A 461,373-nucleotide genomic window follows, 5' to 3' on the forward strand; every position below is an offset into this window, starting at 1 on the left:
GTCGACACCTGCGCCGCCTGCCAGCTCTGTACCATCGCCTGTCCGGTAGACAACAGCATGGGTCAGCTGGTGCGTAAGCTGAGAACCCCATACATCACCACGACTGAGCAGAAGGTACTGGACTTCCAGGCCAAACACTTCGGCGCCGTCAACCAGGTGATCAGCACAGGCTTCGACGTGCTCAACATCATCCACAAGGTCACAGGCGACAGCGTCACCAACGGCCTGATGAAGGTGGGCCGCATGGTGTCCAAAGAGGTGCCTTACTGGAACCCAGACTTCGCCAAGGGCGGCAAGCTGCCTAAGCCAAGCCCAGCCTCGCCAGACAAGGAGACTGTGATCTACTTCCCGGCCTGTGGTGGTCGCACCTTCGGCCCGACGCCGAAAGATCCCGACAACCGCACCTTGCCAGAAGTAGTGGTCACCCTACTGGAGCGCGCCGGTTACAACGTGGTCACTCCTGACAACACCCGTCACCTGTGCTGCGGCCAGATGTGGGAATCTAAGGGTGACTTCAAGAACGCCGATGCCAAGCGCGACGAGCTGATCGACGCCCTGAGCGCCCTGAGCGCCCTGAGCGATAACGGCAAGGTGCCTGTGGTGGTGGATGCACTCTCCTGTACCTACCGTACACTGACGGGCAACCCTAAGGTGGAAATTACCGATCTGGTCGAGTTCATGCACGACAAGATCTTGCCTAAGCTGACCTTTACCAAGAAGGTCAACGTGGCACTGCACCTTGGCTGTAGCGCCCGCAAGATGAAGCTTGAGCCTAAGATGCAGGCGCTGGCCGATGCCTGTAGTAACGGCGTTAAGCTGCCAGAGGGGATCGAGTGTTGTGGTTACGCCGGCGAGAAGGGCTTGTATAAGCCTGAGATCAACGCCAGCGCCCTGCGCAACATCAAGAAGCTGATCCCGGTCGATATCAAGGAGGGCTACTACGCCAACCGCATGTGTGAAGTGGGTCTGACCCAGCACAGCGGCATCTCCTATCGCCACCTGGCCTATCTGCTGGAAGAATGCAGCCGCTAGGCAACCGATTTAAGGTTTAGATAACCCCACCCAAGCAAACTCCGCGGTGTGACATCAGCTCACATCGCGGTTTTTTATCTCTGCCCTCCCCGCACTCGAGTGCAAATCATCTAAGTCATGCAAGCGTAAGTAATGCAACCTAAGTAATGCAACCTAAGTCATGCAAAATACTGGTGTTATTCCAAGAGTTGCGCCATAGTAATAGCTGACCATACTGAGCTTAATCCCCCAATAAGTTAGCGACCTAAGCTTGCCGGTATGGACGCCAAAATGAAGTAAAACGACATAAAGTTAGCTAAAGATTCGTTACACAAGAGAAAGGGACATGAGTCGTCGCGGCGACCGCTAAGCTTACAATGCCGCCTGGACTCGACGCAGATAGAGGAATTATCGCTCCATGGGAAAACTGCTCTTAGCCATCGCACTCCTGCTGCTTCCAGGCCTTAGCCACGCCAGCAGCATCTACAAGTGCATCAAGGGCGACAAGGTGGTGTTCAGCCAGACCTCATGCCCGAAAGAGTTTAAGCAGCACCATATCCAATACCAACTCGGCATCACCACGGAAACCGACAGCGACAAACCCAAGGAGAAGGTCGACCCTCTGCAGGCGCTGCTCAACAAGCGCACCCTCTCCCAGGAGAAGCTGTTACAGCTGATCGACGCCGAAATCTACCGCCTCAAGCAGGAAAACAGCTATTATGAGATCCTAAGGGCCAGCGAGAAACAGAAGCTGGATCGCAAGCGTTACTGGCAGAAACAGGCCAAGGATGACCCTGAATTTCTCGCTAAGCTCGACGAGATGAACCGCTACTTCGACGGCCTGATTAAGCTCAACGACGACGCCATGCTCATGCTACAGCAGCACAAGCTGCGCATCACGCAGGCGCCTGAGCAGGAAGAACTGGGAGGGCAGGAAGAGCAGCCCGACAAAGGCGCCCCTCAGGTAGTGCAACATTAGCCGTACAACATTAGTAGTGCAAGATTAGCCGTACAATATGAGTTACGCTGCATTAGCCGTACAAGATGAATTATGCAGCACTGGCTGTGACAGATTAACCTTAAAACCTAACACATTCTTCATTTGCGTAAGTCGCGAGGTCGCCATGAACAAGACCCAGTTGAGCCTGCTCGTAATCGGCCTGCTTCTGCTGGGATTTTTTATGCGCCAGAGCCTCTTCTCGCCCGCCGATGACTCCCGCGAACTCAATGTCGACAGCTTCGTCGACCATGCCCAATACCTAACGACCCAGAGCCAGGTGATCGCCCCCCTGCTGTGCGCCAAGCTCGCCATCGACATGGGCTTTTCCGTGGACCAAGAGGAGGTCAACAGCAAGCTGCGACAGACCCTCAAGGCCTATGACGACGACAAAGACGCGGCGCTGTATCTGTTTATCTATGTCAAAGGCTACGCCTTCGGCCTGGCCCATGGCATAGAGGACAAACCCGGCGCCTACTTCCACCTGGGCTGTGACCAAAACCATCCCGAGGTCGAGATGCCACCCGAGCAGACTCAGATATGACAATCCACTGGCCATTACTGCTCAAGGTCGATAGCGACAAGCAGCTGATGCTGTTAGATAGCCAGGAAGAGTGGCTAACTGAGCGCGATCACCTAGCGCCCGAGTCCCTAACCCTTATCGACAGCCAGGGCGTGTGTTACCACTGCCAAGACGGCGCTCTACACCCCTCGGAGGAGCAGATATTACTTCCAGAAATCATTCAATGGGTCAGCGATTATGCCTGCCAGAATGGTCACTTCTGCAGCGCCAAGATAGGCGCCGACAGCCTGGCGCAGCTGTTTGATATGGTGCGCTATTTGGAAGATAGCTAGTCGATGCACGCCATGCATTAAAGAATACTGCAAACAAAAAGCCCCACCAATGTGGGGCTTTTTAGTTGGATTTGTCTGTCATGAACCAACTAGGTTCTCAAGCCTATGCCACGGCTGATCAGGTAATAGGCCACCAGCCAGAGCCCGGCGCAGAAGCCGAGCATGATCGCCACCGACAGGCCGATGCTGATGTCGGCATAACCCAGGAAGCCGTAGCGGAACACGTTGATCATATAGACCACGGGGTTCAGCTGCGACACCCCCTGCCAGAAGCTTGGCAGTAGGGTAAGCGAGTAGAAGACGCCGCCCAGATAGGTCAGCGGCGTCAGTACGAAGGTGGGCACTATGCTGATGTCATCATAGCTCTTGGCGAACACGGCATTGATAAGCCCGCCCAAGGCGAACAGGATAGAGGTCAACAGCACGGTCAGCGCCACAAGCCCGGCGTGATGCAGGCTAATATCCACGAAGAACATGGCCACCAGGGTCACTATGGTACCGACACACAGGCCTCGGGCGACGCCACCGCCCACGTAACCGGCAATCATCACATAGTGAGGCACGGGCGCGACGATCAGCTCTTCCAGATTACGCTGGAACTTGGCGCTGAAGAAGGATGACGCCACGTTGGAGTAGGATGCGGTGATCACCGACATCATGATGAGGCCGGGGGCGATAAACTCCATATAGCTCACGCCGCCCATTTCGCCGATGCGCTTGCCCACCAAGTTACCGAAGATCAGAAAATAGAGGGTCATAGAGATCGCCGGTGGCACCAGGGTCTGCACCCAGATACGGGTGAAGCGGGTCACCTCCTTGATCAATATGCTCTTAAAGGCGGTAAAATAGACGTGCTTCATATTCATGCTCATGCCCGAGTTCATACTTTAGTACCTCCCTTGCCTTGTTCCACCAGCTCCACAAACAGCTCCTCCAATCGGTTAGCCTTGTTACGCATAGACAACACCTCTATCCCCTGCTCGGTGAGCTGGGCGAACACGCTGTTGATGCTATGGGCCTTCTCCACATCCACCTCTAATGTGTGTGGATCGGTCAGGCGGCAGCTAATTCCGTCGAGGGTCGGCGCTTCGTTGATGTCGGCCTTGAGGTCGAACACGAAGGTCTCCATGTTAAGGCGGCTGAGCAGGGATTTCATGCTGGTGCACTCCACCAGCTCGCCCTTGTCGATAATGCCAATGTTGCGGCACAGCATCTCGGCCTCTTCCAGGTAGTGGGTGGTCAGTATGATGGTCACCCCCTGGCGGTTAAGATCCGTCAGGAAGGTCCACATGGAGCGTCTGAGCTCGATATCCACCCCGGCGGTGGGCTCATCCAGAATAAGCAGCTTGGGCTCGTGCATCAGGGCGCGGGCGATCATCAGGCGGCGCTTCATGCCACCCGAAAGCGCGCGTGACGGGCTGTTGCGCTTGTCCCACAGGTCCAGCTGACTCAGGTACTTCTTGGCGCGCTCGAAGGCCACCTCGCGGGAGACGCCGAAATAGCCGGCCTGATTGACCACTATCTGCTGCACTGTCTCAAACTGATTGAAGTTAAACTCCTGGGGCACCAGGCCGATGGACATCTTGGCCAACTCCAGCTGGGTGTCGATATCGTGTTCGAACACCTTCACCTTGCCGGCACTCTTCTGCACCAGGGAGCAGATCACACCTATCGTGGTGGACTTGCCGGCGCCGTTGGGGCCCAGCAGGGCAAAGAAATCCCCCGCCTCGACCTTAAGGCTGATCCCTTTTACCGCTTCGACGCCGCCCTTGTAGGTTTTTCTGAGCGAGTCGATAACTAAAGCATATGGCTCTTTGGTCATGAGTGACTTCCGTTATCCTGATCTTGAAATTGGTATTGTATTGATATGAAAAAACAAAAACTCCCGCACAAAGCAGGAGTTTAAAATCTTAACGACGGCGCGATTAATCTAGGGGTACGACTTTAGCGATGTAAGGCAGGTTGCGATACTGCTCGGCATAGTCGATACCATAGCCGACGATAAACTCATCGGGAATGGTGAAACCGATAAAGTCTACCGGTACATCAACCTCGCGACGCTCTGGCTTGTCCAGCAAGGTACAGAGGGCCAGACTCTTAGGTTCGCGCAGCAGTAGCATCTCGCGCACCTTGTTCAAGGTATTACCCGAATCGATCAGGTCTTCGACGATCAACACGTCACGGCCTTCGATATCCGACTGCACATCCTTTAGGATCTTCACGTCGCGCGAGCTGGTCATGGCGTTGCCGTAGCTGGATACCGACATGAAATCGATCTCAACGTGGCCCTTGATGCGGCGGCAGAGGTCGGCCATAAAGACCACAGACCCCTTCAGCAGGCCAACCATTAGCAGGCGTTCGCTATTGGCGTAATGGGCATTGATCTGCGCTGCCAGGATATCCAGTTGTTGTTCAATCTCATCTGCCGAGATCATCACTTCGGTAGTGTGTTTCATACTCTTCTCAAATTTGTGTTAATTGTCGCGGTTGTCGGCACTGTGCTTATCATAGCCCCAACGCTTGGTTAACCCGTGGTCGACACCCAGATGGTCTAAGATCCGAGCGACCATGAAGTCTACCAGATCTTCAACCGATTTGGGATCATGATAAAAGCCTGGAGCCGCCGGCATTATGGTGGCGCCGAGGCGCGACAGAGACAGCATATGCTCTAAGTGTATGCTGCTAAAGGGGGTTTCTCTGGGCACTAGGATCAGCTGACCCCGCTCTTTTATCACCACATCGGCGGCCCGCTCCAGCAGGCTATTACTCATGCCGGTGGCCACCGCCGCCAGGGTCCCCGTACTGCAGGGGCAGATCACCATCTGCTTAGGCGCCGCCGAGCCTGAGGCCGGTGGCGAGAACCACTCCTCCTTGCCCAGCACATGCAGCTCACCGGCCACCTCATTGCCGCGCTCGGCAAACAGCGCCAGCAACTGGGCCTTGGCCTTGTCACCGTTAGCGCTGAGCTGCAGCCCATGTTCGGTGGCTAGCACCACGCGCGCCGCGCTGGAGATCATCAAAAATACCTGATAATCGGCCATCAAGAGGCATTCCAGCAGCTTGAGTCCGTATGGCGCCCCGCTGGCGCCGGTCCAGGCCAGGCTAATCGCCTTGGCCCGCTTGGGATAATTCATATCACTCTCTATGTTGAAGACCCGAGTCTAACCCTTACGGGCTAGACTCAAGCCTTGGTCTCTTCCAGCTTAGCCAGCAGCTTGCCATGTAGGCCGCCGAATCCGCCGTTGCTCATCACGATAATGGTATCGCCGGGCTGAGCGACCGCTGCAACCCTGTCCACCAGCTCATCTATCTGGTATAGCACAGTCACAGGCAACTCGGCCTTGGCCATCGCCGCTTCCACGTCCCAGTCGATGTTGTCCGCCTGATACAGGTAGGCGGCATCGGCAAGCGCCATGGAGCCCGCCAGGGTATCCTTATGCACGCCTCGCTTCATGGTGTTAGAGCGCGGCTCCAGCACCACTATGATGCGACTTTCACCCACCTTGGCGCGGCAGCCCTGTAGCGTGGTGGCAATCGCCGTCGGGTGGTGGGCAAAGTCGTCATACACGGCAATATCATTGACAGTGCCGATCAGCTCCATGCGACGCTTTGGCGGCGCGAAGCGGGTCAGTGCCTCGATAGCCGCCGCGGGCTTGACGCCCACATGACGGGCCGCGGCGATCGCCATGGTGGCGTTTTCCACGTTGTGCTGACCGATGAGTGACCAGTCGAGCACGCCCTGGGACTCACCATCGAAGAAGACCTCGAAGCTGTGGCCATCCTCGCTCAAAAGCTCGCTGTACCAACCCGGGCTGCCCGCCATCAGGTTATAGGTCTCCTGCTCGCTCCAGCAGCCCATGTCGATCACCTCACGCACCGCGTCGCTGGCGGAGGGCCAGATAACCTTGCCCTGACCCGGTACGGTTCTTATTACGTGATTAAACTGACGCTGGATCGCTTTTAGATCGTCGAAGATATCGGCGTGATCGAACTCCAGGTTATTGATCACCAGGGTGCGCGGCTGATAGTGGACAAACTTGGAGCGCTTATCGAAGAAGGCGCTGTCATACTCGTCCGCCTCCACCACGAAGAAGGGGGAATCCCCCAACCGCGCCGACACGCCGAAGTTTTGCGGCACGCCACCGATCAAGAAGCCCGGCGCATAGCCACAATCTTCTAAGATCCACGCCAACATGCTGGAGGTCGACGTCTTGCCATGGGTGCCCGACACCGCCAGCACCCAGCGATTGGTTAGAATATGTTCGGCGAGAAACTGTGGCCCAGAGGTGTATTTCAGGCCACGATTGAGCACAGCCTCGACACAGGGATTACCGCGACTCATGGCATTACCTATCACCACCAGATCCGGCGCATCATCTTCGTTGTGCCCCAGCTGGCTTGGGTCGAAACCCTGAATCAGTTCAATCCCCTGCTCCTCGAGCTGAGTGCTCATCGGCGGATAGACGTTGGCATCGCTGCCCGTGACCTTGTGACCGTTAGCGCGAGCGAGGAGTGCGAGACCACCCATAAAGGTGCCGCAGATCCCTAAGATATGTACATGCATGGGGTTGGCTCTGGATAGGAATAATCTGGGGGTTATTCTAACGATTCGTGGAACCATTGTCAGTTAACAATGGTTTAAATAACGTTTTGATGACTAACGTCATAAGGAGAGGTTTCAAACTACGTTTGAATGGCTGATGCCGGATTGCGGCCTTAAGGCCGAGGTAAGTCGTGGAACTCCGTTCCACACCAGGGTAGGTGTAGCCTTTCGGCCTGAATTACGTTTTCCAAACTTCGTTTGGATTAACGTCGTGGGATTCCATCCCACAGCTGTAAATGTGCGGCCTTACGGCCGAGGTAAGTCGTGGAACTCCGTTCCACACCAGGGCAAGAGGGGGATCTCCAGCAATCCCCCTCTTGCATCTCCCCGTGCCGCCCCAGACGAAGTTGTGATCCCTACGTGGCTATTTGAAAATGACTGACGCTTCCGATGGGGCATCCAAGCCCCCCGAAAGCTAGCCTCACATCCATGTGAGGCTCACGCCATTTTCTGCAATCCACTCCGGCAACTTCGATGGGGACTAGTTGTAACTTCTACCAGCAACCTCACTAACTAGAACAAACTTAACTCTGACCCAACTTTTCATTTATTAAGTATCATTAGTGATCGGGCGCAACGCCGCCAGCAGAGGCCGAAAAACCAGAGCGAAGCGGCGGTTTTTTGGTCCCTCTGGCTGGCCTTGTTAGGGCATGAATACACTGCCATCTACTTTTACTACCTTCATGATGCTTTCAAAATAGTGGTCTAGCAGCTTTTCAGTAGCCTCATTGTTGGACTTAATCCTCGAAGACCAAATTCTTTGAGCCTTTTTATAGCTGAACTTGTAATGTTGCTCATACTCTGAGTTGTATCTAGAAATAAGTGCCATTTGTGCAACGTTATCCAACTCGTCATCGCTGTAGCGGTTGGAATGAACATGGCTACCCCTAGTGTTCACCAGCCCATCAAGACTGGACTTAACAAATTCAAATACAGGGTCAATGTGCGCTTGTACCAAGCTACCCCTGCCGCACCTTTCATGCATGCGTTTCAACTTTGTTGCGTATGTATTCAGGCGCTCTTTTAAAATATAAACATCCTGTAAATATGTATTTATAAGATATTTTATGTATTCATCATCATTAATGCGGTTACTTCTTGGTGGCGCGACGGATACTAAAACTTCGGACAATTTTAGAGCCTCGAAAGTATTTGATATCTCGGTAAACCCGTAAAATATTGTGTTAAACGGTGTATGCTTCGACGGCTCGGTTAAGGTGCCCTTTTGATGATTTTCTACAATGGGTCTCATGTATTCTGAAGCCCATTCGGCCATTAACTCGCCATAGTCTGAATATCCTGACATTCTTGGTTCCCTAACACCGCATTCAGCGGCTTGTCCGCTGCAATGCTTTGTTAGATTTCAAATTCTCCAAATACTTCTCGAAAATATGGAGCAATCTCTACATTTAAGTGCTTACCTCCGCTCAATAGCGAAGATATGAGGGCAACTCCACCATTGCCTTTAGTATCAGGCTCTCTCTTGAGGATATGAAGCGTTGTTTCATGTAATATTTTGAACATTTCAATATCATATTGGTTAGTGGCCCAATTAATCTGCTGTGAAAGACTCTTATAAAGAGTTTGATAGTGTTTATGAGTATTCTTTCTGTCAGCGAGAGCATCTAAGAAGTTTCCAACAATATGCGTCTCTTCACTAGGCATTTCGTTCGGTTCGTGATCACCTGGCATATGGTAGAACGTATAGCCCATTGATCGGTGATCCAAATTTTCTTGATCTATATTTATCCATTTTTTCAGAATTAATTTAGCATTAGTCAAAAAATTTTCATCAGATAACCGTTCAACATTAAATTCAAGTATCGGCTTACCTAAGTACACTTCAGCCTGAAGATTATTTTTGTGCTCTGCGCATGGTTTTGGGGAGCCTTGAACCACTTCATAATCTTTTGGAAATGGCTCAAAAACAAGTCGAACAAACTCTAAAGAGGTTTTTGCAGACAGCATGCATATACCAAGTGCTGCATATATGCTAACTATACTTTTTTTCTTGTTAACACAACAAAAAAGCAACGGTGAATTTAATGAAGTTAACCATTCTACGGATTTTTTACCATCGTAAATAACGTCATCGGTGCTACTTTTAACTTGTACACTGAAATAATTGTCAATGTGTAGCCTTTGACCGATTCTGCGGCCTAGACTGCAAAAGAAGTCGACTCCATAGTCTTCTGGTCTTGGTACTAATGAAGCGGTGCCGAAAGATGTTAAAACATATTGGGCTAGGTATTCCGATCTTGCCCCTTCATGAAAGTTTGGAGCGATACTTCCTGTCGCCATTGTAGTTTGTTTCCAATTAGTGAGTAAAAATCTAACATTTTATTAGTGCGCATGCGCGTTTACCTCGTTGGACCAGTGAAAGCGCGCACAGTTAACTATCTGTATGTAATGAACTTATCAGCATTTTGCCGCTTTTCATATAAGTAATCCATCTGCAAAAACGCGCATGCGCGTTTTCCAAACCTATTATCTCAAGTAGTCAACACATAACTGATTGATAAAAATGAATTATACGGATTAGTACATGTATAAACGCGCAAAATTATTTCACTATTTTCCTTGATATTCGGAAATACCAAACAACACTGTATAAATAAACAGTGCATTAGGAATGAGGTAATCATGAGTCTAAAAAGCCCATTTCTAATCGGTGTTCAAGAAACAATGCGTATGCATGGTTACAGTATTAGGAATAGTCGGGTCAGAGTAAACTTTTACTTACTTGCTGCAAATGCCGGTTGTGGCTACAACAGATCCCCATCGAAGTTGCCGAAATGCGTAGATGAAAATGCCGTATAGCCATCATGGACGATGGCTAAGACTCGGAGGGACAGGAGTCCCATCCGAGTCGTTAGGCGATTTTTATTGAAGCATGAGGATCAACAACTTCGTCGGGGGCGTCAGGGTGGATGCAAGGAGGGCGAGGACGAGCAGCCCTCCTTGCCCGGGTGTGGGATGGAATCCCACGACTTTCTCGGCCGTAAGGCCGTATCCATCCCGACGAGGGAAACTTCCCACGACTTTCATCTTCAAACGGAGTTTGAAAATCAAGTAAATGCTCATAGGTCCTATCCGTCCCACAACATGGGAAGATTCCAACTACTTACCTCGACCGTCAGGTCGCACACCCCGGGTGTGGGATGGAATCCCACGACTTTCATTCCCAAACAGAGTTTGGAAAACAAGTTAACGTCCGCATTCATAAAAATATCAACCACTTCCCTAAGTGCCTATACTGCAAGTACAATGATAACTCTTAGGAAAAGTTGGCAAGACCAAAGGAAAGGCGATGACACTGAAGGAAGATGTCAACAAGCTCACTCAGGCCCTGGAGGCGATGCAGTCACAACAGGCATCGGACCGCGCGGCGCTCACGAGTCAGTTAGCGGAGTTTAGCCAGCAGCTGGCCGAGCTCAACGCGCGGGTAAATGCCCTTGAGGGCTACGACCAGCCCGAGTATCCACAGCAGACGCAATCGACGACTGCGCATGCAAATTCTGTAGATTCAACCTCGGTATCGGCACCAAGCCTCTCAAGCCAATACTTGCCATGGCAGACCCCGCCAGAGCTGTTAAAACCAGAGCCGCCACAAGCAGCGCAGACGCAGGCAGAGCCGTTACAGTCAGCGCAGCTAGAGTTAGAGCAGACACCATCACCCCAGCAAGGCGAACTCAGCCAGCAGGCCGATACCAGCTATCGCCACGACGCCTGGCAGCGCCAGACGCCTCAACCACAGGAACAGGCTAAAACTCAACCTTCGTCTCGCTCAACGAAAACCACAAAACAGAAGGCCGCCACTCCAGGTATTGGCCAACAGCTGACTAACTCGGTGGGGCAGCTGCAGGGCTCTTTGGGGCAGCTGGTTAATTTGCTACTCGGCCCCTTCGGCGGACTCGGCGAGCAGGCCAAGGCCTTCTATCAACACTATCAGGCCAAGGGACAGGGCGCGGTATTTCTGATGACTCTTGCGGGCATCATCACCCTGACCCTGGGCTTTGGCTATCTGCTGCAATACTCCATCAACCACTGGTTCTCCGAGCTTGGTAAGGCACTGCTCGGCCTGGTAACGGCCAACACAGTCATTGCTGGCGGCCTCTTTATCCGGCGAGCCAGGCCGGGCATGGAGGACTATGCCTCGGGCATAGTGGGCCTTGGGATCATATTAAATTACCTCTGTATCTATTTCCTCGGCCCCTATTTTGAGCTAATCCCTGAGAGCGCCGCCTTCTCGCTGATGCTGGTCAACACCCTCCTGGGTTACGGCCTGGCGATGAAGCTGGAGACCAAAGTGGTGGCCATCATCGCCCTGTGCGGCGGCTCGCTGGCGCCGCTAATGCTGCTCGATGCCAGCCAGGCGCCGCTGCTCTATCTGCCCTACTTGCTGATCATAGGCGCCTGCTCCCTGGTGCAGAGTCACAGGCTGAACTGGCCCGTGCTGATAGAGATCACCGCGCTGCTGCATATCGCTTGTGTGCAGCTACTGAGCTTCTTCCTGTTTCTGCCGCTGGCCCCCATCGACACCATGGCCATGCTGGCACTGGGATGCATCAACGCCCTCTTCTATCTCTATGGCCTGGGTAGCCTCTGGCTCCAGACCAAGCGTGAGCCCAGTGCGCGCCTGCTCATGGTGCCCGTGGCCATGCTCTGTTTCACCCTCTATACCCTGGGGGAGTTTACCTCTTACGCCGGCGAGCTGTTCGCGATCAACGGCGCCATCTGCGCCCTGCTCTATTGGAAGATACGGCGCGATAACCTGATTGCGCCGCTGATGCTGGCCGCGGCCGGGGTGTTCGCCGGGGTGGCGGCGCTCTACCTCATCAGCGCCGACCTCCTTGGCTTAGTGCTGTTGATCGAGGCCCTGCTACTGCTCTGGCTCGGCGCTAAACATGACTTTATCGCGATTCGCACCGAGGCCTATATCCTGCTGGCCATGGGCCTTGGCAGCAACCTGCTGACCCTGTTCGACGGCCTGGCAGTGAGTCATCACCAGCTGGGTGGCGCCGCGGGAATGACCGATAACCTCATCCTCATTCTCACACTTACACTAAGCTGCGCCGCCTGTTATCAGGCGATACGCCTGATTGATGCCCTGGGGGATAGACTTGCCGGGACGGAGCGACTCCTGCGCCGCGCCCTGCAGGGCGTTTTTGGTCAGCTGCTGGCGATCACCGCGCTGTTTATCGGCTACTGCTTGAGCCCAGACTTCTATCTCAACGGCCTGCCACTGATCGCCCTGATGCTGCTCTATCTCGGCAGACGAGACGAGCTGCGCTTTACCGAGATCATGGCCTGGTTCTGGCTACTGCCGCTAGGCGGCCTCATCATGCTGGGCATGCTAGAGGCGGGCAGCGTCAACTTTGCCCAGCAGCCCCTCAACGCCAAGCTGGCGCGTATCGAGCTTTTCAGCAGTCTGCTGCTAGCCTACAACTGGTATAAGCGATACACACCTCAGTCGCCGCTGGTGAGTCTGGCCTATTATGTTCAGCTCATCTGTTACTTGGCGCTGCCGCTCCTGCTGCTACCTAAGGTGCTGCGCAGCTATCTGGAGCTGCTCCCCATCTACCTCTGGCTGGCCAGCGCCATGGCCCTTGGCCTCGCGAGGTTCGTGCGCCACCGGAGCCTGGTGATCGAGACGCAAGTGCTCTGTGCCACGGCCATGCTGTTCACCGCCATTAGCTGTCTGGACAATCAGTGGCAGGGATTAGTCGCCCTCGCCATAGGCGCGCTAGCACTGGGCACAGTGCACGGCCGTTATGAGCAAATGAATCGGCACTGGCGCATATTACTGCGCTTCCCCTGGCAGTTGAGCCCCTTCTATTTTGCCTTGGTCCTGGCCGTTGCCGTACAGACCCTGTCCGGGCTTATCGCCCCGGGTTGGTCCCTGGTATTCCTGGCGTTGACCGGCTACTTTGCCCTGCTGGTCGAGCGCGACAATGCCCTGGGCAGACGTTTCGCCAAAGCGCTGAGACCCGGCTACGATCTCGCCTATGGCCTGCTTCTCCTGCTGCCGCTGGCGCCCATCATATTGCATGGCGATCGCCCCCTGAGGTTGGACATGAGCAGCCTGCTGTTTAGCCTCAGCGAGCTGGGCATATTGGTGGTGCTCGCCTGGTATCTCAGGGGCAAGCGACTCGGCATCGAGTCCCACAAGAAGCTGCTGCCTAAACCTGCCCTGCTGTGGAGCTGGCACAGCCTGCTGGCGGTGAGCTATTTCCTCTGGAGCTATCAGCTGGGGGATCAAATAGCCGCGCCTGTCAGCAGCATCCTGTTGGTGAGCCACGGCAGCGCGCTCATGTTCCTCAGCCTGCGACCGCAACAGACCAGCCTGATACGCATGGCGGGAATCCTCTTCGGCCTCGCCTGTCTCAAGATATTGTTTATCGACATGGCCTCCTTCGTGCTGGTGCAGAAGGTGGTCGCCTTCATCGTCATCGGTATTATCCTGCTGACGGTGGCCTACTTCTATCAGAAGCAGAAGAACCGGCTGCTGGCCCTAGGCTAGAGGTTAAAGGTTAAGGAGTTAGGTCCACGCCAAGATTACTGACATAAAAAAAGAGGAGCCTTGGCTCCTCTTTTTCACTTTAGCTTCAAGCATCTTGGGTCATACCCGAAATGCTTGTTTGGCCATACTTTTGACCTTTTTACTTAGCCATCTTATGCAGCCATATTAGCTCACACGCGCCTTAGCCTTGCGGCGACGCAGCAGTGCCAGCGGCAGCAGGCCAAGCAGACCCAAGCCTAAGGCACCACCCGAGCTCGACTCAGGCTGCACAACTTCAGGCTGAGGCGGCGGTGTCGGCTCGACGCCATCAGATTCCACCGTCAGCATGAAGCTGGTGCTGGCGGCATCGCCACTGTGCTCGTTATCGCGCACGGTCACAGTGACCAGAGTGTCACCGTGGAAGTTGGCCTCTGGGATCAGGGTAAAGCTATTGCCCTGCACCTCGGCCGTGATGTGCTCGCCAGTCACTTCTACCGTGTTCGGCACCTTGTTGGCATCGATATAGCTTACCGTCAGCCCTTCCAGCGGCGTGTTCTCGGCCACAACCTGATCGGCAATCTCGGCGATCTGTATGTTGCCCTGGACGCTGATGGCGTGGATCAGCTGAATCGACGGTGCGCCTTCCAGGTCGTAATCCAGCACTATGTCTTGCACCGTACCGGTCGCTTCAGGCTTGATCACCGCCTTGAAGTTGACCTCCATACGGCTCTGCTCAGGTCCCACATAGTCGAAACAGACCACGAGATCGTCGGCTAGCACCTCATCTAAGTTATCGAAGCCCAGTACCTCATAGAGACCGCCGCCCTTGGCGCCCGCCTTGGTCGACCACTGAGTATCGAAACCTTCGAGGAACACGGCCCCCTTGGCTAGATCGGCACCCAGGTTGTCGTAGGCATAGATGATCTCGAACTGACCCGGACGGTCGTCGATGCCGCTACGCAGAATCGTTTCGAAATCATACTCTTCGCCTGTGTTCTTATCGGTCACGTTATCGAACTCGAGGAAGAGTAGATCCCCAAGGTCTGGACGCTCCTCGGCATACTGAGAGGCAATGGTAAGTCCCCATGGATCTTCCCAGTGACGACGATACTTGCCTTCGAAGCTACCACGCCAGAACGGCGCCAGCGCCTCGACCAGGAAGCCTGGACCACGGTGCAGCATCATGTACCAGTAACCCGTGTTGAGCTGCATGGCACCTACGGTATGCATGCGCAGATAACCGGCGTTCGGCTGGTTGTACAGCTCGAACTTGGCGCCTTCCTTGTAGAACAACCAGTCGATAGGCACGTCGAAGGCGCTGCGATAGTCGCCCACAAACCAGTCGGCCAGCGGCTGCATCTTAAACTCACCGAACAGGTCGATATAGCCACCGGTCGAGTACTCGTCGATCATCGGCGTGCGACACATCTTGTCGGTCAGGTTAGTGGTCATCTTGTACTCGCGCTGTACGTCGCGGGTGGATGGCTGCATGCCCGTCAGGGTAAAGCCGCGCTCATCGGCGGTCACCGCCTGAGTCACCTGATCGTTGTTGGTGGTCAGGGTCGCCGGTGCCAGACGCATTCCCTCGGGCAGTTGCAGCGCAAACTGGTACTGACGGTCCTGAGTCTCCATGTTAGCGGCGATCTTCAGGCTGATATCCACCACATCCATGCTACGTGCCTTGTCCTGGCTCACTTCCCAGGTCACCGCATCGTCGGCGCGGCGAATATCCAGGGCGGTGAAGCCCAGGGTGCCCTCGGCGCCCGGCATGTTGCCGAGGTCGAAACCACCATAGTAGATATCACCGGCCTGGGTCTGTGGCAGGTTCCAGTTGATGCCGATCTCATAGTTACCGTTGCCATCGTGCGAGGCTGGGCCCGTGACGCTCAGGTTACCGCGATCGTCATCTTCCATGATGATGGCGTAGCCTGTATCCACGTCCACTTCACCCTGGCCATAGGCCATGGCGGTAGCAACCCAGTAAGTGCCGGGCGCCGGGTTTTCCAGGCTACAGTAGTTATGCTCCGCCTGACTGGTTGAAAGACAAACGGTTTCCGCCGAGTATTCCGCCTTGATGGCGCTACTGTCGGCTTCGCTGTCTGGCACGAAGGTGCCGTTGTCGTTCTCATCCAGACCCACAATCACAAACGGATGAGGCGTGGTGTAGCGAGGGTTGAGATCCTCGAGCGTGCTCACCACTCCGGCCTTCTGCACCTCGACCACCAGACGCTTGGCGCCCTCGGGTACCGTGATGGTGCGGATATCCCAGCCCTTCTCGATATAGTCCTGACGCAGGAAAGGCCCCACGGCGGTCAGACGATTGCTATACACCTCAGGCTTCACCGGGCCGTAGAAGCGCGGCGTCAGCTGGCTGTAGGCATCGGTATTCACCATCAGGGTTTCTGTGCCCTGATCCCGGGTGATCTCGAAATGATGTGACACGGGCAGCTGCTCGCCACTGGTGGCCACCACCACAGGCATGTGCACCTCTGGGGATCTGTCACCCTGCTCCTTCAACACCACCTGGCCGTTGAAGAAGGTGTCCTTATTGAGCACAGCATCCCACGGGCCATCGGCCTCTTCGGGATCGACCTTGATCTCTATCTTGCTCGGCGGTGTCGCCGTCACGATAATGCTCTGGGTCTCGCCCGCCTTGAGGGAGAACTGCGCCGGCGATACCGTCAGCTCGAAGCCCTCCTCCTTGCCGATCCCCTCTACCGTCCAGGTACCGTCACGGGTCGCCTTGACTGTACGCATCCAGCTGCAGGTGTTGGTGCACTCCATCTCCACCATAGAGGGGATGTTGAGCCAGTTCACCAGGCCGCCGTTGGTCGGGTCGGCATTGCGGTAGTTTTCGACAGTCTCATCCATCAACAGGCCGGTGTCTGCGGCGCGCGCCACGTTGATCGCCCCCGCTCCGGCCATGAAGTTGTAGTAAGGCTCGATCAGCTGATAGCCGGTGTTGAGCATCACTGGGCCCGCCGTTAGCATCAGCGCCGATTGGATCTCGGCCGGTGTCCAGTCTGGATGGATCTGACTCAGCAGCGTCATGGCGCCGGTCACATGAGGCGTCGCCATCGAGGTGCCGCTCATGAAGGTCCAGTCAGAGGCCGTCGGCGAGTAGGTGAAGGGTTGATCGTCGGCGTTGGCCGCATAGATGTCGACACCCGGCGCCGTCAGATCCGGTACCAAGGTGTTGTTGGTGCGGCTTGGCCCCATGGAGCTGAAGGTCGCCAGGTTGTTGCCCAGCTCGGCGTCCAAGTAATAGTCATTGCTATAGTCTGAGATGGTCGCGCGGGCGGCCTCGCCGTTACGGTTGACCCAGTTACGCAGCTTGTAGCGCTCGGCAGCCTTGAGCTGAATGCCGGGCAGCACGAAGTTATCCGCCACCAGGTTGTCCGCCGAGTAGCTGATGTTTTGCAGGATGAAACCACCCGCGCCACCGGCCGCCACGTTCTTGGCCTTGTCGACGCGAGCGATGTCGCCGCGCTCACACACCACGATCTGATCGCTGGTGAAGGTACCGGCAGGGAAAGGCGCATTACAGCTGGCGGCGTTATAGCCATCGTTAAGATCCGGGTCGGCATATTTCTCGGCCATCACCACCTGGCCGGTGATACCACCGGAGAAGCTCTTGCCCTGCATTGGCGCGGTTGGCGCGCTTACCCCTTCGAACTCGCCTAAGGTCTTCACCCCGGCGTCGAGCTGACGATCATGGGTGCTGGCACCTACGGTAGTCACCCAAGGCGAGCTGTGATCCGACGACCAGTAGGCGCCATTGTTACCCGCCGCCACGGCGACAGAGATCCCCGCCTCACGGGCCGCCAGGAAGGCAAGCTCCATGGGATCGGCCCAAGGCAGAGACTCGGCGCCGCCGATAGAGAAGTTGATGGCATCGACACCATCGGCTATCGCATCTTCAAATGCCGACAGGATCGCCGACTCGGGGCAGCCCGCATAGGGGTCGCCGCTGCCACCTGGCCAACAGACCTGATAGGCGATGATATGGGCGCGGGGCGCCACACCACTGGTTTGTGGGAAATTAAAGGGCACATTGATACCGTCGCTGGTCGCCTCGCCGCTGAAGGTTTGCAGCGGGGTGTCGGTCAGTGTGTTACCCGCGACCGTGCTGGCGGTGTGAGAGCCGTGGCCGTTATAGTCTTCGCCATTGGCCGGGCGGATCATCACGGGGCGGCCGGTGGTTTGAAACTCGGGCGCCGCATAGATGTCGGTGATCTCAGGATAAGAGTGCAGACCGATCAGCTTGTTGTTACACAACTCTGGCGAGTCGACACAATCGCCCACGCCGTTGTCGGCGCCGAAGGGGTTGGTCGTGGCGTAGGCCTCATCGTCGGCAAACGCCGGGTGATCTGTGTTGATCCCCGTGTCTATGATCCCCACGACCATGCCTTCACCCTTGGCGGCCAGGCTACCCGAGGTTGCCGTGCCCTGCCACACCTTGTCGGCGCCGATGAACTCTGGGCCACGGTCGGTGCGCAGCTGGAACACGCGGTTAGGTGAGATGCGGGTGACGCCACGCTGATGAGACATCTTGATGGCATCTTCCTGGGTCATCTCCACCACCATGGCATTGCTCGCCAGGGTGAACTGCTTAGTCACCTTCACCGAGGCGCCGGCCTGACGGACGCTGGCGATAAACTTATCCTGCTTGGACACCAGGTATTGCTTGTAGGCCTGAGCCGAAGCGGTATTAACCGCGACTCGGCCCTTGGCGATCACAGAGCGGTTTTTCGGCGCCGTGGTGGCGGCGTAGCCCGGCACGTCACCGGCATAGGTGGCGAGCGGCTCGGCATCGAGCTGAACAATATAGGTCTGCACGCCGCTGGCTTTTTCCGATGGCGTGAAGATCTCCTCAGGCGTGCGCGCCTTCTTGACGCGGTTGATCTGCCCAGGTGTGCCCAGGTAGACCTCGCCACTCAATTCGAGTTGACGTTCCTCGTTGACCCGCTGAATATCTTCGGCGGTGAAGGTCGGGGTGTAGAAGCTGGTGCCAGGCACCTTCTCCATCCCCGGCTGGGCGATGGCAATCGAGCCCGCCCCGGCGAGATAGAGCGCGGTCAGGCTGGCGACGGCGCTTCGCTTAAACATTTGTTGGGTACGCATTGATATTCCTTTGAAATCATAAGCTTATTATTTTTCATGCATTTACATGCGCATTAGGTATATCAAACGACGTCAAAGAAAAACGTACCTTTATGTAACATTTGAGCTACATCTGTGCGGGTATATAGCCTTCAATTTCCCCGCAAAATTTGGCCTTGGAAACCCCTAACCTTCTCCCGGAAATAGTGACTCAAGCTAGGCGAAGCTCACCGCGCAACAGCTCCTACCAACAAGCCTGCTGCCGACTAAACAGATCCTCTAGCCTTAGGGAATTAAGCTCACGGCGATCTGTCCCCTGCGCCCGCGGCCCACAGTCACTCGTCCCCCTAGGTGTATCTTTTTGTTACAGAAACCCTAGCAAGGTGGCTAAAATTCGGTGTTATCAGGCTTAGCTGGCGATTTAGCGAAAGGTTAACCACAAGTTAACTGTGATGTGATCCGCAGAATTTTTAACCAACTTGTGCTACAAGGATCGTTCAGCAAATGGTTAATTTTTAAATATAAGATCTATTACTTTTGCCTGTTAACGCCATCGAAAACTGCCGATAGAGGGATATTGTCATGCTGAAGAAAGTGAGCCGACTCGATTACTATACCCTGCAGGTATTTATCGGACTGGTTGAGCTGAAGAGCGGCAGTGCGGTGGCCGAGCGATTGCGTACCACTCAGTCTAAGGTGAGCCGCAGCCTGACTTGCCTGCGGGAGGTGCTGGAGGACGAGCTCTTTATCCGCCAGCAATATGGCTTCGAGCCCAATCAGGTCGCCCTTACCATCTATCCCATGGTCAAGACCATAGTGGAGCAGTACGACAAGATAGTGGCCGCCACCATAGACAAGGGCGCCGAGCCCTATCAGCTCAGCGTCGCCACCTATGAGCAGTGGTCGCTAATGGCGATGAACTGTGTGCACAACACCTGCCACTGCATCGAGGGCGGCGTCAGCATCAATATTCAGCCCTGGACCGACAAGGTCAATCAGCGTCTGTGTCAGGGCAAGGTCGACTGCAGCATCTCCACCGAGCCGATTAATCACCCCATGGTGAACAACTTTAAGCTGGGGGATATCACCCACTTCTTCATCGTCGCCCGCCGTGGCCACCCTATCTTAACCAGCGACGATCCCTTAGCGCAGATGTTTAACTACCATATCGCCCTGGTGAACACCCACCTGCAGGAGCAGGAGCCTCACCCCATAGAGCTGTATGCCAAGGCCAGGCAGATAGAGATCCGCGTGGCCCTCAAGAGCCCGAGTCTGAGAATGTTGGTGGATCATGTGAGTCACAGCGAGGATATCGCCCTGCTCTCCTCGGCCATGTCGATGAGCTATTTCGAGAATCGCGACGATGTGGACTATCTGGATATCTCCAGGGTCTGGCTGCAGACCCGAGATCTCGAGACCGAGAGCTACTATCTGCATTGCCACAAGGGGATCAAACCGGAGCTGGCCAACTGCCTGCGCCGGGTACTGACGGAGAAGCTGATCGAGATGCAGGCCCACTGCGATCGGGTGGCCCGGGAACGTACGCCCCTCGCCCAGCCGAGCATAGCGCCAGAGCCTTCAGCATAAGCCTTTAGCCAGAGTGCTTAGCATAAGCCCTTAGCCAGAGCCCTTTAGTTAGACCCTTTTGCCTGAGCCTTTAATTAGCGCCACAATAAAGCAGCGGATGAACCAGTAGACTAGTTGCTGCCTGTGCTGGTACTTGTTGTAGTGCCTGTTATTAGTACCTTGTATTAGTACCTTGTATTAGTGCCTGCGCTAGTGCACGTTCTGGCTGATCAGCTGACCTATCTCCTGCTTCAACCAATCGAGATGGGCGGCACTGCGACCGCTACGACTCAGCATATAGAGCCTAGGGTATGACTGATCTTGGTAGAGGCGCGCGGTATCCATGCCAGACAGGCAGCACACATGCAGGCCGGGTAGCAGCTCGCTATGCTCATACACCCTGCTGTAAGGCAGCAGGCTCACCGTCTTGTCGTCGGACAGATAGCGATACAGTTGATTAAACTCCAGCCCCTCACGTCCCAGATCCACAGGGGCCAGATGACAACTAAGGCGCTGCTGAGTGCAGTAACGCTGGAAAGGATCCGGCGCCTGCCTGTCCAGCTGACCAAAGGCGCTCAGATAGGGATAGTTGGCGATATTGGCCAGGCTGATCTCCTGCTGCAACAGGGGATGCTTGAGGGAGCAGAGCAGATACAGGTGGGTCAACTGCTTGAGGGGCGTGATGGTGAGTCTGTCGTCCTGCAGCGCCTTGTCCGAGGATTCGCTGACGATCGCCAAATCGATCAGTCCCTGGGCCAGATCTTCTTGCAGATCCACAGAGCCAGTGCGCAGCTCATAGCTGATAGGCAGCTGCGCCTCGCTGATGGCGCCGCTCAGGCGTTGGGGCAGTTCGGCGATCAAGAGATCGCTCACATAGAGCACCATCATCTGGCTCGCGGCCAGATCGTGGCAGCTCTCCAGCTGATGCAGCTGTTCACCACACTGCACCAGGGCCTTGACCAGGGGATAGAGTTGACGGGTAAATTCGTTGGGTTCTAGGCCATGTTTCTTACGGATGAACAGGGGATCGTTAAAGATCATCCGCGCGTGTTGTAGACAGCGACTCACCTTGGGCGCGGGTATATTCATCTCCATCGCCACCGACGAAGCGGAATGCTTTTCATACAAATTAACTAATATATTGGCGCTCAGCATATCTAAACTATCTAGAGTCATATTTTTCATTTCAAAATACCTCTCCCGACATCGAATATACCCATTCAGAGTATAGTAAATATATTTAAGCTGACAATATCTTTATTCGATATTAATAAAACAAATAAAATAGATCTTGATCATATTTCTAAATTTCAAGCATTTACAAAAACATTGCAATAGCTTAATTTTCATGCAAAATATCTTAAAAACCCCGCCAATTTTCAGATATTCAACAATTAAAAAACACATATCTAATTATTGATTATCTACAAAATGAAATAGCTGAATATAAGTATCTGACCAAGGGCTAAATTTTAATAATCCGATTTCAATAATTATTGTAAATAAATCCCATAGCGTAATAATTAAATCGAGAGTTAAAAATGAAAATAACCTTGGAGGTTTACTATGAACACCACCGCGACCGTTATTTTAAGCTATGCATTTATGTACTTTGTTTTGTTCATCATTTGTCCTCTCGTCATCGTGACCTTCGTCATGACGTGCATCAAGTTCTTTAGATCAAGCGAGAATCAGCTGGTCGATGCCGCCGTAAGCATCAAGCCTCACTTGCTCGACAAAGATTCAATGCACTTTTTGAAAGGCTTAAAGGCCATCGCCGCCAACCGCTACGATGTCCTTTACGGAGCGTCGCTGGTGAATGTAGTCGACTTAGATGACTCCCTCAGGAACCACGAAGAGGTGCAAGACTTCATGGAGCACTGCCACCTGGATTACGTGGTCGTCGATAACGAATCTTCTGCGGTCAAACTCGTGGTGAGCGACCCTGCGGCCAGCTCTCCAGAGCAGATGAAGTTTGTCGAAAAATGTTTGGATTACATAGGGGTGCAGCTGATTAAGCTGGACAAAGACAAGCATTGCGACGAAGCCTTGCTGCGCACCGCACTCGCCGCCTGATGAGTGTCTCTCACCGCAACGCCCAATGAGCGTCAAACCGACCACTTGACGCTCCTCTTCCCCACAACGTCATGCTCACTGAGGTGTAAGGATGCATTATGTGTCAAATTACCCCTTGTACTACTCTGCTGCTGGCCAGCGTCCTAACACTTGGCCTGGTGGGCCTAACGCCCAATGCCTTAGCCGACGAGCAAGCCAGCCGCAGCTGTATCAAGTGTCATAAACGCAATGGCCAACTCGAGGGCATACACGCAAGCCCTGGCCTCGCCATTCTCTGTCAGGACTGTCACGGCCCCAAAGGCAGCCATCCCAAGAAGGGATCGACCATCATGACCTTTGGGCCCGATAGCCCCTTCTCGGCTCAGCAACGCGGCGCCGTCTGCCTGACCTGTCACGACCATCAGGCCCTGGGTGAAGTCGAATGGACCCACAATGTGCACGCCAATCGCCTTGGCTGCGATCAGTGCCATAAGCTTCATCCCGAGACGGACCCTATGTTGTCGCTCGATACGCAGCAGCATAGCCAGCTGTGTGTCGGCTGCCACAAAGTCGAACAATAGGAGGCCTGTGATGCAAGTTTCTAAACGCCAATTTCTCAAGGGGGTTGGGGCCCTACTGGCCGGTGTCTCTGTGTATGGTGCCACCCGCACGCCCCAGGCCGATTCCCTGCTCCAGCCCGAGCAGGAAAGTGAGATCAAATACGCCATGGTGCATGATGAGAATGCCTGTATCGGCTGTAACGCCTGCGTCCAGGCCTGCCGCGAGGTCAATCATATTCCCGAGGGCGTCACCCGGGTGAAGATAGAACGCAAGGGCCCCTTCGGTGAGTACCCCGATCAGAGCTACCGCTTCAGCCGTGTCTCCTGTCAGCACTGCGAAGCCGCGCCCTGTGTAAGGGTCTGCCCCACAGGCGCCGCCTATATCGACAAAGAGACGGGCATAGTCGCGGTCAATAGCGACCGCTGCGTGGGCTGCCAGTATTGCATCGCCGCCTGTCCCTATCAGGTCAGGTATATCCACCCCGAGACCCGCACCGCCGACAAGTGCGATTTCTGTCAGAAGAGTCGCCTGGCCCAGGGGCTTCAACCTGCCTGTGTCGAGGCCTGCCCTACCAAGGCACTGACCTTCGGCAACCTCAAGGATCCCGAGTCGGATCTGGTCAAGCTGCTTAAGCGCAAGCCCAGCTACCGCGCCAAGGTGGACCTGGGCACTCGGCCTAAGCTGTTCCATATTCAAACCATAGATGGGGAGATAATGCTATGAGTGCTTTTCATTTCGAAGGCCTGGTATGGCATTGGCCTATCGCCATATACCTCTTCCTCGCCGGTCTGTCAGCCGGGGCGGTATTTTTCGCCATCATGCTGAAACATTTCAAGCTATCCCATGAGGCCTGGCATTCGCCCTTCGTGCAGGCGGCGGCCATCATAGCGCCGGTCGCGGTGTTTGGTGGCCTGGGGATCCTGGTATTCGACCTCACTAGGCCACTGGATTTCTGGAAGATCCTGGTGTTCTACAACACCAGCTCTGTGATGTCCATGGGGGTACTGGTGCTGATGGCCTATCAGCTGGTGCTGTTTGCCTGGATAGCCTGCGTCTTCCAGCGCCGCATCACTCAGCTGCTGGGCAAGCGTCTGCCTATCGCCAACCGACTGCTGAACTGGCTGGTGAAACAGGAGGCGGCGATCACCGGCGTCTTGGTGATCCTCGCCATCTCACTTGGGGCCTACACCGGCTTCCTGCTGTCGGCGCTGATCGGCTTCCCGCTGCTGAATAACCCGGTATTACCGCTGCTGTTCTTGATCTCCGGGCTCTCCTCCGGCGCCGCCGCGACCCTGCTGGGTGGTGTGCTGCTTAGGGGTAATCCCAATGGCGTCGAGGTGCGTTTCATCCACGGCATAGAGATCCCGTTGATTTTGGTGGAGATTGGCCTGCTGTTTACCTTCTTCGCCGGATTGATCCTCTCTGGCGGTCAGAGCCAGGTCGCGGCACTCAACGCCTTGGGCTTCGGCTTCTGGGGTTGGATCTTCTGGGCCGGCGTGATCGGCATAGGCCTCACCCTGCCACTGGCCTTCAACCTATGGATGAAGGTATCGGCAGATCGTAAGTTCGCCTATGTGGCGGTTACCGCCAGCTTCAGCCTGATAGGGGTGTTCTTGCTGCGCAACTTTATCCTCTATACCGGCCAGATGACGGGGATCTAATCCCCACTGGCCATTCAATCGCGGGCGTCATCTGCGCTGATCAGGTGCAGCGGCGCCCCGTCACTCAGGTAAGCCTCATCCACCTGATCCAGACCATTGTAGCGGATCATATGGCGTATGCCATCGATATAGGCCTGACCTCGCTCGGAATATCGCTCCAGGGTGCCCGCCAGTTCCAGGCCTGTGATAGGTTTGTTCTCTGCCCGCAACTGCGCCCTTAGCTCTCTCAGCGACTGATAGGCGGCGTTGGTATTGAGGTTAAGCAGGTAGCCCTCCACCGAGGCCAGCGGCGTGTCGAACCGCGCCAGCCCATAGTTGCCTAGCTCCTTGCGCTGCGCCTTGGGGGTCATCCCCTTGCCACTAAAATCCCACTGCCCGAAGAAGGCGTTGCCCTCGACGGTAAAGCGAGAGGTGGCCCAGCCACTCTCCTCCGCCGCCTGGGCCAGCACCAGAGAGGGCGGCATGATATCGACCCGCGCCAAAAGCTGCTGGCGCTGCTCCCCGGTCAGGCTGCCGCTCTCATCGGTTAACAGTCGATACTTACGGGCCAGGGCCAGCAGCTCGGGGGCATCCGGCGCTGCCTGGGCGATAGTCTGCCGCTCCAGCAATATCTGCTCATTGGCCACCAGGATCAGCGGCGCCATCAGACGGAAGAACACCATCTTCTTCAGCTGCACCGGGATCTGCGACGAGGTCTTCTGCCAGCGCTCACTCACCGCCTCGAAGGTGAGTCTGGGCACCTCACGATTGCCCGCCTGCCAACCGGCTTGGTTATACCCCAGACTATCGAACAGGGCGATCAGCTCATCGAGGGAGTTAAGCACCACATCCTTGGGCGCCTTGGTCGGCCTCGCCTTGGAGACAGTCTTGAAGCTGGTTTGGGTCTGCTGACTGTCAGCCGGGGTCGCCAGCTCGCCGGCGTTTGCCACCGGCGGCTCCATCCCGGCGGCGGCCAAGGCAGGTGACAGGGCACCCGACTCATCACTGGGGCGATACCAGAGCGCCCACAGCATCAGCAGCGAGGTAAGCAGGAGTAGCAGAGGCAATGCAATCTTGAGACGGCTATCACTGGGCATATAGGCTCCTTTGGCAGATAAGACGAGATAAATTTATCATCAATACTAATGCCTACTCTAATCCATCTTTCGATGCACGTCTTTAGCCAAGCTGTAGAGCAAGGCGCCGATCCTTCACCTACACCCATACTCAAAATTACACTCACACCCACATTCCTAGACCTCAGTATCGACACAAAACTTATTCATACTAATCATTAAAAGATCATCTACTTAATTAAATAAATCTTTTATTAACTAGAACCAGAAAAATTAAATCCTGCACAATTAAGTTCTACCATCAAATATTTAAAGTTCAAAAACCTCAAAACCATATTTTTAGAGCCAGCGACAAAAGATGCACAAACTGATATCACAAATCATTTCTAATTTAGAATAACCAGAAAGCTAACACCTAGCGGTAAACAGCTAGATAATAAAAAGTTAATAAATTTCACATTAAAGACTACAATCAAAAAATGAATGTGACAAAGACCGCAATATTGAGGTTAATGTTATTTTCATATTGAATAAAAATTATCGGTTTCATACATTGAATATTCGTCTCGAATTTAAATGTATCACTTTGTATCAAATTGGTGGTATATCAATTCTCACTTAGCTGGTTATATGTTGAAACAAGGATCTGTCACACTATCGAGCTTAAGCCTGTTACTTGGGCTACTGGTACTCACTCAGCTGAGCGGCGGCCTAATGGCGCAGCAACAAGCCGGCAGCACCAACAAAAACCTTAGCTGCAGCGTCATCCAAGGAGATCGCCTGGCCACCAAAGAGGTCGCCCCCGCCAGGCAAGAGACTGGATTATCCTCCTGCTGGCACCACACATATCAGCAGCTATTTCCCAGCATGCCACCGCTAAGTGGCGAGACCCACGAAAGTCAGGGCAACGGAATGACACTGACTGTTGTGATCTTCTGCCTGTTATTTCTCTCTGCCGGACTGCCTGGTTACGGGCGAACGAAATACCGCACCCCAAAATCTATTATCGAGTGCATCTCTTTATTAATGAGCTGGATTAAACCTATTAAGGGCACTCCTTCTTAGCCAACCAAAATACCATTTTGACACGCGTAGATAGATAGCGCTGAGCCACTATTTATAACGCGATCAATTTTGACGGACATACCTAGCCGCCAACCAAGCTATTTCTTTTAACTTATTTTTAATGAGGTTTATTTCATGCCTTATGCACACTCACGTCTGTCGAGTGCGCCCCCGTGCGCGCCTATTTTCTTGCCCAAACCAACCATAGGGAAAATAGCCATGTGGAAAAAGACAATTTGTAAAAAGGTCATACGAGAAAAAACGGCGCAGCAAATAACAGCATCTCTGTGCTTCATATTGGCTCTGCTGCTTTCGAATCAGACATTGGCCGATAATGAAAACGTCGCCGCCGCCATAGACACCAAGCGCTCCCACTGGTCAGGTTATCTCAGTGCCAGCGCCGCCAGCAACACCTTCGAGCAGTCGGCCCCCAGCTCCTACCAGGCCCTCAGTGCCAGCGGCAGGATCGCCTACCGCGACACCTGGGGCAGCATACGTCTCTCCAGCGGTGGCGAGGTGGAGACGCGGCATAACCAGAGCTATTTCTACGACACCTTCGTAGAGTATCGCACCCCGTACAAGGCTCTGGGCAATGACTGGAGCTATGTGGGCAGTGCCGGGGTCTATCTGCCTACCGGCCATACCAGCAAAGAAAACAAGTTGAGGGCCGCCCCTAGGCTAGCAGGCTATCTCTTCTACCGCCCGAACCAAGACTGGAACTTCTATCTCTCACCCCGGCTTAAATATAACGCCTATGAACATGAGATAGGCCGTCACGGCGAGCACTTCATCGAGCACAGCATCAGCCTGCTGGCCGATGCCACCTGGCAGTTCATCGACAATTGGTATCTGGATGTCAACGCCTCCTACACCATGAACAAGCCCTTTAACACCAGTCGTTACGACAACCGTTTCACCATCAGCGAAGAGATCGGCTGGTCCTTTGCCCCCACTTGGGTGGCGGCCATAGGTCACAACAACAGCGGCTATTTCTTCGACCCGGATCGCGGCCCGTCCCACAGCTTTACGCTCTACGACGAACGCAACTCAGTGTTTTATCTATCGATCACTAAATATTTATAAAAAGCACTTATAAATTAAACAACTAGGAGAGGTTTCAATGTACAAGAGCACTGTCGCCATCGCCATATTGAGCGCGATAGGATTAAGCGCCTGCGGCACCGACGAGCCGTATCAGGAGGTCAAGAAAGATGAGCGGATGATCGCCGTCAAAGACTTCAAAGATGCCACCACCAGCGGCGCCGCGGGGGAGCAACTCACCTCCTCGACCACCACCGGCGAGCTGGCTAGCAAGCAACCCGAGCGACTCTTTCTCTACACCCGCAGCCTGGGTGAGGCACCGCGCTACTCGGCCCCCATCCATGGTTTCTCTCAGGGAAAAGCCAAGCTGGTAACCCTGCGGATGACGGAAAACGGCATCCAGTTGCGTCAGATCGACAGAGACAACATAGGTCTGGACCACGACTCGCGCTTCGATAACGAGTACAACAAGGCCCCAGTGCTGACCATTCCCGGCGACTACATCGACTTCCAATGCCAGGAGGACAACTGGGGCGACTGTACCAACCGCGAAGAGGAAGTCACAGATCGCAACATCACCTGGGATCAGAAGAAGTTCTTCATTCCTAAGTTTGAAGGGGCGCAGATCGCCGAGGAGAACTACACGGATCTGGTCACCTTCAAGCTGTGCACCACAGAGACAGAGTCGGCCCACCTGGTAAAAGATGGCAACTGGGAAGGCTATGAGATGGACTTGGCCAAGGGGGTGATCAACTTCGAGATCGAGCACACCTATCAGGCCAATCCCGCCTGTTTCGGCAAGTTCTTCAAGGGCAGCTTCGACAACCTCTCCTTCACCACCACGGAATATATCTCTGTCGTGGCTCTGGATCAGTTGGCCAGCACGGACTTTGTCACCATCCCTTATAGTGAGGATGAGAATGGCACCTTCGGCTTCTTCCGCACCCAGCATGAATACCGTGACGGCAACAATGCCGATGGTAAGGATGGCTATGTGCGCCAGTACCTCAACCATTTCAACCCCAAGAAGGAGGCAATCACCTACTTCTTGAGTAACAACTTCTTCGAGCCAAAGAATCAGCCCTTCCTGGACGCGGCCAAACAGAGCATTACTGCCATCAACATCCAGAACAAGCTGTTCGAAACCGGCCTGCCGGAGCTCAAGCTGGCCCAGGCCAACGAACGCAGACACGGAGACTTGCGCTACAGCAACATCACCCTGTTCGACGAGCCGTTAGATAACGGCCTTGCCGGTTACGGCCCCTCTGCCGCCAACCCGCTCACCGGCGAGATCGTCAGCGGCCGGGTAGACCAATACAGCGCCAACCTACAACAGGGCTCGACCCGCTACTACCGCAGGGTGCAACTGGACTACAACCGCGGCATGCTAGACCCTAACTCGGTCAAAGATCTCACCGGGGTCGACTACACCCCATCACAAGAGGCGGTGGATCGCGCCAATCAGGTGGCGGCCAACAAGCTCATTGCCGAGCAGAACAGTCAGAGCCAAGATCCTATGGTGCAGCAACCGCGCACCGAGGCCCAGCCTCAGACCATCATCCCGGATCTCTCCACAGATGATGCCAGCAACGCCCCCTTCGAGGAGCTGGTCAATCAGCAGAACAAGACCGAAGCCTTCTGGGCCGAGCATAATCTGATGAGTGTGGATCAGGCCTTCGGCCTCACAGGCGGCGCCCTGCGCGAACTGCCGCGCGGCATTCAGGGCTATGAGATCGACTGGAAAGACACTCAATTCTGGGTCGACGGCATCATAGGCGGCAAGCTGAAGGATATCGAAGCCATGCCCACCAGCTTCCAGGCAGATCTTGTGACTAAGCTGGCGGCTCAGGCCTTTGCCGGTACCCTCACCCATGAGCTGGGCCACACCCTTGGCCTGAGACACAACTTCGCCGGTAGCCGGGATCAAGCCAACTTCTTCAACGAAGAGGAGATCGCCAAGTTCAGCCAGGCCTTCAGCGAGGCGGGTTACCCGCATCTGACGGTCAAGGCCGATTTCTCCAGCCAGATGGACTATAACGCCGACCGTTTCGCCACCACCTTCCAGAAGTACGATCTGGCGGCGCTGCGCTTCGGCTATGGTCGTCAGGTAGAGACCCAAGATGGCAGCCTGGTATCACTCGAGGCGGCCGATGCCAAACGCCGCGAGGAGCTACGCCAGGGCAATATCACGGGCGAGATCCAATATGGCGCCTTGCATCAGATAGACAAAGAGCACGACCTGCGTTACTTCGCCTTCTGTACCGACGGCCATGTGACCCTCAACTCCAACTGTAACCGCTTCGACGCCGGCACCAACAACGACGACATAGTGCAGTACTATATCGACAGCTACCACGACAGCTATGACACCATGAACGTGCGTCATAACCGTCAGACCCTGTTCGAAGATCATATCCTGCCCTATACCATCAACCGTCTGAGAGGCTTCAGCGACATACGCCAGTTCGTCGAAGACACGGCCACGGTTGAGGAGCTATTTGCCTTCGATCAGAACGAGCTGGCCGATTTCTGCCCAGGACATGAGAACTACTGGTTCTGCGCCTCACAAAGGGCGGTGGAAAAGGCGGCCGATACCTTCCTTACCGCGGCCGGTCTGAGCGACATCTATCTGCATGTCACCTATCGCATGAACAGCGATGACAGCCGTGCCCTGACCAAGGTGCACTCGCTGGAAGATATTCTGACTCGCCTCTATCGCCTCAATGCCGGCAAGCTGGATGAAGGCTTCGAGCTGGGTCAGATCATCACCGCCTACGAGCAAGCCCCTGAAAAACTGAAAGAGCTGCTGCTCAAGGCCGATATCGTCGAGGCCTACCAGGACCTGCTCTACGCCGATGTCAGCGCCAACAAGGGACGCCTGCTCAACGGCGTCAAAGCTCCGGCATCGAGCCCGAACCATCCCTATGTCAACGAGCGTGACGTGCTGGGCATGTGGCCCGATAAACTGCTGGCGATGCGTCAGCTGCTGACCCGCAAGTCGCCTCGCAGCACCACGGGCCGCACCTACTACGCCCTGGCTGATTATCCTAAGGTGAAGGATCAGCTCGAAGGCATGCTGTGTCAGATGACGCTGGGCAACACGGTTCAGGAGATCAACCAGTACCTGACCAAGCCTGTGCTGAGCGACAGCTGTAAGGCAGTAGACGCCAAATACTATGTCAACGACGTCGATTATGCAGACCAGCATATCGAGGCACTTCCTAGCTACGCTACCTCTCTGGGACGCTACTTCGGCTTCCCCCAGAGCAGCTATGAGATGAAGGGTAAGAGCAACCTGCTGCAGATGATGCTCAAGCAGGTGGTGCTAGCATCGCGCGACAGCGACTATCGTGGCGAAGAGAAGGCCAGAGTGTGGCGCGAGTATGTGGGCATTCATCTTGCCAGCGACGCCGTTGCCGCCAGCAAGCAGATCAGCCTACAGGGCAAAAACTATGTGGCGACCGAAGAGAACCAGCTGGCTCTCATGCTGATCGACCAGATAGACACGCTCAAGGCACTCATCGCCAGCTCACCCGAGCTGATGAAGCATCAGATGAACAGCAAGGGTGAGACCTTCCAGCAATTGGTGGTTGACCCTATCATCGCCCGCGATGAGCGAGTGATCACTTACCTGCCAGTGCTTTAAGCCAGTAGATATCGTTCAGCAATGGAAAAAGAAGCCGCTCGTCGGCTTCTTTTTTGCTTTAGGGCTAATTAGTTAGCCATGAACCTTAGCAAGTGAATTCTTGTTAAGTTTCGTAGCTCGCCTTCCAAATCTTTACCTAGCGGCCACCACGCCTGGGATGCAACATCTGTAGCAAAATGTATCATCTTGTTTAGACAGTTGTTTCACTACCCAATAATGGTTAACTTATGCCTGACAAACGTAAAGGAGAGCCCCTTCGATGGAGCCGGATGAGCAGCCATCTAATCAGTTAGCCAACACAGAGCCATCGGCAGAGACAAGTGCCAAGCCAACGGCCGATATAAGTGCCGAGCAAACGGCGGACCTGATCGCCGAGCTTAAAGCCGAAAATGCGGCGCTCAAACGCGAGAACGCCAAGTTAACGCTGCTCAACGATCGCGCCGAAGAGAAACTCTTTGCCGCACTCGATGGCAACCGTCTCTGCCTGTGGGAGCAACATCTTCCCAGCGGCAACCTGACCATCTTCAACATGCGATGGGGCGAACTGCTGGGCTTTAGTCGCGAAGAGCTGGCGGCCCATGTGGACAGCTGGAAACAAAATCTGCATCCGGAGGATAAGGAGTGGGTGATCAAAGCCTTCGAAGATCATGTAGAGGGCAAGTCAGATTACTATCAGGCGGTGCACCGGATGATCCACAAGGATGGCTCGGTCACCTGGGTGTCCGATCGCGGCCGTATCGTCGAGCGCAAGCCGGATGGTACGCCGCTACGTATGATGGGCACTCACATGGATATCACCCAGGAGAAGCGCTACGAGCAGGAGCTGTCTGAGCTGGCCCACTGCGACCCCCTCACCAATCTGAGTAATCGTAAGGCGATCACCCTGGCATTTGAGGAGCTGTATCAGCGAGGCACGGGCAGCATCTTCTTTATCGATCTCGATGGCTTTAAGGAACTCAACGACAAGCTGGGCCACAAGTTTGGCGACCACCTCTTGGTCCATGTGGCCCACACACTCAGGGGCGTCATAGGCACTCAGGCCCAGATCGCCCGTCTCGGCGGCGATGAGTTTTTGATTTTGCACCCGAGCCAAGACCAGACTCTGCTGAGTGAGCGGGCCCAGTCGCTGTTGGATGTCTATCGTCAGGCGATCATCTTAGAAGGCACTGAGGTCAAACTCGGCCTGAGTATCGGCATCTACTGCTTTACCCCGAGCGATGACTTTGCCAGCGCCTGCGAGTTTGCCGACGCCGCCATGTACCGAGTCAAGGCCCAGGGCAAACACGACTACCAGTTCTGGCAGGCCGAGCAGGCGGCCGAGGGCTAGCCCCTATACTGACCTGAAGATTTAACTTATCTGAGCACCTTGCTCAAGAACGCCTGGGTGCGCGGTTCCTGTGGCTGACCGAACAGCAGCGAAGGCACATTGCTCTCCACCACATAGCCGCCATCCATGAAGATCACTCGATCGGAAACGTCTTTTGCAAAGCCCATCTCGTGGGTGACGATCACCATGGTCATTCCCGCCTGAGCCAGCTGTTTCATCACATCCAGCACGTCGCCCACCATCTCGGGGTCCAGCGCCGAGGTGGGCTCGTCAAATAGCATAAGCTCAGGCTTCATCGCCAGGGCGCGGGCGATGGCGACCCTCTGCTTCTGACCGCCAGACAGGCTGGCGGGATAGGCGCTCGCCTTGTCACTCAGCCCCACCTGCTCCAGCAGGCGCATCGCCTCGCTATCGGCCTCGGCCTGAGTCATCAAGCCCAGTTTCACCGGTGCTAGGGTGATGTTTTGCTGCACCGTCTTATGGGGAAAGAGGTTAAAGTTTTGGAACACCATACCCACCTTCTGCCGCAGCTTGTCGATGCAGGCATCTGGCGCGGTGATCGACTGACCATCGATCACTATCTCCCCCTGGGTGGGTTGCTCCAGCAGATTGATGCAGCGCAGGAAGGTACTCTTGCCGCTACCGCTGGGGCCGATGACGCTGACCACCTCACCCCGGGCGATCGATTCGTCGATCCCCTTGAGCACCTGGTTGTCGCCGAAATATTTATGCAGATTACTAATCTTAATCACTTTGCTTAAGCCTCTTCTCAAACTTCGACAACATAAAGGTGAAGCTATAGGTCAACGCCAGGTAGATGAGTGCACAGGTAAACAGGGGCACGCTGTCTTCGAAGGTGCGGCTACGGATGATCTCGCCCGAGCGCATCAGATCCACGCCGCCGATGAAACCGATCACCGCGGTCTCTTTTAGCAGCACGATAAACTCGTTACCCAGGGCAGGAAGAATGTTCTTGATCGCCTGGGGCAGGATCACCTCCTTCATGGTCACCGCCTGCGACAGGCCGAGGGAGCGCGCCGCCTCCGTCTGCCCCTTATCCACCGCCTGTATGCCGGCGCGGATGATCTCAGAGATGTAGGCGCCGCTGTTAAGGCCGAAGGCAATGATGGCCGCGCTCACCTTGTCCACATCCCAGGTGGCCAGCACGATAAAGTAGAGGATCACCAACTGCACCACCACTGGGGTGCCGCGTATCACGCCCACATAAAGGTTGGCGGGCCAGCGCAGATACCACCGGCTCGACATCTTCATCAATGTGGTGGCAACGCCCAGTATGGCCCCCAAGATCATGGCGAACAGGGTCACGATCAGCGTCACCTTTAAGCCATTGAGGATCAGGTAGATACCTATGAGCCCATCTTCACCTATGGGCGTAAACAGCGAGGAATTAATTGCATCTAACATGGCGGCCTACTTCATGTGTTTGGCGAGCAGGGCGTCGTATTCACCATTCTGCTTCATGGTCGCCAGCGTCTTGTTGATGCTGGCCAGCAGTTCGGGCTGGCTCTTGGCCACGGCGAAACCATAAAACTCTGGGGGGAAGTCCAGGCTGATAAGCTTAAGCTCAGGGTTCTTGGCCAAATAGTTGGCGGCCGGCTCGCTGTCGAACAGCACGAGATCCACCTTGCCGTTCTTCAGCTCCATGATCGCCTCGAAGCCGGTATTGAAGGCGGTCACCGACTGGGTGTACTTCTTGGCCATCATGTCGGCGGTTGAGCCCAGCTGCACCGCGAAGTGTTTACCGGCGAGATCCGCCAGGCTATGGATGCTGTCATCCTGCTTGTTGACCAAGACTACCTGGGTCGCCTCGTAGTAAGGAGCGGAGAAGTCGACGCTGGCCTGACGCTCTGGAGTGATGGTCATGCCCGAGGCAATCATATCTATCTTGCCGGCGTTGAGGGCCACGATCAGCGAGTCGAACTTCATGTTCTCCACCTTGAGCGTCTTGCCCGCATCCTCAGCCACCTTGCGGGCCAGATCGATATCAAACCCCATTACCTGATCGCCGCTGACACCGCCCACATATTCAAAGGGCGGAAAGGCCGCATTGGTGCCTACCACCAAATAATCTTTCTCTTTGCCACAGCCACTCAGCAGCAACAGGGCCGTAAAGCCGGCTAACAGGATAGATTTGTTCATTATTTACTCTCTTACCAGGAATATTCGCTCAATTGGCCACGACTATAGGCAGCCCGACTCACACAGTCAATACTTATGCGATAAAAATGACTATTTAGTCATTTTGTTTGCTTTTTATTAACATAAACTTGCCTATTTGTCAGTGTAGCTCGGCCAGCCCAAAGCGGCACCAAGCCAAACTTGCAGACTTGCACCAATGCAAGCCATGGCGGCACCAAGTTGGTGAGCCCTGTGCGCGATGTCACACTTGTCAGACGCAATCAAAAATCATTAATAACCATAAAAATCAATTAATTAACAATCTTTGAAAAAGTTGGCACAGAACTTACATATTACTTTGTAGGTAGTCATTGGGGCGGGCAGAATTGCCAAAGGTAAATGAAGCACCATCCCATAAGGAGTTGTAGATGAAACCTTGGTTAATGGCGGTCAGCCGCTTCGAAGATTGGCAGTTTATCTTTCACCTCGGCATCAGCCAGTGGGATGTCGAATAGGCTAACACGCGGATTCATCCATAAGGAGTCACAGATGAGTACAGTATCTAAGAGTATCACGCCTAAGATGGCAGAGCGGATCGTCGCCGAAGTCAAAGGAAACAACTGCCTGTTGTCGGATGTCGCCAAACAGTTTGGCGTCTCCACCAAGACGGTCTACCAACTGGTTCGCCAGAGTGAGCAGCAAGGCGGGCGCGTGGGTGTGCTGCGCGCCGAGATCGACCGGCTCACCATGCAACTCAATCAGCTCATGCGTGAACTCAAGCTTATCCAAGGATAAGCCTCTATTCACCAAGAGCTAAGTCGATTCGCTAAGAGCTAAATAGAATCGCCAAGGACTTAATCGATTCGCCAAGGGCTAGGGAAGGCAAGATAACAAGATGGAAACAGAATAAGTGGTCTGCAGGAAGCATGTGATTTCAGGTTAGAGGGCAGCAAACATAATAGCCTAAGTCGAGGGCCAGAGACCGACGACGGGCCTGAATCGCAAAACCTTTTAAAAAGAGGTGTTTTACAGGTGGCACCTCTAGGGAAGATGCAAACGAGTCCCATGTGTGCTCTGCGTCGGCTTACAGACCTGGATGCAAGGCGTGGTTCGTAGCAAATGGCCTAGTCCTTTGCAAGAAGCACAACACAGCAGACAGGCCTGTAAGGCACGCCTTTCAGGGCTTTCACAGCAACCGGCTCTCTGCGTTATCTGACTTTGACAGGCCCCGACATGCCTTCAGTCAGACGCCTTGATTGCCAATTGCTGTGTAAGCCAGAGTGCCACGAGGACTTATTTGCAACTTCCCAAGCGCTCCCCCAAAGGCGCTTTCGCCTGGTGATAGGCAGGATGCTCTATCACCAGGTTTTTTCTTTTGGGAGAAGCCCCTCTCCGACAGCCCCAAAAAAATTTTCAGTTTATTTAACCCCTTTTCAGAGATCCTGCGTCTATATGCTCAAACAACCGATTCCTATCTACTGATTTGTCACTATTACGTGCGTTTGGAGTATTCGATGAAAAAGACCCTGATTGCCACCCTATTTGGTTCATTGGTTTTCACCGGCAGCCTGCTTGCTTTACCTAACGCGGCCGCCGCAGAGCTAAACTTCCCCCATATCGAAACCGTCGGCACCAGCGAGCTGGTCGTCAAGGCCGACATGGCCGAGCTAACCGTCGAGGTGGTGACTAAGGCCGACAATCCAGCCAAGGCCAAGGCGGGATCAGACAAGGCGGTCAGCGACTTCCTGGCCAGGTTAGCCAAGGCGGGGATCGCACGCGAAGATGTTCAGAGCGCCAACCTGAATCTGCATCCCGACTATCTCTACGACCCTGAGACGCGCACCAACAAGGAGATTGGCTACCTCGCCAGCCGCCAGGTGGTGGTCACCCTAAGGGCACTGGACAAGCTCAACGACCTGCTCGACAGCGCGTTGCAGCAAGGGATCAACCGCATCCACCAGATCAACTTCAAATCCAGCAAGGAGGCCGAGATGATTGAACAGGCCAGGCTGATGGCGATCAAGGACGCCAAGCAGAAGGCCGCCGCCCTGGCCGAAGGCTTCGGTGAGCGTCTGGATGGCGTATGGGAGATCCGCTATCAGGCCCAGGGAGCTGTGCGCCCCATGGTGTATAAGATGAGTGCCGCAGCCCGTGGTGACGTCGCCGAGAGTTATCAGGAGGCCCAGACCAGCATCAGCGATCGCGTCGAGGTGATCTACCGCCTCAAGTAATTGCTCATAGAAGGCTTAGTCGATACAAGACATGGCCCTTCAGGCCCGCTGGCTGACACCGGCGGGCTTTTACATGTGTTATGCTCAGCTAACTCCCAGTAACTGAGCCTTATCCGCTATCCCCATGTCTACACTCAAATACCTGTGGCACCTCGTACGCCTAGCCCTGTTACTCGTCGCCCTCTCCGGTTGCTCAGATAAGCAGACAAGCCAGCCGCCGCTGAGCCTCAAGCGTCTGGTGGAGGACAATCTGGTGGCGGGGCTACTGGCAGAGGATGCCAGCCTGGCCATCACATTGAGTCGAAGTCGGGATCTCAGCGTCTGGAGCCTCCCCGAGGGCAAGCAGCGCTTTCACTGGCCGGCTACCGCCTTCGAGCATCCGGGTTATCAGCTGGCCTTATCGGGCAACAAGCGCTATCTGGCCTATGGCGGCAAACGCCAAATTACTCTGATAGATATCCAGCAGGGCAATATCCAGCTGACTTGGCAGGTCAATGGCTTTGACGACTACGCCAGCATCTCGACCCTGGCGCTCAATCAGTCGGGCAGCCGCATCGCCATCGGTATGAACGAAGGCAGCGTGATCTTGGTGGATTTCACGGCGCAGCAGTTTTCCCTATTTAAACAACACGACGCCGAGGTGGCCTTCCTCGCCTTCGGCAGCTCGGATGAGCGCCTGTTATCGGCCGGCCATGATGGCAAGGTGCTCTGGTGGGTCGGCGGCAGCGGCAAAATAGTCAAGCAGTTCTCCCTGCCCCAGCGCATCACCAGCCTGGCGTTTGACGAGGCCGATAGGCGCCTCTTCTTCGCCGACAACCTGGACAATCATCAACTGCTGGCATTCGACACAGGTGAGGCGCTGAGTGAACTGAGCTACTTCGAGCGCTACCGCTATTTTCGCCGCGCCCGCTTCATTCACAGGGGCGATGAGTTGATCACCGCCACCTCGAAGCAGACTATCTTTCGCTGGCAGGTCGCCACCGGCGAAGAGCTAGAACGCTGGCAGCTCACTCCCTTCTCCATGGGGACAACCGTCATGGATATGGTGAGCCATGGTGGGCAGCTCATCACCCTCAGCTCAGACGGCGCCCTAGAGCAGTGGAAGTTGGGCGCTGGGAATTGAGCACAGGGAATTTAGTTAAGCACTAGCCCTTAGCTGTCGCTATTGAGCCCAAGTCGCTTGGCCAGGGGCTCTATGGCCGCGCCCTGCAGCAGGATGGAGAAGAGCACGATGAAAAACACCAGGTGCACCATCTCAACCGCCCCCTCGACACCGGCCGCCGCCGGGATCAGCGAGAAGACGATAGGGGTCGCCCCCTTGAGACCTATGGAGGAGATAAACAGCCGCTTCTTCCAGCTCGCCTGACGAAACGGCAGGTAACAGATCTGCACCGCCAAGGGCCTGGCCACCAGCATCAGCAGCGCCGCCGGGACCAGTGACAGGAAGAACACACTAAACAGGGTCTGGGGGAAGATCTGCAGCCCGAGTATGATGAACATCAGCGACTGCGCCAGCCAGGAGAGGCTGTTAAAGAAATGCCGCGTCACCTCCACGCCCCGGCGTATGCCGTTGCCCATCACCACGCCGCACACATAAGATGCGATCAAGATATTGCCGCCGGCCAGCTCGCTGCCATAGGCCGCCAGCACGAAACTGGCGAGCACAAACACTGGGATCAGGCCATATTCCTCGAGATGTATGCTGTTCAGTGCCCACACCGCCAACTTGGCCACCACGAAGGCAACGCCTATCCCTAAGGCGATCTGCAAGCCTAGCATCTGGCCTATCGCCCAGGGCGATACCGGCGCATCCGGTGCCAGAGCGATACCTGTAAGTATCATCACCATCACCAAGGCGACCGGGTCGTTGGTGGCCGACTCGAACTCCAACACAGTATCCGTGCGCTCCTTGAGCTTGAGCTTCTTCGACTCCAGAATCGAGAACACGGCCGCGGCATCGGTCGAAGAGACCACGGCGGCAAACAACAGGCAGATCACCAGGCTCCAGTCGGTCAATGGATAGAGGAGCGCCCCCAGAATAAGCGTGGTCAGCAGTACCCCGAAGGTTGCCAGCACCCCGCCCTCCTTGTAGGCCAGCTTGATGCTCTCTGTCTTGGTATTGATGCCGCCGACGAAGACGATCATGTTGAGGGCGACCGCCCCGACCGTAGAGGTCAGGGTGAGGTTATCGTAGACAAAATTAAACTCGCCATTGCCCAGGCTCAGGCCCACGCCCATGAAGATCAACAGACTGGGCAAACCCAGGGTCTTTGAGGGGTGATGCAACAGGATCCCCACGGCGATCAGCGCGGCGATCCCTAACAAGATAACCTGGTAGGACATAGGTCTCCTTCTGGCAGATGAATAGGCTGGGACAATGAATTTTGCCCCCCTATTTTAGCAGAGGATCTATTAATTGGAGATGAGTTAAATGATTGATTAACTGTTTTTAATTGAAAAAAAAGCCCGAGCTGAGTCGGGCTTGCTTATCGCTATTTGGCCTTGGATGCCAGATAGGGCTTCACCAGCAGGAAGACCCCTACCAGCAGGAAAGGAATACTCAGCATCTGACCGGCACTCATGGTCCAGTCTTGGGCATACGCCGCCTGCTTCACCTTGACGAACTCTATGGCAAAACGGGCACTGAACACCCATACCAGGAAGAGGCCGAACAGGGCGCCCTGCTTCCGCTTCATCTCTGTGGTCTTGTAGATTGCCCAAAGGGCGATGAAGATGCTCAGGTAGGCAAGCGCCTCATACAGCTGGGCCGGATGGCGCGGCAACATGTCCACCCGCTCGAAGACGATGGCCCAGGGCTTGTCGCTCGGCACGCCGAGGATCTCAGAGTTAACGAAGTTGGCCATGCGCACGAAGAAGCCGAAGATAGCCGTGGCGATCGCCAGTCGATCCAGCAGGAAGAGGAAAGGTAGCTTCATCTTGCGATGGTAATAGTAGAGCGCCAGGATCGCCCCCAGGCCGCCGCCATGGCTGGCCAGGCCGCCTTCCCAGATCGCCAGAATCTTAGCCGGATGCGCGAAGTAGTAGCTGGGATCGTAAAACAACACATGGGCCAGACGCGCCCCCACCACTATGCCGATAACGCAGTAGATCAAGAGGTTATCCAGCGACTCCACATCCAGGCCTTCGCGCACATAGATGCGTTTCATCACCTGAAAGCCCGCGAAGATCGCGCTAGCAAACAGGACGCCATACCAATGTATCGTCAGCCCCATGAAAGAGACCAACACAGGGTCCATATTCCAAATAAAGTGATCCAAAAACCTAAACTCCCTCGCCTGAGGCCGACTGGCCTGGTGAATAACGCTGCTGACAGGCAGTTTTACGCGCTTCGACTTGGTTATTCAAGGTCTTGTGGCGATTTTCAACATACAGATACAAAAAAGCCCGGAAGAAATCTCCCAGGCTTTTGGTGATGGTTCGCAAACAGGAGCGAATTAGTCCACCAGGCTCTCGAACAGCGTCTTAAACTTGGCCAGCCCCTCGGCCATGATCTCATCGCTGATGGTCAACGCCGGCAGGAAGCGGATCACGTTGCCGTAAAAGCCACAGGCCAGCAGCACCAAGCCATGGGCCGCGGCGTTGGCGATGATCGCCTGGGTCAATGCCGTGTTGGGCTGCTCACTGTCACCGTCGATCACCAGCTCCATGGCGATCATGGCGCCTTGATTGCGCACCTCGCCAATCAGCTGTGGATACTGCTCCTTGAGGGCAGAGAGCGCCTGATTGAAGGTGTCGCCTATCTTAACGGCGCGCTCCACCAGCTGCTCCTCTTGCATCACCTCAAGCACCGCCAGCGCCGCCACGCAGCCCACGGGTGAGCCGCCATAGGTGCCGCCAAGGCCACCCGGCAGAGGCGCGTCCATGATCTCGCTCTTACCCACCACGGCCGCGAGCGGGAAGCCACCGGCGATCCCCTTGGCCATAGTCATCAGATCCGGCTCGACGCCCGCGTGTTCGCAGCTAAACATCTTGCCGGTGCGGCCGAAACCTGTCTGGATCTCATCCATCACCAGCACGATACCATGCTGGTCACACAGCGCCCTGAGCGCCTGTAAGAACTCTGGCGGCGCGGCGTAGAAACCGCCCTCACCCTGCACAGGCTCGACCACGATCGCCGCCACATCACAAGGAGCGATATCCACCTTAAACAGATGCTCGATCGCCTTGAGGGAGTCTTTCACGCTCACGCCATGGAAGGCCACAGGATAGGGAGCATGGAAGATATCCCCGGCGAAGGGGCCAAACTGATGCTTGTAGGGAGTGATCTTACCCGTCAGCGCCATGGTCAAGTTAGTGCGGCCATGGAAGCCACCGTTGAAGGCGATCACGCCGCGACGCCCGGTATGGGCCCTGGCGATCTTGACGCAGTTTTCCACCGCCTCGGCGCCCGTGGTCACGAAGATAGCCTTCTTGTCGCTACCGCCGGGGGCGATGCGATTAAGCTGCTCCGCCAGGGCTACCGCCGACTCATAGGGGTTCACCATCACGCAGGTGTGGCTGAAGTTATCCAGCTGCGCCTTCACCGCCGCCACCACCTTGGGATGGCTATGGCCAGTGTTACACACGGCGATCCCTGTGCCAAAGTCGATGTAGCGCTTGCCTTCGACATCCCACAGCTCAGCGTTTAACGCCCGCTCCACATAGACGGGATAGGCGTTACCCTGTCCCCTGGCGATCGCCTGTACCTTACGTGCCTGTAATTCTGCGTTGCTCATCGTCTCTATCCTTACGTCTATTTATCCAAGCCACTATTTATCCAGGCCACCGAGGCACAGGTATTTAATTTCCAGATAATCGTCCAGGCCATACTTGGAGCCTTCACGGCCGTTGCCCGACTGCTTCACCCCGCCAAAAGGTGCGGCGGCGTTGGAGATGATCCCCTCGTTGACGCCCACCATGCCATACTCCAACCCCTCGGCGACGCGGAAGATGCGGCCAATATCACGGGCGTAGAAGTAGGCGGCCAGGCCATATTCGGTATCGTTGGCCATGGCCAGCGCCTCGGCCTCGCTATCGAAGCTGATGATAGGGGTCACAGGGCCGAAGATCTCGTTGCGAGCCAGTGGCATCTCGTTGGTCACATCGGTGACGATTACGGGCGCCAGGAAGCTCTCGCCCAACTCGCTCGGCTGACCGCCGGTCACCAGCTTGGCGCCGCTTGCCACAGCATCATCCACCAGCTTAAGCACGTTTTGCACTGCATCTTTGGAGATCATAGGGCCGACGGTCACGCCATCGCCCAGGCCATCGCCCAACTTGAGATTGGCCACGGCGGCGGTAAATTTTTCGGTAAAGGCCGCGGCAACTCCCTTCTGCACGAAAATACGGTTGGTGCAGACACAGGTTTGCCCAGCGTTGCGATACTTGGAGATCAGGGCGCCCTGCACAGCGGCATCGATGTCGGCGTCGTCGAACACGATAAAGGGCGCGTTGCCCCCCAGCTCCATCGAAACCTTCTTCACGCTGGTCGCGCACTGAGCCAGCAAAATCTTGCCCACGGCGGTAGAGCCGGTGAAGGTGAACTTGGCCACGTCCGGATGCTGGGTCAGCACCTTGCCCATGCCCACGGCATCTTCGCCCACCACTATGTTGAACACCCCGGCAGGGATACCGGCGCGCTCGGCCAGCTTGGCCATCGCCAAGGCAGACAGCGGCGTCAGCGGTGAAGGGCGCGCCACGAAGGTACAACCGGCCGCCAGCGCAGCCGCTGCCTTACGGGCGATCATGGCGTTGGGGAAGTTCCAAGGGGTGATAGAGGCCACCACACCCACAGGCTGCTTGATCACCAGAATACGCTTGTCGTTAGCGGGCGCTGGAATAGTGTCACCATAGACACGCTTGCCCTCCTCGGCAAACCAGTCGATAAAGGCGGCGCCATAGGCGATCTCCCCCTTGGCCTCGGCCAAGGGCTTACCCTGCTCCAGGGTCAGCAAGCGGCCCAGATCTTCCTGGTGCTCCATCATCAGGTTGAACCATTTACGCATCAGGGCGGCGCGCTCGTTGGCCGATCGCTTAGACCACTCCGGCAGTGCCCGCTTGGCGGCTAATATGGCCTCCTGGGTATCATCGAGACTGGCGTCAACCACCTGGGCGATCACCTCCTGGCTGGCCGGATTCACCACGTCGAAGCGCTGGTTGCCCGCCGTCCATCTGCCGTCGATATAGGAGGAAAGTTTGATTAACTGAGTGTCTTTAATTCCCTGCATAACAGTTCCCTGCATAAATAGTTTGAATCTAAAGGGCTACGCCAGAGCTTGAATCAAGACGGGCGCGCTAATTTCTCTATTGAATAGCAAAACTAACTCGGGTTAAATACCAAATATTCAACACAAAGTTTGAAGATGATAAAACTAATGAGCAAACAGTCCATCATCCCTAAGGCTATCACCGAATACGATCTCAGATTACTGCGCATCTTTCGCACCGTGGTCGAGAATGGTGGCTTCGCCGCCGCAGAGAATGAACTCGGGGTCACCCGCTCCACCATCAGTGTGCATATGTCTAACCTTGAGAGTCGAATGAAGCTCAAGCTGTGTAGCCGGGGACGGGGCGGATTTGCCCTCACGGAGGCGGGCCAGGCCGTGTATCACGCCTGTATCGAACTATTCGATTCCCTCAACGATTTCTCGATGTTTGTTAACAACTTGGGGGAGGAATTGATCGGCGAACTGGTGATCCTCTGCGCCGATCAGCTGGACTACGGCATGCAACAGAAGCTGGCCCAGGTGATCGCCTACATACACCAACGCCAGCCGCAGCTACACCTGATTCTTGATGGCGAGGCGCTGCACCAGATTGAGAAGTCGCTGCTGCAGGACAAGGCCCACGTCGGCCTCTTACCTAGCTATCAACAGATCCAGGGCCTCAACTATCAAACCATCTTTAGCGAGCCCATCTACCTGTGTTGCAGCGCCAAGCATCCCTATTTTCACCTGAGCGACGAAGAGATCAGCGCCGAGATGCTGGCCAAGACCCCCTCTATTCACCCAGGCGTCGATATCGATCCCGAGGGTAGAGAGCAGCTCAAACGCCTCAATCTGTCGGCCAAGGCGTATCAGTTTGATACTCGTAAAACCTTAATTCTATCGGGTTGCTACATAGGTTACCTGCCCCTGAGCTACATTCAGGAGGAGCTGAAACAGCAGGAGATCAAGATCATTCACGGGGATGAGGCCTGTTACCAGTTCAACCTCTCCATGGTGGTCAAGCAGTCGGCGCGAGAGAGCGCCAAGGTAGAGCTGCTTATCCAGGCCTTCAACGAGGTTTTTGGCCTGGATAAGCAACGCGGCGAGCAGAGATAAAGAAGCTAAAACTTCTCCAGCAGCGACTCGTCGAAATCCTCTGGGCCGATATTAAGCCCAAGCTCGGCGATACGCGCCTTAACTGCCTCTAATTCCTTATCGACCTGGCTCAGGGTCAATGTGTTGTCGTCCAGCAGATAAACCAGTTTCTGGCTGCTGAAATAGAACACCTGTATGGTGAGGGCGTCGATGTCGTTGCGCTCGCCAGCCTGCTTAATCTGCTTAAACTTGCGGTAGATGCGGTTCTGCAGCGCCTTGAGCCTAGACACATAATAGATCTCGCGAAAGTACGCTTTGTGGCGCTGTTGGTAGAGCCCCAAGGCGCAGATGCCAAAGCCTATCAACACGCCGAAGAAATTCAGGTGCAGGTTGCCGGTCGACTCGCCGCTGACCACCTCCTGATTGCCAAACAAGGCGATCAATAGCTGCCCAGATACCAGAGACAGCAGGGCTAAACTGGCAATAAACACCGCAATCACCCGATTTAAATGCTGGCGATAACGCGCCTTATCCACCTCGACTAACATCATTTTTTCGATTTCCAATCCGTTTTAGTCTAAGCCACATGAGGCGCAAGCCTAGCATGAGTAATAAGTTAAGTGACAGTTTTAACACGATAAAAAATTTGATCTCTCGGCCTAAGCTAGGCAAGTTAATAACTTGTTACAGCGAGATGTTAACAGACTTGTCAGAGGATTTAACAGCAACCAAACATTTAGCGGTAAAAACATCTAGACGTCTAAATTGACAGACGTCTTTCGATCTCATATCCTCTCACCTATTGAGATGTCCCATTTCGCAAAAAAGCGAGATGTTCCAGCTAGGAGGGCAAGGGAACGAGCATCCAGTTTTAATGACACGTCTCCACGGAGACGTTTAGCGAGAAGAGAGAGCGTTTTGACAACACCAACACAAACCACGGCCCCCAAGGCATCGTTTATCGCCCTGCTGCCACTATTCCTGTTTCTGGCCCTGTTTATCGGTGCCGGCGTCTATTTCCAAAGCCAGGGCGTCGACTTTGCCTTCTATCAACTGCCGAGCGTGGTCGCCATCCTGCCCGCCATCATACTGGCGCTGCTGATCTCGAAAGAGAAGCTGAACCAGAGCATAGAGACCTTCATCGGCGGCATAGGCCACTCCAACATCATCGCCATGTGTCTCATCTACCTATTAGCCGGTGCCTTTGCCTCTGTGGCCAAGGCCACTGGCGGCGTGGATGCTACCGTGGCGCTGGGCCTGTCGCTTGTGCCCTCTAACCTGCTGCTACCCGGTTTCTTCGTGATCGCCGCCTTCATCGCCACCGCCATGGGTACCTCTATGGGCACCATTGCCGCGGTCGCCCCAATCGCACTGGGCGTGGCCGAAGAGGCGCAGATCGATCTGGCGCTGATGGCCGGGGCCGTGATCTCGGGCGCCCTGTTTGGTGACAACCTGTCGATCATCTCTGACACCACCATTGCCGCGACCCGCACCCAGGGCTGTGAGATGAAAGACAAGTTCAGAGAAAACCTGATCTTCGCCATTCCCGCCTCGCTGATCACCCTGGTGGTGTTCACCCTGGCCGGTCAAGGCCAGGCCGATGTGGCGCCGCAGCAGATAGATTTTCTTAAGGTTATCCCCTACCTCACCATCTTGGTACTGGCGGTCGCCGGGCTGAACGTGTTCGTGGTGCTGACCGTGGGCATCTTGCTGGCAGGCATCACCGGCTTTGCCACCCTGGACTACGGCCTGATCCAATTTGGTAAGGATATCTACGCCGGCTTTAGCAACATGCAGGAGATCTTCATCCTCTCAATGCTGGTCGGTGGCCTGGCGGCCCTGATGCAGCAACAGGGTGGCCTGGCATTTGTGAGCAAGCAGATTGAGAAGCTGATCGTTCGCTTCTCCAGCGCCAAGGGCGAGGCCTCGACCCGTGCCTCAGAGCTGGGCATGGCAGGCATAGTCGCTCTGACCAACACCTGTGTGGCCAACAATACCGTGTCTATCGTGGTAACCGGCGATATCGCCAAAGATCTGGCCGAGAAGCATGAGGTTACCCCTAAGCGCGCCGCCAGTATCTTGGATATCTTCTCCTGCATCATTCAGGGGTTGATCCCTTACGGTGCCCAGGCGCTACTGATCGCCTCCACCTTCAGCATCAGCCCGCTACAGGCGGTTACCCACGCCTGGTACTGCATGATCCTCGCCATTGTCGCCATCGCCATAGTGGTACTGCGCAAGCGTCACTAAGCTGGATTTGTGCGCCCTGATCATGGGCGCACGGATCAATTTGTGACAATCCTCACCTTAACAGTTCCACTCTATGGGGGTTTTCACTTAAACTAATGCCATAGGGATATAATTGCGACGCAGTGAATTAGGTTAAGCATTTACTGAAATTTGCCATGCGTCGAAACGAAAGGAGTACCAAAAATGTACTCCTTTTTTATATTCAAAAAATAACAATAAATGGCATCGCTATGGCCCTACACCAACCCATAAACTATGACCTGCAGCGCATGGTGGTCTTCACCATTCTGACCGGTGCGCTCATCTCTGCCCTGGGCATCTCTATCTCCCTGTTCGCCAAATTTCAGGTGATGGGACTGGAGGCCTTTAACCAAAGGCCGGATCTGCTGGGCAACTATGTGGACTCCCCCCTGGCCTATATCTTCAACATGGGACTTATCCTGGCAGGCTCTTGCATACTGCTGGCCATGTACGGCCTGTTGCAGCTCAAGCTGGGACACTTTGGCAACTATATCGCCTTCGCGGGCTTTGTGGTGGGGGTGACCATCATCCTCATCGGCATCTACCCGATCAACTACCTCAAAGAGCACAGGCTGTTTTCCACCATCTTCCTGATCGCCACCATCATCCTCTATTTCCTGACCCTCTCGGCTAGAGTCAACCATAAGGCAATCTGTTCGACGCCGCTGTTTATCGTCAGCGGCCTGGGCCTGACGGCCGCCAGCAGCCTGGCCCTCATGGTAGATTGGGGGACACTCGACTTCGCGCCCTGCAGCCACCACGACGGCTCAATTTGCGGCGTCGCCTTTGCCATGTGGGCCCAGACAAATCTGGTGATGATCTGGTGTGTCACCCTGGCGCTCACCATCAAGAAGCTCGCCAGACATAGCTATCAGGACAACCTGATCAGCCAAGTCTCGGCCCACGGCTAGGCGCGTCGATGCGCCTTGCCCAGTACCTGGCCTTAACCGGACGCTGCTCGCGCCGCGCCGCATCGAGACTGATCCGCGACGGGCGAGTCAGCCTGGGCGATCGGCTCGCCAAACACACTGACAGCATCGAGCTGATAGAGACGCCCGCGAGCACACAGGCATCGCTCAGCGTCTGTGTCGATGGCGAACCTCTCCCCCCCATCGCCGACAAGGCCTACTGGATATTCAACAAGGCGGTGGGGACTGACTGCCGCCTGCTGGTAGAGGATACAACCAGCTTGATCCATCTGCTGCCACAGCAGCCGCGTCTCTACCCCGTGGGACGGCTGGATAAAGACTCCAGGGGGCTGCTGCTACTCACCAACGACGGTGAGCTGACCCAGCGCCTGATGCACCCAAGTTTTGCCCACCACAAGCGCTACCATGTCAGGCTAGACAGGCCCTTCGATGATAATTTTGTGGTTCAGATGGCTGCGGGCGTCAGCTATAAGGATGTCACCACACTGCCCTGTCAGGTGACCCGCCTAGGCCAGGACAGCTTCGAAATCATCCTCACCCAGGGACTCAACCGCCAGATCCGCCGCATGAGTCAGGCACTCGGCTATCACGTGATTGACCTTAAGCGCGTCGCCATCGAGTCCTTAACCCTGGGCGATCTGCCAGAAGGCGAGATGCGACCGCTGACCGCGCAGGAAGTCGCTGCACTCAAGGAGAGTATCACCTAAAGTGGACCGCTACTGTTGGCAGGCTCTTCTTAGCAGCCTGTTAGTCTGTTTATCCCAACGTCCTCTTATCATCGCTTTACTCTTTTTCTCGTATTCCTTCACTCTTGGATCTTGCATCTAGGGCTCGCTCCATTTCCCCATGATTCAAATCTGATTTAATCTCTTGATTAAGGGCGACATCACATTCCCTGTCATAAGCGAGCGCTATAGTGATTATTGCGCGAGAAAACGATATAAAAATAAAACTCACTAGGGGGTTACATGACATCGACAGAAACGAGCGAGCAGATCACAGAGAAGCAGCGCGGATTTTGGCTAAGCGCCTTCTTAGTGCTGATGTTTATCGCCAATCCGCTGACCGCCATCACCTACTTCGCCAACCCACAAGCCATCACAGAGATCTACCCCAGCGCCAGCACCGGCATACTCTATTTTCTCGGGCTAATGAGCCTGGTGAATGTCGTCCTGGCCGTCATGATCTGGCGATGGCAGAAGCTAGGCGTATATGGTTTCTACTGCGTCATTGCCATCGGATTTGTCATCAACCTCTATATCGGCATTGGCGTTATGGGCTCATTAACCGGACTGCTCGGCGGCGTGCTCGTCTTCGTGACCACCAAGAAACGATGGGAACATTTTTCTTAAGCACAAGCCTGCTTAAAGGGGCTTTGTTGGGGGGCTTAGTTGGGTGAATAGTCACTAGAGTAACTTCCGGCTTAATTCGTATTGGGTTGGTGATTGAAGGTCGAACCTTCATGGCTAGCTAACGCCTGCCCGGCGGGTGCAGTACATGAAGGTACCAATGTCGTGATCACATGGTCAGTGATACTCCCTGCATCAGGCCGACATTCTCCATATCCCTATGGGTCAGATATGAAAGAACGACGTATATGCAGATACGCCTGTGACACGCTACGCGCAATCTGACCTGAATGGATGTTGGGGAGGTAAATGAAGGTCGTACCTTCATCGCCATCTAACGCCTGCCCGGCGGGGGTTGTGCAGATACGCCTGTGAGACGCCGTGAATAAGTCCCTTTAGGCTCTGCCGAAACATCCCTGTTTCGGAAGCTCACCGGCGTATCTACACTCGATATCTAACGTCTCTTCGATTTGGCGGTATTGGTATGTTTAAGGCGTGAAAACCAACTGATTTTGCCCCAAAGTGAGTGAACAAGTTGTCGGTGGATCTGTAACGAACCAACTTTCTGGCTTGGAAATTTTTAGTACTACACCCGTGTGATGTAATTCACTTCTCCCCATCAAAAAAGCTGGATAAGAACACAGCCATATTTAAATCATAAGGATTATGAACGATTTTTATCCTGTATTTGTGCGCCCCTCATTCAACCCCAAACAAATAACAATTAAAATCAATTACTTACAACAATCATCGAGTAGTTATTAGGGTTGAAATACGCGCATGCGCATTTTTCTGCATAGTATGTTTGAAGTAAAGGTGATAACTTCTTTGTAATACAATCAGTTAACAATACGCGTTTTCACTGTTCTAACATGATAAACGCGCATGAGCACTAATAAGCTGTTATGCGGTGACAAAGTAATGACCAAGGATGAAGTTATAAATGAATTTGAGAAACGAGAGCGAAAGTTAACTGTAATTTTTGCTGTCTCGTTTGCTATTTTTGGCTTTACGTTTTTATTCAATGCAATCACTGACGCATATATAAACCCAACATTTCCGTTTTTAGCTGGCTTTGCGTTGATGTTTTATGGTCTAAATAAAGTTTATCGTTGCCCTGCATGCAATTCAGCGCCAAGAGCATTAGGAAGGGCTGGCATCCAGATTTCGCCCAAAAATTGTAGCAATTGCGGGGTCAAACTAAGGTGACAGCGCATAACAAACGCCATCAAACACCGCATTGCGCCTCGACTCGCAACACGTTGATCGCATTTGTGGCGGACATTAGATACGCAAGGAGGATAAATGAAAAATATATATTTGTTTGATTGGGGTGATACCTTAATGGTCGACTTTCCTTGCGTACACGGCAAAATGTGTGATTGGGAAACCGTCGAAGCTGTAGAAGGCGCTTTGGAAGCTTTGAGGCATCTATCAAAGTCGGCGTCAATTTACATTGCAACAGGCGCTGCTGAATCCTCCGAATCAGACATTCAATTGGCTTTTGAAAGAGTTGGTTTAGCTCAGTTCATCACAGGTTATTTTTGTAAGGCCAATCTTGGGGTTTCAAAAGGGAACCCAGATTTTCTTCCAAAAATCATAGACCTCCTCGGAGTTGATAAGGCGCTTGTGTTTATGGTTGGCGACAGTTTAGCCAAAGATATTGAGCCAGCTCTAAAATCAGGCATTCAACCGATTTGGTATAACCCTAAACTTGATGATTCGGAACCAAAGGGGGTAAAGGTTATCCAGCACTTAACTGAATTGTGCATATAATAAATGCATCAAGTAGCTCACTTGGCTTACAGTGACATTAAAACGACATGGTGGTTTAGTTTTGGTACTTCGCTAAGATTAAAGCGATCGCCGCTACGATTTACGTCCCCTTGTGTGGGTATTAACAATCAACAAAGGAGTTTAATTTGGTCAAGTTAGTTTTTATTTTATGTTTAACTTTCGCAATTAACGTACATGCAGACAGTTACGATCAGAAAGTTAATGCATCATTGAAAGATATCGGTAAACAAATAACAAATATTGAACTTATTAATACCGAAGGCCAGCCTAAAACATTTATGGATCTCAAAGGTACTACGTACATAGTATATTTTTTTGCATCTTGGTGTTCGCCCTGTTACAAGTCCCTTAAAAACATTGAACAAATTCGTATTACTAATGACCTAAGCATTAATATACTAGGTGTCGCTTTAGATGACGACAGAGATGCTGTAAGTAAAATGCTAAAAGATACAGGTTTCAAAGGCGAGGTCTGGATTTCAAAGGAGGGGCGTGTTCCTCTACTGAATCGTATGTTTGGAAATGCCTACAAGGCGCTCCCTTATGTGATAAAAGTTGACGAAAATATGATAATCAAAGAACACAGCTATGATATCTCATCAAAAGAGCATTGGGAGAAAGTATTAGTAGAAAATATGTCCTTTAAGGACTCAACTGCGTTATAAAAAGCAATCAGACGGGACGAAATCTATTTTCGTCCCTAACATTCAACCCGATACTTTACGGCATTATTTACATCCATGTAGCCAGATGATTATCCATGGATGGACTTGAACAACATCCCTGTATAACGGCCAGTTCGGCATCCATGTCTCTCGTTCATGAGCACGAAGCTTCGCTTCATTCACCGTGCCAAAAGAATGTTTGCACATAAGGCCTGCCGCAGGCAATTGATAACAGTAACGGCTAACGCTAAAACAAGGGTAATGAATTTCAACTAAATACAAAGAGTAAACACCAAAAAAGTTACCCCTTTAACGCAAAAAAGGGCTTAGATTCTCATCTAAGCCCTTTTCATCTTATCGCTGACTAGATACTAAAAGCATCCAACCAGCGCCCCCACTAATCGCTGAAATTAGTGAACAATCTCCATTTCCGCTAGCAGGTTGTCGGCGTTGTCCAGATACTTCATCACCCATAGCATGTAGCGGCTATCTACCTGGATAGAACGGTTGGTGTCGGTATCGTAACCCCAGTCGCCGATGATAGATTCATAGACGCCATCAAACAGCAGACCAACCAGCTCGGCGCGGCCGTTGAGGGTTGGTGAACCTGAGTTACCACCTGTGGTATCCAGAGTCGACAGGAAGTTTACCGGCACAGAGTCGATAGACTTCACATAGTAGTCGCCATATTGCTTCTGCTTGATCAGCTCAAGCTGCTTCTTAGGCGCGTCGAACGGATCTTCACCCGTGTCTTTAGCCACTATGCCTTCCAGGCGAGTGAAAGGTACGGCAACCAGACCATCTTGTGGCGAGTAACCCTTCACATGACCCACGGTCACACGCAGGCTAGAGTTGGCGTCGGCGTACACTGGCTTACCCAGCTCCTTGTTGTAGGCGATGATGGCATCCATATATTGAGGACGCACCTTCATCAACTTGCCATACAGCTCCTTCTCTTTCTTTTCCTGGGCCATATCAGTGTCATACATGGCAACGGCAAATTGAATGAAAGGATCTTTAGAGGCCTTGAAGTCGGCTACCGACTTGTCCATCCAGGCAAGGCGAGTCGCCTTGTCGCCCAGCTCGGTCTTGGCGTACATCTTGTCCAGCACCTTGCTCAGCTTGGCGGCGTCGAACTTCTTGCCGATGCCGAATGCCTTGTCCAGCTCAGGGATACGCTCTTCGCTAGGCAGCTTGGCGTAACGGCTCAGCAGATCCAGTACCACGGCCTTATCCACACTCGGTGCATAACGACGGTCGATACGCTCAAGGCCCGACTTGAAGCGGGTCATGTCGCGATCCTGGTAGCCAGGCTCACGCGCCATGTCGTCCAGCTGCTTCTCGTTAGCCAGACGGTAGAGGCTACGGGCAGTCGGCAGCATGGTGGTGTAACCGATATAACCTAAGATGATGTCGCGGGCCTGATGCTCCTGACTCTCTTTGATCAGCTTGTCCAGCTCCGCCATGGTTTGGCCATACTGGGCCTGACGCTTGCTGTCTTTGTTGATCCAGGCAGTCAGCGCCGCCTCACGCGCCTTGCGATCGTCGAGCATGGTCGACTTGCCATAGAACTCGATCATCGAGGTGAAGTTTTTGGCATAGTTAGCCAGACCGGCGATCAGGCTCTCATACTTGATGCGCTCGTCGCTGCCCTCAGGCGCAGTTTCCTTGATGATCTCGATGAAGCGTTCACGCAGCATCTTGCCTTCTGGATAGGCCCACTCAAACTGGTTTTCCACCTCGTTGGCTGTGCGGTAACGGTTGGTGCGACCCGGGTAGCCGGCAACCATGACGAAGTCGCCATCGCTCACGCCCTTTGCAGACACCTTAAGGAAGCTCTTAGGCTCGTAAGGCACGTTGTCTTTGCTGAAATCAGCAGGCTTGCCATCTTTTGACACATAGCCGCGATAGAAAGAGAAGTCACCGGTATGACGTGGCCACATCCAGTTGTCGATGTCGCCGCCGTATTTACCTACGCTAGCCGCCGGGTTATACACCAGACGCACGTCGCGGATCTCCAGCTGCTTAACCAGATAGTACTCCAGGCCGCCGTGGAAGCTGTAAACCTGACAGCGGTAGCCGTCATCGGCCTCACACTGGGCAACCAGTTGCTTCTCTTTGGCTTCGATGCCCTGATAGAAGTCGTTACCCACCTTGTTTTCCAGGCCGGCTTTCACCTCATCGGTCACATTGGTCACGGCTTCGGTGACATAGATGCGTGAACCTGGGGTGGCGGGTAGCTCTTCGCCGTAGTTCTTCGCCAGGAAGCCATCTTTTAGCAGGTTCTTCTCTGGGGTAGAGTTATATTGAATCGAGCCGTAGGCACAGTGGTGGTTAGTCACTACCAGGCCCTTTGGCGACACGAACGACGCGGTACAGCCACCTAAGCTGATCACGGCGTTCATGGGGAATTCGGTGAGTTTAGAGATAGATTTGGCGTCGATTTCCAGCCCTTTGGCCTTCAGCTCATCTGCCATGGCAGGCAGTTGATAGGGCTGCCACATCCCCTCATCGGCTTGAGCGCCGAAGGCAGCGGCGAGCGCCACTGACACGAGTAACTTTTTCATTTGCTAAGTCCGTTTTATCGTTATAAAAATTTTTATAATACCCAATGGTCTTTTAAGTCCTCAGCGCATGAAGCCTTAAAAGCCCTACAAAAAAGTCGGGCAATTGCCCGACTTTATCATAAATTCTTGAGTAACAAACAGCTTAGCAAATTAGCGAAAAGGTAAGCAGGTATTTCCAGCAATCCCCTGCCCCTTCGCTTAGGCGCAAATTGTCAGTCTCTTTTTACAGTGCAACCCAGAGCTGGGCGGCGATAATCACCAGACCTACCAGCGCCGACGCGGCTAATGCAAACTGACCACCACTCACCTGGTAACCGCCCAGATTTTGCTTACGCTGTCCCAGCGCCATGGCGATAGGCAGGAAGATGATCATCACCACCAGCGGCAGGGCTGCAAAACCTAATACCTTAATGAAACCATCAGGATAGTAGAGGGCGCACAGCAGTGGCGGCACGAAGGTTATCAACCAGGTCTGCAGGCGACCCAGCAGGTTGTCTCTGGCGCGGGTCAGCTCGGCAATATAATCGAACAGGCTCATGGTCACCCCGAGGAAGGAGGTGATCAGCGCCAGGTTTGCAAACAAATCGATACATTGACGTAAAATGTCTGAGTGAGCGATACCCTGCAGCGCCGACACCAGCTTAGGCAGAGAGCCCTCGAAACCGTACACGGTCGCGCCGCCCACAGTGCCCAGGGTCACCATCAACCAGAGGATGTAACACACTAAGGGGATGGTCGAGCCGATCATGAGCACCTTACGCAGCGACATGGCATCGCCATCCAGGTAACGCACAATCGTTGCGATACAGACGTGGAAACCGAAAGAGGTAAACACCACAGGGATGGCCGCCAGCCAGAGGTTACCCAGCTCGCCTTTAGACACCAATTCGGTGGCCGATTCACGCAGGATATAGCTTGGACTTACTTCCGGTAGCAGGAAGAGCACTACGATGACAAACAGGGCTACCATGGCGCTAAAGAGCACACGTGAGACCTTGTCGATCCAGGAGACGCCGATGGCGATGAAGCCACCGAACACCAAGGTAAACAGCAGTACCGCCGCCTCGTGGTTCACCTTGATCCCCAACGGTTCGAAGCGAGACTCCAGCAGGGAGGAACCGCCCATCAGATAGACCATGGTCAGGGCAAACAGCAGGCTCAAGAAGGAGCCGCCCTGGATTAGCTGACCGACCTTGCCTAAGGTCTTGCCCGTGATGGCGTGGACGTTCAGCCCCACACCGGCACGTAAGTTAATCTCTAACATCAACAGAGAGGTATAGATAGATACCCCCCAAATCGCCACTAATAGTAGTAAGGCTGGAATCGTCCCCAATGAAGCAGTTGCCAGAGGCAAGGCCAACATGCCTCCCCCAATTGCGGTCCCCGCAACGATGGCAATAGAGCCAAGCATTTTTAAGTTCACAAAATTGTCCTGTCTTTATTTATTATCTCTTTTTGGAAGGTCAGATTTAGAACGACTGCGAAGGCGGGAATTAGTCATGAAACACACTAAGCGATAGCCTCCTAACCGAACTATGGATCTCTGCCCTAGTACGTGTCGGGTTGGCCTCAACAGCTTAGCTCTTACTATCTTACGATCTAGCTAAGCCCCTGAGGCTGCCTAAATCGGTAACAATATCGATAGGTATGTTTCATCACTACCTTTACTCTATAAATTTGACTGTTTGGCACATTAACAGAGCCACAGGCGGCGCACAAGGTATGCCGCCTGATCGGATGCAAGTTTGTACAAAGGCGTAAAAACCACGAAACAAGCTGTCTACAGAGTGATCACCTCAGGCGAGCAGGCGCCTCCTTGCACCTCAAAAGGATTTGGGTATAATGGCCGCCACTGCTTCAGGGGAGTAGCTAACAAGGCAAAGCCATTTGCCTTGAGTGAGTGTCAACATACTTGGCCACATGCCATGGTACTCACGGTAAGGGGAACACCTCTTACTCAGCAAGACCTGAGCACGGTTACCGTTCATTCATTAGGGGGCGGCGGATCGTGCTTGGAATTTTTGCCCCCTTAGGAACTATGATGGAAGCATTACTCGCCTCAACCTTCACCGTCGCCATTGCCGAGATAGGTGACAAGACCCAGCTGCTGGCACTTATCCTCGCCGCAAGATTCAAGAATAAGACCGCGATTATCCTGGGGATACTGCTATCTACCCTGGCAAACCATTTTGCCGCCGCCTGGGTTGGCCAGTGGGCCATCAACTGGATAAGCCCAGAGATGGCTACCTATATCGTCGCCTTCTCCTTCTTTGCCATCGCCCTCTGGGTACTGGTGCCTGACAAGGTCGACGCCGAAGAAAGCCGCTTCTATCAGATGGGCCCCTTTATCGCCACCTTCATCCTCTTCTTTCTCGCCGAGATGGGCGACAAAACTCAGGTTGCCACAGTCGTGCTGGCCGCCAAGTATGATGCCCTGCCGCTAGTGGTACTGGGCACCACCCTGGGGATGATGATCGCCAACGTGCCTGTGGTGATTGCCGGGCATTTCAGCGCCGAGAAGCTGCCGATGAAGTGGATCCACCGTGGCTGCGCCGCCCTGTTCGCCCTGTTGGGCGTGGCTACCCTACTCTATTAAGTTAAGGCTGCTCGGCGTTTGGCTTAAGCTAAGCGCATAAACAGAGAACGGATAGCAAAAAGCCAGTGATTCAGATCACTGGCTTTCTATTTTCAGGCTGTACACGCCTGGTAATCTTCAAGCCTAACTTACAGACCTATCTTACAAACCTAAGCCCTGCTTGATGCGTTGGCCATAGTCTTCATCAGCTTTGAAGAAGTGGGCCAACATGCGCTCCTGCACATCCATGCTCGCCTGACTCAGAGAGCCTGAGATGGTCGCCGCCAGTCTGGCCTTCTCATCTTCTGAGAAGATGCGATACAGGTTACCCGCCTGGGTGTAGTCATCCTGGTCGTAACGGCTGTAACGGTCGGCTTCACCATCGAGTCTCAGCGCTGGCTCGGCAAACTGTGTCGGCTCCACCAGGGCAGACTGAGTGCTGTTCGGCCCATAGTTAGCGCTGGCATCGCCGCCCGTCTGACTGCCACTGAAGGGGCACTGGGTTCCCGCCATGGCGCCGCCACGCTGATGATGGTTTGCCTGAGTCGCATGAGGGCAGTTTACCGGCAACTGGTTATAGTTGGCGCCGATACGGTAGCGCTGGGCATCGGCATAGGCAAACAGACGCGCCTGCAACATCTTGTCCGGCGAGGCGCCTACGCCTGGCACCAGGTTACTCGGGGCTAAGGCCACCTGCTCAACCTCGGCAAAGTAGTTCTGCGGCAAACGGTTAAGCTCCAGCACACCTATCTCGATTAGCGGGTAGTCGCCATGTGGCCACACCTTGGTCAGATCGAACGGGTTGATGTGATAGGTGTTGGCATCGGCCTCTGGCATGATCTGCACATTCACCGTCCAGCGCGGGAAGTTAGCGTCCTGGATAGCCGCCATCATGTCACGCTGTGACGAGTCGGGATCGATCCCCTTAAGCTTGTCCGCCTGCTCGTTGGTCAGGTTAACCACGCCCTGCTGTGACTTGAAGTGGAACTTGACCCAGAAACGTTCTCCCTTGGCATTCCAGAAGGAGAAGGTGTGCGAGCCGTAGCCGTGCATCTGACGATAGTTAGCCGGAATACCACGGTCTGACATCAAGATGGTGACCTGATGCATCGCCTCAGGGTTAAGCGACCAGAAGTCCCACATCGCCTGTGGATCTTTCAGGTTAGTCATAGGGTTACGCTTCTGGGTGTGGATGAAGTCCGGAAACTTGATGCCATCACGAAGGAAGAAAGTCGGGGTGTTGTTACCGACGATATCGTGGTTACCGCGCTTGGTGTAGAAACGCAGGCCAAAACCACGGGGATCGCGCTCGGCGTCGGCCGACCCCATCTCGCCGCCCACGGTCGAGAAGCGCACGAAAGTCTCAGTCTGCTTGCCTTCGCCGTTGAAGTGGTCGGCGATGGTGTAGTCGCTCAGATCTTTGGTCAGGGTGAAGGTGCCATACACTCCCGTGCCCTTGGCGTGGACGATACGCTCGGGGATACGCTCACGGTTAAAGTGCGCCAGCTTCTCGATAAGGTGCCAGTCTTGTAGCAGTAGCGGGCCGCGCTCGCCGGCAGAGAGAGAGTTTTGATCGTCCGCAATAGGTGCGCCGTTTTGGCTGGTTAAGTAGTTGGTTGTCATAATTCGCTCCATCCTGTTTAGCTTGTTGGGCCCTCGGCTCGGGTCTTAGCCTGGGTAAAAATTTAGGTATTAGTTTAGGTATAAATTTAGCTTTTCGTTACGCGGCCTGGTCAGCTCAACCAGTCTTCGATAACATCAAATATTGTGACCATAGCTCTTCTCCAAATTAGCTCTGTTCCTCTAAACGCTCATTTCAAGCACTCATTTCAAGCACTCATTTCAAGCGCTCAGGTTAAGCGCTATGCATTTGAGTTAAGTGACTCGCTTAGCGATTTAACTTGTCGATGTAGCAAGATTAGTCGAGTCTCAGAGAAATATAAAACGATTAAAACTGATAACTTTAAACTGATTTTCAGATTAAGGTTTGGTTTCTAAATTAGATTCCTAATCAGATGCCTAATCTGTATGCGCTTTACGAGCCGTTCTAACTGACGAGCCAGCCTAAGAGGGATTGGTAGAAACGAGATAGAAACGATGCAGATACCAAGGAAAGGCGAGAGATAAACAGAGACGCAAAGCAGAAAAACAGAGAAGAAGAATGAACGGAGAGCCGACAGCAGAAAGGAGAGAGAGTGGAGAGAGTGGAGAGAGCGGAGAGAGTTAGATAGATAGAAAATCAGATGACAGGGGTTTCGCCGCGATATTAGCCGCGGGGAGCAAGCGTCAACACTCGCGCTTATCGCCCCGCTTAGCCAGATTTGGCTCAGATCAGCTATCTTTGTCCAGCTTGACCTTGGCCACCTGATACAACTTCACCAGATAGAAGGCATCGATCAGCACGATGAAGAAGTTCACCAAGGCCACAGGCAGGGCGCCGATGGCCAGGCCGTAGGCGACAAACAGGGCGGCGCCGATCAGGTTCCACCAACGCAGCTTCTTAATATTTGACATCATGAGGGAGATGGCGACCACCACAGAGGCCAGATAGCCGACCCATTCCCAAATTGTTGCCGTTTCCATAGGCACTCCTTAACCCTTAAGCATATCTTCCCTAATTATGGCACCAGGCTGCACAAGTGGCAGCCAATCTGACTAAATTATCTTACTAATTCAGGTGCATGTCAGATGCATGCGAGCTGTACGCCAGAGCCGTTCTGCTCCTGGCGTACAGCCATCAGACCATCGCCTGACGCTTAACCACTGCCGCCGTCATACGTGAGATACAGCAGAGCTCACCGGCGCTGTTATGGATCAACACCTCCCACACCGAGCTGCGTTTGCCCAGGTGAACCGGCTTGGCGGTCGCCGTCAGAGTTCCGTTGCGCGACGCCTTAAGATGGTTGGCGTTGATCTCCTGACCGACACAATAGTAGTTCTCAAAATCCACCACGAAGTTGGCCGCATAGCTGGCCACAGTCTCGGCCAGAGCCACATTGGCGCCGCCATGAACTATTCCCAAGGGGTTGTGCACCGCTGGCGAGGCCGGCATGGTCGCCTTCATGTAATCCTCGCCAATCTCGCTGATGGTGATCCCCAGGGTCTGCATCAAGGTGCCTTTGCCATGCATACCTGCGTCCATCTTGGCGCAATCTTCCAGGGTAACGGGTCTAAACCAAATGCTCATGTCTCATTCCACAACGATCAAAAGTGATATTTAGTCTACTTCGTCGCTAATCAATAGGAAATAGGGCAATAGGAAATAGGGCATTAGGATATTGAAGCATAAGGAGCTGAAACCGCCTTGCGAGGCATGCAGCGTTGAACAGACGAGGGTATTAAGGGGTCACCAGAAAAACATACTGGGGTTGGCCTTCATCCGCCCTGAATTGTTAGTCTCGTTTGCCGCCAAATTGGCCGCATCAAGTGGTTTTGTGTGACGAATGAAGGCCTAGGGTGACTGGTAACGTTTACGCCGAATCAAAGGCTCTTAATCAAAGGCGCTGTATCACGTTGTCGGCACAGTGCTTGGGCACTTGGGCCTGGCCGATAACGCGCGACAGTTTATCCTGAAAATACAAATTAACAAGCCCGATGAGTGAGGGGAAAAACAGAAAAATATCACAGCGTTATCTGAGCCGCAGAAATGGCGAGGCGGCGCTACACAAAGCAAAACAGCCGCTAACAAGGCGCTAAACTTGCGGCTAAACAGATGAAACAGAACCGAGTGGCATCAGAAATAGGCTAAAAGACTAAATGACACGAAGGCGAAACAGACTAGACGGTAAAATGCAGGCATAAAAAAAGCCAGCTGGGGAGAACAGCTGGCTTGGGAGAGACTTGGCAGACTAGTTGCGGCGACGCAATCCAGCCAGTCCAAGTAACATCAGTCCTAGATAACCTAGTGAACCGCCGTCATCCTTTTCTTCCGGCTCAGGCTTAGGCTCTGGCTTAGGCGCTGGGTAGCTTAGCGCCACGATCACAGGGTCGTGATCCGATGCAGAGAAAGCATTCTCAGACTTGGCAAGCTCACCTGTGTATTTACTGCCGTATTCGAACAGGTTCGATTCGACCGCGTTGATGTGCCAGTCTTGAATATCCAGTACGCGCTCGGCCAGGCTAGTGTTAGCCAATGCGTGGTCCAGGTTACCCAACTCGCCGTTGTAGCTGTATGAGTAAGTATCTGGGCCATGAACCTTGGTATTTAGGTTGATCAGGCCATAGCCCTTCTCAATCTTGCTACCTTCACGCTCATATACCTTGCCATCTAGCGTTGTCCAAGAGGCGGTCATGATGTCACGATCGCTGTTTGCGGCATCGAAGTCGGTCAATACGCGGATAGGATCTTCTTTGCCGTAGGCGTTCATGTCGCCGATCACTAAGAGATCACCCTTCACGTCTTGCAGCGCATCACCAATGACCTTAGCGGCCGATACACGGAACTCGTTACACTTGCCCTGAAGATCCGCTGGATCACTCTTGTCTTCATAGTTAGCCCAATCTTCGACACAACCTGAGCCCTTAGACTTGAGGTGGTTCACCACGACAGTTAACTGCTCGTCATGAATCTTGAAGGTTTGACCTAGGCTGTGACGTTGATATTTATCGAACGCTGGGCTGAGTTCCGCCTTGTCGCCTTCGCCGCGAGTCACTACGCCTGCGGTAGCGTGTTGCTCAGGTGTGGCGATCAGGAAGGCATCACCACTCGGTGTCACCTTAGCGGCGCGGTACAGCATGCCCACAGTGATAGCATCGCTACCGACAAACTTGCCTTGGTATTTATCGGCATCGTTGATCTCGACGAAGCTATAGGCGTCGGCATCGCTGAGTTCGGCATTTAGTGCATCGAGTAGGTTTTGAATCGCACTCTTCTCGCCAAAGCCGTTGTTACCAATCTCCATCAGGCCAACGATGTCGGCGTTCATGGCGGTGATGGCATTCACTATCTTAGTGCGTTGCAGCAGCATCTCTTCTTCGGTGTTAGCACCACGGTTATCGGCAGGCGTATCGTCACCACCAACCGCATTGTTGAAGAAGTTCAGTACGTTGAAGCTAGCTACACGGATATCACCCTTAGTGGCAATGGCTGGTGCATCGCTACGATCATCGCCGCGAATGAAGTCACCCGCCACAATCTCGTTGGTCGCCACCAAGCGGTATTCGTTATAGCTGTAGCTCACCACACCTTGAAGGTTAGTCAGTTGGTCACCGACACGGATATAACCGTTCTCGGCATTGAAGGTTGGGAAGTAAGGGACTTCGCCATCTTTCGCCTTATAGTCTGACTCGATAAATAGCTGATTAGCGCGGTTTTTTGCTTCCAGCGCAATCGCTTCATCGCTCATCGCTGGATAGAGCTGGGTCGCCTTCATCAGCGGCGCCTTGTGAGACAACATCATGTTGTTACGACGGGCGGCATAGTCATAGCTGAAGGTACGGCTGACTTTCATGTCGCTACCGGCATCGAGTACCACATGCATGCCTTCGAAACGCTCTAGCGCATCACCCAGGCTCTCGCCGTCGGCCACATAGAAAGGTTGAGCAGCAGGCGCGCCTACGTTCTCACCCACTTCCATCTTCTTGTCGGCCTTGATATCGACTTGAGTCAGGCCATAGTATTCTTTCACCAGACCTTGAACACAGACTTCAACGCCAGGCTGGATCTCTTCGCCGGCCGCTTCGCCTAAGAAGACAAAGATACCGTCAGAAGTGTAAGGCGAGTTGTCACCCTCAACTTCTTGCAGGTAGAAGCCCTTGAACAGGCTGTCGCCACGAGCGGTTACCACACCGCGAATCGTCACTTCCTCTTTAGAGGCATACTCGCCATCGGCGATCAGTGGGCTAGACTTGCCTGCACCCTGAACGCTGTAAATTGGTGTGATCTTAGCGCCGGTGCAGGTGAAGGCAGGAGCTTCAGGTTCGGTTGGTGCGCTGGCGCCATCTAGGTTACCCAGGCCGGTAAAGGTATCGACAGGCAATACTTTCCACTGGCTCTCGACGAAGACGTTTGATGCAACAAGGGCATCTGTGTTGCGCTGCATGGTGACGTTCATGCCCCAGCCACTAGGCGTAGGCACGGCACCTATGATGTCTACCACGGCACCATCTTTGACCAGTGCTACGGCATCACCGCCGTTGAAATAGAGATTACCCGTGCTGCTGTCGACATCGCTACCTAGGGCGATTTCGGCACTTGGGTGTAAGATCACTTTGAGCTTTTTGGCATCTATGGTGAGACCGTCTAGGGCGACCATATCTAAGGCATTGGTATCGCCATCTTTGTAGCGCACCAGCTTGTAGCCGGTAAGATCTAAGGCGGCGTCGCCTGAGTTATACAGCTCGATCGCCTTATTGTTGCTGTTGCCTTCAACATACTCGCTGATCAGCAGGTCGGCTTTCGCAGAAACGGGCAAAGCCGCGGCTATTGACAGTGCAAGCACTGACAACTTTTTAACATTATCCATTGTTCAACCCCATTTTTATAATAATGCCGCTAATTTTTATTAACGTGCGGCGAGATTGTTACAGAAGTGCCCAAGCCAATTTGTGACGAAGATCACATTCCAAAATAGCGAACATTATGTTTATAAAATACGGTTAATATCTGTACAGCAAATGACATACATATTAGTAAATTGTGATTAAGCGATTGGTTTCGCGGCACAAAACATGAGGCCGTCAGGATTCATTCGTGGTGGGATTAGATAATTTCAAGCAAAACAATAGATAAGTTTGAGCATTCAAACACCCAGCACCAAGCCTGATTAGTGCAAATGCTCAACGATTTTACAAACCGTGGTTTTATTTTAAGGTCAATTTAACCTTTCTACTGATAAGAAGGTGAAATGTCGAAAGTGTGACAAGCCGCAACTTGGACTGGCGGGGAATCCGATGCAATTCAAACCAGATTCAGCCGCCTGACAAAGTTTGTAAGCTAAATCCAGGATTTAAAGCCAAGGCGTCAGGCAAATGCCAGCAGCTAATGCTACTAGCCGGTGCTACTAGTCGGTGCGACGAGCTAATGCCAAAAGCAGATGCCAAAGCGAACCTCAAAGCCCAGCTACAAAGCCCAGCTCAGCAGACACTGAGCTTGCTTAGGTATGAAAGATTATTGGATTAACAAAACTCGAAGTGGCAGGCGTTTGCCTGGGACCAGCGCAGCAGCTCGACCCGATTACGAGACTGAGTCTTGCGGAAGATTGAGGAGATATGGGCCTTGACCGTGTGCTCGCTGATGCAGAGGCGATCGGCGATCTCCTTGTTGCGGGCACCGCTGGAGACCAGCTGTATGATGGTGCGCTCACGAGTGGTGAGCTTTTGCAGCATGGCGACCATATCCTGGGTCAGCTCTACGCCACTGTCCTGGCGACTCACCAGCTGACGAAACACCTTAGAGATCAAAGGTCTGTCATACCACAGCTCGTCGTTGACCATCTTACGCAGGCCGGTAAGTGACAGATCCATACGCTGATCGGAAAACAGCAGACCGCGCACCCCGAGCAGCAGGGCAGATTCCGGCTCCAGGCTGCCGCGTTCGACCTGATAGAGGGCGATGGGCACATGGGGTAATAGACGCGCGACGATCAAAGGCACGCCCTTGCTGTCCAGCGCCGCCCCCTTCTGGGCAATGAGGTAGAAACTGTTGCGATCCCGCTCCGGATCCAGATCGCTGACCTGACGGGCGATACGTGTCTTTAGACCGATCGATTCGGCCAGAACGGCCAGATGGCACGGTGTTGAATCTTGGTGTAGAAAAACCAGTTCATCAATTTTACTCATACGCTTCTCTCCCTGAAAAGCATCTCAATGCAGTTAACCATATGTGAGTAAGCTATCCCTGTTATTGATCTTTATGAACTTCATTCCTCCTAGTCATAGATACCACTTAATTTATCCATTTATGACTAGTAAAAAAGTATGTCAGCTATATTAACTAACTCTAGTGAGAATAGTTATCACTATTAGTTATATAAAGCTAACTCATCACATCATTAGCATATAATAATGCTTCTGATGTGATAGGCAAGCTACAGATTATTATTGCTTTTTCAGTTTAAGCAGCAGACTGTCATGCCAGCGAGAAAGCAGTATCACGCTCGCCAGGGCGCCGATAAGCGCCATCCCCATGTCAGACTGGGTGTCCCATACATAGCCCTGGGTCCCCAGGAATGCCTCGGCATCTTCACCCGTCGCCAACGCGACCCACCACTCGATCAACTCATAAAATGCCGACAGCGCTAAGGCGAAACAGCAGACCAAGAAATTGCACCAGGCCCCCTTCTTCACCACCTCGAGGCGCAGAAACACCTCACGGGCCAACAGCGCGGGAATAAAGCCCTGGGCGAAATGGCCCACCTTGTCATAGTTGTTGCGCTCGCTGCCCATCCAGTCGGCTATGGTGTCGAACAGCGGCACCTCGGCATAGGTGTAGTGCCCACCCACCATGAGAATGATGGCGTGGATCAAGATAAGGCCGTAGGCCAGGGAGGTGAGCGGAAACTTTTTGCGAGTCACAAAGAGAATAGGCAGGGCGATCAGCGCGGGAACAACCTCTAAAAACCAGGTAAAGCTATCTTTTGGTTCTATCCCTGACCAGATCAGCACGGCGAAGAAAATTGTGAGCCACACTGTGCTTTTATTCAAAATAAGAACTCCTTAGATGATATTGTTTTAATATCAGAATAATAACTTTAGCCATCTAGCCCTCCACACTGACCAAAAAAGGTGCTATTTTGTGGAGGCATTGACAGGCAACAGATAAAAATCACCACAAGAACAGGGCTTGTAGACCTTTCTGGGCGCATTTTTACCAAGGTTTAAAGGGCTTTGCGCTAAAACGCTTGCTCTGTGTAGCCATTCTACACAAGTCAGCCGGAAACCGTATAGCTTCCAAATAACCTTGCCCGACTGGGCTCAGCGTCCTGCCATCCGTAGAAGCTCATCGTCTCTGGCCCCAGGCCAATAGCGAGACGACGAAGATTCATTGGTATCAGGCCACAGAGCGAAAGCCGAGTAGAAATTGTCCCCGAGAGCGATACTCACCTAGCAACAATTGAGCAAGAGGGTACCTAAATCATGGCGAAACATTCGCTGGACAAGGATAAGATCAAGATCCTGCTGTTGGAAGGCGTCCACCAATCTGCGGTAGATGTATTCAAGCGTGCAGGTTACAACAACATCGAATATCACAAGGCATCACTGGGGGAAGAGGAGCTGTTAGCCTCGATTAAAGATGCTCACTTCGTTGGCATCCGATCCCGTACCCAACTCACCAAGGCCGTGCTCGACAAGGCTGAAAAGCTGGTCAGCATAGGTTGCTTCTGTATCGGCACCAACCAGGTCGATCTCGCCGCCGCCGAAAAACTGGGTATTCCGGTCTTCAACGCGCCATTTTCCAACACCCGCTCCGTCGCCGAGTTGGTACTGGGTGAGATCATCATGCTGCTGCGTGGTATTCCACAGCGCAACGCCCTGGCCCACCGTGGTGGCTGGCTCAAGAGTGCCAATGGCAGCTTCGAGGCCCGCGGCAAGACCCTTGGGGTGATTGGCTATGGCCACATTGGTACTCAGCTGGGGATCCTGGCCGAGACCCTAGGCATGCGCGTCATCTTCTTCGATATCGAAGATAAGCTACCTCTGGGTAATGCCCAGCAGATCCACTCGTTGGAGCAACTGCTGTCTCTCGCCGACGTGGTGAGTCTGCACGTACCTGAAACGCCGCAGACCAAGAACATGATCGGCAGCAAAGAGCTGGCGGCCATGCGTCAGGGCAGTATTCTGATCAACGCCTCACGCGGCACTGTGGTAGATATTGACGCCCTGGCCGAGGCGATCCGCAGCGATCATATCGTCGGCGCCGCCATCGACGTTTTCCCGGTCGAGCCTAAGTCGAACGACGACGAGTTTGTCAGCCCACTGCGCGGCTTGGATAACGTCCTGCTCACCCCACACGTGGGCGGTAGCACTCAGGAAGCCCAGGAAAATATCGGTATCGAGGTGGCAGGCAAGCTGGCGAAATACTCAGACAACGGCTCGACCATGACGGCCGTCAACTTCCCTGAGGTATCGCTGGCGCAGCATAAAGACACCTCGCGTCTGCTGCATATTCACCACAACCGTCCGGGTATTCTGATCAAGATTAACCAGGCCTTCGCCGAGAAAGGAATCAACATCGCCGCCCAATACCTGCAAACCACCGCAGAGATTGGTTACGTGGTCATGGAGGTCAACTCAGATCAGGCCGATGAGGCGCTGGAAGAGATGAAGGCGATCGACGGCACCATTAGGACCCGCCTGCTGCACTAAGACGGCCCCGTGTTTGCGCTAATAACCATCGCGATCAAAAATAGAAAAGGCATCACTCTGTGATGCCTTTTTGTCTTTCAAAGACCTTATCCCTACTCAACACGATAGGTCACATCGATATATTGAATTCCACCATAGATATCGAAGCTGGTCACCGGATTACCCTGGCTGTAATCAACCTTGTCTATATCCACTTTGTGGAGCACCTGACTATCGACAGTACGATAGTAATAGTCGTTATTCTCCATATCTATGATGGTGATAAAGGAGGTCTCCTGAGCACCGCCAGACAAGCCGCGACTAGGGAACGAGCTGGCACCTTTCACATAATCGGTATTATTGAGCGTATGAATCACCTGATTGATCGCTTCAACCTTGGTCTTTGGCTTAGGTGTCAGATCTTTAAGTACCGCCGTTTTAACGCTCCGCTCCACAGCCGTATACCCACCGGGTAGCCCTGCCAGCATTCCCTTAACGCTTGGTTTAGATACATCCAGATGGGGATTGGCATCCAGTAGCTCGCGGTACGCAACCATATGATCGCCAATTTTTGGAGAATTGGTCATCACGCCAAATTCACTGTTATCCGTTACTGTCATCTCGCCATCGATATACTCGATCACAACCGCCTTACCCTGCTTATCGACCAATTGAAGGTGCATAGGCAGCTCGATACCTAAATGGTTGTCGGCAGATTGATAGACGCTCGTCTCTGATAAGCCTTTCACCGCCTCATCTACACTGGCGTAGTGGCTTAATATCCAATTACCTAAGGAACCCGATGCAATACTCGGCTTGCTCTCGTCACGAGGCGCATATTTTCCATCTGCAAACCAAAGCATTGCGACATACAGCCCCTTCTCGTTGATGCCATCGGATACTAAACCATCATGGGCCATCCCTGAGAAACCATATTTGTTGGTCCAACTTAAGGGCTTGTCTGCACCATAAGTTGTAAAATGACTCTCACGAGGGAAGTTGATGAAGTCGGTAGCAAATGAGGTTTGTGTTTGCTCATCGAAGCCAAACTCTACCGTTCTACCGATAAGAGGATGCTCATTGTTCGATGCCCCAAGGTAGACCAGACACGCCTGAGCGCTTGATATCGCCCCCAGAGAAGCCGAGGCAACCAGACCTAAAGCAAAGGCTGTTTTCTTAAATGACTTTTTCATAATAAATCTCCGTTGAAATGGATTGTTTCGACGGAGCTATTGAACCGCGATTCGAATCGAGCCGCGAATAAGCACACTTAAGTTAAGCTTAACAGTTACAGCACGGAGCGCCCGGCACAGAAGCGTTCGGCCTCGGTCTGCAGGCACTCCACCAGGTAGTCACCCGCCGGACCGATAGAATCAGACCAGGCCAGTTCCATCGGCCAGCCTGACTTGTCGACCGCCACATCAACCTCAAGTGGTACTAACTTACCCTCACTAATCAGAGGTGTCGCCAGCACACCGGGAAAGATACCAAAGCCCAAGCCATCGATAAGGCCTGTGAGGTAATAGAAATGGCGCTCACATTGCATCACCGACCCCGAAAATAACAAAGAATGTAAGAGCTGCTGATCAAACAACTTGCTTGGAAATGGCATCAACTGGGTATAGTTAGCCAGATCGGCCTGGGTCAGCTCCCCCTTGATTCTTGCCAGCGGATGCTGCGGAGAGGCCACCAACTGCCACATAAACGAAAATAGGTTCACAGAGCGCATGTTACGTTGTCGCTCCACAGGTGCCAGAGAGATACGAATATCCGCCTTAAATAGACTATCAGGATTGTCTATATCTAAAAGATTCACGGTAACCGATGGGAAGCTTTGCCTAAATAGCTTGATGGCCTCGCTGATAAACCCAAAGTAACTTAACCCGTGTAAAACGATATTCAGCTCATCCTCTATGCCAGCCTGTAAGGCCTGCGCCTTTTTCTCTAAGGTTTCCAGCTGGGGAATAAGCTCCATCGCCTGCAGATAGAAGCTCTTGCCCGAGCTGGTAAGGCTGACCGGTTTACCCTGATGGCGCTCAAATAGCGTCACCCCAAGATCATCTTCGAAGGCGTCCATCGCCTGAGTCACACCCGAGGTACTCTTACCTAGTTGTCTGGCGGCGGCCGAGAATGAGCCCAGCTCGACGATCATCTTAAGGTATTTCAACCGCTCTACACTCACTAACATGCTGCCTCCCGGGACACTGACGATTTTTTATCCAGCTCATAGAAGCATCATAGAAATCTCAATAAACTTCAAGCAACTAGCACTGACACCCACTAGGAAAATGTCCCTCCTCACCGGCCTTAACGCCAACCCCAGGCAACCTGGGCGGCGCATAAGGTATGATGCCGCGCAGGCAGCGGCTATGCTACTCACGGCGCTGATACCAATGACCAGAGACACTGTGGCGAGTTACTCTACCCGGACTATAGCTAATCACTACTTGCTGTGACGCACCAAGCCAAAAGCGTTTAGGGATCATAATTTTAAATATTGACCTTAATCATTTGAAAGATTCCTCCCCTGGCCCCTTTAAATTTTTCCCCGCGCCCCTATATTGATGATAATGAGCCCTTAACCGGGCACCCCCAAATCTGCCCATTCGCCCAGGAACATGATATGACGCTTACCGTTTCTCAACCTCAGTGGCCCCTCAATGAGGCGCAACCCGCCATCGTTTTCAGCCAACTCTCCCATCTCGGCCTTATCTCTGTAACCGGCGAGCAGGCACGGACTTTCATCCATGGTCAGGTGACCACAGATATCACCTCTCTGGCGGCCGATCAGTGGCGCTGGGGCGCCCACTGCGATCCTAAGGGCAAGATGCTGGCAAGCTTCAGAACCTTTGCCCATCAAGATGCCCTGCTGATGATGATGCCAAGAGAGACCCTGGCGCTCGACCTGCCGCAGCTACAGAAATATGCCGTGTTCAGCAAGGCAGAACTGGTCGATGCCAGCGACGACTGGTGTCTGTTGGGCGTCAGCGGCGAGCAGGCCCCAGCCTGGATAGCCCAGGCCTTCGGTGAAAGCGCAGCCGAGCTCACCGAGATCCCTGGCGGCGTCATCCTAAGAGACGGCGAGCGCTACATCATTGCCGTCAAGCGCGATACGCAGGCCGAGCTGCTAGCCAAGATAGACCAGCCCATCTACGACTTCAGCGCCTGGCAGGCGGTCGAGATCGCCGCCGGTCTGCCTAATATCTATGCCCGTCATCAGAGCCAATTTGTGCCGCAGATGTGCAACGTGCAGGCCGTCGATGGCATCAGCTTCACCAAGGGCTGCTACATGGGTCAGGAAACCGTGGCCCGCATGAAGTATCGCGGCGGCAACAAGCGCGCCCTCTATATCGTCCAGGGCTCGGCCAGTGTGGCGATAGATGACGACAGCCAGCTCGAGATGAAACAGGAAGAGGATGAAGGTTATCGCCGCGCCGGCACCATTGTAGAAGCCGTGCAGCGTGACGGTCAGCTGCTGCTGAGCGCCGTACTGCCCAACGATACGCCGTTAACGGCTCAGCTGAGAGTGGCGGGCGATGAGGCATCAGTTCTCACCCTAGTGCCACTGCCCTACTCTCTTGATGAAGAGTAAGAGCTGACTGAAAGAAGAAAGGCGCCACTGGCGCCTTTTTTAATGTACGGCTCTATCTTCAAAACTCTGTGCCTAATGCTCAAAACCTAGTGCTCAAAGCCTAGTGCTCAGCGTCAACTGATCACTCCTTGTCCTGATGGCTGTCGCGGATCTTCACCGCCTCATCGACGATCGCCTTGAAATGGGTCACCAGCTCGGGGTCGAAATGTTTACCCGCCTCGCGATCGATCAGCGCCAGGGTATCCTCCACACTCCAGGCCTGCTTGTAGGGACGAATAGAGGTCAGGGCATCGAACACATCGGCAATGGCTACTATGCGCCCCTCGATGGGGATCTCCTCGCCACTCAACCCCTTAGGATAGCCCGAGCCATCCCACTTCTCGTGATGGGTCAGGGCGATGCGCCGCGCCATCTCCAGCATGGGATCCGGATGTTCACCTATGATCTCGGCGCCTATCTCGGCGTGACGCTGCATCTCTCGCCACTCCTCATCGTCTAACTTGGCGGGCTTCTTCAAAATAGCGTCGGGCGTGCCTATCTTGCCGATGTCGTGCATGGGCGAGGCGTTATAGATAAGCTCACAGAAATGTTCCGACATCCCGGCCTGGCGGGCCAGCAGACGGGCATAGTGACTCATGCGGATAACATGCATCCCCGTCTCGTTGTCCTTATACTCGGCGGCGCGGCCCAGGCGGCGGATGATCTCAAGCCGGGTCACCTCCAGCTCACGGGTCCTGGCCTTCACCTCCTGTTCCAGCAGGCGTTTCTGATCGTACAGCGACAGATGAGTCTTCACCCTCGCCTTAACCACGGGGGCACTGACCGGTTTGGTGATATAGTCCACCGCCCCCAGCTCGAACCCTTGGGTCTCGTCGGCCACGTCGGTCAGGGCGGTGACGAAGATCACCGGAATGTGCGCCGTCAAAGGCTCTTGCTTGAGCCGCTTACACACCTCATAGCCATTCATGCCCGGCATCATCACGTCGAGCAAGATGATGTCAGGCGCGCTCTTACCTGCGATCGCCAGCGCCTTAGGCCCGTCGATCGCCACCTTCACCTTATACTCATCCCCAAGAATACCCACTAAGATATCGATATTCTCCGGGGTATCGTCCACAACCAATACCGTGGCTTTCTCCATCAATCCCTTCTCCCGTTGCACCCTGTGATACTCAGCTGTTTGAGTATAGTTCCTACACGCCTAAGGCCCCGCAGCCCTTCGAAGCGGCGCGCAGCCTAATCTTGCCATCCCTCTTTGTCATACGCTCCTGGCGACTATCACGATCAGCAAGCTCACTCACACTTAGTCACGGCGTAAAGCCTAGCCATGCGTAAAGCCTAGCTAAAGATCTCCTCCACCAGCTCGATCGCCTCGTCAAACTGATAGGCATTCACCATGTTGAGCACGGGCGCTATCTTGTTGGCCAGCGAGGTTGGCAGAAGATCGCGGATCGCCTGCAGCTTCTCCACCGCCTCGGCGTCCGCCTCCTCCAGCATCTTGAGCAGCTCCTTAATCGCGGCGTCCAGCTCCTGGGCTGACATGGCAGGCGCATCGGCAGTCGCCCCGGGCTCGGCGCCATCTTCTTGCGGCAGCGTCTCGGCCCCGGTCTGACTGAGCCAGTCACCTATGGTGGTGCACAGGCTGTCTAACAGCTCGCCCATCTGAGTCAGCGCCTCAGTCACATCGGCCTGGATCGAATCGCTGAGTGTCTGCTCCACCTGCTTAGCCAGGGTCACCAGCTCAGGGCAGCAGAGGTTACCGGCCACCCCCTTGAGGGTGTGGGCGTAACGCACCGCCTCCTCCTGCTTACCCTCACGCTGGGCAGTGGCGATAAGCTCGGCGCAGCGGGACTGACCCGTATAGAAACGCTCGAATATCCGCCGGTAGAGACGCGCCGAGTTCTGCACCAGCTGCAGCCCCTTGTCGATGTCCAGCGCCGGGTGCTGTGGCCAATAGGCATCCTGACTGTGCTGATGTGTCTGCTCAGTGCTGGTCTCCTCTATGACCTGACTGTCATCCCCCAGGTATTCCAGCAGCGTCTTGTAGAGCAGCGACACCTCAATAGGCTTGGCGATATGGTCATTCATGCCGGCGCGCAGGCACATCTCCTTATCGCCCGCCATGGCGTTGGCCGTCATGGCGATCACCGGCAAATCTGCCAACTCGGGACGCTTACGCAGCTCGGCGGTGGCCTGATAGCCATCCATTACCGGCATCTGACAATCCATCAGCACCAAGTCGAAGCTCTGCATGGCCAGCTTCTCCAGCGCCACCTGACCATTCTCGGCAATCGAAAGGATCACCCCCACCTGCTCGAGGAACTCACTGGCCACTTCCTGGTTCATCTCGTTGTCTTCCACCAGCAGGATGCGCTTGCCCTTAAGCTGCGCCAGCAGGGCGGGGCTTACCTCGCTGCCCTTACGCCGCACCGGCATGGCACCTTGCTTACCCAGGGCCGACATGATGCCGTCCAGCAGGCGTGAGGCGCTGATCGGCTTAGTGATATAGCCCGAGATCCCCGCCTGCTCCGCCTTGTCGATAAAATCACCGTCGGCATGGGCCGAGACGATCAGCGTCTTGGGCGGGTTAGCGCGCTCGCTCAGCAGTCGCCGCGCCGTCTCCAGGCCGTCCATCTCAGGCATGCGCCAATCGATCAGCGCCACCCCATAGTCGGTCTCCTGACAGCGACTCAGCGCCTCGGCGCCGCTGCGCACCGTATCGACGGTAAAGCCCATGCTTTCGAGAGTGCTGCGCAGAATATCCCGGGCGGTGGCGTTGTCGTCGGCGACCAGAATCCGCATCCCTTCCAGCTCGTGGGCCACCTTGATCAACTGATTGTCGGCGACCTTGAAGCGCACGCTGAAGAAGAAGGTGCTGCCGTTGCCGAACTGACTCTCGACGCCGATCTCGCCGCCCATGAGTTCCACCAGCTGCTTGCAGATCGCCAGCCCCAGACCTGTGCCGCCATACTTGCGGGTGGTGGAACTGTCGGCCTGACTGAAAGATTGGAACAGCTTGCCGCGCTGCTCCTCGGTGAGGCCTATGCCGTTATCGCGCACGCTGAACTTGAGTAGTATCTCCTCATCCTCACGCACCAGCTGACTGATCGACAGCATCACCTCGCCCTGCTCGGTAAACTTGATGGCGTTGTTCATCAAATTGATCAACACCTGGCTGAGTCGCAGCGGATCCCCCACCAGATGGCGGGGAATATTGGGCGCCACGGCAAACAGCAACTCGAGCTGCTTGTCGGCGGCCTTGACCGAAAACATGTCGCTGAGATCTTCCAGCATGGTGTCGAGCTGGAAAGGCACAGCCTCGATATCCAGCTTGCCCGCCTCTATCTTGGAGAAGTCCAGGATGTCATTGATGATCCCCAGCAGCGACTTGGAGGCGCGGTCGATCTTCTCCACATAGTTCTGCTGCTTCTTATCCAAACTAGTCTGCAGACACAGCTGCGACATGCCGATAATTGCGTTCATCGGCGTGCGGATCTCGTGGGACATGTTCGCCAAGAAGTCGCTCTTGGCCTTGCTGGCGGCGTCGGCCACATCCTTGGCCTGGGTCAGCTCCTCGGAGAGCAGCTTGAGGGAGCTGATATCCGCCATGGAGAGCACGGCGGAGCGATATTCCCCCTGCTTGTCGGACAGGCCCGTCATGTTGACATCCATCCACCTGGCCTCGCCAGCCTGGTTGAGCAGGCGGATCTCCAACTTGACGCTGTCGGCGCCGTCGCTCATCAGGTGTTTAAAGCTGTTCTTGGCCTCGAGCCCCTGCTCAGGGTCCTGATAATCGAAGAAGATACTGCCCTTGAGACGCTCGATCGGCAGCTGCAGGTATTGGCTGAACTGCTCGTTGCAATCTAAGATAACGCCGCGATCGTCGACATTGACTATGCCGATACCCGCGTTATCGAACAGCGCCCTGAAGTGCGCCTCGCGCTTGGCCAGCTCTCTGTCCATCTGCTTGCGCTCGCTGATATCCATCAGGTAACCGTTCCAGACTATGCTGCCATCTTCCTGACGATCGCCCCTGGCCCCCGCCTGTAGCCAGCGCTGCTCGCCCGTGGGGTGCTGATAGCGAAACTCTTCGATCCACTTGAGCCCAGAGGCGCTCTCGCCGGAGAGGGCGCGAATGATGCGGGCCCGCTCCGACTCTATGATGCAGTCGGCCACCAAGTCGAAGTTCGCCAGCAGCTGATCCCGGTGAAAGCCCAGGGTAGTGATGCAGGCGCGGGAGAGGAAGGTGAAGTAGCGCTGATCGTTGGCTATCCAGCGCAGCTGATAGACGGTGTTGGGGATCGACTCTGTGATCGTCTCCAGCTGCTGTTGGGACTGGGCAATCTTCTCCTGGGCCAGTTTGCTCTGGGTAACATCCTGTATGCTGCCATCGAACCAGAGGGGGTTACCCTCATCGTCATAGCTGGCCTTGCCCTTCTCGTGCACCCAGCGCAGGCTGCCATCCCTGTGCTGAATACGATATTGCACCTCGAAGCTCTGCTGCTCGGCGATCCCCTTGTTGATCGCCGTGTCGGTGGCTTCCCTGTCCGCCTCCAGGATCAGGCTGGCAAAGACCCGCTTCTTGTTCTCGATAAAGTCGGCGGCGGGATAGCCGGTGATCTCGGCGATGTTGTCGCTGACATACTCCATCACCCACTGCTCGCCTAATCGGGTGCGGTAGACGGCGCCGGGAATGTTGCCCACCAGGCCTCGGAAACGACTCTCGCTGTCCTTGATCCGCTTGGCGGTGGCCAACTCTTCTGTCATGTCCCGTATCGAGGCCGCCACCTGGCGCAGACCGTCGCTGTCGGCGGGTAGCAGCCCCAGGCTGATCTCCACCGGAAACAGGCTGCCGTCGGCCTTCTTGGCCTTGAGCGTCTTACCCAGCCCCAGGCCCATGCGACGATCCACCCCTTCGCCGATATACTTGGCTCTTAGGGCCTCATGATGCGTGACGCTATCGGGCACCAGCTGGTCGACATTCAGCGCCAGCATCTGCTTGGCATCATAGCCAAACAGCTGTTGGCAACGACTGTTGCTGAAGACGACTTGGCCCTGCTCGTCGACGATCAACATAGCCTCGGGGGCCGATTCCAGCACGGCGTTAGACCAGGCCGCCGCCGAGAACTGTTCGGTCACATCGTTAAACAGCATCTCGATGGAGAGCAGCTCGCCGTTGTCCGCCAGCAGCGGCTGCATGAAGAGATCCAGGCGGCGCACGCTGCCGTTGGCGGCGATCATTTCCACCTGATGGGGCGGTACACTATTACCCTGCAGGGCACTGTCCATGTACTCCCAGTTCGCCTCGTTGATGGGGTTGTCGGAAAACATCCGCTGATACTTACGCTTGAGCAGATCCGGGCTGACCCCCAGCACCTTCTCGACCCCGGCAGAAACCTGGGCGATCTGACCATCGGGCTCCAGCGAGCAGTAGAAGGACTTGTCACTCATGCCATCGATCAGCTTGGCGAAACGGTTACCGCGTGAATCCAGCAGCGCTTGCTCGCGCTGGGCCAGCACCTCGGCCAGCTCGTTAAACTTGTCCGTTAGGGTCTCCACCTCGGTCACCGCGCCCCGAGTGCCTTCGATATGTTTGGTCTTACCGGCGCCGAAGGCCACTATGCCGGCGGCCAGGCGCTCGATGGGCAGTGACAGGCGTCTGGCGGTGAGATATCCCGTTAGATAGAGCACGGCGGATATTAGCAGCAGAGTCAGCACCAGGGAGGAGAGCCCCATGTAGAGCTGATGGGAGAGCTTGTCCTCCTGGGTCATGATCACCACCCGCCAGTTGAGCTTAGGCACCACGCCTACGCTGGCGAGATAGGCCTGACCATCGGCGGCCAGCATGCGGCTGTTCCCGGATTTGGCCGACTGGAGTAGGGTGATGAAGTCGCCGTTGTCATTTGATGCGGCGAGCCACTTATCCGTGCCCTGAGACATCAGCAGCTGCGCATCCTTGTGGTAGATCAGCCGCCCCTTGTCATCCAATACCAGCATGCGATCGGCATCGATCCCCGCCATAGCTGGCAGGGCGTCCAGGGCCAGATCCACAGTCACCACGCCCCAATAGGGACTCGAGGGGCCGAAGGGCTGGGAGAAGGTGATCATCAAGATGTTACCGGCGCCCTCGTCGAAATAGGGCAGCGACCAGTAGCCCTGGGGCTTGTCTATCGCCTCGCTCCACCAGGCCCATTGGCCGTCGGTGTAGTCATAGCTGTCGGCGCCGATATCCAGGAACTTCACCCCGTCCTGATCCCGGTAGACATAGGGGGCGTAGAGCTGTTGATTAGGTGTCAGGCTGGGGCGAAAAGCGATGGCGCTTGCATAGAAATCGCTCTGGCGCTCCAGGCGCCGGGTCAGCAATGCCTTGAGCTCGCCATCTTGCTGGACCAGCTGATCGCGACTCATCTGGCCTAAGAGATCGGCAAAGGTACGGGTATCCTTCTCGGCGAAGGAGAGAAAATGATGCACCCGGCTGGCCACCATCTCGGCCTGCTTCTCGAGATCGCCATAGAGGTAGCTCTCTTCGGCCCGGTAGTTAAACCAGGCGATCAGACTCAACACCATGGCCATGATGGCGATAAGGGGTAAGGCTATCTGTACGATTATCCGGCTACGAAAGGTACGAAGTCTGCTCATGTCCATATTCCACAGTGCAATCGGCTTAGCGGCGCGCAGGCCTGCCACGGCTCACCCTCTCAGCGCCAGTTTCATGACTTAACTAAGTAACGGGTAAGCTCACCCACTCCCATGTCTGCCTGGGGCCGTTTTCCGACACGAAAGACTCTGCTCTTCAAATAGTGAAAACTTGCTAACTTCATGATGAACCAGAAAAATACTTGCTCATTAAATCACCTTGCCGATAGACAATCAACCAGTTAGCGAGATCTTTACCTTTGGTCGAATACTCGATTAAACAGGTGAAAAAAAAGCCGCTTTTCACCAGCCCCTGAGCCGCCATCTGAAAGTGAAAATCCAACATCAAGTGCATGAGGTTTCACCACCATAGATCCTTTGCTCGAGGCGCTGCGTAAGTAATAAGTATAACCCTGTGTTTAGGGGCTGGTTGGCAGTTGCAATCTGCTATCGATAGGGTTATCAATGGGTTTAATGGGCTATGGCTTCAATGGAAAGCCTGCCGCGAGCCAACTTCAGCGCTTGGGCGATCAAAGGATAAGGACTGGCAATGACGAGTGTCGCGACCCTGAGCGAGATCTCAAAGGGCTTTAACGACGGCGATAAGTATCACCTTGTGCTGGACAGGCTCGACCTAGAGCTCGCCCTCGGCGAGACGGTTGCCCTCACCGGCCCGAGCGGAAGCGGCAAGAGCACGCTACTCAATATCATCGCCGGATTCGAGCGCCCCAGCAGCGGCGCCCTCACCCTATTAACCCAGGATACCCGAACCTGGGACGACAGCCGCTGGAGCCAGTTCAGGCATCATCAGCTGGGCGTCGTCTTCCAGCAATTTAACCTGCTTACCCCGCTCAATGTCGAAGACAACATCGCCTTTCCCCTGCATCTTCAGGGAGACGGTTGGAACGCCTGGTGCGATCATCTGGTCGACGCGCTCGGGCTAAGGCCCCTGCTCAAGCGTCACGTGGAGGCCCTGTCTGGCGGTCAACAGCAAAGGGTGGCCATCGCCCGGGCCCTGGCCCACAAGCCAGCATTATTGCTGGCGGACGAGCCCACGGGCAACCTGGATCAGACCACCAGCCTAGAGGTGATGGCACTTATCTGCGCCCTGGCCGCCGAGCACGACACCAGCATCTTGATGGTGACCCACTCCATGGAGTGCGCCGCCTTCATGCAGCGCCGTTGGCACCTGGATCTTGGTCGGGTGCATGAGTAGCCTAGTTGTTAACAGTCAGGCCAGCGACGGCGCGAAGGCGCTGCTGCGCGCCACCCGCCTCACCCTCAGGGTATTTGTCGCCCACTATAAGAAGGCGCCGCTGCAGGCCGGAGCGATACTGATCGGCATAGTGCTCGCGGTCACCCTGCTGACCGGCGTCAGGGCCACCAACGAGAGCGCCATCGACAGCTATGGCCAGGCCAGCGAGCTGCTGAGCGGCCAGGCCAGCAATCTTGTCACCCCGCTGCCGGGCAAGCAGCTCTCAGACTCCCTCTATTTTGGCTTGAGAACCCAGGGATTCCACCACAGCCTGGCGGTGCTTCAAGGCTCGGCCCTGGATAGCGTCCAGCATCGCTGGCAAGTCACCGGCAGCGATCTTATCGCCGCCCTCTCTGCTATAACGCCAAGTAATAGCGACAGGCCGCAAACAGACGAGCCATCAGATAGCAAGGTGCCCATGAGCGGCCCCCTCCCCCTGGCGGCCATGCTGGCGGGCGAGCCAATTGTGGTGATGAGTGAGGCCAACGCCAAGCGATTGCCAGAGCCCTGGCTTAGCCTCAACGGCATGCATCTCCAGGTGGTGGCGGTCGATGAGAGTTACAAGCTAGGCGATCGCCTGCTGATGGATATCTCCCTGGCCCAGCAGCTACTGGGCAAGCCGGGCGAGCTCAGTTATATCGCCCTGTTTGACCCGCCCGGCGAGCGTCAACAGCAGCGCCTTACATCCTTACTCATCGGCCGGGGCGAGCTGGTAGAGAGCGATAACGGCGAGGCGATGAAGGCCCTCACCAACAGCTTTCATCTCAACCTCACCGCCATGAGCCTGCTGGCCTTTATCGTCGGCCTGTTTATCGCCTATAACGGCGTGCGCTACAGCCTGCTCAAACGTAAACGGCTGATTATCCAGCTGCAGCAACAGGGCGTGCGCCGCGCCGCCATCATGCTCGCGCTGGGGCTGGAGCTCACCCTACTGGTGCTACTGGGCTCACTCATCGGCTTCTTCCTCGGGCTACAGCTGAGCTTTTGGTTGCAGCCTATGGTGTCTGTCACCCTGGAGCAGCTCTATGGCGCCAACATCTTGCCGGGAAGCTGGCGCTGGCAGTGGCTGGCCCAGGCTAGCCTGCTGACCCTGATCGCCGCCCTGCTAGCCTGCGGCTCCCTGTTGAGGGAGCTGCTCAATCAGCCCCTCGCCCAGAGCAGCGGCCAGCTCAGTCAGCAGCGCAGCAGCCAACTGGCGCAAAATCGCCTCATGCTATTGGCCTGCATGCTGAGCATCATGACCCTCATCCTGATGCCGCTCAGTCAGGACTACCGATTTACCATGGCGCTGCTGGGTCTGGTGGTGATCGCCATCCCCCTGGCCCTGCCTTATCTACTCAGACAGCTCATCGGCCTGCTACAGAGAATTAGCCCCAAGGGGCTTATCGGCTATCAGATCAGCGAGACCCGTGAGCTGCTGGCGCCGCTGTCGCTGGCCATGATGGCCATACTGCTGGCGCTCACCGCCAATATCGCCATGAATAGCCTGGTGGGGAGCTTCGAGATCACCCTCAAGCAGTGGCTGGACGCCAGGCTGCATGCACAGCTCTACCTGCGTCCACCTGCCAGCCAGATGGTCGAGGTGGAGAAGATGCTGAGCCAGGCCCCCGAGGTGACCGGCCTCTACAAGCAGTGGCTGCTCAATAGCCACTACCAACAGACCCCCATCTTCCTGCTGACCCGGGATCCCTACTCCATCGAGCACACCACCATCATCAAGCAGGCGAGGCCGGATCTGTGGCGAGATTTTTTCTCGGCGGATCCCGAGCCTAAGCCACTCGCACTGGTCAGCGAGCCCTTCGCCATCAAGCAGGGCAAGCAGCTGGGGGATAAGATACGTATTTCGGCCTTGGGCGAGGCCGAACTCACCATAGGCGCCATCTATTATGATTATGGAAATCCCTACGGCGAGGTGATCATCCCGCCAGCCCTGTGGCGCAGGGCTAACCTTAGTGAGACGCCCTTGAGTCTGGCCCTCACCCTGAGCACTGATGTGACCGGGTTTAGCCAGCAGATCCAGACGCGCTTCCAACTGCCAGACGCGCTGGTCTACAGCCAGGAAAAGATCAAGGCCCAGGCGATCACCATGTTCAAGCGCACCTTCTCCATCACCCAGGTGCTTAACAGCCTGACCCTGATGGTGGCCGCCATCGGCCTGTTCAGCGCCTGCTACATGTTGACCCAGGCGCGCCTGGCACCTATCGCGCGCCTCTACGCCCTGGGGGTCAATCGCCGTCAGCTGGTGTGGCTGGTGGTTGGCCAGATGCTGCTCATGGTACTGCTCACCTGTCTGGTGGCCCTGCCGACGGGCGCCCTGCTGGGCTATCTGCTGATCCATAAGGTGACCCTGCAGGCCTTCGGCTGGACCATCGCCATGGTGTGGGACTGGCTCGCCTACTTCGAACTGGTGGGGCTGGCGCTGCTGGCCAGCACACTGGCAGTGGCCTTTCCCCTCTATCAACAAACCAGACGCCCCCTGGTGTCGAGCCTGCAACGGGAGGTCATATGACGCGCCGGCAACACCTTGGACTCATCGCGCTAATGCTAACGGCCCTCCTACTACCTGGCCTTATGCTACTGGGATGCGACGCGCCCAAACAGGAGTCGAAAGGCATGGGGGATCTCATGGGCTCAGCTTCTGGTTCTGATTCAACGTCTGGCGGCTACGCCAAAGTGCTTCCGGGAAAACCACTTAGCTTTCCTAAAGATCATCTGGCCCACGACGACTTCAGGCAGGAATGGTGGTATCTCACCGCCAACCTCACCACAGATACGGGCGAGCCGCTGGGGCTGCAATGGACCCAGTTTCGCATCGCACTCTCACCTAGTTCACTCGAGTCACCACAGTCGCCTGGCACAAAAGAGTCGCCGACTTCAGAAACGCCAAAACCAGAGAAGCCAGAGAAACCAAAGCCAGAAACATCTTGGGCAACCAAGCAGCTCTACATGGCCCACAGCGCGGTCACCACGAGTAAGATCCATAAGGCAAGCGAGCGCTGGTCTCGGGCGCACCCCAAGCTGGCGGGGACAAAAGCCTCACCGCTCACCATAGCCCTGGATGACTGGCGCTGGCAGAGCGAAGGAGACGATCTGTTTCCGGCAACACTAACGGTTAACAGCGACGACTTTAGCTATCAGTTAATGCTGAGTAGCGGCGCGCCGTTGCAGCGTCAGGGGGATGAGGGCTACAGCATCAAGAGCGCGGATGGCGAGGTGGCCTCCTACTACTACAGCCAGCCCTTCATCGCGATCACCGGCAGTGTCACCCTGGATGGCAAAGTTCGCCGCGTCGGCGGGCAGGGTTGGCTGGACAGGGAGTGGAGCTCGCAGTTTCTCACCCGTCAGCAGCAGGGCTGGGACTGGTTCGCCCTGCGCCTGGACGATGCCTCTACCCTGATGCTGTTTCAACTCAGATCTAAGGGAGATTCCTTTTACAGTGCGCGGCGCATGTTCGCCGACGGCAGCGGCCGCAACATAAAAAGCAGTGGCATCACGATGAAAGCGACTGAGTGGCAGAAGATAGACGGGGCCAACTACCCCATTGCCTGGCAGATAGCCATCCCCAGCGAGCAATTGAACCTCAGTGTCTCGCCCCTCAATCCAGACAGCCTGATGCCGCTCAGCGTGCGCTACTGGGAGGGGCCCATCCAGGTGAGCGGCTCCCATCGAGGCCAAGGCTATATGGAGCTGACCGGCTACTAGCTCTAAGTGTGCCCTAGCGAAAAGGGGAAATTCTGACTAAGGCAGCGGCCTGCGCTTCTTGCCGGTCCACATGGCCCGCACCAGATTCTCCCTATGGGCCAGGCTGCCGACGATCACCCCGGCGATATGCACCACAATCAGCGTCAGGCTAAAGTTGGCGAAGAACTCATGCACCTCCTCCAGCGCCCCATCGGGCCAGGTGGCCACAAAGGTGGCGGCCAACGGGCCATGGCCTGTGGTGGCGTAGAGCGCCATGCCGGTCAGCGCCGTCAGCGAGACGCAGGCGATCAACGCCACTATCATCAGGCCGCCGGCGGGATTGTGGCCAAGATAATCTTTCACCCTGCCGGCAAAGAGCTGCTTGAGGTACTCCATCGCCTGAGCCGGAGGCCTGACAAAACTGCTGAATCTGGCATATCGAGTGCCCACCAGCCCCCAGATAATACGTAGCGCCAATATACCTAAGATGATATAGCCGCCGTAGCTGTGCACCAGCATCCATTCATCCTCACCCTCGGTGAGATAGGTCAGGGTAAACAGCAGCACCAAGAACCAATGAAACAGACGAATAAACAGATCCCATACGGGGATCTCCCGCGTATTTTCCTGTGTCATAGCTAGCTCCCTCCCGGGCAAAACCCAAATCACTAAATTAGCGCCAGCCCAACTAAGCTTGGGCTTTCGCCGCAGGAGCAGATATCACCTTTGCCCCTCTTTTGGTTATACGCCCCGATGCCAAATTGAGCAAATTAACGACTGTTAAGGTGTTTGAAAACTTAAATTGTCCAGCCCTAAAAACTGTTTAAATTTCGAACTGAGAGGCAGGTCACACGAAAAACTTTGATCTCGATCTACAAAAGCTCCAGTTACCTCTCAAGAGGTATACCCCTATCAAAAGCAAGGATTAGACTGAATCCTATCCTAATGCGGCCAAGTCCCTAAATATCGCCAATATCCCGGGAAGCAAGGCCGCCACAGAAGGGTTAACCCATGACACAGGAATATCATGTGACCAGCCTGGTGGTACACGCCGCCCCCGGCCAGGTCGCAACAGTTACAGAGGATATCAACGCCCTTGCGGGTGCGGATATTCACGCCGTCACCGACGAGGGTAAGTTCATCATTACTCTGGAGGGGGCCACCCAAGGTGCGATCCTCGATAACGTCGAAGCCATCAACGCCCTTAGCGGGGTGTTATCAAGCAGTCTTGTCTATCACCAAGTTGAACCAATAGAAGAAAAGAGTGAGGAAACACCATGAGCATTAGCCGTCGCGAGTTTCTAAAAGCCAACGCCGCAGTTGCCGCTGCGACCACGGTTGGCGTCACTCTGCCAGTGAAGATCGTTGAAGCCGCTGAGCAGAATGACAACATCAAGTGGGATAAGGCCCCCTGCCGTTTCTGCGGCGTGGGCTGTAGCGTTTTGGTCGGCACCAATAACGGCAAAGTCGTTGCCACCAAGGGCGATCCAGAAAGTCCGGTCAACAAGGGCCTTAACTGTATTAAGGGCTACTTCCTGTCGAAAATCATGTACGGCAAAGACAGGCTAACCACGCCGCTGCTGCGCATGAAGGACGGCCAGTATGACAAAGAGGGTGAGTTTACCCCGGTCAGCTGGGACAAAGCCTTCGACACCATGGCCGAGAAGTGGAAAAACACCCTCAAGACCAAGGGCCCTACCGCCGTCGGCATGTTCGGCTCTGGCCAGTGGACAGTATGGGAAGGCTATGCCGCCTCTAAGCTGCACAAGGCTGGTTTCCTCACCAACAACATAGATCCAAATGCCCGTCACTGTATGGCCTCTGCCGTGGGTGGCTTCATGCGTACCTTCGGTATCGACGAGCCCATGGGCTGTTACGACGACCTGGAAGCCGCCGATCAGTTTGTGCTCTGGGGCGCCAACATGGCCGAGATGCACCCGATCCTATGGGCACGTCTGTCAGACAGCCGCCTCAGCAAGCCAAACAGCCGCGTGCATGTGCTGTCGACCTTCGAGAACCGCAGCTTCGATCTCGCCGACAATCCTATGGTGTTCCGTCCTCAGTCTGATTTGGTGATCCTCAACTTCATCGCCAACTACATCATTCAGCACGGCGCGGTAAACAAAGAGTTCGTCAGCAAGCACACTAAGTTTGCCCTGGGCACCACAGATATCGGCTATGGTCTGCGTCCAGATCATCCGCTGGAGAAGAAGGCCAAGAACCCAGGTAACGGCAAGTCGACCGCCATCAGCTTCGACGAGTACGCCAAGTTCGTCAGCACCTATACCCTGGAATATGCCGCCAAGATGAGTGGCGTCGAGCCTGAAAAACTCGAGACCCTGGCCAAGGCCTACGCCGATCCAAGCGTGAAGATCATGAGCCTGTGGACCATGGGTATCAACCAGCACGTACGTGGTGTGTGGGCCAACAACATGCTCTACAACATCCACCTGCTGACAGGTAAGATAGCCACCCCAGGTAACAGCCCATTCTCGCTGACGGGTCAACCTTCTGCCTGTGGTACCGCCCGTGAAGTGGGTACCTTCGCCCACCGTCTGCCGGCCGACATGGTTGTGGCCAATCCTAAGCACAGAGCCGTCACCGAGAAGCTGTGGCAGCTGCCGGAGGGCACGATTCCGCCTAAGCCAGGCTTCCACGCCGTGCTGCAGAGCCGCATGCTCAAAGATGGCAAGCTCAACTGTTACTGGACCATGTGTACCAACAACATGCAGGCCGGCCCTAACATCAACGATGAGATCTACCCGGGCTTCCGTAACCCAGACAACTTCATCGTGGTCTCGGATCCTTACCCAACGGTTACCGCCATGGCTGCCGACCTGATCCTGCCGACCGCCATGTGGGTCGAGAAGGAAGGTGCCTATGGTAACGCCGAGCGCCGCACCCATATGTGGCACCAGCAGGTGAAGGCACCCGAAGGCGCCAAGTCAGATCTGTGGCAGCTTGTGGAGTTCTCTAAGCGCTTCAAGGTGTCAGAAGTCTGGCCCGCCGAGCTGGTGGCCAAGAAGCCTGAATACGCCGACAAGACGCTCTACGACGTATTGTTTGCCAACGGGGTGATCAACAAGTTCCCCACCTCTGACTGCAAGGGCGACCTGAACGATGAGTCAGAAGCCTTCGGCTTCTACCTGCAGAAGGGTATCTTCGAGGAGTACGCCCAGTTTGGTCGCGGCCATGCCCACGACCTAGCCGACTTCGACACCTATCACGAGACCCGCGGCCTGCGCTGGCCTGTGGTCGAAGGCAAGGAGACGCTGCGCCGCTTCGTCGAAGGTAGCGACCCCTATGTCAAAGCCGGCGAAGGCTATAATTTCTATGGTAAGCCTGACGGTAAGGCGGTGATCTTCGCCCTGCCTTACGAGCCTGCCGCGGAAGAGCCTAACGCAGAATACGATCTCTGGATGTCGACGGGCCGCGTGCTCGAACATTGGCATACAGGGTCTATGACCGCCCGCGTACCCGAGCTGTACCGCGCCTACCCAGATGCACAGATCTTCATGCATCCGGACGACGCCAAGGCCCGTGGTCTTAAGCGTGGTGATGAAGTGGTCGTGGCCTCGCCTCGCGGTGAAGTCAAGACACGTGTTGAAACCAAAGGCCGGAACAAACCGCCACGAGGCGTGGTATTTATGCCATTCTTCGACGCGCGCCAACTGGTCAACAAGTTGTTACTGGACGCCACGGATCCCCTCTCGAAAGAGACGGATTTCAAGAAGTGTCCGGTAAAAGTGATGAAAGCCTAAAGCGGTTCATCGAACCCTTTAATCGCTTGAGTCAAACATCAGATATGAAGAGCTAGATATGAGCCAGGTCAATCGCAATAGCAAAGCCAAGGGGGTCAACCGCCGCCAGTTCTTAGCCACTACGGCTAAGGCGGGCTGCGCCATGGGCCTCTTGGGATTGGGCGTCAGTGGGGTTGCCAAGCAATCCTCGCACCTTGATCCTATGGCGATTCGACCGCCTGGCGCGTTAGATGAGCAAGATTTCTTGTCGGCCTGTGTACGCTGCGGACTCTGCGTACAGGCCTGCCCCTACGACACCCTGAAACTGGCGCGCTGGTTTGAGGGTGCGCCGACGGGCACGCCCTATTTCACGGCGCGCACTGTGCCCTGTGAAATGTGCGAAGATATCCCCTGTGTGAAAGCCTGCCCCTCTGGGTCGCTGGATCACGCCTTGACCAATATCGACGAGGCCAAGATGGGGATAGCGGTACTGATCGACGAGAAAAACTGCCTCAACTTCAAGGGCCTGCGCTGTGACGTTTGTTACCGCGTCTGCCCCTTGATCGACAACGCCATCACGCTCGAGCGGCAGCACAACCAACGCAGCGACCACCACGCCATGTTCCTGCCCACGGTCAACAGCGACACCTGTACCGGCTGTGGCAAGTGTGAACATGCCTGCGTGTTGGAAGAGGCGGCCATCAAGGTTTTGCCTGCCCATATCGCGCTCGGAAAGACGGCAACCCACGATACCTATATCAACACCGAAGAGACCACGCTTGAGATGTTAAACAAGGGGCTCACACTATGAAAAACGGCATGAGTAATACGAAGATGAAGACGCCAGGTGCGGCTCAGACACGTTTCGCTCAGGCGGCGATAGATGAACTGGGCTGGTGGCGCGCCCACAAGTTCCTGTTCCTGCGCCGTGCCAGTCAGCTGAGTGTGCTGCTCACCTTTGCCATCGGCCCCTGGATGGGGCTCTGGGTACTCAAAGGCAATCTCTCTTCCAGCGAGCTACTGGGCACAGTACCCCTGTCGGATCCCCTTGTGACCCTGCAAGTGCTGATGACGGGACACCTACCCGAGACCGCGCTGCTTGTCGGCGCGCTGCTTATAGCCCTCTTCTACCTGCTTGCGGGTGGACGAGTGTTCTGCAGCTGGGTCTGCCCAGTTAACCTGGTCACCGACTGTGCGAGCTGGCTAAGGCGCAAGCTGCGTCTGCCCCGCGCCGCCGAGATGCCTCGAGGCCTGCGCTACTACCTGCTGACCCTGGTGCTGTTACTGCCCCTGGTCACTGGGATAACAGCGTGGGAGTGGGTCAACCCAGTGCCTATCCTCTATCGCGCCCTGCTGTTTGGCGCCGGTAGCGGCCTGTGGATACTGGCAATGATCTTCTTGCTAGATCTCTTCATCAGTGAACGGGCCTGGTGCGGTCACCTGTGTCCCACAGGCGCCCTGTTTGCCCTGCTGGGCAAGGCGAGCCCGGTTAAGGTATCTGCGGTCAATGCCAGTGCATGCGACAACTGCATGGATTGCTTCGAGGTCTGCCCAGAGCGGCAGGTGTTGAAGCCCGCCCTCAAGGGCGACAACCCCATGATAGTCGACAGCGATTGCACCCAGTGCGGCCGATGTATCGATGTTTGCGCCCAACGCGTTTTCCAGTATCAAAATCGAATTGCCCTAAAGGCGGAGAACAACCAATGAAAAAAGTACTCACTTTAGTCGCGCTGATGGCGCTAGGAGCCTGTTCCGGTCAGCAAAGCAAACCTGCGGCCGAACCCGTGAACATCAGTTCACTCGGAAAAGGCGAGATCACCGCGGTTCGCGCGGCCGACGAGATGCCGACCTATCCTAAGAAAGGTCAGGCCATCGAGCGTGGCTTCGTCCACCAGCCACCGCTGATCCCCCACAAGGCGGACTATCAGATCAGCATCAAGAAGAATGGCTGCATGACCTGTCACAGCCCAGAGAAGGCTAAGCGCATGAAGGCGACCGAGATTCACTCGTCGCACATCCTGGCCGACAACAAGCTCAACTATGAGTATTTCAACTGTACTCAGTGCCACGTGCCACAGGCGGAAAACAAGCAGAAGTTGGTTGAGAATAATTTCTCGAATCAATAGGAGTTGAAGTTCGGATCTTGCATACTTGAACATTTGACGCTGCAAACAAAAAACCACCCGATAATGGGTGGTTTTTTATTGCCTGACGGCAATCTTGGCCTAGATAGTTTTTTGCCATTTTACGGTATTGGCATTTGGCCTCGCGCTGAGAGTCGCTGCTTCATGGCAATCTATCACCTGCGGTGGGCTTATGTGCAGATACATCTGCTACACGCCGTGAATACTTCCTTGTAGGCTCGACGATGGCATCCCTGCCATCGACGTCCGCAGATGCATCTACACCTGTATCTAACGTCTCTTCGATTAAACGGTATTGCGGGCGGCGAGGCATCTACATCCAAATCTAACGTCTCTTCGAATCTGTGTCATATGAAGGCAACTTACTAATCAGAAAGACATAAACTCGACTTTGATTACTCACTCGTTATAGATTGAAGCACCTGACAATCGTTATAACGCCTGATCGTTTTTTCTCCAGCGCTCTGATAGAGTATTTCAACATTAGCGGCTTGGTTATTGAAATTCTAGACTGTCGGTTGACGTATTATTCCACTCACATGTGCGATCTATTTCGCCAAGCAAGACAGCAAACTTGGAGAAGTAGCATGGCTTTAACATCCCCAACTCGAAACCTATTTCTTGCAGCCACTTGGTTTATGCTAGGTCTCATTGTCATAGCGATAGCCATTACAGCTTTGACCAAACAAGGCGCCTTTATTGCCCCAGGCACACTTTTGTTTTCGATATTACTATTCATGCAGAGTGCGCAGCGAACAAAACGCTATTCGGTTGAACCAAGAAAATTCAACAAGCGTCTTCAATGGGTTGGCTTGGTAACAGCAATTGTCAGTGGCGTTTCTCTAGTACTGCATCAGGCCAGCACTCAGGTATGATTTAGCCTTCATTCCAATAAATAATTCTTCAGCGTTTATTGCCACTCATAAATCGGGCGCGCAGGCGCGAACAACATAAGGAGTATGTGTGAAAATCTACGGCGATCTGCAGTCTGGTAACTGCTACAAGGTGAAGTTGTTGTGCGCCCTGCTGGGCATTGAACATGAGTGGATTCATGTGGATATTCTTGCGGGCGATACCGGCAATAGCGAGTTTCTGGCCAAGAATCCCAACGGCAAGATCCCGCTGCTCGAACTGGACGATGGCCGCTGCCTATCCGAATCCAACGCCATCTTGAACTACCTCGCCGCCGGCAGCGAACTCCTTCCCCAAGACAGCTATGCCCTCGCCAAGGTGCAACAGTGGCAGTTCTTCGAGCAATACAGCCATGAACCCTATATCGCCGTGGCACGCTTTATCGCCAAGTATCTCGGCTTGCCGGACAATCGCCGCGCCGACTATGAGTCGAAGCAGCAAGGCGGCCTCAAGGCGCTGGCGGTGATGGAAGGACAGCTGCAAGAGACGCCCTATTTAACCGGCGAGCAACTGACCACGGCCGACGTCGCTCTGTATGGCTACACCCATGTGGCCTACGAAGGCGGATTCGACCTTACCCACTACCCAGCGATTCAAGCCTGGCTTATGCGCATCGCCGCGCATCCCAAATATGTGGCTATGGTTTAATGTGACTGTACCTAGTGTGACTGTGGCCGAAACGGATAAGAGACAATAAAGGGACAATAGATGACACATAAGGGAAAACTCTTCTTTTTCTGCGGCAAGATGGGCGCGGGTAAGTCGACCAAGGCGAGGCTCATCGCCGATGAAAACGGGGCGCTGTTATTGTCGGAAGATGAATGGCTGGCAGCCCACTACCCCAATCAGATTGAGTCGTTTGATGACTATATTCACTTCTCAAGCCTCATCAAGCCCTTCATCAGAAACCATGTGGCCCGGCTGATAAACGTCGGCATTAATGTGGTGATGGATTTTCCCGCTAACACCCGCAAGCAGCGGCAATGGTTTCTCTCGCTCTGCAACGAACTAGCTTGCGAGCATCAGCTCGTCTATCTGGATCTCAGCGATCAGCAGTGCTTGGCTCAAATAGACAAGCGGCGCCAGGAGCAACCCGAGCGTGCCCGCTTCGATAACGAAGCCGTGTTCCGTCAGGTGACGCAATATTTTGAGTCGCCAACTGACGATGAAGGTTTGAACATTTTGCTGGTCGCAAAGGAAGACTAGATTTGAAGTAAAAGGGTGGCACCCTTTAATTGCTTTAATCGAATTTGGCTGCATTTTAATTTATTGAAAGTATTTGAGGGTCGTACCTTCATGGCAATCTATCGCCTGCCCGGCGAGGGACTTTGTTTGCACTTTTGCTGTTGTAGCTTCTGGCGCTGTCGTCATTGGTATATGAGTTGAAGGTCGTACCGTCATGGCAACCTATCACCTGCGGTGAGCTTATGTGCAGATACGCCTGTGACACGCTGTGCGCCATCCCTGGCCGCTCTGCGGTTTCATCCCTGAAACCGAAGGTCACCGGCGTATCTACACCCGATATCCAACGTCTCTTCGATTTGGCTTCATTAGTTATCGATAGAATAAACCAAGCATACTTCTAGCACGGCGGTACTGACCTACATTGATGTAGGGAATGCCAAAAAATGTAGGGAACATTTTTGGCCATGCCGCCGAGAGCCAAAAGTGTGCTTACACTCGGTGTCTAACGTCTCTTCGATTTGGCTTTATTTGATGTGAGTAGGAGGGCTAGATGAGTGTTCGGCAGGTTGCCAAACTCTACTCGCTATACTGCGCATCTATACAGGTATAATGGGATTTTGCAAAAAAGCGCCCCTTTCGCTTCCTACTATGTAATCTTGCAATTCTCGCTTTGTTTTTGAAAATTCGTAAACAATTGATTAAATTTAGTAAAAAACTGAGCTTCAGCCATTTAATAGAGAGTGGTTGAGGTGTCGCCCTTTCCTTTAAATAAGCGGGTCTCGTTTTGTTTTGGGGCTGTTCACTTTCTACTTGTGATGTAATGCCATTATTGATATAAATTTCAGATATTTAAAAAAGTTTGCCGCGATTTATATTAGGTGGTAGTGATTTACATAAGCGGCATTCTCGCTAATAAGCGTTAAGCGTTAAGCGTTAAGCGTTAAGCGTTAAGCGTTAAGCGTCTTTAGGTTGGAAGGTTCTAACCTGAAGCCTAAGAAAAACTGAAGTTCTTAAGTTTTTCTATTCAAAATAGTACGAACCCTAAAGACTTCACTTGACTCATTAAATAAATACATAAAAAACAAGGTTTACTCATGGGGTGGTTAGATAAGGCGAAAAAGGCAGCCGAACAAGCAAAGGATAAGGCTTCAGAGCTGTCTGATAAGTCGATCGAAGTAATGTCGGCAGCTAAGGAAAAGTCAGCTGAGGCTATGATTTCCACAAAAACGAAAATTTCTCAAATTGATACAGAAGAGGTCATTGATGATGCTAGGTCGAAAGCTTCTGATGTCACTGAGAAGTCCAAAGAGGCATATGGCGCAACCAAGGATAAGCTGAGTGAAATTGACACAGTTCAGTTGCTCGATAACACCAAAGCAAATATGCGAGATTTGTCAGATAAAGGTATTGCACTAGCGTCTGAAGGTGTCAAGCGATCAAAAGCAGCGATTGATAATATCGATTGGGAGGAAGTAACAGACCTTGAAGGCCAGAAAGCCAACATGGCTGAATACTGGCGCTCAGGTTCAGATAAGGTCAGTCATTGGGCGCGGTCTACCTTTGAAGTAGATAAAAACACCCTACAAATGGTTACCGATCTGCAATCCACTTTGCCGGTACCTGCTTCAACCGTAGACGATATTTTTAAGCAATGTCGTGAGGTGGCAACGCAGAGAGCACTTTCAGCATTTTTTCTATCGAATGTAACCAACACTATCGATGACTCGTCGGCGGAAAAATACACGAACCTATCGGAAGACTATCAAGAATTTGGTGGCCGGATCGGCGAGCATAATATTCGTAGCCATGAAAATTTCAGCAAAATGCAGGAGCAGCGGGCAGAGGCCCGGAATAGTTTTTCAACATTAGAAGATGGATATAACACTGGCAGGACATTAAATCCCCATGATGCTGACATTGAACATGTAATTGCGGCAAAAGAGATCTTCGACTCAAAGCAATTGCGAGCAGGTACTACAGATGATGGCTTAATTGAAGCCATCAATAGTGAAGACAACCTAATCTTTACAAACAGTTCGGTGAATCGTTCAAAAGGATCAGTATCTTTAGGTGATTTCCTACAAAAGTCTGAGCCACATCCAGACAAGCCTGGCTTTAGAACTGTTGAAATTCACGGCGAGGTCCACGAAATCAGTGAGGAAGACTGTCAGGTAGCGTACGACAAGGCACAGGATGCTCTGAATGCTCATAAGACAAATGCAGCTTTAGAGATTGGTGCTACGGCGCTGAAAACTGGCGCGGCAATGGCGATACAGCAAGTGGTAGGTATGATCGTTGTAGAGACAATCGATATCTTCCTTGATGAGGCAAAGTATTTTAGTAAAGAAGTAAAACTATTTGATGACAAAGGACTTGTAGGTAATGTCCAAGAGATGAACGAGCGTCTGACAAAAAGGTTGAATCAACGGTTTGAGGAAAGAAAAATTTGGGCTAAGGCAAAGAGTCTTGGAATCGAAGCCGGTGTTTCTGGTGCCATTAGCGTCATCCCACAGATCCTTATCTCAACACTGACTAGGCTTCCAGCATTTGCACTTGGGATGATTCGAGAAGGTACATTGAGCTGTGTGCGTAGCGCTCGAGTGTTAGCCAGTGATGACCCCAACAAACTACAGTCCATTAGTATTATTATGGCTAGTACTGCCTCAGCTGTTGTTGGACTTTACGTTAGTCGTGTGATCAGCACAGGTATAGCGAGTATTCCTCTGCTCAATAAGTTTAACAACCAGATTACCTCTGTACTTTCTGGCATGCTGATTACAGCTGTTCCTTTGGTGGCAATTTATCTCTTTGACCAAAACAAGAAACGTTTTGTATTTGGAATGGCTAATCTCACTGAACCGGAGCAACTAGAGGCTTAGTGCCGGTATACCGCTTAACAAGTGACTGTGGTGTTTAGTCAATATATTTATCCGTTTTTTGCGCACCACAGCTCCTCGCTTTTAAGCATGGTATTCAAGATCACGATGAGCTTTCGCATGCAGGCGATCAGTGCTACTTTCGGCATTTTGCCAGCCGCTTTGAGATGCTGGTAATAGCGCTTAAAGACAGGATTACACTGTATGGCTGACATCATCGCCATAAACATGACTGTACGTATCCTGTGGCGACCACCACGGATCCTGCGTTTACCCTTGTAAGAACCACTTTCGCGGTTCATGGGAGCGACACCAACTAGGGCGGCAATTTCTTTTCGGTTTAGTTTTCCTAACTCTGGCATTTCACTAAGCAGAGTGTAGGAAAGCACTTTCCCCACCCCAGGAACACTCGTCAATATTTCCGATTTGACGCGCCATTCTTTGACCTGGGCTACGAGCTTATCGAGTTTTTCCGTAAGTTTATCTATTTGCAGGTTAAGTGATTTAAGCAAAGTATTAATTGATTTATGAAGCTCTTTAGGCATGATTTGGAGACGATTTTTTTCCATCGTTGCCATTTCAAGTAGCTGAGTTCGTCTGATTAGTAAGTCTTTGATTATTTGTGACTGTTCATCCGGAAGCTGCTTTATCTCAGGTTTAATGATTGCCGCAAATTGAGCGATGACTGAAGCATCAATTCTGTCTGTTTTCGCCATAACACCGATAGCTTGGGCAAAGCGACGAACTTTGATTGGATTGACGATAACAACGGGTAAATTAGCTTTATCGCAGGCAAAGACAAAGGCATGCTCATAACGACCTGTCGCCTCAGTGACGATACGTTTTACCGGATGCTTCTTAAGTACCTGAATGACTTTCTGGATATGTTCAGGGTCATTTGGGATAGATAAATGTAGGTCGAGTGGATGTAGAACGATATCGAGCTGTGACTTACCGACATCAACGCCGACATTGATTTCAGTTTGGTTTTTATGGTTGTTCATTATAAGCTTACTCTGCCTTGCTATACGGGCTCGAGGCCCCAATGACTGTTCGAGTTATTGCTAGGAGTTATGCAGCGCTACCCACTTGTTACCGGTCTCTCGTAAGAGGAGCCGCCATTCAATCGAGCTACTGCATAAAGACCCTCAACGGCCATTGAGGGTGGGCCTCCAATTTACCCTAAAATGGAACAGGATTAACCATACAAGCGGTTTAAGAGGGACTGCTAAAGTTTGGTTCGCCTCCGCTTCGCTTCACATTATAGCCAAACATTATCAGCCCCTTAACAGGGCGTTAGTTGCCCTTCGGACTATGGAGAAAATTTGAAATGGGACTTCACGTACACAATCTTGGGAACTTACCAAATACTGTTGATGGTCGTGACTATTTTATTTACGTCCTAGATTATGGTTGGAAGGAACCTTTAACTGATACTTTAATCGCCAACTTTACCAATATGGCTAGAAAAGCTTCAGAGTCTCGATCTATGGTAATAGCCGGAATAGAACCAGTTCATTTTGCAAATGAAGTTTTCTCTTGGCACTCCATAAACGGTGAAGATAGTGAGAAATTGCTTCCGGCTGTAATGATTTCAACTCTTACACCTGCATATTTCCACGAGCATAATCACGAAAGAAGAATGGCTAACGAGATTGACGATAAACTGTTACTTATTCCTTTAAAGTCAGTTTGTGAGTCCACTGATGATGTTATTAAACTTATAAATTCCATCTTCAACGATATTAAAAATAAAAAAGAACTTACGGGCTTTGAAGTGGCTAAAACGTTATCTAAAGGCAAAGGTCGGCGGTTTGCTGATGCCTTAATCCTAGAACCAAATATAAGCGGTGTTGGCATTAGTCTGAAAAAGCTGTTTAACTGGGGCAACTAACAAGGCCATCATGGCAATTGGACGCAAAATGCTTGGCTTGCGCTCCTTCGTCGCTGAGTTTAGCCAAGCATTTGTGCGCCCCATATGGCGGCGTTAACACATAAAACATTAATCTGAAGCTCACATATATAACTCTGTAGTTCTAACTCATTTTTGTCCAAAAAGGACTTAGCTTTTAGAAGATGATGACTGCCAAGTGCGGCTCAATCGAAGAGATGAATAACTAGGTGTAAACATGCTTTTGGCCTTCGAAATCAGGGATGATTTCGCAGAGCATCCATGGATGGACTTGCTGCGTGCCAAAAGAATGTTTGCACATAAGGCCTGCTGCCAAGCAATTGATTAACCATGAAGCTATGGTTTAAAGCTCCCATCCAAGTACCTAAGTCAGGTAGATGCAAAAACATCAAAATGAACCAACACTTCATTCAATCTGTCACAAATGTGTAAGCACATAAGGGTCGCTCTTTTGCGTCCCTGCAATCGCGACATTGGTGCATCCATGCACTGCACCTGCTGCCAAGCAATTCAAAACAACTTAGGTTAACGCTACAGGTTATCCCCAACTTGAGAATGAGGAGTCTCAACTACTCCTTAGCTACCCCTTTCGCCAACTTCAACTCCACCACATTCCCCTCGGGATCATTGATATAGAGGGAGCGCCCAAACCCTTGGGCCCCATATCTTTTGGCAAACCCTTGGGTGGTTATACCCTGCTCACTAAGATAATCCAGTAGTGCCTGCTCCTCCATGGCCTCGATGAGCAGACAGACATGGTCGACGTTGCGGCCATCTTGCTGCGGTGGCCCACCACCGAGTCGCCCCAGAGTGCTTTCGCAGGTGACGATATCGATGAGCGCATTGCCCGCCCGCAGCTGGGTCAGCCCCTCCTCGGGAAGTTCGCGCTCGAGCGTGCAGCCGAGCACGCCCCGATAGAAGGCCAGCATGGCGGGCAGATCTGTGGTACGCAATACCAGATGATCTATCCCCAAGATCGCTAACATAGTCCCTCTCCTCTGCTTATCTCCTGTGTTTATCTCCCCATGAGTATAGCCCGCCGCTAATTGTCACTGACAGTCGTGGCTAGCTTGCCTCGGCTAACAGTTGCAGCCAATAGTTGTAGCTAATATTTTTGGCCAAGCGCCCACTCCGGGTAATTGGCGGTAGGCTTAAGCCCAAAATTGGCGTAGCTTGTGATTATCAGGTTCCATGGAGATAGGTGATGAAACACGGTAAGCACGACGCACAGCTGTTAAAACTGGCCCTGGATATTGGCGTAGGCTACGCCAAGAAACGTGGCTTCGCCGATTTCGATAAGGGGATCTCCCCCAAAGACAAGGTAGAGTGCATCTACCGCCTGCTGGTGCAGGACAAGCTGATCCAGCCCCTGGCGACCGACAAGGAGGATGGCCCCAACATGAAGCACAAGCTGATCCTGTGGATCCATCGCCAGCTACCCGAGGATCACCCCCTCAAAGAATGACCCCAAGCCTGAGCATGGCGGGCCATTCAGACCTTTGCTCGCCCTCAAGCCGTTGATCTCTATCAAACCTTAGGCCGATTCCCGGCAGCGAGGGCCGAGATGAGCTATAGATCTAGCATCACCTCAGCCTAAGTGCACAAGGAGTTTTCGTGGCCGGGCCAGGACTATCGAGTCAAGCGGCGGCCGAGCGGCTGGAACAATATGGGCCCAATTGCCTGCCCAAGCCGGCAAGACTCAGCTTCATCCGCCTGTTTATTTTGCAGTTTAAGAGCGCCTTCATCTATGTGCTGCTCGCAGCCTTCATCGCCTGTCTGCTGCTCGGCCAGATCCTCAACGCCATCTTCATCTTCGCCGTGCTCATGCTCAACGCCATCATAGGCACAGTGCAGGAATACTCGGCCCAGCAGGCCGCCGACGCCCTGAGCAAGATGGTGCCCTCCCAGACCAAGGTGATCCGCGATGGCCACCCCAAGATGGTGGACAGCACGAGCCTGGTACCCGGCGACTATATTCTGCTATCCAACGGCGATCGCATCGGCGCCGATATCAAAATCGAAAAGCATAACCAGTTTAAAGTGGACGAGTCGGCTCTCACCGGCGAGTCTGTGGCGGTCAACAAGACAGATCTCGCTTTCGCCGGCACCCTGGTCACCCATGGACGGGCCGAGGGCGAGGTGATCGCCACCGGCGCCCGCACCCTGATAGGTCAAATCGCCGATCTGGTTCGCCAGGGCGGTAGCGCCAAGCCACCGCTGATGCAGCGTATCGAGCGCTTCACCCTGATCATCGCCATAGCCACCTTAATCATCATCGCCCTCATCTTCGGCCTGACATTGCTGCGAGGCGCCGACCTCTCCCAGGTGTTCCTGCTGGGGGTCGCCCTGGCGGTCTCCGCCATTCCCGAGGGACTGCCCGCGGCCATCACGGTCGCCCTGGCCATAGGCATGAAACGCATGTCCCAGGCCAATGTGATCGTCCGCAAGCTGGTGGCGGTGGAGTCTCTCGGCTCCTGCACTTATATCGCCTCGGATAAGACGGGCACCCTGACGGTCAACGAGATGACCATCAGCCAGATCAGCCTGCTGACGGGCGAGCGCTATCATGTGGCGGGCACAGGGCTGACGCCCACGGGCCTGGTGCACAAGCATGGCCATGGGGTGCCAGTATCGACCGCGCGGGATCCCGAGCTGTACCGTCTTGCCCTCACCGGCGTGCTGGCCAACGAGGCTCACCTCAGCTTCGAGGCCGAACAGAACCATGCGGATCAGATGCATGCCGACGGCGACGGGGTAGATCTCGCCTTCCTGGCCCTCGGCTATAAGCTCAATCTCGAGATGGACAAAGCCAAGCAGCCACCACAGGAGCAGCTATTTGCCTACGAGTCGGAGAACCAGTTCAGCGCCAGCATCAACCTGATAGAGGGGCGCTCCGTCATCTCGGTCAAGGGCGCGGTGGAGAAGCTGCTCACCATGTGCCAGCTGGATGCGCAGCAGACTCAGGCTGTGTTGGATGAGACCCACTGGCTAGCGCGCCACGGCTACCGGGTGTTGGCGCTCGCCAGCGGCGAGGTCAGCGACCCACACCATCCACTGGCAGGTTTGGATTTTCTAGGATTAGTGGCCATGAGCGATCCCCTGCGGGAAGATGCCATCGAGGCGGTTGCCCTGTGTCAGCAGGCACAGATCAAGGTGGCGATGATCACCGGCGACCACCCTGTGACCGCCCTGGCGCTGGCACGCCAGCTCAAGCTGGCCAACGACCAGGATGGGGTGATCACCGGCGAGCAGCTCACCCAGGCCCAACAGCAGAGTCTGGCCGAGTTCGACCATCTCATCGCCAGCCACAGGGTATTTGCCCGGGTACAGCCCAGGCAGAAGATGGAGATCACCGAGTCCTTGATCCGCCAGGGAGAATTTGTCGCCATGACGGGTGACGGGGTCAACGACGCCCCGGCGCTGAAGCATGCCCATGTGGGCATCGCCATGGGCCTCAAGGGCACGGATGTGGCCCGCGAGAGCGCCGATCTTGTGCTGACCGACGACCGCTTTAGCTCCATCGTCAAGGGGATCATCGAGGGGCGCATCGTCTACAACAATATACGTAAGGTGATCTACCTGCTGATCAGTACCGGGGCCGCCGAACTGCTGCTGTTTATCTTAAGCGTGTTATTTGCTCAGCCTATCCCGCTGTTTCCGCTGCAAATCCTCTGGCTTAACCTGGTCACCAACGGCGTGCAGGATGTGGCGCTAGCCTTCGAGCCCGGCGAAGGCCACGAGATAGATCAGCCGCCGCGCCGCCCCAGCGAGCCCATCTTCGATCGCCTCATGCTGGAGCGGCTGATCGTCAGCGCTCTGTGGATGGGCATAGTGGCCTTCGCTCTCTTCTCCCTGGTGCTGGCCATGGGCAGCAGCGAGAACGACGCCCGTAACCTCACCCTGATGTTAATGGTGTTGTTTGAAAACGTGCACGCCCTCAACAGCCGCTCGGAGCGTAACTCGCTGCTGCGCATGCCCATGCTGAGCAATCCACTGCTGCTATTTGGCATCATACTGGCTCAGGGCATACACATAGGCGCCAGCTATACCCCTGGATTGAGTCAGGCGCTAGGCATTAGCCCCATAGGGCTGGGACAGTGGTTGATGCTGCTGAGCGCCGCCTCGACGCAGTTATTCATCGATGAATACCATAAGCGTCTCTGGCGTCAGCAGCACAAACCTAAGGTTAGGCAGGCAACAGCTGATCGTCAGCTGGAATGATCAACACATTACTGCGGATGCGGGTCAACATGGCCTCGGCCGTATTGCCTATGACCATGCCCATCAGCCCCTTGCGCTGGCGAGCGCCCATCACCAGATAGGCGGCCTTGAGGCGACAGGAGAGCTCGTAGAGGCAGAGATCGGGATCGCCCGCCAGAAAATGTACATGCTCCTGATGCAGGCCAATCTCGTCCAGCTGAGGCTGATACCTGTGATAGGCGTCCTTCACCAGGGTGCGGGTGTCGATAAGGTCCATGTCTCTTAAGATCTTAGGCACACGAATGATGTAGGCCAGATGCAGCTGGCAATCGAGGGCCTCGGCCAGCTGGCGACCATGCTGAATGACGCACTGGTTGAGTTTCTGCTTGATGGGGTTGTCGCTGCCCAGATCCACCGCCATCAACACGCTGCGGGCACGCTGCAAGGGGTTGTCGCACAGCATCATCAGCGGGATGCGCACATGGCGGATCAGCTGCCAGTCCATCGGCAGATAGTGGGTCTTGTGATGCACCGCCTTAACCATGAGGTCGAACCCATGACGAATGGAGTGATGACAGGCATGTTCGAACAGATCTTTGGTCCACACGCTATGCACGGCCACATCTTCCGCCTTGAGCGCCTTAAGCTTAGCGGCGATCTCCTCGCTGCGCTGATTCATCAGGGCTACCTTGGCCGCCGCACCCAGCCTGGGGTTGTAGTACTCCTTACCCGCAAAGGATTCGTAGCTGTAGGCAAACACCTCAGCCTCCTTCTCCAGTACCCTGGCCAAGGCGATCCCCGTCTCTATGGCATCGGCCTGCTGCTCGGCTTTCTGGGAAATAATAAACACCTTGTCCATGGTTACCTCCTGTCGGCAAGTTTCCATTTGAGCTTAGTCACACTCCATGGGTTACGCCTTGATCTCGGTCATCAAAATGATCAAGATCACATTATCACCACTCTCGGGGAGTCGCGCCTGTTATGGCCATAGATAACTTCGTCTTGTCCCTGTGTTTGATCCTGCTGTTCGGCCGGGTGCTGGGCGAGGTCTTTAAGTGGCTGCAGCTCCCGGCCGTGGTCGGCGAGATCCTGGCGGGGATCCTTATCGGCCCAAGCCTGCTGGGCTGGATAGCCCCCCATGAAACCCTGGCGGTGATGGCCGAGCTGGGGGTGATCCTGCTGCTCTTCTCCATTGGCTGCGAAACCTCCATCAAGCACCTGTTTCAGGCGGGCAACAGCGCCGCCGGGGTGGCTCTGCTGGGTATCGCCCTACCCGCCGTGGTTATCGGCCTAGTGTGCCTGCTCTACCTGGATCTGCCCGGCTTTACCGCCCTCTACCTGGGCTGCGCCCTGACCGCCACCAGCATAGGCATATCGGTGCGGGTGATGGCCCAGGCCAAACAGTCCCAGAGCCAGGAGGGCCACATCATCCTAGGCGCGGCGGTGATCGACGATATCGCCGGGGTGATCCTGCTGAGCCTGTTGTTTAACTTTGCCAGCTCAGGCGAGGTGGGGCTTATCCCCAGCGGCCTGTTGATCCTCAAGATAGTCGGCTTCCTGCTGCTGGCACCGCCCCTGGCGCGCCTGCTGCTGTACCTGTTTCGCGCCGTCAAACCCAAAGAGGAGGAGACAGGATACGAGGCGATAGTCACCATGATCCTCATCTGCCTGTTTGCCTGGCTGGCCCACGCCCTGCACGCCCCCGCCCTGCTCGGCGGCTTCGCCGTCGGCCTGGCGCTCAGTCGCCAGTTTATCTCGCCCCTTAATCGCTATCTGCAAAACCCCTTCGCCTTCACCCACGAAATGGAGGTGGAATCTAAGCCTCTGGTGGATATCTTCGCCCCCATCTTCTTCGTCTATGTGGGAATAAGCCTAGATCTGAGCCAGATAGATCTCGGCTGGAGCGGCCTGTTCACCCTGCTGATGTTATCCTTGCTGGCGATAGTCACTAAGATGATGGCAGGCCTCAGGGTGCCAGGTCACCTGCGCACCAAGGCGATTGTCGGCAGCGCCATGGTGCCAAGGGGCGAGGTGGGACTGGTGTTTGCCGAGATGGGGCTGCAGATGGAGATCATCTCGCCAAAGCTGTTTACCGAGCTGGTGCTGATCATCGCCATCACCACAATTGCCGGCCCCCTGCTACTCAAGTGGGCGCTGGCGAAAGACGATAAATAGCCAGTAAGTAGCGACTAAGCAGAAGCTAAACCTTAGGCAAAAAAATACCCGCCATCAGGCGGGTATTTAGCAGCTAGCATCTTAGATTAGACTGGAGAGACCACGAAGAGTAGCTCGCCCTGTGAAACCTGCTGACCATTGCTGTTCAGGATACGCTCGATGCGGTACTGCTTATCCTCTGGATAGAGCACGGCACCCTGACGGTTGAAGCCAGCCAGTGTCACCTGAGAGAACATCTTCATCGCTTCGGTCAACGCCAGTGTCTGATCCACAGTCACTATGTCGCCTTCCTTAACGAAGTCGGCTTCACCCGGCGCTGGAGAGGTATAGAAGATACCTGCACCCTGAGCCAGAACCTTAAGCTCGTTACTCTCACCCACACGCAGCGACTCGGTATCCACACCTACAGTCTCTGCGGCGGCTTCCATCTCGGCGATCAGCGCTGGAATATCCAGCTCGGCCATGAAGCGTGGCAGGTAGTTAGTGTCGTATACGCCTTCGTTGAAGGTGCCATCTTTCAGGATGCGCGTTAACAATGGGATGTTAGTCGCGATGCCCTTGATCACTACTTGGTTCGCCAGGTAGTCATGCAGCTTGTTGATCACATCTTCACGGCTCTCACCACGGCAGATGATCTGAGCGATCAGGCTGTCGTAGTATGGTGAAACCTCTTTGCCTTCACCGGCGATAGAGATTATCTCGATATCGTCACGCTCTGGGATCACACACTCGGTGATCATGCCAGGATGTGGCAGCAGCTGTAGCACACCGTTGCTGTCCAGTGCGGCCTTCTCGGCAGTCACACGAACCTCGATGGCGTAGCCGATCTCTTGTGGCTCAAGATCTTCGATTGAACGACCGGCGGCGATGTCGAAGCCTGCGCTCACGATATCGATACCTGAGGTCGCCTCGGTCACAGGGTGTTCAACCTGCAGACGGGTGTTCATCTCCATGAAGTAAACTTCGTTGGCATCCAGGTTGTAGATGAACTCTACGGTACCTGCGCCCATGTAGTCTGTAGCATCGCCGAGGGCGCGGGTATATTCCATCACCTTCTGCTTCAGCTCTTCTGGCAGCATGGTAGAACCAGACTCTTCGATCACCTTCTGGTTGTTACGCTGTACCGAACAGTCACGTAGACCCAGTACCTTGGTATTACCAAACATGTCACGCAGCAACTGCACTTCGATGTGACGCAGTGAGGTCACATACTTCTCTAGGTAGAGGTCGCCGTTACCGAAGGCCGCAGCCGCTTCGGTAGAGGTCTTCTGGAACAGAGAGATCATATCTTCTGGACGTTGAACGACCTGGATACCCTTACCGCCACCGCCTTGTACCGCCTTAAGCAGCACTGGGTAGCCGATTTCGTTGGCCACGTTCACCGCCTGCTCGGCATTGGTCAGAATACCGTGGCTGCCAGGTACTACAGGTACATTTTGCGACTGCGAGGTCTTAATCGCGTTCGACTTGTTACCCATAGTCGTCATTGAGTGCACACTTGGACCGACGAAGTTAACGCCGTTGTTCACACACAGGGCCGCAAACTGAGGGCTTTCCGATAGGAAGCCGATACCAGGGTGCAGCGCGTCGACTTGCTCATACTCGGCAACCTTCAATACCGAGTAGGCGTTGAGGTAACTCTCGTCTGAGGTGTTACCGCCGATACAGACCAGCTTGTCGTTTTCGTTCAGCATGTCGGCCGGTACTGAGGTCATGTCAGGATCTGACGCCACCAGTACCACCTTTATGTTGTTGTCGTGTGCCTTGCGGATCAGTTTCACCGCAGTACAGCCACGGGCGTGTACCAGCACCTTGTCGATCGGCTTCATCAGCTGACGCGGATCATCCTGTACCAACTCTTCCTCGGTGATCAACATCTCAGGCACCAGGGTCGAAATGGCGTTACCAATCACATCCACTACCTTAGCCGTTGGCTTAGGCATAAGCGGATCGATGCTGCTTAGCTGATCGTCGATAGTGTCGCTAAATGGGTTGGTGACCAGGGCGTTCATGGCGCCAGGTACCTTAGAAAGATAGTTCGACAGGGTCGAGGTAGAAGGCAGATACGCAGGGACAACCATCTGACCGGCGAACGGCATGTTGGTGCCCGAGAAGTAGTAAGTCTGTACTAACGGGTGAGTCACGAAGCTCGCCTGTGCACCACCGGTACAGTCACCAAAACCAAACATCAATACCGGCAATTCGTTATCACGAACGAAACGGGTAATACGGTCGTTCACTACCGCCATAGAGAAGAGCGCCGCAGCACCTTCTTTGGTCTGCATACCACCAGAGCTGATAAAGCAGATCACCGGCAGCTTACGCTTAGCACATTCGATCAAGAGCGCTGAGAACTTCTCGGCAGAAGCCATATCGAAGGCACCGGCCTGGAAGGCTGTGTTAGACACGGCCACACCGACGCGCATGGTTTGTCCATGGTGCTCGAAGTCCGCGGTACCTGTGATCAGGCCACAAGGACGGATACCCTTGTCTAGCGCGTCTTCGATAGAGAGACGGAAGCCTGGGAAGTTCAGCAGGTTAGCCGACATCTTGTCGCCGTTTAGCTCTTCAAACTCGGTAAAGAACTTGGCAATCACATTTTCCCAGCTCATCTTACCGGCGCGCTTCTCGTCACGCAGTACCTTCTGGATCAGCAGATCCTGATAACCCATGGTCAGACGGTTCCAGAAGTCTTTACGACGACCGATACGCACTGGGTTAATGGCACCCGTGTACTCGCTGCTCTCCTCTTCGCTGGCGAAGTATTCAGGCAGCAGACGCTCGAAGAAGTAGGTCAGGATAACGAACAGAGAGTCGTTAAGCTGAGGGAAACCAACACTCTTCCACTGCTCAGTCTTGGTCAGCAGATCGGCGCGGTTAGACTGAGACATGAAGTACTTCAGCCACTTGTAGAACTTGTTCTTATCGTTAGCGGTATCTTGCTTAGAGATAGCGCGGTCAATAGAGTCATGTAGCAGGCCATCAACCGAGGCGCGCGACAGGCTCTTAGACATCATGGCTTCTTTCGCGATAGAGGCCAGGTTGCCCACGACGTTGTCGTACAGCGCGTTGAAGATCAGGATGTTATAACATTGCCAGATGAAGTCTTCGCGCAGCTCTTCGTGCACGATCACATCCAGAACCGTCAGCTGGTTCAGCTCAGGCCAATCTGCCTGAGTCACCTCGTCTGGAAGGCTCTCTAGATAATGGATCAGCCCTTTGAAGTTATTCTCGGCGTTGCTCTTCCATCTGTGGTACAGCGACCAACCGATGTTGAACAACAGCGCCTTACGGGCCTTCTTATAGTTTTGCTTCGGCTCACCCAGGATGAGACGAGTTAGCATGTTACGCTCGGTAGAGACTTCGTCACGCTTGGCGGTGAAGTTGCTCCACAGCTTGTTCAGCTCTTCGTCGTATACCAGCTTATCTGGGCTCGACAGCCAAGACTGGAACACCTTGTCCTGCTCCTGCTGAATACGCGCCAGCAGATCACCCTCAGGCACACTCACCTTAGACAGGCGACCATATTGCTCCTGTGAGATCGAATGGATACGGCTACGCAGCGTCAGGTAACGCAGGTAACGGTATGAGCTACCAAACAGGTTGAGGTGCATGGTGGGGTTGTTAGCCACCGACAGTTCGGCGTGGTGCTCTAGCGCTTCCAGGTTCTTTGAAGGCTCGAGGAAACGGTGTAGGCTGCGGTCGTAGTGCTCACGCAGATCCTTAGATTCGCGAACAAATTGTACCGCCGCATGCTCAACGGCCTCGATGCTGCTGATGATGGCGCGGCGTAGGTTGTGCTGACGCTCATCCTTGTCAGATGGCGAGAAGTCGATGATGCCATCGATACAACCTGAGGTGTACAGCTCTTCTGGTGACACACCTACCGACTTAGCACACTCCTGCCAAGAGAGGTTGTACTTACGCGCAATGCTCTGTAGACCCTGTGGCTGGATGGTGTTGAAGATACCGTCACGTAGCGACAATAGAATGTTAGCCGCAGCCAGTGGAATAGCACCACCAGAGTAACCGGCACCGATAACGATACCTACGGTAGGTACGTCGACGTTAGCACTCTCGGCAATCGCCTTAGAGATGGTGTGCGCCTGGTTTTGGCTGTTGGCTATCTCACCCGCATCGGCACCCGGAGTGTCGATGAGGTAAACGATAGGCATTGAAAGCTCGGCAAAATGACGAATGGCCGTGCAGGCCGCCAGGTGATGCTCTGGCATCCAGGCACCATTGCTCGTGGTACGTTCCTGGGCGATAAAACCTATGCGGCGAGTGCGAGATCCAAAATTCAGTTCGATCTCGGCACTATAAAAAGGCCCCATATGTTTTTCGACAATTAACTTGCCTTTCAGATCCGCAATCACGCGCTTGGCGCCTGGGCGGCTCTTGTCTAAGGTAGGTTGAATGACTTTGGCCACGTAGCCGTCAACATCCAACTGCTCTAACTCTTTTAAGTTAGCTTGAATTTCATCGTCGCTGAGCAGACCCTTGATCTGCTGTGAAAGGCTCTGCTTACTATGCTTAGGAAACAGAGAAAAATCCTGTGCCAAATGTTCAGCTTGAAGAAAAAGCGGATCGGCTGTTTGAACCTGAGTCGTGTTTGTGGGCTGATTGTTGCTGGTCATCAATAGATCCTCTGCTTTAGCCTCTAAAATTTTTAGCCCATAAATATAGCTTTGTTATAGGGTCAAATGCTATTAAACTGGCTTAGACGCTTTGTTCCATATTTGAGACAGTGATAAATAATGCCAGATTTAAACGGTATGATGCTCTTTGCGGCCGTCGTTCGCGCCAAGGGTTTCTCCCAGGCTGCTCGTAATACGGGCATGCCAAAATCAACCATTAGTCGTAAGGTGGCTCAGCTCGAAGAGCAGCTAGGCGTGCGCCTGTTGCAACGCGATACCCGCAATCTCAGCCTGACTCAGGTTGGAGCGCTTTTTTACCAGCATTGCAGTAGTATTAGCGATGAAATCGAGGCTGCCAAGGCAACCATAGAAAATACACATAATGATGTATTTGGCTCACTGCGCATCGCCATTCCGGTTTCCTTCAGTCAGGAGCTTATCGCCAGCCTCTGTAGCAGCTTCATGCGGCTCTACCCCAACGTGGATCTCGACGTCCAATTTACCGACAGTGATGTGGGCCTAGTGGGCGAAGGCTATGATATCGCCATCAAGTATGGGCCGCTGCAATCCTCAGACTTAGTCGCCCGCCTGCTGTTTGAACGCCAACCCATATTGGTGGCCAGCCCTGGCTATCTCAAGGCCAACGGTACCCCGGCGACGCCCCAGGATCTCAAAGAGCACAGCGGCATACTGCTGGGGACCTCACGTTCGGCCCCCATCTGGCCCCTGGGTAAGGGCGAACGCAAGACCATGGTCAACTTCAAGCGTAAGGTGAGAGTGAACAGCGCCATCATGGTTAAGCAGCTGGTGCTGGACGATTTCGGCATCGCCATGCTCTCTAATTCAGTATGTAAGAACGAGCTGGCCGGTGGCAGCCTAGTGCCGCTACTGCAGGAGTGGCCGATGGAGCCTTTCAAGGTCTATGGCGTCTATTCCAGTCGCCGACAGCTGGCCACCAACATCAGCGTGTTCCTGGATTTCTTCACCAAGCGCTTCAACAGCCACGAGTCGCTACAATCTCTACTCATGTAGCTAACCTCGGCTGATATGAGCCATCTCTGTTGTATGTAGACCATCTCTACTGATATAGGTTCTTACATCCAGCCCTTTGTCTTAAGAAGGTGCTTCACCACCCGCTTACGCAGCGCCAGGTCGCTATCTGAGGTGATATCCATATTCATAGCGAAGAAATAGGTGTTCTCCTCGCGCTCGAGCCAGCCGACCCACCAACCCAGTTTCTGTCCATTACGCACTCCATAGCCCGTCTTGGCCCTTAGCAGCCAATCGCCGTTGGCATCGTTGAGCATCATGGTCTTGACGATGCGCTGGCTGCGCTCGGACACACGCAATTGATTGTGATAAAGACGCCTTAAGAAGTTCACCTGTTCCAGGGTCGAAATAGCTAAGTCACCATCGAGCCAGAAGCGGTCCAGCCCGCCGCCGATATCGGCGTTGCCATAATCGAGATTTTCCAGCCCACTAGCCATACGCTCGGCTCCCAGTTGCAACGCCAGCTTCTGATAGATGGGCACCACGGAATACTTCATTGCACCGATAAAGTTGTGGTCGCGATTCCAGCTGCTGTAGGCGCGCTCAACCCCGTCCCAGGCAAACCGGCTATGCTCATCTTCTACTATCCCTGCCTCGAGCAGCAAAAGGCTGTGAGGGATCTTAAAGGTAGAGGCGGGAATATAAGGATGCCGGCTGCGGGCGGCGTCGTTAGTCAGCAGCTTCCCCTCTTTATCATCTAATAGCACCAGGACGCCTTTCGCCCCCATGGCATCGAATGCCGCCTGTATCTCGCCATCCAGCCTGAGCGGCCCGACCGAAACTTGCTCTGCCACCGGTTTATCAGGCCCAGTTTGAGGTGCTGCCGCCGCGCCGCCAGCCCAACTTAACAGGGCCAGGCAGAGCAGCCCCAGATACCCCAGCGAACAGAGCAGCCGGTAACCTAAGCCAGCACTAAAACCAGAACCTAGACTAGAGCCTAGACCAGAACTAAAACCGGAACGAAAGCCACAACTAAGACCAGACTCCGAGCTAACCCGCATTTTCATCTTCACACCCCATTAAGCCGTATAAAACCCCTGCTTCGAGTCTAGCAACTTGCCCCTGCGCCGTGGGGGCAAACTCATGATGATTTGTGTCAAGAATCTGGCATTTTATCAAGCCATCTCAAGTCTTTATTTGCAGGCAGATGTCGTGCATACTCAGTTGTTGACTATAATAAATTCAAATTGATAACCGCCCTGAGCCATCATTGCCCAACATGCTCCACTGCGAGTGTTGAGGGTGAGAGGTTTTTGCAAAGGAACCATGTCATGCGTAAAACAGCCATAGCCCTGGCGATGACCAGCTTGCTGAGTAGCAGCGCCTTCGCCGCTCTGGATCTCGAAGAACTGCGCCTCCCTAAGGCAACCCAGGCCATGCCCGACGTCGTCAACCGCTATCAAGCCCTGGTCGAGAGCCTGGACGACAAGTATCGCCAGCAGAAAGATGAACTCATCATGACACAGATGGTGGCCCACCAAGGCGAGCGCCTCTGGCAACAGGCCGTGAGAGACGTACAATCCGGTGGTCAGGACGACAGACCCCTCTACTGGAGTCGCCTGGCGATGAAGAAGACCCTTAAAGAGTCTAAGCCCGCCTTTAACATGGCCGACTGGCAGCGCAGCATATTACTCAAGGCGGTAGAGAAATCTTCCCGCGGCTTCAGCGACATCCACTTCGATGACGACAGCCAGATCCGTATTCTGCTCACCGGCTTCGATCCCTTCTTTCTGGATCGCAACATAGATCAGAGCAACCCATCTGGCTTAACCGCGCTGGCCCTGGACGGCTACAAGTTTAGTGTCGACGGCAAGAAGGCCCAGATAGAGACGGTAATGATCCCGGTGCGCTTTGCCGACTTCGATCAGGGAATCATCGAGTCCCTGCTCACCCCTGTCTATCGTGAAAACAGCGTCAACGCCATCTTCACCGTCAGCATGGGCCGTGACGACTTCGATCTGGAGCGCTTCCCCGGCCGTAACCGCAGCGCGGCAGCGCCCGATAACCTCAACGTGCTGACCGGCGCCACGGCCCAGTCACCACAGGCGCCTATGTTCGATGGCAAACCACTCTATGGCCCAGAATTCGTCGAGTTCTCGCTACCTGTCGGCGCCATGCAGTCGGTCAAGGGTAAGTGGAAGATCAATGACAACCACACAGTGACCACGCTATCGAGAGGCGAGTTCGACGCCAGCTCCCTGAGCGAGCTGCAAAACACGACTCAGGTCAATGGCTCAGTCAACGGCTCGGGCGGCGGTTACCTGTCCAACGAGATCTCCTACCGCGCGGTGCTCCTGGGACAGCGTTTCAACAGCGGCATCAAGGTCGGCCATATCCATACCCCAAGGGTGAAGGCCTATGAGGCGGAGACGGAGATGGCGATCGTGGATCAGGTCAAGGAGATGGTCAAAGCCGCGGCAACCCGGCTATAATCACTCCTCCTGAAAACGCCCGCTCTCTTGGCGGGCGTCTATCACCTAACGCCTAGGGCCTGTTGACCTTTCATGTTTCGACGATTGCAATCCCTATTTCACACGCCTACGCCAGAATCATCTAGGCTTAGCTCCAAAGCGTCTAAATCAAGAACGTCTAAATCAAGAACTTCTAGCTCTCCAGCAAATAATGCCGAGCTTAACGAACACCAGCTGCTTATTCTCGAGGCCGTTGAATCTTGCTATCAAACGGCAGAGGGGCAACTTAAGCGCGGCTTTCCCCGCCCCGAGGTGAACTTTAAACTCAGGGGTAAGAGTGCCGGCACCGCCCATCTTCAGCTCAACAAGCTGAAATTCAACCCTGTGTTGCTGGAGGAAAATCTGGATGAGTTTGTCCAGCAGGTGGTGCCCCACGAGATCTGCCACCTGCTCGCCTATCAGCTCTATGGCCGGGTCAAGCCCCACGGCAAGGAGTGGCAGGTCTTGATGGTGAAACTCTATGGCCTCACGCCGAGCACCACCCACAGCCTGAATACCGACTCGGTCGCCGGCCGAACCTTCGACTATCGCTGCCGCTGCGGCGTCGTGCCACTGAGCATTCGCAGACACAACAAGGTGCAGCGCCAAGAGACCCAGTATCGCTGCCGCCGCTGCCAGGAGACGCTAAGCCTCCTGGATGGCATGGGCGGCGAGGTATGATGAATCCGGCTTAACTTGCCTGATCTGAGTCGATTCCCGTAGAATCGGCTTGAATTATGGCGCCATATTCAGCGATACAAGATGAGTGGGCGCCAACACACTAGTCACCACCAAGCCGGCCAAATAGAGAGCGCGGCAGAGATAGGCGACGAATTTTTGTTTTTAGGGAATAGATGTGCTAACTACCTCATTGAGTTTGAGGCCGCTGCTGCGCGGCGCCTTGGCGTTGCTGGCGCTCGGCTTTACCACGGGCGCCCTCGCCTCCCATCCCACCAGTTTTAATCAGGCCAAACAGGTCGCACGCAGCATCTACAGCGAGGCGCTACCGGCCAAGAGCTTCTACTGTGGCTGCGACATCAGCATCTCGGGTAAGCTGTGGCAACCCGATTTCGAGCGCTGCGGCTATCAGGTACGTAAACAGGAGAAGCGCGCCAAGCGCATCGAGTGGGAACACATAGTTCCCGCCTGGGAATTTGGTCATCAGCGTCAATGCTGGCAAGAGGGCGGCCGCAAAAACTGCGGCAAGACAGACAAACAGTTTAAGAAGATGGAGAGCGACCTGCATAACCTGGTACCCGCTATCGGTGAGGTCAATGGCGATCGCAGCAACTTCCGATTCAGCCAGTGGAACGCCAAGGCTGAGCAATATGGCCAGTGTGCCATGGTGGTCGACTTCAAGGGCAGAAAGGTGGAGCCCCCCAGCCAGACCCGCGGTCAGATAGCCCGCACCTATCTCTATATGCAGCAGGCCTATGGCCTTAAGATCGCCAAAAGTCAGCTAAAACTGTTTCAGGCATGGGATAAAAGCTATCCAGTTGATACTATTGAGTGTCAGAGAGACGCCGCCATCGCGGCCAAACAGGGCAACCACAACCCCTTTGTCCAGGCCCAGTGCCAAAAGCGGACAGATACCCAGCGTATCGCGGAGTAATGCATGAGAATTCCAAGGATCTATCAGCCCGGCAACTATGACCTTAACCAGCAGTTGATGCTGGACGAGGAAGCCGCCGGCCACGTCGGGCGCGTATTGCGCATGGGCGCCGGCGAACAGCTCGAGCTGTTCAACGGCGATGGCCACAACTACTTGACAGAGATCGTCGCCGCCAGCAAGAAAAATGTCGAAGTGCGGGTCCTATCCAAGGAGGCGAACGACAACGAGTCGCCCCTCAACCTGCATCTGGGTCAGGTGATCTCCCGCGGCGATCGCATGGACTTCACCCTGCAAAAATCGGTCGAGCTGGGGGTCAATACTATTACCCCGCTGTTTTCCGAGCGCTGCGGCGTCAAGCTGACCGGCGAGCGTCTGGAGAAGAAGATCCAGCAGTGGCAGAAGATAGTGATCAGCGCCTGTGAACAGTCTGGCCGCAGCACGGTACCAGAGGTGAGACCGGCGATGCAGCTCGACGACTGGTGCGGCGAAGCCACCCAGGCGCTTAAACTCAACCTGCACCCCAGGGCCGAATATGGCATCAATGGCCTGGTGATGGAGACCCCAAGGGTGCGTCTGCTGATCGGCCCCGAAGGCGGCCTGTCGCCCCAGGAGATCGCCATGACAGAAACCCATGCCTTCACCGACGTGCTGCTCGGCCCCCGCGTACTGCGCACCGAGACCGCTGCCCTGACGGCCATCAGCGCACTGCAACTTAAGTTTGGCGACCTGAGCTAAAAGGCTCGGCCCTTAGCATTAACAAAAGGAAAGATGAGATGATAAAGCTTGGCATAGTGATGGATCCCATCAGCGACATTAACATCAAGAAAGACTCCAGCTTCGCCATGTTGATGGCGGCGCAGTCGCGCGGCTATCAGCTCTATTATATGGAGATGCAAGATCTGGCCATGGTGAACGGCGTGGCCATGGGTAACATGCGTCGCCTCACGGTGAAACAAGATCCTCAATCCTGGTACCAACTGGAAGAGGCCGTCGATACGCCGCTGGCGGATCTCGACGTGATCCTGATGCGAAAGGACCCGCCATTCGATACCGAGTTCGTCTACGCCACCTATATGCTGGAGCGCGCCGAGGAACAAGGCACGCTTATAGTCAACAAGCCCCAGAGCCTGCGCGACGCCAACGAGAAGCTGTTTACCGCCTGGTTCAGCGAATTTACCCCAGACACATTAGTGACCCGCGATGCCCAGCGCATCCGCGCCTTCTATCAGGAGAAGGGCGATATCATCCTCAAGCCGCTGGATGGCATGGGCGGCAGCTCTATCTTCCGCGTTAAGGCGCAGGATCCTAACCTAGGGGTGATCATCGAGACCCTCACCAACCATGGCCAGCAATATGCTATGGCCCAGGCCTTCATTCCGGATATCACCGCCGGTGATAAGCGCATCCTGGTGGTAGATGGCGTACCTGTGCCATACAGCCTGGCGCGCATTCCCCAGAAGGGCGAAACCCGGGGTAACCTGGCCGCCGGTGGTCGCGGCGTCGCTCAGCCCCTGTCTGAGAGCGATTGGGCCATCGCCAACGCCATCGGCCCAGAGCTGAAGAAGCGTGGCCTGATCTTCGTCGGCCTGGATGTGATCGGCGACAAGCTCACCGAGATCAACGTCACCAGCCCGACCTGTATCAGAGAGATCGAGGCCGCCTTCGACGTGGATATCACAGGCATGCTGATGGACGCCATCGAAGCGCGTATTGCCCGTTAATCTGGAGCCAAGATGAAACTAACCCGCTTATGTTCCCTCCTCTGCCTGGGTGCCGCGCTGGTATCGGGCAACCTCTGGGCCGACAACCTGCTCGGCCCGCAGACAGCGCCTAGCCGTCCCAAGAATATCGTCATCATGGTGGGCGATGGCATGGGCCCGGCCTACACCAGCGCCTATCGCTACTATCAGGACAATCCCAACACCCAGGAGATAGAGCAGACGGTATTTGACCGCCTCTTGGTGGGTAACGCCAGCACCTATCCGGCGCCCGTCAGCGGCTATGTCACCGACTCGGCCGCGGCCGCCACCGCCCTGGCCACAGGGGTGAAGACCTATAACGGCGCCGTGTCGGTAGATGTCGATAAGCGTCCCATCCCCACCCTGCTGGAGCAGGCCAAGAAGCGCGGCATGAGCACAGGCGTGACAGTGACCAGCCAGATCAACCACGCCACCCCTGCCGCCTTCTTAAGCCACAACGAGAGCCGCCGTAACTATGAGGCTCTGGCCCAGAGCTACCTGACCACAGATGCAGACGTCATGCTCGGCGGCGGTCAGAAATATTTTTCTGACAAGCTGATCAAGCAGTTCGAGACCAAGGGGTATCGGGTACTCAAGGATGCAGCCCTGCTGGAGGGTGTAACCCAACCTAAGGTGATGGGTCTGTTCGCCGAGGTACAGCTTCCCTGGGCGATCGATGAGCCGGAGGCCAGACGCCTGAGCACCATGACCGCCAAGGCGCTGGAACTACTCTCCCAGAACGACCAAGGCTTCGTGTTATTGGTGGAAGGCAGCCTGATAGACTGGGCCGGCCACAACAATGATATCGCCACCGCCATGGCCGAGATGCATGAATTTGCCAGCGCCATCGAGGTGGTCGAGCAATATGTGCGTCAACATCAAGACACTCTCTTAGTCGTCACCGCAGACCATAACACCGGCGGCCTCTCTATCGGCAAACAAGGCGAGTACCGCTGGGACAGCCAGATGCTGCGCCAGATAAGTGCCAGCCCGACACAAATCGCTAAGCAGGCATTGGCTCAGGATGAGTGGCAGGGCGGCGTGAGCGGCGCCCTAGGTTTTACCCCGAGCGATGACGAGTTTAGCGCACTGGATAACGCCAGAATGCAGGGCGAGCAGGTGCTTACCACCCAGCTTAAGAAGCTAATTGACCAGCGCTCCAACACAGGCTGGACCACGGGCGGTCATACGGGTGTGGACGTACAGGTGTTTGCCGCCGGCCCGGCCTCATCCCTGTTTGCCGGCCATCAGGACAACACGGATATCGCCCAGAAGCTGATCAGCCTGCTGCCTAAAGCGGCTAAGACTAAGCCAGAAGCTAAACAGACTCCAGCCAAGCCACTAGAACCTAAGGCTGCCAAGCCTGTAGACGTTCTGCCACTAGATGCCGAGCCAGAAGCGGCGCAGCAGAAAACAGAGGTGAAGGTTGAAGCAGAGGTTAAGGTTGGGAGTAAGGCCAAGGATCTCATCGACTCACAGGTATTGCCGAAAGAAGATGTAAATCCGGCTACGGACGTGAAACCGGCCACCGAGGGTCAGTCTGCCGCCAGCGACTCTAACGCTAAGAAGATGGAGGCTAAGGAGATGGACGCCAAGCAGGCTTTGCAGCAAGCAGAAGATCTGCTTAGCGAGGGCGCCGAGAGTCAGTCTGCCGCCCCCGTGTCTCAGGTAGACAATCAAGACTAAGTGCTACTTTTGACTAGCTTCTCTCGTTAGCTCCCCTGCCTCGCCAACTTAGGCTGGGGAGCCTGGCTGATGGGCCACAGGCGAGTCTCCTCTATCTCCTGCAACACCTTAAATACCGACGCCACATCCAGTGGCCGCGAGAAGTAATAGCCCTGACCTAGCTCGCAGCGTTGACAGCTGAGGCACTCCGCCTGCTGCTGAGTCTCAATCCCCTCTGCCACCACCTGACGCCCCAGATTATGAGCCAGCTCGATCACTGTGGTGATGATATGGGCATCGGCCTCACCATCGAGCACATTGGCGGTGAAACAGCGATCTATCTTCAAGAGATCGAAGGGCAGCTGCTTGAGATAACTCAGCGAAGAGTAACCGGTGCCGAAGTCATCGATGGCAATCCTCACCCCCAGCGCCTTGAGCGCCGCCATGGCCGCCATGGCCTGCTCTACCTGCTCGATCACGCTCTCCTCGGTCACCTCAAGCAGCAGAGATTGGGCCGAGATCTGCTGTGCCTCCACCTCTTGGCGCACCACGTTCAGGAGGTCAGGGGCCAGGAAGTGTTTGGCCGACAGGTTGACCGCGATATAGAGCTCGGGCCAGCCCGCCGACTTTAGCTGGGCGACTAACTCCGAGGCCTTACGGATCACATAGTTACCCACCTCGATGATCGCCTCGCTATGCTCGATATCGGGAATGAAATCCCCCGGCATGATGAGGCCACGCTCGGGGTGGAACCAGCGGATCAGCGCCTCGAAGCCGCGCAGCCTACCCGAGGGCAGCTCGACTATAGGCTGTAGGAAGAGCACCAGTTGCTCCTCGTTGATGGCCGCGCCTATGCTCTGCTCTATCATGAGGCGGTTATTGGCCTGATGCAGCATCTCCTCGCTGAACACCCGATAGTTGCTGCGACCGGCACTCTTGGCCTGATACATGGCCAGATCCGCATGCTGAATAAGCTCCTCCGCCCTGAGCTGTGAACTGTTGCAGTAAGCCAGGCCAATACTGGTGGTGACGATCAGCTTGTGACTGCCCAGCACCACGGGATGTTGCAGGGCCGAGAAGATCCTGTGGATCACATTGCTCACCTCCTGCTCGTCACGCACCTGCCTGAGCAAGATAAGAAACTCATCGCCCCCCTGACGAAATACGGTATCCATCTCGCGCACGCTGTTGGTCAGCCTGGCGGCCACTATCTTGAGCAGCTCATCCCCCTGAATGTGCCCCAGGGTGTCGTTGATCCGCTTAAACTCGTCGAGATCCAGGAACATGAGCACCACACAATCTTCCTCGCTGGCGATACAGGCGATGGCGGTCTGCAGCTCATGGTGCAACATGGCCTTGTTGGGCAGACCCGTCAGGGTATCCAGCATGGCGAGCCGCTCCAGCTCGTGGGTGTACTCGTCCACCTCATTTTCCATCCCCTGCATGTTGTCGGCCAGCTGACGGGTCGCCAGATGGATCAGGTCCACCTCGTCGGGAAACCAGGATGGCTTTCTCGGCAGGCTGGTGCGCACGCTGCCAAAGTCGTGGTCCGCCAACAGGGGCAAGAGGCTGGCATGGCGCGCCAGGCTGACGACTGGCGACCAGGCCACCAACAGCACCAGACCGGCGGCCAAGATCAGCCCTACCAAGAGGGTGCCCACCATCCCCAGCTGAAAGGTAGAGAGCATCTGCTGCCATTGTTCCAGACTCATCAACACCACGATCGCCGGGGCGTTTTCCACCTTATCCAGGGGGAAGGACCAAACCGCCCAGTGGCTGCCCTGATAGCTGTAGATGCCTTCTCCGAGGGAGATCTGCTGCCAGGAGTAGCTACCGGCCATGTGACTCAGCAGGGCGAAGCTGCTGGGGCGGTTGCTGATACTATAGAGGTGACGCCCCCACAGGGGCCCTGGCTCGGCGCCGCGAGACTGGGCTCCTAACACCGCCAGCTCGATCGACTTGTCGGTACGAAAGTGGCTGATCACCTCCGTGAGTGCCGACTCGAAGAAGAACAGATGAGGCTTGCTGTTCACCAAGGTCGGTACCAGCACCTGGATCACGCAGTCCTCGACACACACCACCCTGGAGGTGAGTTCATAGGAGGCCTCGCTCTGCATCAGCCACTGGAGATCGTCCTGAGAGTGTGGCTCGCCCGCGTGGGCCAGTCGTTCACCGTTTAGCTGATACAGGCCGAAGCCCTTGAGATCCCAATAGAGCTGTACGTCGGGCCAGTCCTCGCTCAGCAGTAGCTGATAACCCTCGGCGCCATCATCGCCCTTGGCATTGGCCACAAACCCAAGCTGCATCGCCGCCTGCAGTGAATGTTCCACCGCCGTACTCATGGAGAAGGAGAGACTCTGGGCCAGCTTGTCCCGCTGGGCCTCCAGTAACATCTTCTGCTGGTTCAGTAGCTGCTGGTAGGCCAAGGTACAGATCACCCCACCCACCAGGGTCAAGATCAGAATCACCGCGATAAGGAGTTTCCATTTGATACTCAAGAAGCGATTGGGGTGATTCACTATCATGGGATCACCACTGGAACTTGTAGGATATTTCGATGGCAAACAGCGACCAGTCCTTGTCCTGCACCGCCGGATTCGGCAGCAGGATAGGGGTCACCCAAGCGGCACCGCGTACCTTGTGGTATTCCGCCGCCACCATCCAATCTTTCGCCGGCAGCCAGCGGCTCCCAATGGTCCAGTCGTGGGCGTAGCCAAAGTAGCCGGGCAGCCCTCGTCCGGCCAGCTTGTCGCCATCTGCATCCTTCTCATCCTGTACCTGATGATCGTAACGCACGAACACCTCGACATCCCCCGGCAGATAGCCGCGCACATCCAGATAGTAGCCGTAGCCCCTCACCTCATAGATGCCCAGCTCTGGCGGCACAAACACCCCGCCCACATAGCGATCCCAATGCAGGTATTCGCCGGTAAATTCGAGGAAGTTAATCCGGTACTGGGCCGACACTATCCAGTGTTTGGATCGCAGGCTGCCATCGGCAAAAGGCCCCCCCAGATGGGACTGATAACGACTCTTGGCGTCGAAATAGGTGAGCCCTAGCCTCAGGCTGTCGTCCTGATACTCGAGATCCGCCCCCCAATAGCCATCGGCATCGAAGCGGCCGAACTCCTTTGAGCCCACCACGTTACGGGTCAAGTCGTCAGAGGTTTGTGCATCCCCCAGGGTGAGGTGCCATTCCAGTGAGCCGTCCAGCACTGGGTGGCCACCAAACAGCTCGCCGCCTGTGATATGCAGCAGGGCATCGCGAAGATAGTCGCTATAGACAGACTGGGGCAGCAAGATCCCCGGACGAGTAAAGGAGACATCCCGGGTACTGGTGTAGAAGCCGGCCTCACTCTTAAACAGCCCCCCCCTGGCCCCCACATAACCCTGATCTAAGATGAATTTATACTCGGCAAACAGATAGTCGGCGGAGAGCCCTGACTCATCCAAGTTCCCCCACTGGCGATAACGGGCGGCGCCCGCAACACGGAAGTGCTCATCCGGCATCCAGGAGAGGTGCAGCGCCGCCTCGGTGACATCGAAAGTATCTCCCGACTCGCCGACGATAAATTCGCTGCCATCGGCTGAAATATAGCCCTGACCGATAAAGCCATTGACCTGCCATTGGTTGCTCTGAGCCTGTGCGGTAAGCGGTAGGCAGAGGGCCAGTGGCAAACCTAAGATGCCTGCCAATAGGATTAAGCGACTAGTGCTCGGCTTCATCTTGTCCTCCTTGACGCTCGATACCTGCCTCGACGGCGAGCTCGCCGCCACCGCCAGACACATAGCCTATCGCCCCGGGCGTGCTGGCCACCTTCTCGCGCATCTGCGCCTCGGAGTCTAGGGTGACCGGCCGCTCGCCGACGCCGGAAAACACCAGGCGGTCCCAGCGATGACGCAGCACGTAGGGCATCATTTCCAGCTGCTGATAGCAAAATTCTTCATGTATGGGGGAGTTGCTGGGGAGGACGAAGACCTGGATCTTCTGACCGTCGGACCAATAGAGCTTCTGCATGGCGAAGATCAGCTTGAGATCTTTCGGGGTGATGTCGGCGATCTCCACAGAGGAGTTGACGATCACCTGAGCGGCGAAAACGTTAGCGCAACAAAGGCCCAGTAGGCACATCCATGTCGACAATCGCCGCATCCTCGCTCCTCTATCTCCTATAGACCTCAGTTATGCGCCAAATCTCACATAACAAAGGATATTTATCCTCTAATGAGATATAGCTTAGGCAAGAATCGGCAAACTGGCATAATAAATGTTACTGATAATATAGTGGCTTGGGCTATAATTGCCGCAAATTCCCCTTTGGCCTGTGGTTGCGCGTGTTATCTAATCCTTCTCAAGTCGTCCTAAGAAATATCGAACTGTTTGAATCAAAGAATGTTTTACTCATCAATCATGAGTGCGATCTTCTGGCGACGGCCCTGTTGGAAGATGCCGCAAAAGTCACGACTCTGGCCCTAGATTTCAACCATTTTCAACGCATCAAAAGCCATGAAAATGCCCGTCTGCAGTGCCATTTCGGCCATCAGCTGCCATCGAGGCAAACATTCGATGCCGTAGTGCTCTTCTACCCCAAATCTAAGAGCCTGGCACCCTACCTGATCAACCTGGCCGGACGCCATCTGATCCCGGGTGGAGAGCTGGTGATCGTCGGTGAGAAGAAGGGCGGCATCCGCTCTATCACCAAACAGCTGCCTGACTACTTCGATGGCGGCATCAAACTAGACAACGCCCGTCACTGCATGCTCTACAGCAGCAGTCTGCAGAGCGAGGCGCCAGAGATCAAACTCAGCGACTGGGTCAAAGACTATGTGCTGAGCACGCCGCAGGGCGAGCTGACCATCTGCAACCTGGTGGGCGTCTTTAGCGAGAAGCGACTCGACGAGGGCACAGAGCTGCTGCTTGAGCACCTGCCCACACTTAAGGGGCGCGTGCTCGACTTTGGCTGCGGCGCCGGGGTGATCACCGCCGCCCTGCTCAAGGCCAACCCAGATCTCGACCTCGAGTGCGTCGACATCAACGCCATGGCGCTGGCCTCCTGCGAGCTGACCCTTGCGGCTAACGGCATGCAGGCCAAGGTCTATGCCTCGGACGGCCTGACACAGACCCAGGGCATGTTCGACGCCATCATCTCCAACCCACCGTTTCACGATGGCCTGGATAGCACCACAGAGATAGCGACCCGCTTCGTGCAGGAGAGCGAGGCCCAGCTTAAGTCTGGCGGGATTTTTCAGATCGTGGCCAACCGCCACCTGCCCTACAGTGACACCATAGCCAAATTCTTCAAAACCGTGAATGTGGCTGCCGAGAACAACAAATACAAGATCTACGCCAACCGCCAGGCGTAACTCGCTAAAAAAACACTGTTTAATCTGTTGTTTAACGCCGGGTTCACCCGGCTTTTTTCGCACGAGATCTCATTTCAATCATGCGCTTCATCTGCATCATAAAATAGGGCTTCATAGGTCAAACTTTATGCTGTTATACTCGGGAGAATACTAACTAAAATAATAATTAACCTGCGGAAATCTCTATGCTGGATCCTGGACTGATAGAACTGAGTAGTGACGGAAACTTAGCCGAATTAAAAGTCATTCCCAATACCCATGGCCCACTGACGGTGGATGCCATTCTCGAACTGCTCACCCTCCCCGAATTTTGCCAGCTTTTCCCCCGTAAGAATGTTATCGAAAAGGCCGTCGCCCAGGTCAACAAGGTCATAGGTCAGGACGATGGTCAGTATGAGCTGTTCTTCGAGATCGCCGAGCGCCGCGACGCCGAAATAGCCATCACCCTCAGCGACGACAAGATGAGCGCCGAGATGACGCTCACCGCCCCATGGGGTGGTAAATCATTGACGTTGCAAGATATATTAAGGGCCCTCAAGGCAGAGCAGATCAGCATGGGGCTGAGCAAGGTCAAAATAGAGGCTCTGCTGGCCAAGCTGCCGACCCTGGCCCCAGGCGAGAGTTGCAGCGAGGTGTTCGCCCACGGCAAGCCCGCCATCAATGGCACCAACGCCATCGTCGAGCGTAAAGTGCCGCTGGCGAGGGAGCGTCTGCTGCAACCCCAAGAGCGCGCCGACGGCACGGTGGACATGCGCAACCTGGGCGAGATCATCATGGTCAAACCCAACGACAAGTTGATGGTTAAGATCCCCGCCACCGAAGGCACTAAGGGCTACAACGTTCAGGGTGAGCCGCTACTGCCGATCGCCGGCAAAGATCTTAAACTCACCGCGGGCACGGGCGCCGAGCTGCTAGAGTCCGACCCTAATGTGCTGGTCGCCACGGTTGCCGGCCAGCCGGTAGAGACTAAGACAGGCATGCAGGTCGATGACGTGCTGCAGATTAAGGATGTGGATATCGGCTACGGCAACGTCGACTTCAAGGGCAGTGTATTGGTTACGGGCGACGTGCATGAAGGTATGGTGGTCAAGTCCACCGGCGATATAACCGTGATGGGCTTCGTCGACTCGGCCCAGCTGATCGCCGATGGTGATATCACAGTCAGCAAGGGAGTGATCGGCCGCCAGCTCAAGGAAGATCAACTCTCCACCAAGCTGTCTGCCAAGGGGCAGATCTCCGCCCAGTTCGTACAATACTCTGAGCTGCAGGCCGAGGGCGACATCCTGGTCACCAAGCAGCTGCTACACAGCCACACCCAGACGGCGGGAAAACTGATCGTCAGCGACGCCAATGGCCGCCGCGGCGACCTGGTGGGCGGCGTGGCCCAGGCCGATAAGGGGGTTAAGGCGGTGATCATAGGCGCCACGGCCGGTACCCGCACCGAGGTGTTCTGCGCCATGAAGTGCGGCGAGCTGAAAGAGGAGCTCAAGCAGCTGGATCATGGGATCAAACACATGGTGGTGGCCAAGCTCAATATCGAGGCCAGCCTCAACAAGCTGCCCCCCAAGGCCGAATGGCAGGACGACGCCCTGATGGTGGAGCAGGTCAAGGGGATGCTGGAAGAGAAGCGCCGCATCACCGAGGAGTGGTCCCGGGAGGAGCAGGAGTTCAACGCCATCAAGCAGGAAGTGGAAAACTATTATCAGGAGTACCGCATCGAGGCCTGCAAGCATATCTTCGCCAACGTCGAGCTGCATATCGGCCCGGCCTTCAACCGCACCCAGCGCGAACACGGCCCCTGCATAGTGGTCAACGAAGGCCAAGAGATCAGCTTCGACTACAGCAATCGTAAGTGATCTCAATTGATTAGACGACTAACGAGGCCCGGCAAAATTGTCGGGCCTCTTTTCTTTGCCATGGCTTTACAGGCATAATCCCCGCCAGATAGCGGTAACGGATAACGGAAAACACGTGGAACTACTGAGAATAGACTGTTTAGGCAAAGAGTTGCGCCTCGAAGGCTCGCTGGCCGGCTGGCAACAACTCTTCTGGGACAATCAGCTGGTGTCGGTCAAGGAGGCCAGTGCCGAGAACCAAGGGCTGAGAAACCACGAGTTTGAGTTAAGCCGCCACGACCCGCAGCAAGAGACGGTGCAGAAGATCCCCCTCACTCTGGAGGTAGATCTCATCTGGCAACCCTTCACGCTCAACTATCGCCTGCTGAGCGAAGACGCCGTGCTAAGCGAAGGCAGCCGCAACGCCAAGGATATCGAGCGTCAGACACCGGTCACCCAGGTAAAGGCACCACAGAAGCTGAGCCTGGTGGGCCTGGCCTCATTAGGCTTTAAGCTGCTCAAGAGCGCCAAGGTGATCAAGGTGGTGCTGGCCGGTGCCAGCGTGGCCGCCTACTCCTGGCTCTTCTCCTTCCAATTTGCCCTGGCGCTGATCGCTTGTCTCATGTTCCACGAGTATGGCCATATTCGCGCCATGAAATATTTCGGCATGAAGACCAAGGGGATCTACCTTATCCCCTTCATGGGAGGTCTTGCGCTCAGCGATGAGAAGATCAACACCCGCTGGCAGGATGTGGTGATCTCCATCATGGGGCCCACCTTCGGCCTCTTGATGTCGATAGCGGCCCTGGTCGCCTACTGGATCACAGACAACCCGCTGTTTGCCGGGCTTGCCGCCTTCAACGCCCTGCTAAACTTGTTCAACCTGCTGCCCATATTGCCGCTGGATGGCGGTCATATTCTCAAGAGCATCAGCTTCTCCATGAACAGCCTGATGGGGCTGGTCGCCTGTGTGGCCGGCGCCGCCATCGGCGTCTTCATCAGCTATAGCCTGGGGCTGGCGTTGCTGGGCTTCCTGCTGCTGATCGGCAGCCTGGAAATCGTCTTCGAGTGGAAGAGCCGTCACCAGAGCCATCTGCTCCCGCTGGACAGATACGGACAGATCTTCTCTACCATCTGGTATCTGCTGACCGTCGGCGCCCTGGTCGCCATCATCTGGTACTTGGCCGGTAGCGGCGATGACATGCTTGGGCTGCCGCTCAAGATACTGCAGAGCTAAGTCATCTAAGAAACTCCCCCTCTATCGCCTCGCCCTCTCTGAGGGCGGGGCTCCTCGAAGCAGCCCTCCTAAAAAAGCAGCCTTCCTAAAAACAGTCTTCCTCAAAAGGCCGGCCCTTCTCTCTCTACAGCCCTATCCAGACAAGGTGAACAAAAGGTAAATTTTTTCACATTTTTTCGCCAACTCATCGCCAAGCCAACTGTAAAAAATATTTATTCAAATAAAACAGATAAATAAACAAACAAAAACTAGCCGTTATTTGGCCGTTTTTAGTCAAAAAAACAGCAAATATAGGTATTTCCCGATCCCCATCTAGGGACATTTGCGGATATTTTTAAAAGTTACAATAACGTTACAATCGATACATCATCAGAGGATGACCAAGAGCAAATAGATAAAATTTTATTTAAAAACAGATAGTTTTTTGAGGTACAACATGATTAAGTCCATATCGACAGGTAGAACACAGCAGGGTAATTTCAGCCCGGTTGAAAAACAGATGTTCGGCGCTGCGTTACTGGCCGAACCCGACACCTCAAGCCCATTCTCCGATACACTCTCCATTGCCGAAAGTGGATGTTCAAGCAGTTTGCTGCAGCAACTCACCAGCGTCACTAAGCGTTTTCGCCACCTCAAGGCGGAGCAATATCTGCTGCGCCAACAGGACCAGTTTGACTCGCTGTTTGTGGTCAAGAAGGGCGCCCTCAAGAGCTATCGCCTGACCCCGGAAGGCGAGGAGATAGTGACTGGCTTCTATATGGAGGGCGACGTCATAGGCGCCGGCGGCCTGGGTAACCACAAACACTTCTACTCTGTGGTGGCGCTGGAACCTTCGAGCCTGTATGAGATCCCCTTCGCCAAGTTGCTGCAACAATCCGCCATGGAGCCGATAGTGCAGCAGCTGATGCTCAAGTTACTCAGCCAGGAGATGCAGGCGGATCAGAGCCTGAGACTGATCCAGCTCAAGCAGGTCAAGGCGGCGATCGCCTCGCTGATCCTCAACATCGCCAACCGCCTAACGGCGACCCAGATCACCCTGCCCATGAGCCGGGTGGATATCGCCAACCTGTTGGGGGTTGCCTCGGAGACCGTCTGCCGCGAGTTTACCCGCCTGCAGAAGCAGGGGCTGCTGTCGGTCAACCGTAAGCATATCGTGATCAACGATCTTCCCCAGCTGCAGCTGGCGGCGGGCGGAGATTGCTACTAGCAATCATTCATCAAAAACGAAGGCACCCATCTGGGTGCCATTTGGTGCTTCATTTAAGTTAATTTAAATTACCTTTCGGGGCTAATTTCGGCACTAATCTAAAGTGCCTTTCGCGGCTAATTTAAAACGCCTTTAGGCACTAGGCCATAGATAGCTCTAACATCCTTGGCGGAGAAGATCCGCTCAGACATCACAAACTCATCGATGATCCCCGGGAAACGCGCCTGACCAAAGTTGGGATAGCCGCTGGGGATCCCGCCGATAAAGAAGTCATTCATGATAGAGCCTACCTTGCGATCCAAGGTATCGCTGGCATCCAGCTCACCGTCGATATAGAGGTTGGCCTGATGACCGTCGTGCACCAGGGCGATGTGATACCAGCGATCGTTGCTGAGCACAGTGCGGGAGCGCACCGCCACCTCGGGGGAGAAGCCGGAGGCGTCATAGATCAGCAGCTCAAGATGCCCCTGATTGATCCTTAACTTGTTGCTCTGCACATCGCCATACCAGCCACCGAGCAGAGGGTAGATATCCTGCTCGTTGATCGCTAAAGGTTTAATCCACATCCCCATGCTGATGCCGCCAAAATCAAAGGTGATCTCCCGCCCCCTGGCCCGTTTCATCTCATCGCTCTTGCAACAGATGTCGAACGCCACATAGGCCTGCTCATTGGCAGAGAAGTCTATCCCCTGCCCCTTGATGCCAGGTACCCGCTTGCCACCCACCAGAGTGCCTGTCCACACGGATCTGAAGGTATCGATAACTTCTTGATTCTGCTCTTCGAAAGACATCAAGGAAGAGTGGCCATAGATGTTGACCTCCACCACCTTGAGCAAAGGATCCCCCTTACCGGCCCCGGAATCCAGCGGCTCATGCTGCCACAGGGTGATGCCGATGAAGCCGATAAGGATCAGAGACAGGGCGCCGGCGAGTTTGATCAGAGGCGCATGCTTCATGATACCGGCCCCTGTTCGCTCTGCGGCTTGTTTTCCGATTGTGATTCAGACTCAGCGACCAACTTCTCCCCCTGGGGCAGCAGCATGGTGAAGTCGCAGCCGCCAAACTCGTTGATACTAAAGAGCAGTTCGCCGTTGTGGGCATCGATGATGGTCTTACAGATGGCCAGGCCCATGCCCATCCCCTCCTGCTTAGTGGTAAAGAAGGGGGTAAAGATCTCCTTGGCCGCCTCGGCGTCTATGCCGCAGCCTCTATCGCGAATGCGTATGCTTACCTTATCGCCGCACACCTCGACCCAGATCTCGATAATGCTCTCGGGCGGGCTGGCCTCCATGGCGTTGCGCAGCAGATTAAACAGCACCTGCTGTAGCTGCACCAGATCGCCGATAACCGTGAGCCGCTCGTCGGCAAGCCCTTGCACTAGGCTGACTTTATATTGCGACTCAAGTGTCTCCAGCAGATGGCTGGTGCTGGTCAGCAGCGCCTTGACCCCAATCTCGCTGTGGCTGCTGGCCTGCTTGCTGATGAACTGACGTATGGTGCGGATCACCTCGCCGGCCCGCAGCGCCTGTTCGGTGATCTTCTCCAGCGCCTTAATCAGCGCCTCAGGCACACGCTCATCGCCCTTGTTACTGCGCAGCGCGGCCTGGGCATAGGTGGCGATAGCTGTCAGCGGCTGGTTGATCTCGTGGGCGATGCTGCTGGCGATCTCCTCCATGCTGGTGACCCTATCCATATGGGCCAGCTGCTCACGGCTGCTGCGGCTGTCAAATTCCGCCTCTTCCCTAAGCCTTAGCTCCTGCGCCAGCCTGGTCTGCATCTCGTTGAGCGCCGTCACCACAGTATCTAACTCATCCACCTCGCCTAGGCGCGCGGGCATTCTGTCCAGGGTCAGGGCCGGCGCATGGCCATTAAGGGTTAAGGTATGGGCGTACTGGCTGATCTTATTCAGATGGCGGGTCACCAGGTACTGGAACAGCAGCAAAATAAAGGCGGCGATCAGAAAGGTCTTCACCGCGGTGGCGATCAGAATAAACCAGATCTTCTGTTTGAGTCGCTCATAGAGAGGATCTAACCCTGCCACCAGATGCAGTGTGCCCAGCGGCTCCTTGGCGTTCGCACTTTTCGTGGGATAGAGCAGGAACTTGGTATCTATCACCCTATCGGACATCACCTCACCGGTGCGCTGTAACACGCGATCCCGCGCTATGATGCTGATGCGCTCGATGTCCGGCAACTTGACCAAGCCGTCGATCAACAGCTGTAGCTGAGCGGGATTATTCTGCTCCAGGTAGTGGGCGATACCGTCGAGGTGGGAATTTTGCACCTGCTCGATCTGCTGCTCAATCTGGACCACCTCGTCTTGGTATTCCACATAGAGCTGCAGCGCCGACGACAGGATAGTGATCAGCACACTGAATAAAATAATGTATAAGATTAACCGCTTAGCGGTTCTACCGGTAAATGCGCCCAAATTGAATTTGCTTATCATAATCTGTGATCACTTCCCATAGTGTCATATTGGGGCACACTTCTCCAGCATCGCCGCCAGCGCCCATTGGCCATAGGCACAGGGCCTCGCTCTTGCCACAAGGCGTAATCAAACTGCCCTAACTATCTCTTATCAGGCATCCTCTTTTTTCATGAGCTTATTCTTGTCGCGGTTTATCGCACTCGGGCGTAGATTCACCCGGTTTTAGCTTTTCACTCTTTGCCTGGGATCTACTCTGGTTTGTCTGCTCAGTGGGTTCCGCCTGACAGGGAACGCTTTCTTGTCCTGGCTGGGCTTGTGCTTCTTTTCCGCTCTTGCTCTTATCGGCCTGCTCGTCAAGCTGCTGCTCGAACGGCAGCCTGTGGTTAGGCACGGTGCGATCCCCTTTTGGCTTGTCGGCGGGCTTGTTGTCATTACTAGCGGGCACCATGTCACTGACCGCTTGCGAGCTGCTCTGGGCCGCACTCTGCTGCACCTTAGGCTTGTTCTTGGCCTTCTCGGCATCACTGTTGGGTTCGCAGGCCATCGCGCCTCCTAGCAGGGGGAGTGTCAGTAAGATGATTGCCAGATTGTGATTACTCATTGTCTGTTACCTCTCTACAGGTAAAAAAGGTGCCCGAAGGCACCTTTTATCGTTTAACGATTCACTCTTCTGCGCCATCCGAAGGCAAGCAAGGCACCCAGCAGTAGCTGTAGACCCGCGCCCCCTTTCGACGAGCTGGTGTTATCGACAATGTTGACGTTGGCAATGCTGTTGTCAGAGACGGCAACTTGCTCATCATCGCTCGACAGGAGCAGGCTGAAGGACTCGGTCGCCTCCTCCTTGTCATCCGCGCTGATGGCAACCACTATCTCTTTCGCCGCAGCGTCTTGGTCAGCCCAGGTCAGCGTGCCTTCTGCCAGGGTGAAGTCTTCACCGGCAGTGGCTGTACCATCGACGGCGCGGTAGTTAACGCTCACCTCACCATCGACACCACCGATACGCTCAACCATCAGGGTCACGCTGCCATCGGCCTCGTTCACCTCATAGCTTGTGGCCTTAAAGCCCACGGCACCCGGCACCTTGGCTTCTACCGTCAGTGACAGCGGAATCGCCTGAGTACCATATGGAGTATCGCTTTGCAGCAGCAGCTGTACCTGATGCACACCAGGCTGCAGGTCGCTGGTATCGACATCGAAGGTCACCTCTTGCTCTCCGTCTACACTCAGCTGACCGCTGGTGTGAGACACGTCAAGCCAGGTCACATCCTTATGGTCACACACGCCGGTCTCGCCAGAGGAGACGGTGAACATCTTGCTGCCTTCAATATCGACCAGACGCAGGTTGCCGTCACAGTCGATATCCAGACCCGTCTGACCATAGTTGCTCATACCAGGGACATCGAGCGCGCCGATCATGCGGAAGTCGTCATGGCTATCCACAGTGTAGATATCCAGCGCCTGATCCACCTTCTCAGAACCGGGATCTGCAGGACCATTGGTACTGATAAACAGGTGACCCGTAGCCGAGTTGTAGGCCAGACCCGCAGGTGCAATGCCGACGTCCTTGGTCAGATGCACTTCGCCATCTTCGTTGAAGTAACTAATGCTCATCTTGTTAGAGACACCAGCGATGAAGTCACCCGACACAGGATCATAGGCCAGACCCGAGATGCCACCCACGCCAGGACAGATTCGCTTACCTGTCACCATCAGCTTATTAGGATCGATCTCATGGATACAGTTGTCGGCAAACAGCGCCGCCTGCCACAACATGCCGGTGCGGCTGTTGAAGGCCAGATCGGTCACCAGAGCGTTTTCTGGTAGCATGGTGCTGAAGTCGATCACTTCACCTATTAGCTTACCCTCGGCGCTGTAGCGATACAGCTTGTTGTCGCCACCAAACAACTTAACGTTGTTCACCCAGAGGTCACCGGTGTTACGGTCGATAGTCGCGCTGTAAGGTACCGCCAGTCCAAGGCTGGACTTCTCGATAGACTCGCCAAAGCCAAGCTCTGCTTCCAGCACAGGGTTCTCCAGCTCGCCCTCGACGGTCGCGGCCAGTTCACCCAGTCGGTAGTTCACTCCTCGGCTACCCACGTTCTTCACCGTCAGGCTCAGCTCGCTCTGCTTACCGCTACGCACGGTTGCCGCAAGCTCTGGCTTGTCCACTTCCAACATACCCGCCTTGAGGCTCAGGTGCTGTACGGCAATCTTGTTGTCGGTAACGGTCAGCTGGCTGTTGCTCACGCCATAGCCACTCTGGGTTGCCGAGATCACCTGATTACCAGCGCTTTCAAACAGGCGATATTGCCCTTCGGTGTTGGTCGCTACCTGAGTATCGCCTAGCCATACCTTGGCCTGTGCGATCGCCTCTTGGGTGTTGGCATCTGTGATGTTACCCACAGCCAGACCACCCTGCTCCATGGAGCAGCCCAGACCAAACTCGACGTCGTCGATCTGCGCCCACCAATCCCAGGCGAATTCGTTGGCATTATGGTAGCGCCAACGCAGACGGAAGTTGCTACCGCCCACCAAGGCTTCGCCGATATCGACGTTAACCACAGTGCCTTGTTCGCTGGCATTGGCCGAGTGCAGGGTCTGCCACTCGCCGCCATCGACGCTGATGTCCATGTCCAGGGCCGAGTCGCCGGATGGGCGGAAGCCCTCCTTGAAACGCACTGTGGTAAAGCCGCCCAGCTCGGCGACCGACATGATAGGCGTTAACAGTGAAGAGTCATATGCCTTACGGCCGCCCTTATCACTGTCGATCGAGGCCGCAAGCCCCTGACCCGTAGTGTTGTTAGGACGTTCCCACTGCTCGTTGGTCTTCCAGACAATGCCTGTACCCGCGGCATCGACCACTGTCCAGCCCTGAGGCGGGAAGTCTGGCGATTCGAAGTTCACCAGCGATGCGGTATTGGTATCTATCTTACGATAACCCAGGGCACTACAGACCTGCTTGTCTACCGCCAGGTTAAAGGCGAGACCACTCACGCCATCGCTGCCTGGCACCAAATCCATGGTCTCTGGCTGATAGCCAGGTGCACGGGCGGTGATCGCCACTGGCCAGCCTTCATAACCCACGACGCTGAAGCTGCCATCGATCGCATCGGTAGCAATAGGCGTAGTCGGGATCAGCTCACCGTTTTGGCTGATCGCACCGGGTACGCCCCAGCCGTGGCCAGAACCATCGCTGATCTTGCCCGAAATCGTCACCTGAGGCATCTCGGTCAGGACCACGTTGCGCTCAAGATCGGCATCCTTGGCCACAGAGACACTGCCTTGACTCGCCTTGGTATGACCGTAGGCACGGGCCGACACCTGATAATCGCCCACAGGCAGTTGCAGCTGATACTTACCTTCCTCATCGGCCACAGTGCTGTAAGGGCCGGCAACCACTTCGGCGTTCGCCAGTGGCAGGCCGGTGACGCTGTCGGTCACCACACCGTGAAGCATACCGGTAGGATCGGCCACACAGTTAGGGAAGCTGAACTTACCGATACGGGTAGCCCACATAGACTCGAAGTCATGGTCGGCGCCATATTCCTGGGTATACCAGAAGCTACAATCGTCCGTCGGATCGATTGTCATCATGCTGCGCTTACCATAGTGACCATCGAAGGAGTTCACCTGGGCCGCCTCGGCGTCCACCAGCACCTGCTCAGCCAATGAGATCTGACCCAGTGGATCGCCATTCAGGCGACCGGTATAGCGTACAGAAGGCAGCATCTCTTCACCCGAGATGGCAAAACCCATGCCTATGTTGCCCGAGGCATCCATCGCCATACTCGCCAGCCAGCGGTGGTTAACATCAGGGGCATAGCTGCCCTGCTGGAAGATCTCGGCACCTGCACCCAAGTTGCGGATCTCATACCAACGTACGCCGAAGTGTTGCTCGCCCACGTCAACCGTATGGTTAACCACCAGGCTCTGGTGATCGCCAAACTGTCTGAAGGCGGCGCGGTACATCAGCTTATCCTGGTAGGCTTTCAGGGCGTTGTAAGAATCGCCGCCCCAGGAATCCTGCTCGATACAGGTATTGCCACAGGCCTCATTGATATCAAATGGCTCGGTCGCCAGCGCGGCAACCTGGCTGAACTGACTGTTCTGCGGGTTGTTCCAGTCGGCCTTGAAGGCCCATACCTGGATCTCATCCTGGGCGCTGCCATGGACCTTGTCGTCCTGCAGCCTGAGGAAGTAGTTAGGGGTACCGGCGGCAGGGGCGCGCTTACCGTCGAGATCCACCGGCAGCAGGTTAGCTGTCAGCGGCGCATCGAAATAGATAGAACGTGCTGGTACGCCGTAGAGCATCTTGTCACGCTCAAACACCACGGCGGCGGTGCCGGCTTTGCTATTGTCGCTCTTGTTGTGTTGATTGGCCGACAGATAGTAACCGTCGCTCCATACGCCGAGCTGGGCACCGTTGTGCCACTTGTCGCCGTTTAATTCAAATTCATACAGATGCCAGTCGCCGGTAGGATCGCTGGTCTTAGAGACGGCGAAACACTGACGACTCTCTTTACCCGAGACATAGGCGTTTTGGGTCACGACCCAGCGGTCGGCAAGCTGATCGTAAAGCACGATAGGCTCACGCTCAGTGGTCGGGCTCTCCCAAGGTTTAGCGGGAGCCGGGTTGGCATTAGGGTCGCCACAGACACCGCCCAGACGCTTCCAAAACTCTGTCATCGGAGTGCGGTCAACCAGCAGGTTACCCTCTTTGTCCCACACGGCAAACGCCATGTTAACCACCTGAACATAGTGGTCGCGGCCGACATCGCCCGCCGCATCAGGCATTGGTGCCTCATCGAAACCGCTACGGGTCAGGCCATCGAAGTTCAGCTCTGGGGCCGGCATGGCACCCGTGCCTGGCTCGGCTTGCACTGCGGTGTCGCTGTACTGTTCCAGTGCCACGGCCGAAGCCATCTGCTCCTGGTATTGGGCTTCCATCAGCGCCTGGTTCGACGCCGAGATGCTAGGTTTGGCCAGCTTGGTCTGAGCTGTCGGTTGGAATTTTAGTTTATTACTCACCAGCATCTTGTTGGCGAGTTTCACCAAAGGTGTCGACGACGCTTGGTTCAATGACTCCCCGACGACCGGAGAGCTGGCTGCACAAGAAAAGGCGCTGACCGTCGCCAATAATCCCGCTAGCCCCACAGAGCTGCAGCCTTGCCATGTTGACTTTTTGATACCCATCAAAAGTCTCCTTATTATAGGTTTACCTTGGCTCACGTCGTCATTGGGCGCCCTAAGACACACTCTTATCTAAAGTCGCCGCTAAAGTTGACGTGATTTGCCGTTATTCGATGCTTGTGTGTATACCAGTGATACAAACTACCCGTTATTGCGCGCGGCCAACTGACAAAGATCAGTTGGGCTCAAAGATTGTGCGCTAACTGCGCCTTAAGCTGCTTGGCCTTGGCCAGTAACGCCTGCTGCTGAGCCTGATAGGCAGGCACGGCATCAACCAGCGTGCGGCCCACGGTGAAGGCGGCGGCATACTTGGGCTGCTTGATACGCTCTTTCTTGTCCAGATACTTGTCGCTGCCATGCTTGAACTGCTCGAGACGCGGTGACAGCGCAGCCATGGCGTCCAGAGACTTATTGGTCGCCTGAATCACCTGGGCCAGCTTGGCCGGGTCTTGCTCGACTTCGATGGCCACGTCCAGCTTGGCGTTGACCTCGCTCGCCTGCGCCAGATAGGCGTTTAGTTGCTCGGCGTAGGGATAGCTGCCCTGACTGAAATCCACCTCATTTAGCGGCGATAGGGTGTTAAGCGCCGGCAGGTAGTTGTCGCGCTGATCCTTGGCGAAATGGGCCGAGATGGCCATGAAATCCAGCATCAGCTGTGATTGATCTTGATTGAGTTGATGATAGGGATCATTCGCCACCTCGCGGGCATGGGCCAGATCGCGCCAGCCTACCGTTTGGGTTTCGGCTTGGGCTTGGGCTTGGACTTGAGATTTAGTTTCGGCCTGGGCGCCGCTCGCCAGCAGGGCGACAGAGATGGTAAAAACAGAGAGGAAACGTGACATATCGAATTCTCCAATGTGGATGCTAAAGGTAAAAAGCCAGCGCGAGGCTTCGCGCTGGCTCAATCACACTTATGAACGATGCGCTTGGCGACGGCTAAACAGTGAACCGACACCCAGTAGCAGAAGCAGGACTGGGCCTAAGCTACCGCCGCTGGACTTCTTGTCTTCCAGCTCAACCGTGGCAATAGTTGCCGAGTTCAGGGTCGCACCACCCGTAGGCTGTGACAGGGCGACACTGAAGGACTCCATAGACTCCTCGACATCATCGCTTAGCAGCTTGATGCTGATGGTCTTGTCGGCCATATCCATGTCGTCCCACTTGATGACGCCCCAGGCGGCTTCGAAATCTTCACCCGCCTTGGCCGTTGCATCCAGAGTGCGGTACTCCAGGGTCAGGGCGTTGTCGCTGCCACCTTGACGTGAAACCGTCAGGGTCACGGTGCCATCGGCCTCGTTAGCCTCATAGTGAGTCACGGCAAAGCCAAGTACACCAGGGACACGTTCATTCACGGTCAGTTTCACCGGAATAGACTGCATCTTGTATGGGCTGTTGCTGTTGAGCAGCACCTGAACCTCATACTCGCCCGGCGCCATGTTGGCGGCGTCCACATCCAGGGTCACCTGCTGGTTACCCGCGACGCTCAGGTCACCGACGTTAGGCTGTAGCGACAACCAGTTCACATCCTGGAAGTCACACACGCCAGTCTCGCCAGAGTCAACCTCGAACAGCTGCTGCGCTTCGATATCCAGTGCCCACAGGTGGCCCTGACAGTCAATCGTCAGACCCGAGCCACCACCGTCGGCACGGCCGTCGATAGCGTAACCGCCGATCACCTGGTAATCGTTAGCCACATCCAGGATGTAGATATCGATATCCATAGGCTTGAAGCTGTTGGTTGCCACAAACAGGTGCTGTGATGTTGGATTGAAGGCTAAGCCTGCGATAGGCAGACCCACATCGGTCGACTCAAGCAGAGTGCCGTCGCTGCTAAAGCGATGGATCAGGCCGTCGATGAATGAACCCGAGAAGAACTGGTCGTTCACAGCGTCATAGGCCAGGCCGCGCTGCGAGGTAGTCACATCAGGACAGAGACGCTTGCCAGTGGCCTGCTTCTCAACCGGATCCAGCTCGTAGATACAACGCTCACCGCCCACCATGATCTGCCACAACTTGCCGGTGCGGCTGTTGTAGGTCATACCGGCGTGGGCACCACGGGTAGTCATCAGCGGATGCAGATCGATCTTGTCTTCTGTCTTGGTACCATCTTGCTTGAAGCGATAGACCTTATCGTCACCACCAAACACACCCAGGTTGTTGATCCAGAGATCGCCCGTCGACTGGTCGAAGACCACGCCGTTCGAGGCTACCAGATCTACTGCCCAGCTCTGTACCACCTGGCTCTCTTCGAGATCCGCTTGTGGCAGAATGTAAGGCACGCGGATCTTACGTGTCGTCAGATCCCACAGGTTCTTAGGTCCAAACTTACGACCACCGATAGCCAGCTTAGGCCCTTCGACAGGCGCGGCCAGCGGCGCGTTGATCTCGCCTAGCTTGAAGGTCAGATCGTTGCTGCCCGAGTTTTGGATCTCAAAGGTTTCGCTCAGGTTGCGACCACTGGTCACCGCCAGCTCGATGGTTTCAGTTTCAGAGCTGAGACGACCCGCCTTGACGCTGAAGTCCTTGGCAGTCACGTCATCGGCGGTCACGCTGACATTTTCATTGACGTCGGCGTAGCCTGCCTGATGCAGGTTAATCTGCTGCTCACCCTCGGCCGAGAAGATCACATACTGACCCTGATGATCGCTCACCGCCTTGTTACCCAGACCGTCGACGATCTCGACGTTAGCCACAGGCAGCTGAGTGTTGAAGTCGGTAATGGTACCGGCCACCAGGCCACCCTCTACCGAGCTACAACCGCGGGCGATAGAGATATCGTCCACCTGAGCCCAGTTATCCCACTGCTTGGTATCGCCATAGATGTGGTGATAGTGCCAACGCAGACGGAACTCGGTCGCACCGGCCACTTCAGCGGCCAGGTCGTAGTCCACCAGACGCTCACGAGTCGTATCTGGGTAGCTCAGTAGCGTCTTCCAAGCGCCACCGTCGACACTGATGTCGAGATCAACCATAGAGCCGCCGAAGATGCCGCCGACGAAGTCCAGCTTGAACTGCAACGCGGTGCTATCTTCCAGGGCACTGACCTGAATGCTTGGCGAGACAAGGCTGGTGTCATACTTACCCCAGCCGTAACGGTCGTTATCTACTGCCGCCGACTTGCCGCTACCACCGGTAAAGTTAGGGCGATCCCAAGCGGTATTAGTACGCCACTCGATATCATCACCAGTTGCATCATTAACCACTGTCCAGCCCGCAGGTGGAAAGGTTTCGCCGTCGAAGTCTTCGACAATACCGTAGGCCTTGTAACCCGGGGCGCTACAGACGCTGTTATTTACATCCAGCGCTAAGGTGACGCCGTTGGCGATCTGAGTATCGCTCGCCACGAAGTCCAGCGACTTCTCGTTGTAGCCGTTCAGAGCCGTAGATGCGGTGATCTTATAACCCCAGCCCTGATACACCTCGACGCTGAACTCGCCGGTTGCCGGGTCGTTCATCAGCTCAAGGTTTGGTGCCAATTCGCCAGCAAGGGCCAACTTGGCCGCCAATGGCCAGCCGTGACCACTGTTATCCACTACCTTACCGGTTAGGGTAACCAGAGGTAGCGGCGACAGTGAATCGCTCAGCGTCTGCTCGCTATCTTCGGCGATCGCGAGATCCGCGTGCTTGGCTTCTTGGTAGCCGTAGGCGCGAACGCTCACGTCATAGCTGCCCACAGGCATGGTCACTTCATAGTGGCCGTTCTCATCGGTAAAGGCGGTTACTGCGCCGGCTTTCACCATGGCGTTGGCCAGTGGCTTGCCTTCGACGCCGGTCACTGTGCCGACCAGGGTACCCTGAGGACCCGTAGTACAGTTAGGGAACTTGAAGGAGCCGATGCGAGTCATCCAGTCGATGTCGCCGGCGTTCAAGTCGCCATAGTATTCCTGGGTATACCAGAAGGTACAATCGTCCACAGGATCCACGCTCATGGTGCTGTAGTCACCCCAGCGACCGTTGGCGCCGCGCTGTGAACTACCACCGGCTACCAGCTCGTTTTCACCTTGTGGCATGGTATTTAGGGGATCCGATGCCAGACGGCCGGTATAACGTACCGACGGATAGGTGTTAGGGCCAGAGACTGTGTAACCCAGGGCGATGTTGCCCACGGCGTCCATGGCGACACTGCCCATCCAGCGGGTATCGCCATCAGGCGCGTAGCTGCTCTGCTGGTGAACCGTCGGCGTGGTGCTTGGGTTGCGGATCTCGTACCAACGTGGGCTCCAGCGATTGGTATCGGCGTCGCCGGTAAACACTGTGTGGTTGAGCACCATGGCCTCGTGATCGCCAAAGTTACGATAGGCGAGACGGAACATGAGACGATAAGGAATACGGTCCAGATAGTCTTCGCTGCTCACGTCAGGCTGAGGAATACAGCCGCCCTTACAGCCGCTGAACTCCATGCCGGTCACCGGCAACATGGCGATCTGCTCGAAGGTAGATTGCTCAGGATTTTGCCAATCTGTCTTGAAGGCCCAGATATGCAGCTCATCGGTGGCAGGCCCCTGGCTGTCATCGATAGGTTGCACGAAGTAGTTTGGTGCGCCTTCCGGTGGCGGCGTCAGACCGTCGAGGTCGGCCGGTAGCATACCGCCCAGCTCTGGTGCAGGATCGTCGAAGTAGACCATGCGGGCTGGTTCGCCGCGCAGCATCTTCTCACGCTCGAACACCACGGCGCCGGCGCCGCCCCACTGATCTTCACGACCATCGAGGTAGAATTGGTTCACCGACATATAGTAACCGTCTGGCCACACACCGAAGTGCGGGTAGTCGTTCATCTTGATGTCGCTGATCTTAAAGTCATACAGGTGCCATTCACCGGTAGGATCCGGCGTCTTAGACACGGCGACACACTCGTGGTAGTCCGACTGGTTGATGGCGAACTGGCTCATCATCCAGCGATCCGCCAGGGGATCGTAGAGCACGATAGGGTCACCGTCGTTGTTCTGGGCACAGATACCCCCCAGGCTCTTCCAAATCGCATTGGTCGGCGTTGGTGGGATCAGCTGATTGCCCTGCTTGTCCCAGATGGCGAAAGAGACGTTAACCATCTGCACATAGTGATTCGGGCCGACATCGCCTGTGGTATCGGGCGGGGCAACACGGTTGATATTGTCGATACCGTCGAAGCTCATCAGCGGCGATGGCATGTTGTCGCCGAGGAAGTCACGCTGCACGGGATCGGCTGCGTCCAGGGCCAAGACGCCCATCGTCTTATTGGATTTGCTCAGGCCAGAGGCGCTCTTACCCATGCCACCAACGAAGGGAAGTTCGAAGTTTTGGATGATTTCGCTGGTCTTACGGGTGGTTTCACCGGACGCCGAATCCATCTTACCGCGCACAAGACGTGCCTTGGTATCTTTGCTCAAGTTGAGCGCAATATCGCGCAGCGCAGGGATAGTGACGTTATTAACAGACTTACTAACCACAGGTGCTGACGCAGCAGCCTGGGCGTGATTCACCGCCATCAGGCTGACAAAGCCGAGACACAGGCTGTTGTATAATGTTGACTTTTTGAACATAGTCAAAAGCCTCCTAGTTATTTTATTACTACCAAAATTGCACCTTAAGTCCGTGTTACCCACTTAGCATCGATGCGAATTTTTGTCGTTTGAGTGTGGTTGGTTCGTATACACAAGCTGTTTCACACTACAGGCAGAAATAAATAACCAACTGACAAAGATCAGTTTGGCGAAAAAAAGCGCCGGCTCACTCTGCTTCGCACGCAGGAACAGCGCCGCCAGAGCCGATTGGCTCGAACTAGCGGCTGACCGAGCAGGCAAAAAAATTGAGCTAGAAGATCGAGATAGAAGATTGAGATAGAAGACTGAAATGGAGAATTCGATGTAACGAAAACTGTCTTAGCTTAAAAGCCAAGACAGTATGCGAATGAACGGGTGGTGAAGCGGACGCCCTAGGGTCAGGCGTCTGCAGACTTGATCAACGTGATGTCATGTACCAGTTCGGCCAGGGAGTCGCAGGCCATCTTCTCCATCACCCGGGCGCGGTGGATCTCCACCGTGCGCTGACTCAGCTCCAGCTCAATGGCGATAAGCTTATTGGATTTACCCATGACGATATTGTCGAGGATCTCCCGCTCACGCCCGGTGAGGGTGGCAAGGCGCTCTTTGATCTGACTCAGCTGCTGATGCACCAGACGCAGCTGCGCCTCCTGCTCCAGCGCCAGATTGATGCGATCCAGCAGCTCCTGGTCGCGAAACGGCTTGGGGATGAAGTCGAAGGCGCCTTGGCGCATCGCCTTGACCGCCATGGGCACGTCGCCGTGGCCGCTGATGAAGATGATAGGTAGTGCGACCTGACGCTCGTTTAACTTCTGCTGCAGCTCCATGCCACTCATCTTGGGCATGCGCACATCCAGCACCAGACAGCCGCTCATCTGCGGCGAATAGTCATCGAGAAACTCCTGCGCCGAGCAGTACAGCTTGCAGGGCAGGCCGACGGACTCCATCAGGAAGGCCATCGCCTCGCGGATCGCCTCGTCGTTATCGACAATGTATACGGTTTGCTCTATTTGTTGCGCCATCGGCTCATAGGGTCTCGTTTTGTTATCTATCTAGGGTATTGCATCGAACTGGGTGAATTCAATCTAATTTTCCCGCTCATCCGTCGCCCCTCTCCTCAGGCTCTTTTACTTGCCTAGGAAAAATAGTTTTGGCCAACTGATCTTTGTCAGTTTGCCGGGCCAGCGCCTTGCTAAGGTATGCCCCTAAGCACACTGGAGTAAGCCGCATGTCTTTATCTTTGAACAGAATCACTTCATCGATACTCACATCGCTCCTCGTGTTGACCTCTTCATCGGGGTTGGCCGCGCAGTCGATTGAACGTATCACCATCAATGGCAACAGGAATGCCACTCAGAGTCCTGTTGCCACGACGGCGAACGTCAATACCCTTAATCCGGACGACAGCGATTCGACCCCGACTAACCTAGCACGTTTGTTGCATTCCGTTCCCGGAATTAGTTTTGTCGGCCAGGGAGGGCTTTTTCAAACCGTCGGACTCAGGGGCATGTCCCGTTGGCGAGTGCCAACCTTTATCGGTGACATTCCGCTCTACACAGAACGCCGGGCCGGAACGACAGCTTCATTTATACCGCCGCAACTTCTCGAGTCGGTCAATGTGATCAAGGGGCCCTCCTCCACCTACTATGGCTCTGGCGCCCTGGGTGGTCTGGTGCAGCTCAACCCCAAGCACGCCCACAATGTGGCGGCCAGCCTGACCCTGACCGATGCCAAGTATGATCAGCAGACCCTGGAAGCCGGTAACGAGCAGTGGTCGGTGGCGTTGTCGAGACAACACGCCGGCAACAGCGAAGATGTGCAGGGCAACACCCTTTATGATCATTTCGATCAGCAATCTGCGCTGATCGATCACCACTGGGCATTCGACAATGGCCTGGAGAGCGACACCTTCTACCTCTACAGCAATGGCGACGACATAGGTAAGTCCAGCAAGGACTATCCCAACAAGAAGATCGTCTCCTACCCAGAAGAGCAGCACCACCTGCTGCAATGGCGCCTAACGCGGCCTCACGACTGGAGCCTGAGCCTGTTCGCCCACGACCAGAGCCTGGAGACTGAGACCATACGCCCGGCAAAACGGGTCAACACCGTCAGTAACGAGTCGCTGGATCTTGGTGGTCACTGGGTCAAGGAGTGGCAAGGCGGCGACTTCAATGGCCGCTGGGGCGCCGACTATATCGCCCGTCGTGGCGTCAAGGCTTCGGAGTTCGAGCGCTCGCTGAAAAATGACAGCACCAGCCTGCAGCAGAATATCGATGCCAGCCAGGATGAATACGCCCTGTTTGCCGACGCCAGCACTCAGCTGGATAGCTGGCAACTGGTGGCGGGCATTCGCGCCGCGCGTTACCAACAGTCCGGCGAGGGGGCAGAGGATCACTCAGATACCGCCGTCACCGGATTTATCGGCGCCGTCTATACCCGCGGCGAGCAGCAGGAGTGGAAGATTAACCTGGGCAACGCCTATCGCTTCCCTTCGCTGACCGAACACTACTACAGCGGCAGCACGGGGCGCGGCACCATAGTGGCCAACAGCGACCTGGTGCCAGAAAAATCCACCACGGCCGAGCTGACCCTGACCGATGTCTATGGCGACTTCGCCTGGCAGCTGGCGGCCTACTACTCCCGCGTCAGCGACTATATCGAGCGCGTCAGCATCGCCGAGGAGACGCTGAGCTATCGCAACGTCGACAGCGGCAGCATCAAGGGGCTGGAATATCGCATCGACTGGCGCCCTAGCGAGCAGTTTACCCTGGGCAGTACGGGCCAGTGGATAGACGCCGTCAGCGACGAGGGCGATCGCCTGGCCGATGCCGGTCGCAACGAGCTTGGCGTCAACATGGAATACAGATGGTCTGACTTTAGTTTCAGCACAGGCTATCGCTACCTGGCGCCGGTGAAAGAGCCCGCCTCGGGCGAGCTGACCCGCGATGCCGCCAACCTGGTCGAGGCCGCTATGCGCTATCAGATCACCCCGAACCTGTCGGCCAAGGTGTGGAGCGAAAACCTCACCAACGAGAGCTACTTCTATAGCAGCGACGAGTTGGCCACCCTGGCTCGGGGCAGGCAGTTTGGCATTACCCTGAGCTATCAATTTCAGTAAGCAGAGTTAACCCCTGAGGTCGGCGTCAAGAGACGGGCACCCACCTCTTTTAACCTTAGCTATACTCCCAAAGCATGGATGCTTCTTTTTTTAGTCCTGGTTACTTCCTCCTCAGGACCCATCAGTTCCCCTAAGTACTAGAACATTGTCTAACCAGACAAGCGCTCCCCTATTCCTTACGGTAAAGGCTGATTCACGCAAGGCGCAAAATAGTAAGATGGAGTGCCTAGGGTGCGAGCATAGATTGTGGCGAGTGCAGAGGCTACAAGCGGGGTAAAAAAAAACTACAGAGAAATGGCGGCTGCCGAGATTTCAAACAGACACAAATTTCAGGCATAAAAAAACCTGCTATTAAGCAGGTTATTATCTCTTCTAGAGAGGAGTGCATCAACAAGTTGGTACAGATGGCGAGACTTGAACTCGCACGGCCGTTAAGCCACTAGCACCTGAAGCTAGCGTGTCTACCAATTCCACCACATCTGCATCTTGTCTGTCTGATCTTACCGCTATTCTCTCGAGGAGAGCAACTGATAATGGTACCGAAGGACGGACTTGAACCGTCACTCCCGAAGGAAACGGATTTTGAATCCGTCGTGTCTACCAATTCCACCACTCCGGCTCATCAATCAGACCTTACTCTCTGTCTCGAGTAAGTGAACGGAATTATACCTTTGCTTTTACTAATGGCAAGCCTTTTGCGACACCTTTATTACCGACTGCCGATTTTTCATCCTAAGCGGTTAAAACTCGTCACAATCGCCCTGTTCGCAGGGGATAAATTTGCCACCAGGCTCACAAAATTCAGCAAAACGATGATAGGGCGCTATCAAATTGACAGCATTCATTGATCGAGATCAGCATTTCTCATATCCATTCGCGCTAATTTAGCTTCAGACAACGATATAAACAGCTGCGAAAGAGGATTTCTCACATGGCATTTTGGTTAGATTTAATGTTCGGTAACCCCATTGGCCTGCTATCTATGATAGTGATCTTCACCACCATTGGCATAATGTCATACATCATGTGGTTGTTTATCTCGAAGTCGAAACCAGAATAGATAGGACTTAGAAGTCCAGAAAATCATATTTCTAATGCAAATGGGGGCTGATGCCCCCACTTTTTTATCTAGCGCTCAGTGTTTTCACACCCGACTTCCTACACAGTTCCTACCAAATCCCCAAAATGAGATTAGGCGGCGTGCTTGCGGCTCGGCACCACACTGTGAATAAAGTGGGGTCTGGCCTTGATCAGCAGCTGTAACTGCTCTTGATTAGGCTCGCCCTGTGGCAGCCGCAACACCTGGCGATTGAGATGGGATCTCGCTTCCATGGCGATCTTAAAGTCTGCCGTCGGCCCGTGGATGGCGTACTGTTGCTTGTTGCCCAGATACTGCAAGATGTTGGCTTGCAGCAGGCTCTGCACCGCGGCCTCATTTTCTGGCAGTGTCAGTACCGTCTCCCCTTGCAGGAAGAACTCTCTCAGCAGGGCGCGCTCAGTGGGATCCAGCAGCCTCACCTTCTTCTCGATTGTCTCCTTGGTGCGCTTGCCCTTGAGGTGCTTGATCGCCTCGTCGAGAAAATAGTTGGTCACCTGGGTCAGCAGATAGGCGGCGCCGACAATCAGCCCTAGGCCGATGAAGTGGGCATACTGGTTGACTAGCAGCTCTAACCTCAGGGTCTGCATCAAGGAGGTGGGCGCAAAGAGTAAGGCGGCGCTGATCAAGGTCAGCCACAACATCAAATTAAAGATCACTTGCTTGGGACTCGTCTGTTTAAACAGCATCAGATTTACTTTTTCCATCTTGATACCTAGTGTCAAAAAACCTGCAGTAAGTGGAATAACTGCAAGTAAAATGCCAACACGCAGCGCCACATAAAGACTTTACAAACATCATCTTGGCGACATTTTTATCCCTTTGCCCGAGCAGAAGATAATAATCAGGCTATGCTTAAAGCTATGTGATCTGGACACTGCACCTAGCGTCAATTGTCGGCCGTTCTTATGGTGCTTAGGATAAGCGAACCCATAAATGGCAAACCACACAGCGCAGCTACTCAAGAGTCCCATCGGCAGAAAGCTCACCCTGTCGATCATCCTCTTTAGTTCCTTGATCACCCTGCTCACCACAGGCTTTCAGCTGATCAACGACTATCGTAGCGACGTCAACCGCATCACCCGCCAATTCGACAGCATAGAGAAGGTCAATCTTGATGTGCTGGCGGCCAGCATCTGGGTGATCGACGAGCGACTGATCAACACCCAGATCGACGGCCTGATCCAGCTGCCGGACATCACCTATATAGAGATAGACGACGACAGCGGCCAACACTGGCAGGCGGGCACGGCCACGCCGGAGAACACCATAGAGCGCAGCTTTAAGCTGGTCTACAGCTCGGGCAACGAGAATATCGACGTGGGTACCCTGCTGGTGCAGGCAGACCTTAGGGTGGTGTATGAGAAACTGCTGGATCGCGCCATCGTCATACTGCTCTCCAACGCCATCAAGACCTTTATCGTCGCCGGCTTCATCCTCTTCCTGGTCTGGTATCTGGTGACTCGCCACCTGCATAAGCTCAGCGACTATAGCCAAAACATCAACTTGGAAGGCGAATTCGAGCCCCTGGTGTTCGTCAAGGACAGCCATAAGAATGACGAGTTTTGGCTGGTTGCCGAGGCGATAAACAAGATGCAGCAACAACTCAGGCGCTCCTTCGACGACATCAAGGCCTCCAAGCTGGAGCTACAGGAAGCCCTGGCGGATCGCGAGCGCCTGCTGGAACTGGAACGTAGCTACAAGGATGAGCTGGCCCGCCAGGTGAAGGAACGCACCCAGGAGCTGGAACAGTCCCTCTTGGTGCTCAAGCGAGCCCAGCAGGTGCTGGTCGAACAGGAGAAGATGGCGGCCCTCGGCGGCCTGGTCTCTGGCGTGGCCCACGAGATCAACACCCCCATAGGCATCTGTCTCACCGCCGCCAGCACCCAGCTGATCCATATCGAGGAGCTGATCAAGCTGATCCACAGCGAGAACGCGACCCTGGAGGAGATCAACGCCATCCTGGAAGAGTACCAGCAGAGCTGTGAGCTGATCATCAGCAACATCACCCGTGCCAGCAGCCTGATCCAGAAGTTCAAGACCATAGCGGCCGAGCAGAGCCTGGAGGATAAGCGCAGCATCAATCTCAAACAGGGACTCGAAGAGCACCACGAGTCGATGCGCTTCATCTACGGCGACAAGCTGGCCGAGGTGGAATATAGGGTCGATCCCGACCTCAACATACTCACCAACCTGAGCCTGTTTAAGCAGATAGTCACTAACCTCTTCTCCAACGCCTATGCCCACGGCTTCAAGGGCCGCAGCCAAGGAAAGATCAGGATAGATGCCGAGGTGGATGCGGGAATGCTCAAGATCTGTATTCAGGACGATGGACCGGGGATCGACAGCGAGGCCACCGGCCATATTTTCGAGCCCTTCTATACCACCACGCGCTCAGAGGGCGGCACCGGCCTAGGCCTGTCCGCCGCGTTCAACGCCGTCACCCTGCTCCAGGGCAATATTCGCTATCGCGACGACGGCGAGCTGGGCGGGGCCTGTTTCGAGGTGAGCTTCCCGGTGGAGGTACTGGACAATCAGGCCGTCGAGCTCAACCTCTCCAACCCATCAGGCTTTTAAGCACTCATCAGGCTTTCAGCTGCTTGGCCGTCAGATGGCAGATCGCCATGATCACCTCGGTCGCCTTCACCATAGCTTCCAGGCAGATAAATTCATGCTTGCCATGGAAGTTATGGCCACCGGTAAACAGGTTAGGGCAAGGCAGCCCCATATAGGAGAGACGACTGCCATCGGTGCCGCCGCGGATAGGTTTGATCTTGGGAGTGATGCCAAGGTCAGTCATCGCCTGCTTGGCGATCTCGACGATATGGGGATGGGGGATCAGCTGATCGCGCATGTTGTAGTAGCTGTCAGTGATGCTGACGCTTAATGAGCCCTGCTGCAGCTGGGCGTCGCAGGCCTCGACCCGTTCGGTGAGCCAACGCTTGCGCTGCTCAAACTGATCCAGGTCGAAGTCGCGGATCAGATAGGTGAGCTGCGCCTCTTCGGTCACCCCCTTCATCTCAATCAGATGGAAGAAGCCGGCGTAGTCCAGGCTGTTCTCCGGGGTATCGCCCAGCGGCATCTTGGCATGAAAACGCGCCGCCATGGTCTGGGCGTTGACCATGACGCCATAGGCAGAACCCGGATGGCAGTTGTTGCCCTTGGCGGTTACCACGGCCGTGGCGCCGTTGAAGTTTTCGAACTCCAGCCCACCTAGCTCGCCGCCATCTACCGTGTAGGCCCACTCAGCCTTGAAGGCGTCGAAATCAAACTTATCGGCGCCGCGCCCTATCTCCTCATCCGGCGTGAAACAGAGATAGATATCGCCATGGCGACTGTCGGGATCTTGCAGAAGGCTCGATAGCGCTGTGATGATCTCGGCGATCCCCGCCTTGTCGTCGGCGCCCAGCAGGCTGCTGCCATCTGTGGTGATCAGCGTCTGCCCCAGGTAGTGATCTAACTCGGGAAACTCCTCGGGAGAGAGTCTATGCTGCGCGCCGAGAGGGATATCGCCGCCATCATAGTTCTCGATCAGTTGAGGACGAACATTGGCGCCGCTAAAGTCGGGCGCCGTGTCCAGATGGGCGATAAAGCCGATGGGCGGAACCCCTTCAACTGTCGCGGGCACCAGAGCCGTCAGATAGCCAGTCGCGGAAAGCGCCACCTGACTGAAGCCTAACTTGATCAGCTCCTCTCTGAGTTGATCCGCCAGCGCCATCTGTCCCTGGGTACTGGGACAGCAGCTTTGACGCCCGTCAGACTGAGTATCAAATTGCACATAGCGTAAGAATCGATTTAACAGGGCCTGTTTCATAATCAATCACCAGCAAAAAATGTCGACTGAGTCTAACAAGTGACCAAAGGGTGACTTTAGACTTAAATCAAGTTTTTGGTGATTTACGCCTCAGGCCAGCAGGCGATATCGGCTATGCCTTGGTGGCAAGCTTGGTCAGCACCCGGCTCACGGCAGTAAAGCCGAAGCTGCCTGTCACCACTGTGACGGCGCCAAAGCCAGAGGCACAGTCCATGCGCATGCTGCCTTCGGCCGTCGCCTTGACGTTGCAGACGCTGCCATCGGCCTGGGGATAGACCAGCTGCTCGGTGGAGAACACCGCCTCGATACTGAAACGGCGCTGCACATTCTTAGAGAAGTTGTATTCGCGGCGCAGCAGGTTACGCACCTTGGCCAGCAGAGGATCCTGATAGGTCTTGGCCAGATCCGCCACCTGGATTTGGGTAGGATCTGTCTGACCGCCGGCGCCGCCTACCGTCACTATCGGCAGCTTCTGGCGCTTACAGTGGGCGATCAGCGCCGCCTTAGGTTTGACCGCATCGATACAGTCGACCACATAGTCCAGGCTACCGCCCTGCTTGCGACCGGTAAAATAGTCATTCAGGTTATCTGTGGTGATGAAATCTTCCACCTGATTGACCCGGCACTCTGGGTTGATCTGCATGATACGCTCGGCCATCACGGCCACCTTAGACTCGCCTATCGTCTCCTTGAGGGCGTGCAGCTGGCGGTTGGTGTTGGTGACACAGATATCGTCGAGATCGATCAGGGTGATCTCGCCTATGCCACTACGGGCCAACGCCTCGGCTACCCAGGTACCTACTCCGCCAATGCCGACCACAGCCACATGGGACTGTGCAAATCGGGTCAGTGCCTTAGCGCCATATAGGCGGCCAATGCCGGCAAAGCGATTGAGATAGGCGTCAGAGAGTTCAGGTTGGCTCAAGGTGGGCTCCGGTAAGATAACTAAAAACCCGCCGATTTTACCGCAATCCCAGGCAAAATCCCAAAAAGAAAAACGGTGACAAGTGTTAAGCCTATGGGGCGATTGCAGCAGCCTGGCAAGCAGAGGGTGACACAGGGTAAATAGCAATTTAACCCACTGTTTTTAAATGTAAAATAACATGATAAAACTCACGCAAAACCAATGATTTGCGACACGGATCACATCTCAACATTGCACTTCTGGGCACACTGACGCCGCGACACAGCATAAGCGGCCAAGAAAGCTCCCTCTGGGCCCATGACTCTCGTTAGCTAAAAAAATCAAAGGCCCTCTTTGAGATGGCCATAATCGCTACAGGAAGATGACAATGAAAAAATCTGTTCTATCGGCAAGCATTTTCGCCACCCTCGCAGCCACCTCATTCACCGCGCTCGCCGACGGTCCTCAGTTCTATGGCCGTGCCGATCTTGCCTTCACTCACTCGGATAATGGCATCGCCACTCAAAACCAGAAAGATGGCACCATCATAGAGAACAACTTCTCTTGGTTAGGGGTGAAGGGCAGCGAAAAAGTCGCCGACGGCCTGGAAGTGATCTATCAGATGGAGTTTGGTGTCAGCAACTATGACAACTCAGGCAACACCTTTGCCGCACGTAACACCTACCTGGGGCTTAGAAGCGTCATTGGTACCGCCCTTGTGGGTCGTAACGACACCGTATTTAAGGCATCCGAAGGCGGCTTCGACCTCTTCGGTAATACCAACTCAGATATCGATCTGCTGGCCGCCGGTCAATCGCGTACCGCAGACGGTATCACCTACTACTCGCCTAAGATCGCCGATCTCATCACATTTAATGCCACCTACCTGATGGAAGACAACTATGTGACCTATGACGGCAACGAGCGCGTGGCGCCAGATAACATGTATGCCCTCAGCGCTACCTTAGGTGATAAGGCGCTCAAGGCCCAAAACTACTATGTTGCCGCGGCCTACAACGACAACATCGACGACGTGAAAGCCTACCGCGGCGTGGCACAGGTTAAGCTGGGTCAGGTGATTCTGGGCGCCCTGTATCAGAACAGTGATCACGTGGACAGCAAGTACGCCAACCTAGAAGGCGATACCTACTTTATCAATGCCGCCTATGTGATGGGTAACCTGAAGCTTAAGGCGATGTACGGTAAGGACGATTCGGGTCTGGGCAAGTATGTGAAGCGTTATGTGGGTGGTAGCGGCGCGGGCATGGAAACCGTGTCAGACGTAGATCTACAACAGTTCAGCATAGGTGCCGACTACCGTATCAGTAAGAGCACACTGTTTTATGGTCACTACACTAAATATGATGGCGACCTGAAACTGGCTGGCATGAAGCAAGATCTGGGTGATGACATAGTCACAATAGGTATGCGCTTCGACTTCTAAGTCTATCAGCATAAGAAAAGGCGGCCCCAAGGCCGCCTTTTACGTTACATGACATTAGCTCTGTGTAAGAACTGCTTACTGTCGAATCAGCTATCGAATCAGCTGCCCACTCGTCAGTCACTGGTGGAAAATCGATTGTAAAAGATCGCGATTAACCATCCGACTAGACCGGCAACCAGTGCCCAGACTATGCCCCCAAGCACAAATCCACTGAAGTTCATCTGCCACCCCATGGTTTGCCAGTTGGTATGTAGCATGTGCCCCGTCATGTCAGACATCATCATGGGCATAGCCACCACCAAGAGGGAACAGACTATCCAGATTAAGGCGAAGGCAAGTGCACAGGCAAAGGCAAATGCCGTTTCATTTAATTTCATTTTACCCTCCTATTTCCTCTTCAGTGGTCGAGGCTTAGATGGCGCTCGGCCTCTCCCTAACTGATGCTGGCTTAAGCCTGCTTATGACGACGTCGTGAGGTAAAAACAACGTCCTTGCGCCATACAACATCGGCGTTAAAACTTAACCTTGTTTAGGCACTGTCAGTGATGACCGCCGCTGTCTTGCTCCCCTCTTGCCGTCAGGATCTGATATTGCTCCGAAGACAGCTCGGGCAATCGCTCCAGGAAGGCCACCATGTTCCAGATCCGCTCATCATCATGGGTCGGCCCCCAGGCAGGCATTCCAGAGGCCTTGATGCCATGTTTGATGATCCAAAAGTGCTCTTTACGTCTTTGGGCAATATCCTCTTCACCCGCCTTTAGGCGACTCAGGTTGGGCGGCGAGGGATAAAGCCCCTGAGTGAAATCACTCTGAGTCCGCCCCGGCCTGAGATGACACCCAGAACACATCTCATTGTAATCGGGACCACCCGCTAACAGTCGTGAAGGTGTTCCTAAGTCGGCAGGGACTTGGATCGCTTTCGCCGCGCGCGCCACCGAGTTTTCTCTCAGGGTCTCCAATGCCCAAAAGGTTAACTTGTTGTGCGGCGTATCTGCACCAATGGGATAGAGCCCCGAGTACAGGTACCCTGCCAACACCACCACGCCCAACAGCCCGACTATCAACAGACTCTTGGCAGAAATCATTACTCTCGATGCCATTATTACTCCTCTATAAATTCGGCTCGCCTCAACGGCAAACCTGATAGCCAATTATCCCTGTGAATGGCCATTACCATGCTGGTCCATCATGTGGTGTTCATCTTTATCTTGAGGCTGCTCCTTCATGCACTTTTCTCTCAACGCCTGCATCACAGGATCATTCATATCCATCTGGCCTTGGTTCATATGCATCTGACTCTGATTCTTATGCATCTGATCTTGATTCATGTGCATCTGGCTCTGGTCCTTATGCATCTGATCTTGATTCATCTGCATCTGGCTCTGGCCCTTATGCATCTGTTCTTGGTTCATCTGCATCTGACTCTGGCTCTTATGCATCTGATCTTGATTCATATGCATCTGACTCTGGTCCATTTGCATTATGGCCGCACAGTCAGGTTGCTCGCCGTTTGTCATATGCTCCTTGGGATCATGGGCCTGAGCCGACAATGACAATAAGAGCGCCGATACGGCGACTAAGGAAGTGTGTATGTTAGTTTTCATGGGTGACTCCTTCTGTCGTTTGACGAATAGGGTTAAAACCAAAATCGAATACCCGCCAGTACACGGGTGTCTCCAGCAGATTCTCCGGCCGCTTCAAGATAATCGGCGGTTGCGCCGAATGTTTCTCTGCGCTCGATACCCACATAAGGTGCGAATTGACGAGAAAACTCATAACGTAATCTGAGGCCAAGACTGGCATCGGATAGACCACTGCCTAAGCTGTTTTGCGGATCATCCTTGCCATATAGGGTCAGCTCGACGCGGGGTTGTAAAATCAGCCGCTGAGTCAGCAGCCACTCATACTCGGCCTGCAGACTCAAGGCACTGCGCCCCTGCTCTCCCAGATAAGCGGTCAGATCCAAGTCGAACCAGTAGGGAGCGAGCCCCTGCACGCCAACGGCCAGCCATTGACGGTTCTGACCTTCTGCGTAGTAGTCAAAGCGTGTCCCCAGCTGAAAGTCGAAGTAGCTGCTGATGGCATGTCCCCAGAGCAACTCTGCTTGAGTTTCCTCGAGTCCATCTTGGCTATAATCTCCCTCTAGCTTCAGCCATAAACGGTCGTAGGTTCCGCCGTACCAAGCCGATAGATCGAAGGCGATATTGTCATCGTTATCGTATTCAAGACGTTCGCCCATGACCGCCCAAAAGGCAGCTTCGTCCGCCATCCGAATCCGTTGTGATTCGGGCAGGGCATAGGGACCATTACTCAGGCTGTATCCCCCTGAATAGGCATGGGGATCGCGGCTATCAGCTGGTGCATCGCCACCCTGCATCTCTGCCATGGCAGGCATTGAAGCGGTTTTCATCCTTGCTGACATCTTATCGCCATCCATGTTGGACATAGCACCGTTTGACACAGCTCTGTTAGGCACAGCTTCGTTCGATATAGCAGCACCCGCCGCTACCGCCTGAGTTGAAAGCGAGATCAGGGATGCGGCAATTACATTCACTAAGTAGGCATTTTTCATGATACAAGCACCTCCCTGAACATACCGGCATCCATGTGGAACAGCAGGTGACAATGCCAAGCCCAGCGCCCGACCTCCTGTGGCGTGGCTAAGAAACTAATACGTTGGGCGGGTTGTACGGGAATGGTGTGACGCCTGACCCTTAATTGTCCTTGAGCATCTTCAAGATCGCTCCACATCCCGTGCAAGTGCATGGGGTGAGTCATCATAGTATCGTTCTGTAAAATGATACGAACCCGCTCATTGTGCTTGAGGGCGACCGGCGTACTCTTGCCAAATTCCAGTCCGTCAAAAGACCAAGTGTAACGCTCCATGTTGCCGGTAAGGTGAAGCTCCAACTCCCGAACAGGCATGTTTGTGTCAGTCAGTACGCCATCGACAGAGCAAAGATCGTCTAGGGTCAACACCCGGCGACCATTGTCTCTCAGCCCAACGCCTGGGTCTTCCAGGCTGGTTCTCGGCATATCGACGCGCATATCAACCGAAGGACCATATTCGCTAGCGGCATGACGCACCTTCTGAGATGGGGTCGCAAGCGAATGCATGCCTTGATGCTGACTATGATCCATCGACATACTTTGATTCATCGACATGCCATGCTCCATAGCCATGCTTTGGTTCATCGACTGCTCATGCCCTTGGTGTTGCATGCCGCCATGCTGCATAGAGGAGTGGTCCATGCCGCCCATAGCCCCCATCATATCGGCCATGGTCAGCCATTGGATCTTATCGAGTGTAGGAACGGGAGCCGATAAACCATCGCGCACCGCAAGCATTCCCTTGGCATAGCCGCTTCGATCCATCGACTGGGCAAAAATGGTATAGGCATCATCCTTAGGAGTAACCAACACGTCGTAGGTTTCGCCAGGGCCAAAGCGGAATTCATCCACCGACACAGGCTCGATATTTTGCCCATCGGCCTGAATAACCGTCATGGTAAGGCTGGGAATACGAACGTCGAAAAACGTGTTACTCGCCCCATTCACAAATCGCAGACGTACGGTTTCACCTGGCTTAAAAATGCCCGTCCAATTGCCATTAGGCGGCTGTCCGTTACATAGGTAAGTGAGCGTGGACGCCGACAGGTCGGCAAGATCGGTGGGATTCATCCGCATCTCATTCCACATCTCACGTTTCGCCAACGCGGTACGAAGATCGTAACGGGATAGATCCTCGAAGAAGTCGCCCATAGTTGGCTGGGCATAGTTGTAGTAATCGCTCTGCTGCTTGAGCTTAGCGAACACTTGCATCGGATTTTCGTCAGTCCAGTCAGATAGCTGCACCACAAAATCCCTATCAACCTTCACCCCGTCGCCTTCTCTAGGCAGGATAATGAGGCTTCCGTACATACCTGACATCTCCTGGAAGCCAGTATGGGAGTGATACCAGTAGGTGCCCGATTGCTGTACCCGAAATCTATAGGTAAAGGTCTTTCCCGGTGCGATCCCCGAATAACTCAACCCGGGAACCCCATCCATCTGATAGGGCAGGATAATGCCGTGCCAATGCACGGATGTGGGCACAGACAATCGGTTGGTCACCCGCAACGTAATGAGGTCACCCTCTCGCCAGATCAGGGTCGGCGCGGGAATAGAACCATTTATCATGATCCCAGTGTTGGCTTGATCGGTAAAATTAACCGGCCCTTGGTCGATCACTAAATCGAACTCGGTCCCTGTCAACACATCGGGGCTTCTTGTGCCATAGGCGGTAGGTTTTCCCATGGCAAAGCTGGGCATACTGGTGCCCAAAACACTTGTTCCAGCGATCAACCCTTGCACAAAACGGCGGCGGCTGAGACTAAACGTCGCACTATTTTTCATGTCCATACTCATTTCGCATTTTAGGTATTTTATTTGGATGCCTAATATCTAGGTGTCTAAATTAAAGATAGTGGCCGGTACCTGACCGAGAAATGACGTAATGATTACAAAGTTGTAATCTTGATCTTATGTGAGCAATTGCATGGTTAAATATGCAAATCGGCTTAAACAAGTTAAAGGCTTGCGGGCAAATGCGAATATTAGTGATCGAAGACGAGATCAAGATAGGCGACTATCTCAAGAAGGGATTGGAAGAAGCCGGGTATACCATCAGCCTGTATCGAAATGGCTTAGATGGCTATCACTACGCCATCTCTGAGCATTTTGATCTCATTATTCTCGATGTGATGCTACCCGACTTGAACGGGTGGCAAATCCTCGAAAAAATCCGCCTCAACAATTCAGATATCCCGGTCATGTTCCTGACCGCGAAGGACAGCCTGGAAGACAAGATCAACGGGCTCGAATCCGGCGCCGATGACTACCTGGTAAAGCCCTTTGCCTTTGCCGAACTGCTGGCACGTGTAAAAACCCTATTACGCAGAGGCACGAAACAGCTTCAGTCTGACACCCTAACCCTTCATGGGTTAAAACTGGATATAACAAAACGCCGGGCCAGCCGGGAACAAACGAAACTGCATCTCACCAATAAGGAGTTTTCCCTACTCGAGTTATTGGTACGCCATCAGGGTGAAGTGCTCACCCGCTCTTTCATCGCATCTCAGGTATGGGACATGAATTTCGATAGCGACACCAATGTGATCGATGTCGCCATCAGGCGCCTAAGGGCCAAGGTTGACGATCCCTTCTCGGTAAAGCTTATCCATACCGTACGCGGCATGGGATATAAACTGGACACGGAAGCCTGACATGTTTACCCGTCATCCTCAGATCTCACTCAAAACCCGTACTCTCTATTTAGTGGGCGGCACACTGCTCGCCTGCTTTTTACTGCTTGGGGTCATGATCGACTCTCAGGTCAAAGGGCATTTCCTACATCAGGATGAGGATGAACTGAACGTAGTAGCAGACTCGGTGAAGGGAATGCTGAGCTCACTGTCGAAATCTCAAGATCGCCATCAGATTGATACCGCCCTCTCCCAGGCGGTTGTCGGCCATCACGGCATCTTTTATGCGCTTTACAATAGTGACAATCAGTTGATTTATAGCAATAAAGAGTCTGATCTTTCCCATTTTCTCCTGCTAGATGCCAAAGAACGCGTCAAAGCCTCAGCCTTAGTTGTCGTTGAAGTACAAGAGCAACACTTACGAGGCGCCCTGCTCGGGGTGACGCTTCCCGATGGGCGGAGCGGCAAGTTAGTCGTTGCCAACGACATCGATTTTCACCTGGCATTTCTAAGCGAATTTCACCGGACACTCTGGTCGACACTGTTTCTGGTTTGGCTGCTAACCATATTGGCAGCCTGGCTGGCCATAAGGTTCGGACTGCGGCCACTGCAACGATTGAGTAAAGAGATCAGTGGCATAACTACCGAACGCCTAGATCTGCGATTGAAACCCGAATTAGCCCCCATTGAATTGTCGGAATTGATCGCCGCCTTCAATCACATGATTGGTGAAGTTGAACTCGGTTTCAAACGCCTTAGCCACTTCTCGGCGGATATCGCCCATGAGCTTAGGACACCACTCACGGCATTGGCGATGCAGAATGAAGTCCTATTGAGTCAGTCTCGCAGCACTGAGGAATATCAAGAATTAATTTATTCCAACCTGGAAGAATTGGAGCGCCTCACCGTCATGGTCAATGATATGTTGTGGCTGGCCAAATCGGACAATGGATTAATTGCGCCCAAGAAACAAAAAATTGCACTGGATAAAGAGGCCGACAAGGTAATCGACTATCTAAGTGTACTCGCCGATGAAAAGAATGTATCCATCGTCAGAGATGGCAGTGTCGAGATCGATGCCGACAGCGGAATGATGCAGCGGGCGCTGAGTAACCTCATAGGTAACGCCGTGCGCCATGCCGAGCCCGGATCTGAAATAACCGTCGGCATAGCACAAACCCCTGAGGCGACATACGTGAAGGTCAATAATCTGGGAACGCCCATCCCTGAGCAGCATGTCAACCACCTATTTGACCGCTTCTATAAAGTCGAGGCGGCCAGACAAAGAGAAGGTAGCAGCACAGGCCTGGGCCTGGCTATCGTCAAGTCTATTGCGGATATACACGGCGGAAAGGTTAGCGCTAAGAGTCGCAACGGCAACACCAGTTTCACTCTGACGCTGCCAAAATAATTGGATTCGGCCTAAAGAGATTAACGGGCTTTAAGATGTTTGGGTTTCAGCCTATCAGCAGCTGTCCCGACAAAAATTGAGTCCAATCAGCTTATGACTTGAAGCTCCTAGCAGCTAACCCCGCATTAAAACCATCCCTAAGGACTATTCAGCGCGCCAATATTTGTGCGTAAGCGCACACTTTTTAAACATATTTATGCTTTCTCAAGTAGAACGCCTACAATTTTAGCAACTTCTTAATAAGTTACAGTTTGTTTACATCAACAGCAGAGTGCATACCCCTTTGGGAGTAGGCGTAATACGTTAAATTTACAAGGATTGGCTGTTTTTTAAACGGATGAGACAGATCTGTCACAAATTCCTCGTAAAGCTAACCTTGATAAGCAGAAATTTGATCTGCGCCACACTCTTGCTGCCATAAAACTGTAAACTTCTGGCCAACTTTGTTACGAGAACGGACCCTCGGAGCAAATTATGGAAACTATGTTAATAACCATTAAAAAATGGAAAAGAACTCAGTTCTTGGGAGCACAATACATGAAAAAATCTCTAATCTCTGCATCAGTAGCATCTGTTATTGCACTGACCTCATTCGGCGCGCTAGCCGATGGCCCTAACTTCTACGGTCGTTTAGACCTAACCCTAACTAACTCTGACAAGGGTTCAACTACTCAAGAAGGTAAAGATGGTACTATTCTTGAGAACAACTTCTCACACCTAGGTGTGAAAGGTTCTGAAAAGATTTCTGACGGTATCGATGTTATCTACCAAATGGAATTCCAAGTTGAGAATACTTCTTCTAAAGGTGACGTATTCAAGGCTCGTAACACATTCCTAGGTCTTAAGAGCGCAGCCGGTACCCTGCTTGTTGGTCGTAACGACACAGTATTCAAGCAATCTGAAGGTGGCATCGACCTATTCGGTAACTCAAACGCCGATATCGACCGTCTGGTAGGCGCGCAAACTCGTAGCGCTGACGGTATCTGGTACTACTCTCCAAAGATCGCTGACCTGATCACTCTGAACGCGACTTACCTGATGACTGACAACAACCAGGCTGGCGTTGAAAATGCTGATGACCAGTACGCTCTAAGCGCGACTCTGGGTGACAAGAAGTTCAAGGCACAAAACTACTATGTTGCAGTAGCTTACAACAAAGGCATCTCTGGTATCGACGCATACCGTGGTGTTGCTCAAGTTAAGCTAGGCGACTTCAAAGTTGGCGGTCTATTCCAAAACTCTGAAAGCGTTAAAGACGGTTCTACAGACAACAACACTTACTTCGTAAACGTTGCCTACAACCTGAACGGCGTTAACCTGAAAGCTGAGTACGGTAAAGACGAAGCTGGTTTCGGTAAGTACTACAAAAACATCTCTGGTGTAGCTGGTACTGACATCAACGTGACTAACATCACTGTGGGTGCTGACTACCGCGTAGCTAAATCAACTCTGATCTACGGTCACTATGCAATGTACGAAGGCGATCACAAAGTTGGTGGCGTTAAAGTTGACCTAGAAGACGACAACATCTTCACCGTAGGTGTTCGTTACGACTTCTAATTCGATGAGCCTCAGGCTCTGATGAAAAAGGCGACCCTAGGTCGCCTTTTTACTTTCTAACGCTTAATTTTTTATAGCTTAAGTTTCTTTAGCTTAAGTTTCTGTAGCTTAACGCCTCACCAGACGATAGACAGACTCGGTCAGCCAGGGCACCTGCTTCTTCACGAACCTTGGGTTCTCGGCCAGCACATCCTGGGTGCTAAGGCACTCGATCTCGAAATAGGGGCTCATGTGCGCCTGGATCCAGGCATTGGATACCGCAAATGGCGGGCCGTTTAACGCTTCCTGGGGATAGTCTAAGGTGATCAGCAAGCCTATGCTCTTAGGCGGCAATAATCCGGCCAGACACTCCACATACTGCAGGCGCATCTCAGGCGGCCAGGCGATCAGCGCCGCCCTGTCATAGAAGCCACTCACCGCCTCCAGGGGTTCCTTTGGCAGACGGAACAGATCCCCCTGGTAAATGCTCACCTGCTCGGTGCGGTAACACTCATGCTCGCCGCTCGATTGTCGCTCGACCGGCAGGTCATTGTCGCTGAAGAACTGCTCCACCGCGCTCTGATTCAGTTCACAGCCGATCACCTCTAGCCCCTGCTCGGCCAGATAACAGAGATCTAAGGTTTTACCACACAGGGGAACGAAGACCTGGCTGCCGGCAGCTAACTTGAGCTGCGGCCAATAGTCGATAAGAAGGGCGTTGACCTCGTCCAGATGAAAACCTATCTGCTGTGAGGCCCATTTGTCGTGCCAAAAACTGGGTTGCATCGTTAGCTCCGCATAAGCAAGTGTCTCATTATGCAGGCTACTCTAATCTCTCGTCGGCCAAGATGCCAGCTTACCGATTATTTCGGCAAGCTTTTCTCTTGGTCGTTATTGAATATCCAAGACTTTCTGTACCCGTCTGAGCCAGACACAGTTTTCACATTCGCAGTTACGGCGCGACAGGTGATGGGGAGTAAGGCTGGAGTCGATAAAATCGACCGCGATCAGCAGCTGTTGCTTCAGCTCGGCAACCGACTTGCGTTCGACGGCCACCAGCTCGTCGTTATGGTTCATCCAGACGCACTCCATCCCTTGGTAGCAATGGATGCACTGGGGGTCTGTGCTATTGAAAAAACCCGCGTGAGGACAAAACTTTAGCTCCATCGACTGCACGATGCGCTTCCTCGGATATTCTAATAATTCAATCAATAGGGCTTTGTTTAGTTCCGTCATTTCGCCCTCCTCACTCATCAAAGTCGCTCAAAAATGAAGCTTAGTTTTATATTAGCTTCAGGTTACCTGTATGTGTATGTAACAGAATTGATATAGGTCAACATCTCATACGAAAATATCGGTTAGGCATCGCACTGCTGAAAAATCTAGCTATTGTGCCTGGCCGCCGCTTCTTGCTATAAAAACATATCGATATTCAGTGAAATGACCCATGCCCAACAGCCAAGCCCCCAGCCCTGAGCTACAACACTTCTATATCTCCGAAGAGCAGTCTATCTACCTGCTCAAGGCCGATGACGCCCGCAAACACAGGGCGTGGATAAGACTCTGTAAACAGCAACTGAGCAAGCTGGGCTACTCAGATATCGAACTGGTGGGCAAGGGCGCCTATGGCTTCGTGTTCGCCGGCATCAATGGCCACGGCCAGGCGCACGTGTTCAAGTTCTCCCGAATCACCCTGCCCCAACAGATCCAGGACAGACTGGAGGAGGAGGCTTACATGCTCTCCCAGGTGATCCACCCCAATGTGCCGCCGGTGATCAAGTTTGAACATGTGGGCAAGCAGGGGATCCTGGTGATGGCCAGGGCGCCGGGGGAAGATCTCGACAAGCTCTGCCTCAGGCATGGCGCCCTACCGGCGCGCATCATAGTCAGTATCGCCCGCCAGCTGGCGCAGATCCTCAACTATCTGCACAACGGCCGCCCCCTAGTACACGGCGACATCAAGCCCTCTAACCTGGTGTACGACATGGAGCGGGATCATCTCTCGCTGATCGACTGGGGCTCGGCGGTATTTGCCCAGCGTGACGGCGAGGGCAATCCGGTCAACGGCAACGTGATGGATCTGCTCTCCAGTGACCAGCAACACACCAACGCCCGCATGGGGGATGTCTATTTCATCGGTGAGGAGCAGCTTAGCGGCGCCCTCTCCAGCCCCAGGTTCGACGAGCAAGGGGTGGCTGCGACTCTCTATGCCCTGGCCTCGGGTCAGGCCAGCCGATTCGGCAGCAAGGTGATCCCCGCCAGCAGCATAGGCCTGCCCATAGAACTGGCCCGTACATTAGACGGCATGCTCAGCGAGGATCCCGCCACCCGTAACCGGGCCGGGGATTACTTTCTCAAGAGCATGGCCCATAGCCATCGTCTGCATCTGCCGGATCTGCCCATGGCGCCGCTGCAGCCTGAGATCCCGGTATGGACCCTCAAGCAGGCCAAAGATGTGGAGACGGTCACCTACAGTTCGCGCAAATCCTTCCTGCGGGAGCACAACGAGGATGAGCCGATAGAGAAGATGGACGATCTCCAGCTGGAGAAGTACTACCGCAACTTCATGGCGGGCATGGGAGATACCGAGAAAGGCTTTATCGCCGCGGTCAGCCGGGTGGGCCAATATTCGCTGGTAGGCGGATTGGCGATCCACTGGCAGGAGTCCGGGGTCTTTATCGACTCTAACCTGGCCACTTATAACGCCGAGGAGAAGGCGGCGCTCATCCTGGCGGTGAACAACATGGTAACCCTGGCGCGGGGCATCCGCCGTATCGGGGTGTTTAAGGCCTGCTTCTTCAACGCCCGCGACACCCTGCATCTAGAGCGTGACGACACCAGCCAACCCTTCAGGCCAAGCCCTGATCAGCAGCTGCCCTTTGAGGTGGGCGATGTGCCTTCGCTGGAGGATAAATCCCGGCTGCACTCCTACTTCGAGGATGGTCGCGACCCGGATGAAAATCTGGAGCTGCCCAAGGAGATCATGACAGAGCTGGGCTGGATCAACCAGATCCACCACACCGGCTGCATCATCTTCGAGGTGTTACCTAACCATATGAAGATACACAGTTATCTGCGTCTGTTGAATCCCCGTAAACAGGCGGCCTTCAGGGCGAGCCTAGACAGGATCCTCAGCCATGTGGATAAGATTCAGGGGAAAGGGGTGTCGGGCTTCATGAAACTGCCCTACAAGAACACCCGCCGTTTTCAACATGTCGACAGGAAGGCGGACCACTTCTACCCCAGAAATCCCAAGAAAGTGATCGCCCAGCTGGATGAGTGATGGCTCAACTGTAAGCCTAATGGCTAAGCCGATTTACTTCGGCTCGCGCTTGTCCTCATCGCTCGCCTTATCGCCATCAGGCTTGTCGCCTAACTGACGCTCTTCATCGAGTTTATCGGAAGGATCTGGCTTGCGCTCATAGTCGCCGTCGAAGGTGTTGCCCTGCTCATCGAAGGGAGAGCGGTCGAAGGGCGAGCGGCCACCGGCCGAACCATTTGACCCAAATGGCCCCTGCCCAAACTGGCCGTGAAAGCCTCCCTGTTGACTCACCTTGACCTGCATCCGCTTATAGAGGAAGGCGGCGATGGGCGCACGGGTAAGTGGGGTTAACAGCAGGAGGCCGATAAAGTCGGTCACAAAACCTGGGATCAGCAGCAATAGACCGGCCATGGCCAGCATCATTCCCTCGACGATCTCCTGACCCGGCGCCTCGCCGCGTGCCAGCTTCTGCTGCACCTGCATCAGGGTATGTATCCCCTGGCTGCGCACCAGAGAGACCCCCACCACGGCGGTGAAGATAACCAGGCCCACAGTTGTCCAGCTGCCTAAGGTTTCGCCAACGCGGATCAGCACATTGAGCTCAATAACGGGAATGAGAACAAAGATAATCAATAGGATGAAAAACACGCTGACCTCACAAACTGACGAAATTTCTAATTGATTGAAAACTAAATGGGGGCGAACGGGTCTACTTTCAAGTCGGACGGCTTTTTTAGCGAATTTATCCCAGTGACAAACTTGGGATAAGCTCACTATTTTAGCAATAGCTTAATGCAAGTCGCCGACAAAACACGTAAAGTAGCTAACGCTCACGATACCCTCGTGAGCCAGTATAACCCGGTTACCTTAACACCCAATTAATGACCATACAGGGTAATAGCAACAGATGCAGGAAAAATGTCTACTCGTCACCACCAGCTGCCCGGACAATGAAACGGCCAGCACCCTGGCCCGCGCACTAGTGGAAGCCAAGCTGGCGGCCTGTATTCAGATCTCCGCCCCCGTCACCTCACTCTACACCTGGGAGGGTGAAGTGTGCCAGGAGACAGAGGTGTGCCTGCAAATAAAATGCCTCGCCCGTCATTACGACAAGTTGGAGCAACGCCTCTTGTCGCTGCACCCCTACCAAGTTCCCGAGCTGATCGCCACAGAGATCCACACAGGTTCGGCGGCTTACTTAGCATGGATAAAAGAAACCTCACTATCATGAAGAAAATACTGTTCCTCTTCCTCTCGACCCTGCTGTTGATCGCCCCCGGGGCGCAAAGTGAAAGCCTGTTCAGCAACAGTAAGTTTGATTTTCTTAAAGATGAACCTCAGCTGATGCCTGTGGATCAGGCCTTCGTCTTCGATGCCCAGCAAGAGGGCAACCTGGTCAAGATCAGCTGGGTGATCGCCGACGGTTACTATCTGTATCGCGACAAGCTCAAATTCGCCGCCGACGGCGCGACCCTGGGTGAGATCCAGCTGCCTAAGGGCAAGGCTCACAGCGATGAGTATTTCGGCGAGCAGGAGGTCTACTACTCTTACGTCGAGGTGCCTGTGGCTCTCAAGGAAGCCAGTGCCGAGGCCAACATCAGCGTGACCTTCATGGGCTGCGCCGAGGGTAAGCTCTGCTTCCCGCCCACGACGCGTAGCGCGCCCCTTACTCAGGTTGCCGCCAACGCGGGCCTGCTACCCGAGGCGATGAAGGCGACACCAGTTGCGAGTGAAACCGCTAGCAATCAGGCACCTATCACCCAACAGGATTCTCTCAGCCAGATGCTTTCTGGCGACAACCTGCTGTGGACCCTGGTGATCTTCTTCGGCCTGGGTATAGGCCTGGCGCTGACCCCCTGCGTCTTCCCCATGTACCCGATCCTGTCTGGCATCATCGTCGGCCAAGGCGAGAAGCTCTCTACCGGCAAGGCCTTCAGCCTCTCCATGGTCTATGTGCAGGGGATGGCGATCACCTATTCGCTGCTGGGGCTTATCGTCGCCTCGGCGGGCATGAAATATCAGGCCGCATTGCAACACCCTGCCGTGTTGGTGGGGCTGGCGATCCTCTTCTTACTGCTCAGCCTCTCCATGTTCGGCCTGTACGAGCTACGCCTGCCGTCTAGCTGGCAGGAGAAGATGAACCGCTTCTCTAACAACCAGAAGGGCGGCAACGTCCTGGGTGTGTTTGTCATGGGGATCATCTCTGGTCTGGTAGCGTCACCTTGCACCACGGCGCCACTATCGGGCGCCCTGGTCTATGTGGCGCAAACCGGCGACCTGATGCAAGGCTTCCTGGCCCTCTATGTGCTCAGCATGGGCATGGGTCTGCCGCTGCTGATCATCGGTTCATCGGGCGGTAAGCTGCTGCCACGTGCCGGCGCCTGGATGGATGTGATCAAGACGGTGTTCGGCTTCCTGCTGATCGCAGTCTCTATCCTGATGATAGGCCGTATTTGGACCGGACTGGTGTCAGATCTGCTCTGGGCCCTGTGGGGCGTCAGTCTGACCGCCTATCTGATGCATCAGAACAAACTCACCGAGTTTAACTGGAAACAGACGGTACGCTCCGTACTGCTGTTGATGACCCTGCTGGGCAGCTTCTCCTATGGCTTCCAAGCCGTCATGGCCAGCCTGGGCTACCAGGCCCATACGGGTGCGGTTAGCCATAAGGTGAGCCACAAGACCATCAAGAGCCTTGAAGATCTGCAGGCCGAGGTGGCCGCCGCCAGCGCCCAGGGTAAGCCCGTGATGCTGGATCTCTACGCCGACTGGTGTGTCGCCTGTAAGGAGTTTGAGAAGATCACCTTCGTCGACCCTGAGGTGCAGGCCCGTCTGTCGCAGATGGTGTTCCTCCAGGCCGACGTGACCAAAAACGACGCCATCGATATCGAGCTGCTGGAGCACTACGAGGTGTTGGGCCTACCTACCCTCTTGATGTTCGACGCCAAGGGCGAGATCCGCGACGAGCTGCGCGTCACCGGCTTCATGAAGCCTGCGGAGTTTGCCGCCCATCTGGATCACCTGCTAGCCAAGTAAGCTCAGGCAGTCTCGTATAAACTACCTAAAAACCTCCTGCGGGAGGTTTTTTATTAAGGGCTAAAAGATAGCTCGCTAATCAAAGTTTTCATTTATAGTTAACCCAATTCCTATACAATCAGGGGTATACCTCACGGATCTCTAGGAGCAACATGGAACCCGCCATCCTCATCATCACCTTAGCCTGTGGCATGCTTGTCAGTCGTATCGGTTTACCGCCACTCATAGGTTATCTGGTCGCGGGCTTCGTGTTATTCCTCTTCGGCATCGACGAGAGCAGCCTGCCCCTGCTGGAACAGCTGGCGGAGCTGGGTGTCACCCTGCTGCTGTTTGCCATCGGCCTCAAGCTGGATATTCGTAGCCTGTTTAAGGCCGAGGTGTGGGCGGGATCCAGCCTGCATCTGATGGGATCCATCATCTTCCTGGTACCCCTGCTTAAGCTGCTCGGCCTGCTGGGGCTGGAACAATTGAGTGGATTGGCGTTCAATCAGCTGACTCTGCTGGCCTTCGCGCTAAGCTTCTCCAGCACCATCTTCGCCGTCAAGGTGCTCGAAGATAAAGGCGATATGCAGTCACTCTATGGCCGTGTCGCCATCGGTATTCTGATCATGCAGGATATCTTCGCCGTCGCCTTCCTCACCATCTCCAAGGGGGATATCCCTTCAGTCTGGGCCCTGGGATTACTACTGCTTCCTTTTGCCAAGCCACTCATCTACAAGGCGTTCGATAAGGTCGGTCACGGCGAACTATTGGTGCTCTTCGGCCTGGTGATGGCCCTGGTGGTGGGTGCGGGTCTGTTCGAACTGGTCGGTCTCAAGCCGGACCTGGGTGCGCTTATCATAGGCATACTGCTGGCGGGTCACGCCAAGTCGTCTGAGCTGGCCAAGTCGCTCTTCTACTTCAAAGAGCTGTTTCTGGTGGCCTTCTTCCTCACGGTCGGCCTCAACGGCCTGCCGAGCTTCGCCGACATAGGCCTGGCGGCGCTCTTGGTGCTTATCGTGCCGGTGAAAATAGTGCTCTTCCTCTACCTGCTGACCCACTTCAGGCTGCGTTCGCGCACCTCCTTGATGACCTCGTTCAACCTGGGCAACTACAGCGAGTTCGGCCTGATCGTCGCCGCCGTGGCCACCAGCAAGGGCTGGTTACCCGGGCAATGGTTGGTGATCCTGGCCGTGGCCCTCAGCCTCAGCTTTTTGTTTGCCGCGCCGCTTAACGCCGCCTCGGCCCGCCTGTATCAGAAGTTTCAGAGTCGCTTGCAGAAGCTGGAAAGACACCCGCTACACCCCGAAGACAGACAGATCCCCGTGGGCAACCCCCGCTTCCTCATCCTGGGGATGGGACGTATCGGTAGCGGTGCCTACGACGAGCTGGCCAACCAGTTTGACGGTGAGATCCTGGGGATAGAACACAAGCAAGATCTGGTGGACTTCCATCGCCAACAGGGACGCAACGTAGTACAGGGCGACGCCTCAGATACCGACTTCTGGGAGAAGCTGGACAGGGCGCCGAATCTCGAACTGGTGCTGCTGGCCATGCCCCATCATGCGGGTAACCAGTTTGCGGTGGAGCAACTAAAACGCCTGGATTATCAGGGCAAGCTGAGCGCGATCGTGCAATACAGCGAGGATGCCCAATCCCTCAAGGCCGCCGGGGTGCACAGCGTGTTCAACCTCTACGAGGCCGCCGGCGCCGGTTTTGTCGAGCATGTGGTTTGCGAGCTCAAGTCCGGCAAGCAGCACGAGGCCGATATTGCCGTCGAGCCTCAGGAGACCACAGGCTAACCCTAACTGCGCTCAAACCATAGATTGTATACATTATTCTAAATATCTTGTATTGTACTTGCCATCCTGCGATAAGATGGGAAGTACAATACTGTGCCGACAAAAAAACAAAAAACTAATCAATACAATACTTTCGGAAACATACTCAAGACCAGTCTCTGCCTATTGGCTGGCGTGACCTCTCAGGTCAGCGCCGCGGGCTATGACATCTGGCTCTATCCCTTAGCCAAACAGGCCGAGGCCCCCCACTGGCGACTCGGCGAGCCTATCAGTGTCAGCGACCGCCCGAGTTACGACAACCAGGCGGCATTTGACCCCAAGGGCAAGCAGCTGGTGTTCGCCTCCGATCGCGCCGGTGATCATAACGACATCTATCGATTCGACATCGAGACGGGCGAAATAACCGCCCTGACCCACACGCCTGAGATCAGCGAATACTCGCCTCGGCTAACATCACAGGGCCTTACCTCTCAGATCCTCACCTATGTGGCCGAGCAGGGTGTGCCCCACCAGAGCATATGGCGGCAGTCACTGCATGATGAAACCGCTCCCGAGCGCGCGGTAAACAGCCTGATCCCAGCAGGTTACTATGCCAGGCTAGAGGGTATCGGCACCCTGATCTGGGCCAGATATGGCTATAACCTCTACTATGAGCCGGTTGGCGAAAGCGCCGACGAGCGCCACTTCGTGGTGAGCGATGTGGGGCGCAGCCTGCATGCCCTGCCGAGTATCAAGCAGTTCAGCTACCTTAAGAAACGTATGGACGGTGAGCGAGTCGTCACCCTGTTCGACCCAGAATCTCGCAGCCACACGCCGCTTATCGACCTGGGCCAGGGCAGTGAAGACTATGCCTGGAGCAGCGATGGCTGGCTGTTTAACCTTGAGGGCACTGTGCTTCGCAGCTGGCCCTACCCGCCGTTGGCAGGCACTCATGAAAGAATTCTCAGGACGCCACAGCAAGAGCTGCCCGGTTGGCAGGCGGTAACCCAGCTTACCCCGCCGACGCCGCACCATCACAGCCCTTCTCGGATCGCCATCAGCCCCACTTTGGATTTTATTGCCATCACCTGGCAACGTAAGGACACGCCACAATGATCAACCGCTTCTCTCTTCTACAGAGACTCTCGTATGCACTTACTCTCTCCCTAGTCTTTGGGCTAGTAATCTCCAACCCGGCGCTGGCAAGGGATCGCTGGCAGGATCACACCCTATTTGAGATCAACAAGCTGGCGCCCCATGCCAGCTTCTTCGGCTATGAGTCCGAGCCCTTGGCGCTGTTAGATGAGATGGAACGCAGCCAGCATTATCTGGATCTCAACGGCCGCTGGCACTTTCATCTGGCCAAGAATCCCGCCGCCACACCCAAAGAGTTCGCCGCTCCCGAGTTTGATGCCAGCCACTGGGGTAGCATACAGGTGCCGGGCAATTTCGAGACCCAGGGCTATGGCCACGCCATCTACCTCGACGAGCGCTATCCCTTCGACACTAAATGGCCCGATGCACCAAATGATCACAACCCCACAGGCCTCTACCGCAAGACCTTCACCCTGCCCGCCCATTGGCAACAGAAACAGGTATTCATCCACATAGGTGCGGCGCGCTCGGCCCTCACCCTGTTCGTCAATGGCCGTGAGGTCGGCTACAGCCAGGGCGCCAAGACCCCGGCTGAGTTCGATATCACCCCCTACCTGCAAGTAGGCGAGAACCTGCTCGCCATGCAGCTGATCCGCTGGAGTGACGCCAGTTACCTAGAAAGCCAGGATATGCTGCGCATGACGGGCATAGAGCGCGAGGTCTACCTCTATGCCACCCCCAAGCAGCGCATAGAAGATATTCAGGTTGTCACTCATTTAAACCAGGATCTCACCCGCGCCAAGCTCGCCATCAGGGTAAATCTCACCAGCCACCAGTCAGAGGTAAGAGCCCTTGAATTAGAGGCGCGCCTGTTGGATCCCCAGGGCAAGCAGGTCGCGAAAGCTAACCAGCGCCTGAGCCTGAAAGGCGATACCAAGCTCGACTTTAGCCAGACCCTAAAGCATCCCAAGCTGTGGAACGCCGAGACCCCAAATCTGTACCGGCTCATCCTGACCCTCAAGACAGAGGCAGGAGAGACACTTCAGGTCGCCAGTCAGCAGATAGGCGTGCGTAAGATCGCCATCGAGAAGGGTCAACTTAAGGTCAACAACAAGGCGATCACCATACGCGGCGTGGATCGTCACGAGACAGATCCCCAAACCGGCCATGTGGTCAGCCGTGAGACCATGGAGCTGGATATCCGCCTGATGAAGCAGAACAACATCAATGCGGTACGCTCCAGCCACTACCCCAATCATCCCTACTGGCTCAGCCTCGCCGACCGCTACGGCCTGTATGTGATCGATGAGGCCAACATAGAGTCCCACCCGCTGGCGATAGACGACAAGACCCAGCTGGGCAACGAGATGAGCTGGCTGCCCGCCCATCAGGCGCGTATCGAGCGTATGGTCGAGCGCGACAAGAACCACCCCTCGGTGATCATCTGGTCTCTGGGTAATGAGGCCGGTGAAGGCAAGCTGTTCGAGCGCCTCTACCAGTGGATAAAGCAGCGGGATCCCAGCCGCCCGGTGCAGTATGAACCGGCGGGCAAGGCGCCATACACGGATATCGTCGCTCCCATGTATCCCTCCATCGAGCGGATACGCGAATACGCCGAGCGCGCCAGCGACCGACCGCTGATCATGATCGAGTACGCCCACGCCATGGGCAACTCGGTGGGCAACCTGCAAGACTACTGGGATGTGATAGAGGCCTATCCCCAACTACAGGGCGGTTTCATCTGGGACTGGGTGGATCAGGCGCTGGCCTTCAGCAACGATTTAGGTCAGAGGTACTGGGCCTACGGCAAGGACTATCACCCCGATATGCCCACCGACGGCAACTTCCTCAACAACGGCCTGGTGGATCCCGACCGTAATCCCCATCCCCACCTGAGCGAGGTGAAGAAGGTCTATCAACCCATCAAGTTGAGAGACTTTAAGATTGAGGGTGATAAGGCCTGGGTGAATCTCATCAACGGCTACGACTTCGCCTCCACCTCAGGCCTGAGCCTGAACTGGACGCTGCAGCGAGATGGCAAGATCATCGCCAATAAGCGCCAGACCATGCCGACACTCTCCCCTGGCGAGCAGGCCCGGGTGAGCTTCAAGCTGCCTAGCAAACAAATCTTAAGCGCCCCCTTCGAGTATCACCTGCTACTCGAGGTGCTGGTCGATACGCCGAGGCCGCTGCTACCGAGCGATCACCGTATCGCCTTCGAGCAGTTCGCCTTGCCTCGCTCCGGGGCTAAAGCCGCTTATCAAGTAAAGAAAAACCAGGCCAAGATAAGCGAAGATAGCGGCAGCTATCGCCTCACCTCGGGTGATCTGAGTTATGAGTTCGATAAGCGCAGCGGCTGGCTAACCCAGATCTACCAAGAGGGGGAGCCCCAACTTAAGGGGCCACTGATGGCCAACTTCTGGCGAGCACCTACCGATAACGATCTGGGGAACCAGATGCCCGAGTGGGCCGGGGCCTGGCAAGACGCGGCGACTGAGCTAGAAGTCACGGCGATCGACGTCGACCCCGCCCTTGGCCTGACCATCAGCCAGAGCCATGCCGAAATGGGCTTTAGCCTGCGCACCCGCTACAGCCTGGATAATGCAGGGCGCCTGGCTATCGACAGCCAATTTATCCCTGGGAATAAGCCGCTCGCCGATCTGCCCCGCTTCGGCTTCAGCACCCGGCTAGGCTTTCAGCACAGATACCTGAGTTACTTTGGCCGCGGCCCAGAGGAGACCTACACCGATCGCCAGTCGGGCAATCCCCTGGGCTGGTATGCCCTGCCGATAGAGCAAACCTATCACAGATATCCAAGACCCCAGGAGACGGGCCAGCGCACCCAGGTGCGCTACGCCGCGGTGACAGATCAAAGGGGTCAGGGATGGCTAGCGATCGCTAACCTGGCCCAACGCGGAAATAAGGCCGGAGAGTTGTCCGGAGATCAGGGCAGCAAGGAGGCAGATGAGGTCGCCACCCTACAGACCAGCCTTTGGCCATTCGCCCAGGCAGACATAGATTTTCGCCGCGGCGATGCCCAGGACTCGGCCTCGGGACTGGTGGCCGTCACCCGCAATCATGGCGCCGAGATCCCGCTTAGGAAGTTCGTCACCTGGAATATCGATTACCGCCAGATGGGCGTCGGCGGTGATACCTCCTGGGGCCGTCCTGTACATGCGCCCTACCGCATCAAGGCCGAGCCGATCCGCTTCGGCTTTACCCTGATGCCAGTGGCTGCAAAGGACGATATCCCCACCCTGGCAAGACAATAACAATAAGGAAGCAAGCAGATGGAACAGACAATACAGGTGGCGATCTTCGTCGCCCTCACAGCGCTGGTCGCCCTGATCACCTATATTAAGTGTCGCAAGGTGACCCGCGACGCCAACGACAGCCGCGACTACTTTCTCGCCGGCGGTGGCCTGAGCTGGATAGTGGTGGCCGGCTCCTTGATGATGACCAACATCAGCGCCGAGCAGATCGTCGGCATGAATGGCGCCCAGACCCTACTGGTCGCCTGGTGGGAGATCGCCGCCGCAATCGGTCTTATCATCCTGGCCAAGTGGCTGATCCCCATCTATTACCGCTACAACTGTACGACTACCACAGAGCTGCTGGAGCGTAAGTATCAGGACAAGGGGATCCGCGCCATGGTCTCGGTGCTCTTCATGCTGGGCTACGCCTTCATCCTGCTACCCGTGGTGCTCTACACGGGGTCGCTGTTCATGAAGTCCATGTTCGGCCTCGCCATCTCTGTCACCGTACTGGCGATCATCTTCGCCGTGGTGGGCGCCATCTATGCCATCTTCGGCGGCCTGAGAGCCATCGCCATCTCAGATACGCTCAACGGCCTGGGGCTGATCCTGATGGGGCTGGCGGTCTCCTACCTGGCAATGCACGCCATAGACTGGGATCTCTCCGGCGTCCCGTTGGAACGCCTGACCCTGATCGGCGATAGCCAGTCGGATATTCCCTGGTCGACCCTGCTCACCGGGATGATCTTCATTCAGATCTTCTACTGGGGCACCAACATGGTGATCACTCAGCGCGCCCTGGCCGCCAAGTCGGTGAAGGAGGCGCAGAAGGGCCTGTACGCCGCCGTGGTGATGAAGCTGATCATCCCGGTGATCGTGGTGCTGCCGGGCATAGTCGCCTTTAAGCTCTATGGCGATGTGGGCGACGTGGCCTACGGCAAACTAGTGGGCGACCTGCTGCCTAGCTGGCTCTCTGGCGCCTTCGCCGCCGTGATCGCCGGCGCCGTGCTCAGCTCGTTCAACTCCTGCCTCAACTCGGCCGCTGCCCTCTACACCTGCGACATCCACCAAAACTACATCAACGCCGATGCCGACGTGCGCAAGATAGGCACCCGGGTCGCTCTGGTGTTCACCCTGATCTCGGTCGCCCTAGTGCCCCTGTTCGCCCGCTCGGAGAGCATAATCGCCCTGCTGCAACAGCTCAACGGCCTCTACTCGATGCCGGTACTGGCGGCCTTTATCTGTGCGCTAGTCTTCAAAAATGTCAGCGCCAAGGCGATAAAATGGGGCCTGGTCTTCGGGGTCATGCTTTATGCCCTGTTCACCTTTGTCTGGAGCCCGCTGCACTTCATTCACCTGATGGCGATCACCCTGCTGGCGACCATACTGGTTACCCTGGTCTTGAGTCGCCTGTTTGCCCAGTCTGTCGTCGCCCCCGTCGCCGAGCCAACCCTGGACTAAGCCATTTGGCTAGCGCAAACAGACCCGTTCCAGGTTTTCCCTGCCGAGCCCATGATGGCTCGGCAAGTGGCCAAGATAAAACATCTGGTTAACACTAGAGCCAGTGGGCGATATTTTCCCGATCCCAGCTGACAAATCTCAGTTACATCAATGACTGAGACGTGATATAAAAATGACAAGGATGACTCATGGTTGTTACCACCATGAACAAGACTGCCCACAGGGGCAGAGAACGCTAACTTTTTCTGAGAAGTTCAACACCAATGTCGAATACCGCACAGCGCGCCAATAAACTTTTTGTGCAGACCTTTGGTACCACGGCCGATGACCTGTATCAGGCGCCGGGCCGGGTTAACCTGATCGGCGAACATACAGATTACAACGATGGGTTCGTCCTCCCCGCCGCCATCAACTTTAGAACCGTTATCGCAGTGAAACAACGCGACGACGACAAATTCCGCGCCGTATCCGACGCCTTTCCCGGCAAGATCTACACCTGGCACTTCGGCCAGGAGAGTGAGATGGACCCCAACGACAGTTGGATCAATTACCTCAAGGGCTTTACTGCGGCGGTATCGGCCAGCGGCTTGCCTGCCAAGGGGATGGATCTGGCGGTCGTGGGTAGCGTCCCCCTAGGGGCTGGGCTTTCCTCGTCTGCGGCCCTGGAGATCGCCTTCGGCACCGCGCTTAACGATTGCAGCCAGCTCAGACTATCGCCGCTGGCGGTGGCCCAGATGGCCCAGCGCGGCGAAAATCAATATGTCGGCTGCGCCTGCGGCATCATGGATCAGATGATCAGCGCCATGGCTCAAGAGGAACATGCCCTGCTGATCGACTGTGAAGATCTCGACTGTGAACCTGTGCCCATCCCGGAAAGCCTGAGCCTGATCATAGTCAACTCCAATGTCCCCCGCGGACTAGTGGACAGCGAATATAATCTGCGCCGTGAACAATGCGAACAAGTCGCCGAGCATTTCGGCATCGAGAGCCTGCGTCATCTTGAGCTGCGTACCCTGGAAGGTGCCAAGGATGAGCTGCCGGAGGTCTGTTACCGCCGGGCGCGCCATGTGCTGAGCGAAAACCGCCGCACCCAGAACGCCGCCCACGCACTGGAGGCGGGTAACATCGCCAAGCTGAGCGAGCTCATGGCCCAGTCGCACCAATCGATGCGTGACGACTTTGAGATCACCGTGCCCGAGATAGACAAGCTGGTCGAGATCATCGACGCCGTGGTCGGCGATCGCGGCGGCGTGCGCATGACAGGTGGCGGCTTCGGCGGCTGCGTCGTTGCTCTGGTGGATCACGACCTTACCGACGCCGTAGTCGAGGCGGTCGAGCGTCAATATCAGGCGGCGACAGGCCTGGAAGCCAGCGTCTACCTCTGCTCGGCGAGCCAGGGCGCCTCAAGGTTGGACGAGGAGCTCTATTAATCGCTGAGCCTTAGGTGTAAATCGCTGTTTAGAATACGTATTCATACCCTCGTCCAAGGGCGAGATAATACAATAGGATCCCAACTTTAATCGCTTAAGGAAAAGATTATCATGGTACGTTTTCGCCCGCTCGATGCCTGGAACGATCCCCGTGGTGGCCAGATTGAACGCATCATCATAGACAACGGCACCCTGGCCATCGAGGTGCTCAGCCTCGGCGGCATTATCCGCTCCCTCTGGGCGCCGGATAACCAGGGCGAGCGTGGCAATATCGTGCTGGGCTGCGACAGCGCCCAGGATTATCTGACCCAAGACGCCCACCTGGGCGCCATCGCCGGACGCTACGCCAACCGCATCGCCGGTGCCCGCCTGAGCCGGGACGGTCAAGAATTCAGTCTGGATAACAACCATCAGGACAACTGCCTGCACGGTGGCCGCGAGGGCTTCAATCGTAAGCAGTGGCATATCGGCCAACTCAGCGATGGCGTGCGCCTCAGCCTGTTCAGCCCGGATGGCGACATGGGCTTTCCCGGTAACGCCAATATCCAGCTCGACTACCGCCTGGTGGGCAATAACCTCTATGTGGAGATCCTCGCCAGCACAGACAAACCCTGCCCCATCAGCCTGACCCAGCACAGCTACTTCAACCTGGAAGGTGCGAGCGAGCGCAGCAGCCTGGGACATATTATCCAGAGCGACAGCCAGCATTACCTCACCACAGATGAACAGGGGATCCCAACCGATGTGACTCGGGTAGCCGGTACGCCGCTGGATCTCAGCCAGGGTCAGTCCCTCGCGAGCCTCAAGACGGCGCTGGAAACCGAGCCGACAAGGGGCATAGATCACTGCTACCTGACGCCAAATCATGACGGTAAGGCCCTGAGCCGCTTCGGTACTATCAGCGCCCCAGCCTCAGGCAGACGCATGACCCTCTACACCAACCAGCCAGGTGTGCAGATCTACGGCAGTAACTTCCTCGAGGGCACCCTTGGCAAACAAGGGCAGAAACTGGCCTCATATCAGGCGGTATGTATCGAGCCACAGCAACTGCCCGATGCGCCCAATCAGGCACACTTACCGGGCACGCCTTGGCTGATGCCGGGCGAGGTGTATCACCACATGAGTCGCTATCAGTTCGATCTCATCAAATGAGATGCTAACGGGAAAAGAGATAAGAGAAGTAAAAAAGATTTAGGTAGGGGTTCCAGAGGGACCGGAACCTCTTACCTAAGGATGGCGGCGAACTAAGCAGGAGTCCTGGCAGGTTGCCTAGTTGCGGTCGTCATCGTCAGACCAATCATCATAGCCGTCGTCCAGGCTATCGACTTCGAGTTCGACATCATCATCGTCGTCATCGCTGGCGCCTTCTTCGGCGTCCACCTTCACCTTCTTAGGCGCTGGTGCAGGTTTAGCATGAATCGCCTCAACCCAACCGGCATGCTGCTGCATGAAGGCGGCTCGGGTCGCTAACCAGTTCGCGTCATATTCAGCTTTAGCGGCCTTAAGTTCCTCTTCCGTAAGGTCATGCAGGTTCACCTTAACGATGTCCTCGGCATATTCAATCACGGCATCTCTTACCGTGTTATAGAGATAAACTCGTCCCGCCGTGGCTTCGGGAAACTCTTTGTCGTGAATGAGGATAGTATTACCTCGAGCCGTACGAAGTTCACCATACCAAACAGGTTCTTTAGACGTGTCATACATATATGCTAATACCCTTAAATCAACACATACCAATATAAAATTATAAAGCTGACAACAGTTAGCTTAGTCACTGCCATCGCCACAAACGCCTCTGGACAATAGCCCACACATTTTTAATAAATACCGCCAGAAATCAATAGCCAAATGGATCTATTTTATTTAATTGCTATCAAAATGTTCACTCGGTAGATACTAGTAACGAATTTAGCCGATCAAATCAGTTATTCAAGTTTTTTCTAACCTACTTTATACCAAAGTTAACAGACCGCTCAGCCCCCATGAGCGCGCGACTTGTCACACCCGTTGACGGCTAGTCATTCGCCACCTTGAGCACCAGCTTTCCTCTGTGTTGCCCCGACTCCATCAGAGCATGGGCCTTGGCCGCATCACCCAGCGCAAACTCGGCAAACAGGTGAGGCACCAGGCTGCTGCCCTCCTGGGTGTCGAACTTAGGCCACACCAGCTCACGCAGGCCATCGGCGATCGCCTGCTTGGCCGCGACCGATTGTGGCCTCAGGGTCGCCCCCGTCCAGCAGATACGCTTAGCCATCAAGAGCGCCACATCCACCTCGGCGCGCCTACCCCGCTGCAGGGCTATGGTGACCAGGCGGCCCTCGATCGCCAGCGCCTTGAGGTTGAGGTCGATAAGGTCACCCGAGGCCATATCCAGCACCAAGTCCACCCCTTGAGGCGCCACCGCCTTTATCTGAGCCAGCAGATCCTCGTCGTGGTAGTTAAAGCCGTGGTCGGCCCCTAGGGCGAGGCAGTAGTCAATCTTCTCCTGACTGCCGCAGGTGACCAGCACCTTAACAGCGAATTGTTTCGCTAAGGTGACCGCCGCCGAGCCGATACCGCCCGAGCCACCATGAATAAGCACAGTCTCACCCGCCTTAAGGCCGCCGCGCATGAACATGTGTCCCCACACGGTGAAGAAGGTCTCGGGCAGGGCCGCCGCCTGAGCCATGGTCACTCCTGTGGGTATAGGCAGGCAGTGTACCGCCCAGGTCGCCACATACTCGCCATAGCCACCGCCGGGTACCAGGGCGCACACCCTGTCCCCCAACTGCCAGCCGGTCACCTGCTCGCCCTTGACCACTACTGTGCCTGACACCTCCAGGCCCAAGATCTCGCTGGCACCGGGCGGCGGTGGATAGAGGCCGCGGCGCTGGGCAACATCCGGACCATTCACCCCGGCATATTCCACCTTGATCAGCAGCTGATCCGGCGCTATGGCAGGCAAGGGGCACTGCGTCAGCTCCAGCACCTCGGGCCCACCTGGGGCGTTAAATTGCACATGGGTATAGTGTGTGGGAAGCATTGACATGGGGCTCCTAACATTAGCGGGCGTTAATGCTGTCGAGGCTAGCGCGAAATGGGGGAATTGGGCAAGCCTTAGCCGTCATCCTTATACGCCTTGGGCGACAAAAACAAACAGCAGCTCACAAATATCTTTACCATTAGTAAGTTAGATATAAAAGATTTGTCGCCCCGCCAGAGCTTTATGTTATGGTGATAAAGTGCCAGCAGGCTTTAAGTCCATTTATCACCTAAGCTTAAAGTCCGATATGCTGCGATCTGTTATCACCAGAAGGGGCTGCACCTGCGATGAATGTAGACTTTATCAATCCTTTTCTCGATTCCCTGCTCAATGTGCTGAAAACCATGGCCAACATGGAGCTCAAACCCGGCAAACCTAACCTGAAAAAAGATAACCTGGCCAAGGGCGATGTATCTGGCCTGATCGGCATGGTCGGCCCTCAGACCAAGGGCTCGCTGTCGATCACCTTCGAAGAAACCTTGATCTTAGAGATCATGAACAAGATGCTGGGGGAGAAGCCGGAGAGCATAGACGAAGAGGTGACGGATCTGGTGGGCGAGCTGACCAACATGGTGACCGGCGGCGCCAAGAATCTGCTAAGCGATAAAGGCTACGAGTTCGATATGGCGACCCCAATAGTGGTGTCGGGTAAGAATCACACCATAGCCCACAAGTCGGACGGGCAGAAGATCATCATGCCCTTTAGCAGCATCTACGGCACCGCCTACATAGAGATCTGCTTCGAAGGCTAACCAGCGCGGCAATACTCAAGTAATGACTAGAAAGGCTGGTTCACCATGACCCAGAACTGGCTTTCCTCCTCGCCGATGGCGAGATCCGTACGCACCACCACACCTTCCACCTCGAAGCGGATACCGGCGCCGAAGCTGGTTTTCATCTGGCTGTGCAGGCTATCTAAGGCAAACTCATCGCTCACCTTACCCGCCTCGACAAACGCCGTCCACTGCCACCAGGGAATATCGAACCAGCGAAACACCGGCAGGCTCTGCAATGGCTGCCACTTGGGCTCTAGCCGATATTCGGCCGCATAGAGCAAGGCACTGCGGCCGGTGAACCGATCGCCGCTGTAACCACGCAGGCGCTTAAAGCCCCCCAGGCCCACCCCGGCAAATCCAGGCGGACGCCCGTTGGTGTGACTGTTCGGGTCATAGTCGTTCCAGGTAGGGGTGTCGGCGAGATAAAAGTTAAACGCCAATACCCGGCTGTCGAACCAGCCAGATTGCCCAAGGGACAGATAGAGGCTCTGCTCAAACTCCCAGGTGGTCCAGCTCTGACGCTGGCTGCTGCCCCAGTCGCGGGTCAGGGTCAGGCTGGTGCGCCCGCCCTGCTTGCTGTTCTCGCGATCGTCGCGGTTATCCCAGGCAAGCTCAAGCTCCAAGCCGCGGGCCGATTGAGGCAGCGACTCATATCCCTCCAGGCGTTGCTCGGTATAGAAGGGAGTCAGCTCTATGCTACTCACCCCAGAGGTGAGCGGGTTCCATTCATGGCTACCTAAAGGTGCGCTACGCAGACTGGCAGCTGCGCCCTTGGCGCCTCGCCCCCAGGGCAGCACATATTTAAGGTGCAGCCTGGCAAAGGATTCATCCCCCTGTGTCACCACCCGCTCGGGGGCATCGGCGGCGCGTCCCACCTCTTGCCCGGGGATGTAGAAGATCCCTTCTGTGTAGCGGGCGCGGTAATACTCACCGGAAAACAACCAGCTATCCACACCCGGCAGCTGATAGTCATTGGCGCCAAGATAGGTGACCCAGGAGTCGTTGGCCGTGCCCAGCCCCAGGGCAAACAGAGAAGCCTGACGCTGCCCCGCATGCTTGACCACAGCGGCGGCGCCCACTGAGGTACTCAGGCTCTCGGTGGCGAAGATGAAGGGCACGGCCACATACTCGGCCTCGGTGCCATCATCGCTGCTTACCTGAACCTGAGGCGCCAGGTCATCGCTGGCCAATGCCTGCTGGGTGGCTAAGGCGAGCAAACCTGTAAAAAACAGACGGCTAGCCCGAGAAGCTAGCCGCGTGAGAGATATTTTCGCCATCAACAACTTAGTCATCTGATCATTCGAGGCAGACGGCGACGCGGGGAGTCAGCTTGGTCACCAGCTCGTAGGCGATAGTGCCGATATGCTCGGCCACCTCTTCGACCGGCAGCGCCTTGCCCCAGAGCACGGCGGTATCACCCACCTTGTCTGTGGCGTCCAGGCCGAGATCCACCGTCAGCATATCCATGGAGACACGTCCCACCACGGGCACCAGGCGGCCATTGACCCAGACAGGGGTGCCTTCTGGGGCGTTGCGGGGATAACCGTCGCCATAACCTATGGCCACCACACCTAGCTTGGTATCTTGCTTGGCACGCCAGTAGCTGCCATAGCCGACGGGATCGCCGGCCTTATGATCCCGCACGGCAATCAGCTGAGACACCAGCTCCATGGCGGGCTCCAGGCCATGATTGCGACCGAGATCGCCAACCACAGGCGAAACGCCATAAAGCGCGATCCCCGGACGGATCCAGTCCGCCTGGGTCGCCTGCCAGTAGAGGGTCGCGGCCGAGTTGGCCAGGGTGCGATCGCCAGGAAGGTCTGCCGTCATCTGCTCGAAGCGGCGTGCCTGTTCGGCGGTCGCGGGATTATCCGGCTCATCGGCGCAGGCAAAATGTGTCATCAGATTGATGGGCTTGGCCACGTTGGCACAGGCCTGCAGGCGCTGGTAGATAGCTTCAAACTGATCCAGGTTAAAGCCTAAGCGATGCATGCCAGTATCTATCTTCATCCACACTGTCACCGGCTTGGCCAGACTGACGGCCTCCAGCATCTCGAGCTGCGACTCGTGGTGCACCACGGTATCGATATCATGCTCGACCAGGGTCGCCACGTCGCTTGGGCGAAAGAAGCCTTCCAGCAGAAGCAGCTTGGCACTCACGCCACCGGCTCTAAGCTCCAGAGCCTCTTCGAGGCGCGCCAGGCCAAAGCCGTCGGCGCTGGCCAGGCAGTGGGCCACATTCAACAGGCCGTGACCATAGCCGTTGGCCTTCACCACTGCCATCACCTTACTCTGGGGGGCCAGCTGGCGTAATCGCTTTAGGTTAGCTTTCAGCGCATCGCCGCTGATCTCTGCTCGGGGAAAGGGTTTCAAACAATAACCTTAATGTTAATGGCGTCGAGACTCGATGAGGGTAACGCAAAATAGCGACCGATAGGGCTAATTAAACCAAGTTTAATCTCACCCTATGAGCTTAGTCGGATTAATCTTCTTCGAACTGCGGACCGGCGTAGTTATCGAAACGGGAGAACTGGCCCTGGAAGGTCAAACGCACCCGGCCGATGGGGCCGTTACGCTGCTTACCTATGATGATCTCCGCGGTGCCCTTATCTTCGGAGTCGTCGTTATACACCTCATCACGATAAATAAACATGATCAAATCCGCATCCTGCTCAATAGAGCCAGATTCACGCAAATCGGAGTTTACCGGGCGCTTGTCGGCGCGTTGCTCCAGAGAGCGGTTGAGCTGCGACAGAGCGATCACAGGGATCTCGAGTTCTTTAGCCAGCGCCTTAAGCGAGCGGGAGATCTCGGCGATCTCCAGCGTACGGTTATCGGACAGAGCCGGCACTTGCATCAACTGAAGGTAATCGATCATGATCATCGACAGGCCGCCATATTCGCGGGCGATACGTCTGGCGCGGCTGCGCACCTCGGTCGGCGTCAGGCCAGAGCCATCGTCGATATACATCTTGCCCTGCTCCAGCATGATCCCCATGGTGGAGGAGACGCGCGCCCAATCGTCATCATCGAGCTGACCCGTACGTATCTTGGTCTGATCCACCCGGCCCAGAGAGGCCAGCATACGCATCATGATCTGCTCCGAGGGCATCTCCAAGCTGAAGATGAGCACTGGCTTGTCTTCGTGCAGCGCCGCCTGTTCACACAGGTTCATGGCGAAGGTGGTCTTACCCATAGAGGGACGCGCCGCGACGATGATCAAATCGCCCGACTGGAAACCCGCGGTCATGCGGTCGAGATCGTTGAAGCCGCTAGACACCCCGGTCACACCGTTGTGAGGGTTGTTGTACAGCTCCTCGATCTTATCTACCGTCTTCTCGAGGATGGTCTTGATCCCCTCGGGGCCCTCGTTGGCGTTGGCGCGCTGCTCGGCGATCTTAAATACCTTGCTCTCGGCCAGATCCAGAAGCTCGCTGGAGTTACGCCCCTCGGGGTTAAAGCCGGCATCGGCGATCTCGTTGGCGACTTTGATCATCTCGCGCACCACGGCGCGTTCACGCACGATGGCGGCGTAGGAGAGAATGTTACCCGCGCTCGGGGTGTTCTTGGCGATCTCGCCCAAATAGGCGAAACCACCGGCATCTTCTAAGTTATCTTCCAGCTCCAGCTGTTCGGAGACGGTGATCAGATCTATGGGTTGACCCGCGGCCACCAGGGCCTCCATGGCGGTAAAGATCATCTTGTGGGAGCGGGAGTAGAAGTCATCCTTCACCACGGCCTCGGCCACCTTATCCCAGGCATCTGAATCCAACATCAAGCCACCGAGCACAGACTGCTCGGCCTCAATCGAATGGGGCGGCATCTTCAATGCATCGATCTGTATATCTCTAGGCTTTTTCTTAGCCTGAAATCCACCTTGCTGTGACATTAACTCTCCAAATTTCCAACGATTAGGCAAAATATGATATAAAACCCGGGTCAAGCAGAAACAGGCCTCTTACCTGTTCGTCCTACAAACTTACACATAATAATTAAGGAATAAACATGCGCAAAGCATTGGTTGCAGCCTTAATGCTGTCATCTGGCGTAGTGATTGCCGATGAAGGGCAATGGCAACCGTATCAAATGCCTTCGATCGCCGACAAGCTGAGCGAACGCGGTATCCAAATTCCAGCAAAACAACTCGCCGATCTGACCCAATATCCGATGAATGCGGTTGTCGGACTGGGGTATTGTACCGCCAGTTTCGTGTCCCCCCAAGGGTTAGTTGTAACGAATCACCACTGCGCCTACCGCGCGATTCAATACAACAGCAAGAAAGAGCACAACTACATCGCCGATGGCTTCCTGGCGCGCAAACAAGCGGACGAACCATCTGCCGGCCCTAACGAACGTCTCTACATCACAGAAGCGGTCACCAACGTGAGTGAGCAGGTCACCAAAGAGCTCAGCGACGACCCGTTGAAACGCTACGAAGAGATCCAGGCCAACCGTAAGGCACTGATCAAAGAGTGTGAGAGCGACGACAACTATCGCTGCTCAGTGCGCAGCTTCCATAACGGTCTGGAATACTACCTGATCAAGCAGCTGATAATTCGCGACGTGCGTCTGGTTTACGCGCCACCAAAAAGCGTCGGCTCCTTCGGCGGCGATATCGACAACTACGAATACCCACGCCACTCGGGCGACTTCACCTTCCTGCGCGCCTATGTGGGCAAGGATGGCAAGCCGGCGGCCTACTCGCCTGACAACGTGCCCTTCAAGCCTAAGAGCTACCTGAAAATCAACGCCGATGGCGTCAAGGCTGGCGACGGTGTGTTCGTGGCCGGTTACCCGGGCTCGACCAGCCGCTACCGCCTCACCAGCGAGCTGAAGTTTGCCAGCGACTGGCTCTACCCTACCCTGGCCAAGCGTTATCAGCAGCGCATCGACACCTTAGAAGTCATGGGCGCTCAGGACGCAGGCGTTAAGATCAAGTACGCGGGTACACTGGCCTCTATGGCCAACCGCATGAAGAAATATAACGGTCTGCTCGACGGCTTCAAGGCCACCGACATCGCCGGTATCAAGCAGGGTCGTGAAGACGACTTCCGCAAGTGGCTAAGCACTGACATTCAGTACCAGAGCTATCAGGCCAAGTTCGACCAGCTAGAGACACTGTTAGTTGAGCAGCGCCAGGCGCAGCAGACTCACTACTTCTTCGAGAACGCCCAATCGAGCGACCTGCTCTCTGCGGCCAACCGCCTCTATCGTCTGGCCAAGGAGAAGACCAAGCCAGATGCCGAGCGTGAAGAGGGCTACCAAGAGCGCGACATGAAGATGTTCAAGGCGCGCCTCAAGCGTATCGACTCAAGCTTCGCCATCAGCGTCGACAAGACCTTGTGGATGCAAGATCTTAATGCCTATCTGGCCCAGGACAACCGTGTGCCTGAGCTAGATGCCATGCTGAAATCGGACGATGCTGAGGTAAGCCTGAGTGACAAGCTGGATGGCCTCTACTCGCTGACCGGCCTCACCAATCAGGATGAGCGTCTGGCCTGGATGGACGCCGATGTGAAGGCGTTTGAAACTAGCGCCGATCCTTTCATCCGCATCGCCGTGGCCCTGTACGACACCAACCTGGCCCAAGAAAAATCCAAGAAGACCCTGGCCGGTAAGCTATCTAAGGCCCGCCCTGGCTACATGGAAGCGGTTATCGCCTACTACAAGGCCAACAACTGGCCGGTATACCCGGATGCCAACGGCACCCTGCGTATCACCTACGGCATGGTAGATGGTTACCAGTCGAAAGACGCCCTCTACAAGCAGCCCTTCACCCGTCTGGAAGGCATAGTCGCCAAGCACACGGGCGTCGAGCCGTTCGATGCACCTCAAAAGGTGTTGGATGCCATCAAGGCCAAGCGTTACGGCAGCCACAAGGTCGAGTCTGTCTATCAAGACCCAGCCTCTTGGCTGTGCCGCCTCTTCTCTTGCCTGGATAAGCCGGAAAGCTTCGGCTCTGTGCCGGTAAATTTCCTCTCAAGTGTCGACACTACCGGTGGTAACTCGGGCTCTCCTGTGTTTAACGGCAAGGGCGAACTGGTGGGGCTAAACTTCGACTCTACCTATGAAGCCATCACCAAGGACTGGTTCTTCAACCCGACCATCACCCGCGCGGTGCATGTGGATTTCCGCTACATTCTGTGGATGATGGATGAGGTGGATCACGCCGACAACCTGATGGGCGAACTGGACTTAGTCAGAAACTAGTCAGAAACTAGTCCTACGTCAGAGCGTTTACCCAATCGACAATACCCGGCCTCGCCGGGTATTTTTTTACTTGTCGCTAACTCGGCAGTGGCTTAGCTTAGTAAGATGCTAACTCGTTAGAGACATAGCTTAGTAAGATGCTAACCTAGTGAGACACAAGATGAGCAGCCCATTAGGCGGATTTTATCTCGCGGCCCAACAACGAAGAATCCGGTCCCTGCAGCACCGGCGCAGTACGCCCAAGTGCCGCCTCAACTTCACCCTCACAGGCGACGACCGACCGCTTATCGCCCAGAGCCTCACCCTTGAGCCAGGCGTGAGTAAACTCAGCAATCAAGCAGTGACTATCCGGCTTTGCGCAAGCTTCACCCCGACGGGCCTGCTAAAAGTAGTGAGTGACATCTATCTATGCGCTGCGGATGAACCTCGCCATGTAGGCACGCAAGAACTCTATCTAAGCCCAAATGACCCCGTGACCAGCCTGGTAGCAGGCAACCCTCACTATCGACTAACTCTGATGGCCTCGCAGATAGCACAGGACAAATCAAACCAAGCCGAATAGACTTGAGAGCAGCTAGCGGTTATTTCAGGCATAAAAAAACACCGCACTAATCAGATTAGCGCGGTGTTTTTTTTTAATCGTTTAAAACTGTGTATTAGTCTTCTGCAACAACAGAAAGCTTAACAACAGCCTTAACTTCAGCGTGAAGCTGAACGTCGATTTCGAATTCACCAGTAGCGCGGATAGCACCTAGTGGAAGACGAACTTCGCTCTTAGCCAGTTCAACGCCAGCAGCAGTTACTGCATCAGCGATGTCACGGTTACCGATTGAACCGAACAGCTTGCCTTCGTCGCCCGCTTTAGAAGCGATAACAACAGCTTCAAGAGCAGCCAGCTTCTCAGCGCGCTCAGTAGCAGTTGCTAGTTCAGCAGCTAGCTTAGCTTCTAGTTCAGCACGACGTGCTTCGAATACTTCAGTGTTAGCAGCGTTAGCAACTACCGCTTTACCTTGAGGTAAAAGGAAGTTACGAGCATAACCAGCTTTAACTGACACTTGGTCACCCAGGTTGCCTAGGTTAGCGATTTTATCAAGTAGAATAACGTTCATTATTAATTCCTCTAAATTGATGCGCTATTACTGATGTAGATCAGTGTAAGGCAGTAGAGAAAGATAACGAGCACGCTTGATAGCGCGAGCCAGTTGACGTTGGTATTTAGCGTTTGTACCAGTGATACGGCTAGGAACAATTTTACCACTTTCAGTGATGTAGTTCTTTAGAGTAGCGATATCTTTGTAATCGATCTCAGTAACGCCTTCTGCAGTGAAACGGCAGAACTTGCGACGACGGAAATAACGTGCCATTTTGACAGTCTCCTAAGTTTTCAATTCGACATTTTCAGCGTGTAATACCAGGCGGTTTTGACCATTGCGTCCTCTCTGGAGGGCGATGAAACCTTTGACCTCAATATCCACACCGGTTTTCAGTTTGTCTGTGATGCTGTTAAAGCGTTCGCCACTTAATATCACTTGCATCTGGCAGTATACGTTTCTCAGCATCTCTGCTTCATAAACCTGCGATTTGTGTTCCAGCATGATCACACAATGTGGGATGCCTGCCGGGCTACTAAAGCTTCTGGACCGGGTTATGGTTCCAGATAACACCAAGTGATTGGTGGCCACAAATAAACTTACTCTGCTGCGTTTTCAGCGGCTTCTTCAGATACTTCAGCTTCTACAGCTGAACGCTCTTCGCTAGAACGACGTGCTTCACGCTCGTCTTTCGCTTTAGCCATTGGAGAAGCTTCGGTGATGGCACCCTTGGTACGCATAACCATGCTACGAAGAACAGCGTCGTTGAAACGGAAAGCTGTTTCTAGCTCTTCAACCGATTCTGCAGTCGCTTCTACGTTCATCAGAACATAGTGAGCTTTATGCAGCTCGATGATTGGGTAAGCCAGTTGACGACGGCCCCAGTCTTCTAAACGGTGGATTTGACCGCCAGCTTGGGTAAGGATACCCGTGTAACGTTCGATCATACCTGGCACTTGTTCACTCTGATCAGGGTGAACTAAAAATACGATTTCATAATGACGCATTTTTTGCTCCTTACGGTTATCTAGCCTCGTTGTTGGCTCAGTCAGACCAAATGGAGGCAAGGAACTAAATAAAGTGACTGAATTAAGCCGCGGAATAGTACATGGTCACACCTCAAAACTCAAGCAATATCTTTCGTTATTCACTTTGCCCATCGCCCGGTGAAACGGTATGATAGTCCGCTGTCATTTTTGTGTTCTAGACGCGTGCAAAAAATAAAAATAATGTTAAGAGCAACAAGTTTATTTATCACACTCGGCCTCAGCCACAGCGCCTGGGCATTGGTGCCCCCGGACTATCAGGAACCCCCCAGCGACTTCTCTGCCGAGATAGAGGCCGGACTCCAGATCAACACGGGTAACACAGAGTCCAGCAGCTTCAACGGCCGCACCAAACTCGTCTACGACACAGACAAGTTTCGTCAGGAAGGGGTCTTCAAGGCCTACTTCGCCTCCGACTCGGAAAAGACCACCTCGGAGAAATACGATGTCCAGCTCCAGTCGAGCTACAAGATCTACTCAGGCTATATCTTCGCCCGCGGTGACTTCACCGAAGACAGATTTGGTAGTTATACCCGCATCTCCACAGTGTCGACCGGTTATGGTTTCGACGCCATCAGCGACGACAGCACTAAGCTGAGTCTCGAAGTCGGCCCAGGTTATCGATACAACCTGCCCCAGGTGAGTGAGTCGGTGCCCGATCCCGAGGCCGACCGCGAGATCATTCTGCGTACCGCCGCCAAGTTCGAACAGAAGATCCACGAATACACCAGCTTCAACGCCGACCTCACCGCCGAGACCGGCGAGGCCAACAACACAGTCACCCTGGACATGAGTTACAAGAACACCCTGTTCCAGGACTGGGCGTTTAAAATAGGCATGAACATCAAGTACACGGAAGTGGTACCTGAAGGGTCGAAGCAGACAGATACCGTCACCACCTTTAATCTGCTGTACACCTTTAAGTAAGGTTAGCGAACCTTAATGGGCACAAGGATTCAATGCTGCTCTGGTAGATGAAGCGCTGTTTCAATTGTTTTGGCTTTAAGCCGGATTGAAATTTGAAAGGGTGCTTTGAACCATGCCTTCATGGTGTATCAATTGCCTGCCGCAGGCTTTATGTGCAAACACGTTTTTGGCACGGTGAATGAAGCAAAGCTTTGCGTTTATGAACGAGAGGCATGGATGCCGAACTGGCCGTTAAACAGGATGTTGTTTGAGCACTTCCCTGTGGGCTCTACGAAATAATCTGACCTACATGGATGTAGGGAATGCCGAAAATGTCGGGAACATTTTCGGCCCTGAAGTCGAAGGCCTCAGCAACACCTACACCCGGTTATTAATCTCTTCGATTTAACGTTACTGATGCCTGTTGTTTTCAGCTACTTTTCAGATAGTAGTAGCTTCTACCCGACTTTGATATTTGAAAGGTTTAAGCCAACCTTGGCCTTATGTTGTATCAATTGCCTGCCGCAGGCCTTATGTGCAAACACGTTTTTGGCACGCCACAAGCACATCCCTGTGGGCTCTACGAAATCATCCCTGATTTCGAAGGCCAAAAACGTGTTTACACCGTTATCTATCGTCTCTTCGATTTGACGTTACTCGTATCATTTGAAATTCGATTGGTTGAAACTAGCAAGCTTTGCTTACAACTCAATTTGAAATAACTTTATATAAAGCTATTCGAATCAAGTTTTTATCTCCACATCCTTATTCAGTCTTACTAGGTGATATACATTGACTAACGCACCAAAGCCATTCATCCAGACAACAGGCCAAGCAGCGATAGAAAAGCCATAGACGACGAAACCGACACAACCAACAAAATTAATATATCTAAGCTTTTTAATATCACTCATTAAGAGAGATATTCCGACGAAGAATGAAGCTAAATAACCAAGCATTTCTGGAGATAACATGATTAACCCTTTAGAACTGTTTCTAAAGCCAGTTCCATCATTTGATTGAATGTCGTTTCTCTTTCTTGTGCACTTGTTTCATCACCAGTAACAACATGATCTGATACGGTCAAAATGCTTAGCGCCTGCACTCGATGTTCTGCAGCAATAGCGAACAGCGCTGCAGTTTCCATTTCGACACAGAGAATGTTCATTCTCTTAAGTGCTGGTAGTAAACAAGGATCGCTACCGTAAAAAAGATCGTTGGTAAAAATGTTGCCGAATCGAACCTCTATGTTATTGCTCTCAGCCGTTTCCCAACATGCTTTTAGCAAATTAAAATCCGGCACCGCCGCATAGTCATATCCGGCAAAGCGCGAACGATTGGTTGATGAAGCGGTACCAGCCCCAGTTGCAACCACAATATCACGGACATGAACATCGTCTGCAACACCACCGCAACTGCCAATACGGATTAATTTTTTCACGTTGTAATCATTGATTAATTCATGCGCATAAATAGAGACAGATGGAATCCCCATCCCATGTCCCATTACAGAGATCTTCTTACCTTTATACGTCCCTGTATAACCAAACATGTTTCTTACATCACAAACCAACTCAGCATTCTCCAAGTAATTTTCCGCGATATATTTAGCTCGTAATGGGTCTCCAGGAAACAATACAGTGTCAGCAAATGAGTCTTGAGCAGCATTAATATGTGGAGTCATATAGGTATCCTTAACAGTTATTAATATTGCTGCTATGTTATTCACGCAGGACGAGAAACATCAGGACACTTGTCTGGATCCAGCTGATAATGATCACAAAAAAGAGGCACATAAATTAAAAATGACAACAATCAGTGATTTAGCTAGTCAAGGATATGAGTTATTTTGCCAACTTCTGAAGAAACGAGAGCTCAAAACTAAACGATTTCAGCCCGGTGACTACCTATTAAAGCAGGGACAAGAGATAACAGAACTGTACTGGGTTAGCTTAGGTCAATACAGTATTAAACATACTGTTAAAAATGGCCGAACCCTAAGTTTGGGCCTCTTTTTTGCCGATAATCGCTTATTCGGAGAAGTTGAGTTACTCACTGCAACTAAGTGCCAATTTGATGTATGTGCCAGCGAGATGATCGAAGCCAAAGTCATACCCACTAGCCTAATACTTGAACTTATACAGAAAGAGCCTAAGTTGGCAATCTGGCTCAGTCAGTCACTATCGGAAAAATACCAAGATACAATGGCTGTTGTGCTGAACAGGATTTTATATCCTTTAGGCTACAACATCGCCTTGGACATCGAGCAGCGATACTTAGATGCCAAACCTAAGGTCAATTTTGCCCAGGTATATAAAGAAGCTGAGCGTTTTGGCTGCTCAGAAAGAACATACAGCCGCGTAGTTCTCCAGTTAGTGGAGCTAGGACTAGTTGAGAAGGTAAATAACCAAATAAAGGTAAAGAATATCGAAAAGCTATCGGCTTTCATTAAGACACTAAACGAGTAATTTCAACGTATTAAAGACATATGTACTCATCAAAATCATTGGGGAAAAGAGGTTAATTCTACGCGCCCCAGCCAAGAACAAATCGACGTTAACCAAATTCACCAGTCAAACCCGATACCGATAAATCGAAGAGACGTTCAGATACGGGGGTAAGCACGCCAGCGGCATGGCCAAAAATGTTCCCTACATTTTTTGGCATTCCCTACATCCATGTAGGTCAGTACCGCCGTGAAGCGTATAGAGACATATTCAAATAACCCCCCTGTTTAACAGCCAGTTCGGCATCCATGCCTCTCGCTAGTTAGCGCAAAACTCACCGTACCAAAAGAGTGCTTGCACATCTCCCGCCAGACAGACAATAGACAACGGTGATGGTTAACGCTGCACGATCCAAGCAAGAACAAATGCGCTTTATCCAAGCACATAGAAAATTCCGATACCGTTCAATCGAAGAGATAAAAATACCGGGTGTAGATGCATCTGCGGACGTCGATGGCAGGGATGCCATCGTCGAGCCTCCAGGGAGGGATTCACGGCGTATAGCAGATGTATCTGCACATAAGCGAGCCGCAGGCTATTAACAACAGCAACGGTTAACGCTACAAAACCCAACCCAAGTACATATCCCCCGCCGGGCAGGCGATAGGTAAAATCGACGGTTAACGCTAAACAACAGGTTATAAACCTAAATGACGGTACGCATTACACCTAGAGATTGGCTAACTGGTTAGCTGACCCCCGATGTAAAGCAGATACAAAAATGCCGATGAAGCATAAACCTCATCGGCATTCATCAACCTTGAGTCAGCGACTCAAAATTCAAAGATCGAATTTCCGATCACCCCAACCTTTGGCGAACCGCCTCGAACAAACAGATCCCTGTGGCCACAGAGACGTTGAGGCTAGAGACGCTACCCGCCATAGGGATAGAGGCCAACGAATCGCAACTCTCGCGAGTCAGGCGACGTAGGCCCTTGTCTTCGGCGCCCATGGCGATGGCGATAGGGCCCTTAAGGTCGGCCTTGTAGAGATCGTGTTCGGCTTCGCCGGCGGCGCCGACGATCCACACGCCCTTCTCTTGCAGGGCCTTCATGGTACGCGCCAGGTTAGTCACCTGAAACAGGGGCACCACTTCGGCGGCGCCACAGGCAACCTTGCTAACGGTTGGCGTGAGGCCAACCGAATTGTCGCGCGGCACGATAACCCCATGTACCCCGGCGGCGTCGGCGTTACGCAGACAGGCGCCCAGATTGTGAGGGTCTGTCACGCCATCGAGGATCAACAGAAACGGCGTCTCTGTCTTATCCAGCAGCGCCTGCAGATCGTTGTCATTGAGCTGCTTGGCAGGCTTGGCGCGTACCAGCACGCCTTGGTGCTGACTGCTACCGGCCTTGTCGTCCAGCGCCTTGCGTGAGGCCTGCTGCACTGACACACCATATTCGGCGGCCATGGCAATCAGCGGCATCAGACGTTGATCGTCGCGTCCCTGCAACACCCACATCTCGATCACCCGCTCAGGGCTGTTTTTTAGCAAGGCCTCGACGGCGTGGATGCCGAAGGTGAAATCTTGTTTCTTCATCTAATTTGAGTCTCTTATTTCTTACTGCTGCGCTTCTTCACGCTCTTACGTTTCTTGGCGCCCGGCTTGGCCGATGACTTCTTCGCCCCGGCCTTCGACTTGCTCGCGCCCGCCTTACCGGCTCCCGACTTACCTGCTCCGGGCTTACTTGTCCCAGGTTTAGCGTCGCTGCGTCTGGCGGAGCGGCGCTTGCCACTCGGCTTGTCATCTTCTTTACCCTTGCGCGCCATCTTGGCACCCTCGAGGTTGACCCGCTCGCGGGCAGTCAGTGGCTTCTTGGCGCGGCGAGGACGCGATATCTTACCATCGTCGCCCACCATCATGAGATCGATCTGACGATCGTCCAGGTTGACCGCGGCCACCTTGACGGTAACTTGGTCGCCTATCTGATACACCTGGCCAGAGGCCTCGCCCACCAGGCGCTGACGCATATTATCATAGTGATAATAGTCGCCACCCAGGGTGGAGATATGCACCAGGCCGTCGATGAAGAGGTCGCTCAGGCGGACAAACATGCCAAAGTGAGTCACAGAGGCGATCACCGCCTCGAAGGTGTCGCCCACATGGTCACGCATAAACTCACACTTGAGCCAGTCGCTGACGTCGCGGGTCGCCTCGTCGGCGCGCCGCTCAGTGTTAGAACACTCCTCGCCCAGCAGATCCAGCTCTTCGATCTGGTAGTGATAACCGCCATCTGGCGTCCACTTGTCGCTTGCTTCGCCGCGCTCTTTCGCCAGCAGGTAACGGATCACCCTGTGGAGGATGAGATCCGGGTAGCGGCGAATCGGCGAGGTAAAGTGAGAGTACTCCTCCAGCGCCAAACCGAAGTGGCCCTCGTTATCCGGGGTGTAGGTGGCCTGGCGCATGGAGCGCAGCAACATCACCTGGATCAGCTCGGCATCGGGTCGGTCGACCACCTGTTCCATCAAGGCCTGATAGTCGGCCGGCTCTGGCTCTAGGCCACCGCCCATGGACAGGCCGCGCTCCTTGAGGAAGTCCTTGAAGTTAGTCAGCTTCTGCTCCGACGGCGCCTCATGCACCCGGTAGAGCACCTCGCCCTTATGCTTCTTCACAAACTTGGCCGCCGCCACGTTAGCCAGGATCATACACTCTTCGATGATCTTGTGGGCCTGGTTGCGGGTGCGGGGCTCGATGCGCTCGATCTTGCGATCGGCGTTGAAGATAAACTGGGTTTCCGTAGTCTCAAAGGCGATAGCGCCGCGCTGGGCACGGGTATCATCCAGCGTCAGGTAAAGCGACTGCAATGTCTCTAGATGCGGGAAGATTGGCTTAAGCTCATCGCTCACCTCGCCGCCCTCGAGCATCTCCGCCACCTGGGTATAGGTGAGGCGCGCGTGGGAGTGCATCACCGCCGGGTAGAACTTGTAACCCGACAGCTTGCCCGCCGCCGAGATGGTCATCTCGGCCACCATACAGAGGCGATCGACCCCAGGGTTGAGGGAGCAGAGGCCGTTAGACAGCTTCTCCGGCAACATGGGGATCACCTGAGACGGGAAGTAGACGGAGTTACCGCGGGCGCGGGCCTCTTTGTCCAGCGCCGACTCGGTGCGCACATAATGGCTCACGTCGGCGATGGCAACCCACAGGCGCCAGCCGCCGCTCTTCTTGGTCTCGGCGTACACGGCATCGTCGAAGTCGCGCGCATCTTCACCGTCTATGGTAACCAGGGGCAGCTTGCGCAGATCGACTCTGCCTTGCTTATCCTCTTCGGTCACCTCATCGGGGATCTTACGCAGTTTCTTCTCGATCAGACTCGACCAGGTATGGGGCAGGTCATAGTTGCGCAGGGCAATCTCTATCTCCATGCCCGGCGCCATCTCTTTGCCCAGTACCTCGGTGACCTTGCCCGCCGCCTTCATGTAGCGGCCTGGGCGGCGTGTCAGCTCGACCACCACCACATCGCCCTGGCGGGCGCCGTTGCGATCGTCGTCGGGGATCAGGATCTCCTGGGTGATGCGCTTGTCGTCGGCGATGACGAAGGCCATACCGGAATCCAGATGGAAACGCCCCACCAGAGGCGCGGTGCGCTCATGGGTTAAACGGACGATGCGGGCCTCGCGGCGTCCCTTACGGTCGACACCAGCCTTCTGGGCCAATACCTTGTCACCGTGAAAATACATCAGCATGTCACGGTTGTTGATGAAGAGGTCGTCGCCGCCCTCATCGAGTTTGAGGAAGCCGAAGCCATCCTTGTGCCCCAGAACGGTGCCGCTGAGCAGATCCATACGCTCGGGCAGACCATAGGCCTGGCCACGGGTAAAGACCAGCTCGCCGTCTCGCTCCATGGCTCTGAGGCGACGGCGCAAGGCTTCGAGCTGCTCTTCGTCGCTGATGTTCAGCGCCTGGGCGATTTTCTCACGATTGAGGGGTGATTGCTGTGAGCGTAAGTAATCTAAAATATACTCACGACTAGGAATGGGGTTGTCGTACTTCTCTTGTTCACGCTTTAAATGCGGATCTTTGATCATTCATTATCCATAAATTTTGCCCAGGCTCTCCTGCTGTTGCTAAGGGGCTTAGGGCGTTTACCGGGATCTCAGGTGCGCCTGCTTAGCCCTCTCAACTGCACTTGCGGGCATCTTTGCTTCCAGCACCATCAATAATTTCAGGGCTTCCTGTTTGGTCGCCTCATCACTAAATACATCGTTATATAGCCAGTGGTAACCCATCTCATAGTCTCTGGGGCTACCATAGCCTTCGCCAAACAATCTGACCAGCATCATGCGCGCAGGCAGATCGCCACTGGCGGCAGCGGGCAGTGTGTATTGCACCGCACGCTCCTTATCTTGGATCACGAACTTACCGTCATGGTAATACTCGGCGATCCTGACCATGGCCTCGGCGCTCCCCTGCTCTGCGGCGTTGCGTAGCATGGAGATCCCCCGTGGCGGATTGGCCTTGACACAGATGCCATAGTTCAGCATCTCCGCCCATAAATATTGGTACAGCGGCTGCTTCAATACCTCGGCGCGGGCCTCGATATCTTGCACCAGCTGACAATCGTCTCCCTTGACGCGGGTCAGGTAAGACTTGTCGCGGATCATCTCGACAAGCTGCTCTTGGCTGTAGATGTTGACCGCCTTGAGCTCCGCCTGCTTATCGGCAGACTTGTTATCGCTAGCCTTAACGGCTTGTGCCTCGGCTTGTACTTGGGTTTGGGCCTGGGCCAGCGTCGATAGACAGGCCAGCAAAATAACGCATACTAATCTCGTCATCATTCTTGCCTTAACTCCTACCTTAACTCCTACCTTAACTCTTGCATTAACTATTACGTTAGTTAAGGTCTCTAGATTGATCTCGCGCCTTATCTCTATGACAGACTTAGGCAGTATACCTTATCTTATCGGCCGCTGCGGCGTTAGCTTAAAAAGTGATTACGCGCTTATCGCTAATCTAGCCTATTTGGCTAAATTTATTTTAACCAGGCTTATTTTAACCAGGCTCGCTTTCTCTACTCTACTTAGGCTAGACCCTAAAAATAAAAAGGCCGCTTAACGCGGCCCTTATGATTAACTGAACGGATTCACTAGAATCATGGTCTCGTTTCTGTCGGGACCCGTTGAGATAATGTCGACTGGCGTTTCCAGTAGCTCTTCGATTCGCTTGATATAGTCGAGCGCTGCCTGTGGCAGTTGATCGATAGAGGTCGCACCGAAGGTGCTTTCGCTCCAACCAGGCATAGTCTCGAGCACAGGTGTTACCTGCTCGTAGCCTTCGGCTGCCAGCGGAGTTACGGTAGAGATGCTGCCATCTGGGTACTGATAACCCACACATAGCTTCACTTCTTTCAAGCCGTCGAGTACGTCAAGCTTAGTCAGGCAGAAACCGCTGATGCTGTTAATCTGAACCGCGCGCTTCATGGCAACGATATCTAACCAACCTGGACGACGCTTACGACCTGTGGTCGCACCGAACTCTTGACCCTTAGTACCTAAGTGATCGCCGATCTCGTCGCGCAGTTCAGTTGGGAAAGGACCCGCACCCACACGTGTGGTGTATGCCTTGATGATACCGCAGACATAGTCCAGATGACGTGGACCGAAACCTGAACCTGTTGCTACACCACCGGCAGTCGTGTTTGAAGAGGTTACGAATGGATAAGTACCGTGGTCGATATCCAGTAGCGTGCCCTGAGCGCCTTCGAACAAAATGTTGTCGCCATTCTTACGAGCCTGATCCAGCAGCTCAGTAACATCGGTACACATGCTCTTCAGATAGTCGGCGATAGCCAACGCATCTTTTAGCGTGGTCTCGTAATCAACCGCTTCGCAACCATAGTATTCAGTCAACATGAAGTTGTGATAAGCCATCACTTCCTTCAGTTTCTCGGCGAACAGTTCTGCATTAAACAGATCGCCAACACGAAGACCGCGACGAGAGATCTTATCTTCATAAGCAGGACCGATACCACGACCCGTTGTACCAATAGCTTTGTTACCGCGTGCTTTTTCACGTGCGATATCTAAGGCACAATGGAAAGGAAGGATTAACGGACACGCTTCGGAGATAAGCAGACGCTCCTCTACAGGGACGCCACGCTCTTTAAGCATGTTGATCTCTTTCATCAGTGCGTCGGGCGCAAGCACAACACCATTACCGATAATGCATTTTACATTATCGCGTAAGATCCCTGATGGAATAAGATGAAGAACGGTTTTGTCACCATCGATAACAAGTGTATGACCAGCATTGTGGCCACCTTGATAACGAACGACATATTTGGCCTGTTCGGTAAGTAGATCGACTATCTTACCCTTTCCTTCGTCACCCCATTGGGTGCCGAGAACTACAACGTTTTTGCCCATTATTTGCTGCAAGGTAGTGGTTAAAACGGGATTTTAGCAGATCTTGGGGGGGAAGTGGCAAGTAATTTATGAAAAAATAATCAATATGACCACGCCCGCGGTCACTAAAGCACCACCCAACCTTTGTAAAACCCGTTGATTTTGGCTGGAAATTTCTTGCAAATATGCCCGCCAACGATTCGGAAATAAAAGCGGACCTATCCCTTCGATAATCAGCACTATGGCCAAAACCAGCATCAGGAGTTGGAATGTCATCTAGGTGTGTTTCCTGTAGCGAACAATTAGGGTTTAAAAATAGCAGAAAACAGCCATAAAAAAACCCAGCACAAGGCTGGGTTTTTCCAATCTTCGCAGCGTAATATTAACGCTTTGAGAATTGTGGCTTACGACGTGCTTTACGTAGACCGACTTTCTTACGCTCAACTTTACGAGCATCACGGGTAACGAAACCAGCGGCACGTAGAGATGGACGTAGAGCTTCATCAAGCTCCATCAGGGCACGAGTGATACCGTGACGGATTGCACCTGCTTGGCCAGTGATACCACCGCCCTTAACAGTTACATAGATGTCTAGCTTTTCAGTCATTTCAACTAGCTCTAGAGGTTGACGAACAACCATACGAGCAGTCTCACGACCAAAATATTCGTCAAGTGGACGTTGGTTCACGACGATGTTACCACTACCTACTTTAGCGAATACGCGAGCAGTAGATGTTTTGCGACGGCCAGTGCCGTAGTACTGAGTTGCAGACATTAGCTTACTCCCGGATTAGATATCAAGAACTTGTGGTTGTTGTGCAGCGTGGTTGTGCTCTGCGCCAGCGTAAACTTTCAGTTTACGGTACATGGCACGTCCTAGAGGACCTTTTGGCAACATACCTTTTACTGCTTTCTCGATAATCATTTCTGGCTTATGATCTTGCAGCTTATCGAAAGTAATCTGCTTGATACCACCTGGGAAACCAGAATGAGAGTAGTAAGTCTTAGCTGCTGCTTTGTTACCAGTTACAGTTACTTTCTCAGCATTGATAACGATGATGTAATCGCCAGTATCAACGTGAGGAGTGTATTCTGCCTTATGCTTGCCACGTAGACGACGAGCGATTTCAGTCGCGATACGACCTAAAGTTTTACCTTCAGCGTCAACAACGAACCATTCGCGCGTCACTGTTTCTGGTGTAGCAGTATATGTAGTCTTCATTTACAAAAACCCAATGTTTAAATTCTGTCTCAAATGCCATTATTTTTTAATAAATAACAACACAAAAAATGCCATTCTCCGCCCCTTCGAGCAAAGAATAAGGCTTTACAACTTCCGCCGTTTTGGCGGAGTAACGAGGGCAGGTCGCGAATTATAGACAAAGCTGAGTTAAAAATCACCTAATTTTTTCAGCTAATTTAAATGATTTACTCAGCTTAGGATCGATTTGGCACCGAAACGGTAAAAAGCGCCCTTTATCGGTTGAATCTCGCCCTATGGCAGGTGTTCCAGCGCAAGATAATCGTGAGATTGCATCTCGGTCAGGCGCGAGCGACAGCGTCTGAATTCAAAACTCAGCAGCCCCTGGGTGTAGATCTCCTCCAGTGCCACCTCGGCCGAGATGATCAGCTTCACATGGCGCTCATAGAACTCATCCACCATAGCCAGGAAACGGCGGGCGATATCATCTCCCGTGCTCTGGCTACCCATCTGCTCGACGCCGCTGAGCAGCACAGTGTGATAGAGACAGGCCAGCTCCATATAGTCACGCTGACTACGGGGGCCATCGCACAGGTCGCGAAAATCGATCAGCAACACGCCCTGCGCCTGCTGACGTATGCCTATCTCGCGGCCTTCGATATCTATCGCCTCGCGGGAAACTTCCGACTCAGGCGCCAGCTGCTGGAAGTAACTCAGCAGGTTCTTGTCGGCCTGAGGATCCAGCGGATAATGATAGATCTCCGCCTGCTCCAGAGTGCGCAGACGATAATCTATGCCGCTGTCGACATTCAGCACCTGACAGTGCTTGTTGATCAGCGCAATCGCCGGCAGGAAGCGCGCCCGCTGCAGGCCGTTACGATAGAGCTCATCGGGAATGATGTTTGAGGTGGCGACCAGGGCCACCCCTTCGGCAAATAGCGCCTGAAACAGGGTGCCCAGCAACATGGCGTCTGTGATGTCGGAGACGAAGAACTCGTCGAAACAGATCACCTGATAACGCTCGGCCATGCGCTTGGCGATCACCAGCAGGGGATCACGTTGCCCCTTGAGGCCGTCGAGATCCAGATGGATCTGATGCATGAAGCGATGAAAGTGCGCCCTGAGCTTACGCTCGCCCGGCAGGGCATCATAGAAGGTGTCCATCAGATAGGTCTTGCCGCGCCCTACCCCGCCCCAGAGGTACAGGCCCTGCACCTGAGGCGCTGGCTTAGCCAGGAAACCCAGTAGTTTCGCCATCCCCGAGGGCTTTTGCTGCGCCGCCAGCAACTCATCATAGACACGTTGCAGGGCCTTGACCGCCTGCTCCTGAGCTGGGTCATAGGAAAAGTCATCACGTTGTAGATCGGCTTGATAATGCTGCCAGGGGGTGAGATGCGACACTGAAATTATTCTCTTCTATCCTTAATTCAACCGCCAGATGGTATCACGACAATCGATCTCAGGGTATATGTGGGCCAAGCTAAAACCTTGGCAGGTACAGACAAGCCTTAATGGGACGACCAGGGCTTTATCGCTCGCTAGTCGATGAAGACTAACGAAAAATTAACCTTTGTTAATCACCTGAACTTTATCGAGAAGGCGATAGTCGGATTGAGTAACACAGCATTATTTAATCACTTGATTTACGTCCGAGTAGCCTTATATCTACAGAGTCATAAGTTCATAATTGCAACATTGGAGTCATGAATAGATGAAAACGAAATTATCACTACTTTCCGCCGCACTGCTCGGCGCGAGCCTGATGGTTATGCCTGCCGTTTCTCAAGCCGCCATTCCACTGGCCGTCGACGGACAAGCGCTGCCCAGCCTGGCCCCCATGCTGGAGAAAACCACCCCAGCCGTGGTTGCCGTCGCCGTCTCTGGCACCCATGTCTCTAAGCAGCGCCTGCCCGACGCCTTCCGCTACTTCTTCGGCCCTAATGCCCCGAGAGAGCAGGTGCAGGAGCGCCCCTTCAAGGGGCTGGGTTCTGGCGTCATCATAGATGCTAAGAAAGGCTATATCGTCACCAACAACCATGTGATTGAAGGCGCCGACGAAATTTTAATTGGCCTGCATGACGGCCGTGAGATCGAGGCCAAGCTTATCGGTACCGATGCCGAGTCAGACGTTGCCCTGCTACAGATAGAAGCCAAGAACCTGGTGGCCCTCAAGCGCGCCGACTCCGATGAACTCAAGGTCGGCGACTTTGCCGTGGCTATCGGTAACCCCTTCGGTCTTGGCCAGACGGTTACCTCGGGTATCGTCAGCGCCATGGGCCGCAGCGGCTTAGGTATCGAGATGCTGGAGAACTTCATTCAGACAGACGCCGCCATCAACAGCGGTAACTCGGGCGGCGCCCTGGTAAATCTCAACGGTGAACTGATCGGCATAAACACCGCCATCGTCGCCCCGGGCGGCGGGAACGTGGGTATTGGCTTCGCTATCCCCGCCAATATGGTCAATAACCTGGTGGATCAGCTGATCGAACACGGTGAGGTGCGCCGCGGCGTACTGGGGGTCAGTGGTCGTGACTTAGATAGCGAACTGGCTCAGGGCTTCGGCTTGGATTCGCAGCACGGCGGCTTCGTCAACGAGGTGATGCCTGACAGCGCCGCCGACAAGGCGGGCATCAAGGCCGGCGACATCATAGTCAGCGTCAACGATAAGCCGATCAAGTCCTTCCAGGAGCTGAGAGCCAAGATAGGTACCATGGGCGCCGGCGCTAAGGTGAAACTGGGTCTGATCCGCGACGGCGATGAGAAGACGGTCACCGCAGTATTAGGCGAGGCGAGCCAGCAGACAGAAACCGCGGCGGGCGCCGTACATCCTATGCTGGCGGGGGCCACACTGGAGAACAATAAGAAGGGGGTCGAGATCACCGAGATCGCCCAAGGTTCTCCGGCGGCGGCCAGTGGCCTGCTTAAGGGCGATATCATAGTCGGGGTCAACCGTACCCGTATTGAAGATCTTAAGGAGCTCAAGGCAGAACTTAAGGAGCAACACGGCGCCGTGGCCCTGAAACTGCTGCGCGGTGACAACAGCCTCTATCTGGTTCTGAGATAAGGCGCACTAGAGGCCATGACAGGGTTTACACACCCGCATCATGGCCTCTTTTATTTCCAGCTTATGCACTTAGGCCAATAGTGCCCTATAAATAAACATGTTAATCTAACGCTACTTTTCCCACAGCACCTTAAATCATGACGCTTAAAGACACGGTAATTTACATCGCGAAAGCAGTTTTTTTCGGCCTTATCATGGCCGCCGTCTTTCTGGTCATCACCCCATGGATAACAGGCACAGCCAATCACGGCAACTTCTTCCAGAGCAGGGGACAAAACGGGATAGAACTCTCCTTCTCTCAGGCAGTACGTCGCGCCGCACCCGCCGTGGTCAACATCTATAGCCTGAGCATAGATCAGAGCCGCCCGCTCAACTCGGGCTCCCTGCAAGGCCTGGGTTCAGGCGTGATCATGAGCAAAGAGGGCTACATACTCACCAACTATCACGTGGTCAAGAAGGCGGACGAGATAGTGGTCGCCCTGCAAGATGGCCGCAAGTTTACCTCAGAGGTGGTGGGGTCAGACTCTGTCACCGATCTGGCGGTGCTTAAGATAGAGGGCGATACCCTCCCCGTGGTGCCTATCAACTTAGACGTACCGGCACAGGTGGGCGACGTGGTACTCGCCATCGGCAACCCCTATAACCTGGGGCAAACCATCACCCAAGGGATCATCAGCGCCACCGGCCGTAACGGCCTGAGCTCGGGTTATCTGGACTTCCTGCAGACAGATGCCGCCATCAACGCGGGTAACTCGGGCGGCGCGCTTATCGACACCAGCGGCCGCCTGATCGGCATCAACACAGCAGCCTTCCAGATTGGTGGCGAGGGTGGTGGCCATGGGATTAACTTCGCCATCCCCATCAAGCTGGCCCACAGCATCATGGGTAAGCTGATCAAAGATGGCCGGGTGATCCGTGGTGCTCTGGGGATCACAGGCGAGGCGATCAATCCTGTGATGGCGCAGATCCTTAACCTGCCGGATCTGACCGGCGTCATGGTCACAGGTGTGGATCATCAGGGACCGGCCGCTCAGGCTAAGCTGAGACCCAGAGACGTTATCACTAAGTTTAACGACGAGACCGTTCCCGGCGTCGAGATGCTGATGGATAGGATTGCCGAGACGCCACCTGGCACTCAGGTGACCATGACCATTATCCGCAGCGGCAAGTACTATGAGGTACCTGTCACCATAGGGGAAAACCTGGGCTCTGAATAATAGCGACCAAAGTCCGCAGACAAAAAAGCCAGCAATCGCTGGCTTTTCTTTTATCTATTCTCTCTTGATCTCTAGGTACTTGCTTAAGCCCTGAACTTAAGCCCTTAGCTTGGGCTCTTAAATAGCCGCAACCAGAAACCACACTCCAGCAATGCGCCGACGACCAGCAGGCTCAAGGCCCCAAGGTGCATGCCCACGCCGTAACAGATCAGGGCGCCGATCAGCAGCCCCACTAATAACGCCATCCTTTTGCCATGTGTCATATACTCTCCTTAGCATATTCAAATTGGCCTACCCACCAATCATAAGCTTAGCCTATGTAAATTACCTGCATTATTTTGTGAGCAGTTGCGTCATCCATGCATCAGGCACAAAAAAGCCACCCTAAGGTGGCTTTGTAAGATGAAGCTAGGCTTAGCTGACCCGTACGACTTCGCCGCCCAGGCCCTTAAACTTCTCTTCGATATGCTCGTAGCCTCTATCGAGGTGATAGATACGATCTACCGTTGTTACGCCGTCGGCCACCAGGCCGGCGATCACCAGGCTCGCCGAGGCGCGTAGATCCGTTGCCATCACCTGAGCGCCGTTGAGCAGCTCACAACCCTTGATGATACAGGTATTGCCTTCCAACTCCATGTTGGCGCCCATGCGGATAAGCTCGGGCACATGCATGAAACGGTTCTCGAAGATGGTCTCGGTAATGGTCGCCGTACCTTCCGCCAGGGCGTTGAGTACACAGAACTGCGCCTGCATATCCGTCGGGAAACCTGGGTAAGGCATGGTCTTGATGTTGACCGCCTTGGGGCGTTGCCCCTGCATGTCCAGCTCAATCCAATCTTCGCCCGTGGTGATGCTGGCGCCAGCATCTTCCAGCTTGGCGAGCACGGCCTCTAGGGTCTTAGGATCGGCATCGACACAACGTATCTTGCCCTTGGTTACCGCCGCGGCCACCAGGAAGCTGCCGGTCTCGATACGGTCTGGCATCACACGATACTCACAGCCACTGAGAGACTCGACACCTTGGATGCGAATGGTATCGCTACCGGCGCCGCTGATCTTAGCGCCCATGGCGTTAAGGCAGTTGGCCAGATCGATAACCTCTGGCTCACGGGCCGCGTTCTCGATCACCGTCTCGCCGTCGGCCAAGGCCGCCGCCATCAGTAGGTTCTCTGTGGCGCCGACGCTGATCATGTCCATGAAGATATGGGCGCCCTTGAGACGACCATCGACGCGGGCCTTGATATAGCCCTCTTTCACTTCGATCTTCGCGCCCATCTGCTCCAAGCCATGCAGGTGCAGGTTTACCGGGCGGGCACCGATGGCGCAGCCACCAGGCAGAGAGACGTCGGCGGTGCCATAGCGAGCCAGCAAGGGCCCCAAGATCAAGATAGAGGCGCGCATGGTCTTCACCAGCTCATAGGGCGCGCAGAACTCGTTGAGATGGGTGGTAGAGATGGTGATCTTACCCTCGTCGCTACGGCTCACCTCGGCACCGAGACAGCGCAGCAGCTCACAGCTGGTGTTGACATCTCTAAGGTTAGGCACATTGCTGACCACGAAGTCTGTCTCGGCCAGCACGCCGGCCATCAGGATCGGCAGGGCGGCGTTCTTGGCGCCTGAAATCACCACGTCACCGGCCAGTGCACCACTGGCCTGAATTGTTAATTTATCCACTATGAGTCTCTAGCCTTACATGTTGAAGATTTTTTCACGCTTCCACTGCGTAGGGGTAAAGGCGTTGATAGTGATGGCATGCAGCGCCCCACTGGTCACATGTTCCATCAAAGGGCCGTAGATCATCTGCTGTTGCTTCACGCGGCTCACACCGTCGAAACACTCACCGACGGCAACAATCTTATAGTGTGTCCCATCCTGGCTCACGTGTACTTCATCCAGTGTCAGCGCTTGGGTAAGCAGCTGTTCAATCTCATTACATTCCATAAACGGATAACCCTTTTATTTGGCTTCTTCGGTGAAGAAGTCTTGTAAATCATATAAATCTATTAACTTTTGCAGTTGCGCCGGCGGATTGCAGAGCACCAGCGACTGACCCTTTTTCTGCTGCTCTGCCACCAGATGCAACAGCAGGGCGACACCGGCGCTGTCGCTATAGGAGACACCGGCAAGATCCAGTCGGTCACAGGCACCATTGAGTAGTGTCTCCAGCTTAGGCCAGAGCTCCACCACCGCCGCCTGAGACAGCTCACCGCTGACCTGGCAATGACCCGCCGCCTGGTTAAAGGCCAGCATTATAGCTTAGTCCCCTTGTTAACCAAGCTGATATGGTTATCTGTGTGGGTCTCCAGCTCTTTTATTACCGCATCTATGCCGTTTTGGCGGATCAGGTTAGTGATCTCCGCGCTCTTAGAGGAAAGCAGACTCACCCCTTCGGCTACTAGATCGAACGCCTTCCAGGTATCGTCCTTCAAGCGACGCACCCTGAAGATCAGCTTGATAGGCGGACGTCCCTGCTCGATGATCTGCACGTTGACATCCACCATCTTCTCACCATCGAACCCCTTAGCCGGGGCAAACTCCACCTGCTGGTCGGTATACTCGGTGAAGGCCTGGGCATAAGTCGCGATAAGATAAGTCTTGAAGGCCTCGGCGAAACGCTCACGCTGATCCGGCGTACTCTGACGCAGGTAGGGCCCCATCACCTTATAAGAGGCATACTTATAATCGATATAAGGCATCAACTCGTCAGAGACTATCACCTTAAGATGGTCGGGATTGGCCTGAATTGTGGCAATATCCTGATGAAAACGGGCAAAAGTCTTGTTAGCCACAGATTCCACCATGGCATAGGGGTCCTTGGTATTGACCGAGATCTCCTCGGCGCTAACCGCACCGCCGATCAGCAATAACATGGAGGAGAAGAGTACTTGCAACAACTGTTTCATATTCGTCCCTATTAATTTTCTTTAGACTTCATACTGTATAAGAACTGGCCGATGAGATCTTCGAGCACTAAGGCCGAGTGAGTATCGTCGATACGATCGCCATCTTTGAGCATGCCGATATCGTCCATCACAAATCCTGGCGTCAGCCCCAAGAACTGCTCACCCAGCAGACCCGAGGTGAGGATCGACAGGCTACTGGTCTCGGGAAACTGATCATATTGATTGTCCATGGCCAGCTCGACCACGGCCACCAGTTCATCAGGATCCAGGCTGATGTTCGTCACCCTGCCAACCACCACGCCACCCACCTTGACCGGTGAGCGCACCTTGAGGCCGCCTATGTTGGTGAACTTGGCATACAGGGTGTAGTGGCTCTGGCCAGGCTTCACCTCGACATTGGCCACGTTGAACACCAACACCAGAAAGGCCATCAGGCCCGACAGAATAAACAAGCCAACTAATAGTTCAATTTTTCGAGTCAACATACTCAATTACCACTCAGTTCTATACATACCACGACGGCAAATATATAGGTTTATCCATAAACAAAATTTAATCAGCGGCCAAACATCATGGCCGTCAACAGGAAGTCCAGCGCCAACACCGCCAAGCTGGACTGCACCACGGTTTGGGTGGTCGCCCGGCTGATCCCCTCGGGATTGGGGATCACATGATAGCCGCGATACAGGGCTATCCAGGTCACCACTACGGCAAATACCAGGCTCTTGATCAGACAATTCACTATGTCCTGACGCCACTCCACCGAGGCCTGCAGGATAGACCAGAAGCTACCGCTGTCGATTCCCTTCCATTCCACCCCGACCAAATGGCCGCCATAGATGCCCACGGCGGTAAACATCAGCGCCAGTAGTGGCAGGCTGATCACCCCGGCCCAGAAGCGCGGCGCGATTACCTGACGCAGGGGATCGATAGCCATCATCTCCAGGCTAGAGAGCTGCTCAGTGCTCTTCATCAAACCTATCTCGGCGGTAAGCGCCGAGCCGGCGCGTCCAGCAAACAGCAGCGCGGTCACCACTGGCCCCAGTTCACGCAGCAGACTGAGCGCCACCATGGGCCCCAGGCTGTCTTCTGTGCCGAAACCCACCAAAATATTATAGCCCTGCAACGCCAGCACCATGCCGATGAAAAGGCCTGAGACCAGGATGATCACCATGGACTGCACGCCAATCACGTACAGCTGCTTGATCAGTAGCGGCGTGCCCTTGCGCACCCTGGGCATCTTGGCGATGGCGCCCCACAACATGAGTCCGGCGCGTCCCAGGCCGGTGACGCTATCGATCGCACCACGACCTAAGCGGGCGATTTGATCAATCACGCTCACCTAACATCTCCTTCTGGTAATCCTGGGCGGGAAAATGAAACGGCACGGGCCCGTCGGGCTCGCCGCCGATAAACTGTTTCAACTTAGGATTGTCGGCCGCCTTCAGCTCGGCCGGCGTGCCGTGGGCGATCACCTTCTTGTCGGCGAGCACATAGACATAGTCGGCGATCCCCAGTACCTCTTGCACGTCGTGGGAGACCACCACAGAGGTGAGGCTCAGCGCATCGCTCAGCTCGCGGATCAGCTTCACCAGCACCCCCATGGAGATGGGGTCCTGTCCGGCGAAGGGCTCATCATAGAGAACCAGTTCCGGCTCCAGGGCGATGGCGCGGGCCAGGGCTGCACGTCTCTGCATGCCGCCGGAGAGCTCGCTCGGCATCATCTGCGCCGCGCCTCTGAGCCCCACGGCTTCGAGCTTCATCAGCACGATACGGCGAATAATCGCCTCGGGCAGATCCGAGTGTTCCCGCAGGGCAAAAGCCACGTTGTCGAACACATTCATGTCGGTAAACAGGGCGCCGCTCTGAAACAGCATGCTCATGCGTTTGCGCAGGGCAAACAGCTCGCTGCGATTGCATTTATGCACGTCAACGCCATCGACCTTGATGACGCCAGAGTCCGGCCGCAGCTGACCACCGATCAACTTGAGTAGGGTAGTCTTGCCTATGCCGCTGGGTCCCATGATGGCGGTCACCTTCCCTCTGGGGATGGTGAGGCTGACGTCGTCATAGATAACATGGGTGCCACGGCTGAAGCCCAGATGGCTGATCTCCACCAATGGCTGCACGTGTTCCATCGGCGCTTGTTCCATCGGCTTAGTCTCACCCTTGGCTTGGCTGTCATGACTTAACGATTGATGACTCATAACGGGACCTAATGCGTTCCATGGTTAGGCGGCAGGAAAAGAGACAAATTGTACGAAATTGACGGATTGTGCACAACTGAATCGACACTATCTTTGCGCAATACTTTCAATTTTGTTCAAATCCAGCGAAAATGCGCGGCAGACTCTTAAACAAAAAGATTTTCAATGCTATTTAATATTTTCTTACTGATTGCTGGTTTGGGTGCCCTTGTCTGGAGTGCCGACAAATTTGTCTTCGGCGCCGCGGCATTCGCCCGTAATCTCGGCCTGCCGCCCATGTTAATTGGCCTCACCATAGTCGCCATGGGCAGCTCGGCCCCGGAAATGTTTGTGGCAGCCACCGCCTCCCTCGAAGGCATGACAGACACGGCCATAGGGAATGTGCTTGGCTCCAACGTCGCCAACATCACGCTGATCCTGGGAATCACCGCCCTGTTAGGCGCAATCTCGGTAAGCTCACAGACACTCAAGCGGGAAATCCCTATGATGCTAGGCGCTACGGCGCTGGCGGGCTATTTCCTTCACGATGGTCAGCTGACCCGCGTCGAGGGCTTGGTGCTGATGGCACTCTTCTTCGCCCTCATGGGGTATCTGATCTGGCATGCGATCGTCAACAAGGAGAAAGATCCCCTGATCGACGAGGCCGAGAGCGAGGTGCCTAAAGATGTGCCTACGCCTAAGGCGATCCTCTGGCTGGTGATAGGCCTAGTGCTGCTGCCCCTGTCTGCCGACTGGATGGTGCAGGGCGCCGTGGGTATCGCCAAGGCCTTCCATATGTCAGACTTAGTCATAGGCCTGACCATTATCGCCGTCGGAACCAGCCTGCCTGAACTGGCGGCCTGTGTGGCCGGCGTGCTGAAGAAAGAGGACGACCTTGCCATAGGTAACGTGGTCGGCTCGAACCTGTTTAACATTCTTGCGGTATTGGCGCTGCCCGCCCTTATCGCCCCAGGCGCGGTAGATGCCGCCGCCAGCAGTCGCGACTTTTACATGGTGATGGCAACCAGCGTTGCCCTGGCCATACTGATTTTATTAACCGGCAAGGCCCGCCAACTACGCCCCTGGCATGGCGGTGTGTTATTAGCGACTTTTATCGCGTACCAAGTCACGCTTTTCCTATCCTAATAACGTTTAGGCCGACAAAATAGAGAGAACAAGATGGTAGATGCAGATCAATTACGTCAATGGGGACGCAAGGTTATCGATACCGAGCGCAACGCGCTGGACAACCTGTATCAATATGTCGACTCGAGTGAATTTGCCAAGGCCTGCCAATTGATCCTCGCCTGCACCGGCAAGGTGATCGTGATGGGCATGGGCAAATCCGGCCACATAGGTAACAAGATCTCGGCCACCCTGGCCAGCACAGGCACCCCAGCCTTCTTCGTCCACCCCGGCGAGGCCAGCCATGGCGACCTGGGCGTGCTGAGCGAGAACGATATCGTACTCGCCATCTCCAACTCGGGCGAGGCCAGCGAAATTTTAACCCTGATGCCAGTGATCAAGCGTATGGGGCTGCCTGTCATCGCGGTGACGGGCAAGCCTGAGTCCAACATGGCCAAGCATTCGGTCGTTCATCTGTGTATCGAGGTACCGGAAGAGGCCTGCCCGCTCGGACTGGCGCCGACCTCGAGCACCACGGCGACGCTCGTCATGGGCGACGCCCTGGCGGTAGCCCTGCTGCAAGCCAGAGGCTTCACTAAAGATGATTTTGCCCTCTCCCACCCCGGCGGTAGCCTGGGACGCAAGCTGCTGCTCAAGGTGAGCGACGTGATGCACAAAGGTGATGACTTGCCTCTGGTGGCCGAAGATATCTGTATCACAGAGGCCCTGTATGAGATCTCCAAGAAGGGGCTGGGCATGACAGGCGTAGTCAACAGCCAGGGCCTGCTGGTCGGCATCTTCACCGACGGCGACCTGCGCCGGGTGATAGACGCCGAGATCAACCTGCGCAAGACCTCCATCTCAGAGGTGATGACCCATGGCTGCGTCACCGTCAGCGAAGGCATCTTAGCCGCTCAGGCCCTCAAGGTGATGGACGAGAAAGAGATCAACGGCCTGATCGTCACCGACGAGCAGCAGAAGCCAATTGGCGCACTCAACATGCTGGACATGGTCAAGGCGGGGGTGATCTAACATGGCACATCAAGGTTTCTACGGCCCGATAACCGACGCGGTCTGGCAAAAAGCCAAACAGATCAAACTCTTGATCTGCGACGTCGACGGTGTATTCTCCGACGGTCTGGTCTATATGAGCAACTCGGGCGACGAACTCAAGACTTTTCATACCCGCGACGGCTACGGCGTACGCTCGCTTCTGACCAGCGATATTCCGGTGGCCATCATCACCGGGCGTAAGTCGCAGATAGTGGAAGATCGCATGACGGCCCTGGGTATCACCCACATCTACCAGGGGGTCGACAACAAACTCGAGCCTTATCAGGAGCTGCTTAACCTCTATAAGGTGACGCCTGAGGAAGTTGCCTATATCGGCGATGACATGGTGGATCTGCCCGTGATGGAGAAGGTAGGCCTGTCTGTCTGCGTGGCCGACGGTCATCCCTATGTGCGCCAACACGCCGACATGGTTACCCATATCAAGGGCGGCCACGGCGCGCTGCGTGAACTGACGGATCTCATCCTGCTCAGCCAGGATAAGTTTGCCTCGGCCCACGGAATGAGCATATGAACAGAGTCACGCTGGCGATCATCGCCTTCTTCGGCACAGCACTGATCCTCTATTGGCAGGTTCAGTCGAAAAAGGGCAGCGAAGAGTTGGCCCTGGATAATGTCGATCGTCCCGACTACATAGTTCGGGATCTCAAGAGCGTGCAATACAATGATGAGGGTGGCATCAACAGCCGGGTATCGGCCAGTCACATGGAGCACTACGCCGAGCGCAACCAGACCTACTTTACCCAGCCCATCTATCTGGTCTATCCCGACAACGGCGATGCCCAGTGGCGCCTGAGATCCACCAAGGGCACATTGGACAAAAATAGCGGACGGGTCACCCTGGAAAATAATGTTATCATTGATGCCATTAGCCCAGAGGAACCGATTCAGACCATAGAGACCACCTATCTGGAGCTGGATCTCAATACTATGATTATGACATCCGACAGAAGCATTCGGATCACAGGGCGTGATTTCCTCATCACGGGGGAAGGCCTATATGCCGATCTCAACGCCCAAAATATAAAACTGACGAGTCAGGTAGAAGGAACATATGAAACTAAATAGCCTTATTCTTGCAGGCCTGCTGCCCCTGGTCAGTATTGGCGCCCATGCCAAGGTAAACGACCTGCTGCAAGAGGTTAAGATCTCTGCCGCCAGCCAGGAAGCCGACATTAAGAACAACCAGATCATCTTCCACGGTCCGGTCGAGGTCACCCAAGGCTCAATCAAGATATTGGCCAGTGAACTACGCGCCTTCAGCAAAGAGAAGAACAGCGGCAAGATACTGATCGCCACCGGCAACCCGGCCACTTACTCTCAGGTGATGGAAGATGGCCGTCCCGCCTCGGCCAGCGCCAAGGAGATACGTTACGAGCTTTCCAGCCGCACCCTGACACTGATCGGCGACGCCACCCTGGAACAGGAAGGCAGCCAGGTCACGGGTTCGCAGATCCGCTACAACATAGAGCAGCAACAGCTGATCGCCGAGAGCACAGGCAAAGACAGAGTGATCACCATCATTCAGCCTGAAAACTATCAGGAACAGATCCAGCCAGAGCAGAAGCCCGAGAAGAAACCAGAACAGGAAAAACAATGACAGACCTGATCTTGAAGGCGGAGAACCTCGCCAAGAGCTATAAGAGTCGTGCCGTTGTCCAAGACGTGAGCCTCACGGTCAAGACCGGGCAGATCGTCGGCCTGCTGGGGCCAAACGGCGCCGGCAAGACCACCACCTTTTACATGGTCGTCGGCCTGGTACAGAGCGACAAGGGCCGCATCTTTATCGACGATGACGACCTGACGCTAGACCCCATGCACCTGCGCGCCCGCAAAGGCATAGGCTACCTGCCCCAGGAAGCCAGCATCTTCCGTAAGCTCTCGGTGCGAGACAACATCATGGCCGTGCTCCAGACCCGCAGCGATCTTAATAACGATGGCCGCGAAGAGGAGCTGGAACACCTGCTGGAAGAGTTTCACATCACCCATATCCGTGACAGCCACGGCATGGCGCTCTCGGGCGGTGAACGTCGCCGGGTGGAGATCGCCAGGGCGCTTGCTGCCAACCCTAAGTTTATACTTCTCGACGAGCCGTTCGCCGGGGTCGATCCCATCTCGGTTATCGACATCAAGAAGATCATCGAACAGCTCAAGAATCGCGGCCTGGGGGTGTTGATCACCGACCACAACGTGCGCGAAACATTAGACGTCTGCGAGAAAGCCTATATCGTCAGCCATGGTAATCTGATCGCCGAGGGCACACCCGCCGAAATCTTAGACAACCAGCAAGTACGAGCAGTGTACTTAGGTGAACAATTCAAGCTATAGTTAATCTTATAATGGGGCCACAGAGGAAAAACCACGCGTTAATTGTGGCCTTAGGCACTATCCGATATATTTGTCCGGCACATATAGCCAGAGCTTTCTCATTTTATAATTAGAAACAAGGGAATAGCAGTACGATGAAAGCGTCACTTCAGCTCAAAATGGGTCAGCATCTCACCATGACGCCCCAGCTACAACAGGCCATACGTCTGTTGCAGTTGTCGTCATTAGAGTTGCAGCAGGAGATCCAGCAGGCATTAGAATCCAACCCGCTACTGGAGTTGGATGAAGAGCAGGAGAGCGCCAGCATCGAGCTGCAAGACGATAGCGTCGGCGACAGCTTCGACAACAAGTACGACGACAAGATAGAGCTGGATTCGAGCCAGGATAACTCAGGGGTCGAGACCTCTGATGCCCTGACTCAAGACTCTATGCCAGACGAGCTGCCGGTGGATACCACCTGGGATGAGGTCTACACCGCCTCGCCAAACTCAAGCTCGGGCGCCATGCGCGACGACGACATGCCTTTTCAGGGCGAGACCAGCGAAGGTCTTTACGAACACCTGGAATGGCAGAAGAACCTGACCCCTTTTTCCGATAACGATCTGGCCATCGCCACCGCCATCATCGATGCCATCGACGAGCGCGGTTACCTGACCCAGACCTGTGAAGATATTCTCGAGGCCATGGGCGACCCTGAGATCGAACTCGACGAGGTCGAGGCGGTACTCAAGCGAGTACAACACTTCGACCCTATTGGCGTGGCGGCCCGTGATCTCAGCGAATGTCTGACCATTCAGCTAGCCCAATACAGCGACGATACCCCGCACATCGCCAACGCCCGCATGCTGATCAAGGAGCACCTGGATCTCATCGCCGGACGCGACTTCCGTCTGCTGATGCGCAAAACCAAGCTCAAGGAAAATGAGCTGAGGGATGCCATCGCCCTTATTCAGACCCTGAATCCCCGTCCCGGTCTCGCCATCACCGCCAGCCGCGATGAATACGTGATCCCGGATGTGACCGTCACCAAGAAGAAGGGACGCTGGGTAGTCGAGCTCAACCCTGACAGCATGCCCAAGATCAACGTCAACCAGCAGTATGCCGCCATGGCCCGCAGCACTAAGAGTCAGGCGGATGGCCAGTTTATTCGCGGCCACCTGCAGGAAGCTAAATGGTTCCTCAAGAGCCTTGAGAGTCGCAACGAGACCCTGCTCAAGGTGACCAACTGTATCGTCGACTTCCAGCAAGGTTTCTTCGAATTTGGCGAAGAGGCGATGAAGCCCATGGTACTGAACGACATCGCCGAGGCGGTGGAGATGCATGAATCCACCATCTCACGTGTGACCACGCAAAAATATATGCATACCCCGAGAGGGATCTTCGAGCTTAAATACTTCTTCTCCAGTCACGTCGGTACCGACGATGGCGGAGAGTGCTCTTCAACAGCAATACGTGCCTTCATTAAGAAGCTGGTTGCTGCGGAAAACCAGAAAAAGCCATTGAGCGACAGCAAGATGGCTCAACTCTTGGCCGAACAGGGGATTAAGGTGGCTAGACGCACCATTGCCAAGTATCGCGAGGCAATGCTTATACCTCCCTCAAATCAGCGCAAGAGCTTATAAAACAAACCTGGAAACTGGAGGACTATCTTTATGCAAATAAACCTGACTGGGCACCATATCGAGATCACCCAATCTCTACGAAGCTACATCGAAGAGAAATTCACAAAGCTTGAACGTCATTTCGATCAGATCAATAATGTGCACGTTGTATTAAATGTCGAAAAGTTGCAACAGAAGGTTGAGGCAAAGTTACATCTCCGTGGCGGAGAAGTGTTCGCAACATCCGAACATGCGGACATGTATGCCGCGATAGACTCCCTGATTGACAAACTCGATCGTCAGGTCATTAAACACAAAGAGAAGCTTACTAAACATTAACGATGGAACTGAGTACCATCCTGCGGCCGGAGTGCACCACCTGCGCCACTCCGGGCAGTAAGAAAAAGGTACTGGAGCTTATCAGCGACTTAGCCGCTGTCCAGTACCCCACCCTCTCCTCTCAAGAAATATTTGAAAGCCTTCTGGCTCGAGAGAAAATGGGCAGCACAGGTATAGGCAATGGTATCGCGATTCCTCACGGACGGCTGACTAACATAGATCAACCCGTGGCCGTACTGGTGAAATGTGCTGAACCAATCGCATTCGATGCCATTGACAATCAGCCCGTCGATATCCTTTTTGCGTTATTGGTGCCCGCAGATCAATGCGAGCAACATCTTAGCACCCTGGCCGCTATGGCCGAGAAGCTCAATGATAAGGCGATCATGAAGCAGCTAAGAAAGACCCAAGATGAATCCGAACTCTATCAGGTGATCACCCAATGAAATTGGTTTTGGTATCCGGACGCTCAGGATCGGGAAAATCCGTCGCACTCAGGGTCCTAGAAGATCTAGGCTACTACTGTGTCGACAATCTGCCCTTGCAGATGATGGAGTCCCTGCTTGAGCAGCTCAAGGGACGCAGCGATCTCGTGGCCATCAGCGTCGATGTGCGCAACATGCCCAGCGAAGAGATCCAGCTGGAAAAGCAGCTGGCCAAGCTCCCCAAAGATACCGAAATCTTAAGCTTCTTCCTGAACTCCAGCGACAATGTGCTGCTCAAGCGCTATAGCGAGACCCGCAGACTACATCCGCTGTCACGCTCTAAGGTCTCCCTCAAGGAGGCTATTCAGCTCGAGGGCAAGCTGCTCGACCCCATAGCCAAACTCGTGGATCACTATATCGACACCTCTAACCTCAACATCTATGAGTTGAGCGACAAGGTGCGCGAGATCCTGCTGGGCACGGTCGACAAGGAGCTAGTGATCAACTTCGAGTCCTTCGGCTTTAAATATGGCATGCCGACCGAAGCCGACTTCATGTTCGACGTGCGCTTCCTGCCCAATCCCCACTGGGAACCTGAGCTAAGGCCTCTGACCGGCCTGGATGAGCCAGTACAGCAGTTTCTGAGCCAGCAACCCCTGGTCAACAAGTTCATCTGGCAGATCGAAAACCTGCTGGAAACCTGGTTGCCTCATCTGGAGCGCAACAACCGCAGCTACCTCACCATAGCCATCGGCTGCACCGGCGGCCAGCACAGATCTGTCTATGTGACCGACCAGCTCGCCAAGCTGTTCAACAAGGGCAAGCATAAGGTTCAGGCGCGCCACAGAGAGCTAAAGCATGACTAAGTTGGCTCGCGAGCTGACCATCTGCAACAAGTTGGGCCTGCACGCCAGAGCGGCGACCAAGCTGGCGGTGCTCGCTGCCAAGTTCGATGCCGAGGTCACTCTGATCCAGGGCGATAAACAGGCCTCCGCCGCCAGCGTACTCGGCCTCCTGATGCTCGAAACCGGCATGGGTAAAACCATCACCATCACCAGCGAAGGCAAAGATGCCCAGGCGGCCCTGGATGCCATCAGCGCCCTTATTGACGCCAAATTCGATGAGGCCGTATAATCGGCTCGCTTTGCGGTGCCCGCTTAATTTCGTCCTATACTTATCATAGACTTACAAGCCTACCACCCAAGCCGTTCAATCAACTGCCAAAGGAGGAGCTATGCCGATCGAAGTGTTAGATAGTGAAACCACAGATCAACGCCTTAATCAGCTCACTCAAGCCTTAGGCAGCGGCATGTTTGTCCATGTGCGCAGCATGCTGCACGACATGGCCGCCTCAGATATCGCCTTCATCCTGGAATCTTCGCCGCCGCGCACCCGTCAGGTGCTCTGGCAGCTGATCGATCAGCAGCACACGGGGGAGATCCTCGACGAGCTGGGCGAAGAGCTCAAAGATACTCTGATCACCCAGATGAGCCCAGAGCGCGTCGCCAAGGCGGCCGAAGGCATGGACACTGACGATCTGGCCTACATACTGCGTAGCCTGCCCGACAGCGTCTTCAATCAGGTGTTGCAGTCGATGACGGCGCAAGACAGGGCCAGGGTAGAGCAAGCCCTCTCCTACCCGGAAGACACCGCCGGCAGTATCATGAACACGGACACGGTAACCGTACGCCCCGATGTCACCATAGATGTGATCTTGCGTTACCTGAGGATCCGCGGCGAGCTACCCGACGCCACAGATACCCTCTATGTGGTGGATAAACGCGACAGCTTGCTAGGCGGCGTGCGCATTACCGATCTGCTGACCTGCGACCCCAACGCCTCGGTGCGGGAGATCATGAACGACGATCTCGAAGGGATCCCCGTGGGCATGGATGACGGCGAAGTCGCCCAACTGTTCGAGCGTCACGACTGGGTCTCGGCCCCCGTGGTCGAAGAGGAGACCAACCGTCTGCTGGGGCGTATCACCATCGACGATATTGTCGACGTGATCCGTGAAGACGCCGAACACTCCATGATGGGGATGGCGGGGATGGACGACGACACAGATACCTTCGGCCCTGTGGTCAAGAGTACCCTGAGGCGCTCCCTCTGGCTGACCATCAACCTGTTTGCCGCCCTGCTGGCCGCCTCGGTCAGCAACATGTTCGAGAACACCCTGGAGCAGTTTGCTACCATCGCCATCTTGATGACCATAGTGCCCAGTATGGGTGGCGTCGCCGGCAACCAGACCCTGGCGCTGGTGATCCGCGGTATCGCCCTGGGGCAGATAGGCCAGAGTAACTCCCGCTGGCTGATCGGCAAGGAGCTGGCCATCGGCTTTCTCAACGGCCTGCTCTGGTCCATGCTGGTGTTTGCCGCCGTCTGGCTGTGGAAGGGCGACATCGCTCTGGGCGGACTGATCGGCGGCGCCATGCTGATCAACATGACGGTGGCCGGTCTGGCCGGCGCCTGTATCCCATTGCTGCTGAAGAAGTTTAACGTCGATCCCGCACTGGCCGGTGGCATGGTGCTGACCACAGTTACTGATGTGATCGGCCTGTTCGCCTTCCTCGGCCTGGCGACCCTGTTCCTGCTAAATTGATCAGTAAGCGCATCCCAAAGCCCAATCGGATGCGCTTGAATTTCAATGTTATCGACATCTTTTTCACGCTAGGATAGGTAGAGTCATCCGGCCAGAGAACTGTCATGCAAAATACTCAAATACTCATCATAGAAGATAATGCCGATGTCGCCGGTGTCCTGGGGGACTATCTCGAATCCCAAGGAGCTCAGGTAGATTATGCCAGCAATGGCGAGCTCGGCCTGCGCCTCGCCACCGAAGGACACTTCGACGCCATAGTACTGGATCTCATGCTGCCCAAGATGGACGGCTACGCCGTGGCCAAGGCCCTACGTCAGCAAGGCTCCAGCGTACCAATCTTGATGCTGACGGCGCTGGACGACAAACAGGATCTGCTGCAAGGCTTTCATAGTGGCGCCGACGACTATCTGACTAAGCCCTTCGATCTCGATGAGCTGCACGTGCGACTGCTGGCGCTGATCAAGCGTCAGCTCGGGCGCGTCGCCCAGGGTTGCCAGCAGTGCGGGCCGCTCACCCTCAACATCGCCGAGCATACCGCCTATCGCGATGGCAAGAAGCTACAGCTGACGCCAAGCTGCTATCAGATCCTCCACCTGCTGATCTCCCGTGCCCCTAACGTGGTGAAGCGAGAGGAGATAGTGCAGCACCTGTGGGGGGAAGAACCGCCCAACAGCGACATCTTGCGCAGTCACATGTACCAGTTGAGAAATCAGGTGGATAAACCCTTCGACACCCCCATCATACTCACCGTGCCTAAGATAGGCTTCCGGTTAGACGTGAATCAATAGAGGCCCTACTGGTGCAAAAAACCGCCAAGAGTCTGACTCGCAAGCTAAGTTTCTACTTCGGGGGGATCGCCCTCTTGGTGGCCGCCATCCTCTATCTGCTGAGTATCGTTATCCTCTACTGGGTCGAAGATGAGCTCAACCGTCGCAGTCTGGAACAGATAGCGCCAAGCGCCCAAACGGCATTCGAACAGGGCGCCGAATCACCGCTGGTGTTGAGCACTACTATCGTCGCCTATAACGATGCCGCCAGCTTACCCGATGAATATCAGGGCATTATCGATCTGCCCGTCGGTTTTCTCGATGAGCTGCACGACACCTTCAAGGAGGATATCTTCATCTTTCGCGGCCAATATGGCGAAGACGAGGCGACACACCCCCTGATTCTGGTGATGAATGCCGAGCAGGTGGAACTGAGCCGCAACGAGTGGAACAATATCAGCCTGGTGATCCTGGCCGTCACCCTGATGCTGTTTGCCCTGTTCGGCTTTGCCATCACATTGCTCACCCGCAGGCTAATCGCGCCCATTCGCGCCATCAGCGAGCAGCTCGAGGATTCGGAGGCCGACCAGAGTTTTCGCGTCTCCAAGGATGCCACCCAGGAATTTCATGCCCTCACCGCTAGCCTCAACCATTATCAGCAGCAGATCGCCCAGCTGATCCGCCGGGAACAAGCCTTCTCCCGCTACGCCAGCCATGAGCTGAGAACTCCATTGACCATTATTCAAGGCGCCAGCCGTCTGCTAGAGCAGGAAGGCAAACCCGAGTTTATGCAGCGACAACGAGGCCGTATCGCCAAAGCCGCCAGCAATATGCAGCACATCATAGACGCGCTGCTGAGCCTGGTGAAACAGGAGAAGGGGCTGAGTTCACCCGACCTCAGGCCGCTACAGGAGAAAGAGCTGAAACAGATCCTTGCCGAGGTCGAACCGCTCGCGAGCCAGAAACAGATCCAATTGAGCCTCACCCTAGATGCCACGCCGCAGATAGCCCCCAGCGAGGCGGTACTGCGCATGTTACTGATCAACTTGCTCAATAACGCCATCAACGCCAGCGACAGCGGCCGCATCGACATCAGCGTCGATGACGAGGGGATCTCGGTGAAAGATCAGGGCCGCGGTATGAGCAGCAGCGACACTCGCCCCCAGGGCCATGGCTTAGGGCTGGAGATAGTCGAGGCCCTGTGTCAGCGTTATCAGTGGCGTTTTAGCCTCAGCAATTGCGACAAGGGGTGTATCGCCAGGTTGCACTTTCCTGCATCAACCCATGCCTCCTGATGGTGCAAGATAGGCGCTGAGCCGAGTAATCGCTCACTCAAGACCCAGTTTTTCGCCTGTCATCTAATTGGCATAAGTTTCGCTTATCCTAGCGCGGTCACGCACTAGGAGGCTTTCCCTTGTTTTCACTCAAGACACAATGGCACACCAATGACACTGACGCCTTTTGGCAACCTCAATTCGACGGGGAACCAAGCCATGAAGAAGCGCCTTACCCGCACCCTCTAGGCGGTCATCCACAGCGGGGCGCGATAGATGCGCGGCTAAATGCGCTAGGTCGGGAAGAGATAGGCCAGAGCCAGCAGCTCAGCCTGAATCGGGAAATCATGACACTGGTCGCCGAACAGGCCAGGTTATCGCTTAACTAGGCTTTCAAGCTCAACAAAATTGTTAAGCTCGGCCACCGGCGAATCAATAGCGCGGCGAAAAGGCGCTAGGAAAGTATGCCGCTAACGGGAACGCGGGGTAATATTGGAGAGGCTATCGAAGAATCTCTGCCTCTGCTTCTCGGCATCGAAGCGGCGCACCATCTGCCACTCCTGATACAGGGCAATTGCAAACCCTATGACCACCACCAACAAGCATCCGGCTCCCAGGTAGGTGATGATATTTACTGCGACATCTGCTCCTGCAGAACTGCTGGCGCTGCCAAAACCTATCATACACAACCCTTACACTTAGTCTCTGGGTGACCAGGAGTCACCTTCGACCTCAGAGTAGCGATGAAAAATTAAACAAAACTTAAGCCAGTCAGCCCCCTCGAGAGGGGGTTACGTTAGTGAGAGCTAACTCACTGAAGCAGAGCGGGTTATTACCAACCAATCGAGCCCAGCTTAATTGCGACAAAGTGTATCACCAGGTCCTAGCCACCTTGCCGTCACCGACACAACTGGCAAAACAGCCAAGGGCTATTGGGTCATGATCACCAAAAACTGGCTCTGCAGCTCGGCCTTATCCTGCCTGCCATACTTGATAAGCAGATCCGCCTTACCGTCTAGATTAAGATCTTCGCTGCTGAGCATGTCGCCATCGATAGGCAGGGTGAGCTTGAGGCTTTCCTTACGATCGAAGGGCTTGCCCTTGGCACTCCCCAGAAACAGATCAAGCTCTGTATCCCCGTCGGAGAGCAGCAGATCCTGACGCTTGTCGCCATCGATATCCGCCAGCTTTACCACGGGGGCACCGCTCTGGCCCGAAGTCAGGCTGAAACTCAGCTCCACCGACTTGCTCATGTTTGGCTTGGCGGCGAAACGCCGCTTATCATCCATGGTAAACAGGTGCACGTCCTGATCGATACTGCCCGACACCAGGGCGCCGATGATCTGCGACAGGCCGATATCGAACCCGGACACCAGCACCTCGCTGCGACCATCTAGGTCGATATCCACCAGCTCGAAGCCCGTCAGCGTGCCATCGCCGCGGATCACGCTCTGGGGCTGCTTGCCAAAACTCACTCCCTTATCGCCCTTCACCCCCAGATAGATCTCATAGTCGTTGACCCTATCCAGCACACCAGAGCTCTTGGTGTAGCGCACCACCATGTCCACAAGGCCATCGCCATCGATATCCTGCAGCGCCTCGACCTTACGATAAACGAGATCGCTCTGATCCAGCGCCTCGCCATAGGCATCGCGCCTGTCCCACCAGTCCAGGCCGCTGATCGCCTGACTCACGGGCTGAAATCTGGGGTAGCTCTCGAACTTGCCATCCTGATGCTGGGCATAGATCTCCAGCTCCCCCTCGCCCACCTTGATGATGTCGTCGCGACCATCGAAATCCATGTCAGCAAAATAGAGCTTGGTCTCGCTGTAGCGGGCGCCATCGCGATAAAGCAGCACCTTGGGCTGAATCGCCAGGGTCTGGGGCTGCCAGCCATCCTCCTGACTGAGGAAGAGCTGTGTCTGCTCAAACTGGCCCACGATAAAGTCGTCACGGCCATCGCCGTTGAGATCCCGCACAAACTCGCCGCGGGCAATAAACTCGATACGCGGCTTCACCACCAGCGGCGCTACATCGAGCAGATCTCGAAGCGCCAGCCCCTGGTCGCTAACCGTTAACACTGAAAGGTGAGCGCGCGACATGAAGTAGACAGACTGCAGGGCATCTGCCTGCTGTGGCTTGCCCTGATCTGAATTGGCCTGCTTTGGCTTAGCACTCACATCGTATCGATATAGATCGCTAGGCAGAGGCATCTTATGCAGCAGCCTATACTGGCTGCTTTCGCCATCTAAGCCATAGATGGCGAGCCATTTGGTCTGACGGTCATCGACGCCGATTGCCAGCAGCTCCTTGTCGGCATCGCCGACCAGGTTGAGGCTCTCCAGCGGATGGGTGAGTTTAAAACCGGTATCTATGGTTTGAGAGACGAAGGCCAGTGGCGCCTTATCGGCCAAGACCTGCATGGAGCAGAGCAGAGCCAGGCTGGCGGTGAGCCAAGGCGTGAGGGCTCGAATTGCCGGTATTTTCACAGATCATTTCCCTATGTGAAGCGAGTTGGGTTCTAATCTATCGATTCCCGGCGAAAAAGAAAGTTCAGTTAATGACTTGTTACAAACAAAAAAGTGCTAGAGGTAGCCGGCAAGTTTAATCGGATCTCACCTGACTATTCTGGCTTACTCTTCCTGTTCCGGCTTACTCTTCATTTCCCGGCTTACTCTTCATTTCCCGGCTTAGTCTTCCAGGCGCGGGTCATCTCCCGACGTCCAAGGGCCCCCGGATGAGGCTTCACCATAAAACCTGCGGCCTTCAGATTACGCTTGAACTGGCCATTGGCACAGTAGCTTACCAGCATGCCGCCCGGCATCATCATAGGAAAGAGACGATCGAAGTTATCCTGGGTCCAGAGCTCGGGCTGCTTGCTGGGCGCAAAGCCGTCGTAGAACACTAGGTTGATGGAATTATCCGGCAAAGCCAGACTGTCCCAAGTGGCGTGGATCTTATGCAGCACGAAGCCGGGAAACAGGGTGACATCTTCGCCCCAGGGCGCGCTATGCAGGCGATCGAACAGCTCCTGCAGCGCAGGCGGCAGATGCTCCTTGTAGTTCAGCTGAGCGATCACATCGCTAGGCACTGGATAGGCCTCTACCGTCACGAAACGTATCGGCCTCTTGAGCCTCCCCGGCTTACCATCGCTGCCCAGCATCTGCTTTAGTGTCAGCATGGCGTTCATGCCCGAGCCAAACCCCAACTCGAGAATATTCACCTGCTCGAAGCTGGGGTCCAGATCGGCAAGGCCCGACTGGATGTAGACATGTTCAGACTCACTGATGGCGCCGTTATGGGCATGATAACTGTCGTCAAACAGGCTACTCATCAGGGTATGGGAACCATCCTTGGTCATCTGTACATGGATCTTGTTCATTCTCGGCTCATCAACGATATTTGCTGGGGCCAGATTGTACCTTAGACCGAGCCCCGACATGCAAGTCTTTCCCATACCGCCTGACCAGGCTCCCGCTAAAAACAAAAAGCATCGCGAGTGATCAAGCTCACAGCCAAGAAGCCATAGGAATGGGAAAATCCGCCACACTTTCAGTCATCTAGATGAAGCCGGGTATTTTACCCACGTGACTCAGCATCTCACTTACTAATTCGTCGACAGCTAGTGCCTCACCAGCTAGCACTTTTCGAGAGCAGGCCAAGGGCTAAATTCGGCAATCTGAGTGTTAGTCGAGTGAGCGATGACAAGGCAGTGCCCAGCACACAACCCAATACAAACATAAGCAAATAATACTTACGAGCCCCTATGCCCAGCCACACCCAAGTTAGCGCCAAAGGCAATGCCCTGGCGATCGTCTCCTTTCTACTTTGGGGGCTCCTACCCCTCTACTATCAGTTTCTGCCGGGTGCGGATATCACTGAGATGCTGGCGATTCGCCTGCTCTGCTCTGTGCCCTTCATGCTGCTGGTCTTTCTGCTGCTTGGCAAACCTCTGCCCAGCCTGGCACAGCTTAAGGCCAATCTTCCCTCGGTCGCCCTGTGCGCGCTGGCCTCACTCATCATGTGCGTCTCCTGGTACAGCTTCACCTGGGCACTGACCCACGGCCAGGTGTTGGCGGCGAGCCTGGGCTTCTTCATCAACCCGCTGTTTGCTATCGGGTTGGGGGTGCTGTTTTTAAAAGACAGGCTGACTGTCGCCCAGAAATGGGCTGTACTGCTCGGCACTCTGGGCATAGGCTACATGGTGATGGCCTATGGTCAGCTCCCCTGGCTGGCACTGCTCATGGGCAGTTTCTTCGCCCTCTATGGTCTGTGTAAGAAGTTTATCCGCTTCGACTCGCTCACCTCTGTCACCATAGAGGCGGCGCTGCTCACCCCGATCGCCGCCGGCTATCTGCTCTGGCTAAGTGCCACGGGCCAGAGCGAGGCACTTTCGAGCGGCACGGGCACACTACTGCTTTACATGGGCTCGGCGCCCGTGACCCTCTTGCCACTTATCTTCTTCGCCCTGGCGATTCGTCACACCAGCCTCTCCATGGTCGGCCTGCTGCAGTACATAGAACCCACCATGCACTTCTTGCTGGCGATCTTCCTGTTTAATGAGACGTTCGATAGCGTCAAGGCGGTGAGCTTCGCCCTCATCTGGGTGGGGCTACTCCTCTGCTCACTGGAAGCCCTGCCCGGTCTGTGGCGCAGTCTCGCCACCCGGCGACAGCTGCACCACCCCAGCTAGGATCTCTGCCACCACCCGGCGACTGAAGATCATCGACAGATGTAGCGGTCGCCAGATCACCTTATTCTCGGCTCCCGGCCAATGGGAGCTGCGACTCGGCACTATGGTGAAATCGATAGGCGTGCGAAACGAGTAGAGGGCGATCCCCTCCAGGCACTCCTGGCTATCAGCGAGCTGAGACAACAACTGACTCTTTGGCCTCAGCTCACGCATCGCCCGCGACGGATAGGGCAGCCAGGCGAGATAGCTGCCATGATGGGGAGAGGAAATAGAAAACAGCGCCTTGGTGCGTTTCTCGCCCCCCAGATGCTGTAGGTAGTAACGGGCAACTATGCCGCCCATGCTAAAACCGATGAGGCAGATGGTCTCATCCTCGGCCAAGGCTGCCTCGATATGGCTTTGCAGTTGTTTTGCCGCAAAGGCTATTCCACGGCGACCATCGAAGGGGGCCAGGGTCGGCGTCAGGCACTCATAGCCCTGACGCTCAAACTGACGCCGCATCCACCCCATCACCTGTCCGGTGTTAAAGATCCCATGGACTAACACGAGTTTCATCCCTTCGCCCTCTTGCTAACGTCTGAGTTAATCGCCCCTAAGGGGCAAATTTTTGCTATGATCCGCGCTCACCTCAGCATACCACCGATTAGGGATCATAAGATCATGTCGAACGCCGACCTGCTGCGCCAGGCGATCAGCCAAAGAACCGAGCTACTCGCCGCGGCACAAGCCGCCAACACCAACTGTTTTCGCGTGTTTCACGGCACGGTCGAGGGGATAGACGGACTCACCATAGATCGCTATGGCGACGCCTGGCTGATCCAATCGTTTCACCAGAGCCTGACCCAAGAGGAGCTTGAAAGCCTCGGCCAAGAGCTCAAGCAGACTCAAGATCTTCCCGTCATCTACAATGATAGATCCAATAAAAACTCGCGTATTCTCAACCCGCTGACGCCTGAACTCGACGCCTTCGCCAGCGCCGAGCAGGAGATGACGGAAAATGGCATCCGCTTCATCAGCAAGTTACGCCACGAAGGGCAAGATCCCCTGCTGTTTCTCGACATGCGGGTCGGCCGGGAATATGTGAAGGCCAACAGCCAAGACAAGTCTGTGCTGAACCTGTTTTCCTACACCTGCGGCATAGGCACGGCAGCCGCCGTCGGCGGTGCAGAATCGGTCACCAACGTCGACTTCTCCTCCTTTGCCCTGGCCGCTGGCCGCCGCAACGCCGAACTCAATGGGGTGAGCGACAGGTGCGAGTTTATTCAGAGCGATGCCTTTCCCGCCATGCGCCAACTGGCGGGCATGAAGGTGGGTGGACGCCGCAACCAGAAACTCCCCAGCTACCCTAAACTGGCGCCGCGTCAGTTCGATCTAGTGTTTCTAGACCCGCCGCGTTTCGCCAAGAGCCCCTTCGGCACTGTGGATCTGATCAACGACTACCAGAGCCTGTTCAAACCCGCCATGCTAGCCACCAAGGCGGGCGGCACCATAGTCTGCTGCAACAACGTCGCCAAGGTAGAGCGTCAGGCATGGCTCGACGCCTTGATTCGCTGCGTCGAGAAGCAGGGACGGCAGGTCGCCAGCTTCGTGTGGATCCATTGCCACCAGGACTTCCCTTCCTTCGACGGCAATCATCCGCTTAAGATAGTGGCGCTCACCTTGGCAGATCAGTAACTGAATCGCTGCAAACTGGTCATGGTTAGCCTAGCCAGTTTAGAAAAGACAGGATAAAAGTGGTAAAAATTTGGCCGTTAACTTAAAAATTTACGGCCTTTAGCTACATAACGGCAACAAACAACAATCTGGCAACATAAAAACTATCAATTAACGCCGGATATCAGCCAGCAAAAGTTTAAAAAAAGCCTCACACCAGGCTTAACCGCTAGAGTCACTCAACAAGAACAGCTGTGTATTAATCATTCACAGAATGACTTTATAGGGCAAAATTAGCGCTATTACTGCGACTTTTATATCAAAAAATCATCAGTCATCAAAATTCACTTTACTTAACGCCTCGCTGGCACTACATTTCGCTTCCCGCTAAACAGTGAATAAATGGCAGTCCAGCAAACACTCCCTTCCAAGGCGCCATTTACCCGACTTAATTTGGAGATTATTGGTGTTAGACGTCGCCGATAACTGTAAATCGAACAATCCTACGGCACCCGTAATAGGTCTCTCTTTCTTTGCCGTCGCCTCTGGTTTTCTGATGAGCCTGATCCCCCTTTCATTGGGCAACTTCGGCCTGTCGCCGGATCTCGCCCCTTGGCTCGCCAGCATCTTCTATCTGGGGTTGCTCCTCGGCGCATTGAGGGTCGAGCGCTTGATCGCCAAAATGGGCCACAGACGCGGCTTAGTGCTGTTTCTCTCCCTGCTGATCGCCAGCATAGTGGCCATGTTGCTCTTGCCTGGTGCCGGCATCTGGCTCACGGCACGCCTGCTCGCGGGTTTCGCCGTCGCGGGCGTCTTCGTGGTGGTCGAATCCTGGTTACTGATGGCCGATAGCGTCAAGGCGCGCGCCAGACGACTGGGGATCTACATGGCCGCGCTTTATGGCGGCAGCGCTCTCGGTCAGCTGGCCATAGGTGAACTGGGCACTCAGGGCGTCTTACCCTATCTGTTTGTCATCGTCCTGCTCCTGCTGGCAATAATGGCCCCAGTGCTGATCCGTTCTGGAGAGCCGGCCCATCAGGCTCAGCAGAGACTCTCACTCAAGGAGAGCGCCAACCTGAGTCGCCCGGCAATCATAGGCTGCCTGGTCTCGGGCCTGCTGCTCGGCCCCATCTATGGGCTGATGCCCGTCTATATCGATAATCAGGTAGACGAGCCGACCCAGACGGGACTCTTGATGGCGGCGATTATCTTAGGTGGCATGGCGGTGCAGCCGCTGATCAGCTATCTCTCGCCGCGGATGGACAAGCGTCTGCTGATGGCCATGTGTACTCTGGTGGGCTTGGTCGGTGTGGTCGGCGCCATAGAATGCAGCGCCTTGGCGTTTAAGGGATTGAGCTACTTCATCCTGGGGGCGGCCAGTTTCGCCCTCTACCCTATCGCCATCTCACTGGCCTGCGACAAGCTGCCGAGCACCAAGATAGTGTCGGCGACCGAGGTGATGTTGCTCTGCTATAGCCTGGGCTCTGTGGCTGGCCCCCTGCTGGCCTTGAGCCTGAGCGACAAAGGCCACGGCATGATGATCTACCTGGCCATCTGTCTGCTGAGCACCTGCCTCTACATGCTCCTCAAGAGCCTGCAGAAACTCGACGGTCAGACAGATCGCCTGCAGAGCTAGACAATACTGTCCTCGCCATCGGTATCAGGCTCAGCAGGCCGGTGGCGTTTGGCATACCAGTTGGCCAGCGGCTGAGCCGATAGCCCATGGGCCAATATGCTCATCAAGACGGTCACAGTAACCACGGCATAGAGGGTCTCGAACCCCTTGATGCTGCCCATTTCGTGGGCGACGATCAGCACATAGAGGATAGAAGCGATCCCCCTGGGGCCGAACCAGGCGATAAAGGCACGGGTCGCCAGATCTAACTTAGTCCCTATCAGGGAGATCATCACGGGCAACATACGCAGCAAGGTCAGACTAAGCAGGGCGTAGATAATCACTTCCATGGTGACATAGGGCAGCGTGGTTGGCACAAACGCCAGACCGAAGATGAAGAAGCTTATCAACACCAAGAGCTCCCCCTCGCTCTCGGCAAAGTCTTCGATATGCCCCCTGGCCATCTCGCTGGTGTTACCGGCATAGAGACCGGCGAAGAAGGCGGCGATAAACCCATTACCCGAAAACTCCTCCGCCAGATAGAAGGCCAATATCGCCAAGGCGATGGGGATCAGGTTGAGGTAGGTCTCTACCATGCCATCACGCTTGAAACAGAAGATCTGCAACTTGGTACCCAGATAGCCGACGGCGCCGCCCACCAGGGCGCCGAACAGGATCTGCTGCATCACGTAGACCAGCCAATGTTGATCCTGGGCGTGCTCCAGACCGCTCATGATTAAGGCCACCACAGTAATTAACACGGGGAAGATAATGCCGTCGTTCAGTCCACTCTCCACATTGATGGTGGATCGTATCGTCTTGGGCACCTTAGGGTCCGAGACCACCGCCTTACCCAGGGCTGCATCCGTGGGGGTCAGCAGCAGGGCTAACATCAGCAGATAGAGAAAGGGTTGGTCGGGAAATATGAGCCCCGCCACCAGGGTGCCAACCGCGACCGTGATCGGCAGGCCAATAAACAGCAGACGCGCCGGTAGCTGCCATGACTGCTTAAGCAGCCTGAGATCCAGCAGGGCGGCGTCGCTAAACAACACCAACACCAAGGCGATTTCCACCATGATAGTGACAAATTCGGCATCCACCTTCACCTGAGTCACATCCAGGCCGAAGGGGGACAACAGCAGGCCGAAGGCGGTAAACACCATGGGACCCGAGATATCGAAACGCGCCAACCACTTAGAGATATAGCCGTAGAGCAACACGACTAAGGCAATGATAAGTATGACGATATGTTCATCCATTGGGGCTTTCCTTGGCTAGCTGATGGCTTGTAGCTTAAGCTAGCAGAAATTATTCCCCATGGCTCTAGCTGAAACGGACTAATCTCGGTCTAGCAGCCAGACCAGCTCCGGCAAGGCGGTAAGGTCTAAGGTATCACCACGCTCGGCGATCACCACATGGGGCAACTGGCTTCCCGCAGGCACCAACTCGGCCTTGAGCCGCTCCTGCGCCTCGCGCTCACCATGGATCAGAATCAGCGGCGGCGTGTGTTTAAAGTGTCGATACCAATGGATAAGCTCGGCCTGATCTGCGTGAGCCGACAACCCGCCGACCGTATGTATCTTGGCCTTCACCGGAATATCGCGACCATGTATGGTGAGCGACTCGGCGCCATCCACCAGCAGGCGCCCCGGCGTACCCAGGGCCTGGAAACCACAGATGATCACATCCGACTGAGGATTGGCCAGGTTATGCTCCAGATGGCTGCGGATCCGGCCGCCGTTGCACATGCCGCTACCGGCGATGATGATCAAGCCCTGATGGATCTCGTTAAGCTCCATCGACTCCTGGGTGCTGTCGATAAAGTCCACATTCGAGAGCAGCGGATGTTTGCCCGGTGACAGACGGGTGAAGCGCTTAAAGTCCTCATCCATCAGCTGATAGTTGGCCACATAGATCTGGGTCGCCTTGATCGCCATGGGGCTGTCGAGACAGATACGCCAGTTGGACAGCGCCCACTCCTTGGCATAGAGATGAAACAGATAGAGCAGCTCCTGGGCCCGCCCGACGGAGAATGCGGGTAGCAGAATATTGCCGCGGCTCTCCTTGATCGTCTTGGCGAAGATCGCCTTAAGCTCCTCCAGGGTATCGTCCCAGCTGCGGTGCAACCTGTCGCCATAGGTGCTCTCCATCAACACCAGATCGGCGTCGTCGATCAGCGTAGGATCATCCAGAATCGGCATGCCCGCCCGCCCAAGGTCGCCGCTAAACACCAGCTTCTTGCGCTCACTTCCCTCCCCCAGCCACAACTCGACCACGGCCGAGCCTAGAATATGCCCGGCATCGCTTAGACAAGCCGTCAACTGAGGCACCACCTGTACCGACTGACCATAATCCAGGGCGACAAACTGCTTGATCACCAGCGCCACATCTTCTTCGTCGAACAGGGGCTCAAGCGGCGGTAGATCCATCTTCACCCTCTTCTTGTTGAGGCGATCCACATCGCGTACCTGCAGCATGGCGGCATCCCTGAGCATCACCTCACACAGCTCAACCGTCGCCTTATGGGTATATATAGGGCCGGTAAAGCCAGACTTAACCAACAGAGGGAGACGCCCCGAATGATCGATATGGGCATGGCTGAGCACCACGGCATGAATCTCTGTAGGTTCGAAGAGGAAGGGCTCGTGATTGCGCAGTGCATCGAGCTTCCCGCCCTGGATAAGGCCGCAGTCGAGCAGCACCTGACGACCCGAGATATCGAGAAGATGACAGGAGCCCGTCACCTCCTGGGCCGCACCGAGAAAAGAGATCGTCATCTGCATAACAATGTCCTTTGAATAACAAGGTCCTTTGCATAACAAGGTCCTTTGAGTAACAATGCCTTAGAGTGCCCGTAAGCGGCAAAGCAGAGAGAATACCTGGCCCAAACGAGCCTGAAAGAAATGATTCGGCTTATGGTTAAAAGATAGTCTTTTTAATAGCTTCCAACCAGTTGTCCCAAAGAGAATCACAAACCCAGAAGCGATAAATCTGGTACTGCCCACACCAAGAAGGCTAATGAGCCTGACTACGAGTAGACGCGAATATTCTCATTCCTTAGTCTTATTTTCTTGTGTCTTTATCATTGACCAATACACAACAAGCAAATAACATATCAGCAACAAATCTTATTGATGTACAAAGACTTAATTAAGTAAAAACGAATCTAATACGAGATAAGATAGGAGATGCACTCAGGCATTTCCCAAAATAACAATAAACAGAAAGATAGGGACATTCGCTATGCTTAAGGGATTAATGCGTATAGGCTGCTTGCTTATACTCGCCTCGCAACTCAGCGCCTGTGGCGGTGGAAGCGGCTCATCAGAAACAGATAAAACCGCGGTCAAACTCAACCAAACACTCAGCTTTAGTCAAAGTGGCACCATAGAGAAAACCTTCGGTGATGAGGCCTTTAGCAACTCGCTTCAAGGTTTTTTAGGAACTGGAGCCATAAGTTATACCAGCTCTAACCCAGAAGTTGTCACCGTCTCCAATGATGGTTTGGTCGCGATATTAACCGCGGGTTCCAGCACTATTACCGCTCATATCGCCGAAGATGCCAAGTACCTGGCAGCCTCCGCCGCCTATCAAGTCAATGTCGCCAAGGCGGAGAGAGCTATCGCCTTTGACAACACAGGCACAATGGCGCTCTTTATCGATCAAACTTATCTGAATCCCGTCAATGTCGATGTTGTTAACGTCACCTTTAGCAGCCAAGATCCTGCCGTGGCCTCGGTGGATACCAGTGGACAGGTGACGGCGCATACGCCAGGCGAGGCGCAGATCTTTGCCGAGATCGCCGAAACCGCTAACTACCTAAAAGCCAGCAGCAGCTTCTTTGCTTCTGTCGCGCCAAAGTCGCTAACACTCAAGTTGCTGATAGGAACCGATGACACAAAAGTATTTACTGATGTAGATACTCCTCTGCAACTAGCCAGAACCACTCAGGCCGACTGTGATTTTAACAATCTCAGCAACTGCGATAACGGGCTGGTCGACAAGCTATCCACACAGCCGCTAATAGACAGCAGCTTAACAACGACGAGTGATGCCTACTATAACCTCTTCCACGGCCAACATACTGGTCAGGCAACCTATGTCGCCAACAATACCCCTTCTGGCCGCTCTTCAGGCAAGGTCGTTTCTTTCGATGGCTATCTCTGGCTCATCGGTGGCAATGACTATACCGGCAATGATGCCAGTATCTGGCGATCGAGCGATGGCAACATCTGGCAAAAAGTGGTTGATGAGGCTCCTTTTGGCGTGCGTCCTCCTGTGGCTGTCATTACATTTGCAGACCATATCTGGCTCATAGGAAACCGACGTGACACTACGCTTAACGACGTATGGCGCTCAGCAGATGGCATCAATTGGACACAGGTAAATGCCGATATTGGCTTTGGCGAACGCAACAACTATTCGGTGACGACTTTCAAAAACAAGATGTGGATATATGGCGGCTTTGATTTGCAGACTCGCGAGCATGTCAAAGAGATCTACTCCTCTACCGATGGCATCACCTGGAACCTGGAATCGTCAGACTCGTCAGCAACCCAGAGAGTAAGCACCGCCTTTGCTGAATTTAATGGCAAGCTGTGGCAATTTAGCGGCAGAAACGATACCGGGAGAGTCGCCGACATATGGAACTCAGATGACGGCATTCATTGGACATTAGTGACAGGCACACCAGAATTCTCGGCTAGAGAAAAGCATGAAGTTAGGCAAGTCGGTAATCAACTAATTTTGCTGGGCGGTTATATTGATCAGCTCGATCCGAATCGCTCTCAGAATCCAAACGATGTATGGACCTCCACCGACGGCGCCTCTTGGACGTTAGCAACAGATGACGCTAACTTCGGTGTACAGTCGCCATACATGGTCGATAGGATACGCTTGTACTTCACCACCGCGGTACATAATGATGCCTTGGTCGTTATCGGCGGCAAAAGTGATAATGGCGTCTTACTCAACGACAACTGGCAAACGACAGACGGCAAGCATTGGCTACCGCTCAACAATCAGTTGCCATCCATGAAGGATATTCAGGCGGTCAGTCACCAGGGAGAGATACAACTGCTTTCTGGCACCAACGAAGATTTCGAGAAAGTAAATACTCGTTGGCACTCTGCTGACGGTTTCAGCTGGACATTAGATGATTCCACTACGCTTCCCTTTCCGACGGACAGCAAACTACTTACTTTTTCCGGTAAAATTTGGGCCTTGCACGCAAGTGGTAGCTACTCATCACTCGATGGTAAATCCTGGACTCAAGAGGCGCTCACCGGGCCAAATGTTGGCACGCAAAACGGTCAATACTCAGTCTATCCATTCGACAATAAATTATGGGCTATCGACACACAAAACAGCGTCGTATATCGCTCAGAAGATGGCATCAACTGGACAGATGTAGGCAACAATAATTTCCCCGCACGCGCCGTAACCCAAATCAGCAGCTTTGGCGGAAAACTATGGGTGGTAGCGGGCCACGAAACCCTATCTCGAACGACTCAACTCAGTGATATCTGGTCAACCACAGATGGTATCACCTGGACAAAACAGGTAGATACCACTGGATTAGGCGCGAGACATATACACCAGCTCGTCGAGTTTGACGGTAAATTATGGGCCTTTGGCGGATATGACGCTAACCAAACCTTAACCGATCTCTGGTATTCCCAAGATGGCACCAACTGGACCAAGGCCATGGATAATTTATCCTTCGAGGCTAAGCGTGGTTATCGCGCCACGGTTCACGGCGGTCAACTCTTCGTTTTGGGAGGGATAATGCCCTATCCCTTAGATGCCACCAATCAAACCACCGCCAACCAAGTCTGGATGACGACTAACGGCACCGAGTGGCGCCGAGCGCTACAGCAAACGCTAAATTTCTAAGCCCAAGCGGCTAACGGCAAGAACGAAAAGGCTCAATGAGATAACCACTCATCGGGTCTTTTTTGTTTTCAGCCTATGCCATCGCGCCAATCAAGTGAGCTTTTGCGTTAAAGCAAACCGAAAAGAAAAGCAAAAAATAGCCCTAAACCTGCCGCTGATTAAAAAAACAACAAACCAGCGAAAGACAGGGATGAAATCTTTAGGTTATAGTTAGTTAAACGGATGGCACACGCGCTTTTCAGGATCCCCTATGAAGCCCTATCAAGACGCTCTCTCATTGCTGGAGCAAGACCCACTCTTCAGCCAGACTCAGGTCAACACGGCCCAGCTTGCGGTGCCGGATGAGATGTTTAACGGCTGGCAGCAAACCTTAGATCTGCTGTCGGAAATCGTCGACACCCCAGCCATCCTGATCATGCGGGTGACGGAAAGAGATATCTCTGTCTTCACCACCAGCCATCATCCAGAGAATCCCTATAAACGCCATGACACCGAGAGCCTGGGCCATGGTCTCTACTGCGAGACGGTGATCAAGCGCCAGGCTGAGCTGGTCGTGCCCAACGCCTTAAAAGATAAGGAGTGGGATCGCAATCCCGATATCAAGCTGGGGATGATCGCCTACTGCGGCCTGCCGCTCACCTGGCCCAACGGCCAACCCTTCGGCACCCTGTGTATGCTGGATAACAAGGAGAGGGACTACGGCCGCACCTTTCGCCATCTACTGGCGCGGTTTCAAAACGCCATCAATGCCAATCTCGCCAGCCTGTATCAGAGCGCCAAACTGTTCCATCTCAACCAAGTCTTAGAGACCAAGGTGCAGCAACGTACCCAGGAACTCACCAGGCTCAACAAGAAACTATTGAGCGAGATAGAACAACGTACCGTTATAGAGAATTCGCTTCAATTTCATAAGGATCACGACCCATTGACCGGCCTTGCTAATCGGCTGGGTTTCGTGAATCAGCTCTCCCAGCAACTCAGCCAACCCGATGAGCTGTCTACCTATGTGATCTACTTTGGCCTGCGTAACTTCAAGTCGATCAACGAGAGCTATGGTTACGTGGTCGGCGACAAGGTGTTGCAACTCTTTAGCCAGCGCATCAAGCGCATCCTGGATAAGGATACCCTGTTTGCCCGCATCGCCGGTGCCGAGTTCGTCATTGCCCACAGGGGCAAGAATCCCCTGGAGCTTCCCCTGATCGACAGCATAATACAAACTGCCAATATTCCCTTCGCCCTGGCAGAGTTCAGCATCAATATTCCCTGCTGCATCGGGGTCGCGGTCGCACCGACGGACGCCCAGGAGGCCTCTGAGCTGATGCAGAAAGCCGGCGCCGCCATGAGCATCAGCAAGGCCGAGGCCACGCCCTACAGCTTCTTCAACAAGCACACTCAGACCAATATTGAGCGCCGCTGCCTGCTGGAGTCACACCTGGTGGATGCCCTCAAACATCAGGAGCTGAGCCTGCATTACCAGCCGCTGTTTAGCCTGCAACACAAGCGAGTTATCGGTGCCGAGGCCCTGCTCCGCTGGCACAGCCCACAGCTGGGCGATGTACCGCCGGATCAATTTATCAGCCTGGCTGAGCACAATGGCCAGATCATCGCCATCGGTAACTTCGTGCTGCATACCGCCATCGAACAGGCCGCCAAGTGGCGCAGCCAAGATCCCAGCAGGCCGTTTAGGGTGGCGATCAACATCTCGCCGCTGCAGTTTCGCGATACCGATTTTGCCGACTATATTGCCAACCTCTTGAGTCTCTACCGCCTGCCGGCCTCCGCCTTGGAAATGGAGATCACCGAAGGCGTGCTGCTGCAAGATGAACAGCTGGCGCAGCATATCATAGGCCAGCTACAAGACTTGGGGGTGAGGATCTCCCTCGACGATTTCGGCACCGGCTACTCCTCCCTGAGCTACCTGCAAAAATACTCCTTCGACACCCTGAAGATAGATCGCTGCTTCATCACTAATCTGGAGAAGAACGAGCAGGACAGAGAGCTAACCCGTGCGATCATCGCTATGGGCAAGAAGCTGACACTCAACGTGATCGCCGAAGGGGTAGAGACCCAGGCACAGGATACCTTTATCCGCCAGGAGGAGTGCGACTTCGGCCAGGGTTATCTGTATGGCAGGCCTGTGGATGCGCAGACCTTCGAACGCGACTATCTGAGCGCTGACTAAACTCAAGTTAAGCCACGGCTGAGACCCAACAGTTAAGGCCAGACCGAATCACCCAGCGTCGCGACGCCTGATAAGCGCGAGCTCGCTGACAGACAAGATGAAGATAACAATTTAGTAACAAACAGTTTCACTCGACGCCACGGCTGCTTTATAGTGTAAAAAAATAAAAAGATCGCTTATGAATATTGACCCCATTGCCGAGCTCTTGGTGCTATTTATCTGCCTGCTCGCCAGTACCTCTACCCTTGCCTGGGGCCTGATGGCCTACCCGCTGCGCATCGCTCCCCGCGCCAGCACCTATTTCTCCCTTGCCAACCTGTTGATCTTAATGGGAGTGCTCCTCACCACGCTCAGAGATCAAACGCCGAGCTATCTCTACTGGTTGGGGGCAGACATGCTGCTGTTACTCGGTTTCGTGCTGCTTCGTAGCGGCACCCAACGCCTGTTTCGCCTGCCAAGCAGCATCAAAATAGATCTCGCCTTACTGCTCCTGACGGGGCTCTTGATGCTAACTCAGCCGCCTAGCATAGCAGCCAGCGATACCCTGGGCATCTTCTTCTCCTTCATGGCCGCCAGCACCTTCTTGCTGATGGCCAAAGACAATCTGGTCGCCCTGGAACACACGGTCAAACGCCCTATCGCCGTGATCCTCTTGAGCCCCATCGCCCTGATGGGCGTCATTTTTGGCCTCAGGGCGCTATTGCTGCTCATCGAGCCAGCACTAAAATCCCATCTGGCCAGCATTCAGAGCGCCGACGCCATCCCCATGTTATGGCTGTATGTGGTCATGACCCTATGGATCAACGTGATCATGATGGGCAACGCCCTCACCCGTCTGGTGCAGAAGATGCGCCAACAGGCAGACAGAGACTATCTCACAGGGCTATGGAACCGGCGCGCCATGCAGCAGCAACTGGAGCAGCTGCATCAGCGTTGGCTTAGGGATGGACAGGCCTATAGCCTGATCCTGTTCGATCTGGATTTCTTCAAACAGATCAATGACAAGTTTGGTCATTCTGCCGGGGACGCCGTGCTTGTTAAGACGGCGCAGCAGATAGGTAAGGTCACCCGTGCCATGGACATCTTCTGCCGACTCGGCGGCGAGGAGTTTCTGCTGGTGTTACCCGGCACAGATGGCGAGGTGGCGAAGATCATCGCCCAGAAATTGCAGCAGGCCCTGAGACAATCCAGCCTCAACTGGCAGGGCAGCCTGATCCCCATCAGCGCCAGCTTCGGCATAGTCACTACGGCAACAGGCGATACACCGGACAGCCTATTGGCGCTTGCCGACAAGGCGATGTACCGCGCCAAGGAGACCGGCAGAGATCGCTGCTGCACGGCAGAGCGACGGCTAGAGCAGGTTCAGGCTACACCATCTCAATAGCGATCTGCTGACAGGGCGCCTTACCCGAGCGAGTTAGCGGCTCGCTGGTCTGCATTGCCTGATTGGCAAGGGGCATGTTGGCGCTGGTATAGAGCTTAGCGAGATCTTTGATATCTATGGCGCCACGAGACTCGCCGATGATCCCTTCGGTCACCATCTTCTTCATCAGGCGGGAAAAAGTTTCTGGCTGAATCGACAGGCGCGATGCCAACACACGTTTAGGAATATCCAACTCGACCCGTCCCTGGTTGTCGCCGATCTTCTGCATGTTGCGCAGCAGAAAAAGCAGCAGGCGCGACTGGGCATTCTGCACAGATAGCAGCTCTACCTCATTGATATCCTTGCGTAACCTGACACTCATCTCCGCCATGATGGCGATACAGGCATCGGGATTGCCCCTGAGCATGGCGAGGTACCCTTCGCTGTCGAAGCTGACCAGAGTGCAGTGGGACACGGCCTGGGCCGACACAGGATAGGAGGCCTGGCGACTAAACATCAGCGCCTCGGCGAAGGTGCGCCCCTCGCGCACCACCTCTATCACCTTGTCCTGACCCTGCAGGCTGGTGCGATAGAGTTGCAGATGCCCCTGAATTACCAGGTAGAAACGTTTGGCCAGATCGCCCTGATAGAACAAATTTTCGTGGGCGGCCAGGGTGATCTTGGCGGCTTGCCCCAACAGGCGACACAGCTCCTCTTCGCCCAGTGCCGAAAACAGGTGGTGTTGGTGAATGCAGGCCTTAATCTGTGGATCTGTTATCATCGCGCCTTCCTTAGTCCTGTCGCTCCGTTAATCTAAATCACAACCTGATAACAAGTCGTGATCTAGATCATAATGAACAGGTATTAAAGATGAATCAAATTCAAAAAGCGCGTGAAGCTAAATTAGTGATGCATGCTGTGGTCGTGAGCCTCTCCCTGGGCCGTAACTTTGGCCGTCACCGACAGTGTCTCGCCATCCGCCAGAGTTAGGGTCAGCGCCACCTCTTCACCCAAAGCCGGCACGCCGGTCTTAAAGTCCGACATCATGCCGTGATAACCACCGGGCGCCAATTTCACCATGCCATGGGGCGGGATCTGTATCGCCTCCACTCCCTGCATCCGCATCACCTCGTTTTCCATCAGCGTCTGATGCAGCTCCACCACACCGCGTGGGCTAGTGATCCTCTTGAGTACCAAAGGCTTATCACTCGGGTTATGTAGGGAGAGGTAGACGGGCACCACTCTCGAGGTGGGCGGCATGCCGCGGATCCAGGCGTCGTGTACCATCAGCTCGCTGGCCTGGGCGGCACCGAAACAGCTACAAAACAACACAAATAAGCAGAAACGACCTTTCATATGATTTCCTTTTTTCATGATTAGAGCAGACTCTCGATCTGTTGACGCATCTCGTCTATGGGGGTGCCTGTGTAGAAGAAACCGCGCACCCGCTGTTTGCCATCGAGCACGAAGATCTTGGCGGTGTGGGAATAGAGATACCCCTGACGCTTAGGCGCCTTGCTATCTTCCAGGCTCAGCTTCTTATACTCGGTGGTCACCTTCTCTTCGGCCAGCTTGGTGTAATCGGCCTTAAATAGCGCGGCGACCTCATCTATCTTCTCCCGCTCATCCACCAAGCCGATAAAGCTGGGGTCGAAATAGCTGAGGTATTTGTTCAGATGCTTGGGCGTGTCGTAGTCGCTGTCGATGCTGATAAAGAGCACCTGAATGCGATCTCGGGTCTCACTCGGCAACTGATGCATCAGCTGGCTGATGTGGGCCATGGTGGTTGGGCAGATGTCGGCGCAGTTGGTGTAACCGAAAAACATCATCACCACCTTGTCGTTAAAGTCCGATAGACGAACCTCGCCCCCCTTGCTGCTGCGCAGGCTAAAATCGCCACCAATCCCCTTGAGGATCGGCATGCTCGCCATGCTAGCAGCGCTCATCAGGCTGCCGATAAGCAGCACACAGAGGCTCAGGGCCAGATGAAACTTACCTTGGTTAACTCGTGTCATAGTCAATTCCTTCTCCTAACAACGCACCTCGGCGCCGAGATCTGTCACCGGCGGCAGGTACTCGGCACGGTACAGCACTACCTTGGCCCCCTCTGGGGTTACTGCGAGCAGCATAGTCACGCCGACTCGCGCCAACTCGACCTCGCCCTCGCTGTTGGTGGCCGTCCACTGATACTCGAAACTCAAACGGTATTGCTCTGCCTCGGGCGTCAGGCTGTAGTTCTTGATCACCCGCCGGCTGTCGCTGTGATTCAGGCTGTGCAAGTAGGCGAGATACTGGCTCGGGGTCTGGCCAGCATCTTCGGGGCCGGTAAAGCTTGCATTCTTAGCTAACAGACCGAGCAGAGTCACGTCATCCAGCCTGTCTAGCGACTCGGTCCAGCGATAGAGCGCCACGCGAACCAGATTGATCTCAGCGGCGGGGCGATAACGGGAAGTAAAGTCATCATACTCGTTGACCAGAGTGACGCTGCTGCGCACTAGTCCCAAATTATCTAGGCTCAGGCGCTGCACCACATATTGCCCCTTCACCTCGCTCTCACCTTCGGTTGGCGAGGCCAGCTGAAACTCTGTCTCCACCTCTACCTCGACACCTTCCTGACTGCGAGCGATAGGGGTGATAGACATGAGGTGATGAGCTCCTTGGCTTGGTAGGCTACCGGCATACTCGGCGTAGTCCACTAGATCGCTTTCTGGCGCCAAGCGCTTGTCGGTCTGGCCCATATCCAGGTTGGCGTACCAGAGATAGACATTTGCCTCCAGGCCATAGTCTACCTCGGCAGCCGCTGCGCTGGAGGTTATAACAAACCCGCCCAGCATCATCAGCAATCCCATCAGGAGTAACCTTTGCATCCGCATCTCCCATCGTTGCGACGATTATTGGCTCGAGCCTCACCTAGACCCGAGCCCTTTTTGCCTAAGCCCTTAGCGCTTAGCCCTTAGGCCGTGGCTATGCTAGATGGCTTCTTGAGCTGCACCATCAGATTGTCATCCCACTCGCCGTCGACCTTCACGTGAGCTGCGGCGCCCTTGATGATCGCCTCGATCAGGTTGTGGTTCACATAGGCATAGAGACCTGGCTGGCGGAAGGTGTATAGGGCGGCGCAGGCACTGCCCCCGGCGACCATCCAGGTTTCCAGGTTGGTCTGCGGCGCATCGGTAAATGAACCCGCTGGCCAGACATAGTCACCGTGTCCGCCGATGATGTGAGGACGGGTGTCGCGGTTCGCCTGAGAGTGTACGAAGAGCACAGACTCACCCACCTTGGCGGTCATGGCGTTCTTGCCTGTCAGGGCACCCACTGCGCCGTTGAACACCACGTGAGATGGGGTAAGTGTCTTCATCACCTCCAGCACCTCACTCATGCTGCCCATCACAGTGTCATAGGCCTTGTATTTGCCGTTGGCATCCTTTGGCACATAGAAGTCGGCTTCGCCTATGTAGTAGGCCTTGTCATATTTAACTGGCTTGCCTTCGGCATCTTTCAAGCCGTCACGAGGCAATACCATGATGGCGCCGTGCATGCCCATGGCCACGTGCCAAGGGATCATCACCCCGCCCGGCGCACAGTGATACACGAAGGTGCCGGCCTTGGTCGCCTTGAAGCGGAAGGTCACCTCCTGGCCGGGCGAAACCAGGGTCAGCTCGCCGCCGCCCAGGGCACCGGTGGCCGCATGCAGGTCGATGTTGTGGGCCAGGGCATTGGTCGCAGGGTTCACCAGGGTCAACTCGACGAAGTCATGTTGATGACAGACGATGAGCGGGCCAGGCACGCTGCCGTTGAAGGCGCAGACCCAGGCCTTGGTGCCGTTTTCCAGTTCCACCTGCTTCTCTTCTACCACCAGCTTCACCTGCACCACCTTAGGCTTACCCTTGGCGACCTGATCATGCTTAGGCACCATAGGTGGTGGCACCAGGTCTAAGGTGACGCGCTCAAGCTGCTCCGCCTTATAGTTGGCCATACGGTCTGACTTGGTCTGCGTGGTGGCCGAGGCACTGCTTGATACCAAGCCGGCCGCCATACCCGCGCCCACCAGGCCCAAACCGACTGAACCACTCAAGAAGCTACGACGTTGCTGATCGACATTCACTGCAGGGGTAGAAGATTGCTTTTCCATAAAATACTCCGTTGTTAGCGCATTTCACCAAAGGGGTTCAAACTGCCAGAGCCACTGTGATGAAGGTGTTATTACCTTGTTGCAGTTAAGACTATGCCTTTGACACAGATTGAAATTGACTTTGGTCAAGTCGCTCAAGAAATTTCAAATTGGCTAAATTAGCCGAGAAAAGCGGGGGATTTCAGGCGAGAAATGAGGCGAAAAAACAGGCAAAAAATCCCTGCTATCCCAGACGGGACGGCGGGGTTAAAAGGACAATAGGGCGTGATATTCAGGCTGTCAAAGTGACCGGGAAAGCCCCAGCAATCCTTGCCGCTTGTAATGATAAGTTTACAGAAATGAGAAAACCAGACGGTGAAAAAGTCGGCAGATTCAGGTTGCTCTCCACCGACACAAGAAGATGAAGTTTAAGACTCGAATGCCTGCAGCCAATGTTTAAACAGGGCATCCAGCTGCTGTTTTTCACCTAACGACAATTGACTGGTCAAAGCCTGCTGGGCCGCCACGTGGGCCTCTATCGCCTCATCGATCAACGCAAGTCCCGCGTCGGTCAGGCCGACACTGACGCTACGCCTGTCTTCCTGACAATGGCTGCGGGAGACCAGCCCCTTCTTCTCCAGGCCATCGACGCGGTTGGTCATGGCACCCGAGGTGAGCATCATGGCCGCCAGCAGATCCGAGGGCGTGAGGCGATAGGGCTCTCCCGAGCGGCGCAGGGTCGCCAGCACATCGAACTCCCCCATGCTGATGCCAAACTGCTTATGACAGGCACTGACCTCTGTCTCCAGATGTTTATAGATACGCATCATGCGGCCGAGGATCGCCATCGGTAGGGTATCCAGTTGCGGCTTCTCCTTTACCCATTGGGCCCTTAGGCGATCGACGCCATCGAGGTGATTTGAGTTCATCTGCTCTCCGAGAACACATAAAGTGGTGTCAGGCTCAATGGTCACGACCATAGAGGAAACGGCAACCACAGGCATTTATCTTCAGGCAAAGATAATTAATCCTTAGATACTTTACAAGCAGAATCAAAAGGTGCAGACTTATATCTTCACGTGAAGATACTTTTTATTGAGATAAATATGAATGTACTGCTAGCCATGATCCCCGCCTTCTTCTGGGGCACCACCTACGCGGTGACCCAATATACGCTGCCGGACTGGCCTCCTCTGTTGCTTGGTGCCTTGCGAGCGCTGCCGGCCGGCCTTATCCTGCTGGCGATCAGGCCCAGCCTGCCAAAGCGTCAGGAGTGGAGCCTGCTGATTCGCTTAGGCTTTATCAATATCGCCGCCTTCTTCAGCCTGATCTTCGTCATGGCCCTCACCCTGCCCTCGGCCATCTCGGGCGTCGGTATGATCTCTGTGCCTGTATTTGCCATGCTCTACCAGTGGCTGTTTCATGGGCGGCGCCCCGGCCTGACCCAGGGTTTCTTCGGCCTGGTGCTGATCGGCCTGGCCTGGCTACTGTTTAACCCCAACTCCATCAGCCTCAACCCCATAGGTCTGCTCGCCATGCTGGCGGCCATCAGCTGCATCATAGTCGGTAGCGGCATCACTAAGGCCCTTGGGGATCGCATGCATTGGTGGACGGTATTGACCTGGCAGCTGATCATCGGCGGCGTGCTGCTGAGCCTGGCGGCAAGCGTGCATGCCTGGCTGGCGCCCCAAGGCTATGGCAATGCGCTTAGCCAACTCAGTCCTAACAACTTTGTCGGCATCGGCTGGATCATCCTACTCAATACCGTACTGGGCTATATCATGTATGTCTGGCTGTTGCAGCGCATGAGCGTGGTGGACTTTACCTTTGGCGGCATCGCAAACCCAGTGGCGGGTATCGTCTCTGGCATGGTACTACTGGGCGAATCTTTCACGCCACATCAGTACCTGCTGATGTTAGCCATGATCGCCGCCTCATTGATGCCACAGATCATCGGCTTGATCGGTGAGCGCAGGCGTGTCGCTCAGGCTAAACTCCAATAGGCTTCACAAATATCTATGTTTGAGTATCCCCACTTTACACTAAGGGTTACCATGGCTTTTTCATTAATTAACAGGAAGATAAATTAGTATGAAAATTAGCGCACGCAACAACCTCACAGGTAAGATCAAGGCAATCGAAGAAGGTTCGGTAAACAACGAAGTGGTGATCGAGCTAGCCCCAGGCGTCGAAATCACCTCTGTGGTCACCAAGAAATCATGTGAACAGTTGGGTCTGGTGGTGGGCGGCGAAGCCTATGCCATCATCAAGGCAAGCAATGTGATGATCGCCGTCGACTAATCACTCTTTCGAGATGGATTTAGGCATAGGGCAGGAATGTTAAAACAGATGCCCTATGCCGACACCACTTAGTTTAACCAATAAAATCATACGCTTTAATCTAAGCGCTTTTAATCCCGGCGATTTTAATCTAGGCGCCTCTAATCCAAATACTGCCAGGTGTCAGCACCATCGAAGTGGCGGATCTGAATCTTCTCGCGCAGCGCCTCTGGCGCCATCCTGAAGTTCAGCGCTATCCTGGGCTCGCTCACCTTGTCCGTCGTCAGGGTATGGGTCACGCAGCCACAGTGCTTGCAGTGGTAAAAGACCAGATACTTATCCCCATGGCTATACCCCACAGACGCACTCTCCTCCTGGCCGGACGTAGCCTGCTCGTTAAGGCTGACCTCCTTGGGATCAAAATAGCCCCACAGGGCAGCATAGCGGCTGCAGATGGAGCAGTTGCAAGAGGTAAGCGTTTCTGGAGGCGTCGCCAGGGTCAGTTGTACCAGCCCACAATGACAAGAAAGTTGCATGTCAAAATATCCTTATTTTTTGAGTCATGCCTAACCTAAAGGGTTAACTTTCTTATATCAAGACAAGGCCGATTTGGCCGCGGTTACCGCTGGCGATAATGGCGATCAGTTATACCCCAGGATATAGCAATCTGGCTCTTCATCTTTAAGATCTGTCTCGTTGCCCGCCAACATCTCCTGTAGCCATTGACGACGTGTCATGGCGCCATGATCAGATTCAGTCTCAGTAACCCTGTGTGCTGTGTTTGTTTCGTGTTCCATAATCAATACCCAATTCATCTTCACCCGTCGGTAATTCATCCGACCCTAATTAAGTATTTGAGAGCACAACAAAACGCCCACTGCGTTTAATTTATCAAACACTTAAATTTGATTAAATGACTGAAAACTATTGATGTCAATGAATTTTATTGGTCATACAAATAAACCAACAAAAGCTACGCGCAGAAACTAGCAAATCGCAAATCATTAATTATAAAGAATTTTACAAACTGAATTCTGTATTCAATCTTTTAAAAACCATAAACCAAGCGACTCGTATCCTTAAAAAAATTAATCTTCTGACCATCAAAATTAACGCCACTCGCCCGATTGATAAAGCAAACACTTGTTTGAATATCGCCCACTGACGAGCCTAAAAGCCAAGAATTAGATGCCAAACCACTCGGGCGCGCACCGGGTGCGACACCTTGTCGCACTATCTGAGTTTGCCTTTGTCAGGCCTAAATAGGGCTGCCACAATGCCGCCACCTAAATTCCTAAGAACTACAAGATTATGGCGCTGCGTCTCTCTTTCCTTACGCTCTCAATCGGCACAGCCTTGCTGACCCTTCCCTTTGCCCAGGCTCAAGAAGCCGCTTTCGAAATCATCGAAGTCCATGGTGCCCATCAGGGTAGCTATACCTCTGTGACGCCAGAAGCTCAGGCGCCCGTCAGTGACATCAGCGGCCTGCTCACCCAGCTCCCAGGCACGGCCGTCAATGGTAATGGGCCGCTGACCGGCATCGCCCAGTATCGCGGCCTGTTCGGCGACAGAGTCAACACTCAGGTCAATGGCGTCTCCCTCGCCGGCGCCGGCCCCAACGCCATGGACACTCCGCTGAGCTATGCCAGCCTGATCAACAGCGAGCGCATCGAGATGCACCGCGGAATAGCCCCTGTCTCGGCCGGCACTAACACAGTGGGCGGCAGCATCAAGGTGATCGAGTCCCAGGCCAGCTTTAACGATACTCAGGGTCGCATCGCCGCCCAGTATCAAGGCAATGGCGACCAAAGCCATCTGGGAGCCAAGGTCAATGTGGGCGGCAAGAACCACGCCCTGCTGGTCTATGGTGACCTCATGCATGGAGATGAGGATATGAAATCCGGCGGCGATCTTCGCCTCTCTCCCACCGGCTACGACAAGCAGATCATCGGCGGCCAATACCGCTTCAACCTCAGCGACAAGGGGCTGGACGATGAGTCCATCGCCATCGGCTACCAACACCTGGAAACCACTGAGGCGGGCACTCCGGCGTTGCCTATGGATATCGACTTCATCCGTACCGACAGGGTAAAAGTGGAAGGTGAACACAGGCTCGACACCTGGGAGCTCAACTGGCATCTGGCCTATAGCGATGCCAGACACGGCATGGACAACTTCAGCGAACGTCAGAAGCCCGAGAGTGCCAACGCCCGTTACAACAACGCCGAGAGCCAGAGTTATGATATGGCGCTGACACTGGGCAGAGATGCCTGGCTGTTTGGCCTCGACAGTCAGCTGAGTGAGCACAACTCACTGATCACAGATCCCACCAAGCCCATGTTCAGGGTCGACAACTTTAACAAGGTGCAGGACGATACCTATAGCGCCTTCGCCCAATGGCAACAGGATATCGACCAGTGGCATTGGCAGCTCGGTGCCAGGGTGAAACACTACCGCACCGATGCCGATGAGGTCAGCCACTCAATGGCTGGCGCCATGCCTGCCATCAAGGTGTTGATGGACAGATATAACCAGGCGGATCGCACCCAGGCTCAAACGGGGCTGGATCTGGTGATCAACGGCCGTTATCGCGTCAATGAGGAGTTAACCTGGATACTCGGGCTGGCCCGAAAACAGGACAGCGCCAGCTATCAGCAGAGATACCTATGGATCCCGATGCAATCGACCGGTGGACTCGCCGACGGTCGCACCTATGTGGGCAAGATGGATCTCGATCTGGAAACCGCCTATCAGCTAGAGCTGGGCGCCGACTTCAACCGCCAGGGACTAAGCATCAGCCCACGAGTCTTCCTGCATCGCATCGACGACTATATTCAGGGGGTGAAGTCGACCGATCCCGCGGTGATCATGGCTGCCAACATGATGGGCAGCCAAGATCCGATGGAATTTGCCAATGTCGATGCCCAGCTACTAGGGATGGATATTAACGCCAGCTATGAGATCACAGACCAGTGGCAGCTGGATCTCCTGGCCAGCTATGTCAGCGGCGAGCGCCGCGACATCGACGACAACCTCTACCGTATAGCGCCACCTAAGGTGAATCTGGGGCTCAACTTCAGAGAAGGCAACTGGTCTGCCCGCATCGAAGGGGTGATGGTGGCGGCTCAGGACAAGGTATCAGAGAGTCAATCCGAGCAGGCAAGCGCCGGCTACGGCCTGGTCAACCTGGTACTGGCCTACGACAGACAAAACTGGCTGGTTAAGGCTGGGGTCAACAACCTGTTCGATATCGACTATGAAGATCATCTCGGCGGCTACAACCGGGTATTCAATGCCGACCTGGCACCGGGTCAACGCATGCCGGGCACTGGCATGAATGCCTGGCTCACCGGGGAGTATCGCTTCTAAAAGTTAACTCGTTTTTGGGAACCCTCCACTGCGCTCCCGGCCCCGAGCACCCTGCACGCTCGGGGCTTTTTTTATCTACAACGCCTGTTTGTCACGTTTACGGCGCAGCATATCCTCGTCGGCCTGCGCCAGCAGAGTATCCAGACGCACATCCTGATCCACTATCTTATGGCCTATGGTCACAGTCACCTCGGGCAGATGGCTGTCGAGCATGGCATTATCCAGCCCCTGCATGATGCGCGTCTCGGTGGCAATCACATCCTCATCGCTCTGACACATGAGCAGCACCACAAACTCGTCGCCGCCTATGCGCCCAACCACATCTGAGCCCCGTACGCTCTGCTTGATGATCCCCGCCAACAACTTGAGTACCTCGTCGCCCACCGAATGGCCGTGGCCGTCATTGATCCCCTTAAAGTTATCGACATCGATATAGAGCATCGCCAGACGGCTGTCGTTGCGCTGAGCCAGCTTCATTCGCTGCCTGGCTAACCCATTAAATCCACGACGATTATTGATATGACACAGGTCATCCAGATGCGCCAGCTGCTTGAGCTCACCGTAGATATCCAGCAGGGCGAGATCCGCCTCAAGGATCTCCTTGAGTTCGTGGATCAGCTCGATATAGCTGTCTTGATACTCAGTCTTGGCATAATCCATCACACAGAAGGTGCCGAAACAGCGGCCATCGGGCCAAAACACCGGTACCCCGAGATAGGAGGAGAAGCCATCGTTTTGTACCTCGGGATTGGTGTCCCAGCAGGGATCTATCTTGGCGTCGGGCACATAGAGCGCCGCCTGGGTCTCGACGATACGCCGGCAAAAAATATTGGTATCGGGCGGGATCACCACCCCGGATGGATAGGGATTGCTGACCTGCTTGCTGGCGATGGTCACCTGAAATCCCTTTGGGGTGTATTGCACCAAGAAGCTGGCCGGCGCGTTAAACACATGGGCCAGCAGGTTAACGGTTTTCTGCCATTTATCGAGCGAGATGAGATCGATAGGATTATCGAGAAGAAAGCGTTCACTGCTGTACAAAGATTCTGTCGACATCGCCTTTCCTTTCTTGAGGATAACGAAATCGCCTTCCTAGCGTCTTGACCTCAGGTCAAACACACCTGCCTGTGAACTAGCCATGCCTTAGAGCATAGAGGTCAACGGAGAGCAATTCAAACCCAAATAATAAACATTATAAATACATCTTTTATTAAATTATGGGATGAATTACTCACTAGAGCAATGCTCTAACAAGCTTATTGACTGATATCTTGAGGCTTCTTAAGCAGCTTGCGCTGCAGGGTTCGCCTGTGCATTCCCAGTTGCCGCGCCGTCGCCGACACATTGCCCTTGTTGGCGGTCAGCACCTGCTGTAGATGTTCCCACTCCACCCGCTTGGGGCTCAGGGGCGCCTCATCCACCTCGGGAGCGATCGCCTTGGGCGCCTTATCGTCCAACACCCTCAGCAGAGTCGCGGTATCCGCCGGCTTGGTCAGATAGTTATCGGCCCCCAGACGCATCGCCTCGACGGCGGTGGCTATGCTGGCATAGCCGGTCAGCAGCACCAGCACGGCCTGGGGTACGGCCCCCTTGAGCGGCGCGATCAGTGCCAGGCCATTGTCCTCGGCCAGCTTCATGTCCAGCAGAATATGGCTGGGTTTAAACTGACGCGCCTTAAGTAGCGCCTGGGTGGCATCGTGGGCCAATTCACACTCAAAACCGTGCTTGCCCATGCGCCGTGCCAGGATCCCGGCGAAACTCTGCTCATCTTCGATGATCAATAAGCGCTTCATGCGGCCCCCTGTATCGGCAGGTAGACCTGGGCCACGGCGCCACCATCCACATGACTGCCGAGGATCAAGCGCCCGCCCAGACGCTCCAGGCTCGCATGGCTGAGCAAGAGGGCAACCCCCATCCCCTTGGGCTGCTCGATTATCTGATGCCCGAGCTGCTGCACCAAGGATGTAGGAATACCCGGGCCAAAGTCGCGCACCCCAAGCACCAGCTCATCCCCCTGACGCTGGGCGGAGAAGCTCACCTTCTGCTCGCCCGTCGCCTCCTGGCTGGCCCTGGCACCATTCTCGATAAGCGCCAGTAAGGCGGGCTGCAGGCTGGCATCGACCCGCAGCTGCAGCCTGTCGAGGCCATCATCTGGCTCCAACGACAATTTCACCGCCGGCATCAGCAGATTGACCTGCTCACTCAAACCGCTCAGCAGTTGCTCGGCGGATTCCAGCCTCTGCGCCCCCTCGCGGATCGATTCGGTGGCGCTGCGCAGCGCCGTCAGGGTGGACTCGCAAACCGTCAGTGCCGATTGCATCTCCTGCAGCGCAGGCCCATTACCATCAGCCTCCTCCTTCAACTCATCCACCAGCAACCTCATACTAGCCAGTGGGGTCGCCAGCCGGTGAGCCATCTGCGCCGAGGCGGTGCCCAGGGCGATCAACTTCTCCTGACGCAACTGCGCCTCACGCATGAAGGCGAGCTGAGCATCCTGACGCCGCATGCGTTTGGCCAGCAGGGCCACACTCGTGGTCAACACCAGGGATGAGATGATGAAGTTGACCCACATCCCCAGATAGTGGGACTGCATATCCATGCCGTGATGACTCATGGCGCTCTCCGGCATGGTAAACAGCATCAGGCTGTAGGCCAGGTTCGACAGCAGGGCCAATGACCAGGGCGCCCAGAAGGGCAGCAGCACGGCGGCGATGGCTATCGGCAGCAATAGCAGGGAGATGAAGGCGTTGGTAGCGCCACCGGAGAAATAGAGCCAGGAGATCCACAGCAGGGTGTCGAGCACTAGGGCGATAAACAGCCCAGACTCGCTACTGAGCAGGGGCTTTCTCAGCCAGAAGGTGAAGCTTAAATAGAAGGCCTCGAGGATCAGGGTGAGGTTCAGCGCCGGGCTGTGAAGCGACAGGCCGAAGGTGTCGGCAAACAGGAAGGTGAGACAGAGTTTGAGCATCAAGGCCATGATGCGCAGCAAGGCCAGTTGGTCGGCGGCCCGGTAGCGGCCATAACTCAGAGTCGTCACATTGCTTTCCTATTTGCGATCAAAGACTAATCCTAACTTCGCCAGGGCATCGCCCGAGCGGAACAGGCTGTATTTTACGCCCTGTTCGAAGTCGATTTCACTCTTTATTGCCAAAGATTTGAGGCGCGCCATACTCAGGCTGCAATCCTTGGGTCGCTTGGCCAGGTCGCTCGGGCTCGACTGAGGCGAGACGTGCTGGCTGCTCAGCCCCATTATCTCGGCCATCTTAAGCAGCATCTGGTGCTTGGTCATGCGCTCTTCGCCGGTGAAATGATAGATACCCGCCACATCGCCCGCCTCTTGTTGACGCGCCACCAGCTTAACCAAGGCGTTGGCGATATCCAGTGTCGAGGTGGGGCTGCGCACCGCCCAATCATCCTGCTGGGTAGGCGCCTGATTGACTAATTGTTTTAACATCACCAACACCGCCGACTCATCCAGCGACTCGACCCGACCATAGAGGATGGGCAGGCGCAGCACGGCAAACTCTCTGGACACCTCAAGCAAGGCTAGCTCCCCCTCACGCTTGGTCTCACCATAGAAATTGAGCGGATGCGTCTGATCCTCTTCGCCATAATCGGGCGAGGTCCCATCGAACACATAATCTGTGGAGATGTAACAGAGCCAGGCACCATTAGCCTTAGCCGCCTGGGCGAGCTGGCGAGTCGCGGCCAGGTTGAGGGCCTTTGCCGCCTCAGGGTCACGCTCAGACACATCCGGTCGCCGCTCGGCCGCGCAGTGTAGAATCACCTCGGGTTTGTGGGTCTCGATAAATCGGTTCACCGCCTCCTCGTCAGTCAGATCCAGCCTATGGGTATCGGCTCCCGCGCGCGAATAACCGCAGGCCAGTATAGTCACAGGCTCCTTTGCAAATCGCTCTACTAAAGCGCGCCCCAGCAGGCCGGTGGCGCCGGTTATCATTATCTTCAACATTAATGGAATTCTCTGTTAATCGGCTCGCTGCTCGGCTGCAGCAAGGGGCAATTTTCGGGTAATACCATGGCGATCGCGCTGGCCTTAAGCTCGAACTCCACATGAGACTCGGCGATAGGCTCGCCGTCTAGATTGATGGGCATAGGCGGATTGGAGCGCCAGCTGGCCTGGGTATCGCGGTGATATTTCACATACTCATTGTCGGCCTTAGGCGACTGCAACTCGGCAATCACCTGGGCCAGGGCCTCGATGGGAAACTGATGCAGGGCAACTAAGTCCATCAGGCCGTCGTTGATATAGGCGTCCGGCGCCAGCACCTGGCCGCCACCTGCCTGGCGGCCATTACACACGGCGCCCACCAACAACTGCTGCTGGCTGGCCTCGCCATGTATGGTAAATTCGCCGTCATAGGGTTTGAAATTGAGCGCCTGCACCAGCCCGGACAGGGTATAGGCGCCGCCACCGAGAAAGTGTTTCAGCGCCAGCGGCGTGTTGGCGGTAACCTGGGCGCCGAAACCGCCACTGGCAATATTCACCACATACCTGTCGTTGGCGCGGATCACATCCACATCATAGGCAGAAGCTTCCGCCGCCAGCCTCAGCGCCGCCTCCAGATCAGCTGGCACCCGGGCCGCTGTGGCAAAGTCATTGGCGGTACCCAGCGGCAAGATTGCCAGCTCGCAGCGCTTATCCTTATCATGATCCATCAGGGCGCTAACCAGCTCGTTGAGCGTGCCATCACCGCCCGCCGCCACTAAGCGGTGACAGCCCTCGGCGATGGCCTCATCCACCAACCGGGCCACATCCCCGGCCTCGAAGGTGACTCGCACCTGAATCTCATGATCGGCGCGCACGCTGGCGATCGCCTGACGCAGCAGCTCGTCACCGGCCTTCTTACCATTCAGTATGATGCGAAGCTTCATGTTTACTCTCCAACTGAATTGCCTTTGACAAGGCGCCAAGCACTCGACCCATGATAGCAGCAAGCCGCGACGGGCTAAACCTGACTGGCAGCCGAACCACACCATTAAACGAGTTTAATCCAAGGGAATTTGCCGCGCTCGGCGCAACAGGATATCCTCTTAAATTATCAAGGATATCAGGCCCTAGCTCGGAGCTTAACCATGAACAGATTAGCCATACTCGCCATTGCCGGCATACTGCTGCCAGCCTGCAGCCAACAGGCCACACAAGCCAATAGTGAGCCCTCTTCACAAGCGTCCTCTGCAGCGCAAAGCGCGCCGCAAACCGAGAATCAGGCGCCTAACAAGCCAGAGAATCAGACGGCCAACCAGCCCAGCTTCGACTGTAACGGCGACAGACTCTCCAGCATAGAGGTCCTGGTCTGCCAGGACAGCGAACTTGCCGCGCTGGACCGCCAGTTGGCCGAGGTCTACCAGGCCGCCAGCGCCAAGGCCATCAACGAGCAGCCGCCACTCTTGAAAGCCGAACAGAGAGGCTGGATAAAGGGGCGCGACGAGTGTTGGAAGAGTGACGACAAACATAGCTGCGCGTTTGACAACTACCGGATGCGTATCGCCGAGCTACAGGCCAGGTATCGCCTCATCGCCCCCAGCGCCGAGGTCAGCTACCAGTGCGACGGCATAGCCGCCAAAGAGGTGGTGGTGAGCTATTTTGCCACCGAGCCTGCAACCCTGATCGCCGAGTTCGGTGACAGCGTCTCGCTCATGTACAGCCAGCCCAGTGGCAGCGGTAGCCGCTATCAGGGGCGCAACGAGTCGCTATGGGAGCACCAAGGTGAGGCGCGCATCACCTGGGGCTATGGCGCCGAGCCGATGATCTGTAAGCTCGCCGACTGATCATGACCCTGCCTCTGCTGCTGACAGGCCCCATGCTGCGTCACTGCGACGCAGACCATTTCACCCTGACCTTGGTGACCAGTGAGCCGCTGTCGCAATTAACCCTCACCCTGGGTGAGACTCAACACCTGCTTGCTGATGACGCCATCGAGTGCCTGGAGCTAGGCACTCACGCCTTCTTCTATCTCATCTACCTGAGCAAGCCCGGGCTCAACCCTGCCGGCATCAGCACTCCCTATGGCCTTAGCGACAGCCATCACGGTGACCTGCTCACGCCGCTGGCGCAGCTGACCTATGGCGACAATCACGCGCCGAATCTGGTGATCAAGCCAGAGATCGATACCCTGCTGCACGGCTCCTGCCGCAACGCCCATCATCACAGCAGCGATGCCATGGTGGCCGCCGATACCCGGCTCGAGAATGGCCCGGATGCGGCCGAGCGTCCGTCGCTGATGATGCTGAGCGGCGATCAGATTTATGTCGATGATGTTGCCGGCCCCATGCTCTACGCCATCGGCAGAGTCATAGAGATGTTGGGCCTGTATGAGGAGGAATTTCAACAGGCGCCGCTCACCCATAGCAAGCAGATAAGCTACCACCCGGCGGCCATGTACCAGAGGCACAAGAAGCTGTTGCCGCGCACCGAATACCCGGCCGGCAGCGCCCTGGTGCGTTGGTATATCAACCACCCCATCTTCACCTCCTCCATCGCCGAGAATCACCTGGTGAGTCTGGCCGAAATCGTCGCCCTCTATCTGCTCTCCTGGTCGCCGGAGCTGTGGCAGCTCATCGATATTCCCAAGGAGGTAACAGGCCTGTCGCCCGCCAATCAGCAGAGATGGCAGAGGGAGTGGGTTCACTTACTCGAGTTTAAGGCGGGGCTGACCAAGGTGAGACGCCTGCTGGCGCATCTGCCGACCTATATGATCTTCGACGATCACGACATCACAGACGACTGGAACCTCACGGCGAAATGGGAACAGGCGGCCTATGGCCACCCCTTCTCCAAACGCATCATAGGTAATGCGCTGATCGGCTATCTGGTGTTTCAGGGGCTGGGCAATCAGAAGGACAAGTTTAGCGCCGCGATTCTGCCTAAGCTTAAGCAGTTTCTCGCCGGTCGTGAGGAGGCGCAGCACGATGAGCTGATCGACGCCCTGCTCGGCTTCGACCAGTGGCACTACAGCCTCAATACCTCGCCCAAGTTGGTGGTGCTCGACACCCGCACCCAGAGATGGCGCAGCGAATCCAACCTGGCCAAGCCCTCCGGTCTGATGGACTGGGAGGCCCTGATGGAATTTCAGCAGCAGTTGGTGGGACAGGAGAAGGTGATTATCGTCTCGGCGGCGCCCATGTTCGGTGTCAAGCTTATCGAGGCGGTGCAGCGAGCGGCCACCTTTATCGGCGCCTCCCTTCTGGTGGACGCCGAAAACTGGATGGCCCATCCAGGCACAGCCAACACCCTACTGAGCATCTTTCTGCACCGCAAGACGCCGCAGCAGTTCGTGATCCTCTCCGGCGATGTGCACTACTCCTTCGCCTACGACATAGGCATTCGCTTTCGCACTCAGGGGCCGCAGATCTATCAAATCACCTCGAGCGGCATCAAGAATCAGTTTCCCGAGAAGCTGTTACCCGTGTTCGACAAGTTTAACGGCTGGCTCTATGGCCATTTCTCGCCGCTCAACTGGTTCACCAAACGCAAACGCATGTCGATTCGCGGCCGCCGCCCCAACGGCATGCGCAGTCAGCGGCTGATCAACGCCAGCGGCATAGGCCTGGTCAGCTTCGCCAAAGATGGTGCGCCGTCCAAGATAGCCGTACTCCATGGCGACATGAGCACCACAGAGTTTCTGCCGCCGCGCCAGTCCCGCAAGGGCTAAGTCCCGCAAGGGCTAAGTCCCGCAAGGGCTAGGCCCGGTCAGCAACAGAGCTAAACAGACAGTTCGGGCAGGCAGATATCCAGCTTTCGACCGGTGACTGGATCAGTGAAGGCGAGACGACGCGCCAGCAGCTTCATCGGCTGGGCAACATCCTCGGCGCTCCTGGGCAATAGAATCGGATAAAAATTATCGTTAAGGATCGGCATTCCCAGGCTGTTCATGTGCAGGCGCAGCTGATGTGTCTTGCCGGTGATCGGCATCAGCTCGAAACGACCAATCTCTCCCTCGACGCTCACCAGGGCGATCTCCGAGTGGCTGTTGGCCTCGCCGTCGACGATGCGCATGGTGAAGCTGGGGCTTCCTTTATCGATACGATTCTTCACCGTCCAGCGTCTGGGCAGGCTAAGCTGACCGGCGCCATGCTCAGCCAGCAGCTCTGGGGTAAGGCGCGCCAAGGCCTGATATTCCTTGGTGATCTGTCCATGGCGAAACAGGCCATGGTAAGCGTCGCGGCGATCACTCTGCTTGACCAGCAGGACTATGCCCGCGGTGGCGCGATCCAGACGATGGGCGGCGATCAGCGTCTCACAGCCCGTGCGCTCCCTTAGCCGGTTGATTAAACACTGATTGATCACCTCACCACCCGGATGCAACGCCATAAAATGGGGCTTGTTGGCCAGTACTATCTGCTCATCTTGATACAGAATCGACTCGCTAAAGGGAGGCGGCGCCTCATGGGCGACCTCGCGGTAATAGTACACCTTCTGCTGAGGTCGGTAGGCGGTGCTGAGTTCCAGCGGCTGACCATCTTGCCAATGCACCTTGCCCTGGATGAAGCGCTCGCGCCAAATATCTGCGGAAATATTATCGAACCGCTGACAGAAATAGTCGTAAACACTCGCCGGAGGATTTTGGGTTTGAGGTAAGACGATGAAGGAGGCTTGAGCCGCGCGAACCATGACAGAAAGGCCTAAAGATGAAGGAGCGGCCATGGTATCAAAATTTGCGGCCCGGATGAGAGCAAATTATTGCCCGGCGTGGGACTTGATCAGTTCGAGTACAAAATCCATCGTCTTGTGACAATCGGGCTGGTTGACCAACACCTGCTTGTCACGATTATATAGGGGCAGCACCTCTAGCCAACGCTGGCTGACCCAGGTGGCATCTTCCAAGTGCAGATCCGCATATAGCTCCTGCAAGGCTGGATTGACTAGATAGAACTGCTCCAATGCCGCGCTGATCAGCTCAAACTCGCCCTTGATAGGCTCTTCACGCCAATTGTTACAGCTCAGCGTCCTGGCGATCCAGTTACCATCGCGCCGCTTGGCCGCCGAGAAGATCTTCACCCTCTGCTTGCCTTCCAGTACCAGGCCTAAACAATCGTCTTCGAGCTGATTAAAGTCTATGATCTCGCACTGAGTCGCCAGCGGATAACAGGGGGGATTGGCCTGAGGCCGTGACATGGCAAAGGCCAGGGGGAAGTGCCCCTTGAGCACCTCGGCAATCAGTTTCAAGCTGCTAGGCCCCGCCACTCGTATCTCTATTCTGCCGTCGGGCAAAAGTAGTTCGTCGCGGGTGATCAACGCCATCTCTTGAGTCAACATAGCAACCTCCTCCCCCTTGGTCGGTGATCGCCGTGAGTGTCGACTCAGTGCGACTAAAAATTAACCAAGGAGCAATAATGATAAAGTGTAGCAGTTGTCAAAATTACTGCTCGAAACGCCATTATTGGATCGACGATGCCATGCCAATCAAAATACCCGGTCCTTCGCTTATTAGACCCAGAAAGATTCCCTTTTGTTGCAGCCACTTCATTAGAAAGTGTTAATGTGACGCATAATATCGCCACTTTTTAATACCTTATCTAGGTCTTCTGCCAGCACCTCACTCATCTGCGCCGCCTGTCGCCAATAGCGTATCCGCTCCTCGGTATTGAGGCGACTGAAGTCATTTCGGTCCGGCAGTTTGCCATAGGGGAGTTGGCTCAAATACTCCTGGCTGGGGGCCAAGATCAGGGCATTGTCATAGTTATGTTTGGCCCGTCGCCAGGGCAAGGATTTGTCGAACCAGCCGGGCAGGATCTTGCTGTAGAAGTGGGGATACAGGGTCAATCCAGGCGCATGCGCTAGAGGCAGATCGAAGTGATAGTCTGTGATGCCACCGTCGTAATAGTGGCCGGCGGGGGCGCCTTCGATGCGCTCAACAGGCGCCAGCACCCAGGGAATAGAGCCGGTCGCCAGCAGAACCTGGGCAATATTTTCCCCGGTCAGGGCCAGGTGACGACCCGGCAGATCCCTTAACTCATTAAAGGGCGAGGCGACGCCGCCGCTGCCAAACAGGTAACGCTCGAAGTGCCATCCCAGGGTGCGGCGACTCAGCAGATTAGTGACCGCCGTGGTGGCAAGGCCGGCGCCAAGTGCGGCTCTATGGGACAAACGGTTGAGATGACGGCCACGACAGGCGATGAAATGGCTCTTGATCACAGGATTACTGACGATATCCGCCCCCTGCTGCGCCCCCAATATGCCAGAGACGATACCGGCGACCTTACGCGACACCTCGCTCGCCGTGGGCTTGGTCTCGTAACGCTGGCCAATATATTCCCGCTCCAACCGCTCGTAGGCCGCCAGGGGATCCTGCTGTGCCAAACAGGCCAAGCGCCAGGCGCCGGATGAGGCCCCCAGGGTATAGAGCGGCGTCTGTCTCGCCTTGAAGAAGGTGCCAAACAGATACTTATCCAGCGCGGCTATGCCAAGCCATTTTGGCCCACCCGACGCCGCCAACACCTGGGTGAAAATCTCGGGTTTCAGCCCCTGCTCGGCGATCTGTTTGTAGGCGGTCGGCCCGGCAAGAAAACGTAACTTAAGCACCTAACTCGGCTCCCTGAATTTATCTGTGTGCGTGGCTTAGGTCATTCTATAAGAATTGCACTAAACTTGTCAGCGCGATTAAAATAGGCCGGTGGCAGGAGGTCACTGAGGATCAAAATGGACGACACGCTAACAATTAAGCCCTATCAAACGCTCGCCTACGTCATCATCACGTTGACGGCCAGCCTGTTTATCATAAAGCAGCTTTTCCTGAGCGCCTTCGATGACCAATGGTGCCTCTTCATAGGCTACTGCCTGGCCATGCTCATCTGGGCAGGCGCATTACTGAAACAAGAGATCGTTTTTACACAACGGGCGATCGCCTTTATCAATATCCCCCTCACAGGCAGGGCTAGCCTTGGCAAGGAAACCCAGATCGCCTATAGAGATATTACTGGCTGCCACCTAATGCTCGCCGGATTGGAGATAGCCACAAACACAGAGGCAATCAGGGTTAGCCTCAGGCTCAACGACAGGCTCATCTCCTGCCTCAGCGACGGTTTCGAGCGACACGGCCTGCAAGCGACCCGAGAGGCTGTGCAGAAAAACCTAGCCTAAATTCACCCATACTCGGAAGGAGTCAACTTGCCACAGACTCACGTAAGACTAACGACCAAGGGCCTGCTGATGCTCTGTCTCTTGCTCTGTCTCTTGCTCTGTCTCTTGCTCTGGCTGCCTGGCTGTCAGCGCGCCAAGGATGTGGATTATCTCTGGCAGGACTACAGTCAGCGACTGGCCCATGTGATCGACCAGCCCTACTCGCCCCCAGAATTTAAGCCCATGCAGCTTGGCAAGGCCGACAGACAGGAACAGGCCTCACTCACCATCTCGATTCTCGACACCCTGTCTCTGGGCCATTGCCCCCTGGGCCGCCTCATCGCCGACCACAACAGCACCCTGGGCAAGGTGGCACCGCCCAGCCAACAACTCATCTACCAGATTAGGTTTATTCAGCTGGCGCCCGCCTGTATCGACACCTTGGATGAGGGGGAGCTCAAGACCAAGCTGACACACGCACTCGAGCAGAAACAAGCCGATGCGATGGCCTACTTTAATCGGGTGCTCACCAGAGACAAGAGCATCACCAAGAGCCTGTTTATCGGCTACGACTCCCTGGTACTCGATGAGATGCGCGCCAGTCGCTTCGAGCTGGAATCGGCAATCGGCCAACTGCTGAGCATCAAAGGTCACATCAAGCAGCGCCAGTGGCAGCAGATAGACACGGCCCAGATAGAGCCCGCCCTTGCCCTCATGGCCCACCAAACCTTACTGCATAGATACCTGAGATCACTCGCCTACAGTCAGGCGCAGCTCATTGCCCTCAACGACTATCTGCAACTACACAGCGCATCGGTCGCCTGTCGCCCCAATCATGCCAGCCGCAAACAGGAGATACTGCAAAATGTGTTTCAAAAATACTATCTGGCCCAGACTCAGGCCTATCTGTCACAGCTCAATCAACTGCATTATCGCCTGAGCGAGCCGATAATCGCCCTCTTTGCCGGCAGCAGCCATCAAGCCTTCATCGAGCACTATTTCGGCGAGCAACCAGGCGCCCTGCCGGAGCAGCTAAAATCCCAGATGCGCAGACACGTCAAGTGGTGGCAGGCCTTCAGGGAGAGCTGCAATATTGCCCCGCCTAGCTCCTCCACCTAACCGCTAGATAAGCTCCTACACCTGAGGCTATCTTGCCGGCCAAAAAGCCTGCTACACTATCGGCTCTTTACAAGCCTGAGCCTCCAATCATGATCTTAGACACCTTAGATAACCTGGCACACTACACCCACCTGGGACCGCGCATTGCCAAGGCACTGCAACACCTCAAAGAGACAGATTTCACCCAGCTGCCGGTGGGCAACTACGAGCTGGAGGGCAAAGATATCTTTGTCATCGTCAACGACTATGAGACCAAGCCCAGAGAGGTCGAGCCCTTCGAGGTGCATCGCAAATATATCGACGTTCAGTATGTGGTGAGCGGCGAAGAGGAGTTTGGCTATCTGCCCTTGGCGGATCAGACTCCGTCCAAGCCCTACTACGACAAACACGATTACGCCGAATTTGACTATGAGTCGAACAAGGCGCGCGCCGCCTTTATTCCCTTCAAGGCCGGGATGTTTGCCCTCTTCTTCCCCCAGGACATGCATATGCCGGGCGTCTCGGCGACACCGCAGAAGGTGCGCAAGGTCGTCATCAAGGTGAAAATTTAGAGTCTGTTGGCGCTTGCTGTTTGTTAACGCCCGCGCCTGTCGCGGGCGTTTTGCATTCTCGCACTCACACCTCATATCCTTCTGATACAAAATGTTACCCTGGCGAATCCTCGCCCGCCATGCCGGACACCAACGCCCTACCCCACCCACATAGCTCTGGCGCCGCTTCTCTTATGCGGCTCTCTCCGAATTCTCAGACTTAGCCACCCGCTCAAACCCCACTTAAAAATGCCTGTTTGGCGCCAAAAACATGATCTTGATCAATACTCATAAGCTGCTAATATAGCCACATCGAATTACATATACCATTTTGTTATATGGGAATTTTTTCTAATAATAAAAACAGCAAGAAGCGAGTATCCCATGCATCACACATCCCCGCTTAGCCAGATCTACCTAGACGCCAACGCAACCACCCCGGTACTGCCTCAGGCCGCCAAGGCAGCCCTAGGCGCCATGGAAGACCTTTTCGGTAACCCCTCGAGCAGCCATATCACGGGCCTGAAAGCCAAGAGCCTGATGGAGCAGACCCGCCTGCGCGCCAAGCAGATCCTGGGAAGCGGCCAAGGCAATATCATCTTTACCAGCGGCGCCACCGAAGGCATACAGACCGCCATTCTCTCCGTCCTCATCAAGGCCAAGGCCAGCCTGGATCCCAACAAGCAATACAGCCTGCTCTATGGCGCGACCGAACATAAGGCGGTGCCCAACTCACTGGCCCACTGGAACCAACTGTTAGAGATAGGCGCCGAGCTAAAGGCGATTCCCGTCGACGCCAAGGGCGCACTGGATCTCGACTTCATCGCCGCAGAGGCGCCCAACGCCCTGATGATCTGCACCATGGCGGTCAACAACGAAACCGGCGTCTATCAAGATCTTAAGGCACTTGATACCTGCATTCGTAAGCACAATCCTGAGGTGTTCTGGATGGTGGATTGCGTCCAGGCCCTGGGTAAACGCCCATTAGCGCTGGCGCAGACCAGCATAGACTATGCACCATTCAGCGGTCATAAGCTGTATGCCCCCAAGGGGATCGGCTTCGTCTATATCCGTGATGGTGCCCCCTTCACCCCCTTTATCGCAGGCGGTGGCCAGGAGGGCGGATTGCGCTCGGGCACAGAGAACCTGCCGGGCATGGCCGCGCTGAATCAGGTGTTCGCCATGCTGCTGGCCGAGCAAGACAGCGCCTTCTACGGCCTGTCGACCCTTGTCGATTACCGCGAGCAACTGGCCCAGGCATTGAAGCGCGCCTTCCCGACGCTGGTGTTTAACCACAGCTTCGACAATAGCGTGCCCACCACCCTAAACTTTGCCGTGCCTGGCTTTAGCAGCAAGGAGATCATGGATCTCTTCGATGCCGCCAATATCCGCGTCAGCTCAGGCTCGGCCTGTAGCTCTAAGGTCACCCGCAGCTTCGTGCTCGATGCCATGGGCCTCCCCGCCTGGCAGAGCGAGTCGGCCATTCGGCTCTCCTTCGGTCCGGCCATGACCCAGTCTGAGGTGGATCTAGCCTGCGAGCGCATTCAGTCTGCTGCCAACGCCCTAGGCAACAGCTGTCTCACCCTGAGCAGTGGTGATACCGCAACTGGTAAGCAGCCGCTGAACGGCCTGGTACAGCTCAAGTCTGGCTCCAGCTGCAGCTGGATCTATGCCGACCAGCAGAGTAAACAGGCGGTGGTTATCGATCCCCTGCCGGAACTCGATCAGCGTATCGACACCCTGCTGCAGTGCCAGCAGCTCGAGCCTATCGCCTTTATCGACACCCATGGTCACGCCGATCATATCTCGGGCCGCGTGGCATTAGCCGCCCGTTATCTGCCACAGCAGGCAAGCGATCATCTGGGCTGGCCGGTGGATCACCAGATCACCGAGATAGGTGCCAGACCGGCACAGTCACTGTCACTTGGCGAATTGTCTCTGGTGAAGCTCGCCACCCCGGGCCACACCAATGACAGCATCAGCCTGCTGCTATGCTCGCCCCAAGGCGAAGTGATCTACGGCTTCTGTGGCGATCTCGTCCTGATGGGCAGTCTGGGCCGCACCAACTTCGACAGCAGCTGCGCCAAACAGATGTACAACAGCCTCAAGCTGCTACACAGCCTGATTGGTGACGATACCCTGCTCTGCCCGAGCCATGACTACAACAACGAGTTCACCACCAGCTTCGCCGCCGAGTTCAGGGGCAATCCGCTGCTGAACGAGGTGATCAACGGCACCATCTCTATGGCGCAGTTCGAGCAGCAAAAAGCGAGACTGGATACCCATCTCAAAGATGAAGCCGGCAGCGAGATCATCTGCGGCGCCTACACCGGCGGTTGCAGCAAGGCCAAGGTGAAAGAGTATGACAGCCAGTCGCTCCAGCTACAGCTGGGTCAGTCGCCGCAGCTTAAGTTACTGGATATTCGCGAGCCCCACGAATACGCTCTGCAACACGAGCTGGGCACCCTTGGAGAGCAGACGCTCAACGTGCCTATGACCAGGCTGGTGCAGTTCGTGCAGGAACATAAGCAGGAGAGTGATGCCGAATGGGTGCTGGTCTGCCGCAGCGGCAGCCGTTCTCTGGTGGCGGCCCAGGCACTGCATAGACTCGGCTTTAACAAGATAGCCCACCTCAAAGGCGGCTACGCGCTGAGCGACAGTTAAGGTTTTCTATTACCCATCACCTGACCGACACAAAAAACCGCATCAAGTGATGCGGTTTTTTATTGGCTCACACACTAGATCACTAGAAGTAGTAGCCGAAGTTGATGTTAAAGCGCTTATTAGTACCGCCATCACCCACCATAGAGCCGCCGATGAAGGGCTGGTTCTCGGCCACCACGAAATCGAAGTAGGTATAGAGGCCACCGGCGGTGACCGCCACCCCAGTCACGTTCATGAAGGTATCTTTCTGCCCGCTGGGCTTGTCGGTAACAAGCGAGTAGTCGTTATAGAAGGTCAGGTTTGACACCGGCCCCCAGGCCACCGGCAGGCTATAGGCTAAATCCGCCACATAGCTGGTCGCCTCGGCTGGGATCGAGTCATAAAAGGCATAGGCGGCTACCACCATGCGCTCCACATCCATGCCATCGACATCATACTTGTAATCGGTGAGCTGCAACTTGAGGTTCCAGCGATCGTAGTTGACCACGCCGTGCAGCGCCGCCGCGACCTGATCGCCATCTGTGCCGTTCTCGATCTCAAGCTGACCCAGCTGGCCCGATACCCCCAGCTCCAGACTCACCTCATCAAACACGAAGTTATGGCTGTAGCGGGCGTTGAAGGTGTTCTTCTCACCGGCGGTATAGCCAGCCGTAGGCGCATCGTAGATCCCCTCGCCCGGCAGACGAACGCCGACCACGTCATAGGCGTATCTGTGGGTGCGATCCGACACATAACCGTCAAGGCCACCCTGCTCGTCATTCTTGTAGAAGGCCAGATCCAGTCGGTTGCTGTCGCTCTTATAGGTGTAGTTCAGGCCCAGGTCATAATCGTCTTCCAGGCCGAGATAGAAGTTTGAGCTGAAGAAGTAGTTGTTCGAGGCGTAGGTCAGGATACCGAAAGGCACCTGAGTCACCCCTATCTTACCCTGCTGCTCATCGTCGAAGTTGTAACCCACCCAGGCGTGATGGATCACATTCATATACTCGAACCAACGGTACTGGGCGGAGAAGATAACATCATCCAGATTACCGTTCACATCGATACGGAAGAGATCGAAGTCGAAATCGCCACCGCGATCGGCGTTGACATCGGAATACTCCTCATAGGAATACTGGAAACGGGCCGCGCCGCCAAACTTAATCGACTTGTCCATCTCCTTTGCTTCGGGTGCCTGCTCCTTTTCGGCCTCCAGCTGCTCGATGCGTGCCTTGAGCGCCTTAAGCTCTTCATCTACCGTGGTGGCACCTGCGTTAGCGCTCAGCGCCAGCGCAATACAACTGGCCGCAAGGGTATAGCGAATCATCATTCATCCTCTTCGATTGACTTAGGATTCTGCTTTCACACTGCCATCTGTCACATGAATACCGAGGGACATGGCCGTCAATGTGCCTTAGCCCAATCAAGACTCAACACTCCATTAAAGAATGAACCAAAATCATCAAAGCTCAAACAATAATAATGACTATCGGCGCCATCAGAACCAACATATTGATCAGACAAAATCCGATAACACAGGGCATAAGTGAAAGTTTATCTGCAAAAATGTAACATAAATCGCCAATAAATTACATATAAACCAAAATAGAGACACTCTTAATCATCGAGATGGAAGCTAGATAACTAATAACAACTCAAACAAAAATTGGTATAACAACGCAAAATAATGACTCACTTAAAAGTTACTTTGAACGACAGTAAGGAAGCAGAGAGGACTGAGGATAAGAAAGAGTTAAATTGAAGATGTGTAAAAAAATAATAAGACAATGTCCGAGCGAAAAAGCGCGGCGTCCTGCCGCGCGTGCTCACTAAAGGGCACTCCCCTTTGTAGCCTCTCCCCACAGGTTAGGAATAGGGAGAAACAGAAAAGGAGACCTTTTGTGCCCTAGAGCGTCACCAAGGAGGCGCAACTGCGATGGCAAACTGAAAGCACCGCTGCCTCCGGCCGTCCCTGGCCCCATCGAACCACTTGGTCTTGGTGCAACAAACTAATCTAAGGCTTCCAACTCCTTGTCCCCCTTAAGCACTTTGGTCTCATAGAGCCAGCGATACAGGGTCGGCAACACCAGCAGCGTCAGCGCGGTAGAGCTAAACAGGCCGCCTATGATCACCACCGCCAGCGGCTTTTGGATTTCGCTGCCCACACCGCTAGACAGGAGTATTGGGATCAGCCCCAGCGCCGAGGTCAACGCCGTCATCAGCACGGGGCGCAGGCGTCCGACAGTGCCTTCATACACGCTGGTGTAGAGGGCTTCTCCCGAGGCGCGGCGCTGATTGATGGAGTCCACCAGCACCACGCCGTTAAGCACCGCCACGCCAAACAGGGTGATAAAGCCTATGGAGCTAGGCACAGACAGATAGGTGCCGCTGACATAGAGGGCCACCACGCCGCCAATCAGCGCCAGCGGCACGTTGGCCATGATCAGCCCCACCTGCTTGATAGAGCCGAAGGAGAAGTAAAGCAGCAGGGCGATCAGCGCGATCGAGATAGGCACCACCAACATCAGCTTCTGCTGAGCCCGCTGCTGGTTCTCATACTGACCGCCGACCACGACCGTATAGCCCGGCGGCAGGTCGGCCTGGGGCACTATGGCGTAGATATCCTTGACCACAGAGCCCATGTCGCGTCCCGACACGTTGGCCTGCACCACCACCCGTCGCTGCACGTCGTCGCGGCGGATATTGGGCGGCGCCATCTCGACCACCACATCGGCCACCTCGCCTAGGCGTACGGTCGCACCATTTACGCCGCTGAGCAGGAGATCTTCCAGCGCATCGGGCGCGCTGCGATATTGGCTGGCCAGACGCACATTGATGTCGTATCTGGCGTTGCCGTCGATCACCTGCCCGGCGCTGACACCGCCTATGCCCTGACTCACCAGGCTCATCACCTCATCGACGCTGATGCCATAGCGGGCCAGCAGATCGCGCTTGGGACGCACCACCAGCTGGGCCTCGCCAGACACCTGCTCCAGGGAGACGTCCACCGCCCCCTCGATACTCGACACCAGCTCACTAAGTTCCTGCCCCTTGCTGGAGAGCACCTCGAGATCCGGGCCAAACAGCTTGATCGCCAGCTGGGCTTTCACCCCTGAAAGCAACTCATCGACACGGGTGGCGATGGGCTGGGAGAAGGTAAACAGCAGGCCGGGGAAGACGCTCAGCTTCTCTTCCATCTTGCGCTGCAGCTCAAGACGAGTCTCGGCGTGTTCCCACTCCTCGATCGGCTTGAGGCCGATATAGATCTCTATGTTGCTCACAGGCTCAGGGTCGCCCCCCAGTTCCGGGGCGCCGATACGGCTCAGGGCATAGTCGACCTCGGGGAAGGTCATCAACATAGCCTCGAGCTTGGGCGCCACATCCAATGAGGTGCTCAGGCTGGCGGTTGGCGCCAGGGTCACCCTCAGGTTGATGGTGCCCTCCTCGAGCTCGGGCACAAATTCGGTACCTAGCCTTGGCAGTAGCGCCATGCTGATGCCGAACAGGGCCACAGCCGTCACTAGCACTAACTTGGGCCTACCCATGGTGGCACTAAGCAGGTGACGATACAGGGCCTCAACCGGCTTGAGAACCGGGCTCTCCCTCAGGGTCACACCACGCTTAAACAGATAGACAGCTAAAGCTGGCACGCCGATCAGGGCAACAAACAGCGCCGCCACCATGGCCAGGATGATGCTCACCGCCATGGGCTGGAACAGCTTGCCCTCTACCCCTTCCAGGGCAAACAGCGGCGCAAACACCACTATGATGATGGCGGTGGCGAAGAAGATCGGGCTGCACACCTCCTTGGCCGCCAGCATCACCCTCAGGGCGATGCCGCTGCGCTCTCCTTCTCCCAGGCCATCTTCCTCGCCGTGGTAGGGGTCACACTCGCCCGAGGCTCGCGCCTTGGCTTGATCGAAATGGCGCCTGTCTGGCTGGGTCAGGTGCTTGAAGATGTTCTCCACCATCACCACTGAGCCATCCACCAGCATGCCGATAGCCACCGCCAGCCCACCCAGGGACATCAGGTTAGCCGACATGCCAAAATAGGCCATCACCATCAAGGCCAGGCCGATGGAGACTGGGATAGAGAGCAGCACCAACAAAGTCGCGCGCAGGTTCACCAGGAAGAGCGCCAGGATAACCACGATAAACAGGAAGGCCATCAAGAGGGCATCGCGCACCGTCTCTACCGCCTTGTTCACCAGATCCGCCTGATCGTAGAACACCTCGAAGGAGACGCCCTTAGGCAGGGCCTGCTCTATCATGGCGGTGCGGGCCGAGATATCGTCGATGGTCGCCTTGGTGTTGGCCCCCATACGCTTGAGCACCACGCCGGCGACCACTTCGCCTAGCGCCTTTGGCATTCCGGCATCGTCGCGGCGGGTCATGGTGACCGCGCCCACACGGATCTCGGCGCCAAAGTCTACCTTGGCGATGTCGGCCACCCGCACCGGCGTGCCGCTCACCTCTGTGAGTGGGATCTGGGCGATCGCCGCCAGGCCCGCCTCACCCGCAGGCAGCAAGCCGTAGCCGCGCACCACCAGCTGCTCCTGTCCCTGGTCCATAAACCAGCCACCGGCGTTGCGGTTGTTACTCTCCAGCGCCTGAGTCACCTGGGCCATGGAGAGGCCATAGCTGCGCAGCTTGTTAGGCTCAATCTGCACCTGATATTGACGCACCTCGCCGCCAAAGGAGAGCACGTCGGTCACACCCCCCACCGGCATCATGATGAGCTTCACCAGATAGTCGTTGAGGCTCCTTAGCTCGGCGGCATCTATGCCAGACTCAGGCGTGGCCCGCAAAATGTACTGATAGATCTGTCCCAAGCCTGAGGTGTTGGGGCCTATCTCGGGCACCCCCACCCCGTCAGGGATCATCTCCCTGGCGGCCTGCAGCTGCTCGAATACCTGCTGGCGGGCAAAGTAGATATCTGTGCCCTCGGCAAACACCACAGTCACAATAGAGAGGCCGGTGCGCGACAAGGAGCGCACCTCGGTTACCGATGGCAGGGCGTACATGGCCGACTCCACCGGGTAGCTGATCAGCTTTTCCACCTCCTCGGCCGCCAGCCCCTCGGCGGCGGTGTTGACCGTCACCTGCACATTGGTGACATCGGGAAAGGCATCGAGATTGAGCTTAGGTAACATGGCGACACTGGCTATCACACCACACAGCAGCGCCAGGGCCACCAGAAGCCGATTGCGTATCGCGCTATCGATAAGTTTCTGAAGCATAAGGGCTACCTCTTAGTGATTGTGAATGTCGAAGCCTGACTTGGCCTGCTCTGACGCCAGGAAGAAGGCGCCCGAGACCACCACCCGCATCTTGGGGCTCAGTCCCTGCACCAGGTTCATGCCGCGTTGGCGCTCACTCACCTCGACCTCGACGGCCTCGAAGCCATCCCCCTCTTCGACAAACACCTGCCAGTCGCCGTCACCGCCGCGGGTCAGCGCCGCATCGGGCAAGATCACCCCATCCTGGCTGTTGTCGGCCAGATAGATCTCGGCAAACTGACCGGCGTGCAGCACGTGGCCCGGATTGGCGAAGGCCACCAGGATCTGCTCGGTACGAGTAACGCTGTCGATCTCATGGGAGCGGCCGATCACCTCGGCCTCCAGGCTAAAGTCGCCCACCTTCACCAGTGCCTTACTGCCTACCTTGATCTGTTGAGACTGGGTCGGCGTCACCTGCGCCTCGACCCAGAGGTGAGACTCATCGGTGAGCTGCATCAGGGCGGTGCCACCGCTGAACACCTGACCTTTCATAGCCACATCCTGCTGCACCCGGCCATCAAGCGGCGCCAGCAGCTGATAACTGCCTATGGTCTCGGGATCAGACTCCAGCGCCTTGATCTGCGCCGGCGTCATCTTGAGGGCGCCGAGTATGGCGCGCTTGAGCTCGGCATCCACCTGCGCCTGCAGACGACGGCTGGCACTCACCGCGCTCTGACTCATGCGCTTCACCCGGCTCCACTCGGCCGCGGCATTGATGTAATCCGCCTGGGCCTGAGCCACGGCTGCCCCCCCCAGAGTCAGCAGAGGCTGGCCCTTGGTGACCTCCTGTCCCGGTACCACATGACGCGCCAACACCCGCACATCCAGCTGCGGTGCCAGGGTCACGGTGCGCTCCCTGTCCACCACTAGTGTGGCTGTCGCGACAGCGGCCAGACTGAAGCCCTGACTACTGATCTGCTCCACACGGATCCCCGCCAGCTGACGCTGCTCCTCGCTGAGCACCAGCTCACCGCCATGGGCTTCTTCGCCACCCGACTCTCTTTCCTTGTCATAAGCCTGCTCTTGAGACACTTGCCCCTTGGCTGACTCTGCTTTGTGATCATGCCCCTCGGCGCCGAGGGCGATGCCGCCCACGGCCGTCATACTCATCAAGACGCCGAAGCCCATGGCCCGCATCAATGGGCTTAGCTGTAGAAAATGTGTTTTATTTGATTGATTCTTCATACTGTTCACCTAAATTCTTTATCCGTTTTGCTAAAATCCGCTCGCTAAAGCGTGCTCGCTAGCCTTAAGGCGACTAAACGCCTTCGCGGCCGAGCTGACGCTGCAGATAGTTCTCGAGCTGACCGCTCTGCCCCATCCATTCGAGCCAGCTGCGGTAGAGGGCGCTCTCGAGGGAGAGGCCAGCCAGATAACTGTTAGCCAGCTGCCTCTGTCCCTGCAGGTAGTCGCTGGTGCTGATGTCGCCCGCACGCCATTGCTGTGACAGGGCATCCTGCACACCGGCGCCAGAGGTGAGCACCAACTCACGCCACTCGCGGTAACGCTGCTGCAGCCTGGGCAGGCTTAGGTGAAAAAGTTTGGCGGCCTGGGTGAGGCTACGCTCACGGGCCAGATAGTCTTGCTCGGCGATGGCAACCTGGGTTCCGGCCGCTGCCTTGGCCTCGCGATAATCGTTGCGGATCTGAATCGGGATCGACAGCCCCAGCCCCAGCTTGTTCTCCTCGCCTTCACGCTCGGCGCTCAGGCTGATACTGGGATCGGCGCTGGTGTCTGCCGCCACCTGCTGGCTGGCCAACTTGGCCATCATCACCTGCTGGTAGGCCCCGGCCAGCGCGGGCAGATCCGGGCCGACCTCCTGACTGGTGTCGACGCTGAGGGCGCCGATAAACTCGGCGAAGGGCAACTCCAACTCGCCAAAGCGACTGAGCACGCTGGCATCGGCGGCCAGCGAGGCCTGCTCGGCGTTGGCGTGATCTGCGGACTTACTGGCCAGATCCAGCTGCATCAGCTGTAGTTCGGCTTGTGACAGGGCCCCCGCCTCCAGCTGTTGCTTGGCGATGGCGACCTGCTGTTTAGCGCTCTCTAGCAAACGTCCCTGAAAGGCGAGTAATTTAGCCTGCTGCGCCTGCTCGACCAGCGCCATAAGGAGTTCGCCATAGAGCTGGCTGCGGGCCAGACGATTATCGGCCAGCAGGATCTCGGCCTCGAGCTGGGCCACACGTGTCGCCATCCCGCGCTTGTCACCCCAGTCCAGGGTCTGACTCACCTCCAGGGTATAGGTATCTTCGCTGGCATTTTGGTAGCTCACCCCCAGCTCAGGGTTATAAACGGGCCTATCGGCGGCCTCCACCAACAACTGGGCCTGACGCACCTTGGCTTGCTGCGCCTGGATCTCAGGTAGTTGATTCACTTTGCTCATCAAGGGAGCGAGCCAGCCCTGAAACCCTGTCTGGTCTATCTGTGCCAGTAAGGGGGCTGGCGCAATTTCTCCCGCTTCTGAGTAAAGGGTTTCGGCGAACAGTGGCGCGCCCCATATCGCGCCCAATAATACGGTGGCGATTAAGCTCTTTCTCATCGCAATTCCTAATCTTAAGGATCTGGTGTCTCTGCTGCCCGCCAAGGCATGGTTAACCTTAGCCAGGCATGCCATGCACAATGTCGACCCGCGGCAAGATAATTCACCACGGCCCAGGGCTGGCAGTTAACAGAAAACGCCCGATAAAAAACGGTAACCCTACAGCGCCCGCGCCATGCGCAGGGCCTGAAAAGGCATTATTTTCAGAAGATTAAGAAAGTAAGATAGGTGGGCGATAAGCCGCTTGTTGCTCTGGTGGCAGGTAGTGCAATCTGGCGCTCGCGGGTTCATCGCTCACGGGCACAGAAGGGGTCAGGGCCAGCTGAGACACTAAGGTCACGTGACCGCCATGACACTGGCAGTCGAGGCAGAGATCGAAGGTCTGAGTCTCTGTCTTGCTGATCTGGTGTTGATGTGGCGTCTCTAGCTCGGGCTCATCGAAGGCGCATTGGCAATCGACACACTGAGCCAGGCTCACCACTTCGGCAGTAAACTGCAGATGGGGATGGGTTTCGCTCTCCTCTTCATGGCTGCCAAGATGCAACTGATGCGCGCCAAGATTCGCCCCTGCAAACTGCAGCGCGACCACGGCGATCATCATCAAGGCAATCTTGTGAACCAGTTGTCGAAAGAAGCGACTCAAGCAAACTCCAAAGGAGAAAAAGCGTAAAAAGGTCGAGTAATCAGACTCTAGGGGTGGCAAATAGTTCCACGGCTATCGCTAAATTAACAGGAGATTCGTCCCGTCATGCCAGCCAGATCACACTTGCCACCCGCAACGCCATTACTTGAATACGCAGTGCTTGGTGTAGTCGGCGGCTTCATTGGCCGTCCAGTCACCCTTAGGCTTATCTTCCATCTGCTTACACCACTTTTCGCTACCTACCTCGGGAGCACAGCCAGAAAGTGACGCCATCAGAGCCAGGGCCAGTGCAGCAGACGTCAGAGAGAGTGAAGATTTTAACATGAAGATATTCCTTTAAGAGGTCAGATAATGTTGTTCCCAGTCACCGAGCCTTAGACTCGCGCACCAGCGGACAACTCAACTTAGCGGTGATCCACTCGATAGCCTGGGGCTTATCCTCGAGAGCATACCACGCCACCTCCCCCTGCATAAAGGGGCCCATAAGACGCACGGCGTTACCAAACCAATCGGGCCCGCCCACCAGCACCAAGGCATCGAACCTGGGCAGCTGCAGCTCACCCACGCCCGAGAGTGACTGGCTCTCCCAGCCTTCCAGCAGCACGTCGGCCTCGATATAGAGGCACACCTTGCCCGAGGCCTGCTGATATTCCTCAATGATGGGGACTATCTTGTTGCAATAGTCCTGGGTCGACAATCGCCCGCTGGCAAATAAACTGATCACCCCATTGGTGATATCGGCGATTTGACATAACATACTCACACTCCGAGAAGGCGCCTAATTTGGCGACCATTTTGCATCATTTTGACTAGCCAATGATACAGGTCTAGATCAAATAAGCCGAACATGCCGACAAGCGAGCCCTCAGTTGATAAAGATCTCTCAGCGCGTCCAAATAGCCGATAACGAACTGGAATGGCAATTCATCCGCTCCAGCGGCGCCGGTGGCCAGCACCTCAACAAGGTCTCCACCGCGGCTCAGCTGATCTTCGACATTCGCCAATCCTCGCTGCCGGAGTTTTACCAGCAACGCCTGCTCGCCAAGGCCGACCACCGCATCACCAAGAGCGGCAAGATCATAATCAAGTGTCAGGCTAGCCGCAGCCAGGATGCCAACCGTCAGACGGCGCTGGAACAGTTTATCGCCCTGGTGGCCAGCGTCGGCCACACCGCCAAGAAACGTGTCGCCACCAAGCCTACCAAGGCCAGCCAGCGCAGGCGGGTCGATACCAAGAAACAGCGCGGCGCCACCAAGGCCCTGAGGCAGAAGCAGTTCTAATCCGTCCTCACTCTTTGCCTCATCTTGATTTTTGTTAACGAGACGCCAAAATCGCCGATAAGTGTGCTAAGTTGCAGGTATCTGACTTAAAAGACTGAATCCATAAGGTGTTGTGCATGAGTAAAGCGGTGAAAATTCTCCTGGTAAACGGCCCCAACCTCAACCTGCTGGGTCGACGCGAGCCCGGCCACTATGGTCATCACACCCTGGCGCAGATCGTCGAGCAGCTTAAGCTGCTGGCTGGTGAGCAAGGCGCCAGCCTGGAACATATTCAGTCCAACGCCGAACATGAGCTGATCGACGCCATCCATCAGAGCGACGCCGACTTCATCATCATTAATCCGGCGGCCTTCACCCACACTAGCGTGGCCCTGAGAGACGCTCTGCTCGGCGTCGCCATCCCCTTCATCGAGGTGCACCTCTCCAACGTGCACGCCAGAGAGGCCTTCAGGCATCACTCCTACTTCTCCGACAAGGCGGTCGGCGTCATCTGCGGCCTGGGAGAACAAGGCTATCGCTACGCCCTGGACTCGGCCATCGCCCGCGTCAGAGCCGCTCAGGAGAAGTAGCCAGCCATGGATATTCGCAAGATAAAGAAACTGATCGAGCTGGTGCAGGCATCGGACATCACAGAGCTGGAGATCAAAGAGGGCGAGGAGTCGATTCGCCTCTGCCGCCAGCCAGCCGCCTCGGCCAGCGGGCAAAAGGCTGGCGTCACTCTCGTGAGTTCCCCCGATGCAGTAGAACCGTCCGAGCAGGAAGATTATGATGAGGAGATCCTGCTACGCTCCCCCATGGTGGGCACCTTCTATCTCGCCCCCGCAGTCGATGCCGCGCCGCTGGTCAAGTTGGGTCAGCGGGTCGAACAAGGCGAACCCGTCTGCATCATAGAGGCGATGAAGATGATGAACCAAATTCAGGCGCCTCACGCTGGAGTGGTGACTGCGATACTCTGCCAGAGCGGCGATGGCGTCGAGTTCGACCAACCTCTAATGGTGATCGAATAGAGGCAAAATCAAGTTCCAGGAGGCTAAGGTGACAGCTTTGATGCGTCGATTCGACAAGGTCCTGGTCGCCAATCGCGGCGAAATTGCCCTGCGCATCATACGCGCCTGTCGCCAACTGGGCATCAAGACGGTCGCCGTCTACTCCAGCGCCGACAAGAATAGCGGCCACCTCAGGCTCGCCGATCAGCAGATCTGCATCGGTCCCGCCCCCGCCAAAGAAAGCTACCTCAACATCGCCGCCATACTCGGCGCCGCCGATCTCGCCAGGGTCGATGCTATCCATCCGGGTTACGGCTTCCTGGCCGAGAACGCCGACTTCGCCCAGCAAGTCACCGACAGCGGCTTTCACTTCATCGGCCCTAAGGCCGACACCATACGCCTGATGGGCGACAAGGTGAGCGCTATAACCGCCATGAAGGACGCAGGCGTGCCGACCGTGCCAGGCTCAAACGGCCTGCTGGACGATGATGAGACATCCAGCCTAGAGGTCGCGGCCCAAATCGGTTACCCGCTGATCATCAAGGCTACAGCCGGGGGCGGCGGCAAGGGAATGCGGGTCGTCGAGGATGAGGCTCAGCTGCTTGGTGCCATCGCACTCACCCGCCAGGAGGCCGAAGCCGCCTTCGGCAACGGTGGCGTCTATCTGGAGAAATACCTCACCCGGCCGCGTCATATCGAGGTGCAGGTGTTTTGCGACCATCAGGGCCATTGCATCTCACTCGGGGAGCGAGACTGCTCGCTGCAAAGAGCCCAGCAGAAGGTGATCGAATCCGCTCCGGCGCCAGGGTTAACGCCCGAGCAGCGCCAGCAGATAAGTGAGAGCTGCATAAAGGCCTGTCAGGCCATCGGCTACCGCGGCGCCGGTACCCTGGAGTTTCTCTATCAGGATGGTGAGTTCTGCTTCATGGAGATGAATACCCGCATTCAAGTGGAGCACACCATCACAGAGATGGTCACCGGGGTGGACCTGTTAGTGCAGCAGCTGCGAGTTGCCCAGGGCGAGCCCCTCGCCTTGAAAGAGTCGTTAATCCAGCCTCAGGGCCACGCCATCGAGTGCCGCATCAACGCCGAAGACCCCGCCAGCTTCGCCCCCTCGCCAGGGCGAATAGACAGGCTCGTGGTGCCCGGCGGCCTGGGGGTGCGCTGGGAATCCCACCTGTCCCCCGGCGCCAGTGTGCCGCCCCAATATGACGCCATGATCGCCAAGCTGATCGCCTGGGGCGACGACAGAGCCCAGGCGATTGCCCGCATGCGCACCGCGCTGGATGAGCTGGAGATCACCGGCGTTAAGACCAATGTGCCTCTACTCAGGGCGCTGCTGGCCGATCCTAAGGTGCAGCAGGGAGAGACCTCGATTCATTATCTGGAAGAGACCTTCTTGCCTAGACGATAAATGCCTGGAAGATAAGTGCCTGGAAGATGAGTGCCTAGGCTTCAATGCCGACGCTAATGCCAACAACCGCTAACGCCAACAACCTAAGCCGCCAGATACTTGTCGATATCCACCTCGTCTATCTGCTCCGGCGCCAGGTAACGCTCGGCGTACGCCAGATAGATGCCGCTAGAGAGAAACAGCTTAAACACCTCACCATCCACGTGGCTGTCCAGCACCATCTTATGCAGGATATCGATGGCGACACTCAGGGCCTTGGCCTTCTTGTAGGGTCTGTCAGCGGCGGTGAGCGCCTCGAAGATATCCGCCAGCACTAGGATGCGCTCGGGGATCGACAGATCCTCGCCGGTAAGCTTTCTGGGGTAGCCGGTCCCCTTCAGCGTCTCGTGATGGGTGGAGGCATATCTGGGCACGCGGGCCAGCTCTGGCGGGAAGGGCAGGTTCTCCAGCATCTTGATGGTGCTGGTAATGTGCTGATTGATCTTGAACCGGTCCTCGTCGGTCAGGGTGCCGCGAGAGATGCTGAGGTTATAGATCTCGCCCTGATTGTAGAGCGCCTCGGGTACCGTCATCTTGATGCCAAACTTAGGATCGAACAGTTCGGGGCGGTGACGGGCAATCACATGCTGGGACTTATCGGCCAACAGCTGCTCTGTCACCGGCAGGCTGATCTCGGCGGAAAATTCAGGATGATTGAGCTCCTCCACCGGCGACAGCCCGAGGCGATCATCGAAGTGGCGCTGCCAAGTGATTTGCGACAGCGCCTTTAACCTGTCGATATCGGCCTGCTCCATAAACTCGCCGCCCACGTTGGCCCCGGCAACAAAGGCAAAATCCTCCATTAGCTGCTCGCGGCGCCGCTCAAGCTCTGCTCTATGCTCTGACTCATGTTCTGGATCTGCCTGGCACTGCTCGAGACAGTGGATCTCGGCGTCGCGCCACAGCACCTCGAAGCGCATGCGCACCTCATGGATGCGGTTGTAGATCAGCTCCAGCTTGCTGCCCTTATCCACGATATGTTCAGGCGTGGTGATCTTGCCGCAGTCATGGAGCCAGGCGGCGATGCGAAACTCCCTGTGTTCGTCGGCGTTCTTGAATCGAAATTCCTTGAAGGCGGGCAGATCCGACTTGGCCGCATACTCGGCCAACATGAGTCCCAGCTCGGGCACCCGGTTACAGTGACCTGCGGTGTAGGGCGATTTGTCATCGATCGCCTGAGCGATCAACTTGATGAAGGCGTCCATCAGCGCCTTGTGGTCCTGCTCGTGCTGACGAATCGACTCAGACATATCCACCAGGGAGATCGCCAGCTCATCTATCTCCTTGATGTAGGAATCCACCTTGGCCACCTCGTCATAGCGGCGAAACTTCACCTTGAGGTTCTCCAGCGCCAGCAGTTTTATCGGCGAGATGATGGGGGAGGCAAACACCCAGGAGAACGGCAGCGCCAACAGCAGGCAGAGGCCCGTGATGGCAATCGACTTCTTCACCTTATCCAGGCTGGAAGCCAGCAGCATCTCCTGGGGCACCAGAATCGCAAAAAACTCCTGCTCGGCGGCGTGACTGCCGAGCGGCGAAACATAGACAAAACTGGGCTCGCCATCGAGCGAGATGGCGATAAGCTTCTTCTGCCGCCCGGAGTCTGCAGCGATATCGATCAGCGCCTTGTAGGGCACAGTGCCCTGCACATTAGCCGGGGCCACCTGCTGCCCCTCGGCAAACCATTTGTTACGTAGCGCCCGCACCTGCTCTGGGCTGATCTCGGCGATAGCCCTGTCTATCAGCGCAATGACGTCGGCGTTCTCTGGATGCATCACTATGCTCAGCCCGGCGTGAATGTCGATGGGGGCGTAATCCAGATCCTCGTGAAACTGCAGGTCGTCGATGAAGTACTGCAGCGCCGTGTAGTGCAGCACTATGCTGTTATCGATGGCCGCAAACACCCGCCCCTCTTTCACCGCCTGCAGTATGCCCCGGGTCGATGACACCTCGACCACCTCGATCTCGGGGAAATATTGCCTGATGATGGGGATGATCGACCAGCCCTTGGGGATGGCCACCCGCCTACCCGCCAGCTCGGCCACATGCTTTATCGGCGCCTGACCCGGCCCTGTCACGGCGGCAAAGGGCATGCTCAGAAAGGGCTGACTAAAGACCCCAAGCGATTGATTGGCCTCGCTATTGAGCACTGAGTGCAGCAGGTTGATCTCCCGCCCCTTGAACTTGTCGACAAATTCCGGCCAGGTGAAGCCATTGTTATAGTTGATGGTCAGCCCCGTCATCTCGGCCACCAGATTCAGCACGTCTATGCTGTAGCCCATGGGGCGGCCGGCCACGGCAAAATCGATCGGCGGCCAATCGGTCTCGTTGGAAGCGATAAGCGCCGGGGTATTGGCCACCAGCGCCTGCTCCTCTGGGGTCAGGGCCAGCGGCTTAGCCATGGGAATCTCCCCTTGAGTCGCCTGCTGACGATTGGAGGCTACCAGGGCGCCACTGGCGCGGTAGACATAGACCTCGCGCCCATCTTGAGTATCTCCCCTTCCCAGCTGCGCCAGATAGTCATCCAGGCTCGACAGGGCCACATCCACCGCCAGCACGGCGTCGCTACCCGGCAGGCGGATCGAATAGGTGATCCCCGGCGCCTGCAGGTTCTGAAACAGGTAGGGCTCTGTCTTAAACACCTTGTCCGGGCGGGCGTCGATAAACCAGGGCCGGATGCTGGCATCGTAATCCGTGGGCTCCATTCGGCTGGCGCGCTGATTAAAGTCGGCATCTAAGTAATGAAAGGCGCGGATACGCCCCTGCCCCTTGCCCTGAATGCTGATGATCACCCAGCGATCTTCCAGGGAGGCCTTGAGCTGCCGTCGTACTATGGGGTGAGCATCGAGATTCACCAACTCGAACAGGTCTCCGTCTGGGCTGCCGAGATAGATGGCATAGATAAACCTGGCCGAGCGCATCGCCTGGCTAAACACCTGCTTGGCCTCTTGGCTCAGCCCCATGGGGGTGTACAGGCCCTCGAAGTTAGCCACCAGCTTAGTGGTGTTGATCGCCTGGCTGTCGAGCTGATTCAGGTAACTGCCTGTGCTGTCGGCGCTCTGATTGTAGAGCTTGAGGCTGGCCTCGGTGGCCAGACGCTGGCTGAAATAATACTGCAGGCCGATGGCCACCGCAGCGGTGAACAGGGTGGCGATGATAAAGGTGCCCACCACGGTAACGCGTATGGTAAGCCGCTTGGGTTTGGCTAAGGTGAGGCCCAGCATGCGGTGTCCTTTTCCCATGAGTATCCGACCCAATGAGTATAGTCAGAGATCCGCATGCCCCACGCTTAAAGTGAATTAACTCCCTAAAAAATCACACATTAGGGGCTTTTCTTGCGCCAGGACTCGGGCAATTCCACCTGCTGCCACAGCTCCTGACACAGTTGTTCCCCCTGATGCCAGTTGCCCTGCTTGATCCAGGTCACTAGGGCGTCGCCCACCTGAGGATAGTCGATAGGCTCGGGCTTGGAGGCCCGCAGCCAACGCTTAACCGCCGCAGGGTCGAGCCATTTCATGCTCTCGGCGGCCCCCAGCAGCTCCAGCGCCGCCACATTTGACAGCTGCTCGAACTGGCCGTGCAGCGGCTTCACCAGCAGCTTCTTGCCCAGGGTCAGCGCCTCACTCGCCAGCTCGAAACCGGCACTGGCGATCACCCCGCCGCACTGGGCCAACCTGGCCTTGAAGCCCTCACGGTTAAAGCCGGACCAGATCACATTGTCGGCGCACGCCGCAGGCGCGCCGGAGCCGTGAAAGACATAGAAGCGATACTCGCTAAAGTCCTTAAGCAGCTGATGGATATCCTCGGGCGACTCGAACGGCAGATAGACCAGAATATCGTGGGAGTTATAGGCCACCGCCTCGCTCACCTCCACGAAGGGTGGCAACAGGGGGAAGCCGAAGTGGTGCCAGTGGCAGCCCAGCGCCCTATCGACCGGGGCAAAGTAGTTAAGCAGCATCTGATTAAACCAACCGTTGCCCACCTTAGGCACATCATATTGCAGCGCCGCCTGATGGCTCACGCCGATAGAGGGCACCCCCTGAATGCGCGCCGCCCAGGCAGAGACGGGCTCGAAGTCGTTAAGCACCAGATCGTAACCGCTGAGATCCAGGCCGCGCACGTCCTTCACCAGAGCACTCACCGAGTTCTGCAGCGCCGTCTTGGCGATGCTGACGCAGCCATTTTGGGTCGAGAAGGTTAATCCGGCCTGGGTGCGGTACTCGCCGAAACACTGCATGTCGAAGTAACGCTGACTGTCACGTCCCGAGAAGAAGAAATCGACATCGACCTGCTGATTTTTAAAGGCTTTTGCCATGACTCTGGCACGACTGAGATGGCCATTCCCTGTGCCTTGCACGCCGTAAAGAATACGCATGTTTGTGCTGACTCCTGCTAGTGATTTATTGACCGACGAGAGGTAATGCCAGGTAGCAACTCGTCACGCCCAGAAGGGCACCAGCCAGAATATCCAGCGGGTAATGCACGCCCAAGATGATACGCGAAACACCGATAGCCGTGGCCCAAGCGAAGGCGAGCCAGGCGAAAGTGGGATAACACCAGGCGATGGCACTGGCCATCACGAATGCCGCAGCCGTGTGGCCCGATGGCAGGCTGAACTTGTCTGACGGCTCGAAGGTCAGCATCAGACCGTTGCCGCGGGGCAGAGACTGATGGCAGGGGCGCGTGCGCCGAATGCTGTTCTTCAGCACCAGATAGAGGGGCAACTCTATGATGAAGGCGGTAAGCGCCGCGTTGAACAGTGTCTCGCCGCGCTCATCGAGCAGCAGTAGGAGTACACACAGATAAAGGTAATATGGCCCGTCGCCCGTGGCAGAGATGACTCTGGCCTTAGGGTTTAGACGGTAAGCCACGCCATAGGCGTTGATCGCGGCAAAAGCCTGACGATCGAACTTAGCTAAGGTCTGAAACATAAAAGGCTCCGGATCATGATGATATGATCAGGAGCCTAAAAACTCGCTATGACGCCTAGGTGACATCTAGCCTAAATATTTATGACAGCAAAGCTCGGCAGACACTAGGCCTCGGCGGTTTTACCCACCTGAGTCTTGGCACGGAACAGCTTCACTAGGTGATAGACGTTGATACAGGCAACAAAGGCATTCATGCCGGCAACCGGCCAGGCCGAGATGTAGATCCCGTAGATCACAAACAGTGCACAACCGGTAAAGTTAAGACATCTCAGCCAAACTATATCTTTCATCATCAAAGAGATAGCCACCATTACTGAGGCGGAATAGCCAATTAGTTCAATTGTGTTTGAAGCTTCCATAAGGCACCTTCTTAAGGCCCTCTGCCATCCATAAGCTAACTGGGGGATCCGTGCCCCTAAAGCAAGTTAAAGTTAAGTTAATCGTTACTGCCTACATGCTAACAAATTTAGCCCCAGCTTGTAATTAAAATACGTTATTTAATGACCTCGGTCATGTTTTTTGCACAATAAGAAAGCAATGTAAGAAAGATTACAACAAGTTAGCCAAACGCCGCTATTATCGCCAATAGCGTGAGTTATAACGCTTTTCTTTTTAAGAATCCCTTATATACTGGCTGGTAACAATATATTGCTGATTTATCCCAGTAAAATGCCTCTCTACAGGAGTATGACTTATGGAATACAACACCTCAGAACTTTGTGACACTTACATTGATGTGGTCGATGTTGTTGAACCCATGTTCAGTAATTACGGTGGTTGTAGCTCTTTCGGCGGTTCAATTAGCACCATTAAATGCTTCGAAGACAATGGATTAATCGCTGAAGTGCTGCAACAGGATGGTGAAGGCAAAGTACTGCTGGTTGACGGTGGCGGCTCTCTGCGCCGCGCTCTGGTCGACGCCAACATCGCCGAGATCGCCGTGGCAAATAACTGGGAAGGCATTATCGTTTATGGTTCGGTGCGCGATGTCGACGCACTGGAAGATCTGGACATAGGTATCCAGGCCCTGGCCTCTATCCCTGTGGGCGCTGACGGCCATGGCGTGGGCGAACTGGAGATCCCGGTTAACTTCGGCGGCGTCACCTTCCTGCCCGCCGACCATATCTACGCCGACAACACAGGCATTATCCTGTCACCCGAGCCTCTAGATATCGATTAAGCTGATGCCCGAAATGGCATGATGATTTTGGCTAAGCTGTTTGGGCTAGATAAGTTAGCCCTAGCCTGAAAGCAAAAAGGACGACCATGAGTCGTCCTTTTTTGTGGCCTAACGATGGCCACCCTTCTCTACACTGTAATCAATAGTTATATCGAAATACCTTCGGCCAGTAAAGAACAGCGTTATCTTTTTTGCCTCAAACTAGCTTGATGTTTAAGTGAGAGTTTTAAACCATAGCTTTATGGTGTATCAATTGCCTGCGGCAGGCTTATGTGCAGGTACTGCTGAGGCACGCTGTAGATCCTTCCCTGGGCGCTCTACGATTTCATCCCTGAAATCGAAGGCCTCAGCCGCACCTGCACCCGAGTTATCCGTCTCTTCGATTTGACCTTAATGGATATCCAAAACCCTTAAAAACTATTTTGTTTTTGGACATTTCCGAGTTAAGGCCTTAATGCTAACTTGTCAGTTTCGGATAAAAATTTCTATGGGCTAACTTTCCGATAACGGGCGCAGGCACGAGGGGCATAATGGCGAAGCCGCCCCGCGTGTATGCGTCCCAGCGAACGAAGTGAGCGAGTTTATTGACTTGTTAGCAGTCATGCCGATTTAAACCTCCATTTTTCAATTTTTGGAGGTATGAAAGCAACTAAAAAAAATAAAAGGGCAGAAACGTACTCGAGTGAACTATCTTCGGATACGCCAAATCCTAGTTCAGGTAATATAACTTGTGTAAACAAGCCAATAACAACACCTAGGAAAAGCAAAGTTTCCCAATGAATTTTCGTAGTTTTAGATAAACGCCGTCCAAGTAAATAGCCCAAGGTTGGTAGAAGGTCCATGAAGATAGAAAAGGCGATGAGAAATATGTATTGGCCACTAGAAAGCTTATCTTCCATTGGTATGCCAAGAAGAATAAACAAACCAACAATTGCATTTCCTAAAAATAAATAAAGCATAAAATTCCTTTTGACTGCTAACGCTTTGCTAAGGGGCTGGCGCCACATGCCAGTCCCACGGAGCCAGCCGAAGCTGGCGTAGTAAAATTGAGCAACTGGTTATGAAGCCAACCTCGGAACCCAGTACATTACTTTGGTTACACCATCATTTTCAATTACTTGAGGATGTGCCGAAAAAGTCATTATTCTCGATTTAACTGCATCGACCCCAAACGTTCTTACGCATGGTGCGATAAACCATTTATTAAAACTCGGATCATTCTCAATTAGTGATGCAAAAACCAAATCATCAAACAGTGCTTTAGGTACGGGATTTACCTTTTCAAGTAGCTTTGCGACAAACCATTTTTTACTGTCATGAGTTAAAGCCATTGTAAACCACGCTAAAGCCTCAGGATTATCCTTCGGAAAATTACAAGCAACCTTACCTATCACTTTTTGAATTGCCTGATGACCGGCACTTTTTTCTTTCACCGATTTTGCTTGGACATATTCTTCGTAAAGAGACTCTAGGTTCATCAGATACCTTTGGCTTCATAACGCCGCGTTAAGGTGTGAGTAACGCAATGCCAAAGCCACTGCATTGCGCTTTAAACACAGAATACGACGCATAATGAAAATGCCCTGCGTTACGAATCACTCTTAAACGCTTTGTTATATTTTTTTGCACTAACACCAAGTTGCTTAGCGTAACGGTTAGGGCTGATTTTCCTCAAATTTTTATAGAAATTTACGAGATCAAACTGACCTCGACTTTCCAAATTTTCAATTGCATCTTTAGATGTCACTATATCGATCATATCGTTATACCTTTCCCGCATCCAAAGGTACTTAACCCTTATATCGGCTTTACTGTGATGAGATGCACTCATTAAGCCCTTACGAATTATTTGACCTAAATTAGAAATATAATTAGGAAAATCATACTCTGGATCATTCAATTCTGAATGTGCACCATAGAAATAATCGATGTAGTACATACCATCGGAATCTTGCTTTAACAATGAGTTAATCAAATCAGTATCAAAACTGGAGTTATTACTCATAGAGCTATGCTCAATGCCAGCCTCGATAACAGCTCTATCCAAAATCACCCTTGGATACAAAGCCGCTTTAGACTCCAATGTATAAGCCTCAACCAAAGCGGGACCAAAAAGGTATTTACTAGTGTGAATAAACTTGCCAATAGAAATAGCTCCGCGACAGAGTATATTTCTTGATAACAGGTTCATTATTAGCAGTTGAATATCGATAAGAGTGAAGAAAACCTCTTTGGGCTGATCAACTAAGAAAGAAACTACTAAACAATCAGAAAAGATAGAAACCTCTCGAGAATCGGATGCATGAGATACGCCAAAATCTTCGAGTTTTGATTGAGGATCTAGATCCCAGATATCACGAATGGCTTCATATGCAGATACAACTGCTTCTATAGCAACTTCATCATCGTTACCTTTGTTGTCCACCGTATCATTTAGCAGAGCTTTGAAACCCAAAATATCAATAAAAGCTACTACTCTATGTTCATATTTCAACTGTACTTCCTCTTAAAAATATAACAACTTATTAGTGAGACCTTGCAAGGTACGCTACCTTGTAAGGTAGGAGACCAAGCACGTAAATAAATGGGGTCAGTGTATACTTTTGAGGACGTTGGTTGGCGCATGCTGGTTGGCTTTTCCTTCCCTGAATGACGTAGTCGATGTTTGATTCGAGTTCGCCTAGCTCTGTCCTTAATTGGTTACACATTAAGCTATTGTTCAGGCAGCAATCAACATTTTCAGTCACATTTTCGCGCGTTTTTTATTAAAAAGAATAGTTTGTCTCAATATCATCTAAGTAAGGCGAAATCGAAGAGACGTTAGATACCCAGTGTAAACACGATTTTGGCCCTCGGCGGCAGGGAAGCCGCCGTGGAGCGTATAGGGACATATTCACAGCGTGCCAAAATAGTGTTTGCACATAAGCCCACCGCAGGTGATAGGTTGCCATGAAGGTACGACCTTCAAATTGACTCAACAAATGAAAACATCACCAAACACGACTAATCCAAAAAACTGAAATTTGTGCAGCCCACAAAAAAATCAGACTTTTCTAAATTTTATCCATTAAAATTACCCCACCTTTGCATCAACAACAAAAAACAGAACCCCTAATGCAAACCCTAATTCCATTTACAGCCGAGCGTTGCCAGGGCTTTGTCGCCAAGCGCGAGGGCGAAACCAAGATAGGCCAGACAATTCATTGTTATGAAGGCAAGACGCCGCTCGGCGAGCAGCTGGCAAGTGCCAAGGCCGATGGCGTGCGCTTTGTCATCCTCGGGATAGGCGAAGATATCGGTCCCAGGGCCAACCTGGGGCGCGGCGGCGCCGTCGATGGTTTCGAGGCCGCCATGGCGCAGTTCTGCAACTTCCAATCGAACCAGTTTCTCGACGGCGGCCACTGTATGGTGCTGGGGCAGATCGCCACAGACGATCTACAACTGCCGGAGGGCAGCAGCGCGCAGGCCCTGAGAGATAATGTCGACAAGCTAGATGAGCGGGTGATCGAGATAGTCGGCGAGATAATGGCGGCCGGAATGGAGCCAATAGTGATCGGCGGCGGACATAACAACGCCTATGGCCTCTTGATGGCCACCAAGCAGGCGACAGGAAAAATGGTAGCGGCGGTCAACCTAGACCCCCACTCAGACTTTCGCCCGCGAGAGGGTCGCCACAGCGGCAATGGTTTTAGCTATGCCGCCGCCAGCGGTGCCCTGGGCCACTATCATGTGCTGGGGCTACATGAGCTAAAAAACAGTCAGCAGACCCTGGAGCAGCTAACGGCCTTCGGCGGCAAGTGGCACACGCTACAGGCTATCTGGGTCAGACGCGAGACAAGCCTGGAGCAGGCGCTCAAGACGATAGTCGAGGACCTCAACGCCAGCGATCTGCCGGTGGCGCTGGAGCTAGATCTCGACGCCATCACTAATATGCCCAGCAGCGCTTCGACGGCGGCGGGGATCCCCCTGCTCGACGCCCTCTATTACGTGAATCAGGTGGCCAGCAAGACGCCGGCCGCTTACCTGCATCTGGCCGAGGCGGCGCCAAGCTGTCACGTGGCGGGTGTCGAGGCCGGTCGCCGGGAGACGGGCCAGAGCATCGGCGAGCTGATCTACGCCTATATCCAGGGACGACTGGCACAGCATCCCCTAGGGTAAGTCACTCTGCGCATTTGGCATATTGCTAATATTGTGCTGTAATGCGCTCCTCGTTTTTGAAACTCTGGTTGAAACTCTGCGCTATCACGCATTTTTCAATTAATTGTGCACGGATTATTTACATCGATCACAGAGTGATAGACCAATGATTCAGCAAACTGAGTCAATCACTTACACTCGCGGTTAACAGCAGCAATAAACAGGAAGCCAGTAATGTCAGAGGGCAGCTCAAACAGTACCCACTTTGGATATAAGACGGTCGATGCTGAGAAGAAAGCAGACCTAGTGGCCGACGTCTTTCACTCGGTCGCCGCCAAATACGACATCATGAACGATGTCATGTCCTTTGGTATTCACCGTCTGTGGAAGCGTTTTACCATAGAGAGTGCGGGTGCGCGTCCGGGCATGAAGGTACTGGATCTCGCCGGTGGCACAGGCGACCTAACCGCCAAGTTTTCCCATATCGTGGGTAACACAGGTCAGGTGACCCTGGCCGACATCAACGATTCCATGCTGAAAGTGGGCCGCGAGAAGCTGCGTAACCGTGGCGTTGTGGGTAACGTCAACTATGTGCAGGCAAACGCCGAGGCGCTGCCTTTCCCTGACAACCACTTCGATATCATCACCATCGCCTTCGGTCTGCGTAACGTGACCGACAAGGATGCGGCGATCCGCTCTATGCTGCGCGTGCTTAAGCCAGGCGGCAAACTGCTGATCCTCGAGTTCTCTAAGCCACAGCACGACCTGATGCGTAAGGTCTACGATCTTTACAGCTTCAAGGTACTGCCTAAGATGGGCGATATCATCACTCAGGATGCCGGCAGCTATGAGTATCTGGCCGAGTCTATCCGTATGCATCCGGATCAGGAAACCCTTAAAGGAATGATGATAGATGCCGGATTCGAGCAGGTGGAATACACCAATATGACAGACGGTATCGTCGCCCTGCACAAGGGTTACAAGTTCTAATATTGGTTCCAATACCAATTCTTATATCGAAAAAGGCCCCGCACAATCGGGGCCTTTTTGTTGTCGCCTTTTTGCTGTCGCCTACTTTGGCCGCCTCGCCGCAATCTCACTGAATAAATGACATTTTTACCTAGCCCTTTTGTCGCCAGTTTAGTGTAGAATAGCGTCACCTTTGCGCCGTCATCAGTTGATGATGAGCCCAGCAGCCAACGATTCTCAGGTCTTAGGTAACGCATGAAACGTGAAATTGCATTGCTGATCTGTGCGGCCCTCGAAACCGCACTCAAAAAAGTGACTCAGCAGTCTCCCGGCGCCTACGCCAAACTCCACAACCTGCAGGGGCGAGTACTCTGCCTCGAACTCAGCCAACTGGGCTGGCCCATCTACCTGTTGTTTGCCAAAGAGATTCAGGTCTTTAGCCAGTATGATGGCGAGGTGACCACCAAGGTGTATGCCGATCTGACCACCCTCTATAAGCTCACCGAGGGCGCCAACCTTACCGAGCTGATCAAGCAAGACAAGCTGACCCTGGAAGGGGATCTCAACCTGCTACAGAGCTTTAGCCACTTCATGCAGCAGGTGGAGTTCGACTTTGCCGAGCCCCTGTCACGCTACATAGGCGATGCGCCGACTCATCTGCTCACCGAGGGTGCCAAGCAGCTGAAGCAACAGCTGGGGCAGGTGCTGAGCAAGAGCTGGGATCATATGGGCCAGCTGGCCACAGAGGAATATCGCCTGAGCCCACACAAGATAGAACTTGTGCATTTTAGTGATAGAATCGAGCAACTTGAGGCCGATACCAAGGCCTTAAGCCAACGGATTGAGCGACTCATAAACAAGGCAAACAGCAACAGATGACAATCAAAAGCATGCGGCGCGCATACCAAGTCGTAAAGACGGTGCTTCAATATGGTCTGGATGATCTTATCCCCGCTAAGCTCAAACCCTGGTATTTCAGGCTGCTACGCTGGAGCTTCTTCTGGTTAACCAACCAACATAAAGACAAGGTGGGCGGCGAGCGTCTCAAGCTGGCGATGCAGGAGCTGGGCCCCGTATACATCAAGTTTGGTCAGATGCTATCGACCCGTCGGGATCTGCTCAGCGACGAGTGGGCCGAAGAGCTGGCCATGCTACAGGACAGGGTGCCCCCCTTCGATTCCTCCATCGCCCGCGCCCAGATAGAGGCCGAACTCGGCGCCCCCATAGAGACCTATTTCGACAATTTCGACGACACACCACTGGCTTCTGCGTCCATCTCCCAGGTGCATACCGCCACCCTCAAGTCTAACGGCGAAGAGGTGGTGCTCAAGGTGCTCAGACCTAATGTGGAAGAGAAGGTCCACGCCGACCTGCTGCTGATGACTCAGAGCGCCCAGGTGTTAGAGACCCTGCTTGGCCACGGCAACCGCCTGCGCCCCGCCGAGGTGGTAGAAGATTATCGCACCACAATCGAAGGCGAACTGAACCTCAAGCTCGAGGCCCTCAACGCCATCAAGCTCAGAAACAACTTCATCGACTCGGGCGCCCTCTACATCCCTAAGATGTATGAAGAATTTTGCTTTACCCGCCTGATCGTCATGGAGCGCATCTATGGCGTGCCCGTATCCGACAGGGCGGCACTGGAAGCCCAGGGCACTAACCTTAAGCTGCTGGCAGAGCGCGGCGTCGAGCTCTTCTTTACCCAGGTGTTTCGCGACAACTTCTTCCATGCCGACATGCATCCCGGCAACATCTTTGTCAGTACCGAGCATCCGGAGGATCCCTTCTACATAGGGCTGGACTGCGGCATCATGGGCACCCTCACGGAGCAGGATAAGCGCTATCTGGCGGAGAACTTCCTCGCCTTCTTCAACCGCGACTATACCCGCATAGCCCAGCTCTATATCGAGTCGGGCTGGGTGGCGGCCGACACAGATCTAGTCGCCTTCGAGCAGGCGATCAAGGTGGTGTGCGAGCCCATGTTTAACAAGCCGCTGGATGAGATCTCTTTCGGCCATGTGCTGCTGGAACTGTTTCGCACCGCGCGCCGTTTCGACATGGTGGTGCAGCCGCAATTGGTGCTGCTGGAGAAGACCCTGCTCTATATCGAAGGCCTGGGTCGTCAGCTCTATCCTCAGCTGGATCTCTGGCAGACGGCCAAGCCTTTCCTGGAAAGCTGGATGGCGGAGCAGATGGGCCCATTGGGCATGGCGAAGAAGATCAAGAAGCAGTTCCCCTACTGGACAGATAAGCTGCCTGAACTGCCTGAACTTGTCTATGACAACCTGAAAATGGGTAAAAACTTCGTCAACAGTCAGAATCAGCTGCTGGATCGCTACCTGAAGCAGCAACAAAAAGCCCATAAAAGCAACTACCTTTTAATCACATCAGCAGTTTTAGTGATCTGTGGCAGTATTTTGTTTTCCCAAAACGCTACACTATGGGCCTCTTATGCTTGTATCGGCATCGGCGCAACCTTGTGGTTACTCGGATGGCGATCTAGACCAAAGAATCGCAAATTTTAGCTAGCACTAAATAACCAAAGGGTCATAATAGGACCAGTATTACATCAAGAGGAAAGTTACATGGGTGGCATCAGTATTTGGCAACTTCTTATCATTGCTTTAATCGTTGTTTTGCTTTTCGGAACTAAGAAATTGCGCTCTCTAGGTGGTGACCTCGGCGGTGCTGTTAAAGGCTTCAAGAATGCTATGTCTTCTGAAGATGAGAAGAAGGCTATCGAAGACACCAGCGCAGAAAAAACAGCTCAGACTGAAGAGAAAAAGACTGGGTCCAAGGATAAAGAACAGGCGTAATTCCTTATGTTCGACGGTATCGGCTTTATGGAGCTGCTGTTGATTGGTGTTTTGGGGCTGGTCGTACTCGGCCCCGAAAGACTACCGGTCGCAGTGCGCTCAATTACAGGCTGGATTCGTGCCATGAAGCGCATGGCTAACTCGGTAAAAGACGAGCTGGAGCAAGAGCTTAAAATTGAGCAACTGCACGCAGATCTCAAGAAGGCGGAAAGCCAGGGGCTAAAGAACCTCTCCCCCGAGTTACAGGATTCAATCGATCAATTAAAAGAAGCAGCCCAATCTGTTAATCGTCCCTATAAGGTAGAAGATATTGCCACTGGCAGCGAACCCGCCAGCAGCGAGGCGAAACCTGCAGAGACCACGACAGCCAAGGCCAGCAATTCAACCGAAAAATCTGACGGGTAGTTCATGTCGCAACAGCAGCCGTTAATCAGCCACTTGCTTGAGTTACGCAACAAGTTGCTCAAAGCCATTGGCAGTGTCCTCCTGGTCTTTATCTGCTTAGTCTACTGGGCAAATGATATCTATCACTACATGGCCACGCCGCTTATGCAGGCGCTACCCGAGTCCAGTAGTATGATTGCAACCGATGTGGCCGCGCCCTTCTTTGCTCCCTTTAAACTAACGCTGATCCTGGCGTTTTTTATCGCCATTCCCTATGTCTTGTACCAGATCTGGTCCTTTATCGCGCCAGGCCTCTACAAGCATGAGAAGCGCTTGATGGTGCCGCTGCTGGCCAGTAGCACCATACTCTTCTACCTGGGTATCGCCTTCACCTACTACATAGTATTTCCCGTGGTGTTTGGCTTCTTCACCAGCGTGGCCCCCGAAGGGGTGCAGGTGGCGACCGATATCAGCAGCTACCTGAGCTTCGTGCTTAAGCTGTTCTTCGCCTTCGGTCTGGCGTTCGAGATCCCGATCGCGGTGATCTTGCTCTGTTGGGCGGGGGTTACTACGGTTGAAGATCTCAGGGCGAAACGTCCCTATATTATTGTCGGCGCCTTCGTGGTCGGCATGCTGTTAACGCCGCCAGATATCATCTCGCAAACCATGTTGGCCGTGCCTATGCTGATATTGTTTGAGGGGGGATTGATTGCCGCGCGTTTCTACAGTAAAAAGGACTCTGACGAAGACGAGCTCTCCGAGCAAGACAACGCTGAGTAATAAAACTGAATCTTGCTGCAAGCTATCCGGCAACGGATAGCTTGTTGTTATTTATTACCCCATCATCAGCCTGTCTCGCCGCGAGCCCTCCATAATAAAAAGGAACTCTATATGCGCTTAAGTTTTGCGGCACCGACCAGCTGGATTGCACTCTCCACTCTTCTCTTCTCACTCAACGCCTCTGCCGGTATCGAGCAGCAACTCAGCCAATGTGCGGCAAAACAGGACAAGCTAGACAGACTGATCTGCTACGACAACCTGGCTGCCAAGGTCGGTAACCAGTCTCAGGCCAGCAGCCATGTGGCACCTGTCTCTAAACCCGCACCGACGCCTCAGCCTAAGCCTGCACCACAGGCAGCAGCCGTAGTAGCCAGCACGCCGGCCGCACCGGAAGCCAGTTTCGGTAAGGTCTATAAGGAAGAGAAAGCCGAAGTCGATAAGATTGTCATGACAGTCAAAACGGTGAAGAAGAACCAACACGGCGTCTTGACCATCAGCTTCGACAATGGTCAGGTGTGGAAACAGAATGACACCAACCGCTTCAAGCTCAAGGCGGGTGAAACCGTATTTATCGAGAAGGGCGCCCTAGGCTCTTTCCTACTGGGTAAAGATGACACTAACGCCACCATCAGGGTCAAACGCATCGACTAATGCCCAGCTACATAGACATAGCTGTCAACCTGGTTGGCAGCCCGTTAGAACAAGAATGTGACACGCTAATCAGTGATGCGGCGGCCCAGGGGGTTTCGCCGCTCATTGTTATTGGCTCCAGCCTAGATGAGAGTCAGCAGGCGATCGACTGCGCCGCCCGTTACCCAAACGCCCTCTACACCACGGCTGGGGTACACCCGCACCATGCCAGCGAGTGGGATGCCGCTAGCCGTGAACGACTCATACAGCTGGCAAGGCAGTCAGGCGTTGTGGCCATCGGCGAGTGTGGCCTGGACTATAACCGCGACTTCTCGCCCCGGCCGAAACAGCGCGAGGCCTTCGAGGCACAGCTGGCCCTGGCCGTAGAGCTGGAGATGCCTGTGCTGATGCATGAGCGCGATGCCCATGAAGACTTTGCTGCCATACTGCAGAACTATCGCCCGCAGCTTAAGGGCGCCCTACTGCACTGCTTTACTGGCAATCGCGCCAGCCTGGAACGCTATATCGAGCTGGATCTTCACCTTGGGATCACTGGCTGGGTGTGCGACGAGCGCCGCGGTCAGGAATTGGCCGAGTTGGTGGTCGACATTCCCGCCGAGCGCATAATGATAGAGACCGACAGTCCCTATCTGCTGCCCCGCAGCATGCGACCCAAGCCGAAATCGAGCAAGAACAGACCCCAATACCTGCCCTACATCAGCCGGGTCATCGCCCAGCTCAGGGGCGAAACTGAGGAGGCCTTTGCCCGTCAGGCCTATCACAACAGCTGCGCCTTCTTCGGCCTAGAAGCGGACTATGAGCCCCTTTAAGCTGTTGTTACTGCTGATCACCCTGAGCTTCCCCGGCTTTAGCCAGGGGGAGTCGCTGCTGGCGGTCAATAAAAACCAATCTATGGAGCTCTCCTCCTGGCTCTATTATGTGCAGGACGATTCACTGACCAGCCTGGAGCAGGTCAGCAAGTTAAGCTCCAGCCACTGGCAGCGACTGACCCCGGAATTTAACCAGCACCTGGGGGTTGAGCCTTTCTGGGTCAAGATAAGCCTCTACAACGCCACAGATACCCAGATACGGCGCTATCTCAAGCTAGGCAACCCGCACCTGAATAGGGTCAGCCTGTACCACCTACAGACAGGTAAACCGACAGTTCACCTGGAGATGGGCGACAGCTATCCGTTCAGCCAACGCCCCATCATCAACAACGATTTCCTCTATCGTTTCGAACTGGCGCCCGAGGTGGTACACACCTTCTATATTCGAGTCGATACCGAGGGCAGTGCCAACCTGCCCATCTCTCTGCTGTCGCCGGACCATATCGTCAAGGCCACAGAGACACAGTCCCTCTATCAGGGATTCCAGCTGGGCGCCCTGATGGCGATAGGCCTGTTTAGCCTGTTTATCGCACTCACCTCACGCTCCTACAGCTACAGCTATTACTCTGGCTATGTCTTGTCGGTGACCCTCTTGGTGGCCAGCCTGCATGGCCTGTCGTTTCGTTATCTCTGGCCCAACTGGCCCGTGCTGCAGGCGGTGATGATCCCCATACTGATCCCGATTGCCCTCACCTTCGTGCTGATGTTTTCCGAGAAGGTGCTGCAGCTCAAGTATCACAACCTCAAGATGTTGAGGCTCTGTCGCTACAGCGCAGCTACCGGGCTGTTTCTCACCTTGGTCACGCCGTTTTTAAGCTACTCTGTGGCCCTCAAGGTCAACATAGTCGCCGTGCTGATCACCACCAGCATGCTGATGCTGATCGCCCTGCTGCTGAGCCTGCGAGGCCACAAGCTTGCCAGACTCTACACCCTGGCTTGGTCGGGGATGCTGATAGGCTCCTTCGTTACCGCCATGATGTATCTGGGTGTCATCTACCTGCCCATCATGCACCAGACCCCTATCATGGTCGGCCTGAGCTTCGAAATCGTCTTCATGGCGGCGGTATTGGCGATCCGCTACAACGACGAGCGTAAGGCTAAGCTCAAGATCCAGCAGGAAGCCTTGCTGCAGGCCCAGCGGATCCGTCAGGCCCGGGAAGAGGCGCTGCAGGTCGAGGCCGACAGCAACGAGCGTCTGGAGCAGATGGTGCAGGAGCGCACGTTAGAGCTCGAGATCGCACTTCGAGAATTAAATGAAGCCAACCAGAAACTTACCGAACAAAACACGGTCGATAGTCTGACAGGCGTGAAAAACCGCGCCGCCTTCGAGAAACGCCTGCAGGCCGAAGGCCGCCTGAGTCGTCGTCAACAGACGCCGCTGGCGATCCTCATGATAGATATCGACCGCTTCAAGGCGATCAATGACACCTATGGCCACCTGGCCGGGGATCAGGCACTGAAGACCATAGCCCAGGCGCTAAAGGAAAAATTAAGACGCCCAAGTGATCTGGTATCACGTTTCGGTGGTGAAGAGTTTGCTATGATACTGCCTAATACCTCCTGTGACGGGGCGCTACAGGTGGCGGAGCTGATGCGCAGCACCGTCTGTGAGTTGCCACTGGCATGGGGAGAGCAGGCTATTCCGCTCACCATCAGTATCGGGATCTGCGCCGAAGTGATCGTCGATGATCAGCACACTCAGCTGCTGGTCGACCAGGCAGACAAGGCACTCTATCGTGCCAAGCATGAGGGCCGAAATCGCGTATGCGTCTATTCGCCCGAACTCGAAGAATAAAGTAACCGACTTAGTGGCTATGCCCCATCCACGGATGAGCTGTGAAGTGTGTAGCCCAATAAAGCAAACAACCCTAAATTAGGAGTCGAATGTGAACATCATTACCAGTGCTTTCCCTCAGCGCAGAATGCGCCGCATGCGTAAACACGATTTTAGTCGCCGTCTGATGGCCGAAAACCAGCTGTCGGTGAACGACTTGATCTACCCTATGTTCGTGCTCGAAGGTAATAACCGTACTGAGCAGGTCGCTTCAATGCCTGGCATCGAGCGCTACTCAATCGATCTATTGCTCAAGGAAGCGGAAGAACTCGTTAAGCTGGGGATCCCTCTGGTGGCCCTGTTCCCTGTGACCCCAGCCGAGAAGAAGACCCTGATGGCCGAAGAGGCCTACAACGCCGACGCACTGGCGCAGCGCGCGGTTCGCGCCCTGAAAGAAGCCTTCCCACAACTTGGGGTGATGACAGACGTGGCGCTGGATCCCTTCACCACCCATGGTCAAGACGGCATCATCGATGAAGACGGCTATATCCTGAACGACATCACCACAGAGATCTTGGTGAAGCAGGCCCTGTCTCACGCCGAGGCCGGTGCCGATATCGTGGCGCCATCGGACATGATGGACGGCCGTATCGGCGCCATCCGTCAGGCGCTGGAAGCAGCGGGTCACGTAAACACCCAGATCATGGCGTATTCGGCCAAGTACTCCTCTAACTACTATGGTCCCTTCCGTGATGCGGTCGGCTCTGCCGGCAACCTAAAGGGCGGCAACAAGCACAGCTACCAGATGGATCCGGCCAACAGCGACGAAGCGCTGCACGAGGTCGCGCTGGACATTCAGGAAGGCGCCGACATGGTGATGGTTAAGCCAGGCATGCCATACCTGGATATCGTTAACCGCGTCAAGACAGAGCTGGCCGTGCCTACCTTTGCCTATCAGGTGAGCGGTGAGTATGCCATGCACATGGCGGCCATCGAGAATGGCTGGCTGGCAGAGAAGGCGATCGTAATGGAATCACTGCTGTGCTTCAAGCGCGCCGGTGCCGATGGCATCCTTACCTATTTCGCCAAGCGCGCCGCCCAGTGGCTGAAAGAAGCCGATAACAAGTAAGGCTACCTATTTAAACAAAAAGCCAGTGATGCGAGTCGCTGGCTTTTTTGTTTCTGCGCGCAAGTTGAATAATGACAGTTAACGGCTGGCGGCCAGCGCTAAGCCTTCATGGTCGAACAGCTGCTCCACCTTGACGATACAGGGCGCCTTGAGGGTATAGCGATTGCTGCGATAGGTATAGTGATACTCGCTCCAGTAGATGGAGAGCCGCAGGTGGGCGTCGGGATGAAACTGGTTATGGGTATAGAGGGCGCGGTAGCAGCGGGCGCTGGGAAGATAACCTGAGTGATACAGCTTGATGGCACGCTCATCCAGGCTGATCTCGCGGTAATCTATGCCATGCTTGGCCACGTTAGAAAACTGATAGTCGCCGTAGTGAAAGTTGCCCTCGACCACCTCTAGCTTGCCGCCTCTTACCAGCAGGTCGCTAAGCTGACTCACCTGATAACGGCTCTGCACGCAAAGGGTTACTAGGCTGCCACTGACGATCAACACCAAGGTCCAGCGCCAGAGCCCCAGTGGCCACCAGTGCCCAATCAGCAGACTCAGCAGCAAGATCCCCAGGCCAACACACAGCAAGACCAGCTCATAGAGCTGCCACTCACCCACCTCAAACACCAGACTCGAATATGACATCATCCCTTGCCTCACCTCAACGCTGCGCCCATTGAGCTTTCCTGTAGCCTGAGCTATTGCGTTAAGTAAGTGTAGAAGGCGATAGCCTTCTTGGCTCGTCAGACAAGATGCTATAGGGAGATGATGTCAGTTTGGTGAACAGGCGAACTCGACCGAGACAGGCATTAAAAAAGCCATGACGCCGCGCCTATAAGCAGTGCCATGGCTTTGTTTTTCTTCCTAAAGACGTTAGATGAGGTAATCGGCGCCCAGAGCCACAAAGAGCACCATACCGGCCCAGTTATTATTTAAGAAGGCTTGCAGGCAGGGGGCGCGCTCGCGGTCGAAGATCAACTTCTGCTGGTAGAGGCCGAAGCCGATGAAGGTGAGGATCCCTAGGGCGAAGACCAGGCCGCGATCGGCGCTGAGCCCAGCCATGATGAAGCAGCCGAGGGCGGCCAGCTGAAACAGGCCGATGATCTGCCGATCGAAGCGGCCAAAGAGGATCGCCGTCGACTTGATGCCCACCTTGAGGTCATCGTCTCTGTCCACCATGGCATACATGGTATCGTAGGCCACTGTCCAGCACCAGTTGGCGGCAAACAGCCACCAGGCTTCTACCGGCACTGTGCCTAGCTGTGCCGCATAGGCCATAGGGATCGACCAGCTCCACACCACGCCGAGGAACATCTGCGGCATGTTGGTGAAACGTTTGGTAAAGGGGTAGATGATGGTCAATATGATGCCGACGAAGGAGAGCTGCACCACCAGCGGGTTGAGCATCAGCACTAAGGCAAAGGCCAGCAGGCCCATCACCACGAACAGGATAAGCGCCTCTTTGACCGTCACCTCACCACTGGCCAGGGGGCGGCTCTTGGTGCGCTCCACATGGGAGTCTAACTTACGATCGGCATAGTCGTTGATGATGCAGCCGCAGGCGCGCATCACCACCACACCGATAACGAAGATGATCAACACCTTAAGATCTGGCATACCACCGGCCGCCAGCACCAGCGCCATCAAACATGGCCATAGCAGCAGGAAGGTACCTATGGGTCTATCCATCCGCGCCAGACGCAAATAGGCGTCCAATTTATCCCTTAAGCTCATTTTCTAGGCTCTCCTAACGACTGCTTTGGCCTTTCGATTTATGTGGGCAAGCTCATCAAAATACTCTGGCATTATGACTGACACCCTAAGAGTTTCAAGCGCTTTATCAACCCGGCTTTACAGTGTCTCGAGACGGGCATAGGCCACCACCAGCCACTTGCTGCCTACATCGAGGAAATCCACCTGGACTCTGGCCTGGGCGCCGCTGCCCTCGAAGTTGGTCACCTTGCCTTCGCCAAACTTGGGATGATTCACCCGCTGACCGATATTGAAACCTGAATCGTTAAAGGCTGAACCGTTAAAGGCGGACTGGGCCTGACTGAATCTGTTGCTACTCGCCGGCGCCGACACGCTGGTGCGCATGCGGATCTCCTGCACATAGTCGCCAGGGATCTCCTTGATGAAACGTGAAGGACGGGCATAGTTTTCCCGGCCATAGATGCGGCGCGACTCGGCGTAGGTGATATAAAGCTGCTTCATGGCGCGGGTCATGCCCACGTAACAGAGACGGCGCTCCTCATCCAGCCTATCGCCCTCATCCATCGCCATCTGGCTGGGGAAAATTCCCTCCTCGACGCCTGCCATGAACACCATGGGGAACTCCAGGCCCTTGGCCGAGTGCAGGGTCATCAGCTGCACCGCATCGGTGAAGGCATCGGCCTGGCCCTCGCCCGCCTCGAGTGCGGCATGGGAGAGGAAGGCGTTCAGCTCGCCCATGTCTTCGAGATCTTCCGGCATCACGAAGGTGCGCGCCGCAGTGACCAGCTCCTCTAAGTTTTCTACCCTGGCGCGGGCCTTCTCGCCCTTCTCCGCCTCATACATGGCCTTGAGGCCGGAAGCCTGGATAACATGGTCCGTCATGCGATGCAGCGACTGCTCCGCCGTCTCCTGCTGCAGAGTAACGATAAGATCCATGAAGCCACGTACCGCGTTGGCGGCGCGGCCGGAGAGCACCTTCTCATCGATCAGACGCAGACAGGTCTGCCACAGGGTCAGCTCCTGCTGGCGCGCCGTGCTGCGCAGGATCTCCAGGGTACGGTCGCCTATGCCACGGGTCGGCGTGTTGATAATACGCTCGAAGGCGGCGTCGTCGTTCTTGTTGCTGATCAGCCGCAGATACCCCATGGCATCCTTGATCTCCTGACGCTCGAAGAAGCGCAGGCCACCATAGATACGATAGGCCATCCCCTTGTGCAGCAGGGCCTCTTCCAACACCCGCGACTGGGCGTTGGAGCGATAGAGGATGGCGCAGTCGCTGAGGTTGCCGCCCATATCCTGCCAGTCCGTGATGCGCCCCACGATGAAGCGGGCCTCGTCCATCTCATTGAAGGCGCAATAGAGGCCAATCTTCTCGCCATCCTTGTCCTCGGTCCACAGCTTCTTGCCTAGCCGGTCCGGGTTGTTGGCGATCAGCTCGTTGGAGGCGTTAAGTATGTTGCCGCTGGAGCGATAGTTCTGCTCCAGACGTATGGTCTGGGCCGCTGGGAAATCTTGCAGGAAGCGATGTAGGTTCTCCACCTGGGCGCCGCGCCAACCATAGATAGACTGGTCGTCGTCGCCGACTATCATCACGTTGGCCGTGCTGCCGGCCAACACGCGGATCCAGGCATACTGGATGGCGTTGGTATCCTGAAACTCGTCCACCAGGATGTTCTTAAAGCGCTCCTGATAGTGCTCCAGAATATGGGGCTTGTTGAGCCACAGCTCATGGGCCCTTAGCAAGATCTCGGCAAAGTCCACCAGGCCGGCGCGATCGCATGACTCCTGATACACCTGATAGATCTTCAGCAGATTCTGCTCAATGGGGAAGCCACCGGCATCGATATGCTTGGGTCTCAGCCCCTGATCTTTCTTGCCGTTAATGTAGCCCTGAGCCTGACGGGGCGGATACTGCTTCTCATCCAGGTTGAGGCTCTTAAGGATCCGCTTGATCAGCCTGAGCTGGTCGTCCGAGTCGAGGATCTGGAAACTCTGGGGCAAGTTGGCGTCTTGATAATGGGTGCGCAGCAGGCGATGGGCCAGGCCATGGAAGGTACCGATCCACATGCGGCCCATGTTGCTGCCGCTCACCTTCTCCACACGCTCGCGCATCTCGGCCGCGGCCTTGTTGGTAAAGGTCACCGCCAGAATAGAATAGGGACTCTGCTGCTCTACCTGCATCAGCCAGGCGATGCGGTGGGTCAGTACCCGGGTCTTACCACTGCCCGCGCCCGCCAACACCAGCATGCTAGATTGTGGTGCGCCGACGGCCTCGCGCTGTTTGTCGTTTAAGCCGTCGAGTAAAGAAGATACGTCCATTCTTGCCTCCAAAAAATCAGGCGGCAAGTATAACAGGAGGCGTTGCGCGATCCTACCGTCGACCACATCGCGATAGGTCATCCACACCTAGCCCAAGGCAATAAAAAGCCCAGGCAAGGGACTGGGCTTTTAGGACGTGATAAGGGGTTAGGCGAGCTTAGCTCTTGCTCTCTTCCAGCCCTATGCTGTCCATCCAGTGATCGAAGTCCATCATGTTGCCCGGCAGCACTATCTTATTGGCGCTGTTGGTCAAGCCGTCGAACTGCTTGAGGTACTGGGCACCTAGCTGCATGCGCACCACGTTCTTTCCGCCTGGCGCCGACACCACCTGAGCCATGCGCTCGATAGACTCGGCTGTCGCCTTGGCGATGGTAAGGATCTCCTCGGCCTTACCCTCGGCCTCGTTGATGCGCTTCTGCATCTCACCCTCGGAGCGGTTGATCATCTCCGCCTTGACCCCTTCGGAGCGATTGATCTTGCTCTGCTTGTCACCCTCACTCTTGGCCAGCAGGGCGCGGCGTTCACGCTCGGCGTTCACCTGCATCTCCATGGCGTTCTTCACCGTCTCGGGTGGCGCGATGTTCTTGATCTCATATCTGTGTACCCGGATCCCCCAGGTAGCGCCGGCCTGATCCAGCACTTCGACTACCTTGGCGCTGATCACGTCACGCTCCTCGAAGGTGCGGTCGAGATCCAGGGTGCCAATCACAGAACGGGTCGTGGTCTGCGCCAGTTGAATGGCCGCGTAACGATAGTCGGTCACCCCATAGCTGGCCTTCACGGGATCCACCACGGAGATATAGATAACCCCATCCACCTCGACGTTCACCTCGTCGCTGGAGAAACACTCCTGAGGCGGTACATCGATAGTTTCCTCTTTCAGGTCATGCACATAGGCCACCTTGTCGATGAAAGGCACTAGGGCATGGAAACCGGCATCTAAGGTGGTGTGATACTTACCCAGACGCTCGACGATATAGGCCGACTTGGTAGGCACCAGGCGGATCGACTGAAACAGCTTGATGATGAAGATGGCGAAGATCAGTCCCCAAATGCCCAGTACGATTAAATCTGTGTTGATATCTGCAATCATGCGCGAACTCCTTTTACCTGACCCACACTCTGAGTCACCTGCTCCATGCCCTCAAAGAAGCCTTCCAGCTTGGCCATCTCGGCCGGTACCACTGAAATATCCGCTTCGTTGAGTATCTTACCCAGCTGGGTGATGAACTGCTCCTTGAGCTGCATGTTCATCGCCTCGTTACCGCCCTCCAGTGCCAAGGCCTCTGAGACCATGGTCATGGCTTCCGCCTTGGCGCGGGCGACGATGGCGATCTCCTGGGCCGTACCCTTGGCCTCGTTGATCCGTTTCTGCTTCTCACCTTCCGACAGGTTAATAGCCTCCTGGCGCTCCCCCTCGGAGAGATTGATCATCGCCGCCTTCTCGGCGTTGGCCAGAGTGATCTCGGCGCGCTTGCTACGCTCGGCCTCCATCTGCTTCTCCAGGGTGTGGATCACCTTGTGAGACGGGGTAATGTTCTTGATCTCGTACCTGAGCACCTTGATCCCCCAAGGGTCAGACGCCTTATCGATCTCACGCACGATAGACTCGTTGAGGCTGTCACGCTCGGAGAAGGTCTCACTCAGGCTCAGCTTACCTATCTCGGAGCGCATGGTGGTCTGCGCCAGGTTCACCGCCGCGCGACGATAATCTTCGATACCATAGCTGGCCAGCTTGCCGTCCATCACCTTGAGATAGACCAGGCCGTCGACCTCCAGCTGAGTGTTATCCTTCGAGATACAGCTCTGTGGCGGCACATCCAGCACCTGCTCACGGGTGTCGTGGCGATAGGCTACGCGGTCGAAGAAGGGAATTAAAAAGTGAAAACCTGGCTGTAACACCACCCTAAACTTACCCAGACGCTCGATAACGTGTACCTCGCGCATGGGAACGATCAACAATAGGTTATAAAGAATAAAGAAAACGAAGAGTATAAAAATGGTAAATTCAAACATAGATTCCATCCTGTAAAGTAGCAGCCAGGCTATGCCTGCTCTGTCAAAGGTTCAACGACCAGGGCAATATTCTCGCGGCAGATCACTCTGACGCGCGCGCCAATAGGGATCTCGCTGCCATCACCCAGTGCTGGCCATTCGCTTCCCTGAAATTCGACGCGTCCCTGCTGCTGTGCCGGGCCGATCACCGCCTTGACGACGGCAACTTGGTTATAAAGGTCAAACTCCTCATCGGTATTATCCACATGGGAATCACCACCCACCAAGCGCTGTGTCAGCTGACGAAAAGCCAGTAACAAGACGATAGCGGCGATGAACCAGAGCGTCAGGGCCTGCACAAAGCCTTCGACCCAACCTAGGGTCAATGCGCCCGCCACCACCAAACAGGCGGCGCCCAGGAAAATAACGATACCGCCAGGCAGAATGATCTCGGCTAACATCAAGACTAAACCGACGGCAATCCAGATAAAGATAGGATTAGAAAACTCCATATTTCCCCCCTGAAATGAGAGTATCCCTGCCAAGACTATATCAGCTCTTTTCTCGCAATGCGACATATTATGTCATAATACAAATGTGACACAGGCAACAAACATTTAATTTACCTAGGTAAAAGACATTGTTTTGGAATTGGGCACAATGGCGAAATCCCGTATACTTGCGGCGCATAAATAATAGGGCGTGAAAATAAGCCGAAAAGGCACCTTGAGAGTGCGCGATTGTTTTCAAATTAGCCCCAAACAGCGGCGTCAAAGGCTGCCCCAAAAATAACGATAAAGGTAAAAAGATGATGAACAGGAAATGGCTTCTCCTCGCGCTAGTCGCCGCCCAGCCCGCGCTGGCCGATGATATGATCCAATGGTGGGACTTCAGTGCTACCGCCCTCTACGGCGACAAGTATGATCTGGCGCCCTCGGAGCGACAAACCACTATTACCCTAGAAACCGCCGGCGGCTGGAAGTATGGCGACTGGTTCGCCTTTCAGGACTTCATCTACTTCAATGGCAATAACGGCGGCAAAGACAGTACCACCTATGGTGAGATCTCGCCCCGCTTCAGCGCCAGCAAGATCTTAGGCAAGCCTGTGGGCGTAGGCGCCATCACAGACGTGTCACTGGCACTCACCTACGAAGAGGGCGAAGGCCCGGTGAAGAGCTTCCTCTATGGTGTCGGTCTCGACTTTAAGATCCCTTATTTCAGCTACTTCCAGCTAAACACCTATCGTCGCGACGCTATCAGCACCGGCAACCTGAGCGATGGCTGGCAGTTGACCCCAGTCTTTCGTATGGACTTCCCGGTAGGCCACTCGAACATCGTCTTCGACGGCTTTATCGACTGGGTATTCTCGGCCGACAACACTGGCTATGAAGAGAACTTCCACTTCAACCCTCAGGTTAAGTACGACCTGGGCGCAGCCATCTTCGGCGCCCACAAGAAAGATAAGCTATTCGTCGGTATCGAATACGATTACTGGAAGAACAAGTATGGTGTTAAGGGCATAGATCAGAACACCTACTCGGTGATCGCCAAGTATCACTTCTAAGTGTTATGAACAAAGCGTGCTTCTATGCATGCCCACAAAAAAGGCGCCATCAGGCGCCTTTTTTAATCCAGCGAGCTAAGCCGCTAGGCTTAAGCCAACAGCTTCTTCGCCGCCGCTACCACGATAGACACGGCACTGGTCTCGGTCTGCTTCATGGTCGCCTCATCAGGGATCTCCTGCTGAGTACGGTTAACGATCACACCGGCCACACACGCCGCGCGCCAACCTTGAGTCGCACACATGGTGAACAGAGTCGATGACTCCATCTCATAGTTGAGTACGCCCATGTCCTGCCACTCTTTCATCGAACCGGCAAAACGACGAGTCACACGACCCGTCACGGTATCGTAACGCTCTTGACCTGGGTAGAAGGTGTCTGACGAAGCTGTGATACCGATATGAGGCTCAAGACCCGCTTCACGGCTCGCCGCCACCATGGCGGTAGTACATTCGAAGTTCGCCACGGCTGGGAACTCCATAGGAGCAAAGTGCAGACTCGCACCGTCTAGACGCACCGACGCCTGAGTCACGATCACATCACCCACGTTAACCTGTGGCTGAATGGCGCCTGTGGTGCCGACGCGCAGGAAGGTGTCGATACCCAGCTGTGCCAGCTCTTCCACGGCGATAGAGGTCGATGGACCACCGATACCGGTAGAGCAGACCACCAGCGGCTTACCGTCGATATAGGCAAGGTAACTGGTGTATTCGCGGTGACTGGCCAGGAATGTTGGATTGTCCATCAACTCGGCAATACGTTTCACACGCTCTGGGTCGCCCGGAACGATAGCAAGTGTTGCACCATCTAACATCTCTTTCGTCAGGCCTAAATGAAATACATCTGACATTGTGAAAACCCCTTTCAATTTTGATTATAAAATTCTTATAAAATGGACTTTAACCTAGTATGAAAGCCATTAAGGTTAACCTGATCACACTTTCCCCGCCAGTAGTTAGATAATTTGTTGTAATGAATTTACCAAAGCAATTCCGCTAGCAGCACTGAAAATATAGCAACTCCCACCTAGGCTGCCAGCCTGCCGGCAAAATTTATTACTTGCCCTGAGACATCGCCGAAAACCTGGTTTCACACCCAAATAAAAATCACAAAATAAGCTTGTATTACAACAGGTTAAACCAGCTGTAGTAAAGCGACGAAAACGAAATCCCAGGCGGTGAAGTCGATCACAAAACCAGCAAACAGATCGCGCTAGGCTGAAACCATAGCAAAGGAAAATTAACTACTTTTGCTATGACCTCTCACCCATTTTGACCAAGAAGGACGGCCAATATGTTTCCAGAATACAGAGACCTGATCAGCGAACTAAAATCAAAAGACGCGCATTTTCTTAAGATGTTTAACAAACACAACGAACTCGACGACGAGATTAAAGAGCTAGAGCAACATGCGGCCAGCGATTTCACCCCAGAGGTCAAGGTACTCAAACAGCAGAAGCTGCATATCAAAGAGGAGTTGCATCAGATCCTCAAGTCCCACGACAAATAATGCGGACATCGGACATTAAAAAGGGCGCCTAGGCGCCCTTTTCTTATCTCTTAGAAATTCTATCTACTACAGATAGTAATCCTTCAGCGGCGGGAAGCCATTGAAGCAGACCGCCGAATAAGTGGTGGTATAGGCGCCGGCCGTCAGCCAGTACATGCGATCGCCTATTGCCAGATCCAGCGGTAGGCCGTAGCTGTAATGCTCATACATGATGTCGGCACTGTCACAGGTCGGGCCGGCGATCACGCAGCGATCCAACTCACCCTGACGCTCGGTATAGATGGGGAATTTGATCGCTTCATCCATGGTCTCAATCAGGCCGGAGAACTTACCCACGTCGGTAAATACCCAGCGCTCCAACGCCGTCTGAGACTTCTTGCTGATCAGCACTACCTCAGACACCAGCACGCCGGCGTTAGAGAGCAGCGAACGGCCAGGTTCCAGGATGATCTGCGGCAGCTGATCGCCAAAGTCCTCTTTTAGGAAGTGGGTGATCTGCTCGGCGTAGGTGCCCAGCTCATTCGTCTTGTCCAGATAATTCGCCGGGAAACCGCCGCCTAGGTTGATCATCTTCAGCTCGATGCCATGCTCTTCACGCAGACGCTCGAAGATACTCTTCACCTTGGCGATAGCCGAATCCCAGGCTCCTATGTCGCGCTGCTGTGAGCCCACATGAAACGAGATGCCATAGGGTTCCAGCCCCAGCGTCTTGGCGAGCACCAGCAGCTCGAAGGCCATCTCATTCTGGCAGCCGAACTTACGCGACAGGGGCCAGTCAGCCGTGTGGGTGCCTTCGGTCAGGATGCGTACATAGACGCGAGAACCGGGGGCTTCCTCGGCGATCATACGCAGATCGGCTTCGGAATCAGAGGCGTACATGCGCACGCCACGCTCATAGAAGGCACGCACATCTTTACGCTTCTTGATGGTATTGCCATAGCTGACTCTGTCAGGCGTCACGCCGATGTCGCTCACCATATCCAGCTCGTAGATAGAGGCGATATCGAAATTGGCGCCGCGGTCACGCAGCAGGGTCAATACCTCCTTGGCCGGGTTAGCCTTGACGGCATAGTAGATACTGGCATAAGGGAAGTTATGCACCATGTCATCATATTGTTTTGCAATGATTTTAGTGTCAATCACCACGAAAGGTGTCGGTTTATCCTGAGCAAACGCCTTGATACGCTCAAAGGTAGCTTGGTCATAATACTCATTAACATCAATCGCTTGAAATTGGCTCATCTCGCCAGTATCTCCGTAGCAGAATAAAAATAATTTAGCGTGATTCGGTTAAAAATCGCTGCGAAGTAAACGCTATTTTTTCGTCGAGATCAACGAATTTTTATGCTTAATAAATAAATTTTTATTCCAAAACGGATAACCTGATTTTCATCGGAGCAAAAGCGAACATAAGTCATTAATTAGTAAATTGAATTCTGATAACCTTTGGCTCACACTTTTCGCGCTATTTCACCGCCTCGAGCAGGGCCTTGGCGGAATCGACGCTCACCACCTTGACGACCTTGAGCCCCTCCAGGGTGATCACTGTCGCCGTCTCCTTGTCACCGGGCAGCAAATGGGTCGCCTCACCCTCCTGATCCAGGCCGATGGCGAAGTTGAGATCTTGCATCTTGGGGATGGCCACGAACTTGGCGATAAGTGATGGCATACCACTGATGTCGGCAACATAACGCCAGTTACCCGGCATGGGGCCCTCTAGGGACTCAAGTGCCTCCTGAATGATCTCGCCCCCCTTCATGCCGCGGCTAAAGAGTAAAATCTGGGTATTGCTATTGAGCTCCCACACGGCTTGATGTTGATCCGCCAGGGTGATTGCCTCGATACGATCGCCTGTGGTCAGGCTGCTGGCCAGGCTGGCGGCCGAAAACAGCACGCCCACAGCCAAGATTAGCGCTTTCATAATGCCTCTTTCACTAAGGATTAGGTTACTTAGGGGTGAACTAGACTATATCTTATACTGGCCGCCATGCCCTCGGATGCGTGCCAATTGCTTGATATGCTTCACGCTAATGAGTGTCATGGGACATGAATGAGATATTGGTTATCAAGCCATTGAATATTAAGTAACATACCCAGGTTGGATTCTATGCCCGCGCGATAGTGGTTCGCGGCAAATTTTAGGACGAATGTTATGAATGAAAATGGTCTGGAGCAGGAGCTGGCGCAACTGCAAAATGTCTACAACCTGTTGACCGAATTTCTGGTGAAGTACAGCTTCCAGCTGGTCGGCGCGCTGCTTATCTTCCTCTTGGGGCTCTGGGTCGCCAACAAGATCTCCAACCTAGTGGCCAAGCAGTTTGAGAAGCACGAGATAGACATCACCCTGAGCAACTTCGTCTCCAATCTGGTGCGCATTCTCATCATAGTCATGGTGGGGGTTATCGCCCTGGGCAAGCTGGGGATCAGCATCACGCCCATGGTGGCGGCTATCGGTGCGGCCTCTCTGGGTGCCGGCCTGGCGCTACAGGGAATGCTCTCTAACTACGCGGCGGGCGTTACCATAATCGTTACCCGCCCCTTCGTGGTGGGCAACACCATAGAGATCCAGGGGGTCAGCGGCGTGGTCAAGAGCATCCACCTGGGACTGACCCTGCTCACCAATGAGGAAGGCGAGGTGATCAGCATCCCCAACAAACATATCGTCGGCGAGATCCTGCACAACTCCTTCAGCGACAAGCTGGTCGAGATACGTTTCAACATCAGCTACGCCAGCGATGCCAACCAGGTGCTGGCCATCGCCCAACAGGTGCTGGATGCCAACGAAGAGGTGAATCAGGAGCGTGCCCCTCAGATAGGGATCAACGGCTTCAACAGTATTGGCTTAGAGGTAGGCCTACGTTACTGGGTGCCCACCAATCGCTACTACCAGAACAAGTATCAGGTCAACCTGGAGCTGATCAACGCGCTGCGCCAGGCCGGCATAGAGATCCCCTGCCCGGTACGTGAGATCCACATCGAGCGATAAAGTCATATCGAGCGCTAGCGCCGAAAACACCAAGCGGCGCCGGCCTAGAGGCCGCGCTGCCACTCCTGGCGCAGGGGCACCAGTCCCTGAATCGCCTGCTCGACCTGGGTCAACAGGCTCTGCTTGTCACGGCCCAGTATCCCCTTGAGCACCAGATAGTTAGAGGCGTGATCTGACCTGAATATGGTCTTCTCCAGCTCGAGTTCACTGAGCAGCAACTGCATCTCGCTCAGCAGGCCATGCTGGTCCGGCAGTTTGAAATCACCATCGAATCCGGCGTCCATACGCGCCTTGCCAAGGGGCAGAGTCACCACTAGGGTCGACAGATAGTCCGGCTGCGCCTCATTCATCAGGCGCGCCGAGTTGAGCGCGTGTTGCCTGGACAGCTCCACGCCCCCCAAGCCATTGAGTATCATCACGGAAGACTTGATGCCGGCCGCGCGTATGCGCTGCAAGGCCAGCAAGGAGGAGTCGAAGCTCTCGCCCTTCTCGATACGGGCCAGCACCTCATCGTCCCCGCTCTCGCAGCCCACATACAGCAGGCTAAGCCCCAGCTCTCTGAGCCGGGCGAGCTGCGCATCCGTCTTATTGTTGAGATTGCGCGGCAGGCAGTAGCTGCTGATGCGGGTCACCTGGGGCAGATGCTCACGGATCAACAGACAGATAGCCTCCAGACGATTAAAGGGCAGGCTCATGGCATCGCCATCGGCGAGGAATACCCGTGAGATCGGCAGGTTTCGCTGGGCGACCCGTTGAATATCCTCTGCAATTTTATCTATTTTTTGTGCACGAAATTGCTTCTGCGGCGCGGTATACATGTCGCAAAAATGGCAGCGATTCCAGCTACAACCATTGGTTACCTGGAGTATGAGGGACTTCCACTCGGAAGGCGGCCGAAATAACGGCTCGATATAATTAATCATTTTATGCCTGTCTCAAAATGTGACCAAGATGTGAGCATTTTCATAATTTTTCGCTTTCGGGCCCACTTCTCGCCCCATAAATTGATCTCGTTCAATTAATGTTCAATTAAAGTCAGTAAAATGACTGACGTTAATCTAATTAAGATTAATCTTTTAAAACTGGCTGGCGGTGCCAGCACAGAAAGAAATATTGGCTACATCGGCCGACAAACGTGTAGATAATAACATGCAAATAGCACAGCAACTGCAAGACAGGCGAGGGAACGTCCTGCATCATGATGAGCATTGGAGCTCGATGAGTGCGGAACAAAAGATGGCCCTCTATAGCCTGCATCGATACGGGTATCGGCTGTTGTTTGTTCGCCATTTGCCTTCGGGTCCACTGGCGATCATCGCCCAACAGAGCCAGCTGTCGACCATAGACAGATATGGCGAAGTTGAACATGATCCTAAGATCCAACTCAGGGATTAGTCACCGACTCGGTGACTGACGAGCCTAACGGCTTAATTACCCGAACATAGAGGAGCACGCCCTGTGCTCCTCTATTTGCACGTCTCTCTAACCCATTCGTTAGTCCCATTCGTTAGGCCCTTTCTTTAGGCCCTTTCTTTAGGCCCTTAGTGTGCCCACAGAGCTGCATCAGGCATCCAGCAACATGTCGAGATGGGGAATACCATCCTCCAGATAGACCTCAGACACGGCTCGAAAACCCACCCCTTGATAGAAACCCTTAAGGTATTCCTGGGCGCCGATCTGAACCCCCTGGGCTGGCCAGGTTTGTCTGGCGATGGCGATCGCCTCAAGCATCAAGGGCTTGGCGACGCCCGCACCGCGAGCCGATGGCGCGACGATGACCCGGCCGATACTGGCCTGAGGGTAACTCACCCCGGGGGCTAAGATCCTCGCATAGGCGGCAATCCGCCCCTGCTCATCCAGACCCAACAGATGACGGGTCTCGGCCAGGGTGTCTTTGCCATCCAGCTCGGGATAGGCACAGGCCTGCTCCACCACAAACACATCGACCCTTAACTTCAACAGCTCGTAGAGCCGCTCAAGGCTCAGCTCGGTAAATGCCACACTCTCCCAACGCACTGCTATCCCCTCATTCGTTAATTCCGGCGCCTATCGCCTTTTCTTCAATTACTTCTGCCTAGCCGTTTTAGATTAACCGCTTCGGCAGCCTTCGACTCCCAAGTAAGCGTCTGGTCGGTATGCGCCTGCTCTGTAAGTACCTTACCATTCCCTCTAAAGAGGCAGCAGGCTGTGACGCTCACCGCAAATTTCGGCGAGACTTGACCTTGGTCAAATACATGCATTATAAATACACCTAAGATTCACATGCCCAATTTAACCCATTCTAAACTAGGAAGCATTCGATTGACGCCGCCTACATTTAGATGACCTAAGTCGTCTGTCATCAGATATTGCGACAACAATTGTTCTTAAAAATAAAGAACTTATTCTAATGGAGTTCATATGAAAAAGATTGCCCTCATCGCTTTTGCAAGCCTAATGTCTCTGACGGCCCACGCCGGTGATATCGAAGCCGGTAAAGCCAAATCTATGCTTTGTGCCGCCTGCCACGGTGCCGACGGTATCTCTCTGGCGCCCATCTACCCTAACCTCAAAGGCCAGAAGGCTCAATACATTGAGAAACAACTAAAGGCCTTCAAGGAAGGTACGCGTCAAGACCCAGTGATGGCACCTATGGCCATGCCGCTGACCGACGAGGATATTGCCAACCTGGCCGCCTACTTCGAGAGCCTCAAGTAAGCCTTCTCGTCCTTGTAAGAGATTCCTCTCCCAACAGGTCGCGCCCCGTCGCTCAGGTGACGCGGCCTGTCTTTTCCCTGTCTTTTCCCTGTCTTTTCCCTGTCTTTTCCCTGTCTTTTCCCTGGTTCCCCCCCCCCTTCTAAAGCCAGTCGCCGGTGCCCAATTTTTGGGTGATCGCCACCCCAAGTCGCCTTGTTTCAATGTGTGTCAAATTAACAAAATCGCGATTTATTTGATCTCAATCACGTCACAACCATAAAGATGCATTTAGGATGCACTATAAATAACACTAGGTTGACACACCCTGGGACTGACTGTAGGAGCGTTCGAGTGGCAAGATTGATGCACCATGCGAGGCAAGCAAAATGGATTTTATTGACCCTGTTGGCACTTATGCTAGCCACACCCAGCTATGCCCTGTTTGTCAGCCCGCCCAAAGATCCCCTGCCCATTCTGCATGAGCTGTTCCCGGAGGCGACACGCATCTCAGACAAGCAGGGCGAGCCCGCCCTGTGGACCATCTACAAAGATCAGCAGATCCTGGGCTATGGCTTCGAGACCAATGACATCGCCCGCATCCCTGCCTACTCGGGCGAGCCGGTCAACATCCTGGTAGCCATCGACCCAGAAGGTAAATACCTGGGCGCCAAGGTGCTCGAGCACCACGAACCCATCATCCTGGCGGGGATCCCAGAGAGCAAGCTGTGGAAATTTGCCGAGCAATATACCGGGCTGTCGGTCAAAGACAGGCTCAAGGTGGGCGGCAACGAGAAGGAGGGTATAGTCGCCATCGACGGCCTCTCCGGCGCGACCGTGACCGTCATGGTGATGAACGTCGCCATCACCAAGGCCGCTACCCAGGCTGCCATCGCGCTCGGGATCATCGAGCAGCAGGCCGGCCAGATCCAGCCTCTCTCCACCATCAAGCAGGAACTCTTCACCCCGGCCAACTGGACCGAGTTAACCGGCGATGGCTCGATTCGCAAACTCTACCTGACCCGCGGCGCCGTTGACGACGCCTTCGAAGGCACTGCCGCCGAGGAGGTCGACAAGGCCAGCGAAGATGAGAAGCAGGAAATGTTTGCCGAGATCTACTACACCCTGGCGGACATTCCCACCATAGGCAAAAACCTCTTCGGCGAGGCCGACTATCAGTGGCTGATGCAGACGCTGCAACCCGGCGAGCACCTGGTGGCCGTGATGGGCAATGGCTACTCCTTCAAGGGCTCTGGCTATGTGCGTGGCGGCATCTTCGATCGCATCCAGGTGCACCAGAAGGATAACGCCATCTCCTTCAGGGATCTGGACCACAACCGCATCAGCGATCTCTACATTCAGGGTGCCCCCAAGTTCAACGAGATGTCAGTGTTTCGCATCGCCCAGCACCACGAGTTCGACCCAGGTAGCAGCTGGCAATTCGAGCTACTGGTGCGCCGCCAGACCGGCCCTATCGACAGCATCTTCACCAGCTTCAAGGGGCAGTACGACCCGCTGGGCAAGTATGTCGACACTCCGGCGGCCATAGTGCCCGAGCCGGAGCTCACCATGGTGCAGCAGATCTGGCACGACAGACAGCTGGAGGTGGTGCTACTGCTGATCCTCATGGGTGTCTTGCTGCTGATCCTCTTCTTCCAGGACATACTGGTTCGCCACCCCACCTTTATGCATCGCCTGCGTCACGGCTTCCTGGTGGTTACCGTGGTGGTGATCGGCTGGAGCTGGGGCGGACAGCTCTCTGTGGTCAACGTGTTTACCTTCTTGCACGCCCTGATGAAAGATTTCTCCTGGGATCTCTTCCTGCTCGATCCCATCATCTTCATCCTCTGGTGCGCCGCCGCGGTGACCATGCTGCTGTGGGGGCGCGCCGTCTACTGCGGCTGGCTCTGCCCCTTCGGCGCCCTGCAGGAGTTGGTCAATGTGATGGGCCGCTACTTCAAGCTGCCGCAGGTCGAGCTGCCCTTCGCCGTACATGAGCGCCTGTGGGCCATCAAGTACCTCATCCTGCTGGCACTCTTTGGCCTGTCGCTGGACTCGCTGGCCATGGCGGAGCAGTTTGCCGAGATTGAGCCCTTCAAGACCACCTTCTTGCTCAAGTTCGATCGCGAGTGGCCCTTCATCCTCTGGGCGCTGCTGATGATCTTCTCCAGCCTGTTTAATCGCAAGACCTTCTGCCGCTATCTCTGCCCGCTGGGCGCGGCCTTATCGGTGAGCAACAGCGTGCGTCTATTCGACTGGCTCAAGCGCCGCCCCGAGTGTGGCACGCCCTGTAAGACCTGTGCCAAGGAGTGCGAGATCCAGGCGATTCATCCCAACGGGGTGATCAACATGCGCGAGTGCCACTACTGCCTCGACTGCCAGGTGACCTATTTCAACGAAGAGAAGTGCCCACCGCTGAAAAAACTGGCGCGCAAACGCCAGCAATACAAAGACCAAGAGATCCCAACGGTCACCGCCGTATAGGACGAATCAACACATATAAGTGCAGGTAACATAACTAAGATGGAGATGGACTATGCAAGATAAGAATAACAAACCAGCCAACCAGTTGGAGAACGCTGGTCGACGCGAGTTTATGGGCAAGACGGCCCTGCTAGGGGCGGGTGCAGTGGCCGCCCCCATGAGCGCCGCCATGTTCGCCTCGATGGCCAAGGCCCAGGCGGCCGAGGCCAGCAACAGCCCTGTGGTTCATCCGGGCGAGCTGGACGAATACTATGGTTTCTGGAGCGGTGGACACTCTGGCGAAGTCCGTATCATGGGCCTGCCCTCGATGCGCGAGCTGATGCGTATCCCGGTATTCAACATCGACAGCGCCACCGGCTGGGGCATCACCAACGAGAGTAAGGCGGTCAAGGGCGAAAGCGCCCACCTGATGGCTGGCGACGCCCACCACCCGCACATGAGCATGCAGGACGGCCGCTACGACGGTAAATATCTCTTCATCAACGACAAGGCCAACACCCGCGTGGCCCGTATCCGTTGTGACGTGATGAAGACAGATAAGATGATCACCATCCCCAACGCCCAGGCCATCCACGGTCTGCGGGTACAGAAGGTGCCTTACACTAAATATGTCATCTGTAACGGCGAATTCGAGGTCCCGCTGAACAACAATGGTAAGGAGACGCTGGAAGATGTCAGCACCTACCGCTCCCTGTTCAACGTGATCGATGCCGAGAAGATGGAGGTCGCCTTCCAGGTGATGGTAGACGGTAACCTGGATAACACAGATGCCGACTACGACGGCAAATACTTCGCCTCAACCTGCTACAACTCAGAGATGGGGATGAACCTCAGCGAGATGATCACCGCCGAGCGCGACCATGTGGTGATCTTCAACTTGGCCCGTTGTGAAGCTGCGGTCAAGGCCGGTAAGTTCAAGACCTACAATGGCAACAAGATCCCCGTACTGGATGGTCGCAAGGGCTCAGATCTCACCCGTTATATTCCCGTGCCTAAGTCGCCACACGGCCTGAATACCTCGCCAAGCGGCAAGTACTTCGTCGCCAACGGCAAGCTGTCGCCAACCGTCTCTATCATCTCTATCGAAAAACTGGACGACCTGTTCGACGACAAGATCAAGCCAAGAGACGCCATCGTCGGTGAGCCAGAGCTGGGCCTAGGCCCGCTACACACGGCGTTCGACAACAAGGGTTACGCCTACACCACCCTCTTCCTCGACAGCCAGATCGCCAAGTGGAACGTAGAAGAGGCGATTCAGGCCTACCAAGGCAAGAAGGTCAACTACCTGCGCCAGAAGCTGGACGTACACTATCAGCCAGGCCACAACCACACCTCTCAGGGTGAAACCCGCGACGCCGATGGCAAGTGGCTGGTGTCTCTGTGTAAGTTCTCCAAGGACAGATTCCTGCCCGTTGGCCCGCTGCGCCCAGAGAACGATCAGTTGATCGACATCTCAGGCGATGAGATGAAGCTGGTGCACGACGGTCCAACCTTCGCCGAGCCTCACGACTGCATCATAGTGCACCGCAGCAAGCTCAAGCCGAAGAAGCTATGGACCCGTGACGATCCGCTGTTTGCCGATACCGTGGCCATGGCCGAGAAAGATGGCGTGCGCCTGATGATGGACAACAAGGTGATCCGCGACGGCAACAAGGTTCGCGTCTACATGACCTCGGTCGCGCCCAACTACGGCATGAGCGAGTTTAAGGTCAAGCTGGGCGACGAAGTCACGGTAGTGGTCACCAACCTGGATCAGGTGGAAGACGTGACCCACGGCTTCTGTATGACCAACCATGGCGTACAGATGGAAATTGGCCCACAGGCCACGGCATCTGTCACCTTCATCGCCGACAAGCCAGGGGTACAGTGGTACTACTGCAACTGGTTCTGTCACGCCCTGCACATGGAGATGCGTGGCCGCATGTTGGTAGAAGCCTAAGTGAAATGCAGGCGTCTGATGCCCCCGCGTCAGGCGCCTGCCTTAACCAAGGGCTAGCGTGAACAAAAGCCATAAGCACGAAAACGATAGCAACCAAAACGACAGACACCAGAGGTGTAACTGACCTTGAACCACAAGCCAAACAGATCCACCACCAACCCCGGTCTCACCTCCATGGCATTGAGGCTTAGGCTAGCTCATGGCCTGGTGCGCTGCGGCCTACAGATTGTGCAGTTCTGTGGCTTGATTGCACCAAGCCTACTCTCTTTCAGCCTGCTCTCTTTCAGCCTGCTCTTTTTCAGTCAGCCTGGCCAGGCCGCCTATATCGAGGTGAGTCCAGAGCAAGACCTGCAGCAGGTGCTGGATAGCGCCCAGGCGGGAGACGATATTCAGCTGCAGCCGGGTCGCTACCTTGGCAACTTCGTCATCAAACAGGAGATACGCCTCACTGGCGCCGATGACTATACCAGCATCATAGACGCCCAAGGCAAGGGCAATGCCCTGCTGCTGCAAAGCTCCAAGGTCACCATAGAGAGACTCAAGATAGTCAACTGGGGCGACGATCTCACCGCCCAGGATGCCGGTATCTATTCGGATCAGAGCGCCAGCGAACTCGTCATCAGAGAGAACCGCCTACAGGGCGACGGCTTCGGTATCTGGCTGCAAAAAGGCAAGGAGATCAAGGTTCACCATAACCGCATTCAGGGCAATCCGGCGCTGCGCTCCGCCGACAGAGGCAACGGCATTCAGCTCTCCATAGTGCAGAACGTCGAAGTCAGCGACAACGAGGTCAGCCAGACCCGCGACGGCATCTACATCATCTCCAGCCAACACAACACGATTAAAAACAATACCATGCATAACCTGCGCTACGGGATCCACTACATGTATTCCCACAGTAATCGCGTGCAGGACAACCTAGCCTACGACACCCGCGCCGGTTATGCCCTGATGAGTTCACGCCAGCTCACCGTGAGCGGCAACGAGAGCCGCGACAGCCAGGACTACGGCTTCCTGATGAACTTCATCACCTACTCGGAGATCAGCCATAACCGCATCTACCGGGTCTGGACCAAGCCGGAAAACAAGGTGCTGGGCCGTGAGGGCAAAGGGCTGTTTGTCTATAACTCGGCCTACAACAGCATCAATAACAACCTGATCGACACCGCCGAGATCGGCATCCACCTCACCGCAGGCTCGGAGCACACCAAGGTATTTGGCAACAGCTTCATCAACAATCCGGTGCAGGTCAAATATGTGGCCAACCGTCAGGCCGAATGGAGCCTGGACGGCAGAGGCAACTTCTGGAGCAACTACCTGGGCTGGGATCTCGACAACGACGGCTTCGGCGATCGCCCCTTCGAACCCAACGACGGCATCGACAAGCTGATCTGGCAATACCCTGAGGCCAAGATGCTGCTGGACAGTCCGGCGGTGCTAATCCTGCGCTGGATTCAGACCCAGTTTCCAGTGCTCAAACCCGTGGGCGTCAAAGACAGTTTTCCACTCATGCAGGCGCCACCTCTGGCTGGCCAGCAGGCAGTAATCAATGAGGCAGAGTGACACAATGCAAGCATCTTCCCCTTCAAGGCCCATCGTCTCCCTGAGCGGCGTCGCCAAGCGCTATGCCAAGGTAACGGCCCTCGAACGTATCGACTTCGAACTCTTTCCCGGCGAAGTCATGGGGCTGTTCGGCCACAACGGCGCGGGCAAGACCACCATAATGAAACTGATCCTGGGGATCATCCCGGCCTCGGACGGTCAGGTAAAGGTATTCGGCCAGGACCCCCTCTCCAAGCAGGCCTTCGAGGCGCGCAAGCAGGTCGGCTACCTGCCGGAAAATGTCAGCTTCTACGATCAGCTCACCGGCCGCGAGGTACTGCGCTACTTCGCCCGGCTCAAGTCTGTGCCTAAACAGGCGATCGAACAGCTGCTGGAGCAGGTAGGCCTCACCCACGCCATGGATCGTCAGGTAAAGACCTACTCTAAGGGGATGCGTCAGCGCCTAGGACTGGCTCAGGCCTTCCTCGGCAGCCCCAAGTTGCTGCTGCTGGATGAACCGACCGTGGGGCTGGATCCCATCGCCACCCAGGAGTTTTACGCCAGCGTCGATAAGCTCAAGAGCGAGGGGGCCAGCATCATACTCTGCTCCCATGTGCTGCCGGGCGTCGAGCAGCATATCGACCGCGCGCTGATCATCTCAGGCGGTCGCCTGCTGGCCAAGGGCAGCCTGAGCGAGCTCAGACAGCAGGCCCAGCTACCCGTCGCCATCAAGACTCAGGGTCTCAACGGCGCCCTGAAACAGGATGCCCGCTTCACTCCCTATCTCATCGCCCCAGATCAGCTGCTGGTGCCCGAACAGGAGAAGCTCGCCATCATACGTCAGCTGGTAAAACTGGATCAGCTGGGGGATATTCGTGTCGAACCGGCGGATCTGGAACGTGTCTATCAGCACTATCTGGGCCAGCGCCCAGGTACGGCGCATAAAGGGGACAACGAAATAGAGATTAGCCATCAAGGAGGGCAGATACAATGAATGCCATTCTCGCCGTCGCCATCAAGGAGTTTCAGGACGGGCTACGTAATCGCTGGCTGATCTCCATCACCCTCATCTTCGCCGTGCTCTCCCTGGGACTAAGCTACTATGGCTCGGTCGCCTCGGGGCAGCTGGGCACGGCATCGCTGTCATCCACCATCGCCAGCCTGTCGAGCCTGGCGGTGTTTCTGATCCCGCTGATCGCCCTGCTGCTGGCCTACGACAGCTTCGTCGGCGAGCAAGAGGCCGGCACCCTGCTCTTGCTGCTCACCTACCCCATCAGCCACACCCAGCTCTTGCTGGGCAAGTTTGTCGGCCAGGGTGCCATCATGGCACTGGCCACCAGCCTGGGCTTCGGTAGCGCCGCTGTGCTACTGGCCAGCCAGTCTGACGCCAGCGCCGTGCTGCAGAGCTTCGGCCTCTTCATCGCCACGGCCATCTTGCTCGGCCTCTGTTTTATCAGCATCGCCTATGTGATCAGCCTGTCGGTGAGTGAAAAGTCAAAGGCCGCTGGGCTGGCGCTGATGCTCTGGTTCTTCTTCGTATTGGTGTTCGACCTCGCCCTGCTGGCGGTATTGGTGGGCATAGAGGAGGGGCTGAGTCAGCAACAGCTGGTGCAGCTGATGATGCTCAATCCGGCGGATCTCTTCCGCCTGGTGAATCTGGCCAGCCTGGATACCAAGGATGTCAACGGTGTGCTGGCGGTGGCCATCAACAGCAGCATGTCGGTCGACGGCCTATTCTCGCTGCTACTGGCCTGGGTATTCGCCCCGCTCTCTTTAGCCGCCCTCATCTTTAACAGGAAGACACTCTAATGCGCCAAACCCAAATACGCCAAACCCAAATGCACCAAACCAGAATGCGCCAAACCAAGCTTACCAATTCGCCACTTTTCATGGGTCTCGTCAGCCTCCTCCTGCTGGGGCTGAGCGCCTGCGGGCAAGAGAGTGAGCATAACGCTATTCGTGAGGCGGTGACCTTGGAGCACGGCGACGAGTGTCACCTGTGCGGCATGTTGATCGGTAACTTCCCCGGCCCCAAGGGGGAGCTCTATCTCAAGACAGAAGAGACGGTGAAGAAGTTCTGCTCCACCCGGGATCTGTTTAGCTTCCTGCTGGACCCCGAGTACCGCAAGCAAGTCAAAGAGATCTATGTGCACGACATGGCTAAAAGCCCCTGGCAAGCGCCGCAGGACAGCCACTTCATCGACGCCAGACAGGCCTGGTATGTGGTGGGTTCGAGCCAGCCAGGCGCCATGGGCAAGACCCTAGCCAGCTTTGGTGATCGGGAGGATGCCGAGGCCTTTGCCGCCGAGTTTGGCGGCCAGGTTTACCCCTTCGGGCAGATCAGTCTCGCCATGCTCTAGCCTCTCTATGCTCTAGCTCTAGCTCTAGCAGGCAAAGTGCTAACCACTAGGCGGCGTCGGGCTTAGGCTTACGGATCATCAGCACGGCCACCACGGCCAGCATCAGCAGCACTGAGATGATCAGAAACACATCGTTGTAGGCCTGAATGTAGGCCTGCTGGGTCATGGTCTTGGCCAACATGGCCTTGGCCTGCGCCTGGGCGGTTACGGGATCCGAGCCTGCCTGCACAAACAGCTGACTGGTCTGCTGCAGATATTGATAGGCCTGGCCACTCACCGCCGCCACCGTCTGTTTCATGTCCGCCAGATGGGTGCGCGACTGATTGTCGATCAGGGTAGCCACCAGGGCGATACCGAAGGCGCCGCCGAGATTACGGATCACATTGAGTACGGTCGAGGCCGAGGGTGTCTGCTGCGCGCTGATATGCATGGTCGCAATGATGCCGATGGGCACCAAGATGAAGGGCTGACCAAGGGCCCTGACCACCTGCGCCGCGATCATCTGCTCGCCGGCAAAATCCAGCGTCATGTGGCTGTTCATGTAGTAGCTCAGGGCAAACATGCTAAAGCCGAAGGCGGCCAGGTATCGCCCGTCAAATCTTTGCAGCAATCTCGGCACCAGCGGCAGCACCAGCAGCTGAGGAAAGCCCATCCACATGATCACCTCGCCGATCTCCAGCGGACTATAGTTATGGATCTGCGACAGATAGAGGGGGATCATATAGATGGCCGAGAACAGCGCCATCCCCAGCAGAAAATAGGCCAGGGTCGACAGGGCGAAATCACGTTGCCCCAGCAACCTGAGGTTCACCAGCGGCGACGACTTTCGCAGCTGAATAAAGACAAACAGGGCTATGTTGATGGCGGCGACGATCGCCAGGTTCTGGATCAGCTCTGAGCCAAACCAATCCTTACGATTGCCCTCCTCCAGCACCACCTCGAGGCAACCCATGCCCAGCGCCATGGTGACTATGCCGGAATAATCGGCATTCTTCAGCTTGTCCCAGTCGATAGCCTGTGGCCTCAAACCATAGGCCAACATGGCCATCACCAGCAGCCCGGGGGGAATATTGATATAGAAGAGATAGTGCCAGCTAAACTGCTCGGTGAGCCAGCCGCCCAGGGTGGGGCCGATAGATGGCGCGAAGGTGGCGGTGACGCCAAACAGCGCCATGCCCGTGGCGCGTTTCTCCTCGGGTAGCAGCTCCAGGATGAGTCGAAAGGCCAGCGGGATCAGTGCGCCACCGAAGAAGCCCTGCAGGGCGCGAAAGGCGATCATCGCCTCCAGGTTCCAGGCCAGCGAACAGAGAAACGAAGCCAAGATGAAGGCCGCCGTGGTCCACAGCAGATAACGTCTCACCGACAACCCCTGACTCAGCCAGCCCGATAGCGGGATGGCAATCATCTCGGCCACCAGGTAGGCGGTGGCTATCCAGGACCCCTCCTCCAACGTCGCGCCCAGGCTGCCCTGGATCTCCTTCATCGAGGCGTTGGTGATCTGAATATCCAGGATCGCCATGAAGGCGCCCAGCAGGCCGGCAAACACGGCGACCCAGGAGCGAAAGCTGCCGCGCTCATAGCCCTGGGGCTTAGTCGCCTGGGGAGGAACGACTTGCTCTGCTATCTCGGCAGGACTCTCTTGGGCGACACTCACGCTGCTCATTGGGTGGCCTTAACCGAAACCTGCTTACGATTGCTGGCGATCACTGTGTCTTTCGGCGCGCCTCGGGTATCCACCTTCACCACGGCGCTGAGGCCGGGAACTATGTTGGTCTGATCATCCAGATCCAAACGGATCCGCACCGGAATACGCTGCACTATCTTGGTGAAGTTACCGGTGGCGTTTTCCGCCGGCAACAGGCTGAATTTGGCGCCAGAGGCGGGTGCCAGGCTATCGATCACACCAGTAAAGCTCTGGTCGGGAAACGCGTCGAGATGAACCTGAACCAACTGCCCAGGCTGCATATGCTGAATCTGGGTCTCCTTGAAGTTGGCGGTGATCCACACCGCACCATCCGGCACCAAACTGTAGAGCGACTGCCCCGGCTGCACATACTGACCAGTCAGGGCGCCGCGCTTGCCAATCACCCCGGAGAAGGGGGCTCTAATCTGGGTATCGGCCAGCTGGATCTCTGCCAGCTCAAGGCCGGCCTTGGCCTGTGCCACCTGGGACTGACTCTGATTCAGCTGGGCATTCAGCACAGCCAGCTCAGCCTGCTTGGCCACCAGGGCCGCCTTGGCCTCATCCAGATGGCCCACGGCCGAATCGAAGGCGGCAGTCGCCTGATCCACCTCATCTTGTGAGCTGTAATCTCTGTGCTTTAGCTTGGTGGTGCGTTTGAGCTGCTGCTCGGCGCGGATCTTCTCCGCCTCGGCGCTAGCCACACCGGCGGCCGCCTGACGTATGATGGCCTGTTGCAGCGTCACCTTGGCCGACAGGGTCTGCAGCTCTGCCTGACTGCTCTCCAGGCTCGCCTGACTCTGGCTCACCTTGGCGCGGTACTGGTTCGACTCCAGCTCGGCCAACAGCTGCCCCTGCTCCACATGCTGGTTATCTGTCACCTTAGCGGTCACCACATAACCCGGCACCTTGACACTGATATTAGAGATATCGGCCTCTACATAGGCGTTGTCAGTCGATTCGATAAATCGAACCTGACTCCACCAGTAGTAGCCTCCAACTACCACAGCCAACAACAGCAGCGGTAGCACGATAAATATGCGACGTTTTGACATCCAATCCCCACGGATAAACACCTTGATTAGTATTTGATAGTTTACTACTGTCTTATAATGTTTATTAGTCAGTTAAAAAATTACCAACTGTTTCACAGGTGTAACAATAGATGGATTTGAATCGTATTCAGATGTTTGCCCAAGTGGTGGACAAAGGCAGCTTCACTTCGGCCGCCAAGGCGATGGGACTCACCAAGGCGACGGTGAGCCGTAAGATTGCCGAGCTGGAGACTGATACCGGGGTGCAGCTCTTGTACCGCACCACCCGCGCCCTCAAGCTTACCGAGGCGGGGAGCATCTATTACAACAAGATCCAGCGGATTTTGATGGATCTGCAGAGCGCCGAAGACCAGCTCAGCGCCAGCCAGGAGACCATCAAGGGCAACCTTAAGATCGTCTGCCCGATAGAGCTGGGGCAGCTGTTCTTCGGCCGCATCTTCGCCCGCTTTCTCGAGGCGCATCCCGAGATGACCCTGGACGCCGAGCTGACCAACCGTAAGGTCGACATGATAGAGGAAGGAATAGATATTCTGTTTCAGGTCTCAGATGTGCGCGACTCGCGGCTGCAATCTTACCGTGTGCTCAACACAGACAAATCCTTGGTGGCCAGCCCAGACTATCTGGCCCGCCACGGCACACCGGCCACGCCGCAGGATCTGATCGACCACAAGGCAATTCGCCTCAAATCGACCCACATCGACGGTGGCTGGACATTGTTCGATGGTCAGCAGTGGATCACCATAGAGCCCGAGGCCCAGCTGACGGTCAACAATGTCACCCTGGCTCGTGAGGCCGCCATCGAAGGATTGGGGATCGCCACGGCGCCGACCCTGGTGGCCCAGGCCGCCATCGAAGAGGGGCATCTTATCCCCCTGTTGACCGACTTCCCCATGGCGCAGACCGCCATCACCCTGAGCTTTCCCCGCCGCGCCTACCTGCCGCGCAAGTATCGCGCCTTCATCGAGTATATCTATCTGTCGCTGTTCGACCGCAGGCCCGGCGAGATACTGGAGATCCCAGATTTCATCACCCCGCCCCAGCGTTAGGGAGTTGCCGCGCCACAGTTTTGACAAAATAAGCAGCGGAGTCTGCAAAATCGTCGACAAAGCTGCTAACATTGGGCCAATTTTTTTCGCTTAAAGAGATATCGCAAGATGGGAAGAGCATACCAGAACCGCAAAGAATCTATGGCCAAAACGGCTGGGCAAAAGACGAGACTCTACTCTCGCTACGGCAAAGAACTCTATGTTTGCGCAAAGAACGGTGGCTTCGATCCTGACGGCAACCTGGCACTGCGCCACATGATCACCAAGGCTAAGAAAGATCAGGTTCCTGCTCATGTCATCGAACGCGCCCTAGAGAAAGCCAGAGGCGGCGGCGGTGAAGACTATGAAACGGCGCGTTACGAAGGCTTTGGTCCAGGCGGCACCATGGTGATCGTCGACTGTCTGACCGACAACGGCAAGCGTACCTTTACCGAGGTACGTCAGGCCTTCGTGAAGAACGACGCCAAGCTGGGTAGCCCAGGCACAGTTGGCCACATGTTCGATCATCAAGCGGTATTTGCCTTCAAGGGCGAAGATGAAGAAGCCGTACTGGAAGCCCTGATGATGGCCGACGTCGATGTGGCCGACATCGAGGTAGAAGATGGCATCATCAGCGTGTTCGCGCCAAACACTGAGTTCTACAAGGCCAAGACAGCCCTGAACGAAGCCTTCCCTGAGACAGAACTGGAAGTGGAAGAGATCGCCTTCGTACCACAGACCATGACAGAACTCACCGACCCGGAAGTGATCGCTCAGTTCGAAAAATTCCAGGCCGCACTGGAAGATTGTGACGACGTACAAAACGTCTACCACAACGCCGACATCAAGGCCTAATTTAACGCACTCGTTTTTCGCATACGCAGAAACCGAATTAATGCCTCTTCGACCAGCCAATCTGGTCGAAAAAACACCTAGAGCGATTCGTCGAACCTATTGATGAATCGCTCTTTTTTTAGCCAACCCTACCGTGATTTTCCCGTAAGTTTTTTGACTCTCGCCAAGGCCTTGGCGTTTAGAGTAAGTGCTCACCACCCTGGCAATTAAACTTTATTCATAGTGCACCTTTTAGCCCTGTTTTCGGTGGACTTGGGCGTCTGTTCGCCTATCCTTATAGCTCCACTTATAAAAGCAAAAGCAAGAATCAACCGCGCCGAGACTCGCTGCCTCCCCTTAGGGCATCGCGACCTTGGCCACCTTGATTAACCAAGATGATAAACAGGTAACCTATGAAGTATTCAAAATCGATTATCGCCATAGCACTCACCAGTGTGCTCGCCGCCTGTGGTGGCAGCGATGACACACCTGAAACCCCTAAGACGGGTGTCTTCAGCCTGGGAGTATCGGACAACCCTGCCGACGCTAAAGTCGTGAATATCGCCTTCAAACAGGTCGTACTCAAAGGTAGCGATGGCTCCCTGTCATTCGACGTCTCAGAAAACGGCGAGCTGAAACACGTTGACCTGCTGACGGTACAAGGCCAGGAGGTCGAGACGCTGGTGAGCGGCCAGTCTATTCCGGTCGGCGAATACCAGATGTGTATCTATATGCAAAACAGCGAAGTGGCCGACACCAACAGCTCTTACGTGAAAACCATGGATGACATGGACGCGGGTCTGGTCACCAACAGCAACGGTAGCTGTGGCGGCGTAGGCGCCGAAGAGGAAGGCACGGGTCGTCTCTTCTTCAACAAGGCCTTCACCATTGCGGCCGGCGTAAACAACTTCGTCGCCGAGTTTAACCTCTCTCAAGGCCTGCAGGGCCCCCACGGCAACAAGGACTACTGGACCCTTAAGCCAACGTCGGTACAGCTGGTTAACAACGCCGAAGTCGGCGCCATTCACGGCATGGTCGACGCCAGCGTGATGGCAGACTGTGAAGCCGCCGCCGGTGGTTCAGAGTTCAGCCCGGCCGTCTACCTCTACCCAACGGCGACCGCGCTGGAGAACATGCTGGACTTCCGCCTAGAGGCCGACATCACCGAGCCGCAAGTGGCACCTATCGCCTCTGCCCGCGTCAACCCTGTCACCGACGAGACAGAAGCCGTGGTGGGTTACGAGTATGAGTTTGGCTTCGTCGCCGCCGCTAACTACAGCCTGGGCTACACCTGTCTGGCACAAAATGACGATCCAGATGTGGCCAATAGCCCACAGGATGTCGAAATGCCTTTCTTCATCCACGTGGATGAGCAGGACGTGACCGTTACCCAAGGCACTACCACAGAGCGTGACTTCAATGCTGCCGAAGTACCTGCGCCATAAGCCCTTGGACTAAGCATTTGTTTGTGAGTAATTAATTTACAGACAGCAAAAAGGCACTCTCATGAGTGCCTTTTTTATTGGCTAAATGCGCTATCTCAATATTAAGAGCAGCAATCCCGGCGCCACCAGTTCTTCGGCAGCTTGGCCAACAAAACTTTGAACATCAAAATCGCCAGTATGATCCCCGAGGCATTTACTACCAGGGAAGGCAACAGGTTATGCTGCTCACCCACCTGAGGCATCACCTCAAAACCAAAGGTCGCCACCAGATAGTTCACCAGGACGCCCGCTACCAAGGCCACACCCAAGACGCCACCCAGGTAGCCATAGAGGGCACGTTTCCCCAGCTCCTTGGTTACCACACCCAGGGTTGCGATATTAGTTGCCGGACCCGCCAGCATGAAGACCAGCACGGCACCTGGCGATACCCCTGCCAGCAACAGACCCGCGGCAATCGGCGTCGATGCCGTAGCGCAGATATACATGGGCACAGAGATCAGCACCATCACCAGCATAGCCAAGATGCCATCACCCCACTTGGCCATGAAATCTCCCGGCACATAGGTCTGCACCAGGGCCGCGAAGAAGAGACCAATCAGCAGCCAGACTGTGGTGTCACGCACCAGATCAGTCGCCGCATAGTGCAGGCCCTTACCCATGCGCGCCAGCACCGAAGTGCCCTTGAGCTCACTGGCGACATCTTTGGTCGATTCACAGCAACTCTCGCCCTGGGCAGCACTCTGATTATCGGCCTTAGCGCTCGAACAGCATGAGCTCGCCGCCTTCACCTCTTGCTTACTGCTACAACATGAGCTGACCGGCTCCGGCGCCGCCTTGCTGGCACAGCATGCACCGCTCGCGGACTTAACCGCCTCAGGTTTAACCAAAGCCACTGGCTTAACCAAGGCTTCTTGCTTGAGAATGGCATCTGAGCTCACGGGGCGCATCATCATGGGCGAGACATCCGCCGTCATACGCACAGGTGCACTCGGCTTGTCACCACAGCAGCTCGATGACTCAGCCTTTTCGAGCGACTTTTGAGCAGGTTTACTGCTACAGCAGCTGCTCGCCTCAGCCTTGTCTGCCTCATCTCGTTTAGAACCGGCCGAATGAGCCACTTCCTCCGCCTTGGCTTCATCATCGTCACGTCCCACCAGCAGCCCGGCAACAATGGCGCTGGTGACCGCGGCTATGGGTCTGACAACCGCCATGAAGGGGCCGAGCAGCACATAGGAGACACTCACAGAATCGATGCCCGTCTCAGGGGTCGACACCAAAAATGAGGTTGTGGCAGCCTTAGAGGCGCCCGAGCGGCGCAGGCCGACGGCGGCAGGGATCACCCCGCAGGAACAAAGCGGCAGGGGCGCGCCTAACACGGCGGCCTTGATAGTGGTCTTCACCCCGTGACCGCCCAGCTGTTTCTGCATCCAGGTCATGGGCACAAACATCTTCAACATACCGGCAAGCACCAGGCCCAGCAGCAGCCAGGGCGCGGAATCGAGAAAAAGATCGATAAAATTAGATAACAACATAGGTTAACCCTTTAGCTTACAACTGGTTTTATATTCGGTTTCGCCGTGATCATGGCTGTGATTCTCACACTTCACCTCGACGTTAGACTCAAGCGCCTCCAGGATAGAGCAGTGTTCGGCGCTCTCCGGCCCGCCACAACAGGCATCGGATAACCGCTGCAGAGAGACGCGAAAATGGTTCAGCTCGGCGATCTTCTCTTCCACATTGGCCAGCTTGATATCCACCATCCCCTTCACGTCGGCGCAGGCCCAGTTGGACTTGTCCAGATCGATAGATAACAGCTCGGTGATCTCCGACAGGGTGAAGCCCACCGCCTTGGCCCGCAGAATGAAGCGCAGACGCTCGGCGTCCTGTTCTGTGTAGAGGCGATAACCCGAGTCGCTGCGCGTCGACGGCGACAACAGGCCATGTTTCTCATAGAAACGCAGGGTATCGGCCTTGACCTCACACTGTTTGGCTAACTCTCCAATACGAAACATCTTGCCTCCAGGGCGCCTTTTTCATTGCGATAGTGCCAGTATAAACCTTAGAGTTAAATCTAAGGTCAAGGGTTATTCTGCCGTAAATTACAATCTGTTGCTTGTTCGCCATGGCGTATTGTGAAATCGCACAGAAAAAAACAGCATGGCACACAGTTTTACGGTAAAATACGCGCGCCGCGATGGGGAGTCGACTATTTGAGGGGCTTTTGGAAAGCAATACGCTTATGGTTAGCAAGCACTAACTGTTCTGTTTTCCGAAAGATCCTTAAAATAACCACTGGACCCTGTACCTAAAATGAAGAATGCCAGACCTATTCGTCGCGCGCTGTTAAGCGTTTCTGATAAAACCGGAATCCTGGAGTTTGCACAAGCCCTGCACGCTCAAGGTGTTGAACTGCTATCTACCGGCGGCACCGCCCGTCTGCTAGCAGACAACGGTGTGCCTGTCATTGAAGTCTCTGACTACACGGGCCATCCTGAGATCATGGACGGCCGCGTAAAGACCCTGCACCCTAAAGTGCACGGCGGCATCCTCGGCCGTCGCGGTATCGATGAGATAGTGATGGAACAGAACGCCATTAAGCCTATCGATCTGGTTGCCGTTAACCTCTACCCCTTTGCCGAGACTGTGGCCAAAGAAGGCTGCACCCTGGCCGACGCCGTGGAAAACATCGACATCGGCGGCCCAACCATGGTGCGCTCTACCGCGAAGAACCACAAAGACACCACCATTGTCGTTAACGCCAAAGACTATGATCGCGTGATCCAAGAGATGCAGGCCAACCAGGGCAGCACCACGCTGGAGACACGTTTCGATCTGGCTATCGCCGCCTTCGAACACACGGCCGCCTACGATGGCATGATCGCCAACTACTTCGGCACCATGGTACCGGCTCACAGCCAAGACGAATGCCACCAGGATTCTAAGTTCCCACGCACTTACAACACTCAGTTGGTGAAGAAGCAAGATCTGCGTTACGGCGAAAACAGCCACCAGAGCGCCGCCTTCTATGTAGACCTCAACATAGACGAAGCCTCGGTTGCCAGCGCGACTCAGCTACAGGGTAAGGCACTGTCTTACAACAACATCGCCGATACCGATGCGGCGCTGGAATGCGTCAAAGAGTTCAGCGAGCCGGCCTGTGTTATCGTCAAGCACGCCAACCCTTGTGGCGTAGCCATCGGCAAGGATCTGCTAGAGGCCTACAACCGCGCCTACCAGACCGACCCAACCTCAGCCTTCGGCGGTATCATCGCCTTCAACGGTGAGTTAGATGCAGAGACTGCCAGTGCCATCGTCGAGCGTCAGTTTGTCGAGGTGATCATCGCACCAGTCGTTAGCCAGGCGGCACGCGACGTGGTAGCGGCCAAGGCCAACGTTCGTCTGCTGGAGTGTGGTCAATGGGCTAGCAAGACCCGTAGCCTGGACTACAAGCGCGTCAACGGCGGCCTGCTGATCCAAGACAGAGACCAAGGCATGGTCGAGATGAGCGACATCAAGGTAGTGACCAAGCGTCAGCCTACCGAAGCCGAGATGAAAGATCTTATGTTCTGCTGGAAGGTGGCCAAGTTCGTTAAGTCTAACGCCATCGTCTACGCCAAAGACAGCATGACAATCGGCGTGGGCGCCGGCCAGATGAGTCGCGTCTACAGCGCCAAGGTGGCCGGTATCAAGGCTGCCGATGAGAATCTGGAAGTCGTAGGTTCTGTCATGGCATCCGATGCCTTCTTCCCGTTCCGCGATGGCATCGACGCCGCGGCGGCCGCCGGTATCAGCTGCATCATCCAGCCGGGCGGTTCGATTCGCGATGAAGAGATCATCGCAGCCGCCGACGAGCATGGCATGGCCATGGTCTTCACCGGCATGCGTCACTTCCGTCATTAATTTGCTTTCGCGCCTGGGTCACAAGCCCGGGCGCCGTTTTAAGGATATAGCATGAACGTATTAGTAATAGGTAGCGGCGGACGCGAACACGCCCTGGCCTGGAAGGCCGCCAAGTCACCTCTGGTCGAGAAAGTCTTCGTGGCGCCAGGCAACGCCGGCACAGCGCTGGAGCCTAAGCTTGAGAACGTTTCGATTGCCGTCGAAGCCATCTCTGAGCTGGTGAGCTTTGCCAAGGAGCAGGCGATCGAACTGACTATCGTCGGCCCGGAAGTGCCGCTGTCATTGGGCGTGGTCGATGCCTTCAACGAAGCTAAGCTACCTATCTTCGGTCCAACCCAAGGTGCGGCGCAGTTAGAGTCTTCTAAGGCGTTCACCAAGGACTTCCTGGCCCGTCACAACATTCCGACGGCGGCCTACTCGAACTTCACCGAGATCGAGCCTGCCAAGGCTTACGTTACCGAAGTCACCGCCAACACTGGCTTCCCTATCGTCATCAAGGCCGACGGCCTGGCGGCGGGTAAAGGGGTGATCATCGCTCAGGATCAGGGCGAGGCCGATGCGGCTATCGAAGATATGCTGGCCGGTAACAAGTTTGGCGAGGCGGGTTCTCGCGTGGTGATCGAGGAGTTCCTCAAGGGCGAAGAAGCCAGCTTCATCGTCATGGTCGATGGCAAGAATATTCTGGCCATGGCCAGCAGTCAGGACCATAAGGCCAGAGACAATGGCGACAACGGCCCAAACACGGGCGGCATGGGCGCCTACTCTCCTGCTCCAGTGGTCACTCAGGCGGTTCACGACTGGACCGTTGAAAACGTCATTCGTCCAACCGTAGATGGCATGGCTGCTGAAGGTAATGTCTACACAGGTTTCCTCTACGCCGGTCTGATGATTGCGCCAGATGGCAGCGCCAAGGTACTGGAATACAACTGCCGCTTCGGCGACCCTGAGACTCAGCCTATCATGATGCGCCTTCAGTCAGATCTGGTCGAGCTCTGCCTGGCCGCCACCCGTGGCGAGCTGGACAAGGTGACCGCCGAGTTCGACAGCCGCGCCGCCGTAGGCGTGGTGATGGCTGCCGGTGGCTACCCAGATGCCTATCGCAAACACGATGTGATTGAGGGACTCAGCCTGGGCGGCGATGATGCCAAGGTATTCCATGCAGGCACCAGCATGAAGGATGGCCATGTGGTTACCAACGGCGGCCGCGTCTTGTGTGCCACCGCCCTGGGCCAAGATGTGACTCAGGCGCAGCAGCGTGCCTATCAACTGGTCAACGAGATCCACTGGGATGACGTCTATTTCCGTACCGATATCGCCTATCGCGCCATCGCCCGGGAAAACGAGCAAGCCTAATACCCATAAAGGGATATTCATGGAAAGTTGAGATCTAAGTCACGCTCAGTTTTCATGCAATAAAATCGCATAAAAGCACCTATACTCCATAAGGGTATTAGGTGCTTTTTTATACGACTCAATAAGTTAACTGCGAATCCCGAATCATGTATTAAAAATAGCCTGAATACATTATTTCCATACAATAAAAACCACAATATTAGCATAATTCAATATTTTACCCTCATATTGCAGCAGAATATTCACATCTGTATACTCGCCGCCTCTGTTTTTTAAGCTGGAGGCTTAATGAGATACTTCATCCTGTTGTTCACCCTTTTACTCACCGCTTGTGGCGGAGGCGACTCGGACAGTCCTGCACCGCAAGCCGAAAAACTAGCGCACCCTGGCATTCAAATTCAGGAACTGGTGCAAACCTATGCGCCAGATCAGCGCCTCACCCCGGCCATCACGGGCAAGTTAGGCAGCATCAGCTACCAATTGGTTAACGGCGCCCCAGCCGATGTAGTCAAGATCTCTGCCGACAAGCAGTATCTCGCTATCCTCAATGCCGGCACCACAGAACTGATCGCCACAGATAGCGGCAACAGCCAGACCAAGCCGGTCAGCCAACGTTTTAGTATCAGCATCAATAAGGCACCGCGCACGCCGCTACTGACTAACGATATCAGCCAGGACTATGTCTCCGGTGCCCAGCTCACTCCTAGCATCAGTGGTGTCAAAGGCAGCCTCAGCCTGATGCTGGCCGAGGGTCAGCCTGCAAACGTGGTGACAGTCGACGCCCAGGGTAAGATCACTGTGCAAGGCAGCGGCAGCGTCAAACTGCTGGCCAAAGACGATGGCGGCCGTAACTTCCAGGCCGACTCGCGTGAGTTTCAGATCAACATCTCGCCTGCCGAGACCGCCTTTGCTACTTATCAGAATATCACAGGCAAGCCACTGATCTTTGGCGGTAAGCTACTGCCCGTCTACAGCGGCACGCCCACCACAGAGGCCCACTACCAACTGGTCGCAGGCGCCGATACTCAGGTCGTTCAGGTACACCCCACCACAGGGGCGATGAACATACTTGGCGCCGGTGAGACCCAGGTTGAGGTGCAGCAAGTCGCGCCGGCCAACCATACTCAGGTGCCAGTTCAACGCTTTAGCGTTCAGATCGACAAGGCGCAGAACCTGGCCTTCAAGGTAAGCGATGTCACCACACGTTTCGACGCCGATAAGACGGCGAGCTTCAATGTCACCGGCGTCCAGGGTAATCTACATTACGCCATCAAGGCGGGCGCGGCCGAGGATGTCATCAGCATCACAGATGCCGAGCAGGGTGAGTTTAGCTTCCAGGGTGTCGGCGAGACAGAGGTCGAGGTAACCGACGCCGGTAACCACAACTACCTGAGCGCGACTCGCACCTTCAAGGTCAAGGTCGAGGCCATGATCGCCGGCTCACTGCAGGCAATCGATATCGATACCCAATATCAGGCCAATCAAACCCTGACGCCGCAAGTTGTCGGTGCCAAGGGCAAGCTGAGCTACAGCCTGACCGCTAGCAGCGCCACCGATGTGGTCACACTGGACACCACAACCGGCCAGATGCAGGTGTTGAAGCCAGGCACTGTAGCGGTGCTAGTTAAGGATGATGGCGGCGAGCTGTGGACGGCGCAAGCGCAGCAGTTCACTGTTACCATCGCCAAGCAGGATAACAGCCTGTTCGTCGTGGAAAATAGCCGTGTGGACTTTGCCGCTAACGCGCCCTTCGTCCCTCAACCTAGCCATAATCAGGGCCAGGTCAACTACCAGGTAGACAATGGCGGCGACGGCGTCTTCAGCCAGGATGCCGATACCAAGGCGATCACTATCGTCGGCGCAGGCCGAGGCTGGATCACAGCAACCGATGCAGGCAATGACTTTTATAATCCCGCCAGCAGCCGTTTCTTCGTCGATGTGGCGCCGCTATACGGTAGCCTGCAAATATCGTCCGTGCGCAGTCAGTATGCGCCGGGCAAGACGATCGCTATCCCCATGTCGGGCGTCGTCGGCAGCCTGAGTCTGAAGCTACATAGCGGTCAGAGTGATGTGGTCAGCGTCGACCTAGCCAACAAGACCCTGACGGTTAAGAACGCCGGCAGCGTCACCTACATAGTGACAGACAGCGGCGATGCCGGTCATCTATCGCAGAAGGCCGAGCTAAATGTGGTGATCGACAAGGGCAGCGAAAACCCTGAACTGGCACTCTCAAGCGAGTTGATCAGCGCGGTATACAGTGCTGGCACCAAGCTCAAGGCACCTGGCGTCAGCGGTCGCGGCATCGACAGCGAGATCAGCTACTATGCAGATCTTTCGTCCAGCAAGGTAGTTAGCCTGAACGAGACGACAGGTGAGATGACGGTGCTGGCGGCCGGCACGGCTAAGGTGACTGTGATCGAGCAGAGCCGTAACTACGAGCGCACCCTGCGCGACTTCAACGTCAGCGTGGCCAAGGCGGCTCACCCCGGCCTCAGCCTGGATGAGATCACTCAATCAGTGGTCTACTACCCGGACCGCAAGGTGTTACCGCCAGAGTTTACCAACGCCTTTGGTAACCTCACCTATGCCTTCGGTCTGCAGGTATCTCCCGAGTATGCCGAGCTCACCTCGACGGGCGAACTCACCCTGCATGCCTATCCGCGTTCTGGCGATAACGACTACTTCGACATCATAGTCACCGACGATGGCGGCAACAATTATCAGAGCACCAGCCTGAACTACAAGCTATTCCTCAAGGATATCGAGCCAGGCCTTGGCGAAGAAGCCAGCCTGACCTTCGATGGCAGCGAACTGCAGCTCGTCTCACCGGCAGAGGTTGCCGCGGGCGATGTCTCCTACTTCACCGCCATAGGTGGACGTGGCGATGCCATCAGCAAGGATGGCGACGATGAACTGAGTGGTGGCTATACCACTATGCTGACACAGGTGTGTACCGACCCGGACAATTACAAGGGCTGTACCTTTATCACCCTGAGGCTGCAAAACACCAGCCTGTGTAGTGATGGCAGCCGAGTCGCCTATCCAATCGCATCTGACAGCCGTTACACCTGCCCAGGCCTGAGCCAGCCGGTCAGCTCCGAGGTTAGCGTCAGCATGCATGACGAGGATCCTTACAACGCCTGGTTCGTTAATCCAGGACGTTTTAAGACCCTCAAGCCTATCGTGGTGACTCATTTTGCCAAGCCATATCGCAGCGGCGACATGGTCGAGGCGGGTGACATTCAGGCCAGAGCCTGGTGGCTGATCAACCTGGATATCACCAAGAAGTAAGCTCGACTTTACTCCTTACACAAAAAAAGCCCAGTTTAGACTGGGCTTTTTTATTCCTCTTCTGCTTTTACCTGAGACATTAGGAGCTAGGACAGTCCTTAGCGAATCTAATCAATGCCCCGAGGCGATCGCCTTGCGGGCGATCTTGTCGATAAGGCCTGGGGCGATGATCTTAAACCAGCGACCCAAACGGCCCCGCGTCGAGGTGATTAGCAGCCGCTTGCGCCCGGCAATGGCCGGCAGCATCATCTGGGCGCACTGCTCGGCGGTGATGATCTTAGCCTCTTGCATAGGGCTCTTGCCCAACGGCTTCCCCTTACCGTCCAGCGCCCGTTTATGGATCTCAGACACCACGAAATCGGGACAGATATGGGTGACGGCCACATCATGTTCCACCAGCTCGATACGCAGCGAGTCGAAGAAACCCATCACCGCATGCTTAGAGGCGCTGTAACCGCTGCGGGTAGGCACACCGGTGAGTCCTGCCACCGAGGCCACCACCACTATCTGACCACGACTGGCCTTGAGGTGCGGCAGAGCAAAATGGGTCAGCATGGCCGGGGCCAGGTAGTTAACCTGCATCACACGCTCGAGAATAGAGAGGTCTTCGAGTTCATCGAAGCGCGACCACATGGTCATGCCGGCATTGTTGACCAGAATATCCAGGCGACCGAAATGGGCCACACAGGCATCGATGAGGCCTTGGCAGGCGTTGGCGTCAGTGACATCGGCAGGGATCACTAAGGGCGGCACGCTGGCGATGGACGAGAGCTCCTCCTGCAGGGAGTGCAGTCGCCCCTGACTGCGGGCGGTGAGCACCAGGCGACAACCCAGGGGCGCCATTGCCTTGGCCAAGGCTCGGCCAATTCCCTCGGAGGCACCCGTGATGATAACGACCTTGTCGGCTAAAGTTTGCATCGAAAACCTAAGGTGTGAATGGATGGATAAGCCACAAATTCACACACTTAAGCCCAAAGTACAAGCCTTAAAACGGGTCGATTATGGGGTTAGGCCATCAGGCGATGCACATTGTCGGTCGGTGTTGTGAGGTATTGATCCAAGCTCTTGGGGCGGCCGATGGCATAGCCCTGGGCATAGTTGATGCCGATCGACTCTAGCCTGTCGATGATCTCCTGATTCTCCACAAACTCGGCCACCGTCTCTATGCCCATCACGCGGCAGACATCGTGTATCGATTTGACGATGGCGTAGTCCTTGGCATTGCTGGCAAGCGACTTGATGAAGCAGCCGTCGATCTTCACATAGTTCACCGGCAGCTCCCGCAGGTAGCCGTATGACGCAAAGCCGGTACCGAAATCGTCCAGGGCGAAGGAGAAGCCCTGTTTCTTCAGCTGATTGAGCATCTCCATCGCCCGGTTACGATTCTGAATCGCGCTGGTCTCGGTGATCTCAAAACAGATGCACTGACTTGGGATGGCGAATCGTTTTAGCTGGGCGATGATATAGTCCACCATGCCCTCGGCCCCTAGGCTGTTGGCCGAGAGGTTGATAGACAGGCAATGATCCGCCCACAGCTCCTCGTGCAGGGAAAGCCAGAGGAAGGTCTTACGTATCACCTCTTTATCCACATCTGTCATCAGCTTAAAGCGTTCCGCCGCAGCGATAAACTGCGCCGGTGCCAGGATACGCCCACAGGGTTCCTGGATCCTCAGCAGCACTTCCATCCGCTGCTTGCCCTGTAGCCCCAGCGCCTTGATTGGCTGATAGTAGAGCAGCAGCTCGTTGTGTTCTATCGCCTGGGCGATACGCACCGCCCACTTTGGAGCATTACGCTGATAGGTGAGTTCCTTGTCCTTATCATCATAAAAATGCACCTGATTGCTGCCCTTGCGCTTGGCGGCGATACAGGCGATATCGGCATCTTTGAGCAGCTCCAGCGCATTAATGTAGGGCGCTCTGGCCAGTGCCACCCCGGCGCTGATCCCCACATGATAATGACAGCCGTGATGCTCCATCACCTGTTTACCGACGGCATTGATGATCTGTTTCACCTGCTGAGCCAGCGCCACCACCTCTAAGTCTTTCAGCGCTAGGCCAAACTCATCACCACCCAGGCGAGCAAGCAAGCCCTGCCCCTCCAGGCTGGCCTGAATCGCCTTGGCCACCATCTTCAACATGGCATCGCCGGCGTTGTGACCGCAGGAGTCGTTGATCAGCTTAAACTGCTCCAAGTCGAAATAGCAGATCGCCAGGGTCTGGGCATCTTCGGCAAAGGCTTGTAATCGCTCCTCGAAGGCGCAGCGGTTGAGTAGGCCGGTGACATTATCGAAGTTTGCCCTACGTCTGAGCTGATGCTTGAGCAGCTCCTCCTGGGTGATGTCCCGCAGCACGATCACGGTGCCGATTATCTTGTTGTTCGGCCCCTTGAGGTTGCTGATGCTGCGCTCCATCAGCCTGGGCGTATGGCTGGTAAACTTGACCTTGCTCAGCATGGGCGTCGGCGTGCCGCTCGCCATGAAGGCAAACAGCGACTGATTCAGCTCGGGCTCGCTGCGAAACACCTTGTCCAGATTCATCCCCACCGCAGATTCGGCCTTCACCTTGAGCAGCCGCTCCGCCTGGGGATTAAGATAAATCACCTTGGCCCAGCTATCGGTAAGGATCACTGCCTCGGCAATCGCCTCGAGGGTGATCTTGGAGCGCTCCTTCTGCTGGAAGATACGCGCCAGCAAGCTGTTGACCTGCTCGGAGATCACCATAAATTCTGAGGTGCCCTTGGCTCGGATCGGTTGATAGGTCTTCGCCGTCGGATCTACCCGCGAGAGCTGACGCAATAGCTGCTTGAGGGGATCGACCACCCCATGGCGCAGCCAGAGGTAGCCCAGCAACAACAGCAACAGGCTGATGCCACCTATGAGATAGACCAGGGTCGCCGGGCCGCTCTGCACCAGGCTGTCTCTCTGTGTCAGCTCGATATCCAAGAGCAGCGAATGGTCGCCGAGCAGGCTGGGGACCTCCAGGGTCACCCGCTGTGGCGATGTCTGCGCCAGCAGGCTAGGCGTGGTGGTCGCGAGCCTCAGTCCTGCCAGCGACGAATAAGCTTGATAGTGTTCGAATAATTGATTGTCGACCCGGCGCACCATCAGCAGGCGCCTGTTATCAGACAGAGGGATCACGCAGGCCAGAAAACCCTGCTTTCCCTGGAGCAGAAAACCGGTGCGAACGCCATCCAGAGTCAGGAGTTTGGGCCAGAGCGCATCGAGATCCAAAGCCAGGGTTTCCGGGCTGGGCTCTGCAAAAGCGCGAATGCCATCTTCCTCAACGCCGAAGAGGCTGACATGGGCAGACAGGGCCATGGCATGCCAGGTCGCCGACAGGGTCTGACGCTGCTCTACAGGCAAGAGCGCCATGGGCACGCCGTAGAGCTGGGCCAGCATCTCAAACTGCCCCAGATCTTCCTCGAGATGGTGGGCGATATTCTGCTGCGCACGCTGACTCATCTCCTGGCGAAGATCGCTCAGGCGCAGTTCATACCAGGCATTTAACCCATAGGAGATGGCCATGATGGCGGGCAGGCAGAAGCCGGCCACAAAAACCACAATTTTCTTGCTAATGCGCATCTTGTCTCTGAGCCATCCTATCGGTGTCGCGTTTTGGGGCTAAGTTCGAATCGGCGAGGAAAATACCCTATTTGCCCTAGGGTTTAAACCGCCGGGCGACTGCCCGTTGCAAAACTAGCCAATAGCCTGCCTTCGGCGAATGGCCGCTGCATTGACTTAGCGCAGGAATTGACGATTGAACGGTAATTCTAAGGACAAATTGGGAGCCAGTTCACCGCCAAACGTGAGTTGTGAAGCTTTTGTGATAATTTGGCGATACTTAAGTGAACTCCGAACGCCATGCTTGAAGCTAGGAATCGATCATGTCAATCAGGAGAACACCCATGACCCTACGCAAAATCAGCGCCGGCCTATTGTTAGCCGGTTTAGTCGCCACCCCAATCAGCGCTGCCGAACTCACCATCAGCATCAGCAACCTCACCCATGGCAATCATTTCACCCCAGTCCTCATCGCCGCCCATGATGCTCAGATGCATCTGTTCCAGGCAGGCGAACCTGCCACCAGCGCACTGCAGAAGATGGCCGAAGGAGGTGATATCGCCGACCTCGCGGCCATGGTAGACGGCGCCAGTGGCGTCACCCTGTCTAACCCGGCCGCCGGCCTGATGGCACCGGGGCAGAATGTCACCAGCATTAGCTTTGACTCCCAGGCGATGACTCATCTGTCCTTGGTCGCCATGATACTGCCTACCAACGACGCCTTCGTCGGCCTGGACGGCTGGGAGATCCCAACCACGCCCGGCACCTATACCCTGAACCTCAACGCCTATGATGCCGGCACCGAGGCTAACGATGAGATCATTAATGGCGGCGGCATGCCAGGTGTGCCGGGGATCCCTGCGGCGCCGGGCGGTGATGGCGGCAGCAATGCTAGCGGCGTGGCCGACACCAGCCCCAACGACAAGGTGCATATCCACCCCGGCATTCTGGGTGACACAGATCCTGCTGGCGGCATGAGCGATCTCGACAGTCGGGTCCACCGCTGGCTCAATCCGGTCGCCCGCGTCACCATCACAGTTAAGTAGGAGGCCATGATGAAACTGCAACAGCTCAAGAATGGCCTCCCCTTAACGGCGGCGGCACTCACTGTAGGGTTGATGCTCAGCGCCTGCTCAGACAACGACCATGATACGAATATGCCAGAGCCGCCGGCACCACCCGTGGAGCGTAGCTTTACCCTGACGGTGACCAACCTGACGGCGAATCAACCTATGTCGCCCCTGGCGCTGTTGGCAACCTCCAACGGCTATCATGCCTGGAATAATGGCGAGCCTGCCAGCCTGGCGCTGGAGCAACTGGCCGAGGGCGGCGATCAGTCGGGCTATAGCGCCGAGATGGACGGCATCAATATGGTCGTTAGCGGCGCAGGCATACTCCCTCCCGGGGCGAGTGAAAGCCTGACCCTGACCCTGACCCAAACTGAGGCGGCAACTGCCTCCCTGTCGCTGCTGACCATGCTGGTCAACACCAACGACGCCTTCAGCGGGCTTGACGCCATTGATGTCAGCCAGATGGCAATGGATGAAACCCAGAGCTTCTACACCCCCGCCTATGACGCTGGCACAGAGGCCAACAGCGAGCTCAAGGGGAGCATCCCAGGGCCGGCGGATGGCGGTGAAGGCTTTAATGCGGCCCGCGATGATGTGGATCGTGTGCACCTGCACCCAGGGGTGATCAGCCAGGACGATGGCCTGAGCGACTCTGTGCTCAAAGCCAGTCACAGGTTCGACAACCCTGTGCTCAAGGTAACCATTCAGCGCACCCGCTAGTCAGCCAGGTTACCTGACCAGCTTAATTTAGCATCGACGAAATAAATTCCCTCTGGGCTGGGTCTACTGGATGTAGGCCAACTAGAGGGAGTTTGTTATGTCTGTGATAAACGGTGACAGGACGCTAGGTGAAGGGCGCCGAATCTTGCTGGTCGAGGATGAGCCAGACCTCGCCCGCCTGATCCGTCTCAACCTGGAATCTCTGCAACATGAGGTGACCCAGGTCAGCACTCTGAACCAAGCCAGGCAACAGCTGCGCAGCAAGTGTTTCGATCTCCTGCTGCTGGATCGCATGCTGAGCGACGGCGATGGCCTGACCCTGTGCCAGCAGCTGCGTCAGGAGGGAAAGAGCCTGCCCTGCATGATGATCACCGCCAGAGACAGCGAGGCGGATATCGTCCTCGGGCTGGAGTCCGGCGCCGACGACTATCTGGTCAAACCCTTCAGCGTGTTGGAGCTCAGGGCCAGGGTCAAGGCGCTGCTCAGACGCTCCGCTCAGCAGGCCGCCGACCAGTATGCCCTCACCTTTGACGAACTGGTGATCGACAGCAAGACGCGTGAGGTCACCGCCGCCAACCAGCCCCTGGCTCTCACAGCCAGGGAGTTCGATCTCCTCTACTACCTGGCCCAACATCCACGTCAGGTATTCAGCCGCATGCAGCTGCTGGAAGCCGTGTGGGGATACTCCTATGCGGGTTATGAGCACACGGTCAACAGCCACATCAATCGTCTCAGGGCCAAGCTGGCCTGCTGCCCCAGCAGCAACGAACTGGTGCAGACGGTATGGGGCGTGGGCTATAAGTTCGCCCCACCGGCGGCGCACTAGCCATGGTCAACAGCCTGTTCGGCCGCATCCTGCTGCTTGCCAGCGCCTGTGTCTTGCTGCTGTTTCTCGGCTTCTGGCAGTGGTCTAGCCTGAGTCAGCATCACAGCCAGCGGCTGGTACAGCAGTCCCTGCACAGAGAGCTGGCGACCCACATGGCCGAGATAAACCCGCTTCTATCCCAAGGGATCACCTCGGACGCCGCCCTTAAAGAGGCCTTTCACGACCTCATGTTGCTGGGGCCCAGCTTCGAGATCTACACCTTAGACACTCAAGGCAAGGTGATCGCCTTCGATGCCAAACAGGAGCAGATCAAGACCTACAGGGTGGACATCACCAAGATTCGTTCCTTCCTCAAGGGTGATACCCTGCCAATCCTGGGCACAGATCCCAGGAGTGATGGCCAGCAGAAGATCTTCTCCGCCAGCCCACTCATTGGCCCAAACGGCAGCCTCAGCGGCTACCTCTATGTGATCATCGGCGGCGAAGCCTTCGATAATTGGCAGTCACTCATCCAGGCCAAAGACCTGCCCGAGCGCTGGGGCGTCGCCCTGGGCGGCTGGGCACTATTTACCCTGATCTTGTTTGCCCTGCTGCTGCGTTACCTGACCCGGCCCCTCAATCGCCTCACCCAGGCCCTGGGCGAGCTGGAACACAAACACATAGACCAGCCCCTCGCCCTTCCCCTGGCGCCGAGCCGCAGCCAGGAGATGGCCCAGCTGAATGGGCAGATCAATCGTCTGTTAGAAGAGGTGGCCCAGAAGCAGCGACAGGTCACGGCGCAGCAGGCGGCCAAACAGGAGTTCCTGCTGCATCTGTCACACGATCTCAAGACGCCGCTCACCACCTTGCTGGGATACTTAGATACCTGGCTGCTGAGCCCGGCCGATGCACGCGACGATAGCCTGCTGCAGTACGCGGCCGCCTCGGGGCAGAGGCTACAGCAGCTGCTGGCACAGATGCTCGAGTTGGCGGCGCTGGAGAACGGTCAGATCAAGGCGAACATGCGCCGCGTCTCGCTGCAGTCGATTCTCGATGAGCTCAACCAAACCTTCGCCCCAAAGGCCAGACGGGCCGAGGTCAGCCTCCGCCTAGGGCAATGTGAAAATGAGGGTGAGAGTGAGGGCGAGTGTGAGTTCCTCTATACGGATCCTCAGCTCATGAGCCGGGTGCTCAACAACCTGCTGGACAACGCCCTACGCCACACACCGCCAGGCGGTGAGATAGCCGTCTATCCCCAGACGCTGGCCTCGGGATCTTATCTGGTGATCCAAGACTCGGGCAGCGGCATGCAACCCGAAGCCATTGCCGCCCTGCAACATACTCCTAGCCCAAGCCAACCCGAGCTCTACTATTGCCGGGGCGAAACGCTGCCGCAACTAGGCGTCGGCCTGGCGATCGTCAGGCAGCTATTGGCCAGACTCGGCTGTCGTATCGAGGTGCAGAGTGCAACCGACCGGGGCAGCCGATTCATGATCGCACTGCCCCGATATCGATGAGGTGGGGTTTATTGCGGGGAGATCACCAGGTGGCGGCGGAGGAAAGGGTACGCCAAGCTAGCCAGCGAGGCGAAGAGGCAGGCCCACATGACCACCACCAATGCGGCAACCATATATTGGCCCAGAATAGTGTCTGCGTTAGCAACATAGATATGGTGAATACCATTAAGCAGACCGAAGAAAACTGCGAAACATATCACGCTGATTGCTATAAACTTTTTCATATCGAAATCCTTGTTTTTCCCTGACTGAATTCAGGTTAGCAGATGCTCTCTGATAATACACATTAGTTACTATTCGAATTTATAATAGGTCGAAAAGGTAGGATTAACAGGGAATCGCGGACAAAAAAATAGCCAGTCGAGTTGCCCCGACTGGCTAGCTTTCAAGCTTAATGCCGCTTATTTGTGGTATTGCGCCGACAGTTCGTGAACTGACTTGATGAAGGCGCCGGCATGCTCTGGATCCACATGTTGGTGAATACCATGGCCCAGGTTGAATACATGGCCAGAACCTTCACCGTAACCGGCCAGGATCTGGCGCACTTCTTCGTGGATGCGCTCTGGAGAGGCATAAAGCATAGAAGGATCCATGTTACCCTGCAGGGCAACCTTGTGACCCACGCGGCGACGAGCGTCGGCAATGTCCACTGTCCAGTCAAGACCCAGTGCATCACAGCCAGTCTCGGCCATCGCCTCTAGCCATAGTCCACCACCCTTAGTGAACAGCGTCACAGGCACCTGACGACCATCGGCATGACGGGTCAGACCGTCGACGATCTTCTGCATGTAGCGCAGCGAGAACTCGCGGTAAGCGGTATGAGACAGGGCGCCGCCCCATGAGTCGAAAATCATCAGCGACTGAGCACCGTTCGCTACCTGAGCGTTCAGGTACAGAGTCACAGAATCGGCCAGCTTGTCTAACAGCATGTGCAGCGCCGCTGGCTCGGCATAGGCCATCTTCTTGATCTTCTCGAAGGTCTTGCTCGAACCGCCCTCGACCATGTAGGTCGCCAGTGTCCAAGGTGAACCAGAAAAACCGATCAGCGGCACTTCGCCTTTCAGCTCACGGCGAATGGTGCTCACCGCATTCATTACATAGCCAAGCTCATCTTCTGGATCCGGTACGGCCAGCTTCTTGATGGCATCAAGCGTATCGGTTGGACGCTCGAAACGAGGACCCTCACCGGTTTCGAAATAGAGACCCAGGCCCATGGCATCTGGCACGGTCAAAATATCAGAGAATAAGATCGCAGCATCGAGATCGTAACGACGAAGTGGTTGCAACGTCACCTCACAGGCCAACTCGGCATTGCGGCACAGTGACATGAAGTCGCCGGCTTGTGCGCGGGTTGCTTTGTATTCAGGAAGGTAACGACCCGCCTGACGCATCATCCACACAGGAGTCACATCAACAGGCTGTTTTAGTAAGGCACGTAAATAACGATCATTTTTTAGTTCTGCCATAAGGCTCTATTCCTACGCTTATTGATTTTCGCTGGGACAGTAGTTTAGCATTTACGCGAGTAAAGTAACCTCCATCGGCGCATTTATGTGACAAACGCCGCTTGATTATTTTTTTACCCCCTCACGCTTTCACTCAAGGTTTGGCCTAGAGCGCAAATTGCTCGCCTCAGCCCTCAATTCGTTAGAAAAAAGTTGCACCCCCTCTTTGCCTTTGGTATAAAAAGTCTGCGCTAGCAAGAACAATCAAGAAGCTCGTCGCATCGAGCCCGCAAAAACTTTACTCGCCCAGCGATAGATTTCTATCGCTGGGCATTTTATTTCTGCCCTTCTCACCAACAACGCCTCCGTCATTTTGTATACAAAACAAGCAGATTCGACCAGCTGAAAGATCGCCCGGATCGACTAAAAAATGGTTGATCAAAGCGGTATTTCTCACCTACATTAGAAGTCATAGAATAACTTGCGATGGGGACCATCATGCTAAAGCAATTGGAACGGGCCGAACAGAAATGGGGTGGCGCCAATACACTGATTGATCAATGGCTAAACCACCGTCGTAGGCTGCTGATTAACTACTGCCAAATCGCCGGGCTGCCGCCCTACGAGGCGATAGACAAGTCGCTTCCCGCCTTCAAGTCGGTGAAAGAGTTCTGCGATCTTCTGGTGGATTATGTGTCCGAAGGACACTTCGAGGTCTATGACCGCGTGGTTACCGCCTGCGAGAAAAACGGCGAATCCAGCCAGGCCTTGGCGCAGACCATAGTGCCTAAGATCAGCGAAACCACAGATATGGCCCTGGACTTCAACGACAAGTACACCAGTGCCAGCGACGACAAGATCCTCTATCAGCTGGACAAAGATCTCTCCTCACTCGGCGATGCCATGGAGACACGTTTCCAACTGGAAGATCAGCTACTGGAAGTGCTGCACAGCAAATACTCGGCATAAACGACAAAGAGCAAGCGACTAAGCGCACTTTCCCTATCACTGACATACAATAGCGCAGACATAAAAAAGGCCAGCTAATCAGCTGGCCTTTTCGCGTTATCAATTCCGATTACACGGCAGACTGGAAGATCACTTCGCCCGCTTTTTGTGTGTATGAATCGATCTGGTCGAAGTTCAGGTAACGGTAAGTATCGGCTGCAGTCGCATCGATCTCTTTGGCGTACTCTTGATACTCTTCAACGCTTGGCAGACGACCCAGCAGTGCGGCAACAGCGGCCAGCTCGGCTGACGCCAGGTAGACGTTTGCGCCAGTACCCAGACGGTTCGGGAAGTTACGGGTAGAGGTAGAAACTACCGTCGCGCCCTCGGCAACACGTGCCTGGTTACCCATACACAGAGAACAACCTGGGATCTCGATGCGCGCACCGACACGACCGAAGATGGCGTAGTAACCCTCTTCTGTCAGTTGATCGCGGTCCATCTTAGTTGGTGGTGCGATCCACAGACGGGTTGGTAGCGTCTTGGCGAACTTGTCTAGCATCTTACCGGTTGCACGGAAGTGGCCGATGTTAGTCATACAAGAACCAACGAACACCTCGTCGATCTGGGTGTCTTTCACCTGAGACAGGAGCACGGCATCATCTGGATCGTTTGGTGCACACAGGATAGGCTCTTTGATCTCGTTCAGATCGATCTCGATCACTTCGGCGTATTCTGCATCAGCATCGGCAGCCATCAATTCTGGGTTAGCCAACCACTCTTCCATCGCGGCGATACGACGCTCTATGGTGCGACGGTCGCCGTAACCTTCGGCGATCATCCACTTCAACATCACGATATTAGAGTTGAGGTATTCGATGATAGGCTCTTTGTCCAGCTTGATGGTACAACCGGCAGCACTACGCTCGGCAGAGGCATCAGACAGTTCGAATGCCTGCTCAACCTTCAGCTTCTCAAGGCCTTCAATCTCTAGGATGCGACCAGAGAAGGCATTGATCTTGCCTTTCTTCTCAACGGTCAGCAGACCCATTTCGATCGCCTTGTGCGGAATCGCATGTACCAGGTCACGTAATGTGATACCAGGCTGCATCTCGCCCTTGAAGCGAACCAAGATAGACTCAGGCATGTCCAGTGGCATCACACCAGTAGCAGCGGCGAAAGCCACCAGACCAGAACCCGCTGGGAAAGAGATACCGATTGGGAAACGAGTATGCGAGTCACCACCTGTACCTACGGTATCAGGCAGCAGCATGCGGTTTAGCCAAGAGTGGATCACACCGTCACCTGGACGCAGCGACACACCGCCACGGTTCATGATGAAGTCAGGTAGCGTGTGGTGAGTGTTCACGTCAACTGGCTTAGGATAAGCGGCAGTGTGACAGAATGACTGCATGGTCAGGTCGGCGCTGAAGCCAAGACATGCCAAGTCTTTCAACTCGTCACGCGTCATAGGACCTGTGGTGTCCTGTGAACCCACAGAAGTCATCTTAGGCTCACAGTATTGGCCAGGACGCACACCGGCTACGCCGCATGCCTTACCCACCATCTTCTGCGCCAGGGTGTAACCCTTGCCTGAATCGGCCACATCTTGTGGACGTACGAATACGTCTGAGGCTGGCAGACCTAACGTTTCACGAGCGCGATCCGTCAGACCACGACCGATGATAAGCGGAATACGGCCACCGGCACGTACTTCGTCAAGCAGCACGTCAGTCTTAAGCTTGAACTCAGAGATCACTTCGTCGCTGCCGTGTAGCTTAACCACGCCTTCGTATGGGTAGATGTCGATCACATCGCCCATGTTCATCTTGCTTACGTCTAGCTCGATTGGCAGTGCACCGGCATCTTCCATGGTGTTGAAGAAGATAGGGGCGATCTTGCCACCTAGACAGAAACCACCGGCACGCTTGTTAGGTACGAATGGGATATCGTCGCCCATGAACCAAAGTACAGAGTTAGTCGCAGACTTACGTGAAGAACCTGTACCCACAACGTCGCCCACATAAACCAGTGGATGACCCTTCTGTTTCAGGGCTTCGATCTCATTGATTGGGCCTTTCACGCCCGCTTCGTCTGGCACTATGCCGTCGCGCGCGTTTTTCAGCATCGCCAGGGCGTGCAGTGGGATATCTGGACGAGACCAGGCATCGGGTGCTGGTGACAGATCGTCTGTGTTGGTTTCACCTGTCACCTTGAATACGGTCAGGGTAACCTTGTCGGCCAGCTTAGGACGGCTGAGGAACCACTCGGCGTTCGCCCAAGACTCAACCACTTGCTTAGCGTGAGCGTTGCCCGCTTGCATCTTCTCAACCACATCGTGGTAGGCATCGAACATCAACAGGGTGTTTGACAGAGCCTTAACCGCCAATGGTGCCTGAGCGTCATTGTCGAGCTGCGCAATCAGCGGCTCGATGTTGTAACCGCCCTGCATGGTACCCAGTAGCTCAACGGCGCGCGCCGCAGACAGGATAGGAGATGTTGCCTCACCTTTGGCAACCGCATCGAGGAAACCGGCTTTCACATAGGCCGCTTCGTCAACACCTGGTGGAATTCTGTTTTCCAGCAGGTCGAGGATGAACTCCTCTTCACCCGCAGGTGGATTCTTAACTAATTCGATTAATTCGGCCACTTGATGGGCATCTAGTGGCTTAGGGACTACGCCCTCTGCAGCACGTTCTGCGACGTGTTTACGATATGCTTCTAGCACGGCAACATTCCTCTTTGTTTGGCGTTCTAACAGCGAAACTGCACGTCTTCAATTCTGAAGCTCACAGTCAAGCAGGCTCAACCCGTATTTCCGGCCGCATTATACTACAGCTTTGCAAAAGTATGAATCAGATCACACTCTTAGAAGTGAGAAATTACCGGGATTTCCTAGGGTGCCCAGCAAATTAGCGCAGCCCTGAAACAAATGAAATTAGACAATAGTTTGAATAACATGTTAAGCATTTGAAATACAATAAATTTCAAAGGCAACACAAATTCATTCCAAACGCATAAACCCGGCTCTCTCCTGAGAAAAAATCCCACAAAAAAATTGCCTGGAGGCTCGTAAATACCCGAAGAATCCGCATAATATTCCACTTTCTCAATCAATATGAAGCAGCAAGAGCCATAACCATGAGCCAAATAAATTTAGCGGCAGTCATCTTCGATATGGATGGCGTGCTTATCGATTCCGAGCCGAGTTGGCAGGCCGCCGAATACAAGGTGCTGAGCCAGCTGGGGCTACCCATCAGCCTCAGCGATACCGAGCAGACCACAGGGCTGCGCATCGACCAAGTAGTCGAATACTGGTATCGACGCCACCCTTGGGAAGGCTATGACAATGCGGCGACCGCCGAGGCGATAGTCACGCAAGTGGCCGGAGAGATCCTGAGTCACGGCGAGGCGATCTCCGGCGTCAAGGAGGCGCTCGAGGCCTGCAAACAAAGGGGACTCAAGCTTGGCCTGGCCACCTCATCGCCGACGCTTTTGATCGATGCCGTGATGCAGAAGCTGACCATCAGAGAGCTGTTCGATTCCATCGAGAGCGCCGAGGCGCTGGCCCTGGGCAAACCCCACCCAGAGGTGTACCTCAACTGCGCCAAGGCCCTAGGCGTGGCGCCTTCGCAATGCCTGGCGATAGAAGATTCCTTCAACGGCCTGATCGCCGCCAGGGCCGCCAACATGCACACTGTGGTGATCCCGGCGCCCCATGAGGCGAGCCAGGCCAGATGGGCCGCCGCCCACCAGCAGCTCGCCAGTCTCGATGAGTTCGCCGACTACCTGGCACAATGCACCGCTAAATAGCAGTAAGCCACTCGATTCTGACAACAAAAAGCCCATCCTAGGATGGGCTTTCGTTTGTTTAGATTGTACTTTTGTTAAAGTCTGGGATTACCAGATCTTCACGCGATCTTCTTCGCTCAGGTACATCTTGTCGCCGGCCTTAACATCGAACGCCTCGTAGAAGGCTGGGATGTTACGCGGCGTACCCATGGCGCGGAAATGGCTTGGTGAGTGCGGGTCGGTCAACAGACGACGTCCCAGCTCTTCGTCGCGATAGTTACGACGCCATACCTGTGACCAGCCGATGAACAGACGCTGCTCGCCGGTCAGGCCATCGATCACTGGTGCCTCTTTACCGTTTAGGCTCAGCTGATATGAGCGCGCCGCCACCGTCAGACCGCCCAGGTCACCGATGTTCTCACCCAGTGTGAGGTCGCCATTAACAAACTTACCTGGCAGGGCTTCATAGCCAGAGTATTGAGCGCTGAGCTGAGCACCGCGCTTCTTGAACTCTTCTCTGTCTTTATCAGACCACCAGTCTCTCAGGTTGCCGTCACCGTCATACTTGGCGCCTTGGTCATCGAAACCATGGCTGATCTCGTGGCCAATCACAGCGCCGATGCCACCATAGTTGATCGCATCATCGGCATCCATGTTGAAGAACGGCGGCTGCAGGATAGCGGCCGGGAAGACGATCTCGTTCATCACAGGGCTGTAGTAAGCGTTAACCGTCTGCGGCGTCATGTGCCACTCGGTGCGATCGATTGGCTTACCTAGCTTGTCCAGCATGGTCTTGTATTCGAAGTGAGCGTAACGCAGATAGTTACCCACGAGATCATCGGCCTTGATGCTCAGATCTGTGTAATCTTTCCACTTGTCTGGGTAGCCGATCTTGTAGTTGAACTTAGACAGCTTCTCTTGCGCCGCCACCTTAGTCTCAGGCGTCATCCACTCGAGTTCGTTGATGCTGACTTCGAAGCCCTTGATCAGGTTATGGATCATCTTCTCCATGCGGGCCTTGGCTTCTGGCTTAAAGTGACGCTTAACGTACTCTTGACCTACCAGCTCACCGATCACCTGATCCGCTGCATCTACCGCTTTTTTCCAGCGCGGCTTCTGCTCTTCGATGCCCATCAGCGTCTTGCTGTGGAAGGCAAAGTGCAGGTCGACCATCTCTTTGTTCAGCAGCTCGGCGGAGCTGTCCACCAGGTGGAACATCAGGTAGTCCTGCCACTCCTCGACGCTGAACTGGTTAAATTGCTTGCCAAACTTCTCGAAGAAAGAGGGCTGACGCACGATCACCTCGGTGACCTTGTTCATGTCGGCGCCGTTAGCAAACTGTGAATAATCGAAGTTGCTGACTGTCTTCTGCAGGCCAGCGATATCCATCTTGTTGTAGCTCTTGTTGGCGTCACGTGACTCGGTGCGCGTCCACTGGCTCTCGGCCAGGAAGCGCTCGATCTCGGCAACGTTGTTCGCGGCGCGCTTGGCATTCGCGTAACCGGCAGCAGCCAGCAGATCCGTCACATAACTCTGCAGCGCGGCGCGGTTGGCCACGAACTTAGCATCGTCTTTCAGGTAGTAGTCGCGATCCGGCAGGGTCAGGCCAGACTGGTAGAAGTAGACGCCATACTGGGTCGACTTCTTGGCATCGTTGTTCACATAGAAGCCCAGTGGCATCTGCACGCCAGAGACCAACAGCTTACCCATCTGGTTGGCAACGTCTTGATGGCTCTTGAGGCCGGCGATCTCCGCCATAGGTGCCTTAATCGGCGTCACACCCAGCTGCTCGACCAGGTCGGTATTCATGTAACTGGCGTAGAAATCACCCACCTTCTGCTCGTTAGAGCCTTCGGCCTTGTTTGGCATGGCAGCCACTTCGTCGATGATCTCTTTCAGGGCATTCTGGCTCTGCTCATACAGCACAGAGAAGGCGCCGTAGTTAGACTTGTCGGCAGGGATCGGCGTGTTCGCCAACCAGTGACCGTTAACGCTGTAATAGAAATCGTCCTGATGACGCACCTGAGTGTCGAAGTTTTCCTTCTCAACGCCCGACACCTTTGTCGCTTGTACACTCTCGACCTGAGTGGTGTCATGGCTACCACAGGCGCCTAGGCCCAAGCCCAACGCCACGGCTAATGCCAAATGACTGACTTTTTTCATCTCGAATTCCCCGGTTTTTACGCTTTAATTGTTTATCTTCAGGTTGGTTAAACCATTGCGAATGACACACTAACACCCCAGCCTGCTCGACTGTAGGGCGATTTTGTAACTTTGTATGACGCTTTAACCTGCCTACCAGTTCTTACCCAGGAAGAGGAAGACGGTATTTTCGCCATCATCTGTCCAGCCATAACCGATAGCCGCCGGCCCTATGGCGGTATCTGTCCCCAGATAGAGGCTGCCGCCATAGATGAGATCATTCAGGCTGACGCTGTCGCGGATCGACCAGACGTTACCCGCCTCAAGACTGGCCCCCAGATAGAGGGGATAGTCAGTCATACCCAGCACATCCCGGCCCAGATCGTATTGATAGACGAAGGCGCCGAACACCTTATGGGGTCCGACCAAAGCATTCTTGTGATAGCCCGACAGGTTGAGGAAGCCGCCCAATTCGGAGACGTTGACACTGAAGCCGCGCTCCTTATCAACTGTCGCCAGCGAAGCCTTACCCACGAAGGCATGATTGCCGACACTCAGGGCGCCGCGCCAATCGGCCGTGATCTGGAAGGAGGTCTCGGACGGATCTTCTCCCAGGATGTCGGGCGAGTGTTCACGGCGATAGTACATGTTGACCGTGACGCGATTACCCGAAGTCGGAAAGCTGATGCTGTCCAGGTCATCGAAACCAAATTTAAGATAGGCGCCGTAGGAGCTAAAATCTGCCCGGCCATCGAGGGCCGCATTTTCGAGATAGCCGGTGTCGCCCATCACGCCCAGCTCAATCAGGCCTTCCTTGATGTAGTTGAAGCCAATGCCCATCTCGGCGCGATACTTGACCTGATTTAGCTCCAGGAAACGATTGTTTTCCTCATACAGGGTCCAGTCTTTCTTCTCATAGCCCACCTCGGCACGGGTGAAATAGTTCTGGTCGGAGTCCAGCGGCACATACAACTCTGATGAAAGCAGCTTTTCAAAACCCAGACGCAGCTCGTTACGCCACTCGCCGCCATAGGCGGTGAGATCTGTCATGGTATAGGCCAGATCCAGTGCCACGACGGAGTCTAAGGTGAAGTCATCTTCCCAACTAAAGCCGAGCTGAAAATAGTTAGGTCCCCAGGATTTGGCCCGAGTCTGCAGGATCAGAATCCGCCCCTCTTCGGTATCGACAAACTCGGCGTTAACCCGCTCGAACTTATCCAAGGCATAGACATTGTTGATCCCCTTCTCCAGCTTCGCCTTATCGACCACCTCACCCGGCTCTATGCCCAGGGTCTCTGCCAGCAGCTTCTCGCTCACCTTAGAGTTGTTGTCGAAACGTATGGCAACCACGGGGCGCGACAGGTTGTAGAGCCAGCCGACGCTGGCGGCATCCTTGTGGGCCTGGTAGGCCGTGTATTGCTCAGGAGTCACGGCCAGTTGCTTGAGTCTGCCCAGCTGCTCCTTCACCGCCACCTCGCCCAGACGATAGGCCTCGGGCATAATGGCAAAATCTGTGGTGCTGAGCTCGCCCACCTCGGGGCGGATCAAAATATCTTGCTCCGTCAGCAGCTGTTTCTGCCGCTCAGTGCTGGCATTGGTCAGCATGGTCGACAGCTGATTGAGTACCGCCACCGTGCTCTCCAGCTGATCCCGCTTCACCAATGAGGAACCGATATCTACGGCGATGACGATGTCGGCGCCCATGGCCTTGACCACATCCACCGGCATGTTGTTGGCGATACCGCCATCGACGATAATGCGTCCCTTATACTGGGCCGCCTGCAGCGCGCCAGGAACCGTGGCCGAGGCCTGCATGGCATCCACCAGGCTGCCGCTGTCGATCACCACGGCGCCGCTGGTCTCGAGATCGGTCGCCACGGCGCGATAGGGAATCGGCAGTTCATCGAAGTGCTCAAACTTGTGTACCAGATCCGTCGAGTGTTGCAGCAAGATAGACATAGACTGGCCGCGCAGCAGACCGTTAGGCACCTTCACCTCTTTGTCGCTGTAGCCAATATTGATAGGAATATTGAATCTGTCCCGCTGCTGCTTGCCGCGATAGCTGAGGGCGGCGCGGGGAATGGTATCCGAATAGCCGGCGTTCCAGTTGGACCCCATCATGATCTCTTCGATCTCTTCCGCGCTATAGCCCAGAGCATACATGCCGCCCACATAGGCGCCTATACTGGTACCGGCAATGTAGTCGACGGGAATATGCTCCGCCTCCAGCGCCTTAAGCACGGCGATATGGGCCGCCCCCTTGGCACCGCCACCGCTGAGCGCCAGACCTATCTTGGGGCGTTCTTCGCTCAGGGCTGGGGCTGAGAGGCTTACCAGCAGCAAAGAGAATAGAAAAGGTTTCATCATCGGCGGTGCTTCTTCCTTTGAAAAGAGGGACAAGATATTCTAGCAAACCTTTTAAAAAACAAGAAAGTTTGCACTATCACCCGATGAAAATGCCGCTACTGAGACTTGATGTAGAGGTATTTCTCAAACTCATCTATGGTCATCGGCTTGGCAAAATAGTAGCCCTGAATGATGTAACAGCCACGACTAAAGACCTGCTCTAGCTGCTCCTGGGTCTCCACCCCTTCGGCCACCACTTTCAGCTTAAGGTTTCGGGCCAGCTCTATGATACTGCTGGCGATCGCCTGATCTGCCTCGTTAGTAGCGATATCGATCAGGAAGGAGCGATCGATCTTGAGCGTGCTGACATCGAAGCTACGCAGATAGGCAAGCGACGAGTAGCCGGTACCGAAATCGTCGATCGCTACCTCTATGCCGATCTCCCGTAGCGCCTTTAGGTGATCTTTGGCCACATGCAGCTCTTTCATCAAGACGCCCTCGGTGATCTCCAGCCCCAGCATCTTAGCCGGCATGCCAGACTCCTTGAGCGCCTGCTGCACATCTTGAATAAAGTCGGGTTGCCTGAAGTGCACCGCAGAGACGTTGACCGACAGTTTCAACTCGTCGCCGAAATGTTCAGCCCACTTGGCGCCCTGCAGACAGGCCTGCTTGATCACCCAACGGTCGATTTCGATGATCAGGCCGCATGACTCCGCCACCCGGATAAAGATATCGGGACGAATATAACCTTCCTTGGGGTGGTGCCAGCGCAGCAGCGCCTCCATGCCCACCACCTTGTCGTCCTTGAGGATATCGATCTGCGGCTGGAAGTAGAGCTCAAACTCCTGCCTGTCCATCGCCTTACGTAGCTCTGCCTCCAACTTGAGGTGATACAGGGCCTCGGCGTTACGCTCGGCCGAGAAGTATTGGAAGTTACCCCGCCCCTCTTCCTTGGCGTGGTACATGGCCTGATCGGCGTTCTTGATCAACACCTCGGGCTGCTTGGCATCATCCGGCCACAGGCTGACCCCGATACTGGTGGAGATGAAAAACTCACGACCATAGAGCTCGAACGGCTTCTCTATCTGGCGGATCAGCGCCTCACACAAATGGTTGACCTCGTCGATATCCACCATGTCGCGCATCAAAATCACAAACTCATCGCCCCCGAAGCGGCAGAGGGTGTGGTTTTCACTCACGCAGGATTGCAAACGGCTGGCGGCCTCCACCAGCAGGGCGTCGCCCATGCTGTGACCATAGGAGTCGTTGACGTTCTTGAAGCGATCCAGATCGAGGAAGATCAGCGCCAGCTTATCTTCGGTCTGCTCGGCGCGGTGGATACACTTAGCCAGTCGCGCGGCGAACAGGGAACGATTGGGCAAACCGGTCAGCACGTCATAGTTGGCCAGACGGCGCAGGTCCGCCTCGGTCTGCTTACGCTCTGTGATATCTGAGAACACCGCCACATAATGGCTGATGTTGCCGCGGTCATCTTTCATGGTGGACAGGTTCAGCCACACGGGGCAGATCAGCCCCTCGGCGCACTGAAACTCGTGCTCGCCGGTCCAGGTGATGCCCTGCTCCAACAGGATGTTGATCTCATCACTCCTGTCTTCGCTGCTGTGAACCAGCTGAGCAAAGTATCTGTCGATAAGATCATCGGCGCTCATCCCCAGAATAGACTGGGCCGCCTTGTTCGAGACCCTCACCCGCTCATCGGCGTCTAAGATAAGCACCCCTTCCGAGGTGTTGGCAAACGCCTGAGCCAGCAGCTTAACGTCATCTTCCAGCATTCGCTGCGTAGTAATGTCGGTGTAGATACCGGCGACTTTCTTCACCCGGCCGCTAACGGGATCGAACTCCAATGCACGGCCGCGTACCCGGGTCCAGCCCCAAGACTCGTCGGGGCGGCGGTAACGATAATCCACATCCAACCTGTCATCCTGCTTGGAGAGCAGGCGTTTCCAGGCGGTAAATACCTTTTCCTGGTCATCGGCATAGATGGGGAACTCATCCATCTTAAGCTCGAAGGCATCTCCTCTGTCGGGGAAATAGCCCCCACGGTTTTCCAGCAGGAAGGTTTCGCTCTCGCTGTGCCACTCCCACAGCTCTGAGTCACTGCCCCGCAGCGATTGACGCAGCCTGTCCTCGCTCTCCTTGAGCTTCTTGTTGACCCGTCTGAAGGCACCTATCTGCTTCTGACGCAGCAGCAGGAAGTAGAGCCCCACCAGCAGAAGCGAAAGCAGCAGCAAGCCTCTGAACCAGTCGTAGTTCCACCAGTAATCTTCTACCACGAAGCTGAACGAATAGGGGGTCTGCGACCAGACGCCGTTTTGCTCGCTGAGAATGTCTAAGGTGTAGTGGCCATCCTTGAGGCCCGAGACGTTGACCTGGGACTGGCCCATTAGCTGCAAGTACTTGCTCTCCTCGGACGCCTTGCCGCGGCGAAGACGATACTGCAGCTGAAACGGAATATCGGTCAGATAGTCGAGACTGGTCAGCTGGAAACTGATCAGGCGCGCACCGGGTTTTATCAGCATACCCGCCTCGGGCACCAGCTTGGTCTCCGTGTTGTCCTCGTAGAATACGGAGACAGATTCCATCATGATGCCATCTTCCGCCAAACGATTACGCATCTGGGGCACATCCACTAAAGCCACCCCATCTGGACTACCGACATAGAGACCGGCCCCTGGCTCATAGAAGGCGGCGCCATCGTTGAGCTCGTGACTGATCAGTCCGTCCTGCTTCTCGATAACCGTGATCCCGCCGGTGGTGAGATCTTGTCTCACCAGGGAGTTGGCACAGCCAAGTACCCGATAGCCCGGCAACTGCTCGATGAAATAGACGGAGCTACACTCCACCTGCCAGTTGTCGGTGAGAAAATAGGTCAGGCCCGTCTTGGGGTGGTACTCCACCAGCCCCTTGGGCGAGGTACCGAGCCAGAGCACGCCTGAATCCACCTCTTTGATATAGCTGACATCGACTGAGATGTTGTCGTCGGCGAATAGATCGATGCGCGAATAGAAGAGCCCCTTGCTATCGATATAGCCGAACAGGTTCTCACCGCCGATCCACAGCTTGCCGTCGGCCGCCCGGTAGATGGAGCGCAGCGGGATCTGATGCAGGGTACCGTCGACGCCTTTGACCTGCATTCGAGTCGGCTCCAGGCACCCCTTGTCCCAGTAGAACAGGCCCGTGGCGGTGACGAACCACCAGCGCGAGCTGATCAGAGGGTCCTTGTAGCTGAAGTAGATCATCTTATTTTCGAGCGAGGTGCGCCCGCCGCTGATCTCGGCGAAACGCATGGTCTTGCGCGCCTGCTTGTCGTAGATGAACAGGCCATTGGTAGTGCCCAGCAGCAGACGCTGCTTGTCGAACGCGCTCACCGTATAGACGCTGTCGTTGACCTCCATCTCATCTGGCAGATAGGTCTCACTCTTCTTGGCGTCGCGATCGACCTCGATAAGCCCCTTGTCTGTGCCCAACCACAGCTTATTTTTCTCGGCAAAGATACCCCAAATCATCTCGTTGCTAATCTGATAAGGGGCGTTGCGGCTAAAGTTGTCCAGCACGAAATCGGGATCGTCGGCGATGATCGCCAGGCCATCACCCGAGCCGCCGACCCAGACCAGGTCGTTATCGTCCACCGCCAGGTCATAGATGTAATCGAGATCCGCCGCCAGTTTCAACTCATTGCTAAAATGCTTTATCTCAAGGGTATCCGGGTGCCACTTGATCAGCCCCTCACGCCCAGACAGCCAGAGAAAGCCGAGCTTATCCTGAGCCATCTGGGTCACGTAGAAGGGGATCTGCTCTACCTTCTCCAGGGTTAACGAATCCGGGTAGACTCGATACAGACCATTGCTCGAACCCAGCCACAAACGCCCCGCCCTGTCTTCGAACAGGTTCTTTATCTGGCCCTGCTCTTCGGTCCAGGGGAAGATGCCTCTGAGCATCCCCAGGCTGTCTCTAAGCTGCAACTCATAGCTCTTACCAACGATCAGCTGGGCATCGCCAAATTGCGACAGCACGAACCAGGGCATATCCGGGTCGCTCGGCAAGGCGCTGATGAAGGTGAGCGTCATCGCCTTGTAGTCGAGTCGGTACAACTCGCCGACATAACTGAGCAGCACATAGCTACCATCTTTCTGGCGGGTGACCGCCTGCAGCCCGCTGGGATGAAACTCGGGAAACAGCTTGTCGCTGCCCAGCTGGACAAACTCATCTTTGACTATGTCGTACAGATAGGTGTTGGCATAGCTGCTGACCAGCAGATGTTGCTTACTCAGAGATTCGGTGAGATAGATATATTCGTCGGAGAGGCGGATATGGTTGGCGTCCTTGTCGATACGCCGCGCCTTGGTATCGCTGATACGGTACAGCCCCTGCTCAGTGGAGAGCCAGGTATAGCCATACTCATCGAAGCTGATGTCGTTTACCGTGGCATTGTTGAGGCCGTCCCGCGCGCTAAAGACCCTCTGCACCAGATCGCCCGCCATACTTGGCGCGGTAAAGCCAATCATGAAAAGCAAACAGCCTAATAAGCGTAACGCCTGGGTAAAACTCATAGAGGATCCCATCTCAGACAGACAGCACAACGGGGTTGGTGCATAGCGCGATAAACTTATAATTGTTACAAAAATATAATATATAAGTTAGCCAGCCAAAAAAAAAGCGCTCAGTGAGCGCTTTTTCCGATTTCAGAAGCAATTACTTTTTCTTCTTAGCCTTAGGGTTAGGCAAATCGGTAATTGAACCTTCGTAGATCTCGGCCGCTAGACCGACAGACTCATGCAGTGTTGGGTGAGCGTGGATGGTCAGTGCCAGATCTTCGGCATCACAACCCATCTCGATAGCCAGACCGATCTCGCCCAGCAGTTCGCCACCGTTAACACCCACGATAGCACCACCGATCACGCGATGAGTTTCCTTATCGAAGATCAGCTTAGTCATACCGTCTGAGCAATCAGAGGCGATTGCACGACCACTTGCCGCCCATGGGAAGCTTGCTGTTTCGTAGGCGATGCCTTGCTCTTTGGCTTCTTTCTCGGTCAGACCAACCCAAGCCACTTCAGGATCTGTGTAGGCGATTGATGGGATCACCTTAGGATCGAAGTAGTGCTTCATGCCAGCAATCACCTCGGCAGCGACGTGGCCTTCATGCACACCTTTGTGTGCCAGCATAGGCTGACCCACGATGTCACCGATAGCATAGATGTGTGGCACGTTGGTACGCATCTGCTTGTCGACATTGATGAAACCGCGCTCATCGATGTTTACGCCAGCCTTGTCGGCGTCGATCAGCTTGCCATTAGGTGTACGGCCGATAGCAACCAATACTGCGTCGTAGCGTACTGGCTCGGTCGGTGCCTTCTTGCCTTCCATAGAGACATAAATACCGTCTTCTTTCGCTTCAACGGCAGTCACCTTAGTCTCGAGGATCAGGTTGAACTTGTTCTTGATCTTCTTGGTGTAGACGCGAACGATATCTTTATCGGCAGCAGGGATCACCTGGTCGAACATCTCAACCACGTCGATTTCACTACCCAGTGATGAGTAAACAGTACCCATCTCAAGACCGATAATACCGCCGCCCATGACCAGCAGCTTGCCAGGCACTTCTTTCAGCTCAAGCGCATCGGTCGAATCCCAGATGCGTGGATCTTCATGAGGAATGAAAGGCAGTTGAATTGGACGAGAACCCGCAGCGATGATCGCTTGCTCGAAGTGAACCACTTTCACGCCGTCTTCGCCGGCAACTTCGATGGTGTTAGGACCGGTGAATTTACCCAGGCCGTTAACCACGTTCACTTTACGCATCTTAGACATGCCGCCAAGACCGCCGGTCAGCTGGCTGATAACACTCTGCTTAAACTCACGTAGCTTATCGAGATCGATCTGTGGCTCGCCAAACACCACACCGTGGTTTGAGATGGCCTTAGCTTCTTCGATCACCTTTGAAACGTGCAGCAGTGCCTTAGATGGGATACAACCCACGTTCAGACACACACCACCTAGGGTGCTGAAACGTTCTACGATAACAGTCTCTAGACCTAAGTCGGCAGCACGGAATGCTGCTGAATAACCTGCAGGGCCTGCACCTAAAACCACTACCTGAGTTTTGATTTCGTTACTCATGTTTTCCTCTATTCTTTCTCATTGTGTTGGGAGGAATTCCGGCCCAACCCATTATGACGCCAGCTTTTTGAACGTTAGTTCTTGTAAGGTGGCCGCATTTTAACCTTTCAAGGAGTTAAACAAAAGGCTACTCATGGTGAGTAGCCTTCATCATTACAAAATAAGTGTGCGTATGTCGGACAGCATACTTGACAGGGTCACGCTGAAGCGTGCCGCCATGGCGCCGTCGATCACACGGTGATCGTAAGATAAAGAGAGCGGCAACATTAACTTAGGCTCGAACTCTTTACCATTCCACTTAGGTTTAATTTCAGACTTAGAAACCCCTAAGATCGCCACGTCAGGATAGTTAACGATAGGCGTAAATGCCGTACCGCCGATGCCACCCAGGCTAGAGATGGTGAAACAGCTACCCTGCATGTCGGCCGCCTTAAGCTTGCCGTCACGAGCCTTAACCGAGATCTCCATCAGTTCGGCCGACAGCTCAATGATGCCTTTCTTGTCGACATCGCGAACCACAGGCACAACCAGACCGTTTGGCGTATCGACCGCCACACCTATGTGGTAGTACTTTTTCTTGATCAGCGACTCACCATCGGCGCTCAGGCTGGCGTTAAACACTGGGAACTGCTGCAGTGTCTTGGCCACCGCCTTCATCATGAAGACCAGCGGCGTGATCTTAACACCAGTCTTCTGCTTGGCAGCGATCTCGTTTTGCTGCTTACGGAAGGCTTCCATCTCTGTGATGTCGGCTTCGTCGAACTGAGTCACGTGTGGAATAGTGACCCAGTTACGGTGCAGGTTAGGTCCAGAGATCTTCTGGATACGGCTCAGCGGCACTTCTTCCACTTCACCAAACTTAGCGAAATCAACCTTAGGCGCTGCAATCACCTGCAGACCACCCTCACCGGCGCCCACGCTAGTGGCCGCAGAGGCTTTAGGACGAGACAGCTCATACTTGATAAAGGCCTGAACGTCTTCCTTCAGAATACGTCCCTTAGGACCAGTACCAGTTACCTGAGTCAGGTCTGCACCAAACTCGCGAGCCAGACGGCGAACCGCTGGCGAGGCGTGCACGGCACCTGTTACCGGCTTGCTACCGGCACTTGGGTGATGCGGCACAGGCGGCTTACTCGCCGCTGGCGCTGGTGCACTGGCTTGCGCAACTGGCGCAGGTGCAGCAGCTGCCGGAGTAGGAGCGGCAACGGGCGCACTCGATTGAGTCTCTATGGTCGCGATGACGCTACCCTGAGAAACCTTGTCACCCACCTTAACGGTCACAGAAACCAGCTTACCGGCGAACGGTGCAGGTACTTCCATGGTGGCCTTGTCGGTTTCCAGAGTGATCAGGCCTTGGTCGGCCTCGATCACATCACCAGCAGCCACCAATACCTCGATAACATCGACGTCAGACGCGTCGCCGATATCGGGCACACTAATCTCTTTCACTTCGATGCTGGCAGCGGCCGCTGGCGCAGCCTCTGCGCTTGGTGCTGGAGCCGCGCTTGCCGCAGGAGTCGCAGTTTCACCGCCGCTCACCTCAAGCATCAGAACCAGAGAGCCTTGAGAGACCTTGTCACCAACGGCCACTTTCATCTCTTTCACCACACCGGCTGCAGGCGCTGGTACTTCCATGGTCGCCTTGTCGGTTTCCAGCGTGATAAGCCCAGTGTCGACATCTATGCTGTCGCCCACGGCCACCAGCACTTCAATCACGTCGACATCTGAAGCATCGCCGATATCCGGCACTGTCACTTCAATCACTTGTGCAGAGGCTGGCGCCGCAGCAACAGGCGCTGCCGGAGCAGGCGTAGCCGGTGCTGCTGCAGGAGCCACTTCTGCTGCCGCTGGTGCAGGCTCGGCGGCCTGCGCCTCACCCGCTTCCATCATAGCGATAAGTGTACCTTCAGAGACGGTATCGCCCACGGCGACCTTTATCTCGGCAAGTTTACCGGCGAAAGGCGCAGGAATATCCATGGTCGCCTTGTCGCTTTCAACGGTAATGATCGATTCTTCGGCGGCGAGGGTATCGCCCACCGCAGCACAGATCTCGATAACCTGTACTTCATCCCCACCGATATCGGGGACTAAAACTTCTTTTAATTCAGCCATTCTCTATCCCCTTACGCGAACTGTGGGTTGATCTTGTCAACATCGATGCCGTACTCGGCAATTGCTTGCGAGAGTACTTCAACTGGCAACTCGTTGCGGTCAACCAGCGACTTCAGTGCGGCGATCACGATGAACTTGGCGTCCACTTCGAAGTGGTGACGCAGATTCTCGCGGCTGTCACTGCGGCCGAAACCGTCGGTACCCAGCACCTTGTAGTCGGTAGGAACATAGGCGCGTAGCTGCTCGCCATATATCTTCATATAGTCGGTGGCAACAACGGCTGGTGAATCGCTAGACAGCACCTGGCTGATATAAGCCTGCTTAGGCGTCTCGGTTGGGTGCAGCATGTTGTAACGCTCTGCCGCCTGACCGTCGCGAGTCAGCTCGTTGAAGCTGGTCACGCTGAATACGTCTGACGAGATACCGAAGTCTTTCGCCAGCGCCTGCGCCGCCTTACGAACTTGTTCAAGGATGGTGCCACAGCCCATTAGCTGTACCTTACCCTTGCCGCTACCAGACACTGATTCCAGCTTGTAGATACCCTTGACGATACCTTCCTCGGCACCCTCTGGCATCTCAGGCTGAACATAGTTTTCGTTCATCGTGGTCAGGTAGTAGAAGATATCTTCCTGGTTTTCGCCGTACATACGACGGATACCGTCTTGAACGATAACTGCAATCTCATAACCATAGGTCGGGTCGTAAGAGATACAGTTAGGGATAGTGTTAGCCAATACGTGGCTGTGACCGTCCTGATGCTGCAGACCTTCACCGTTCAGGGTAGTACGACCTGACGTACCACCAACCATGAAGCCGCGAGCACGCATATCACCTGCCGCCCATGCCATGTCGCCAATACGTTGGAAACCAAACATAGAGTAGTAGATGTAGAATGGGATCATTGGCGTATCGTTAACCGAGTAGCTGGTCGCCGCAGACACCCAAGAAGACATGGCGCCTAGCTCGTTGATACCCTCTTGCAGTACCTGGCCTGACTTATCTTCGCGGTAGTAAGCCACCTGATCCGAGTCTTGTGGTACGTACTTTTGTCCTTCGTGAGCATAGATACCCACCTGACGGAACAGACCTTCCATACCGAAGGTACGCGCCTCATCCGGGATGATAGGGACAATGTTCTTACCTATCTTCTTATCTTTCAGCAGCGCAGTCAGTATACGGACGAACGCCATGGTGCTTGAGATCTCACGACCGTTAGAGCCCTTGAGGATAGAGTCGAAGATCTTCAGTGAAGGCACTTCGAGGTCTTCAGAGAACTTCTGACGACGAGCCGGCATAGAACCGTGCAGCGCGGCGCGGCGTTCTTGAAGGTACTTCACCTCTTCCGAATCTGGACCTGGGTGATAGAAAGGGATTTCTTCTAGCTTGTCGTCAGGGATCGGGATATTGAAGCGGTCACGGAAGTAACGTACGGCGCTGATGTCCATCTTCTTAACGTTGTGCGCGATGTTCTTACCTTCACCGGCATCACCAAGACCATAACCTTTAACAGTCTTAGCCAGGATAACGGTTGGACGACCCTTAGTGTTCTTAGCGTGTTGCAGCGCGGCATAGATCTTCACTGGATCGTGACCACCACGGTTGAGGCGCCAGATGTCATCATCTGACATGTTAGCGACCATCTCGGCGGTTTCAGGGTACTTACCGAAGAAGTGCTCACGGGTGTAAGCGCCACCTTTGGCCTTACAGTTTTGGTATTCGCCGTCGACGGTTTCTTCCATCAGCTGCAGCAGCTTACCGCTGGTGTCGCGCGCCAATAGCGGATCCCAGTAGCGACCCCAGATAACCTTAGCCACCTCCCAGCCAGCGCCGCGGAATTCGCCTTCAAGCTCTTGAATGATCTTGCCGTTACCACGTACAGGACCATCTAGACGCTGCAGGTTACAGTTAACGATGAAGACCAGGTTGTCCAGCTCTTCACGAGCGGCCAGACCGATAGCACCTAGCGTTTCTGGCTCGTCACACTCACCATCACCCAGGAAGCAGTATACGGTTTGCTCAGAGCAATCTTTCAGACCACGGTCGGTCAGGTATTTCAGGAAACGTGCCTGATAGATAGCCTGGATAGGACCCAGACCCATAGAAACTGTTGGGAACTGCCAGTAGTCAGGCATCAACTTAGGGTGTGGGTAAGATGATAGACCCTTGCCGTCGACTTCCTGACGGAAGTTAGCCAGCTGATCTTCGGTCAGGCGACCTTCTAGGAAAGAGCGCGCATAGATACCAGGAGCGATGTGACCCTGGAAGTAAACCAGGTCACCGCCATCCTTCTCGTTTGGTGCACGGAAGAAGTGATTGAAGCAAACATCGTAAATGGTTGCACTAGAGGCGAAACTGGAAATGTGGCCACCCAACTCAAGATCTTTCTTCGAACCACGCAGTACCATGGCCAAGGCATTCCAACGAATGATGGCGCGAATGCGACGCTCCATCTCTTGGTTACCTGGCATATGAGGTTCCTGACCGGCAGGAATCGTGTTGAGGTAGGCGGTGGTCGCCTTATAAGGCAGATGTGTACCGTTACGACGAGCCTTGTCGATTAGCTTCTCAAGAAGAAAATGAGCACGTTCCGGACCTTCTTGCTCTAATACGGCTTGTAATGAATCGACCCACTCTTGAGTCTCTAACGGATCTAAATCTTGCAGCATATGTTCAGACATTTCGCAGTCCTTCCCTATATACATTAATTGTATGAATTGAATAATAAAAAGTGGCAGCTAGACCTAAGCCTACGCGCCACTCTTCAAACGGCGCAGACTACGCTGCAACCGGCTATCTTCTTCCCTCACAGACAACATCACTTCCTCAATGTAGCTTAGATGCTCGTTTGAGGCTTCTCTTGCGGCTTCGGGATCACGACGCACGATGGCGGCAAGAAGATCTTGCCTATGCTCGTTCGCCATTTTAGAGGCATCAGCTCTTCGCTTAAGCAACTCTAGGTTTTGCGCCACATTCTTATGCAGCACGGGGGATAAACTCAGTACCAAATGCAGCATAGCCACGTTGTGAGAGGCCTCGGCAATGGCGCGATAAAAACACACGATCGCCTCTGCCTTCGCCTCGATGTCAGACGCAGCTTCTACCGCTTGGATTTTTTCTTTGATGTTTTGCATGTCCGCATCGGTACCCCGAAGCGCCGCAAAGTAAGCCATCATGCCTTCAGTGGCGTGACGAAACTCGAGGAGGTCATACTGACTCTCGGAATCGCTGTGCATCAGTTCCACAATAGGATCGGCAAGACTCTGCCAAAGTTGCTCTTTGACATAGGTTCCACCGCCTTGACGACGCAGCAGCAGGCCTTTTGCTTCTAACTTTTGAATTGCTTCACGAAGAGATGGTCGAGAGACTTCGAATTGCAGTGCCAATTCACGCTCTGGTGGTAACTTCTGACCCGGTTGCAGACTCCCCTCTAGGATCATCTGCTCCAGCTGATTCATGATCACGTCAGAAATTTTTGGCTGGTTGATTTTGCTATAAGCCATATGGCCCTCAGCTCCTATTGTAAATTGGTCTTACCAATTTAATTGACTGAGCGCACTTTATCAAATCACATTTCAGATGTCCAGTTCGTGATCTGCTTCATGTAAACTCACGATTTGTGAGAATAGCTTATATTTATGATTAAGGGGTCTGACCATTGCTCCAAGCACCTAAGGTTGGCATTAAGTAGAAGCAACGAAGCGAGTCAGGCGCTAAATAGCCGCCGGTCTCGCCCAGTCCCTACACTACCACCCCGAAGATCGTCAGCAAAGAGAGACCGATCACGAGTAAGATAAAGTTTCGCTTACTCAACTGTAGCAAAGAGATGGTCGATTGGACGCAAATTGGTGTAGGTGAATTAAATTCAACTGTCTCTGCCGCCAAGGCAACCTCTGAGATCACATCTCGCGCAGGGCAGCGCCAGCACAATGCCTGCTCGCGCCAACGACTAAATGCCAGCGAAAAGTGGCCGCTGAGTACGTAACCCAGGGCGATCAGGCGGCTCGGCAGCCAGTCCAACAGCATCAAGGCGGCATCCACTATGGGAAGCTCCGCGCCTCGGCTCTTGGCATCGTCTGAGAAATAACGCACGGTACAGTAGAGCACGGCACCGGCCGGTCCGAAGAAGATAAGGTATAAGGCCACGGCACCATAGAAGCGATAGTTAAGCCAGGCAACCGTTTGCCCGACCTTCTCGCCTAGGTCTTGCTCGGAAACGGCATTGAGTGACACATAGGGGTCGAGCTCATCGGCAAAATGATAACAAGCCTGGGCATCGCCGCGACAGGCTGCCTGTATATACTGTTTGAAGACCTGACGCTGTTTGAGATGACTGAAACAGAGAATCGACACCCCGACCCATAGCCCGAGGCTCAACAGCCCCCAAAACATGCCGGCCACGAACCAGGCCAGCACCTGCACAGCTATTGCTGGCAGAATCAGCGCAATCGCCATCATAAGATCATTGGTTAGCTGCTTGCGGCCAAAGAAACTCTTGGCATACAAGGCTAATAGGGTTTCTAGCTGCCATGCCTGGGGTAATAGCTTGAGGCGCTCTATCATGATCGCCAACAATAAGGAAAACAGTGCCATCTTACTCCCCTCTCCCTTCCATCTGATTATTGTGTTTGTCGGTCAACTAAACGGTTTTATTCAGTCACTAGGCTAGCGCGATATCTGTGCCAGTCGAAACTCTCGCCCGGATCTGTCTTACGCCCTGGGGCTATGTCACTGTGCCCGACGATAAGATTTCTATTGAGCATAGGATATGCGTCAAACAAGACCAAGGTTAATTGCGTGAGCCGCTCATACTGCTCGTCGGTATAGGCAAGGCTATCGGTACCTTCAAGCTCTATACCTATAGCAAAGTCGTTACAACCCGCTCGCCCTGCAAACGAGGAGACGCCGGCATGCCAGGCGCGAGCATCACAGCTGACATACTGCACCAACTCGCCGTCTCGCCGGATCAGAAAATGCGCCGACACTTCTAATCCTTGTAGGTCGCAAAAACTCTCATCGGCCTGAATATCCAAACAGCCTTGGAAAAGCTGATCGATATAGGGCAAGCCAAACTGCCCGGCAGGCAGGCTAATGTTGTGGATCACCAGCAGGCTCACCTCATCATCTGGACGGGCATTAAAATGTGGCGAGACACACTGTCGACACTCTCGAATCCAACCTTTATGCAATGTCATGTTAGCCACAGACCAATCTACCTCCAAACAATATCAAGCCGTTAGCACTTTACCCCAATTCGGATGATAGCCGCCAGTCACACGAGAGCAATGATTACAAATCGGCACAAATTGCGTCTATCTTCACCGCGTAGCGCTAAATATCCCTGCTTTTTCAATCAGGGATTTGTTACTATTAACGGCATATAGCTAAGTGCTCGCAGCCTTTGAATCAAGAGAGATAACCCATTCGAGCTTAAGTGTAATACCAATCACAGTAAGTATGTGATCAGAAATAGCGCAGAAAAAACGCTTGAGAACAAAGCAAGATTTTTAGATAAGTAGTTATTCTACAATTAAAAATATTAATGTAGTTATCGAGCGTTTTAACAAGCTAGAATGATCAATTATTTATTACGATTGGTATAAGCTCAGGGAGTGCGGCGAGCCGCCATGAGGAAAGAAAGATGCTGGAAAATGACATTAGATTAGCCGTCAAAGTCGCACTCGAAGAAGATTTAGGTTTTCAGGCCGATTCAAATCTTACTGCCGAAGAAAAGTTAAGTCTGGATATCACGGCTCAGCTTATTCCTAGTGATAAGTATGCGCAGGCTAGCTTGATCACCCGCGAAGAAGGGGTCTTTTGTGGTAAAGCATGGGCAGAACAAGTCTTTAACCAGCTAGGTGGTGAAGTTGCCTTACATTGGCATGTGGACGATGGCGATCTCGTCTTACCGAACCAAGTGCTTTGTGAAATGTCAGGTTCGGCCCGTGCCATTCTGACCGGTGAGCGCACCGCGATGAACTTCATCCAGACACTATCAGGCGTTGCCACCCTAACCAAACTCTATGTCGACAGACTGGCGGGCACCCACTGCAAGCTATTAGATACCCGCAAGACGATTCCAGGTCTGCGCACAGCGCAAAAATATGCCGTCACCTGCGGTGGTGGCAAGAACCATCGTATCGGCTTGTTCGATGCCTTCCTGATCAAGGAAAATCACATCATGGCCAGTGGCTCAATTGCCTCTGCCATTAATGCCGCCCGCCAGCTTGCCAGCGACAAGCTAGTGGAGGTCGAAGTCGAAAGCATAGATGAACTCAAGCAGGCGCTCGACGCAGGCGCCGATATCGTTATGCTCGACAATTTTGACGTCACCATGATGATAGAGGCGGTAGAGCTAAATAATAGCTATAACGAAAACCAGCGGGTAAAACTCGAGGTATCGGGCAACGTGACCCTAGACACAATCTCAGACTACGCCAAGACAGGCATAGACTACATTTCAGTCGGAGCCCTCACTAAACACGTCAAGGCACTGGATCTGTCGCTACGCCTCAAAGACTAATTTTTCGTAATAAGAATTGAATGATCAGCTTGGTATTATCCCCAACCAAGCTGAGCAACATTTGTGCAACAAACCCTGTTTCACCAAATCTTGTAGGTAAAATGAGCGGGTCAAATGCGGTGTTTTAACCGCTATAAAATTGACACTATTATCTCGATCGCCAATTTTTCAGCCAAAGTCATAATTACGCTATAACTTTTTTTACAAAAAAAAACTTTATTAGACAAATTCACCATTAAATTAGTACTTTGATGCGATTTACGGTTCCCTTTTTATTAACTTTGTACTAACTTTGGCTTTAGGCGAGATGGCCCTTTCGGCCAGCTTACCATGAAGGTAAACCGACTTAGTAAGTCGAAAGCATTAATTATCGTTAATTGAGGATTTTCTAGGCTAGCGACACGTTCAATGAAACATCCCCTTAACATTTACATGTTAACTGGAAGCTTTATGCGAGAGTGCCACTGAATGAGTAGCAGCAAATTAGCTGTACTGGGTTAGAAGAGAAAAATTAATTGTAACATGATGATTTTGATAAACTAAATTGCCAAATGGTGCAGTTTGCCGATTGAAGATAAATCAAACTTAGAGTGAAAGCCGAAAATGAAAAGTAAGCCATGGTAAAACTACCTAAGCGCTTAATTCATTCAGGAATTCATAAAATACTAGTTGATAGCAATAACGATTTGACCAAGGACGATGTCTTAAGCTAGGCAGGAGCAAGTTGAACCAATAGGTTTCAGCCACTAATTCGAGAGTAAGGGCCTTAGCCATAGAGCAGATAAGTTGCGGTAATTGAGTAGTGTTTCGCAACAAGTTTGGCTATAACTAAAGGGCTAACTACTAGAATAGAAGTGCTGTTATCCTAAAAATCAGCATTGAGACAAGTCGAGTCAGAGTTCTGTCAAATGGAGAGAGTAAAAATGAAAGGTTTCAAAAAGACTAACGCTAAGGGTTTCACCCTGATTGAATTAATGATCGTTGTTGCAATCATCGGTATTCTCGCCGCAATTGCACTTCCTGCTTATCAAGATTACACAATTAAATCTCAAGTCGGTGGTGGCCTGTCAGAAGTTTCTGGGCTCAAAAATGCTTTTGAAGTTGCCGTCTTGGACGATATCGACCCTTCTCTAGTGACAACAAACGCTGGTTATGTTGGTCAACAAGCTACAACCGGTACTTATTGCGATCTAGCCTTAACAGCTAGAACTGCCATGGAATGTACATTAAAAGGTGGTAACGCCACTTATGTCAATGGTAAAAAGCTTACCTTAAATAGAAGTGCAGATGGTGTGTGGACATGTAATACAGATGTTGATGCTAAATATCGTCCTAAAGGCTGTACTGCTGCGGCTGCTCCAGCTCCATAATCTAACTTAGCTAAATTAATCGAGGGACAAGCCTATTGGCTTGTCCCTATTATCTTTATCATAACGCGGACGTTAGTTTGATTTAATATGCCTACAACTGGACTTCATCTAGGGTTATCCACGCTATTTATTCGCAAACAAATGTTAAGCGAAGAAGAAGTTGCAACGGCAATAACGAAATCTCGCCAATCAAAATTATCTTTAGTATCAACGATAGTATCGGAAAAACTACTATCAGCCAGAGAAATAGCAGAACTCTGCTACGAAGAATATGGCACGCCGCTGTTAGACCTAAATGAATTCGACATAAGCAGCATTCCAGAAGATTTTCTCAACAAGAAACTGATAGAAAAACATAAATGTTTACCCTTATTTAAACGTGGTAATCGCCTTTATATCGGCACCTCAGATCCGACCAATATTGCCGCCTTAGAAGATTTTCAATTTAGTGCAGGGCTCCATGCCGAAGCCATTCTGGTCGAAGATGACAAGTTAACCTTAGCGTTAGAAAAGGTTCTCGAAGAAGATATATCAGCGCTCGATCTAGATGGTATAGATGAAGACTCTTTATCCGGCATTGAGATTACCGATACAGACAAGCGCCAGGAAGAACAGCAGGGTGATGCCAGTGATGACGCCCCTATCGTCATCTATATCAATAAAATATTAACAGATGCCATACGTAAAGGCGCATCAGATCTGCACTTTGAGCCTTACGAGAAGCGTTACCGCATTCGCTTTCGTATCGATGGCATATTACACGAAGTCTCTGAGCCACCGGTTAACTTGGCTGGTCGTATCTCAGCTCGTTTAAAAGTAATGTCTAAGCTCGATATCGCCGAACGCCGCGTGCCCCAGGATGGCCGTATCAAGATGAAGCTATCTCGCACTAAGTCAATCGACTTTCGAGTCAGCACCTTGCCCACCATCTGGGGCGAAAAAATCGTGATGCGTATCTTGGACTCTTCTTCGGCGCAGCTCGGCATCGAAAAGCTAGGTTATGAAGACGATCAAAGGGCACTATACGAGGAGATGCTTGCCAAACCTCAAGGCATGATCTTGGTAACCGGCCCTACAGGCTCAGGTAAAACTGTATCTCTCTACACAGGCCTTAATATTCTCAACACCGAAGAGCGCAATATTTCAACCGCAGAAGACCCAGTTGAAATTAACTTAGAAGGCGTCAATCAGGTTCATATTAACCTAAAAGCGGGCCTTACCTTCGCTTCTGCTCTGCGCTCATTTCTGCGTCAAGATCCAGATGTAGTCATGGTTGGTGAGATCCGTGACCTGGAAACCGCTGAAATCGCCATTAAGGCTGCGCAAACCGGCCACTTGGTGCTATCAACCCTACATACCAACTCGGCTGCGGAAACACTCACTCGTCTCATCAATATGGGCGTCCCCGGATACAACATCGCCAGCTCAGTTAATCTAATTATTGCACAGCGTCTGGCGAGAAGGCTCTGCACCGAATGCCGTCAACCAGAAGACGTGCCAGAGCACGAACTACTCAATTTAGGCTTTACCCAAGCACAAATAGATCAAGGATTTACTGTCTACAAGCCCGTTGGCTGCGATCTCTGTTCAGGCGGCTATAAAGGTCGCGTAGGTATTTATGAGGTAATGAAAATGTCAGATGAGATTGCTCGTACTATCATGGAAGGAGGCAACTCGTTACAAATAGCAAACCAGGCCAAAGAGCAAGGCATGCGAGATCTACGGGAATCTGGACTACGCAAGGTCATTGCCGGTGTGACGAGCATTACCGAAATAAACCGCGTCACCAGTTTTTAGAGATCGTAAGCGTAAATTGCAGGCAAAAGCTTGCACCCTTTTAACTTACAGCTGATGACTTAATACTTTTCCAAGAAAGGATTTTCCATGGCAACCGCATCTCTAGCAAAGACGGCAAACAAAAAACAAAAAGCAGCCAAGGCACAACCCAAAGTGGTCACCTTCGAGTGGAAAGGCATCAACCGCGATGGCAAGAAAACTTCAGGCGAATTAAGAGGTACTTCTTCTGCGGAGATTAAGGCGCAACTAAAATCCCAAGGAGTAAACCCTAAGGTCGTCAAGAAAAAAGCAGATCCACTTTTTAAAAGCGACCCTAAGATCAAGGCGATGGATATCGCCATGATCACCCGTCAGATAGCGACCATGCTGGCAGCAGGTGTGCCTATTGTTACTACGCTAGAAATTTTAGGTCGGGGCCACGAAAAACCTAAAATGAGAGAGCTATTAAGTACAATTGTTAGTGATGTACAGGCAGGCATTCCCTTATCTGACTCACTAAAACCCCACAGACAGCATTTCGATGATCTCTATGTCGATTTAGTTGCCGCTGGCGAGCACTCAGGTTCGCTGGATGCTGTTTTCGACAGAATTGCGACCTATAGAGAAAAGGCTGAAGCTTTAAAATCAAAAATCAAGAAAGCTATGTTCTATCCCGCTGCTGTAATAGTCGTCGCCATAGCCGTTACAACTTTATTACTTCTTTTTGTAGTTCCTCAGTTCGAAGAAATATTCGCAGGCTTTGGTGCAGAGTTACCGGGCTTTACGCAATTCATTATTGGTATCTCACGCTGGCTTCAATCCTCTTGGTATTTTTTTATAATAGGGTTGATCTTTTTCGTTTGGGGATTTAAAAGAGCCCATTTAAAATCAGAGAATTTTCGAAACAGAGTTGACGAGCTAATCTTAAAAGTACCAGTCATTGGTGACATTCTTCACAAAGCAGCAATGGCACGCTTCGCTAGAACGTTAGCAACAACTTTTGCTGCCGGGGTGCCACTAATTGACGGACTAGAGTCTGCAGCAGGAGCCTCAGGTAACTATGTCTATCGGACAGCACTAACTAAAGTGAGAAGCGAGGTCATGTCAGGCATGCAGATGAATGTTGCTATGCGCACCACAGGGTTATTCCCCGATATGCTGATTCAGATGGTAATGATAGGCGAAGAATCAGGTGGTTTAGATGAGATGCTTAATAAAGTTGCCAACATCTATGAGATGCAGGTCGATGATGCCGTCGATGGGCTCTCTAGTCTTATCGAACCTATCATGATGGTGGTGATTGGTACACTCGTCGGTGGTCTCATCGTTGGTATGTATCTACCAATCTTCCAAATGGGTAACGTGGTCGGCTAACCCTAAGATTTTTTTAAATTATAAGAATAAGCTTTTTCAATGACTGAATTTATCCAATTAATGGCTCAGTACCCTTTGCTGTTTGCCGCAATTTCCTTTGTCTTCGCATCTACAATTGGCAGTTTTTTAAACGTAGTGATTCATCGCCTTCCAGTGATGATGAAAAGAGAGTGGCAGCTAGAATGTAACCAATATCTCGATGAATACCACAACGAAACCGTTGCGGAGATTAAAGATAAATTAGCTCAGCCGATCGATGACTATCCAGAAAAATACAATCTTGTGGTACCTGGCTCTGCCTGCCCAAAATGTAAAACAAGCATAAAGCCTTGGCACAACTTGCCCATTTTTGGTTGGTTAATGCTCGGTGGTAAATGCGCTAACTGCAAAACTAACATATCTGCCAGATACCCTATTATTGAGATTATTACAGGGCTGGCGGTTGCCTATCTGGCCTACCATTTTGGCCCAACGTGGCAATTTGTCTTTGCCACCATTCTGACCTTTGGCCTGGTAGCCTTAACAGGGATAGATCTCGATGAAATGCTGCTGCCGGATCAGATCACTTTGCCACTCTTATGGATTGGCCTACTTATAAGTCTAAATGGCACCTTTGTCTCGATTACAGATGCGGTCATTGGTGCTTCTGCGGGTTATATGAGCCTTTGGAGCGTGTTCTGGGGATTCAAAATACTAACCGGCAAGGAAGGTATGGGTTATGGCGACTTTAAGCTATTAGCCGTATTCGGCGCCTGGTTTGGCTGGCAATTATTGCCACTCATCATCCTGTTATCCTCCATTGTTGGCGCACTAGTTGGCTTGCTACTCATCGTCAATAAGAAGATCAATTCTGGCAATCCCATACCATTTGGCCCTTATATCGCCTTAGCAGGCTGGATTGCCATGATTTGGGGTGAGAAGATAGTAAATTGGTACCTATCTACCTTATAGCCTTTAGCTAAGAAAACATCATGTCGAAATTTGTTGTAGGCCTCACCGGCGGTATAGGAAGCGGCAAGACAACTGTCGCCAACTTGTTTGGCGAATTGGGTATTGATCTTGTTGACGCAGATATTGTCAGTAGAGAGGTTGTCGCCAAGGGGACGAAAGGGCTAACCGAAATTGCTCACCATTTTGGTCCAAGCGTCCTACTTGAAAGTGGTGAGCTCAATCGCGCTGCTTTAAGAGAGAAAATCTTTAACGACCCATCAGCAAGAGAGTGGTTGAATAACCTCCTGCACCCGTTAATTCGGACGGAAATGTTAACACAATTGCAAAATGCGACCTCGGCCTACGCAATTTTAGTTGTCCCCTTGCTATTTGAGAACGGTTTAGATAGGTTAGTCAATTGCACTTTAGTGGTTGATATTTCGCCAGAGTTACAAATAAAGCGAACCACTGAAAGGGATGCTGTCGATGAGCAGCAAGTAAAAAATATAATAGCTAGCCAGGCAAGCAGAGACGAAAAACTATCTAAAGCCGATGATGTTATCGATAATCAAGGTGATATCTCGGCATTAAAAGAAAAAGTCACTGCATTACATAATAAATACATAAAATTAGCCGCTCAGACTTAATAATTGTCATGAATGAATTGATCTATGAACAACCATTGAACGAGAAGACTCGAAGCTATCTTAGGCTAGAGTACCTCGCTAATCAGGTGCAAAGTAATTTAGATCAAGACCATCAACACCGCTGTTTTTACCCGTTATTTTCTCTTTGTGAACTCACCGAACGTTGTGACTATCGCAGTGAAATTATAAAAGACATCGACAAGCAGCTAATAAACCTCAAAAAATGGCAGCACCTCCCCCACATCGATGATCAGCAGGTAGAAGGCTATATCGATCAGATGCAAGAGGCGAGAATTAAGCTCATCCGCTGCGAACGACCCGGTCAAAAGCTAAAGCAAGACAGATTTCTCTCAGCCTTACGCCAGCGATTTGGCATGCCAGGAGCCTGCTGTAACTTCGATCTCCCCCAGCTACATTACTGGTTAGCCAAACCCTGGGAAGTACGCCAGCAAGAGTACAAGAACTGGACTGAACATTTCGAATGCCTGCTCACTCCAATCAAATTACTGCTTGAGCTCACCCGTAAAACAACCGTTTATAACCCTGCAACGGCCACCGCTGGCTTTTATCAAGGGTCGAGCACTCAAGCCCTCTCACTTATCCGGGTGAAGATAGATCCCGCTCAGGGATGCTATCCCACCATCAGTGGCAACCGTAACCGCTACGCCATACATTTCGTCTTATTTGACCAACAAAAACACTCAGACAGATCGATAGACTTTATGTTGGCAACCTGCACCTAAAGTGGTTTACCATAGCCGACTGTTACAAACCGGCCAATGGGAATGATTATGCCAACCACAGTTAAGTGCCCTACTTGCCAGAAAGAGGTGCTTTGGTCAAAAGAATCTCAATTTAAACCCTTCTGCAGTGAAAGATGTAAGCTGATCGACCTTGGCGACTGGGCATCAGAAAAGCACGCCATCCCAGTAAAGCCCGAGTTTGATCCCGAAGCCCTAGATTCACTAGGCTATGAAGAAGCAGACTTTTTTAAGGATCACTAAATGAAACGTGTGCATGTCGCGGTAGGTATAGTATTCGATGAACAAGAGCAGATCTTACTTGCCAAACGTCCAGCTCATCTACACCAAGGTGGAAAGTGGGAATTTCCTGGTGGCAAGGTCGAATCTGGTGAGACAACCTCCGAAGCGCTGATGAGAGAGTTAAGGGAGGAAGTTGCAATAAAAGTTACCTCCACAAGCCCCTTAATGGCAATTTCCCACGATTATCCGGATAAACAGGTATATCTTGATATCCATACAGTAAAATCCTTTTCTGGTGAAGCTCAGGGACTTGAAGGCCAAGAAGTTAAATGGGCTAGACTCGACGAGCTCAAAGACTTTGACTTTCCAGAAGCCAATACGCCCATCATAGAAAAACTCCTCTCTTTATAGCAACGAATCCGAAAGCCCGAAAATCAGCTCGGGCTTTTACCCTCTCTTCCTAACAAATCACAATCGCTATCAACACATCACTCCCCGAAGAAGGAGCTTCTCGAATAATTACGATCGATATGAGATAAACGACTTGTACACCTATTTTTGATTAAACCAGTTCACCGCTCACCCAAAAAGTAAAAGCCCCCTAAGTACTCAGGCTTGATAATAATGGGTTAAACGTAAGGCTGACATTTTAAAGTCCCACATAGCCTCTAATACCTATACTGCTATGCTTTCACTAAGAGCTTGGAGCCTTTTTTCGCGTGAGTAATTCTCACGAATGCAAAATACTATCGACTTCATCAAGTTAATCATTCTGTCATCTCTTACTTGTGAACAACAGCAGCCACGTATCAAGCAATAGCTATAGGCTTCACGCTAGAAGCCCAACCGCATTGAATTAAGAGTAAATAAATAAAATTAAGGTCACTCACATGCGGGCGTAAGACATCCGCTTATCAAGCAAAACTTGATGGATGACTGGAGCGCGAAGCAGCTAGGCTGCGAGCCGGGGACAAGGCACATCGATGTGCCGAATGCCATAAATGCAGGATGCAGTTTATGGCCATGCTCAGCGATGGGCGACCGTCATGGATGGCGGAAGTGTCGATATAGAAGGAGCATTTATCGACCGACATCGAGAATTGGCGCCTGTCATGGCCAGCTTCTAGCCAGACATCAGATACTAACTCCGTCAATCTCACATGGGGTGTAAGGCATCCGTTTATCAAGCGCAGCTTGTGGCACGAAGCAGCTAGGCTGCAAGCTGGGGGGCTAATGAATACAGAGAAAAGGCGCCTGTCATGGCCAGCTTCGAGCAGAGCTCTCCGCGTTCAGCCCTTGCATCAAACTTTGTTTGATAAACGCAAGAGCTTCACCCTACTTCACATGGAAATGCACCTCACTACGTTCGGGCTCTTTATATTCCCCATGTTCGAGTAGATATTTCAAAAGCTGTTAAACGAAAAAATCCCCAGCACAGTGTGCTGGGGATTTCTCGTTTATTAGGCGCCTGGAAATGACCTACTCTCACATGGGGAGACCCCACACTACCATCGGCGCGATTGCGTTTCACTTCTGAGTTCGGGATGGGATCAGGTGGGACCACAATGCTATGGTTTCCAGACAAAATTGGAAATTCGGAAAGCTGCACTCTTATCTAAGAGTCAATCTGAGTTCGCACTTCAATCAAGTACTTAGTATTCTTTTGATTACGTAAAACCATCGTACGAAACCCTTTTGGGTTGTATGGTTAAGCCTCACGAGTCATTAGTACAGGTTAGCTCAACGCCTCACAACGCTTACACACCCTGCCTATCAACGTCCTAGTCTCGGACGGCTCTTTAGAGACCTTAAAGGTCTAGGGATGACTCATCTTAGGGCTCGCTTCCCGCTTAGATGCTTTCAGCGGTTATCGATTCCGAACGTAGCTACCGGGCAATGCCATTGGCATGACAACCCGAACACCAGCGGTTCGTCCACTCCGGTCCTCTCGTACTAGGAGCAGCTCCCTTCAATCATCCAACGCCCACGGCAGATAGGGACCGAACTGTCTCACGACGTTCTGAACCCAGCTCGCGTACCACTTTAAATGGCGAACAGCCATACCCTTGGGACCGACTTCAGCCCCAGGATGTGATGAGCCGACATCGAGGTGCCAAACACCGCCGTCGATATGAACTCTTGGGCGGTATCAGCCTGTTATCCCCGGAGTACCTTTTATCCGTTGAGCGATGGCCCTTCCATTCAGAACCACCGGATCACTATGACCTGCTTTCGCACCTGCTCGACGTGTATGTCTCGCAGTTAAGCTGGCTTATGCCATTGCACTAACCGTACGATGTCCGACCGTACTTAGCCAACCTTCGTGCTCCTCCGTTACTCTTTGGGAGGAGACCGCCCCAGTCAAACTACCCACCAGGCACTGTCCTCAACCCCGATTCAGGGGCCAGAGTTAGAACATCAACACTACAAGGGTGGTATTTCAAGGATGACTCCACGAGAACTGGCGTTCCCGCTTCAAAGTCTCCCACCTATCCTACACATGTAGGGTCAATGTTCAGTGCCAAGCTATAGTAAAGGTTCACGGGGTCTTTCCGTCTAGCCGCGGGTATACGGCATCTTCACCGCAATTTCAACTTCACTGAGTCTCGGCTGGAGACAGCGTGGCCATCATTACGCCATTCGTGCAGGTCGGAACTTACCCGACAAGGAATTTCGCTACCTTAGGACCGTTATAGTTACGGCCGCCGTTTACCGGGGCTTCGATCATGAGCTTCTCCGAAGATAACCCAATCAATTAACCTTCCGGCACCGGGCAGGCGTCACACCGTATACGTCATCTTGCGATTTTGCACAGTGCTGTGTTTTTGATAAACAGTTGCAGCCACCTGGTATCTGCGACTCCCGTCAGCTTAGAGAGCAAGTCTCATCACCAACAGGAGCGTACCTTCTCCCGAAGTTACGGTACCATTTTGCCTAGTTCCTTCAGCCGAGTTCTCTCAAGCGCCTTGGTATTCTCTACCCGACCACCTGTGTCGGTTTGGGGTACGATTCCTACTAACCTGAAGCTTAGAAGATTTTCCTGGAAGCATGGCATCAACTACTTCATCACCGTAGTGACTCGTCATCAACTCTCAGTATTAGGTACCCGGATTTGCCTAAGTACCCTACCTACAGCCTTAAACGCGGACAACCAACGCCGCGCTAGCCTAGCCTTCTCCGTCTCTCCATCGCAGTTAGCAGAAGTACGGGAATATTAACCCGTTTCCCATCGACTACGCCTTTCGGCCTCGCCTTAGGGGTCGACTCACCCTGCCCCGATTAACGTTGGACAGGAACCCTTGGTCTTTCGGCGAGGAGGTTTTTCACCCCCTTTATCGTTACTCATGTCAGCATTCGCACTTCTGATACCTCCAGCGTGGGTTACCCCTTCACCTTCAACGGCTTACAGAACGCTCCTCTACCGCACCAGCGCAAGCGCTAGTACCCATAGCTTCGGTGTATTGCTTAGCCCCGTTATATCTTCCGCGCAGGCCGACTCGACTAGTGAGCTATTACGCTTTCTTTAAATGATGGCTGCTTCTAAGCCAACATCCTAGCTGTCTAAGCCTTCCCACATCGTTTCCCACTTAGCAATAACTTTGGGACCTTAGCTGATGGTCTGGGTTGTTTCCCTTTTCACGACGGACGTTAGCACCCGCCGTGTGTCTCCCGAGTAGTACTCATTGGTATTCGGAGTTTGCAAAGGGTTGGTAAGTCGGGATGACCCCCTAGCCTTAACAGTGCTCTACCCCCAATGGTATTCGCTCGAGGCGCTACCTAAATAGCTTTCGAGGAGAACCAGATATCTCCCGGTTTGATTGGCCTTTCACCCCCAGCCACAAGTCATCACCGCATTTTTCAACATACGTGTGTTCGGTCCTCCAGTTGATGTTACTCAACCTTCAACCTGCCCATGGCTAGATCACCGGGTTTCGGGTCTACACCTTGCAACTAAACGCGCAGTTAACACTCGGTTTCCCTACGGCTCCGCTATTCGCTTAACCTCGCTACAAAATGTAAGTCGCTGACCCATTATACAAAAGGTACGCAGTCACGGTCTCAAGAACCGCTCCCACTGCTTGTACGTATACGGTTTCAGGTTCTATTTCACTCCCCTCACAGGGGTTCTTTTCGCCTTTCCCTCACGGTACTGGTTCACTATCGGTCAGTCAGGAGTATTTAGCCTTGGAGGATGGTCCCCCCATATTCGAACAAGATATCACGTGTCCCGTCCTACTCGTTTTCACCTAAAGTTAGTTTTCATGTACGGGGCTATCACCCTGTATCGCTGTGCTTTCCAACACATTCCACTAACACCCTCTAGGCTTAAGGGCTAATCCCCGTTCGCTCGCCGCTACTAGGGGAATCTCGGTTGATTTCTTTTCCTAAGGGTACTTAGATGTTTCAGTTCCCCTCGTTCGCCTCACTAAGCTATGTATTCACTTAGTGATGACACCTTATGGTGCCGGGTTTCCCCATTCGGACATCGTTAGCTCAAATGCTTGTTACTAGCTCGCCAACGCTTTTCGCAAGTTACTACGTCCTTCATCGCCTCTGACTGCCAAGGCATCCACCGTATACGCTTAGTCACTTAACCATACAACCCAAATGAGTTTCATCTGAGCTGCATCGCAACTAACGGTTTCTACTTTCGCCAAAAGAATACTCAAGTCACTTGATTAAAGTGTGTTTTGAGAACTCAATTATTTTTCGCAATAACCTTTCGGTTATTACTATCAGCTTTCCAAATTTTTAAAGAACAAGCATCGCCGCTCGGACGTGCCACTCGCTCTAACAAGAACAAGTTATCTGTGTGAACACTCAACAAATATCAGTCAATCGTATAGGTAAGGAGGTGATCCAGCCCCAGGTTCCCCTAGGGCTACCTTGTTACGACTTCACCCCAGTCATGAACCACACCGTGGTAAACGCCCTCCCGAAGGTTAAGCTATCTACTTCTGGTGCAGCCCACTCCCATGGTGTGACGGGCGGTGTGTACAAGGCCCGGGAACGTATTCACCGTGGCATTCTGATCCACGATTACTAGCGATTCCGACTTCATGGAGTCGAGTTGCAGACTCCAATCCGGACTACGACCGGCTTTGTGAGATTAGCTCCACCTCGCGGCTTCGCAACCCTCTGTACCGACCATTGTAGCACGTGTGTAGCCCTACTCGTAAGGGCCATGATGACTTGACGTCGTCCCCACCTTCCTCCGGTTTATCACCGGCAGTCTCCCTAAAGTTCCCGGCATTACCCGCTGGCAAGTAAGGATAAGGGTTGCGCTCGTTGCGGGACTTAACCCAACATTTCACAACACGAGCTGACGACAGCCATGCAGCACCTGTCTCAGAGTTCCCGAAGGCACCAATTCATCTCTGAAAAGTTCTCTGGATGTCAAGAGTAGGTAAGGTTCTTCGCGTTGCATCGAATTAAACCACATGCTCCACCGCTTGTGCGGGCCCCCGTCAATTCATTTGAGTTTTAACCTTGCGGCCGTACTCCCCAGGCGGTCTACTTAATGCGTTAGCTTGAGAACCCAGTGTTCAAGACACCAAATTCCGAGTAGACATCGTTTACGGCGTGGACTACCAGGGTATCTAATCCTGTTTGCTCCCCACGCTTTCGTACCTGAGCGTCAGTCTTTGTCCAGGGGGCCGCCTTCGCCACCGGTATTCCTTCAGATCTCTACGCATTTCACCGCTACACCTGAAATTCTACCCCCCTCTACAAGACTCTAGTTGACCAGTTCGAAATGCAGTTCCCAGGTTAAGCCCGGGGCTTTCACATCTCGCTTAATCAACCGCCTGCGTACGCTTTACGCCCAGTAATTCCGATTAACGCTTGCACCCCTCGTATTACCGCGGCTGCTGGCACGAAGTTAGCCGGTGCTTCTTCTGCGAGTAACGTCACAGCTAACGGGTATTAACCGTTAACCTTTCCTCCTCGCTGAAAGTGCTTTACAACCCGAAGGCCTTCTTCACACACGCGGCATGGCTGCATCAGGCTTGCGCCCATTGTGCAATATTCCCCACTGCTGCCTCCCGTAGGAGTCTGGGCCGTGTCTCAGTCCCAGTGTGGCTGATCATCCTCTCAGAACAGCTAGGGATCGTCGCCTAGGTGAGCCATTACCTCACCTACTAGCTAATCCCACCTAGGTACATCCAATCGCAGAAGGTCCGAAGATCCCCTCTTTTCCCCCGTAGGGCGTATGCGGTATTAGCAGTCGTTTCCAACTGTTATCCCCCTCGACTGGGCAGTTCCCTAGGCATTACTCACCCGTCCGCCGCTCGTCAGCAAAGAAAGCAAGCTTTCTTCCTGTTACCGCTCGACTTGCATGTGTTAGGCCTGCCGCCAGCGTTCAATCTGAGCCATGATCAAACTCTTCAATTAAAAGTTTTGTGTTTGGCTTGCGCCAAACGACTCAATGAATTCTGATTCATCACTTAGACTCGGAAGAATCTAAGGATGTTTGTACATATTGCTATGAACACTCATCGTTGCATTGAGATTTAAATCGTTTTCGATTAACTCAATACCTGTGAGTGCCCACACAGATTTCTTGTTTTATCTTGTTAAAGAACGTTTGCCTCATACTGGACTCCAGCGGGCTAGGGCTGCGTATTCTACGCTTCTCCCTGTCGGCGTCAAGCGCTTTTTTCAAAAGATTATTAAGTGGTTAATTACTGTGCTTTCGCGTTGTAACTACCGGCTTAAAAACTCGAACCGCTTATCGCCTTGACTCGACATTCGTTACCTACTCACTTGGTAAGTAGCGCCGTTTGCCGTGTCAGTGGGAGCGCATTATAGGGAGCCAAATCTTTTGCGCAAGGGCTTTTTTCAATAAAAATGAACTTATTTTTTATACCTGATATAAGCACACCCTTTACACCAATTACGCACAAAGTTATCCACAAAAGCGACAATTGAAGCACTGGCACAGGCTGGTCACCGCTTACCTTCAAACACAGCAAACTGGCTAACGAAAGAGAGTTGAGCGCTGACACCCCCATGCGCTTTATCTAAAAACAAGGAAGTAGCGATTGCCTTTACGGCCAGAATAAACACCTACCCATCACTTCTCTTGTAAAAAATAAGGCAACTAAGAGATAGAGATAGGCAATCTCCACACTGTCTTAGAGGAAGTTCTGATACCAGGCATGCTATTGAATGAAGAATGAGGTATCCACTAAGCGATTGACCTACTACTTACAATGAACGCCCAAAAGTAGTAAGGAATGTAAATTAACTCTAGAACAGTAGGAACAACTTAGCTCAATGAAACATTACGTTATTACGGTCAACTTAACTAAGGAGATGAAGAACTTTTTGGATCTTTAGCGCCTATAATGGACAGCTTCGAGCTAAGCTGTCCAAATCCTCCATCGTCTGCACTAAATTGCATTTGATTGACTCTAGTACTCCTCTCCTATGCCCCTGCCCTTATAAATTCTAGGCATGTCGATTTAGTAGTATCCATTTACCGAACTATCGCATGAGGCGTAAGAGATCCGGTTATCTAGCACATATTGATGGTTCACTAGATCATGAAGGCACCTGAAGGCTAGGCTGCAAGCTGAGAAGCAAGAGAGCCCTGAATGACTGAAGTGTCGAATTTGCAGAATGCATTATCAACCTTTGCAAGGAATTGTTCTCACTGCTTAAAGACACTTTACCTTCCCCATGATCGAGTGAAGATGCCTAGTTATTAGGCGCCTGAAAATAACCTGCTCGGTTCGTGAAGCGAATACATGGGTGTGAAAGTAAGACTCTTTGAATAAGCAGTACTTAGCCTGACTTGAACGCGGATAAACTATGCTTCGCGGCCGATGACAAGGCACATGGATGTAGCGAATGTCATAAGCTCAGGATACGGTTTATCACCACGCCCTGCGGCGGGGCGACATCGGGGTAAGTTTTTTCTCAGAGTGTAGAAAACAAAAAGCCCTAGCGTTTTAGACTAGGGCTTTTTGCTATATTAGGCGTCTGGAAATGACCTACTCTCACATGGGGAGACCCCACACTACCATCGGCGCGATTGCGTTTCACTTCTGAGTTCGGGATGGGATCAGGTGGGACCACAATGCTATGGTTTCCAGACAAATTTAGTGGTGCTGATACCCAGAATCGAACTGGGGACCTCATCCTTACCAAGGATGCGCTCTACCGACTGAGCCATATCAGCACAAAACTGTTAAATAACTATGCGTCTTACTCTAAATGCGCTTGGTTATTTTGCTTATACCTTAAAGGTTAAGCGAAATTAGTGTCTGGAAATGACCTACTCTCACATGGGGAGACCCCACACTACCATCGGCGCGATTGCGTTTCACTTCTGAGTTCGGGATGGGATCAGGTGGGACCACAATGCTATGGTTTCCAGACAAATTTGGAAATTCGGAAAGCTGTACTCTTATCTAAGAGTCAATTTGAGTTCGCACTTCAATCAAGTACTTTGTATTCTTTTGATTACGTAAAACCATTACTTACTTTGCAGTAAAAACCCTTTTGGGTTGTATGGTTAAGCCTCACGAGTCATTAGTACAGGTTAGCTCAACGCCTCACAACGCTTACACACCCTGCCTATCAACGTCCTAGTCTCGGACGGCTCTTTAGAGACCTTAAAGGTCTAGGGATGACTCATCTTAGGGCTCGCTTCCCGCTTAGATGCTTTCAGCGGTTATCGATTCCGAACGTAGCTACCGGGCAATGCCATTGGCATGACAACCCGAACACCAGCGGTTCGTCCACTCCGGTCCTCTCGTACTAGGAGCAGCTCCCTTCAATCATCCAACGCCCACGGCAGATAGGGACCGAACTGTCTCACGACGTTCTGAACCCAGCTCGCGTACCACTTTAAATGGCGAACAGCCATACCCTTGGGACCGACTTCAGCCCCAGGATGTGATGAGCCGACATCGAGGTGCCAAACACCGCCGTCGATATGAACTCTTGGGCGGTATCAGCCTGTTATCCCCGGAGTACCTTTTATCCGTTGAGCGATGGCCCTTCCATTCAGAACCACCGGATCACTATGACCTGCTTTCGCACCTGCTCGACGTGTATGTCTCGCAGTTAAGCTGGCTTATGCCATTGCACTAACCGTACGATGTCCGACCGTACTTAGCCAACCTTCGTGCTCCTCCGTTACTCTTTGGGAGGAGACCGCCCCAGTCAAACTACCCACCAGGCACTGTCCTCAACCCCGATTCAGGGGCCAGAGTTAGAACATCAACACTACAAGGGTGGTATTTCAAGGATGACTCCACGAGAACTGGCGTTCCCGCTTCAAAGTCTCCCACCTATCCTACACATGTAGGGTCAATGTTCAGTGCCAAGCTATAGTAAAGGTTCACGGGGTCTTTCCGTCTAGCCGCGGGTATACGGCATCTTCACCGCAATTTCAACTTCACTGAGTCTCGGCTGGAGACAGCGTGGCCATCATTACGCCATTCGTGCAGGTCGGAACTTACCCGACAAGGAATTTCGCTACCTTAGGACCGTTATAGTTACGGCCGCCGTTTACCGGGGCTTCGATCATGAGCTTCTCCGAAGATAACCCAATCAATTAACCTTCCGGCACCGGGCAGGCGTCACACCGTATACGTCATCTTGCGATTTTGCACAGTGCTGTGTTTTTGATAAACAGTTGCAGCCACCTGGTATCTGCGACTCCCGTCAGCTTAGAGAGCAAGTCTCATCACCAACAGGAGCGTACCTTCTCCCGAAGTTACGGTACCATTTTGCCTAGTTCCTTCAGCCGAGTTCTCTCAAGCGCCTTGGTATTCTCTACCCGACCACCTGTGTCGGTTTGGGGTACGATTCCTACTAACCTGAAGCTTAGAAGATTTTCCTGGAAGCATGGCATCAACTACTTCATCACCGTAGTGACTCGTCATCAACTCTCAGTATTAGGTACCCGGATTTGCCTAAGTACCCTACCTACAGCCTTAAACGCGGACAACCAACGCCGCGCTAGCCTAGCCTTCTCCGTCTCTCCATCGCAGTTAGCAGAAGTACGGGAATATTAACCCGTTTCCCATCGACTACGCCTTTCGGCCTCGCCTTAGGGGTCGACTCACCCTGCCCCGATTAACGTTGGACAGGAACCCTTGGTCTTTCGGCGAGGAGGTTTTTCACCCCCTTTATCGTTACTCATGTCAGCATTCGCACTTCTGATACCTCCAGCGTGGGTTACCCCTTCACCTTCAACGGCTTACAGAACGCTCCTCTACCGCACCAGCGCAAGCGCTAGTACCCATAGCTTCGGTGTATTGCTTAGCCCCGTTATATCTTCCGCGCAGGCCGACTCGACTAGTGAGCTATTACGCTTTCTTTAAATGATGGCTGCTTCTAAGCCAACATCCTAGCTGTCTAAGCCTTCCCACATCGTTTCCCACTTAGCAATAACTTTGGGACCTTAGCTGATGGTCTGGGTTGTTTCCCTTTTCACGACGGACGTTAGCACCCGCCGTGTGTCTCCCGAGTAGTACTCATTGGTATTCGGAGTTTGCAAAGGGTTGGTAAGTCGGGATGACCCCCTAGCCTTAACAGTGCTCTACCCCCAATGGTATTCGCTCGAGGCGCTACCTAAATAGCTTTCGAGGAGAACCAGATATCTCCCGGTTTGATTGGCCTTTCACCCCCAGCCACAAGTCATCACCGCATTTTTCAACATACGTGTGTTCGGTCCTCCAGTTGATGTTACTCAACCTTCAACCTGCCCATGGCTAGATCACCGGGTTTCGGGTCTACACCTTGCAACTAAACGCGCAGTTAACACTCGGTTTCCCTACGGCTCCGCTATTCGCTTAACCTCGCTACAAAATGTAAGTCGCTGACCCATTATACAAAAGGTACGCAGTCACGGTCTCAAGAACCGCTCCCACTGCTTGTACGTATACGGTTTCAGGTTCTATTTCACTCCCCTCACAGGGGTTCTTTTCGCCTTTCCCTCACGGTACTGGTTCACTATCGGTCAGTCAGGAGTATTTAGCCTTGGAGGATGGTCCCCCCATATTCGAACAAGATATCACGTGTCCCGTCCTACTCGTTTTCACCTAAAGTTAGTTTTCATGTACGGGGCTATCACCCTGTATCGCTGTGCTTTCCAACACATTCCACTAACACCCTCTAGGCTTAAGGGCTAATCCCCGTTCGCTCGCCGCTACTAGGGGAATCTCGGTTGATTTCTTTTCCTAAGGGTACTTAGATGTTTCAGTTCCCCTCGTTCGCCTCACTAAGCTATGTATTCACTTAGTGATGACACCTTATGGTGCCGGGTTTCCCCATTCGGACATCGTTAGCTCAAATGCTTGTTACTAGCTCGCCAACGCTTTTCGCAAGTTACTACGTCCTTCATCGCCTCTGACTGCCAAGGCATCCACCGTATACGCTTAGTCACTTAACCATACAACCCAAATGAGTTTCATCTGAGCTGCATCGCAACTAACGGTTTCTACTTTCGCCAAAAGAATACTCAAGTCACTTGATTAAAGTGTGTTTTGAGAACTCAATTATTTTTCGCAATAACCTTTCGGTTATTACTATCAGCTTTCCAAATTTTTAAAGAGCGGGCTTAAAAAAGCCAAAGATAAATTCTGCATTTATCTTTGGCATCTCTAACCATAACTGCATGCTCTCTTTAAGAGCAAATGGTGGAGCTATGCGGGATCGAACCGCAGACCTCCTGCGTGCAAGGCAGGCGCTCTCCCAGCTGAGCTATAGCCCCATTACATGCAGCGAGAATAATACGTTTACCGAATCTTTCCAGTTGAAAAGATTGGTGGGTCAGAGTGGACTTGAACCACCGACCTCACCCTTATCAGGGGTGCGCTCTAACCAGCTGAGCTACAGACCCAACGTCATTCTCTATCTTCTATCAAGTAATCTGTGTGAACACTCAACAAATATCAGTCAATCGTATAGGTAAGGAGGTGATCCAGCCCCAGGTTCCCCTAGGGCTACCTTGTTACGACTTCACCCCAGTCATGAACCACACCGTGGTAAACGCCCTCCCGAAGGTTAAGCTATCTACTTCTGGTGCAGCCCACTCCCATGGTGTGACGGGCGGTGTGTACAAGGCCCGGGAACGTATTCACCGTGGCATTCTGATCCACGATTACTAGCGATTCCGACTTCATGGAGTCGAGTTGCAGACTCCAATCCGGACTACGACCGGCTTTGTGAGATTAGCTCCACCTCGCGGCTTCGCAACCCTCTGTACCGACCATTGTAGCACGTGTGTAGCCCTACTCGTAAGGGCCATGATGACTTGACGTCGTCCCCACCTTCCTCCGGTTTATCACCGGCAGTCTCCCTAAAGTTCCCGGCATTACCCGCTGGCAAGTAAGGATAAGGGTTGCGCTCGTTGCGGGACTTAACCCAACATTTCACAACACGAGCTGACGACAGCCATGCAGCACCTGTCTCAGAGTTCCCGAAGGCACCAATTCATCTCTGAAAAGTTCTCTGGATGTCAAGAGTAGGTAAGGTTCTTCGCGTTGCATCGAATTAAACCACATGCTCCACCGCTTGTGCGGGCCCCCGTCAATTCATTTGAGTTTTAACCTTGCGGCCGTACTCCCCAGGCGGTCTACTTAATGCGTTAGCTTGAGAACCCAGTGTTCAAGACACCAAATTCCGAGTAGACATCGTTTACGGCGTGGACTACCAGGGTATCTAATCCTGTTTGCTCCCCACGCTTTCGTACCTGAGCGTCAGTCTTTGTCCAGGGGGCCGCCTTCGCCACCGGTATTCCTTCAGATCTCTACGCATTTCACCGCTACACCTGAAATTCTACCCCCCTCTACAAGACTCTAGTTGACCAGTTCGAAATGCAGTTCCCAGGTTAAGCCCGGGGCTTTCACATCTCGCTTAATCAACCGCCTGCGTACGCTTTACGCCCAGTAATTCCGATTAACGCTTGCACCCCTCGTATTACCGCGGCTGCTGGCACGAAGTTAGCCGGTGCTTCTTCTGCGAGTAACGTCACAGCTAACGGGTATTAACCGTTAACCTTTCCTCCTCGCTGAAAGTGCTTTACAACCCGAAGGCCTTCTTCACACACGCGGCATGGCTGCATCAGGCTTGCGCCCATTGTGCAATATTCCCCACTGCTGCCTCCCGTAGGAGTCTGGGCCGTGTCTCAGTCCCAGTGTGGCTGATCATCCTCTCAGAACAGCTAGGGATCGTCGCCTAGGTGAGCCATTACCTCACCTACTAGCTAATCCCACCTAGGTACATCCAATCGCAGAAGGTCCGAAGATCCCCTCTTTTCCCCCGTAGGGCGTATGCGGTATTAGCAGTCGTTTCCAACTGTTATCCCCCTCGACTGGGCAGTTCCCTAGGCATTACTCACCCGTCCGCCGCTCGTCATCTTCAAAAGCAAGCTTTTGAAATGTTACCGCTCGACTTGCATGTGTTAGGCCTGCCGCCAGCGTTCAATCTGAGCCATGATCAAACTCTTCAATTAAAAGTTTTGTGTTTGGCTTGCGCCAAACGACTCAATGAATTCTGATTCATCACTTAGACTCGGAAGAATCTAAGGATGTTTGTACATATTGCTATGAACACTCATCGTTGCATTGAGATTTAAATCGTTTTCGATTAACTCAATACCTGTGAGTGTCCACACAGATTACTTGATAAATTGTTAAAGAGCGTTAGCACATCCCGGTGATTCCCGAGTGGCTAGGGCTGCGTATTCTACGCAATCCCTTGTTCGCGTCAAGCAGTTTTTGCAAACTTTTTGAGGCTTCACTTTTCAGTGACTGACCACCTTATCGCCTTAGCTACCAAGTGTTTCGACGCTGCGTTGTCTGCTTTGCCGTGTCAGTGGATGCGCATTATAGGCAGTTCTGATTTGGGCGCAAGTGGTTTTTTAAGAAAAATCAGACTTTTTTCGATCTTTTTAGATAGTCACATCATACGCACTATTTACCCCCAAAGTTATCCACAAATATCGGCATTTAGGCCAATTCTATACCTGCTGGTCATGGAAACTCGGGGATCAAAAAAGCCATCCTAAGGATGGCTTTTTATTATGTTTGGCTAAATCAGCCCACTTACTAAGTTATGGCTTAGCTAATGCTTTTGCTTAACTAAGCCTTAGCTCAACTTGGTCTTAACTCAACTTGCCGTGGCACTGCTTATACTTACGTCCCGAACCACAAGGGCAAGGATCGTTACGGCCAACCTTCTCACCTTCACGCACCACAGGCTGAGTCGCGGCCAAGGCTTGTGCTTCTTCTGCACCGACGAGTGCTTCGGCTTCGGCGTGCTGATAATCGCGGCGCACCTTAGCTTCTTCTTGGCGACGACGCTCTTCCATCTCTTCGACGTCAGACTGCGCCTGAACCTGTACCTTAGAGAGAATACTGATCACGTCATGTTTTAAAGATTCCAACATCTGCTGGAATAGCTCAAAAGACTCACGCTTATACTCTTGCTTAGGATTCTTCTGCGCATAGCCACGAAGGTGGATACCTTGACGCAGATGATCCATCGCCGCCAGATGCTCCTTCCACAGGCCATCCAGGGTCTGCAGCATCACGGCTTTCTCGAACTGACGTAGTACCTGGGCACCGACCATCTCTTCTTTAGCCTTATAAGCCTTCACCCAGATCTCGACGATACGCTCACGCAGCGTCTCTTCGTGCAGGTCATCTTCCTTATCCAACCACTCCTGAACAGGCATTCTTAACGCGTACTCTTGCTCGAGACGCGTCTCCAGGCCGGCAATGTCCCACAACTCTTCAACCGATTGTGGTGGAATGTACTGATCGATGAGCCCATTAACCACATCGGCCTGGATGTTCACGATAGTGTCTTGAATGCTCTCGGCATCCATCAACTCGTTACGCTGAGCATAGACTACCTGACGTTGGTCGTTGGCCACGTCATCGAATTCCAGCAGTTGCTTACGGATATCGAAGTTACGTGCCTCAACCTTACGCTGGGCGTTTTCAATCGCGCGGGATACCCATGGATGCTCGATCGCTTCACCTTTCTCCATGCCAAGCTTCTTCATCATAGATGAGACACGCTCAGAGGCGAAGATACGCATCAGGCTATCTTCCATCGACAGATAGAAGCGTGATGAACCTGCATCCCCTTGACGACCAGAGCGGCCACGTAGCTGGTTATCGATTCGACGTGACTCATGACGCTCGGTACCGAGAATGTGCAGACCACCTGCGGCAACCACTTCGTCGTGGCGCACCTGCCAATCTGCCTTGATCTTGGCTTTCTGCTCGGCAGTTGGGTTCTCGAGGGCATCGATCTCCATGTTCCAGTTACCGCCTAACACGATATCGGTACCACGACCGGCCATGTTGGTTGCGATGGTCACCGCACCACTACGACCCGCCTGGGCAACGATCTCGGCTTCACGCTCGTGGAACTTCGCGTTAAGTACCTCGTGAGGGATCTTAGCCTTCTTGAGCATGCTATGGAGCAGCTCAGATTGTTCGATAGAGACAGTACCTACCAGTACTGGCTGGCCACGGTCACGACAATCTATGATGTCTTTGATGATAGCATCGTACTTCTCTTCCGCCGTCAGGTAGACCAGATCCGCGTGGTCCTTACGCACCATAGGGCGGTTGGTCGGGATAACTACGGTATCCAGGCCATAGATGTGTTGGAATTCGAACGCTTCGGTATCGGCAGTACCTGTCATACCGGCCAGTTTTTCATACTGACGGAAGAAGTTCTGGAAGGTGATAGACGCCAGCGTCTGGTTTTCATTTTGAATATGAACCCCTTCCTTGGCTTCTACTGCCTGGTGCAGGCCTTCCGACCAGCGACGACCCGGCATGGTACGACCCGTGTGCTCATCGACGATGATCACTTCGTTGTCTTGTACTATGTAGTCGACATCTTTTTCAAACAGGGTATGGGCACGTAGCGCCGCGTTGACATGGTGCAGCAGCGAGATGTTGGCCGCAGAGTAAAGCGAATCGCCTTCGGCCAGCATACCACGTTCGGTCAGCAGGACTTCTACCTTCTCCTGACCACGCTCCGTCATGTGAACCTGCTTGGCCTTCTCATCAATAGAGTAATCGCCATCGCCGATCTCTTCCTCGGTATCTTCCTTGTCCTGACGGATAAGGTGAGGTATCAGGGTGTTGATCTTGATATAAAGCTCAGAGCTGTCTTCTGCGGCGCCCGAAATGATCAGTGGCGTACGTGCCTCATCGATCAGAATCGAGTCGACCTCATCGATCAGTGCATAATGCAGTGGACGCTGCACGCGCTCGTTAGGCGAGAATGCCATGTTGTCGCGCAGGTAATCGAAGCCAAATTCGTTGTTGGTACCATAGGTAATGTCAGACGCATAGGCCATCTTCTTCTCGGCCTGACCCATACCGGCGATGTTTACGCCGACTGTCATACCCAGGAACTCAAATAGAGGGCGGTTGTTTTCCGCGTCGCGACGGGCAAGGTAGTCGTTCACTGTGATCACGTGAACCCCTTTGCCGGTCAGGGCATTTAGATAGGCGGGGAGTGTTGCGGTCAGCGTCTTACCTTCACCGGTACGCATCTCTGCGATGCGGTTACTGTCCAGTACCATACCACCCAGTAGCTGCACGTCGAAGTGACGCATCTCAAACACACGCTTAGAGGCTTCGCGCACTACGGCAAAGGCTTCCGGCATGACGTCGTCCAGCGTCTGGCCCGATTCCAATCGCTGCTTAAACTCGGCCGTCTTGGCCTTGAGTTCCTCGTCGGAAAACTTCTCAAAATCCGCTTCGAGGGCATTAATCTTTGTGACAATCTTACCGAGAGTTTTAAGGGTGCGATCGTTACGACTACCAAATATTTTTGTCAGTAATTTACCAAACATCTGAACCACTTTTATGTTGTTGGCTAAGTCCCTGTCGAGTCTAAAAGCCTATTTTAGTTTAACCTGCCTTGCGGTAGACATACTTCTTAGGATCTATCTGCTGTCCACCACGCAACACTTCATAATGCACATGGGGACCGGTCGAACGACCCGTACTCCCCATTTTGGCAATACTTTCGCCTTTTGCGACCACATCACCTACAGCTACTGACAAAGACTTATTGTGTCCATAGCGAGTTCTCAGACCATTTCCATGATCTATCTCGACCAACTCACCATAACCAAACATATTGCCTGCCCATGTTACGACGCCACCCGCGGTGGCGACAACATCGGCTCCCTCTTTACCGGCAAAGTCTATGCCTTTATGCATGGTTCTGCGGCCGTTAAAGGGATCATTGCGTAAACCGTAGGGCGAAGACAACCAACCTTTCTGGATGGGACGCCCTGAGATATAACGTTCTTCATCTATATGGAGATTAGATGTCACCGTTTCAAGTAGTGATAATTGAACATTATTGTTATCTATTCGTGACACTAGCCTATCCATGTCCTGGATAAGCTGATCGAGTTCGATGTTGCTGCCCAGTTCGCTCAGGCCGCCAACACCGACTTCAGAAGAGAAATCGAATTGATCTTCGAGTTTGTAATCTTTAGCAACTTGCTGGCCCAGCGCCTCGAGGCGTGCAAGCTTAGCCTGCATCTTAGCCACATGGGTAACCAAGATCGCCAATTGCGATTCGGTCGCGCCTTTAAGTTCGATAAGCTCGTTTTTCTGCTCTTCGCGAGCGACACGTTCGTTATCGACGCTGGCCTGCTGTTGCTGAATTTGTTTGGCGTTATGCTGATATAAGCCAGTGCCTGCGGCAATAAGCAAAACCGGTAATAATAGCCAACGCTTACCCGGCTGCCAGCGCGTCGCACCATTCCGACCTTGAATAAAAACTGTTACACTCATAGCCTCATTAAGCCATTTTATTATGTTATGAAAAAGCCCCCGCAGGACCTCAGTCAATTACTGCTTCAGCAGGGTCAATTACCCTCTATCGCCGAAAAAGCAGAACTACTGCTTCACCTGGATCACTATGTTAAACAGGTGATCACCGGTCCTGTCTCGGAACAACTAAAAGTCGCCAACTTCCGTCAAGGTGTGCTCGTTATCGAAACCAGTACCGCTGCATGGGCCGCAAGAATAAACTTCCAAAAACCCAAACTTTTACAGCAGTTACAAGCCGAAACGCTCCCCATGCTGTCCGCTATCGAGGTTAAAGTCAACCCAAGCCTGAAAATGTATGAGACAAAATCAAAGCAGGCTCACAACCAGATAAGCGAAACCGCTGCGGCGCATATCGACGCCTTGGCCGAGCATATAGAAGGTTCCCTAGGCCAAAAACTAAAACGGCTGGCTGCTTTAGCCAGCCGTTCAAGGCAATCCAAATAGGCTTTACGCCAATACCGCACCCGCAGGCACGGCGAAACTGACTGGTACCTCTTCTTCTTTCTCGAAGCTTACCAATTCCCAAGCATCTTGCTCGGCTAACAGGGCACGAACCAGCTGATTGTTCAGCGCGTGGCCTGTCTTGAACGCACGGAATTCACCGACGATAGCGTGACCGGCGACATAGAGATCACCGAACGCATCGAGAATTTTGTGCTTAACAAACTCGTCCTCATAACGCAGACCATCGGGGTTGAGGACGCGGTATTCATCAAGCACAACGGCATTTTCCATGCTGCCACCTAATGCCAGGTTATTGGCACGCAGATATTCGATGTCGCGCATAAACCCAAAGGTTCTGGCGCGGCTGATATCGCGAACGAAGGCAGAAGAGGAAAAATCCATCACCATATGCTGCTGACTTCTGGCGATCTCAGGGTGATTGAAATCGATCGCGAAATCGACTCTGAAACCCTTGAATGGACGCAGTTCGGCCCACTTATCACCATCTTCAACACGCACCGGGCGCTTGATTCTTAGATATTTCTTTGCTGCGATTTGCTCCTGAATGCCGACAGATTGCAGCAGGAAGACCCATGGGCTGGCGCTGCCATCCATAATGGGGATCTCTGGGGCATCGACTTCGATTGTCGCGTTGTCTATGCCTAAACCTGCCAGAGCGGCAAACAGATGCTCAATCGTTGAGATACGAACACCTTCGTCATTCACAAGCGCCGTACACATGGTCGTCTCACGCACTTGATCCGCCTTGGCGGCAATAGCCACGCTTGGCGTCAAGTCGGTACGAACCAACACGATCCCTGTATTAACTGGCGCGGGTTTGATCGTCAAAGTCACCTTGTTACCGGAATGCAATCCGACACCGGTGGTCTTAACCATTTCTTTAACAGTTCTTTGAAAAATCATTTAGTTACCCGTTATATCACAACCAAAAAGCGTTTATTTCCGCACAGCAAAGCGGCGCACAAAGGCGCAGCAGGTCGGACATGCTAGCATATCTTTGCCAATTCACCAAAATTTACCGACGAAAATCGTCGTACCACATTCAGGTCTATGGCGCCGACTAGCACGCTCCGTCCTGAAACTAGTCAGCTTGCTTACGCAAAAATGCCGGTATATCTAAGTAATCAAGGTCACTCTTAGGCGCGGCGGCCGCGGCTGGTTGTGCTACCTGCACAACATTACCCGCCCCCATTGCCTGTGGGACAGCTTCTTCCACTGGAAGTTCAATTTTGACCTCAGGTGCTGGCATTGGCTCTGGACGCGGCGCAGGCTTAGAAACCAGTTGAATATCAGGCTTCTTCTCGGCGCCGATACCGGTTGCCACTACGGTTACACGCAGCTCGTCGCTCATCTCTGGATCGATAACCGCACCCACAACTACAGTAGCGTTATCTGATGCATAAGCCTTAACATGGTTACCCACTGTCTCGAACTCTTCGATGCTCATGTCCATACCGGCGGTGATGTTCACCAATACGCCACGGGCACCAGCCAGATCGATATCTTCCAGCAGCGGACTGGCCACGGCAGCTTCGGCCGCTTCTTCGGCGCGATCTTCACCGCTGGCGACGCCTGTACCCATCATGGCATTACCCATCTCAGACATCACAGTCTTAACGTCGGCGAAGTCGACGTTAATCAGACCCGGACGGGTGATCAGCTCGGCAATACCTTGTACTGCGCCGAGTAGCACGTTGTTAGCCGCCGCAAACGCATCTAACAGTGAAGTGCCACGGCCCAGGACCTTGAGCAGCTTCTCGTTAGGAATAGTGATCAGCGAGTCAACATGCTTGGCCAGCATCTCGATACCCTGGTCGGCATAAGCCATACGCTTCTTGCCTTCGAATGGGAACGGCTTGGTCACCACAGCAACGGTCAGGATCCCCTCTTCACGGGCGATCTCGGCCACGACAGGGGCTGCACCTGTACCCGTACCACCACCCATACCGGCGGCGATAAAGATCATGTCCGAGCCCTTGATCGCGCTGCGGATATTCTCTCTGTCTTCTTCGGCCGCCAGACGACCGATCTCTGGGTTGGCGCCCGCGCCAAGCCCCTTGGTGACATCGCGACCCAACTGAATGGTCGTGCCCGCCGCCGACTTACGTAGCGCTTGGGCATCGGTATTGGTTGCAACGAACTCAACACCCTCGATATTGTGTTTCACCATATGCTCGACGGCGTTACCACCACCGCCACCGACGCCGATGACCTTGATCACCGCCTCATCGGAATGACTATCCATGATCTCAAACATGGTCTTTTCTCCGTTTTAGTCTGCGTTATTAACCTTAAAACTCACCCTTAAACCAGCTCTGGACCCGATTCCAAAGACTGGTCACCCCTTGGCGCTCGGGGCGCTCGAACTGTCGCTCGAGCACACGTCTTGCACCATAATGTAACAACCCAACACCCGTGGAGTAGATGGGCTGGTTCACATATTCAAATAATCCTTTCACCGGCAACGGCTCGGCCACCCTAACCGGCATACCGAAAGTCGCCTCGGCGACATCTACCGCACCTTCAATCGATGCGGTACCGCCCGTGAGTACGATACCGGCGGCAACCTGATCTTCCAGGCCGCAGTCGCGCAACTCTTTACGCACCAGCTCGAACAGCTCCTGGTACCTAGGCTCAACCACCTCTGCCAAGGTATGGCGCGACATGGTGCGCGATGGGCGTCCGCCCACAGATGGCACCTCTATGCTGTCTTCGCGGCTCACCATGGCGCTTCTGGCGCTGGCGTACTGCACCTTAATCTGCTCTGCATGTGACAGCGGCGTACGGAAGATCTTGGCGATATCGCTGGTCACCTGGTTGCCAGCCACTGGCACCACGGCGCAGTGACGCAGGGCGCCGTTGGTGTAGATGGTGATATCTGTGGTGCCACCGCCCATATCCACCAGGCAGACGCCTAGGTCTTTCTCATCGTCGGTGAGCACGGCATCAGCCGAGGCGATGGCCGAGAACACCAGGTCATCCACCTTAAGGCCGCAACGCTCTACGCTCTTGGTAATATTCTTGGCCATGTCGTTGGCGCAGGTGACGATATGCACCTTGGCCTCCATACGCATACCCGACATGCCGATTGGGCTGCGGATACCATCTTGTACGTCGATGGCATACTCTTGCGGCAAGACGTGCAGAATACGACGCTCGGTCGGGATCTTCACCGAACGCGCGGTGTGGATGACGTTGTCTACGTCTTCCTGGGTCACCTCTTCGTCGTTAATCGACACCATGCCATTTTCGTTCTGACACTGGATATGCTTACCCGAGATGCCTAGGTATACCGAGGCTACCTGACAATCGGCCATCAACTCGGCCTGATCCAGCGCGCGTTGCACACTACGCACGATAGAGTCGAGATCGTTTACCCCGCCCTTATCCATGCCGCGGGAGGGGTGACTGCCGAGACCGACCACACTGATCTCACCATCGGGCAGTACCTCACCGATGATCACAGCAACTTTGGACGTTCCTATGTCTAATCCAACGATCAGATTTCTATCTTGATTCTTGGTCATTAATTAACGGCTCTCATCTTGTGCTTCATCCCAACCTACGGCCAATCCGGTATCGTAGCGCAAATCGACTCGGGCAACGGGCTTATCCTGTTTCACCAATGTGGGATACACATGGATAAAGCGCTGCACCCTTGCCATCTTATCTTCCCTTCCCAGCTTCAACTCTATGCCGTTGGCCAGCACGGCTAACCAGGCATGTCTGGGGCTTAACTCTAAACGGGCCAAATCGAACCCGTTGATCTTCAATAATTCACTGACCTGGCGATAGTTAGTCAACACAGACTTCGCCTGATCTTCCGGGCCGACCAGATTAGGCAGCGGGCCTATCCCCTCACGATGGGGCGCCTTAAACACCTGCCCCTGCTCGTTGAGCCAATCTGTCTCGTTCCAGTGGGCGACCGGCGTCTGCTCCACCAGATATACCTTTAACTTTGCCGGCCACTCGCGCCTTACCGAGGCGTGGTAGACCCAAGGCAGATTTTCCAGTGCCTGCTGTACCTGATTCACATCCGCCGAGAAGAAGCTTCTCTGCATCAGATCCTGCAGCGCACTGCGTATCTCGGCGTCACTGGTAAACTGCCTGTCCCCCTTGATCGCCACCGCCTCAATCGGCAGGGCATCCGCGTCGTTCAGTACCAGGTGAAGCTTCCAGCCTCCCATGGATAGGCCACAGATCACCAAGAACAGAAAAATCAAGCCGAAACACAGGTACCAATCGACCTGTCCCAACCTGCTTTTCCAACCGCTACCTAGCTCTCTTAAGGACACTGCTTATCGCCCTAACGCATCATTAAATGTATAAAAATCAATCAACTTATTACCAGAGGGCAGCCCTAAGGAACCGGCCATTATAACTACCTCACCTCTAGCGTCAAAAGCTTCATCGAGGTCAGGGCAAGATGCCCTCAACCTCATTGGTTTTCCGACTCAAACTGCAGACCGGCATCGGCCAGCTGACGACTCAGGGCGCCGATATTGCCGGCCCCTTGGGTCAACAGCAGATCGCCCCCCTGCAACACCCCAGGCAGTATCGTCTGTAGCTGCTCGGGCTCGGCCACGAAGATAGGATCTATCTGGCCACGCTGACGAATCGAGCGGCACAGGGCGCGGCTGTCTGCACCAGGTACCGGCGCCTCGCCGGCGCTATACACATCGAGCAGTAACAGGCAGTCCACCTGGGCCAGCACCTCGACGAAATCGTCATAGAGATCCCGGGTGCGGCTGTATCTGTGTGGCTGATAGATCATCACCAGACGCTTATCCGGCCAGCCGGAACGCGCCGCCTTGATGGTTGCCGCCACCTCGCTGGGGTGATGACCATAGTCATCGACCAGCATCACATCGCCCGCTGTGGTGGTGAACTCACCCAGCTGCTGGAAGCGACGACCTATGCCCTGGAACTCATCCAGGGCGCGGATGATCGCCTCATCTTCAATCTCATCTTCCGTGGCCACAGCTATGGCCGCCAGGGCATTGAGCACATTGTGACGACCGGGCAGATTAACCCTCAGGTCCAGATCTGCCATCCCTTCACGGCGCACCGTAAAGCGTGAGCTATACCCCTGCTGCTCGAAGTTAAGCGCCTGCACGTCAGCATCGTCGCTGAAACCATAGGTCACTACCTTGCGGCCAATGCGCGGTAAAATCTCTCTCACCACAGGGTCGTCGATACAGGCCACCGCCACGCCGTAGAACGGCAGGTTATGCAAAAAGTCGACGAAGGTAGATTTCAGCTTCTCGAAATCCCCCTCATAGGTATCCATGTGGTCGGCTTCGATGTTGGTAACCACACTCACCATGGGCTGCAGATGCAGGAAGCTGGCATCGCTCTCGTCGGCCTCGGCGATCAGGTAACGGCTCTTACCCAAACGGGCATTGGTGCCGGCACTGTTCAGCAGACCGCCGATCACGAAGGTTGGATCCCGCTCGGCCTGACCATAGACGCTGGCGATCAGACTCGTAGTGGTCGTCTTGCCATGGGTACCGGCCACCGCCACACCGTGGCGATAACGCATCAGCTCGGCCAACATCTCTGCCCGGCGAACGATAGGAATGCGTCGCTCCTGGGCCGCTAAAATCTCTGGGTTACTGGCATCGATGGCCGTCGAGACCACCACCACATCGGCGCCCTCGACCTGATCGGCACTGTGACCGATGAAGATCGCCGCGCCGAGGCGCTTCAGGCGAGCCGTCACGGCATTCTCGGCGATGTCGGAACCGCTAAGACGATAACCTTCGTTTACCAAGACCTCGGCAATACCGCCCATACCCGCGCCGCCGATCCCCACAAAGTGGATCCGCTTGACGCGACGCATCTCTGGAATGATGGTTCTTAATTGGGCGTACTTCTCTTCGGTTTTAATCATCTTTTTCCTTACTTGTCAGCGCGATACACACGGCGGCGACCCGCTCTGTGGCATCTAATACGGCAACACTCTTGGCCAGCTGCCCCATCTCGATGAGGGCCTTACGGTCTGACGCCAAGATCTGCAGCTTGCTGATCAACTTCTCACTATCTAATACTGTCTGCGGCAGCAAAAATGCGCCGCCCGCTTCCACCAAGACCTGGGCATTCTTGGTCTGGTGATCGTCTACCGCATGGGGGTAAGGCACCAAGAGACTCGGTAGCCCCACCGCCGCTACCTCCGACACAGTCAGGGCGCCCGCACGGCACAGAATCACATCGGCCCAGCGATAGGCCGCTTCCATATCATCGATAAACTCGGCCACCTTAACGCTGCCGGATTGCCCCAGTTGCAGGTATTCCGCCTCCACCTGTGCCTGATTACCCTTACCCACCTGATGCCATACCGTCATCGAATGGTGCTGAGCCACCGCAGCCGTCACGCTCGGCATCAGGTCGTTAAATATCTTGGCACCCAAGCTGCCGCCGACCACCAACACCCTAAGAGCATCGTCCGGAACGATAGGCTGCTCGCTACGTCCCAGGGCGATAAGCTCGCTGCGGATCGGGTTGCCCACCACCTCGGCATTGCCCTCGAAGGTGTTTTCGAAGGCGCACAGCACACGGGTAGCGATGCGTGACAACAACTTGTTAGTCATGCCTGGAAAGGCATTTTGCTCGTGCAGCACCAGAGGGATGCCGCTCAGCTTGGCGGCAACCCCACCCGGACCACTGGCGAAACCGCCCATGCCGAGCACCACATGGGGTTTAAACTCTTTGATCACCTCACGCGCCTGCATGATGGAGCGTAAGATCTTAAAGGGCGCCGCGAGCTTACGGATCAAGCCATTACCACGTACCCCCTTGATATCGATAAAATCGATATCGAAACCATGCTGAGGCACCAGACGTGCCTCCATACGATCGGCGGTGCCAAGCCAGCGCACCTGCCAGCCCTGTTTGGCTAACGCTTTGGCCACGGCAAGCGCCGGGAACACGTGTCCGCCCGTGCCGCCCGCCATGATCAAAATACGTTTATCTGACGCCATCTATTTCACCTTGCCTTGTACTGCCTGGATCAGGCTTAATCTTCTCTCATGATCGATACGGATCAATATCATTGCCGCTGCCGTCATCACCCACAGGCTACTGCCGCCATAACTGATAAAGGGCAGTGTCAGCCCCTTGGTGGGTAGCATGCCTATGCTGGCGCCCACGTTGACCACAGTCTGGAAACAGATCCAGATGCCGATGCCATAGGCCAGATAGCCCTCGAATGCCCGATCGCCAAGCAGACACAGGTTACCCAGCTTTATCGCTCTCAGGGCGACAAACAGCAGTACCGACAACACGGCGATGATGCCGAGAAACCCTAACTCTTCGCCGATCACGGCAAAGATAAAATCTGTGTGGGCCTCGGGCAGGTATTCCAGCTTCTGAATGCTGTTCCCCAGGCCCTGTCCCAGCCAATCGCCGCGGCCATAGGCCATCAAGGATTGGGTCAGCTGATAACCGCTACCGAAGGGATCCTGCCAAGGATCCAGAAACGAGGTCACCCGTCGCATACGATAAGGTTCCAGCAATACCAGGCCAACGAAGGCCATGGCCCCGGTCAAGATCAGCGCGAAGAAATCGAGCAATCTTGCACCGGCTAAAAACAACAAACCGACGGTGCCAACAAACAGCACCACCACGGTACCGAGATCCGGCTGTAGCAAGATCAGAAAGGCATACACGGCAAACACGGCAATTGGCTTATAGAAGCCCTTGGCATTTTCCCGCACCTCCTGATGACGCCGCACCAGATAACCCGCCATATAGATGGCAAAGGCAAACTTGGCGATCTCGGCCACCTGAATACGAATAGGCCCCACCGATAACCAACGGGTCGCCCCGTTTACCGTGGTGCCCACGATCGGCACAGCCACCAACATGATGCCGACGACCAGCAGCAAGATAGGACTCAGCTGCTGCCAGCTATGCATCTCTATCTGCAACACCACCGCGGCGATCAGGGCGCACCCCATCAGGTAGGCCACATGGCGCCACACGAAGTGGTAGGGGTTGCCCGTCAAACTCGTGGCCTCCGGCATAGAGGCCGACATCACCATGATGAAGCCGAAACTTATCAGGGAGATGATCGCAAACAGCAAAGCTCTGTCATAGAGCTGCATGCCCGGCGCTTCGCGTTGACTAAACAGGTTCGGCAGCGACCAGCTAAGGGAGCTGCCAAACAGGCTTAGTTGACGCTCGTCGCTACGCATGCATCACCTCTTGGGCCAAGGCATTCACCTGGGCACGAAAATCATCGCCCCTGGCCATGAAGTTGGCGTACATATCCAGGCTGGCACAGGCAGGCGACAGCAGGACCAGATCGCCCGGCTTAGCCAGCTGAGCCGCCTGAGCGACTGCCTCTTGCATCGACTCGACGCGAATGGCACCCTCGAACTGCTCGGCAATTTTGTCGCCATCCTGCCCCAGGGTGATCACCTGAGCAACGCCCAGCAGTGAGCCGCGTAGCGCCGAAAAATCGGCGCCCTTGCCGTCACCACCGGCGATTAAAATAATCTGCCCCTCATGGTCGCTCAGCCCCTGCAGGGCCGCTATGGTGGCGCCCACATTGGTCGCCTTGGAATCGTTCACATAGCTCACGCCCTGATGCTTACCCACGAGTTCGCATCTATGGGCCAGCCCCTTGAACTGTTTCGCCACCTCGACCATGGCCGCCTTATCGACACCGGCGCTATCGGCCAGCGCCATGGCAACCAGCAAGTTGGCCTGGTTGTGACTACCCACCAGTGAAACCTGATCGCCGGCAACATATTCGGTCGTGCCATGCACCAGGACGCCATGGTTTACGCCCCACTCATCTCCCTCGGGCAGAGAGAGGCCAAAGCTGTTCTGGTTCATAGGCTCGTTCGGGCGAGTCAGCAGATCGTCGCGGTTGAAGATTGCCAGCTTGGTCTGATCATACAGACGCAGCTTGGCCTGACGATAACTCTCGAGATCCGAATACCTGTCCATGTGATCTTCGCTGATGTTCAGGCAGGTGGCGCTGATGCAGTTGAGGCTAGCCGTCGTCTCCAGCTGGAAGCTAGATAACTCGAGCACAAACAACTCATGATCACCATCGAGCAGGTCCAGCACGGGCACGCCGATATTGCCGCCCACGGCCACCTTGAGGCCCGCCTTGGCTGCCATCTCACCCACAAGGGTAGTCACGGTCGACTTACCGTTAGAACCCGTGATGCCGATAACGCAGGCGGGGCGATCTGCCAGCGCTCTGGCGAACAGCTCGACATCGCCGACGATATCTATGCCCATATCCACCGCGGCGCGCACCTCGGCGGTATCCAGCGGGATCCCGGGGCTGACGACGATCTGGCTAGCCTGTACCAGGTAGCGACAATCGAAACCGCCGGTGAGCAATAGCACCTCGGGAAACTCCTGACTCAGGGTCTCGCGACCCGGTGGATTCTCGCGGCTGTCCATCACCAGTGGCGTGATGCCCTGCTTAATGAGATAACGCACCACAGAGAGCCCTGTGGCCCCCAATCCTAAAACTATGTGCGTGTACTGACTCGCCATGGCGTCTTACCTTAACTTTAAGGTTGCTAAGCCTAGCAACACCAGGAAGAGGGAGATGATCCAGAAACGCACAATCACCCTGGGCTCGGGCCAACCTTTGAGCTCGTAGTGGTGATGAATAGGCGCCATCCTAAAGATACGTTGACCGCGCAGCTTATAGGAGCCGACCTGCAGGATCACAGAAACTGTCTCCATCACGAATACGCCACCCATGATCACCAATAGGATCTCCTGACGCACCAACACGGCGATGGTGCCCAGTGCCGCGCCCAGAGAAAGCGAGCCCACGTCACCCATGAAGACCTGGGCCGGATAGGTGTTGAACCACAAAAAGCCCAAGCCCGCACCGACGATGGCGGTGCAGACGATCACCAGCTCGCCCGAGCCAGGCAGATAGGGAATATGCAGGTAGTTGGCGAACTGCACGTGGCCAGACAGATAGGCGATCAGCGCAAAAGCAGCCGCCACCATCACGGTCGGCATAATCGCCAGACCATCCAGACCATCGGTCAGGTTCACCGCGTTGCTCGAGCCCACTATAGTGAAGTAAGCCAGCAGGATGAAGAAGGCGCCCAGCTGTGGCATCACATCCTTAAAGAAAGGCAAGACCAATTGGGTTTCACCTTCACTGCCCGCCGAGGCGTACAGATAGAAGGCGATGGCTAAGGCTGCCAGGGACTGCAAGATATACTTCCAGCGGGCGATAAGCCCCTTGGTGTCCTTGCGCACCACCTTGCGATAATCGTCGATGAAGCCGATAAGGCCAAAGGCGCCCAGCACGAAAAGCATGACCCACACGTAGCGGCTACCCAGATCGCCCCACAGCAACACGCTGATGAAGACGCCGGCCAAGATCAACAGGCCACCCATGGTCGGTGTGCCGCGCTTGGCAAAATGCGACTCGGGTCCTTCGTTACGAACCACCTGACCTATCTGCAGCAGTTGCAGACGCTCGATCATCTTAGGTCCCCACCACAGGCTAAACACCATGGCGGTCAAGAGCCCCAGGATCGCCCTGAAGGTCACATATGAGAAAACGTTAAACCCGGTATAAAACTGGGTTAGGTACTCAGCCAGATAAACCAGCATTAAAACAACTCCTTGCGCTCAAAGGCGGCAATGAGGGCCTCGACAACCCGCTCCATTCTGGCGCTTCGAGACCCCTTAACTAACACAGTCACCTTGCCGGTTAACTGGTTAAAATAACTAACTAAATCAACAACCAATGCATCTAAGTCGGTGAAATGCTTGCCGGCGAAAGCCTCGCTACTCGCCCGACTCAACTCTCCCAGTGAATACAAGGCATCGATCCCCTGCTGCTTGGCCTTCTCGCCCAGCTGCCGATGTAAAAGGGACGCATTGTCACCTAATTCGCCTAAATCGCCCAGCACTAAACAGCGATTTCCTTCAATTTCTTGAAGCCAGTCGATTGCCGCCCCCACCGAGGCCGGATTGGCGTTATAGGTGTCGTCTATCAGCAAGAAACGTCCCAGACGCGTCGGCTGCATACGCCCCTTCACGGGTTGTAACCGCATAAGCCCTTGAACTATCTCATCCAGCGACAATCCCAGCGCCAGACAGATGCTGGTCGCCGCCAGGGCGTTACTCACCTGATGACGGCCCGACAGCGGCAGGCTGACGGTACGTTGCTCATCCCGATACGCGATTCGAAAGCGATAACAGCCCAAGGCGTCGGCGCTGAGCTCATCGGCGCTGACATCTGCAGGATTCCCCTGGGATGAAAAACTCAACTGGGTATGGCTAGCGGCCGCGCGTCGCATCACATCGGCAAATGCGTCGTCGGCATTGATCACGGCGACGCCATCCTTAGCCAGGTGGAGGAAGATCTCAGACTTGGCCTTAGCCACGCCTTCGAGCGAGCCAAAACCCTCTAAATGCGCCGAGGCGACATTATTAACCATCGCCACATCGGGTTGCACTAAAGATGAAGTGTAATTAATCTCGCCGAGATGATTGGCACCCAGTTCGAACACGCCATATTCGTGGTGCGGCTCGAGGCGCAGCAGGGTCAGCGGCACGCCGACTTCGTTGTTGAAGTTGCCCGCGGTATAGAGCACCTGATGCTGGGTCGACAATATGGTCGCCACCATCTCCTTGACGCTGGTCTTGCCGTTCGAGCCGGTCAGGGCCACGCTCTTGGGCGCGACACACCGCTTCACATGGGCACCAATCTGGCCCATGGCTTTCTGGCTGTTAGCCACTATGAGTTGCGGCGCGGCAATCGGTAGTTCACGCTCTACTAACAGGGCGCTGGCGCCGTCAGCTACCGCCTTGGCGGCAAAATCGTGGGCATCGAAACGTTCACCTTTTAAGGCGACAAACAGGGTCTGTGCATCCACCACCCGGCTATCGCTCGATACCTTGCTGACGCTTAAATCGTCGCCGATATGCTTGGCACTCAGTACCTTGGCGAGCTCTGACAGTTTAAGTGGGATCATTTGCCGCCCCTCGCAATTGCCGCCGCCAGGGCGCGTTCATCATAATCCAGGCGCTTGCCGGCGATCTCCTGATAGGTCTCATGGCCCTTACCGGCCAGCAAAATGAGGTCGCCGCTGGAAGCCAGGGTCACCACCTCGCGGATCGCCTGTTGTCTATCGACCTGAGTCAGGGCGATCTGCGGCTTGTTGAGCCCGGCCAATACATCTTGAATGATCGCCATGGGATCTTCGCTGCGAGCATTGTCGCTGGTCACCATGACGCAATCGGCATTCTCCTCGGCGGCGCGGGCCATCAGGGGGCGTTTGCCCTTGTCACGATCGCCACCACAACCAAAGACGCACCATAGCTTGCCGCGGCAATGACCACGCAGAGCTCGTAGCGCCTGCTCTATGGCGTCCGGCGTATGGGCGTAATCCACCACCAGGGTAACCCCTTCAGGTGTAGTGAAACGCTCCATGCGTCCCGCCACAGGCTGGAGGCTGGACACCTGAGCCAACAGCTGCGTCATGGCGTAGCCGCTCAGGTAAAGAGCCCCCAAGGCCGCGACTAAGTTAGACAGGTTGAAGATGCCCAGCAGGGGCGAGTCGATCTTCGCTTCGCCTTCGGGCCAGACTAGGGTCGCGCTAACGCCCTGGCTATGCTGCTTCACCTCTTTGGTATAGATAGCAGCGCCTTCCTGGCCTTGAATGCTAAAGCCCACCAAGCCCTTGCAGCGTTTATCCTGGATCCACTGACGCCCAACAGGATCGTCGAGGTTGATCAAGCCGTGGCTCAGTGAACTGAATCTAAACAGACGCTGCTTGGCCGCACCATAGGCATCCATAGAGCCATGATAATCCAGATGATCCCGGCTCAGGTTGGTAAACACGGCCACATCGAAAGGCACTGCGTCTACGCGTCCCTGCACCAAGCCATGGCTGGACACCTCCATCGCGCACACATTCGTGCCCTGGCGGTCAAAATCTTCTAGCTGGCGCATCACGGTAATGGGATCCGCCGTGGTGTTACCGCTGTCGACCAACTGGCCCCACAGGCCATTACCTAGGGTACCCATGACGGCGGCCGGCTTGCCCAGACCGTCGCTTAGCTGAGCGATAAGTTGGGTTACGGATGTCTTACCATTGGTGCCGGTTACGCCGATCAGCTTGATCCTATCCCGTCCCAGCACATAGAGCTGAGAGGCGAGCGCCGACAGCTGACGCTGCAGCTGAAAGAAATAAATACGCAGGCCATTGTCCTGGCTCACCTTGCCATGCTCTGCCGGATCGTCGGTATGGATAAGCGCCGCCACGGCCCCTTGCGACAGGGCGGTATCGACATAGTCTCTGCCATCGACCCTGTGACCGGGCACGGCAACAAACACGCTGCCCTGGCCTATCTCGCGACTATCCAGCGTAAGATGGCTGAGGGACTCGCCACCGGCATAATGAAACCAGGGGGCTAGGAGATCGCATAGCTGCATTATTCGCCCCTCCTGACATTACCGGCCAATTGAACTTTTTCTCGAGCGCTGATCGGCTCAACATTTAACATCTGTAGTGCCCCTGACATCACTTTGGCAAACACGGGAGCGGCCACATCGCCGCCATAATAACGATCGCCCTTGGGCTCATTGACTACCACCACCATGGCGAGTCTCGGATTGTGTACGGGTGCGACCCCGGCAAACAGGGCGACATAATCCTCACCATAGCCACCGGCCACGGCCTTACGAGCGGTGCCCGTCTTACCCGCAACCGGGTAACCATCGATATGGGCCTTCTTGGCGGTGCCGCCAGGCTCTGTCACCCCGATCAGCATCTGCATCACGCTGCGGGCCACCTCGGGTGAGATCACTTGCTCGCCCTCGGGCTCCTTCTTCAGCTTGAGGATCGACGAGGGATAGAGCACGCCGCCGCTACCCAACATGGCGTACATGCGGGCGATCTGCAGTGGTGTGACGGTCAGGGCATAACCGAAGGAGAGAGTTGCCCGCTCAAAATCGGACCAGCGGCGACGGTCATGGATAAGACCGGCGCTCTCGCCCGGCAGGTTGATGCCAGAATAGTTACCCAGCCCCATGGCCTGGTAGTAACCCAGCAGCTCCTGTACTGGCATAGACAAGGCGATCTGTGTCATCCCCACGTTACTGGAATGCACCAAGACATCGGCCAGTGACATGTCGCCATAGTTGCGACCGTCACGCACTATCTTGCCGCCGATACGCACGCGGCCCGGATGTGTCTTGAAGATCTGATCTTCCTTGATGGTGCCGGCCTCGAGCGCCGCGGCGACCACGAAGGGCTTGATGGTGGAACCCGGCTCATAGGCGTCGGTCAAGGCACGGTTACGCATGCGATAGCTTTGCAGGTTATCGCGGGAGTTAGGGTTGTAGCTGGGGGTGTTCGCCATGGCCAACACCTCGCCGGTGTGCACGTCGAGCACCACGATAGAGGCCGAGGTAGCCTGGTTGATCTCGGTGGCGCGCTTGATCTCGCGGTAGGCCAGCTGCTGAATGCGCTGATCGATACTCAGCACTAGATCGTTAGAGCTCTCGCCGGTCTGTACCGTATCCAGACGCTCGACCACGTGACCGTCGCGGGACTTACGTACCTTATGTTTGGTGGGCGTACCTGTGAGCCAGTCGTTGTAGGTGCTCTCGATCCCTTCGATGCCCTTATCGTCGATATTGGTCAGGCCCACCAGCTGCGCGCTGATCTCACTGGTAGGATAGTAGCGGCGCGATTCGGCCTTGAGGTAGACGCCGGGCAGCTTAAGCTGCTTAATATACTCGGCCACCGCAGGTGTAACCTGACGCTTGAGGTAGGTAAAACGTTTCTTGGGGTTAGTCTGCACTCGCGCCAGGATCTCCTCCTTGGGCTCGTGCAGCACGTCGGCCAGCGCCTGCCAGCGGCGCATATCGGCGAAGCCGTTACGATCGTGCACCACCTTAGGATCGGCGTAGACCGCCTTGACGGGTACGCTCACTGCTAGCATCTCGCCGTTGCGGTCGGTGATCATGCCGCGGTGCACCTCGTTACTCGTGGTACGCAAGGTGCGCATGTCACTCTCGTGACGCAGTTTTTCCGGCTCGATGATCTGAATATAGGCGGCCCTGCCCACCAGGCTGGTAAACAGCAGACACACGAAACCGACCACGACGTAGAGACGCCAGTGGATCAGCTGTGGTTTCTGTTTACGTTTCGCCTGCTTGCTCATGGTACTCTCACCACCACTTCTTCGTTGGGTAACGGCCGCTTCATCTCCAGCTCTTTCGTGGCAATCCGTGTCACCCTGCTATGTTCCGACTGCGACTGCTCTTCCAGCAACAGGTTGCGCCATTCGATATCCAAGCGGTCGCGTTCCTGCAGCAACTGATCCCACTGGCTGGTGTACTTGCGACTGGAATGGCTGGTGTAAACCACCAAAATGGCATTCGCAATCACAATAAAAGCCATCAAAAGCACCCACTTGTGGTGCCAAAGATCGAGTAATACGATACGAGTCAGGTTAAGTTGTGACTTACTCACTAGCGTTCCCCTAGTCTCTTACGTCTGCTCGACAGGATTAGTAGTCTAATCGCTCGGCAACCCGCAACACTGAGCTACGCGCCCTGGCATTGCGGTCAATTTCCTCGGCCGACGGCTTAATCGCCTTACCCACGGCCTTGAGTAATCGTGTCTTATTTATTTCGGCCTCGGTCAGCGGTAACCCGTGGGGCACAGACTCACCTTGGCTATGGCGGCGAATAAAACGCTTCACCATACGGTCTTCCAGCGAATGGAAGCTGATCACCGACAGACGTCCCTGGGGCGCCAAAACGGTAACCGCTCCTTCCAGCGCCTGATCGATCTGCTCCAGCTCGCTGTTGATATAGATACGGATCGCTTGGAATACGCGGGTCGCAGGATGCTTGTTACGCTCCTTGCTTTTACTCACACGGGCGATCAGATCCGCCAGCTCCTTGGTACGCAAGAAAGGCGTCTTGTCTCGGTCGGCGGCGATACAACGGGCGATATGGCGGGCGTTCTTCTCCTCGCCATAGGTCTTAAATACCCAGGCCATATCTTCTATCTCGGCGCGGGCCAGCCACTCGGCGGCGGTCTCCCCCTGGGAGTTGTCCATGCGCATGTCCAGCGGACCGTCACGCAGGAAACTAAAGCCGCGCTCGGCATCGTCTAGCTGAGGGGAAGAGACGCCAAAATCGAACAGTATGCCGTCGATCTTGCCTCTGAGGCCGAGATCGTCGACATATTGGGCCAGCTGGCCAAAACCACCGTGAACGATAGAGAAACGCGCATCATCGGCAAATTGCTCTGCGGCGGCGATCGCCTGAGGATCGCGGTCGATGGCGATCAGGCGACCATTAGGGCCCAATTGCTTGAGCACTTCACGAGAGTGTCCGCCGCGGCCGAAGGTGCCATCGATATAGATGCCCTCTGGCTTGATGTTGAGTCCGGCTACCGTTTCCGTCAGCAGCACGGATAAATGCGCAAATTCTTGAGTCATCGCTCTCTTCTTTAACTTATGGTTATTCTCTTATCACAAAGAGAAGTCCGCCAAACGCTCACTATTGGCAAAGGCATCGCTTTGAATCGTTTCACGGCTAAGTTCAATCTGTTGCTGCCAGGCCGCCTCATCCCACAGCTCAAACTTGTTCAATTGCCCCACCAGCATGGCGTGCTTATCCAGATTGGCATATTGGCGTAGCGGTGGGGGCAGTAGCAGGCGACCATTGCTGTCTAACTCGCACTCATGGGCATAACCGAGTAACAAACGCTTCATGGCGCGTTCCGGGCCCTGGGTATCTGACAGCAGTAACAGCTTGGCTTCTATTGCTTTCCAAGCCTCGAGTGGATAGATGAGCAAACAGGCGGCATCGAAATCGACCGTGATCACCAGCTGGCTGTTAAAATCGACGTGCAGGCGCTCGCGGTATCGCTTTGGGATCGCGATCCGGCCTTTGGCGTCAAGATTAATAGCACTCGCTCCACGAAACACGTTAGCTCGTCCTTGTTTTTCTGGTTAATAGATCCACAAATATCCACAATTTCCCACAAATGCTAAGTTTAGAGATAGTGTGCAAGCATTGTCAAGGGATGCCACCATTTATAAAGCCAGTATTCAAGCGGGTTCGCAGCCTGTTTGTAAATTTGTAACTACAGCCAAACCAGGGACAATTTGTGGGGATTTCAGGGTCAAATATGTTGAAAAAACAAACAGAAGTGGAGGGCCTACAGGCTTTGGTGGATCGATAAGTGGATCGCCGTCCCAAATTGAGGCCATGATCTGTGGGATCGACGCGAGCAGATGGAACTGCTGCGTCTGTTCGGCCCTAAGCAGTTGGAGTCACGCCCATTATGCCTTGCTCAAAGGCAGCTTGATCCCTATGATGGCCAATAAAAACACAAAATCATGCTGACACCCAAACAGAGCCGCTGGCTTCGAAAATCACACAAATGGTTGACCCTGTTCCTGGGGGCACAACTCCTCATCTGGTTAATTTCCGGCCTCTATATGGTGATCATGGATATCGACTATATCCATGGCGATCATCTCGTTGACGAGTCCAGGCTCACGCTGGACGCTAGTCAGCTAACCATTTCGCCCGAGACGATCCTCTCACGTTATCCCGAGGCCACCAGACTAGAGTTGCTCCCGACGGCACTTGGCCCCATCTATAAACTCAGGCTCGACGGCAAACCTCTCTATCTCTCTGGCCAAGATGGCGAGCCGCTCGAGCCGCTAAGCCAGCAGGATGCGATGCAGCTTGCTGCCTTACTTCATCCTGGCGACCTATCAAACGCCAGCAGCGAGCTATTAACCGAGTCGGCACCGGCCGAGATCGGTGGGCGTCGCCTGCCCCTGTGGCAGATAAACCTTAACGATGCCTTCGACTCACGCCTCTACATCTCGGTCAGCAGCGGCGAGTTAGTGGCCAAACGTCACGACTTCTGGCGCCTGTTCGACCTCATGTGGATGCTGCACATCATGGACTATGACACTAGGGAAGATGTGCACAATCCACTACTAACCGGCTTTAGTCTGCTAGCGCTACTGACGGCGCTTTCCGGCGCCCTGCTACTGCTCATCGCCTTTAAACGGGGCGAGGAGGAGCCAGCATGAGACTTAGTATGATTAGCGCAAGAAGTTTACATCGCATCCTGGGACTCATAGTCGGCATACAGCTGATCATCTGGACCCTAACCGGCCTGGCATTTAACCTGATCGATGACCAGCTGTTAGATGCCAATACCATGCGCGCCAAGCCTGGCAAAGAACAGCAAAACAGCGTCAGATTACTTCAACCGACGGTGACGCTAGCAGAAATTACAAACCAACTGACAAATAAGAACGCTGAGCGATTAAGCCTGAAACGTGTCGAGCTCGACGTGCTGCTGGAGCGCCCGATCTATCGCCTGAGGACGAGCGCCGGCACCCTCGCCTTTTGGGGCGATACCGGCGAGGCGGTGAATTTGAATAACGAGCAGCTGATACGGCTCGCCCGGCAGAGTTATTTAGGGGAGGTCAGGCTCTCCTCGCCCATTGTCGATAAAGAAGCGGCGCAGCGCTATGGCGGCAACCCGGCCTTCTACCGCTTCGATACCCAGGATGAGCATGGCACGCAGATCTTCATCGATGGCCAGAGCGGTCAGGTCAAGGCCCACGAAAACCAGGGCTCGCGATTCAAGCAGCTACTCTTCATGCTGCACTTTATCGACTATTTCCCGAATAATGACGTGACCTTCAATCACCTGGTGACCCAGCTGATTGCCTTTGCCGCCCTACTACTCGGCCTCAGCGGCACCTGGGTGCTGGTGCGCAAATTGACCGCCGGTGACTATTTCAACTGGCAGCGAAACAGGAACAACAAGGGTGAGCGGCAGCTAACCATACTCTCCCCAGACGGTGAGCCGCTTGAAAGCCTCACTCTGGCGCCTGGAAATCTGCTTGATAATCTTAACCACGACAGAATTCGCATCCCCAGCCAGTGTGGCGGTGGCGGTCAGTGCGGCATGTGCCGCGTCCGCTTCTTGGAGCAGGCGCCGCAGGCAACCGTCGAAGAGCAAGCCCGTCTCAAGCAGGAACATTTAGCCCAGGGCATTCGCCTCAGCTGTCAGCATAATTGCCACCAAGGCAAGATAGCGCTCACCAGCCGCGCGCAGCTCAGGTTTTGGCAGAAGGCACAGAGTGATGCCGAGCAGGCCGTGAGTCCGGCTCAGGCCTCCTCGTAAACGAAAGCGACCCTCTTGAGCGAAAGCCGCCCTCCTGAACGAAATGGCCACTTTGAACGAATATAGCGAACAAGGTGTCTAAATTTTAGGCAGAAGCGGCCGATAAATAGGTTAGAGGAGTTACACCTAACCTAAAGAGGAGGAGAGATGGTTGCCCTAGATAGCCTGTACGCCATGTTAGCCAGACCGGTACAACGTGTGGTAACACGTAAACGCGTGGTGGATCAGACTGAGCACATAGATGCCATCCATGCCGACAGTCATGAGGCGCCCCAGTCGCAGCTGCCGCCCCATCTGGAGCGTCGTCGCCAGACTGACAGGCGCATCAATCCCAGACCCGGACGCGACGATCGCCGCGGCCAGGCGAGACGCCTACAGGCGCAGAAACAGGCCGAAGAAGAGGCCGAAAAGGAAGCGCTGGATTCACCACTGCCCCGCATCGATATCGACGTCTAGTATCGACTGCTAATATCAACACCTAATATCAGCGTCTGGCAATTAGCCCACTGATTCGCTGGTCACCTGAGCGACCGCGCGTTTCCATCCAAGATACAAGGCTTCACGTTCATCGTCGGCGATGGCTGGCTTAAAGCAGCGCTCCACACCCGCCTTGTGTTTCAATTCGGCCGTCGATTGCCAGAAGCCTACCGCGAGTCCCGCCAGGAAGGCCGCGCCCATGGCGGTGGTTTCCGTCACCTTAGGTCGCTGCACCTCGACATCGGTAATATCCGCCTGGAACTGCATCAGAAAATCGTTGGCGACCGCGCCACCATCCACCTTGAGCTGTTTCAGCTGCACGCCACTGTCTTTGGTCATGGCATCGAGCAGATCCCGGCTTTGATAGGCGATCGCCTCGAGGGCTGCACGGATGATATGGTTGCGATTCGCGCCCCTGGAGAGGCCGACCAAGGCACCGCGGGCACTGGCATCCCAGTAAGGCGCCCCCAGTCCCACGAACGCCGGCACCAGATACACGCCGTTGTTGTCATTGACCTTGAGGGCAAAATATTCCGTGTCCTGGGCGTCGCGGATCAGCCCCAGCTCATCGCGCAGCCACTGAATGGTAGCACCGCCCATGAATACCGAGCCCTCTAGGGCATAGTTAACCTCGCCCTTTGGCCCCACGGCTATGGTGGTCAACAGGCCATGGTTAGATTGCACCGCCTGCAGACCTGTGTTCATCAACAGGAAACAGCCTGTGCCATAGGTGTTCTTGGCCATCCCCTCGTCGATACATAGCTGACCGAACAGAGCCGATTGCTGATCCCCCGCCATGCCGGCCACGGGGATTTCGCCCCCCTCCCCGGCGATACGGGTCTTGCCATACACGGCGCAGGAGGGCTTCACCTCGGGCAGGATACTCGCAGGAATTTCCAGCGCCTCGAGCAGCACAGGATCCCAGGCCTGCTGGTGAATGTTGTACAGCATGGTGCGTGAGGCATTGGTAGGGTCGGTCACATGCACCTTACCCTCGGTAAGTTTCCACACCAGCCAGGTATCTATGGTGCCAAACAGCAGGTCACCCGCCTCAGCCTTCTCTCTGGCGCCCTCGACATTGTCGAGGATCCAACGGATCTTGGTGGCCGAGAAATAGGGGTCTAACACCAAGCCTGTATTCTGCCTGATGTAATCCTCATAGTCCGCCTCCCTCAGGGATTCACACAGGGGTTGGCTGCGGCGACACTGCCAGACGATTGCGTTATAGATGGGTTTACCCGTGACCTTGTCCCACAGGACGGTGGTTTCACGCTGATTGGTAATACCGATGCTGGCAACCTCGTCGCTATGGATCCCCGCTCTGGCGAGAGCCTCGATCAGGGTCGAGCTTTGGGATGCCCAGATCTCCATGGGATCGTGTTCCACCCAACCCGCCTTAGGGTAGATCTGAGAAAATTCTCGCTGGGAGATGGCGACGACATTGGCGTCGTGATCGAAGATGATGGTACGTGAACTGGTCGTGCCCTGATCGAGCGCGATGACATACTTCTGTTGCACGAACGCCTCCGCTACTGCTGGCTAGGCTGGTTCGGATCGAGCTCCGGCTCCGGCTCCGGCTCTGGCTCGACTTGCTCGGCGGCCTCTAACTGCTCGTCACAGGCGTGGGCGGGCAGATACCAAAACTCGGCTATCTTACCGTCCTGCACGCGGAAATTCCCTATGCTGCACTGGCTGAGTTGCTCACCATCGTTCTCCCAGGTCACACGCTCTACCGTGCTGACATAGTGAGAGGAGTCGATCAGCTCGAGTATGGTGGCCTGGGCGCCGGTGAGGGTCTCGAAATAGTCTGTCATGGCGGCGCCAAATTGCGCCTTATCCGAAGTTTCCACCTCTATCTTGCTGCCCGAGATATGCATCCAGCGTACATCGTCCGACACATGGGTCAGCATCTTCTCGACACTGTGCTGGTTATAGGCGTCGATAAACCCTTTCACCACTTGCGTCGCACTCGGGTCGGCGAAGGCCGGTATCGGCAGTAATGCTATGCTTGCAGCCAGAAGATAGGGTTTCATGGGACACCTCTTATTGTTGGTTCATCGCGCCTATCGCCCCGCTCTGTTGGCTGTGGGGCAATAGTGGATCGATTAGCGCTAAAAATATGTTGATAATTAGACGAATATAATCCGATGAAGCTCAGATAGCCAACAAATATTCAGATAAAAAAATGCCCCACATAGGTGAGGCATTTTCGTTTAACTTAACTAGCCCTTGGGCTTTAAGTTGCACTAGGGCATTAAGTTACATCTTGTAGCTTAACTGAGCGCCTAGCAACCAGACATCGCCGCCCGCTTCACCGTTAAAGCTCACCTGAGCCAGGTTCATCAGGTTCATGGTCTCGTTGATCGGTGCATCACCATGAGCCTTAATGTAAGTCACGGCAAAGTCCAGGGTCAGGTTCTTAGAGGCTTGATAGCCAGCGCCCGCGCTGAACCACAGACGGTCTGAATCAGGGATAGTGATGGTGCGATACTCATCTTCTACCGCCGTCTTATCCAGCGCCACACCACCACGTACCAACCACTTATCGCTTAGCTGATAGCTGGTGCCCAGGGCGAAACGCCAGTTGTCTTTAAAGTTCTCAACCTTCACCAGGTCTGACTCCAGGCCGCCAACAGGCTTCTGCTCACCAGGGAAGTATGCCACCAGTTGATCGAACACGCTCCACTGGGTCCAGTTGACGCTGGCATGCATCGCCCAGTTGTCGGTGAGCTGATGGTAAGAGGCCAACTCGGCAAAGGCTGGTAGCTCGAGTGGCATATAACCCTCGATCTCCACATCCTGACCACCGTTGTAGATCAGGCCAGAGGCATGACCGTCGAGTTCAAGCTCGACGCCACTGTGATAGGCCAGACCGATTCGGTGCGCCGGGTTGATCTGCCAGCTGGCCCCCAACTGCCAACCATAGCCAATATCATCGCCTTCCATCGATTTCAGGCTGGTGCCACCCGGTGGTAGCGCGCCTGCGATCTCGGCAGGCAGAGTAGGGATCGCCTTGATGCCGTCGACCCAAGCCGGCGTAGAGGCGCCAATCTTACCTTCGCCATAGACGATACGCAGACCCGCACCGACAGAAACGGCTTCAGACACCTTGTACGCCAGGTTTGGATTGAACTCCACTGTGGTCACTGAGGTTTCTTTACCAAAGATAGCGGTAGGATGGGTGCTCGGCACCTCGGTCGCCAGACCATAGTTAGAGTTAACCGCTAAACCCCAGGTCCACTGGTCGTTAAGCTGGTTAGAATAGTAGAAGTTAGGCACCAGGGCGTCGTCAGCCACATCCAGGGCATCGGCGTTCATGGTCACACCCTGAGGCCCTAACACAGGTGAAGCCAGCGTCACGTCGCCCTCAACGTCGACGTTTGGCATTACATAGATACCACCAAGCGACAGCTGACGTCCCTCAAGGTAGGTCAACATAGCAGGGTTGCGCGCCTGAGCTGCGGCGTTGTCGGCCATGGCCGCCTCACCCGCAAAGGCACGGCCTAGACCCGTGGCAGAATATTCGGCAAGTTGAAATCCAGCGGCTTGAACTTGAGATAGCGGCGTGGCGATGGCAGCAACTACAGCTAAAGATAAAATATGCTTCTTCATCATGGCTCTCTTGTTATTATTACAACCTAGAGCAAAGGCTCCAGATATTAAGTGAGCCGCAGTCTACTGATGCAGAATATCTTTACAAGCAAATAATGAATTTAAGCGAATAATGCTGGCTAAAACGCCTAAATAGCATACAAAAACCAGCTAAAACCGACTTTTAAACGCCAATCAAAGTACAAAAATGTGATCCGCGTTCACTTAATGGAGTTTGCAAAAATCAGCAGTAACAAACAAAAATCAACAATATCAACAAATTAAAATAAAACCATTTGATTAACACCTGTACGCCTGAAAACCCGAAAATCACCAGCATAAATCACTAGCTCGTTGCTCATCTGGCTAGCCAACGGCTAGAAACCACAATAAACAACTGAAAAATATAGACTTAACAAGATTCAGCGCCGCTAATGTAAACAAAAAGCCGACCACAGCAAACTGCGATCGGCTCTATTCGATAACCCTAAGGTACAGATGTACGCCTAATTTCTATTACGTCAAATACCTAATGCGTCTAATCCCTAAAACATGTATCGGGCGCAATGAGTTAGGCATTCTTAGCATTAGGTGCGCCAGCTGGGGATTTCGGTTTCATAAGCCGCTATCGCCTCGCCGTAACCCAGGCTGATGCCTATGGCATCCAGGCCGTTTAGCAGGTTATGGCGTGCCGACGGGGCAATATCGAAGCTAAAGCTTGCTCCAGAAGGTGAGGTCACCGTCTGTGCCTGCAGATCCACGCTCACCTGAGCACCCTCTTCGGCTTCAACCTCCTGCATCAATTGCACCACCTCCGCCTCGGTGAGGCGAACCGGCAAAAGGCCGTTGTTGATGGCGTTGCCATAGAAGATATCGGCAAAACTTGGCGCTATGATCACCTTAAGGCCAAAATCGGCCAGGGCCCAGGGCGCATGTTCACGACTCGAGCCACAACCAAAGTTCTCCTTAGCCAGCAAGATAGAGGCTCCTTGGTAACGGGGCCGATTCAGGCTGAACTCCGGATTAGGCTGATCGCCGGCATCGTCCAGATAACGCCAGTCGTGAAACAGGTGAACCCCGAAACCGTCACGGGTGACCTTAGAGAGAAACTGCTTAGGGATGATCTGATCCGTATCGATATTGGCACTGTCGATGATCACCGCAAGCCCTGTATGTGTGGTAAATGGTTGCATCTCTCCCTCCTAGTATGGCTTGCGAATATCGACGAAATGACCGGCAATCGCCGCGGCGGCGGCCATGGCAGGGCTCACCAGGTGAGTGCGGCTACCGCGTCCCTGACGACCCTCGAAGTTACGGTTACTGGTCGAGGCGCAGCGATCCCCGGCCTCCAGCCTGTCATCGTTCATCGCCAAACACATGGAACAGCCCGGCAGACGCCATTCAAACCCGGCGTCGATGAAGATCTTATCCAGGCCTTCCGCCTCCGCCTGCTCCTTCACCAAGCCTGAGCCCGGCACCACAATAGCCGTGACACCGGCGGCCACCTTACGCCCCTTGGCCTGCTGAGCCGCCGAGCGCAGATCTTCGATGCGCGAGTTGGTACAGGAGCCGATAAACACCTTGTTGATGCTCACATCTGTCATCTGAGTGCCAGGGGTGAGCGCCACATAGTCCAGCGCCTTCTCGATACTTGCCTTCACCGTCGGGTTTGTCTCATCCTCAGGATTAGGCACACACTGATCGATCGCCACCACCTGACCTGGGTTAGTGCCCCAGGTCAGCTGAGGCGCGATATCGCTCGCCTCCAACACAACATGGGCATCGAACACGGCATCCTCGTCCGACTTCAGCGCCTTCCAGGCGGCGACCGCCTGCTGCCAAGCTTCGCCCTTAGGCGCAAACTCACGGCCCTCAAGATAATCGATGGTGGTCTGATCCGGCGCTATCATGCCCGCCTTGGCGCCCATCTCGATCGCCATGTTACAGACTGTCATGCGGCCCTCCATCGACAGGGCGGCAATCGCCTCACCGCAGAACTCCACCACATACCCAGTGCCGCCATCCATGCCGATCTTGCCTATGATGGCCAGCACGATATCTTTGGCGGTGATCCCATCGGCCACCTGGCCGCGCACCTCGATCTTCATGGTCTTGGCTTTCAGCTGGCGCAAGGTTTGGGTGGCCATCACATGCTCCACCTCTGAGGTGCCGATGCCGAAGGCCAAGGCGCCGAAGGCGCCATGGGTCGCCGTGTGCGAGTCGCCGCAGACAATCACAGTGCCCGGCAGAGTGATGCCAAGCTCGGGGCCCATCACGTGAACGATCCCCTGATTCTTATGATGAATATCGTATAGACGAACACCAAACTCTTTACAGTTTTGTGCCAGCGTCTCCACCTGAGTGCGCGCCATGGGGCTGAGCGCATCCAGGCTGGCGCTCTTGGTCGAGGTGTTGTGGTCCATAGTGGCGAAGGTCTTCTCTGGCGCCCTTAATTTACGACCGGCGACTTTCAAGCCGCTGAAGGCCTGAGGTGAGGTCACCTCATGCACCAGATGGCGATCCACATAGATAAGCGGCGCCTCTCCTTCGGGGGCAGCTACGATATGGCTATCCCATACCTTTTCATACAGTGTCTTCGCCATTAGTTTGCCTCTCTGACTGCTTGGGCAATATAGTCGCCCATCTCACGGGTTGATTTTGCCTTGTCACGATGATCCGCGGGCAAGAGTTCTCCAGTTAAATAGCCATCGCTCAATGCGTTGGCGACCGCATCTTCAATCGCCTTGGCCGCCGCTTCTTCCTTGAGGCTATGACGCAGCAGCAGCGCCGCAGACAGGATCTGTGCGATCGGGTTGGCGATGCCCTGACCGGCGATATCCGGCGCGCTGCCACCGGCAGGTTCATACAGACCGAAGCCATCGCTGTTGAGACTCACCGATGAAAGCAAGCCCATGGAGCCGGTCAGCATGGCGATCTCATCTGAGATGATGTCGCCAAACAGGTTTGAGCAGAGCATCACATCGAAATCGAAGGGGCGACGCAGCAGCTGCATGGTGGCGTTGTCGATATAGATATGCTCGAGCTCCACATCCGGGAACTCCTTGGCCACCTCTTCGACCACTTCGCGCCACAACACAGAGCAGGCCAGTACGTTGGCCTTATCCACAGAGGTCACCTTCTTGCGACGACCCCGAGCAGCCTCGAAGGCGATCTTGGCAATGCGGCGCACCTCGCGGCGACTATAACGCATGGTGTCGAAGGCCTCTTCCTGCTCGCCCTCACCTTGACGCCCTTTGGGCTTACCGAAGTAGATGCCACCGGTCAACTCGCGCACGCAAAGCACGTCGAAGCCCTGGGCCGAGATGTCGCTGCGCAGCGGCGACATATGCTCCAGGCCGACGTGTAGCTTGGCCGGACGCATGTTACAAAACAGCTCGAAGTGTCCCCGTAGCGGCAGTAGGGCGCCACGCTCTGGCTGATCGTTGGGGGGTAGATGCTCCCACTTAGGGCCACCTACCGAGCCGAACAGGATAGCGTCGGCCGCCTCGCAGCCCTTCAGGGTCGACTCGGGTAGCGGACAACCATGATTGTCGATGGCCGCGCCGCCCACATCATATTCGCTATACTCGATATCCAACGAGAAACGCTCTTCCACCGCCTTTAGCACCTTGCGTGCCTCGACCATAACCTCGGGGCCGATCCCATCACCGGCCAATACCGCGACTTGATAACTCATACCTCAAGTGACTCCCTGCAATTAATTGTCTTTATGCTGTTTAATTAAAAATTGGTTATACGCCGCCTAACTCGGTACGCGCCTGTTTTAACTTATTCTTGTTCTCGGCCACCTTGTCCGCGCGCCAGGTCAGATTCATCACGTGGATCAGCGCCGCTGCCGAGGCCTCGACCACATCGGTCGCCAGGCCCACACCATGGAAGCTCTGATCATGATACTTGGCGGTGATATCCACCTGTCCCAGGGCATCTTGCCCTTGGCCCTTGGCGCTAAGCTGATAGCTGCTGATGTTGATCTCACAGCCGCTGGCGCGGGCAATCGCCTTGTAGGCCGCATCGACCGGGCCGTTACCCGTTGCCGCCTCTGTTACCGCCTTGCCGTCTATGCTTAGGGTCACTGTGGCGGTGGCCTGTCCCTGAGTCGAATCTGAGTGCACCACCAGCTGCTGCAAGCCATAGTGGTTTTCATCTTCTGCCTGAGCCTCTACATATACCAAGGCCTCCAGGTCATAGTCGAACACCTGCCCCTTCTTGTCAGCCAGCTTCAGGAAGGCCTCGTACAGGGTGTCCATATCATAGTCTTGCTCGCCATAGCCCATCTCTTCCATGCGATGCTTGATCACGTGGCGGCCGGAGCGGGAGGTCATGTTCAGGTTGTTGCGGTTCAGGCCGATACTCTCTGGCGTCATAATCTCGTAGGTGTTTTGTGACTTCAGCACGCCGTCCTGATGGATACCCGAGGAGTGGGTGAAGGCGTTGGCGCCGACGATCGCCTTGTTGGCCTGTACCGGCATGTTACACAGCTGACTCACCAGATTAGAGGTGCGGTGGATCTCTTTGGCGTTGATCCCCGTCTCCAGCCCCAGGCTGGCCTTGCGAGTGGCGATGATCATGGCGATCTCTTCCAGAGAGCAGTTACCGGCGCGCTCGCCGATGCCATTGACGGTACACTCGATCTGACGCGCCCCATGCTGCACCGCAGTGATAGAATTTGCCACCGACAAGCCCAAGTCGTCGTGACAGTGCACTGAGATCACCGCCTGATCGATATTCGGTACCCTGTCGAACAGGTTTTGAATGATGCCGCCAAATTCGCTCGGCACCGTATAACCCACGGTGTCGGGAATGTTGATAGTCTTGGCGCCCGCCTTGATGGCCGCCTCGACCATGCGGCACAGGTTATCTATTGGGGTACGACCGGCGTCTTCACAGGAGAACTCCACATCGTCGGTGAAGCGGCGGGCATATTTCACCGCGCCGACTGCCATGTCCAGCACCTGATCGAAGGAGCGCTTAAGCTTGCTCTCCACGTGTATGGTCGAGGTCGAGATAAAGGTGTGGATACGGAACTGCTCCGCCACCGACAAGGACTGGGCCGCGGCGTCGATATCTTTCTCAAGCGCCCTGGCAAGCGCACAGACCCGGCTATTCTTGATGGTGCGGGCAATGGTCTGCACCGATTCGAAGTCCCCCGGTGACGAGACGGGAAACCCCACCTCCATGACGTCCACTCCCAGACGCTCGAGTGACAGTGCTATCTGTAGCTTTTCCTTAACCGTTAAACTCGCCGCTAATGCTTGCTCACCATCTCGTAAGGTCGTATCAAATATTATCACTCGGTTAGACATCTGGTTTCTCCATGGTACGTCTAGGCTCTAATTTTGGGTGTTCGTCGAATCCATAAACAAAAAAACCCCGCGTTGTTGGGCGCGGGGTTTATGAATGCTGAATGTGTTATTAAGCGTGCAACACTACATTCTCCGCGCAGGACCTGCGAGAATGAGAATAAGGAGGCTGAGGAGTGCACGGTTAATAGTCGTCATTGTATTCAGTAAAAGTAATTAATTATTCGTTTCGATTCGAAAGATTGATTAATATTTAACGTGTGTCTGTGCAATAGTCAACCCCATATTTTTCATGTTTGCCACATTAGACCAGATAAAAATCTTGATTAACTGCGCAAATCTAACCATTTATTTGCTCACAAGAGTGACTAAGTGATTAAATTCAGCATACTAGGTCATTTGCCGAGCAATCCCTCTGATTCCAATCGCGGGCGCTATTTTTTATGCAATTGCTGATGAAAAATCAGTATAATGCCGCCAAAGGAAACAGAAACAGCACACTCGTTCCGGAGCTTTTAAAAATGGATTTTCGTCTCATAGTGTTAAGTCTCAGCCTCTGGCTGATCCCAGCTTATGGGGACACTATGACAGAGTTAGATGAGTTGGCCCAAACCGTCTACCAATATCCCAACAAGACACTGACACAGATCTCGGCGCTGGAACAACGCCTGGATCAGGAAGCCACGTCTGAAGAAAATCGTCTGCGCCTCTCGCTGCTCAAGTGCGAGGCCTTCGTGCAGCTGGGCGAAAACGAGGCCGCCATCAATCTGGGCCGCATGAGTGAGGCCAAGGCCAAGTCGCTCAAGCTCAATCAGCTCAGCCCCTACTTTCTCAACTGTATGGCCGCGGCCTATATCGATTATGGCGACCTCAGACAGGCGCTGACCCTGCTGGACTCCGCCATCTACCTCTCTCGCGAGCAACAGCAGCCCCAGTCCTTAGTCAACGGTCTGATGCTGCGCGGCAAGATAGATACCCATATCGAAAGCCAGAGCAGCGCGCTAGAAGATCTGCGCCTGGCCCAAGATATCTACCCGGATACCGAAAAACAGAGACCTCAATGGCTTACCCCGCCAAGGCCCTATGTGCAACTGGCCATGGCCGAGCTGCTGCGAACCAAGGGCCTCTACAACCAGGCGTTCAACAATGCCAAGGGCGCGCTGGATAGCGAGCAGACCACGGGAAAGGTGAGGCTGACTGTGCTACTTACCCTGGCCAAGATTGCCCACTACAACCAAGAGGTGAAGTTCAGGGACGACATGGTGCTCGAGGCCAAGATACTGCTACCCGAACTCGCCACGGCGACCGAGCTGGCCGAGAGTTATACCCAGCTGGCGGAAATTGAATTTTTGCGGGGAAATGATAAGAGCGCCATCCAGCTGCTCAATATCGCCCTCAACACCTTCGACAAGCAGAAGAAGATCAACGACAGCCTGAGGGCCAATCGTCTACTGGCCAATATTCAATTGGCGAACGGCGAGCAGGCCCTGGGGACAGAGCTGATGCAGAAGGCGATCGCCATCGGCGAGCGCACCAATCAGTTTGACGAGCTCGTCTATTGCTACGGCATCCTGAGCCGCTACTTTGCCGACATAGGCCAATACAAGGACGCCTATCAGTATCAGCTGAAGCGCTTCGAGATGGCCCAGCGCAGCTATGAGTTTCTTAAAGACACTCGACTGCTGCAAATCAAGGCGCAGCTGGGACGTTACCAGCAGCTGGCACAGGACAATCAGCCTAAGCCCATCAAGCTCGATGCCCACATCAGCGACAGCTATGGTCTTATCGGCATCCTGGTGCTCTTCCTGCTGCTGACGCTGTTTATTCTGCTCAACCGTATCAGAATGCCTAAGGCGCCGCTATCGGTGAGCCAGAGAGATGAGCCGATGAGCACCCAGGAGAAGATGGAGGCCCTGCTAACCAGCGCCAAGCAGATAGGTTTTCCTATCACCATCTTGCTGATCAATCCCAGCCATCTGGCCAAGGCCGATGTCGACAGGCTACTGACCCGTTTGTCACAGAAGATCCGCCAGCAGGATATCTTGCTGAGCACCAGCGCCGATCAGATATTGATCATGCTGCCCTTCACCTCGTTGGCAGGAGCGCAGCTTATCGCCCGCCAGCTGAGCGCCATCATAGAGCCGCTACAAAATGGCGCCCGGGTCAACATGGGGATGGCGGTGATGCAGCATCACGACACCCTCTCCTCCCTGGTTAAAAGGGCCAGTGTCGATCAGCTAAGTAAATACAGCGGTCAGCAGGCACACTAAGTCTGGTAGCAAGTACAATAAGCCTGATAGCAAGCTGCGCCTGAATTTACAGAATCTTGGTAAGCAGAGCCTTAGTTAGCGAAATATTGGCTAGCTACGGGTGAGGTAGTCGTTGATCTCGTCGAGAAACTCGCCGCCGAAACGATTCAGCTTAGTCTCGCCCACGCCGTTCACCGCCAGCATCTCGCCTGGGCTGGTCGGCAGCATGGCCGCCATCTCCGCCAGCGTGGCGTCGTTAAACACCAGATAGGGCGGCACATCCAACTCTTCTGCCAGGCTGCGACGTAGCTGCTTCAGGCGGGCAAACAACTTCCTGTCGTAGTTAATCGGTGCCCGGCTACTGCTGCGACGCTTCACATGTGTGGTGATGCTGATACGCGGCTCGGCGAGCTGCAACGGCACCTCCCCCTTGAGCACGGCCCGCGCCTGAGGATTGAGCTTAATGGCCGAGCCTCTGGTGATATCCTGACTGGCGAAACCCAGGTGAATGATCTGACGTATGATACTGAGCCAGAACTCATGGCTCTTCTCCTTGCCTATGCCCCAGGTCGACAACTTGTCGTGGCCACGGTCGACCACAGAGGCCGCTTTGGAGCCACGCAGCACCTCGATAAGATGATTTACACCAAACTTTTGCTGCAAGCGGAAGATGCAGGAGAGCACCTTCTGGGCATCCTCGACGCCGTCGTACCGCTTGGGTGGGTCTAAGCAGATATCACAGTTTCCGCAGGGCTCGGACGCACTCTCGTCGAAGTAGTGCAGCAGCACCTGACGGCGACAGGTTTGCGCCTCGGCAAAGGCCGCCATGGTATTGAGCTTGTGGTACTCCACCTGCTGCTGCGGGCCTGGCTCCTGCTGCTCGATGAGATGGCGCACCCGGCCGATATCGGCCGGGTCGAACAACATGAAAGCCTCGGCATCCAGGCCATCACGGCCGGCACGGCCTGTCTCCTGGTAATAGGCTTCAACGCTCTTGGGAATATCGTAATGCACCACGAAGCGCACGTTGGATTTGTTGATCCCCATGCCAAAGGCCACGGTGGCCACCACGATATCTAATTGATCTTTTAGGAAACGCTCCTGAATATCGGCGCGCTCCTCCTGGGTCTTGCCGGCGTGATAGGCGTCGGCATGATAGCCCTGCATACGCAGACGCTCGGCCACCTCATCCACCCGACGACGACTGCTACAGTAGATGATGCCACTGTTGCCATTCTGCGCCTGGATAAACTGCCTGAGCTGATTGGCGGCGTTGAGCTTCTCCGCCACGGTATAACGAATGTTGGGGCGATCGAAGCTGGTGAGCAGCTCAAAGGGCGCTATGCCCAGTCGCTGACAGATATCCTCCCGCGTCGCCTTGTCGGCGGTAGCCGTCAGCGCCATCATGGGCACCCGAGGAAACAGCTGCTTTAGCTGGCCCAGGGCCGCATATTCGGGGCGGAAGTCGTGCCCCCACTGGGAGATACAGTGGGCCTCGTCGATGGCAAACAGGGAGAGCGGCAGGTTATGCAGACGCTCGATGAAGCTGTCGGTCAGCAGGCGCTCGGGTGACACATACAAGAGCTTGAGTTCGCCGTTATGTAGCTGGCGATAGATGGTCATGGCCTCTTCCCGCGACTGTGACGAGTTGAGGTAAGCCGCGGCCACGCCCATCTGTTTCAGGCTATCGACCTGATCTTTCATCAGGGAGATCAGCGGCGACACCACCAGGGTCAGCCCGGGTAAGACGAGTGCCGGCAGCTGATAACACAGGCTCTTACCGCCGCCGGTAGGCATGATCACCAAGGCATCCTGGCCGCCGCAGACCTGCTCTATCACCTCACGCTGACCCGTCCTGAAGGTGCGATAGCCAAACACCGTCTGCAGGCAGGCGGCGAGCGGATCGCTATCGGTCACGTCGGCAGAAGTTAAGGCTAAGTCCATGGCGCTCGGTAATCATTAATTTGGCCGCTTATTCTAATCAAGCCGGCTCGGCTTGTCTCATCTATCCGGGTATTAATTACCCCTCGCCCCCCATCGACTGATGAAATTTTATCCGCAGGCTTGCCTCGCCCCGTGCATTAGCGATAGATTAAATGCTCTAACCATTAGGCTAACGAATGCCCAAACTTTACCCGCTTGTCCCCAGCAAGCAGCGTAGGACAAAACAAGGAGTGCCCCTATGACGACGCCCATACAAGCGCAGACCCTGGCCAGTGTAGCCGATATCTTCGATACCAAGGTGCCCTTTCATAACCTCTTAGGGATGGATATCAAGCGTTACGACCTGCAGGGCGTCGAGGTCGAGGTGAAGATGAAAAAGGACCTCATCGGCAACATTCATCAGCAGATCCTCCACGGCGGCGTGACCGCTACCGTGCTGGATGTGGTGGGCGGCCTGACGGCCTTCTCTGGCCTGGTAGCCAGCCGGGACGACTGGTGTTTAGAAGATCTGCAGGAGCGCCTAAAAACCTTAGGCACTATAGATCTGCGTATCGATTATCTCAGGCCAGGACGCGGCGAGATCTTTACCGGCACAGGCACAGTGATCAGGGCCGGGAACCGGGTCTCAGTCTGCCGCATGGAGCTGCACAACGAGAAGGGCTCGCATATCGCCTTCGGCACTGGCACCTACATGGTGGGCTAGCCAGCTAATCCCCCTGTAAATTACCGTCAATTTAGTGAGACGCGCTGGCAAGAGACTGCTCCAGCGCGAGGCGCAAAAAGAATGCTTATGGCCGCTTGAGTCACGCGGCTTAGGCGCCTACAATGCCACTCCCGCACTTTTTCTAAATCCTAAGCTATGGCCGATATTGAGTATCGTAAAGGGGTAGCGCTCGCCATCTGCGCCTACTGCCTCTGGGGCTTTGCTCCCCTCTATTTTAAGCTGCTAAACCATGTGTCGGCGACCGAGATCCTGCTGCATCGCGTGATCTGGTCCTTCGTCTTCATGTTGATCTTGATGCAATTTATCGGTGGTTTCGCCAAGCTGCGCGCCCTTTTCCGGCAGCCCAAACAGCTTGGCGTGTTAGCGCTCACCTCGGTTCTGATCGCCGGCAACTGGTTGCTGTTCATCTGGGCGATCAACAATGACCATATGCTCGACGCCAGCCTGGGCTACTTCATCAACCCCCTCATCAACGTATTGCTGGGCATGGTGTTCCTGCAGGAACGTCTACGTAAGCTACAGTGGGCAGCCGTCTCCTTGGCCTGCGCCGGCGTGTTGATCCAGTTGATCTCTTTTGGCTCGATTCCTGTGGTATCTCTGGGGCTTGCTGCCTCATTCGGCGTTTACGGCTTGCTGCGCAAGAAGGTCAATGTCGACGCCAAGACGGGACTGCTGGTAGAGACGGCCATCTTAGTGCCTGTGGCCCTGCTCTATCTGGCGATGAATCTCGATAGCACCAGCATCCTGGAAAACAGCTGGCAGATGAACCTGCTGCTGATGGCGGCCGGAATAGTCACCTCGATCCCCCTGCTCTGCTTTGCCGGCGCCGCTACGCGTATTCCGCTGTCTATGCTGGGCTTCTTCCAATATATTGGCCCCAGCATCATGTTTATCATGGCCGTCAGCCTGTTTAACGAACCCTTCGATCTCGAAAAGGGGATCACCTTCGCCTTTATCTGGAGCGCCCTGGTGATCTTTACCCTGGACCTGGCGTTAAAGAGTCGGCGCAAGCAGGCTGGATAACAAGGCCTCCGGCTGCTCCAGACTCAAGATCAACAGATAGCCCTCGGTCGTCGGCAAAACCAATACCTGGCCGTCGCCGGTGACCGACAGTAGGGCCTTATCTGTCCTGTCGCTGGCATCTGCCAGCTTAAACCACCCCAGCGAATAACCCGGCATGCCCACACCGTTGCTGCGATAGCTCAGCTTAGGCGCATCATCTCCTCCCAAGCTGACGATTTTAGCCTCAGCCGGCACAAGGCTTTGAAGCGGTAACTCGACCCGGTAGAGGGGAATATCCACCAGCATAGTGCTTGGTGTAAGGCGCACGCTGGTATCATGGGCCTTGTAGAACACCCAGGAGAGCAGGCCCAATACGGCGATCACCATTCCCGCAGAGGCATATTTCGCCTTCTTAGGTAGGGGCTTCACCATCAGCAGCACTAGCACCAAGGCGACACCCAGCAGCATAGACAGGAAGATCCCGCTGGTTGCCGAATCTAAGGTCGTGAGTTGAAAGACTTGAGTATCCATCTCTAAATATCCTCTTGAAACATATGGGCATACAAGCAGGTCACCCCTGAGCCCAACCCTAACATGAACCGATAACTTGAGTGTGGCCTTGCCGACATATTATGTCAAGAGTCGTTACTGTGAGTTAACGTGGACACACAAAAAGACCACCCCAAGGGTGGCCTCTTTCATCGGACGCGTTTAGCGTTATTGAAGATCTAAGGCGAGAATCTTCGACTTGCGCTGATAGTTATACAGCTGCTTCTTCTTGTTTGGCAAGGCATCGACCTCGACGATCTGGAAGCCATGCTCGAGGAACCAGTGAATGCTGCGGGTCGTCAGCGCAAACAGGCGAGCATAACCACGCACCTTGGCCTGACCTATGATGTTCTTCAGCAAGATGCTGCCGCGGTCGGCATCGCGATAATCGGGATGCACCACCAGGCAGGCAAACTCTCCGGCGTTGTCCTCCTCGAAGGGATATAGGGCCGCACAGCCGATCACCAAGCCATCACGCTCGATCAGCATAAACTGCTCTATCTCCATCTCCAGCTGCTCACGTGAGCGGCGCACCAAGACCCCTGCTTGTTCCAGCGGACGGATGAGATCCAAGACACCACCGATATCGGCAATGGTAGCTCTGCGCAGGCGCTCGGCACTCTCGGTCACTATCTGGGTACCGATACCGTCACGGGAGAACAGCTCCTGCAGCAGGGCGCCATCATCGAGATAGCTGACGAAGTGACAGCGAGCCACACCGTTACGACAGGCGTCTATGCTGGCCTGTAAGAAGGCCCGCGTGCCCACACACCAGTTGTCTTCATCGGTCAGCTCGGACAAGATTCGCTGAGCATCGGTCGGCATCAGCTCGGCGATCACCTCGCCGTTACTGTCGAGTATCCCCTCCTTAGCGCTGAAGCCTATCATCTTGTCGGCCTTGAGCTTCACCGCGATCTGGGTCGCGACCTCTTCGGCGGTCAGGTTAAAACACTCGCCGGTCACAGAGGCCGCCACAGGTCCCAGGAGCACTATGCCGTGATTGTCCAGCTGACGCCTGAGGCCCGCCACATCTATGCGTCTCACCTTGCCACTCAGGCAGTAGTCGACGCCGTTGTCGACCCCTAAGGGCTGGGCTATCACGAAGTTACCGCTGACTACGTTGATCTGCGCCCCTTGCATTGGAGTATTGCTCAAGCTCATCGACAGACGGGCGGTGATGTCCAGCTGCAGACCGCCCACCACCTGCTTGATCACCCTAAAGGACTCTTCATCGCTGATGCGCACCCCGTTGTAATACTCAGGGGAGAGATTATGCGCGGCCAAGGCCTCATCGATTTGCGGCCTAGCGCCATGCACCAGCACTATCTTGATCCCCAGGCTGTGAAGCAGGGCAATATCGTTGATGATGGAGCGAAACTGACTCTGCGCCAGCGCCTCACCACCCAACATGACCACAAATGTCTTGCCCCTGTGTGCATTCACATAGGAAGCAGAATGACGAAAACCCTCGACTAACTCAGTAGTGCGCACCCGCGTAACCTCAACAATAAATATGTGACAATATCGCCACCTGACGAATAACAAGCCGATTTTATTGCATTTAAATTCACATTAAAAGCATTTGTTGTCATCGAAAGCGATATTTTTTCATCACAAAGAGACAATCTGATTAAGCATAGCAGAACAGATTAAGATCAGAGGCTTAGGTAAAGGCCGGAATCCGTCGGCGCGCAGGGTTATCACCTGGGAACTTATCTAAAAAATAGAAATGAGCTGGCCAACGCCATGGGGAAATTTAGGGCAAAAAAAAGCCCCTGCAATGAGGGGCTTTTTCCAAAAAACGTGAATCAAGAATTACTTGATTTTCGCTTCTTTGTAGATAACGTGCTGACGGATAACGGGATCAAATTTCTTGATCTCCATTTTTTCAGGCATGTTACGCTTGTTTTTCTCAGTCGTGTAGAAGTGACCTGTTTTAGCGCTAGAAACTAGCTTGATCTTCTCACGGTTACCTTTAGCTTTAGCCATGGCTTATTACACCTTCTCGCCGCGGGCACGAAGTTCAGCAACAACAACTTCGATACCTTTCTTATCGATAATACGCATACCTTTAGTAGATACACGTAGCTGTACGAAACGCTTTTCGTCTTCTAACCAGAAACGGTGGTTCTGTAGGTTAGGTAAAAAACGACGACGAGTCGCGTTCTTAGCGTGCGAACGGTTGTTACCAACCATCGGCTTCTTGCCAGTAACTTGGCATACTCTTGACATGTCAATCTTCTCCAAAAACAATTTAACGCTCGAGCATTAATGTACCTCGAATATGGCCGTCGCCCGAGGCACACAAAGAGGGCGCATTTTATACAGGATCTAAAATCAAAGATCAAGGGATATTCAATCTATCCATCCCCTCTCTGCAAACGAAACTATCTCACGATCGCCCACAACCATATGGTCTAGCAGCGAAACATCTATAGTCGCCAACGCGTATTTCAATCGCTCAGTAATTCGCCGATCAGCATGACTGGGCTCAGCCACCCCGGAAGGATGGTTGTGGCACACAATTACCGCTGCGGCTTTTTTCTCAAGCACTAGGCTTACCACTTCTCGCGGATAAACCGAGGCTGAATCTATGGTGCCACGGAACAATTCGACGAACTGAATCACCCTATGCTGACTATCGAGCAATAAGATGGCAAACACTTCGTAGGCACGATCCGCCAATTGTCTCATTAAATAGTCCCGAGTTAAATCAGGATCTGACAAAATCTTTCCTCTTCGTAGATTTTCTTGCGCGATCCGCTTGCTTAACTCGATGGCAGCCTGCAATTGAGCATACTTTACCGGGCCGATTCCCTGAATATCACACAGCTCACTCAAGGAGGCGTTAAAGAGCGCCCTGAGGCCACCGAAGTGGGTTAACATGACTCTGGCCAGGGACACGGCGCTTTGTCCCTTGAGGCCATTTCTGAGCAGCACCGCCAGCAACTCGGCATCGGAGAGCTGAGCGACACCGCTACGCAGCAGTTTTTCTCTGGGCCCCTCTCCCTGAGGCCAATCTTTGATTGCCATAAACACTCCTTGTCTCGGCGCCATCTGCACACCTAGGCTTTAGAGTATGGTCTAGTTTTTAAAAACTTGTATCCTCAACCTCGGCAGGATTGTGGTATGGTTAGCGGGCAAAATTAAACGCGATTAGTGATCAACATGAGTCTAACCAATAAAAAGATATTGCTGGGAATTGGCGGCGGCATTGCAGCCTATAAGTCTGCCGATCTGGTCCGCCGCCTGAAAGAACGCGGCGCCGATGTGCGTGTCGTCATGAGCCAAAGCGCGCAGGAATTTATCACGCCGCTGACCCTGCAGGCACTTTCGGGCCATCCCATTGCCACCGACCTGTTAGACCCGGCGGCCGAAGCCGCCATGGGGCATATCGAACTCGCCCGCTGGGCCGACTTAGTGTTGATCGCCCCGGCAACCGCCAACCTAATCGCCCGCATCAATGCCGGCATGGCCGATGAGTTGATCACCACCACTTGCCTGGCCACAGAAGCGCCAGTGGTGCTCTGCCCGGCGATGAATCAGCAGATGTATCGCAACGTCGCCACCCAGGACAATCTGGATAACCTGAGAAAACGCGGCCTCACCATCTGGGGACCGGCTTCGGGTAGTCAGGCCTGTGGCGAAGTCGGCCCAGGCCGCATGGAGGAGCCCCTGGTGATCGCCGAGCGCGTCGAACACTTCTTTGCACCGAAGCTGCTTCAGGGAATATCGATACTGCTGACGGCGGGCCCGACCCGCGAGGCGATCGATCCCGTGCGTTACATCTCTAACCACAGCTCGGGCAAGATGGGCTTTGCCCTGGCACGCGCGGCGGCCGAGATGGGCGCCAAGGTGACCCTGGTCTCCGGCCCGGTTAATCTTGAGACGCCGATGAATGTCAATCGCCTCAACGTCGCCTCGACCCAGGAGATGCTCGACGCCGTGATGCAGCAGGTACACCACAGCGATATCTTCATCGGCTGCGCCGCGGTCTGCGACTATCGCACCGCGGATATTGCCGACGAGAAAATTAAGAAATCTGCCACAGAGATGTCACTTGCGCTTGTACGCAATCCTGATATCTTAGCCACGGTCGCGGCCCAGGAGGTACGTCCATTCACGGTAGGATTTGCCGCCGAAACGCAGGATGTAGACCATTACGCCAAAGACAAGTTGACCCGCAAGAAACTGGATATGATCGCCGCCAATGACGTATCCGACCCGGCCATCGGCTTTAACAGCGATAGCAATGCCTTAAAGGTCTTCTGGCAAGGAGGCGAGCACGCCCTCCCCGCCACAGATAAATACACCCTGGCGAAGCAACTACTCACCCTAATCGCACAGCAGATGAAGACAGCATGAAGACAGCATGAAGACGCCCATAGAACTCAAGATCCTCGATTCTCGTATCGGCTCACAGTTTCCGCTTCCCGCCTACGAGACACCGGGCAGTGCCGGCATGGATCTGCGTGCCATGATAGAAACCACCATGGTGATTCAGCCGGGGGAAACCCAACTGATCCCAACCGGGATCGCCGTGCATGTTGCCGATCCCAGCCTGGCGGCCGTCATCCTGCCGCGCTCCGGCATGGGCCACAAACATGGCATAGTGCTGGGCAACCTAGTCGGTCTTATCGACTCTGACTATCAGGGTCCCCTGATGGTCTCTTGCTGGAACCGCAGCAGCGAGCCTTTCACCTTGGAGATTGGCGATCGCCTGGCGCAACTCGTGTTTGTGCCTGTGGTACAAGCCGAATTTAAATTGGTCGACGAATTCGACACCTCAGATCGAGGCGAAGGCGGTTTCGGCCACTCGGGTACTCGATAGTTAGGTACCTATTAGCCAAATTCTCGATAACTCGGCACTCAATCCTCGACACGCCGCATAGAATAATTAGAGAGTCATGGGCAGCGCCTGCCCATCGGCTCCTGTAGTAATTAAGTAAAGGATACTTAGATGGCTGCAAGCCCTAAAATCAACCGACGCGAACATATTCTTCAATGTCTGGCTACCATGCTAGAAACCAGTCCCGGTCAACGAATCACCACGGCAAAACTTGCCGCCGAGGTGGGTGTGTCTGAGGCGGCGCTCTATCGCCACTTTCCCAGCAAGGCGAGAATGTTCGAGGGGCTAATCGACTTTATCGAAGAGTCACTGCTATCGCGCATCAATCTCATCATGGATGAAGAGAAAGACACCATGAGACGCTGTCAGTTGCTGCTGCAACTCTTGCTGGTATTTGCCGAGCGCAACCCAGGGATCTCCCGCGTACTCAACGGCGACGCCCTATTGGGAGAGAATGAGCGACTGCGTAACCGTACCGGCCAGATCTTCTCCAAGGTTGAGACTCACCTGAAACAGATCCTCAGAGAGAAGACCCTGAGAGAAGGCAAAGGCTTTAACCTGGACGAGGCAATCTTGGCTAACCTGCTGCTGGCCGTGGCCGAAGGCCGCATCGCCCAATTCGTTCGCAGCGACTTCAAAAACAAGCCCACAGAACACTTCGCCGAACAGTGGCAGTTTATTCAGCAGCAGCTACTTCAGAGTTAACTAATATCAATGAAAACAGCGACCTGTAATACACGGGTCGCCGTGTTTTTCTAGACAAAAGTATTGCACTAGTAAATCCATTGTTTTACCCTCCTTGGCGCAACAAACCCACAAAAACTCTATAACAATTGCGCGTACAAGGATGTTATATGAAACTAATTCAGTCGTTTAGTTTAGCCTGCCTCTGCCTCATCAGTAGCCAAGTCACGGCTTCAAACAAAGATATTACCGAGCTTTTTAGCCGCTCAGCCGAATTTTCTAACGTGCAGATCTCCCCCGACGGAGACTACCTCAGCGCCATCACCTCCCACGAAGGTAAGCATATGCTGATGATTCTGGACGCCAAAACCAAGAAACCGACCAATGTGGTTCGCTTTCCGGACAACGCCCAGGTAGGGCAATACGTTTGGGTTAACAATGAGCGTGTCGTGCTGGCTAAGGAATACCTAAAAGGCTGGAGCGACCATCCCATCTATTATGGTGAGCTGATGGCTGTCAATGCCGATGGTTCTAAGCCAACCTATCTGTTCGGTTATAAAGGCGGTGAGCAACAAACGGGTTCTCGCATCAAGAAAAATACAGCGATACAAGCCACAGCCTATATTCTCGATCCTATGCCTGAAGATGATCGCTACATGCTCATCCAAGCGCTCCCTTGGGGCTCCGGCAGCGCAAACACAGTGGAGAATCTTCAGCAAGTTTATAGAGTCGATGTCTACAAGGGAACACGTAGAAAAATTGCGACCTCACCTATCTCCTACGCTCGATTTCTACCGGATCATGATGGCGAAGTTCGCTTTGTCAGTGGTACCCGCGATTACGTTAGTTCCCAGCTCTATTACCGCAAAGATGATGAATGGGTCGACACAGATAAGCTGAATTTAAATCTCGATGATATTACTCCTATCGCCTTCGGTGATGATGAGAACAGTGTCTATGTACTCGGCAGCGAAAACGGCCAGCCTAAAGGGGTCTATTTAGTCGACATCAAGAGTGGTACTAAGCAGCTTATCAGCCAAGACAAGGTTGTCGATCCCAGCAATGTGTGGATCAATCGCATCAATAAGCAACTCTACGCGGTCGAATATGAAAACGGCTATCCTACCTATGAGTTTGTCGATAATGATGAAAAACTGGCCACCACACTGAAACAGCTGCTCACCGCACTGCCTGGCCATCAGGTTCATCTCGTCAGCCAGACCAACGACATGAGCAAACTGATCATCAAGGCTTTCAACGATAGAAATCCTGGCGACTACTACATATTCGATGCCACCAGCAAGAAGCTTGAATATCTAGTCTCACAAAAGAAATGGTTAGATCCCGATAAGATGGCCGAGATGAAGCCAATCAGCTTTACCGCCAGAGACGGTAGAGTGATCAGTGGATATCTCACATTGCCCTATGGCAAAGAGGCTAAGAATCTGCCGCTCGTGGTCAATCCTCACGGCGGTCCACATGGTCCAAGAGACTGGTGGGGCTTTGACGACCAGAACCAGTTGATCGCTAGTCAAGGCGCCGCTGTGCTGCAAGTAAACTTCCGCGGCTCGGGAGGCTATGGTAAAGAATTTGAGCATGCTGGCCACCAGAAATGGGGCACAGAGATCCAGTACGATATTATCGATGCCACCAAACACGTCATCGAACAAGGCTTTGTGGACAAAGAGCGAATCTGTATTGTCGGCGGCAGCTTTGGTGGATACTCGGCGCTACAAAGCCCAATCCTGGCACCGGATCTATTCAAGTGTGCCATAGGCTTCGCCGGTGTCTATGATCTCGAGCTGATGTTCAACGAAGGGGATGTACAAGGGCGCCGCGCGGGTGAACGTTACCTGAAGCAGGTACTAGGCGAGAACGAAGCCATGCTTGAGCAGATGTCACCTAGCAAGAACGTCGACAAACTCAAAGTAAACTTGCTACTGGTGCATGGCGGTGAAGATGAGCGAGCGCCAATCGAACAGCTCGAAGCGCTGGAAGAAGGGCTCAAGAAACACAACTACCCTTATGAGAAACTGGTCATGGACGATGAGGGCCACGGCTTCTATAACGACGAACATAGGGCGAAATACTACCGCCAGATGATGAGCTTCCTCAAAGACAACCTTAAGCTCTAAACCCCTTAAAAACCCCAAAAGCCGATTGCCACAATCGGCTTTTTTGTTAATCCCCTAGTATTTCTGGGTATAAATTACCCGCAAATCAGGGTATCCTCCCTGACCCGCCGCCCTATGTTTACTGGCGCCGGACAGGCTATAATGAATATCTTAAAGGTTAATTTGTTAAAAACATTAGTAAATTAACCTTACTGAATAGACCACTATCTGATGGTGGAGGACACGATGGCACTAAGTGAAGCAGCACAGCAGGTGCAAACTGCATTATTAGAGCGTGGTCTCGAGACGCCCATGGTCCCCTGCGGACTGAGCAGCGAGGCGCGCAAAGAGAAGATTGAGCACCATATGCGCGAGATCTTAACCTTAATGTCACTGGATCTGCGCGACGACAGCCTGGTCGAGACCCCTAAGCGTATCGCCAAGATGTATGTGGATGAGATCTTCTCGGGCCTGGACTACGAGAACTTCCCCAAGATCACGGTTATCGAAAACAAGATGGGCTTCGATGAGATGGTCAAGGTCAACGACATCAGCCTCACCAGCACCTGTGAGCACCACTTGGTGACCATAGACGGCGTCGCTACTGTGGCCTACCTGCCGCGCAAAAACATCATAGGCCTGTCTAAGATCAACCGTATCGTGCGCTTCTTTGCCCAGCGCCCTCAGGTGCAAGAGCGCCTAACACAACAGGTATTGGTGGCGCTACAGACACTGCTTGAGACCAAAGATGTAGCGGTCAAGATGGATGCGGTGCATTACTGCGTCAAATCACGCGGCGTGATGGACTCTACCAGCACCACGACCACCACGGCCCTGGGCGGCATCTTCAAGTCAAACCCAGCCACCCGCGCCGAGTTCCTAAGCAATTAAGCCAATGACTTTAAGCGAACTCCACTCAATAAAAAACGCTGCCTAGGCAGCGTTTTTTGGTTTCACGACAATTGATATCAATTAGATACCGTATTGGTCGCGATAAGCGCTTACCGACGCCAACTGGGCTTCCATGCCAGGTTTTTCCGACAGGTAGTTGATCAGATCTTCCAGCTTGATGATAGAGACAATATTGCAGCCAAAGTCACGCTCGACTTCCTGAATAGCCGACAGTTCGCCCTTGCCTTTCTCCTGACGATCCAGCGCTATCAACACGCCCGCCAGCTCGGCATTGTGGGCCTCGATGATCTCCATAGATTCGCGAATCGCGGTGCCTGCGGTGATCACATCGTCCACCAGCATCACGCGGCCCTTAAGCTCGCTGCCCACCAGGCTGCCACCCTCGCCGTGATCTTTCTTCTCCTTACGGTTAAAGCAGTAAGGCATGTCGATATCATGGTGATCGCATAGAGCTACCGCAGTGGTGGTCGCGATAGGAATCCCTTTGTAGGCTGGGCCAAACAGCAGATCATACTCGATACCCGAATCCACCAGCGCCGCCGCGTAGAAGCGACCCAGACGCGCGAGATCACGCCCAGTGTTAAACAGGCCGGCATTAAAGAAGTAAGGGCTAGTGCGGCCTGACTTTAACGTAAATTCGCCAAAACGTAATACCTGACGCTCAAGGGCAAACTCAATAAACTCACGTTGATAGGCTTTCACAATCTCTCCTTTTTAAAATGTAGGGGTACTCTCAATTCGATTTAAAAAAAGGACCCCGTAGGGTCCTGATTAACAAAATAATAATTAACTCAATGCCGCCTTCTGCACATCGACGATCTCACGAATGCCATGCTTGGCCAGATCCAGCAGACTCAGCAGCTCTTCATGGCTGAAGGGTTCGCCCTCGGCGGTGCCCTGGATCTCGATGATCTTACCTGTCTCTGTCATCACCACGTTCATGTCGGTCTCTGCGGCGCTGTCTTCGATATACTCGAGATCGCAGATAGGCTCGCCCTTGTAGATGCCCACGCTAACGGCGGCAATCAAAAACTTAAGTGGGTTGGTCTTAATCAGTCCCTTACCACGGGCCCAGTTGAGCGCATCAACTAGGGCTACACAGGCACCGGTAATCGCCGCGGTGCGGGTACCACCATCGGCCTGGATCACGTCACAGTCGATCACGATAGTGTTCTCACCCAGCGCTTTCATGTCTACCGCAGCTCGCAGAGCTCGGCCGATAAGACGCTGGATCTCCTGGGTACGGCCAGACTGCTTACCACGGGCAGCCTCGCGATCCATACGGCTGTGGGTCGAGCGCGGCAACATGCCATATTCGGCGGTTACCCAACCTTGGCCCTGACCTTTCAGGAAACGTGGCACCCCTTCGGTGAAGCTGGCGGTACACAATACCTTGGTCTCGCCAAATTCGATTAATACAGAACCTTCGGCATGGGCTGTGAACTGTCGCGTAATGGTTACCGGACGAGATTGAGCTGGGGTTCTGTCACTTGGGCGCATTGGCATTTCCTGTTTGAAATAGAGATAAGCAGATTTGGCTGCATATTATAGGGGCTTGCGCGCTTCGATGCCATGTTAATCATGACCCAAAGCGTAAAGGGAGGAGAGTTTGCTTTAACCCTGCACCTCATCGGACTATAATCCAAGGTCACCAAATCGATTTAAACTATTGGAATTACCCATGATCCAAAGCATGACAGCCTATGCTCGCATCGAGCACAAAGCACAATGGGGCACCGCCTCCTGGGAGATCCGCTCGGTCAATCAACGTTACCTGGAAACTTACCTGCGACTGCCAGAACAGCTGCGCTGCCTGGAGCCTGTCCTCAGAGACCGTCTGCGCAAACGTTTAAATCGCGGCAAGATCGAGGTCAACCTGCGCTACGATCTTGGCGAAGAAAAGAATAACGACCTGCAACTCAACCAGGCGCTGGCCAGCCAGATCATTCAGGCAGCCAACTGGGTCAAGCAGGAAGCCGGTCAAGGCGAGATCAACATTGTCGACGTGCTGCGCTGGCCAGGTGTGATGTCAGGTAGCGAGCAGGACATGGATGCCATCGGCAAAGAGCTACTGTCCGCCTTCGACAGCGCGGTCGATCAGTTTATCGAGGCCCGTGGCCGCGAAGGCGACGCCATCAAGACCATGCTGGAGACGCGTCTCGAGGCCATCGAGGAACAAGTAGCCATCGTCCGCCAGCACATGCCGACCGTGATGCAGTGGCAGCGCGACAAGCTCACCAACCGTTTAGCCGAGATTCAGGGCGAACTGGATCCCGCCCGTCTGGAGCAGGAGATGGTACTACTGGCGCAGAAGATGGACGTCGCCGAAGAGATGGACAGACTCGACGCCCACGTCGCCGAGACCCGCCGCATCCTCAAGAAAGGCGGCGCCCAGGGCCGACGCCTCGACTTCATGATGCAGGAGTTTAACCGCGAATCCAACACCCTGGCCTCCAAGTCCATCAGCTCAGAGGTCACCGCCGCCGCGGTAGAACTCAAAGTGCTTATCGAGCAGATGCGCGAACAGATCCAGAACGTAGAATAAGCGCTTCAGTCTTACCAAAAGCCTCATTATTGAGGCTTTTTTCATTTCGAAATCAGTCCAGTTAACAGCTCACACCCGAAATTTCGAGCCAAGCAACTCACTGAAATCAGAATGTAAGACACGACAGGGCATGCCGCTATGCTTATGCAAGAGTATTGCTCACGCTTAGTGCCCGGACTTCAAAGCCAAGGCTAGGCATGATAAAAGGTGTCTCTCGGGTGAGAGGCGATATTCAGCCTGTGTTCACTTCAATCAATGTATAACCAAGTCCCAACGCCGAAACCTAGGCGACACAGGAAAGATGGAGACCCCATGTCACAACGGAGTAAATGGCCACAACTACTAGTGATTATTATCGCCCTGGCCCTGCTTATCCCCGGACTCAGCCTGCCCATGCTGAGCCTTGATGGCCAGGCGGACAAATCCAAATTTGCCCAGACCAGCATAGAGCTGATGACGGAAGACAGCGAAGTGCGCGGCCTGCTGGGGTCGGTATCCGCCTTCCTCGGCTTTAACGAGCTTGAGGGTCAGGTGGAAATTTATCGTAAGCACCGCAGCATACTAGGGACGGTTCAAGATCTGATGCAGAGCGGTAACCTGCTGGTTGGCATCATGATTGCCACCTTCTCGGTGATCATTCCCACCCTTAAGCTACTGGCGCAAGCGGTACTGGTTTTCGCACAGGGCAGCACGGCTAACCTGCTCACACGCCTTATCGATGCCATAGGTAAATGGAGCATGGCCGATGTATTTGTGGTCGCCATCATAGTCAGCTACCTCGCAGGTAACGCCGAGGATCAGATGGGCGAGCTGATCATAATGCACGCCCAGCTCGAAATCGGCTTCTGGTTTTTCACCGGTTACTGCCTGTTTGCCATCGCTTCCAACATCATGATGGGCAAACCTAAAACCACCTCTGCCTAACCCGGCATCTAGCGTACTCTATTGAGAAAAATGAAGTCTGAGACGAGTGATACTCAAGAGACCTAACACTATAAAAAAGCCCCCTTCTTGTGCATCACAAAAAAGAGGGCTTTGTTCGATATAGGCAGGCTAAACCCTTAACCCCCACATATCGAAGGTCTCCTTACAGAGCTGCTCCCTGAAATCGGGGTGGGCGATATCGATCAGCGCCCTGGCGCGCTCGCGTAGCGACTTGCCGCGCAGATTAGCCGCGCCATATTCTGTGACTATGTAGTGCACATGGGCACGGGTGGTCACCACGCCTGCACCGGGTGATAACACGCTGGCGATGCGCGACACCTTACCGCCCGCCGCCGTGCTCGGCAGGGCAATCACCGAGCGGCCACCTTCGGAGAGCCCGGCGCCGCGGATAAAGTCCATCTGGCCACCAACACCTGAATAGATGCGGGTACCGAGGGAGTCGGCGCAGATCTGCCCCGAGATATCCACCTGCAGCGCCGAGTTAATCGCCATCACATTGGGGTTCTTCCGAATGATCGAGGTGTCGTTGACCTGTTCGATATCCATGAAGATCACAGAGGGGTTATCGTCCACATAATCATACAGTCGCTGACTGCCCAGGGCGAAACCTGTGACCAGCTTGCCTGGATGCACCTTCTTGCGACTGTTGTTGATCACCCCCTGCTCGACCAGATTCAACACCCCATCGGAAAACAGCTCTGTATGTACCCCAAGGTCTTTATGCTCAGTGAGGCAGGAGAGTACGGCATCTGGGATGGCGCCTATGCCCATCTGCAGGCAGTCGCCGTCGCGCACCAACTTGGCGACGTGCCGGCCGATTGCCAAACTGGTCTCGTCGCTGGCCGCCAGCGGATGTTGCGGCAGCGGCATGCTCTGCTCGAACACGGCGGCAAACTTGTCGTAATGGATGAAGCCATCGCCGTGGGTACGTGGCATGCAGGGGTTGATATGGGCGATGATCTTGCCCGCCACCTGACAAGCCGCCAGCGTTGCCTCCACCGAGATCCCCAGCGAGCAGATACCATGCTTATCCGGCGGCGATACCTGAACGATCGCCGTGTCTATGGGCTGCTCGCCGGAGCGGAACAGCTTAGGCACCTCGGAGAGAAAGATGGGCACATAATCGGCGTCCCCCTGCTGCAGTAGCAGCCGAGTCGGCAGGCCACCGAAGAAACAGCGATGACGCAGATGTCCTTTTAGCCTAGGGTCGCTGAGGGACTCGGCACACTCGGTATGCAGTTGCAATAGAGTCAAGTCTTGCCGGGTCAGGGCATGCTCGGCCAAGGCATCGAGTAAAAGCTTAGGGGTGGCGCCCATGGAGTGGGTCCAAAGGGTCTCGCCGCTCTGGATCAGGGCAACGGCTTCTCGCGCAGTATTACAGATAATGGGTGGCATCTATCTCACCTATAGTCGGAAAACTGAGTGCAGTGTACGAACTAACTTAACGCTTTGATAGTAAACTTATCAATGAGTTCACCTTAAGTTGATCTTGAGCAAGAGAGCATCGACTCGGCGCGAAATAAATGCATCGGCGGCACAAAAAAGGGGCCCATGGCCCCTTCTCTTGAGTTATTTCAGGTAAGCCTTGAGGCTATCGCTCTGACTCAACAGACTCTTATAGAGGGTAAACTGGTTGGCCGCACGCTCGAGATTATGATTCTCATGATGAATATGAAAATAGACATCGCCGTTAAGGTGATCCGTTAAGAAACGTACCCCTATCATCAGGCTGATCACCCTGGCGCCCAGCCAGAGGCTTTGACGCTCGACATCGCTCAGCACCTCGCCAAGCTCGCCCAGGTAACCGCGGCAGATGGCGGCGAAGATAGGCTCGCGCACCTCGACCCTGGCGAGATTGGTGGAGTCCTCGGCCTCTGGCGAGGTAAAGGTACGCACCATGTCGCCAAAGTCATACATCAGGTGTCCCTGCATGCAGGTATCGAGATCGATGATCGCCATGCTGCTCATGTCGCGCTTATCAAACAGCATGTTATTGATCTTAGTGTCGTTGTGGCAGACTCGTGGCGGCAGCTTGGCCTCGACTTCGCTAAGCTCACTGAGCAGCTCATCTTGTGACAGGGCAAAGTCTACCCAGGCCTGACAGTCTTTGAGACGCCCCAGGCTGTCTTTAGCCACCGCCGCTTGCAGCTGGGCGATACGCCCAGGCAGGTGATGAAACTTGGCAATCACATCCTCAAGCTGACTGGCGTCGAGATCGCTCAGGGCGCGGGAGAAGTGACCGAAGGCCTTGGCCGCAGATTCTGCCTGCGCGGCATCGGCGACCACCTCTATGCTATGGCTGAAGGGCAGATAGGTGATGGCGCGCCAAAAACCTTGATCGCCTAAGTCCAGCGCCAGCTCGCCCTGTGAATCTGTCACCGGTTGCACCACACTCAGGCGATACTCACCGGCCTCATGTTTCGCAAGCAGATGCTCTGCCACCTTCTGGGCGTTGCTTACCAGAGCGTGGGGTTGAGTAAAGACTTCCGTGTTGAGACGCTGCAGCACAAACTCGCCCTCTGGCCAGCGCACGAGAAAAGTATCATTGATATGACCATTCCCAAGGGGACTCACTTTGGCCGAAGCGGTTACGCCAAAGTGCGGCAGCACCTGCTGCCTTATAAAATCAATCACCCAGTAACTCCATTAATTTTTGTTTTACCCAATCAATATCTTGCGGATAGGTTACCCCTAACCAGGTATCCGGGGTTTGGCTCACAAATACCTGTTTAACCTTCGCCTCATCGGTTAAGGCGGCTTGCACCACGGCGGGAAGATAACATTCGCTGTCAGCCTTATGCCCTTTCTGGGTCACAAATTCTGCCAATGCCTCGCCCAGAAGATCGAAGATATCCGGGGTAAAGCCCCAACAGGTCATAGAGGCCATCGCCTCGGGCGCCAGATTGCCCCGTCCTCCCTGATGCGAGCCCACCAGATTATCACCTTGCCAGGCAATATTCAGCCACTCTTCGACAGAAATCAGCAGATTATCCTGGGTAACACAGATGCCGCGATTGACGCCGCCATGATCCGACAACGTCTCCTTGAGGGGATAGGCGACCATCTGCCACCGATTCGGCCGCAGCTTAAAGCCCTGAGCCAGCAGGGCGAAGGCCTGATCGCCATAGTAATCGTCGGCATTGATCACCGCCATGGAACCGGATACAAATTTACGAGCACTCCAGAGCGCATGGGCCGTGCCCCAGGGCTTAGTTCTATTGCTTGTCAGTGCTTGGAGATTAGCACCGTTCGCAGACGCGCCACTTGGTACAGGTAGATCTGTCAGCTGCTGCACACAGAAATGCAGCGCAAATTGAGGCGGCAAGCCTGCCAGGCGCGCCTGAATACTCGGGATAAGCTCGGCGCGGGTCACTATCACGGCCGCCGAAAAGCCTGCCTCGATGGCGCTGGCGATCGACAGCTGCAACATGGTCTCGCCCCTGGGCCCTAGCTCGGCGAGCTGCTTGTCGCCGCCGAAACGACTCCCCAGGCCGGCCGCCATGATCACTAAGGTCAGGGATGGATTATCATCATCCCCACAGGACACTGCATCAGTTAACTTCATCGACATCAAACCACACGAGACCTATGCTCGTCTTAAAAATGGAGATAAGGGCGGCTGTGTCACCGCCCATGTCATAACTCATAGATTAAGGGAATTAGAGATAAGGCCTGAAGGCCGGCTCCTTGGCCAGCGCCGCCTGACTGCCCTTGAGGCTAAATTCGTAGCCGCACAGGGTCAGGCTGCCGCGCATAGCAATATCATTGATGATGGCGGGCGTATCCAGCGGCGAGAAGCGCGCCTGGGTCGAGGTGTCTGCCAGCAGACTTACCGTCATCGGCCGATAGCTCACGCCATTATTGAAGGTCAGGTTCTTACAACTGCTGTCACCCTCGGCGCTGGCGAGAGACCAGATGGTGCCGGGCTCGCCCCGCTCACCCAGCCAGCTAAGCATCAATACCTTGCCCTCCAGCTGCACCTTAAAGCCATCTGGCATCGCCACCTGCTTGATGTTTGTCGCAGGCCCCTGGGCTATCTGCGTCTCGGGCTCTGACTCTGTTGCCACTTGTTCGGTAGCATCATCGCCCCCAAGCCAGAACAGACTGCCAAGCAACAGCGACAGGCAACCGAAGCCTAACAGGGCGCCGCGAGGATGGCTCTTGATGGCGGTTAAGGTTATACCAAACAGCTTAGCCAGCTGCTCCCCGAGCGTATTAACTCCTTGCGCCAACCTATCCTGGGGTTGGCTAGCTTGGGACTGGCTAGCTTGGGAATATTTGTCATTTGGAGCGTCACTTCGATAGACCTGCTGCGCATCGAGATCAGACGCCATGGCAGATGCCGGCTCAAACTCTGGCTCATTGTCCTGCGCCAATTCTTGCCCTAATGCGTGTTCTGGAGCATGAGCAAATGCAGGCGAGTCACCCGCCAGGGTGGGCTCAACCCGGGTGCGGCGCTCGATACTCGCCATCAAGGGGCCACTGTAGCCCAGGCTATCGAAGGGGGCAGATGTCTTTGGCTGAGGACGAGAGACGATGAAGCCCACCGCTAAAACACTCAAGATGAGGGCGACCCAGTTCGGCCAGGCCTGCTCGGAAAATACTAGGCTCATGGCCAGCAACAATGGCCCGGGGACAGCCATCAATGCCAGTAGACGCTGGGGGGCTATCAGGCGACGGCTAGCGCTAAGTAGCGAGACGGCAATTAATGGCAGGGCCAACAGCAACAAGATGCCATGACCGGCAAACAGCAGGGAGAAGAGATAGATGAGGCAGAGTGAGACACCACTAATGACAAGAAAACGCAGGCTGGTATCCACGCCCTGGCGACAGAAAAAGGTGTTTAACGACATAAAAAATTCCACTTCACGGCTATCTCAGCAGAGAGTCTACTGGATCTCGCCCCGGATGACGCTTAATTTTGGTTAATTTTCCCGGCCAGCCCAATGCCTACAAAACAATTACCCGTCCAAAGCAATCTCCATCCAGCCAGAAATCAGTAGGAAAGCTCAACAGACCCTAGCCTAAATTTACTACTAGGCTGTATAATGTCTGGCTACCTAAAACGATACAGCCTTTGGATAGCAATTACATGACCGCTCGCGGAAACCTCTTTATCATTTCAGCGCCCAGTGGCGCCGGCAAGTCTTCACTTCTTAGCGCTATTTTGCAGGATAAACCCGCCGATATGAAGGTCTCTGTGTCACACACGACACGCCAACCCAGAGTCGGCGAAGTCGACGGCGAGCACTATCATTTCGTCAACGTCGACGAATTCAAGGCGCTGATCGACAAGCAGGCCTTCTTCGAATGGGCCGAGGTGTTCGGTAACTATTATGGCACCTCGAGAGAGGCGATCGAGGTCATGCTGAATAAAGGCATAGACGTGTTTCTCGACATCGACTGGCAGGGCGCCCAGCAGGTCAAACAGATGATGCCAGAGGCGATTGGCGTCTTCATCCTGCCCCCCTCTAAGGCTGAGCTTGAGCGTCGCCTCACCGGCCGAGGTCAAGACAGCGCCGAGGTCATTGCCGGGCGTATGGCCCAGGCAACCTCGGAGATCTCCCACTATGGCGAATATGACTTCATCATAGTGAACGATGACTTCGAGCAGGCACAGGTGGATTTAAAGGCAATTATTCGCAGCCAACGCCTCACTCGTGCTAGTCAAATTCATGCTCAAAATGATATGCTTAATGATCTGTTGGCAGACTAACTGTCATCGTGTACAATTTTGCGTCATTTTTTCACCCATAAACACTGGAGTTTCAATACATGGCTCGCGTAACTGTAGAAGACGCCGTAAACCAAATCGGCAACCGTTTTGATATGATCCTGGTTGCAGCGCGTCGTGCTCGCCAAATCGCTGTGCAGGGCAAAGACCCTATGGTTGAAGAAGAGAACGACAAGCCAACGGTTATCGCCCTACGCGAAATCGAACTTGGCCTGGTTACCGCCGACACACTAGACGCCGATGAGCGTCAGACCGTCCGCGAACGTGAAGCAGCCGAAATCGCTGCCGTTGCCGCCATCGCCGAAGGCCGCAACACTATCTAAGGAGTGAAGCCACTTGTATCTGTTTGAAGGTCTCAAGGAGTCTGCGTCAAGTTACTTAGAAGCGACGCAGGTAGAATTACTCAAGCAGGCCTATCAGGTAGCGCGCGATGCTCATGAAGGGCAGATGCGCACGAGTGGCGAACCCTACATTACCCATCCGGTTGCGGTTGCCCGCATCCTGGCCGATATGCGTCTCGATCATGAGACGCTCATGGCCGCCCTGCTGCACGACACCATCGAAGATACCCCTGTCACCAAAGAAGAGCTCTCGGAGCTGTTTGGTGAGTCTGTGGGCGAGCTGGTCGAAGGCGTCTCTAAGCTGGACAAGCTTAAATTCAGAGACAAGAAAGAAGCCCAGGCGGAAAACTTCCGCAAGATGATGATGGCCATGACCCAGGATATCCGGGTGATCCTCATCAAGCTGGCCGACCGCACCCACAACATGCGCACCCTAGGAGCCCTGCGTCCCGACAAGCGTCGCCGCATCGCCCGGGAAACCCTTGAAATTTACGCCCCCATCGCCAACCGTCTGGGTATTCACAATATCAAGACTGAGCTGGAAGACCTGGGCTTTCAGGCATACTACCCCATGCGCTACCGGGTACTCAAAGAGGTGGTTAAGTCTGCCCGTGGCAACCGGAAAGAGCTTATTCAGAATATCGAAGGCGCCATCAAGACACGCCTCGAAGACACAGGCCTCAAGGGCACGGTCAAGGGCCGCGAGAAGAACCTCTATTCCATTTACAACAAGATGTGCAACAAGGAACTTCAGTTCCAAGAGGTGATGGATATCTATGCGTTTCGAGTGATCGTCGACTCCATCGACACCTGTTATCGCGTCATGGGTGCCATGCACGGCCTGTATAAGCCGCGTCCCGGTCGCTTCAAAGATTATATTGCCATCCCCAAGGCCAACGGCTATCAGTCGCTGCATACCTCGCTATTTGGTCCACACGGCGTGCCGGTGGAGATCCAGATTCGTACCGAGGATATGGATCAGATGGCCGACAAGGGGGTTGCCGCCCACTGGCTCTACAAGGGCGCCGGTTCGGCCCAACAAGGCACCACCACTCAGGTGCGTGCCCGCAAGTGGATGCAGAGCCTGCTGGAACTTCAGCAGAGCGCCAGCACCTCCTTCGAATTCGTCGAGAACTTTAAGACAGAGCTGTTCCCGGAAGAGATCTATGTCTTCACCCCAGAGGGACGCATTCTCGAACTGCCTGTAGGCGCCACTGCGGTGGACTTCGCCTACGAGGTCCATACCGACGTGGGCAACACCTGTGTCGGCGCGCGGGTTAACCGCCAGGCCTATCCGCTGAGTCAGCCGCTGATTTCCGGCCAGACTATCGAGATCATCACCGCCAAGGGCGCGCGGCCCAATGCCGCCTGGCTCAACTTCGTGGTGACGGGTAAGGCGCGCTCTAAGATCAGACAACTGCTCAAGAGCCTCAAAGAAGACGATGCCGTACTGCTCGGCAAGCGTCTGCTCAACCATGCCCTGGGCGACATCAAGCTCAAGGATATTCCTCAGGAGCAGATCGATAAGGTGGTAAGCGAGACCAAACACGCCACCCTAGATTCCCTGCTGGCCGACATCGGCCTGGGCAACGCCATGAGCATAGTGATTGCCCAGCGTCTCAAGGGCGATCGCGTCGAGCAGCACGAACATAAAGAATCCAACATGATGCCGATCCGTGGCGCCGAAGGCATGCTGGTCTCCTTCGCCAACTGCTGTCGCCCTATCCCGGGTGATGCGGTGATCGCCCACGTGAGTCCGGGGAAGGGGCTGGTGGTGCATATGGAAAGCTGCGCCAACATCCGCGGCTATCAGGGCGAGCCCGACAAGTATATTCCCGTGCACTGGGATAACGCCGAGGGCGTCGAGTTCCAGGCCAACCTGCGTATCGAGATCGTCAATCACCAGGGCGCGCTGGCCAAGATCACCTCTATCGTGGCCGCCGAGGGCTCGAATATTCATAACCTGAGCACCGAAGAGCGTGACGGCCGGGTATTCTTGATTAACTTACGGATCTCGGTCACCGACCGGGTCCACTTAGCCAACGTGATGCGCCGTATCAGGGTACTGCCGGAAGTGCTGCGCACATCGCGTAATCGTTAGTTCCACCACTATTAACCTAAGTAGAGAGAGCGTTATGGCAGAGAAGATCATCATTGCAACCGACAAGGCCCCACAGGCGATCGGCACCTATTCTCAAGCTGTTAAAGTTGGCAGCACAGTCTATCTGTCTGGCCAGATCCCGCTGAACCCAGAAACCATGCAGATGGTCAGCGACGAGTTTGAAGCCCAGGTCGTACAGGTGTTCGACAACCTGACCGCAGTGTGTGAAGCCGCCGGTGGCAGCCTGAAGGATATCGTTAAGCTGAACATCTTCATGACAGATCTGGCCAACTTCGCCACGGTAAACGAGATCATGGGTCGCTACTTCGAACAGCCATATCCTGCCCGCGCCGCCATAGGTGTTAAGCAGCTGCCAAAAGACTCGCTGGTCGAGATGGATGGCGTGATAGAGCTGTAAGCTCTAAGTTGACACCAAAGGGCGCTGCGGCGCCCTTTGTTCTTGATAAACATTACAAACGAAACATCATGAGCCCAGAACGCTTCAAACGCATCAACCAGATGCTGGACAACCGCCAGACCGACCTCACTGTCTGCCTGGACAAGGTGCATAAGACCAACAATATCGCCGCGGTGATCCGCACCGCAGATGCCGTGGGCATACATCAAATCCATGCCGTCTGGCCCGATATCGAGATGCGTGTCTCGGGCAATACCGCCTCGGGTAGCCAGCAGTGGGTCAAAACCATCAAGCACTACCACATGGATGAGGCTGCGGCCCAGTTCAAGGCGGCGGGCATGCAGATTTTGGCCACCAACTTCTCAGAAACCGCCGTGGATTTTCGCGATATCGACTACACCAAGCCGACTGTGGTGATCATGGGTAACGAACGCGACGGCGTCAGCGAGGAAGGCCTGGCCATCGCCGATCAGCAGATCATCATCCCCATGATCGGCATGGTGCAGTCCCTCAATGTGTCTGTGGCCTCCGCCCTGGTGATGTATGAAGCACAGCGTCAGCGCGCCCAGGCCGGCATGTATGGCCAGCGCACCTTAGACGACGCCTACTGCCAAACCATGCTGTTCGAGCAGGGCCACCCTGTGTACGCCAAGGCCTGTCGGCGCAAGAAGATCCCCTATCCCGCCATCGACGACCAGGGGCAAATTGTCGCCGACGAGACCTGGTGGCAACGGATGCGCGCGCCGGACCCGGACGCCGAGCCAGAAGCCTAAGTTCGTTTTGCGGGAAAGCGAAACATCTCGCTTTCCCCACACGCCCGATGCTCACCTAGCAAAGGATTCCTTCCAAGGCATTCTTGCTAGGGCGTTCTTACCAGAGTATGCCTACCAGAGCCTTCGAGCTAAGACTATGACAATTAGCCTTTTATTCCGGCAAAACAATTGTCATAGATCACATTCTTCGCCATACTCAAAGACGCGCATAAAAAGTGGCCAGGCGCTCTCATCGCAGAGAAGGGCCCACTCAATAATGGGGGTTGTTGAGTCTCGCTCCGGCATTGGCCAAGCGAACCTAGTTGCGTCTCCTTTAACAAGAATAACGATGGAATGGCAAGATGGACTCACTATTCAAATCACCGGTCGACATGTTGCACCACTGGGTCGAGCAATATGGCGATAGCACCTACCTGAAACAACCCATAAACGGTCAATACGTTAACTACAGCTGGCGCGAAGTGCAGCAGAAGATGCAGCAGATCGCCGGCGCCCTGCGTCACCTCGGCCTGGAGCCGGGCGACAAGGTGGCTGTGTTATCGAAAAACTGCGCCGAGTGGTTCATTACCGATCTGGCGCTGATGAATGGCGGCTATATCAGCGTGCCCATCTACCCTACCGCCAACGCCGACACCATTCGCTACGTGCTGGAGCACAGCGAGTCCAAGGCTATCTTTATCGGTAAGCTGGACTACTGGGCCGATCAGGAGGCCGGGGTCGGCGGCGACATACTGCGCCTCGCCATGCCTTACGACACCATGCCGGCACAATACCAGTGGGACACACTGCTCAAGCTGGGCCACCCCTTGGTCGAAGCGGAATCTCCGACACCCGAGCAGATCATGACCATCATCTACACCTCGGGCTCGACCGGTAAACCTAAGGGAGCGATTCAGACCTTCGCCAGTTACGAGTGGACCTGCCGCGCCGTGGTGCGTGACCTAAAGACAGATGTGGAAGACAGGCTGCTCTCCTACCTGCCGCTGGCCCATATTACCGAGCGTGTCGCCATCGAGGGCTCCTCCTTCTATTCCGGCAGCAGTGTCGCCTTCGTCGAGAGTCTCGACAGCTTCGTCGCAGACGTGCAGCGGGCAAGACCGACCGTCTTCTTCTCTGTGCCCCGCCTATGGAGCCTGTTCCAGAAGAATATCATCGACAAGATTGGCTATACCAAGCTCAACATACTGCTGAAGATCCCCTTCGTCAACTCGCTGGTGAAGAAGAAGATCCATCAGGGACTAGGCCTCGAACATTGTCACCTGCTCGGTTCCGGCTCTGCGCCCATCCCACCTTCATTGATCGCCTGGTATCACAAGATTGGCCTGAACATCTGTGAAGCCTGGGGTATGACGGAAAACAGCGCCTACTCCATCATCAACCACCCCTTCGATGCCAGCAAGATAGGCACGGTCGGGCGAGCGGTAGAAGGCTGTAGCGTCAAGCAGGGCGACAACGGCGAGCTGCTGGTCAAGAGCCCGGGCCTGATGAGCGGTTACTACAAGCAGCCAGAAGTCACCCAGGCCAGCTTCGACGAGGAAGGTTATTTCCGCACCGGCGATCTCTGCTCGATCGACGCCGATGGCTGCGTCACCATCACGGGCCGGGTCAAGGACAACTTCAAGACCGCCAAGGGCAAGTATGTCGCCCCTGTGCCTATCGAGCGTAAGCTGGCCCAGGATCCCCATGTGGAGCTGATCTGCATCATAGGCTCTGGCCTGCCTCACCCTGTTGCCCTGGTACAGCTCTCCGAGGGCGCGGCCTTGCAACCCAAGGAAGAGGTGCGCGCCTCACTCAAGGCGACCTTGGACAGCATTAACCCTAACCTGGAATCGCACGAAACCGTCGATGCCATCATAGTGGTGAGCGAGCCCTGGGATGTGGATAACGACGTGCTAACGCCGACCCTGAAGATTAAGCGTCATGTGCTGGAGCAGAGATTCAGTTCCAAGGTCGAAGGACAACGCGGCGGCGTGGTGCGCTGGGAAGATGAGCTCTAAGCTAGCTTGTAAACCCAGTCGCTAAGACAATGACCTAAAAACACGCCATCTGGCGTGTTTTTTATGGGGCAATCTGTGACGAGATAAACAAAGTTTAATAGCTCCCCCCTAAATTTTTGTTGCCTAAAATTGTGCAACCTCTATGCTTGGCGCCCCGCTACTGTAGAGAGTCAATCATGTTCACCCCGCTAGCCCTTATCGCTGGTCTGCTCATCCTTATTCTTGGCGCCGAATCCCTGGTGCGTGGCGCCAGCGCGCTGGCCCTAAAACTCGGCGTCACCCCGCTGATCATAGGCCTCACCATAGTCGCCTTCGGCACCAGTGCCCCCGAGCTGGCGGTGAGCCTCAAGTCGGCCCTGGCCGGCAACTCAGGCATCGCCCTGGGCAATGTCGTCGGCTCCAACATCGCCAACATAGGCCTGATCCTCGGCCTGACGGCCCTGGTGCGCCCCATAGGCGTGCAATCTATGATGGTTAAGCGCGACATTCCGCTGATGTTGTTCGCCAGCCTGCTCTTCTGGGGGCTGATCAGCGACGGCAGCCTCAGCCAACTGGACGGTGCCCTGCTCTGCTCTATGCTGATCGCCTACCTGGGAATGAACTACCTGTTCGATAAGCAGCAGGCCGATATCGAGTCGATGGAGCTCAAGCCGCTCGCGCCTCTGCTGGCCGTGGTGCTACTCCTCATAGGCATCGCCATGTTGGTCGGCGGCGGCATACTCTTTGTCGACGGCGCCGTGGCCCTCGCCAGACAGCTGGGAATGAGCGAGCTGCTCATCGGCCTGACCATCATCGCCATAGGTACCAGCATGCCAGAGCTTATCACCTCACTGGTGGCTGCCAGACGCGGCGAGAGCGATATCGCCATCGGCAACTTGGTGGGCTCTAACCTGTTTAATATCCTGGGGATCTTGGGGATCACCGCCTTGATTCACCCCATCACGGCCAGTGTACCCAAGCTGGACATGTTGGTGATGGTTTCGCTGGCACTGCTGCTTCTGCCTCTGGCCTGGAGCGGCCTGCGCGTGGGACGGCGTGAAGGCGCCTTACTGCTGCTCTGTTACCTCGTCTACCTGGGCTATTTGATCCTCTCCGCCCAATCCCTATGAGTTAGCGCCGCCTTTTTAGCGCTACCAATTTAACGCTACTGCCGATAAGGAATGACAAATGTCATCCCTTATCGGTGACATCTGTGCCTGCACAAAAATTGCCATCAGGCAGATACTCTCCTTAACCCAGCTACTGGGCATTACGCAACACAGGTTCTTAAGGAGAAGCCAATGAAAACACTTATCATCGCCACCAGCCTGGCCCTACTCAGCCCGCAGAGCCAGGCCAATGACATTACCGAGATAGACAGCGCCGCCAATCGGATGGATATCGATCGCCTGAGCCAATTGAGCGAACAAGGCCAAGGCTACGAGCAGGCCTACGCCCTCTATCGCATGGCCATCAGTGCCAACATTCTCAGCCAGAAGGGTCAGGCCCAGGCGGCATTGACCCGCGCCGAGAAGGCGCTGTCGCCCATTGCCGACCAAGGTGAAGCCGCCACCCTACTGGCCTCAGTCTACGGCATGCAGATAGGCTTAGACATGAGTCAGGCCGCCAAGTACAGCACTAAGATGGCCGGTGCCCTCAATGACGCCGAAACCTTGGTCCCCCAGAGCCCTCGACTGGCGCTGGTCAAGGCGATCGCCGCCTATTCCAGCCCTAAAGACCATGGCGGCAGCATGAAAGATGCCATCGCTTTTAGCTCAAAAGCCATTGATCTGTATCGAGAACCTTGCGATAACATCTGTTGGGGAGAGGCAGAGGCCTACACCTGGCGCGGCTTAGCCAAGCAGAATCTCGGAGACAAGGCGGGAGCCATTGCCGATTGGCAGGCAGCCCTGCAGGTACAGGCCGATTACGCCTGGGCAAGTTTCCTGCTAAAACAGAACCACTAAGGTAATCGGCTCAATATCGGTTGCCACTAAGCCAGATGGCTAAGCGTTAGAGCACTCATAGCGCAACATCATGGACTTAGTGGCACCTAGGATAAAGATGATGGACAAATACCCTATGCCACACACCCTAGATATCGAGCGGGCGACCGAAGATAAGCTCGCCTGGGTCTATCTGATCAACCTGGGCTTCTATTTCATCCCGCTGTTCTTGCAGACTATGCCCACCTGGCACATAGTTCTGAGTCTGGTCGTGCTGGTGCCCTTTATCTACTGCTATTTTTGGGCCCACCGCAGCCCGAGTAAAACCGCCTACCAGCCTATCTTGCTGATCATCGCCCTGGCGTGTCTGATCACGCCGGTTAATATCGGCTCGCTGTCCCTGTTTACCTTTGCGGGTTTCTTTATCGGCTTTAACTACTCCCTTCCCAAGGCCTTCGCCAGCCTTATCGGCTTAGCCGTCATCCTGACGCTGCTCAGTCTAACCCTAGGTATTCACTACTACTTTGCGGTTTATGGCGTCGCCCTGATCACCGGCGTGGGTTTCTTTGGCGTGGCCGAGCGTAAGCGGGTCGAAGCCAAACGCGCCCAGCGGCAGAGTCAGCAGGAGATACGCCAGCTCGCCACCATGTTAGAGCGCGAACGTATCGCCCGGGATCTGCACGACATCATGGGGCACTCGCTCTCTTCTATCTCACTCAAGGCAGAGCTGGCGCGCAAGCTACTGGCCAAGGGGCAAGCCGACCAGGCCAGCGCCGAGCTGGCAGAACTGGAAACCATCGCCCGCGACAGCCTCAGCCAGATCCGCCAAACGGTCTCAGGCTACAAACACAAAGGGTTAGACGCCGCCCTGACGCACCTGTGCCAGATGCTGAGAGACAAGGGCATGGCCGTCACCCTCTCTGGTGAGCTGCCATCACAGCCACAGGAAGTTGAGACTCAGTTGATCCTCAGCCTGACGGAGCTGTGCAACAATGTTGTGCGCCATAGCCAAGGCGATAGCTGTAATATCGACTTGTCGGCAACACCTCAGGGGCTGCGGATCTCGGTCACCGACAATGGTAAGCTGAGGCAGCTCAGCGAAGGCAATGGCCTCACCGGCATACGCGAGCGACTGCGGCCCTTAGGTGGTACACTCAGTATTGAGCTCGAGCCAAACCCGCAATTTATCATCGAGTTACCAAATCAGGGATAGAGACAGGATGAAGATATTACTCGCCGAAGATCAAGCCATGGTCAGGGGGGCACTGGCTGCGCTGCTCACCCTCGAAGGCGACTTTGAGGTGATACAGGCCTGTGACGGCGACCAGGCCCTGAGCCTGCTCAAACAGCAGGAGTTCGACCTGCTACTAACTGACATAGAGATGCCAGGCCTCAGTGGCCTAGAATTGGCTCAATGGTGTCAACATCAAGTGGCGCCGACTAAGGTCATTATCCTGACCACCTTCGGCCGTGCAGGCTATATTAAGCGTGCCATCGAGGCGGGTGTGGGCGGTTTCTTACTTAAGGACGCGCCCTCCGAGACACTAATCCAGGCAATTAACGCCGTCAGCCGTGGCAAGCGCATCATAGATCCCGAACTGGCCATCATGGCCGTCGGCGAACAAGACCCCCTCAACGATAAGGAACGCCGGGCGCTCAGGCTCGCCAGCGAGGGACGCTCCAGCGCGGAGATCGCCGCCACGCTGTTCATCGCCGAAGGCACTGTGCGTAACTATCTCTCCGAGGCCATCGCCAAACTCAATGCCAGCAATCGCATCGACGCCGCTCGCATCGCCAAGCAAAAGGGCTGGCTGTAACCTCAGACTATGACCTCAGACTATGACCTCAGGCTTTAACCCCAGGCTTTAACCTGTCATGGCTAACACGAGATTGCGTTCATGCCGAACTCTGATAGTATATGTATATATTTACAGTAATAGACTCAGGTTCTGGTTAAATAGAACGCTAAATCAAATGGGTACAAAGCGTGGATAGACTCGATCTCATGGCTGTGACAGAGTTAAAGGGCGTTGCCGCCAAGATGGCGCAGCGGCTGGAGAAACTCGGCATCAATACAGTTCAGGATCTGCTGTTTCACCTGCCGCTACGCTACGAAGACCGCACCCAAATCTATCCCATCGCCGCCCTCTATCCCGGTAGCTACGGCACCATAGAGGGGATCATACAATCGACCCAGATCGTCCAGGGCCGCAAGCGTATGCTCACCTGCACGGTGCGTGACGACTCGGGCACCATAACCCTGCGCTTCTTCAACTTCTCCGCCGCCATGCGTAACGGCCTCGAAGAGGGCGAGCGCATTCGCGCCTATGGCGAGGTGCGTCGGGGCAAGCTTCACCGGGAGATCATCCACCCGGAATACAAGATGCTCCACGGTGAGAGCGACTTTAGCCTCAGCGATACCCTGACCCCCATCTACCCGACCACAGAGGGACTCAAGCAGGCCAGCTGGATCCGTTTGACGGATCAGGCCCTGGCCCTGCTGGCCCATGGCGCCCTGACCGAATTATTGCCGCCTCAACTGAGGCCCAATCAGCTCTCATTGGTTGACGCGCTGCAGCTGCTGCACAGACCCCCAAGTGAGGTCAGCCCCTTTGCCCTGGAGCAGGGCACGCATCCGGCGCAGCAGAGGCTGATCCAGGAGGAGCTGCTGGCCCACAACCTGAGCATGTTACAGCTCAGGGCACGCAGCAATCATGATAAGGCCATCGCGATGCAGCCTACGGGGCAGCTACTCAACCCCTTCCTGGCCTCTTTACCCTTCAAGCCCACCGGCGCCCAGCAGCGGGTGGTTGCCGATATCACCCAAGATCTCGACAAGGCGCATCCCATGATGCGTCTGGTGCAGGGCGATGTGGGCTCGGGCAAGACCCTAGTGGCGGCGCTGGCCGCGCTACAGGCAATCGAGAGCGGCTATCAGGTCGCCATGATGGCACCGACGGAACTGCTCGCCGAGCAACACGCCAACAACTTCGCCGCCTGGTTTGAGCCCCTCGGACTAACGGTTGGCTGGCTGGCGGGTAAGCTCAAGGGCAAGGCGCGGGCGCAGTCGCTGCAGCAGATTAAGAGCGGCGAGGCCCATATCGTCATCGGCACCCACGCCATCTTTCAGGAGCAGGTCGAGTTCAACCGTCTGGCGCTGATCATCATAGATGAGCAGCACAGGTTCGGGGTGCATCAACGCTTGGGGCTGAGAGAGAAAGGAATTAGCCAGGGCTTTCACCCACATCAGCTGATCATGACGGCAACCCCTATCCCCCGCACTCTGGCGATGACCGCCTATGCGGATCTCGATACCTCCATCATCGACGAGCTGCCGCCGGGGCGCACGCCGGTGACCACGGTCGCCATCTCAGACAATCGCCGCGGTGAGGTGATCGATCGCGTACGCCGGGCCGCGCTGCAAGATGGGCGTCAGGCCTACTGGGTCTGTACCCTGATCGAAGAATCCGAGGTGCTGGAATGTCAAGCCGCCGAAGACACGGCCGAAGAGCTTAAGCAGCTGCTGCCCGAGCTGTCCATCGGCCTGGTACATGGCCGCATGAAACCCGCCGAGAAACAGGCGATCATGGACGCCTTCAAGGCCGGCAGCATACAGCTACTGGTGGCTACCACAGTGATCGAGGTAGGGGTCGATGTGCCCAACGCCAGCCTGATGATCATCGAAAACCCCGAGCGCCTGGGTCTGGCCCAACTACATCAATTGCGGGGCCGTGTCGGCCGTGGCGCCGTGGCCAGCCACTGTGTGCTTCTCTACAAGGCACCACTTTCCCACACCGCCACCCAGCGCCTAGGAGTGCTCAGGGACAGCAATGACGGCTTCGTGATCGCCCAGAAAGATCTGGAGATCCGCGGGCCTGGCGAGGTCTTAGGCACCAAGCAGACAGGTATCGCCGACATGAAGATAGCGGACTTAGTGCGGGATCAGGCCCTCATCCCCCACATACAGAAACTGGCCCAACATGTGATGCAAGAGGTGCCGGAAAATGTTGACGCCATAGTGCTGCGTTGGTTAGGCGAGCGCCAGCAATACGTCCAGGCCTAACTCAGCTAACAATTAAATATTTTTTATTTCACTGGCCGCCCCTAGACAAGCCCGGTGAATTTTGCAGAATGGAAAGAGGCCTCTGTGGTCACAGGGCTTATTCCAGCCACAATTCAAGGAAATCTCATGCAAGTCAGTCAAGAAGATAGAATTGCCCCACAGACAGCGCGCAGCGGGATCAATGCGCTCAGCATTGCCGTGGTGATCATACTAGTGTTGCTCGCCGCCGGCGCCTACTATTTCCTGGGCAGTGACGAACCCGCGCCCGAGCCTGAATTGCCAGCCCCTATCACCCTGCCTGAGCCAGAGCCGGAGCAGCCCCTGCCAACCGATGCGGCCCTGCCTGAACCAGAAAACCTGGCGCCCGAGCCTGAAGCCCAGGTAGAAGAAGCGCCTGCCGAGGCCGTCGAGACCCTGCCGACACTGGCCGCAAGCGATCAATATGTTCATGACAAGACGGTCGAAGTGGCCAATGGCATGAAGATTGACCCGCTACTGGTCGAAAAAGATATCGTCAGACACTTCGTGGTGTTCGTCGACAACCTGGCCCAGGGCGAGCTGGCCCGCAAGGTGAGCCCACTCAAGGCGCCCAACAGCAAGTTTACCGTCTCCGAGGTGACCAACAAAACCTACCTCAATCCCGACAGCTACCATAGGTATGATCTCTATGCGAACTTCGTCGATAACCTGGACGAGAAGCAGCTGCTTAGCACCTATAACAAGGTGAAGCCTCTGCTGGGTGAGGCCTTTGCCGAGCTGGGTTATCCCGACATGAATTTCGATGACCGTATGGTAGAGGCGATCGACGTCATGCTATCCGCTCCCGTCATCGACGCGCCGATTGAGCTGGACAGCGTCAGCGTGAACTATAAGTTTGTCGACCCTCAGCTCGAGAGCCTGCCCAACGCCCAGAAGCTGATGATCCGCATGGGGCCGGAAAACAGCAAGAAGGTCAAGGCCGCCCTGCGTAAGCTCAAGAAGCAGCTCAAACAGTCATAACCCCCAGCTCGCCCATCTCCCCGTGGGCGAGCTCCCTCCTACCTCCTCAGTTCACACTATCTAGCAACAGATCAATCACATATTTATGTCACCCGTCAAAGGGTGTACAATAGCCGCCCCACAAATACACCTTGTGGCTCAGTTTCTGGTTATGGAAAACATCAGCAAGACGCTGTATTTAGAGGCAAAGTAGTGCGGTTACACTTTCACATTCATTCTGCGGGCGCCTGGTCTCCCCTATACCAGTGCTTAAGCGATTGGCAAACATGGCCAACGCCGCCGGCAGATGCCGAGCAGCTCGCTCAGGCCGCCCCGGCGCTGAAGCAAGTGCCCGCCATGCAAAGGCGACGCTTTAGCAAGCTCACCAAGATGTTGTTGGATGTCGCCTTTCAGTGCGACGCGCCCGCCCAATGCCGTACCATCTTCGCCTCTCGCCACGGCGAGCTTAATCGCACAGTGGATCTGCTGCAGGACATAGTGCGCCAGCAGCCCATTTCGCCCATAGGCTTCAGCCAGTCGGTGCATAACACCGCCAGCGGCATCTTCAGCATATTGACGGACAACCGCGCGCCTTCGACCTCGATTGCCGCCGGCGAGGCCACCCTTACCCAGGCCCTTGTCGAGGCCTATGGACAACTGGCGGAGGACAACGCGCCGCTGCTGCTGGTGTTTGGCGACGAGCCCGTGTCGGATATCTACAAAGAATTTACCCAGGAACCCGAGCTGCCGCTGGCCATCGCACTGCAGTTGTCGCTATGCCAAGATCAGGTTTCAGGCACTCAGCTGGTCATTGAGACCAAGCCAGATGCCGCCGAATTAGCGGCGGCGCAGCCGCTGAGCTTTGGCCAAGTGATCCACGCCATCGCCGCCCAGCAACCGCTCGAGGGGCGTCTGAATCAATACCTGGTGCGGATCTGCCATGACTAGTCAGGTCGTCGCCAAACGCCTGACCGGCATCGCCTATATTCCTCGCTGGCTGGGCGGGGTGAGCTGCTATATCGCCTTCGGTTTGGGAGGCCTGCTCAGCTCACTCACCATATTGCCCGTGCTAAGGTTCTGGCCCGGCAGCCAGCAGGTGCGCATCGCCCGGGTGCAGCGCGCTGTGCACCTGATGTTTCGCGGCTTCGTGCGTATGCTCACCTGGGCCGGGGTGATTCGGGTGACCACCCAAGATCTCCACCGGCTGGAAAGTGCCAAGGGCAAGGTGATCATCGCCAACCATCCGACCCTGGTCGACGTGGTGGTGCTGATCAGCCTGATGCCCAATGTCGGCTGTATCGTCAAGCAAGGGCTATGGCGCAACCCCTTCCTGCGGGGCGTAGTCTCCTGCGCCGGTTATATTCCCAACCGCGGCGCCGATCTCCTGCTCAAGGATTGCAGCGAGGTACTGGCCCAAGGCACTAACATGATCATCTTTCCCGAGGGCACACGTACCGTTAAGGGCGAGATAGTTAACGAATTTGCCCGGGGCGCAGCTAATATCGCCCTGCGCACAAACACAGACCTGATCCCCGTGGTATTAAGAACCAATGCCGTCGGCCTGACCAAGCAGGAACCCTGGTATGAGATACCTCGCCAAACCATAGGCATGAATGTCGAAGTAGGCGAAACTATCGAGCATATCAGGTATCATGCTCAAACGGGTGGAGACGCCAAGATGGCCCGTCAGTTGACGCGGGATCTCGAAGAATACTATAAACAACAACTTGATAAAAATTATGAGCTTACAAAACGAAATTAAACAACTCATCATAGATTGCCTGGATCTCGAAGATGTCAGCATCGACGACATCGACACAGATGCGCCGCTCTTTGGCGACGGTCTGGGACTGGACTCTATCGATGCACTTGAGCTGGGACTGGCCATCAAGAAGCAGTTCGATGTCAAAATCGAAGCCAACTCGGAAGCCACCAAGGCCCATTTCTACAGTGTTGCCAGCCTGGCAAGCTTTATCGAATCTCAACGCGGTTAGGAGGCAGCATGCAAAATCGTGAGCAAATTCTACAGATGCTGACTCAGATCCTGGTGGATGAGTTTGAAATCGATGCCGACGACATCACCCCAGAGGCGTCTCTGTATCAAGAGCTGGATCTCGACAGCATAGACGCTGTGGATCTAGTGATTAAGCTACAACAACTTACGGGCAAGAAGATCCAGCCCGACGAGTTTAAAGCCGTGCGTACCGTCGACGACGTGGTAACGGCTATCGAAGGACTAGTGAAGCAGTAATGCGCCTGTTCCTGCAACTAGTCACCGGCCTGGTCGTGCTGGGGTATCCCCTGGCCGTCTACTTCGGCCTGAACTATTTGCCGCCGGGCGTGATCGCCCTCCTGCTCTGCTCTCTGCTGCTGCTCAGGCTCGCCCTGCAGAGGCAACAGGTCAGGGCAATGATGCTGCCAATCGTCGTGGGTATATTCCTGACCGCGGGCAGCTACCTGGCGAAGCAGACTGCCTGGCTGCTCTACTATCCCGTGGTGATCAACCTGAGCATGTTGGCGCTGTTTGCCTACTCCCTCAAACATGGCCCCACCATGATAGAGCGTCTCGCCAGGCTGAAGGAGCCGGATCTTCCCGACGAGGCGATCCCCTACCTGCGCAAGGTCACCCAGATCTGGTGTGGTCTGTTTGTCTTCAACGGCGCCATGGCCCTCTACACCGCCAGCGCCACTAGCCTGGCGACCTGGACCCTCTATAATGGATTTATCGCCTATCTGCTGATCGGTACGCTACTCGGCGGAGAATGGTTATATCGCACCTTCTGGTTGAAAAAGTCATGACAGCCCTACTCAAACATTGGCTCAGGCATGGGCCGGCGAGCCAGCAGCTTATCAGCTTCAATCACCACGATATTCTGACGGGTGAGGCCTTTACCGCCCAGGTAGCCGCCATCTTCGAGGCACTGAGCCAACACAAGGCGAAGCGCTGGCTGTTGGCCTGCGACAGCAGCGACCTGTTCGCGGTCGGCCTGTGCGCCGGTCTGCTGGCCGGAAAACAGCTTATTCTGCCCGCTAACACCCAGGGCGGTACCCTGAATGAACTCACCCATGAGTTCGACGCCGTGCTTGCAGACAGCCCACTATGCGAGGCCAAAGACTTTGTCGCCCTGCATAAGGATCTCAAACATCCTGGCTCCTGGCCGACCAGCGAAACCTTCGGAGAGCTGATCCTCTACACCTCAGGCTCAAGTGGACAGCCCAAGGCGATCACTAAAACGCTGGATCAACTCGATGCCGAGGTGACGGTACTGGAACAGACCTTTGCCAATCACCTGCCCCAATGCAGCGTGATCGCCACCGTCTCCCATCAGCATATCTATGGTCTGTTGTTTAAGGTGCTCTGGCCCCTGGCCGCCAGCCGCCCCTTCTTGAGCGATCTGGTGGAATACCCAGAGACCCTGACCTATTACGCCAACCTGTTTCCCAACCTTTGCCTAATCAGCAGCCCGGCGCAGCTTTCTCGCCTGCCCGATGCCCTGGAGCATCAGCCGCAGCTGCGCGCGCCCAGCCTGATCTTCAGTTCGGGCGGCCCGCTAAGCTTGGAGGCCGCCAATGCAATCGCCCACTGCTATGGCAAGCCACCTATCGAGGTCTTCGGCAGCACGGAAACCGGCGGCATCGCCTATCGTCGTCAGCAGGACAACCAGCAGAGCTGGCGCGCCTTTGCCACCCACGAGATCAAGCAAGATCCAGACGACGGTGCCCTCTGGCTCAAGTCCCCTTATCTGGAAAGTAGCGACTGGCTCAGGTGTGACGACAAGATACAGCTTATCGCTCCCGGCGAGTTCGTATTGCAGGGACGACTGGATCGCATCGTCAAGATAGAGGAGAAGCGCCTGTCACTGGTGCAGATGGAAGCCCTGCTGGAGAGCCACCCCTTGGTGGATCAGGCCGCGCTCGTGGTGCTGGAGCAACCCAGGGTACAGCTGGGCGCCGCCATCAGGCTGTCTACCGAGGGCAACGCCTTGCTGGAGCAGGAAGGTAAACTGGCGGTCAACAACGCCCTCAAGCAGCATCTGCTGAGTCAGTTTGAGCGCGTCACCCTGCCCAGACGCTGGCGTTATCCTGCCGAGCTGCCACTCAACACCCAGGGCAAGCGTATCCACAAGGATCTGTTGGAGTTGTTTCTTCATGATTAAGTCAAACCTGCCACCCATCATGGCCAAACGTTGCCTGGAAGATGGCGTCGAATGGCAGCTGCGAATCGATGCCGACCTGCCCTATTTCGAGGGGCACTTTCCCGAGCAGGCGGTGCTCCCCGGCGTGACCCAACTGGATTGGGCGGTGCAGCTGGGCGCCAGCGAATTTGGCTATGCGCCTCAGGTGCAGAGCCTAGAGGTACTCAAGTTTCAACAACTTATCCTGCCCGGCAGCGAGGTGCAACTGAAGATCAGCCTCAATCGCGCCAAACATAAGCTCACCTTCGCCTACTATCAGGGCGAGCAGCGCTTCGGCTCGGGCCGCATCTGCCTGACGCCAAACGACAACGAGGAGAGAGGCTGATGCAGCTGGCATTAGTCATCCCCAACTACAACCATCGCCAGGCGATCAAGGCTACCCTTGCACGCCTGGAGCCCTTGGGACTCACCTGTTATCTGGTTAACGACGGCAGCGACGATGAGACCCGCCACCTGCTCTGCCAGCTGGCGGCGCAGCACGACTGGGTGCGCCTGCTGCATCATCCCTTCAACCGGGGTAAGGGCGCGGCGGTGATGACAGGCCTCAGGGCCGCCTATGCCGATGGTTTTAGCCATGCACTGCAGGTAGACGCCGACGGCCAGCACGACCTCGACGATATCCCAAGGATGATAGAGACGGCTAAGGCTCAGCCCCAGGCGCTGATCTCAGGCCTGCCGCAATACGACGAGTCAGTACCCAAGGGGCGCCTCTATGGCCGCTACCTCACTCACTTCTGGGTCTGGGTCGAGACCCTGAGCCTGGATATTCGAGACTCCATGTGCGGTTTTCGCGTCTATCCTCTGGCCGCCACCGAGCAGCTGTTTCTCAACGAGGCACTGGGCGAGCGCATGGACTTCGATATCGAGGTGTTGGTCAAGCTCTACTGGCAGGGCGTCGAGGTAAAACACCTGCCGACCAGGGTGATCTACCCAGAAGATGGCACCAGCCACTTCCAGGGCTTCAAAGACAATGTGCGCATCTCCGCCATGCACAGCAAGCTATTCTTCGGCATGTTAAGACGCATGCCACAGCTGCTGCGCCACAAACGTAGTCGCCCCAAGGCGGTGAAACACTGGTCTCGCATGGGCGAGCGCGGCAGCTACTGGGGCATCAAGCTATTGGCCACCAGTTATAAGCTGGGCGGCCACTGGCTATGCCGCGCCATCATGTATCCGGTGATCTGCTACTTCTTCGCCACGGGCCTCACGGCGCGGCGCGCCAGCCAGACTTTCCTGCGTCAGGTGCAGCAACTCGAACCCAAACATCCGGATCTCCAGGGCGAGATAAACTGGCGCCACAGCCTCAAGCACTTCATCGCCTTCGGTAATGCGGCACTGGATCGCATCGACGCCTGGTGCGATCGCATCAAACTCAGCCAGGTCGACTTTCCCGACCGCGAGGTGCTCGCCAAGCCGCTGGCACAGGGACAAGGTGCCGTGCTGCTGGTCTCCCACCTGGGTAACCTGGAGCTTTGCCGCGCCATCTCGATTCACCAGCGCAAGGTGAAGGTCAACGTCATGGTGCTGACCCAGAACGCGGAGAACTTCAATCGGGTACTCAAACAGCTAAACCCTGACAGTGCCCTGAACCTGATCCAGGTGACCGAACTGGGCCCCAGCACCTCGATGCTGTTGCAGCAGAAGATAGAGCAGGGAGAACTCGTGGTGATCGCCGGCGATCGCACCTCCACCAGCAGTGAAGGCCGGGTACTTTACGCCCCCTTCATGGGTAAGGCGGCGCCTTTCCCACAAGGTCCGTTTATTCTGGCCAGCCTGCTGGACTGCCCCGTGTACCTGATGTTCTGCCTCAGGGAAAACGGTCGCTACCGAGTGCACGTTGAGCATTTTGCCGACACCCTCAAAGGGCCGCGTGCCGGCCGCATGGAACGACTACAAGCAGCGGTGAATCGTTACGCGGAGCGTCTGGAACACTACGCCCGCCGTGCACCGCTGCAATGGTTTAACTTTTTCGATTTTTGGCGCAAGGACGATGAACTCCTGCGCGAGGCCAAGCCTCAAACGCCTAACAGGACAGAGAAATAGATGACACAAACGACTCAATCCCCCGCCTCCGCCATCCTGGTCGAATTTGGCCAGCGTAATCTCAATCTCGAGGAGGTCGTTGCCATCGCCAAGGGCGCCAAGGCCCAGCTCAAGGAGAGCGCCGACTATCAGGAATATATCCAGAAAGGCGCCCGCTTTATTGACAGCCTGTTAGCCGAAGAGGGCGTGGTCTATGGCGTCACCACAGGCTACGGCGACTCCTGCACAGTCACGGTCGGCCTGGATCTGGTGCACGAACTGCCGCTGCATCTGTCGCGCTTCCACGGCTGTGGCATGGGTAACATTCTCTCCGTCATGCAGGCCAGGGCCGTGATGGCGTGCCGCCTAAACTCGCTGGCCGTGGGTAAATCTGGCGTCAGCTATGAACTGCTGAAACGCATCGAGACTCTGCTGAATCTGGGTATCACCCCCGTTATCCCCGAAGAGGGCTCTGTGGGCGCCAGCGGCGATCTCACCCCCCTCTCCTATCTGGCCGCCGTGCTAGTGGGCGAGCGCGAGGTGATCTACCAAGGCGAACGCCGCGATACCGCCGATGTGTACCGTGAACTGGACATTACGCCATTGACTCTGCGTCCCAAGGAGGGCCTGGCCCTGATGAACGGCACCGCCGTCATGACGGCGCTGGCATGTCTGGCCTACGACAGGGCTCAATACCTGAACCGTCTGGCCAGCCGTATCACCGCCATGGCCTCGCTGACCCTCAAGGGTAACTCCAACCACTTCGACGACATTCTGTTTGCGGCCAAGCCACATCCGGGCCAAAACCAGATCGCCGCCTGGATTCGCGAAGACCTCAACCACCACGAACATCCACGCAACTCGGATCGCCTGCAGGACAGATACTCGATCCGCTGCGCGCCGCACATCATAGGCGTGCTGCAAGATGCACTGCCCTTCATGCGTCAGTTTATCGAGACCGAACTCAATAGCGCCAACGACAACCCTATCGTCGACGGCGAGGGCGAGCACGTGCTCCATGGTGGCCACTTCTACGGCGGCCATATCGGTTTCGTGATGGACTCGATGAAGAATGCCATCGCCAATATCGCCGATCTGATTGACCGCCAGATGGCCCTGGTGATGGACCCTAAATTTAACAATGGCCTGCCCGCCAACCTCTCTGGCGCCCAAGGCAGCCGCAAGGCGATCAACCACGGCTTCAAGGCGGTACAGATAGGCGTATCGGCCTGGACCGCCGAGGCACTGAAGAACACCATGCCTGCCAGTGTGTTCTCGCGCTCCACCGAGTGTCACAACCAAGACAAGGTGAGCATGGGCACTATCGCCGCCCGCGACTGTATGCGCGTGTTGCAACTCACCGAACAGGTGGCCGCGGCTGCGCTGCTAGCCATGACCCAGGGCATTCACCTGCGTATCGCCCAGGGCGAGCTGTGTCATGCCTCGCTCACAACCTCTGTGGCCAAGACACTCGATCAAGTCAGCGCCGACTTTGAACTGCTTACCGAAGACAGACCCCTGGAGACCGTGCTTAGGCAGACGGTAGACAAGATCCAGCAGGGACTGTGGGAAGTGTGTCACTAGGAGGCGCGAGATGAAGGCACTGCTCACCACAGAGATGGAGATGGTCATCCCCTTCCACGACGTCGACTCCATGGGGATCACCTGGCACGGTAACTATCTTAGATATTTCGAGATCGCCCGTTGTCAGCTGCTGGACGAGATCGACTACGGCTACCGCAAAATGCAAGCCTCGGGCTACGCCTGGCCCATTATCGATCTGCAGATCAAGTATGTGCAGGCCAGCACCTTCGAGCAGAGGGTCAAAGTAATCGCCAGCCTAGTGGAGTGGGAGAACCGTCTCAAGATCACCTATCAGGTGCGTGACGCCGAGACCAACCAGCGCCTGACCAAGGGTTATACCGTGCAGGCGGCGGTCGATATGGAGAGCAAGGAGCTCTGCCTGGTCACCCCGGACTGTTTCAGAGACAAGATAGCCCACCTGCTGCCCAGCGAGGCGCAGGCATGATGACCTCTTTGCTTCACCGCATCACTAGCCTTCACCGCATCGCCAGCCTTTACCGCATCGCTAAGCCCGGCCTGTTTTGCCTGCTGTTTTGTCCTGTGTTCTGCCTGAGTCTCGTTAGTTTCGTAACCCATGCAGAACAATCAACCGACTATGAGGCACTTTTTAAAGCGAGCGCGGACAATGCAGCCCTATCCAAGCTGGTGACCCGCCTGGGCGGCGGTGAGTCGGCAAGGGGCGAGTTTACCCAGTCCCGCTACCTCAAGGTGCTTAAGAAGCCGCTGGTGAGCCGCGGCGAGTTCCTGTTTCAGGACAAACTAGGGATCGCCTGGCTACAGACAGCGCCCTTTCCCTCTGGCCTGGTGCTGACGCAAAACACCCTGGTGCAGATAGATGCCGACGGCAACCGTCAGGTGAGCCACGCCGATGACAATCCACAGGCGGGCGCCATGGCGCAGATGATGCCCAAGCTGATGAGCGCCCTGCTAAGTGGCGACATCGCCCCCCTGGAGGCGCAGTTTACCCTGCATCTACAACAGCAAGCAGAGTGCTGGCAGCTGGGCCTGGAGCCGATAGATCCCCTCATCAAGCAGGCGATGCCACGCATAGTGCTACAGGGAAACGAACAACTTGAATCTCTCAGCCTGTTAGATAACCGCGGCGATCTCAGCGTGATCGAATTTAACGCCCTGGCGCAGCGTCCGTTGACGGCGGATGAGCAGGCCTATTTTAAACTCGACGCCGACCCTCGCCCCGCGACAGAGGCGAGATGATCCTTAACCTCAGCGACCGCCTGAGTCGCCTCTCTGCCAATACCCGCCTGATTATCTGGCTGGTGCTGCTGGCGGCCATGGCGCTGCTGGCCGCCCAGGCGCTGAGCCGCGGCGCCGGGGTGCAGAGTGACATTCTGGCCATGCTCCCCAAGATCCAGGAAGATCCCCTCACCCAGAGGGCGATAGACAGGGTCGAGCAGCAGCTGGCCAATCGCATCTATCTAGGGGTCGTCAGCCCGGACCAAGCCACCGCCGTCAAAGGCGCCAAGCAGCTGCTGAGTGCACTTCAGGGGGCGCCTGAGGCCTTTACCCAGGTGCAGAGCGCCGATATGCAGGGCGCCCAGGCCCTCAATCGCTTCTATTTTCCCTATCGCTTTCACCTGCTCACCGCGCAGCAGAAAGATCTGCTCGCAACTGGACAATTAGCCAAGTTAGAGGCTAATACGCTCGCCCAGCTCTACAATGCCTTCGGCTATGCCAATAGCCAACTATTGAGCCAAGACCCGCTACTGCTCTACCCCGAGCTACTGAAACAGCTCTCGCCCCAGCGCCGCCTCAAGGTAGTCGACGGCATTCTGGTAGGCCAAGAGTTAGCTCAGGACGCTAGCGCTCCAACCTCATTAAACAAAGACACTCAAGGAAGCAGCGTCGCCATCGTCATGGCGCAGGGAGTCGGTAGCGCCTTCAACCCTAAGGCGCAGGAGCTGCAGTTAGCCAGGCTAGAAGAGGCGATAAGCCAGATGCAGCAAAGCCTTGAGCCTGAGCAAGAAGTGACAGTAATAAAAGGTGGCGCCCTGTTTCATGCCGCGGCGGCAACAACACAGGCAAAGAGAGAAGTCTCCAGCCTGGGACTCGCCTCGCTGATCGGCGTGATCCTGCTGGTATGGCTGGCGTTTCGCTCTATCATGCCGCTCACCATAGCCGCGTTGACCATAGCCACCAGCCTGCTGTTCGCCCTGAGCGCGACCCTATGGATCTTCACCCAGGTTCACCTGCTCACCCTGGTATTCGGTACCAGCCTGATCGGGATCGCCATCGACTACAGCTTCCACTTCTACTGCGAACGCTTGCAAAGCCAGAAAGCCGTTTCAGGGACAGCCACTCAAACCACAGGAATAACCGCGACTGACGCCGTCGCCCGCGTGTTTCCCGCCGCCA

The 461,373-nt window shown here is 54.7% G+C and carries 376 protein-coding genes, 5 tRNA genes, 7 rRNA genes and 2 pseudogenes (2 of these 390 only partly in view); 193 read left to right on the forward strand and 197 right to left on the reverse strand.

Annotation, left to right across the window (positions count from 1 at the left end; all coding sequences use genetic code 11):
• The 4 genes from K0I63_RS16250 to K0I63_RS16265 form a co-directional block, all read left to right on the forward strand.
• A protein-coding gene (locus K0I63_RS16250) for an FAD-binding and (Fe-S)-binding domain-containing protein (protein ID WP_220081706.1) crosses the window boundary here: on the forward strand, positions 1-1,032 show its final stretch. The gene continues 1,782 nt to the left of window position 1, outside the view; 1,032 of the gene's 2,814 nt are visible here — the last part of the coding sequence; its start codon lies off the left edge, out of view; the stop codon is at positions 1,030-1,032.
• Between the two features lie 397 nt (positions 1,033-1,429).
• The gene (locus K0I63_RS16255) at positions 1,430-1,990 is read left to right on the forward strand and encodes a DUF4124 domain-containing protein (protein WP_220043293.1); all 561 of its coding nucleotides are present in this window, start codon (positions 1,430-1,432) and stop codon (positions 1,988-1,990) included.
• A gap of 145 nt (positions 1,991-2,135) precedes the next feature.
• Positions 2,136-2,552 carry a hypothetical protein gene (locus tag K0I63_RS16260; RefSeq protein WP_220081707.1) on the forward strand — a complete coding sequence of 139 codons (417 nt, stop codon included), beginning with the start codon at positions 2,136-2,138 and terminating at the stop codon, positions 2,550-2,552.
• Complete coding sequence (locus tag K0I63_RS16265; RefSeq protein ID WP_220081708.1) at positions 2,549-2,863, forward strand: DUF4144 domain-containing protein; 315 nt, start codon at positions 2,549-2,551, stop codon at positions 2,861-2,863. Before K0I63_RS16260 ends, K0I63_RS16265 begins: the two co-directional genes overlap by 4 nt.
• A gap of 89 nt (positions 2,864-2,952) precedes the next feature.
• Here K0I63_RS16265 and K0I63_RS16270 read toward each other — a convergent pair whose 3' ends face one another.
• The 7 genes from K0I63_RS16270 to K0I63_RS16300 form a co-directional block, all read right to left on the reverse strand.
• Positions 2,953-3,723 carry an ABC transporter permease gene (locus K0I63_RS16270; RefSeq protein WP_220074012.1) on the reverse strand — a complete coding sequence of 257 codons (771 nt, stop codon included), beginning with the start codon at positions 3,721-3,723 and terminating at the stop codon, positions 2,953-2,955.
• Between the two features lie 20 nt (positions 3,724-3,743).
• Entirely contained in the window at positions 3,744-4,685 is a 942-nt protein-coding gene (locus tag K0I63_RS16275) for an ABC transporter ATP-binding protein (RefSeq protein WP_220081709.1), read from the reverse strand.
• Between the two features lie 103 nt (positions 4,686-4,788).
• Positions 4,789-5,319, reverse strand: a complete 531-nt coding sequence (hpt, locus tag K0I63_RS16280; RefSeq protein WP_011866938.1) for a hypoxanthine phosphoribosyltransferase — start codon at positions 5,317-5,319, stop codon at positions 4,789-4,791.
• Positions 5,320-5,337: 18 nt separating this feature from the next.
• On the reverse strand, positions 5,338-5,997 hold the full coding sequence (locus tag K0I63_RS16285) for a flavin prenyltransferase UbiX (RefSeq protein WP_220043297.1): 660 nt from the start codon (positions 5,995-5,997) through the stop codon (positions 5,338-5,340).
• 47 nt (positions 5,998-6,044) lie between these two features.
• Positions 6,045-7,427, reverse strand: a complete 1,383-nt coding sequence (gene mpl / locus K0I63_RS16290) for a UDP-N-acetylmuramate:L-alanyl-gamma-D-glutamyl-meso-diaminopimelate ligase (protein WP_220081710.1) — start codon at positions 7,425-7,427, stop codon at positions 6,045-6,047.
• A gap of 682 nt (positions 7,428-8,109) precedes the next feature.
• The gene (locus tag K0I63_RS16295) at positions 8,110-8,772 is read right to left on the reverse strand and encodes a hypothetical protein (protein ID WP_220081711.1); all 663 of its coding nucleotides are present in this window, start codon (positions 8,770-8,772) and stop codon (positions 8,110-8,112) included.
• Between the two features lie 50 nt (positions 8,773-8,822).
• Positions 8,823-9,767 (reverse strand): DUF4365 domain-containing protein, encoded by a 945-nt coding sequence (locus K0I63_RS16300; RefSeq protein ID WP_220081712.1) that lies wholly within the window; start codon positions 9,765-9,767, stop codon positions 8,823-8,825.
• 1,009 nt (positions 9,768-10,776) lie between these two features.
• On the opposite strand from K0I63_RS16300, the gene K0I63_RS16305 reads away from it, so the two are divergent.
• Positions 10,777-13,989, forward strand: coding sequence for a DUF2339 domain-containing protein (locus tag K0I63_RS16305; RefSeq protein WP_220081713.1), 3,213 nt, complete (start codon positions 10,777-10,779; stop codon positions 13,987-13,989).
• A gap of 165 nt (positions 13,990-14,154) precedes the next feature.
• On the opposite strand, the gene K0I63_RS16310 is transcribed toward K0I63_RS16305, so the two are convergent.
• Positions 14,155-19,092: a S8 family serine peptidase gene (locus tag K0I63_RS16310; protein ID WP_220081714.1), complete on the reverse strand. Its 4,938-nt coding sequence runs from the start codon at positions 19,090-19,092 to the stop codon at positions 14,155-14,157.
• Between the two features lie 561 nt (positions 19,093-19,653).
• On the opposite strand from K0I63_RS16310, the gene K0I63_RS16315 reads away from it, so the two are divergent.
• Positions 19,654-20,658 carry a LysR family transcriptional regulator gene (locus K0I63_RS16315; RefSeq protein ID WP_220081715.1) on the forward strand — a complete coding sequence of 335 codons (1,005 nt, stop codon included), beginning with the start codon at positions 19,654-19,656 and terminating at the stop codon, positions 20,656-20,658.
• Positions 20,659-20,847: 189 nt separating this feature from the next.
• Here the strand turns inward: K0I63_RS16315 and K0I63_RS16320 are convergent, their stop codons facing one another.
• The gene (locus K0I63_RS16320) at positions 20,848-21,726 is read right to left on the reverse strand and encodes a LysR substrate-binding domain-containing protein (protein ID WP_491573753.1); all 879 of its coding nucleotides are present in this window, start codon (positions 21,724-21,726) and stop codon (positions 20,848-20,850) included.
• A gap of 657 nt (positions 21,727-22,383) precedes the next feature.
• Between K0I63_RS16320 and K0I63_RS16325 the strand changes: the two genes are divergently transcribed.
• From K0I63_RS16325 to nrfD, 4 genes are all read left to right on the forward strand, one after another.
• Positions 22,384-22,713 (forward strand): PDDEXK family nuclease, encoded by a 330-nt coding sequence (locus K0I63_RS16325; RefSeq protein ID WP_398350090.1) that lies wholly within the window; start codon positions 22,384-22,386, stop codon positions 22,711-22,713.
• Positions 22,714-22,811: 98 nt separating this feature from the next.
• Positions 22,812-23,273 (forward strand): cytochrome c3 family protein, encoded by a 462-nt coding sequence (locus K0I63_RS16330; protein ID WP_220081717.1) that lies wholly within the window; start codon positions 22,812-22,814, stop codon positions 23,271-23,273.
• Positions 23,274-23,283: 10 nt separating this feature from the next.
• Positions 23,284-23,976, forward strand: coding sequence for a 4Fe-4S dicluster domain-containing protein (locus K0I63_RS16335; RefSeq protein WP_011866953.1), 693 nt, complete (start codon positions 23,284-23,286; stop codon positions 23,974-23,976).
• On the forward strand, positions 23,973-24,914 hold the full coding sequence (nrfD, locus tag K0I63_RS16340) for a cytochrome c nitrite reductase subunit NrfD (RefSeq protein ID WP_011866954.1): 942 nt from the start codon (positions 23,973-23,975) through the stop codon (positions 24,912-24,914). The genes K0I63_RS16335 and nrfD overlap by 4 nt, the downstream gene beginning before the upstream one ends.
• Before the next feature lie 14 nt (positions 24,915-24,928).
• Here the strand turns inward: nrfD and K0I63_RS16345 are convergent, their stop codons facing one another.
• Positions 24,929-25,990 (reverse strand): glucosaminidase domain-containing protein, encoded by a 1,062-nt coding sequence (locus K0I63_RS16345; protein ID WP_220081718.1) that lies wholly within the window; start codon positions 25,988-25,990, stop codon positions 24,929-24,931.
• A 609-nt stretch (positions 25,991-26,599) separates the two neighbouring features.
• On the opposite strand from K0I63_RS16345, the gene K0I63_RS16350 reads away from it, so the two are divergent.
• The 4 genes from K0I63_RS16350 (at position 26,600) to K0I63_RS16365 (ending at position 33,048) form a co-directional block, all read left to right on the forward strand.
• On the forward strand, positions 26,600-27,034 hold the full coding sequence (locus tag K0I63_RS16350) for a hypothetical protein (RefSeq protein ID WP_220081719.1): 435 nt from the start codon (positions 26,600-26,602) through the stop codon (positions 27,032-27,034).
• 324 nt (positions 27,035-27,358) lie between these two features.
• Positions 27,359-28,117: a hypothetical protein gene (locus K0I63_RS16355; RefSeq protein WP_220081720.1), complete on the forward strand. Its 759-nt coding sequence runs from the start codon at positions 27,359-27,361 to the stop codon at positions 28,115-28,117.
• 37 nt (positions 28,118-28,154) lie between these two features.
• Entirely contained in the window at positions 28,155-31,721 is a 3,567-nt protein-coding gene (locus K0I63_RS16360) for a zinc-dependent metalloprotease (protein WP_220081721.1), read from the forward strand.
• A gap of 259 nt (positions 31,722-31,980) precedes the next feature.
• Positions 31,981-33,048: a diguanylate cyclase domain-containing protein gene (locus tag K0I63_RS16365; RefSeq protein ID WP_434086776.1), complete on the forward strand. Its 1,068-nt coding sequence runs from the start codon at positions 31,981-31,983 to the stop codon at positions 33,046-33,048.
• A 26-nt stretch (positions 33,049-33,074) separates the two neighbouring features.
• Here the strand turns inward: K0I63_RS16365 and K0I63_RS16370 are convergent, their stop codons facing one another.
• From K0I63_RS16370 to K0I63_RS16380, 3 genes are read right to left on the reverse strand one after another with little or no spacing between them, the layout of a single operon-like run.
• Positions 33,075-33,800, reverse strand: a complete 726-nt coding sequence (locus K0I63_RS16370; RefSeq protein ID WP_220043315.1) for an amino acid ABC transporter ATP-binding protein — start codon at positions 33,798-33,800, stop codon at positions 33,075-33,077.
• Positions 33,793-34,473 (reverse strand): amino acid ABC transporter permease, encoded by a 681-nt coding sequence (locus tag K0I63_RS16375; protein WP_011866961.1) that lies wholly within the window; start codon positions 34,471-34,473, stop codon positions 33,793-33,795. The genes K0I63_RS16370 and K0I63_RS16375 overlap by 8 nt, the downstream gene beginning before the upstream one ends.
• 6 nt (positions 34,474-34,479) lie before the next feature.
• A complete protein-coding gene (locus K0I63_RS16380; protein ID WP_220081722.1) occupies positions 34,480-35,208 on the reverse strand; it encodes a basic amino acid ABC transporter substrate-binding protein in 729 nt (242 codons plus the stop codon).
• A gap of 528 nt (positions 35,209-35,736) precedes the next feature.
• On the opposite strand from K0I63_RS16380, the gene K0I63_RS16385 reads away from it, so the two are divergent.
• The 3 genes from K0I63_RS16385 to K0I63_RS16395 all read left to right on the forward strand — a co-directional run bounded on the left by K0I63_RS16385 (position 35,737) and on the right by K0I63_RS16395 (position 38,541).
• Positions 35,737-35,982 (forward strand): hypothetical protein, encoded by a 246-nt coding sequence (locus tag K0I63_RS16385; RefSeq protein WP_011866963.1) that lies wholly within the window; start codon positions 35,737-35,739, stop codon positions 35,980-35,982.
• Between the two features lie 719 nt (positions 35,983-36,701).
• Complete coding sequence (locus tag K0I63_RS16390; RefSeq protein ID WP_220081723.1) at positions 36,702-37,418, forward strand: oxidative stress defense protein; 717 nt, start codon at positions 36,702-36,704, stop codon at positions 37,416-37,418.
• A 124-nt stretch (positions 37,419-37,542) separates the two neighbouring features.
• Positions 37,543-38,541, forward strand: coding sequence for a WD40 repeat domain-containing protein (locus K0I63_RS16395; RefSeq protein WP_220081724.1), 999 nt, complete (start codon positions 37,543-37,545; stop codon positions 38,539-38,541).
• Between the two features lie 29 nt (positions 38,542-38,570).
• On the opposite strand, the gene K0I63_RS16400 is transcribed toward K0I63_RS16395, so the two are convergent.
• From K0I63_RS16400 to K0I63_RS16415, 4 genes are all read right to left on the reverse strand, one after another.
• Positions 38,571-39,761 carry a potassium/proton antiporter gene (locus K0I63_RS16400; protein WP_220081725.1) on the reverse strand — a complete coding sequence of 397 codons (1,191 nt, stop codon included), beginning with the start codon at positions 39,759-39,761 and terminating at the stop codon, positions 38,571-38,573.
• Between the two features lie 149 nt (positions 39,762-39,910).
• On the reverse strand, positions 39,911-40,675 hold the full coding sequence (gene lgt, locus K0I63_RS16405) for a prolipoprotein diacylglyceryl transferase (protein ID WP_434086803.1): 765 nt from the start codon (positions 40,673-40,675) through the stop codon (positions 39,911-39,913).
• 198 nt (positions 40,676-40,873) lie between these two features.
• Positions 40,874-42,154 carry a 4-aminobutyrate--2-oxoglutarate transaminase gene (gene gabT, locus K0I63_RS16410; protein ID WP_220081727.1) on the reverse strand — a complete coding sequence of 427 codons (1,281 nt, stop codon included), beginning with the start codon at positions 42,152-42,154 and terminating at the stop codon, positions 40,874-40,876.
• 33 nt (positions 42,155-42,187) lie between these two features.
• Positions 42,188-43,645 (reverse strand): NAD-dependent succinate-semialdehyde dehydrogenase, encoded by a 1,458-nt coding sequence (locus K0I63_RS16415; RefSeq protein ID WP_220081728.1) that lies wholly within the window; start codon positions 43,643-43,645, stop codon positions 42,188-42,190.
• A 147-nt stretch (positions 43,646-43,792) separates the two neighbouring features.
• Here K0I63_RS16415 and K0I63_RS16420 point away from each other — a divergent pair, with 147 nt between their 5' ends.
• Positions 43,793-44,740, forward strand: a complete 948-nt coding sequence (locus tag K0I63_RS16420) for a LysR family transcriptional regulator (RefSeq protein ID WP_220081729.1) — start codon at positions 43,793-43,795, stop codon at positions 44,738-44,740.
• 5 nt (positions 44,741-44,745) lie between these two features.
• Here the strand turns inward: K0I63_RS16420 and K0I63_RS16425 are convergent, their stop codons facing one another.
• On the reverse strand, positions 44,746-45,270 hold the full coding sequence (locus tag K0I63_RS16425; protein ID WP_220081730.1) for a DUF3087 family protein: 525 nt from the start codon (positions 45,268-45,270) through the stop codon (positions 44,746-44,748).
• A gap of 367 nt (positions 45,271-45,637) precedes the next feature.
• Here K0I63_RS16425 and K0I63_RS16430 point away from each other — a divergent pair, with 367 nt between their 5' ends.
• The 7 genes from K0I63_RS16430 (at position 45,638) to K0I63_RS16460 (ending at position 51,730) form a co-directional block, all read left to right on the forward strand.
• Positions 45,638-46,969 (forward strand): Na+/H+ antiporter NhaC family protein, encoded by a 1,332-nt coding sequence (locus tag K0I63_RS16430; protein WP_220081731.1) that lies wholly within the window; start codon positions 45,638-45,640, stop codon positions 46,967-46,969.
• Positions 46,970-47,199: 230 nt separating this feature from the next.
• Positions 47,200-47,901 (forward strand): DUF998 domain-containing protein, encoded by a 702-nt coding sequence (locus K0I63_RS16435; RefSeq protein ID WP_258406896.1) that lies wholly within the window; start codon positions 47,200-47,202, stop codon positions 47,899-47,901.
• An 8-nt stretch (positions 47,902-47,909) separates the two neighbouring features.
• Complete coding sequence (locus K0I63_RS16440) at positions 47,910-48,626, forward strand: 23S rRNA pseudouridine(2604) synthase RluF (protein WP_220081733.1); 717 nt, start codon at positions 47,910-47,912, stop codon at positions 48,624-48,626.
• Positions 48,627-48,887: 261 nt separating this feature from the next.
• The gene (locus K0I63_RS16445; protein ID WP_220081734.1) at positions 48,888-49,271 is read left to right on the forward strand and encodes a hypothetical protein; all 384 of its coding nucleotides are present in this window, start codon (positions 48,888-48,890) and stop codon (positions 49,269-49,271) included.
• An 882-nt stretch (positions 49,272-50,153) separates the two neighbouring features.
• Positions 50,154-50,477 carry a hypothetical protein gene (locus K0I63_RS16450; protein WP_220081735.1) on the forward strand — a complete coding sequence of 108 codons (324 nt, stop codon included), beginning with the start codon at positions 50,154-50,156 and terminating at the stop codon, positions 50,475-50,477.
• Positions 50,478-50,573: 96 nt separating this feature from the next.
• Positions 50,574-51,044, forward strand: a complete 471-nt coding sequence (locus K0I63_RS16455; RefSeq protein WP_220043327.1) for an HAD family hydrolase — start codon at positions 50,574-50,576, stop codon at positions 51,042-51,044.
• 146 nt (positions 51,045-51,190) lie between these two features.
• A complete protein-coding gene (locus tag K0I63_RS16460) occupies positions 51,191-51,730 on the forward strand; it encodes a TlpA family protein disulfide reductase (protein WP_220081736.1) in 540 nt (179 codons plus the stop codon).
• A 410-nt stretch (positions 51,731-52,140) separates the two neighbouring features.
• Here the strand turns inward: K0I63_RS16460 and K0I63_RS16465 are convergent, their stop codons facing one another.
• Positions 52,141-54,297 (reverse strand): S46 family peptidase, encoded by a 2,157-nt coding sequence (locus tag K0I63_RS16465; protein WP_220059054.1) that lies wholly within the window; start codon positions 54,295-54,297, stop codon positions 52,141-52,143.
• A gap of 223 nt (positions 54,298-54,520) precedes the next feature.
• Positions 54,521-55,720 carry an aromatic amino acid transport family protein gene (locus tag K0I63_RS16470; RefSeq protein WP_220043330.1) on the reverse strand — a complete coding sequence of 400 codons (1,200 nt, stop codon included), beginning with the start codon at positions 55,718-55,720 and terminating at the stop codon, positions 54,521-54,523.
• A gap of 618 nt (positions 55,721-56,338) precedes the next feature.
• On the opposite strand from K0I63_RS16470, the gene K0I63_RS16475 reads away from it, so the two are divergent.
• The gene (locus tag K0I63_RS16475; protein ID WP_011866985.1) at positions 56,339-56,893 is read left to right on the forward strand and encodes a TMEM165/GDT1 family protein; all 555 of its coding nucleotides are present in this window, start codon (positions 56,339-56,341) and stop codon (positions 56,891-56,893) included.
• A 141-nt stretch (positions 56,894-57,034) separates the two neighbouring features.
• Here the strand turns inward: K0I63_RS16475 and katB are convergent, their stop codons facing one another.
• The 6 genes from katB to K0I63_RS16505 form a co-directional block, all read right to left on the reverse strand.
• Positions 57,035-58,495, reverse strand: a complete 1,461-nt coding sequence (gene katB, locus K0I63_RS16480; protein ID WP_220081737.1) for a catalase KatB — start codon at positions 58,493-58,495, stop codon at positions 57,035-57,037.
• 708 nt (positions 58,496-59,203) lie between these two features.
• On the reverse strand, positions 59,204-59,455 hold the full coding sequence (locus K0I63_RS16485) for a YgjV family protein (RefSeq protein ID WP_011866987.1): 252 nt from the start codon (positions 59,453-59,455) through the stop codon (positions 59,204-59,206).
• Between the two features lie 154 nt (positions 59,456-59,609).
• The gene (locus tag K0I63_RS16490) at positions 59,610-60,059 is read right to left on the reverse strand and encodes a PaaI family thioesterase (protein WP_144204402.1); all 450 of its coding nucleotides are present in this window, start codon (positions 60,057-60,059) and stop codon (positions 59,610-59,612) included.
• Between the two features lie 661 nt (positions 60,060-60,720).
• On the reverse strand, positions 60,721-63,336 hold the full coding sequence (gene exeM, locus K0I63_RS16495) for an extracellular exonuclease ExeM (protein WP_220081738.1): 2,616 nt from the start codon (positions 63,334-63,336) through the stop codon (positions 60,721-60,723).
• A gap of 652 nt (positions 63,337-63,988) precedes the next feature.
• On the reverse strand, positions 63,989-64,651 hold the full coding sequence (locus tag K0I63_RS16500; RefSeq protein ID WP_011866990.1) for a helix-turn-helix transcriptional regulator: 663 nt from the start codon (positions 64,649-64,651) through the stop codon (positions 63,989-63,991).
• Between the two features lie 258 nt (positions 64,652-64,909).
• Positions 64,910-65,515: a DUF2238 domain-containing protein gene (locus K0I63_RS16505; protein ID WP_220043333.1), complete on the reverse strand. Its 606-nt coding sequence runs from the start codon at positions 65,513-65,515 to the stop codon at positions 64,910-64,912.
• A 432-nt stretch (positions 65,516-65,947) separates the two neighbouring features.
• Here K0I63_RS16505 and serA point away from each other — a divergent pair, with 432 nt between their 5' ends.
• Positions 65,948-67,177 carry a phosphoglycerate dehydrogenase gene (serA, locus tag K0I63_RS16510; RefSeq protein WP_220081739.1) on the forward strand — a complete coding sequence of 410 codons (1,230 nt, stop codon included), beginning with the start codon at positions 65,948-65,950 and terminating at the stop codon, positions 67,175-67,177.
• A 92-nt stretch (positions 67,178-67,269) separates the two neighbouring features.
• Here the strand turns inward: serA and K0I63_RS16515 are convergent, their stop codons facing one another.
• Both K0I63_RS16515 and K0I63_RS16520 read right to left on the reverse strand, forming a co-directional pair.
• Positions 67,270-68,349 (reverse strand): linear amide C-N hydrolase, encoded by a 1,080-nt coding sequence (locus tag K0I63_RS16515; protein ID WP_220081740.1) that lies wholly within the window; start codon positions 68,347-68,349, stop codon positions 67,270-67,272.
• Positions 68,350-68,444: 95 nt separating this feature from the next.
• Positions 68,445-69,344 carry a LysR family transcriptional regulator gene (locus K0I63_RS16520; protein ID WP_220081741.1) on the reverse strand — a complete coding sequence of 300 codons (900 nt, stop codon included), beginning with the start codon at positions 69,342-69,344 and terminating at the stop codon, positions 68,445-68,447.
• Positions 69,345-69,779: 435 nt separating this feature from the next.
• Between K0I63_RS16520 and ygfZ the strand changes: the two genes are divergently transcribed.
• Positions 69,780-70,748, forward strand: coding sequence for a tRNA-modifying protein YgfZ (ygfZ, locus tag K0I63_RS16525; RefSeq protein ID WP_220081742.1), 969 nt, complete (start codon positions 69,780-69,782; stop codon positions 70,746-70,748).
• Positions 70,749-70,869: 121 nt separating this feature from the next.
• Here the strand turns inward: ygfZ and K0I63_RS16530 are convergent, their stop codons facing one another.
• Together K0I63_RS16530 and K0I63_RS16535 are read right to left on the reverse strand one after the other, a co-directional pair.
• Positions 70,870-71,889, reverse strand: coding sequence for a response regulator (locus K0I63_RS16530; RefSeq protein WP_220080883.1), 1,020 nt, complete (start codon positions 71,887-71,889; stop codon positions 70,870-70,872).
• A 197-nt stretch (positions 71,890-72,086) separates the two neighbouring features.
• Complete coding sequence (locus K0I63_RS16535; protein ID WP_220083482.1) at positions 72,087-77,393, reverse strand: PAS domain S-box protein; 5,307 nt, start codon at positions 77,391-77,393, stop codon at positions 72,087-72,089.
• Between the two features lie 541 nt (positions 77,394-77,934).
• On the opposite strand from K0I63_RS16535, the gene K0I63_RS16540 reads away from it, so the two are divergent.
• The 3 genes from K0I63_RS16540 to K0I63_RS16550 are packed head-to-tail and all read left to right on the forward strand — an operon-like array spanning position 77,935 to position 82,341.
• On the forward strand, positions 77,935-78,600 hold the full coding sequence (locus K0I63_RS16540; protein WP_220081743.1) for an ABC transporter ATP-binding protein: 666 nt from the start codon (positions 77,935-77,937) through the stop codon (positions 78,598-78,600).
• Positions 78,593-81,148, forward strand: coding sequence for an ABC transporter permease (locus K0I63_RS16545; RefSeq protein ID WP_220081744.1), 2,556 nt, complete (start codon positions 78,593-78,595; stop codon positions 81,146-81,148). The genes K0I63_RS16540 and K0I63_RS16545 overlap by 8 nt, the downstream gene beginning before the upstream one ends.
• Entirely contained in the window at positions 81,145-82,341 is a 1,197-nt protein-coding gene (locus tag K0I63_RS16550; protein WP_220081745.1) for a lipocalin-like domain-containing protein, read from the forward strand. Before K0I63_RS16545 ends, K0I63_RS16550 begins: the two co-directional genes overlap by 4 nt.
• A gap of 36 nt (positions 82,342-82,377) precedes the next feature.
• Here the strand turns inward: K0I63_RS16550 and K0I63_RS16555 are convergent, their stop codons facing one another.
• The gene (locus K0I63_RS16555) at positions 82,378-82,956 is read right to left on the reverse strand and encodes a cytochrome b/b6 domain-containing protein (protein WP_220081746.1); all 579 of its coding nucleotides are present in this window, start codon (positions 82,954-82,956) and stop codon (positions 82,378-82,380) included.
• A 375-nt stretch (positions 82,957-83,331) separates the two neighbouring features.
• Between K0I63_RS16555 and K0I63_RS16560 the strand changes: the two genes are divergently transcribed.
• The 9 genes from K0I63_RS16560 (at position 83,332) to K0I63_RS16600 (ending at position 93,180) form a co-directional block, all read left to right on the forward strand.
• Entirely contained in the window at positions 83,332-83,601 is a 270-nt protein-coding gene (locus K0I63_RS16560; RefSeq protein ID WP_220081747.1) for a chaperone NapD, read from the forward strand.
• Positions 83,598-86,081, forward strand: coding sequence for a nitrate reductase catalytic subunit NapA (gene napA, locus K0I63_RS16565; protein ID WP_220081748.1), 2,484 nt, complete (start codon positions 83,598-83,600; stop codon positions 86,079-86,081). The genes K0I63_RS16560 and napA overlap by 4 nt, the downstream gene beginning before the upstream one ends.
• A 58-nt stretch (positions 86,082-86,139) precedes the next feature.
• Complete coding sequence (napG, locus tag K0I63_RS16570; RefSeq protein WP_160798973.1) at positions 86,140-86,871, forward strand: ferredoxin-type protein NapG; 732 nt, start codon at positions 86,140-86,142, stop codon at positions 86,869-86,871.
• Between the two features lie 8 nt (positions 86,872-86,879).
• Positions 86,880-87,767: a quinol dehydrogenase ferredoxin subunit NapH gene (napH, locus tag K0I63_RS16575; RefSeq protein WP_258406897.1), complete on the forward strand. Its 888-nt coding sequence runs from the start codon at positions 86,880-86,882 to the stop codon at positions 87,765-87,767.
• Positions 87,764-88,186 (forward strand): nitrate reductase cytochrome c-type subunit, encoded by a 423-nt coding sequence (locus K0I63_RS16580; protein WP_144204387.1) that lies wholly within the window; start codon positions 87,764-87,766, stop codon positions 88,184-88,186. Before napH ends, K0I63_RS16580 begins: the two co-directional genes overlap by 4 nt.
• 605 nt (positions 88,187-88,791) lie before the next feature.
• Positions 88,792-89,079 carry a hypothetical protein gene (locus K0I63_RS16585; protein WP_220081750.1) on the forward strand — a complete coding sequence of 96 codons (288 nt, stop codon included), beginning with the start codon at positions 88,792-88,794 and terminating at the stop codon, positions 89,077-89,079.
• 88 nt (positions 89,080-89,167) lie between these two features.
• Positions 89,168-89,764, forward strand: a complete 597-nt coding sequence (locus tag K0I63_RS16590; RefSeq protein ID WP_220081751.1) for a glutathione S-transferase family protein — start codon at positions 89,168-89,170, stop codon at positions 89,762-89,764.
• A gap of 60 nt (positions 89,765-89,824) precedes the next feature.
• On the forward strand, positions 89,825-90,322 hold the full coding sequence (locus K0I63_RS16595; protein WP_220081752.1) for a P-loop nucleotide/nucleoside kinase family protein: 498 nt from the start codon (positions 89,825-89,827) through the stop codon (positions 90,320-90,322).
• 1,073 nt (positions 90,323-91,395) lie between these two features.
• The gene (locus K0I63_RS16600) at positions 91,396-93,180 is read left to right on the forward strand and encodes a hypothetical protein (protein WP_220081753.1); all 1,785 of its coding nucleotides are present in this window, start codon (positions 91,396-91,398) and stop codon (positions 93,178-93,180) included.
• A gap of 47 nt (positions 93,181-93,227) precedes the next feature.
• On the opposite strand, the gene K0I63_RS16605 is transcribed toward K0I63_RS16600, so the two are convergent.
• Positions 93,228-94,181: an IS110 family RNA-guided transposase gene (locus tag K0I63_RS16605; protein WP_220081754.1), complete on the reverse strand. Its 954-nt coding sequence runs from the start codon at positions 94,179-94,181 to the stop codon at positions 93,228-93,230.
• A 326-nt stretch (positions 94,182-94,507) separates the two neighbouring features.
• Between K0I63_RS16605 and K0I63_RS16610 the strand changes: the two genes are divergently transcribed.
• Positions 94,508-95,071: a hypothetical protein gene (locus K0I63_RS16610; protein ID WP_220081755.1), complete on the forward strand. Its 564-nt coding sequence runs from the start codon at positions 94,508-94,510 to the stop codon at positions 95,069-95,071.
• A gap of 587 nt (positions 95,072-95,658) precedes the next feature.
• Here the strand turns inward: K0I63_RS16610 and K0I63_RS16615 are convergent.
• On the reverse strand, positions 95,659-96,075 hold the full coding sequence (locus K0I63_RS16615; RefSeq protein WP_220081756.1) for a VOC family protein: 417 nt from the start codon (positions 96,073-96,075) through the stop codon (positions 95,659-95,661).
• Positions 96,076-96,293: 218 nt separating this feature from the next.
• On the opposite strand from K0I63_RS16615, the gene K0I63_RS16620 reads away from it, so the two are divergent.
• Both K0I63_RS16620 and K0I63_RS16625 read left to right on the forward strand, forming a co-directional pair.
• Positions 96,294-96,554: a DUF5062 family protein gene (locus tag K0I63_RS16620; protein WP_220081757.1), complete on the forward strand. Its 261-nt coding sequence runs from the start codon at positions 96,294-96,296 to the stop codon at positions 96,552-96,554.
• A gap of 149 nt (positions 96,555-96,703) precedes the next feature.
• Positions 96,704-99,310 (forward strand): cation-translocating P-type ATPase, encoded by a 2,607-nt coding sequence (locus K0I63_RS16625; RefSeq protein ID WP_220081758.1) that lies wholly within the window; start codon positions 96,704-96,706, stop codon positions 99,308-99,310.
• Here K0I63_RS16625 and K0I63_RS16630 read toward each other — a convergent pair.
• The gene (locus tag K0I63_RS16630) at positions 99,276-100,148 is read right to left on the reverse strand and encodes a universal stress protein (protein WP_220081759.1); all 873 of its coding nucleotides are present in this window, start codon (positions 100,146-100,148) and stop codon (positions 99,276-99,278) included. The genes K0I63_RS16625 and K0I63_RS16630 overlap by 35 nt on opposite strands.
• A gap of 122 nt (positions 100,149-100,270) precedes the next feature.
• Here K0I63_RS16630 and K0I63_RS16635 point away from each other — a divergent pair, with 122 nt between their 5' ends.
• Positions 100,271-101,464 (forward strand): cation:proton antiporter, encoded by a 1,194-nt coding sequence (locus K0I63_RS16635; protein WP_220081760.1) that lies wholly within the window; start codon positions 100,271-100,273, stop codon positions 101,462-101,464.
• An 86-nt stretch (positions 101,465-101,550) separates the two neighbouring features.
• Here K0I63_RS16635 and K0I63_RS16640 read toward each other — a convergent pair whose 3' ends face one another.
• On the reverse strand, positions 101,551-106,101 hold the full coding sequence (locus tag K0I63_RS16640) for an ATP-binding protein (protein WP_220081761.1): 4,551 nt from the start codon (positions 106,099-106,101) through the stop codon (positions 101,551-101,553).
• Positions 106,102-106,221: 120 nt separating this feature from the next.
• Between K0I63_RS16640 and K0I63_RS16645 the strand changes: the two genes are divergently transcribed.
• Positions 106,222-107,133 carry a LysR family transcriptional regulator gene (locus K0I63_RS16645; protein ID WP_011867015.1) on the forward strand — a complete coding sequence of 304 codons (912 nt, stop codon included), beginning with the start codon at positions 106,222-106,224 and terminating at the stop codon, positions 107,131-107,133.
• Between the two features lie 62 nt (positions 107,134-107,195).
• Here the strand turns inward: K0I63_RS16645 and blaOXA are convergent, their stop codons facing one another.
• The gene (gene blaOXA, locus K0I63_RS16650; protein ID WP_220083483.1) at positions 107,196-108,002 is read right to left on the reverse strand and encodes a class D beta-lactamase; all 807 of its coding nucleotides are present in this window, start codon (positions 108,000-108,002) and stop codon (positions 107,196-107,198) included.
• Between the two features lie 420 nt (positions 108,003-108,422).
• Between blaOXA and K0I63_RS16655 the strand changes: the two genes are divergently transcribed.
• The 6 genes and pseudogenes from K0I63_RS16655 to K0I63_RS16680 form a co-directional block, all read left to right on the forward strand.
• Complete coding sequence (locus K0I63_RS16655; RefSeq protein WP_220081762.1) at positions 108,423-109,583, forward strand: PA0049 C-terminal domain-containing protein; 1,161 nt, start codon at positions 108,423-108,425, stop codon at positions 109,581-109,583.
• A gap of 72 nt (positions 109,584-109,655) precedes the next feature.
• The gene (locus tag K0I63_RS16660) at positions 109,656-110,282 is read left to right on the forward strand and encodes a SprT family zinc-dependent metalloprotease (protein WP_220081763.1); all 627 of its coding nucleotides are present in this window, start codon (positions 109,656-109,658) and stop codon (positions 110,280-110,282) included.
• A 196-nt stretch (positions 110,283-110,478) separates the two neighbouring features.
• Positions 110,479-111,213, forward strand: a complete 735-nt coding sequence (locus K0I63_RS16665; RefSeq protein WP_398351660.1) for an endonuclease — start codon at positions 110,479-110,481, stop codon at positions 111,211-111,213.
• Between the two features lie 3 nt (positions 111,214-111,216).
• Positions 111,217-111,948, forward strand: a complete 732-nt coding sequence (gene rsmE, locus K0I63_RS16670; RefSeq protein WP_220081764.1) for a 16S rRNA (uracil(1498)-N(3))-methyltransferase — start codon at positions 111,217-111,219, stop codon at positions 111,946-111,948.
• A 38-nt stretch (positions 111,949-111,986) separates the two neighbouring features.
• Positions 111,987-112,934 (forward strand): glutathione synthase, encoded by a 948-nt coding sequence (gene gshB / locus K0I63_RS16675; protein ID WP_220081765.1) that lies wholly within the window; start codon positions 111,987-111,989, stop codon positions 112,932-112,934.
• Positions 112,935-112,946: 12 nt separating this feature from the next.
• Positions 112,947-114,263 (forward strand): annotated as a pseudogene (locus K0I63_RS16680) (alkaline phosphatase); the annotation flags it as partial.
• Positions 114,264-114,664: 401 nt separating this feature from the next.
• Here the strand turns inward: K0I63_RS16680 and K0I63_RS16685 are convergent.
• The 3 genes from K0I63_RS16685 to K0I63_RS16695 are packed head-to-tail and all read right to left on the reverse strand — an operon-like array spanning position 114,665 to position 118,767.
• The gene (locus tag K0I63_RS16685; RefSeq protein ID WP_220081767.1) at positions 114,665-117,142 is read right to left on the reverse strand and encodes a putative bifunctional diguanylate cyclase/phosphodiesterase; all 2,478 of its coding nucleotides are present in this window, start codon (positions 117,140-117,142) and stop codon (positions 114,665-114,667) included.
• A gap of 4 nt (positions 117,143-117,146) precedes the next feature.
• The gene (locus tag K0I63_RS16690) at positions 117,147-118,343 is read right to left on the reverse strand and encodes a hypothetical protein (RefSeq protein WP_220081768.1); all 1,197 of its coding nucleotides are present in this window, start codon (positions 118,341-118,343) and stop codon (positions 117,147-117,149) included.
• Complete coding sequence (locus K0I63_RS16695; protein WP_220081769.1) at positions 118,327-118,767, reverse strand: type 2 periplasmic-binding domain-containing protein; 441 nt, start codon at positions 118,765-118,767, stop codon at positions 118,327-118,329. Before K0I63_RS16695 ends, K0I63_RS16690 begins: the two co-directional genes overlap by 17 nt.
• 182 nt (positions 118,768-118,949) lie before the next feature.
• On the opposite strand from K0I63_RS16695, the gene K0I63_RS16700 reads away from it, so the two are divergent.
• The 4 genes from K0I63_RS16700 (at position 118,950) to K0I63_RS16715 (ending at position 124,257) form a co-directional block, all read left to right on the forward strand.
• Positions 118,950-119,978 (forward strand): methyltransferase, encoded by a 1,029-nt coding sequence (locus tag K0I63_RS16700; protein WP_220081770.1) that lies wholly within the window; start codon positions 118,950-118,952, stop codon positions 119,976-119,978.
• A gap of 185 nt (positions 119,979-120,163) precedes the next feature.
• Positions 120,164-121,834, forward strand: a complete 1,671-nt coding sequence (locus K0I63_RS16705; RefSeq protein WP_011867027.1) for a flagellar assembly protein A — start codon at positions 120,164-120,166, stop codon at positions 121,832-121,834.
• Positions 121,835-121,949: 115 nt separating this feature from the next.
• A complete protein-coding gene (locus K0I63_RS16710; protein WP_220081771.1) occupies positions 121,950-123,050 on the forward strand; it encodes a site-2 protease family protein in 1,101 nt (366 codons plus the stop codon).
• A gap of 436 nt (positions 123,051-123,486) precedes the next feature.
• Positions 123,487-124,257, forward strand: a complete 771-nt coding sequence (locus K0I63_RS16715; protein ID WP_220081772.1) for a Crp/Fnr family transcriptional regulator — start codon at positions 123,487-123,489, stop codon at positions 124,255-124,257.
• 116 nt (positions 124,258-124,373) lie between these two features.
• On the opposite strand, the gene K0I63_RS16720 is transcribed toward K0I63_RS16715, so the two are convergent.
• From K0I63_RS16720 to K0I63_RS16750, 7 genes are all read right to left on the reverse strand, one after another.
• The gene (locus tag K0I63_RS16720) at positions 124,374-125,213 is read right to left on the reverse strand and encodes a LamG domain-containing protein (RefSeq protein WP_220081773.1); all 840 of its coding nucleotides are present in this window, start codon (positions 125,211-125,213) and stop codon (positions 124,374-124,376) included.
• Entirely contained in the window at positions 125,210-126,628 is a 1,419-nt protein-coding gene (locus K0I63_RS16725) for a sensor histidine kinase (RefSeq protein WP_220081774.1), read from the reverse strand. Before K0I63_RS16725 ends, K0I63_RS16720 begins: the two co-directional genes overlap by 4 nt.
• A gap of 235 nt (positions 126,629-126,863) precedes the next feature.
• Positions 126,864-127,289 (reverse strand): hypothetical protein, encoded by a 426-nt coding sequence (locus K0I63_RS16730; protein WP_220081775.1) that lies wholly within the window; start codon positions 127,287-127,289, stop codon positions 126,864-126,866.
• Between the two features lie 53 nt (positions 127,290-127,342).
• A complete protein-coding gene (locus K0I63_RS16735; RefSeq protein WP_220081776.1) occupies positions 127,343-131,881 on the reverse strand; it encodes a Calx-beta domain-containing protein in 4,539 nt (1,512 codons plus the stop codon).
• A gap of 182 nt (positions 131,882-132,063) precedes the next feature.
• Complete coding sequence (locus tag K0I63_RS16740; protein ID WP_220081777.1) at positions 132,064-132,720, reverse strand: hypothetical protein; 657 nt, start codon at positions 132,718-132,720, stop codon at positions 132,064-132,066.
• A 69-nt stretch (positions 132,721-132,789) separates the two neighbouring features.
• Positions 132,790-137,397 carry a Calx-beta domain-containing protein gene (locus tag K0I63_RS16745; protein ID WP_220081778.1) on the reverse strand — a complete coding sequence of 1,536 codons (4,608 nt, stop codon included), beginning with the start codon at positions 137,395-137,397 and terminating at the stop codon, positions 132,790-132,792.
• 398 nt (positions 137,398-137,795) lie between these two features.
• Positions 137,796-138,419, reverse strand: coding sequence for a response regulator transcription factor (locus K0I63_RS16750; RefSeq protein WP_144204319.1), 624 nt, complete (start codon positions 138,417-138,419; stop codon positions 137,796-137,798).
• Positions 138,420-138,676: 257 nt separating this feature from the next.
• Here K0I63_RS16750 and K0I63_RS16755 point away from each other — a divergent pair, with 257 nt between their 5' ends.
• Positions 138,677-140,518, forward strand: a complete 1,842-nt coding sequence (locus tag K0I63_RS16755; RefSeq protein ID WP_220081779.1) for a TonB-dependent receptor plug domain-containing protein — start codon at positions 138,677-138,679, stop codon at positions 140,516-140,518.
• 396 nt (positions 140,519-140,914) lie between these two features.
• Here the strand turns inward: K0I63_RS16755 and K0I63_RS16760 are convergent.
• A tRNA-Leu gene (locus tag K0I63_RS16760) sits at positions 140,915-141,001 on the reverse strand.
• A 51-nt stretch (positions 141,002-141,052) separates the two neighbouring features.
• Positions 141,053-141,137: transfer RNA gene (locus K0I63_RS16765), tRNA-Leu, on the reverse strand.
• A gap of 312 nt (positions 141,138-141,449) precedes the next feature.
• Between K0I63_RS16765 and K0I63_RS16770 the strand changes: the two genes are divergently transcribed.
• Positions 141,450-141,578 carry a DUF3149 domain-containing protein gene (locus K0I63_RS16770; RefSeq protein WP_011867043.1) on the forward strand — a complete coding sequence of 43 codons (129 nt, stop codon included), beginning with the start codon at positions 141,450-141,452 and terminating at the stop codon, positions 141,576-141,578.
• A 131-nt stretch (positions 141,579-141,709) separates the two neighbouring features.
• On the opposite strand, the gene K0I63_RS16775 is transcribed toward K0I63_RS16770, so the two are convergent.
• Complete coding sequence (locus tag K0I63_RS16775) at positions 141,710-142,321, reverse strand: superinfection exclusion B family protein (RefSeq protein WP_011867044.1); 612 nt, start codon at positions 142,319-142,321, stop codon at positions 141,710-141,712.
• A gap of 229 nt (positions 142,322-142,550) precedes the next feature.
• Here K0I63_RS16775 and K0I63_RS16780 point away from each other — a divergent pair, with 229 nt between their 5' ends.
• Complete coding sequence (locus K0I63_RS16780; protein ID WP_011867045.1) at positions 142,551-144,191, forward strand: sensor histidine kinase; 1,641 nt, start codon at positions 142,551-142,553, stop codon at positions 144,189-144,191.
• A 7-nt stretch (positions 144,192-144,198) separates the two neighbouring features.
• Here K0I63_RS16780 and pepT read toward each other — a convergent pair whose 3' ends face one another.
• Together pepT and tcdA are read right to left on the reverse strand one after the other, a co-directional pair.
• Complete coding sequence (pepT, locus tag K0I63_RS16785; RefSeq protein WP_220081780.1) at positions 144,199-145,428, reverse strand: peptidase T; 1,230 nt, start codon at positions 145,426-145,428, stop codon at positions 144,199-144,201.
• A gap of 112 nt (positions 145,429-145,540) precedes the next feature.
• Positions 145,541-146,353 carry a tRNA cyclic N6-threonylcarbamoyladenosine(37) synthase TcdA gene (gene tcdA, locus K0I63_RS16790; protein WP_220081781.1) on the reverse strand — a complete coding sequence of 271 codons (813 nt, stop codon included), beginning with the start codon at positions 146,351-146,353 and terminating at the stop codon, positions 145,541-145,543.
• Positions 146,354-146,720: 367 nt separating this feature from the next.
• On the opposite strand from tcdA, the gene K0I63_RS16795 reads away from it, so the two are divergent.
• Positions 146,721-147,776 carry a porin gene (locus K0I63_RS16795; protein ID WP_220081782.1) on the forward strand — a complete coding sequence of 352 codons (1,056 nt, stop codon included), beginning with the start codon at positions 146,721-146,723 and terminating at the stop codon, positions 147,774-147,776.
• 113 nt (positions 147,777-147,889) lie between these two features.
• On the opposite strand, the gene K0I63_RS16800 is transcribed toward K0I63_RS16795, so the two are convergent.
• The 5 genes from K0I63_RS16800 to K0I63_RS16820 all read right to left on the reverse strand — a co-directional run bounded on the left by K0I63_RS16800 (position 147,890) and on the right by K0I63_RS16820 (position 152,177).
• On the reverse strand, positions 147,890-148,153 hold the full coding sequence (locus K0I63_RS16800) for a DUF5676 family membrane protein (protein ID WP_011867049.1): 264 nt from the start codon (positions 148,151-148,153) through the stop codon (positions 147,890-147,892).
• A 162-nt stretch (positions 148,154-148,315) separates the two neighbouring features.
• Positions 148,316-148,876: a c-type cytochrome gene (locus tag K0I63_RS16805; protein WP_258406899.1), complete on the reverse strand. Its 561-nt coding sequence runs from the start codon at positions 148,874-148,876 to the stop codon at positions 148,316-148,318.
• A gap of 51 nt (positions 148,877-148,927) precedes the next feature.
• On the reverse strand, positions 148,928-149,380 hold the full coding sequence (locus tag K0I63_RS16810) for a hypothetical protein (protein ID WP_220081783.1): 453 nt from the start codon (positions 149,378-149,380) through the stop codon (positions 148,928-148,930).
• Between the two features lie 32 nt (positions 149,381-149,412).
• Positions 149,413-150,198: a copper resistance protein B gene (locus tag K0I63_RS16815; RefSeq protein ID WP_434086777.1), complete on the reverse strand. Its 786-nt coding sequence runs from the start codon at positions 150,196-150,198 to the stop codon at positions 149,413-149,415.
• 146 nt (positions 150,199-150,344) lie between these two features.
• Positions 150,345-152,177 (reverse strand): copper resistance system multicopper oxidase, encoded by a 1,833-nt coding sequence (locus tag K0I63_RS16820; RefSeq protein WP_434086778.1) that lies wholly within the window; start codon positions 152,175-152,177, stop codon positions 150,345-150,347.
• Between the two features lie 185 nt (positions 152,178-152,362).
• Here K0I63_RS16820 and K0I63_RS16825 point away from each other — a divergent pair, with 185 nt between their 5' ends.
• The 3 genes from K0I63_RS16825 (at position 152,363) to K0I63_RS16835 (ending at position 155,990) form a co-directional block, all read left to right on the forward strand.
• On the forward strand, positions 152,363-153,040 hold the full coding sequence (locus K0I63_RS16825; protein ID WP_220081786.1) for a heavy metal response regulator transcription factor: 678 nt from the start codon (positions 152,363-152,365) through the stop codon (positions 153,038-153,040).
• 1 nt (position 153,041) lies between these two features.
• A complete protein-coding gene (locus K0I63_RS16830) occupies positions 153,042-154,430 on the forward strand; it encodes a heavy metal sensor histidine kinase (RefSeq protein WP_220081787.1) in 1,389 nt (462 codons plus the stop codon).
• A 537-nt stretch (positions 154,431-154,967) separates the two neighbouring features.
• Positions 154,968-155,990 carry a porin gene (locus K0I63_RS16835; protein WP_220083485.1) on the forward strand — a complete coding sequence of 341 codons (1,023 nt, stop codon included), beginning with the start codon at positions 154,968-154,970 and terminating at the stop codon, positions 155,988-155,990.
• Positions 155,991-156,098: 108 nt separating this feature from the next.
• Here the strand turns inward: K0I63_RS16835 and K0I63_RS16840 are convergent, their stop codons facing one another.
• Positions 156,099-156,755 (reverse strand): thiopurine S-methyltransferase, encoded by a 657-nt coding sequence (locus tag K0I63_RS16840; RefSeq protein WP_220081788.1) that lies wholly within the window; start codon positions 156,753-156,755, stop codon positions 156,099-156,101.
• A 105-nt stretch (positions 156,756-156,860) separates the two neighbouring features.
• Complete coding sequence (locus tag K0I63_RS16845; protein WP_011867058.1) at positions 156,861-157,205, reverse strand: hypothetical protein; 345 nt, start codon at positions 157,203-157,205, stop codon at positions 156,861-156,863.
• Positions 157,206-157,416: 211 nt separating this feature from the next.
• Between K0I63_RS16845 and K0I63_RS16850 the strand changes: the two genes are divergently transcribed.
• On the forward strand, positions 157,417-159,252 hold the full coding sequence (locus tag K0I63_RS16850) for a protein kinase domain-containing protein (RefSeq protein ID WP_220081789.1): 1,836 nt from the start codon (positions 157,417-157,419) through the stop codon (positions 159,250-159,252).
• Positions 159,253-159,285: 33 nt separating this feature from the next.
• On the opposite strand, the gene K0I63_RS16855 is transcribed toward K0I63_RS16850, so the two are convergent.
• The gene (locus tag K0I63_RS16855; protein ID WP_220072320.1) at positions 159,286-159,879 is read right to left on the reverse strand and encodes an FxsA family protein; all 594 of its coding nucleotides are present in this window, start codon (positions 159,877-159,879) and stop codon (positions 159,286-159,288) included.
• A gap of 259 nt (positions 159,880-160,138) precedes the next feature.
• Between K0I63_RS16855 and cutA the strand changes: the two genes are divergently transcribed.
• From cutA to K0I63_RS16895, 8 genes are all read left to right on the forward strand, one after another.
• Entirely contained in the window at positions 160,139-160,462 is a 324-nt protein-coding gene (cutA, locus tag K0I63_RS16860) for a divalent-cation tolerance protein CutA (RefSeq protein ID WP_144202758.1), read from the forward strand.
• Positions 160,459-162,267, forward strand: a complete 1,809-nt coding sequence (locus K0I63_RS16865; RefSeq protein WP_220081790.1) for a protein-disulfide reductase DsbD — start codon at positions 160,459-160,461, stop codon at positions 162,265-162,267. The genes cutA and K0I63_RS16865 overlap by 4 nt, the downstream gene beginning before the upstream one ends.
• A gap of 152 nt (positions 162,268-162,419) precedes the next feature.
• Positions 162,420-164,048: a cation:proton antiporter family protein gene (locus tag K0I63_RS16870; RefSeq protein WP_220081791.1), complete on the forward strand. Its 1,629-nt coding sequence runs from the start codon at positions 162,420-162,422 to the stop codon at positions 164,046-164,048.
• A 93-nt stretch (positions 164,049-164,141) separates the two neighbouring features.
• Entirely contained in the window at positions 164,142-165,143 is a 1,002-nt protein-coding gene (locus tag K0I63_RS16875; RefSeq protein WP_220081792.1) for a TolB family protein, read from the forward strand.
• Entirely contained in the window at positions 165,140-168,394 is a 3,255-nt protein-coding gene (locus K0I63_RS16880) for a glycoside hydrolase family 2 TIM barrel-domain containing protein (protein ID WP_220081793.1), read from the forward strand. Before K0I63_RS16875 ends, K0I63_RS16880 begins: the two co-directional genes overlap by 4 nt.
• Before the next feature lie 18 nt (positions 168,395-168,412).
• The gene (locus K0I63_RS16885; protein WP_220081794.1) at positions 168,413-169,837 is read left to right on the forward strand and encodes a solute:sodium symporter family transporter; all 1,425 of its coding nucleotides are present in this window, start codon (positions 168,413-168,415) and stop codon (positions 169,835-169,837) included.
• 263 nt (positions 169,838-170,100) lie between these two features.
• A complete protein-coding gene (gene galK / locus K0I63_RS16890; RefSeq protein ID WP_220081795.1) occupies positions 170,101-171,267 on the forward strand; it encodes a galactokinase in 1,167 nt (388 codons plus the stop codon).
• A gap of 111 nt (positions 171,268-171,378) precedes the next feature.
• Positions 171,379-172,419 (forward strand): aldose epimerase family protein, encoded by a 1,041-nt coding sequence (locus K0I63_RS16895; protein WP_220081796.1) that lies wholly within the window; start codon positions 171,379-171,381, stop codon positions 172,417-172,419.
• A gap of 117 nt (positions 172,420-172,536) precedes the next feature.
• Here the strand turns inward: K0I63_RS16895 and K0I63_RS16900 are convergent, their stop codons facing one another.
• Together K0I63_RS16900 and K0I63_RS16905 are read right to left on the reverse strand one after the other, a co-directional pair.
• Positions 172,537-172,971 carry a hypothetical protein gene (locus K0I63_RS16900; RefSeq protein WP_011867069.1) on the reverse strand — a complete coding sequence of 145 codons (435 nt, stop codon included), beginning with the start codon at positions 172,969-172,971 and terminating at the stop codon, positions 172,537-172,539.
• Positions 172,972-173,281: 310 nt separating this feature from the next.
• Positions 173,282-174,295 (reverse strand): NAD(P)H-quinone oxidoreductase, encoded by a 1,014-nt coding sequence (locus K0I63_RS16905; RefSeq protein WP_220081797.1) that lies wholly within the window; start codon positions 174,293-174,295, stop codon positions 173,282-173,284.
• 281 nt (positions 174,296-174,576) lie between these two features.
• On the opposite strand from K0I63_RS16905, the gene K0I63_RS16910 reads away from it, so the two are divergent.
• Complete coding sequence (locus tag K0I63_RS16910) at positions 174,577-175,041, forward strand: chemotaxis protein CheX (protein ID WP_011867071.1); 465 nt, start codon at positions 174,577-174,579, stop codon at positions 175,039-175,041.
• Positions 175,042-175,067: 26 nt separating this feature from the next.
• Here the strand turns inward: K0I63_RS16910 and K0I63_RS16915 are convergent, their stop codons facing one another.
• The 3 genes from K0I63_RS16915 to dnaB all read right to left on the reverse strand — a co-directional run bounded on the left by K0I63_RS16915 (position 175,068) and on the right by dnaB (position 178,954).
• On the reverse strand, positions 175,068-176,357 hold the full coding sequence (locus K0I63_RS16915; protein WP_220081798.1) for a BamA/TamA family outer membrane protein: 1,290 nt from the start codon (positions 176,355-176,357) through the stop codon (positions 175,068-175,070).
• A 4-nt stretch (positions 176,358-176,361) separates the two neighbouring features.
• The gene (alr, locus tag K0I63_RS16920) at positions 176,362-177,438 is read right to left on the reverse strand and encodes an alanine racemase (RefSeq protein WP_220043395.1); all 1,077 of its coding nucleotides are present in this window, start codon (positions 177,436-177,438) and stop codon (positions 176,362-176,364) included.
• 109 nt (positions 177,439-177,547) lie between these two features.
• A complete protein-coding gene (dnaB, locus tag K0I63_RS16925) occupies positions 177,548-178,954 on the reverse strand; it encodes a replicative DNA helicase (protein WP_011867074.1) in 1,407 nt (468 codons plus the stop codon).
• 116 nt (positions 178,955-179,070) lie between these two features.
• On the opposite strand from dnaB, the gene K0I63_RS16930 reads away from it, so the two are divergent.
• Positions 179,071-181,275, forward strand: coding sequence for a S46 family peptidase (locus tag K0I63_RS16930; protein ID WP_220081799.1), 2,205 nt, complete (start codon positions 179,071-179,073; stop codon positions 181,273-181,275).
• Positions 181,276-181,931: 656 nt separating this feature from the next.
• Here K0I63_RS16930 and rplI read toward each other — a convergent pair.
• The 4 genes from rplI to rpsF are packed head-to-tail and all read right to left on the reverse strand — an operon-like array spanning position 181,932 to position 183,373.
• Complete coding sequence (rplI, locus tag K0I63_RS16935; RefSeq protein WP_011867077.1) at positions 181,932-182,384, reverse strand: 50S ribosomal protein L9; 453 nt, start codon at positions 182,382-182,384, stop codon at positions 181,932-181,934.
• Positions 182,385-182,411: 27 nt separating this feature from the next.
• Positions 182,412-182,639: a 30S ribosomal protein S18 gene (gene rpsR, locus K0I63_RS16940; RefSeq protein ID WP_011867078.1), complete on the reverse strand. Its 228-nt coding sequence runs from the start codon at positions 182,637-182,639 to the stop codon at positions 182,412-182,414.
• 12 nt (positions 182,640-182,651) lie between these two features.
• Positions 182,652-182,957, reverse strand: a complete 306-nt coding sequence (gene priB, locus K0I63_RS16945; protein ID WP_144202728.1) for a primosomal replication protein N — start codon at positions 182,955-182,957, stop codon at positions 182,652-182,654.
• Between the two features lie 8 nt (positions 182,958-182,965).
• Positions 182,966-183,373 carry a 30S ribosomal protein S6 gene (rpsF, locus tag K0I63_RS16950; protein ID WP_011867080.1) on the reverse strand — a complete coding sequence of 136 codons (408 nt, stop codon included), beginning with the start codon at positions 183,371-183,373 and terminating at the stop codon, positions 182,966-182,968.
• Positions 183,374-183,595: 222 nt separating this feature from the next.
• On the opposite strand from rpsF, the gene K0I63_RS16955 reads away from it, so the two are divergent.
• Positions 183,596-184,339: a DUF481 domain-containing protein gene (locus K0I63_RS16955; protein WP_220043398.1), complete on the forward strand. Its 744-nt coding sequence runs from the start codon at positions 183,596-183,598 to the stop codon at positions 184,337-184,339.
• A gap of 722 nt (positions 184,340-185,061) precedes the next feature.
• Here K0I63_RS16955 and K0I63_RS16960 read toward each other — a convergent pair.
• Complete coding sequence (locus K0I63_RS16960) at positions 185,062-185,292, reverse strand: uroporphyrinogen decarboxylase (protein WP_220081800.1); 231 nt, start codon at positions 185,290-185,292, stop codon at positions 185,062-185,064.
• A gap of 2 nt (positions 185,293-185,294) precedes the next feature.
• The gene (deoD, locus tag K0I63_RS16965) at positions 185,295-186,002 is read right to left on the reverse strand and encodes a purine-nucleoside phosphorylase (protein ID WP_220081801.1); all 708 of its coding nucleotides are present in this window, start codon (positions 186,000-186,002) and stop codon (positions 185,295-185,297) included.
• A gap of 34 nt (positions 186,003-186,036) precedes the next feature.
• Between deoD and K0I63_RS16970 the strand changes: the two genes are divergently transcribed.
• Positions 186,037-186,786 carry a Crp/Fnr family transcriptional regulator gene (locus K0I63_RS16970; protein WP_258406900.1) on the forward strand — a complete coding sequence of 250 codons (750 nt, stop codon included), beginning with the start codon at positions 186,037-186,039 and terminating at the stop codon, positions 186,784-186,786.
• An 838-nt stretch (positions 186,787-187,624) separates the two neighbouring features.
• Here the strand turns inward: K0I63_RS16970 and rlmB are convergent.
• The 8 genes and pseudogenes from rlmB to zapE all read right to left on the reverse strand — a co-directional run bounded on the left by rlmB (position 187,625) and on the right by zapE (position 195,772).
• Positions 187,625-188,365 (reverse strand): 23S rRNA (guanosine(2251)-2'-O)-methyltransferase RlmB, encoded by a 741-nt coding sequence (gene rlmB, locus K0I63_RS16975; protein WP_220079144.1) that lies wholly within the window; start codon positions 188,363-188,365, stop codon positions 187,625-187,627.
• 14 nt (positions 188,366-188,379) lie between these two features.
• Positions 188,380-190,854 carry a ribonuclease R gene (gene rnr / locus K0I63_RS16980; protein WP_220081802.1) on the reverse strand — a complete coding sequence of 825 codons (2,475 nt, stop codon included), beginning with the start codon at positions 190,852-190,854 and terminating at the stop codon, positions 188,380-188,382.
• A 57-nt stretch (positions 190,855-190,911) separates the two neighbouring features.
• Positions 190,912-191,478: pseudogene (locus K0I63_RS16985) on the reverse strand (tetratricopeptide repeat protein); the annotation flags it as partial.
• A gap of 417 nt (positions 191,479-191,895) precedes the next feature.
• Positions 191,896-193,191: an adenylosuccinate synthase gene (locus K0I63_RS16990; protein WP_011867087.1), complete on the reverse strand. Its 1,296-nt coding sequence runs from the start codon at positions 193,189-193,191 to the stop codon at positions 191,896-191,898.
• 66 nt (positions 193,192-193,257) lie between these two features.
• Positions 193,258-193,446, reverse strand: coding sequence for a DUF2065 domain-containing protein (locus K0I63_RS16995; RefSeq protein ID WP_011867088.1), 189 nt, complete (start codon positions 193,444-193,446; stop codon positions 193,258-193,260).
• A gap of 106 nt (positions 193,447-193,552) precedes the next feature.
• Positions 193,553-193,945, reverse strand: a complete 393-nt coding sequence (rpsI, locus tag K0I63_RS17000) for a 30S ribosomal protein S9 (RefSeq protein WP_011867089.1) — start codon at positions 193,943-193,945, stop codon at positions 193,553-193,555.
• 15 nt (positions 193,946-193,960) lie between these two features.
• Positions 193,961-194,392 carry a 50S ribosomal protein L13 gene (gene rplM, locus K0I63_RS17005; RefSeq protein WP_011867090.1) on the reverse strand — a complete coding sequence of 144 codons (432 nt, stop codon included), beginning with the start codon at positions 194,390-194,392 and terminating at the stop codon, positions 193,961-193,963.
• A gap of 273 nt (positions 194,393-194,665) precedes the next feature.
• Entirely contained in the window at positions 194,666-195,772 is a 1,107-nt protein-coding gene (zapE, locus tag K0I63_RS17010; RefSeq protein ID WP_220081804.1) for a cell division protein ZapE, read from the reverse strand.
• A gap of 310 nt (positions 195,773-196,082) precedes the next feature.
• Between zapE and degQ the strand changes: the two genes are divergently transcribed.
• Both degQ and degS read left to right on the forward strand, forming a co-directional pair.
• Entirely contained in the window at positions 196,083-197,435 is a 1,353-nt protein-coding gene (gene degQ, locus K0I63_RS17015) for a Do family serine endopeptidase DegQ (protein WP_144202716.1), read from the forward strand.
• Positions 197,436-197,572: 137 nt separating this feature from the next.
• A complete protein-coding gene (gene degS, locus K0I63_RS17020) occupies positions 197,573-198,652 on the forward strand; it encodes an outer membrane-stress sensor serine endopeptidase DegS (RefSeq protein WP_011867093.1) in 1,080 nt (359 codons plus the stop codon).
• Positions 198,653-198,756: 104 nt separating this feature from the next.
• On the opposite strand, the gene K0I63_RS17025 is transcribed toward degS, so the two are convergent.
• From K0I63_RS17025 to K0I63_RS17060, 8 genes are all read right to left on the reverse strand, one after another.
• The gene (locus tag K0I63_RS17025; RefSeq protein ID WP_220081805.1) at positions 198,757-198,915 is read right to left on the reverse strand and encodes a hypothetical protein; all 159 of its coding nucleotides are present in this window, start codon (positions 198,913-198,915) and stop codon (positions 198,757-198,759) included.
• Positions 198,916-199,066: 151 nt separating this feature from the next.
• Complete coding sequence (gene murA, locus K0I63_RS17030; RefSeq protein ID WP_220072339.1) at positions 199,067-200,326, reverse strand: UDP-N-acetylglucosamine 1-carboxyvinyltransferase; 1,260 nt, start codon at positions 200,324-200,326, stop codon at positions 199,067-199,069.
• 15 nt (positions 200,327-200,341) lie between these two features.
• Positions 200,342-200,593: a BolA family protein gene (locus K0I63_RS17035; protein WP_220072340.1), complete on the reverse strand. Its 252-nt coding sequence runs from the start codon at positions 200,591-200,593 to the stop codon at positions 200,342-200,344.
• A gap of 15 nt (positions 200,594-200,608) precedes the next feature.
• The gene (locus K0I63_RS17040; protein WP_220081806.1) at positions 200,609-200,902 is read right to left on the reverse strand and encodes an STAS domain-containing protein; all 294 of its coding nucleotides are present in this window, start codon (positions 200,900-200,902) and stop codon (positions 200,609-200,611) included.
• Entirely contained in the window at positions 200,902-201,555 is a 654-nt protein-coding gene (locus tag K0I63_RS17045) for an MlaC/ttg2D family ABC transporter substrate-binding protein (RefSeq protein ID WP_220081807.1), read from the reverse strand. Before K0I63_RS17045 ends, K0I63_RS17040 begins: the two co-directional genes overlap by 1 nt.
• Before the next feature lie 11 nt (positions 201,556-201,566).
• The gene (gene mlaD, locus K0I63_RS17050) at positions 201,567-202,040 is read right to left on the reverse strand and encodes an outer membrane lipid asymmetry maintenance protein MlaD (RefSeq protein ID WP_220081808.1); all 474 of its coding nucleotides are present in this window, start codon (positions 202,038-202,040) and stop codon (positions 201,567-201,569) included.
• 71 nt (positions 202,041-202,111) lie between these two features.
• Positions 202,112-202,897 (reverse strand): lipid asymmetry maintenance ABC transporter permease subunit MlaE, encoded by a 786-nt coding sequence (mlaE, locus tag K0I63_RS17055; RefSeq protein WP_144202706.1) that lies wholly within the window; start codon positions 202,895-202,897, stop codon positions 202,112-202,114.
• A complete protein-coding gene (locus K0I63_RS17060) occupies positions 202,884-203,693 on the reverse strand; it encodes an ATP-binding cassette domain-containing protein (protein ID WP_086023639.1) in 810 nt (269 codons plus the stop codon). Before K0I63_RS17060 ends, mlaE begins: the two co-directional genes overlap by 14 nt.
• Positions 203,694-203,927: 234 nt before the next feature.
• Between K0I63_RS17060 and K0I63_RS17065 the strand changes: the two genes are divergently transcribed.
• The 15 genes from K0I63_RS17065 to K0I63_RS17135 all read left to right on the forward strand — a co-directional run bounded on the left by K0I63_RS17065 (position 203,928) and on the right by K0I63_RS17135 (position 215,662).
• Entirely contained in the window at positions 203,928-204,887 is a 960-nt protein-coding gene (locus tag K0I63_RS17065) for a calcium/sodium antiporter (RefSeq protein WP_011867101.1), read from the forward strand.
• A gap of 33 nt (positions 204,888-204,920) precedes the next feature.
• A complete protein-coding gene (locus K0I63_RS17070) occupies positions 204,921-205,898 on the forward strand; it encodes a KpsF/GutQ family sugar-phosphate isomerase (RefSeq protein WP_220043407.1) in 978 nt (325 codons plus the stop codon).
• 1 nt (position 205,899) lies between these two features.
• On the forward strand, positions 205,900-206,451 hold the full coding sequence (kdsC, locus tag K0I63_RS17075; protein WP_220081809.1) for a 3-deoxy-manno-octulosonate-8-phosphatase KdsC: 552 nt from the start codon (positions 205,900-205,902) through the stop codon (positions 206,449-206,451).
• The gene (lptC, locus tag K0I63_RS17080) at positions 206,448-207,005 is read left to right on the forward strand and encodes an LPS export ABC transporter periplasmic protein LptC (protein ID WP_011867104.1); all 558 of its coding nucleotides are present in this window, start codon (positions 206,448-206,450) and stop codon (positions 207,003-207,005) included. Before kdsC ends, lptC begins: the two co-directional genes overlap by 4 nt.
• A complete protein-coding gene (lptA, locus tag K0I63_RS17085) occupies positions 206,992-207,537 on the forward strand; it encodes a lipopolysaccharide transport periplasmic protein LptA (RefSeq protein ID WP_144202702.1) in 546 nt (181 codons plus the stop codon). Before lptC ends, lptA begins: the two co-directional genes overlap by 14 nt.
• Positions 207,534-208,265, forward strand: a complete 732-nt coding sequence (gene lptB, locus K0I63_RS17090) for an LPS export ABC transporter ATP-binding protein (protein ID WP_011867106.1) — start codon at positions 207,534-207,536, stop codon at positions 208,263-208,265. Before lptA ends, lptB begins: the two co-directional genes overlap by 4 nt.
• Positions 208,266-208,399: 134 nt before the next feature.
• Positions 208,400-209,887 carry an RNA polymerase factor sigma-54 gene (locus K0I63_RS17095; protein WP_220081810.1) on the forward strand — a complete coding sequence of 496 codons (1,488 nt, stop codon included), beginning with the start codon at positions 208,400-208,402 and terminating at the stop codon, positions 209,885-209,887.
• Between the two features lie 30 nt (positions 209,888-209,917).
• Complete coding sequence (gene hpf / locus K0I63_RS17100) at positions 209,918-210,205, forward strand: ribosome hibernation promoting factor (RefSeq protein WP_011867108.1); 288 nt, start codon at positions 209,918-209,920, stop codon at positions 210,203-210,205.
• 2 nt (positions 210,206-210,207) lie between these two features.
• Positions 210,208-210,651, forward strand: coding sequence for a PTS IIA-like nitrogen regulatory protein PtsN (gene ptsN, locus K0I63_RS17105; RefSeq protein WP_011867109.1), 444 nt, complete (start codon positions 210,208-210,210; stop codon positions 210,649-210,651).
• Positions 210,648-211,496: an RNase adapter RapZ gene (gene rapZ / locus K0I63_RS17110; RefSeq protein WP_144202698.1), complete on the forward strand. Its 849-nt coding sequence runs from the start codon at positions 210,648-210,650 to the stop codon at positions 211,494-211,496. The genes ptsN and rapZ overlap by 4 nt, the downstream gene beginning before the upstream one ends.
• Positions 211,489-211,764, forward strand: coding sequence for an HPr family phosphocarrier protein (locus K0I63_RS17115; protein WP_011867111.1), 276 nt, complete (start codon positions 211,489-211,491; stop codon positions 211,762-211,764). The genes rapZ and K0I63_RS17115 overlap by 8 nt, the downstream gene beginning before the upstream one ends.
• Positions 211,765-211,864: 100 nt before the next feature.
• Positions 211,865-213,232, forward strand: a complete 1,368-nt coding sequence (gene mgtE / locus K0I63_RS17120) for a magnesium transporter (protein WP_011867112.1) — start codon at positions 211,865-211,867, stop codon at positions 213,230-213,232.
• A 104-nt stretch (positions 213,233-213,336) separates the two neighbouring features.
• On the forward strand, positions 213,337-214,020 hold the full coding sequence (locus tag K0I63_RS17125) for a response regulator transcription factor (RefSeq protein ID WP_011867113.1): 684 nt from the start codon (positions 213,337-213,339) through the stop codon (positions 214,018-214,020).
• 11 nt (positions 214,021-214,031) lie between these two features.
• The gene (locus K0I63_RS17130) at positions 214,032-215,294 is read left to right on the forward strand and encodes a sensor histidine kinase (RefSeq protein WP_220081811.1); all 1,263 of its coding nucleotides are present in this window, start codon (positions 214,032-214,034) and stop codon (positions 215,292-215,294) included.
• Between the two features lie 119 nt (positions 215,295-215,413).
• Positions 215,414-215,662 (forward strand): hypothetical protein, encoded by a 249-nt coding sequence (locus K0I63_RS17135; protein WP_011867115.1) that lies wholly within the window; start codon positions 215,414-215,416, stop codon positions 215,660-215,662.
• Positions 215,663-215,743: 81 nt separating this feature from the next.
• On the opposite strand, the gene K0I63_RS17140 is transcribed toward K0I63_RS17135, so the two are convergent.
• The 3 genes from K0I63_RS17140 to mnmC2 form a co-directional block, all read right to left on the reverse strand.
• Positions 215,744-215,956 (reverse strand): hypothetical protein, encoded by a 213-nt coding sequence (locus K0I63_RS17140; protein WP_041406740.1) that lies wholly within the window; start codon positions 215,954-215,956, stop codon positions 215,744-215,746.
• Positions 215,957-216,202: 246 nt separating this feature from the next.
• Positions 216,203-217,762, reverse strand: a complete 1,560-nt coding sequence (locus K0I63_RS17145; RefSeq protein WP_220081812.1) for an FG-GAP repeat domain-containing protein — start codon at positions 217,760-217,762, stop codon at positions 216,203-216,205.
• 182 nt (positions 217,763-217,944) lie between these two features.
• A complete protein-coding gene (gene mnmC2 / locus K0I63_RS17150) occupies positions 217,945-218,655 on the reverse strand; it encodes a tRNA (5-methylaminomethyl-2-thiouridine)(34)-methyltransferase MnmC2 (protein ID WP_220081813.1) in 711 nt (236 codons plus the stop codon).
• A 384-nt stretch (positions 218,656-219,039) separates the two neighbouring features.
• On the opposite strand from mnmC2, the gene rarD (K0I63_RS17155) reads away from it, so the two are divergent.
• Positions 219,040-219,966 (forward strand): EamA family transporter RarD, encoded by a 927-nt coding sequence (rarD, locus tag K0I63_RS17155; RefSeq protein ID WP_220081814.1) that lies wholly within the window; start codon positions 219,040-219,042, stop codon positions 219,964-219,966.
• Here rarD (K0I63_RS17155) and K0I63_RS17160 read toward each other — a convergent pair.
• Positions 219,898-220,521: an esterase/lipase family protein gene (locus K0I63_RS17160; RefSeq protein WP_220081815.1), complete on the reverse strand. Its 624-nt coding sequence runs from the start codon at positions 220,519-220,521 to the stop codon at positions 219,898-219,900. The genes rarD (K0I63_RS17155) and K0I63_RS17160 overlap by 69 nt on opposite strands.
• Before the next feature lie 105 nt (positions 220,522-220,626).
• On the opposite strand from K0I63_RS17160, the gene K0I63_RS17165 reads away from it, so the two are divergent.
• A complete protein-coding gene (locus K0I63_RS17165; RefSeq protein WP_220081816.1) occupies positions 220,627-221,640 on the forward strand; it encodes a class I SAM-dependent rRNA methyltransferase in 1,014 nt (337 codons plus the stop codon).
• A 445-nt stretch (positions 221,641-222,085) separates the two neighbouring features.
• On the forward strand, positions 222,086-223,255 hold the full coding sequence (locus tag K0I63_RS17170) for an MFS transporter (RefSeq protein ID WP_220081817.1): 1,170 nt from the start codon (positions 222,086-222,088) through the stop codon (positions 223,253-223,255).
• Here K0I63_RS17170 and K0I63_RS17175 read toward each other — a convergent pair.
• A complete protein-coding gene (locus tag K0I63_RS17175; protein WP_220081818.1) occupies positions 223,252-224,493 on the reverse strand; it encodes a cation:proton antiporter in 1,242 nt (413 codons plus the stop codon). The two genes, K0I63_RS17170 and K0I63_RS17175, sit on opposite strands and share 4 nt — an antisense overlap.
• A gap of 78 nt (positions 224,494-224,571) precedes the next feature.
• Positions 224,572-226,017 (reverse strand): MBL fold metallo-hydrolase RNA specificity domain-containing protein, encoded by a 1,446-nt coding sequence (locus K0I63_RS17180; protein ID WP_220081819.1) that lies wholly within the window; start codon positions 226,015-226,017, stop codon positions 224,572-224,574.
• A 460-nt stretch (positions 226,018-226,477) separates the two neighbouring features.
• On the opposite strand from K0I63_RS17180, the gene K0I63_RS17185 reads away from it, so the two are divergent.
• The 3 genes from K0I63_RS17185 to K0I63_RS17195 all read left to right on the forward strand — a co-directional run bounded on the left by K0I63_RS17185 (position 226,478) and on the right by K0I63_RS17195 (position 232,695).
• Entirely contained in the window at positions 226,478-229,129 is a 2,652-nt protein-coding gene (locus tag K0I63_RS17185; RefSeq protein ID WP_220081820.1) for a DUF6242 domain-containing protein, read from the forward strand.
• 250 nt (positions 229,130-229,379) lie between these two features.
• Positions 229,380-231,311 (forward strand): bifunctional diguanylate cyclase/phosphodiesterase, encoded by a 1,932-nt coding sequence (locus tag K0I63_RS17190; RefSeq protein WP_220081821.1) that lies wholly within the window; start codon positions 229,380-229,382, stop codon positions 231,309-231,311.
• Positions 231,312-231,489: 178 nt separating this feature from the next.
• On the forward strand, positions 231,490-232,695 hold the full coding sequence (locus tag K0I63_RS17195; protein ID WP_220081822.1) for a GGDEF domain-containing protein: 1,206 nt from the start codon (positions 231,490-231,492) through the stop codon (positions 232,693-232,695).
• Here K0I63_RS17195 and K0I63_RS17200 read toward each other — a convergent pair.
• The 6 genes from K0I63_RS17200 to K0I63_RS17225 form a co-directional block, all read right to left on the reverse strand.
• On the reverse strand, positions 232,679-233,455 hold the full coding sequence (locus K0I63_RS17200) for a Crp/Fnr family transcriptional regulator (protein ID WP_220081823.1): 777 nt from the start codon (positions 233,453-233,455) through the stop codon (positions 232,679-232,681). The two genes, K0I63_RS17195 and K0I63_RS17200, sit on opposite strands and share 17 nt — an antisense overlap.
• Before the next feature lie 122 nt (positions 233,456-233,577).
• On the reverse strand, positions 233,578-234,030 hold the full coding sequence (locus K0I63_RS17205; protein ID WP_220081824.1) for a copper chaperone PCu(A)C: 453 nt from the start codon (positions 234,028-234,030) through the stop codon (positions 233,578-233,580).
• Between the two features lie 20 nt (positions 234,031-234,050).
• Positions 234,051-234,689 (reverse strand): SCO family protein, encoded by a 639-nt coding sequence (locus K0I63_RS17210; RefSeq protein ID WP_220081825.1) that lies wholly within the window; start codon positions 234,687-234,689, stop codon positions 234,051-234,053.
• 15 nt (positions 234,690-234,704) lie between these two features.
• Positions 234,705-235,541 carry a hypothetical protein gene (locus tag K0I63_RS17215; protein ID WP_220081826.1) on the reverse strand — a complete coding sequence of 279 codons (837 nt, stop codon included), beginning with the start codon at positions 235,539-235,541 and terminating at the stop codon, positions 234,705-234,707.
• 86 nt (positions 235,542-235,627) lie between these two features.
• Complete coding sequence (gene nirK, locus K0I63_RS17220; RefSeq protein WP_220079170.1) at positions 235,628-236,806, reverse strand: copper-containing nitrite reductase; 1,179 nt, start codon at positions 236,804-236,806, stop codon at positions 235,628-235,630.
• A gap of 407 nt (positions 236,807-237,213) precedes the next feature.
• Complete coding sequence (locus tag K0I63_RS17225; RefSeq protein ID WP_220081827.1) at positions 237,214-237,714, reverse strand: MarR family winged helix-turn-helix transcriptional regulator; 501 nt, start codon at positions 237,712-237,714, stop codon at positions 237,214-237,216.
• Between the two features lie 177 nt (positions 237,715-237,891).
• On the opposite strand from K0I63_RS17225, the gene K0I63_RS17230 reads away from it, so the two are divergent.
• Positions 237,892-238,788, forward strand: coding sequence for a DMT family transporter (locus K0I63_RS17230; protein WP_220081828.1), 897 nt, complete (start codon positions 237,892-237,894; stop codon positions 238,786-238,788).
• A gap of 88 nt (positions 238,789-238,876) precedes the next feature.
• Positions 238,877-239,086 carry a TOBE domain-containing protein gene (locus K0I63_RS17235; RefSeq protein ID WP_144202655.1) on the forward strand — a complete coding sequence of 70 codons (210 nt, stop codon included), beginning with the start codon at positions 238,877-238,879 and terminating at the stop codon, positions 239,084-239,086.
• A gap of 140 nt (positions 239,087-239,226) precedes the next feature.
• Here the strand turns inward: K0I63_RS17235 and K0I63_RS17240 are convergent, their stop codons facing one another.
• Together K0I63_RS17240 and K0I63_RS17245 are read right to left on the reverse strand one after the other, a co-directional pair.
• Positions 239,227-239,601, reverse strand: coding sequence for a GFA family protein (locus K0I63_RS17240; protein WP_220081829.1), 375 nt, complete (start codon positions 239,599-239,601; stop codon positions 239,227-239,229).
• A gap of 105 nt (positions 239,602-239,706) precedes the next feature.
• Positions 239,707-239,862, reverse strand: coding sequence for a hypothetical protein (locus K0I63_RS17245; protein WP_190272400.1), 156 nt, complete (start codon positions 239,860-239,862; stop codon positions 239,707-239,709).
• Positions 239,863-240,376: 514 nt separating this feature from the next.
• Here K0I63_RS17245 and K0I63_RS17250 point away from each other — a divergent pair.
• Positions 240,377-242,434: a TonB-dependent receptor gene (locus K0I63_RS17250; protein WP_220081830.1), complete on the forward strand. Its 2,058-nt coding sequence runs from the start codon at positions 240,377-240,379 to the stop codon at positions 242,432-242,434.
• 75 nt (positions 242,435-242,509) lie between these two features.
• On the opposite strand, the gene K0I63_RS17255 is transcribed toward K0I63_RS17250, so the two are convergent.
• The 5 genes from K0I63_RS17255 to yegS all read right to left on the reverse strand — a co-directional run bounded on the left by K0I63_RS17255 (position 242,510) and on the right by yegS (position 247,327).
• On the reverse strand, positions 242,510-243,490 hold the full coding sequence (locus K0I63_RS17255; protein WP_220081831.1) for a sensor domain-containing diguanylate cyclase: 981 nt from the start codon (positions 243,488-243,490) through the stop codon (positions 242,510-242,512).
• A 200-nt stretch (positions 243,491-243,690) separates the two neighbouring features.
• A complete protein-coding gene (locus K0I63_RS17260; RefSeq protein WP_011867138.1) occupies positions 243,691-244,227 on the reverse strand; it encodes a response regulator transcription factor in 537 nt (178 codons plus the stop codon).
• Positions 244,224-245,411, reverse strand: a complete 1,188-nt coding sequence (locus K0I63_RS17265) for a sensor histidine kinase (protein WP_258407016.1) — start codon at positions 245,409-245,411, stop codon at positions 244,224-244,226. The genes K0I63_RS17260 and K0I63_RS17265 overlap by 4 nt, the downstream gene beginning before the upstream one ends.
• Positions 245,412-245,480: 69 nt before the next feature.
• The gene (locus K0I63_RS17270) at positions 245,481-246,404 is read right to left on the reverse strand and encodes a dTDP-4-dehydrorhamnose reductase family protein (protein WP_220081833.1); all 924 of its coding nucleotides are present in this window, start codon (positions 246,402-246,404) and stop codon (positions 245,481-245,483) included.
• A complete protein-coding gene (gene yegS, locus K0I63_RS17275; RefSeq protein WP_220081834.1) occupies positions 246,404-247,327 on the reverse strand; it encodes a lipid kinase YegS in 924 nt (307 codons plus the stop codon). The genes K0I63_RS17270 and yegS overlap by 1 nt, the downstream gene beginning before the upstream one ends.
• Positions 247,328-247,528: 201 nt before the next feature.
• Here yegS and K0I63_RS17280 point away from each other — a divergent pair, with 201 nt between their 5' ends.
• Both K0I63_RS17280 and K0I63_RS17285 read left to right on the forward strand, forming a co-directional pair.
• Positions 247,529-248,224 (forward strand): MliC family protein, encoded by a 696-nt coding sequence (locus K0I63_RS17280; protein WP_220081835.1) that lies wholly within the window; start codon positions 247,529-247,531, stop codon positions 248,222-248,224.
• Between the two features lie 2 nt (positions 248,225-248,226).
• Complete coding sequence (locus K0I63_RS17285; protein ID WP_434086779.1) at positions 248,227-250,107, forward strand: alkaline phosphatase D family protein; 1,881 nt, start codon at positions 248,227-248,229, stop codon at positions 250,105-250,107.
• A 50-nt stretch (positions 250,108-250,157) separates the two neighbouring features.
• Here K0I63_RS17285 and K0I63_RS17290 read toward each other — a convergent pair whose 3' ends face one another.
• From K0I63_RS17290 to K0I63_RS17300, 3 genes are all read right to left on the reverse strand, one after another.
• Positions 250,158-251,066 (reverse strand): pseudouridine synthase, encoded by a 909-nt coding sequence (locus tag K0I63_RS17290; protein ID WP_258406901.1) that lies wholly within the window; start codon positions 251,064-251,066, stop codon positions 250,158-250,160.
• Between the two features lie 66 nt (positions 251,067-251,132).
• Complete coding sequence (locus tag K0I63_RS17295; RefSeq protein ID WP_011867145.1) at positions 251,133-251,711, reverse strand: LON peptidase substrate-binding domain-containing protein; 579 nt, start codon at positions 251,709-251,711, stop codon at positions 251,133-251,135.
• 210 nt (positions 251,712-251,921) lie between these two features.
• Positions 251,922-252,977 (reverse strand): alpha/beta hydrolase, encoded by a 1,056-nt coding sequence (locus K0I63_RS17300; RefSeq protein ID WP_220081837.1) that lies wholly within the window; start codon positions 252,975-252,977, stop codon positions 251,922-251,924.
• A 117-nt stretch (positions 252,978-253,094) separates the two neighbouring features.
• On the opposite strand from K0I63_RS17300, the gene K0I63_RS17305 reads away from it, so the two are divergent.
• From K0I63_RS17305 to K0I63_RS17320, 4 genes are all read left to right on the forward strand, one after another.
• A complete protein-coding gene (locus K0I63_RS17305) occupies positions 253,095-253,535 on the forward strand; it encodes a hypothetical protein (RefSeq protein ID WP_220081838.1) in 441 nt (146 codons plus the stop codon).
• A 27-nt stretch (positions 253,536-253,562) separates the two neighbouring features.
• The gene (locus tag K0I63_RS17310; RefSeq protein WP_220081839.1) at positions 253,563-254,633 is read left to right on the forward strand and encodes a DUF3080 family protein; all 1,071 of its coding nucleotides are present in this window, start codon (positions 253,563-253,565) and stop codon (positions 254,631-254,633) included.
• A gap of 89 nt (positions 254,634-254,722) precedes the next feature.
• Complete coding sequence (locus tag K0I63_RS17315; RefSeq protein ID WP_220081840.1) at positions 254,723-255,184, forward strand: NanQ anomerase/TabA/YiaL family protein; 462 nt, start codon at positions 254,723-254,725, stop codon at positions 255,182-255,184.
• Between the two features lie 363 nt (positions 255,185-255,547).
• The gene (locus tag K0I63_RS17320) at positions 255,548-257,827 is read left to right on the forward strand and encodes an aminotransferase class V-fold PLP-dependent enzyme (RefSeq protein WP_220081841.1); all 2,280 of its coding nucleotides are present in this window, start codon (positions 255,548-255,550) and stop codon (positions 257,825-257,827) included.
• A gap of 82 nt (positions 257,828-257,909) precedes the next feature.
• On the opposite strand, the gene K0I63_RS17325 is transcribed toward K0I63_RS17320, so the two are convergent.
• From K0I63_RS17325 to K0I63_RS17355, 7 genes are all read right to left on the reverse strand, one after another.
• A complete protein-coding gene (locus K0I63_RS17325) occupies positions 257,910-259,130 on the reverse strand; it encodes a carbohydrate porin (protein ID WP_220083488.1) in 1,221 nt (406 codons plus the stop codon).
• A gap of 682 nt (positions 259,131-259,812) precedes the next feature.
• The gene (locus tag K0I63_RS17330; protein WP_220081842.1) at positions 259,813-263,043 is read right to left on the reverse strand and encodes an efflux RND transporter permease subunit; all 3,231 of its coding nucleotides are present in this window, start codon (positions 263,041-263,043) and stop codon (positions 259,813-259,815) included.
• 12 nt (positions 263,044-263,055) lie between these two features.
• Positions 263,056-264,267, reverse strand: a complete 1,212-nt coding sequence (locus tag K0I63_RS17335; RefSeq protein WP_220081843.1) for an efflux RND transporter periplasmic adaptor subunit — start codon at positions 264,265-264,267, stop codon at positions 263,056-263,058.
• Between the two features lie 73 nt (positions 264,268-264,340).
• Complete coding sequence (locus K0I63_RS17340) at positions 264,341-265,621, reverse strand: TolC family protein (protein ID WP_220081844.1); 1,281 nt, start codon at positions 265,619-265,621, stop codon at positions 264,341-264,343.
• Positions 265,622-265,832: 211 nt separating this feature from the next.
• A complete protein-coding gene (locus tag K0I63_RS17345; RefSeq protein ID WP_011867155.1) occupies positions 265,833-266,264 on the reverse strand; it encodes a hypothetical protein in 432 nt (143 codons plus the stop codon).
• Positions 266,265-266,405: 141 nt separating this feature from the next.
• Complete coding sequence (locus tag K0I63_RS17350) at positions 266,406-266,588, reverse strand: DUF3012 domain-containing protein (protein WP_011867156.1); 183 nt, start codon at positions 266,586-266,588, stop codon at positions 266,406-266,408.
• Between the two features lie 40 nt (positions 266,589-266,628).
• Positions 266,629-267,021 carry a SpoIIAA family protein gene (locus K0I63_RS17355; protein ID WP_220081845.1) on the reverse strand — a complete coding sequence of 131 codons (393 nt, stop codon included), beginning with the start codon at positions 267,019-267,021 and terminating at the stop codon, positions 266,629-266,631.
• A gap of 112 nt (positions 267,022-267,133) precedes the next feature.
• Between K0I63_RS17355 and arfB the strand changes: the two genes are divergently transcribed.
• The 4 genes from arfB to accC all read left to right on the forward strand — a co-directional run bounded on the left by arfB (position 267,134) and on the right by accC (position 269,944).
• Positions 267,134-267,544: an alternative ribosome rescue aminoacyl-tRNA hydrolase ArfB gene (arfB, locus tag K0I63_RS17360; protein ID WP_220081846.1), complete on the forward strand. Its 411-nt coding sequence runs from the start codon at positions 267,134-267,136 to the stop codon at positions 267,542-267,544.
• A gap of 116 nt (positions 267,545-267,660) precedes the next feature.
• Complete coding sequence (gene aroQ, locus K0I63_RS17365; RefSeq protein WP_220081847.1) at positions 267,661-268,113, forward strand: type II 3-dehydroquinate dehydratase; 453 nt, start codon at positions 267,661-267,663, stop codon at positions 268,111-268,113.
• A 6-nt stretch (positions 268,114-268,119) separates the two neighbouring features.
• On the forward strand, positions 268,120-268,551 hold the full coding sequence (gene accB / locus K0I63_RS17370; RefSeq protein WP_220081848.1) for an acetyl-CoA carboxylase biotin carboxyl carrier protein: 432 nt from the start codon (positions 268,120-268,122) through the stop codon (positions 268,549-268,551).
• 40 nt (positions 268,552-268,591) lie between these two features.
• The gene (gene accC / locus K0I63_RS17375) at positions 268,592-269,944 is read left to right on the forward strand and encodes an acetyl-CoA carboxylase biotin carboxylase subunit (protein ID WP_220083489.1); all 1,353 of its coding nucleotides are present in this window, start codon (positions 268,592-268,594) and stop codon (positions 269,942-269,944) included.
• Between the two features lie 83 nt (positions 269,945-270,027).
• On the opposite strand, the gene K0I63_RS17380 is transcribed toward accC, so the two are convergent.
• The 4 genes from K0I63_RS17380 to K0I63_RS17395 all read right to left on the reverse strand — a co-directional run bounded on the left by K0I63_RS17380 (position 270,028) and on the right by K0I63_RS17395 (position 275,273).
• Complete coding sequence (locus K0I63_RS17380) at positions 270,028-273,225, reverse strand: HD domain-containing phosphohydrolase (protein ID WP_220081849.1); 3,198 nt, start codon at positions 273,223-273,225, stop codon at positions 270,028-270,030.
• 80 nt (positions 273,226-273,305) lie between these two features.
• Positions 273,306-274,358: an MJ1255/VC2487 family glycosyltransferase gene (locus tag K0I63_RS17385; RefSeq protein WP_220081850.1), complete on the reverse strand. Its 1,053-nt coding sequence runs from the start codon at positions 274,356-274,358 to the stop codon at positions 273,306-273,308.
• A 25-nt stretch (positions 274,359-274,383) separates the two neighbouring features.
• Positions 274,384-274,914, reverse strand: coding sequence for a phosphatase PAP2 family protein (locus K0I63_RS17390; protein ID WP_220081851.1), 531 nt, complete (start codon positions 274,912-274,914; stop codon positions 274,384-274,386).
• A gap of 104 nt (positions 274,915-275,018) precedes the next feature.
• Positions 275,019-275,273, reverse strand: a complete 255-nt coding sequence (locus tag K0I63_RS17395; RefSeq protein WP_011867165.1) for a YgjV family protein — start codon at positions 275,271-275,273, stop codon at positions 275,019-275,021.
• Positions 275,274-275,608: 335 nt separating this feature from the next.
• On the opposite strand from K0I63_RS17395, the gene rraA reads away from it, so the two are divergent.
• On the forward strand, positions 275,609-276,094 hold the full coding sequence (gene rraA / locus K0I63_RS17400; protein WP_011867166.1) for a ribonuclease E activity regulator RraA: 486 nt from the start codon (positions 275,609-275,611) through the stop codon (positions 276,092-276,094).
• A gap of 599 nt (positions 276,095-276,693) precedes the next feature.
• On the opposite strand, the gene K0I63_RS17405 is transcribed toward rraA, so the two are convergent.
• From K0I63_RS17405 to K0I63_RS17415, 3 genes are all read right to left on the reverse strand, one after another.
• Positions 276,694-277,101 (reverse strand): hypothetical protein, encoded by a 408-nt coding sequence (locus tag K0I63_RS17405; protein ID WP_220081852.1) that lies wholly within the window; start codon positions 277,099-277,101, stop codon positions 276,694-276,696.
• A 51-nt stretch (positions 277,102-277,152) separates the two neighbouring features.
• Positions 277,153-277,572, reverse strand: coding sequence for a hypothetical protein (locus tag K0I63_RS17410; RefSeq protein WP_088905529.1), 420 nt, complete (start codon positions 277,570-277,572; stop codon positions 277,153-277,155).
• Positions 277,573-277,682: 110 nt separating this feature from the next.
• Entirely contained in the window at positions 277,683-278,588 is a 906-nt protein-coding gene (locus K0I63_RS17415) for a hypothetical protein (RefSeq protein ID WP_220081853.1), read from the reverse strand.
• 620 nt (positions 278,589-279,208) lie between these two features.
• Here K0I63_RS17415 and K0I63_RS17420 point away from each other — a divergent pair.
• The 11 genes from K0I63_RS17420 to hemB all read left to right on the forward strand — a co-directional run bounded on the left by K0I63_RS17420 (position 279,209) and on the right by hemB (position 289,603).
• Positions 279,209-280,252 (forward strand): formimidoylglutamase, encoded by a 1,044-nt coding sequence (locus K0I63_RS17420; protein WP_220081854.1) that lies wholly within the window; start codon positions 279,209-279,211, stop codon positions 280,250-280,252.
• A 213-nt stretch (positions 280,253-280,465) separates the two neighbouring features.
• Positions 280,466-281,221, forward strand: a complete 756-nt coding sequence (ubiE, locus tag K0I63_RS17425; RefSeq protein ID WP_220043454.1) for a bifunctional demethylmenaquinone methyltransferase/2-methoxy-6-polyprenyl-1,4-benzoquinol methylase UbiE — start codon at positions 280,466-280,468, stop codon at positions 281,219-281,221.
• 234 nt (positions 281,222-281,455) lie between these two features.
• Positions 281,456-282,079, forward strand: coding sequence for a ubiquinone biosynthesis accessory factor UbiJ (locus K0I63_RS17430; protein WP_220081855.1), 624 nt, complete (start codon positions 281,456-281,458; stop codon positions 282,077-282,079).
• Positions 282,076-283,725 (forward strand): ubiquinone biosynthesis regulatory protein kinase UbiB, encoded by a 1,650-nt coding sequence (ubiB, locus tag K0I63_RS17435; protein ID WP_220081856.1) that lies wholly within the window; start codon positions 282,076-282,078, stop codon positions 283,723-283,725. The genes K0I63_RS17430 and ubiB overlap by 4 nt, the downstream gene beginning before the upstream one ends.
• Before the next feature lie 60 nt (positions 283,726-283,785).
• A complete protein-coding gene (gene tatA, locus K0I63_RS17440; protein ID WP_220079201.1) occupies positions 283,786-284,016 on the forward strand; it encodes a Sec-independent protein translocase subunit TatA in 231 nt (76 codons plus the stop codon).
• A 6-nt stretch (positions 284,017-284,022) separates the two neighbouring features.
• Complete coding sequence (tatB, locus tag K0I63_RS17445) at positions 284,023-284,421, forward strand: Sec-independent protein translocase protein TatB (RefSeq protein WP_011867173.1); 399 nt, start codon at positions 284,023-284,025, stop codon at positions 284,419-284,421.
• A gap of 3 nt (positions 284,422-284,424) precedes the next feature.
• Complete coding sequence (tatC, locus tag K0I63_RS17450) at positions 284,425-285,180, forward strand: twin-arginine translocase subunit TatC (RefSeq protein WP_011867174.1); 756 nt, start codon at positions 284,425-284,427, stop codon at positions 285,178-285,180.
• Positions 285,181-285,291: 111 nt separating this feature from the next.
• Entirely contained in the window at positions 285,292-285,831 is a 540-nt protein-coding gene (locus tag K0I63_RS17455; protein WP_220081857.1) for a hypothetical protein, read from the forward strand.
• A complete protein-coding gene (locus tag K0I63_RS17460; RefSeq protein WP_220081858.1) occupies positions 285,831-286,640 on the forward strand; it encodes a TatD family hydrolase in 810 nt (269 codons plus the stop codon). Before K0I63_RS17455 ends, K0I63_RS17460 begins: the two co-directional genes overlap by 1 nt.
• Positions 286,627-288,495 carry a sensor domain-containing diguanylate cyclase gene (locus tag K0I63_RS17465; RefSeq protein WP_220081859.1) on the forward strand — a complete coding sequence of 623 codons (1,869 nt, stop codon included), beginning with the start codon at positions 286,627-286,629 and terminating at the stop codon, positions 288,493-288,495. The genes K0I63_RS17460 and K0I63_RS17465 overlap by 14 nt, the downstream gene beginning before the upstream one ends.
• Positions 288,496-288,586: 91 nt before the next feature.
• Entirely contained in the window at positions 288,587-289,603 is a 1,017-nt protein-coding gene (gene hemB / locus K0I63_RS17470; protein WP_011867178.1) for a porphobilinogen synthase, read from the forward strand.
• A gap of 78 nt (positions 289,604-289,681) precedes the next feature.
• On the opposite strand, the gene K0I63_RS17475 is transcribed toward hemB, so the two are convergent.
• From K0I63_RS17475 to K0I63_RS17500, 6 genes are all read right to left on the reverse strand, one after another.
• The gene (locus tag K0I63_RS17475; RefSeq protein WP_220081860.1) at positions 289,682-290,242 is read right to left on the reverse strand and encodes a hypothetical protein; all 561 of its coding nucleotides are present in this window, start codon (positions 290,240-290,242) and stop codon (positions 289,682-289,684) included.
• Positions 290,243-290,467: 225 nt separating this feature from the next.
• Positions 290,468-291,328, reverse strand: coding sequence for a 4-hydroxybenzoate octaprenyltransferase (ubiA, locus tag K0I63_RS17480; protein WP_220043461.1), 861 nt, complete (start codon positions 291,326-291,328; stop codon positions 290,468-290,470).
• A gap of 117 nt (positions 291,329-291,445) precedes the next feature.
• Positions 291,446-293,626 (reverse strand): DNA helicase II, encoded by a 2,181-nt coding sequence (gene uvrD, locus K0I63_RS17485; RefSeq protein ID WP_220081861.1) that lies wholly within the window; start codon positions 293,624-293,626, stop codon positions 291,446-291,448.
• 157 nt (positions 293,627-293,783) lie between these two features.
• On the reverse strand, positions 293,784-294,719 hold the full coding sequence (locus K0I63_RS17490) for an SPFH domain-containing protein (RefSeq protein ID WP_220072400.1): 936 nt from the start codon (positions 294,717-294,719) through the stop codon (positions 293,784-293,786).
• On the reverse strand, positions 294,716-295,642 hold the full coding sequence (locus K0I63_RS17495; protein WP_220081862.1) for an SPFH domain-containing protein: 927 nt from the start codon (positions 295,640-295,642) through the stop codon (positions 294,716-294,718). Before K0I63_RS17495 ends, K0I63_RS17490 begins: the two co-directional genes overlap by 4 nt.
• 29 nt (positions 295,643-295,671) lie before the next feature.
• The gene (locus K0I63_RS17500) at positions 295,672-296,133 is read right to left on the reverse strand and encodes an NfeD family protein (protein ID WP_220043463.1); all 462 of its coding nucleotides are present in this window, start codon (positions 296,131-296,133) and stop codon (positions 295,672-295,674) included.
• 299 nt (positions 296,134-296,432) lie between these two features.
• Between K0I63_RS17500 and K0I63_RS17505 the strand changes: the two genes are divergently transcribed.
• Positions 296,433-297,185, forward strand: coding sequence for an outer membrane protein OmpK (locus tag K0I63_RS17505; protein ID WP_220045348.1), 753 nt, complete (start codon positions 296,433-296,435; stop codon positions 297,183-297,185).
• A gap of 89 nt (positions 297,186-297,274) precedes the next feature.
• Here K0I63_RS17505 and udp read toward each other — a convergent pair whose 3' ends face one another.
• Positions 297,275-298,033: a uridine phosphorylase gene (udp, locus tag K0I63_RS17510; RefSeq protein WP_220059173.1), complete on the reverse strand. Its 759-nt coding sequence runs from the start codon at positions 298,031-298,033 to the stop codon at positions 297,275-297,277.
• 443 nt (positions 298,034-298,476) lie between these two features.
• Here udp and K0I63_RS17515 point away from each other — a divergent pair, with 443 nt between their 5' ends.
• On the forward strand, positions 298,477-298,692 hold the full coding sequence (locus K0I63_RS17515) for an HP1242/YdcH family protein (RefSeq protein ID WP_160793842.1): 216 nt from the start codon (positions 298,477-298,479) through the stop codon (positions 298,690-298,692).
• 66 nt (positions 298,693-298,758) lie between these two features.
• On the opposite strand, the gene K0I63_RS17520 is transcribed toward K0I63_RS17515, so the two are convergent.
• A complete protein-coding gene (locus K0I63_RS17520; RefSeq protein ID WP_011867188.1) occupies positions 298,759-299,934 on the reverse strand; it encodes a type III PLP-dependent enzyme in 1,176 nt (391 codons plus the stop codon).
• A 223-nt stretch (positions 299,935-300,157) separates the two neighbouring features.
• Entirely contained in the window at positions 300,158-300,613 is a 456-nt protein-coding gene (locus K0I63_RS17525) for a hypothetical protein (protein WP_220081863.1), read from the reverse strand.
• A 231-nt stretch (positions 300,614-300,844) separates the two neighbouring features.
• Here K0I63_RS17525 and K0I63_RS17530 point away from each other — a divergent pair, with 231 nt between their 5' ends.
• The gene (locus K0I63_RS17530) at positions 300,845-301,678 is read left to right on the forward strand and encodes a mechanosensitive ion channel family protein (RefSeq protein ID WP_220081864.1); all 834 of its coding nucleotides are present in this window, start codon (positions 300,845-300,847) and stop codon (positions 301,676-301,678) included.
• Positions 301,679-301,722: 44 nt separating this feature from the next.
• Here the strand turns inward: K0I63_RS17530 and K0I63_RS17535 are convergent, their stop codons facing one another.
• Complete coding sequence (locus tag K0I63_RS17535) at positions 301,723-302,601, reverse strand: radical SAM protein (RefSeq protein ID WP_220081865.1); 879 nt, start codon at positions 302,599-302,601, stop codon at positions 301,723-301,725.
• Between the two features lie 295 nt (positions 302,602-302,896).
• On the opposite strand from K0I63_RS17535, the gene K0I63_RS17540 reads away from it, so the two are divergent.
• On the forward strand, positions 302,897-303,073 hold the full coding sequence (locus K0I63_RS17540; protein ID WP_258406130.1) for a hypothetical protein: 177 nt from the start codon (positions 302,897-302,899) through the stop codon (positions 303,071-303,073).
• Positions 303,074-303,241: 168 nt separating this feature from the next.
• Here the strand turns inward: K0I63_RS17540 and K0I63_RS17545 are convergent, their stop codons facing one another.
• Entirely contained in the window at positions 303,242-303,694 is a 453-nt protein-coding gene (locus K0I63_RS17545) for a GNAT family N-acetyltransferase (RefSeq protein ID WP_220081866.1), read from the reverse strand.
• Between the two features lie 384 nt (positions 303,695-304,078).
• On the opposite strand from K0I63_RS17545, the gene K0I63_RS17550 reads away from it, so the two are divergent.
• The 7 genes from K0I63_RS17550 to K0I63_RS17580 all read left to right on the forward strand — a co-directional run bounded on the left by K0I63_RS17550 (position 304,079) and on the right by K0I63_RS17580 (position 312,676).
• Positions 304,079-304,375 carry a c-type cytochrome gene (locus K0I63_RS17550; RefSeq protein WP_011867194.1) on the forward strand — a complete coding sequence of 99 codons (297 nt, stop codon included), beginning with the start codon at positions 304,079-304,081 and terminating at the stop codon, positions 304,373-304,375.
• A gap of 393 nt (positions 304,376-304,768) precedes the next feature.
• Entirely contained in the window at positions 304,769-306,835 is a 2,067-nt protein-coding gene (gene nosR / locus K0I63_RS17555) for a transcriptional regulator NosR (protein ID WP_434086804.1), read from the forward strand.
• A gap of 52 nt (positions 306,836-306,887) precedes the next feature.
• Positions 306,888-308,774: a TAT-dependent nitrous-oxide reductase gene (gene nosZ, locus K0I63_RS17560; protein WP_011867196.1), complete on the forward strand. Its 1,887-nt coding sequence runs from the start codon at positions 306,888-306,890 to the stop codon at positions 308,772-308,774.
• Positions 308,775-308,948: 174 nt separating this feature from the next.
• The gene (locus K0I63_RS17565) at positions 308,949-310,337 is read left to right on the forward strand and encodes a nitrous oxide reductase family maturation protein NosD (protein WP_220083491.1); all 1,389 of its coding nucleotides are present in this window, start codon (positions 308,949-308,951) and stop codon (positions 310,335-310,337) included.
• A 4-nt stretch (positions 310,338-310,341) separates the two neighbouring features.
• On the forward strand, positions 310,342-311,310 hold the full coding sequence (locus tag K0I63_RS17570; protein ID WP_220081867.1) for an ABC transporter ATP-binding protein: 969 nt from the start codon (positions 310,342-310,344) through the stop codon (positions 311,308-311,310).
• A complete protein-coding gene (locus K0I63_RS17575; RefSeq protein ID WP_220081868.1) occupies positions 311,307-312,125 on the forward strand; it encodes an ABC transporter permease in 819 nt (272 codons plus the stop codon). The genes K0I63_RS17570 and K0I63_RS17575 overlap by 4 nt, the downstream gene beginning before the upstream one ends.
• Before the next feature lie 80 nt (positions 312,126-312,205).
• Positions 312,206-312,676 (forward strand): nitrous oxide reductase accessory protein NosL, encoded by a 471-nt coding sequence (locus tag K0I63_RS17580; RefSeq protein WP_258406902.1) that lies wholly within the window; start codon positions 312,206-312,208, stop codon positions 312,674-312,676.
• A gap of 46 nt (positions 312,677-312,722) precedes the next feature.
• Here the strand turns inward: K0I63_RS17580 and K0I63_RS17585 are convergent, their stop codons facing one another.
• Positions 312,723-314,339 carry a DHA2 family efflux MFS transporter permease subunit gene (locus K0I63_RS17585; protein ID WP_220081869.1) on the reverse strand — a complete coding sequence of 539 codons (1,617 nt, stop codon included), beginning with the start codon at positions 314,337-314,339 and terminating at the stop codon, positions 312,723-312,725.
• The gene (locus K0I63_RS17590; protein WP_220081870.1) at positions 314,336-315,412 is read right to left on the reverse strand and encodes an HlyD family secretion protein; all 1,077 of its coding nucleotides are present in this window, start codon (positions 315,410-315,412) and stop codon (positions 314,336-314,338) included. The genes K0I63_RS17585 and K0I63_RS17590 overlap by 4 nt, the downstream gene beginning before the upstream one ends.
• Before the next feature lie 110 nt (positions 315,413-315,522).
• On the opposite strand from K0I63_RS17590, the gene K0I63_RS17595 reads away from it, so the two are divergent.
• From K0I63_RS17595 to K0I63_RS17605, 3 genes are all read left to right on the forward strand, one after another.
• A complete protein-coding gene (locus K0I63_RS17595) occupies positions 315,523-316,458 on the forward strand; it encodes a LysR family transcriptional regulator (RefSeq protein ID WP_220081871.1) in 936 nt (311 codons plus the stop codon).
• A 108-nt stretch (positions 316,459-316,566) separates the two neighbouring features.
• Entirely contained in the window at positions 316,567-317,292 is a 726-nt protein-coding gene (locus K0I63_RS17600; protein ID WP_011867204.1) for a YebC/PmpR family DNA-binding transcriptional regulator, read from the forward strand.
• A gap of 392 nt (positions 317,293-317,684) precedes the next feature.
• Complete coding sequence (locus tag K0I63_RS17605; protein ID WP_220081872.1) at positions 317,685-318,716, forward strand: DUF4382 domain-containing protein; 1,032 nt, start codon at positions 317,685-317,687, stop codon at positions 318,714-318,716.
• Positions 318,717-318,817: 101 nt separating this feature from the next.
• On the opposite strand, the gene K0I63_RS17610 is transcribed toward K0I63_RS17605, so the two are convergent.
• Positions 318,818-320,248, reverse strand: a complete 1,431-nt coding sequence (locus K0I63_RS17610) for an SO_0444 family Cu/Zn efflux transporter (RefSeq protein WP_220081873.1) — start codon at positions 320,246-320,248, stop codon at positions 318,818-318,820.
• 3 nt (positions 320,249-320,251) lie between these two features.
• Entirely contained in the window at positions 320,252-320,728 is a 477-nt protein-coding gene (zntR, locus tag K0I63_RS17615) for a Zn(2+)-responsive transcriptional regulator (protein WP_220081874.1), read from the reverse strand.
• Between the two features lie 298 nt (positions 320,729-321,026).
• On the opposite strand from zntR, the gene purH reads away from it, so the two are divergent.
• From purH to K0I63_RS17630, 3 genes are all read left to right on the forward strand, one after another.
• Positions 321,027-322,616 carry a bifunctional phosphoribosylaminoimidazolecarboxamide formyltransferase/IMP cyclohydrolase gene (gene purH / locus K0I63_RS17620; protein ID WP_220081875.1) on the forward strand — a complete coding sequence of 530 codons (1,590 nt, stop codon included), beginning with the start codon at positions 321,027-321,029 and terminating at the stop codon, positions 322,614-322,616.
• A 51-nt stretch (positions 322,617-322,667) separates the two neighbouring features.
• A complete protein-coding gene (gene purD / locus K0I63_RS17625) occupies positions 322,668-323,969 on the forward strand; it encodes a phosphoribosylamine--glycine ligase (protein WP_220081876.1) in 1,302 nt (433 codons plus the stop codon).
• 288 nt (positions 323,970-324,257) lie between these two features.
• On the forward strand, positions 324,258-327,260 hold the full coding sequence (locus K0I63_RS17630; RefSeq protein ID WP_220081877.1) for a hypothetical protein: 3,003 nt from the start codon (positions 324,258-324,260) through the stop codon (positions 327,258-327,260).
• A gap of 111 nt (positions 327,261-327,371) precedes the next feature.
• Here the strand turns inward: K0I63_RS17630 and K0I63_RS17635 are convergent, their stop codons facing one another.
• Positions 327,372-328,178 carry an SDR family oxidoreductase gene (locus K0I63_RS17635; protein WP_220081878.1) on the reverse strand — a complete coding sequence of 269 codons (807 nt, stop codon included), beginning with the start codon at positions 328,176-328,178 and terminating at the stop codon, positions 327,372-327,374.
• A gap of 89 nt (positions 328,179-328,267) precedes the next feature.
• Positions 328,268-330,841, reverse strand: coding sequence for a sensor domain-containing protein (locus K0I63_RS17640; RefSeq protein ID WP_220081879.1), 2,574 nt, complete (start codon positions 330,839-330,841; stop codon positions 328,268-328,270).
• Between the two features lie 323 nt (positions 330,842-331,164).
• Here K0I63_RS17640 and K0I63_RS17645 point away from each other — a divergent pair, with 323 nt between their 5' ends.
• The 4 genes from K0I63_RS17645 (at position 331,165) to K0I63_RS17660 (ending at position 334,932) form a co-directional block, all read left to right on the forward strand.
• The gene (locus K0I63_RS17645) at positions 331,165-331,866 is read left to right on the forward strand and encodes a spondin domain-containing protein (RefSeq protein WP_220081880.1); all 702 of its coding nucleotides are present in this window, start codon (positions 331,165-331,167) and stop codon (positions 331,864-331,866) included.
• Between the two features lie 9 nt (positions 331,867-331,875).
• Positions 331,876-332,610: a spondin domain-containing protein gene (locus K0I63_RS17650; protein WP_220083493.1), complete on the forward strand. Its 735-nt coding sequence runs from the start codon at positions 331,876-331,878 to the stop codon at positions 332,608-332,610.
• Between the two features lie 97 nt (positions 332,611-332,707).
• Entirely contained in the window at positions 332,708-333,436 is a 729-nt protein-coding gene (locus K0I63_RS17655; protein ID WP_220072418.1) for a response regulator transcription factor, read from the forward strand.
• Between the two features lie 2 nt (positions 333,437-333,438).
• Positions 333,439-334,932 (forward strand): sensor histidine kinase, encoded by a 1,494-nt coding sequence (locus tag K0I63_RS17660; RefSeq protein WP_220081881.1) that lies wholly within the window; start codon positions 333,439-333,441, stop codon positions 334,930-334,932.
• An 8-nt stretch (positions 334,933-334,940) separates the two neighbouring features.
• On the opposite strand, the gene K0I63_RS17665 is transcribed toward K0I63_RS17660, so the two are convergent.
• Positions 334,941-335,156, reverse strand: a complete 216-nt coding sequence (locus tag K0I63_RS17665; protein ID WP_220043484.1) for a hypothetical protein — start codon at positions 335,154-335,156, stop codon at positions 334,941-334,943.
• Positions 335,157-335,333: 177 nt separating this feature from the next.
• Entirely contained in the window at positions 335,334-336,398 is a 1,065-nt protein-coding gene (gene hemE, locus K0I63_RS17670; protein ID WP_041509832.1) for a uroporphyrinogen decarboxylase, read from the reverse strand.
• A gap of 477 nt (positions 336,399-336,875) precedes the next feature.
• On the opposite strand from hemE, the gene rsd reads away from it, so the two are divergent.
• Positions 336,876-337,346, forward strand: coding sequence for a sigma D regulator (rsd, locus tag K0I63_RS17675; protein ID WP_220081882.1), 471 nt, complete (start codon positions 336,876-336,878; stop codon positions 337,344-337,346).
• Between the two features lie 109 nt (positions 337,347-337,455).
• Here rsd and acnB read toward each other — a convergent pair whose 3' ends face one another.
• The gene (gene acnB, locus K0I63_RS17680) at positions 337,456-340,053 is read right to left on the reverse strand and encodes a bifunctional aconitate hydratase 2/2-methylisocitrate dehydratase (RefSeq protein ID WP_220043485.1); all 2,598 of its coding nucleotides are present in this window, start codon (positions 340,051-340,053) and stop codon (positions 337,456-337,458) included.
• Between the two features lie 413 nt (positions 340,054-340,466).
• Between acnB and hxpB the strand changes: the two genes are divergently transcribed.
• The gene (gene hxpB / locus K0I63_RS17685) at positions 340,467-341,138 is read left to right on the forward strand and encodes a hexitol phosphatase HxpB (RefSeq protein WP_220081883.1); all 672 of its coding nucleotides are present in this window, start codon (positions 340,467-340,469) and stop codon (positions 341,136-341,138) included.
• Between the two features lie 87 nt (positions 341,139-341,225).
• Here the strand turns inward: hxpB and K0I63_RS17690 are convergent, their stop codons facing one another.
• The 9 genes from K0I63_RS17690 to ampD all read right to left on the reverse strand — a co-directional run bounded on the left by K0I63_RS17690 (position 341,226) and on the right by ampD (position 359,050).
• The gene (locus K0I63_RS17690) at positions 341,226-343,280 is read right to left on the reverse strand and encodes a M13 family metallopeptidase (RefSeq protein ID WP_220081884.1); all 2,055 of its coding nucleotides are present in this window, start codon (positions 343,278-343,280) and stop codon (positions 341,226-341,228) included.
• A gap of 132 nt (positions 343,281-343,412) precedes the next feature.
• Positions 343,413-345,626 (reverse strand): patatin-like phospholipase family protein, encoded by a 2,214-nt coding sequence (locus K0I63_RS17695; protein WP_220081885.1) that lies wholly within the window; start codon positions 345,624-345,626, stop codon positions 343,413-343,415.
• 95 nt (positions 345,627-345,721) lie between these two features.
• A complete protein-coding gene (locus K0I63_RS17700) occupies positions 345,722-350,176 on the reverse strand; it encodes an EAL domain-containing protein (protein WP_220081886.1) in 4,455 nt (1,484 codons plus the stop codon).
• 142 nt (positions 350,177-350,318) lie between these two features.
• A complete protein-coding gene (gene lpdA / locus K0I63_RS17705) occupies positions 350,319-351,746 on the reverse strand; it encodes a dihydrolipoyl dehydrogenase (RefSeq protein WP_041509825.1) in 1,428 nt (475 codons plus the stop codon).
• Positions 351,747-351,899: 153 nt separating this feature from the next.
• Complete coding sequence (gene aceF, locus K0I63_RS17710; protein ID WP_220081887.1) at positions 351,900-353,858, reverse strand: dihydrolipoyllysine-residue acetyltransferase; 1,959 nt, start codon at positions 353,856-353,858, stop codon at positions 351,900-351,902.
• An 11-nt stretch (positions 353,859-353,869) separates the two neighbouring features.
• Entirely contained in the window at positions 353,870-356,536 is a 2,667-nt protein-coding gene (gene aceE, locus K0I63_RS17715; RefSeq protein WP_011867227.1) for a pyruvate dehydrogenase (acetyl-transferring), homodimeric type, read from the reverse strand.
• Between the two features lie 69 nt (positions 356,537-356,605).
• Complete coding sequence (gene pdhR / locus K0I63_RS17720) at positions 356,606-357,358, reverse strand: pyruvate dehydrogenase complex transcriptional repressor PdhR (RefSeq protein WP_011867228.1); 753 nt, start codon at positions 357,356-357,358, stop codon at positions 356,606-356,608.
• A gap of 238 nt (positions 357,359-357,596) precedes the next feature.
• Complete coding sequence (ampE, locus tag K0I63_RS17725; protein WP_220081888.1) at positions 357,597-358,448, reverse strand: beta-lactamase regulator AmpE; 852 nt, start codon at positions 358,446-358,448, stop codon at positions 357,597-357,599.
• A 56-nt stretch (positions 358,449-358,504) separates the two neighbouring features.
• Positions 358,505-359,050, reverse strand: a complete 546-nt coding sequence (gene ampD / locus K0I63_RS17730; RefSeq protein ID WP_220081889.1) for a 1,6-anhydro-N-acetylmuramyl-L-alanine amidase AmpD — start codon at positions 359,048-359,050, stop codon at positions 358,505-358,507.
• A 446-nt stretch (positions 359,051-359,496) separates the two neighbouring features.
• Between ampD and nadC the strand changes: the two genes are divergently transcribed.
• The 9 genes from nadC to mutT all read left to right on the forward strand — a co-directional run bounded on the left by nadC (position 359,497) and on the right by mutT (position 367,869).
• Positions 359,497-360,378: a carboxylating nicotinate-nucleotide diphosphorylase gene (gene nadC / locus K0I63_RS17735; RefSeq protein ID WP_011867231.1), complete on the forward strand. Its 882-nt coding sequence runs from the start codon at positions 359,497-359,499 to the stop codon at positions 360,376-360,378.
• A gap of 923 nt (positions 360,379-361,301) precedes the next feature.
• On the forward strand, positions 361,302-361,748 hold the full coding sequence (locus tag K0I63_RS17740; protein WP_220081890.1) for a pilin: 447 nt from the start codon (positions 361,302-361,304) through the stop codon (positions 361,746-361,748).
• An 87-nt stretch (positions 361,749-361,835) separates the two neighbouring features.
• Complete coding sequence (gene pilB / locus K0I63_RS17745) at positions 361,836-363,545, forward strand: type IV-A pilus assembly ATPase PilB (RefSeq protein ID WP_220081891.1); 1,710 nt, start codon at positions 361,836-361,838, stop codon at positions 363,543-363,545.
• An 87-nt stretch (positions 363,546-363,632) separates the two neighbouring features.
• The gene (locus K0I63_RS17750; protein WP_220081892.1) at positions 363,633-364,898 is read left to right on the forward strand and encodes a type II secretion system F family protein; all 1,266 of its coding nucleotides are present in this window, start codon (positions 363,633-363,635) and stop codon (positions 364,896-364,898) included.
• A gap of 39 nt (positions 364,899-364,937) precedes the next feature.
• Complete coding sequence (locus K0I63_RS17755; RefSeq protein WP_220081893.1) at positions 364,938-365,849, forward strand: prepilin peptidase; 912 nt, start codon at positions 364,938-364,940, stop codon at positions 365,847-365,849.
• Positions 365,850-365,869: 20 nt separating this feature from the next.
• Entirely contained in the window at positions 365,870-366,475 is a 606-nt protein-coding gene (coaE, locus tag K0I63_RS17760; protein ID WP_220081894.1) for a dephospho-CoA kinase, read from the forward strand.
• Positions 366,476-366,483: 8 nt separating this feature from the next.
• Positions 366,484-367,218 (forward strand): cell division protein ZapD, encoded by a 735-nt coding sequence (zapD, locus tag K0I63_RS17765; RefSeq protein ID WP_220081895.1) that lies wholly within the window; start codon positions 366,484-366,486, stop codon positions 367,216-367,218.
• A 48-nt stretch (positions 367,219-367,266) separates the two neighbouring features.
• The gene (gene yacG, locus K0I63_RS17770; RefSeq protein WP_041407493.1) at positions 367,267-367,479 is read left to right on the forward strand and encodes a DNA gyrase inhibitor YacG; all 213 of its coding nucleotides are present in this window, start codon (positions 367,267-367,269) and stop codon (positions 367,477-367,479) included.
• Complete coding sequence (mutT, locus tag K0I63_RS17775) at positions 367,480-367,869, forward strand: 8-oxo-dGTP diphosphatase MutT (protein WP_220081896.1); 390 nt, start codon at positions 367,480-367,482, stop codon at positions 367,867-367,869.
• A 1,055-nt stretch (positions 367,870-368,924) separates the two neighbouring features.
• Here mutT and rrf (K0I63_RS17780) read toward each other — a convergent pair.
• From rrf (K0I63_RS17780) to K0I63_RS17835, 12 genes are all read right to left on the reverse strand, one after another.
• Positions 368,925-369,040 (reverse strand): 5S ribosomal RNA (gene rrf / locus K0I63_RS17780).
• A 122-nt stretch (positions 369,041-369,162) separates the two neighbouring features.
• A 23S ribosomal RNA gene (locus K0I63_RS17785) occupies positions 369,163-372,055 on the reverse strand.
• Positions 372,056-372,306: 251 nt separating this feature from the next.
• Positions 372,307-373,851: ribosomal RNA gene (locus K0I63_RS17790) — 16S ribosomal RNA — on the reverse strand.
• A gap of 1,591 nt (positions 373,852-375,442) precedes the next feature.
• Positions 375,443-375,558, reverse strand: a 5S ribosomal RNA gene (gene rrf / locus K0I63_RS17795).
• A 9-nt stretch (positions 375,559-375,567) separates the two neighbouring features.
• Positions 375,568-375,643 (reverse strand) — tRNA-Thr (locus K0I63_RS17800).
• 83 nt (positions 375,644-375,726) lie between these two features.
• Positions 375,727-375,842 (reverse strand): 5S ribosomal RNA (gene rrf / locus K0I63_RS17805).
• Positions 375,843-375,975: 133 nt separating this feature from the next.
• A 23S ribosomal RNA gene (locus tag K0I63_RS17810) occupies positions 375,976-378,868 on the reverse strand.
• Positions 378,869-379,113: 245 nt separating this feature from the next.
• Positions 379,114-379,189 (reverse strand) — tRNA-Ala (locus K0I63_RS17815).
• A gap of 52 nt (positions 379,190-379,241) precedes the next feature.
• A tRNA-Ile gene (locus tag K0I63_RS17820) sits at positions 379,242-379,318 on the reverse strand.
• A gap of 69 nt (positions 379,319-379,387) precedes the next feature.
• Positions 379,388-380,932: ribosomal RNA gene (locus K0I63_RS17825) — 16S ribosomal RNA — on the reverse strand.
• Together the 16S, 23S and 5S rRNA genes with 3 tRNA genes alongside form the textbook arrangement of a ribosomal RNA operon.
• A gap of 651 nt (positions 380,933-381,583) precedes the next feature.
• A complete protein-coding gene (gene secA, locus K0I63_RS17830; protein WP_011867241.1) occupies positions 381,584-384,307 on the reverse strand; it encodes a preprotein translocase subunit SecA in 2,724 nt (907 codons plus the stop codon).
• A gap of 58 nt (positions 384,308-384,365) precedes the next feature.
• Complete coding sequence (locus tag K0I63_RS17835; RefSeq protein ID WP_011867242.1) at positions 384,366-385,265, reverse strand: M23 family metallopeptidase; 900 nt, start codon at positions 385,263-385,265, stop codon at positions 384,366-384,368.
• A gap of 27 nt (positions 385,266-385,292) precedes the next feature.
• On the opposite strand from K0I63_RS17835, the gene K0I63_RS17840 reads away from it, so the two are divergent.
• Entirely contained in the window at positions 385,293-385,748 is a 456-nt protein-coding gene (locus K0I63_RS17840) for a DUF721 domain-containing protein (RefSeq protein ID WP_144201747.1), read from the forward strand.
• Positions 385,749-385,751: 3 nt separating this feature from the next.
• Here K0I63_RS17840 and lpxC read toward each other — a convergent pair whose 3' ends face one another.
• The 15 genes from lpxC to mraZ all read right to left on the reverse strand — a co-directional run bounded on the left by lpxC (position 385,752) and on the right by mraZ (position 402,728).
• Complete coding sequence (lpxC, locus tag K0I63_RS17845) at positions 385,752-386,672, reverse strand: UDP-3-O-acyl-N-acetylglucosamine deacetylase (RefSeq protein ID WP_220081897.1); 921 nt, start codon at positions 386,670-386,672, stop codon at positions 385,752-385,754.
• 178 nt (positions 386,673-386,850) lie between these two features.
• Complete coding sequence (gene ftsZ / locus K0I63_RS17850) at positions 386,851-388,026, reverse strand: cell division protein FtsZ (RefSeq protein WP_011867245.1); 1,176 nt, start codon at positions 388,024-388,026, stop codon at positions 386,851-386,853.
• Positions 388,027-388,060: 34 nt separating this feature from the next.
• Entirely contained in the window at positions 388,061-389,296 is a 1,236-nt protein-coding gene (gene ftsA, locus K0I63_RS17855; RefSeq protein WP_011867246.1) for a cell division protein FtsA, read from the reverse strand.
• A 3-nt stretch (positions 389,297-389,299) separates the two neighbouring features.
• Entirely contained in the window at positions 389,300-390,064 is a 765-nt protein-coding gene (locus tag K0I63_RS17860) for a cell division protein FtsQ/DivIB (RefSeq protein WP_220081898.1), read from the reverse strand.
• Between the two features lie 143 nt (positions 390,065-390,207).
• Positions 390,208-391,662, reverse strand: a complete 1,455-nt coding sequence (gene murC / locus K0I63_RS17865) for a UDP-N-acetylmuramate--L-alanine ligase (RefSeq protein ID WP_220081899.1) — start codon at positions 391,660-391,662, stop codon at positions 390,208-390,210.
• Positions 391,655-392,749, reverse strand: coding sequence for an undecaprenyldiphospho-muramoylpentapeptide beta-N-acetylglucosaminyltransferase (murG, locus tag K0I63_RS17870; RefSeq protein WP_220081900.1), 1,095 nt, complete (start codon positions 392,747-392,749; stop codon positions 391,655-391,657). Before murG ends, murC begins: the two co-directional genes overlap by 8 nt.
• Positions 392,750-393,964, reverse strand: a complete 1,215-nt coding sequence (gene ftsW, locus K0I63_RS17875) for a cell division protein FtsW (protein ID WP_011867250.1) — start codon at positions 393,962-393,964, stop codon at positions 392,750-392,752.
• On the reverse strand, positions 393,957-395,288 hold the full coding sequence (gene murD / locus K0I63_RS17880) for a UDP-N-acetylmuramoyl-L-alanine--D-glutamate ligase (protein WP_220081901.1): 1,332 nt from the start codon (positions 395,286-395,288) through the stop codon (positions 393,957-393,959). The genes ftsW and murD overlap by 8 nt, the downstream gene beginning before the upstream one ends.
• Before the next feature lie 6 nt (positions 395,289-395,294).
• On the reverse strand, positions 395,295-396,377 hold the full coding sequence (gene mraY / locus K0I63_RS17885; RefSeq protein WP_011867252.1) for a phospho-N-acetylmuramoyl-pentapeptide-transferase: 1,083 nt from the start codon (positions 396,375-396,377) through the stop codon (positions 395,295-395,297).
• Positions 396,377-397,747 carry a UDP-N-acetylmuramoyl-tripeptide--D-alanyl-D-alanine ligase gene (locus tag K0I63_RS17890; protein ID WP_220081902.1) on the reverse strand — a complete coding sequence of 457 codons (1,371 nt, stop codon included), beginning with the start codon at positions 397,745-397,747 and terminating at the stop codon, positions 396,377-396,379. The genes mraY and K0I63_RS17890 overlap by 1 nt, the downstream gene beginning before the upstream one ends.
• Positions 397,744-399,213, reverse strand: coding sequence for a UDP-N-acetylmuramoyl-L-alanyl-D-glutamate--2,6-diaminopimelate ligase (gene murE, locus K0I63_RS17895; RefSeq protein ID WP_220083494.1), 1,470 nt, complete (start codon positions 399,211-399,213; stop codon positions 397,744-397,746). The genes K0I63_RS17890 and murE overlap by 4 nt, the downstream gene beginning before the upstream one ends.
• Complete coding sequence (locus tag K0I63_RS17900) at positions 399,210-400,946, reverse strand: peptidoglycan D,D-transpeptidase FtsI family protein (protein WP_220043507.1); 1,737 nt, start codon at positions 400,944-400,946, stop codon at positions 399,210-399,212. The genes murE and K0I63_RS17900 overlap by 4 nt, the downstream gene beginning before the upstream one ends.
• Positions 400,943-401,257 (reverse strand): cell division protein FtsL, encoded by a 315-nt coding sequence (gene ftsL / locus K0I63_RS17905; protein WP_011867256.1) that lies wholly within the window; start codon positions 401,255-401,257, stop codon positions 400,943-400,945. Before ftsL ends, K0I63_RS17900 begins: the two co-directional genes overlap by 4 nt.
• A 37-nt stretch (positions 401,258-401,294) precedes the next feature.
• Entirely contained in the window at positions 401,295-402,236 is a 942-nt protein-coding gene (rsmH, locus tag K0I63_RS17910) for a 16S rRNA (cytosine(1402)-N(4))-methyltransferase RsmH (protein WP_011867257.1), read from the reverse strand.
• Positions 402,237-402,269: 33 nt separating this feature from the next.
• On the reverse strand, positions 402,270-402,728 hold the full coding sequence (gene mraZ, locus K0I63_RS17915; RefSeq protein ID WP_011867258.1) for a division/cell wall cluster transcriptional repressor MraZ: 459 nt from the start codon (positions 402,726-402,728) through the stop codon (positions 402,270-402,272).
• Between the two features lie 414 nt (positions 402,729-403,142).
• Between mraZ and K0I63_RS17920 the strand changes: the two genes are divergently transcribed.
• From K0I63_RS17920 to K0I63_RS17930, 3 genes are all read left to right on the forward strand, one after another.
• Positions 403,143-403,853: a peptidase gene (locus tag K0I63_RS17920; RefSeq protein ID WP_220081903.1), complete on the forward strand. Its 711-nt coding sequence runs from the start codon at positions 403,143-403,145 to the stop codon at positions 403,851-403,853.
• Positions 403,850-404,962 (forward strand): PepSY domain-containing protein, encoded by a 1,113-nt coding sequence (locus K0I63_RS17925; protein ID WP_220081904.1) that lies wholly within the window; start codon positions 403,850-403,852, stop codon positions 404,960-404,962. The genes K0I63_RS17920 and K0I63_RS17925 overlap by 4 nt, the downstream gene beginning before the upstream one ends.
• Before the next feature lie 147 nt (positions 404,963-405,109).
• Positions 405,110-405,418, forward strand: a complete 309-nt coding sequence (locus K0I63_RS17930) for a hypothetical protein (RefSeq protein WP_220079246.1) — start codon at positions 405,110-405,112, stop codon at positions 405,416-405,418.
• A gap of 42 nt (positions 405,419-405,460) precedes the next feature.
• On the opposite strand, the gene glpK is transcribed toward K0I63_RS17930, so the two are convergent.
• The 7 genes from glpK to leuA all read right to left on the reverse strand — a co-directional run bounded on the left by glpK (position 405,461) and on the right by leuA (position 414,354).
• On the reverse strand, positions 405,461-406,957 hold the full coding sequence (gene glpK, locus K0I63_RS17935) for a glycerol kinase GlpK (protein WP_220081905.1): 1,497 nt from the start codon (positions 406,955-406,957) through the stop codon (positions 405,461-405,463).
• 11 nt (positions 406,958-406,968) lie between these two features.
• Positions 406,969-407,472: a nuclear transport factor 2 family protein gene (locus K0I63_RS17940; protein WP_220081906.1), complete on the reverse strand. Its 504-nt coding sequence runs from the start codon at positions 407,470-407,472 to the stop codon at positions 406,969-406,971.
• A gap of 226 nt (positions 407,473-407,698) precedes the next feature.
• Positions 407,699-409,051: an outer membrane protein transport protein gene (locus tag K0I63_RS17945; protein ID WP_220083495.1), complete on the reverse strand. Its 1,353-nt coding sequence runs from the start codon at positions 409,049-409,051 to the stop codon at positions 407,699-407,701.
• Between the two features lie 566 nt (positions 409,052-409,617).
• Positions 409,618-410,223: a 3-isopropylmalate dehydratase small subunit gene (leuD, locus tag K0I63_RS17950; RefSeq protein WP_220081907.1), complete on the reverse strand. Its 606-nt coding sequence runs from the start codon at positions 410,221-410,223 to the stop codon at positions 409,618-409,620.
• A 9-nt stretch (positions 410,224-410,232) separates the two neighbouring features.
• The gene (gene leuC / locus K0I63_RS17955; RefSeq protein ID WP_220081908.1) at positions 410,233-411,633 is read right to left on the reverse strand and encodes a 3-isopropylmalate dehydratase large subunit; all 1,401 of its coding nucleotides are present in this window, start codon (positions 411,631-411,633) and stop codon (positions 410,233-410,235) included.
• Complete coding sequence (gene leuB, locus K0I63_RS17960) at positions 411,633-412,727, reverse strand: 3-isopropylmalate dehydrogenase (protein ID WP_220081909.1); 1,095 nt, start codon at positions 412,725-412,727, stop codon at positions 411,633-411,635. The genes leuC and leuB overlap by 1 nt, the downstream gene beginning before the upstream one ends.
• A 55-nt stretch (positions 412,728-412,782) precedes the next feature.
• Positions 412,783-414,354, reverse strand: a complete 1,572-nt coding sequence (gene leuA / locus K0I63_RS17965; RefSeq protein WP_220081910.1) for a 2-isopropylmalate synthase — start codon at positions 414,352-414,354, stop codon at positions 412,783-412,785.
• A gap of 581 nt (positions 414,355-414,935) precedes the next feature.
• Between leuA and K0I63_RS17970 the strand changes: the two genes are divergently transcribed.
• Positions 414,936-416,621, forward strand: a complete 1,686-nt coding sequence (locus K0I63_RS17970; protein ID WP_220081911.1) for a tetratricopeptide repeat protein — start codon at positions 414,936-414,938, stop codon at positions 416,619-416,621.
• A 90-nt stretch (positions 416,622-416,711) separates the two neighbouring features.
• Here K0I63_RS17970 and recQ read toward each other — a convergent pair whose 3' ends face one another.
• Complete coding sequence (gene recQ, locus K0I63_RS17975; protein ID WP_220081912.1) at positions 416,712-418,544, reverse strand: DNA helicase RecQ; 1,833 nt, start codon at positions 418,542-418,544, stop codon at positions 416,712-416,714.
• A gap of 238 nt (positions 418,545-418,782) precedes the next feature.
• Between recQ and K0I63_RS17980 the strand changes: the two genes are divergently transcribed.
• Together K0I63_RS17980 and rarD (K0I63_RS17985) are read left to right on the forward strand one after the other, a co-directional pair.
• Positions 418,783-419,247, forward strand: coding sequence for a thioesterase family protein (locus tag K0I63_RS17980; protein WP_220081913.1), 465 nt, complete (start codon positions 418,783-418,785; stop codon positions 419,245-419,247).
• A gap of 156 nt (positions 419,248-419,403) precedes the next feature.
• Positions 419,404-420,291, forward strand: coding sequence for an EamA family transporter RarD (gene rarD, locus K0I63_RS17985; RefSeq protein WP_220043517.1), 888 nt, complete (start codon positions 419,404-419,406; stop codon positions 420,289-420,291).
• On the opposite strand, the gene K0I63_RS17990 is transcribed toward rarD (K0I63_RS17985), so the two are convergent.
• From K0I63_RS17990 to radC, 5 genes are all read right to left on the reverse strand, one after another.
• Positions 420,262-420,801, reverse strand: coding sequence for a hypothetical protein (locus tag K0I63_RS17990; protein ID WP_220081914.1), 540 nt, complete (start codon positions 420,799-420,801; stop codon positions 420,262-420,264). The two genes, rarD (K0I63_RS17985) and K0I63_RS17990, sit on opposite strands and share 30 nt — an antisense overlap.
• 186 nt (positions 420,802-420,987) lie before the next feature.
• Positions 420,988-422,310 carry an amino-acid N-acetyltransferase gene (argA, locus tag K0I63_RS17995; protein ID WP_144201702.1) on the reverse strand — a complete coding sequence of 441 codons (1,323 nt, stop codon included), beginning with the start codon at positions 422,308-422,310 and terminating at the stop codon, positions 420,988-420,990.
• Between the two features lie 324 nt (positions 422,311-422,634).
• On the reverse strand, positions 422,635-422,808 hold the full coding sequence (gene rpmG / locus K0I63_RS18000) for a 50S ribosomal protein L33 (RefSeq protein WP_007651290.1): 174 nt from the start codon (positions 422,806-422,808) through the stop codon (positions 422,635-422,637).
• A 6-nt stretch (positions 422,809-422,814) separates the two neighbouring features.
• The gene (gene rpmB, locus K0I63_RS18005) at positions 422,815-423,051 is read right to left on the reverse strand and encodes a 50S ribosomal protein L28 (protein ID WP_011867275.1); all 237 of its coding nucleotides are present in this window, start codon (positions 423,049-423,051) and stop codon (positions 422,815-422,817) included.
• A gap of 123 nt (positions 423,052-423,174) precedes the next feature.
• Positions 423,175-423,852, reverse strand: coding sequence for a RadC family protein (gene radC, locus K0I63_RS18010; protein WP_220081915.1), 678 nt, complete (start codon positions 423,850-423,852; stop codon positions 423,175-423,177).
• A gap of 135 nt (positions 423,853-423,987) precedes the next feature.
• Between radC and coaBC the strand changes: the two genes are divergently transcribed.
• The 5 genes from coaBC to folE all read left to right on the forward strand — a co-directional run bounded on the left by coaBC (position 423,988) and on the right by folE (position 429,357).
• The gene (coaBC, locus tag K0I63_RS18015; RefSeq protein ID WP_220081916.1) at positions 423,988-425,184 is read left to right on the forward strand and encodes a bifunctional phosphopantothenoylcysteine decarboxylase/phosphopantothenate--cysteine ligase CoaBC; all 1,197 of its coding nucleotides are present in this window, start codon (positions 423,988-423,990) and stop codon (positions 425,182-425,184) included.
• A gap of 7 nt (positions 425,185-425,191) precedes the next feature.
• Complete coding sequence (gene dut / locus K0I63_RS18020; RefSeq protein WP_220081917.1) at positions 425,192-425,650, forward strand: dUTP diphosphatase; 459 nt, start codon at positions 425,192-425,194, stop codon at positions 425,648-425,650.
• 129 nt (positions 425,651-425,779) lie between these two features.
• The gene (slmA, locus tag K0I63_RS18025; protein WP_011867279.1) at positions 425,780-426,373 is read left to right on the forward strand and encodes a nucleoid occlusion factor SlmA; all 594 of its coding nucleotides are present in this window, start codon (positions 425,780-425,782) and stop codon (positions 426,371-426,373) included.
• A gap of 149 nt (positions 426,374-426,522) precedes the next feature.
• Positions 426,523-428,487, forward strand: coding sequence for an alpha/beta hydrolase family protein (locus K0I63_RS18030; RefSeq protein WP_220081918.1), 1,965 nt, complete (start codon positions 426,523-426,525; stop codon positions 428,485-428,487).
• Positions 428,488-428,712: 225 nt separating this feature from the next.
• Positions 428,713-429,357 carry a GTP cyclohydrolase I FolE gene (gene folE / locus K0I63_RS18035; RefSeq protein ID WP_041508989.1) on the forward strand — a complete coding sequence of 215 codons (645 nt, stop codon included), beginning with the start codon at positions 428,713-428,715 and terminating at the stop codon, positions 429,355-429,357.
• Positions 429,358-429,438: 81 nt separating this feature from the next.
• Here the strand turns inward: folE and pyrE are convergent, their stop codons facing one another.
• Positions 429,439-430,080, reverse strand: coding sequence for an orotate phosphoribosyltransferase (pyrE, locus tag K0I63_RS18040; protein WP_160798823.1), 642 nt, complete (start codon positions 430,078-430,080; stop codon positions 429,439-429,441).
• Between the two features lie 84 nt (positions 430,081-430,164).
• The gene (rph, locus tag K0I63_RS18045) at positions 430,165-430,878 is read right to left on the reverse strand and encodes a ribonuclease PH (protein WP_033539356.1); all 714 of its coding nucleotides are present in this window, start codon (positions 430,876-430,878) and stop codon (positions 430,165-430,167) included.
• Positions 430,879-431,059: 181 nt separating this feature from the next.
• On the opposite strand from rph, the gene K0I63_RS18050 reads away from it, so the two are divergent.
• Together K0I63_RS18050 and K0I63_RS18055 are read left to right on the forward strand one after the other, a co-directional pair.
• Positions 431,060-431,923: a YicC/YloC family endoribonuclease gene (locus K0I63_RS18050; protein WP_220081919.1), complete on the forward strand. Its 864-nt coding sequence runs from the start codon at positions 431,060-431,062 to the stop codon at positions 431,921-431,923.
• A 312-nt stretch (positions 431,924-432,235) separates the two neighbouring features.
• Positions 432,236-432,847 (forward strand): paraquat-inducible protein A, encoded by a 612-nt coding sequence (locus K0I63_RS18055; RefSeq protein ID WP_220081920.1) that lies wholly within the window; start codon positions 432,236-432,238, stop codon positions 432,845-432,847.
• A 129-nt stretch (positions 432,848-432,976) separates the two neighbouring features.
• Here K0I63_RS18055 and K0I63_RS18060 read toward each other — a convergent pair whose 3' ends face one another.
• The 4 genes from K0I63_RS18060 to K0I63_RS18075 form a co-directional block, all read right to left on the reverse strand.
• Positions 432,977-434,263 (reverse strand): acetyl-CoA hydrolase/transferase family protein, encoded by a 1,287-nt coding sequence (locus tag K0I63_RS18060; RefSeq protein ID WP_011867288.1) that lies wholly within the window; start codon positions 434,261-434,263, stop codon positions 432,977-432,979.
• 174 nt (positions 434,264-434,437) lie between these two features.
• Complete coding sequence (locus tag K0I63_RS18065; RefSeq protein ID WP_220081921.1) at positions 434,438-435,502, reverse strand: phosphotransferase enzyme family protein; 1,065 nt, start codon at positions 435,500-435,502, stop codon at positions 434,438-434,440.
• Positions 435,495-436,439 carry an NTP transferase domain-containing protein gene (locus K0I63_RS18070; protein WP_220081922.1) on the reverse strand — a complete coding sequence of 315 codons (945 nt, stop codon included), beginning with the start codon at positions 436,437-436,439 and terminating at the stop codon, positions 435,495-435,497. The genes K0I63_RS18065 and K0I63_RS18070 overlap by 8 nt, the downstream gene beginning before the upstream one ends.
• 88 nt (positions 436,440-436,527) lie before the next feature.
• Complete coding sequence (locus tag K0I63_RS18075) at positions 436,528-437,721, reverse strand: hypothetical protein (RefSeq protein WP_220081923.1); 1,194 nt, start codon at positions 437,719-437,721, stop codon at positions 436,528-436,530.
• 239 nt (positions 437,722-437,960) lie between these two features.
• On the opposite strand from K0I63_RS18075, the gene gmk reads away from it, so the two are divergent.
• The 24 genes from gmk to K0I63_RS18195 form a co-directional block, all read left to right on the forward strand.
• Positions 437,961-438,584 carry a guanylate kinase gene (gene gmk, locus K0I63_RS18080; RefSeq protein ID WP_220043530.1) on the forward strand — a complete coding sequence of 208 codons (624 nt, stop codon included), beginning with the start codon at positions 437,961-437,963 and terminating at the stop codon, positions 438,582-438,584.
• A 59-nt stretch (positions 438,585-438,643) separates the two neighbouring features.
• On the forward strand, positions 438,644-438,925 hold the full coding sequence (rpoZ, locus tag K0I63_RS18085; protein WP_011867293.1) for a DNA-directed RNA polymerase subunit omega: 282 nt from the start codon (positions 438,644-438,646) through the stop codon (positions 438,923-438,925).
• Positions 438,926-438,938: 13 nt separating this feature from the next.
• Positions 438,939-441,044 (forward strand): bifunctional GTP diphosphokinase/guanosine-3',5'-bis pyrophosphate 3'-pyrophosphohydrolase, encoded by a 2,106-nt coding sequence (gene spoT / locus K0I63_RS18090; RefSeq protein WP_220079267.1) that lies wholly within the window; start codon positions 438,939-438,941, stop codon positions 441,042-441,044.
• 34 nt (positions 441,045-441,078) lie between these two features.
• Complete coding sequence (locus K0I63_RS18095; RefSeq protein WP_220081924.1) at positions 441,079-441,462, forward strand: RidA family protein; 384 nt, start codon at positions 441,079-441,081, stop codon at positions 441,460-441,462.
• Positions 441,463-441,530: 68 nt separating this feature from the next.
• Positions 441,531-442,235: a tRNA (guanosine(18)-2'-O)-methyltransferase TrmH gene (trmH, locus tag K0I63_RS18100; RefSeq protein ID WP_220081925.1), complete on the forward strand. Its 705-nt coding sequence runs from the start codon at positions 441,531-441,533 to the stop codon at positions 442,233-442,235.
• A 341-nt stretch (positions 442,236-442,576) separates the two neighbouring features.
• The gene (locus K0I63_RS18105; protein WP_220081926.1) at positions 442,577-444,232 is read left to right on the forward strand and encodes an AMP-binding protein; all 1,656 of its coding nucleotides are present in this window, start codon (positions 442,577-442,579) and stop codon (positions 444,230-444,232) included.
• A 176-nt stretch (positions 444,233-444,408) separates the two neighbouring features.
• The gene (locus tag K0I63_RS18110) at positions 444,409-445,341 is read left to right on the forward strand and encodes a calcium/sodium antiporter (protein WP_220081927.1); all 933 of its coding nucleotides are present in this window, start codon (positions 444,409-444,411) and stop codon (positions 445,339-445,341) included.
• A 171-nt stretch (positions 445,342-445,512) separates the two neighbouring features.
• Complete coding sequence (locus K0I63_RS18115; RefSeq protein WP_220081928.1) at positions 445,513-446,178, forward strand: tetratricopeptide repeat protein; 666 nt, start codon at positions 445,513-445,515, stop codon at positions 446,176-446,178.
• Positions 446,179-446,278: 100 nt separating this feature from the next.
• Positions 446,279-447,370: a sensor histidine kinase gene (locus K0I63_RS18120; RefSeq protein WP_258407017.1), complete on the forward strand. Its 1,092-nt coding sequence runs from the start codon at positions 446,279-446,281 to the stop codon at positions 447,368-447,370.
• Positions 447,371-447,377: 7 nt separating this feature from the next.
• Entirely contained in the window at positions 447,378-447,974 is a 597-nt protein-coding gene (locus tag K0I63_RS18125) for a response regulator transcription factor (RefSeq protein WP_220081929.1), read from the forward strand.
• Positions 447,975-448,144: 170 nt separating this feature from the next.
• Positions 448,145-450,220 (forward strand): ATP-dependent DNA helicase RecG, encoded by a 2,076-nt coding sequence (gene recG / locus K0I63_RS18130; protein WP_220081930.1) that lies wholly within the window; start codon positions 448,145-448,147, stop codon positions 450,218-450,220.
• Between the two features lie 126 nt (positions 450,221-450,346).
• The gene (locus K0I63_RS18135) at positions 450,347-451,219 is read left to right on the forward strand and encodes a DUF3014 domain-containing protein (protein WP_220081931.1); all 873 of its coding nucleotides are present in this window, start codon (positions 450,347-450,349) and stop codon (positions 451,217-451,219) included.
• Between the two features lie 192 nt (positions 451,220-451,411).
• Entirely contained in the window at positions 451,412-452,146 is a 735-nt protein-coding gene (locus K0I63_RS18140; protein ID WP_220081932.1) for a beta-ketoacyl synthase chain length factor, read from the forward strand.
• Positions 452,139-452,960 carry a lysophospholipid acyltransferase family protein gene (locus K0I63_RS18145; protein WP_220043542.1) on the forward strand — a complete coding sequence of 274 codons (822 nt, stop codon included), beginning with the start codon at positions 452,139-452,141 and terminating at the stop codon, positions 452,958-452,960. Before K0I63_RS18140 ends, K0I63_RS18145 begins: the two co-directional genes overlap by 8 nt.
• Positions 452,938-453,192, forward strand: coding sequence for a phosphopantetheine-binding protein (locus tag K0I63_RS18150; protein ID WP_011867306.1), 255 nt, complete (start codon positions 452,938-452,940; stop codon positions 453,190-453,192). The genes K0I63_RS18145 and K0I63_RS18150 overlap by 23 nt, the downstream gene beginning before the upstream one ends.
• A gap of 8 nt (positions 453,193-453,200) precedes the next feature.
• The gene (locus K0I63_RS18155; RefSeq protein WP_011867307.1) at positions 453,201-453,449 is read left to right on the forward strand and encodes an acyl carrier protein; all 249 of its coding nucleotides are present in this window, start codon (positions 453,201-453,203) and stop codon (positions 453,447-453,449) included.
• Positions 453,449-453,997: a COG4648 family protein gene (locus tag K0I63_RS18160; protein WP_011867308.1), complete on the forward strand. Its 549-nt coding sequence runs from the start codon at positions 453,449-453,451 to the stop codon at positions 453,995-453,997. The genes K0I63_RS18155 and K0I63_RS18160 overlap by 1 nt, the downstream gene beginning before the upstream one ends.
• Complete coding sequence (locus K0I63_RS18165; RefSeq protein WP_220081933.1) at positions 453,994-455,355, forward strand: AMP-binding protein; 1,362 nt, start codon at positions 453,994-453,996, stop codon at positions 455,353-455,355. Before K0I63_RS18160 ends, K0I63_RS18165 begins: the two co-directional genes overlap by 4 nt.
• Complete coding sequence (locus K0I63_RS18170) at positions 455,348-455,719, forward strand: ApeI family dehydratase (RefSeq protein ID WP_220079279.1); 372 nt, start codon at positions 455,348-455,350, stop codon at positions 455,717-455,719. Before K0I63_RS18165 ends, K0I63_RS18170 begins: the two co-directional genes overlap by 8 nt.
• Positions 455,719-457,437, forward strand: coding sequence for a glycosyltransferase family 2 protein (locus K0I63_RS18175; protein ID WP_220081934.1), 1,719 nt, complete (start codon positions 455,719-455,721; stop codon positions 457,435-457,437). The genes K0I63_RS18170 and K0I63_RS18175 overlap by 1 nt, the downstream gene beginning before the upstream one ends.
• Positions 457,438-459,000, forward strand: coding sequence for an HAL/PAL/TAL family ammonia-lyase (locus K0I63_RS18180; RefSeq protein WP_220081935.1), 1,563 nt, complete (start codon positions 457,438-457,440; stop codon positions 458,998-459,000). It abuts the gene before it with no gap.
• A 10-nt stretch (positions 459,001-459,010) separates the two neighbouring features.
• A complete protein-coding gene (locus tag K0I63_RS18185) occupies positions 459,011-459,445 on the forward strand; it encodes an acyl-CoA thioesterase (protein WP_220043547.1) in 435 nt (144 codons plus the stop codon).
• On the forward strand, positions 459,442-460,215 hold the full coding sequence (locus K0I63_RS18190) for an outer membrane lipoprotein carrier protein LolA (protein WP_220081936.1): 774 nt from the start codon (positions 459,442-459,444) through the stop codon (positions 460,213-460,215). The genes K0I63_RS18185 and K0I63_RS18190 overlap by 4 nt, the downstream gene beginning before the upstream one ends.
• A protein-coding gene (locus K0I63_RS18195) for an MMPL family transporter (protein WP_220081937.1) crosses the window boundary here: on the forward strand, positions 460,212-461,373 show its beginning. Its footprint extends 1,376 nt past the window's final position; only the first 1,162 of its 2,538 coding nucleotides appear in the window; its start codon is at positions 460,212-460,214; its stop codon lies off the right edge, out of view. Before K0I63_RS18190 ends, K0I63_RS18195 begins: the two co-directional genes overlap by 4 nt.

Origin of the sequence: Shewanella rhizosphaerae, assembly GCF_019457655.1 — a bacterium.
In the GTDB taxonomy this organism is placed as follows: Bacteria; Pseudomonadota; Gammaproteobacteria; order Enterobacterales; family Shewanellaceae; genus Shewanella; species Shewanella loihica.

Bases quoted from the DNA above. Each gene is read 5' to 3' on its own strand.
- K0I63_RS16255 (WP_220043293.1), top strand. From the start codon at position 1,430: ATGGGAAAACTGCTCTTAGCCATCGCACTCCTGCTGCTTCCAGGCCTT.
- K0I63_RS16260 (WP_220081707.1), top strand. From the start codon at position 2,136: ATGAACAAGACCCAGTTGAGCCTGCTCGTAATCGGCCTGCTTCTGCTG.
- K0I63_RS16265 (WP_220081708.1), top strand. From the start codon at position 2,549: ATGACAATCCACTGGCCATTACTGCTCAAGGTCGATAGCGACAAGCAG.
- K0I63_RS16270 (WP_220074012.1), bottom strand. From the start codon at position 3,723: ATGAAGCACGTCTATTTTACCGCCTTTAAGAGCATATTGATCAAGGAG.
- K0I63_RS16275 (WP_220081709.1), bottom strand. From the start codon at position 4,685: ATGACCAAAGAGCCATATGCTTTAGTTATCGACTCGCTCAGAAAAACC.
- hpt (WP_011866938.1), bottom strand. From the start codon at position 5,319: ATGAAACACACTACCGAAGTGATGATCTCGGCAGATGAGATTGAACAA.
- K0I63_RS16285 (WP_220043297.1), bottom strand. From the start codon at position 5,997: ATGAATTATCCCAAGCGGGCCAAGGCGATTAGCCTGGCCTGGACCGGC.
- mpl (WP_220081710.1), bottom strand. From the start codon at position 7,427: ATGCATGTACATATCTTAGGGATCTGCGGCACCTTTATGGGTGGTCTC.
- K0I63_RS16295 (WP_220081711.1), bottom strand. From the start codon at position 8,772: ATGTCAGGATATTCAGACTATGGCGAGTTAATGGCCGAATGGGCTTCA.
- K0I63_RS16300 (WP_220081712.1), bottom strand. From the start codon at position 9,767: ATGGCGACAGGAAGTATCGCTCCAAACTTTCATGAAGGGGCAAGATCG.
- K0I63_RS16305 (WP_220081713.1), top strand. From the start codon at position 10,777: ATGACACTGAAGGAAGATGTCAACAAGCTCACTCAGGCCCTGGAGGCG.
- K0I63_RS16310 (WP_220081714.1), bottom strand. From the start codon at position 19,092: ATGCGTACCCAACAAATGTTTAAGCGAAGCGCCGTCGCCAGCCTGACC.
- K0I63_RS16315 (WP_220081715.1), top strand. From the start codon at position 19,654: ATGCTGAAGAAAGTGAGCCGACTCGATTACTATACCCTGCAGGTATTT.
- K0I63_RS16320 (WP_491573753.1), bottom strand. From the start codon at position 21,726: ATGAATATACCCGCGCCCAAGGTGAGTCGCTGTCTACAACACGCGCGG.
- K0I63_RS16325 (WP_398350090.1), top strand. From the start codon at position 22,384: ATGCACTTTTTGAAAGGCTTAAAGGCCATCGCCGCCAACCGCTACGAT.
- K0I63_RS16330 (WP_220081717.1), top strand. From the start codon at position 22,812: ATGTGTCAAATTACCCCTTGTACTACTCTGCTGCTGGCCAGCGTCCTA.
- K0I63_RS16335 (WP_011866953.1), top strand. From the start codon at position 23,284: ATGCAAGTTTCTAAACGCCAATTTCTCAAGGGGGTTGGGGCCCTACTG.
- nrfD (WP_011866954.1), top strand. From the start codon at position 23,973: ATGAGTGCTTTTCATTTCGAAGGCCTGGTATGGCATTGGCCTATCGCC.
- K0I63_RS16345 (WP_220081718.1), bottom strand. From the start codon at position 25,990: ATGCCCAGTGATAGCCGTCTCAAGATTGCATTGCCTCTGCTACTCCTG.
- K0I63_RS16350 (WP_220081719.1), top strand. From the start codon at position 26,600: ATGTTGAAACAAGGATCTGTCACACTATCGAGCTTAAGCCTGTTACTT.
- K0I63_RS16360 (WP_220081721.1), top strand. From the start codon at position 28,155: ATGTACAAGAGCACTGTCGCCATCGCCATATTGAGCGCGATAGGATTA.
- K0I63_RS16365 (WP_434086776.1), top strand. From the start codon at position 31,981: ATGGAGCCGGATGAGCAGCCATCTAATCAGTTAGCCAACACAGAGCCA.
- K0I63_RS16375 (WP_011866961.1), bottom strand. From the start codon at position 34,473: ATGTTAGATGCAATTAATTCCTCGCTGTTTACGCCCATAGGTGAAGAT.
- K0I63_RS16380 (WP_220081722.1), bottom strand. From the start codon at position 35,208: ATGAACAAATCTATCCTGTTAGCCGGCTTTACGGCCCTGTTGCTGCTG.
- K0I63_RS16385 (WP_011866963.1), top strand. From the start codon at position 35,737: ATGAGTACAGTATCTAAGAGTATCACGCCTAAGATGGCAGAGCGGATC.
- K0I63_RS16390 (WP_220081723.1), top strand. From the start codon at position 36,702: ATGAAAAAGACCCTGATTGCCACCCTATTTGGTTCATTGGTTTTCACC.
- K0I63_RS16395 (WP_220081724.1), top strand. From the start codon at position 37,543: ATGTCTACACTCAAATACCTGTGGCACCTCGTACGCCTAGCCCTGTTA.
- K0I63_RS16400 (WP_220081725.1), bottom strand. From the start codon at position 39,761: ATGTCCTACCAGGTTATCTTGTTAGGGATCGCCGCGCTGATCGCCGTG.
- lgt (WP_434086803.1), bottom strand. From the start codon at position 40,675: ATGGACCCTGTGTTGGTCTCTTTCATGGGGCTGACGATACATTGGTAT.
- gabT (WP_220081727.1), bottom strand. From the start codon at position 42,154: ATGAGCAACGCAGAATTACAGGCACGTAAGGTACAGGCGATCGCCAGG.
- K0I63_RS16415 (WP_220081728.1), bottom strand. From the start codon at position 43,645: ATGCAGGGAATTAAAGACACTCAGTTAATCAAACTTTCCTCCTATATC.
- K0I63_RS16420 (WP_220081729.1), top strand. From the start codon at position 43,793: ATGAGCAAACAGTCCATCATCCCTAAGGCTATCACCGAATACGATCTC.
- K0I63_RS16425 (WP_220081730.1), bottom strand. From the start codon at position 45,270: ATGATGTTAGTCGAGGTGGATAAGGCGCGTTATCGCCAGCATTTAAAT.
- K0I63_RS16435 (WP_258406896.1), top strand. From the start codon at position 47,200: ATGGCCCTACACCAACCCATAAACTATGACCTGCAGCGCATGGTGGTC.
- K0I63_RS16440 (WP_220081733.1), top strand. From the start codon at position 47,910: ATGCGCCTTGCCCAGTACCTGGCCTTAACCGGACGCTGCTCGCGCCGC.
- K0I63_RS16445 (WP_220081734.1), top strand. From the start codon at position 48,888: ATGACATCGACAGAAACGAGCGAGCAGATCACAGAGAAGCAGCGCGGA.
- K0I63_RS16450 (WP_220081735.1), top strand. From the start codon at position 50,154: ATGAGCACTAATAAGCTGTTATGCGGTGACAAAGTAATGACCAAGGAT.
- K0I63_RS16455 (WP_220043327.1), top strand. From the start codon at position 50,574: ATGAAAAATATATATTTGTTTGATTGGGGTGATACCTTAATGGTCGAC.
- K0I63_RS16465 (WP_220059054.1), bottom strand. From the start codon at position 54,297: ATGAAAAAGTTACTCGTGTCAGTGGCGCTCGCCGCTGCCTTCGGCGCT.
- K0I63_RS16475 (WP_011866985.1), top strand. From the start codon at position 56,339: ATGGAAGCATTACTCGCCTCAACCTTCACCGTCGCCATTGCCGAGATA.
- katB (WP_220081737.1), bottom strand. From the start codon at position 58,495: ATGACAACCAACTACTTAACCAGCCAAAACGGCGCACCTATTGCGGAC.
- K0I63_RS16485 (WP_011866987.1), bottom strand. From the start codon at position 59,455: ATGGAAACGGCAACAATTTGGGAATGGGTCGGCTATCTGGCCTCTGTG.
- K0I63_RS16490 (WP_144204402.1), bottom strand. From the start codon at position 60,059: ATGAGCATTTGGTTTAGACCCGTTACCCTGGAAGATTGCGCCAAGATG.
- exeM (WP_220081738.1), bottom strand. From the start codon at position 63,336: ATGGATAATGTTAAAAAGTTGTCAGTGCTTGCACTGTCAATAGCCGCG.
- K0I63_RS16500 (WP_011866990.1), bottom strand. From the start codon at position 64,651: ATGAGTAAAATTGATGAACTGGTTTTTCTACACCAAGATTCAACACCG.
- serA (WP_220081739.1), top strand. From the start codon at position 65,948: ATGGCGAAACATTCGCTGGACAAGGATAAGATCAAGATCCTGCTGTTG.
- K0I63_RS16515 (WP_220081740.1), bottom strand. From the start codon at position 68,349: ATGAAAAAGTCATTTAAGAAAACAGCCTTTGCTTTAGGTCTGGTTGCC.
- K0I63_RS16520 (WP_220081741.1), bottom strand. From the start codon at position 69,344: ATGTTAGTGAGTGTAGAGCGGTTGAAATACCTTAAGATGATCGTCGAG.
- ygfZ (WP_220081742.1), top strand. From the start codon at position 69,780: ATGACGCTTACCGTTTCTCAACCTCAGTGGCCCCTCAATGAGGCGCAA.
- K0I63_RS16530 (WP_220080883.1), bottom strand. From the start codon at position 71,889: ATGGAGAAAGCCACGGTATTGGTTGTGGACGATACCCCGGAGAATATC.
- K0I63_RS16535 (WP_220083482.1), bottom strand. From the start codon at position 77,393: ATGGACATGAGCAGACTTCGTACCTTTCGTAGCCGGATAATCGTACAG.
- K0I63_RS16540 (WP_220081743.1), top strand. From the start codon at position 77,935: ATGACGAGTGTCGCGACCCTGAGCGAGATCTCAAAGGGCTTTAACGAC.
- K0I63_RS16545 (WP_220081744.1), top strand. From the start codon at position 78,593: ATGAGTAGCCTAGTTGTTAACAGTCAGGCCAGCGACGGCGCGAAGGCG.
- K0I63_RS16550 (WP_220081745.1), top strand. From the start codon at position 81,145: ATGACGCGCCGGCAACACCTTGGACTCATCGCGCTAATGCTAACGGCC.
- K0I63_RS16555 (WP_220081746.1), bottom strand. From the start codon at position 82,956: ATGACACAGGAAAATACGCGGGAGATCCCCGTATGGGATCTGTTTATT.
- K0I63_RS16560 (WP_220081747.1), top strand. From the start codon at position 83,332: ATGACACAGGAATATCATGTGACCAGCCTGGTGGTACACGCCGCCCCC.
- napA (WP_220081748.1), top strand. From the start codon at position 83,598: ATGAGCATTAGCCGTCGCGAGTTTCTAAAAGCCAACGCCGCAGTTGCC.
- napG (WP_160798973.1), top strand. From the start codon at position 86,140: ATGAGCCAGGTCAATCGCAATAGCAAAGCCAAGGGGGTCAACCGCCGC.
- napH (WP_258406897.1), top strand. From the start codon at position 86,880: ATGAGTAATACGAAGATGAAGACGCCAGGTGCGGCTCAGACACGTTTC.
- K0I63_RS16580 (WP_144204387.1), top strand. From the start codon at position 87,764: ATGAAAAAAGTACTCACTTTAGTCGCGCTGATGGCGCTAGGAGCCTGT.
- K0I63_RS16585 (WP_220081750.1), top strand. From the start codon at position 88,792: ATGGCTTTAACATCCCCAACTCGAAACCTATTTCTTGCAGCCACTTGG.
- K0I63_RS16595 (WP_220081752.1), top strand. From the start codon at position 89,825: ATGACACATAAGGGAAAACTCTTCTTTTTCTGCGGCAAGATGGGCGCG.
- K0I63_RS16600 (WP_220081753.1), top strand. From the start codon at position 91,396: ATGGGGTGGTTAGATAAGGCGAAAAAGGCAGCCGAACAAGCAAAGGAT.
- K0I63_RS16605 (WP_220081754.1), bottom strand. From the start codon at position 94,181: ATGAACAACCATAAAAACCAAACTGAAATCAATGTCGGCGTTGATGTC.
- K0I63_RS16610 (WP_220081755.1), top strand. From the start codon at position 94,508: ATGGGACTTCACGTACACAATCTTGGGAACTTACCAAATACTGTTGAT.
- K0I63_RS16615 (WP_220081756.1), bottom strand. From the start codon at position 96,075: ATGTTAGCGATCTTGGGGATAGATCATCTGGTATTGCGTACCACAGAT.
- K0I63_RS16620 (WP_220081757.1), top strand. From the start codon at position 96,294: ATGAAACACGGTAAGCACGACGCACAGCTGTTAAAACTGGCCCTGGAT.
- K0I63_RS16630 (WP_220081759.1), bottom strand. From the start codon at position 100,148: ATGGACAAGGTGTTTATTATTTCCCAGAAAGCCGAGCAGCAGGCCGAT.
- K0I63_RS16635 (WP_220081760.1), top strand. From the start codon at position 100,271: ATGGCCATAGATAACTTCGTCTTGTCCCTGTGTTTGATCCTGCTGTTC.
- K0I63_RS16640 (WP_220081761.1), bottom strand. From the start codon at position 106,101: ATGACCAGCAACAATCAGCCCACAAACACGACTCAGGTTCAAACAGCC.
- K0I63_RS16645 (WP_011867015.1), top strand. From the start codon at position 106,222: ATGCCAGATTTAAACGGTATGATGCTCTTTGCGGCCGTCGTTCGCGCC.
- K0I63_RS16655 (WP_220081762.1), top strand. From the start codon at position 108,423: ATGCGTAAAACAGCCATAGCCCTGGCGATGACCAGCTTGCTGAGTAGC.
- K0I63_RS16660 (WP_220081763.1), top strand. From the start codon at position 109,656: ATGTTTCGACGATTGCAATCCCTATTTCACACGCCTACGCCAGAATCA.
- rsmE (WP_220081764.1), top strand. From the start codon at position 111,217: ATGAGAATTCCAAGGATCTATCAGCCCGGCAACTATGACCTTAACCAG.
- gshB (WP_220081765.1), top strand. From the start codon at position 111,987: ATGATAAAGCTTGGCATAGTGATGGATCCCATCAGCGACATTAACATC.
- K0I63_RS16685 (WP_220081767.1), bottom strand. From the start codon at position 117,142: ATGATAGTGAATCACCCCAATCGCTTCTTGAGTATCAAATGGAAACTC.
- K0I63_RS16690 (WP_220081768.1), bottom strand. From the start codon at position 118,343: ATGAAGCCGAGCACTAGTCGCTTAATCCTATTGGCAGGCATCTTAGGT.
- K0I63_RS16695 (WP_220081769.1), bottom strand. From the start codon at position 118,767: ATGCGGCGATTGTCGACATGGATGTGCCTACTGGGCCTTTGTTGCGCT.
- K0I63_RS16705 (WP_011867027.1), top strand. From the start codon at position 120,164: ATGCTGGATCCTGGACTGATAGAACTGAGTAGTGACGGAAACTTAGCC.
- K0I63_RS16715 (WP_220081772.1), top strand. From the start codon at position 123,487: ATGATTAAGTCCATATCGACAGGTAGAACACAGCAGGGTAATTTCAGC.
- K0I63_RS16720 (WP_220081773.1), bottom strand. From the start codon at position 125,213: ATGAAGCATGCGCCTCTGATCAAACTCGCCGGCGCCCTGTCTCTGATC.
- K0I63_RS16730 (WP_220081775.1), bottom strand. From the start codon at position 127,289: ATGAGTAATCACAATCTGGCAATCATCTTACTGACACTCCCCCTGCTA.
- K0I63_RS16735 (WP_220081776.1), bottom strand. From the start codon at position 131,881: ATGGGTATCAAAAAGTCAACATGGCAAGGCTGCAGCTCTGTGGGGCTA.
- K0I63_RS16740 (WP_220081777.1), bottom strand. From the start codon at position 132,720: ATGTCACGTTTCCTCTCTGTTTTTACCATCTCTGTCGCCCTGCTGGCG.
- K0I63_RS16745 (WP_220081778.1), bottom strand. From the start codon at position 137,397: ATGTTCAAAAAGTCAACATTATACAACAGCCTGTGTCTCGGCTTTGTC.
- K0I63_RS16750 (WP_144204319.1), bottom strand. From the start codon at position 138,419: ATGGCGCAACAAATAGAGCAAACCGTATACATTGTCGATAACGACGAG.
- K0I63_RS16770 (WP_011867043.1), top strand. From the start codon at position 141,450: ATGGCATTTTGGTTAGATTTAATGTTCGGTAACCCCATTGGCCTGCTA.
- K0I63_RS16775 (WP_011867044.1), bottom strand. From the start codon at position 142,321: ATGGAAAAAGTAAATCTGATGCTGTTTAAACAGACGAGTCCCAAGCAA.
- K0I63_RS16780 (WP_011867045.1), top strand. From the start codon at position 142,551: ATGGCAAACCACACAGCGCAGCTACTCAAGAGTCCCATCGGCAGAAAG.
- pepT (WP_220081780.1), bottom strand. From the start codon at position 145,428: ATGAAACAGGCCCTGTTAAATCGATTCTTACGCTATGTGCAATTTGAT.
- K0I63_RS16795 (WP_220081782.1), top strand. From the start codon at position 146,721: ATGAAAAAATCTGTTCTATCGGCAAGCATTTTCGCCACCCTCGCAGCC.
- K0I63_RS16800 (WP_011867049.1), bottom strand. From the start codon at position 148,153: ATGAAATTAAATGAAACGGCATTTGCCTTTGCCTGTGCACTTGCCTTC.
- K0I63_RS16805 (WP_258406899.1), bottom strand. From the start codon at position 148,876: ATGGCATCGAGAGTAATGATTTCTGCCAAGAGTCTGTTGATAGTCGGG.
- K0I63_RS16810 (WP_220081783.1), bottom strand. From the start codon at position 149,380: ATGAAAACTAACATACACACTTCCTTAGTCGCCGTATCGGCGCTCTTA.
- K0I63_RS16815 (WP_434086777.1), bottom strand. From the start codon at position 150,198: ATGTCAGCAAGGATGAAAACCGCTTCAATGCCTGCCATGGCAGAGATG.
- K0I63_RS16820 (WP_434086778.1), bottom strand. From the start codon at position 152,177: ATGGACATGAAAAATAGTGCGACGTTTAGTCTCAGCCGCCGCCGTTTT.
- K0I63_RS16825 (WP_220081786.1), top strand. From the start codon at position 152,363: ATGCGAATATTAGTGATCGAAGACGAGATCAAGATAGGCGACTATCTC.
- K0I63_RS16830 (WP_220081787.1), top strand. From the start codon at position 153,042: ATGTTTACCCGTCATCCTCAGATCTCACTCAAAACCCGTACTCTCTAT.
- K0I63_RS16835 (WP_220083485.1), top strand. From the start codon at position 154,968: ATGAAAAAATCTCTAATCTCTGCATCAGTAGCATCTGTTATTGCACTG.
- K0I63_RS16840 (WP_220081788.1), bottom strand. From the start codon at position 156,755: ATGCAACCCAGTTTTTGGCACGACAAATGGGCCTCACAGCAGATAGGT.
- K0I63_RS16845 (WP_011867058.1), bottom strand. From the start codon at position 157,205: ATGACGGAACTAAACAAAGCCCTATTGATTGAATTATTAGAATATCCG.
- K0I63_RS16850 (WP_220081789.1), top strand. From the start codon at position 157,417: ATGCCCAACAGCCAAGCCCCCAGCCCTGAGCTACAACACTTCTATATC.
- cutA (WP_144202758.1), top strand. From the start codon at position 160,139: ATGCAGGAAAAATGTCTACTCGTCACCACCAGCTGCCCGGACAATGAA.
- K0I63_RS16865 (WP_220081790.1), top strand. From the start codon at position 160,459: ATGAAGAAAATACTGTTCCTCTTCCTCTCGACCCTGCTGTTGATCGCC.
- K0I63_RS16870 (WP_220081791.1), top strand. From the start codon at position 162,420: ATGGAACCCGCCATCCTCATCATCACCTTAGCCTGTGGCATGCTTGTC.
- K0I63_RS16880 (WP_220081793.1), top strand. From the start codon at position 165,140: ATGATCAACCGCTTCTCTCTTCTACAGAGACTCTCGTATGCACTTACT.
- K0I63_RS16885 (WP_220081794.1), top strand. From the start codon at position 168,413: ATGGAACAGACAATACAGGTGGCGATCTTCGTCGCCCTCACAGCGCTG.
- galK (WP_220081795.1), top strand. From the start codon at position 170,101: ATGTCGAATACCGCACAGCGCGCCAATAAACTTTTTGTGCAGACCTTT.
- K0I63_RS16895 (WP_220081796.1), top strand. From the start codon at position 171,379: ATGGTACGTTTTCGCCCGCTCGATGCCTGGAACGATCCCCGTGGTGGC.
- K0I63_RS16900 (WP_011867069.1), bottom strand. From the start codon at position 172,971: ATGTATGACACGTCTAAAGAACCTGTTTGGTATGGTGAACTTCGTACG.
- K0I63_RS16905 (WP_220081797.1), bottom strand. From the start codon at position 174,295: ATGTCAATGCTTCCCACACACTATACCCATGTGCAATTTAACGCCCCA.
- K0I63_RS16910 (WP_011867071.1), top strand. From the start codon at position 174,577: ATGAATGTAGACTTTATCAATCCTTTTCTCGATTCCCTGCTCAATGTG.
- K0I63_RS16915 (WP_220081798.1), bottom strand. From the start codon at position 176,357: ATGACTAAGTTGTTGATGGCGAAAATATCTCTCACGCGGCTAGCTTCT.
- dnaB (WP_011867074.1), bottom strand. From the start codon at position 178,954: ATGTCACAGCAAGGTGGATTTCAGGCTAAGAAAAAGCCTAGAGATATA.
- K0I63_RS16930 (WP_220081799.1), top strand. From the start codon at position 179,071: ATGCGCAAAGCATTGGTTGCAGCCTTAATGCTGTCATCTGGCGTAGTG.
- rplI (WP_011867077.1), bottom strand. From the start codon at position 182,384: ATGAACGTTATTCTACTTGATAAAATCGCTAACCTAGGCAACCTGGGT.
- rpsR (WP_011867078.1), bottom strand. From the start codon at position 182,639: ATGGCACGTTATTTCCGTCGTCGCAAGTTCTGCCGTTTCACTGCAGAA.
- rpsF (WP_011867080.1), bottom strand. From the start codon at position 183,373: ATGCGTCATTATGAAATCGTATTTTTAGTTCACCCTGATCAGAGTGAA.
- K0I63_RS16955 (WP_220043398.1), top strand. From the start codon at position 183,596: ATGTTAAGAGCAACAAGTTTATTTATCACACTCGGCCTCAGCCACAGC.
- K0I63_RS16960 (WP_220081800.1), bottom strand. From the start codon at position 185,292: ATGTTATCTCCAGAAATGCTTGGTTATTTAGCTTCATTCTTCGTCGGA.
- deoD (WP_220081801.1), bottom strand. From the start codon at position 186,002: ATGACTCCACATATTAATGCTGCTCAAGACTCATTTGCTGACACTGTA.
- K0I63_RS16970 (WP_258406900.1), top strand. From the start codon at position 186,037: ATGTTATTCACGCAGGACGAGAAACATCAGGACACTTGTCTGGATCCA.
- rlmB (WP_220079144.1), bottom strand. From the start codon at position 188,365: ATGAAGAAACAAGATTTCACCTTCGGCATCCACGCCGTCGAGGCCTTG.
- rnr (WP_220081802.1), bottom strand. From the start codon at position 190,854: ATGATCAAAGATCCGCATTTAAAGCGTGAACAAGAGAAGTACGACAAC.
- K0I63_RS16990 (WP_011867087.1), bottom strand. From the start codon at position 193,191: ATGGGCAAAAACGTTGTAGTTCTCGGCACCCAATGGGGTGACGAAGGA.
- K0I63_RS16995 (WP_011867088.1), bottom strand. From the start codon at position 193,446: ATGACATTCCAACTCCTGATGCTGGTTTTGGCCATAGTGCTGATTATC.
- rpsI (WP_011867089.1), bottom strand. From the start codon at position 193,945: ATGTCTGCAACTCAGTACTACGGCACTGGCCGTCGCAAAACATCTACT.
- rplM (WP_011867090.1), bottom strand. From the start codon at position 194,392: ATGAAGACTACATATACTGCTACACCAGAAACAGTGACGCGCGAATGG.
- degQ (WP_144202716.1), top strand. From the start codon at position 196,083: ATGAAAACGAAATTATCACTACTTTCCGCCGCACTGCTCGGCGCGAGC.
- degS (WP_011867093.1), top strand. From the start codon at position 197,573: ATGACGCTTAAAGACACGGTAATTTACATCGCGAAAGCAGTTTTTTTC.
- K0I63_RS17025 (WP_220081805.1), bottom strand. From the start codon at position 198,915: ATGACACATGGCAAAAGGATGGCGTTATTAGTGGGGCTGCTGATCGGC.
- K0I63_RS17035 (WP_220072340.1), bottom strand. From the start codon at position 200,593: ATGGAATGTAATGAGATTGAACAGCTGCTTACCCAAGCGCTGACACTG.
- K0I63_RS17040 (WP_220081806.1), bottom strand. From the start codon at position 200,902: ATGCTGGCCTTTAACCAGGCGGCGGGTCATTGCCAGGTCAGCGGTGAG.
- K0I63_RS17045 (WP_220081807.1), bottom strand. From the start codon at position 201,555: ATGAAACAGTTGTTGCAAGTACTCTTCTCCTCCATGTTATTGCTGATC.
- mlaD (WP_220081808.1), bottom strand. From the start codon at position 202,040: ATGTTGACTCGAAAAATTGAACTATTAGTTGGCTTGTTTATTCTGTCG.
- K0I63_RS17060 (WP_086023639.1), bottom strand. From the start codon at position 203,693: ATGGAACACGTGCAGCCATTGGTGGAGATCAGCCATCTGGGCTTCAGC.
- K0I63_RS17065 (WP_011867101.1), top strand. From the start codon at position 203,928: ATGCTATTTAATATTTTCTTACTGATTGCTGGTTTGGGTGCCCTTGTC.
- K0I63_RS17070 (WP_220043407.1), top strand. From the start codon at position 204,921: ATGGTAGATGCAGATCAATTACGTCAATGGGGACGCAAGGTTATCGAT.
- kdsC (WP_220081809.1), top strand. From the start codon at position 205,900: ATGGCACATCAAGGTTTCTACGGCCCGATAACCGACGCGGTCTGGCAA.
- lptC (WP_011867104.1), top strand. From the start codon at position 206,448: ATGAACAGAGTCACGCTGGCGATCATCGCCTTCTTCGGCACAGCACTG.
- lptA (WP_144202702.1), top strand. From the start codon at position 206,992: ATGAAACTAAATAGCCTTATTCTTGCAGGCCTGCTGCCCCTGGTCAGT.
- lptB (WP_011867106.1), top strand. From the start codon at position 207,534: ATGACAGACCTGATCTTGAAGGCGGAGAACCTCGCCAAGAGCTATAAG.
- K0I63_RS17095 (WP_220081810.1), top strand. From the start codon at position 208,400: ATGAAAGCGTCACTTCAGCTCAAAATGGGTCAGCATCTCACCATGACG.
- hpf (WP_011867108.1), top strand. From the start codon at position 209,918: ATGCAAATAAACCTGACTGGGCACCATATCGAGATCACCCAATCTCTA.
- ptsN (WP_011867109.1), top strand. From the start codon at position 210,208: ATGGAACTGAGTACCATCCTGCGGCCGGAGTGCACCACCTGCGCCACT.
- rapZ (WP_144202698.1), top strand. From the start codon at position 210,648: ATGAAATTGGTTTTGGTATCCGGACGCTCAGGATCGGGAAAATCCGTC.
- K0I63_RS17115 (WP_011867111.1), top strand. From the start codon at position 211,489: ATGACTAAGTTGGCTCGCGAGCTGACCATCTGCAACAAGTTGGGCCTG.
- mgtE (WP_011867112.1), top strand. From the start codon at position 211,865: ATGCCGATCGAAGTGTTAGATAGTGAAACCACAGATCAACGCCTTAAT.
- K0I63_RS17125 (WP_011867113.1), top strand. From the start codon at position 213,337: ATGCAAAATACTCAAATACTCATCATAGAAGATAATGCCGATGTCGCC.
- K0I63_RS17140 (WP_041406740.1), bottom strand. From the start codon at position 215,956: ATGATAGGTTTTGGCAGCGCCAGCAGTTCTGCAGGAGCAGATGTCGCA.
- mnmC2 (WP_220081813.1), bottom strand. From the start codon at position 218,655: ATGAACAAGATCCATGTACAGATGACCAAGGATGGTTCCCATACCCTG.
- rarD (WP_220081814.1), top strand. From the start codon at position 219,040: ATGCCCAGCCACACCCAAGTTAGCGCCAAAGGCAATGCCCTGGCGATC.
- K0I63_RS17160 (WP_220081815.1), bottom strand. From the start codon at position 220,521: ATGAAACTCGTGTTAGTCCATGGGATCTTTAACACCGGACAGGTGATG.
- K0I63_RS17165 (WP_220081816.1), top strand. From the start codon at position 220,627: ATGTCGAACGCCGACCTGCTGCGCCAGGCGATCAGCCAAAGAACCGAG.
- K0I63_RS17175 (WP_220081818.1), bottom strand. From the start codon at position 224,493: ATGGATGAACATATCGTCATACTTATCATTGCCTTAGTCGTGTTGCTC.
- K0I63_RS17180 (WP_220081819.1), bottom strand. From the start codon at position 226,017: ATGCAGATGACGATCTCTTTTCTCGGTGCGGCCCAGGAGGTGACGGGC.
- K0I63_RS17185 (WP_220081820.1), top strand. From the start codon at position 226,478: ATGCTTAAGGGATTAATGCGTATAGGCTGCTTGCTTATACTCGCCTCG.
- K0I63_RS17190 (WP_220081821.1), top strand. From the start codon at position 229,380: ATGAAGCCCTATCAAGACGCTCTCTCATTGCTGGAGCAAGACCCACTC.
- K0I63_RS17195 (WP_220081822.1), top strand. From the start codon at position 231,490: ATGAATATTGACCCCATTGCCGAGCTCTTGGTGCTATTTATCTGCCTG.
- K0I63_RS17200 (WP_220081823.1), bottom strand. From the start codon at position 233,455: ATGATAACAGATCCACAGATTAAGGCCTGCATTCACCAACACCACCTG.
- K0I63_RS17205 (WP_220081824.1), bottom strand. From the start codon at position 234,030: ATGAAAGGTCGTTTCTGCTTATTTGTGTTGTTTTGTAGCTGTTTCGGT.
- K0I63_RS17210 (WP_220081825.1), bottom strand. From the start codon at position 234,689: ATGACACGAGTTAACCAAGGTAAGTTTCATCTGGCCCTGAGCCTCTGT.
- K0I63_RS17215 (WP_220081826.1), bottom strand. From the start codon at position 235,541: ATGCAAAGGTTACTCCTGATGGGATTGCTGATGATGCTGGGCGGGTTT.
- nirK (WP_220079170.1), bottom strand. From the start codon at position 236,806: ATGGAAAAGCAATCTTCTACCCCTGCAGTGAATGTCGATCAGCAACGT.
- K0I63_RS17225 (WP_220081827.1), bottom strand. From the start codon at position 237,714: ATGAACTCAAATCACCTCGATGGCGTCGATCGCCTAAGGGCCCAATGG.
- K0I63_RS17230 (WP_220081828.1), top strand. From the start codon at position 237,892: ATGAATGTACTGCTAGCCATGATCCCCGCCTTCTTCTGGGGCACCACC.
- K0I63_RS17235 (WP_144202655.1), top strand. From the start codon at position 238,877: ATGAAAATTAGCGCACGCAACAACCTCACAGGTAAGATCAAGGCAATC.
- K0I63_RS17240 (WP_220081829.1), bottom strand. From the start codon at position 239,601: ATGCAACTTTCTTGTCATTGTGGGCTGGTACAACTGACCCTGGCGACG.
- K0I63_RS17245 (WP_190272400.1), bottom strand. From the start codon at position 239,862: ATGGAACACGAAACAAACACAGCACACAGGGTTACTGAGACTGAATCT.
- K0I63_RS17250 (WP_220081830.1), top strand. From the start codon at position 240,377: ATGGCGCTGCGTCTCTCTTTCCTTACGCTCTCAATCGGCACAGCCTTG.
- K0I63_RS17255 (WP_220081831.1), bottom strand. From the start codon at position 243,490: ATGTCGACAGAATCTTTGTACAGCAGTGAACGCTTTCTTCTCGATAAT.
- K0I63_RS17260 (WP_011867138.1), bottom strand. From the start codon at position 244,227: ATGAAGCGCTTATTGATCATCGAAGATGAGCAGAGTTTCGCCGGGATC.
- K0I63_RS17265 (WP_258407016.1), bottom strand. From the start codon at position 245,411: ATGGCCTTGATGCTCAAACTCTGTCTCACCTTCCTGTTTGCCGACACC.
- K0I63_RS17270 (WP_220081833.1), bottom strand. From the start codon at position 246,404: ATGTTGAAGATAATGATAACCGGCGCCACCGGCCTGCTGGGGCGCGCT.
- yegS (WP_220081834.1), bottom strand. From the start codon at position 247,327: ATGAAGCTTCGCATCATACTGAATGGTAAGAAGGCCGGTGACGAGCTG.
- K0I63_RS17280 (WP_220081835.1), top strand. From the start codon at position 247,529: ATGAACAGATTAGCCATACTCGCCATTGCCGGCATACTGCTGCCAGCC.
- K0I63_RS17285 (WP_434086779.1), top strand. From the start codon at position 248,227: ATGACCCTGCCTCTGCTGCTGACAGGCCCCATGCTGCGTCACTGCGAC.
- K0I63_RS17290 (WP_258406901.1), bottom strand. From the start codon at position 251,066: ATGGTTCGCGCGGCTCAAGCCTCCTTCATCGTCTTACCTCAAACCCAA.
- K0I63_RS17295 (WP_011867145.1), bottom strand. From the start codon at position 251,711: ATGTTGACTCAAGAGATGGCGTTGATCACCCGCGACGAACTACTTTTG.
- K0I63_RS17305 (WP_220081838.1), top strand. From the start codon at position 253,095: ATGGACGACACGCTAACAATTAAGCCCTATCAAACGCTCGCCTACGTC.
- K0I63_RS17315 (WP_220081840.1), top strand. From the start codon at position 254,723: ATGATCTTAGACACCTTAGATAACCTGGCACACTACACCCACCTGGGA.
- K0I63_RS17320 (WP_220081841.1), top strand. From the start codon at position 255,548: ATGCATCACACATCCCCGCTTAGCCAGATCTACCTAGACGCCAACGCA.
- K0I63_RS17325 (WP_220083488.1), bottom strand. From the start codon at position 259,130: ATGATTCGCTATACCCTTGCGGCCAGTTGTATTGCGCTGGCGCTGAGC.
- K0I63_RS17330 (WP_220081842.1), bottom strand. From the start codon at position 263,043: ATGCTTCAGAAACTTATCGATAGCGCGATACGCAATCGGCTTCTGGTG.
- K0I63_RS17335 (WP_220081843.1), bottom strand. From the start codon at position 264,267: ATGAAGAATCAATCAAATAAAACACATTTTCTACAGCTAAGCCCATTG.
- K0I63_RS17340 (WP_220081844.1), bottom strand. From the start codon at position 265,621: ATGAGAAAGAGCTTAATCGCCACCGTATTATTGGGCGCGATATGGGGC.
- K0I63_RS17350 (WP_011867156.1), bottom strand. From the start codon at position 266,588: ATGTTAAAATCTTCACTCTCTCTGACGTCTGCTGCACTGGCCCTGGCT.
- K0I63_RS17355 (WP_220081845.1), bottom strand. From the start codon at position 267,021: ATGTTATGTCAAATCGCCGATATCACCAATGGGGTGATCAGTTTATTT.
- aroQ (WP_220081847.1), top strand. From the start codon at position 267,661: ATGAGTAAAGCGGTGAAAATTCTCCTGGTAAACGGCCCCAACCTCAAC.
- accB (WP_220081848.1), top strand. From the start codon at position 268,120: ATGGATATTCGCAAGATAAAGAAACTGATCGAGCTGGTGCAGGCATCG.
- accC (WP_220083489.1), top strand. From the start codon at position 268,592: ATGCGTCGATTCGACAAGGTCCTGGTCGCCAATCGCGGCGAAATTGCC.
- K0I63_RS17380 (WP_220081849.1), bottom strand. From the start codon at position 273,225: ATGGGAAAAGGACACCGCATGCTGGGCCTCACCTTAGCCAAACCCAAG.
- K0I63_RS17385 (WP_220081850.1), bottom strand. From the start codon at position 274,358: ATGCGTATTCTTTACGGCGTGCAAGGCACAGGGAATGGCCATCTCAGT.
- K0I63_RS17390 (WP_220081851.1), bottom strand. From the start codon at position 274,914: ATGTTTCAGACCTTAGCTAAGTTCGATCGTCAGGCTTTTGCCGCGATC.
- K0I63_RS17395 (WP_011867165.1), bottom strand. From the start codon at position 275,273: ATGGAAGCTTCAAACACAATTGAACTAATTGGCTATTCCGCCTCAGTA.
- rraA (WP_011867166.1), top strand. From the start codon at position 275,609: ATGGAATACAACACCTCAGAACTTTGTGACACTTACATTGATGTGGTC.
- K0I63_RS17405 (WP_220081852.1), bottom strand. From the start codon at position 277,101: ATGTGGCGCCAGCCCCTTAGCAAAGCGTTAGCAGTCAAAAGGAATTTT.
- K0I63_RS17410 (WP_088905529.1), bottom strand. From the start codon at position 277,572: ATGAACCTAGAGTCTCTTTACGAAGAATATGTCCAAGCAAAATCGGTG.
- K0I63_RS17420 (WP_220081854.1), top strand. From the start codon at position 279,209: ATGCAAACCCTAATTCCATTTACAGCCGAGCGTTGCCAGGGCTTTGTC.
- ubiE (WP_220043454.1), top strand. From the start codon at position 280,466: ATGTCAGAGGGCAGCTCAAACAGTACCCACTTTGGATATAAGACGGTC.
- K0I63_RS17430 (WP_220081855.1), top strand. From the start codon at position 281,456: ATGAAACGTGAAATTGCATTGCTGATCTGTGCGGCCCTCGAAACCGCA.
- ubiB (WP_220081856.1), top strand. From the start codon at position 282,076: ATGACAATCAAAAGCATGCGGCGCGCATACCAAGTCGTAAAGACGGTG.
- tatA (WP_220079201.1), top strand. From the start codon at position 283,786: ATGGGTGGCATCAGTATTTGGCAACTTCTTATCATTGCTTTAATCGTT.
- tatB (WP_011867173.1), top strand. From the start codon at position 284,023: ATGTTCGACGGTATCGGCTTTATGGAGCTGCTGTTGATTGGTGTTTTG.
- tatC (WP_011867174.1), top strand. From the start codon at position 284,425: ATGTCGCAACAGCAGCCGTTAATCAGCCACTTGCTTGAGTTACGCAAC.
- K0I63_RS17455 (WP_220081857.1), top strand. From the start codon at position 285,292: ATGCGCTTAAGTTTTGCGGCACCGACCAGCTGGATTGCACTCTCCACT.
- K0I63_RS17460 (WP_220081858.1), top strand. From the start codon at position 285,831: ATGCCCAGCTACATAGACATAGCTGTCAACCTGGTTGGCAGCCCGTTA.
- K0I63_RS17465 (WP_220081859.1), top strand. From the start codon at position 286,627: ATGAGCCCCTTTAAGCTGTTGTTACTGCTGATCACCCTGAGCTTCCCC.
- K0I63_RS17475 (WP_220081860.1), bottom strand. From the start codon at position 290,242: ATGATGTCATATTCGAGTCTGGTGTTTGAGGTGGGTGAGTGGCAGCTC.
- ubiA (WP_220043461.1), bottom strand. From the start codon at position 291,328: ATGAGCTTAAGGGATAAATTGGACGCCTATTTGCGTCTGGCGCGGATG.
- uvrD (WP_220081861.1), bottom strand. From the start codon at position 293,626: ATGGACGTATCTTCTTTACTCGACGGCTTAAACGACAAACAGCGCGAG.
- K0I63_RS17490 (WP_220072400.1), bottom strand. From the start codon at position 294,719: ATGATTGCAGATATCAACACAGATTTAATCGTACTGGGCATTTGGGGA.
- K0I63_RS17495 (WP_220081862.1), bottom strand. From the start codon at position 295,642: ATGTTTGAATTTACCATTTTTATACTCTTCGTTTTCTTTATTCTTTAT.
- K0I63_RS17500 (WP_220043463.1), bottom strand. From the start codon at position 296,133: ATGGAGTTTTCTAATCCTATCTTTATCTGGATTGCCGTCGGTTTAGTC.
- K0I63_RS17505 (WP_220045348.1), top strand. From the start codon at position 296,433: ATGAACAGGAAATGGCTTCTCCTCGCGCTAGTCGCCGCCCAGCCCGCG.
- udp (WP_220059173.1), bottom strand. From the start codon at position 298,033: ATGTCAGATGTATTTCATTTAGGCCTGACGAAAGAGATGTTAGATGGT.
- K0I63_RS17515 (WP_160793842.1), top strand. From the start codon at position 298,477: ATGTTTCCAGAATACAGAGACCTGATCAGCGAACTAAAATCAAAAGAC.
- K0I63_RS17520 (WP_011867188.1), bottom strand. From the start codon at position 299,934: ATGAGCCAATTTCAAGCGATTGATGTTAATGAGTATTATGACCAAGCT.
- K0I63_RS17525 (WP_220081863.1), bottom strand. From the start codon at position 300,613: ATGAAAGCGCTAATCTTGGCTGTGGGCGTGCTGTTTTCGGCCGCCAGC.
- K0I63_RS17530 (WP_220081864.1), top strand. From the start codon at position 300,845: ATGAATGAAAATGGTCTGGAGCAGGAGCTGGCGCAACTGCAAAATGTC.
- K0I63_RS17535 (WP_220081865.1), bottom strand. From the start codon at position 302,601: ATGATTAATTATATCGAGCCGTTATTTCGGCCGCCTTCCGAGTGGAAG.
- K0I63_RS17540 (WP_258406130.1), top strand. From the start codon at position 302,897: ATGAGTGCGGAACAAAAGATGGCCCTCTATAGCCTGCATCGATACGGG.
- K0I63_RS17550 (WP_011867194.1), top strand. From the start codon at position 304,079: ATGAAAAAGATTGCCCTCATCGCTTTTGCAAGCCTAATGTCTCTGACG.
- nosR (WP_434086804.1), top strand. From the start codon at position 304,769: ATGCTAGCCACACCCAGCTATGCCCTGTTTGTCAGCCCGCCCAAAGAT.
- nosZ (WP_011867196.1), top strand. From the start codon at position 306,888: ATGCAAGATAAGAATAACAAACCAGCCAACCAGTTGGAGAACGCTGGT.
- K0I63_RS17565 (WP_220083491.1), top strand. From the start codon at position 308,949: ATGGCATTGAGGCTTAGGCTAGCTCATGGCCTGGTGCGCTGCGGCCTA.
- K0I63_RS17570 (WP_220081867.1), top strand. From the start codon at position 310,342: ATGCAAGCATCTTCCCCTTCAAGGCCCATCGTCTCCCTGAGCGGCGTC.
- K0I63_RS17575 (WP_220081868.1), top strand. From the start codon at position 311,307: ATGAATGCCATTCTCGCCGTCGCCATCAAGGAGTTTCAGGACGGGCTA.
- K0I63_RS17580 (WP_258406902.1), top strand. From the start codon at position 312,206: ATGGGTCTCGTCAGCCTCCTCCTGCTGGGGCTGAGCGCCTGCGGGCAA.
- K0I63_RS17585 (WP_220081869.1), bottom strand. From the start codon at position 314,339: ATGAGCAGCGTGAGTGTCGCCCAAGAGAGTCCTGCCGAGATAGCAGAG.
- K0I63_RS17590 (WP_220081870.1), bottom strand. From the start codon at position 315,412: ATGTCAAAACGTCGCATATTTATCGTGCTACCGCTGCTGTTGTTGGCT.
- K0I63_RS17595 (WP_220081871.1), top strand. From the start codon at position 315,523: ATGGATTTGAATCGTATTCAGATGTTTGCCCAAGTGGTGGACAAAGGC.
- K0I63_RS17600 (WP_011867204.1), top strand. From the start codon at position 316,567: ATGGGAAGAGCATACCAGAACCGCAAAGAATCTATGGCCAAAACGGCT.
- K0I63_RS17605 (WP_220081872.1), top strand. From the start codon at position 317,685: ATGAAGTATTCAAAATCGATTATCGCCATAGCACTCACCAGTGTGCTC.
- K0I63_RS17610 (WP_220081873.1), bottom strand. From the start codon at position 320,248: ATGTTGTTATCTAATTTTATCGATCTTTTTCTCGATTCCGCGCCCTGG.
- zntR (WP_220081874.1), bottom strand. From the start codon at position 320,728: ATGTTTCGTATTGGAGAGTTAGCCAAACAGTGTGAGGTCAAGGCCGAT.
- purH (WP_220081875.1), top strand. From the start codon at position 321,027: ATGAAGAATGCCAGACCTATTCGTCGCGCGCTGTTAAGCGTTTCTGAT.
- purD (WP_220081876.1), top strand. From the start codon at position 322,668: ATGAACGTATTAGTAATAGGTAGCGGCGGACGCGAACACGCCCTGGCC.
- K0I63_RS17630 (WP_220081877.1), top strand. From the start codon at position 324,258: ATGAGATACTTCATCCTGTTGTTCACCCTTTTACTCACCGCTTGTGGC.
- K0I63_RS17635 (WP_220081878.1), bottom strand. From the start codon at position 328,178: ATGCAAACTTTAGCCGACAAGGTCGTTATCATCACGGGTGCCTCCGAG.
- K0I63_RS17640 (WP_220081879.1), bottom strand. From the start codon at position 330,841: ATGCGCATTAGCAAGAAAATTGTGGTTTTTGTGGCCGGCTTCTGCCTG.
- K0I63_RS17645 (WP_220081880.1), top strand. From the start codon at position 331,165: ATGACCCTACGCAAAATCAGCGCCGGCCTATTGTTAGCCGGTTTAGTC.
- K0I63_RS17650 (WP_220083493.1), top strand. From the start codon at position 331,876: ATGAAACTGCAACAGCTCAAGAATGGCCTCCCCTTAACGGCGGCGGCA.
- K0I63_RS17655 (WP_220072418.1), top strand. From the start codon at position 332,708: ATGTCTGTGATAAACGGTGACAGGACGCTAGGTGAAGGGCGCCGAATC.
- K0I63_RS17660 (WP_220081881.1), top strand. From the start codon at position 333,439: ATGGTCAACAGCCTGTTCGGCCGCATCCTGCTGCTTGCCAGCGCCTGT.
- K0I63_RS17665 (WP_220043484.1), bottom strand. From the start codon at position 335,156: ATGAAAAAGTTTATAGCAATCAGCGTGATATGTTTCGCAGTTTTCTTC.
- hemE (WP_041509832.1), bottom strand. From the start codon at position 336,398: ATGGCAGAACTAAAAAATGATCGTTATTTACGTGCCTTACTAAAACAG.
- rsd (WP_220081882.1), top strand. From the start codon at position 336,876: ATGCTAAAGCAATTGGAACGGGCCGAACAGAAATGGGGTGGCGCCAAT.
- hxpB (WP_220081883.1), top strand. From the start codon at position 340,467: ATGAGCCAAATAAATTTAGCGGCAGTCATCTTCGATATGGATGGCGTG.
- K0I63_RS17690 (WP_220081884.1), bottom strand. From the start codon at position 343,280: ATGAAAAAAGTCAGTCATTTGGCATTAGCCGTGGCGTTGGGCTTGGGC.
- K0I63_RS17695 (WP_220081885.1), bottom strand. From the start codon at position 345,626: ATGATGAAACCTTTTCTATTCTCTTTGCTGCTGGTAAGCCTCTCAGCC.
- K0I63_RS17700 (WP_220081886.1), bottom strand. From the start codon at position 350,176: ATGAGTTTTACCCAGGCGTTACGCTTATTAGGCTGTTTGCTTTTCATG.
- lpdA (WP_041509825.1), bottom strand. From the start codon at position 351,746: ATGAGTAACGAAATCAAAACTCAGGTAGTGGTTTTAGGTGCAGGCCCT.
- aceF (WP_220081887.1), bottom strand. From the start codon at position 353,858: ATGGCTGAATTAAAAGAAGTTTTAGTCCCCGATATCGGTGGGGATGAA.
- aceE (WP_011867227.1), bottom strand. From the start codon at position 356,536: ATGTCTGAACATATGCTGCAAGATTTAGATCCGTTAGAGACTCAAGAG.
- pdhR (WP_011867228.1), bottom strand. From the start codon at position 357,358: ATGGCTTATAGCAAAATCAACCAGCCAAAAATTTCTGACGTGATCATG.
- ampE (WP_220081888.1), bottom strand. From the start codon at position 358,448: ATGGCACTGTTTTCCTTATTGTTGGCGATCATGATAGAGCGCCTCAAG.
- ampD (WP_220081889.1), bottom strand. From the start codon at position 359,050: ATGACATTGCATAAAGGTTGGATTCGAGAGTGTCGACAGTGTGTCTCG.
- nadC (WP_011867231.1), top strand. From the start codon at position 359,497: ATGCTGGAAAATGACATTAGATTAGCCGTCAAAGTCGCACTCGAAGAA.
- K0I63_RS17740 (WP_220081890.1), top strand. From the start codon at position 361,302: ATGAAAGGTTTCAAAAAGACTAACGCTAAGGGTTTCACCCTGATTGAA.
- pilB (WP_220081891.1), top strand. From the start codon at position 361,836: ATGCCTACAACTGGACTTCATCTAGGGTTATCCACGCTATTTATTCGC.
- K0I63_RS17750 (WP_220081892.1), top strand. From the start codon at position 363,633: ATGGCAACCGCATCTCTAGCAAAGACGGCAAACAAAAAACAAAAAGCA.
- K0I63_RS17755 (WP_220081893.1), top strand. From the start codon at position 364,938: ATGACTGAATTTATCCAATTAATGGCTCAGTACCCTTTGCTGTTTGCC.
- coaE (WP_220081894.1), top strand. From the start codon at position 365,870: ATGTCGAAATTTGTTGTAGGCCTCACCGGCGGTATAGGAAGCGGCAAG.
- zapD (WP_220081895.1), top strand. From the start codon at position 366,484: ATGAATGAATTGATCTATGAACAACCATTGAACGAGAAGACTCGAAGC.
- yacG (WP_041407493.1), top strand. From the start codon at position 367,267: ATGCCAACCACAGTTAAGTGCCCTACTTGCCAGAAAGAGGTGCTTTGG.
- mutT (WP_220081896.1), top strand. From the start codon at position 367,480: ATGAAACGTGTGCATGTCGCGGTAGGTATAGTATTCGATGAACAAGAG.
- secA (WP_011867241.1), bottom strand. From the start codon at position 384,307: ATGTTTGGTAAATTACTGACAAAAATATTTGGTAGTCGTAACGATCGC.
- K0I63_RS17835 (WP_011867242.1), bottom strand. From the start codon at position 385,265: ATGAGTGTAACAGTTTTTATTCAAGGTCGGAATGGTGCGACGCGCTGG.
- K0I63_RS17840 (WP_144201747.1), top strand. From the start codon at position 385,293: ATGAAAAAGCCCCCGCAGGACCTCAGTCAATTACTGCTTCAGCAGGGT.
- lpxC (WP_220081897.1), bottom strand. From the start codon at position 386,672: ATGATTTTTCAAAGAACTGTTAAAGAAATGGTTAAGACCACCGGTGTC.
- ftsZ (WP_011867245.1), bottom strand. From the start codon at position 388,026: ATGTTTGAGATCATGGATAGTCATTCCGATGAGGCGGTGATCAAGGTC.
- ftsA (WP_011867246.1), bottom strand. From the start codon at position 389,296: ATGACCAAGAATCAAGATAGAAATCTGATCGTTGGATTAGACATAGGA.
- murC (WP_220081899.1), bottom strand. From the start codon at position 391,662: ATGATTAAAACCGAAGAGAAGTACGCCCAATTAAGAACCATCATTCCA.
- murG (WP_220081900.1), bottom strand. From the start codon at position 392,749: ATGGCGTCAGATAAACGTATTTTGATCATGGCGGGCGGCACGGGCGGA.
- ftsW (WP_011867250.1), bottom strand. From the start codon at position 393,964: ATGCGTAGCGACGAGCGTCAACTAAGCCTGTTTGGCAGCTCCCTTAGC.
- murD (WP_220081901.1), bottom strand. From the start codon at position 395,288: ATGGCGAGTCAGTACACGCACATAGTTTTAGGATTGGGGGCCACAGGG.
- mraY (WP_011867252.1), bottom strand. From the start codon at position 396,377: ATGCTGGTTTATCTGGCTGAGTACCTAACCCAGTTTTATACCGGGTTT.
- K0I63_RS17890 (WP_220081902.1), bottom strand. From the start codon at position 397,747: ATGATCCCACTTAAACTGTCAGAGCTCGCCAAGGTACTGAGTGCCAAG.
- K0I63_RS17900 (WP_220043507.1), bottom strand. From the start codon at position 400,946: ATGAGCAAGCAGGCGAAACGTAAACAGAAACCACAGCTGATCCACTGG.
- rsmH (WP_011867257.1), bottom strand. From the start codon at position 402,236: ATGACTCAAGAATTTGCGCATTTATCCGTGCTGCTGACGGAAACGGTA.
- K0I63_RS17920 (WP_220081903.1), top strand. From the start codon at position 403,143: ATGCTGACACCCAAACAGAGCCGCTGGCTTCGAAAATCACACAAATGG.
- K0I63_RS17925 (WP_220081904.1), top strand. From the start codon at position 403,850: ATGAGACTTAGTATGATTAGCGCAAGAAGTTTACATCGCATCCTGGGA.
- K0I63_RS17930 (WP_220079246.1), top strand. From the start codon at position 405,110: ATGGTTGCCCTAGATAGCCTGTACGCCATGTTAGCCAGACCGGTACAA.
- K0I63_RS17940 (WP_220081906.1), bottom strand. From the start codon at position 407,472: ATGAAACCCTATCTTCTGGCTGCAAGCATAGCATTACTGCCGATACCG.
- K0I63_RS17945 (WP_220083495.1), bottom strand. From the start codon at position 409,051: ATGAAGAAGCATATTTTATCTTTAGCTGTAGTTGCTGCCATCGCCACG.
- leuD (WP_220081907.1), bottom strand. From the start codon at position 410,223: ATGCAACCATTTACCACACATACAGGGCTTGCGGTGATCATCGACAGT.
- leuC (WP_220081908.1), bottom strand. From the start codon at position 411,633: ATGGCGAAGACACTGTATGAAAAGGTATGGGATAGCCATATCGTAGCT.
- leuB (WP_220081909.1), bottom strand. From the start codon at position 412,727: ATGAGTTATCAAGTCGCGGTATTGGCCGGTGATGGGATCGGCCCCGAG.
- leuA (WP_220081910.1), bottom strand. From the start codon at position 414,354: ATGTCTAACCGAGTGATAATATTTGATACGACCTTACGAGATGGTGAG.
- K0I63_RS17970 (WP_220081911.1), top strand. From the start codon at position 414,936: ATGACAGAGTTAGATGAGTTGGCCCAAACCGTCTACCAATATCCCAAC.
- recQ (WP_220081912.1), bottom strand. From the start codon at position 418,544: ATGGACTTAGCCTTAACTTCTGCCGACGTGACCGATAGCGATCCGCTC.
- K0I63_RS17980 (WP_220081913.1), top strand. From the start codon at position 418,783: ATGACGACGCCCATACAAGCGCAGACCCTGGCCAGTGTAGCCGATATC.
- rarD (WP_220043517.1), top strand. From the start codon at position 419,404: ATGGCCGATATTGAGTATCGTAAAGGGGTAGCGCTCGCCATCTGCGCC.
- K0I63_RS17990 (WP_220081914.1), bottom strand. From the start codon at position 420,801: ATGGATACTCAAGTCTTTCAACTCACGACCTTAGATTCGGCAACCAGC.
- rpmG (WP_007651290.1), bottom strand. From the start codon at position 422,808: ATGGCTAAAGCTAAAGGTAACCGTGAGAAGATCAAGCTAGTTTCTAGC.
- rpmB (WP_011867275.1), bottom strand. From the start codon at position 423,051: ATGTCAAGAGTATGCCAAGTTACTGGCAAGAAGCCGATGGTTGGTAAC.
- radC (WP_220081915.1), bottom strand. From the start codon at position 423,852: ATGGCAATCAAAGATTGGCCTCAGGGAGAGGGGCCCAGAGAAAAACTG.
- coaBC (WP_220081916.1), top strand. From the start codon at position 423,988: ATGAGTCTAACCAATAAAAAGATATTGCTGGGAATTGGCGGCGGCATT.
- dut (WP_220081917.1), top strand. From the start codon at position 425,192: ATGAAGACGCCCATAGAACTCAAGATCCTCGATTCTCGTATCGGCTCA.
- slmA (WP_011867279.1), top strand. From the start codon at position 425,780: ATGGCTGCAAGCCCTAAAATCAACCGACGCGAACATATTCTTCAATGT.
- K0I63_RS18030 (WP_220081918.1), top strand. From the start codon at position 426,523: ATGAAACTAATTCAGTCGTTTAGTTTAGCCTGCCTCTGCCTCATCAGT.
- folE (WP_041508989.1), top strand. From the start codon at position 428,713: ATGGCACTAAGTGAAGCAGCACAGCAGGTGCAAACTGCATTATTAGAG.
- rph (WP_033539356.1), bottom strand. From the start codon at position 430,878: ATGCGCCCAAGTGACAGAACCCCAGCTCAATCTCGTCCGGTAACCATT.
- K0I63_RS18050 (WP_220081919.1), top strand. From the start codon at position 431,060: ATGATCCAAAGCATGACAGCCTATGCTCGCATCGAGCACAAAGCACAA.
- K0I63_RS18055 (WP_220081920.1), top strand. From the start codon at position 432,236: ATGTCACAACGGAGTAAATGGCCACAACTACTAGTGATTATTATCGCC.
- K0I63_RS18060 (WP_011867288.1), bottom strand. From the start codon at position 434,263: ATGCCACCCATTATCTGTAATACTGCGCGAGAAGCCGTTGCCCTGATC.
- K0I63_RS18070 (WP_220081922.1), bottom strand. From the start codon at position 436,439: ATGTCGATGAAGTTAACTGATGCAGTGTCCTGTGGGGATGATGATAAT.
- K0I63_RS18075 (WP_220081923.1), bottom strand. From the start codon at position 437,721: ATGTCGTTAAACACCTTTTTCTGTCGCCAGGGCGTGGATACCAGCCTG.
- gmk (WP_220043530.1), top strand. From the start codon at position 437,961: ATGACCGCTCGCGGAAACCTCTTTATCATTTCAGCGCCCAGTGGCGCC.
- rpoZ (WP_011867293.1), top strand. From the start codon at position 438,644: ATGGCTCGCGTAACTGTAGAAGACGCCGTAAACCAAATCGGCAACCGT.
- K0I63_RS18095 (WP_220081924.1), top strand. From the start codon at position 441,079: ATGGCAGAGAAGATCATCATTGCAACCGACAAGGCCCCACAGGCGATC.
- trmH (WP_220081925.1), top strand. From the start codon at position 441,531: ATGAGCCCAGAACGCTTCAAACGCATCAACCAGATGCTGGACAACCGC.
- K0I63_RS18105 (WP_220081926.1), top strand. From the start codon at position 442,577: ATGGACTCACTATTCAAATCACCGGTCGACATGTTGCACCACTGGGTC.
- K0I63_RS18110 (WP_220081927.1), top strand. From the start codon at position 444,409: ATGTTCACCCCGCTAGCCCTTATCGCTGGTCTGCTCATCCTTATTCTT.
- K0I63_RS18115 (WP_220081928.1), top strand. From the start codon at position 445,513: ATGAAAACACTTATCATCGCCACCAGCCTGGCCCTACTCAGCCCGCAG.
- K0I63_RS18120 (WP_258407017.1), top strand. From the start codon at position 446,279: ATGGACAAATACCCTATGCCACACACCCTAGATATCGAGCGGGCGACC.
- K0I63_RS18125 (WP_220081929.1), top strand. From the start codon at position 447,378: ATGAAGATATTACTCGCCGAAGATCAAGCCATGGTCAGGGGGGCACTG.
- K0I63_RS18135 (WP_220081931.1), top strand. From the start codon at position 450,347: ATGCAAGTCAGTCAAGAAGATAGAATTGCCCCACAGACAGCGCGCAGC.
- K0I63_RS18145 (WP_220043542.1), top strand. From the start codon at position 452,139: ATGACTAGTCAGGTCGTCGCCAAACGCCTGACCGGCATCGCCTATATT.
- K0I63_RS18150 (WP_011867306.1), top strand. From the start codon at position 452,938: ATGAGCTTACAAAACGAAATTAAACAACTCATCATAGATTGCCTGGAT.
- K0I63_RS18155 (WP_011867307.1), top strand. From the start codon at position 453,201: ATGCAAAATCGTGAGCAAATTCTACAGATGCTGACTCAGATCCTGGTG.
- K0I63_RS18160 (WP_011867308.1), top strand. From the start codon at position 453,449: ATGCGCCTGTTCCTGCAACTAGTCACCGGCCTGGTCGTGCTGGGGTAT.
- K0I63_RS18165 (WP_220081933.1), top strand. From the start codon at position 453,994: ATGACAGCCCTACTCAAACATTGGCTCAGGCATGGGCCGGCGAGCCAG.
- K0I63_RS18170 (WP_220079279.1), top strand. From the start codon at position 455,348: ATGATTAAGTCAAACCTGCCACCCATCATGGCCAAACGTTGCCTGGAA.
- K0I63_RS18175 (WP_220081934.1), top strand. From the start codon at position 455,719: ATGCAGCTGGCATTAGTCATCCCCAACTACAACCATCGCCAGGCGATC.
- K0I63_RS18180 (WP_220081935.1), top strand. From the start codon at position 457,438: ATGACACAAACGACTCAATCCCCCGCCTCCGCCATCCTGGTCGAATTT.
- K0I63_RS18185 (WP_220043547.1), top strand. From the start codon at position 459,011: ATGAAGGCACTGCTCACCACAGAGATGGAGATGGTCATCCCCTTCCAC.
- K0I63_RS18190 (WP_220081936.1), top strand. From the start codon at position 459,442: ATGATGACCTCTTTGCTTCACCGCATCACTAGCCTTCACCGCATCGCC.